This window comes from Peribacillus sp. NPDC058075, assembly GCF_042885195.1.
In the GTDB taxonomy this organism is placed as follows: domain Bacteria; phylum Bacillota; class Bacilli; order Bacillales; family DSM-1321; genus Peribacillus.
In genome coordinates, this window is sequence record NZ_JBHVSL010000001.1 from 310319 (window position 1) to 742280 (window position 431962).

Genomic DNA, 431962 nt, shown 5'->3' on the forward strand with positions numbered 1-431962 from the left:
GTGAACAAGAGTAACGGATATCGTCTAAGCTGCGTTACAAGCTCCAGAGCCATGAGTGTTTTTTGCTTATGGGAAATTGGGTGGAACCACGGGTATAAACGCACTCGTCCCTTTTATAGGGATGGGTGCGTTTTTTTATATATAAAAATATTGCCATGATAAGGACATGAATCATTTTTACGGTCTGCAGAGAGGGAAGGGCAGGTGCGAACTTCCTGGCTTAGGAAACTGATTTACCGCCTTTGAGCTATATCGGTGAACAAGAGTAACGGATATCGTCTAAGCTGCGTTACAAGCTCCAGAGCCATGAGTGTTTTTTGCTTATGGGAAATTGGGTGGAACCACGGGTAAACGCACTCGTCCCTTATATAGGGATGAGTGCGTTTTTTTATTACTAAAAAAGGGGTGTTTATGTGATGGGTGAAAAAATGACTAAAGTTCAATTCCCGGATGGGCAGCAAAAGGAATATCCGCAAGGGATGACAGTGGAAAGTGTGGCAGGGTCCATCAGCTCAAGTTTAAGGAAAAAGGCAGTAGCAGGCAAACTGGATAAACAACTGGTTGATCTAAGTCACATGCTTAATGAGGATGCCGAATTGTCGATCTTGACTCTGGATTCGGATGAAGGATTACAGGTGTTACGACATACAGCAGCGCATGTTTTGGCGCAGGCTGTGAAAAGATTATACCGAAATGTGGAATTGGGAATGGGGCCAGTCGTAGAAGATGGTTTTTACTATGATTTTAAGTTAGACCATCCTTTGAGCTCAGAAGATCTACAAGCCATTGAAAAAGAGATGGAACATATCATAAGTGAAAATCTGGAAATCAAAAGAGTCGAAGTGACTTATGAAGAAGCTGTGAAGTTATTCGAGGGCAGAGGGGAGTCATTCAAGTTGGATATAGCAAAGAACATCCCTAATGGTGAAAAATTAACGCTCTATCAACAGGGGGAATTCGTCGATCTTTGCAGAGGGCCGCACCTTCCATCCACATCATTTGTAAAATCGTTCAAATTGACTCGCGTATCTGGTGCCTATTGGCGGGGAGACAATCAAAATGAAGTTCTTCAAAGGGTGTATGGCGTGGCATTCCGAAAGAAAAAGGATCTACAGGAACACTTTGAATTCCTGAAAGAAGCGGACAAACGCGATCACCGTAAATTAGGGAAGCAGTTGGAGTTATTCATGTTTTCGGAGGAAGCACCTGGAATGCCGTTTTATTTACCGAAAGGGCAAATCGTCAGAAATGAATTGGAGAAGTTCTCGAGGGAGCTTCAGACTGAGGCTGATTACGACGAAGTTCGGACTCCTTTCATGATGAACCAGCGGTTATGGGAACAATCGGGTCACTGGGATCATTACCATGAGAATATGTACTTCACTGAGGTGGACCAAACAAGATTCGCGATGAAGCCAATGAACTGTCCGGGGCATATGCTTATTTTCAAAAACAGTCTTTATTCATACAGGGATTTACCCATCCGGATGGCCGAATTCGGTCAAGTCCACCGTCATGAATATAGCGGTGCATTGAACGGGATGCTGCGTGTCCGTACATTTTGTCAGGATGATGCCCACATCTTTGTTCGGCATGATCAAATCGAAAGTGAAATTAAACAAGTATTTTATCTGATCGATAAGGTGTATCGCACTTTTGGATTTGAGTATTCCGTGGAGCTCTCGACGCGTCCAGAAGATTCTATGGGTGATGGCTCCCTTTGGGAAGCTTCTGAATCAGCCTTGAAAAATGTTCTGGGAGGCATCGGGATAGATTATCAAGTAAATGAAGGGGACGGGGCATTTTATGGACCGAAAATTGATTTTCATATTAAAGATGCATTAAAACGAAGCCACCAATGTGCAACAATCCAACTTGATTTTCAAATGCCTGACAAATTCGATCTGACTTACATCGATGAAAATAATGAAAAAGTTCGTCCGGTCGTCATTCATCGTGCCATTTTTGGATCGATCGATCGTTTTTTCGGAATCCTGATAGAACACTTTGCCGGTGCTTTTCCGGTATGGCTTGCCCCGGTGCAAATACAGATCATCCCTGTCTCACAAGTTCATTTGAACTATTGTTTAAAGGTTCAAAAAGAACTGAAGAACCAAGGCATAAGAGTGAAAATTGATAATCGGAATGAAAAGCTGGGGTATAAAGTCAGGGAAGCACAGATGGGGAAAATCCCTTATATGCTGGTTCTTGGAGATAAAGAAGAGAAAGAAAATCAAGTAAATGTCCGAAAATACGGGCAACATGAAGTTGAAAATGTCTCAATAGAAACGTTCATCAAGAAAATGGTTCAGCAAATAAAAGAACGCAGCATCTAACAAGAAAGCAGCTTAATCCGGAACTCACGAGTAAATGCGCGAAATTCATTAGTAGATGCACGTACACGAGTAAATATGCGCAATTCACGAGTAAATGCCCATTCCCGATTAGGTTTGAATAAAAAAGACAGCCGAAATAACTCGGCTGTCTTTTTTCTATCTACAAATCCATACCCACCCAACACCAGGAATGAACTGATTGAAACAGTTACCATCCGGTCCACCGCCACCGACAGTATTGAGGCCCATCAAAATAAAGGTATGCTCGGTGTTACCCTAAAATGCTCTGAAACAATGACCTTGTCGGCCTGCGTTCAAATGGCTCTGAATAGCGGCTTCTGGAACCAGTGTTTGTACTGGCAGTCTGTCATCATAATAAGGCAAATTAGCATAGGAATTATCGTAATAATATGGAACATTATAAGAGTAATAACCGTAATTATTATACATTCAAGAAATTCTCCCTTTGTGTTTACCCTTTCAGGCTATGAACAAATAGGGATAAGTGTCCAACATGGAAAGATGGACACTTATATGGGCAGCCTTTTATATCTTATACGAATTTACGAGTAAACTCTTATATTTCCTAAACTCTTTATGTAAATAAAACCTTGGCTGCTTGGATGGCAAAGTAAATGCCAATCCCTATAAGGGATATTCCTGAAATGATCGAGATGCCCATTAGAATGGGTTTGGATAAAAAGCGTCTGAAGGTGCTGGCGATGATGGCCATTGCGAAGTCCCAGGTTATGAGGCCGACAAGGATCCCTGAACTGTATAGAAGTAATTGATCCATATCATATTTTGAAGCGGAGTTTGCGAGAATGGATCCATAAATCCCCAGCCAAAACAAAATGGATAAAGGATTCGAAAGGGACATGATGAATCCTGTCAGGAATGAAGAAAGAAGGGAATCTTTCGCTTTTCGTGTATTCACTTCAATCTTACCTGCACTTAACAGACTTTCAATTCCGGTATAGGTCAGGACGAAAAATCCAAAAAGCCATAAAAATGTCTTCATGAAGGAGTTGTCCAAAAAGTGGACGACACCGAAAAAGACGAGGGCTATAAATACAAAATCCGCTAAAATGGCACCCCAGCCAAAAACCCAGGCATTCAAAAAACCCTTCTTGATTCCTTTATCCAATTGAGCAGCATTTATGGGACCGATCGGAGCCGCCAGTGATAAGCCTAATAATACATAGCTGAAAAAAACACCCAATTCATCACCTCATCGTTTGTTACATCCTCACTTATTTGAATGTATTCAGACAATTGGACTTGTACCACATTTTTGACCCTTTTTTTGAGGTGAAATGGTGAATCATTGTCCGGTTTGCTGCTTATGGATGACATGATGTTTTTGTAACAACACAGAAAACTCCTTCATAAATGTAATTTGGTCAAATGGAAAGCCTCAATTTTAATGCATGTGCTATTCAAAGCGGAATTGGAAGATAATTATGCCTGAATTATCGATGCCAAATAAATACAACACAATTCTTGATATCATGCATACAGATATTGCAATAAATGAGATTAAGAATCATTTTGAAGAGAGAATTTCAAATGCGTTAAACCTGATAAAAGTATCAGCACCTTTCATTTTAAATGAAGGTAATGGTATAAATGACAATTTAAATGGTGTGGAGCGGATTCTTACCTTTGAAGCTTAAACAAATCGAAGTGGTTCAATCTTTGGCAAAGTGAAAAGAATCACTCTTTCTAGGTATGATTTGGCGTGTGATGAAGGCATTTACACAAATATGTATGCGATAAGACGTGATGAAAAACTGGATCATTTACTCGTTATTTGTGGATCAATGGGACTGGGAGAATGTGCGATGTTCATCATGAAAATTGGCGGAGAGTTACAATCGGGGGAAAAGCATGATGGACGTTCTCCGGATTATGATGATTGGGACCTAAATGGAGATATATCGTTTTATGGAATCCACTCTTGGAATGTGCTTTTGAAGTTTCTTCAATGGGAATTCGAGTAGATGAAAAGTCTCTGTTAAAATAATTAAGATTATCCAAAAATGAAAATCGTAGGTGCTCGATTATCATAAGGCCGTATTGGAAGGAAAGCTTCCGTATTCAATAGGCGGAGGAATTGGGCAATCCAGACCATGCATGTTTTTGCTGAAGAAAGCACATATTGGCGAGGTTCAGGTTTCGGTATGGAATGACCAAATATTAAACGACTGTAAAAAGAGGAATATTATTCTTTTATAAAGACGAAAGCGGGAAACCCATTCTTAAAAAGAATGGGTTTTTTGTTTTAACGGTCAAAAGGGGTAATTTGGGTGAAGCGCTACTGAATAAATCTTTCTGCGCTATAACATAATAATTGGAGACATCTAATAGTGATGCCAAACAAAAATGGTTACCTTTTAAGTTGCTTTTATAATGGATGAGGAGTGTAGGTATGGAGGGTCATGAGAAGCAAAATAAAGATGTAAGCGTGTGGTGCCTGATCAGTATGGCATCGATTCCATTGGTAATGACACTTGGAAATTCAATGCTTATCCCGGTTTTGCCCATTTTCGAGGAAAAGGTGGGGATATCTTCATTCCAATCAAGCATGGTGATAACAAGCTATTCCGTAGCATCCATTTTTTTAATTCCCATAGCGGGTTATTTATCAGATCGATTTGGACGGAAAATGGTGATTCTGCCAAGCCTGATCCTAGCTCTTATCGGCGGCTTGATAGCAGGTTATGCTTCATGGAAAATGGAAAATCCATACACATGGATCATCATGGGGAGGGTATTGCAGGGGATTGGGGCGTCTGGGGCCTCGCCCATCATTTTGCCTTTGGTGGGGGATTTATACAAAGATGATGATGAAAAAACCAGTTCGTGTTTAGGAATTATAGAAACCTCGAATACATTTGGGAAAGTACTGAGTCCGATATTGGGTTCCCTGTTTGCTGCATTTATCTGGTTTTTACCTTTCTTCTCGATTTCATTCTTCAGTTTAATATCTATTGTCTTGGTCTTTTTCTTTATAAAGGTACCAAAGGAGAGGGATGAGCCGAAGAAATTCAAAGAATTCTGGCATGATACGAAAAAAATATTCAAGCAGGAAGGAAAATGGTTATATACAGTTTTCCTGATTGGTGTATTTGTCATGTTGGTTTTGTTCGGTGTTCTTTTCTTTTTGTCTGATAATCTGGAAAAAAACCATGATTTGCATGGAGTTAAAAAAGGTTTAGTGATAGCGATCCCGCTGTTTTTCCTTTGTGTATCTTCTTATGTTGCCGGGAAAAAAATCAAGGGTGAATTACCAATCATGAAAAAGATCATCATGATCAGTATAGCTGTCCTTTCAATCAGCCTTGTATTTGTCGGTTTTACAAAAAACAAGGTTTTCCTTTTATTACTCGTAACGAGTTTGGTGGGCATAGCGATTGGTGCGTTATTGCCGACACTCGACGCAATCATCACTCAAAATATAAAAAAGGAACAGCGGGGGACAATTACCTCCTTCTATATGTCATCAAGGTTCATCGGAGTTGCGGCAGGCCCTCCGGTCATGTCCCTTGTCATGAAAAATCATATCAATTTGACCTATATCATTTCAGGGATCATTGGTATAGGCATCGTGTTGATTGTTATGAAATTCATTAGTTCAGACAAAAAAGAAGCTGCTGCCTAATAGGTTTCTATAGAAATCCCCCAAAAAAAGCCGGGCTTTCCCACGGCTAATCGGGAAAATTTTTTTGCATGTGGTTATAGGCAGAAGGTTGTCACATAAAATGTACAAGTCATGAACTAGCTCGAAGGAGTGATGCTTTTTGAGTGTACATTTACTGCTGAGTTACTTTTTCTTGGGACTTACCCTTGCAGCACCGATCGGTCCGGTGAACTCTGCTCGTATCGATAAAGGAATCCAGAACGGGTTTTGGCATGCCTGGATCGTTGGGGCAGGGTCGATGATTGCAGATGCCTTGTTCATGATTTTAGTGTATGTAGGTATGGTACGGTTTTTAGAAATTCCGATTGTCCAGATTTTTCTATGGCTTTTTGGGGGATTCGTGCTTATTTATTCTGGTGTCGAAAGTGTTTTACGGGTTAACACGATATTATTAAATGAATATCGAAATAAAGATTCTTTACTTTCCTGTTTTTTGACAGGGTTCCTCATGTCTGTGACCAGTCCATTATCCATTTTATTTTGGTTGGGGATATATGGATCTATTTTAGCTAAAACAGCTTCAAGTTATGGGACATCACAACTTTTCCTTTATAGCGGGATGATCTTCCTTGGACTTACCTGTTGGGATTTTTTTGTAGCGGCATTAACGAATGGATTTCGCAGGTTCTTAAATGAAAAAAGCTTAATGGCCATTTCGATCATCTCTGGATTTTCATTGGTAGGTTTTGGGGTTTATTTTGCTTATCAAGGTATTTTTGCCATCATATCATAAAGCAGAATGCTTTAGTTTATTACATAAGGTAGCGTATTTGAAAACTTCTTCCTTGCATAATTCATTGTGGCATTATCAACACTATGAATGATGGAAGGAGGGGTAATGTCATGACGACAAAAGCCAATTGCAGTTCAGCGAAAGGGAAGGCTGTCCAAGATTCTAATGCATCAGGTGAACAACAAGGCGATATGAAATGGTGGCAGCTATCATTGGTCGGTGTAGGCTGTACGATCGGGACAGGGTATTTCCTCGGATCGACCATAGGGATTAAAACGACGGGGCCATCCATTGTATTTTCATTTGTATTGGCTGCACTAGGTACCTACATCGTTTATAATCTGCTTGCCAAGATGACAGCTGCCGATCCTCAAGAGGGTTCTTTTTGTTATTATGCCAATAAAGCATTTGGACGATGGGCTGGCTTTAGCTGTGGCTGGAATTATTGGTCCTCCAATATATTGATCATGGGAAGTCAGCTTACTGCGCTTTCGCTATTATCTCAATTTTGGTTCCCGAAAGTACCGTTGTGGCTATTTGCATCCGGTTTTGCAATAGTTTCAATCGTGGTGGTACTGCTGGGAACAAAAGGGTTCGACAGGGTGGAAAACATCCTTGCGGTAATTAAGACAGCAGCAATCGTAATGTTTATCATTATAGCCATATGTGCCGTTTTCGGCTGGTTTGGTCTTGATGGAGGGAAACCGCCATCCTTTCCGAATAAGTTCAATGAATTGTTCCCAAAAGGCCTAAAAGGGTTTTGGGCATCACTTATCTATGCCTTTTATGCGTTTGGCGGCATTGAGGTCATTGGCCTGATGGCGATGCAGCTTAAAAAGAAGGAAGATGCGCCAAAGGCAGGGACGATCATGCTCTTGGTTCTTACCATCATATATGTGGTTTCATTGGGGTTAGCCGTAACCATGATTTCGTTAGGTGCATTCAGTGAAAAAGAAAGTCCATTCGTTTCGGCATTGGACAGTTATCACCTGGCATTTTTCCCGCACGTTTTTAATGGTGCAATCATCATTGCCGGTTTCTCGACGATGACCGCTTCACTATTTGGTGTAACCAATCTATTGGTAACGCTCTCCAATGACGGGAATGCACCCTCATTATTCATGCAAAAGATCAAGAAATTCAAGGACCTTCCACTGCCTTCACTGGGTCTTGGAGCCTTAGGACTATTAGGATCAATCATCACTGCCTTGCTCCTGCCAGGCAAGATTTATGAATACATTACAACATCTGCTGGAATATTACTTTTGTATAATTGGGCATTCATCATTCTTTCTTCATTCAAAATCTTGGAGAATAAGATTTGGAGTAAGATTACGGCCGTTTTCGGACTTCTTTTAATTTTAGCAGCGGTCAGCGGCACTCTGCTTGAAAAAGAGATACGTCCAGGTTTTTTCATCAGCCTTTTATTCATCGTGATCATCGGTCTTGCCGCCGTTTTCATGAAATTCAAGGTTTGGAATAAGAACAAGGCGATGGCCGCAAAAGCCAGTAAATCGGAACTTGATTGAAAAAAGGGAACTCGACTATACGAAGTCGAGTTCCTTTCGATTTGGCTCTAAATCTCAATTATTATTGGAAGAATCATTGGTTTTTTCTTAGTTTGAGTAAAGAGATAGTGCCCCAATTCCTTCTTTATGGTTTGTTTGATGATGTTCCAACGGTATATTTTTTCACTTTGTAAGTCGTTGACCGTTTTCGTAACAAGACGATTCACATGTTTAAGGAGGTCCTCTGAATTTTGAACATATACAAATCCACGGGAAATGGTATCGGGTCCTGATACTATTTTTCGTTCCGTCTTGCTTAGTGTTATGACGATCACGAGCATGCCATCTTCAGAAAGCTGCTTGCGGTCCCGCAGAACGATTTCTCCAACATCACCAACGCCGACACCGTCAACAAAGGTATTGCCGGCAGCCACCTTTCTCGTTTGACGGGCAACGGAGTTTTCAATATCCACCACATCGCCATTACTGATAATGAAAGTATTGCCCTTCTCTACCCCGACAGACTCAGCTAGTAGTCGATGCTGGTGCAACATCCGATATTCACCGTGAATGGGAATGAAATACTTAGGTTTCATCAGGGTAAGCATGAGCTTTAACTCTTCCTGATAAGCATGTCCGGATACATGCATGCCCGTTACACTCCCAGAACCGTAAATGACTTTGGCACCCAGTTGAAACAGGTTGTCGATGATTCGTGAAACATCCCGTTCATTTCCGGGTATTGGAGTGGAGGCAAGAATCACTGTATCATCAGGTAAGATGCTCATATCCCGATAATTCGAACTGGAAAGGCGGGAAAGGGCAGCAAACGGCTCTCCTTGACTTCCTGTACATAAAACTGCGACCCTTTCAGGAGCATAACTATCGACTTCTTGTGGTTGGATAAGCATCCCATCAGGAACATCGAGGTAGCCGCGTTCAATGGCAACGTTTACGACGTTCACCATGCTTCGTCCAATCAGGGCAAGTTTCCGGTTTGTCTTCTGTGCAGCGTTCACAACTTGTTGAACGCGATTGACATTTGAAGCGAAGGTCGAAAGGATGACTTTCTGTTTTGCCTGCATGAAGGCCTCTTCGATATGGCTGCCAACGAGATGCTCCGAGGGGCTGGAGCCTGGACGTTCAGCGTTGGTGCTTTCCGATAATAAAACCAAAACACCTTCACTTCCGATTTTGGCCATTTTATGAATATCGGGATACTGATCATTCATGGGAGTCAAGTCAAACTTAAAGTCACCTGTATGAACGACCGTGCCTTCTGGCGTTCGCATGGTGACCCCAAGGCAATCGGGTATACTATGATTCGTTTTGAAAAAGTCGAGAACCATCTCCCCGAATTCCAACCTTGAATCCGAGTCGATCTGGATTAACTTCGTATCAGCCAAAAGGTTATGTTCTTTTAATTTCAATTCAATCAAACCAAGTGTTAAACGTGTGGCATAAATGGGTACATTCAATTTTTTTAAGAAATAGGGGATACCGCCAATATGATCTTCATGCCCATGAGTCACAATCAAAGCCCGGATCTTCTCTTTATTCTCTTGGAGAAAGGAAATATCAGGAATGATTAAATCGACTCCTAATAAACTTTCATCAGGAAACTTGGCACCACAGTCAATAATGATGATATCGTTTGAATATTGAACCACATACATGTTTTTACCGATTTCATTCACTCCGCCAAGAGCCAGTATGGACAAAGCATTCTCTTTCATACTCAAGTAGATAGACCTCCCTTTATGATGATAAGGATAGTGTTTCCTTAGGTCCCTTTTATAAAACCAACTCTTTTCTTAAAATCAGGCCAAAAAAACCTACCGTTTTCGGTAGGTGCGTGTATCCCAACTATTCATCGGCTCAAGCAAGAATGGATGCTATCTTCAAAAGTATCCATGTTTGCTTGGACCTGCGGTGCATATCCAGTCTTCAAAGTGAGCAGCAAACTTTCTATCAAAAATTTTCGCGGCTTGTCGGACTGCATCAGCTCATCGTGGATAAAGTCGATTAATTCAATGGCTCTTGTTCGATTTTCATCGCAAGGCAAAGCTTTGTTTATCGCTTTTTTCAATTCAGTGGTGGATTGAAGCAAATCATTATGGCAAGAATCAAGGTGGTTTGTAAAGTTTGGAAACCACGTATCCATCAGTTCCGGATCAATGATTTGTTCCCCGCTTTCAGCCACTTCATTGACTAGGCGGACAATGCGGTTCATGCAATAGCGGATAATTTGTATGTCCGGTGTACCGGCGGGATTGGCCCGATAGCTAAAATGACTCATGTGGGTCATCATCGAATGAAAGATGATGACGCTATCTAAAAGATAGGGTTTTTTGCTTTCACCGAATATATCGATAAAACGATTATACATCCAGCGTAAGCTCAACAATAGCGTGTTATTGATGAATTGTTTTAATTCTTCATCGTTGGAAACACGGACTTCTTCGATCAGGATAAGCAATTTGCTTTGCTTGTTCACCATCATCTGCAGCTCGAGCTGCCGGATGAAAATTTCAATATCGGCTGAATCTTGACCAATCAACAGTTTTTCCCGTTCATGGCGAATCTTTGTATAAAAGGAACGGAAAATGGCTATAAATAATTCCCCCTTCGAAGGGAAATAATTATAAAATGTACCTTTTGATATACCGCTGCCGTCTAAAATGTCCTGAATGGACGTCGCTTGGTAGCCTTTGTCAATAAACAGCTTATGAGCCGTATCGATGACATTCTGCCTTCGGTTGTTCATCATATCACCTTATTTTCATTATACTGCTTGTATAAATGTAATCGTACTCTATTTTTCATCACAGCACAAACCCTTATTTAAACCAGTAAATTTTTATTGCAAAAAATGAACTAGGGGTATATTATTGATTTTGTGAGTTTGGGATATACCGCTCGTATAATTAAATGAACCAATAGTTTGAATGGAGGAATAGATAAATAGTGAGTACTGCACAAACAAATGAGAAAAAGGGTTCGTATGGCATTCTAATCATACTGATGGTCGGTGCGTTCATATCGATACTGAATTCAACCCTTTTAAATATTGCCCTGCCATCAATCCAAATAGACCTGGGAATCGAGACTTCCACAGTCCAATGGCTGACAACGGGCTATATGCTCGTGAACGGAATCATGATTCCGACAACTGCCTTTTTAATAAGAAAATATTCGGTGCGTAATCTGTTCCTGACAGCCATGCTCCTATTCTCAATCGGGACGATCGTGGCAGGTGTAGCGCATGTATTCCCGCTATTATTGAGCGCACGTATGGTTCAGGCTGCCGGTTCGGCAATCATGATGCCATTATTAATGAACGTACTTTTAACTTCTTTCCCTGTTGAAAAACGGGGCTCGGCAATGGGACTATTCGGTTTGGTCATGATGTTTGCCCCTGCAATCGGGCCGACGCTTTCAGGCTGGATCATCGAGCATTATGATTGGAGAATGCTATTCCATTTCATTACTCCGCTAGCTTTACTAGTGCTTATTTTCGGCTTCTTTAAACTCAAAGACCACAAGGAAAAAGTCGATATCTCAATTGATAAAATATCGGTCATCCTTTCAAGCCTAGGCTTTGGCGGTTTGCTTTACGGATTCAGTTCGGCAGGCAGCAAGGGTTGGGATAGCCTTGAGGTATACGGAACACTGGTAGTCGGTGTCATCTCCCTGATTCTTTTCATAACACGCCAGCTTAAAATGGAATCACCAATGCTTGAGTTCAAGATCTTCAAGCACCCGATGTTCGCTTTATCCGCAACGATCTCAATCGTACTGAACATGGCGATGTTCTCGGGGATGATCTTAATTCCGATGTACACACAAACAGTACGTGGCATTTCACCATTCGATTCTGGATTACTGATGCTTCCAGGTGCGTTATTAATGGCCCTCATGTCACCGGTTACCGGTAAGCTTTTCGATAAGTTCGGTGCCCGCATACTTGCTTCAATCGGTTTGCTTATCACCGTGGTAACTACGTATTTGCTAAGTAAATTATCAATGGAAACTACGTATACAGAAATTGTAATCCTGTTTTCCGTTCGTTCCTTCGGGATGTCAATGTCCATGATGCCGATCATGACAAATGGTTTGAACTCGCTGCCAGCCCGCATGAACCCGCACGGTACAGCCATGAATAACACACTGAACCAAATTTCCGGTGCGATCGGTACGGCATTGCTCGTTACGGTCATGTCGAACCGTGCAGCTTCTACGGCCGAAGATTTAATGACGAAAGCGATGAGCAAATTAACAAGCCAGCCCACTGCTGAGATGATGGGCCAAATGAAAGCCCAAATCGGGATGCAGGCAATGCTGGATGGAATTAACTTCTCCTTCTTTGTATCTACCTTCATTGCCGGTGTGGCGCTGATTCTGGCATTATTCATTAAGCGTGCTTGGCCGGCTGAAGAAAAACCAGCTGTAAAAAAAGATCAAACCGCTTAAATGAAACAATAAAAGGCCCCATGCCACCTGAATCTTTCAGGCAGCATGGGGCCTTTTTTATAACTTCTGCCATTTAGTTTGATTTACAGCGGAATTATTCGACCCACGATGGAGTAATTCGACCCCCGCAAGAATTAATTCGACCTACGATGGAGTAATTCGCCCCACGCAAAGATTAATTCGACCTACCACCGATTTAATTCGACCTACGAATCAAGAATGTTTTAATCGGTGATTTCACCTGTTTACAAAAAAGCGCAGTGCCATTTGCACTGCGCTTTTTTTACTTCAAGATGTCACTTCTTCTGAAGTTACTTTTGCATGCTGGATATGGCTGGCTATCCAGCCAATGATCGCTGCAGAAACGAGATAGGCAAGTAAGATCCAAATCTGCGCCTGCAAGTTTTCCCAGCCGCCTAATGAGATGACCTCTTGAAGTTCCTTTAATGAGTGGGCCATAGGTAGAAATTGACCGATTTTCGTCAATAATGACATGCCCAGTTCGCCTGGGAATGTTCCGCCGCAGGTCGCCAATTGGAAAACGAGAAGGGTCACGGCTGCGAATTTTCCCACCACTCCGAATACGGTCACCAGCATAAGAATGAACGTCATGAAGGTAAATGAAACGATGATGCTTGATAGAATGAATACAGGGACACTGGCTACATGTAAATGGAATCCAAGCAGGACGACTGCATCCACTAGAAGTGCCTGTATCAAGCCGATTACATATACCAGCATTAATTTATTCGTGAAATGAACGGTTCCTGTAACCTTAAGATTCTGCCTGCGGCCAAGCGGCAAGATATTGGAAGCCATGATGCCGCCTACATAAAAGGCCAATGACAGAAAATAAGGGGCAATTCCGGTTCCGTAGTTAGGTACTTCAGATAAATTGGATTGGACCAATTGTACAGGTTCAGAGAACATCGAAGTGGTTGAATCGTCGTACTGAAGACTGGCCGTTTTATCGGCAGCTTCATTAAGCTTGGCGGATAATTTGCTTGAACCCTTTTCCAGTGAAGCCAGTCCGTCTTGAAGTTCCTTGGATCCACTGGCTAACTGGCTGCTCCCGCCTGCTAGTGACTCGATTCCGGCATGTAAAGTGGAGAAACCATTTTTCCATTTAAATAATCCATTCGCCAATTCTTCAGAACCCTCGTTTAATTGCTTAGCACCTGAGGTAGCTTGTGCCATTTTATCACCAAAAGCATTCATCCCGGTTTGAACGGTTTCTTGTCCATCAGCCACTTTGGCAGCACCTTCGCCCAATTGCTTTTGACCGGCATGTAAAGTGGTGGCTGCTTCGGATAAACCTCCTGATAGGGCAACGATTTGCTTGAAGTCTTGATCCTTTATTGCATCGGGATGACTTTTCATATAGGCATCCAATTGTTTTTTTAGCGTATTCGCTGTATCGGCAGCCTGTTCTTGCCCTTGCATCAATTTTGCATTTCCGGCTGACCAGTTCTCGACACCCTGACTTACTTCATTCAATCCATTTTCCAATGAGTGATGTCCATCTGATAGCTGCTTCATGCCGGAATATAAGTTCTGGGAACCTGATGATAACCCTGTGGCACCATCCGCTAAGGCTTCTTGTCCATCCAAGAGCTGGTTGCTTCCTGTTTGCAGCTTCTGGGCGCCATCATTCAAATCCTGGATGCCATCATTCAATTTCTCACTGCCGTTATTCGCATCCACCGTTCCTTGATGAAGTGTTTCCGCTCCATCCCCGGCATCCGCCAAGCCTTTAGAAACCTCCTGGAATTTCGAAAGGATGCCTTCCGAATAGACTTTTGTAATGCTTGCGTTGATCTTTGCCGTCATTTTTTCAACAGCAGTAGAGCTGATCTGTGAGGCAACGAAATTCTTACCTGGATTGACAGTATACAAAAGTTTAGCTCTTTCCGGTTCTTCATCCATTAAAGTCGTGACATTTTCCGAAAAATCTTCCGGAATCGTGACAACCATATAATAGGTACCTTCCTTAAGGCCCGTTTTTGCCTCCTTTGCCGTGACAAAGTGAAAATCCAATTCTTTCTGTTTTTTCAATTGTTCAACGAAATCATCTCCAGCCTCGACTGGCTTATTGTCCATTTCCGAACCATTATCGAGATTGACAACTGCCACAGGGAGCTGATCCAACTTCCCGTAAGGGTTCCAATATCCTGCAAGGAAGAAACCTGAGTAAATCAATGGAACGACCAAAAGGAAAATCAAGGCGATTCTCCCGTGTTTATGTTTCCACATTGCTTTTATATCTTGAAATACAAGTTGTAAACCTTTCATTATTTGAGCCTGCCTTTTCTAACCAAGAGATTATTTTATCATAATGGTTTTTTCAGATACTGTATAATACATAATTGATTATGCAATAATAGATTTAAATCTATGTGAAAAGAGTGGGAAAATGGAAATTTTACAGCTGCAGTACTTTCAAACCGTAGCACGGCTGGAACATATGACGAAGGCTGCGGAACAACTTCAGATTGCTCAGCCATCCCTCAGTAAAACCATATCCCGGCTTGAAGAGGATTTGGGAGTCGCACTGTTCGATAGGGAACACCGGAAAATCAAGCTCAATGCAGCCGGACGAATTTTCTTGAACCGGGTTGAACGTGCTTTTGCGGAACTGAATGAAGGGAGGCGCGAAATAGTGGAATTAACAGATCAAGACCAAAAGAACATCACCTTGGCCGTTACCATTCCCAGGGTCCTGCCTGATTTATTGGGGACATTTTTATCTCAATACCCGGATGTCCGTTTTCAACAATTCCTAAAATCCATATCATCCATGAAGCAGCTTCTAATAGAAGGAGAAATCGATTATTGCATATCATCGGTTCCGATTGAAGGCCCAGACTTAAAGTGGGAACCGCTGATCACCGAAGAAATATACTTGATCGTGCCTCCCAATCACCGGCTGGCAGGCATGGAAAGCATTACACTTCAAGAAGTGAAAGATGAATCATTCATCAGTATGAACACAGGATTCGGGTTCCGCAGCCTCACCGACCAATTTTGCCTCGAAGCAGGATTCGTCCAGCACATCGCCTTCGAAGGAGATGAACCAGCTGTCATCTCGGACCTTGTCAGGAAAGGGTTGGGAGTCGCTTTCGTATCCGAATTGACATGGCTTCATCAAACCGGATCATTATCCCATAAAATCCGAATAACTGAACCTGCTTGTCAAAGAACAATAGGGCTCGGCTGGTCAGAAAAACGCTACTTCACCCCAGTAGCCAAGCAATTTCGGTTATTTGTCATGGATTACTTCGCTGCCGCCAACTCCGCCAGACCAAGATGAATAATGTGGAGAAGGTCGAAATAATCGGATGAAGACAGGAGTGTCGCCGTTAGGACGAATGAATGGGTGAAGGCATAAAAAGTATAATTAAATTATAGTGAACATAGTATTTTAGGAGGTTTTTTAAAAATAGATCGGGTTCAAAATTATGAATCCGATCCTGGGAGATGAGCGGAGATGGAAATACGGGTTTATCAAATTGAATGGAATGGACTCACGTTTCAATATCGGGAGAGCGGGGATGTTTCTGCACGGCCGCTGGTTGTTCTTCACGCACTGGGGAAAAGTGCAGAGTCATGGGATCAAGTGGCTGCAGCATTAGGAGAAAATTATCGTGTATTAGCTTTAGATCAACGGGGTCACGGTGGGAGTGCGAGAACTAATACATACACTTTTGAATTGATGTGCGATGATTTGCTTCATTTTGCGGATGCGCTTAAGTTGGGGAGGTTTTCACTTATGGGGCATTCCATGGGGGGAACAGTTTCCTATCTTTTCTCGCAAACTTTTCCTTCGAGGATAGATAGGTTGATTGTCGAAGATACGCCTCCACCTTTCTCGGATGAACCAGTTGAGATTCCTTCCCAACCTTCTGGCCCTCTGCCGTTTGATTGGCAGGTTGTGCCTTCGATTCTACAGCAGCTTAATGAACCCGATCCCGAATGGTGGGCACGTCTTACCGATATTATGATGCCGACGCTTGTTATAGGGGGCGGGTTGAGCCATATACCCCAAAATAAATTGCAGGAGGTTTCCGAGCTTATTCCGAATTGCGAATTGGTGACGATAGAGGATGCCGGACACTTTGTCCATGAAGATAATTTACCAGCGTTCTTGGCTGCCGTAACAGGGTTTCTTTCCAAAGGACAGGCGCTTTAATACGTATAAGAGGGTTGCCGATGCAGCCCTCTTTTTCCTGCTTTAAAATGAATGGTTAATTTTAAAGACGGAATTTACCGATTTATTATTCAGGAATTCCAGCAACTGTTCAGCCATATAGTCAGCGCTATATTTAAAGCCAGTGTTGACCCATTCGATGATCATGCCTAATATCGCATATGCTTGGTAGCTGGAGGCAAGTTCTATATTGATTTTAGGATTCGGCAGGTAATCTTCCAGGTCCTCCAATGGAAGTTTCTTTAACTCATTACAAATCCGTTCCAGTAATGTAGGCCATGCATTCGACTTTAGGAGGAGGGTATAAATGTTTGCAAAGTTAGCTACATGTTCAAATATTTTGATGACTGAAGCCGTTAGTTCTTTGATGGTGAAAAGTTCAACGTTCTTATAAGGTTCCCGGTAGGATATGATCAAATCGGCAATCACATCCTCCATGACCTCTTCAAGCAGTTCCTCTTTGTATTGATAGTGTTTATAAAATGTACCCCGATTAAGGTCGGCGAGTTCTACAATGTCAGTAATTGTTATATCCCTGAAATCCTTATTTTGCATTAATGATATGAGGGATTCTTTCAAAGCCATTTTGGACTTCCTGATCCTTCTATCAACCCCAGTGTTATGATCAGTCATTTTCTTCACCCTTTGTTCGTTATTGTGCTTTTAATAAACAAAATGACCACTTTCTGTTCATTGTTCAACATCGAGGTCATCATTTGCTGATTGTGTAAGCCTAGTGAAACTAATTATACTATAAAGGAAGGTAGTTAATGAACACTTGTACACTAAGTATCACTTCACTAGAATGAATGGGGGGAGTTCAAATGAAATTACAAGACAAAGTGGCAGTAGTGACTGGAGCAGCATCTGGCATGGGGAAACAAATTGCTATAGATTATGCTAGAGAAGGGGCTAAAGTCGTCGTATCGGATCTGAATCTTGATGGTGCGAACGAAACGGTAGAAGAAATAAAAGCGAATGGCGGTATGGCCTTTGCCATTAAAACAAACGTAGCCGTAGAGGAAGATATTCAACATTTGATCGATACCACGGTCAGTACGTATGGTACGGTGGATATTTTGGTGAATAACGCGGGCATCATGGATGGCATGGAGCCTGCTGGAGACATTGAAGATTCTAGATGGGATCGGATTTTTGCCATTAACACGACAAGCGTCATGCGTTCGACTAGAAAGGTGTTGCCGATCTTTTTAGAAAAACAAAAAGGGGTCATCATTAATATTGCTTCTGCTGGGGGTTTGTACGGTGCTCGAGCAGGCGCAGCATACACTGCCTCTAAACACGCAGTCGTTGGGTTCACAAAAAACACGGGCTTCATGTATGCCAATGAAGGGATTCGCTGCAATGCTATAGCACCAGGCGGAGTTGAAACAAATATTGGTTCCAGCATGACGAATATCAATGAGTTTGGCATCTCTCGCCAACAATTGGGTATGGCTATCAATCCACGCAATGGAAAACCTGAGGAAATCGCTAAAGTGGCTTTGTTCCTTGCTTCAGACGATTCCAGTTTTGTTAATGGAACAGTCATCACCGCAGATGCTGGTTGGAGTGCATATTAAAAAAGAATGGTCAAGAACTTGGTGACTGATATATGCATTCCTGCCAGTAAGCAGGGATGCATTTTTTTGAGTGGAGCATTGGATGGGGGGGAATTTGGGGTAGCCAGACAATTTGCTAGAGGAAGTTTCAACCTCATTTCAATCGAAAGTGGATAAGCGGGGGCTGGATAGTTCGACTACTATCCAGTTTTTTAAAAATAATTATGCTATCAATTGGATTTAAAAGATAAGGTGAACTCTGAAATCTTGGAAGCAAAATAGGTTCCCTGAAAAAATCCACTTTCCCTATGAAATTGGATCATTGAGTGATCCATTAGTGATCCATTAGTTTGCTGCAATACCTCTCAAACGATATATTAATTGGCGTGAGAATATTGAAGGACTTTCTGCCGGACGTAATCAAGGTGCTTGTACATTTGGCTGAATGCTTCATGTGGGTCATGTGCTGCAAGTGCCGCATAGATGGCTTTATGATACTTCACAGTCAGTTCCCGCTCTCTGAATTGAATCAGGCTATTTATTTTATTATGAGTGATCAATAAGGAATCGATCATGCCTTCAATTATGGGATTGTTTGCACTTAAAGCAATGATCTTGTGGAATTCTTTATCGGCTTCTCCATAATCGTTGTCTTTACTATTGGCAATCGTGTCAATCGTAACTTGCAGTTTCTCCAGCTGTTCGTCTGTGATCTTCTCGGCAGCCATGGTTACCAGTCCCAACTCCAATGCCATTCGCGCTTCGATGATCGCTGGTAAATTATCCGTAGCCAGCGCCAGCATGACAGAGAATGGATGTGTACCGATTTTATCGTTAAAAAAGGTTCCTTCGCGCGTTTTCCGTGTAATGACACCAAGTGTATCAAGTGCACTGAGCGCCTCACGTAAAACAGGTCGGCTTACTTCAAGTTCTTTCATAAGTTCCATTTCAGGAGGCAGTTTGTCGCCCGCTTTCATTTGTCCGCTCACGAGCAGATGCACAATTTGATCCACGACTTGTTGTGAAAGAGTGTTGCGATGTACCGATTGTACGCCTAGTTTCTTTGACGATTCTTCCATTGTGTAACCCCTTTTCTGTTAAATCCTATATGTATTCATACTGTAAGACTAATTATATAATATAATACACTTATTTGCATGTGAGGATAAGAAGAGCTATGTCCAAAAAAAGTAAAATGCGCCGCTCTAAGAGAGAGACGCACGCATTGTTGGAAAAAAAATCATCTCACAAGGCAAGGAGATTTTGGATTGAACTTCCATCCGGAAACCAGGTATTGCATAGCCATTGAATCATCACGGGCACCAAGTCCTTTTTGTTTATAAAGCTGATGTGCCTTCTCGATTTGTTCCATATCCACTTCTATTCCAAGTCCAGGTTTGGAAGGGACATCGACCATTCCGCCGACAATTTTAAAAGGTTCTGTCGTTAAACGCTGCCCATCCTGCCAAATCCAGTGGGTATCGATTGCAGTGATTTTTCCTGGTGCGGCTGCTGCAACATGTGTAAACATGGCAAGTGATATGTCAAAGTGATTATTGGAATGTGATCCCCATGTCAATCCCCAGTCGTTGCACATTTGAGCGACCCGGACGGAGCCCTGCATTGTCCAAAAATGCGGATCGGCAAGAGGGATGTCCACCGATTGAAGTTGTATGGAATGCCCCATTTGCCTCCAATCCGTTGCAATCATATTCGTAGCGGTTGGAAGGCCCGTTGCACGCCTGAATTCAGTCATGATTTCCCGGGCGGAAAAACCATTTTCCGCTCCGCATGGATCTTCCGCATAAGCTAAAACTTGATGCTGATCGCTGCAAAGTTTAATCGCATCCTCAAGTAGCCAGCCGCCATTTGGATCAAGCGTGATCCTGGCTTCAGGGAAGCGTTCCGCAAGTGCCGTCACCGCCTCGATTTCCTCCTCCCCGCGTAAAACCCCGCCTTTCAATTTAAAATCATTGAATCCATAGCGAGAGTGGGCCGCTTCTGCCAAGCGGACAATCGATTTGGGCGTCAGTGCTTCTTCATGACGGAGGCGAAGCCAGTCATCTTCCGCTTCCGGTTCGCTTAAATAACCAAGATCTGTTTTATTGCGGTCACCTAAATAAAATAAGTAGCCCAGCATTTCCACCTTATTACGCTGCTGTCCTTCACCGAGAAGGGCTGCGACAGGAACACCTAAATATTGGCCAACCAAATCAAGAAGTGCCGCTTCCAATGCTGTTACGGCATGAATGGCAATACGGAGATCGAACGTCTGGAGGCCGCGCCCTCCAGCATCGCGGTCCGCAAACTGCTTACGGATGGTATTTAGAATGTTGTTGTATGTCCCAATGGACTGGCCGACAACCAATTGTTTGGCATCTTCGAGTGTTTGGCGGATTTTTTCGCCCCCAGGAACTTCACCTACACCTGTATTACCCGCATTATCTTTTAGAATGACAATATTCCGGGTGAAATATGGAGCATGGGCACCGCTCAAGTTCAGCAGCATGCCGTCATGGCCCGCAACTGGAATAACACTCATTTCAGAAATTACCGGTGTGCCGATTTTTACATGATCCTTAAGTATTTGATTGTTCATAATTTTTCCCCCTACTAGAATATTTAGTTGACTATGACTTTAACTCTACCCGTTTAATTTCACCAACCAGGAATAAATAACTTAAAATTGCAACAAGAGCATTGGCACATACAAAGACTAGCGCCCCATTGAACGACCCTGTCGTGGCAATGATATAACCGATGATGATCGGTGTTGTAATGCCGGCAATGTTACCGAATGTGTTGAAAAGCCCCCCGCTGACACCGGACATTTCTTTTGGTGAAGTATCGGCCACTACCGCCCAGCCGAGTGCCCCAAATCCTTTACCGAAAAACGCAAGGGCCATAACGAAAATGACAACCCATTCCGTATCTACATAGTTTGCTGCTACCAAGCTCATCGATAGAATCATCCCAACAACAATTGGGAATTTTCGGGCGACAGTCAATGAGAATCCCTTCCGTAACAAGAAATCCGAGAATGTTCCTCCGAGAATGCCGCCAAAAAATCCACAAATGGCGGGAAGGGAAGCGACGAGTCCAACTTCAAGAATGGTCATGCCCCTTTCTTGTACAAGGTACACAGGAAACCATGTCAGGAAAAAGTATGTTAACGTCGTAATGCAATATTGTCCGAGATAAACACCTAACAGCATGCGGTTTGATAAAAGCTGCTTAATATGATCCCAGTTGACGCCTTTCTTTTCCTCCTTATTTGTACTGCTTTGATCCATATTGATCAAAGCGCCGCCAGCTTCGATATATTCAAGCTCTGCTTTGTTGATACGAGGATGTTCCTTCGGGCCATAAATCGTTTTCAGCCAGATGAATGCAACGATGATTCCTAAAGCACCCATAAAGAAGAAGACGTATTCCCAACCAAATTTATACGTAATGTAACCCATAATCGGTGCAAAGAGAACGGTTGCAAAATACTGGGCTGAATTGAAAGTGGCAGCCGCGGTTCCGCGTTCATGGCTTGGGAACCAGGTAGCAACGATGCGGCTGTTGGCCGGGAAGGAAGGGGCTTCTGCCAATCCAACTAAAAAACGCAGTCCGAACAATACCATGACAGCTGTTCCGGCAGAACCGAAAAAACCGAGAAATCCTTGTAAAAGCGTAAAGGTAGACCATAACGTGATACTCCAAAAGTAAACCTTTTTTGAGCCAAAACGGTCTAAAAGCCATCCGCCTGGAATTTGTCCAGCTACATAAGACCAAGCGAAAGCGGAGAAAACATAACCCATCATGACTGAATCGAGACCAAGCTGACCAGACATGTCCGTACCCGCGATCGACAGTGTCGCACGATCCGCATAATTCAGAGCAGTGACCAAAAAGAGCATAAAGACAATGAACCATCGTGTGCGTGTTTTTTTCTGGGCACTTGGCAGTTTAGGAGATGGTTGAAAAACTTTTTCTTCAGCGTTCATATACTCACTTCCTTAATCGTATTTAATTACAATTTTTATTTGATACCGCTTACAATATTAACCGTTTCCTCCTTCGTGAAAATTCTTAATATTTAGTTTTGTCCAATGGTAAGACAAATAAAATTGTTTGTCAATCGCTTTTTTTATAAATCTTTTTTCATTTTAGCTCCTTAATGATCGTGCTTTTTTTGTATATAGTAGAAGCAAAATTATTGAGGTTTGAAGTAATGCTGGATTTTTCAGAAAATAAAAAAAATACGATTGACCATACAGTATATTTGTCTTACAATAAAACAATAATACACAAGGGGGAATAAAAAATGAATAAGATTCGCAAGGCACCTAAAGGGATTCTCGGATTTCCCGTGGCACCATTCACAACGAGTAATAAGCTTGATGAACAAGCACTGGCCGAAAATATCCAATTTTTATTAGATGAGGGACTCGAGGCTATTTTCGTGGCATGTGCAGCAGCGGAATATCCTTCGTTAAGTAAAGAGGAATATGAAGCGATGGTAGAGGTAGCCGTATCCGTAACAGCTGGAAAAGTACCTGTATACACAGGGGTAGGCGGGAATATTCAAACTTCCCTCGAACTTGCCAGAATATCAGCGGATAGAGGGGCAGACGGATATTTAATATTACCTCCATATCTTGTTACTGGAGAACAGGCTGGTCTGGCGGCTTATTTCAAAGCCATCGCAGAAAGTACTGACTTAAATTCCATAGTATATCAGCGTGATAATGTGTCATTTTCACTTTCAACTTTGGAAGCGCTTGCTCAGGTCCCGCAGGTGGTCGGCGTAAAAGACGGTCTAGGCAATATGGAGTTGAATGGACTTCTTACACAAACGTTCGGAAAGCGTTTCGGCTGGCTGAACGGAATGCCGCTTGCGGAAGTTACCATGTCGGCCTACGTTCCACTTGGCTTTGACTCCTATTCATCGGCGATATCCAATTACATTCCGCATATCTCACGAAAATTCTATAATGGCATTTTGAGCGGAGATCAAGAAACGGTCAATGAAATTTACCAACAGGTCATCATGCCAATCAACAACATTCGCCGTCAGCGAAAAGGATATGCCGTTTCTCTCATTAAAGCAGGTATGGAGATTATGGGTATGCAGGTTGGGCAAACAGTCAGATTACCAATTCTTCCGGTGGAAAAAGAACATTATGCAGAGATGCAAACGATATTAGAGAATGCTTTAAATCGTTTTCCAAAAGAAACACCAATTCAATCAATCTAATAAGGGTGGGGATTATATATGATAACTACAGTTCAAACAAAAACGTATCTTAACTATATTAACGGTGAATGGGTTGCTTCTATTTCAAATGAAGTTGAAAAGAGTTTAAACCCGGCAGATAAACAGGCAATTGTCGGATATGTACAAAAATCTACGAAGGAAGATTTGAACCTGGCTGTGGAAGCGGCAAAAAAGGCGAAAGACAAATGGCGCAAACTCGCTGGTTCAGAGCGCGGGGAGTATCTATATAAAGCAGCGCAAATTCTTGAAAAGCGGATGGATGAAATCGCAGAATGTGCAACACGGGAAATGGGAAAGACCTTTGCTGAAACAAAAGGGGAAACGGCACGCGGCATTGCGATCCTGAAATACTATGCAGGAGAAGGGATGCGTAAAGTGGGGGATGTCATTCCATCCACAGACAGTTCAGCGCTTATGTTCACGACGCGAGTCCCGCTTGGTGTTGTGGGCGTCATAACACCTTGGAATTTCCCAATCGCCATCCCAATCTGGAAGATGGCCCCTGCTCTCGTTTATGGGAATACGATTGTGGTCAAGCCAGCCACCGAGACGGCCATCACCTGTGCGAAGATCATGGAGTGTTTTGAAGAAGCCGGTTTACCGGCGGGTGTAATCAATATGGTCACAGGACCGGGCAGTGTCATCGGGCAGGGCATCGCCAATCACGAAGATGTAAACGGCATTACCTTTACCGGCTCAAATGGCGTGGGAAAAAGGATTGGACAAGCGGCGTTAGCACGCGGAGCGAAATACCAGCTTGAAATGGGCGGGAAAAATCCGGTAATCGTTGCAGCGGATGCGGATCTTAATCTGGCTGTAGAAGCCGTCATTACAGGTGCGTTCCGTTCAACGGGACAAAAATGTACTGCGACAAGCCGTGTCATCGTTGCAGCTGAAGTTTATGAAGAGTTCAAGCAGCTGTTGGTGAATGAAACGAAAGGCATTTCCATCGGGGATGGATTGGACAGTGGGACATGGATGGGACCATGTGCTAGCGAAAATCAATTGAATACGGTACTTTCCTATATTGAAAAAGGAGTGGAAGAAGGCGGTGCACTTCTAATTGGCGGGAAGCGTGCTGAAGAAGGTCCTCAGGCAAATGGCTTTTATGTAGAGCCTACGATTTTTGATAACTGCACGTCTGATATGACGATTGTACAGGAAGAAATTTTTGGTCCGGTGATTGCTTTATTGAAAGCTGATTCCGTTGAAGAGGCCCTGCAACTTGCGAACAGCGTGGAATACGGTCTAAGTGCTTCAATTTTCACAGCGAATATCAAACATTTGCTTTCATTCGTTAACGATATGGAAGCGGGTTTGATCAGGGTTAACGCTGAGAGCGCAGGCGTTGAATTGCAGGCGCCATTTGGCGGCATGAAAAACTCCAGCTCCCACTCAAGTGAACAAGGAGAAGCCGCAAAAGAGTTTTTTACATCCATTAAAACGGTGTTTGTAAAATAATAATATAATAACCGGCCCGTGTCATTAGTGGTGTCTGTTAGCTTTATTAGGATGAAGGAGTGGTAAAGTGGATACGAAAACGCAACTTACAGAGGTACCGCTTTATATTAAGGTAAATAAGATGGACAATGTCGCCATCGTGGTTAATACAGGGGGCTTGGAACAAGGAACCGCTTTCCCTTGTGGGCTTGAATTGAAAGAAAGAGTACCACAAGGTCACAAAGTGGCTTTAATGGATATAATCGAGAATGAAGCCATCATACGTTATGGGGAAATTATCGGTTATGCGGCTGAAACAATCAGTAAGGGCAGTTGGATTGACGAGTCGTTGGTGATACTGCCGGCTTCTCCAGATTTAAAGGCATTATCTGTAGCAAATGATATACCGAAAACTTTACCCCCACTTGAAGGGTATACATTTCAAGGATTCCGCAATGAAGATGGCAGTGTTGGAACCAAGAACATATTAGGCATTACAACTAGCGTTCAATGTGTAGTGGGCGTTCTGGATTTTGTCGTGAACCGGATAAAAAAGGAGCTGCTCCCGAAGTATCCCAATGTTGATGATGTTTTCGCCATAAATCACAACTATGGGTGCGGGGTCGCTATCAATGCACCGGAAGCGGTTATTCCCATTCGGACGATACAGAACCTTGCGAAACACCCGAATTTCGGCGGGGAAGCCTTGGTAGTTGGATTAGGGTGTGAAAAACTGTCTCCAATGAGAATAAATCCAAGCGGGGATGATTCAGATATCATTTCACTTCAGGATCAGCAGGGATTTGCGGGAATGGTCCAATCCATTATGGAAATGGCTGAGGAACGTTTAATCAAGTTGAACCGCAGGCAGCGGGAGACATTTCCGGTTTCCGAATTAGTCATCGGTACGCAGTGCGGGGGAAGTGATGCATTTTCTGGTGTGACAGCTAACCCTGCAGTAGGATATGCTACAGATCTGTTAGTTAGGGCAGGGGCAACCGTTCTATTCTCTGAAGTCACGGAAGTACGGGATGCGATTCACCTATTAACGCCTCGTGCAGTGAATGAAGAAGTAGGGAGAGCCTTAATAAGGGAAATGGATTGGTATGATAATTACCTTGCTTTAGGTGATGCCGATCGAAGTGCCAATCCTTCGCCAGGAAACAAAAAAGGCGGATTGGCCAATGTAGTGGAAAAATCATTAGGCTCCATTGCCAAATCCGGAGGCAGCCCCATTTCAGGCGTATTGGCTCCAGGTGAAAAAGCAACGGAAAAAGGGCTGGTTTTTGCAGCTACTCCAGCCAGTGACTTTGTTTGCGGAACGCTGCAGCTCGCTTCCGGTATGCACCTTCAAGTTTTTTCAACTGGAAGAGGCACACCTTATAATCTCGCAATGGCTTCCGTCATTAAAGTATCTACACGAAATACATTGACAGAGCAATGGAAAGATCTGATCGATATAAATGCTGGAACTATCGCTACTGGTGAAGCAACCATTGAGGAAGTTGGGTGGGAAATATTTCACCTTATTCTGGAAGTGGCCAGCGGTAAAAAGAAAACCTGGGCAGAGCATTGGGGTCTGCATAATGATTTGGCACTGTTCAATCCTGCGCCAATTACCTAATAAAGATTTACAGGACTGACTTCCTTTTATATAGAGGAAGTCGGTCCTTTTTTTCTTACAGAAAAGAGGACCGCCGGAATATTAGCAGAAGTTCTTAATGAACGACTGGTTTTCATCATGACGAAAAAAAGGTGATACTAAAAGTACATATCAGGAGGGATAGCATGATCACATTCAGGAATGCGACAGTAAAAGATGTAAGTGACATAGTACAGATGCTTGCGGATGATGTTTTGGGGAGGGAAAGGGAGCGCTATGAAAATCCCCTTCCTGAAAGCTACCTAAAAGCATTTGAATCCATTGATGCAGATGGAAATAATGAATTGATCGTAGCATGTCTAGGTGAGGAAATCGTTGGGGTGCAGCAAATCACGTTCACTCCTTATATTACCTATCAAGGCGGTTGGAGAGCTACGATCGAAGGAGTTCGGACGGCATCTTCAGAACGAGGGAAAGGCATTGGGACCAAGTTGATTCAATTTGCTATTGACCGTGCCAGGAAGCGGGGCTGCCATATCATTCAGCTGACGACCGATAAAAAACGGGAAGAAACGCTGCGATTTTATGAACGTTTAGGATTTAAAGCCACTCATGAAGGCATGAAGATGAAGCTTTAATTTACCTTCTTTTGCCCCCTTTTTCTGTGCACAACAATTTGTCTGGTATTTTATGTTAAAATTATTTGTGAGATATTAATAGAAGTGCAGGATCTAATGAAAGGGTGTGCTAGATGGAAAACGAAGCATGTATTCAGAAGAGGTACGGTGTAATCAGTTTTACTTCATTCATCATTGGAATCATTTGCTTTTTTACTGTTTTTATTACACCTATTAGAATGGAAAATATCGGGAGTCTGACGGATGATTATATAACATTTATCCTTACGATTACCGGTATCGTCCTATCTGTCATGGGAATTTTGAAGAAAACGGAGAAAAAAGTGATTTCTATCATTTCTTTGGTTTTTTCCTCATCTTTCTTTATATTTTGGGTTATCGTCATCACTTTGCTGTTAACTGGTGAAATAGAATGGCCCCGTAGAACAAATTAGATAAAGGGTTGTATGTAGGTCTAAGCTAATGGGGTCAGACTATAAAGGAGCGGTTCAATGATAAGAGGTTTATATGAAGCACATTTACCGGTTCGTGATTTGAAACGTTCCATCGAATTCTATGAGGGGCTTGGTTTGCAGTTGGATCATAAAGTTGAAGACAACCTGGCTTTTCTATGGATTGAAAAGGATAAAAGTTGGTTGGGGCTTTGGGAAACGGAAAAAGTGAAAGTTGAATATCATCCCTCATTACGGCATATCGCTTTTCAAGTATCATTGGAAGAATTAAAGTCCTCAGTCGCATGGCTGGAAGATAGAGGCTATATGCCAAGAGAGGCTTTTGGCTTTCTGCCAATTGAACCTTTCGTGATGCCTCACGGGGAATATGCCCACGCAAAAATTCACTTTAATGATCCAGATGGGAACAGTTTGGAGTTTATTAGTAAACTGGAGAATCCAAAAAAAATCAAGAATCGTATGTATTTAAGTGAATGGGAACATGAATACAGAAGTGAAAAAAACGAATGACGAATGGGTGGGAATTTTGAGTAAGAATGGGAGAATCATAGAATGAACGTCAAAGCGGAATTATATTGGAATGCATTTTGGAAGGGGAAAGACGAAGAAAAACCCAAGGCAGTCAGTGCATGGCAATTCGGGGACGATCCCGATTATTTGGCTCAATTAGTGATGGATGGAAGAAAAACGGCTACATGCTCTGGGTATGTTTTTTATGTAGAGGAAAATGAACCACTTCCATCCGTGGGTGATTACAGCATTATTTTAAGCAGTGAGGAAGATCCCTTAGCCATCATAAAAACGGTAAAAGTCGAAGTATTGCCCATGAATGAAGTGAGTGAGGAGTTTGCGATAGCAGAAGGGGAAGGCGATCGAACATATACATACTGGTGGAACACACATGAAAAATTTTTTAAAGAAGCACTGGACAAAATCGGCCGCACCTTCAAAGTAGATATGCTGCTAGTGTGTGAGCATTTTGAATTGATACATGTAAAGTGAATGTAGCCGGATTGATCGGAAGAGAGCAATAAGTGATTTCGTTCAGTGATTTGCTATAATAGGTCATTGGATTAAAAAACTTATAGAAAGATAGGTATTTGCATGAAAAAGAAACGGATATTCATTGGATTGGGAATCCTGTTTGTTTTCCTGCTATTGTTTGGTACGTATAAATTAATGAATTCAAGAACATATCAGGTATTCGGTGGATTAACGGATAAAGTCGAGACGAATGAAAAAGTGATCGCTTTGACTTTTGATGATGGCCCATCAAAGAATGTAAATCAGATCCTTCCGTTATTGAATAAATATGATGTAAAAGCAACATTCTTTCTGATTGGTAATGAAATGGAAAAGTACCCAGAGGAAGCTGAGAAAATAGCCGAAGCAGGACATCAGATTGGGAATCACACGTATTCCCACAGGCGGATGGTGTTTAAATCGCCCTCTTATATCAAGGTGGAAATCGAGAAAACGGATAAATTCATTCAAAAATCGGGATATAAGGGTGAGATTGACGTCCGGCCGCCAAACGGGAAAAAAATCATAGGTTTGCCTTATTATTTAAATGAAAATGATAGAGAGACCATTACCTGGAATCTGGAACCAGACAGCTATTACACTTCCGCTTCAGACAAAGTGAAGTATGTGAAGGAAAATGTACAACCAGGTTCGATCATCCTGATGCATCCGATGTATGATGATACGGGTAAAGAACTTCAAGCGATTGAAGGGATCTTACAAGAGTTAACGAACGAAGGGTATAGGTTTGTAACGGTCAATGAACTTCAAGATATGTAGTTTCATTATACCGTCCGAACGATTTTCGAAGAAAAGGGTTGCTGCGGCACCCCTTTTTTATGTGAGATACAGAATAGTACAAAACATGGGCTGCATATTGTTTCTTAACGGATGTTGTTGTAAGGGCATGCATCGCATGAGTTTCCCATAGTGTAAATATAGCTTTTAAAATGGGGCTGGTTACTTGTATCGGAATAAAAATACCGCTCTGATCATCTTGTTGTGTTTCCTGTTATTCCTGTTTCTTGTCGTGCTCATTTTTCGGCACATCACGGTATACTTCGTGTATAGCTCGGGCATCGGCCCGTTATTACTTATTGGGGTAATGGTTTTTGCTATCGTTATGCTTTTTTTCAAAGGATATAAATAGGTTTATACAATTTGCACGTTGCTTTCCTCACCAGACACTCGCTTTTCCGCGGGCGGTCCGGGAGCCTTCTCGGCGCCTTTGCGCCTGCGGGGTCTACCGTGAGAACGCTTTTCCCGCAGGAGTCTTGTACCTTACGTTCCAACTTTGGTTTAAAATTTAGAAAAAACTCCTTTTGTCTAAAATCACTGGAGGCTGCTGTGCAGCCTTTTTTATGTGGAAAAAGTTCTCTTCATCGATATACATAAAAAAATATAAAAATCAATAAAAAATTAACACTCATACGTTAGTAATATATGGTAATATTTGAAATGGGATTATTTTCTTATAAATTATTATCAGGGGTGATATGTACGTGGAGTTTTTTACTAAGTGGGCGTTTAAGAACAAGGCTGCCGTTTCATTGGTAACCATATTTATTTTGTTGATCGGAGTTGTCAGTTATTTTAAACTGCCGATGGAATTTTTACCATCTGCCGATAATCCTCAAGTTACGATTATCACAATGGGGCAGGGCACCGATTCGAAAACGATGGAAGCACAAGTTACAGATCCAATTGAAAGAGCAGTTACGGGAGTTAAAGGGAAAAGTTCCATATACTCCACCACTGGAGATGGGTTTTCAAAAGTAGATCTATTCTTTGAAGCAGGATCGGATATGAAACAAGCGAAAATGGATGTTCAAGAAGCTTTAGGCAGTGTAGCATTGCCGCAAAGCATGGCAAAGCCCACTGTTACACAGTTAAATACATCTATGATTCCCATTTCATTTGTAGCTGTTACTTTTAAGGATGGATTAACAGCTGAAAATATAGACTTTACCAAGAAAGAATTAGAGCCTTTGTATAAAGATATTAAAGGGGTTTCGGATGTACAGACATTTGGAATTTCGCAATCCGTACTTTCAGTCAAAGTGGATAATGAAGAAATGGCGAAAAAGAAAGTCTCCATTCAAGATGTCATGAGCGTCCTTAACGGTCAGAATGCAGCTCTGGCCGTAGGCGAAAAAGTGATTGATGGGAAGGCAAGTAACATCAAGGTTATCGGGGATTTAACAAGTATAGAAAAATTAAAAGGGCTAAAGGTAACTCCAAATGTCACACTTGGAGAGATAGCAAAAGTTGAAGAAGCGAAGGATGGCAACCTCATCAGTCGTTTTAATGGAAAGGAAAGCATTGACTTAAGCATTATCAAGGACAGTCAATCAAATGCTGTCACAATCAGTAAAGAGGTTGAAAAAGTAGCAAAAGAAATTAATGAAAAGTATAGTGACCAGAAATCGACCATTTATTTATCCACAGCTGATATGGTGGAGACTTCCGTTCAGACGATGGTAAAAGAAGTTTTGCTGGGTGCGCTATTCGCTACGATTGTAATCATGGTTTTCTTACGGAATGTGCGATCCACATTCATTACAATCGTTTCCATACCGTTATCTCTTGGCTTTACGTTATTTTTGCTGTCATTGTCGGGAGTGACGCTGAATATTTTGACGCTGGGCGGTGTCGCTGTAGCAATCGGGCGCTTGGTGGACGATAGTATAGTTGTTATTGAAAATATTTTCCGGAAAATGCAGCAGGAGAAGATTTCTGTCGAATTGGTGATGGATGCAACGAAAGAGGTGGGAGTGGCGATAACAGCTTCAACCCTCACTACAGTAGCCGTTTTCTTGCCGGTTGCTTTATTGAATGGAGGGCTTCAAGAGTTTCTTCTTCCTTTCGCTTTGACGGTCACTTATTCTTTGCTGGCTTCTTTAATTGTGGCATTAACGGTTGTTCCGTTAATGAGCGCAGGATTGCTGAAAAGGACGGAGCTGCCAAAGCATCGACCGGCCAAGCGTTTTACCAAGCTGGTTACTTGGTCATTAAATCATAAATGGGTAGTCTTGATTGTTGCTTTGCTGTTGTTTGTCGGTTCCGTTGGTACATATTTTGCCATGCCAAAAGGGGCGATTGATAATTCTTCAGCAGACTATGTTTCCGTGACATTAACTTATCCAAATGATCAGCCCTATGAGAAAGTAAAGGAAAAAGCGATTGAACTCGAGGAAACGATGCAGGTTATGGATGAAGTGGATAATGTATTCATGCAATTAGGAAACTCAGCCGAGACAGCCCAATATGGAGCAGTCACATCACCGACAGAAGCAACTTTTGGCATCCTCGTGAAGGATAAAGCAAATGTAGATTCAATCTTGGATAAAATGGAAAAGGAGCAAGAAAACTACCCTGATGCGAAGCTTACGGCCACCGCTTCCTCGTTTATGATGGGGGCATCGAAGACGAACATTACGATAGATGTGATCGGCAGTAATGTTGAAGATTTGGAACTGACGGCCAATAAGGTCAAGGAAAGTATTCAGGATATTAAAGGTATTGAAGATGTTAAAACAAACCAAGACGAAAAGAAAACGATTTATTCATTCAAGGTAGATCCAGCTAAAGGCAATACAGAACAAATCGGTCAACAATTAGGTATCATGCTCAATAAAACACCTATCGGCAATATAACCATGCAGGATAAGCAGACCCCTGTCGTCCTCGAACCCATCTTGGATCCTAAAGAACCAGATGATTTAAAAAGTATTCCAATTATGACAGACAGCGGTCTAGCTCCGGTGTCTAAGGTTGCTTCTTTAAAGAGCGAAGAGAGTGCAACAACGCAGTTCCATAAAGATGGAGAAACGTATCTTCAATTAACGGCAACGGTAGATCCGACTAAGCTTTCGGATATTGCAAGCAAAATAAATCTTGAGATATTTGGTGATAACGAGAACAAAGGCCTTGATATTCCGAATGATGTAGAGATTTTAGTCGGGGGGGCGAGTGCTCAGCAGACAGATGATTTTTCCGACTTGTTCCTTACGATGTTAATATCGATCGGCATTGTCTTTTTAATCATGGTTATAACATTTAAATCGATCAAAGCACCGATAGCCATTCTATTTTCCTTGCCATTCGCTGCTATTGGAGCGGTATTAGGATTGGTTATCAGTCGTATTCCAGTGGATATTACAGCACTGCTGGGTGCTCTCATGTTGATTGGAATTGTGGTGACAAACGCGATTGTGCTTCTGGATCGAGTCAAACAAAACGAAGAAAAAATGATCATCCGTGAAGCGATCGTCGAAGCGACAGCTACAAGATTCCGTCCGATCATCATGACGGCTGTAGCAACGATTTGTGCCATGCTGCCGCTTTTATATAAAAAAGCGGAAACAGGAAGCTTGGTTTCACAAAGTTTAGCGATCGTTGTCATTGGCGGGCTAGCTGTGTCTACACTGCTCACACTTATCGTCATTCCATGTATATACGAATTGCTGTACTACAAAAAATCGAAAAAACAGAGAAGGAAAAAGAGAGAACCCGTTAACGAACAAATCGAGATGTAAGGAAGCTTTAATAAAAAAGTTTGTAGAGGAAGCAAGGCTTTCTCTACAAACTTTTTTTCTATAGTCTTTTAAAATAATGGTTGACTTCCCTTTAACCTGTAACTAAAATGATTACAGCAGACTCGATACAATGGCAGGAAGCAATCGACTGTGCAGTTACTGAATGTAATGCTCTTATATTAATTTTTTTGCTCTGCGCTGTAACTGATTCGATTACAAGTTTAGCCAATGATGAAAAGTGAGGGAATATATGATGACAGTGAAAATTAAAGCGTATTCTGATTTTATATGTCCATTTTGTTTTTTAGGTAAAGGTCCTTTGGACGAAATCGTGAAGGAAAAGGATGTAGAAGTGGAATGGATGCCATTTGAATTGCGTCCGAGTCCACATGCCAAAATTGATCCATGGAAGGAACCCGATAAGTTGAATTCATGGGATTCTTACATTCTTCCTGCTGCGAAAAAGCTAGGGGTTGATATGCGTTTGCCCCGTGTCTCCCCGCATCCATATACACATTTGGCGTTCGAAGGGTGCCATTTTGCCAAGGAGCACGGAAAAGGGAACGAGTTTCACAACAGAGTATTTACAGCGTTTTTTCAAGAGGAACAAAATATTGAAGATATTGAAGTATTGACAAAATTAGCGGGTGAAGTTGAACTTCCCATAGATGCTTTTAGAGAAGCATTAGTGTCAAGAACGTATAGGGAATTGCACCAACAAGCACTCAAACATGCTTATGAAGAATTAGATATCAGGGCTGTCCCGACGTTTATTATTGGTGATGAAGTCATTCAAGGGCTAGCCAGCAAAGAAAGGCTTGCGCAAGTCATTGAGAAGGAGGAAGCAAAAAATAAACGGAATGAATTTGATCGATTGCAATGTGATGGTATGAGTAATTGCTAATAACGTTTTTACTGTCAGGGAAATGAGAATTTACAACAGTAAGGTCATTTCAAGCTACTTAAAATAGGGCTTGATTAGAATACTTACAGAAAAAACCCTTTTATCAAACAATAAAACCTGTTCTTTTACTGTTTAATATAAAAGGGGTATTTTAATGTAATTCTAGTTGAATTGTAGTAATAATATTAGAATCATCAACCCATATATAAGCATTTTTACACTTATGAGTGAAATATCTAATGGCAAAAGTATCTTTTAAACAATCTTTTAAAGTCCAATTGTATAAGGAGAGCGAGAATATTGGCCCCTTTGATGTGTTTTTTAAATAAGCTAACACCTTATCGAACTCCATATCTTCGTATTTCTCTATAAATTCAGGTATTATCTTGTATGATTTTTGTGGTTTCCATTCATATTGTGATTTGCTAATTGTCCCATATAGATTTTTTATTATTGGATTTATGTGACTCGACCTGATCAAGGAGAGAGATTCTTGATTCGGCTTATTTAACATTATTTCTGATGGTACTTCGTTTTCTAATAAAATCTTGGTGTTGTCAAAATGCATAATAATTTCTTCGATGACTTGATTATCAATTCTATCGACAAATAACGAAGTAACACTATTTTCATCTTGGCAACCCAACAGTAAAAAGAATTGAGTTAATAGTGAATATTTTTTTTCGAAATTTGAATTAGGGGTAAATTCCCTGATTTTGAAATCTGAAAAACTGTCTGTATTGTTTTCGAACTGATTATTAGCTTCAGAAGGTTTCAACCATTCCATTAGTAGCCCACCTAGTATGTTTTTTATTTAACCTCAAAATAACTATAACCATTTGCAATGGCTGAATAAGTACCATTTTTTACTGTCCTGAACGTTCCACCAAGTTTTGCACGGTATTTTCCAGCAGACAATCGGTCAGATGATTCATTTCTAATTGTGGAAGTTGCCACCAACTTGTATTGTCCAAGGGCAATAGGCAGATTTACTTATGACATAACAGCCAACCGTTCCGCGCGCGAAAGAAAGTCCGTATGGAGTGATAACTGATTCATTTCCATTAGAAAGGCTATTTGGTGAATAATCAGTGTTTGCAAGATTTGGTAGTGAATCCAGGTCTATTGTTGGCTCTGCCTCTTGTATTATTACTTCTGTTAATTCTTTAGATGGACCTGTTTCTTCTGCTTTTTATTGATTAGGAAAACTAGTGAACAAAAGTACTGAAAATAAAAATAGAAAAAGCACTTTTCTCATCTTAAATAATTATTTTCCATAATAAAATCATATATTTATGGATTTATTACAAAAACTAAAAGGCAGATATAATCATCGGAAGGTGTTGTTTTGTTTTGTTATATATACCTATATAGTTAAATTATTACATAGTGTATCATGTTTTTTTGTGAAAATGTAGGTTATTTTACCTAGATATTTTGGTTTTCTCACTTAATTTTTAGGACATTTATATTATTTTTAAGATGAAGAAGGACTGCTTAATATAAACGGAGATAAATAATTGACAATGAGAATCATTTTCATTTATAGTGAAGTGTGTAATGAAAGTAATTCTCAATTATGAAGGTGATATGGATGAAGGTATTCATTGGTTATGTCAGTTTATCCGGTAATACCGAAAAAATGGCTATAAACATAAAGAATAGAATGAAGGCTGTCGGCTGTGAAGTATATATGGAAAGATTGGATACTGTTGAAGTTGATGCTTTAAAGGATTTTGATTTGGCCTTTATTGGTTTATATACATGGAATCTTGAAGATTTACCGTATGAGGCACACGAGTTTTATGAGGAAATTGACCAAGTGGACTTTGCTGGAGTGAAAGTCGCATTCTTTGGTGCCGGCGACTTGACCCAATCGAAACCCTGCGCCGCGATAGATATTCTTTCCGATAAAATGAAGCAATTTGGATTTGATGTATATGATCGAGTATTGAATATACACCATGAAAGCAGTACATACGAACAAATAAGGAAATGCGAAGACTTTGCAGAGCATGCCCTTATATGGGGAAGCAATAGGAAGAAATGGAGATTCTACATGTGGGATCGGAAGCTAGGCAGCCCCAAATACCAAAAGTCTTTATTTTTGTTAAGGAGGGTCCTTGATGATTACCCAATTAAGTTCAAAGGCTGAAGCAAAAAAAGAGGAACTTATACAAGAACTTCTGAAATCCGGGATTTTTAAAAAATATAATAAACAACTATACGAGCTTCCGATAGTAGTTTTACAGAAGGAATTCAACCACTTGAGAGGAGATTTAAAAAATGTCTAGGAGAAGGAAATCTTATACTGAACTTCTAAAAGAAAACCGCGAACTTCTGTTGCATGACAAAATTGAAGTGGAACGCATCTATACAAAAATCGATCAAAAAGCAATCAATGAAAAAAAGGGCAGTAAGCAAGTACAATCATGACTGGTTAAAAATCAAGGCTGTTTTCGCATACTTTGTTGCTATTTACTGCTATTTACCAAGTAGTGCGGTGTGGTTGATTTCCCCTCCAGATGCTCGCTTTCCGCGGGGCTGGCGGTGAGCCTCCTCGGCGTGAACGCCTGTGGGGTCTCACCTGTCCCGCTGCTCCCGCAGGAGTCTCGCACTTCCGCTTCAATCAACCTTAAATCGTTTTGTTTTAAAAACAACAATCTTTACGAAAAGAGCCAAAATCAAAAACCAAAATCCATTTTTTGATTTCGGTTCAGTTTGTCGACTGATTTCTGAAAACAACGGAAACCCTTTTTTGAGGGTTTATAAAATTTGAACGTTGATTTCCACTCTTTAATCATCTTGACTAATATATTTGCAACTGTTTGACACGTGAGAGTAGGGAATCCGAGTGTGGAATTCCCTTTTTTTATGGCAAGGCGGTAAGAGTAGCTGCCAGGTTGGCTCTATAAAGCTGTAGGTTAATCCAAATAGCAGTCCACATATGAGCAAGAGTACTTGAAGCTGTGACTCAGTCAGCATAAACCAGCTCCGATTGCGATATAAAGAAGTGTTTTAGCCACCTAAAATTGCAATATGGCCACTAAAAATTCATTTAGAGTTATGCTTAGTCTTACCGGGTTTAACTTTACGTTCCATTCCATACCCTAAGAAACCAGAACCTTCATAAAAAAAGCGATATAAAAATCTATATCGCCTTCCATTTTATTGAGCATCCTTATATAACACATCTTCTGCCAGCGATCGGAATAGCTCTCCTACCATTGAGTCTTCGAAAGGCTCTTATTGAAGAATATGAACTTACTCCTTTTTCTTTAGATCGGTGGATTCAACAGAGTGAAAACACAGGTTCTTTTAGGAAAAAGACAACCGTTCTCCTGAAGAACAAGAACTTATTAAACTACGAAAAGAACTGAAACAGTTACAGATGGAGAATGATATTTTAAAGCAAGAAGCGCTGATGCTAGGACGAAAGTAAATGTCATTAAGCGAAACAAAGACAAGATTTCATCGGTAAGTTAGGAATGTAGGCTGTTTTTATCTGGAATATTTTAAACGTATGAAAGTTATATTTTAGAACTATAAAACACTTAACCTGTTATCATTTTTATTGAAAACGCTTTCTAAACAGGGGGATGATTGTATGTTAAGCACAAAAGCTGCTGTCACACATGGTAAAGGAGAGCCATTCAAAATCGAGGACATTACGATAGATGATCCAAAGGGTGGAGAGGTGCTCGTTCGCATTCAGGCTTCTGGGATTTGTCATACTGATTTAATTGTTCGAGATCAATATTATCCTGTTCCTCTACCTGCTGTGTTGGGGCATGAGGGCTCAGGTATTGTTGAAAAGGTAGGAGTGGGAGTCAGCAGCGTTAAACCTGGTGATCATGTGGTTTTGTCGTATAGTTCTTGCGGTGATTGTTCAAATTGCCAAAGTGGCAACCCTTATGCCTGCAATCAGTTTTTTGAGCTAAACTTTACAGGTACTATGAAAGATGGATCTTGCAGATTGCACCAGGATGGAAGAGACGTTCATAATTTCTTTGGTCAATCTAGCTTTGCTAATTTTTCCATCGTCTCTGAAAGAAATGTAGTTAAAGTTCCAAAAGATGTTCCACTTGATTTATTAGGTCCATTAGGATGTGGGATTCAAACTGGGAGTGGTGCTGTCCTAAATAAATTAAAGCCTAAAGTGGGATCAAGTATCGTTATTTTTGGATGCGGAGCTGTAGGCTTAAGTGCTGTAATGGGGGCAAAGGTGGCAAGCTGTACAACGATTATTGCAATAGACATTAACGAAAATCGTTTGGAATTAGCCAAGGAACTTGGTGCCACTCACACCATTAATCCAAAAGATGCAAATTCACTTGAAGAAATCAAAAAAATAACAGGAGACGGTGTGAATTATTCTATTGAAACCACTAGCCGTCCGGAAGTTTTACGTCAAGCTGTTGATTGTCTAGCTACTTTAGGACAAGCCGTAGTCATTGGTGCTCCACCGGTAGGGACTGAAGTTCATTTAGATGTAAATACCCTTTTATTTGAAAGATCAGTGGTTGGTGTTTTACTTGGATCGGCTGTTCCTCAAGTTTTCATCCCGAAATTAATTGAACTATATAAGCAAGGGAAATTTCCGTTTGATAAATTAATAAAATTTTATAGTTTTGAAGAAATCAACCAAGCGAGTGCAGATTCAGAATCAGGTTTGACAATTAAGCCAGTTCTAAAATTAGGTTGAATTTTGAGGGAGGAAAATGAAAATGACTGTTAAAACTTATAAATACTCTGAGTGGGTCAATAACCTGATTAATGGTAGCTGGCGAGAAGGCTCCAGTGAGAAAACTTGTACTGTTATGAATCCTTATAATAATGAAATCCTGACAGAATTGAAGTTTGCGAGTAAAAACGATATCCTTGAGGCATATGTGGCAGCTGAAGAGGCCCAAAAAAGTTGGGCAAAAGTTGCTCCTTACGAAAAAATTAGCATTCTTGAAAAAGCTGCTCAAATTATGCAAGATAAGAAAGAAGAACTAGTCCAACTTCTTATAGAAGAAACAGGAAGCTCTCATTTAAAAGCCAGCGTAGAAGTTGATTGCAGCATCGGTGATATAAAATTAGCTGCTACTTTTCCATTATTGTTAGGGGGATCGATTCGTCCATCCGCTATTCCAGGAAAAGAAAACAGAGTTTACCGTGAACCTGTAGGAGTTGTTGGCGCCATCACTCCTTGGAATTGGCCTTTACATTTAACAATGCGTGTCGTTGCACCTGCCATTGCAACTGGCAATAGCATCGTTGTGAAACCAGATCTGCAAACCCCTATTACTGGTGGTCTTATCATTGCCAAAATCTTTGAAGAAGCTGGGCTTCCAAAAGGAGTCATTAACGTGACTGTTGCCGATCTTGAAGAAATAGGTGACTCCTTCGTAGAACATCCAGTTCCAAGTGTCATTTCATTTACAGGTTCTACTGCTGCTGGAAGACATGTAGGCTCACTTGCAGTCAAGCATGTTAAAAAGCCTGCCTTGGAACTAGGAGGAAACAATGCTTTTATCATTTTAGATGATGCAAATTTAGACGAGGCTGTTTCAGCAGCAACGTTTGGTAAATTTATGCATTCAGGCCAAATTTGTATTGCGATTAATCGTATTATTGTAGATCGTAAATTATATGAACCATTTATTGAGAAATTTTTAGAAAAGGCTGCAACTGTTAAAGTTGGGGATCCGCGTGAAAGTGATACAATCATCGGCCCAATGATCAATCGAAAACAAGTAGATAGAGCATTGAGAATTATCGACAAAAGTGTTGCCCAAGGAGCAAAGTTAATTAAAAAAGGAAATGTCGAAGGTAATCTCATGGAGCCGTTTGTCCTTGTAGATGTAACAAACGATATGACAATCGCGCAAGATGAAGTGTTCGCTCCAGTAGCTTGTATTATTCCAGTAGATAATGAAGAAGAAGCCATTAACGTGGCAAATGACACTCCCTTTGGTTTAAGCGGTGCAGTATTTACAGGTTCACTTGAAAGAGGAATCGATGTCGCTAAACAGATTAAGACAGGCATGATTCATGTTAATGATCAAACAATCAATGTCGAGTCTAATGTTCCATTTGGCGGAGAGAAAAGTTCAGGTTTAGGCAGATATTGCGGTGAATGGGCATTCGAAGAATTTACAACTGTAAAATGGATATCCGTTCAAAAGGAACCTAGACAGTATCCATTTTCTTAAGGTTCAGGTCAGCAAAGAGAGAACAATACTTTATATTGCGCTTCCTTCTTTTTCTTTATTAAAATAAAAGATGTCTGAACCATTCTCCATTCCATTAGAAGGATAAATTAAACCGGTTATTCATAATGCTGTTTATTAATTCACTGAAGCTTTTAAGCATATCAACCGTGAGTTTTTGATAGGTTTGGTTCAATACAACATAATGAATTTTATAAGCTCCCAAAAAAATCCTTTGCATTTAAGCGGAGGATTTTTTATTTTACGTAGTTCCTTTAGAGCCGATGTTTTGCTGTTAGCGAATTCTATAAGAGAAGGAACTGTTTCGGCATCACTTATTATGGAAATACTCTAGGTCAAAACAACTTAGCTATGGCCTTATGTGTGATGGGAAGGATCGAATAAACAATTTTTATTCTTCATTACTTGTGAATCTTAGGAAGGAAACAAAAAGACTTAAATCCTCCCTTGTGTTATCCAATCATTATTGATGGGAACAGGGATGCAAGGGCAGAATCAACAGCAGTCAGATTATTTTGTTTTTATTCTGGTCTCCATCGATAGGCTTAATGTACTCCATGAATCATTTTTACCATTTTTTATAATTAAAGTAATAAAAAACCAATTAAATAACTCCTTACGTTATAATGAATGGGCTCCAAGGGAAGTGTCAAAAACCTGCAGGAGTGATTTTACGAATGGAGGTTATATGTGTTGAAGAAAAAATTATTGGTCATGATTCCAACAGTTGCCCTGATGTTGGCACCTCTAGGAACGGGAACTTCAATTACCCACGCAGCATCAAAGGGCAGTCAAATCCAGAAAATCGAAACGAAGGCGGAAACACGCCCGACCCTCAAGAAAGGCTCACGTTCGAGTTATGTAAGAGACTTACAGCAAAGCCTTAAAGATGTTAAATATCATGTAGGGGTTGATGGGATTTTCGGTACCCAAACACAAAACGTGGTAAGGGAGTTTCAAGTGGATCATAACTTGAGTTCGGATGGTATTGTCGGACCGTTGACATGGGCGGCTTTAGATGAAAATAAGGTAGAAAGAAAACAGTTCACGGAGAAAGACGCAATCGCGTTAGGGAAGAAGAAGCTGGGTAACAACATCGTATTCAGCGGTGATGGCAAGTTACTGAAAGATGGCAAAGGAAAATCATATTACAATTATAAAGCTTCTAATAAAGATTGGATCGATCAAGGCGGCACAGGAACGATTGGGTGGTTCCACATTTATAAAGATGGCCGTGTAGTGGAACAATAAAGGGAAATATCAGGCAAAGAATGTTCTCACTTTATGTGGGATTTTTTTATGGTAAGTAAAGAAGACTATATACATCTATTTTTGGCTATAAATAACAAGTAAATACAGATATAATAGTAAATGGACAGCATTTTGGTATAGTGGGCAGCGGTCACTCCTTTTCAGAAAGGGGGTGTCGCTGGTGATTTCTATTATGGACGGACTGATGCTAATGATTTCATTCGCCTCTTTAATCGTCGCAGTAATCGCGGTTACATTAAAAAAGTAACCCCCTCCATACCATCCGGCCAGATGTATGTAGGAAAAGGGTTACTTTCATGATCGAGTAGCTACTGACTTACCACAGAAAGCCGCTGCTCTTTATGCAGTTTGCTGTTCATTGAGACGCTGGTTAAACCAGTGTCTTTTTTTTATATTTATTAGTTATCATTATTATATCCTCATTTTGCCTATACATTCAACTAAAAAACATGTGTGAGATCTTGCTTGACGGAGTTTTTGGTAAAATCAATTAGATTTTCGTTAAATCCCTGCCGGTATCCAGTTTGAATAATTTCATTCCTTTATGAGAAACAATTGAAGGAATCATACAAAGCAAGGCCATCGGTAAACAATAAAGAAGATAGAAATGCCCTCCATTGTCCAGTAAGGGAATATAGGCTAAAGCAACAAAAAGTAAAGTGAAAAAAATGATCGCGAAAATCCCGAAAGATTGATGATAGAATGCATGAATTTCCCTTCTTCGTTCATCTTGGTTGGGTAAGGTCTTTACTGCCTTGTGCGTTCGAAGGAATAGGTACAAGGAGAACATGAGAAATAAAGCGGAAAATGGTAAAGCGAACGCAAATAATGAAACGTCAAGAATGGAAAGATAAAAGCTGGATAAAAAGAAAACTTCAGATACCCCTAATGCAAAACAATAATTGAAGATACTTATTCTATCAGGTTGTTTAAGCATGAAATCCCTCCTTCTATATCATATTATGCAACTGCTTTCATGTTCACCACTTTGTCACATTTAAAAGGAAAAATAAATGCTCCCAATTCCACCCAGAATCAAGCAGATGGGTAAATGGCACCGCTCAATAACTAGTCAGCTTCATCAAGCCTGCAGATGTTGAATAGAGTCTTTGCATATTACGAATAGTAATAAAATATCGCTTAAAGGGGGGAGTGCTCAATGTCTGTAAAAACGGCAATTAAAGGATTTTTGCTTGTTCTTCTATTATATGTCCTTTATGTAGTGGTGACGGCTCTTGTTCTTTTCCCCAAAGCAGAAAAAGAAGAAAACAGGCCGATTAAACAGGTAAGTGAATATATGGGAGAGAAGGAAGCCACCGTGGATCGAGTCCTGCTTCTCGAAGACGGTTATGAGTCGGGACTCGCCCGAATGCGAATGATCCAGGAAGCCCAGCATTCAATCGATATCGCCTACTATTCCTTTGGAAAAGGCAAATCAACCGAACTTTTTCTTGGAGCCTTGATCGAAGCGGCTGACCGGGGTGTCAAAGTCAAAATCCTTCTGGATGGATTAACTCATGGACTAAGAGGTCAATTAAGCAGTGCCCGTTATGCATTGGCATCACATGAAAACATTGAATTAAGATATTACGAAACCTTTAAGCCATTTAAGCCGTGGACCTGGCATAATCGCCTTCATGACAAAATCATCACGGTAGATGGAAAGTTGGGCATCATCGGAGGGAGAAATATCGCCGATAAGTATTTAGCAAGCAAGCCGACGAGGGATTTTGTCTATGACAGGGATGTCCTCATTTTCAATGCTAAAGAGGAAAAAGATAGTGTAATCGTTGAAATGAAGGACTATTTGAATGAATTATGGAATCATCCGTATACGAGCGATGTTTTTTCGGACCTTTCGAAAAGGCAAACGGAAAAAGGGAAACGTGAAAGAGATTCATTAGCGAATCAATACAGCCTAGCTTTGCAAACTGAAGCCGATTTCGTTAATCCAGCTGTTGATTGGAGCAAGGCTTCAACACCTACTAATAAAGTATCCTTCATCCATAATCCAATCGAACGTTTCAATAAATACCCTATTGTGTGGAGATCTCTATTGGATATTGCGGCGAATGCCAATCAATCGGTATTTATCCAAAGTCCCTATATTGTTCCTGCGGATGCCTTGAAGGAATATGTACCAAAGAAGATGGATTCAAAGGCTGATTGGACGATACTTACCAACTCGACGGCATCAACCCCGAATGTGATCGCTTTTTCCGGATACTTGGCGCTTAGGGATAGTATCGTTGAAACGGGGGCAAGGCTTTATGAATATTCAAAGCCTTATTCTTTGCATGGTAAATCGGTTGTCTATGATCAACGATTAAGTGCAGTGGGTTCCTACAATTTGGACTCTCGATCTGCCTTTTTAAATACAGAATCGATGGTGATCATTGATAGCGAAGCATTTGCATCGCAGTTGACAGGGGCCATCGAGTCGAAAATCTCAAAGAGTACACTCGTTGCCGACCATAAAAAATATATAGAACCGCCTGAAGATCAGAAAAGGGAAGAGTCTTTTTTTAAAGCAACCTTTTTAAATGCCCTCTCGAAAATCACGGTATATTTGAATAGGTTCATTTGAATGATGACCAAAAAGACAGCAATCACGGTGATTGTTGTCTTTTTAGCCTTTCGCGGAGATTATCTTATGAATACATGTGTAATTTGCTATACTTGAGCAAGCTAATCACAACTATCATAAGGAGAATAGAAACATGCAAACATTACAGCACCTATCGAAACATATTGCCTACCTGCCGCCAGTTCAGGAAACGGATCGCCCGGTACTTGCCGCCGTTTCGGGAAAAAAGAAAACGCTCATCATCGATGCCGGTAACTCTGTCCGGCATGCACAACTCTTTAAGGACGAATTGCTTCGGAATGATATAAGCGGGAATTTTCTCGTTCTTACCCATTCACACTGGGACCATGTATTCGGGCTGGAGAATATCAGGATTCCAGTGATTTGTCAGGAAAAAACATACACCAACATTAAAGATATGCAGCAGCTTTCATGGGAAGATCACGCACTTGATCAACGGGTCGAAGAAGGGACGGAGATTCCCTTTTGCGCCGATGCCATCAAATTGGAACATGGGACGAATCGAGAGATTACCTTCCCCCTGCCTGATATCATCTTTGAAAAAACGATGACGATCGATCTCGGCAATATAACCTGTATTATTGAACATGTTGGCGGCGACCATGCCAAAGATTCCTGCATCATCTATGTACTAGAGGAAAAAACTTTATTTTTGGGAGACTCCCTTTATGCCAATCTTTATGCTGAAAAATGGAATTATACGGCTGAACAGGTTTCGCTGCTCATTAAGAAAATTGAAGCCTATGATGCCGAAACATACATACTCTCCCATCATGATAAGCCTTGCACGAGACTGGAAATGGAGGCGGAGCTTAAGCTAATGAAAGAATGTGCCAGAGCGGTGGTCGAACACCGGGGAAACCGAGCTTTAATGGAGCAGGAACTGGCTAAAGAACTAAAGCGGGATCTAACGGAGGACGAACTTGAAACAATTGGATTTTTCGTGAATGGTTACTTTGAGTGATTGAACACCTTGGGGGTATGAGATTGATAATACTGGGCTCATACCCTTTTATTTGGCCTTTTGACGCAACAGTGCTCACAAGCTCATTCATGGCTCCCACACCAAATCGATAATAATCGTTAATAGTACCGATACAATAAGAGTGGATAGGAAACCTAATATAATTTTTTCTGCTTTTGCTCCTCTATAATCGGGATAAATATGACCAATGATAAAGGAAGGGATGAAAAATATAGCCGAATAGAACATTGTATAATGAATACCTGAATCTCCATTTGACAAGAAGCTTAGTCCGATATTATTTAAAATATTATCTCCAATGCAAGGTTTATCGCCAAATGGAATGGTAAACAATATTCCGATTAAACATAGCGCAAAAGAAAGGGAACCGAATCCGATATCCTTTGTTTTCCTAACTACAATAGTTTTCATGTTTTTTCTCCTAGTATAAAAACACAATATTATGGTTTTTTGTTTTGTAACATAACTCAGCAAGTACTTATATCCCTACAACTATATCAGAACCCAAATAGACTACTATAATAACTATCCAATTGTAAGGTTTTGTTACATAATTAGGATGCAGTTTCATTGTAGTATCATAACCAAAAAGTAATAAACGAATGCCAACACGAACCATGCATCCAAAAGCCTTCATTCTGGAATCGTTTATTATTACTAAAATGAAAAAGCTCCCTTAGGAAAGTTTCATATAGCTTTTACATGTATCGTGAGTGAGGATTCATCATTTCTAAAGGGATTCTTTTTAAATTCTATAAATATAAGGTCTGTTATAGGCTTTTGCTCTTTGTTTGGAGGTAGTCATAGCCCTTAGTTGTTTTTGTGAGATTGGTGGTACGATTATTGTTCCTGAGGGATACATAATGTTGTTCTTGTCATTTAAATGACGTGCATTGACTAACAAGGCATGTCCGAATTCATGAGCTAAGATATCCATATTTTTTTGTTGGAATGTATCATATGTCATGACGATATTGCCCAGAGTTCCGTTATTATCCCAGCTGGCGTTTCCGATAGCTTTTCCATCTTTAAGGTCTTGTGCATGAATGTAAAACACAGCGAGTCCAGTTTGACGGCCACAATTACCTTTTCTTAAGGCTCTAAAAACTTTCTCCCGTTGCCTCACCTGCAAAGGTACGAAGATCCTTGCTATAGTGGCATCAGCTTTCAAACCATACTTCCGTGCTCCTTCTCTCGTTCTTAAATCACAAATATTGGGCCGAAAATCAATTCCCCATATGTCACTGGCGTATTTAAATTGTGTTCTTATATCTTCTTCTCTTACTTTAGTAGCGTTACCTAAAATGAAAACACAAACATCAGTCGTATACCGAGTACTCTGACTGTTATTCTTACTGGATTTTTGCCTCTTATTCTTACTGGTTTTCTTATCTTTATTCTTTGGCACAGCATTCATCCTTTTTGTTAATAAAATTCCCACATGATTAATAAATGCATGAATTCCTCAATATGTTTGGACAACCTAAACAAACAATTGAATGACCAAAGGAATTAAAAAGCTTCCAAAGTGAGGTTCTAAGACAAACTCAATATTAATTAAGATTGCCTATTTTTTTTGAGGGAGTGTAGAATATGAACGTTGATTTTCACTACAGGCACTCGCTTTCCGCGGGCGGTTCGGGAGCCTCCTCGGCGCCTTTGCGCCTGTGGGGTCTCCCTTGGACGCTCTTTTCCCGCAGGAGTCTCGAACACCCGATCCAATCAACTTCGTTATTTTTATAGGCTAGCCCCTAATGACGAGGGGAAAATAGTGAAGTAAACTTATGAATCTCTTTTGAGGTTCTTTTTTTGTTTCCACGATAAATAGCCAAAAGGGGTTTATCCCTTTCGGCTTAATTCGCATTCTTCGATTTAGACTGCTTCTCCCAACTTTTGTCTAAGTCTCGGATATTTCCTAATGACCATTTTGTTGTACATATATCCCTACATCTGCAGTTCAGATTAATTATGAGCTTTTTCCAGAGCTAGCTTTATCCCGAAACCAATCAAGACCGTCCCGGTTATACCTTCGAAAATCGCTTGGGTTCTAGGCTTTTTCATGAAAGCGCTGATCTGGTTCAGCAGATAGATATAAAATACAAACCACAACGCAGTTAAAACGGTATAGGTCATGCCCATGATCAGGAATGGTAAAAACGTATCATTTCCTGGATTCACGAACTGAGGCAGGAATGTTAAAAAGAAGACGGCCACTTTAGGGTTCAGCAGATTGGTAAGGAACCCTTGCTTAAAGCATGACTGGTTTTCGTATTTACTTTTGACGGACGTTTCCGCCGCTGCGGCCACTTGCTTATTCCTTAATCCCCATAGGGTCTTGAAGCCTAGATATACCAAGTAAACGGCACCGACATATTTGAAGATAGAAAATAGTAAAGCGGATTTCACAATGATTGCCGAAAGTCCGAACACGGCAGCTGATGTATGAATAAGCAGGGCACAGCACGTGCCGAACATCGTTTTAAAACCTCCCGACGTCCCCACGGTAACGGTGTTCCTTGTGGCTATTGCTGTATCTGGACCGGGTAAGATGATGAGCAGGATGCACATGATGATGAACAAATAAAAGTTTTCCATTTTCGGACCTCCACTCTTACTGATGAATTCTGAAAATTATAACATGAATGCACTTGGTTTAGGGAGATAAATTTGATAGTAAATAATTACTTCAATGAAAGGGAGGCAATAAAAAAACAAGCCAAATCATTTTTTGATCTGGCTTGTTTTTGGAAAATTTTATTAGGGTAACTTTTTCAACACAGCACGTACCGGACTTCCGTCTGCTTCAACTAAAGGAAGTGGGAGGGCTGCCAGCTCATAATTACCCGGACCTATATCGTCTAATACAAGTCCTTCCAAAATGTGAATGCCATGACCGGCAATCATGGTGGGCAGACAATTCTTTACTGTCCAGTGGGTCTACTGATGGTAAATCAAGTCCAATAAGACGGATGCCGATTTCTGAAAGGTATGCCGCTAATTCTGGCTGGATATGAGGAATCGTATGTGGAAACACACTTCGGTCCTGCCATGCATCCGTCCGAATTAACAGTCGTGTAACGCCTTGGAGGTCAATATTGGATAATTCATCGACTCCGATGCTTGTCTTGTTTGGTAAATGGATAACTCGGGCATTTCCCATATATAAGTCGAGCTCCAAATCAATCACTCTTTTTCCATCGTCATCAAAATGAAAAGGTGCATCAATATGGGTACCGGTATGGATACTCATATTGATTTGACCTACATTGACAGATCCACTTTCTTCTTTACTCCAATTTACTTTATAAGAGAAAGGTGTATCTCCAGGCCAGACTGCAACGTCATCATCCAGACGTTGTGAAACATCAATCCACGTCCCCATGCATTTACCTCCATTTCTTCTGGCTTGTTTTCTTGAATATATTAAAGCTTCGTTCTTAGACTCCATAGTTCTGGGAAAAAGTGTTGATCAAGTGCTCTCTTTAAATACGTAACACCTGATGAACCGCCAGTTCCTTGCTTATTACCAATAATCCTTTCCACTGTGGTCATATGATTAAAACGCCATAATTGCTGTTGGTGGCCAATGTCGACTAACTTTTCGCCCAGTTCATAAAGGTCCCAATATTGCTCAACATCGCGGTAAACTGTCAGCCATGCCTCTTCTACACTGGCATTTGGTTCATATCTTTGTGACCAATCCCTGTTGATGGCATCTTGATCAATCGGTAATCCGCGAGCTACAAGAGCATTAATCGCCGCGTCATAAATACTTGGCTCATGAAGGGCCTGCTGCATTTGCTCGTATAACTCCGTTTGGTGCTGATAGACTGATAGTGTATGGACATTTTTGTTTCCTAATGCAAATTCAATCAAACGGTTCTGATAAGATTGGAATCCGGAAGATTGTCCCAGTTTATCCCTGAACTCCATGTATTCAGCCGGTGTTAAGGTTGAAAGGACATTCCATGACTGGATCAATTGCTGCTGAATCCTTGAAACGCGAGACAGCATTTTAAACGAAGGTTCCAGCTTGTTTTGGCGGATGGACTCAGTTGCTGCTGTCAATTCATGTGAAATGAGCTTCATCCATAGCTCACTCGCTTGATGGATAATGATAAATAGCATTTCATCATGATGATCGGAACATCTATGTTGACTGGTTAAAATCTTATCAAGGTGGAGATAATCCCCGTAAGACATCGATTTTTGAAAGTCGGTTTGAATTTCTTTCTCTAGACCCGTTATTGTTTGTTCATTGTTATCCACATTTTTCATTCCACAATCTCCTCACTTTTCCATATGATGCAAAAAACGATTTATTTCGTCATTCTATTCTATCTTCTTTTCCAGAGATTCTTCCATTACATTATGGTTAATATTTCTTCTTTTTGAAATAAAATAAGCAACAGTTAAAAATAGTAACCAAGGGATCCCGAATTGAAGCATGATTTTGAAATCCGTAAACCATGATGTAATCATCAAGCTAAAAAGAAGAACGGCTCCCAGTATCGTTAAATAGGGAAAACCAATCATCCTTACCGGTAGCTTGCGTCCGCCTGTTTTATCCCATTTAACCCTGAAAAACAAATGGGAAATGAAGATCATGAGCCATGTGAACATAGCACCGAACATGGAAATCCCCATCATGAAGGCATAGGATGAACCAGGAAGTAACGCATGAACGCCGGCAGCGATGAAAATCCCCGTTGAAGAGACTGCAAGTGCTTTTGTAGGAACACCCCTTTTGTTTAACTTTCCTAAAAAGCTAGGTGCATTTTTTCCGCGTGCCAATGAAAACATCATCCGAGTTGAAGCATAGAGCTGAGCGTTCATGGCAGATACTGCAGCCGTTAAAATAATGAAGTTCATGATCCCGGATGCACCTGGAATGTTCAAGATTTCCATCACTTTTACGAATGGGCTTACCTCGATCCCAGCCGTTTTCCACGGAACGATCATCAGCATGATGCCGATTGTCAGCACATAGAAAGTGGATAAACGGAACACGGTCGCTTTTAATGCTTTTGGGACAGCTGCATCCGGATCTTTTGCTTCCCCTGATGTAACCGCTATCAATTCAGTTCCAAGAAAGCTGAATAAAGAGATAAATACGGCTATCCACATCCCCTTCAAACCAAATGGGAAAAAACCGCCTTCATTCACGAAGTTTTCAGGTCCTATATGCGGCTGTTCGGATGAACCGAATAGTACATAGGCTCCAAGAAGGATAAAACCAACAATGGCACTTATTTTAATAAAGGAGAACCAATACTCAAATGTCGCGAATGTATTCACGCTGGTAGCATTTACATAAATCAGGACCCCTGCAAACAGCAAAATCCATACGATCCCCGGAACGCTCGGAAACCAATAATTCATATATACGCTGACTGCACTTACTTCAACCCCAACAGCCAAAACATTGCCGATCCAATAGGAATAGCGGACAAGATAGCCTGCCATCGGAGTCATGTACTTTTCCGCAATGGCCCCAAAAGATCCGGAAGTAGGATGGGCAACCGTCATTTCGGCTAAACAGCCCATCAACAGTAAGACAATGAACGCCCCAAGAGCATAACTGAGCAATACACTTGGCCCTGCCGCTTGAATCGCAAGCCCGCTGCCAAGGAATAGCCCTGTCCCGATGGCACAGCCCATCGCGATCATGGAAAGCTGATTTGTTTTCAGCTCACGTTTTAATCCTTTTTCTGGCTCATCCTTAAAGTTCAATTGAGTATTTTTGTTCTCCATAGTTCATCCCCTTTTTATAAAAAAAGATTTTATCCCCCATCTGGCGGCGGAATTCCATGTTATGCGACCACTTCACGCTCATTCTTGAATTTTTCATATTGTTTTTCTGACATGATGTTCTTGAGTATTTGTACAACCTCCCAAACTTCTGCGTAGGAAGTATATAGTGCAACCGGAGCGAGACGAATGATGTTAGGTGCTCGGAAATCTGGAATGACACCGTTCTCTTTCAATGCCTTGCATATCCGTGCAGCTTCTTTATGCTCGAGGCTTACATGCCCTCCGCGGCGTATGTCTTCTCTAGGAGTTCCAATGAAGAATCCCATGTCTTCCAATTCGAATTCGACTAAATCCATTAAATATTGATTGATTTTCAGGGATTTTTCGCGAATATTCTCAATTCCCGCTTCTATAAAAATATCCAAAGACCCAATCAAAGGCGCGCAACTTAACACATGCGGCGTGCCAATTTGATACGCTCCTGCTGATTCTGCTGGTGTTAAGGTATGTTCCATATCGAATTGTTTATCTTTTTTGGAGCCGAACCATCCAGCCAATCCAGGCATCGTTCCAAAATGCTTTCGATTTACATATAAACCGCCAACACCGCCAGGACCGCCATTTAAATGTTTATAATTGCACCAATACGCAAAATCCACATTCCATTCGCTGAATGAATGCGGAATGGCACCGATAGAATGACATCCATCAAATCCGATTAAAATGCCTCTTTTATGAGCTTCAGCAGTTAATCGTTTCATATCCAATATTTGACCGCTGCGGTACAGGACCGTTGGCAAGATGATCAAAGCGATGTCATCGGTCATTGCTTCGATAATGTCATCTTCTTCAAGAAATCTGCCATCGCGGCTTTTCACGCGGATGAGATCGGTTTCCGGATCGTGTCCATGGGTACGCAGCTGACTTTGAAGAGCATAAATATCAGTCGGAAAGGTTAATTCATCTGCCAAAATTTTTGTGCGCATTCCTTCAGGCTTATAAAAAGTAGCTACAAGCTGATGCAGATTCACAGTTGTGGAGCCGGTTACAATAACTTCCTCGGGAGAAGCTCCGACCAATGGGGCCATCTTCGCGCCCAATTTCTCAGCCATGAAAAACCAAGGGTGATTCCCTTGCGTCCATCCATCAATGCCATGCTCTTTCCAATCTTCCAAAGATTCCAAAAGAGTTCGTTCAGCCCTTTTCGAAAGAAGTCCCAAAGAGTTTCCATCCATATAGATGGAATCCGGCTTTAAATAAAACTCTTCTCGAAATCCTTTAAGCGCATCATTCTCATCCAATTGTTTAGCGTGATCCAATGTATATTCAGAAACCATAATCATCCTCCTATATTAGTTTGTTTAATAATTATAGGAGAATCGTACCAAAGAATATGACATGATGTCAATAAGTTAATTCAGAAAATTATAAACATTTAATCGATCTTTCCAACAAATGTTTTTTATTTTATGGAAATCCTTTATGCTAGAAGATAAGGGGAGGAATAAGCATGGACAAAGTAGGAGATAAACGGCATTTACGCTCGATCATGACACGGCAAAAATTATTGGAAGCTGCAAAGGAAACATTTCTTGAAGAAGGTTATCAAGCTGCGCTTATTTCCCAAATGATCAAAAGGGCAAACATCGGATACGGAACGGCCTATGTTCATTTTAAAGGGAAAGAGGATCTGTTAATCGTATTAATGGAAAATGTAATGGAGCAATTTTATGAAATTGCCGAGACCTCTTTCTTTCCAAAATCAAAAGACGAAGCAAAACATATCATAAACAGACAAGCTAATGCTTTTTTGAAAATGGCAGAAGCTGAACGCAATATGATGCAAGTTTTCGAACAGGCCATCGGGATCTCAACCATTATTTCAGATAAATGGAAAGCGATCCGCATGAAGTTCATTCAGCGAATTTCAAAGGACGTCGCCTATGCACAGCAAAATGGGCTGGCAAGAGCTGAACTAAACCATGAGCTTGTGGCAAGAGGGTGGTTTTTCACAAATGAAATGTATCTGTGGGAAATCGTCCGAAACGAACACCAAAGTACTGTCGAAGAAATTGCGCAAACCATCACCTCAGTTTACGTCGAAGGCTTGTATTTGTAACGATAATGGCAGTTCACCAATCTTCCGGTTTTATCGGAGGATTTTTTTATTCAACTCACGAGTAAAGCGCAAATTCACGAGTAAATCAGCAGAATTCACGAGTAAAGCGCAAATTCACGAGTAAAACGTCCAAACTCACGAGTAAAACGTCCAAACTCACGAGTAAAGGCGCAGAATTCACGAGTAAATGGCCAAAACTCACGAGTAAACCAGCAGAATTCACGAGTAAAGCGCAAATTCACGAGTAAAACGTCCAAACTCACGAGTAAATGGCCCAAACTCACGAGTAAACCAGCAGAATTCACGAGTAAAGCGCAAATTCACGAGTAAACTGCACAAACCCACTAATAAAACACCTTCAATAGCATAGGACTTACAGCGTCTACGCCTTAAGTCTTACTGGAAAATATAGCTAAGGCTCATTATACGAACTTGTAAAAGTAGATAAGATATAAACATAGAAAGGAGGACGAAAACAATGAAGAAATTTGGTTTATTTATTGTAGGACTGATCGCACTTTTCCTGTTACTGGCGAACGTTGGTCCACTGATCAGCCTGGCGATTTGCTTGGCGATCCTATACTTTGGATTCAAGCAGTTCATGAAGTCCGAATCGACAGGGGCGAAGATTGCGTGGGGATCAGTCTCCATTATCGTGCTGATCGTTTCTATTTCCCATATCCCGGCAATATTGGGACTGGTGGCAGCTTATGTTCTTTACCTGGTTTATAAAAAATGGAATGAAAATGATGAAAGTGCATCATCGAAAGAAAATGACCCATTCTCAAATTTTGAAAGAGAGTGGAAAGAATTGAATAAGAACTAATAGAAGGGACGGAATTGAAATGGGTAATTTATTTTCAAGAATGAAACAAACGATTTCGGCTGATTTTCACGATCTGTTGGATAAGAAGGAGCAAAAAAATCCAATTGGGATGTTAAATCAATATTTGCGTCAATGTGAGCAGGAGACAGAAAAGGTCGGTAAGCTGCTTGAACGTCAATATCTTCTGAAAGAAGAGTTTACGCGTGAATATAATCAAGCGCAAAATCTATCTGAAAAGCGTAAGCATCAGGCTGAGATTGCCAAGCAGTCGGGAGAAACCGATTTAATGGAGTTCGCTGTCAAAGAAAGTCTGCACTATGAATATCGAGCGCAAAGTTTGAAAGAGGCGCATAAAAGTGCAGAGGTTCAGTTGGCTGAACTGGAGCGGAAATATGAAGAAATGAAACATAAGCTGAAGGATATGCATCTAAAGCGGTTGGAACTGATGGGCAGGGAAAATATTGCCCGGGCAAACAACCGGATCAATCGAGTTTTGGACGGGGGCAGTTCCGAAGCCAAACCGGTAGCGATGTTTGAAGAAATGGAGCATTATATCGATCGCATCGAGCACCAGGTCGATACAGATTATAATAGGCATACGATCGATGCCAGGATTGTCCAGCTTGAAAAAGAATTGGAACAGAAAGAAGCGTAAAGGCTTTTTAAGGCATCGCTGTAATCCCCTGACCTTTTGGAATGGAGGGCGGGGGAAAACAGGCTGTCAGAACGTGACAATTTCATGGTATTCTTAAAAGGCACGGGTTTCTGTGCCTTTTAAGAATATCATGATCATATACAGGGGAGGCGAACCGATGTTGAACAAGATGAAGACGGACTATATGGGATGGATACTTCTCATCGGAGTCGTCCTGCTTTTTTTAGAGATTTCATTTACGGGTGGAGGTCTTCTTTTTTCCATCGCTTTTTCAATAGGATGTATCTATTTAGGCAGGAAATTCACAAAACGGACAATCGGGAAAATCCTATTTTTTATAGGGTTGATCTCCCTTATCATCACAGTTTTGAATATGTTCGTCTTTAGATTTTTCCTAATGGCGATCCTCATTTATCTATTGCTTTTATATTATCAGTCCAAAAAGAATCCTGATTGGGTCAGTCCCATTTTAACCAATGATGATTCGGACGGAGAAAAGATCAATAAGGAACGGTTGCTGAAAACCGATTACCTATTTAAAAATAAATTGTTCGGTCATCAACAAACGGCCGAACATGTATATGAATGGAATTCCGTGAATGTTCAGGGCGGAGTCGGTGATACGGTTATCGATTTAAGCAAAACGATTTTACCGAAAGGCGACGCTGTCATTTCCATCAGGAATATCATTGGTAATATCACTGTGCTTGTACCGTATGGCATCGAAATCAGGGTCCATCATTCTGTCATTGCAGGCAGAGCGCGGATCTTTGAAAATAAGCCTGAATCCAGGGTCTTTAATCAAATTTATTCCTACCAAACGGAAGGGTTCAATGAAACGGATCACAAGGTTCATATCATCACTTCAATCTTAGTTGGGGATTTAGAGGTGAAGCGGATATGAGCATACTGACACGGCAGATATTGACTGCGCTTGGTGTTGCTTTCGTTCTTTCCCTTGCCTTGCCGGCGGCGGTTTTCTTCATTTTTCCTTTATCCGACTGGAGCTTATTGTGGGAGAAAATGGTCATGGGATTACCCTTCGTCATATTCCTGCCAAGCTTGGTCATGACGGTAGGGCTGATTTATGGAGTTGTTTCGGGAATGTTTTGGAAGAGACAGCTCGAAAGGGTGGATGAAGGGCTGCATTTCCTTGAACAGGGCCGCTTACCTTCGCGACAGGAAACGTATCCGGTCCAAGAGATGGCTAAAATGGCGGAACGGATGCAACTGATTCATAAGCAAATCAATGAGCAGACAAAATTATCGCAAAAAATGGCGAATGAAAAGGCCGTTGATCAGGAGAAACAAATCCAGGAAATCGTTTCCCAGGAACGAAACCGTTTGGCTCGGGAGCTGCATGATTCGGTGAGCCAGCAATTGTTTGCAGCTTCGATGTTCATGTCGGCCATCACAGAATCACAATCCGATATGGAAAAAACGGAGATGAAACAATTCAAGGTAGTGGAAGAAATGATCCATCAATCCCAGCTTGAGATGAGGGCGTTATTGCTTCACTTGAGACCTGTTGCATTAAAGGGAAAATCTTTACATGAAGGAATGAAGGAGCTTCTGTTGGAATTGGCCCAAAAAGTGACGATGGATATAAATTGGAAGATGGAGCCTGTCACTCTGGATAAGGGGATTGAGGACCATCTGTTTCGGATTTTACAAGAATCGATTTCCAATACTCTGAGACATGCAAAAGCGAACTCGCTTGAAGTGCTCTTGATCGTTCGTGATGGGATGATCATTTTACGAATAACGGATGACGGCATCGGTTTTAACGTCGAGGAGTCGAAAACGGGATCATATGGTCTGCAAAACATGCATGAACGGGCTGTTGAATTAGGCGGAACGATGCAACTTGTAAGCGTTCCGAATAAAGGAACGAAACTTGAAGTGAAAATCCCATTATTAAATGCTGGAGGTGATCATGATGATTAAAGTATTATTTGTCGATGACCATGAAATGGTAAGGATAGGGGTATCGGCTTATTTATCCGCACAATCGGATATCGAAGTGATCGGGGAAGCGGACAATGGCTTGAAAGCTGTCGAACTGGCAATGGAATTGCGTCCGGATATCATTTTGATGGATTTGGTGATGCCGGAAATGGACGGCATAGAAGCGACGAAACGAATTATCGAAAAATGGCCAGAAGCAAAGATCATCATTGTGACAAGCTTCCTGGATGATGAAAAAGTGTACCCGGCATTGGAGGCCGGAGCGACGAGCTATATGTTGAAAACATCAAAGGCCAGCGAGATTGCAAGAGCCGTCCGTTCCACTTTCCAGGGACAAAGCGTACTTGAACCGGAAGTGACGGGGAAAATGATGGAAAAGCTGCGTCGCCCAAAGGTCACCCAGCTTCATGATCAATTGACAAACCGAGAAATGGAAATTTTGCTGCTGATGACACAAGGGAAAACGAATCAGGAAATTGCGGATGAACTTTACATAGCCCTGAAAACAGCCAAAGTGCATGTCAGCAATATATTAAGTAAGCTTGCCGTACAGGACCGCACGCAAGCAGTGATTTACGCATTTAAACATTCGCTCGTTCAAGAAGAGCAGTAAAGAGCGTCTATTTACCAATAGAGGAAAGTTTGCTATATTTAGGTAAATATCCCTTCCTGAAACGTTCATTCAAGGTTGCTGATTGCAGCCTTTTTTATGGATAACGGGAAAAAGGCAGGTGAAATGATGTTAAGAGTGATCTTAGAATTATTTCGTATAATCACCATTATTTTCGTTATTGGAATGATAATGGGGTTCATCATTAATTCAATCTATGCGATCTTTGGTATAACCGTAGAGAATACCGCAGGCGGATGGATTGTTGGTATGGCAATTTTCCCATTACTTTATGTACTCTATAAAAATCGGCTTCAATTTTCAGGGTTCTATAAAAATGGCGGACAAGTAAAACTCTCAAACAGGACAACTACTATACTGCTTTGCTTCTCTGTGCTAATGTTAACGGTTGCCCCTTTATTTCGCTAACGGAATGCAAAAAGAGCATGTTTTGATCAAAACATGCTCTTTTTTATACGATTTTTTTGATTATACGGCTTCCTCTGCAGTATCGAGCCTCTTTCCGTATATCCGATAAAGAACCAAAGCGAATACCATTCCTATAAAGGAGATGGAGGAAATGAACAAGTAAAGGGTCTTGCCGCCGTAAGTTCCATATATGGCCCCGCCTATATAAGAAGCAATGATTCCCGAAACCCCGAAGAATAGCAGCGCCAGTACGGTCTGGCCTGTGGCACGCCATTCCACCGGAACGATCCGGTACAGATATTGGATGGCCGCCGAGTAGAAAATCGGGAAAGTCAATATCTGCATGACTTGCAAATAAGCTAATAGTTGTGGATCGGTAATCCACGCAGAGACGAAATAACGGATAAAGAAAAACGCTGCTGCAAACGAAATGATGATGATTTCCTTCCCTTTGCGCAGCCACCAAAAGCTTAGGGCGAACACAATGATTTCGCTTCCCGCCGCTAAGAACCAGGTCAAGCCTACAAGCTTGGCACTTCCTCCAAGTTCCCGGATATACACTCCGAGGAAAGTATCGTTCATCCTTGCTGGAACCGCACAGATAAAGACCAATAACAGAAAGAGAAGCGTCTCTTTATTGCTGAAAAAATGCTTAAGGCTGCTTAAGGTGACTGGTTTTCCCGAAACGGGTGCATCAGGCATCAGCCAGCTGACAATGAAACTGATCAAACCTATGCCCGCAAAAAGGAAGGCCAGGCTGTTCGCTCCGAAATACGACATAACATAGCCGGTGATCAGCGATATGACCGCATAACCCAATGCACCATATGTCCGGATGGAACCGTAACTGATCCCGGATTTCTCTGCCATCGTAAAGTTAAGGCTTTCCGTCAGGGGATCGATTGGCATCAGGAAGAAATATAGCAGCATGGCAAACAGGATAAGCTGAAGATAACTGCTTGAATCATAGAGGAAATAACCGATTACGCTCGAGAAAAAGATGAGTAACAACAGGACTTTTCGTATAGTCCTTGTTTTGTCGCTGATCATTCCCCATAAAGGCTGGGTAATGAGGGTGACAAAACCTCCTGTACCGATGATGAATCCTATTTGGGCTGGACGCAAACCTTGATCAGCCAGATAGACTGGGAGAAACGGAATGAAAATGGCAAGCAGTCCAAAATATAAAAAGTTAAAACCCTTTAATAATCGTATTGCTTTCATAAAAAATATGATACCTCACGTGTTCTATAGAGTGGATCAGACCATGTTATTGTATCATTGATGACAGAATTTGAAATAATAGTTTTAAAATAGATTTGGTTTCGAGGTTAAATCTCACTTTTGAAAAATGGATGTAAATGATAGAATTAACACTTATTGTTAATTGGGGAAGGCGGTATTTCATGGACCAGGACACAAAAGTAATTCAAGAGTTGCAGGAATTGAAGCAAAAAGTCGGTCACCTTGAAGACTTATTAACGCAGGAACAGAATAAAAAGGAAAAAGCAGGACCATTTCGAATCTTCCTGGACGCAGTAGGCTCACTGCTATTTGGGTTAATTGTTGTAGGACCGGTTATAGTGATTGTCGTTGGGGTTCTGATGGTGGCTGCATCATGGTTAGGTATGGAGTTTTAAACGTTTGGGGGAGTCTGGGCTTTTATTAATATATTGATTAGGTGACCAGTGGGAATTATTGATGATGGATAGGGAGAAGGTCATGGTTTGGCCTTTCCATCTAATTATAGATGGGGAAGGTCATAAATAAAATAATCATCTTTTAAATATATAATGCAAAAAAAGGACGGTTACTGCAAGGCTGTATCTTTTCTCAATTGACAGAGAAGCATTTTCTTTCATGAATTCTTCGATATCTTCACATTCAAGATTAGAGAATAAGGAAATCGTCTCCACTGGTATACCAAATTCATCGGTCAGTGCTTGAGTTATGGCGGAGACCCTTTCATTTGCATCGGTTGAGGGCACCCCGATGACTAAAAGGCCCACTAAATCTATTAGGTCCATCATTTCTGTTTGAGTTATCGCGGGTTGAATATTTTCACCATTTGCAAAATCTAGTATGACTTGCTCAGATATTCCGGTAATTTTACTTAATGATGCTGCAGGCATTTTATAATCATTTAGCAGAGTTCTTAATAACTCTTTAGGTTCATGACCAATCATCTTGAATAACCCTCTTTCACTTTTAACTCTATTATATATGGAAGTAGACAATATAATAATATTGTCTACTTATTGTTTGAAAAATATCTCTTATTTAGAAACCCAAGTAATGTAATTTGGAACAGTATAAGAAACAACTTTACCGAGGAAAGTTGCTGAACCGGTTAATTGTGCACTATTTCTTATAGGATATAGAGATTTGATATAGGATTAATCTGTGATTTGTAAGTAACTTTAGAAGATTCATAAAAGTAAATGAGCAGTGAGTCACTTTGGGGTGCATAATTAAACTGAAGAAAATAATTACCTAAGGTAGAAATGATCAAATTTCTAGTGAAGTTGCTGTGATAATGCATCAACCTTATTCCCAATAGTATTCTACTGTTTACATAGTGCTGGCTTAACGCAATTTTCCGATGATTTGTTTCTTTGAAAATATTATCCTAAGAAAGTTATTGACAAATTTACCTTGAGTCCGTATAGTATTGGATATTATTAAAAATATTCAGATATAATTTTGAAACGCAATGAACAGGAGTAGTAAAAGCACATTATTCGGTAAAGAGAGCTGCGGGTTGGTGCAACGCAGTCCAATGATCCTTTGAACTTGCCTGGGAGTGGTAAAGCGAAAGATAGGAATTATTCCATACTTTTGTTTTAACGATTGACCTTCGTTACAAGGTTTTTAAAGCAGGGTTCTAGAAAAGAGCCAATAAGAGTGGTACCGCGGTAAGCTTAAGGCATATCGTCTCTTTCTTCATTTGATTATGAAGGAAGAGACGATATGCTTTTTTTGATTTTGGGGAGGTAAGGATATGGAAACGGACAAACGGAATTTACAGAGGACGATGACTTCAAGGCATATTACGATGATGGCATTAGGCGGTGCCATCGGGGCAGGTTTATTTAAAGGAAGCAGTTCAGCCATTGATATGGCAGGACCTTCCGTAATCATTGCGTACTTGATAGGGGGCATCATCCTATTATTCATCATGCAAGGTTTAGCTGAGATGGCGGTCCGTAATAGCGGTGCAAGAACATTCAGGGATTTGGTCGAATCGATTTTAGGAAAGTATCCTGCCTATTTCCTGGATTGGATTTATTGGAAAATGTGGGTATTGAATATCGCGGCCGAATCAGTGGTTGCGGCGATTTTCCTTCAATATTGGCTGCCTGGATATCCAATCTGGATACTGGCATTAGCTGTTTCTGTTTTAGTTACTGCGGTTAACTTGCTGTCGGTAAAGGTTTTTGCTGAAACGGAGTACTGGCTTGCTTTAATTAAAATTACCGTCATCATTGTGTTCATCATGGCTGGATTATTGTTGCTGCTCGTTACTTTTGGTGATCATACAGCCGTCGGTTTTTCTAACTTGACTGAGCATGGCGGTTTCTTCCCGAATGGATCGACAGGTTTGATCACGGCGATGCTGGTGGTAATCTATTCATATGGCGGTACGGAAATCATCGGGGTCACCTTGGCTGAAACGAAAAATCCTGAAAAAGTCGTTCCAAAAGCCGTTCGCAGTACATTGGTCAGGATCATTTCTTTCTATATCATTCCTTTTTTCATCATCGTTAGCTTAATTCCTTGGAACGAGGTAAACGGGGTGAAGGAAAGTCCGTTTGTAATGGTCTTTCAAATGATTGGGATTCCAGGTGCCGACCATATCATGAACGCCGTTGTTCTATTAGCGATCATTTCATCAATGAACTCCGGGTTGTATGGTTCATCCCGCGTTCTGTATACACAAGCCGTGGATGGTCGCGTTCCGAAAATCTTTTCCCGGTTATCCAAGAAGAAAGTACCTGTTCCCGCAATATTAATGTGTACTTCCGCTTTATATGGCGGTGTACTGATTTCCTTATTTGCTGGAAGCAAGACCTTCGATTTCCTAATGGGTTCGCTGGGATATACCGTATTATTCATCTGGTTGATCATTGCTTTCGCCCATTTGAAATCAGGTAAACAACAGTCCGGAAAAACAAGTGCCTATTCGGTAAAATGGTTCCCGTATACGACATGGGCTGCGATCATCGCTTTAATAACGATCTTGATCGGAATCATTTTCACGACTTCCATAATCGTTACGGTCATTACACTTTGCATTTACATCTTCATTTCCTTAACGTTTGTATGGAAAAAACGCCATAACAAAATCTAGAGATATCACTTTTGCCTTCACATATATAAGTTTCAGTTTCAAGCCATGGTAGTATGCCGTGGCTTTCGTTATGTATTCTTGGTCTGATGAAAAGTAAGAGATATCCATTTTACTAGTTCATGGGAATCATTAACTTTTGCAAGTAAAGAGTTAATCTAGTGAAAAATGTTGTATAATAATCTTTGGAAAAAAACCAATATATTGAAAGTCGGAGTGAGCCATGAAAAACAATTCCATACTATCCTTTCACCCGTTATATTATTTAATACTTTTGGTGATTACTAGTTCCATCTATTCAATCATCAATCAATCTTCAGGTCATGCTGTCGATGTTACGACTATAATAGATGGGGAGATTCCCTTTATTAAAGAATTTGTCGTTCCTTATTTACTTTGGTATCCGTATATTTATGGATTGCTGATTTACTACTGTTTTGTTGACCGAAAGCAATATTTCATAGGATTAGGCAGTTTGATATCGGGGAAACTTTTCTGTTTTCTTGTATATTGCCTTTGGCAAACGACAGTTCCGCGTCCAGAAGTGGCGGGTAACGATATCTTTGCCCATTTAATGCGATTCGTTTATAGTCATGATCAACCTGTCAACTGTCTTCCCAGCATTCATGTGCTGACTACATTCATCATGATGATCATCGCCCATAAGCGGAAAGAAGAGCACAAATGGGAGTATGCCAGTGTCAGTGCATTCGGAACACTGATCATCCTCTCCACGCTATTTACGAAACAGCATGCTGTATTGGATGTACTCGCAGGGATACTTCTTGCAGGTGGGGTATATGCAGCTGTCCAGTATACATTCCAAGCGCTATCGGCTTTTCAGGCCAATCATTACACGGCGAGGCAAATTAAAAAGTGACCATATGAATAAAGCCACCGTAAGAATATTCGCTCCCATGAGTCGATATGTTACAGTGGCTTTTTTTTGTTTCAATTAAGATTTGGATATTTATGTTAAATTATATATGATATTATGTTTTTAACCTAAATGTAACAGTGGAGAGGAGGAAAAGAATGCCTCATCATCTTGATCGGATTGCTGAAGACTTGGTTAAAGTAAAGTTGGGAAATTATTGGCCAGGTTTTGAACTTGTTGCGTATGCATTATATGATATGAGCAATGTTTATCTATTCAATCATCCTAAATTCAGTAACAATCCACCATGTACATATCATATTTTAAGCTGGGATGTACAGTTTATTGGTGACACAATCATTATGTATGAAGAATATCCCACTGCAATTGTTAATATGGATTCGTATGTGGAATATGAAGATTTGTATTCAATACTGGTTCATGAATTATTTCACGGCTATCAGTATATAAAGGATGAAAAACGGTTTCCCGATGAATTGATGGGAATCACATATCCGTTGTCAAAAGAAAATGTGGAATTGAGAAATCAGGAACGAACAAATCTTTATCATGCGTTGATGGAAAATCACTTAATTAAGAAGAAACAATACCTTAATGCTTTCATTGCACTAAGGGAAAAAAGAGCAACCAAGATTGAAGAGTACCTAACATATGAAAAATTGATTGAAACCATTGAGAGACCTGCGTGGTATGTCGAATTAAAAGCTTACTCGGAAAAAAGCCCGCTTGATTATCATTCAGTTTTAAAAAAATATGCGCAACAACTAATAAACAAATATGAATCTACTTCTAGTATTAGAAGAAGTTGTTATAGTTCCGGATTGTTTATATGTTTGTTACAAGAGGAGCTTTCACCAGGATGGATGAAAGGTTTTTTTGATAGAGAAGATACATTATATGACTTATTAAAACAGTTGTCCGGTGATAATATGGAACATTCAATAGTTGATGTGAAAATAAGTTTTGAAACAGAGGAAGTCATTAATTTTGCTATTGAACAAAGAATGAAAATATTTGAAGAGTTTAATGAACAAACAGGATTTCATCTATATATTGAAGGGGAAATAATTGCTGTATCCTTTGATCCGATGAATATCATCCCTTTAGAAGATAGACATTTACATAAGAGCTTTATAAAAGTAAGAATGAACAATCAAGATTTTCTTATTCAACAACAGGTTATTGCCCATGTCGATGATGGAATTCAAAAAATAAATAAATTACACCTGATAGTAGAGAATGAACCCTCTGTAAACATTGATTCGCTAAAAATTGATGGTGTTGGAGAAATAAAAGGAAGATATAAGAAACAAGAAAATATCCTGCGTTTACTTATTTAAAATGAATTTTATCTTAAAATGGGTTTCAATCATCATTCCTATATTCCTTTTTGTATCAAGACTTTTGTTGTTTTATCATAACGATGCTTATTGTGGATATACTATCAGGAAAAACCAAAAGTGGCTGAAGTGAATGTATGGCCTATGAAAAAAAGCATCGAACCTCCCATTACAGGAAGTTCGATGCTTTTTTCTTTTACATTTCAGCTTCGATTTTCAAAGATGATTCTTCGCTGAACTGTTCCTTATTCAGGTCGCCCGTTATTTTACTAGTCAGAATACCGGAAGTCATGCTTCCGCTGACATTCACAGCCGTTCTTCCCATATCGATCAATGGTTCGACGGAAATCAGCAGACCTGCCAAGGCGATTGGCAAGTTCATTGCAGATAATACCAAGATGGCAGCGAATGTTGCTCCTCCGCCTACACCTGCAACCCCGAAAGAGCTAATGGCCACGATGGCAATCAACATGGCTATAAATGAAGGATCCAGTGGGTTGATTCCAACCGTTGGAGCAATCATGACCGCTAACATGGCCGGATAGATTCCGGCACAGCCGTTTTGACCGATCGACAAGCCGAAGGATCCGGCGAAGTTGGCAATACCTTCGGACACCCCTAGTTGTTTCTGTGTTTGGATGTTCAATGGCAGAGCTCCTGCACTTGTTCTTGAAGTGAAGGCAAATGATAAAACCGGGAAAGCTTTTCTCAAATATACGATTGGATTCAATCCTGCAAGCATCAGCAATAGCAAATGGATGAGGAACATGACAATCAGGGCTACATAAGAAGCACCTACGAATTTCCCCAATTTCAGGATGGCATCCAAATCACTCGTAGCTACCGTCTTCGTCATGATCGCCAAGATACCGTAAGGTGTTAAACGCAGGATCAATGTTACGACGCGCATGATGATGCTGTGCAATGTATCTACTATTTTAGCAAAAAATTCAGCATGTTCAGGCTGTTTCCTTTTGACCCCTAAATAGGCAATCCCAAGGAATGCAGCAAAGATTACAACGGAAATCGTTGATGTCGGACGTGCTCCCGTTAAATCAAGGAAAGGATTGGAGGGAATCAATTCAAGGATTTGCTGCGGCATCGTTTTATCCTGAATCGTACCGTATGTTTCCGAAATTTCATCCCCGCGGCTTAACTCCGCTTCCCCTTGCTCAATTTGAACGGCTTCCAAATTGAATACAGTTGCCGAGGTGATCCCGACAGCTGCTGCAATCGCAGTCGTTCCAAGCAGGATCCCGATGATCAAGACACTGATCTTTCCTATATTGCTAGTCAGTTTCAATCTTGTGAATGCGGATAAGATCGAAATGAAGACAAGCGGCATGACGATCATTTGCAGGAACTTGACATAGCCGGAACCCACAATGTTAAACCAATCGACCGACTTAACGATCGCTTCTGACTGAGGTTCATAGAAATACTGTAAAAGAAGTCCGAATATGATCCCTAAACCAAGTCCAGTAAAGACCCTTTTTGTAAAGGAAACATGCTTCTTATTCATGTAAAATAAAACGCCTAAAAGAACGAGCATTATGGCAAGATTTAAAAACACATAACCAATCATATATATTCCTCCTAATTCCGATTAACCAAATAAGAATAATCAATATCTGAAGCCTATGATACATCATCCGCTGATTTTTTACCAGAAAAAAATAATTTATTTTTGACTTTTGAAGTAAATCATGTATTTATCTTTATTCAGGAACTGGATTTGAGGGAGCAATTAAGGATATCTGGAACAAGCTAGGTACAAATCTTCCATTATAATATTTACCAGGAAGGATAATCCCTTGTTTTTCTTGAATGATATATCAGGCTGCATATGTTGAGCGTTATTTGAAAGGATGAAGGATATGGATATATACCTTGAAAGGCTTAGTGAACAGGATGCACAAGCGTTATTTGCATTTGAATGCAATAATAGAAGGTTTTTTGAGCAAACTGTGCCAGGCCGGGGAGATGATTATTATAGCTTTGGAACGTTTGGAATCAGGCATAAAGAATTATTAAAAGAACAAGAAGAGGCCGTCTCCTCCTTTTATTTGATCAAGGATGGTTCAGGCATGATCGTCGGCAGGATTAATCTTGTGGATATAGACCCGATTAATGGTACGGCTCATGTCGGTTATAGAATCGGTGAAGCGTTTACGCAAAAAGGGATTGCGAATGAAGCTTTAAAGCTATTGGTGAAGCTGGCGCCGAAATTGAATGTGACTCAAATAGATGCCAAAACGACAAGCGACAATATCGCTTCCCAAAAGGTTTTAGTGAAAAACGGTTTTGAACGGATTTCATTTAATGAGGAAATTAGTGCGGATTCGGGTCAAAAGCTAATATTCTACCATTATAGTAGGAACCTTTAAATCCATTTTCTTCTATTATATAGACCGCATAAAGAGATGAAGAAATAATCAGGAGATTTTCGCCGCAAAAAATTTCACTACTTAAAAGGAGAAAGGAGAATATAAAATGATAGAAGGTTTATATGAAGCCCATCTACCCGTAAAGAACCTGGCCATCTCCATGGATTTTTATAAGAAAATAGGCTTGAAACTAGCTTGGAGGGATGAAGATACTGCCTTCTTTTGGATAGAGGAAAACAAGAGCTGGGTCGGCTTATGGGAAGGGAAGGAATATCAAACTCCATACCACCCTTCACTAAGGCATATCGCCTTTCGGGTAACTTATGATAATATGAAAAATGCATTAACTTGGCTCCAATCCCTAAAAATTGAAGTTGTCCCTTTTGGAAAAAGGACAACGATTGAACCTTTTGTACGCCCGCATCAAGGTAATGCTTCCATCTATTTCAATGACCCGGATGGAAATAGTCTCGAACTCATGTGTTCGGTAGAAGTCCCTGATGCATATAAGCACATGACTGAAAAATTATCACTTGAAGAATGGGAAGAACTAAAAAATCTACTAATATGAAACAATTGGTTTCATTTAATAGAAGGAAGTGTAAGTATTGTTTAATCAATTAAAGAATAACGGTAGTATTCTTAATCATTTACGTGCAGACTGTGAGAATTGTTTTGGTTTGTGTTGTGTAGCTTTGCCTTATGCAAAATCTGCTGATTTTGCATTTGATAAAGATGGAGGTACACCATGTTCAAATCTGCAATCGGATTATCGTTGCGGCATCCATGAAAATCTCAGAGCAAAAGGATTTAGAGGCTGCACGGTAAATGAATGCTTCGGTGCGGGTCAAAAGGTATCTCAACTCACATATGATGGAAACGATTGGAGAGACAACCCAGCGTCAGCAAAGGAAATGTTCGATGTATTTCCTATTATGCAACAACTTCATGAAATGCTTTGTTACTTAAATGAAGCACTGAATTTAGAAGATGCGAAACCTCTTTATCAAGATTTGCAGGCTGCTTTTGAAGAAACGGAATATCTCACAAAGCAAAGTCCAAAGTCTATCATGGCCCTGAATGTACCAGCTCATAGAGCGATCGTTAATGATTTACTTCTGCGCACAAGTGAACTCGTACGTGCAAAGGTATCTTTTAATAAAAATAAAAATCAGAAAAAACAGAACAAAATAAGTAGGGGAAGTGACCTTATCGGTGCAAAGTTGAGACGTGCTGACCTTAGGGGAGCGAACTTAAGAGGAGCATTGCTTATCGCATCCGACCTCAGAGAAGCTGACATGAGAGTGACGGATCTTATCGGTGCAGACTTTAGGGACGCTGATTTAAGCGGTGCCGATCTCACCGGGAGTTTCTTCATCACACAAGCACAGATTAACTCGGCTAAAGGCGATACGAAGACAAAATTACCGCTCTCATTAAGCATTCCCGATCATTGGAGGTAGAAGGATAGCTAAGATCGAAGCGACTTTCAGCAAGCACTTAACGAATAAGGAATTGTTTAACTCACGAGTAAAAGGCGGAAACTCACGAGTAAAAGCGTAAAATTCACGAGTAAAAGCGTAAAACTCACGAGTAAAGCCCGAACTTACGAGTAATGGGAAAATTTAATACATAGATTTGGCTTTAATTCTAAGCTTTTACAAAGAGTGAACTCTATACTTTCATGCGATTCTTCATTAGGAAGGGTCGTCTTTTGTAATTGGGCGAGAAACTTTCATTTTTCCATTTGACTCTGACGTTGCGTAATACCTTAAAGTAAATGATATCGAAAGGAGGTAAGAAGCAGTGGCAATGAAAGTGAAAGAGCTAGCCGATTTAGTTGGCATTAGTGTGCGGACACTGCATTATTATGATGAAATCGGGTTATTATCTCCAGAGGAAATAACCGATTCAGGTTATCGCCTTTATTCGAATGATAATCTTGAGATGTTGCAGCAAATCCTGTTTTTCAGGGAACTTGGCATGCCGTTAAAGGAAATAAAGCAAATGATAAGCAGTTCTTCGTTTGATAAACAAGATGCGTTGAAGCAACATCAAAAAATGTTATTGGAGAAACGCAGTCAGCTCGATAAATTAATTGAGACGGTCGAAAAATCGATTAAGCATATGAAAGGGGAAATTCAAATGACGAATAAAGAAAAATTTGAAGGATTTGACTTCAGTCAGAATCCATATGAAGAAGAAGCCCGCAAGCTTTGGGGGGATAAAGCTGTCGATGAATCGAAGGCTAAAGTGTCGGGCATGTCCAAAGATGCACAGAAAATTGTATCGGAAATCTATATAAAACTTGCGTCAATCCGAAATGACTCGCCCAAGTCGGAGGAGGCACAAGAGCTAATTAAAGAATGGTATGATTGTTTGAACAATAACTTCGGCACATACTCGCTGAATGCTTTCAAAGGATTAGGTCAAATGTATGTGGATGATCAACGCTTCACCAAAAATATCGACCAGTACGGTGATGGTTTAGCAAAATTTATGTGTGATGCGATGGGGCATTTTGCTGATGCTAACAATAATTGAATCATCAGATTAGTTGGAAGGTTGCTCCGGAAGCCATCTTATTTTATGGCTAAAGGGACAGTCAGTAAGAAGCTGTATGCTATAGTTATGGTAATATTTATAATATTCCGATTTATAGAGAATAGTGGGAAACTTATGGAATTTAGGAATGCCGCCTTTAACCTCGGGAAAATCAATGATGTGGATGGAAGTAAAGTGGCTGTTTTTGTTTTTAATGGAGATGCCATTTATACAAGCATCGTCACTAAACTTTGGGCCGCAGGTTGTGTCAGTATGGATGTTTTAACTACAAAGAACTACTATGCAATAAGCCTTTCTGCGGCACTGTTTTTTTGGTTTTGGGACTCGGTCTTTTTACAAAAAAAGAGCTCTGCATCATAAAAAGGGACCAAAGAAGCGGTCCCTTTCCGACATTATTTCTTTAGCATGTTTACGATTTCCTTAGCTTTTCCTAATGTAACTCCTTCAATGATACTGTTGTTTTTTCGAACAGCCGTACCGAAATGATAGTGACCGGTATGCAGATCGGAATGGATAGAAAGGATATTATCCTTATTTAAGCCGCTTCCAACCAGTATCGCTATGTCGCCGCAGACTCTTTGCATTTGTTGAATCGTTTTCATGCGGCTTGGGAAATCCCCATGCCCGCCTGAGGTCAATATCGTTTTGATTTCTGGATATTGTGCTAGCATTTCAGCTGAAATGACTGGGTCGTTTGTGTCATCGATGGCTCGGTGGAATGTAATCTCCAAACCTTCACATACCGTCAATAATTCTTCGAGGTATGGTCGATTGATTTCATTCTTTTCATTTAATGCACCTAATACGACCCCGTTGGCTCCCAGTGATCGAATGATTTGGATATCTTTTTTCATTATTTCCAAATCATTTTGCGTATAACAAAACGACTGGCTATGAGGCCTTACCATCACGTTGACCGGTATCTTCACTGAATGGACGGCTGCTTCTATCAGGGCGTGGCTTGGAGTTAACCCCCCCTCGGCTAAAGAACTGACAAGCTCGATTCGGTCTGCGCCCGATTCTTCGATTATAAGGGCATCTTCTATCGTTGTGGCAATGAATTCAATGTACATTGGATTTTCCTTTCCTGCATGCAAGTGTTATAAGATTATTAAATCCATTAAGAATCGTAAAGTCAATTCATTAATAGATAGTTTTCCCTGCTTTCCTCAAATGGAATATCTTTATTTCACTATTTATGAAACGAAATGGACATTCAAACGTATAAAAAAAAGAATATATTCAATGGTATATTTGAAAGTGGAATGTTGGGCAGGGGATTATATGAAAATCATCATGACGGAGGTTATTTAATTGGATAAGGAAAGTAAGGAAGTAAAGAAATCGAGGTTTTACAAAGTAGGGATGGGATTCCTGATCATTTCCCTTCTCACTTGGATCATTCCTGTCGTAGCTCCTTTTACGCCATTTTCAACTGCGGCTAAAGCAGGGGTCATAACAGGTGCGATCGTCTTTGCGGAAGTCATGTTTTGGGCAGGCGCGCTTTTGGTCGGGAAAGAAGTGGCTGCTAAATATAAAGGTTATTTAAACCCGAAGAATTGGAGAAAAGAAAAAGGGTGAAGCAGTTTTTTATAAAAAAGGGCTGGGAGTGAAGCTCCATTGGAAACTGAATTGTTAAAAGTTTTCGATTCCGATCGCATTCAAACGGGCGTGGCTTCGCGTGAGGAAGTACATAGATTGGGACATTGGCATGAGGTTTTCCACTGCTGGTTCGCTAGTAGAGAAGCGGGCGCGGATTACCTATATCTACAGCATCGTTGTGCGGTAAAAAAAGATTATCCGAATCTATTGGATATTACGGCTGCCGGTCATTTACTGGCTTATGAAACGGTATATGACGGAGTCAGGGAGATTAAAGAAGAAATAGGCATTGACGTTTCCTTTGAAGAGTTGGTTCCATTAGGGATCATTGAATACCATCAAACGAAAGAGGATTTCATCGACAAAGAACTGGCAAACGTCTTTCTATATGAAAGTGCACATAGCTTCGATGATTTCACCCTGCAGCCAGAAGAGGTTTCCGGGATAGTGAAGGTTTTGCTGAATGACTTCGAAGAGCTTTGGACCGGAGCGGAGGACAAAGTGAATATTAAGGGATTTGAAATGAATCACGAAGGCCGTAGGATGATGATCGATCGGTTTGTTGGACGGGATGAGTTCGTTCCCCATGATCTCTCCTATTATGAAAGCATCATTAGATTGATCAGGGAAAACCTCGCTAAATGAAAATAAAGCCCCGACAAAACGATTCGAGTTCTGTTGGGGTTTTTTCTTTTTTCTTGAAAAAAACATTAAGTACATCGACCTGTATCCTTACCGATCAACGGCAGCCTATTGGCTCGTTTTATCTCAGTTCGATACGCATAAGTCCTTAGTTGTTACCTTATTTGTCTTGAATTGCTCATAGGGATAATGACTTTGTCTCTGTGCTGATTCAGTTGATAAAGCGAGATATACCTGACTGTTATAGTGATAGCAGGCTGCAAGTTAAAGACGGGGTGTAGTTTTTCATGAACTAGGGAATTTATCACTTGTAAGAATATTACAAAATTGTAAGATGAACAGTGTGTAAATTTTGTTAAGGGGATGAGTGAAATAATGAAAAAAATGGTTTTATGCATTTCATTTTTTGTAGCTTCTTTAGCCCTTTTTGACTCCCTTGATCTTTTTGCAAGCAAAGCTTCAGCAGAAACACACACCTATGATGGAAAAAGTCCTTACTATAATAGTTGTGCGAATAGCGCAGTCACGAAGAAGTCCGTGAAAATTTATGCAAACGGCGGCTCTGCCAATTTGGAGTTGAAATTCAGCACAACATGCAAAACGGCTTGGGCAAAGATAACTCTTAGCAGACCGGCTAAAACGGATGGGGAGGCAACGGCATTGGTTGTTCGAAATATTGATAATAAACAATTCAGCTGTGCATCTCCTGGAGGAAATGGTGAAATAAATAAAGGTCAAACGACTTGCTATACACCAATGGTATATGATTTAGATCCACGAAAAGCAAAAGCGGTCGCTTTTTGGCCATATACAGCAGGTGAAACCGGCTGGTATTAATGAAAGAAGAAAAACCTTCATCTATTTTTATGCAAAGAAAGGATGAATGAAATGAATAAAAAGCTTAAAATGATAGGTTTATCCATGGTGATGACACTGTCGATGTTTCTTATCGACTTTGGATTTGGAAAAAATCAGGCACTGGCCGAAACACATACTTATGATGGAAAAAGTCCATTCTATAATAGTTGTGCAAGTTCGGCGGTAACGAAGGATAAAAAATGGATCGATTCAAATTCGTACGTAGAATTGAAATTCAGCACTGTCTGTAAAACCGCCTGGGCAAAAGTGACCGTAACACGCCCCGCCGTATACAACCATGAAGCGGACGCCAGAATTGTCCGAAGTACTGATGATAAAGCCTATACATGTGCCAGTTCCGGGGGCAATGGTGTCGTGAACAAAGGGCAGACCTCGTGCTATACACCAATGGTTTATGATTATGACCCGCGCAAGGCACAGGCCCAAGGGATACATGCGATCCCTAATAGTGATGCATATAATAAAGCTGTGACCATTTGGTACTAAAAAACAAAGGCAAAAAAAGCATCCGTATGGTCGGATGCTTTTTTTTGCTGTCAGTTTGTACTCACACTTTCATTTCCGCTTCCAAATGAAGTAGATATTGTTTCATCTCCGTACCTCCACGGTAACCGGTAATGGCACCGTTTTTTCCGATAACCCGATGACATGGCACCGTGATCAGAACAGGATTGGCACCAATGGCTGTACCGACCGCCCGAACAGCTGCAGGTCTTTGGATGATTTGGGCAATATCGGAATAGGAACAGGTTTTTCCGTAAGGTATTTGATTCAGCGCTGCCCAAATTTCTTGTTGAAAGGGCGTGCCTTTTACATCTGCGGGAAGAGAGAAAGTCTGCCTGGTCCCTTCGAAATATTCTTGGAGTTCATTTAGATAGGGTGTTAATGCTTTTTCATTTTCAAAAAGTCTCGCATTTGGAAAGCGTTTTTGAAGCCAAGACTCCAGTTCCCCATACGTTTGACCGGGAGAGCCTACATAGCAAAGCCCTTTTTCCGTTTTGGCCACATATAACTGCCACCTATCATAATGCAATATGGCCCAATCAATGGTTTGTTCTTTATCATTCTTCATTTTCTTCACGCTCCAAAGCTTGAGTTTTGAGATAAGCTTTCCGATATCCTGAAGGGGTATTCCCCATTTTTCTTTTGAATAGCGTCATGAAATAGGGTGTACTGGAGAACCCGACAGCCAAGCCTATTTCAGTTATCGGCTGTTCGGACTTTTCCAGCAGCCATGTTGCTTTTTCAAGGCGTAGCCGTTGGATGTATTCAGTGGGCGATATCCCCTTCACACGCTTGAATGATCGTTGTAAATGATAAGGGCTGCCGTGGGAAATATCCGCCAATATGTTAAGTGTGAGGGGTTCGCTGTAATGGGTGTCGATCCATTCGGCTATTTGTTCAACCCATTCTTCTGTCGGCAAATTCAATCCTTCCGGTTTGCATCGTTTACAAGGCCGGAAATCTTCTTCCAAAGCCATCATGGCATTTTTGAAAATCTTCACGTTTTCCTTATTAGGCACCCTGGATTTACAGGAGGGCCTGCAAAAGATGCCCGTCGTAATTACTCCGTATAAAAAATGATCATCATATGCTGCATCACAATCTATAATAGCTCTCCAATATTCATTCGGGAAAGGATTCACTACATTCACCTCTCCATTTAGTATACAAGAAAAGGGTGATAGACAAACATATTGATAATATAAAAGCAAGATAACGTAATGTTAAAATAAGGGAGTTAAATGAAAGCGCAAGATAACGTATCCATTTTTCATTAGAATAAAGAGAATAGGACAAAGGAGGACATTATCAATGGATGAAGGCATGATTGAATTGAGAATTCATGCACCAAAGGAGTTTAGTTTTTCGGAAAATCTTAAATATTTATCAAGATCTTCCAATGAATGTTTGTTCGATATTGTTGATCAAAAAATTTATCGAGCACTTGTTGTCGAAAACGAGACACTCCTAGTGGAAATCAGTGCGATGAATGAAACGGAGCTGTCCATTCGGTTTCCAGGACGAACTGCACCGATGGATAATCAGGTAAGGGATGCTGTTTCCCAATACGTTCGTCATTGGTTCGACCTTGAGACAAACCTGCTTCCTTTTTATGAGCTGGCCCAAAATGACCCTATATTGCACAAACCGGTAAGCCAATTCTACGGATTGAGAAATATGGGCATCCCGGATTTATTTGAAGCGATTGCCTGGGGAATACTTGGACAGCAGATTAACTTGACCTATGCCTATACCTTGAAACGGAGGCTTGTGGAGGGATTTGGTGAATATGTCGAATTCGAAGGAAAGCAATATTGGCTGTTTCCGGCGCCTGAGGTGATCGCGAAATTGACGGTCGAAGATTTTACCGATTTGAGGATGACGGTGAAGAAGTGTGAATATTTAATCGGTGTAGCTCAACTGATTGCAGAAGGGGAACTTACTAAAGAAAAGCTGTTAAATGCAAAGGATGTAAAAGAGGCTGAAAAGATGCTGACCAAAATACGGGGGATCGGGCCGTGGACAGCGAACTATGTCTTGATGCGCTGTTTGCGTTTTCCAGCAGCCTTTCCCATCGATGACGTTGGGCTGCATAATTCCTTGAAACTGGTCATGGAAACGGAAGCAAAACCAATGAAAGCGGAAATCCTGAAACTATCGGAAGCGTGGGCCGATTGGGAATCCTATGCGACCTTCTATTTATGGAGAGTGCTATATTGACTTCGTGTATAAAACAGTAGATTACGTCGATATATCTCTATTCGGCGATAAACTGCATTTCCAGCCCAAACACCTTGAGTGGTGAATGACCATGTATATGTACCCAACATGTCATTATGAAGATCAAGTTTTTCTAGAACGGCAGTTTCCCGGTCTATCCGGCTTTCCGGGCATCCCAGGATCACCGGATTTTCCAGGTCAACCAGGTTTTCCCGGTGCGCCTCAATTTCCAGGGCAGCCAGGACCACCGCCGGGTTCGCAAGCGCCAACAGCACCCCCGCCAGCGTTTATCCCCCAACAGCAATCGGCTTCAACATTTGCCGTAGATCCAGGTGCGATTTCGTATTGTCTGTTCAGGAATACTTTTATATGGCTAAACAATGGTTCACGTTTCTGGTATTACCCCCCATTTTCGTCGGTCCGCGTTCTGTTGCCGGCTTCAGGTGGAATGGCAGGTTCTGGACGATTTTTGGCATCGATACAAGACAAATCAATTCATTTAGCTGTTTTTGAAAAAATGCTCAAAGGAGATGTTCCTTTGAGCATTTTATGTTTCAGCTTGTTTTGCTTTCTTCCAATAGAAGCAGCACTATCCAAAAGAAAAATATCATTAATAGAAATGCCCACTGTGGATCGTCGCCCTAAAGCGGTCAACATTCCGACTGGGGAAAGGAGATACAAGGTGTAAAGCAACTTAAATAAGAAACTGTTAAATAAACCGATAGTGCAATCAGCGAAAGGGGGATGTTGTCATATAAATTATTTGAAAAGGATTCAAGGAATTCATTTCGCACTCCCTTTTTTGTTGCTTGTATCTTATCATTTTTGAATGTGGCGAAATAAACGTCCAACAATGTTCAATATTTTATAGAAATGGTAAAATCATTATGCTCCTATAAAATTTAGTGAATGTAAATGAAAATAGAGGATGCTGTTGAATATGAGGAAAGTATCGCTGGAAACCAAGATTCTCGGGTTAGTCTTATCGTTGAGCCTGTTTTTGATTCTTTTATTGACGACTAGTTTTTCTTATATGGAAGGAAGACAAATAGCTAAGGATAAAGGTCAATTGGCGTTAGAACTTTCAAAGACGATTAGCTTCATGCCTACCGTTACAGAGGCCTTTGAAACGGATGATCCCGCTGGCATAATTCAGCCGATTGTCGAAAAGATCCGCAGGGAAACAGGTGCTGAGTTCATCGTTGTAGGGAATGCAGAGGGAATTCGCTATTCCCATCCGCTGGTTTCCGAAATTGGGAAGCGGATGGAAGGCGGGGATAATAGCAGGGCCCTTCGGGAAGGCGAATATTATGTCTCCGAAGCGGCAGGATCACTCGGTCTTTCCATTCGGGGGAAGTCACCGGTATTCAATGAGGATGGAAAAATAATTGGAATCGTCTCCGTCGGTTTTTTAGTGGACGATGTCCGCGCCCAAATTTTCAAGGATTTGTCCAAAGAGATGGTTGTATCTTTAGTGGCCATCATGATATCGATCATTGGCAGTTATATGCTGGCAAGAAGCATCCGTAAAGATACACTGGGGCTGGAACCATTTGAAATCGCCAATTTATATAAAGAAAAAAATGCAGTGCTTCAATCGGTGAAAGAAGGTATTCTGGCCATTGACCAAAATGGGCTGATTACCTCGATGAATCAGCCGGCGAAAAAATTGCTGGATATTAAAGAGTCCGTTCGCCATTTGAACGTGGACGGACTATTTCCTTCGAAATATTTATTCGAAGTGCTGAAGTCCGGTGAACCGCAAATGGATAAGGAGATTTCATGGAAAGACAAATCCATCATTGTTAATTGTACGCCAATCTTCGATAGTGAAGGGGTAAGCGGTGTTGTTGCTTCGTTCCGTGATCGAACGGAAATTGAGGAAATGGTCAACACATTATCTGAAGTGAAGATGCATTCAGAGGATTTAAGGGCACAAACCCATGAATTCACCAATAAACTATACGTCCTTTCAGGATTGATACAATTAGGGGAATACGAAGAAGCAATAGAAATGATTCAAAGCGAAACATCAGAATTGCATTCCCTGAACCGTGTCGTGTTCGAACAGATAAAGGATACGAAGGTACAAGCCTTGTTACTAGGCAAGATAGGGAAAGCATCGGAGAAGAAGATCTTTTTTGAAATAGACGCACAAAGTTACCTAGAGAAACTGCCTGATCATATAAAATTGTCTCAACTAACATTGATTCTAGGCAATATAATCGATAATGCACTAGAAGCGGTTTCAAGCATGGAAGAGCCGCTCGTGAAATTTTTCGCCACAGATATCGGAAATGATATGGTATTTGAAGTGAGTGATAACGGAAAAGGAATACCAGAGGATGCGATTGCCCATATTTTCGATCGGGGTTTCACTTCGAAAAACAGCGGAAGTCCAAGTGGTTATGGGCTTTCGAATGCTGATCATGTCGTAAAAGAGCTAGGCGGCATCATCGAAGTCCACAGCGAGGATGGCAACACCATATTCACTGTGTATCTTCCTAAAGAACAGAGAGGAGGGGAAGAATGCTGAAGATAAGAGCAGTCATCGCAGAAGATGATTTTCGTGTAGCGGATATCCATGAAAAATTCCTGAAAAACTTTGATGAAATAGAAGTGGTCGGAAAAGCTGTCAATGCCAAAAAAACGCTTCGGATCATGGAACAAAAAAGCCCGGATCTGCTTTTGCTTGATGTTTATATGCCAGATCAGCTTGGTACGGACCTCCTTCCGGACATACGGCAAAAATTTCCGAATGTGGATATCATCATGATTACCGCGGCAACGGATAAAGAACTACTTGAAAAGGCACTTCACTATGGTGTAGAGAATTATTTAATTAAACCAGTGGAAATGAAGCGTTTCAACCAAGTTATCGAAGAGTATCTGAAGAAAGTTCACCTGATGAAATCCAAACAAGAAATAGATCAGGATTTTGTTGACCTCATTTTGAAAAAGGGTTCTTCTGCTTCGGAAACGAAAGATGGCCCGTCCTTGCCGAAAGGGGTCGACGAAATCACTTTGGCGAAAGTGATCGAGGTACTCGAAGCAAGCGATATCGGTTTGTCGGCTGAGCAAGTGAGCGGACAGATCGGAGCTTCCAGGACAACCGCGAGACGCTATCTGGAATACTTGATATCCGTTAAGAAATGTAAAGCGGAAGTCGTATACGGGGTAGTGGGGAGACCTGAGCGAAGATATTATAAAATTCAATAGAATTAAATGAAACACCTTCAAGATTGGAGGTGTTTTTTTTATGCATGCATGTTTTATAAGAAGATAAAAAAAGCAATATATGTCAAAAAAACGATATTTTTTTCTGTTATCCTTTTCTTAAGGAGGTTCGGAAATGAGATACAGCCCCATCATCCAAAAAACGATTGAATATATAGAGAATAGCTTACAAGATGAATTGTCTTTAGAGAACATCGCACGATTCGCAGGTTTTTCGAAGTTTCATTATCATCGTATTTTTCACAAGGAGGTTGGTGTGACCGTATCTGAATATATTCGATATCGAAGGATCGCCAATGCAGCAAACATGCTGCTTGATACTGATGAAAAAATAATCGACATTGCTTTCTATTACTGCTTTGAAACACAAGAATCCTTTACTCGTTCATTTAAGAAATATTATGACCTGCCGCCAGGGCAAGAAACTCGTAAGTAAACTAACTTTGCAAAAGGAGGAAATGACGATGAAAACGGACAATTATTAAAAGGATAGAATTTAAGCGGGAGTCATCCATTCAATTATAAAATGGGAATTGACCGGGAGACATTCCATAAAGGCCAGGCATCAGGTTTCCTGAAATCCTTCACTAAGGAATCCAAGGAGGGATTTGCAACGATGATGCAGCAATTCAAGGCGAAAAATCCCTTGGCACTGTCGGGTTTTTTTAAGTCACGAGATGTTGATGGATTTTGTGGTTTATGGATGAGGGTGGATAATGCCCTTCATGATGTTTTGCATTTCGACAATATGGGGAATCGGCCCGTCGTTAACGATACGGAATGGAACCATTATTATATTGTCTTGGATGTACCCGAAAACAGTGCCATCATTTCATTCGGGGTCCTTCTTTCAGGGCGTGGCCAAGTATGGATCGATGAACTGGAATTCGAGGAAGTCAGTACAGATACACCAACGACCAATATAGATTACGGTTGTGACCTTTTGGATGGACCGGCAAATTTATCATTTGAAGATTAAATGCGCGGATTGTTTGCTTAATAATCGCTCATTTCCTTAAAAGACCGCCATTCAACCCGGGGAGTGGCGCCGGTTCAGCCTCGAAAAAATGCTTCCGTGAACACAATGAACACAATTAACAAAATAGTTTTAAAACACAATAAATTGAGAACGCTTACAAATGAAGCGGTTTCATATACACTTTATCTTAATTAGAAGATAGGAGTGATAGATATGCTCGCTTTATTAGGATACTTGATGATAGTAGTGTTTATGATTTTAATTATGACAGGGCGACTTTCAGCCATGATAGCTTTGATTGCCGTACCAAGTGCCTTTGCACTTATTGGCGGGTTTGGCGGTAAAATGGGTGAGATGGCGCTGGAAGGGATCAAAGACGTCGCGCCAACAGGAATCATGATTTTATTTGCAATCCTTTTCTTTGGCATTTTAATCGATGCTGGCGTTTTTGACCCGATCATCCATACGATCCTTAAGGTCGTAAAAGGAGATCCGGTGAAAATTGCCATCGGCACGGCAGTCCTGGCCTTGCTGATTTCCTTGGATGGAGATGGTACGACTACATATATGATAACGATTTCAGCCATGCTTCCGTTATATAAACGGATTGGAATGAGACCGCTAGTATTGGCCGGTATTGCTGTTTCGTCATCTGGAGTCATGAATCTACTTCCTTGGGGAGGCCCTACAGCACGGGTGATGACCGCTTTAAAACTTGAAATGTCCGATGTTTTCACCCCTGTCATTCCTGCGATGATTGGCGGAGTTCTATTCGTCCTTTTCATGGCATATTGCCTGGGTAAAAAAGAAAGAAAGAGAATTGGAATCATTGAAGTTGACTATCGTGCTGTGGCACAGCACGCGGCTGCAACGGAAGATGCTTATCTTAAGCGTCCTAAATTGATCATATTCAATTACGCATTGACTCTTACACTGCTGGTTGCGCTGATTATGGAACTTATGCCTTCAGCGGTTCTGTTCATGGTAGGTTTCGCCATTGCCATTACGGTTAATTATCCGAAACTCAGTGATCAGAAAGAGCGTGTGGCAAACTATGCGGACAATGCTTTATCTGTCATTTCAATGATTTTTGCTGCAGGTGTCTTCACTGGAATCCTTGCCGGTACGGAAATGGTTGATGCCATGGCCAACTCTTTGATTCAGCATATCCCAGATCAAATGGGCGCACATTTTGCTGTCATCACTGCCGTCATCTCAGCACCTTTTACGTTCTTCATGTCTAATGACGCATTTTATTATGGTGTGCTCCCATTGCTTGCTAAAGCGGGAGCTGCTTATGGAATTGACCCTGCCCTGATCGGCAGAGCTTCATTATTAGGGTTGCCCGTCCATCTATTAAGCCCGCTTGTTCCATCTACCTATCTATTGGTTGGAATGGTAGGGGAAGATTTCGGTGCATTGCAGCGTACCTTCCTGAAATGGGCATGCGGATCGACGCTTGTCATGATAGTGGTATGTGTCCTATTGGGAATCATCCCGCTATAAAGCCCTAAAGAGTCCCGTTCGTCAAGTTGCGAACGGGACTTTTTTTGTTGTCTTTATCAAGCACTGAATAAATCTGGAAAAGTGAGATACATTATGTTTGTCTTCTCTTTCGCGACAAAGTTAGCTTTTACTTTTATTGAATGCGGAAGGTACGTACCTTAAAATTAAAGGAAACTATATTAATATGAAGGGAAGAGTGCGAAATGGCTCACTTTAATATAAAAGTTGCAGTTCAAAAGTTCGGTAACTTTCTAAGTTCAATGGTCATGCCGAATATATCAGCTTTCATAGCATGGGGGCTAATCACTGCCCTATTCATTCCATCTGGTTTCCTGCCAAATGAAAGCCTTGCCAAAATGGTAACACCTATGGTTACTTTTTTATTGCCGCTTTTAATTGGGTATACAGGTGGTAAGCTAATCCATGACCACCGTGGCGGCGTAGTCGGTGCCATTGCGACAATGGGCGTCATCGTCGGATCTGATATCCCGATGTTCCTTGGCGCCATGATAATGGGACCGTTCGGCGGATATGTCATCAAGAAATTCGATCAATTGATTGAAGGAAAAATAAAAGCCGGCTTTGAAATGCTTGTTAATAATTTCTCAGCGGGGATAATTGGCGGCTTATTGTCCATTCTATCCTTCTTGGCCATCGGGCCTGCTGTAGACGTATTTACAGGCTGGCTTGTAGCAGGAGTCGATTGGCTTGTCGGTACAGGTTTACTGCCGTTGACCAGTATCCTGATCGAGCCTGCCAAGGTATTGTTCTTGAATAATGCCATCAATCATGGTGTACTATCACCAATAGGTGTGGAGCAAGTTAAACAAACAGGGGCTTCAATCCTGTTCCTTCTGGAATCGAATCCTGGACCAGGTATCGGCGTACTGCTTGCTTATTGCTTTTTTGGGAAGGGAACGGCGAAGAAATCGGCGCCAGGAGCTGCCATCATTCATTTCTTCGGCGGGATCCATGAAATTTATTTCCCTTATATCTTAATGAAGCCGATGTTATTCTTAGCTGTCATTCTTGGAGGCATGAGTGGAGTTTTCACTTTGGTCCTACTAGGCGGAGGATTGTTCGCTCCCGCATCTCCAGGAAGCATTCTTGCCATTACAGCGGTAACTCCGCATAATGCGGGTGCATATATTGCTAACTTTGCAGGCGTGATCGTAGCGGCCCTTGTTTCATTCATCGTCGGTGCATTCATCCTGAAAACAGGAAAGCAATCTGAAGAGAATATTGAAGATGCTGCGAAAAAAATGCAAGAAATGAAAGGCAAGAAAAGCTCTTTTGCCGATGTATTCGCTTCAGACCCGGGTACGATGCCATCAGGCGTCAGCAAAATAATATTTGCCTGCGATGCTGGGATGGGATCAAGTGCGATGGGAGCTTCGCTGCTTCGCAAGAAGGTGAAGGAAGCCGGATTGAATATCACTGTTACCAATACGGCGATCTCAAACATTCCTGCAGATGCACAAATCGTCATAACACAGGAAGAGTTAACACCAAGAGCACAGAATAAAGTGCCGAATGCTTATCATGTATCCGTCGATAATTTCCTATCGAGCCCTGAATACGATTCATTGCTTGCAAGGCTTCAGGACGATGGCACCGATGAGCTGCATGAGATCGTCGAAGATGCTGAAGAGAAGGTCCCCGGTGTTCGAGAACATTCAATCGAGCCAGGCATTAACGAGGATGAGCAAGATGATAATGAATTGCTTCGCGAAGAAAACGTTTTTCTTAATCAACAGTTCGCCAATAAGGAAGAAGCGATCCGCTTTGCGGGAAGAGCTTTGGTTAATGCAGGTTACGTTAAGGAAAGCTATATTGAAGCAATGATTGCCCGTGATGAATTGACTTCAACCTATATGGGGAATGATGTAGCCATTCCGCACGGAACCGAGGAAGCTAAGAAAGATGTCCTTAAATCCGGATTTACCGTTTTACAAATTCCTGATGGTGTCGACTTTGACGGCCAAAAGGCAAGATTGATATTCGGTATTGCCGGCAAGGATGGGACACATCTTGAAATTCTATCTGGCATTGCAGTTACCTGCTCTGAGATGGAGAATATTGAAAAGATGGTTAAAGCCACATCAGCCAGGGAATTGATGGATATAATAAAAGTCGAAAATAATTAAATACACTTAACCAAGAATAGAAAAGCGTTTTACGCTTTTCTATTCAGTATTTTCTCGTGTTACTCCACCAGAAATGAGTTGGTAGCATGTATATTACTTCAAGGGAAAAATCAATCATAGAATTGATCATAAAAACTTCAGGAAAACATACAGCCTTATCCATTGCGACACAATTGAATGTTAGTGTCCGGACGGTTCAACGTGATCTAAAGTCCATAGAAAAAATCCTGCAATCATTTGAGTTGCATTTAACACGCAATACACATGAGGGCCTGTCCATCGACGGGAAGAATGAACAAGTCTTTCGGCTTGTACAGCACCTGATGGGCAATCATCCGATCGATCAAACGCCACAAGAAAGAAAGCTGCATCTCCTTTTAGCTATACTGCAGGAAGAATCATATAAAACTCAAGTACTTGCGGGGGATCTCGGTATAAGCATTACGACTCTTACAACCTATTTGGACGAACTGACTGAATGGTTAAAGAATTTTAATATCGTGATTACGAGAAAAAGGGGAGTCGGAATAGAGCTTGCCGGCACCGAAGAAAATAAACGGAAGGCCCAGGCAGCCTATTTCTTGCACTTCTTTAATGAAGAGCTGATTGAAAGTTTATTTTTGCTGCAAGAAGGGAAATTTCGAGAAGCGAAAATCCTCGACTATTTCGATCCCGAATATCTTCTGGCTATCGATGGGGTGCTGTATTCCACTTTTAACAGTGTCCATTCTCGTTTGGCGGATAGCGGGTATATAGGGTTAATTGTACATATTTATGTAACCCTGCAAAGGAATGAAAGCCAATTTTTTTTGGAGAAGGACTTCATGAAAATAAGCGAACTTTCCGATGAGAATAATCTCATGAATAAAATAGGCAAGGAACTCAGCACCATGCTGGAAGTCTCTTTTACCATTGATGATATAAGCTACCTGGCAGCCATCCTTAAAGGCTCCAAGCTTCATGCGGCGGATGCCGTTCCATATGATAGTGTGTTGCTTGGCCAGCTGATAAGAAACCTGATAAAAGATGTTTCGGCACGACTGCAAATCGATTTGACCAAGGATTTTCCATTGTATCAAGGGCTCCTTGCCCATATGGAACCATCGCTTTTCCGGATCAAACAGGAAATGGGATTATACAACCCCTTAACCGAAGATATTAAGCGAAAGTATCCGGTTCTCTTTTTGGCAGTGAAGACCAGTCTGGAAAAGGAATTCAAAGAAATAAAAGAATTTCCTGAAGATGAAATAGCCTTCATCGTCCTCCATTTCGGATCTGCATTAGTGCTGCGGGAGGAAGAAATATCAATAAGGGCACTCATCGTTTGCCCGACAGGTATCGGCACGTCGAAGATGCTTGCAAGCCGAATCAAAAAAGAAATCATCGAAATCGAGACCGTAGAAATCAAGACGATCAAAGACATTCAACAGCAGGGCAGCCTGAAAAACTATGATGTGATCATTTCTACCGTCCGGCTTCCGTATATCGATAGTGATTATATTCTTGTATCCCCTCTTTTGAGTGAAGAGAATATATTGAACATCAGGAATTATTTAAGGAAGAATATCGAAAACTTCACGAAGAATAAGCGTTATGGCAGTCATTCAGCCCATAAGGAAACCGTCGCCAAAAAAGAGGATGGCGAATTGAAAGAAGTGCTGCAGGAATTGAAAGATGCCCAGCAGAGCATCGAGTCGATCATGGATAATTTTCGGTTTTATCGGCTGCCGCACCTGAAAGGACATCCAGAAATCATTGAAGAAATGGTCAGGATGGCAGAAGCGGAACAACTTCTAATTGATGCGGATGATGTGGTCGGATCCTTGAAGGAACGGGAAAAAAAAGGCGGTTTAGGCATTCCAGGCACTGGAATGGGCCTTTTCCATACGAGACACAAGAATGTAAAAGAACTGATATTCCAGGTGGCCCACCTGGAGGAATATTTTCTGGTCAAAGGTATGGACGGAAATGACGTCCATATGAAAAATTTACTGCTGATGCTGGCACCTGAAGAATTGAGTGTGAAGCAGCAGGAAATCGTCAGCTTAATAAGCTCAAGCTTAATTGAAAGCAATGAATCCATCATGATTTTTTCATCTTCGGACGAAGAAATGATTAACAGAAGAATGGAAGCCATATTTTTGGATTATTTATATACTAACTTGATAAAGGGATGATTGTAATGAAACAAGCAGTACATTTCGGTGCAGGAAACATTGGAAGAGGCTTTATCGGAGCGCTCTTTTCACAATCTGGATATCATGTGACATTTGTAGATATAGCTGATCAAATCATCGACCAGTTAAATGATAAAAAGCAATATCAAGTCAAACTGGCCACTGATAAACAAGAATCCGTCACAGTAGAAAATGTTTCGGGTTTAAACAGTTTAAAGCAGGAAGAGGAAATCATAAAAGCAATTTCCGAAGCAACCTACCTCACCACTGCTATCGGTCCCAATATTTTGCCTCATATCGCTCCTTTAATTGCAAAAGGGTTAGCATCAAGGGTGAAGGAAACCGATGAAAAACTATATGTGATCGCTTGTGAAAACCAAATATCGGCAACAGACCTTTTAGAAGGCTACATTCTAGAAAACTTGGATCAAGATACAAAAGAACAACTAGCCGATAAAGTCTACTTCTTTAACTCAGCAGTCGATCGCATCGTTCCTATCCAAAATAACGAAGGATCACTCGATGTCTTGGTGGAACCTTATTATGAATGGGTCGTTGAAACGAAGGAAAGCATTCCTGCCGTTGAAGGGATGACCATTGTAAAAGAACTCGCTCCATTCATTGAGAGAAAACTGTTCACCGTTAATACAGGACACGCCGTCATTGCTTACCTCGGTTATCTCAAAAATAAAAAATCGACGATTGACCAATCATTGGAGGACGCAGGCATTGTAGAGCAAGTCAAGAAAACCCTGGGGGAAACGGGTGCTTATTTAATAAAGCAATACGGTTTGGATGCGGATGAGCATCAGCAGTATATCGAAAAAATCATTAATCGATTTAAAAACTCCTACCTGAATGACTCGGTGAATAGAGTCGGCCGTTCTCCGCTTCGTAAGCTCGGGCCAAACGACCGTCTCGTGCGCCCTGCCGTAGAAGCTAAAAAAGCCGGACTTTCCTATACAAATCTGGCGAAAGCAATAGCCGCCGCTTTACTCTTTGATTTTAACGAAGATGAAGAAGCCCAAAAAATGCAAACGATGATCAAAGAACACGGTATAGCTACCGCACTTAAAGAAGTTAGCGGATTGGACGAAAATAGCGAAATAACCAAAGAAGTCATAAACCACTACAACAACTTGAAATAAAAGCCGAGAACTCCTGAAATCCTTTTTCAGGAGTTTTTCTTAACCAAAAAGATGGAACTGGCATCCGATAATTTTTAAAATTCAAAAAAACCTTATAAACAGTAATCATTACGTTTTATAATGGGAGACAGCCAAGACGAGTGAATTTATTTGAGGTTTAAATCGTAATCATTTTGATTTGTTTGAAAGGAGCTTTTTTATGAGATTAGGTTTTACAAAATGCGGATTAGTGCAATAAATCAAAGGTTAGGTGCATTTACTTAAAATTTTGGGTGCTATTTCGAGATTTCGTGCTGTTACTCACGGCTTTAGAGCAAATACTCGTGAGTTTGGCACATTTACTCGTGAGTTTGGAGCATTTACTCGTGAGTTTGGCACAAATACTCGTGAATTGGAGTTTACTCTCGTCGAGGAGCATTACATAGTTTGATTCCGGATAAGCATTCGGCAATGCGTTACGTCGTTTGTCAGGATATTAAAGCAAAGCTGCATTATAAATCGTAATTTAATACGATTTTGAAGTGTTCAATAAAAATAGTTGAGGTAATGGGGGAAATAAATCGTGTTCAGAAAATGTAGGTTGATTTTTATTGTATGTCTAGCATTCTTACTTTTGACTGCTTGTTCCACCGAGTCTGCGAATGATCAAGTGGGAGGGGGGAAGAATGTGAACTAGAGGGGGTAATTGTGGATTCTTTCGAAAACGAACGGCTTTTTTGCAGCGATCGCCATTTATACACAAAAGAACTGATTTAGATGTTTGAATAATGAGGCTGTGTTTATTTGAGTTTTAATCGCAATGAACGAGTTGCTTCGGCAATTCGTTTTTATTTAGGGAAAAAAAGATATTCCTATAAACTTACTTGACATTATAAACTTATTAAAATATAATTACTTACATAAAGTAACCAACAAAAAGGAGAATTCATATATGAATAAAAATGAAGCAGGTCAAGTTTTTTTAAGGGTAATATTAGGTCTTACTTTTTTCATTCACGGCGTTTCAAAGTTTCAAGGGGGAATAGGAAATACGGCGGGATTTTTCGATAGCCTTGGGATTCCTGGCTTCATGGCGTACATCGTTGCAGGAATCGAATTAATCGGGGGACTTGCGGTTATACTGGGTTTGGGAACACGAATCGTTTCCGTGCTGTTTGCGGTCATTATGGCGGGGGCGATTTTCACGGCTAAATTACCTGCTGGTTTTCTTGGAAACGGGCAAGCGGCAGGCTACGAACTAGACTTGGCACTGCTTGCCATGTCTGTCTATCTAGCGTGTGCAAACCGCACGGTTCTTTCTTTGGATCAAGTGATTTTCAATAAAAAAGGGAAGTGACAATATGGATAAAAATTTTCATCAAAAACCAATTACCTTTGTTGGCGAGGTCAGTATTAACATATTGGATTTAAATAATGCCATTCAGTTTTATCAGGAAATTATCGGTCTTCAAGTATTGAAGAAAACCGACCGGCAAGCTGTTTTAACGACAGACGGAAAAACCCCGTTGCTGACACTTGAGCAGCCTGCTGATGTGATTCCGAAAGAAGGGCGGACGACGGGCTTATATCACTTTGCCCTTTTGCTGCCAAGTCGTGCTGACTTATCGATTTTTTTACGCCATTTACTTCAAACGAAGTATCCATTTGGAGCGGGGGATCATGAAGTGAGTGAAGCGCTGTACATTACCGATCCGGATGGCAATGGCATTGAAGTATACTCTGATCGGCCATCCACTGATTGGAGATGGGCCGATGGGGAAGTAGCAATGGGCACGGATCCGCTGGATGGGAATGACCTTCTGAAAGAAAGCGATGGTGAGTGGAGCAAACTGCCTGCAGGTACCTTAATGGGGCATATACATCTGCATGTAGCGGATTTACGTAAAACGGAGGAGTTTTACATGCAAGGTCTTGGGTTTAGCGTAGTGAATCGATATGGAGGAGCGCTCTTTACTTCAACCGGTGGATATCATCATCACATCGGGTTAAACACTTGGAATGGTGTTGGCGCCCCTGCTCCTAAGGAAAATAGTGTGGGGCTAAACTGGTATACTCTCGTTTTTGCAGACGAAGAAGCGAGAAAAAAAGTAACGGAACAACTGAAAGGAATCGGGGCAGTCGTCACGGAAAAAGAGGGGTTTTTCGCTGTAACAGATCCATCAGGCAATGAGATTCATCTAGTCGTCTAAATTATAAAGCAGAAAGCAATGGTGAGAGGATAATGGGATTCTTAAGTAGATTATTTAGAAATAAAGAAACCGCGGCAGGGGAGAATGGAAAAATGACAAAAGTTTTATTCGTAAAAGTGAATGATCGTCCAGCAGATCAGGCAATCAGCTCGAAAATGTATGACACATTCTTAAAAGCATATATAGAGACACACCGTACAGATGAAGTGACTGAGCTGGATTTATTTAAAGAAGAACTTCCTTACTATGGAAATACGGCAATTACCGGTTTATATAAACGTAGCCAAGGTCTTGAACTGACAACCGAAGAGGAAAAGGCGGCCGAACTGGTTGACCAATATTTAAATCAATTCATGGCGATGGATAAAGTGGTATTCGCTTTCCCTCTATGGAACTCAACGGTTCCTGCGCCGCTTATCACATATCTTTCCTATTTGGCACAAGCAGGTAAAATGTTCAATTATACGGCAGAAGGTCCTGTCGGGTATGCTGGTGATAAAAAAGTCATGCTATTGAATGCCCGCGGTTCTGATTATGCATTAGAAGGAATGGCTTCTGCTGAAATGGCTGTGAATTTAGTGAAAAATATCATTGGCCTATGGGGAATTAACAATCCGGATGTCGTGGTCATTGAAGGACATAATCAGTATCCGGATCGGACACAAAAAATCATCGCGGATGGTTTGGAAAACGTTGTAAAAGCTGCTGAAACATTCTGATTGCGAAGTGAAATGAATAGAAGCAAAAAAGGCCCTCATTATCAATGGGGGCCTTCAGACTGTAGACAAGTTCGTAGAAAGTGAGTTTGCCTTGATCTGCACGGCATGATTCGACCGTTGATGCATTAATTCGACCTACACGGCGCTAAATTCGACCGTTGGTGCATTAATTCGACCTACACGGCGCTAAATTCGACCGTTGATGCATTAATTCGACTTACACGGCGCTAAATTCGACCGTTGATGCATTAATTCGACTTACACGGCATTTAATTCGACCGTTGGTGTATTAATTCGACCTACACAGCATTTAATTCGACCGTTGGTGTATTAATTCGACCTACACAGCATTTAATTCGACCGTTGGTGCATTTATTCGACCTACATGACATTTAATTCGACCTACACGGCGCTAAATTCGACCGTTGGTGCATTTATTCGACCTATACGTAACTTAATTCAACCGTTCACGAATTTTTCAACCTTCATCTCACTATTCGGAATTTGGGCATTTGTTTTAGGGTATACGCACTAAACCCGCTCCCTTTCTCCCTATAAACTACAAGGCCCTCCATGTAATGGGGGCCTTCTTTGTTTTATTTGACCTGATACTTTTTCAAGCGGTATTGAAGACTTTGGCGGCTAATATTCAGGGCCTTGGCTGCTTTGGAGATATTCATCCCATGTTCCTTTAAAATCTTCTCCAAGTATTGCTTTTCAGTATGGGCGATATAATCATCAAGAGATAAGGTCGACTCCTGTAAATCTCCAATTGCATGATTTTCTTTGCTTTCGGGATGGATGTCTTCCAAATGGGCTTTCTTCCTAAATAAAGTCGGAAGATGGGTAATGGCAATCTTTGTATCGCCAGGTTCCATTAAATTCATGGCCCCCTCAATGATATGTTCAAGTTCCCTTACGTTCCCGGGCCAGTCGTAATCATAAAAAAGTGAGTAGACCTCTTCGCTGATCCCTTCAATATTCAATTCGAACAACGCATTGAATTTCTCAATGAAGGATTGCGCCAGCAAGGGAATATCCTCTTTCCGTTCACGAAGAGGCGGGATGAATAACGATACGACGCTTAATCGGTAGTATAAATCCTTACGTAAATGATCATTTGCAATGGCATCTATCGGATCTTCATTTATCGTTGCAATGACCCGTACGTCAATTTTCTTATCCTTTGTATCTCCAACACGGCGAATCGTCCTTTCTTGAAGGGCCCTTAATAATTTCGCCTGCATATTCGGATTTAAGGAATTGATTTCATCAAGAAGGATGGTCCCGCCTTGTGCCTGTTCGAATAAACCTGGCCTTTCAATCGATCCGGTGAAGGCCCCTTTCTTCGTACCAAAAAGAATTCCTTCAATAAGGCTATCTGGCAGGGCAGCACAGTTTTGGCTGATGAATGGATGTGTCGAGCGGCTGCTGCCGTTATGGATGCTTTGGGCAAAGAGTTCTTTTCCCGTTCCCGTCTCCCCGACGATGAGGATGGAGGATGCCGTCCTGGTCGAACGCTTGCTTTTTTCAATGACTTCCAAGAAATTCTCACTCGTTCCGATGATGCTGTCAAACGTATATTTCGTGTCGCCTTTATTCAAGATATTATCTTTAATGATTCTTTCAAGATTCGTTATATCTTTTGCCACTTCAATGGCTCCGATGATATTTTGATTCTGATCCAAAATCGGAAACGTATTATTGATTGTTGTAATTTCCTGTCCAAGATTATTGAAGTAGGTCTGCTTCGAGTTCTCGGTGGTCTTACCCGAATGAAGTGCCCTTATTAATGTACTCTCCGTTTCTTCCTTGAATTTAAAGATTTCGTGAATCTTCTTCCCTAATACCTCTTCTGAATCCATGCCTTCTATTTCAGCCATTTTCTTGTTATATATAATGGTCCGCCCTTTTATATCGATTATATGTAACCCGATATCGATTACGTCCACTAGTGAATGGAGGATGGTTTGGAAACCTTCTATTTTAATGATTTGATCTAAATGCATGAATGCCTCCCGTTTTTCTTCTTTTCTTAGAGCTATTGTAGAGGAATTGAAGCAAAGGCGCAAATAAAATTTGCACAGCAAGATTATTTTGCATGGAAGTGCAAAAATATTTTGCGGAAAAAGTACGAAAACGCTGTTTTTTATGGTTTTTCTAGTTGGCATGAATTTTGCATTAATAAAAAGTGTAAGGTTTAAGCGACAAAAATAGGGATTAGAGCAAAAAATAATGGCATACTATGTCAATTTTGCCCCAAAAGTGCTGAATTTCATTGCATTTTTAAAAAAAAATCATTAATTTTTCTAAAAAATGAAAAGTTGGCACGGAACTTGCTTGTTAATTAAGGGAGAAGTAAAAACATAAAATTTTAGGGAGATGAGCTATAATGGTCCAAACATATAAACACGAACCATTTACTAATTTTAAAATGGAAGAAAACAATAAAGCTTTTCAAGCGGCATTGAATGATGTAGCTAATGATTTAGGGAAAAAATATCCGCTGATCATTAATGGTGAAAAAGTGTTTACTGATGAAGTCATTACCTCTGTAAACCCAGCAAATAAAGAAGAAATTATTGGAATTGTATCCAAAGCGAATAAGGATCTTGCTGAGCAAGCGATGCAAGCGGCAGATAAGACCTTCCAAACTTGGAGAAAAACGAAAGCGGAAGTGCGTGCGAATATTTTATTCAGGGCTGCAGCCATCGTACGGAGAAGAAAACATTATTTCTCGGCTCTATTGGTGAAAGAGGCAGGAAAGCCTTGGAATGAAGCGGATGCAGATACAGCGGAAGCAATCGACTTCATGGAGTACTATGCACGTCAAATGCTGAAGTTAAAAGACGGCATGCCAGTGGAAAGCCGTCCGATTGAGCACAATGCTTTCAATTATATTCCGCTTGGTGTCGGTGTCATCATCTCACCTTGGAACTTCCCGTTTGCGATCATGGCAGGCATGACGACGGCAGCTCTTGTTTCAGGTAATACGGTCTTATTAAAACCGGCCAGTACAACACCGGTCATTGCAGCTAAATTCATCGAAGTGCTGGAAGAAGCGGGCATGCCTGCAGGAGTTGTGAACTTCATTCCAGGAAGCGGTGCCGAGGTTGGCGATTATTTGGTAGATCATCCTCGTACACGTTTCATCAGCTTTACCGGATCTCGTGATGTTGGAATCCGTATTTATGAGCGTGCGTCAAAAGTTCATGAAGGCCAAATCTGGTTAAAACGTGTCATCGCTGAAATGGGCGGTAAAGATACGATCGTAGTTGATAAAGAGGCTGATCTGGAATTGGCGGCACAATCAATCGTCGCTTCTGCATTCGGATTCTCCGGTCAAAAATGTTCCGCTTGTTCACGTGCCGTCATAGTGGAAGATGTATATGACCAAGTCTTGAATCGTGCCATTGAATTAACAAAAGAAAAAACAGTCGGGGAACCAACAGATCTAAACAACTTCATGGGTCCTGTCATCGATCAAGCAGCTTACGACAAAGTCATGAGCTACGTTGAAATCGGTAAAGAAGAAGGAAAAATCGTTACAGGGGGAGAAGGAGACAATTCAAAAGGTTTCTTCATCCAGCCAACTATCATTGCCGATGTGGATGAGAACGCACGTGTCATGAAAGAAGAGATTTTTGGCCCGGTGGTTGCATTCTGTAAGGCAAAAGATTTCAATCATGCAATCGAGATTGCCAATAACACGGATTATGGATTAACGGGTGCGGTCATCTCGAACAACATTGAACATATCGAACAAGCGCGTGAGGATTTCCACGTCGGTAACTTGTACTTCAATCGCGGCTGTACTGGTGCCATTGTAGGATACCAGCCATTTGGCGGATTCAATATGTCAGGTACAGATTCAAAAGCGGGCGGTCCTGATTATTTAGTTCTTCATCTTCAAGGAAAAACAACATCTGAAACGCTATAAATCTTAGGGGGAATCAACATGACAACATTAACGGAAAAATTAATCGAGCAAACAGAACAATACGGTGCAAACAATTATAATCCACTTCCAATCGTCATTTCGAAAGCAGAAGGAGTTTGGGTGGAAGATCCTGAAGGCAACAAATATATGGATATGCTTAGTGCCTATTCAGCAGTGAACCAAGGCCACAGGCATCCGAAAATCATCGACGAATTAAAAAAACAAGCAGATCGTGTAACATTGACGTCCCGTGCATTCCATAGTGATAAATTAGGGCCATGGTATGAAATGGTTTCACGCATTACGCAAAAAGACATGGCACTGCCTATGAATACGGGTGCTGAAGCCGTTGAAACAGCAATCAAAGCTGTTAGACGCTGGGGTTATGATGTTAAGGGAATCGCAGAAAACCAAGCTGAAATCATTGCTTGTATCGGGAACTTCCATGGCCGGACGATGGCAGCAGTTTCCTTGTCATCCGATGATGAATATAGAAGGGGCTTTGGACCGATGCTGCCAGGGATCAAGCTTATCCCTTACGGAGACCTTGATGCATTGAAAGAAGCGATTACACCGCAAACGGCTGGATTTTTAATCGAACCGATTCAAGGTGAAGCGGGAATCATCATACCGCCACAAGGTTTCTTAAAAGAAGCTTACGATTTATGTAAAGAAAATAATGTCCTATTCGTTTCTGATGAAATTCAGTCAGGACTTGGACGTTCAGGAAAAATGTTCGCCTCTGACTGGGATGGAGTAGTTCCGGATATGTACATTTTAGGTAAGGCGCTGGGCGGCGGGGTTTTCCCGATTTCTTGCGTAGCTGCAAACCGTGAAATCCTTGGCGTATTCAATCCTGGTTCACATGGTTCTACATTCGGCGGCAATCCGTTGGCATGTGCGGTTTCCATCGCTTCATTGGAAGTCCTTGAAGAAGAGAAGCTTGCAGAACGTTCATTGGAGCTTGGACAATACTTTATGGATAGTTTAAAAGAAATCAAGAATCCAATGATTAAAGATATCCGCGGCAGGGGCTTGTTCATCGGAGTCGAATTAACAGAAGCAGCAAGACCTTATTGTGAGCAGCTTAAAGAAGAGAAATTGCTATGTAAAGAAACGCATGATACAGTTATCCGTTTTGCTCCGCCATTGGTGATTACTAAAGAAGACTTGGATTGGGCAATCGAACGCATTAAAAGAGTTTTATCCTAATATACCTATGAGGTGAATTCCATTGAGTACAACTGTCAAAGAAGAAAAAGAAACTGCCAGCTTGCTTGATTCAACACAGGTCGTAATCAAGGAGGCGCTTGATAAGCTTGGCTATTCTGAAGAGGTGTTCGAGCTTTTGAAGGAACCTCTTCGGATGCTGACCGTCCGGATTCCAATCAAGATGGATGACAATACAACGAAGATTTTCACTGGATACCGTGCCCAGCACAACGATGCTGTCGGTCCGACGAAAGGCGGAATCCGTTTTCATCCCGAAGTCGATGAGGAAGAAGTCAAGGCACTTTCAATGTGGATGAGTTTGAAATGCGGAATCGTGAATCTGCCATATGGCGGAGGAAAAGGCGGCATCATCTGTGATCCACGCCAAATGTCCATCGGTGAATTGGAAAGGCTTAGCCGTGGATACGTTCGGGCAATCAGCCAAATAGTGGGGCCGACTAAAGATATTCCGGCCCCGGATGTTTATACGAATTCACAAATCATGGCATGGATGATGGACGAATACAGTAGAATAAGAGAACACGATTCTCCTGGTTTCATTACAGGCAAGCCGCTGGTACTGGGCGGTTCACACGGTAGGGAAAAGGCGACCGCACAAGGTGTCACCATCTGTATCGAGGAAGCGGCAAAGCGTAAGGGCATAGAATTGAAAGGTGCACGCATCATCGTCCAAGGGTTTGGGAACGCAGGAAGCTTTTTGGCCAAATTCATGCATGATGCTGGTGCGAAAGTGATTGGCATATCGGACGCATATGGTGCCATCTATAAACCGGATGGTCTGGATATCGATTACTTACTTGATAAAAGGGATAGCTTTGGAACGGTAACGACACTATTCGATCATACAATCACCAATCAGGAACTTCTGGAACAAGATTGTGATATTTTAGTGCCTGCTGCCATTTCCAATCAAATCACCAAAGAAAATGCACATCTTATCAAAGCCCAAATTGTCGTGGAGGCAGCAAATGGACCTACCACTTTGGAGGCAACCAAGATCTTGACGGAACGCAATGTGCTTCTCGTACCTGATGTATTGGCAAGTTCTGGCGGTGTGACAGTTTCTTACTTTGAATGGGTTCAAAATAATCAAGGTTATTATTGGGAAGATGCAGAAGTCCAAACCAAATTAAAAGAGTTATTGGTCCATTCATTTAATCAAGTATATGAAATGTCAGAAACAAGAAAAGTGGATATGAGGCTGGCAGCGTATATGGTGGGTGTCAGAAAAATGGCAGAAGCCTCGATATTCCGTGGCTGGGTATAAGCTTTAGTCAAATAATGGAGAGTGGAGGAGTGATTCCGTGTTAAAACCGATTCATACCATCGAGTGTGCTCAGGATGGGACCGTCGAACAAGTTTACGTTCAAAAGAATTCCTATGTTTATGAATGGGAGAGGCTCTTTTTAGTGAAAACGGAGGATGGGAAATTGATTGATGTTTCAATAGGTGCCAGTGGTCACATTACTGAAATTAATGTTTCGGCAGGGGATCCTATAAATAGAAAGCTTCCTTTAGCTTTGCTCCAAGACGATTTTGTTATAACTGGCTCTGATTGATTATAGGCAAGAGGGTGTCCCAAAGGCGGAAGCGATTTCTGCTTTGGGATGCTCTTTTTTTGTTGTGAATATGGTGATGACAAAGTTAGGAAAAAGTTTGAAAAGAAAAAACGCCCTGTTTCATGGTAAAATTTTTAGAATGATTGGACAATGCATCAAGCAGTTCCAAACCAAGAAGCCACAAAGTGGATGGACCGATCTGCGGGGATTGTCACGTTTTGTATGTAAAATTGAGAGGGGGCTGGAAGGGTGAATATGAATGTGGATATATTCAGGAGATTATCCGATTTTGATAATGTATTGGTCGTAGATGATAAAGGCATTATCATTTTTTATGATATGGCAGATTTAAATGTCCTTAAAGAGCTTGGAATAAGGCCGGAAGAATTCATGGGGAAGTGTGTCACTTCCTTTTATAAAAACATCACGAACGAAAATAGTACGCTGATGAATGTGTTAAGGACGGGAAAACCGTTATGTAATATAAAACAAGAAATGATCACCAAAACGGGAGAGGTCATCGAAACGATCAATTCCACATTTCCGATAGCCGAAAACGGTAAAATAATTGGAGCTGTAGAATTCTCTAAGCGTTTCTTTTCCAAAGATGCCATCCAATATTTGGACAAATATTCGAGCCATAAAATCTTCAGGAGAAATAATACCGTTTATACGGTCGATGATATTATCACGGTTAACCCTAAAATGGAAAGCATTAAAGATAAACTTGGAAGAATTGCGCTAACGACCTCAAATGTTTTGATCGTTGGGGAAACGGGCACAGGTAAAGAACTTATCGCCCAGGCGATCCATAATTTAAGCGATCGATTTGGAAAGCCCTTCATTTCACTTAACTGCAGTGCGGTCCCTGCTAGTTTATGGGAAAGCACTTTGTTTGGTACGAATAAGGGGAGCTTCACCGGGTCGGAAGACATGCCGGGGCTATTCGAACAGGCGGAAGGCGGAACTTTATTTCTGGATGAAATCAATTCCCTGGATATGAATCTTCAGGTGAAGCTTCTGAAGGCGATTGAAGAGAAAACGATCAGGAGACTGGGCGGGAAGAAAAATATCCGCTTGGACATCAGGGTGATTTCCGCAACGAATGAGGTACCGGATATTTTACTGGCGGAGAAGCGGTTGCGGGAAGATTTATTCTATAGAATTGGTGTCGTGCAAATTGACTTGCCAAGCTTGATGGAAAGAAAAGAGGATATAGAAGTCCTTGTTGAACATTATCTGAATTTTTACAACAATACGATGAATATATATATTGATGGTATTCAAGATGATGTGCTGGAGTGTTTCAAAAGATATCCATGGCCAGGGAATATCAGGGAATTGAAAAATGCGGTCGAGACGGCATATAATCATGTCCAGTCCAGTAGAATCACCCTTGATGATATTCCTGGGAGAATCAGAGAGTATACGGGAGCTTCAATGGCTGATAACAACAGTTTTAATGTGAATTCCTTGAAAGATGCGGTTCAGCAATATGAAAAAGAGATTATTGTGCGTCAATTGAGAAATACGAATGGGAAAATTACGGAATCTGCCAGGCAGCTTGGTATCTCCAAACAATTATTGAAATATAAAATCGAAAAACATAAATTGCGGTAAAAAAATTTTTTACGCTAGAGGGAAAATTGGATTTTGATAATCAAAGGGTCACGATTCTATAAGCTTAATAGAATCGTGACTCTTTTTTGCCTTGTGTAATTGGCACGACATTTGCTTATATAAGCTATAGGTGTATTAATGGCTGGTTTCATTGAGTGATAAAAAAATAGAGGAGAATGGATGAATAATAACAAGATAGTACGTGAGTTTTTGGGGCTGGCAATCTGATTTTTCCTCCGTCGATCGGACTTGCATCAGGGTCGGATTGGCTTTCGGTTCTAGCGTGCTTCATTCTTACGGGAATGGTACTCCCTATTCTGGGAGTTGCGGCGGTCCTGAATTCAAAAGGGAAATTTGAAGAACTGACAAGGCCGATCGCAGACCGTACGCCTTAACATGGTAGGGTCTCGCGAAGGTATTTTTCATTTGGAAGGGCATATTGCCATATCCCCTTTCATAAAATGTTATGAGCAAACAAGCCAATAGATCAAGAGCCAGAAAGGAGTTGTTCATGGTTGCTCGAAAACGATTCAACCGCTTTTCTTTATCCGTGTGTGCTTTCTAGGAAATTAAGCTCACGGATAGAATTATTATGTTAAAATACAACTTGAGATTTAACATCAAAAAAATAGTGGTTTTTCTTAATTCAACCAGATTTTACAATAAAATGGTGAATATTCAGAATTCCGCTGTTTAAAAAAGGGGAGTTAAATAAGAGTATGAGAATCTCAGAATTAAAAAAGAACGCCCTTCAGTCGTTGGGAGGTAAATGGGGAGTAACTGTATCGCTGATGTTGCTTCTGTTCTTGATCAACATCATTTTGCCTTTAATTGTCGAAGTGATCGGAAGCGGAGGGTTTTCACAATGGCTCATGCAGGAAGAAACACCGATATGGTCTGATATCTTCAGCCTCGTCTTTTCCATTGCCCTAATCCCGCTAACCATTTCGACCACTTGGTTCTACCTGAATTTGGTTAGGGAAGGAAATCCTGATATTCCAGAAGTATTTGCTATCTATAAAGAAGGAAAAACCTCTTTCAAGCTTATTTGGGCATCCATCTTACAAGGTATTTTCATTTTTTTATGGTCATTATTATTAATCATTCCGGGTATCATTAAAGGCATCGCCTATTCGCAGGTGTTTTTCTTATTGAAGGATCATCCTGAATACACGGTCCTTGAAAGCATTACAGAAAGCAGAAAAAGGATGAATGGCTTAAAATGGAAGTATTTCCTTATGCACCTAAGCTTCATCGGATGGGGCATCCTTTGCATGTTCACGCTGGGAATTGGTTTATTATGGTTGATTCCTTATGCAGGAACAACAATGGCTGCATTTTATAATGAATTAATAGTGCCTCAAGATGACGATCAACAAATAGAGGTATAAAAGATCAACCGATAGCAACTGGCTATCGGTTTTTTTTATTTCCGATTCCCCTTAAAAAGGTTAAATTGATCATTTTTCCTGGTGTATAATAGAATATTGAGAATGCCATTTAGGGGGATTACATAGTGAGTGGGTATGATATTGCGGATCTGATATACCAATTGTTTTGCCTTGTATTTCTAATCCTGATCATCGTGGGGACCGTATCCCTTTTCCGTTCAATCAAGCAACGTAAAACCAGACTGGATATTATGGAAAAGAAAATGGATGATTTGCATGAACTGATTAAAAGGGGCAAAAATTGACGGCTGCAGACAAACTCGAAGAAAAGCGAGTTTGCCTGCAGTTTTTTTTCTTTTAAAAATTCCAGCTTGATTTCAGAAATCCGCTCCCTTTCCGCCGACTGCCTGCCAAGCCTCCTCACAGCTGTGGAGTCTCGGCTAGCCAGTTTTTAGGCAGGAGTGTCGCAAATTTCTTCAATCTAGTAAAGTTTTCATCTTATAAAAGAGTAAAAAAATCATGGAGTATCACTTAATCTAATTTTAAATCATGGTTATCATTCCCTCTGATTGGAGCGGGTTCGAGACTCCTGCGGGAAAAGAGCGCCGAGGAGGCTCCCGGACCGCCCGCGGAAAGCGAGAGCTTGGAGTGGAAATCTACGTAAAAAATTATACTGAAATAAATTGGTGGAAATGACTTTGACCGAATTTGTAAAAGAGGATTGGATTTTAAGTATCAATTGAGAGACATAAAAAAATAGAAAAAGAAAGTGAATTGTAAAAAATAAGCAGTTTTACATAGGGTTGTTGGGATAGTGGGGCAAATTTCATGTAAGGCTGCTGGTATGGAAGATGCATGGTTTGTTGCAGGATATTACCCTATAATGGAATAGATGTGTATTTAAGGATTTGGTGAAAAAAGTCTATCAGGTATGCTCGACCCTATAACAAATGACTGGGATGGGAATGCTGAACATTCGATCCTTTTGTTAGGTAACTTTTTTAGAAGTGGGAGGAGTCGGTATCATGAAAGAAGTTATTGCAGTAAAAGAAATTACTAGGTTTAAAACACGGACGGAGGAATTTAGTCCGTACGCTTGGTGTAAACGGATGTTAGAAAATGACCCGGTGAGTTATCACGAAGGAACGGATACGTGGAATGTTTTTAAATATGAAGATGTGAAGCGGGTTCTCAGTGATTATAAACATTTTTCAAGTGTAGGGAAACGGACTACCATATCGGTTGGAACGGATAGTGATGAAGGCTCTGTGCCTGATAAAATCAAAATCACTGAAGCGGATCCACCTGACCATAGAAAACGCCGTTCACTGCTGGCCGCGGCATTCACACCTAGAAGTCTTCAAAACTGGGAACCTCGCATTCAGGAAATTACAGATGAGTTGATCGGACAAATGGATGAGGAAACGGAAATCGATATTGTGCAATCATTGGCGAGTCCGCTTCCGATCATTGTCATGTCGGATTTGATGGGCGTTCCCTCGAAAGATCGTTTATTGTTTAAGAAATGGGTGGATATCTTATTCCTTCCCTTTGATAAAGAAAAACAAGAAGAAGTAAATGAATTGAAGCAAGTGGCAGCAAAAGAATACTATCAGTATTTGTATCCGATTGTTGTGCAAAAACGATTAAACCCGGCAGATGATATCATTTCAGATCTATTGAAGTCGGAAGTGGATGGGGAAATGTTTACGGATGATGAGGTTGTCCGGACGACCATGCTGATTTTAGGAGCGGGGGTCGAGACAACAAGTCATTTACTGGCCAATAGCTTTTATTCCCTGCTATATGATGACAAGGAAGTTTATCAAGAGTTACATGAAAACCTGGATTTGGTTCCGCAGGCGGTAGAGGAAATGCTCCGTTTCCGATTCAATCTTATTAAATTGGATCGCACCGTAAAGGAAGATAACGATCTATTGGGAGTAGAATTGAAAGAAGGCAATAACGTGGTTGTTTGGATGAGCGCAGCTAATTTGGACGAAGAGATGTTTGAAGACGCCTTCACCCTTAATATCCACCGCCCTAACAATAAGAAACACCTTACCTTCGGAAATGGTCCCCATTTCTGCCTGGGAGCGCCGCTAGCCAGGCTGGAGGCAAAGATTGCACTTACTGCCTTCCTGAAGAAATTCAAGCATATTGAAGCGGTGCCATCCTTCCAGTTAGAAGAGAATCTTACCGATTCAGCGACAGGGCAAACATTGACATCACTACCGCTTAAGGCATTCCGTACAGTATAAAAAAAGAAAAAAACCTTGTGCACTAACCTGCATAAGGTTTTTTTCTTTTTAGTGGGACGCATTGCATATATTTGAATGGCACCTGTTAATTCGAATGGATGTTCATGAAGTCCTCAGGAAATCTTATAGTAACCTGAAGTTGAGGTGACAATGACGAATGAAGTAGTATGATAAAGTAGGAAATTTTGTGCCCAGGTAAATTCCTGAATTCGGTTGCAGGCGATTACACTCACCATGCAATGAAGAAGATATGATAAAATAGAAATTTCCATATGAAACAGTTTAAATAAGTGAAAGGGTGTTATTATGAAATTAAAGCAGCAATTAACCATTGCCTTTATAATAAGTGTACTTTTTTTAATCGGATTCAGTTTCATGGCATTTACCATAAGTGCAAATGAATACCTGAAATTTGATAAAGATGTGATTTCCTTGGTTCAGGGGTGGGAGTCTCCACTTCTCACGGACATCATGAAGTTCTTTACCTACATAGGTTCAACCGGTTCCATTATCATCCTTTCCTTGATCATCTTGTTTTTCTTATATAGGGTTTTGAAGCATCGTTTGGAACTGGTCTTATTCACTGCAGTCATGATTGGTTCACCTCTTCTTAATTTAATGGTTAAGCTATTGTTTCAACGCGCCCGACCCGATTTACATCGACTCATCGATATAGGCGGATACAGTTTTCCTAGTGGACATGCCATGAATGCTTTTTCTTTATACGGTATTCTTACATTTTTGCTTTGGCGTCACATTACGGCTAGGTGGGCAAGAATTCTATTGATTCTGATCAGTATGATGATGATTCTCTCGATAGGTATTAGCCGAATCTACTTGGGAGTCCATTATCCTAGTGATATCATTGCCGGATATTTGGCGGGTGGTTGTTGGATCACGATTGCCATTTGGTTTTTCCAAAGGTATCAAGACCGCCGGAAGAACAAAGATCGTTAATAAAGGGAGTAAGATTAATGCAAGATAAGCGGCCGGCGGGTAACCAGCTGTTGATTCAAGAAAGTTAGGAGCGTATTAAATGGAAAACTGGATTACGGAATTCATGAATGATTTTGGGTATATAGGAATCTTTCTATTAATAGCATTGGAAAATATTTTCCCGCCGATCCCGTCAGAGGTCATTCTTACATTTGGCGGCTACATGACAACAAAAGCGGATATGACGATTATCGGCGTCGTGATTGCTGCGACTATAGGGTCAGTGGCAGGGGCAGTCGTCCTTTATGGAATTGGTTTACTTCTTGATGTTAAGGTCATTGAAAAGTTCGTGGAACGATGGGGCCATATTCTTCGGTTAACGGTATCGGACGTCCATAAGGCGAATTCATGGTTTGACAAATACGGGGCATGGACCGTGTTTTTCTGCAGACTGGTTCCGTTGATCAGAAGCTTGATCTCAATTCCTGCAGGCATGTCCCATATGAGCTTTTGGCTCTTTCTGCTTTACACAACATCCGGAACATTAATTTGGAACATCATCTTAGTGAATATCGGGGCAGCTGTTGGGTCTTCCTGGGAAGATATAGTAGGATATATGGACATTTATTCAAACATCGTTTATGCGATATTGGCTTTGTTATTGATTATTTTCGTTGTTTTGATTTTAAGAAGGAATAAGGGCAAAGTATAATTTAGAGTTTAGTTGATGGGGCCGTTATATTCGGCACTTCATTATATAACGGAAAATAACCGCCAAAGGCTGTCATTGCGACAGCCTTTTTCTTATGGAAGGAAGTAGGCTGAACCCAGAATAAAGGGGGAATGCTTTGGGCAAAATGAGTGAAACGAAAAAGGAATGAGGTTCGGTATATGGCTTCTTTTTTCAAACAAAAGAGACAAGTAAAGCAACGTGAAAAGAAAAAGGAAGATGAAAATCAATCCAAAAGCAAAACGCCAATTTATATTGAAAGTTCCCTTTCTGCCAATCTGGAAAACGTGAAGAAAAAGACGGGTAAAAGTCCCGACATCATTTTCCGAACGTTGAAAATCGGGCAAAACCCGGAGATAAAAACAACTATTTTGTATGTGCAGGGTCTGATAGATAGTCCTAGCGTTACGGACTTTTTAATTGAATCAATCATGAAAAATCCCCAACTGTCAGAAAACATACTTCCACTGGAAGCATTGGAAATTATCTCTGAGGACGTGGTTTCTCTCGGTGGGGTAGAAAGGGTCACGGACTGGGAAAAGCTATTTTTGACATTATTATCAGGGGACAGCATCATTTTTGTTGATGGAGTAAACATCGCCCTGGTTGCCAGTACAAAAGGGGGAGAGCGGCGTTCGATTCAGGAACCAAGCACGCATTTGACTGTCCGGGGATCGAGAGAAGGGTTTACGGAATCAAATGGAACGAACATCGCCATGTTACGCCGGATCATCAATACCCCGGATTTATGGATAGAGTCGATGAAAATAGGTACGGTGACCAAAACGGACGTTTCCATCATGTATATAAATGGAATTGTTAAGGAAGGGATTGTCGAGGAGGTCAAGAAGCGCTTAAATCGAATTAACATCGATAGCATTCTTGAATCAGGATATATTGAACAATTGATAGAAGACCAGGTCATGACCCCATTCCCAACCCTTAACCATACAGAAAGACCGGATATGGTCGCAGGAAATCTTCTGGAAGGAAGAGTGGCGATATTCGTTAATGGAACGCCTTTTGTCTTGGTGGCCCCGGCAATATTCGTTCAGTTTTTTCAATCTGTCGAAGACTACTATAATCGCTTTGACATTGCTTCTGCCACACGTTTTTTACGGATCATCGTTTTCATCATCTCGATAGTCGGGCCGGCTGTCTATGTTGCAGCTACGACTTTTCATCAAGAAATGATTCCAACGAAGTTGCTGATCATCGTAGCGGCCCAAAGGGAAACAGTTCCTTTGCCTGCCGTCGTTGAAGCGATTCTTATGGAAATGACCTTTGAAATATTACGGGAAGCAAGTCTTCGGATGCCAAAGGCCGTTGGTTCGACGATGTCCATTGTCGGAGCATTGGTCATCGGGCAAGCGGCCGTCCAGGCTGGTATCGTATCGCCGGCAATGGTCATCATCGTCTCGATCACGGCGATTGCCAGTTTTGCAACCCCTTCTTATTCCATAGCGATTTCAGCCCGCATTGTGCGGTTCGGATTCATCATTTGTGCCGGCACTTTGGGTTTTTATGGGATGATTTTAGCCTTTTTCATTCTCATCGTCCATTTATGCAGCCTGCGTTCACTTGGAGTTCCTTATATGACACCGCTCGCTCCTCTGAATCCTGAAGGGCTGGGCGACACATTCTTCAGAAGACCTATGTGGGCATTCAAGGAAAGGCCAAAATTTTTAACCAACGAAAATAATCTGATAAGGGAAGGCGACAATCAAAGACCCCTGCCTCCTGAATCGCGTGGAATGAAAACTTCTGACGAGAAAAAAGGTGAAGGCAATGAAACGTAAAAGATTAGTTCCGCTCTTGATGATGTTGATTGCCACCCTATTCACCACAGGCTGCTGGGATAAAACAGAGTTAAACGAAATGGCCATCGTCTCGGCGGTCGGACTCGATAGAAATAAAGAGGGAAAGTTAGTGGGAACGTTCCAAATCATTAATCCAGGCAATGTAGCGGGGGCTCTTCAGGGAGGCGGCGGAACAAATCCACCGATATCCATTTATAGGGCCACTGGAAATAATGTGCTTGAACTGGATAGTATCGCTTCAACGAAAATCTCCCGAGATATGTATTTTGCCCATGCCAACCTGGTTGTCATCGGTGAGGAACTAGCAAAAGAAGAGGGCCTCAACGATATTTTCGATGCATTTGAGCGCTCACCGGAATTCAGGGCAACTACGAGGATTGCGATTGCCCGGGGTGTAAAAGCAAGGGATATTGTCGAAACGTTAACTGCAATCGATAAGGTATCTGCTGAAAAAGTCATTAGGACGATTGAAACCACTGAAAAGACCCAAGGGAAAAGTATTAGCATCAATCTCCAAGAGGTGATCAAGAATCTGCTTAGTACTGGAAAAGAACCGATAGTAAGCGGTTTTACCGTGAGAGGAAACACAGGTAAAGAGGATAAAATGGAGAATACCATGTCCTCGGATATTGAGGCAAACCCTAATGCAGCAGGGATAGGTGTTTTTAAAAATGGCAAATTGATTGACTGGCTGGATGGCGATAAGGCAATAGGATCAATGTGGGTAATGGATAGGATCGAAAATACCCATCTAAACCTTGATTGGGAGGGGAAAAAAGACGCAATCACCTATTCGGTCATTCGCCAAAAAACCAACGTTGGGGCCAAATTGGTAAACGGCAAACCGAAAATATCGATAAAGGTCCGTGCAGAGGGAGATATCCGGGAGGTGAATGTTCCTTTGAATCTAACCGATATGCATGTTCTGATAGATATGGAAAAGAAGTTAGCGAAAGAATTGAAGAAGGAGATGGAAGATGCGATCGTTCGGGCACAAAAAAATAAATCCGATATTTTTGGTTTTGGGGAGCTCATGCACGAATCCCATCCGAAAGAGTGGAAGAAGTTGGAGGAAAACTGGGACGACGATACTTTTCCTAAACTGGAAGTTGATATGCAGGTAGAAACTTTCATTCGCCGTACCGGATTACGTAATAAGCCATATCATTCAAATATAAAAAAGAAAGATCAATAATGGAAAGGAAGTGGCATTCTCATGGAAAAGGCAAAAATCAGCGGTTATCAGCTGTTCGTCCTTATTTTCCTATTTGAAATGGGCAGTGCACTTTTGGTTCCGCTTGCAGGTGAAGCCAAGCAGGCTGCTTGGCTAGTGATCCTTATTGCGATGATAGGGGGAATTTTATTATTTTTCGTTTATTATGGCCTTTTTCAATACTACCCTGAGCAGCTGTTAACAGAGTTTGTAAAACATATATTGGGAAATTTTCTAGGCAGGATCGTAGCTTTTCTATACATCCTTTATTTGATCTATCTTGCTGCAAGGTGTCTGAGGGATTTCGGAGATACACTGCTTACTTTTGCCTATCCTCATATTCCGTTATTTGTTGCGAACGCTGTATTCATTTTAGTCGTGGTGTATACGGTCCGTAAAGGGATAGAAGTATTGGCGAGGACGGGGGAACTATTCTTTGTCTTGGAGAATTTACTTTTAATGACCTTCATGTTTCTGATTATTGCTTCAGGCATGATCCATTTAAACAACTTAAAACCCGTTTTTGAAATCAGCGGGACAGAGATGATGAAAATGGGTTTCACTAAAACCGTATTTTTTCCATTTGGCGAGATCATAGTGTTTTTAATGATTTTTCCTTATTTGAACGAACCTCAGCGACTGAAAAAAATTGGGATAGGGGGCTTGGCGACAAGCGGTATTTTTCTCGCGATAATAATGGCTGTGAATATTGCTGTACTTGGTGTGGACCTTACAACACGTTCGCAATACCCTCTTCTTACCCTCATTCAGTCCATAGAGGTCGCTGGCTTTCTTGAACGTCTCGATGTGTACTTCTTGTTTTTGTTGTTGATTGGCGGGTTCATCAAGGTAAGTGTATTAACTTATGTAGCGGTAACGGGTACGGCGAATGTTTTCAATGTTAAACAGCCCTCCAGACTTGCATACCCTGTTGGCATGGTCATTTTATTGATTTCGATTATTATGGCAAGCAGCTATACGGAACATATCTATGAAGGGCTAGATGTCGTACCAAATTACATCCATCTGCCATTTCAGGTGATCATCCCGTTGCTTCTCTTGATCATTGCCTTTTTTAAGAATCGGAAAAAAAGGAAAGGCCAGCACCAAAATAAGTTCCAAGGCGGAGTTGATCAAAAATGAAGTTCTTCGGTATTACGCTTTTGCTTCTGATCTCTTTAGTGGTCATATCTTTAGGTATGGATATTCTATTGGGATTTGATTTGGATAATTCAATCAAGCATGTCTTTAACCCATTTTTGGTGAAGGACCCCGCTGAACTTATTCTTTTTTTCATTCTTCTTGTATTCCTTGTATTCAGCTTCTTTTATCGAAAAAAGAAGAAAGGCAACACGAAAGGACAACAATGATGGTGCAATTCCCCTTGCTGAAATAGAGATGAACTCCGACTTGGGAGTTTGTCTTTTTGTTTTTTACCATCCCTGTAAACGCATTTCATAGTATGATGATTAAATGAGCTTAATTTTTAGCGTAATGTAAAATCACTCAACAAAAAACCCCCGGGAGGAGGACGGCAATTTGGATATCAAGTTGAATCAAAAAATCATAAAAGACATGTGCGGGGCCGTCTCCTTCAAAAGAGGGGAAGCTTTTCAGCGTGCCGATAAAGTGAAATTTGAAAGCTACCGTCATGATGGTTGCGAAGCAACGGTTAAAGGCAAGGAAGACTTCCATGTCACGATCGAGGCGGATGCCGTTGGCGGTTTTCAGACAAAATGCAGCTGTCCTACGCTAGCTTCCTTCCAGCGGGATTGTCAGCATATTGCAGCCGTCCTGCTGTCGGTATACGACCATCAGCAAGGTGGAACAATCCCTGAGGGCCTGCATTCAATCGGTTCTGATCCTTCAGCCAATAAGAAGTTGTCAGAGGGCTTGCTGACACTTTTCGATAATCAGCCTGTCCGCAAAAGCGGTCATCAACGCCACTTTGAAAAAAGAACGGTGCTTGAAGTAGAGTTTACGTGCAAACCAGTATGGTTGGGAACGGAACAATATATGTTAGGACTGAAAATGAAAATCGGTTCTTTCAATGTGTGGGATGTCCGGGATTTTCTGAAGCGCGTTAAAGACGGAAAACCTGCCGAAGTGTCCCATTCATTTATATATGACCCGGTATTGCATTGTTTTCAGAATGAAAATGATTCCGTGCTTCAGGAGCTCATCACAGTCATATCGGATGAAAAAGTCTTTGTTGACGCCCTGACGGATAAATCTGAATATACATTGGACAATCACTTATTACTTTTGCCTCCATCTTCTTTCCAAAGGCTTGTACCTCTCCTTGAAGCAGCGCCATTGGTGAAGCTTTCCAATGGGGATGATAGATTCAATCGTTTTCATTTATTAAACGGACCGCTTCCTTTACAGTTTGACTTTTCCGAAAGCACGGTCAAAGGGTATCAACTGAAAATTAATGGATTGCATGAGATGATTATCATGAATGCATACCAACTGGTTCTATTTAAAGGGAAATTGGTTCAGCTCGAAAATGAGGATTGCCAGCGCCTTTCTGAGTTAAAACAAATGATGGAGAATTCGGGAATGAATCAAATTCCAATCCACGATGACCAGCTGAAACTATTCCTGGACAAAGTGGTACCAGGTTTGAAAAGACTCGGTGAAGTCCATATAGCAAGATCCATCACTGAATTATTTTTGAAGACACCGCTTGTTGCAAAGCTATACTTGGATCGAGTAAAAAACAGGCTGCTAGCGGGGCTGGAGTTCCATTATGAAAATATCGTGATCAACCCTTTGGAAAAGCAGGAATCCAAGGCTATAAGGGATGTTGAGAAGGAGGCGGAGATACTAAAGCTGATGGAGGATAGCCAGTTAGCCAAGACGGACGGCGGCTATTTCTTGCATAATGAAGAGTTGGAGTATGAGTTTTTGTACCACATCGTTCCGAAACTCCAAAAGCTGGTACAAATCTTTGCCACGACTGCAGTAAGAAACAGAATTTCCCGTGGAAATGCTGCACCGCGCATTAGGGTGAATATCAAAAAAGAACGTACGAATTGGCTCGAATTCAAATTTGAAATGGATGATATCCCAGATAAACAAATTCGTGAGGTCTTAACAGCGCTTGAAGAAAAGAGGAAGTACTATCGTTTAAGGAATGGATCGCTGCTTTCCCTTGAAACAAGGGAATACGAGGAAATCAATCGTTTTCTGAATGCACTGCCTGTACAGGATGAAGACCTGGAGAGCACGCTGAACATGCCAATCGTAAAAGGGCTTCAGCTCCTTGATTCCGTGAATGACAGCCAGACATTCACAATGGAGGAGTCATTCCGTCAGTTTTTGGATAACATCGTGAATCCGGGCTCCTTGGAGTTCACGGTGCCAAATAGTCTAGTCCCAATCTTGCGCGACTATCAAAAAAACGGTTATAAATGGATGAAAATACTTGCCCAATACGGTTTTGGCGGAATTCTTGCTGATGATATGGGACTGGGAAAAACACTGCAAAGCATCGCGTTCATTTTATCCGAGCTGCCTGACATCCGTGAGAAAAGGGTTCCGGCACTTATTGTCTGCCCATCATCATTGACCTACAATTGGCTGAACGAATTCACCAAATTCGCTCCTGACATACAAGCCGTCGTCGTTGATGGCGACAAGACGGAAAGGACGAAGCTGCTTAAGGAAGCGAAGGATGCGGATGTAGTGATCACCTCTTATCCATTGCTCCGGAAAGACATCGCGTCGTTGGAAAAACAGGACTTCCATACGGTGTTTTTCGATGAGGCACAGGCCTTTAAGAACCCAGTGACACAAACGGCACGAGCGGCCAAGAAGATAAAAGCGGCACATCGCTTCGCATTGACCGGTACGCCTATCGAGAATTCCCTAGAAGAGCTCTGGTCCCTTTTCCATGTCGTATTCCCTGAACTATTCATGGGGTTAAAGGAGTATAGCAATCTCTCAAGGAAGCAGATTTCCCGAAGGATCCGCCCATTTTTGCTGCGGAGAATGAAAGAGGACGTGCTAGGTGAACTTCCGAAAAAAATCGAGTCGCTGGAATCGATGGAACTGCTTCCTGATCAGAAGAAACTGTACGGCGCCTATCTGGCGAAGCTGCGGCATGATACGCTGAAACACCTGGATAAGGACACCCTCCGGAAAAATCGGATCAGGATCCTCGCTGGCTTGACCCGGCTTCGGCAAATATGCTGTCACCCCGCCTTGTTTGTGGACGGATATAAAGGCAGTTCAGCAAAATATGAGCAACTGATGCAAATTGTCGAGGAATCGAAGCTTTCTGGAAGAAGGGTGCTGGTTTTCTCGCAATTTACAAAAATGCTTCAAATTATCGGCAGGGATTTGGCTATGAAGGGACAACCTTTTTTCTACCTGGATGGACAAACCCCATCAAAGGAACGTGTGGAAATCTGCAATCGATTTAATGCAGGAGAGCGGGATCTCTTCCTCATTTCATTGAAAGCGGGAGGTACGGGTCTCAACCTGACGGGTGCCGATACAGTCATTCTATATGACCTTTGGTGGAATCCGGCAGTTGAAGAACAAGCTGCGGACCGTGCCCATCGAATGGGACAGAAGAATGCAGTTCAAGTCATCAAACTTATTGCCCGTGGCACAATCGAAGAAAAAATGAATGAACTTCAAGAGAAAAAGAGGCACCTTATTGAAGAAATCATCGACCCTGGAGACCAGTCGTCGTCTTCGCTTACAGAAGAGGATATCAGGGAAATCCTGATGATATAAGGGGTCAGTTGAAGATAATAGTAGTGAAATGAATAGTTCAGTTATGGGGCATTCCTTTGTAATGGGGAATGCTTCTTTTGTTTTTAAAAAGAAAAGGATATTTAGGTAACAATAATAATATAATAAAAAACAACAATGTTTTATTGTAAAACGATAAAGTGTGTGTTAAATTCAAATGGATAAAAAATAAATGAGGTGCTTTTTATGAAACAAGTGTCAACGATCTTTTTGAAGATAGCCGTTATTTTTATTGGAATGCCGGTTCTTGCTTTGTGCATCTTTGTGGTGCCTGAGATTGCGAATTTTGCAGCAGAATTATATCCGAATATGACTTATTTGAAATATCTCGTTTTAATCGATTTGTATGCATCGGCGATACCTTTTTACTTTGCTCTATATCAAGCCTTTAAACTTTTAAGCTATATTGACAACAATAAAGCTTTCTCGGAATTATCTGTAAGAGCTTTAAAGACTATAAAAAATTGTGCAATCACAATCAGCAGCTTGTATGTGGTAGGAATGCCGCTCTTTTATCTTATGGCGGAGATGGACGACGCCCCAGGCATCATAGTAATCGGATTGGTCGTCATTTTTGCTTCAATGGTGATTGCAGTCTTTGCTGCTGTTCTTCAAAGGCTTTTGCAAGAGGCCATCGATATAAAATCAGAAAATGACTTAATAGTCTGAGGTGAATAACATGGCAATTATAATCAATATTGATGTGATGCTGGCTAAAAGGAAAATGAGTGTTACAGAACTTTCTGAGAGGGTTGGAATAACGATGGCTAACCTTTCCATATTGAAAAACGGCAAGGCAAAAGCGATTCGATTATCGACTTTAGAGGCGATTTGCAAGGCGTTAGAATGTCAGCCCGGAGATATTTTAGAATACCGTAATGATGAAGACACCCAAGGATAATGGTAAAGGGGAGTAAAACATGAATTTAACCATTAAAAAAATGGAGACACCAATCGTGCGAGCACTTAAACAACTCGTTCGGTTTGGTTGGGAGCAGGCCCTGTCATGTTTGTTTCCTGCCGTTATTTTTGCCTCTTTGGCTATTACAAAATTCATACCGCTTCCCTTCCTGGCGCGGTATGACTGGCTGCTCATCATCTGCCTTCTGATGCAGTGGTGGATGGTGCGTTCCGGGCTTGAAACACGGGATGAACTAAAGGTTATCACATTGTTCCACCTTATTGGTCTTGCTCTTGAACTTTTTAAGGTACATATGGGCTCCTGGACTTATCCAGAGGCAGGGATATTTAAAATCTTTGGAGTGCCTCTGTATAGCGGATTCATGTACGCAAGTGTAGCGAGTTATCTTTGCCAGGCTTGGAGGAGGTTAAAGGTTGAACTGGTCAAGTGGCCGCCGTTTTTGGTCGTTGTATCTCTTGCAGCTGCGATTTATTTGAATTTTTTTATCCACCATTATTGGATTGATGTTCGTTGGTGGTTATCTGGACTTGTCATCATCGTCTTTTTGCGGTCATGGGTCACATACGAGGTTGGTGGAACTCGGTATCGTATGCCAATCGCACTTTCTTTTGTGCTTATCGGATTTTTTATATGGATAGCCGAAAATATCGCAACGTTCTTTGGAGCATGGGAATATCCAAACCAAACCGATGCATGGAGCCTTGTTCATCTAGGAAAGGTAAGCTCATGGCTCTTATTAGTGATTGTTAGCTTTCTTATAGTAGCGACGCTAAAGCAGGTTAAGGGGAAAGATTCCACTAAGATGGATGCTAATCATTTTTTATAAACACATGAAAATAAATAAGTAAAGACGACACATCAATCGATATCTAAATTGTGTCGTCTTTGTTACTCTATGCTTTTATATACTTGATCATATAATGGTAATGCGGAGTTATATTCCGAATTTCTTCAGACAAAAGTAAAATCACCTTCACTCATTCCTATGTAACAAGTTTTAACCCCACTGCTGCGCCTAGGACCATGGCTATAAAAACGACCCTTCTCCAATCTTTGGATTCCCCATATAATAGCATCCCGATTATCGCTCCGCCTGATGCGCCGATCCCTGTCCAAATAGCATAAGCCGTCCCCATCGGCAAGGTTTTCATGGCATAAGCAAGAAAAAGGAAACTTGCTCCAAATCCGATGAATAACAACAGCAAGGATTGCCAATTACGGTCTTTGTGCAATTTATTTATCATCGCAACCCCAAACATTTCAAATAGCCCCGCTAAGATTAAAGAGACCCAAGCCATTATGATTCATCCCCTTTCTCAGCCTTATCATCAGTCACTAGCTTCAAACCGATCACCCCTGATAATAAGAGGAGGATTAATAGTGTTTTACTCAGCTTGAAGGATTCCCCAAAGAAAATGATTTCGGAAAAAACGGTACCGGCTGTCCCCATACCGACAAAAACGGCATATACCGTTCCAACAGGAAGCTTCCTGCCAGCCATTATCATCAAGTAAAAACTGATGATGATCGAAATGACCGTTCCAGACCAAGTCCAAAAGTCATCTGCATGTTTTAAGCCAATCACCCAAAATACTTCAAAAAAAGCTGCAATGAATACTTTAATCCAGTTTGTGCTCATGAAAAATCGCACCTCCAATTTTATTCTTTACTAAAAAAACAAAAAAAGCCCAAGAGATAACTGTTAAACAGTTTCTCCCAGGCTTTTATCCTTCCGTGACACAGCATGCTGTGAGTTTTCTCTCGGACCAGACCAGCAATGAGACGCACTGCGGAACCCTAGAAAACCTTTGACATATGCAATTACCTTTCATTATACATACTTTTTGAACTTACTCAAGGTAAAAGTTTAATGAAAAAAATGGATGGTGAGCTTTTTGCCACTTTAAAAAATCATCAAGTTATCATGACCTGTCAATGGAAAAAAAGAACGCAGTCAGATTCTGTTATCAGGTCAAAAAAGCCCCGAAATCTTATCCGGGGCTTTTTTGACTTGCTATTTAGGCACTCACTGTCCGTTTCCGGGATGAACCTTCTTTTTTATGTGATACATAGCTATGCAGGATCATTCCTATGATGACGATAAAGATACCGAACCACGATAACGGAGAAGGAATCGGTAAAGATAGGAATAGCAACTCGCCGGCTAGGGCAAAAAGGACCTCCATCGATTGTGTAGCTTCGACTGAAGCTAATTTCTGCATATTTCCACTTACCAAATCGGTCGCTTTGAAAAAAAGGACCGTGGCAATGACACCTGAAAATAGTGCGACCAAAAGGGATTGGAAACTCTGCATCTTCGTCGGTGCCCCTACTGTAAAGAAACCGTACAATGAAAGCAGGAACCAGAATGGCAAACTCGCCAAAGTCATTCCCAATACACGCTGGTAAGCATCCAAACGTCCTTCGGATACTTCCATCATTTTGCGATTTCCCAAAGGATATGCAAACGAGGCGATGACGATAGGAATCACTCCCAACCAAAGATTGGCCATAGAAATATGCTTGGTGTGTTCCAGTTGCATCAGGATGATTCCTAGCAGGATGATCATGGACATGAGGAGACCTTTCACAGAAACCTTTCCTCTTTGCCTTTCGAGCCCATCTTTCGTTTGGACATTTTCAAAAAACAGCGGCGCAAGTAATGCACCCGAAATGATCGTGATTTGCCAAGTGCCGGCGATTAGCCAGCCAGGTGAGTAGGCGGATGCAAAGCATAAAGGAGCATAAAATAACCCAAAACCGACAAAACTCCAAAGCAGCCAAGGACCTGGTTTTTCTCTCATCACCCGTAAAAGGGGACGCAGATTTTTTCTGCTTAATACGATACAAAACAGAAAAGGCACCATAAAGAAATAACGCAGCGAAGCACTCCATATCCAACTGCCGCCAGATAACTCCATGGCTTGATTTAAAACAAAAGTAAATGCAAAAAAGAAAGCAGAACAAATACCTAATATAATCGGACGCAATTGACTCACCTCAATCTGTTTAATGAGTCAGTAAGACTCTGGAAGGATGGCAATCGTTTCGGCTCTCTGGAAGGATTTTCAAATATATCCACTGTGTTAAAAGCGGAATGAATTTTCGGAATATTATAAGTGATCAATTTAAATTGTCCTTCAAAAGCAAAAGAAAATCAACCGGATTCTTTTAAGCTAGCGTATTTCATTCTCCATGATTCGACATGGAATGAAAAGAATGCTTGTTGGAATTAAATGAAGGCGTTTCCATTTTGATATTTTGAATGACAAAATATACCAAGTTTGAAGCGGAGAACGCTGTTATGACGCGCCATATGAAGGGATTACTAATAATTTATATAAAAATCATAGAGAGGCAGATAATATATGAAGATACGAGAATTGACGAATATGGTAGGTAGTGGTATCTTTATAGAAGTGCAAATAATGTCGAATGGTGACGAAATATATAGATGCAACATTCGCAAGAAAGTTAGTGGGGTAAATTAAATGAAATCTACAGGTATTGTACGTAAAGTTGACGAATTAGGACGGGTAGTCATTCCAATTGAACTACGCCGGACATTAGGAATTAATGAGAAAGACGCTCTGGAGATTTATGTAGAACAAGAGCGCATCATCCTTCAAAAATATAAACCAAACATGACTTGCCAGGTTACAGGTGAAGTTTCCGATGACAATATGAAACTTGTTGGCGGTAAATTAATACTTAGCCCTGAAGGTGCCGAACTTCTAATTAAAGAAATTCAAGCCAGCATGGAAACGGCTAAATAATTAATATGCTAGATATATAGCATCCGAGTGTAGGGAGGTTTTCCCTACACTTTTTTTTTATATTAAATGGTGAAATAATAAAAATGGTTCGATTCACGGACGAAACCAATTTTTTCATAAAGCCTCTGTGCTTTTACATTATCCTTGCCTGTCTCCAGTGATACTCCTTTTGTACCTGTTTCGCGTGCAAATGTGATGGCCGCGTTTAATAACTCCTCGCCGAATCCCTTTTCGCGAGCGGATTCCTTCACGAATAAATCATTCAACACCCATGACCGCATCATACTCACAGATGAAAAAGAAGGATATAATTGGACAAAACCAATTGCAGTTCCTTCATCAAAGGCGATAAAAATCACAGACTCCCCATTTGTCAGCCTTTCCCTTAAAAACTCCCTTGCGCGACCAGGATCGGATGCTTGCTCATAAAACACTCTGTATAAATCAAATAGTTCGGTCAATGATTCCAACTCATGCAATGTAGCCTTCTGTATGCTCATAAACGGCTCCCCCTAACGGTTTAATACCCCTAATTTACCATTTATTTATGCTATCCGACAAATTCAGGACCGCCTTTTCCAGCGCCAAAAATCAGGATGGAGCTCAAAAAGGCGCCATCCTGATTTTATTTCATCATGAAGCGGGCTATTAGACCAAGCTGAGCAGCAAACTCATGGATGATAAGCGTTTATTCGTCAAATGTAGCAGCAAACTCATGAGATATAGGCGTTTACTCGTGAGTTTGGAGTAAATACTCGTGAGATTGGCTGATTTACTCGTGAGTTTGGAGCAAATACTCGTGAGATTGGCTGATTTACTCGTGAATGATGCATGATCAAATAAAAATTGGCCATAAATCACAAATCAAAAATTTTCATTACCGCAGTGGTTTAGCTTCTATACCACCTGTGTTAAGGATATGTACCTTTACGTTTATATGATGTATCGAATCCTCATCCAGAAAATCAGTCGGCTCTTTTATATGATTCTTTTGCCAGTATTTTGTCTCTTTGAGATAAAGGGTCTTGCCCAAGCTTAAAGGATCTGCGTTCTTTTGAATCCCGCTTTTGAAGGATGTTTGGATGTCTTTTTTTATTTGATTTTCTAATTTTCGTTTAATTTTATCCATATCTATTTGAGTATCAAGCCCCAGTATTTTACCTGATACGACAACATCGATATCGAATTTGAATTTACCATCCTTGAAAACAGGTTTTACTTTATGTTGTGGTTGGGAGAAAGAGGCATAGATGTCTTGTTTATTCATTCTAATGCTTACGGGAGTTTTGTTGGTACTTTTAGTGAGCCAGCGTACACCGCTCAGTTCCTTTTCAGAGAACCAGGGCTGGGATACTTTATAGTAAATGACAAATGCACCATCCATATAGAGGCTCTTTCGATTTTTATCTTTTTCTTTCCAAACTTTATCATTCCAGGAAATGGAGGGTAAGATGGTTGTATATGCTTTTTCCCGTTGACTAGAATAATACTTTTGGACGGTAATGGGTTCGATGTATGATCTGTTCCTATATATATCTTCTGGTAAAAATAATGTCGTGTATAAAGGCGATAAATTAAAATAACCATTAATGGAGAAAAGTTCATCCATGGAACTTTTTGTGGCAAATATATTGGCTGAGTACCTAAGTAATTGGTTTCTGTATATATAATCCACTATTTCTGCGCTTTGCTGTTTCAAAACATTTTCACTGATAACAAACGTAGAAACATGCCCTATATAGAGAGACTGTTGAGTATTGCGCATTAGTTTATTTATGGCGATCGAGATGGAACGGCCTTTTTGTTTCCCTACATATATGGGAGGACTTTGCGTTGGCTTGGCCTCCGTTTTAGCTACCGCTGCGAAGTCTACAAGCTGCGTATAAACAATGTACTCCCCATCCTTGAAATCAATCCCGATGGCCGTTATATAATGAAAGTCCTGAATCGTTTTTTCATCCCAGCAGCCTGAAAGTAAAAGGATTAAAGGGAGGGTCAAGCAAATTTTACAGATGCGGAACATTCCTTACTGCCCCTTTCTGGTCTTATCGTTAGCTGACAATGATCGCTTGCTCATGGAATTCCATGGCCTCATTATGAATGCATCAATTATTTTTGTGAATCTTGGTGGGTTCAGTCCGCCAATATAAGAAACCCCGAATGATTCAAGTCTGGATAATAAAGTGACAATCGAGAGTAAACCGATTATCATGCCGTAAATTCCATAAATGCAGCTTAGTAACAGTACAAACATACGTAAAATAGTAACGGCACCTGTTAAAGACTGGTTTACAAGGGTATATGATGCGACAGAGGTTACGGCAGTGACCACAAGCATGGTTTGTGAGGTCAGACCTGCCCTTATCGCGGCATCACCGACAATGAGACCGCCTACAACGGCAACTGTCTGTCCAACCGCTTTAGGTAACCTGACTCCGGACTCACGGAATAATTCAAATAAGATCAGCATGAGAATGAATTCCATGGTGGCAGATAAGGGAAGTCCCAGCCTAGAAAGGGTTATGGTAGCTAGTAACGGAAACGGGACCTGTTCAATATTGAAAGCGGAAATGGATATCCAGAACCCCGGCAATAAAACGGTAATGCCAAGCCCCATAAAGCGAAGCAGTCGCTCAAGGCTAACAAAAAGATAAGGGAGATTCGAATCTTCTGCGGTTTTTATTTGCAATAGTAATGTAGAAGGAGCCACGATTATTGTGGGCATACCATCCACGATTAGAATGAATCTTCCTTGATTGAGTGCTTCGACTGCAAAATCAGGGCGACTCGTATAATGGGTGAGTGGAAAAATACTATATTTACTGTTTGTAATCAGTTCCTCCAATTGTTGGCTGCTCACCAATATATCAATATCAATGTTATTAATTTTCGACCTTACATTTTTAACGAGTTCTTTATTGATAATGTCATCCATGTACATCAGTCCGACTTTCGTCTGACTGCGCTTGCCAACGATAAACTCTTCATAGGCGAGCGATTTTGTTTTTAGCCGCTTTCTGATTAAAACAGTATTGATGGATATGTCCTCGACAAACCCATCCCTTGGGCCCCTTACAGAGACCTCGAAGGAAGACTCCTCAGGCTGGCGGTTCGGAACATTGGACAAATTTATTGAAAATAACTTTTGGGTTGATGGTATGAATAATAATGCATACCCAGAGAAAATTAGCTGTTGGACGTTATTGAATTCGCTATCAATGGTTACTTTCGTCAGATCTATCAAGGGTTTTAGCTTGTTGATTGATTCTTCAGCATCGATTCTCTCATCCAATTCCATCATTTTGTTTAGCTTTTCCAAAATACCCTCGTTCAGTAAACTGATGTCGGCCATACCCGAGCAATAAAAAATAAGGACAGGAATGGGCCTTTCGGTTTCTCCGAGATAAATCGTGTCAAACATGATATCTGAGCTTGAACTGAATAACTCCCGAAATGTCTCCTCCCTTAATTCAGGCGGGGGTAGTTCATTTTTGGATCGTTTCATTCGCATGTCGTTTACCCTCCTTAGAACTGATGAAAGTGCCGATAAATAAAAAGGCGGACAAAAGTAACAGGAAATAAAAAGCGCCAGGATAGTAGAAAGTCTGGCTTACATGCAAGAACTTGAAATTACTGAATGGTACGATGGAGATGACGACCATGGGGAAGCCTACAGCGAAAAGAATACCAAGCTTCATAATATTAGTTTTTCCTTTAAAGACTTCCGTTATTAGAAATAACGCCAGTGAAACACGGATATAGGCACCAGCAAGCCATTGATAAATGGAAAAGAAGTCTGTATGTTCGATATATTTACCAATTGTCAGCAGACGCCATTGTTCATAGGCGGGGTACCTCATTGCTTCGGCTAAGGTCGGCCCGAATTCAGCGAGTGCTGCTGTTAATGGGCCAAGAAGTAAAAACACTAAACCGAGGCATAAGAAAACTAGTACCTTTAGATTGAGCTTATCCGATAGTTTTTCCTGAAAAAAAACGATTAAAATCAGTTCGGCAAGGCCATAACCAGAATATTGAAAGGTTTTAACGCCATGAAAATAGCCATTCTCGAAAAGGGGAAAGAGGTGGCTGTATTCTTTTGTCGGTATATTTCCGGTCGCAACGAAAATGCCAAGAATGACGACTATTGGCAATAATACAGAAGAGCTAATGGCGATGGAGCGCATACCGGAATGGGCAAGAAAAATGCATAGCAGCGTAAAAGGAATGATAATCGCTAAACTTGGGGTTTCAAAAAGAAAGCTTGTCGTGATCCAATCAATCGTTTCCTTTGTAGTGGCCAAAACAAGGCTTATCAGATAAATCACTATAAAGAATAAAGCGATATTTTTAATATGTTTCCCAAATCTATTTTCAAGCCAATCCGTCAGGGGTTGATTATTCATATTCTTGATTATTCTCGATAATATGTAGGCCCAAATCGGTATCAATCCAATAGTTAGGATAGAAAAAAACCAAGCATCCCTTCCGCCGGTTGATAGGAGGAAAGGCGTCAAAATCACGTGATTAAGAAGGCCGATTGATAAAAAGAAGATGCTAAGAGTTTGTATCGAGCTGATTTTCTTCAAGATGATCCGATCCCCATTTCCATTGTTTAAAGATTGGATTGATGCACATGGCATTCTTTTGTTATGGTTGCTAAATGTGGAATTAGTATACGCACTTAAGGTAGATGGATAAAAATTCCTGTTTTTGGTCAATCATGTTCAAGGTGCATTTTTAGGATTGAAAACATAGATTTGCCGGTAAAAAGGATTTGTATCAATTGATAAGGAATATATATTGGATGCTATTTTTATTGGAGATCTAGGGGGAATGAAGATGGATGTAAGATACCCGATTGGAACGTTTCAGTTTGACGGGGAGATCACTAGTGGTGTAGCCGAGGGGTGGCTCAACGAGATTGATTCTTTGCCTCGGATGCTGCGGGAAGCGGTAGGCAACCTGGATGATGAACAGCTTGATACGGCTTATCGTCCTGGAGGGTGGACGGTCCGCCAAGTGGTGCATCATGTTGCTGATAGTCATATGAATGCGTATATTCGCTTCAAATTGGCCCTTACGGAAGAAAGTCCGGTCATTAAACCATACGAAGAGGGGCAATGGGCAGAGCTGCCTGATTATGATTTGCCGATTGAAGTTTCTCTATCACTAATTGAAGCTGTACATATCCGCATGGGCAAACTTTTATCGGGTCTTCATGCAGACGAACTGAGCCGAATATTCATCCATCCCGATTCAGGAGAAGTGACTATCGGAAAAAATATAGGCATTTATGCGTGGCATGGGCGTCATCATCTGGCCCATATTACTTCTTTATCAAAGCGCTTGGGATGGTGAATATGACTGGGAAAGGTGTGATTACTGTGAATGCCGATGTGAAAATCGAACAATTGACATCAATCGAATACTTCCTTAATGAACTTTCCGACCTCTTGGTGCAGGTTGTGGATGATGGCGCGTCCATCGGTTTTTTACCGCCCATGGAACGGTCTGAGGCGGTTGATTATTGGAGTAGTGACATAAATCCTGATGTGATTTTATTAGTTGCTAAATTACAGGGTAAGATAGTCGGGAGTGTACAGTTACATGTATGTTCAAAGCAAAACGGCAGCCATCGTGCGGAAATCGCAAAATTAATGACACATACTGGTTATAGGCGAAATGGAATAGGACGTTCACTCATGCTAGAGGCTGAGAAGAGGGCCGAGCAGGAGGGACGGACATTATTGGTCCTGGATACAAGGGAAGGCGATCCTTCTAACTCCCTGTATACTTCATTGGGATATACTCAGGCAGGCAGGATTCCTGATTATGCTAAATCTGCAAATGGTGATTTACATCCGACCATTTTTTATTTTAAAATTATATCAGGTCATGAATGGAAAGGGTGAATTCAAGTGCAAGCTGTCATCGAAAAAGAAGGTAATGGGATTATCGCAAGATTCGATCGCCTGCTCAAACATTCTGTTGAAAAAGTATGGAGTGCTTTAACGGAGAATGATAAAGTGGAAAAATGGATGTCCAACCTGGAAATGAAAAACCTTCGAAAAGACGGGACCATAAAATTCAATTTCAATGATGGGTCAGGGAAATCTTTTGATATGAAAATCAGGGACTTCCAAGAATCTTCCGTTTTAGATTTTGAATGGGGGGACGGCTGGGTTCGTTTCGAGGTATCCCCTGAAAAGGATGGATGCTCATTAGTATTGAAAGAATTCATCACGCCAGTTAATGATCATACATCAAAAGATTTGGCAGGATGGCATATATGCCTTGATATGTTTAGTGATTTACTTGATGGTCATCATCAGGACTTCCCGATGGATGAATGGAAAAAATGGCATAAGGAATATACTGCCGCCGTCAAACGAATTGATGGATGAATGGCATGCAGGTGGATACATAAGGAAGCGGAAAGTGAACTTTAACCAAAGCCGAAGTGGTGCTTCTGCCATGTAGGAAGTTATTCATTGATATTCCAGTTGGCTCCATGTTAAGATGACTTTAACTTTTAAGAAATGGAGGTTTTCCTTGTGACATTTATCAGATTGCATTTCCACTCTTTGAACCGTTAATTGAATACGTTCAAGGGCTCTGCATGTCCGCAGGGTAAATGGGAATGGTCTGTCTATTTTTAAGGAAACCTTCATTTTACGCTTTTGTGAAAAAAAGAGACGATTTCAACTTCTTTTTTTGTTTTCAGCTGAAGCCGCAAGCAACCTTTGTGATCAAAGGGTTTTGCTATCCAGTAGACTTCAAATAGAAGGATTAGTAACGGGAGAAATACTTTACCTATCCAATGAGGTCATTTTGGATACGTAAAGTGGTGGATTCTCCATTGTATTGACCAAACCGAAGGCCAGTGGGAGATTATTTTTTTCGTGATAATCATCCTATCAGGTTTCTTTGGATAGGTTCTGATCCATTTACTCTAAACACAGGCAGATAGCCTGTGTTTTTTTTAGGGCATTAAGAAAAAAATTGAAAATAGAAAGAGGTGTTTAAGGGGTGAAATCATTAAATGAACAAGTAAAAGACAATTGGAAAAAGAATATCACTCTTTTTTTAGGCAGTCAGACCATATCCCTCTTTGGTTCATCCTTAGTTCAGTATGCCATCATGTGGTATATCACGTTGAATACGCAGTCGGGTGTCATGATGACGATATCCATCGTTTGTGGTTTCGTGCCTACCTTTATACTCTCTCCAATCGCGGGGGTATGGGCAGACCGCTATAATCGGAAGATGCTGATCATTCTTTCGGATTCATTGATTGCCATTTCAACGCTGATATTGGCCATCTTGTTTTTAATCGGCTACGATGAGCTGTGGCTGCTTTTCGTCATGTCGGCTGTCCGGGCGATAGGAACTGGAATCCAGACTCCTGCAGTCGGGGCCATTCTTCCCCAGCTTGTGCCAGAGGATAAGCTTACGAAGGTGAATGGGACAAATGGAAGCATTCAAGCGCTAGTGATGCTCGTTTCCCCCATGGTGAGCGGCGCGCTGCTTACGATGGCTTCAATCGAAACCATTTTCTTCATTGATGTGATTACAGCTGCAATTGCCATCTTCACTTTGCTGGCATTTTTGAAAATTCCAGCACATGCGAAGGCATTACAAAAGCAATCAACCAGCTATTTCACCGATTTGAAAGAAGGGTTCAGTTATATCAGGAATCATGACTTTCTTAAGAAGTTCTTTATATTTTTCGCATTTTTCTTCGTGCTTGCCGCACCTGTTGCATTTCTTACACCGCTTCAGGTCACACGCTCTTTCGGGAATGATGTTTGGCGGTTGACTGCGATAGAAATCACTTTTGCCATCGGAATGATGCTAGGCGGGATTTTCATGGCTTCGTGGGGAGGCTTTAAAAACAAAATCCATACGATGACACTTGCGAGCCTAATAATTGGGGCCTGTACTTTCGCTCTTGGAATCATCCCCGTTTTCTGGATTTACTTGATCATCATGGGGGTAGTTGGATTGGCGATGCCCATCTTTAATACGCCGTCCATGGTCTTGTTACAGGAGAAGGTCGAGGGTGATCTTCTTGGGAGGGTATTTGGTGTTTTAGGGATGATCTCGACTTCGATGATGCCCCTGGGAATGCTTGTATTCGGACCGATATCCGACATCATTAAAATTGAATGGCTGCTTATAGGAACTGGTTTATTGCTGTTCATACAAGGCTTTTTCCTGCTGGGCAGCAAAGTGTTGATCGAAGCCGGAAAACCAATCTCGAAAGACGCCCCCGAGTAATGGTACACAGAACGCCATGTGAGATGAAGGAATGGAGCCAGAAGGGTATTGGAAATTAGGCAGCACTCCAGTTATTTATTCTTGGCACACCATGAAAGTCATCATTAGATTGGCTAAGGAGGAAAAGATGGATTTTTTGGCAAAAGTATTTAATTGGATGGTAATTATCGGAATGATTCTGCTGCTAGGACGACTGCTTACGATGGCGTTTTTATTACTGGAAATTCCATTTACGACCTTTTTTAAGGACTACAATCTCATTTCGATCATCATTTTACTAATAGGTGCAATGGGTCAGCAATTCACCAAGCCGGGTAAAAAGTAAATGAGTAATCACCATTACTTTTCATGAAAAGAATCAGCTTCGAATTCAAAAGACCGGCATACATGATTTTAAAACAAGACTCGATTATCCTTGAATTTTTTTTACTGAAACCCTCAATAGATTGAAGAAATTTGCGACACTCCTGCCGAAAAACTGGCTAGCCGAGACCCCACAGGCGCTAGCTTTGATGCGGCTTGGCAGACAGTCGGCGGAAAGGGAACGGATTTCTGAAATCAACTGGGGTTCGAGTTGCCTACAAACCGAGGCCGGTATATTCTATCATCGGTCTACAGTTTGTTAGGGTTAGTCGTGTTCTATCAAATCTTAAATCAAAGGTGATTGTTGGAAAGTGTGTGCCCTAGGTTCCAATCAACGTTTAAATTGTACAACTGACTTTGTTTTTCGGGACACGAATGCATTATTTTTTCGAATCATTTTCACTGACATGCATTTCTTGTTTAATTTCATTCATTCTGTTTTTTCCCCACTCATACATCATTTCAACGATCGGCAGCAAGGTCATTCCAAGGTCAGTCATGGAATATTCGACTTTTGGAGGGATCTCGGGATAAACTTCCCGATGCACGACGCCGTCTTCCATAAGTTCACGTAATTGATTCGTTAAGATTTTATGGGATATTTTCGGGAAAAGCCTTTGAAGATCACTGAATCGGTGCGGGCCTTCTACACCTAAATGCCATAGAATGACGATTTTCCATTTGCCGCTGAATATGGATAAAGTAAGTTCTTTTTCGCAATTATAATAGCCGTTTAAGATTTTTTCTTTGATTTCATCTCTTAATGTTTCTGACATGGACATTAGCTCCTTTTTAATTTCACCAGTAACCTTTAGGTAACCTCCGCACATTAAAGTGCATTCTTCACAGGGCCGATAACCAGCGTTACAATTTGAGTAGTCATCACACAATTCAATCGAGGAGGCAACATAATGAGTAAAAAAGCATTACTAATTATACCACCAGAACGTTTTAATGAAGATGAATTATTTCAGCCGAAAGAAGTTTTGGAAAATGCAGGAGTGGCAGTAACAATAGCCAGTACGAAAACAGGTGAAATAACTGGTGACTATCAAGGCAAGGCGTTGGCAGAGGTGATCTTTCCTGATGTTTCAGCAAGTGATTATGATGCAGTTGCTGTAATTGGGGGTTCAGGTACGAATGATCATCTATGGGGCAACCAAGAATTGCAAAGCTTTTTGAAACAAGCACATGAGCAAAAGGTTCTTGTATCGGGAATTTGTGCAGGTTCTGTTACAGTAGCGAAAACGGGTTTACTTTCCGGCCGCAAAGCTGCTTGTTACCCTGTTGATGTTCAAATTGACGAATTGAAAGCCAATTCCGTTGAATATGCAAACCAGCATGTCGTTGTGCATGATGATATCATCACAGGTGATGGTCCGGATGGCGCAAAAGAATTCGGTGAAAGCTTAGCCGCAGCATTACGCTAGATTCCGTATTACTGCTAACCCTATTATTACCCATGTGAAACCCTTGGATTCTATACAATCCAAGGTTTTTTTATATTTTCGTATATATTCAGTGACGGAAATAGTGGGTTTTTTAGAACAAAATGAAGTGATGTAATAAAGCGAAAATGGCTTGATTATAGCAGTTTTAGCATCATTTGGAACGATGGGATGTGATTTTGAAAATAAAATTATGTCTTATGACCCACGAGTTTATCCCTTATTGGCAATTGACAAGATTTAATTAGGTATATAGTATGTTTATGTGGAAAAATAAAGCAAGTGATCGTAAATAAGGAAGGATCCATTTTGAGCATATATTGAATCTTTGTTTTCACACAGGTAAGCGAGGGCATTTGCAGGTCAAATAAAAGGGGGAAATTATCAATGGGAAGTTCATCGATTGACAAGAAAGAAAAAGTGAAGAGAAGGATATCGCTTCGGATAAAATGGTTATTATTTATATGTACATCCGTTTTACTAGCTATAGTCGTATCTGTTTCGATAATGGGGGTGAAAGTGACCTCCATTTTTAAAGAAGATAGTATATCCATCAACAAAAGCTCGGCCCAAAATGCAGCGGCACAAATCAATTTGAGCATGGCCACGTATGAAAATTCGCTAGAGCAATTATCACAGCTGGTTTCCAATCAGATTAAAAATGGTGATTCAATCAAGGATATCCAAAAAACGATAGAGGCATTTCAAAAGAACAATGAAGACTTAATTTCTGTTTATTATATGGATGGATCGGATGGTTCCTTGTATGCTTCGCCCCAAATGGATTTCAATCAGGATGCAAGGGAGACTAAGACTTATACGCAGCTGACCGAAAGACCGGAAACGAAATGGATGGATGTGTATAAGGATGGAGTTTCAGGGATGATCATGACGTCCGTTGTCACGCCTGTTTTATCGGAAGGGAAAATGGCAGGGGCCCTTGGTTATGATATCGACCTTTCGACAATCGGGAAAATGAGGGCAACGATCGAAAAAGAGTCTACTAGCAATCTGGTTATATTGGATTCACAAGGTTTTATCGTGAGTTCATTCATGCAGGGGATGGACGGGAAGAACATGAATCCTGAAAAGAGCGGCATGGAAGAAGGTGTGGAGGATTTCATGGCGGATACTGACCGATTCAATTCAGAGTTCAAGTGGGTTGCCGACATGTATAATGGGGACGCCAAGGCGAATCAGGCCTTGACGTTGGAAGGTGAAGATTATACAGGTGAACTGAGTACGGTCCCTGAAGTGAACTGGAAGGTATTGTCGCTCACTCCAGACAAAATACTGCAATCAAAGCTCGATGACATTAATAGAATCGTAGTGATATCAGGTATTTTAGGTCTTCTATTCGGGACTGCATGTGCTCTTTATCTAGCAGGAAAGTTAACGAAGATCATGGCCGACTTCCAAAAAATCATAGAAAAGACGGCGAATGGGGATTTAGTGTCCGAATTTGCCATTAAATCCAATGATGAGATTGGGGACTTAAGCAAAAGCTATAACTCGATGCTCGGGAAATTAAGAGAATTGGTTGCCAAGGTAAACGGAAATGTGGAATCGGTGACAAAGGCCAATGCCGGCTTAAGCCAAATAGCTGCTGAAAATAGTGCGGCCATTACAGATGTTTCACGTGCGATAGAAGAGATTGCAGCGGGTGCATCGAATCAATCTGAACAAGTGGAGCATGGTGCAGGCACGATTCAGGTTCTTAGTGGCGAAATCGATGGGTTATCAAAAAAATCGAGTGAGACACAATCCGTATTGAAGCTTGCATCCGAAAATATAGAGTCAGGGAAACATCAGGTAAGTGGTTTGGAAACGTCATACCAAAAACTTGAAATGGCATTCGAAGCTGTTACCAGCATGAGCTTAAGACTTGTGGAAAAATCTAAAACCATTTCCGATGTCACGAATGCCATTTCGAAAATATCGGAACAAACCAATTTGTTATCACTGAATGCATCCATAGAAGCAGCAAGGGCAGGTGAGTCCGGCAAAGGGTTTGCTGTCGTGGCGAATGAAGTGAGGAGCTTAGCTGATGATTCAAAAGAAGCTACAAAAAACATTCAAGCCATCATCCAAAGCATTCTGTCAGATACAGAGGAATTGCTGAGGACGACCAATGAAACGAATCAAATCAGCAAGGATCAGAAAAATGCCGTGATCACGGTTAGTGAAGCCATGAATGAGCTGGAGGATTCCGTCGCGAGGATATCCAATTCGATTCAGGAAGAAACACGATCCATTGAAAGCATCAATCAACAGAAAGAAACGGTCATTAAAGTGATAGAAGAAATCACCGCCGTATCTCAGCAAACGACTGCATCATCAGAGGAAATTGCATCATCGATGGAGGAACAAGCCGCTTCATCCAATGAACTAGCTCAATATACACAGCAGCTTACACAGTTGATAAATGATTTGGAGCATGCACTTGGGGAATTCCAGGTGAAGAATTAGAGGAACGGAAGCCATAAGCGTTGCGAAAAGGGGAGGCCACTAAGTGGTTCCCCTTTTTTGATGTATTGCATTGCCATTGACCTTGATTTCTGTGAGCAGGGCATCTCTCTTTTGTGGACAAAATCACTAGAAGTACAAAAGTACAATTTAGAGGAGATGGTCAAGTATCCATGCTTTTTTTACAAAGGGGAATAATATATAGAAATCGGACAAGTAGGGTCCAATGGCTCAAGGCCCAAAAAGGGGAGAACAACATGCATTACGAAATAGGAATGACTATTTTTGTGTTTGTCATGACAATGATAGTTATATTGTGGAGGCCAGGAGGTATCAATGAAGCATGGCCAGCTTCAATCGGTGCAGTGATAATTTTGCTGACTGGCACAGTATCCCAAGGCGATATTTTGGATATCATCAATAAAATCGGGGGCGCATCGATCACCATCATGGCAACGATTGTCATGGCAGTCATCTTGGAAAGTTTCGGCTTTTTTCACTGGGCTGCTGCGAGACTTGCCAATCTTGCCAGAGGGTCGGGGTATCGCCTGTATTGGTACATTCAATTATTGTGCTTTTTAATGACCTTGTTATTCAATAACGACGGCAGCATCATGATTACGACCCCCATCTTGATCTTGCTTTTGAAAAATCTCAGATTAAAACCACATGAAGCCATCCCGTATCTTTTGAGTGGAGCATTGATTGCAACAGCTTCAAGTGCGCCTATAGGCGTGAGTAATATAGTCAATTTAATCGCTTTGAAAATAGTGCATATGTCGCTTTATATGCATACTGCCATGATGTTTGTACCTGCAACTTTAGGGTTGATCTTCATGTCATGGTTGATGTTCGTAGTGGTCAAGAAAAAACTGCCCAAGAAACTGCCGAATATTTCTTATGACATTGAGGAAAGTTTCTTCACTAAGAATTTCCATCCTTTAAAGGGAAAAATGACGGTTGAAACAAAAAGGCAACGCACAAGATTCATGTTGAAAGTATTGCTCTATGTGTTCGTGGTGCGCTGTTTACTCTTTGTAGCTTCTTATTTTTCCATTCCAATCGAGTGGGTTGCTGTACTTGGCTCTTTATCTTTACTGATCTGGAGATGGTATCATTTACGGACAAACCCTGTCGATATCCTAAAAAAGACCCCATGGCACATCCTGATATTCGCATTCTCCATGTATGTCATCATTTATGGTCTCCATAATGTAGGACTTACAGCCATGCTCGTACAGATATGCGAACCGATTGTAAATCAAGGGTTATTGAGTGCGAGCTTTGTCATGGGAGGATTGGTTTCGGTTCTATCAAACATCTTCAATAATCATCCGGCATTAATGATAGGAACCATTACCTTAACCGAAATGGGACTAGATCCGATCACATTAAAAACTATCTATCTAGCTAATATAATCGGTAGTGACATGGGATCATTGTTATTGCCCATCGGTACTCTTGCCTCACTTATCTGGATGCATATCCTGAAACAATACAAAGTGAAAATAAAGTGGAAAGATTATTTAAGTGTATCCCTGATAGTCATACCAATTACGACAGTGGTGACACTGCTCTTATTATTTTATTGGGTGCAAATGATTTTTAGCTGAATAACCCCCCTAGGAGGAGATAGTAATGAGTGATGCGTTTGCATTACTGGGTAAACAGATCGATGTCCAAATCTCAGGAAAAAAAACGTTCAAAGGAATTCTAACTGATCTGAGCACGGATATTCTAGTGTTGTTCAATGGACAGCAGTTTTTGTATTTTCCTATGCTGCACGTCCATAGATTCAATCTGAGTACAGAGATAGATAACGAGATTAAAAATCCTATGGAGTCCCCCATGATGGAAGACATGGCGTCGATTTCCTATCGTAAAACACTAATGAATGCAAAAGGAGTTTTTTCAGAAATCCATGTTTCTGGACACATTCCTTTACACGGCTATATCACCAATGTTTTCAATGATTACTTTGCATTCTACTCGCCTGTATATAAAATGATGTATGTCTCGCTGCATCACCTTAAATGGCTTACTCCGTACAATCAAAATGCCACACCCTATACACTCAGTAAAGAAAGTTTTCCCGTCAACCCTTCAGATGTACCGATGCTACGTTCTTTGGAAGACCAATTAAAGAAAAATGCAGGAAAGCTAGTAGTATTTGATGGGGGAGAGGACCCGATGAAAATCGGTATGCTTAAAAAGGCGGAAAACAACTTGGTTGAATTAACGACAGCCAATGGAGATCATGTGTTTTTGAAGCTTTCACATATTAAAACGGTGTACATGCCATAGATTCATAGAAACGAGGGGAAGGCCATTTAAGCTTTCCCCTTATTTTCTTCTGCTAGATGATGGGTGATACCAATGGATTCGGGTTCCTTCCGGTTGATCTGTCATATGGAGTCCGGCGGGTCCATCAATATTTTTATATTTTGTAAAATGAGAATTTCCTCATGCTCCCTATTAGAGATTGCCAAGCTTAATGTGCAGTTCATCACGTTACAGCAAGGGCTTGTTTATGCCAAACCTCAAATACGTTGCCCCTCCTAAACGATGTTGTATATCTTCATTCCTATATCGTTAGTACGGCTTTATCATCACTGGCCTAATCTAACTTATTGTACAAAAAAATAAAATCTTCGATGTCCAATCATGAACATTTCTCCATGACCTGGGTAGCTCTAGGGAAAGTCACACGTGACGGTAAAAGAACACAGTATAGGAATTATGGTTTATTTTTAAAGTGATTTATTGAATCGGATGGATGATCATTTGTGAAAAATAGTCTAAATGTTTTATTTGATTCGCCGATAATATTATCGGAGTGAGAGTTAAGGCTCATCTTTTCAGGCGGGTGATAGGATAAAAGATTCATTTGATGGAGTTTGCTTGAACATCTTGTATTTAAAAATATTTCAGCTATTAAGGAAGGGTTAAAATGTTTAATGGAAAATTAAGCGGTATGATACTTACATTGTTATTCATGGTCAATTTCACTTTTTTACCTGGCTTAAAGGCCGAGGCAGCAGATCCTGTGCATACTGTAACCTTTGGCGAAACGGTAGAATCGATTGCCAAGACATATGATATATCGGCTGAGCAATTAATGAAAACGAATGGTTTACCGGATGATAAGTTATTTGCGGGCCAAAGGTTGACAATCATTCATACGGCGTATACTCCTTCCATCTATCAATGGTCGGAGAGAGGGAAAAAAATTTCAAACTATGCGAAATCCTTTATAGGATTTAAAAAGACAGCTGGAGAGGAGACGCCTGAAAAAGGGTTTGATTCGAGCGGATTGATTCATTGGGTGCTTTCCCGGCAAAATGTGCCGGTTGACCGTTTGACAATAGATGGTTTTTATAAGCAAGGGATGGATACAGCCACTCCAAAAGCGGGGGATATTATATTCTTTCTGGAAAAAGACAGCTTAAAAGTCGTGACTGCGGGTATTTATGTCGGCAAAAACCAATTTGTCAATTCTGGATATGGAGCAGAAACGGTTCAGGTGAGATCCACTACAGAAGATTACTTTGCAAAATACCAAGTGGCGTACAAAACATATACGCCTAAAGGAGAGCATATCGTCCAAACGGGAGAAACGCTTAAAAGTATATCGGAGAATTACAGCATTTCCATGAGTACGATTAAAAATCGTAACGCATTAAGTACGGATGAGTTGATGCATGGGCAGTATCTTCAACTATACAGCAATCCGTTGTATCCGTTTTATGTAAACCAGGAGGCTGCATATGATAAAGCATATGATGTCATCAAGTATGCATACACTCTACGCGGATTCAACTATGTTTTCGGGGGAGAAGATCCGATGATCGGAATGGATTGCAGCGGATTCATTTATTGGGTCATGAAGGAACAGGGCCTTTCAGTAAAACGGGGATCTGCGGCGGATTATTTCTCCTTACTGCCCAAAATCGAAAATCCAAAGGCAGGGGATTTAGTGTTTTTTAGGGACACAGGAACAAGGCTGGGTGTGACCCACGTAGGTATTTATCTAGGTGATGGCCGTTTTCTCCATACAACGGAAAACACTGGCGTTCATATCTCCAATCTTTCGTCAGGTTATTTTGCCGAGAAATTCGAAGGCTTCGGTCAAGTTCAAAGCCTTATGGACTAAGAAGGCCATTCCATCTGTTTATATTCAAGAGTCGCTTTTTCAACGGCAGTAACGAACCGTTGAAAAAGATAACAGTGATTGTCCCTGTTTTTACTGGTAAAGTCATCACCTTTGAAAAAGCTTTTTCTGAGCTTAGTGGAAAAGTTCCAATTGCACGCCTGAACCCGTTTTGGATATGTTGGTGATGTTGTTTCCTTTCATCCCTGAAAGGTGCTGCGGTGCATGATCAGTTTGAAATCCAGCTTTGGTGAGGCATTGCTGTATCAGGTTCTTAAAGGGTTCGTTCCTTCCGCCAATGTAAACCAGCGCATGATGTACGTCGTAGTGGCCATGGATGGAAAGGGTGGTTTGTGCGTTCGATGCAATTGAAATGCCGACCGGTTCATTGAACAAGCGGGAGGTTATATGGAGGACCTGGTTACCCCTTGGTTTAAGACCTTCGAATAAATAGGTGCTTGCACAAAGTCTCTCTCCAAGTGTGGCTGCAATCTCGCTAGTTCCTGGTTCTATGTTCCCGCCATGTATGGCAAGTACTGCAATATCAGGGTTCCTGTGATGAACGATGATACGGTAATCGAGGTCTTCTTGTTCATTTTGCTTCAGTTCAATAAAATCAGTATAGTTTTTTTCCTTCATGGTTATCCTCCGTATCTGTACGGGTTTTAATCTTTCACCATTTGACGGCAAAATAAAAAAAGCGGGGATGCCCCGGCTTTTTTCATTTTTCGACAGTCGTATATTGTTCTATCTTTTTTTGCTCGTCGGGTGTTAAAGTTTCTGTCCGTTTAAACGTATTCATGGTCACAAGCAGGGCAGCTATTATAAAAACGGGTATGACCCAGCTCGTTATTTTTTTTACGATATTCATATTTTAAGTCCCCTTATACATCGCTAAAATTCATATGATATTTAGAAAAGGAGGAGCTGGATTTGCTCGTTTATTGCTGAGCTTTCCAGCTTCCATTTCTTCGTTCATCCCCAGCTCCGGATAATTGTCCATTTTGCTCGTTTTTAACAAGTACTTGAACACCGCCATAATACATGGGAGAAATCTTCTGAATGACTTCATATCCTGAATCTTCCAAGTCGGATATTATTTCATCGGAAAGCCTGGATTCTGTATAAATCTTCTTTCCATCAAAGACGAACCGATTACGGTCGACAATATCCTGAAATGGGCCTTCATTCTCTGTGTAAGAATAAAGAACCTGCATCAATACTTGCGGAATCCTATCACCGCCTGGTGAGCCGATCCCAATCGATTCCTGCCCTGGTTTCTTGAGAATGGTCGGAGCGGTGAACGTTCTTGAACGTTTATATGCCTCTTGAGAATTCAAGCCTGACCGGAAATTTTTCATTTGATCGTTAAGGAAAAATCCATTCGTATAATTCCCAGATCCGAAAAAGTTACTGAGCGTATTGGTTGTGGAAACGACAGTGCCATACTTGTCCATTATCACAAAGTGTGTCGTACTTTCATGTTCTTCTGAACCATTCGATTCTTTATCTTCCCATTTTTCACTTTTGATCTTATTTTTAAGATTATCCAAATGAATGGGGGAGAGCAATTTTTCCGCTTTAGTGTGACTTATTCCATCTCCAACATGGGCGGACCGATCTTGATAAGCAGTATCCGTGATGCCCCCCAAGACTTTCATATAAGCTGATTTGCTTGAAGAATCACCTAGGTTCATTTCCTCGGCGAGCTTTAACATTTCGAGAACAGTAATTCCTGAAAAGGGCGGAGGGGCGGTAAAAACATCATAACCGGCAAATGCTCCTTGGACCGGCTTACGTTCTTTCACCTCATAGCGTTTTAAATCCATCAAGTCGATATCTGATTCTCTTTTAATATCCCGCGCTATTTCCCCTTTATAAAAACCATCAGGACCTTCCTTTTGAATCTGCTTCAATGTTTCAGCAAGTCTTTCTTGGACGAGAGTTTTGCCTGGCTCCATGGCATCACCATCTGGATAAAAAAGAGAAGTCGCATCGGAAGATATCCTTGGCTGTGCTGCTTCTAAGCGTGATGATAACGATTCGTTGACTTCAAATCCATCTTCAGCCAAATCTATCGCCGGCTGAAGAAGATCCTCCATCGGTACACTCCCATACTTATCACTTATAACCTGCATGCCGGCCACTAAGCCTGGAATCCCTGTATCGTGTCTTGAACTTGGGTCTTCCGGAGAGGATTCACGATAATCGATAAAATTGGGATCGCCGGATTCCGGGGCAATCAGCATACCGCCGCCGCCGCCGACGCCAGATCCATAAGGTTCAACTACACCTAATACATAAGATACGGCAATGGCGGCATCCGCCGCCGTTCCGCCGTTTTCCAATATATCCATCCCGACATCTATTGCGATTGGGTTTGAAGAACTGACCCCATATGATTGTTCCGTTTTACTCTCTATCGGATCATTCGTGTCAGAAATAGGGGGTGTCTTCGAACATCCAGCAATATACATGAGCATGCTAAGGGATATGAGTACTTTTCCCGTCATACGGTTAATCATCGGTTGTTCCCCCTTTTCGTTGAGCTTCTAAGTTGTGTGTCTTCATTCTTCAAATAGTAGTAACAAAGCGTTCCTTACTGAATGGGTTGCGTGTCCAGTTGTTTAGCCTGTGCTGCTTTTTTCTCTTGAGCTGCTTTCTTTTCCATTGCTGCCTTTTCCTCTAGTTCACGTTGTGCCTTATGGTCGATTACCTTTTTGTGATTCAAGGTAATCTCGATGCGATCTTCTTTTTTCGACCACTGGACTTTTTCACTCGTTTCCTTCGTCAACTGTCGGTAAACACGTGATTTGTCGATTGAAGAGGCAGCTGGCCTTGGTGTTGCTTCTTCAATTTGCAGTGGTACAACATCGATTGTAGCTTTTCCGTCTTCCGCTAAATGGTATTGAACCATGGCTGAATCTTTCGTGCGTGTCCAGCCTTGATCGAATATGAAATTTCCTAAGCTATAGAAAATGATTCCATCTTTATACACATCAAACGATTGAAGCACGTGGGGGTGATGGCCGATGATGATGTCAGCGCCCGCATCGATGATACCTTTAGCCAAGTCTTTTTGTCGATCGGTTGTTGATGTTGAATACTCTTGTCCCCAGTGCATATTCACGACAACCAAGTCTGCGTTGCCTTGCTTGGCATATTTTGCTTTGCCGATCATTTCAAATAATAAATCAGGATTGGAGTTCAATAGTCCAGCTTTACCATTTTTTGACACGTTATCCTTACCGTAAACATCTGTGAAGCCAAGTGTTGCGACACGTATGCCATTAACATCCGCATAGTCGATGCTGTTTTTTGCTTCCGCGGTGTTCGATCCAACACCTACATAGTGCATATCTGCACTTTTGAATTCATCAATCGTGTCAAGAAGTCCTTGTTCTTCATAGTCCATCATATGGTTATTGGCCAAAGACACCACAGAGAAGCCAGCATTTTTAACGGCTTCCACACCACTAGTGTTTGAGTTTAACCGGATGGGCGTATCTGCTTCCTTATAGTTAGATACCTCTTCTTTTAAAGCGGGATGTTCATAATTCCCACTGACATAATCCGAATTGGCAAAATAGGGCTTCATATACCGGAAGAGGTAATCATACCCGTGCCTTTCCGTCACTTCTTCAACATAACGTCCCATCATCACATCACCGACCATTGTCATCGTCAATGGTTGATCGGAATTTAATTCGACTGTTTTCACTTCCTCAGCCCGTCCGATCCATGTGGTAAGAACTAAAGCAATTAGTAATATAGGTAGTATGATTCCAGTGTATTTAAGATTCTTTTTCTTCGTGCGTTTAATAAAGATAAGTGTTTTTTCTTTTGCATTTAAAGTCCGTTTCATTTTTTGCACCTCAGAATAGGTAGTACACGTTCATTAAACCGAATGTTAAGCCGGATAATAAAAGCGTGCTGCCAAGTGTCAATGGCATTCCTTGTCTTTGTATGGTATTCGCTATCAATCCAGGTACGATTATACCGATTCCCCGAAACTCGAATATTTCAAAGGGCATGACAGGGTAGACTAAGTCCAACAGGAGCTTCAAGCAAATCCCGGTCACCATCATGGCGGCGAATTTTCTTCTTCCATATAAAATCACCCATCTTGAAAGGCCGTGAGTGACGATTAAATAAGTGACGACACTGATGATCAAGATGGTCAGCATGATTTCCCATTGATCAAATACTAATGCCAAGTAACCTGGCACGATAAGTCCTGCGGGTACGACACCCGTCTTTTCTGAAAATATAAGGCTAAGCGTTACTCCCAGTACTAGGGCTACATATAAATCCGATCCAAACATTAAGGTTCCTCCTACTTAACTTGCTTTTTGCTTTGTTTTAGATTTCATGAATGCTTCTATTAATGGTTCCGCTGCACCGTGAATATTCCCGACACCGTAGACGATGCGATTTTTCATCAATGGGCGGAGACGGGCCACGATTTCTTCAGTTGACCAGTTTTCTAAATCCCAATATTCTTTAGTATCCAATTTCCCTTGCTCGAATACCCTTGTAATCGGTGACGTGGTTTCACCAATGGCAATGACGATTTCAGATTTTATGTAAGGCAATACATCTCTAGCAAACTGCTCGGTACGGTCCACACGGTCGGCACGGCAATTCATGATGACGATAGGAGGTTCTGTGCTGTATCCGAACGTATTGACACGTTCCCATATGTTCAGCGTCGATGACGCGTCATTTGCAGCAAAGCCATTGACAAAGAAAGTTGGCTGGATGGGATCTCCGAATTTGGTAATCCGCATGGCACCTGGATCGGGATGCGCATTCAACATGCCGCGAAAAGCCGTTTTTTCATCAATGCCCAATGCTTCAGCAACGGCCAAGGCCAGTGATGCATTATCCGGAAATACCATATAGTCAAATTCACGCAGGAAATCTTCCGATATTCTGGAATTGTCTGCAACGATCACTTTTGTGTTGCGTTCTTTGGCAATTTGCTTGAAAAAGTCCAAATATTCACTTTCGATGGTTATTAAGTGACCATTATGGGGAATGGTAGCAGTGAAGGCTTCAGCAACCTCATCCAAAGTCGGTCCCATGACATCCATATGGTCTTCCAATACATTCACGATGACCCCAATGTTTGCTTGGATCATTTTGTTTTGGAAGATTAGTTGATAGTCAGGCTGTACGGCCATGCACTCACAAACCAGTGCTTCCGTGCCTAAGTCGGCAACTTCTTTAACTACACGCCGTTGTTCTCCTATATTGGGTCCTTCAGGGCGGCGTACAATCGGTTTTTCCTTGTCGGTAAACCAATAGATCATTCTTGCTGATGTTCCGGTTGTTTTACCTACTGTTTTGTATTTAGCTTCCTGGATCACACCTGTAATAAGGCGCGTTACAGTCGATTTCCCTCGAATCCCATTCACATTCACACGTACCGGGATGGAGTCGAGACGCTTCTGATGGCGTTTTTGTTCAAAAATGCCATAGCCAAGCAAAAAGATCGCACAAATAAATATTGGTGCCATTTTTTAACCTCTCTTTTTTGAAATATTTGATTTACTGAATACACACTACATGATTTTAAACTTAATAGGCAAGAGTCAATTATTCTATTGCAATATAGTTATTCTCATCTTTTTCAAATAAATGTATATTGGAGTGTAATAGTATCTAATGGATTAAATTGTTTCATGAGTACAAAGATATGTCTGGAAATCAAGGGAATCCTCGGTTTATTTACACTAAATTATGGGAAGTTAAATAAAAACCCATTTTGGTCAGAATCAAAATAGATTCATGAGCATTTAAACCTAATTCGTAATGGCTATATTTGAATAATAATTGTTTTTGAAAAGTGAGGTTTATTACAGTTTGTTAATTGTTTATACCCATTGTTTTACATAAACGTAACAATTTTTATGCATTTGTCATTCAATGTGAAATATTGCATCTAACGACTCAATTAGTTGAACTCTTTTGAATATGGATAAAGATGAGTAAAAGAACACATCTCTTTTTTTTGATATTTTCCGGTTTTTTCCTTAGGTAATACCCATTGGGTCTATCATTGATCCTTTACCTAAAACATGAAATAAACTAAAGTTAACCCATTTTTTTAAAAAATACCTAGTTTCTTCTATAGATATAGTGTTTATAGAAGAATGAAAAATAAAAAAAGCTCAGAAGCATTTCTGAGCTTTCGGCTTATATATTGTAAATGAATGGAATGGTCACGAATCTCGATTCATCCTGGAGATTTAACGTTTGTGGCTCTTGAGCTGCAGCCTGGGTAGCTGATTATGGAAGGAATCAAGTTAACTGGATTTCTTTCTGTCAGAAATTTCAAGGTTGGAGCCCTTTTTACCGCCATCAATCACATAAAGTCTAGGAGCTAATCTCCTTCTTTTTCTTTGATTGTCAGGATTCATCTTCATATAATTTTCGTATTCTTTGCGAAAGAATTCTTCGGTTTCCCGTTCCAGTGCTTTTCTTTCGTTATAATCTGTTATGAATTTGAAAAAACGTTTCATATGAATTCCTCCTTATGGGGTTAAAAGGTCTTAGTTTAATAGTAACATATCATTAGTGGAATTTAACCTTTTTATAAAAAAATGGAGTGAGAATCGTGTTTTTGTGTGAATTAAGTTGTGAACGGTTTGATTCGAGAAAGCATGCAATGGAACCTTCCTGGGTATATGTTCCCGTGCATGGTGTTGAAAGGAAATGTCGGGATTTGCAGTAGCAGATATTGGAAGTGGTGAGTATTTTAGTTAAAATATTCCTTTAATCAATTATACACTAAATATTCTGAAAACAAAGGAAAATATTCACTTCCGGCTTCTGCTGATAGATTTGTTTTTTATGATTTATTATTGTGTATAGTTATTTATTCCCCGAATATGCGAAAATGAAACAACCTTATAATTGAAGGAAAAGCAATTTCCCCCTATTCGGGAAATTGCTAGTGTCATAATTGGAACTTCTTAACCTGTTCAGTGAGCTGTTCTGCCGAAGATGCAAGTTCACTGGCATGATTCGTGATTTCATCCATCGAAGAGCTGGATTGCTGAGCGGAGGCGGAGACTTGTTCGATTCCTGCCGCGGACTCTTCAGAAACGGCTGCGATATCTTCAATAGCCTGATTGATTTTTTGGCCATTTGTGGAGATATAGTTCAATTCGTTTGTTATATGCTGAATTTTCATTTCCATATTCCCGACAGAATGATTGATTGTTTCAAAGGTTCGGCCTGTGAGCGTGATTTGTTTCGTGCCTTCATCCACTTGTGTATAACCATCTTCCAGGGAGTGGACGACCATTTTTGAACCTGTTTGAATGGCGGAGACAATATTGGTGATATCCCCAACGGAGTGTGTGACCTCTTCAGCGAGTTTCCGCACTTCATCGGCGACGACGGCAAAGCCCTTGCCATGTTCCACCAGCACGAGCAGGTTCTATGGCTGCATTCAACGTATACCCTTGATGACCAAGCTGCGAAATTGCTGTGATTGAGAATCGAGCCCTTTCACTTGCTCTACGGCATTTTTGACAATGCCATCAATACTTTGCATCTGTTGGACCGAACTGCGCATTAAAGTGGTGCCCTCCTTGGTCAGGGAAAGGATTTCGGTTGAACTTTTAGCTACATCCACCCCTTCTAGGTGGGCAAGCTTAATCCTGCCGGTGAAATCATCCATGATGCGAACCATTTCAGATGCCGGTTGGCTTGTGACTCCGAACCTTTCGAAAGTTCATACATCGTACTCGCTATCTATTTGCTGCCCTGTTGCCCTTCATTTGCTGATTGAGTCAGATCTTCGCTTTGGTTGGAAACAGAGTGCGAAACAATGAGCATTTTTTCGATCGTATCACGAAGGTGTTTCTGCATTTGATTGGCGGATACCGTTAGTTCGCCCATTTCATCATTTGACTTTTGCTCCAGGGGCTCATGATTCAGCTCTCCAGCAGCCACCATTTTCATCCTATCCCTGATTTTAAGGAGGGGGGTGGTAATGAGGTTGGCAGTAACAACCGCAAGGACTAGGCCGATAAGGACTGCCGCAATGGATATGATGATACTTGTCGTCTTAACCGATTTCCCGCTGGCGATGACGGTTTCACCTGAAGCGACAATCAATTCCTCCCGTTCCGAAGCAAGTTCCTTGAAACCCTCCATTACTTCATTGCTTATTGGCGCCACTTCATTTTTGAGTATCTCTTTAGTGCGTTCTTCATTTCCATTTTCATATTGTGGAAACACCCGGTCTACAATCATCGTCCTCCAATCCACGCTTTTCTCGATCAATTCCTTCGCTTTATCAGAATCACTTAAGGCAAGGAGATCCTCCTGGATGACCTGGCTTTCTTCAGTATATTGTAAGAACCCTTCTTTATAGCTCTCGTCTCCATAAAGAATATAGGCTCGGGCGTCTGCGGTTCTTTGTGCTAGATTGTATAGCAGCTTTTCGTCTTGGATAAGAAGCGGAAGTTCCTTTTCGATGATATCCTGGGAATATACCAGTGACTTGTTGCTGGTATAGATGTTGAATGCTCCTAAGATAACACATAAAGATATGATGAGTGAAAATGCCACCAATACCTTTGCTTTAATGCTTTTCAAATTATTGGACCCCTTTATTGATATTTTATTCACACTGTTTTCTCGGATAAATAAAAAGGATATTTAAGCAAAGAAAAGTTAACCAAATTTTCCATCAGATCTAATGTTCTCTTAATATAAACATCTTGATTTATTATCGTTTTCAAGTTAATATTGACTTGGAAAAATATAATGTTCCGCATTAAGGCGGAAGAGGTTCTAGCTACCCTCTCAAAAAAACTAAGGAGAAACAGTGCTCTATTCTTAGGGTGCTGTTTTTTTCCGTAAAAAGGAGTTTTATAGAAATGAAGAAGAAAGAAAAGGCAGTGGTTGTGTTTAGCGGAGGTCAGGACAGTACGACGTGCTTATTCTGGGCGATGGAGAGATTTGAGGAAGTGGAAGCGGTGACGTTTGATTATAATCAGCGGCATAGCTTGGAAATCGAATGTGCTCAAAACATTGCAAAGGAATTGGGCATAAACCATCATATCCTTGACATGTCGCTGCTGAACCAACTGGCACCAAATGCGCTGACGAGAAGTGATATTGCGGTGGCGGACGGAGAAGAAGGGGAATTGCCGTCGACGTTCGTACCAGGGAGGAATTTGCTGTTCCTTTCGTTTGCCGGAGTGCTGGCGAGTCAGATTGGAGCTAAACACATTGTCACCGGTGTCTGTGAAACGGATTTCAGCGGATATCCGGACTGCCGCGATGTATTCATTAAATCATTGAATGTGACTTTGAACTTGTCGATGGACCAGTCATTCGTGATTGATACGCCGCTAATGTGGCTTAATAAAGAGGAAACATGGGAGCTAGCGGATCAGCTAGGCGCGTTCGACTTTGTCCGCGAAAAGACCCTGACTTGCTATAACGGAATCATCTCCGACGGCTGTGGAGAATGTCCGGCATGTAAACTGCGGAAAAAAGGACTGGATGATTATGTAAGCAGACGGAAGGTGCTTTCATGATGTACGGTTTTACTATAGTGGATAAACTCCAAAAAATAGATGAAGATATTCAGCGCAGCCAATTGAAGTATACAAACAAGAGGGTTCTCGTGAGTAAGGAATTCACCTTTGATGCGGCACACCATCTGCATGATTATGAAGGGAAATGCAAGAACCTGCATGGCCACACGTATAAGGTCATTTTCGGATTAAGCGGGTATACAGATTCACGCGGGTTGATGATAGATTTTGGGGACATCAAGGATATATGGAAAAATGAAATTGAAATCCACCTGGATCACCGCTATTTGAATGAAACCCTGCCGCTCATGAATACAACAGCTGAAAATATGGTTGTCTGGATTTATGAAAAAATGGCCGAATCCCTTTCATTAAAAGAATATGAGGGTGCTAGAGTCGAGTTTGTCCGACTGTACGAAACGCCGACAAGCTATGCCGAAGCCAGACGGGAGTGGATGGAAAGTGAGTAAACTCCCGGTTATGGAAATCTTCGGGCCGACCATCCAAGGAGAGGGAATGGTCATTGGCCAAAAAACCATGTTCGTTCGGACGGCAGGCTGTGATTATTCATGTGCCTGGTGTGATTCCGCATTTACTTGGGATGGCACCGGTAAGGAAGATACCGTCCAGATGACGGCTAGAGAAATATGGGATGAGCTGAAGCGTATAGGGGGTTCCGGTTTTTCCTTCGTGACGATATCGGGAGGAAACCCGGCTCTGCTGAAAAACCTAAACGGCTTGATAGCGATCTTACATGAAAATAAAATGAAAATAGGTGTCGAAACCCAAGGGAGCCGATGGCAGGATTGGTTTCTCGATATTGATGAACTGACGATTTCACCTAAGCCGCCGAGCTCTGGAATGAACACGGACTTTACGGTGCTTGATCAAATCATATCGAACCTGGCTGATCGAAATCCCGATAATAATGTCTCATTGAAGATCGTCGTCTTTAACGAGGAAGATTATCAATATGCCAAACATGTACATGGGCGTTACCCGGAAATTCCTTTTTATCTGCAGGTCGGCAATGACGACAGCAAGACGGCGGATGATCGTCAATTGATCAGCGGTCTTTTAAAGAAGTACGAAGAGTTAATTGATAAAGTGATAGCGGATGATGAATTGAATGATGTGAAAGTGCTGCCCCAGCTGCATACCTATATATGGGGAAACAAGAGGGGCGTATAAAGAAAAGAGACGGAGGCAGTGTGAAGTGTAATCACACTGCCTTTTAAGCTTATTACAACCTTTGAATGTGTGTAGCTTTGAAGGATGATGTGTATTTAAGACCATATCCAAATAAGCGATCCATTCCAATATGCGCGGTCCAAATCAAACCAATCAGCATCCATGCATCCGACTTTAGAAAAATGGCTAGAAAAATCATGAAAATGGACAGGGTATAAGTATGAAATACGTTATAAACCTTGGCTCCAATCCGATCATTGATGAGATAGGCCAGCATGGAAACATCAGGCGATAAAATCAGTAGAAGGAAAATCCACCAGCTGAATTCATATAACGAATAGATGTAAATCACTGTTAAAAGGACAATGAGTCCTTCAATATGAAGGAATTTCTTTACCATATTAAAACCTCCAAAGTCTATTTGACCAATGGTCAATAATATTCAAAAAAATTATATGATGTTCCTGATGATATTTTTTACATGAAAATAAGCTAAGCCTTTTACATCTTGATAAGTTAGCTCAGAATTAATATAAAAAGTTATGAATCCGTGAAGAGAAAGAAAAATCGACCATATGGATGCAGGATTCAATTTGTTGTCCGTTAGGTCCGTCAGGGACTGGATTAGCTTTTCATATGTTTTATTAGAATCAAATTGAAGTAACTGCTGAATCTCTTTTTCCTTCGATAAAAACATGATGGAATAATGATTTTGTTGGGTTAAACCGAACTCCAAGAAGCACAATAAAATCTTTTCCATTTTTATAGAAGGATCATTTTCGGACATGATGATATCATCGATTAAATGATTCAATACGGAAAAATCCGTTTTTACCAAACTATAAAATATTTCCGCCTTATTTTTAAAATGATAATAAATGGCTCCATGGCTGCAATCCAATGATTTAGCCAATTGCCTCATTGAGACATTCGAATACCCTAACGTGGTAAAAAGGTTTCTAGCTTCATTCAACACCATGTCCCTGGATAACTCTTTACCTGCCGATTTCCTTGGCGACATCTTGTCACCTCCTAATTTATTGACCACCGGTTAATTTAGATGATAACTCACTAATTCAGAAATGTAAATTATTAGATTGAATTACAAAACTTTATTTCCGAAGGTAAACTTTACCGTTTAAAAATGAGGGCAAAGGTGAGGTTGCAGGTCATTGCCTATGGGTTATTCCCCGCAACCAGTTAACTTAAATACTAGTGGGTATGATATTCCCGTATCCATAGCAACAAACAGGTAATCAGAGGAAAAAATGGTTGTTCAGTTTATATTACTTTTTTTACCTATAATGCCGTTATATGGTATGATAAGGGATTATTAGCGCTGTGAGGAGATGAATAAATGAAAAAGAAATTCGGTTTTTTGTTATCCATTTTCATAGTCTTGACTGGCTTTTTTTTATTCACTAAACCTTATAAAAATAAAACAAAATCTGTAGAAGACTTTATTAAAGAGTATCCACGAAATCAGGTAATAATTCATGAATGATGATCATAGAGGGAGATGATGAGGACAATCCGGATGATATCGATTTGAATGATGAAGGGGAATTGGAAAAATTGGTAAAAAGGCATTATGAGCAAAGTCAAAAGGGGGAAATATTTTTTACAGAAAACAATCAGTGAAATCACCAACCTGTTATGAGTAAAACGAATGGGGGAGGCGGCAATTATTGATCGTTTTGGATAGTATCTATGGGGAACACATTGTAGAGGGAGTTCTGGAAGAACTGATAGTAAGCAAACCGGTCCAAAGATTGAAGGGGATACATCAAGGCGGGGCAAGTTATTTAGTTAATGAGAAGTGGAATGTCACACGATTTGAGCATTCAATTGGTGTAATGCTTTTAATAAAAACGCTTGGAGGTTCATTAGAGGAACAAATTGCGGGCTTGCTGCATGACGTATCCCACACTGCATTTTCACATGTCATTGATTTTGTTCTGGATTGTAAGGATGAAGATTATCATGAAAAGATATATGATCAAGTCATAACGGAATCCGAAATCCCATTTATGCTGAAGGAATATGGATATCATTGTAAAGTCATTTTTCAATCAAAATGGGAATTGCTTGAACAGCCAGCACCTGAGTTATGTGCCGATCGCGTAGATTATACTCTCCGGGATATGTATCAATATGGACATATCACAATCGAAGCCATTAAAGAATTTCTAGAACATGTAATCATAATAAATGGAAGGATGTATCTGGATAATATTGAATCGGCGGAATGGTTTGTGAAAACGTATTACAGCGAAGTTATTGATTTTTTCATGAACCCACTTAATATATATGGCTACGATATCTTGGCAAAGACCCTGAAAGTGGCTTTAGCTAAAAAGCTGATCAGCCTTGATGACTTACTCGGTACAGATGAAGAAGTCATGTCCTTGTTAAGCTTCACTGAAGACCATGAAGTTCAAAGCCTGTTAAAACGAATCCATGGTAACGTAAAGGTGAAAGAAGATCAAGTGGAATACGATATACATCTGAAAAATAAAATGCGTATGATAGATCCTTCCGTCATTCAAGGAACCCAATTAGTAAGAGCATCCAGTTTATCAGAAAAAGTAAAGAAAATGGGAATGGAAGCCTATAAAAAAGCTTCAAAGGGCATGTATCTCAAAGTGATTTCCGATTGATTTTGTGTCAACCTTGAGTTTTTTCTCGTAAACATCTAAGTATCCTCCCGTATAAAATTAGTTGATTTAGACAATCGACATCTAGGAAGGAGCTAGAATAACGGATACCTTATACATCTGAACCAGCACCCTTTAATCATTAAAAAACTAATGAGGCTCTCAAAGTAGTAACGCCGTTTTCCAAATAACCCTTTAAACAGGTCAATGTATAAACCCAACCTTCCTTTTGTCCGATCATTTTGTTTATTATTTCAGGATCGTCTTCACTCAATCCTGATTCGTTTACTTCAATAATTGTACTCGTATTATCCAACGTTTTTAGTGTAATGGTAACAATCGTTTCTTGATTATTTCCACCCCACGCAAACACGATTTTCCTATTTTCCTCGACTTCCACTACATTAATAACCACCTCAGCATCGTATTCGTTGTATCTCAATGTAAGTGTCCTGCCTTGTTCCCATCTTTCTGAACTGGATGAGAACCAGAAATTCCCGATTTTTTCAGGATTCACTATGGCTTCAAACACTTCATTAGCTGGCTTGATTATCTTAAATTTCGTAATTATTTGGGTATCCATACTTCCACTCTCTTTCGATTTGTTTTTATTGTTTTCCACTTTCCCAATCTACTGATATGGGCGGCAGGGTCCGTCCAGTTTCAAGCAAGCTCTTCAGGTTACTCAGAATAGCTGGCCATCCATTATTCAAGCCTTCAAAGGTATTGTCATCATATACGACATCTGTCTCCAAAAGCTCCTCGTGCCTAACGGTTAACTTTACAACTGAATCATCCATTTTCTGTAATTCAAAAGTGACCCGGGTAGGCTGCTCGCGAGGTGTTTCGTCTCCTGCCATGTTCCATGTAAACGAGAGCAGGTGCAGCGGCTCACACTTAAGTACATACCCGTGATCAGTAATCCGCCCATCTTCGAGTAAATATTTTACGCTTGATCCTTCTTGCCAGTCAGACTGTACATGCAATCCAAAGTGGTATTTCTTCGTGACTTCACCACTCGTCAAGGCTTCCCAAAGCTTCTCTGGTGTGGTTGCGATATAAATAGGATAAACAAACGTAGTTTTTTTCATCATTCTTTTTCCTCCTCGCGTTTATTCCTCATATCAAGTTCGCAGCATATCTCTACCAATGATTGTCCGCTTTTCATATACGACCGGTCAAGCAGTTTTCTACGACAGAAATCGGCAAAGTCATTGCATTGAAGAAGATTTGAAGTGCATTACTAATATCAAACGAATATACGCGGATACATATTAAAATTGACCATATGGAAACTTCTTGATTTCCAATCGTTTTCAAGCTACGATAAATAAGGAAAATGATAATCCGCTCGGGCGGAAGAGGTTCTAGCTACCCTCTCAAAAAAACTAAGGAGAACAGTGCTCTTTCTTAGGGTGCTGTTTTTTCTGTATAAGGAGAATTAAGAAATGTTAAGAATTTTATTGTATTTAGTATCCATCATCACGGCGAATGTGGTTACAGCAGCTTTTGCGCCATTACATTTTGGCATGTTCATCATTCCGATGGGTACTTTGCTCATCGGGGGAACCTTCATCTTTCGAGATCTGGTCCAGAATAAATTCGGCCGCACGAAGACCTATATATGTATCGTCACTGCACTTATTCTATCTGCGTGTGTATCATTTTTATTAGGAGATACGTTATTGATTGTATTTGCTTCCGCATTATCGTTCGTGGTCGCAGAAACAGCGGACACGGAAATCTATACCCGCTTAAAGCTCCCGATGAGTTGGAGGGTGTTTTATAGCGGAATCGTTGGAGGGTTTTTCGATTCGGTAATATTTGTCGTAATTGGTCTAAGTCCATTGGGTGCCAATATATTACCATGGGAAGCAGTACCCGCTGCGGTCATCGGCCAAATCATCGTGAAAACCATCATTCAGTCAATAGGTGCCGTACTTTTGGGACGAATCAATGTAGAACTGGAGAAACGAGTAGTCTCCAGTTAAATGGCAGGAGGGATGCACTACATGGATGGAACAAAAAAAGAAAAAGATAAATGCTATTGTCTCGAGGCGTTTCGTGAAAAATACGGCCCGCATGTTCAAGGGGAATGTATGAAGCTCTCCTGCGCCAATTATCGTAAGCATAAAGGAATAGACAAAAAAGGACCAAATTAGGTCCTTTTTTTTGCGTAAACGGAGTAACTCACTAGAAAACGAGCAAACTCATGTGTGCAATGCAAACTCACTAGTAAACGGTGCGAAATCATGAATGCAGCATGAATTCACGAGTAAATTGCCTAAACTCACGAGTAAAAGTGCAAAACTCACGAGTAAAACAGCAAAATTCACGAGTAAAACAGCAAAATTCACGAGTAAAAGTACGAAATTCACGAGTAAACGGTGCGAAATCATGAATGCCGCACAAACTCACGAGTAAACATAAAAAAAAGCTTCCTGCACCGTTTATTAAATGGGGCTAGGAAGCTTTGTATTTTGTTTAGAAGTGCTCTGTGCTTTTCCGAACTAGTTTTTCGAGGGTGAAAAAGCATTCTCGTTTCCGCTCAAGTTCGGTTTGTCCATTTTCGGTGACATGATAATATTTCCTGCGGCCTGACTCGGACTCTTTCCAATGGCCTTTTATGAATTCTTTTTTTTCTAACCGTTTAAGGGCGGGGTAGAGGGTGCCTTCACTTATTTGATATTTGCCCATGCTCATTTCCTTCAAGATCTTCGTGATTTCATAGCCGTATAGCTTTTTTTGTGAAAGAAGTGAAAGCAAAAGGAGGTCAATGCTTCCCTTCATTAATTCTTTATCCAAATAAAATCTCCTCCTTTTCATTTTTAAAGTGTAATACGTTGTACATCGTATCACAAGGTGCATTTTACTTTTCTAAAAAAAAATGGTTAAATGACGATTGCTAAATAAATTTAATCATAGTAAAATGTGCTTCGGAACGGATGAGTTGTGAAGAGTGTGGTAAGGATATTATATACATGATTTAATTGTTTTAATGAAAATACGGAATAGGATAGAAGATTCCCTACTCAAGGGGTATTAATTGATTTTTTTTCGAAAATCATTTAGATTCTATTTATCAACAAGAGCAAAGAAAGAAGGTCCTAGATAGATGAAAGTGAAAGCACCTGAGCCATTCACATATATTGGTGGAAAGAGAGCTGTTCTTTTACTTCACGGGTTTACCGGAAGTACAGGAGATATGAAAAAATTAGGGAAATACTTGAATGATCTCGACTATACTTGCCATGGACCTCTTTATAGAGGGCATGGAGTGTCTGGTGAGGAATTAGTTAAGACTGGTCCAAAGGAATGGTGGGAAGATGTAGTTAATGGCTATAAATTCCTTAAAGAAGAAGGCTATGAGGAAATTGCAGTTGTAGGAATTTCTTTAGGAGGAGTTTTCTCATTAAAAGTGGGAATTGAATTGCCTGTAATAGGGGTAGTTTCAATGTGCGCTCCGACGCAAGGGAAAAGTATCGATCGACAAAAGAACCGCTTGCTCAATTATGCACAGGCTTATAAGAAGTTTGAGGGCAAAGGCGCAGACCAAATTGCTGCTGAAGTGAAGCTGCTGGAGGAAGAGCCTATGCCTCAACTGAAAGATGTGCTGAATATTATAAATGAGACAGGTGAAAATTTAGATTTAATCACATCACCCACTCTTGTTTTACAAGGGCGCTTGGATGATCCCGATTATACGGAGAGTGCTACAGCGATTTTCAATGAAGTCGATACGCAGCATAAACACTTGATATGGTATGAAAATTCAGGCCATATTATCACATTGGGTAAGGAACGTGAGCAGGTGTATGAAGATGTGTATAAGTTCTTAAATACATTGAACTGGTCGGAATAATAAGCGGGTTTATAAATTCCCCTTTAAGTTAAACGTGTAAATTGCCTGCATTCATATGTAGGCTTTACACAATGCTTGAGGGGATTTTATTTTGGCTGAAAAGTGTTTTTTGCATCTATTTGTAGAAAAAGACCTTTAAGTTATCGTTATTATCAAGAGTAGCCAATAAAATATCGTTCACATCGGCATTATATGTTCTTTTGATTCTGTTTTTAAGCCATGCTTCGTCTTTGCCGCCCCGATTTAATTCTTTAGAATCGATCTTCCCTTCTTTAATAATCGTTTTAGGAAAAGTGAAGGCATTTGTTGCTAGGTGCATATCTGCTGGGGTGACAGCTTCATATTGAGGATATAAGAACAATGAAATGGTGCCACTCGGTTCCCATAGTGCGAGAGATACTTTTTGAATATCTTCGACTTTTTCTTTTCTTAATTCCGATAATAAAAAATCGATGGAGATTCGGGCCCTTGCTAAGCTTTTGTAAATGATTTGTCCATTTTCGATAAGTGGAAAGGGGGCAGAGTCAAAAAACCTTCGGATTTTGCCCCACTTAAGACCCGTAAACACACTAATTATATATAAAATAACTAAAACAGAGGTCGTAATCATTGATCCCTTCAAACCTAACTGTTCATCTGACAAAGGGTGGGCAAGAATGTTTCCAATAATTAATGCCATGATGAAATCAAGTGATCTTAACTGGGAAATGGACCGTTGCCCCATCAATTTAACCGAAAAAAGTAAGAAGAAGAAGGATATAATGGCTCTTAACGTCCACTGGATTGCAGTAAGAGTTTCCTGGCTATTAAAAAAGTCCACAAAAAATTCACGTCCTTATTTCCTGCAAAGGAAATGTAATGGTCAGTAGGATGACTGGGATGTTATTTAAAGACCGGGCCGTTTATAATTTAAGCCAGCTCCTTCTTAAGTATTCCCAACATCGGTCCTTCTAAGACTTTCTTGATTGTTTTCAAAAAATTTATATTAATATAACAACTTTAAAACGTATTGTAATTAAAAATAAACTGATTTAAAATGATATCTTTCCTAAGAAATTTATTTAAAAAATATCCTTGTATAATATCAGTGACGATGGTCTGATAGTTTCTACCTGGCAGCCGTAATGCCGGACTACAAGGAAGTATGAAAATAGAAGAGATGGACAGGTTTATGTTGGTTCGCTTGTGATCCATATAACATGTTTGAATGAAGCTCTTACTTTTTCACACTTTCTTCCTGCGGCTGAAGGTGTAAAAAGGTGAGGGCTTTTTATATAAAAAAAACGAATGGGAAATGATATAGCTAAAGGGGATGAAAGCATGTATTTCTTATTGAATATACTAGGTGTTTTAGTTGTAATGGGCATCGTTTACCTTTGTTCACCTAATAAAAGGAATGTTAAGTGGAAAGCCATTCTTACCTTACTGGTTCTTGAATTGCTTATCACATGGTTCATGTTATCGACAAAAATAGGTGCGTGGGTCATCAATCTGATCGCTTCATTCTTCACCTGGTTGATTGAATGTGCGAATGAAGGGATTTCTTTTGTCTTTCCTTCACTTATGGCCAATGAACAAGTGGATTTCTTTTTCAGCGCATTGATGCCAATTATCTTCATTATCACGTTTTTTGATGTTTTATCGTATTTCGGTATACTTACCTGGATCATTGATAAAGTGGGATGGCTCATTTCAAAAGTATCTGGTTTGCCAAAACTTGAGAGTTTCTTTTCGATTCAGATGATGTTCCTAGGAAATACCGAGGCACTTGCCGTTCTCCGCATGCAGCTCAGTGCAATTAAGGATCAGCGTCTATTGACATTTGGAATCATGAGCATGAGCAGCATCAGTGGTTCAATCATTGGAGCCTACCTGTCCATGGTACCGGCAACCTATGTTTTTGTAGCGATACCTTTGAACTGCTTAAATGCCTTGCTGATAGCTAACATGCTGAATCCAGTCGATGTCAGTAAAGAAGAAGATGTCGTTTATGTACCTTCCAAAGAGGAACGTAAAGATTTCTTTTCCACCATTTCCAACAGTATGCTGGTTGGGGCCAAAATGGTCTTCGTCATCATGGCAATGGTTATCGGCTATGTGGCGTTGACGGCCAGCGTAAACGGCATTTTCGGTTTCTTCGTGGATGGCTTGACCATTCAAAAGATATTCTCTGTCATTTTTAGTCCATTTGCATTCCTGCTTGGATTATCAGGACATGATGCCATGTATGTCGCTCAATTGATGGGAATCAAGCTGGCCACAAATGAGTTCGTAGCCTTGCTCGATTTAAAAGATAAAGTCAGTACACTGCCTCCGCATACAGTCGCTGTGGCTGTCACTTATCTGACGTCATTTGCTAACTTCAGTACAGTCGGCATGATTTATGGAACATTCAATTCCATTCTCAATGATGAGAAATCGAACATTATCGGAAGGAATGTTTGGAAGCTGTTGGTAAGCGGGATGGCTGTTTCCTTGCTAAGTGCCATGGTTGTTGGATTATTCGTTTGGTGATTTAAAACATGGGCATCCATTTTTATAAATGGATGCCCTCTTTTATAAGAAAAAAGCTGTGCAGGATTTTCCCATGCACAGCTTTTTCGTTTATTTCGTCAAATAGTTCTCCGTATAATATGGTTTATTTTCCTCATCGAAGGCAACTCCGACACCGAGCGATTCAAAATCCTTCTGTAATTTATTTTCCCTGTGTCCAATGGAATTCATCAGGCCTTCATGGGCAAAAATACTGCTATTCTGACCGGCAGCAAGGTTTTCCCCAGCCATTCGAAAATTGATTTTGTCATCTTCCATCCGGTCAAAAGGGGATTCTCCTTCAAGATTTGTATGGTTGAAGTATTGATTCACGGCCATATCTGAACTATGATCCTGTGCAGTGACCTTCACTTGTTTATCCCATGAAAGCACGGAGAGATCATGATTGACTCGTGAGGCATTGGTCAAATCGAATAATTGATATTCAAAGCCCTTCTTTAATCCGGGACCGGCTTCTGCAAAATAGCCGCTCTTTTGGTTTTCGAGTTTTGCGTCGATGATTTGGATTGCCGTGACTGTATTTTTCTCATGTTTGTCATAAAAAATGGTCACATAGCTATTATCCATTTCAAACATATCGTATTCGCCGCTGTCACTCCGAATCTGGTAATAGACGTTTCCTTTAAGCAGTTTTGTTACAGGCTCCCCCATTTTCCCGGTCACGGTTTCTTTGGGAGTGCCGCGTTTAATGCCTTCCTTTGAGGAAATCAAATCTTGGTTCGTATATAATCCAACAACTTTATTGTTGTTATCATAGGCAACCATGAAGAAGTTTTGATAATTTTCGTGATAGGCGAACCAATCTACGCCATATTCATTCCGCGTATTCCGTTTAGCTTCACCAGCCAATTTTTCTACATCATCCTTCGTGTCGCCAATTTCTATATTATGGACCGAAAAGGATGCATCAGCAGGTGCTTCCAGTGCTGGTTTTTTCACTTTTTCCGTTTCTTGCGATTCTTTTTCAGAAGCGGTATCCAATGTTTCCGTCAGTGTGCCAATCAGGCTGCTGACCCCAGTACTCAGTTTTTCCAACGCGGTTGAAACCTCGGGCCCGTTTATAAAGGAACGAACATCTGATGCAAAGGCACTAACCCCAGCTTTGAATCCAGACTCCTGAATATCCTTACCATATCCATACCATAATCCAGAGAGTAGGAGTATGAGGACCACAATATTAAACAATTTCCGCAAATCGTTCACTCCTGCTCTATCTAGGATATAGAATCCCGATTAATGAAAGATCATCTGCATCACACTAAAAACAGGTGGGGCACATAACAAAAATAGTGAACACAGAATGAGTATTTTTGAGGCCGTTTTTGGAAGCTTTTCCTTCCCTTTTCCCGAGTACCAGCCACTGAACTGAAGTTTATTTCTATACCAGACGAATAATAAAAGCAGTATCGCGATCGATCCTAGCCAGCCATACTGATTCACACCTATGTTTATATATATGCCGTTTATAATGCTCGAAATGATTGTTCCGGCTATCCCGAATATTAATATAATGCGAATCAATTCTAATAAGACCCTCATATGTCACTCCTTGGTTTCACCATTATACTTCTTCGATTAAAAAATAAAAACTTTAAGTGATGCAGTTTACATATTATACCAAAAAGAGAGAGGGGAATAAAACAGGTGCCTCTTACGAAGGTTAAATTTATGGGATATCAGGGCTAGCTTTCATTAATAGTTAAACCAGGAGAATTCTTTATAAACAAAAAGGATTAGACAATTCGAGCTAATCCTTTTTGTTTGGGATTACTTTAATGGATCATTCAAGACACTTTCCTCGAGAACGGAAAACTTATCCCCATACACCCTTGTTATGTGGTTTTCCCCCCATGTACATAGTGCGGATAGGATACTTTCCAAGCTTTTTCCATACTCACTAAGTTCATATTCCACTTTTGGGGGGACTTGGTTGTAAACGATCCGATTGATGACTTCGTCCTTTTCCAACTCCCTCAATTGTTGGGTCAACATTTTTTGGGTGATGTTCGGCATAAGGCGCTTTAATTCACTAGTCCGCTTTTTCCCATGGGTCAGATGGCAGAGGATAACGCATTTCCATTTTCCGCCCATTACTTCAAGTGTTGCTTCAACGGATATGTTGTATTTCCTTTTTTGCATGATTGGCATACTCTCCTTATTTAATAGGTACTAAAAGGTGCCTATATCACTTTAAAGTACGTACTGTTTTTTATTTCTATTATATCTCATAATAACATTTGCACACCGAATTCCACTGTACCATTTATAAAAAAAGTTGCTAAGGCAATTTCAATGATAGTACAAAATGACAAGAAGGAGAAGAGGATATGATTTCAAATAAAAATAGAAGTACATGGGCATTGCTGGCTTTAGCAATCAGTGCCTTTGCGATTGGAACAACTGAGTTCATCAGCGTGGGATTATTACCACTCATCTCTAAAGATTTACACATTACAGTGACGACGGCGGGATTGACGGTATCCTTATACGCCTTGGGGGTCATGTTCGGGGCACCTATTCTGACATCACTGACATCGAATATGTCGCGAAAGACTTTATTGCTTTGGATAATGATCGTGTTCATTGCCGGAAATGCATTAGCTGCTTCTGCGGCGACGGTCGGTGTATTATTGATCGCACGTGTCATTTCAGCACTTGCACATGGTATCTTCATGTCAATCGGAGCTACGATTGCCGCTGATTTAGTCCCTGAAAACCGCAGGGCGAGTGCCATCGCCATCATGTTTACAGGTCTGACGGTGGCAACGGTGACCGGAGTTCCTTTTGGAACCTTCATCGGTCAGCAATTCGGTTGGAGATACGCTTTCATCATCATTGTGGCAATCGGCTTGCTTGCTTTCATCGGAAACGGCATCCTCGTACCATCCGATTTAAGAAAGGCTGCACGGACCACGTTCCGTGACCAAATCAAATTGGTGACGAATGGCCGATTGCTGCTAGTATTCATCATTACAGCGTTAGGGTATGGAGGTACATTCGTTGTCTTCACGTACCTGTCGCCATTACTTCAGGAAGTGACAGGGTTTAAAGAAGGAACTGTGGCCTTGATTTTGCTAATATATGGAGTAGCCATAGCAATAGGAAATACCCTTGGCGGAAAATTCGCCAATCGCAATCCTATTAATGCCCTATTCTATATGTTTCTTATTCAGGCCATTGTACTTGTTGTACTGACATTCACGGCACCGTTTAAGATAGCTGGTTTAATTACGATCATTTTAATGGGATTGTTTGCATTCATGAATGTGCCGGGGCTTCAAGTGTATGTCGTCATGTTAGCGGAGCGTTTCGTGCCGGGTGCAGTGGACGTGGCGTCAGCCATCAATATTGCCGCCTTCAATGCTGGAATCGCCATTGGTGCCTACTTAGGAGGGGTGATTACGGATTCGATCGGACTGATTCATACAGCGTGGATAGGTGGAGTCATGGTGTTTGCAGCAGTGATTTTAACAGGCTGGAGCCGGGCCTTGGAAAGTAAAGACCGTACCAAGGGAACGGACAAAATAGCATAGGTTAAAAAAGTGATGCATGTTAGAAAAAGCATGCTATGCGTTATAAAGTATCGATAACATAAGTATCATTGCATCCCTTCAGCGAATGATGGAAGGTTCCTTGAAGGGATGTAATGATACTGATACTGATACTGATACTGATACTACTTAGACGCATTACAATCTATAAAAACAATGAAGAAAAAATTTGGAGGTAGAGTATAATGGTGAAAAATTTACAAGATACAACAACATTGCATAATGGCGTCAAAATGCCTTGGTTCGGATTGGGCGTATTTAAGGTGGAAGAAGGACCGGAGCTGGTAAATGCAGTTAAAGTGGCCATTAAACATGGTTATCGCAGTATCGATACGGCTGCCATTTATGAAAATGAAGAAGGGGTCGGCCAAGGAATCCGTGAGGGCTTAAAAGAAGCTGGAATCTCAAGGGAAGACTTATTCGTAACATCAAAAGTCTGGAATGCCGATTTAGGATATGAATCGACAATCGCGGCTTATGAAAAAAGCTTAAAGAAACTTGGCTTGGAGTACTTGGATTTATATCTTATCCATTGGCCAGTGGAAGGAAAATATAAAGAAGCCTGGAGAGCGTTGGAAACTCTTTATAAAGAAGGAAAAGTGAAAGCGATCGGTGTGAGCAATTTCCAGATTCACCATCTTAAAGATTTAATGGCAGATGCAGAAGTGAAGCCGATGGTCAATCAAGTGGAATGCCATCCGCGTTTAACTCAAAAAGAAGTACAGGCTTTCTGTAAGGAACAAGGAATACAGCTTGAAGCATGGTCTCCTTTGATGCAAGGTGAACTTCTGGATAATGAAGTTTTACAAGCTATTGCAACCAAGCATGGCAAATCAGTTGCACAAGTCATTTTGCGCTGGGATTTACAAAATGGAATTGTAACGATTCCTAAATCCACTAAGGAGCATCGTATTGTAGAAAACTCATCTGTATTCGATTTCGAATTGACGGAAGAAGAAATGAACCAAATTGATGAATTGAACCAGAATCACCGTGTTGGTCCAGATCCTGATAATTTCGACTTTTAATCACGTGGGAAGGAGAGGGACGGGATACCCGTCCTTCTTTTTTTATTGGATTACCGTATCGGCATTTACAATGACAGCTTCAGGAATCTGATTAGTTGACACGGTATTACTGAGATGATATAAATGCATGTGCATGCATTTTATAAAAAAGGAGATAAAAAATTATGAATGATTTATTTTCACCTTATCGAATAAAAGAACTTGAACTTAAAAATAGAATTGTCATGCCGCCGATGTGCCAATACTCCGTCGAAGCGGAAGATGGTATCCCAACAAACTGGCATCAGCAGCATTATGTAAGCCGGGCAGTTGGCGGCACGGGGTTAATTATAGTGGAAATGACCGATGTGGAGCCTGATGGGCGCATTTCGAATCGCGATCTTGGATTATGGTCCGACGACCAAATTGGAGCTTTCTCCAAAATCGTTAAGGAAGTACATCAATACGGTGCAAAAATCGGGATACAAATTGCCCATGCAGGCCGTAAAGCGGAGGATGCCGAAACTCCGGTGGCACCATCAGCCATTGCCTTTGACGAAACGTACAAAACACCAAGAGCTTTAGAAACGGAAGAAGTGAAGGAAATGGTCGATAAATTCCGGGAATCGACCAGAAGGGCTGTTACAGCAGGATTTGACGTAATAGAATTACATGGTGCACACGGGTATTTAATCCACCAATTCACATCACCGCTTACGAATAAACGTAATGACGAATATGGAAAAGACCTGACAAAATTCGGAGTGGAGGTCATTAAAGCAGTGAAAAGCGAAATGCCTGCCGACATGCCTTTAATCATGCGCATTTCTGCAAAAGAATACGTAGAAGGCGGATATGGTATTGAAGAAAGCATTGCATTTTCACAAGTCTTTAAAGAAGCAGGCGTCGATATGTTCCATGTAAGCTCTGGAGGAGAAGGCCCGATTGGAGCAGACGGAAGGCCGGGTACACATGCTAGCTATCAAACTCCGTTGGCCAGGGAAATCAAAAAAGCCTTGGATATTCCGGTGATTGCTGTAGGTCGATTAGATAATCCGATTCTTGCAAATTCAATCATTGGTAATGAAGAGGCCGATTTGGTTGCAGTCGGCAGAGGAATGCTGCGAAACCCTTATTGGGCATTGGAAGCATCTAAGACTTTGAATAAAAAAACGGAGATCCCTGAACAATATCAACTGGGATTCAAGCATTAATTCAAATTTATGCTTAAAAACGCCGGCGAATATTATATTCGCTGGCGTTTTTACAATCAGGAATGAGGGAATTTTCATCAGGAATTCCATTACGTGATGTTTAACTGGAAATTTTGCTATAATGAAAAAGATAAATCAAACGATAATTCGAGGTGCTAATTATGGAAGAAATCAAAATCATTACAACTGAAGAAGTGGAAGCGAAGCTAGAGGCAGGCGAAGCGATGGAACTTGTCGATGTTCGTGAAGACGAAGAAGTGCAAGAGGGAATGATCGAAGGCGCGAAACATATTCGCATGAATGATATCCCGGCGAACCTTGACTATTTTGATAAAGAAAAAGAATATATTTTTATCTGCCGTTCAGGACGCCGCAGTGAAAATGTATGCCATTATCTTCAGGAACAAGGATATAAAGTGGCAAACATGGTTGGCGGAATGCTTGAATGGGACGGCGAAGTCATCGTTAAGTGAGGTTTTTCAAAAAGACCTGTTACTTTTGTAAGCGTAAATCCAGGAATGTGACGGTATATTTGGATGAAGAAAGAAAAAAGATCATGGTTTGTTCACAATGCCGAGAATATGCGGAAAGACGCGCATATTTGAAGGAGTAAAAAAAAGAGACCTTTCATCATGAAAGGTCTCTTTTTTCTGTATGGACCTCTTCTAACGGGGATGTATAAATTATATGTTAAAATTAGGGTGCTGAAGTCAGAAAATATAGAAAAAGGAGAGTTGGAGAATGAATGTTCATAAAATAGCGGTCATTGCGGGTGACGGGATAGGCCCTGAGGTGATTGATGAGGGTGTAAAGGTCCTTAAAGAAGTGGCGGCAATTGCCGGGGATTTTTCTTTCCAGTTCACCTATTTTCCATGGGGCTGTGAATATTACCTTGAGCACGGCAAAATGCTGCCCGACGACGGACTGGAACAACTGATGGAGTTTGACGCCGTGTATCTAGGGGCTGTTGGTTATCCTGGTGTCCCGGACCATATTTCCTTACGTGAACTTCTGCTGAAGATCAGAAAGGGATTTGACCAATATGTGAATGTTCGACCCGTTAAATTGCTTCAAGGTGCACCCTGTCCATTAAAAGACGTGACACGTGACCAAATCGATATGGTTGTCATCCGTGAAAACAGTGAAGGGGAATATTCCGGTGCTGGTGATTGGCTTTTTAAAGGCAAGCCGGAAGAAGTCGTCCTGCAGACGGGGGTCTTTTCACGAAAGGGAACCGAGAGGATCATCCGTTATGCTTATGAACTTGCACGTAAGACGGGCAGGACGCTAACGAGCATAAGCAAGGCGAACGCATTGAATTATTCAATGGTTTTTTGGGATCAGGTTTTTGAAGAAATTGGACAAGAGTTTCCGGATGTAGAAACGAATTCCTATCTGGTCGATGCGGCGAGCATGTATTTTGTCAAGCAGCCCGAACGTTTTCAAATCGTTGTCACCTCCAATTTGTTTGGTGACATCATCACCGATTTAGGTGCTGCCATTGCAGGCGGGATGGGGCTGGCGGCCGGTGCCAATTTGAACCCGGAACGGATTTATCCTTCGATGTTCGAACCGATCCATGGTTCAGCCCCGGATATAGCACATCAAGGCATCGCCAATCCACTTGCGGCCATATGGTCCGCCAGTCAGATTCTCGATTTCTTCGGGCATGAGGTTTGGGGTGCTAAAGTGTTGGATGTGGTCGAACAGGTGATGGTCGATAAAAAGGCGCTCACCCCTGATATGGGCGGGACAGCTTCTACAGAAGAAGTCGGGGATGAAGTGGTTGCATTAATATCCGCTTTACAAACAAATCAAGTATAATTTTTTTGAAAAATGGGCATCCTGCACAATAACTATCATTATAGTAAAAGGGCGGGAGAGCCGATGATACAAGTCAAATTATTTGATTATGAGCATGAAAAGGATCTTGAGGATGAAATGAACTTTTTCCTTGAAGACATTCGTGATAATCAAATCGTCGATATCAAATACAATGTGGCCACTACAGGTGAAGAGGAAGAGGAACAGATCTACTGTTTTAGTGCGATGATCATCTATAAAAAAAAATAAAGGCCGGCTGGTCTATAATCAACATAAGACTACCTATTGCTTGCTGGCAGGCAATAGGAGTCTTATTTTTCATGGAAATCGGATATTTGACTTCCTGGGAAGGAGGCCTGAACGATGTGGAAATTAGGGCGATGTCGCTTCCACGCCGTTGACATGAAGTGTTTGTCCTGTCACAAAACGGGAATCATCAGAAGCGAGATAGACAAAGGTGGGAGCCAGTCGCATCCTCCTGTTCATCCAGATAAGCGATGGAAACATCTGCGCTTTCTTTAGCAAAAGCGATGGCAGCCGCAGCGCCAATTCCACTATCTCCGCCAGTTATCAATGCGACACGACCAGGTAATTTTCCACTGCCCTTATAATTGGGATTTTCGATGAGGAGGTCGGGGCACCGTTCATTTTTCTACACCAGGCTGGCGAAATTGCCGTTGCTCCGGAACCGTGATGAGGACGTCTTGATAACGAGTGATCTTTCCATAATTCGGATGCATGGGATAGCTTTCACATGATGATTTCTTTTTTTATCTTCTGCCATGAGGAGTCCTCCTAAAAAAGAATTTAGTCGGATTACTCTATGACGATCACGTATATGCCGTGCATGAAGAACATGTATGGGTACGGGCTCGTTGCCGTACAGCTCGAATATGCTGAAGTGTAGAAAAATAGTTTATGGAGGCCTTAATATGCCATATTATTATAGCGAAGAAGTGAAATTGTTATTGGTCGATCAATCGGATGAAAAAGTGGAGTTGTTATATGATTCCAACCCCAATACCTTTGAATTGCCGCTTATAGGACCAAGACCGCCATATTATTATAACCCGCGCTATGTGCCGTATTATCCCGTGATTTAAGGGTGAACATACTAAGGGAAAATGCAAGAAGAAAGGAGTTTGCTGAAATGGGCTGCCTTGGTCTTTCGATGAGTGGACTAAAAGCAGCCTCATTCGATTCAACTAAATTCCCGATCATAACAGATATCATTAAGAAAAACTGATTATATTTATCTATGAATTTTACAAACCCGGGGATAATGAGTAAAGTTATACATAATACATAGAGCGGACTGGTGTATTTAAAGGGGAGATCCATATTGGATAACAATATGAAACAACTAATAAAAAATCTACAGCAATCGGATGGTGGACATATCTTATACTGTTTTAATGAATTGGAAACCTACATGGAAAATGAGGCAACATTCATCATTGAGGGTGTTAAACAGGGAGACCATATTCTGGTCATCGAAAATGACCGTATCTTTCCTTTTGTGTATAAGAAATTGCAGCTTCATTTAAATGAGGAGCAATTGGAGCAAGTGCATCTTATGAATAATTTTGATTTTTATTGTTTTCATGGAGACTTCCATCCTTCGACGATGGTTAATTATTTTTTGGAAAATATCGATACATTCACTGAACGCAATCAGCACGTGCGGACTTGGGGCCATGTTGAATGGGGCCATGACGAACAAGCCAGCTTAGCGATAGGCGAATATGAAAAAGGAATCAACAAACTGATCAAGGAACGAGGATTGATTTCTGTTTGTGCGTACGATGACTGCAGAGTGCCTGCCGAGCTTAAAACAAACTTGCTCAAGCATCATGGGGTCCTGGTAACCGATGAAAAAATCACGTTTTTAGCAAACCGATAGAATGGAAGGGGCGAGTTATTTGGAAAGTTTTACTGAACGGGTAATTACTATCATACAACAAATCCCTTCCGGTAAAGTGATGACATATGGTCAAATTGGACAGCTCGCCGGAAGTCCGCGCGGTGCAAGGCAGGTCGTAAGGATCCTCCATTCAAGCAGCAAAAAACATGACCTTCCTTGGCACCGGGTAATCAATGCCAAAGGAGAAATTGGCATAAAAGCGGAGGGAGCCGCCGAACACCAGAAGGCGATGCTCGAGAGTGAAGGCGTCACATTCACGAAACAGGATACCATTGACCTAGAAGCATTTCGCCATCATCCAGAAATGTTTTAAAATGAACGCCGGATAATAGAGGGTTCGCGGCTGCGGACGAAAAAAGCAGGTGCAGGCAAGAATAACAGCAACTACGCCGGAATCAAAGCTAACAAACACGGAATGTGTGCAGGCTTACGAAATCGCATATAAAAAGAGGCCGATCCAAGCGGATCAGCCTCTTTGAATTATGAACGGGCATACATGGCAGCATTCATTCCGGCGAGTCTTCCGGTTACTAATGCCGATGTGATATTATAGCCGCCTGTGTATCCGTGTATATCCAGAATTTCACCGCAGAAATACAGTCCGTCCATTAGTTTGGATGCCATTTCCTTTGGATGTATTTCTTTGACGGATACGCCGCCGCCCGTGACGAAGGCTTTTTCCAGCGGCTGTGTGCCGTGCACACCGAATTGGAAGTCCTTGCATAATTCTGCGAAGCGGCGGATTTTTTCATTTGATATCGTCGCTCCTTGTTCTTGAAGGTCGATGCCGCTTCGCTCAAGCAGGAAGTGAAGGTATCGTTCAGGAACTAAGCCTTTTAAGGTGTTTTTAATGGCTTTTTTCGGTTCGGCCTTGATTTCCTTCATGATATCTTGAAAAACCTCTTCCTTGTTTCGGTCCGGCAGGGCATCGAGCTTCATAGTCACTTCCGCCAGATTCCATTTTTTCATCGCTTTCACGACGAATTGGCTGCATCTTAGAACAGCTGGACCGGAGACGCCAAAATGGGTGAAGAGCATATCCATTCGGTGTGTGATCAGGGCCTTGCCCTTTGGGTTAAGGACACTCAATGAAACATCGCGAAGTGCGAGACCTTGAAGTGTTCGATCTTTAATGAATGTTTCATGGCTTAGTACGGGAACTTCAGTTGGGAACAGCTCGGTAATCGTATGTCCCGCCTTTTTAGCCCATGCGTAGCCGTCTCCCGTTGAACCGGTGTGGGGAACCGATTTCCCGCCGACTGCAATCACGACGGCATCCGTGTCAATGGTCTGGCCATCTTTTAACCGGACACCGCTGGTTTTTCCATGTTCATAGAGAACTTCCGCAACTGGAGAGTTCTTATAGATCGTTACTTTTAAATTCGACAGGCGCGTCAGAAGGGCATCCACGACACTTTGTGCTTTATCGTTGACAGGGAACATCCGGCCATGGTCCTCTTCTTTTAGAGCTACGCCCAATTTTTCAAAGAATTGAATAATGTCCTCATTATTGAACTCTGAGAAAGCACTGTATAGAAATCGCCCGTTTCCAGGGATATGCTGAATGATTTCATCAATTGAGAGCCTGTTCGTCACGTTGCAGCGACCGCCGCCCGAGATTGCAAGTTTCCTTCCGAGCTTCTCGCCTTTATCCACTAACAAGACATGGGCACCTTTTTCACCGGCTGCAATTGCTGCCATCAATCCGGAAGGACCGCCGCCAATTACCACTACATCATATTTCAAATTGATCACCACTTTATCATTTTCAGTCCCTTCATTATATAGCAAGAGCCCGTCAGATTGCGAATATAGAAGAAAAGGAATTTTTTGTTTGTGTATTATCATCGAAAACGATAAACTTGAGTGTAGTTTTCTATAGAAAAAATACTTTAATATGATAAGATAAAGAGCGTGTGAAACGTAACTGACAGAGGCAGGAAGGGATTAGATGTCATCTAAGTTTTTAAAAGGGGCTTTTATATTAACGCTGGGAGCGATCATTTCCAAGATACTTGGTTTATTTTACGTCATCCCATTTGAACATATGGTTGGGAATAAAGGGGCTACCCTCTATCAATATGGGTACGTTCCATATACCATTTTCATTAGCTTTGCAACGGCAGGCATGCCGCTTGCTGTTTCTAAATTCATTTCGAAGTATAATGCGCTTGAGGAATACGCAGTCGGTGAGAAGTTATTTAAATCGAGCCTGAAATTAATGGTAATCACCGGTTTTCTCGCTTTTTTGATTCTCTATACGATGGCTCCGCTGTTTACTGGAGTCTTTGGGGTCAGGCAGGAAGATGTCAGTGATGTCACGGAGATCATACGGGCAGTCAGCTTCGCCTTGATTTTTGTACCGTTCATGAGCATCATCCGCGGCTTCTTTCAAGGTCATGAAGCGATGGAACCAACGGCCATATCTCAGGTTATCGAACAAATTGTCCGCATCGTGTTTCTTTTGGCTGGTGTGTATGTTGTTTTGAATGTCCTGGATGGAGAGTTAGTGAGAGCCATCCAAGTGGCCACCTTCGCGGCGACGGTCGGGGCTGTCGGCGGTTTAGTTGTGTTATTTTGGTATTGGAAAAAACAAAAACCCCATTTGGACAGCTTGATGAAGAAAGACCGGGGGACGATGGAAATTTCCCTGAAGGAAATCTATAAAGAAATATTTCTTTCGTCGATTCCTTTCATATTTGTCGGAATCGCGATGCCATTGTTTCAGTTTGCGGACTTATTGTCTTTCAATAAGGCGATGTCTTCCATCGGCTTGCAGCACGTCGCAGAAGATGCACTTGGGGTGTTGAATGTATATGCCCAGAAGCTTGTCTTGATTCCGATGACGCTTGCAACCGGGTTTTCAATGGCACTTCTTCCCTCGGTGACGAAGGCATATGTAAGCGAGGATTCGGAAGAGTTAAACCGCCAGCTGAACCAGGCCTTCCAAATTTTGCTGTTCATTACGATCCCAGCGGTCGTTGGCATGTCGGTGCTAGCCGATCCAATCTATAGTGCCTTTTACAGCCATGATCCACTTGGAATCAGTGTCCTGAAGGCATATGCGCCCGTTTCCATCTTATTTGCGCTTTTTTCCGTTTCGGCGGCCATTTTGCAAGGCATCAATCAGCAAAAATATACGGTGCTCAGCCTGCTTGTAGGCTTTTTAATCAAATTGAGCTTGAATATCCCGATGATCAAGATGTTTGAAACGGAAGGATCCGTTTATGCTACGGCATTCGGCTATTTGGCTGCTGTGCTGCTGAATTTGTATGTCATTACCTACTTTACTGGATATCGTTACAGCCTTACCATCAGACGATCCGTTTTGATTTCCGTTTTTTCAGTGATAATGGGACTGGCTGCATGGGGCATGAACAGTTTATTATCGCTTTGGCTTACAACGGAAGGGCGATTCCAGGCGATTTTGATCGTGGCCGTTTGTGCAATTTTTGGAGCGCTCATTTATGCGGCGCTTTCCTTGAAAAGCAAACTTGCCCATCGTTTGTTCGGTACCCGGATCGATCGGTTAAAATCTAAATTAGGATTATAAGCTGGAAGTTTGATGTGTAAAATAAAGGGTATTGAATGGTGAATCCCCAGATTAAAATATATTGGCCTTGCCTGTCATTAAAGTGGGCAAGGCTTTTTCTTGAAAAAGGCTTTAGGAGGAAACGATGAGAATAGATAAGATTTTATCCAATATAGGTTATGGCAGCAGGAAAGAAGTGAAAAAGCTCCTGAAATCCGGCGCCGTCAAGGTCAATGACATGCTGCTCAAGGACCCGAAGGAACAAGTGGACCCTGATACGGAAATCGTGACGGTTCATGGTGAACGGGTTGAATACAGGGAATTCATTTATTTAATGATGAATAAACCGCCAGGCGTATTGTCGGCAACGGAGGACAACTACCAAGAAACGGTCATCGACATCTTGGAGCCGGAAGATTCAGTTTTCGAGCCATTTCCTGTAGGTCGTCTTGATAAGGACACAGAAGGTTTATTGCTGATCACGAATGACGGAAAGCTTGCCCACCAACTGCTGTCCCCGAAGAAACATGTCCCTAAAACATATTTTGCGGTCATTGATGGCGAAGTGACGGAACGGGATATCGAGGCATTCCGCAATGGCGTGACCTTGGATGATGGATACGAAACAAAACCAGGTGAATTGAACATTTTAAAATCAGGTCTGACATCCGATATCGAGCTGACGATCATGGAAGGGAAGTTTCATCAGGTGAAGCGGATGTTTGAGGCCGTTGGCAAACGTGTCGTCTATCTTAAACGTCTTTCCATGGGGAGTTTACAGCTTGATGAGGAACTGGAGCTTGGTGAATACCGTGAGTTGACGGCGGAGGAGCTTGAACAGTTAAAGGCAGGCCAACCGGCTGAATGATATGTGGAAACAAAAAATGAGGCGGACAAAAAATTGTCCGCCTCAAAGTATTTTACATATCGATCTTGTTCGGGTGGTCGTTCTTTTTACGATGACATCTTCACCTTTTTACTTGTTGTCGTCCAAAGGCCTCGGCTTGGGCTTTGAACAAGGTCATTGTATGCTAAGACATTTAAATCGCGCTGCACAGTTCGAGGAGTGATACCAAATTCTTCTACAAGCTCTTGAGTAGAAACCGTACCGTTATTACTAATGAACATATAAACGGATTTAATACGGGTTAACATGCGATTTGTTGAAGGTTTCAAAAAATCACTCCTTATTCTTTTCATTGTTATTTTGAACAAATGAAAACAACCGATATGTCGGACAGCATTTCAGCTGTCACTATGTACTTGCTATACCCACCCTATAACTCCTCGGAAACATTTAGAAAAAATAAGATGTCATTAGCTTCATTCTACCCCTTTGCAAAAGCAAATTCTAGGGAAAAATACTAATTGACTAAATATTACATTTATTATATCAAATTTTAACAAAATTATTCTTTATACATATACAAAATTAATAAAGAGCTGTTCCATTTGTTCTTGATCTTATTTTGCCAATACAGGACGCTTAATATGCATTTCGAGATTCGAGATGTCACACAACACGAACGTTGACTTTTAGGGCATATACATGTTATTTTACTAAAAATAGATCATAAATCGTAATAATTACGTTTTGTGTATTGGTACAGGAATTGCTTGTAGGCTTGCGGTTACGATGTCATAATGAGGTATCGGGCAGTATAGACTTTTCATACATTTCTAAAAGGATTTAAATATAAACCAATTCGAGGTAGAGCCATATGAACGAACGATTAATGGAGTTTTTATTGCGCGACGAAGTAACCAGACTTTCTGGCGTCAAAAAACAAGTGTATGAATTCATCGTGAACGAAGAAGATTATCTTGCATCAAAGGCAGACACGGTCGATCAATTCATGAGATTGCTGGTAAAGCATTCTCCGCCCAGGCTCGCAGCCCGTCATTTCAATATGCCTTATGGGGAAATCATTCGTTTCATGAATGAAATAGAAGATGAACTGAATGAGAGATTAGAGGAAAGATGCAAGAAAGTGAAGTGGATGGACTACACGGAAAAGGACCAGCTGGCATTCGAGGAATATCATAGGAAGTTATATCTATTTGTAAATTAATAAAAAAATGCCCTCGGTATAAAAGGGCATTTTTTTATTTGTCCGGATCCGTTGAACGGGTATCCAGCATAATCATTGTTTGACAGGACCATAAGAGCAAGAATGAGGACGATTTGGAGCTGGGTTGATTGCTTTATCCGTTTCAGGAGTGACTACCGGAACACGTGTTGGACGTTGATCGGCTTTTTGACATTTAACTGCCTTATTTAACGACTGCTTATTGTAAAAAATGAAAAAAGAGTGTACCATTAAATGAGAATGATAATCAATCACACTTGATTACCGAGGAGTGGACGTTAATGGCACAGCAGGAATTATTTGATGTAACGGTTATTGGGGGAGGGCCTGCAGGCCTTTACTCCACTTTTTATAGCGGACTTAGAGAAATGAAAGTTAAACTGATTGAATACCAGCCACGGCTAGGCGGGAAAATTCATGTCTATCCAGAGAAGATGATTTGGGATGTTGGAGGGCTGACACCCACTACTGGGGAAAAATTAATTGAGCAGTTAGTGGAGCAAGGTTTAACATTCAATCCAACAGTCGTCTTGAATGAAAAAGTGGAATCCATCACACGTAATGAAGAAGGTATCTTCGTTTTACATACGGCTTCAGGTCAAATGCATTTTTCCAAGACGATCATTGTCGCGGTTGGCGGCGGAATCCTGAATCCGCAAAAGTTGGAAATAGACGGGGCAGAAAGGTTTGAAGTCTCCAATTTAAACTATACTGTTAAGTCTTTCAATCGTTTCAAGGATAAGACGGTGATCATTTCAGGCGGCGGGAATTCTGCAATAGACTGGGCAAATGAATTGGAGCCCATCGCCAAAAAGGTGTATCTGACATACAGGAAAGATAGTTTAGCAGGACATGAATCACAAGCAAGGCAATTGATGGAAAGCTCTGCTGTTTGTTTCTTGAATACGACGATTACAAAATTGATCGCCTGCGCCGATCATGAATCCATTGAACATGTTGAACTGACGAATCACGCAACGGGAGAAGTTTCTTACTTACCGATCGATGAGGTCATCATCAATCATGGTTATGAGCGTGATACATCGTTGCTTCGAAATAGTAAAGTGGACATTGCCATTGCCGACAATTATTATATTGAAGGTACTCCTGTAAGTGAATCCTCGATGGATGGAATATACGCTGCCGGTGATATCCTTAAGCATGAAGGGAAATTGAACCTGATAGCAGGTACTTTTCAAGATGCAGCAAATGCCGTAAACAAGGCAAAGCAATATATCCAGCCTGACGCTCACGGAGTGGGGATGGTTTCTTCCCATAATGAAATCTTTAAAAAGCGCAATAGGGAATTGATCAAGGAAATGATGAAACCCGCTGGGGTACTTTAAAGGGAAACGGAAAAAAGCTCCAAGGTCTCATTGGCCTTGAAGCTTTGAGTATCTTCGAAATTATAGAGATTCTTTGATGACCTTCTTGTAATGAAATACGGATAGTATTCCGAAGATCGAATACAGTGCCGTGTATAATGCCATAACGATGATCATCGGTGTCCAAACTTCGGTTCCGAATAAGAACCATCCTGATTGGACTGCGAAATAACTGTGAAGCAGCCCGACGATTAAAGGAATGCCGAAATTGAAAACCTGTTTTGCCTGGATTCCTCTTAGAAGGTCACCTCGCGTGAATCCGAGTTTTCTTAAGATCGTATAATTGGATTTTTCCCCTTCACTTTCATCCATTTGTTTGAAATACAGGATGCAGCCGGATGTGATAAGGAAGGTTAATCCCAAGAAGCCGACGATGAACATGATAAGGCCCATATTCTTCTTCTGGGTGTTGAACATTTCAAATTGGGAATCATTCACATGTTCTTCTTTAAAACTCATTTTTTTGAATAGATCATTCGCCTTTTCAAGTTCAGCTTCATCCTTTACATCAATGCCAATATTAACGGATGATACTTTTTGGATTTTCGGGTCGACATCCTTTTTCAAACGGTCGAATATCGTTTGGTCTACAATGGCAACAGGCAATCCGCCATTCGTGAAGTAATAGGGCAGGAAGGTATCATCTTTCAATCCCATATATGTTTGCGGAATCCCTTCATTTTTGCCTTTCAGTTCAATCTTTCCGGAATCCTTCAAAGATATGACCTTCTCCATCATATTACTGTATCCGCTGAAAAGGGTCTCATCTTTGGCGAGGTTGATTCCTTGAACGGATTCATCACTTATGACGGGAACGGTCATGATATCCGGGTCGAAGTTCACTCCTTCAAGGCTCGTTTCCATTATTTCCTTAACATTGACATCCACTTGAATGACATCTATGACCTTTTCGTCATACTCAATTTCACTGTCTGATAAAGCTTTTTTGAATGTATCCGCATCTCCCTTATCGGTCATCGAAAAATCGGTAGGGATACTGCTTTGTGCCATTTTTTCAGCTGAGTAGTAGGAGATATAGCTTAATGATAATAACCCGATCGCCAGAGCGGAAACGGTCGTGATGATCGTCAATAATATCGCATTCGATTTCATCCGGAACATGATGGATGAAAGGGACAATACTTCATTGATGTTCAAATAGCCATTTTTCTTTTTACGGATAATATTAAAGATGAAGCTTACGGATCCTTTATAGAATAGGTAGGTACCGATGATGACAGTTGCCAAAATGAAGATCATGGCCATAAAAAGCTCGGTCATCTGTGTGAAAGCTCCATCGAATAATTTGGATGAAACGACATAGCCAGCAATGATCAGGATGATCCCGAATATCCCGATGATCATTTCGAACATCGAAACCTTTTTCACTTTTCCTTCCGTCATTGAAGTCACTCTAAATAATGATAGAATGGTTTGCCTTTTAATGAAGGCATAATTCATCAACATGATTAAAAGATAGATGGCGCTAAAAACGAGCACGGTTTGCACAAGCGGCTGAAAAGAAAATGTAAGAGTCGCAATTGCCTCGACACCCATTATTTTAAATAGTATCATGATGATCAATTTTGAAGCGGCAAACCCTACAAAGATTCCGAGGAATACGGAACAGAAATACAGGATCAGGTTTTCCACACTCAGGATACGGAATATCCTGTTCTTCGTCATGCCTATCAATTGGAATAAACCAATTTCTTTACTGCGTCTTTTAATGAAAATGCTATTGGCATATAAAAGGAATATGGAAACAATCGCAACAAGCAGGATCGATGCAGCCTTGATGGAGGCGGCCCCTTTCACCGTACCCTCCGCTTCATCCAGCGATGGGTCATATTGCAAGGTGACAAAAGCAAAGTAAAGGGAAGCGCTGAAGACCAGAGCAAACACATACAGATAATAGTTCTTCAGATTCTTCTTCAGGTTTCGCAAGATGAGTTGATTAATGCTCATTTTGAACCCCTCCCAATACACCTTGTGTTTTCATGATGTCCTTGAAGAAGGTTTGTCTGGATTCTTCCCCCTTATTCAATTGTGTATAGATTTGTCCATCTTTAATGAAAATGACTCGGCTGCAATAACTGGCGGCCACGGGATCATGGGTTACCATGATGATGGTCGCTTTGTGCTTTCGATTCATTTCACTCAGTTTGTTCAGTAAATCGGAAGCTGATTTTGAATCCAGCGCCCCAGTCGGTTCATCCGCAAATATGATGCTTGGATCATGGATGAAAGCCCGTGCTGCAGAAGTACGCTGTTTTTGACCACCGGAAATTTCATTTGGGTATTTATCCTTCACTTCATATATGCCCAGTTCCTTCGCCACGCTATCAAACTTTTGTGCCGCTTCATTAGCGGGCGTTTTTGTAATGGATAAGGGCAAAAGGATATTTTCTTTGACAGTCAGTGTGTCCAATAAGTTATATTCCTGGAAGATGAAGCCCAGATGGTTCTTACGGAATTCGGCCAAATTCTTTTCTTTCATCGCCGAAATCTCTTTTCCATCGATCGTAATGGTACCGTTGTTGATTTTATCGATCGAGGAAAGGACATTCAGCAAAGTCGTTTTTCCTGAACCGGACGCACCCATGATACTTACGAATTCACCTTCTTGTATGCTTATATCGAGGCCCTTTAATACTTCTTGTTTATTGAATTTATTACCATAGCTTTTATGGACTTTTTTCGCTTCTAATATATTCATTTGGATACACTCCTTTTTTTCTATATCCTCATTATAAAAGGCCATGTATTTCTTTTCCTTCGTTTGGACGAACAAAGAATAAAAGCATGTGACACTTTTGTCACATGCTTGTGATATTCACGAAATCATTTCTTTTTGGGAAGGTCAAAGTAACGGTCGTCCCGGTTCCAAGCTCTGATTTAACATCAATGGAGATGAATAGGGACTCGGCTGCATTCTTTGTTAAATATAAACCCATGCCAGTTGCCGCAGTGTCACGATGATTTGTCGTGGATGTAAATCCTTTATCAAATATGCGGGATAAATCCTTTGGGTCAATGCCCCGTCCAGAATCCTGCACTTCAAGAACCGTTTGTCCGGCTTGGACATGGCTATATATCATGATATCTGAGTTTTCACTGTATTTAATGGAGTTGGTCAAGAGCTGCCTCGTGATAAAGGCCAGCCATTTGGCATCAGTAAGCACTTCGGTTACATCCAATTGTATGTCGAAGCCGATCCCTTTTTGAATGCACCATGATCGCAGCGTTTTAATCTCATCAAAGATTATTGTTTCCAAATCAGTTTTCTCTATATACAAATCATTTTCGATGAAAGGCATGCGCCTTTGATGGAGCTGCTGATCAAGAAGAAGGTGAATGCGCAGCCACTCATAAGTCAAATGCGATTTCAGCAATTCATCATCCAAGCGGTCAATCATTAAATGCATCGCCGTCAATGGCGTCTTCACTTCATGTATCCAAGATAATAATTCATCCTTCTCCTGCTCTAAAGTCATTCGGCCAATTGCAGCGGATTGCTTCAATATTCCGGTTTGGTTAATGATGCTGTTTTCTATGATTTTTTCGAAAGGGCTTTCTGGTTCGGCTATATTCGTAATATCCAGGTTGTCTTCCCGCATTTCTAAACTTTTATAAAAAAATGTTTCTTTTTTATAGCGGAATATCAAAAACATACTGAATATGAGCAACGATAAAAAAACAATATACAGTATTGGTTTTAACGGAATCGCCGAATCCAGATAAGCGACAAAGATAATGAATAGATGAAGAAGTATGTAAAATGTAATCCAGCTGAACCTTTCCACGAGATATTTTCTGATCATGCATTTGCCTCTTCTACGGCGATATAGCCCTGTCCGACCTTCGTTTCGATAAAATGCCCTAATCCCAATTCATCCAACCTCTTTCGTAAACGGTTCACATTCACTGTAAGGGTGTTGTCGCTTATGAAACGTTTGTCATCCCATAAGCTGTTGATCAACTCTTCGCGGCTTACGATCTTGTTTTTCTGTTCAATGAGCTTCTTCAAGATGAAAATTTCATTTTTCGTCAATTCGATTGTGCCCGTCTCGGCCGATACCGTGTTCTTCTCGTAATCCACGGTGGCGCCGCACCAGGTTTTCAATTCGATCTTTTCCGTATTGTAATTATAGACACGGCGAAGGGTGGCCTGTATCTTCGCGATGAGTACATCGAAATGAAAAGGCTTCTGGATAAAATCATCAGCTCCAAGCTGCATGGACATCACCATGTCGGTCGGATGATCCCGTGATGATAAAAAGATGATGGGAACATTGGAATGGGACCGGATCATTCTGCACCAATGAAATCCATCAAACTTCGGCAACTGTATATCAATGATGACCAAATCAGGTTTTATGTCCGTGAATTCCTGAACCACTCTACTAAAATCACCGATTCCGTAAATATCATAAGACCATTGCGCCAATCTATCTTTAATTTCATTGAATAACGTCGTATCATCTTCTATCAATAGAAGTTTAAACAATGGGTTCACCGCACTTTCCAGCTTTTTCTTAAAAGTATATAGTAAAACCTTTATAGGTTCTAGAGGAAGGGAGGGACAGGGGAGGTAATAGACTACTGGTTGTGTGTAAACCATTATTATATTAATATTGGCATAATGAATGGAGGAAGTGAATTTATGCCTGATTTGCCTAATTGCCCTGCATGTGATTCAGAATATACATACGAAGACGGTAGTCTTTTTGTTTGCCCGGAATGCGCCCACGAGTGGACGGTGGAAGCGGAAACGGAAAATGGCGATCAAAAGAAGGTTATCAAAGATGCTAATGGAAATGCCTTGAACGATGGTGATACGGTTACGGTAATCAAGGATCTTAAAGTGAAAGGGAGCTCATCCGTCTTAAAAATGGGCACTAAAGTCAAAAGTATCCGTCTAGTTGATGGAGATCATGATATTGATTGTAAGATTGATGGTTTTGGTGCAATGAAATTAAAATCCCAATTTGTTAAAAAGGTATAATTAAAAACGGCCTAATCCATTGATTAGGCCGTTTTTTTACATTACTTCTTAATAAACTTTGTCGCCGTTAAAGATTGAATTCTTAACAACCACATAATCCACATTCCTGATGGCCTCTAACTTTGTACCACCTGCATATGAAATGGATGACTGAAGATCTTGTTCCATTTCCTTCAACGTATCCTCCAAAGATCCTTTGTGCTCGACAAACATCTTTTTGCCTTCAACGTTTTTCTTTTCACCTTTTTGGAATTCAGAAGCTGAACCGAAGTATTCTTTAAAGGCCTTTCCATCTTTCTCGATCGTTTGACCTGGAGATTCTTCATGCCCGGCAAATAGTGAACCGATCATGACCATTGAAGCTCCAAATCTAACTGATTTGGCAATATCACCGTTCGTGCGAATGCCGCCGTCAGCTATGATTGGCTTGCTTGCCGCTTTTGCACACCAGCGAAGTGCAGCTAATTGCCAGCCGCCCGTTCCAAAACCAGTCTTGATTTTAGTGATGCATACTTTCCCTGGTCCAATGCCCACCTTAGTAGCATCCGCACCAGCATGTTCCAATTCACGTACTGCTTCAGGAGTTCCTACATTTCCTGCAATGACAAAACTTTCAGGTAAATGTTTTTTAATATGCTGTATCATCTTTATCACGGCATTGGAATGTCCGTGTGCAATATCTATCGTAATGTATTCAGGCACAATGTTGTCATTCGATAATTGTTCGATGAATCCGTATTCTTCGTCTTTAACGCCGACACTGATGGAAGCGATCAATTCTCTTGAATGCATGTCTTTAATGAAAGTCAGGCGTTTTTCTGGCTCAAAACGATGCATTACATAAAAGTAACCGTTTTCAGCCAAGTAAATGGCAATCTTTTCATCAATGATTGTTTGCATATTGGCAGGTACTACAGGTAACTTGAATGTATGTTTACCCAAAGTAACGGATGTATCACACTCAGAACGGCTATTTACTACACATTTTGCAGGAATTAATTGAATATCTTCATAGTCAAACACGTTTTCCATGTTATGCACCTCTATATACGAATATTTTTGTCTTTTTATATAAAAATTGTTCGCCCATTAGGTAATGTACATCATTTTTGACAGTAAGTCAAAATTTTTATTGGTTTTATTTTGATTTTATATCAGCTTGATGGGAAATCCGTAATAGCGTAGGAAGGTGAAAAAGACGAATGATTAGAAAATTACTAATGTATTTCAGTTTGTCGACAAAATTGGGTTACCACTCCAGGCACTCGCTTTCCGCGGGCGGGGGGGAGCCTCCTCGGCGTATGCCTGCGGGGTCTCCCATGCCACGCTTTTCCCGCAGGAGTTTCGCGCATTCCTTTTCAATCCACTTTGTGTTAAAAGATAGGTGTTCTTTTGTCTACAAACTAGTTTTTTGTTGGTTTGTAAAATGGGAACGTTGATTGGAACGTAGGGTACTCGCTTTTCCCGCAGGAGGCTTGGGCTTCCGTTCCAACCAATTGGAATTTTTAAAAGAAAAAACTGCAGGGTGGTCTTATTCCGAACCATATTTAAGACTAGTTTACTTTCAGGTTTTTACTGTACTCATGGTTGGAAGAAATTTGCGACACTCCTGCCGAATTCCTGGCTAGCCGATACCCGAGACGATTAAGGCGAGGAGGCTTGGCAGACAGCCGGCGGAAAGGGAGCGGATTTCTGAAATCTACTAGTTTTTTTTGTCTACAGCCTTGAAATACTTAAGTATTTTCACCAATCTGTATGACTTTTACACCTTTACGTTTTTTTACATCTTCTTAACGGGACCGACATGGCACTAAGTTAAAATGATAAGGGGTAACGAAAAAGAATGGAGTGATTGGCATGAAGGTTGAATTACATTGTCATACGAACATTTCAGATGGTTCGAGTTCTTTTGAAGAACTATTGGAGGTTGCAAAAAGGGAGAGAATTGGCCATTTAGCGATTACGAATCACGATACAACGATGAGATTGCAAGAGATGGTGGAACGGGGAAAGGAAATAGGAATTGAAATCATCCCTGGAATAGAAGTTTCTGGTTATGACTTTGCAAGAGGCAGGCGTGTACATATTTTGGGCTATTTTGTTGAGCCTGGTCATAAGGCACTTAATGAGCTTTGTAATCCATTGATTGAAAAAAGGAATGAAGCTTCTGAAAAAATGGTGGAACGACTGATTCATGCAGGCTACCGAATAACATGGGATCAGGTATCTAAATTCAGGGGAGGAACCGGTGTTTATAAACAGCATATTATGCTAGCGCTAAGGGAATCGGGGTATACGGATTCCATCTATGGAGATTTGTATAAGAAAATCTTCAGTCGCGGCCAAAATGGAGAAGAGCCAGGCATTGCCTTCATTCCTATGAAATATGTCGATGCCATTCTGGCTGTAAAGGCGATTCGTGCTGCCGGAGGAGTCCCGGTCCTTGCTCACCCAGGACAATACGGGAGCTTTGAAATTATTCCTGAGCTTGTAGAAGCAGGGCTTGAAGGGATTGAAGTTCTTCACCCTCATCATGGTCATGAAGAAGAGGAAAGAGCGATTTCATATGCAGATCAATATAATCTCATTAAGACAGGAGGTTCTGATTTTCATGGGGATTATGGGGAGAATCCGATTCGTCTTGGCAGTATGAGCCCTGGAAAGGAATGTGTGGATGCTTTGAAATCAAGGAAAAAAAGCATGTCCATTAATGATGTGGTATAGATATCGCTCGAATTCACGAGTAAATGCTCTGAATTCACGAGTAAAAGTACGAAACTCACGAGTAAATGCTTCGAATTCACGAGTAAAGCTCGAATTCACCAGTAATGGCTCGTCTTGGCGAAACGAGATCATGGTCACATGTTTTAGAAAATGAGAAGAAGAATATACAGAAAAATCTTCAAGAGCTGAATCGATCAATCTTAAGAACCAAGGTTAATTTTGAAACAATGGATGTTCAATAAGAGGGGGGAAAGCAATGAATTTGGATGTAGTTCATGATATACAAACTGTTTATAGAAAGCTAGTAACGGCGACTTCAAGGCCTGGAACTTCAGTGGTTTTGGAGAGGGAAGCCAAGACTTTGGATGTTCAAATGGAATGCCTATCTTCTACTATCCTGCTTGCACTTACTGTACTTGACCCTGAAGTGACTTTTAAGGTCATTGCAAAGGAGGGGGAGGCGGTGTCAAGAATGATCAATCAGCTTACTTATTCAAAGCCTGTCGATTTGCCTGAGGCGGATTTTATCTTTATTTTACATGATGCCTCAGAGGAGCAAATGAAGGAAGCGTTGACTAAAGCAAAGGTAGGAGATCTGTTTAACCCTCATGAATCTGCAATGATCATTCTAGAAGTGCCGGATGTAACGAAAGGGGACTCTATGATCCTTTCTGGACCGGGAATTCAAGACGAATCATTCATAAGCCTCCCGAATGTCTCCGCCTGGCTTGGTGTAAGGAACGAAAAAAACATAGAATTCCCGTTAGGAATCGATATGTATTTTGTGGATCAACAAGATCGTTTAATAGCCTTACCGAGAACGACTCAAATCAGAGAAAATGGGGGTGAGATGATATGGGATATGTTGCAGTAAAGGGCGGTACAAAGGCGATTGAAGAATCCATCAAACGCTTAAAGTTTGAACGGGCCAAAAAAGGGACGGCCATGGCTGCATAAGATAGAAGCTGGGATGAGAGGGTTGATTGATCAGGTTATGTCAGAAAGCAGTTTGTATGATCAATCACTGGCTGCACTTGCCATTAAACAGGCTGAAGGCAATCCGGAACTATCGATCACTTTGCCGCGAAAGCATGTTTCACGGGTGATCAGTTCTGAAAATATGAAAGTGGAAAGGCGGATTTCAGCAAGTTTTAAGGATGTACCTGGCGGGCAGATTTGAGGTGCCACGACCGATTATACACATCGGTTACTAGATTCGGAGCTGAAAAATGAATCGGATATAAGCATTCAAGATTGGTTACGGGCTTTTCAAGAAGAAAATCGTTCAACGGAATATGAGAACGATATGGATGATTTAAACTCTCTGCCTAAAGTTTTGGACTACATAAAGAAGTGCGGCTTATTAGCAAGCTGTGAAAACAATGATTTGCAGCCTGGGGATGTGACAAGGAAGAGTCTGGAGTTCCCTTCAACTCGGAGTGAACGCCTGCAAATTTTAACTAGAGGCCAAACCGGTGCAGTGACAGCACTTGCTTATGCAGTCATTCGTGGAGATGGTGCACTGCACCCGACAGTAGGAGAGCTGCGGGTAGGTCAGCAATCTGTCTTGAAATCTTCGCAACACAAATCAAAAGGAAACTTAAAGTATCATCTTGATGCTAGAATTGGGAAATAGGGGTTCTGACCATCTATCAATTGGTGTAGCCCCCGAAAGTAGAGTTTGTTTCATAGAATGCATGAAAGAAGACCACAAAATGAAGTGGTCTCTTTGTTTGGAAGTCGATTTAAATGTTGTCATTGCCATGAAATGCTTATATAAGCGCGGACTTTATTTCTTGTATCTGTTTGATATGCCTTTGTTCATGTAAGGATAATAATTCAATCCATTGATCCAATGAGAGGTCCCCGAACAGGGGATGCTTTGCTTTCTTTCTATTTAACAAGATATCTGAATCCATATCATAAAGAACCTGTAATAATCGATCCCTTGATTCTCCCAGCAAATCCATAAGGCTCGATAATTGAAATGGGGTTGAAGAGGGTGAAACGATGTCAGGGGATACGAATTTCTTTTTTCTATTAGTAACAAGGTAAATGTTTTTTTGAATGATATTATTAAAATCCCTTTCCCGAATGCCATTTGCTATAGCTTCTGTAAAAACCTGTTCCGTAAGATATAAATGATGGCAAATTTGGGCGATGCCCCATACTTCAGGCACAGTCTTATGGTGGAGCATTTTTTCATCCAGCTCCGTAATTTCCTCAATTAACTGTTTTCTTGATTCAAATAGCAAATCATACTCGATATAATTCATGAGAACTCCCCTTTTGTGACACTCCCATATGAAAGCATCACTGAATTTTGATATAGGAAAAAACAAAGGGATATCTGATTGCATAAAGAATGTATAAAAACTACGGAAAAAACACCTGATTGAATGTGAATTCATGATGATTGAAGGAGTGTGGCACTATAGTTTTGAAGCATGGTTTCTATTTTAATAAAGAATGTTAAAAGATATCTCTTATAGTACAACGAAAAGACATGTTTCATTGGTATTTATAATTTTGAGGAAGAAATACAGATCTGGTGTCAGGTCTGTATTTCCAGGAGAATCATTTTTTCAGGAGCGTGATACCCTAATGCCTATGCACATTACTTAAGTTTATGCCTGTAATTGACGCATTACTTGGTTAACGGAAACCTTAATGGGATGGATATCTTTTGAATTCCATAATAAAAGTCCTTGATTAAGTGAAATGAAGTAAATGGCCAGTTCCAATGGGTCACCATCCACAAAAATTCCATCCTGCTGTCCTTTACTGATAATACGGGCAATCCCTCTCATGGCTGCCGCATATTTTTGATTCAATTCTTGTTTAATCTCATTAGAGAGCGTGTCAGAATGTTGAGCTTCATTAACAAGAACACGGCGGTCCGAGGCTTCCTCTGGTGAACCGGAAAAAGTAAGTTCAGTGAACCAAACCAGTTGATCCCAAGGTGTGCCCTTTCTATTTTCCGCTTCATTCACTGTTTCAATAAACATATCCAGTACGTTCATGATAATGGAAACATAAATATTCTCTTTTGATTTAAAGTAATGGTAAAAGAGTCCATGACTTAAATTCACGGATGAAGTAATATCGCTGATTTTTGTTGCTGCAAAGCCCTTGCGTGCGAAAATCTTCAGTGCAGCACTGCTGATTTCCTCATAGCGTCGATCTCGGATTATCTTAAATTGTTCATCATTTTTTGGAGCCATCGTTGATTCCTCACTTGCTGAATAATATTTCATCATTGTTGCATATGGCTTATTTTAAAAAAAGAACGGTAGGAAATTTTTCTGTTCATAAACACTCTACCATATAAGTTTATGATAAAAAATAGTGAGTGATGGGGCTTTTTATCATTCACTAACTAATTTCGATGGAAAAGGGTGATTCTCCTCGTTTTTTAGCGAATACATTTTTTGATTGACTTATAAGTCAACGTTGTATATTATGGGTTCATGCTCAAGTGCATATTCATAATACTGATGTAAAAAGCATGATTGAATGCTATATGCATACAGGCAGTCCGTTGCATTTTAAAAATACATGTATTAAAAAGGGGATAGAAAAATGAGTAGACTTCAAGGGAAAACCGCTATCATCACTGGGGCAGCTGGCGGAATTGGTAAAGGTATGGCCATGGCTTTTGTTAAAGAAGGAGCAAAAGTGGCAATCATCGATTTAAATGAAGAGCTTGGGAACGAAACCATAAAAGAATTACAAGAATATCAACCAGAATCCATATTCATCCAAGCTAATCTAGCAGAGCATGACAAATTGGCTTCAATCGTTAAAGAAGTGGCTGATAAATTCGGGAAAATCGATATCTTGGTAAATAATGCACACGCTTCACGAATGGCCTCCATTGCTGACACAACACAAAAAGAATTGGATTTATCCTTTAATACTGGATTCTATCCAACCTTCTACCTCATGCAAGCCGCATTGCCTTACTTAAAGGAAACACAGGGCAAAATCATTAACTTTGCATCAGGTGCCGGGATTAATGGTGATGTCAATCAAGGTACGTATGCAGCAGCAAAAGAAGCAATCCGTGGAATTACCCGTGTTGCAGCAAATGAATTCGGTCCATTCGGCATCAATGTAAATATCATTTCCCCGATTGCCAAATCACCTGGCATGCTTCAATGGGCAGAAGAACAACCAGAATATTATCAAAGCATGCTAGCCAAAATTCCGCTAAGAAGACTTGGTGAGCTTGAAAGTGACATTGGGCGTACAGCTGTATTCCTGGCAAGTGAGGATTCTGATTATATTACTGGTCAAACAATCATGGTTGATGGCGGTTCCATTAAATTACGTTAAGTTTATTGGCTAAAAATCCGTTACTTAGCTTGTATGATGTTACATTTGCGGGTAATGCAATGGGAGGCTGATCGATTGGTGTGTTACTAGGTGCTTTAGCCTTCGGTGTTCAGAGCCAATATTTTAAAAAGGGCGGGAGAATTATTTCCCGTCCTTTTTTTCTTGGATAAGGAAACCATAAGAAAAGTTGCTAACGCAATGGGGAGCTTATAAACTGAAGATAGACAAAATGAACGAGGATGGTGAATGCCAATGGCTAAAACAATAGTAGAAAAACTGAATTTACATAAATATGAAAGGGTGGCAGTCTTGAATCTGCCAGCCGGGGCGGATTATTTAGCAGAGCTGCCGGATTACGATACAGAGCTTACTGAAATTGCCTATGATCTTATATTTGCTTTTGTATTGGATATGGATTCTTTAAAAGGAATCGTGGATAAGGTGATCGAGAAAAATCAATTGAGTATAAACGGCTATATTTATTTGGCTTACCCCAAGAAAGGTAATAAAGAATATGCTACATATATTCATCGTGATGATCTGATGCAAGGCCTTGGTGCGGATGATGATGGTTATGTTGGCCCGAGTGACCTGAAGTTTGCACGTATGGTCGGGTTGGATGATGTCTTTACGGTAGTCGGACTGAAAGAAGATTCGAAAAATAGGAACCGTCCATCTATTAAAGCAAGCCAATCAGTAGATGATTATATCGAAATGATTTCTGAAATTGAGAAAGATTTGCAGGATTCTCCTGATTTGCTTGCGTTCTATCATTCACTTACCCCAGGGTACCGCAAGGATTGGGCCCGTTACGTATATAGTGCAAAACAAGTGGCGACACAAGTGAAACGGCGCCAGGAAATGAAAACGATTTTAGGAGAAGGATACAAGAGCAGGGATTTATATCGAAGAAATAAATGAGGGTGGGGAATGTCTTCCATTCTCTTTTTTTATTGTACTGTTCATCCTATCAAAAGCATATACTAGACCGAATCCAAACTTAAATCGTAATAATTATGATTTGCGAGGTGGTTAAATATGCTTTTGAAACGCTACACGGGAAATTTGCTGTTATTGATACTGCTGTTATTGCTGCTTGCATTCTTTTTTCTAGGCGATGTTTTCATTCCCAAAGCGATTGATTTCTCGGATTACCCGATGCTTCACTCTCTGTTCGTCGTGTTTTTGGGATTGTTTTTAGAATCGATTCCTTTCCTGTTCCTCGGGGCCATTGCCTCATCGTTCATCCAGTTGTTCATCAGTGAAGAAATCACTCAGCGAATGATACCAAAAAGACCCCTGACGGCCATTTTTGCCGCGATAGGGGCGGCGCTGATCATTCCGGTTTGCGAATGTGCGATCATCCCGGTCGTCCGGAAATTGATTCAAAAGGGTGTCCCGGTCCACGCAGGTGTTGTTTTGCTCGTAACTGCCCCAATATTGAATGTCATCGTTTTTGGCTCAACTTATTATGCGTTCCAAAATAATCCGGCCATTCTATATGGAAGAATCATTCTTTGTGTCCTTACGGCGATAATCGCAGGTTTATTCATTCATATATTCAGCACGAAAGATGTGGTGAAAGAGGAGAAGCAGGAACTGGTACACGGGCATGTACATGATCTTCAGTCTAGTAAATGGACAAGCTTCATGGAACATACTTCACAGGAGTTTTTTATGGTCGGCAGATACTTTATCATCGGGGCCTTGTTTGCCAGTGTATTTCAGGTGTTCATGGATCGGTCCGTAATGGCCGATATTGGTCAGGCGCCAATAAAAGGCACGGCATTGATGATGGGCATTGCATTTTTGCTTTCACTCTGTTCATCAGCCGATGCATTCGTTGCGGCCTCCTTTTCCCATAGCTTCCTGCCAGGCTCCATACTTGGTTTCCTTGTATTTGGTCCCATGCTGGATTTGAAAAATGTCCTGATCATGATGTCCTGTTTTAAACGGAGCTTCGTCGTCACGTATGTTCTGCTTGTTTTCGCAATCGTCTTCAGCCTATGCCTGATTGCAAGTGGATTGATCAGTAAGGGGGGCTTCTGATGAAACGTTTATTTATCCAGAGGCTTGAAGGATTGCTGTTGCTTGGACTGGGTCTCATGATCTTTAAATTGTATGTTTCAGGATATTTAACGAAATTGATTGCACCCAAAATGATTCCATATGCATTGGCGGCGCTTTTTGCCTTTTTAGTGATCAGCCTCATCCGAATGAAAAAACAAAAACAAGGTGGACATCCTTGTGATTGCGGATCGAATGGAGAGTCTTCCGCGTCCGCACTGGTCCTGAATTATAGTTTGTTCTTCATTCCGATTCTTCTGGGCTTCATCTTGACCGATTTTACATTAAGCGGGGAAGTACTGGCGAAAAGGGGGCTGGCGAACCAGCAGACACAGCTGGTAAGCTCGTATGATTCAGGGAAACATGCGAATGGGGAGAAAATCTCGGTAACTGATGATAATTATTTTGAAGTACTGGATGATTTACTGAACAACCTCGATACGATCGAGGGGAAGGAAATAGAGATTTCGGGGTTCATATACCGTGAGGATACATTTACGAAAAAACAAATGGCCATCTCCCGCCTCTCCATGTCCTGCTGTGTGGTCGATGCGACGTTATACGGATATATGGTCAACGGGAATGTGGAAGGAATGAAGACGAATGATTGGTATACGATTACAGGGACATTAAAAAAAGGAAGGTATAAAGGGGAGCCCGTACCTGTGATCGATTTAAAAGAGTCGAAGAAAATAAAGGCACCCGAAGAAGCTTATTTATATGAAAATGTACAAATCATTCAGTAGAATTGGAAAACCCGGCAAAAGATGCTTTTGCCAGTCCGGAAAATCGTGCACTGCGGTCGAAAAAACGGAAACGGCGCCATTTGTTCAGGAGCACGTAACATAGTATAATGACCTTACCATGGATAGGGCGTAAGGAGGGATAATCATGTCTTCAGGTAATCGGAACAATCAAATCGGACCGCCGCGTTTCGCTATTGCCATTCACTCTCTGGTTTGGCTCGCACAAAGCGAAAAGCTCCTGACAAGTTCGGCAATCGCCTTAAAGGTGAAGTCACACGCCACTTTTTTAAGAAGGGTGATGGCCCAGCTTGCAGCTGCGGGGATCGTTGAAACAAAGGAGGGACGGGAAGGCGGATATAGCTTAAAGGTGCCTGCGTCTCAGCTGACTTTGGCGGATGTGTATCAAGCGGTACGGCCTGAATGTCTTGTTTGTATGGAAACGAGCGAATGCGGTGAAGTCGGGAAGCAGCTGGATACGGCTTTGGAGGAAATCATGAACGAAGCCGAAAAGGAAACATTGCGCCTGCTAAAGGGGTATACATTGGAAGAATTCATGAAAAAAGTCGACTTCACCAATTTTGAAAATGAGTGTCTAGGGTAATATCCTTGCAAGAGGATACCCAGGATTATATAATGTGCTTAGTGTAATTGCATTTAAAACTAGGAGGTATTTACATGAAGGTGGAAATTTGGTCGGATTATCAATGTCCGTTCTGTTATATAGGAAAGCGTCGATTCGAAGAGGCGTTAAAGCAGTTCGAAAATAAAGATCAGGTAGAGGTTTCATTTCGCAGTTTTGAGTTGAATCCAGAGGCTGAGCGGGATATCAACATGACTCAAAATGAAATGCTGGCCAAGAAATACGGCATGTCTCAAGCGCAGGTGGAAGCGAACAGCCAGAACCTGACTCAACAAGCCAAAGAATTGGGACTCGATTATCATTTGGACAAAGTGGTCTTAACGAATTCATTCGATGCCCACCGTTTGATGCATTTTGCTGAATCAAAAGGTAAAGAGAATGAAATGAATGAACGCCTATTTAAAGCTTACTTTACGGAAGGCAAACATATTGGCGATCACGCTATATTGGCTAGTTTGGCAGAAGAGGTTGGCCTTGAAAAGTCCGAGGCGGAGGCCATGCTGGCAGGAACGGCATTCACGGCAGAGGTTAGGGGAAATGAGCAAGAAGGAAGCCTGCTTGGAATTACAGGCGTGCCATTCTTCGTCATTAACCGCAAGTATGGAATCTCTGGTGCCCAGCCGCCAGAAGCATTCCTGGATACGCTAAAAAAAGTATGGGCTGAGGAAAATCCGCTTACGATCGTGAATGATCCAGCAACAGGTGACGCTTGTACGGACGGTACTTGTAACGTGCCGGAAAAATAATGAAGATATGAAGGAGGAGACCCGAAACTGGGGTCTCCTTTTTAATTAAAAAGGAAATGTTATATATGGCAAAGAATATAGTGTACAGGATGGCTTTTCAAAAAAGTCCGAAATGAAAGGGAGCTAAAAGGTGTATATAATGATTGGAATACTAGTCTTCGTGATTGCATGTGCAGTAACTGCCAAACTAATTTCCTATAAATATTGGACATGTATTTATTCAGCATTCGGGAACGAAAATTATTTTAAGGCGGTTGCGAAGTTGGAAAGGGAAGGGGTACAATTCAAAACGAAAACGCCTATGAATTTAGGCTCCGAAAGAATTCAGAATCGCCATGAAACCACTCAATATGATGTTTTTGTAAAAAAAGAACAGATGCATATTGCCCAAAGGGCACTTAACAAGAATTAACAAAAGGCAAATCGTTGAAAAAAGCTGTCCTGATGGCAGCTTTTTTATTGCCGGTGTTCAGACATACTACATCCCATTTCATAATTATTTTTTTAATGATGAGGGCAGTATACAACTTGGAGTGGAACGCCAGGTCAAGATTTACTTCCTTGGAAACTCACGAGTAAAAGCTCGAAACTTACGAGTAAAAGCTCGAAACTCACGAGTAAAAGCTCGAAACTCACGAGTAAAAGCTCGAAACTTACGAGTAAAAGCTCGAAACTCACGAGTAAAAGCTCGAAACCACGAGTAAACGCTCGAAACTCACGAGTATTCCCTCCAAACTTACGAGGGTGAGACTAATAAGAAGAAAAAGGCTGCCAATCCACTTTTTCCTTTGAATTTATATAGGATAAAAGAAAGAAAAAGCGTTGGATTTTGATTTGGAATTGGTTTTTTATAGTTTCAAAGACTGAAAATTTGTATAATGGGTGAGATGGATTTAATTGAATGTACATATAGGAGGGGCATGGATGAGTAAGCTTAATGGCAGGACCGTTGCTTTATTGGGAGCAAGGAAGACGGAAGAACTTAGTAAAATCGTTCAAAATCTTGGGGGAGTTCCGCTCGTTCGCCCAGCACAGGGGACAGTATTCCTTGATGATTCCCATTTGGAAGAAGATGTAACCCGGTTGATGGAAGGGGAGTTCGATTGGATTATCCTCACGACGGGAGTGGGGACGGAATTATTATATAAAACGGCCGTGAAGATGGAAGCGGGAGATCGTTTCATAGAAGCCTTGCAGTCTATGAAGATTGCAGCCAGGGGCTATAAAACGGTGAATATGCTGAAAAAGCTTGGCCTGCAGCCATTAATCCGTGATGATGATGGGAGTACGGCAGGGCTTGTTCGCAATCTGGAAGGCCATCTGCCAGGTGGTGTAAAGGTCGCTTTGCAGCTTCACGGCGATCCGGCGCCACTTTTGATGAACTGGTTGGATGAGCAAAAAGTAGAGCATAAAGAAATCCTGCCATATGAACATATACCGCCCGAAAAAGAAACGATGCAGCAGCTGATCCAAGAACTCCTTGAAGGCAAAATCGATTCGGTTGTGTTCACGAGTGCACCGCAGCCGCGAAATTTAATGAGATTTGTCCGTGAAAAAGGTGTGGAGGATAAGATAGCCGACCTGTTTGCATCAGATGTAATTGCTCTTGCGGTCGGGAAGGTAACGGCACAGGTGGTAATCGATGAAGGGATCGAGCGTGTCATTTATCCTGAAGATCAACGGATGGGCAGTGCAATGGTGGAGCTGGTGAAATATTATCAGGGAATAGCAAGCAGATAGGGGAGAGGTGCAGCATGACCAAGGGCAAGGTCTATTTTGTGGGTGCAGGTCCGGGAGATGTGGGCCTGATTACCGTCAAAGGTCAAAAAGCGATTGAAAAAGCGGACGTCATTTTATATGATCGATTGCTAAATCCCAAACTGTTGGACGCTGCCACCTTCGATTGTGAATTGATATATTGCGGAAAGACACCTTATACTATTGGCATCAGTCAAGGGGAAATCAATGAGCTGCTAGTTTCCAAAGCACTCGCAGGGCATCGGGTCGTCCGTTTGAAAGGCGGTGATCCTGCCGTTTTTGGAAGAGTCGGGGAAGAAGCGGAATCGTTGAAGGATGAGGGAATCCCATTCGAAGTGATTCCGGGGGTTACGTCCAGCATTGCTGCATCCATGTACGCAGGAGTCCCCGTCACACATCGGGATTACGGACGCTCCTTTGCGATGGTGACGGGCCATGACCGAACGAAGAAGGATATAGATTGGAACGGGCTTGTTAGTATAGATACGGTTGCCTTTTATATGGGTGTGGCCAATCTTCCGTATATCCGTGAAAATTTGATCAATCATGGAAAGGCGGGGAACACGCCGGCACTCGTCATTCAATGGGGGACATATGGAAGACAGGAAAGTGTCGAGGGGACCTTGGATGATATCGTCGAAAGGGTAAGTGAAAGGTCGCTTGGCAATCCTGCGATCACCTTGGTCGGGGATATCATTTCACTAAGGGGAAAACTGCAATGGTTCGAAAAGAAGCCACTATATGGACAGCGGTTTTTAGTGGCCCGGACCGGAACGGCAAAGAGTTCCTTGGCCGAAGCCCTGCATGAACTTGGCGGCGAAGTCATCGAGTTTCCTAAATGGAATGCGGCAAAAGTGAAAATAGAAGAAAGTCAGCTGCTCTCTTTTCTTTCGTATGATCGAATACTCTTCACTTCGCCCGAAAGTGTCCATGGATTCTTGGATTCTCTCACAGAACATGCTATTGATTTCCGCCGGATTTCTTCTAAGTTATATGTATTATCAAGGAAATCAAAAAAGGCTTTACAGCAACGGGGACTGACGGCCGAGCTCAAATCCGAGATGGCAGAAGCCGGAACCCTGTTGGTTGTTGGAGATCGAAACAGGGATCTTAGAGATTCGGCTCATGGGGACGGAGACTATATTCAATCAATCGCTAAATTTGTCGATGAAAGATTCCTTGAAATCTTTCCGAGAATGTTGGATGGGAAAGCGGTCGGAACGGTACTTTTTTCGAATCGGCATTCTGTTGATATGCTGATGCAATATGGGAACAAGGCAGACGTGGATATTGAAGGGCTGCTAAATCAAGCCTCCATCGGGGTGATCGGGGAAAGTACCGGCAATAGACTTCAAGACTATGGATTTACGTTGGATATGATGCCCAATGAACCGTCTGTCGAACAATTGGTGGAGTTGATCGTGAATAGGAATGTTTTTTAGGCTCTGATAAAACCAGAGTCTATTTCCTTTGGAGGGGTTTCGTTTTTCTATAGGAATGTTGTTTACATTCAGTGTTATGGCCAATCGTGTTATCATTACGGGACATAACTGGAAAATGAGAGAATTGATGTTTACCATTCAAAGACACGGGGAGACGTAATGTTTAATATTGTTGATATTTTATGGCAATTCTTCTACCTAGCCCTACTGGTTCTGCTATTCGTAATGGTCGTGAAGTCGATCCGTTTCTTTATAAAACATATGACAAAAATAAATAACCTTGAAAATAAAAGAGATGAATTACATGAACGAAAAGAAGGATGAGTGACTGCCGTATCTCCGGTTCGGTTTCCTGTTTGCGAGTTATAGCTTGGATTAACCTTGCCAAATGGACGCTCGTAAGATTTTGAGGAGTAAAGAGTAAAAGTCTTTTATTCCTTCCCAGATTGGGTATTATATATAAGTGACTTTTCCAGGGAGGCGAAGCAAATGAAACGGACATGGGAATACGTATTAAGTATCATAGGCGTGAGCATCGCTGCAATTTTTTTAATCGTGACGATCATTACGGCCGTTTATCTCAACAGTATCGATTTAAAAGAAATGGTGGACTACTCATTAATGACAGATTCTCAGGAGTTTTCCTCATCTGAAATTGATATGTCAGTCAAATTTTTCATGGGCTTATTATGGGCTGGGATCATATCGCTGTTCATTGCCTTGGCAGGCGGTTTGATCGCTATCTTTCTATTAAAGGGCGGCAAAGCGAAGGGAGCCGGAATCTTATTGATCATTACGGGCATTCTGACGATCTTTCATGTTTGGCCGCTTATCTTCTTCATCGTACCGGGAATCATGTGCCTTGTAAGGAAGCCGAGGGATACGGTGGAAGTGATTGAATGATCCTACACCATACATAGTTCTGTGATTTGAAAGAAAGGAGCTGGCCCGATAATGCGGGTAAGCTCCTTTTTCTTGGTGTAAGGATATTTTAGGGTAATATCCCTTTTTATACCTGTAATCACCAGTCTATCATGTTACTATTATTATAGATTTAAATATAAATATTCTGGAGTTCGATCAATGAAGATACCTTTAATGAAGGTTGGGGTACTGACCTGTTTAACCCTCGGTTTGTTCAATGGACAGGCTTTTGCGGAGTCTGGTATAACCAATGCGTGTTCATCATTCGGTGAGATTCAACCCAATGAAAATCCTTCCCATAAGCAGATGAACTGCTTACTGACGAATGCGGCAATAGAGGCTGAAATCCCCCCTGAAGTGGTAAAAGCGGTGGCTACGCAGGAAAACGGGGATTGGAGGCAATTTAATGAGGACGGTAAACCGATTAAATCTGACGATGGCGGTATCGGCCTATTGCAGCTTACCAATAAAACTGGATATGACCAGAAAAAGCTGGAAAATGATATTGTCTACAATATCGAGGCAGGCGTCGAGGTCCTGAGTGGCATATATTCAAGAAGGGATTCGCCCAAGATCAAAGATGCCGGACGCAGGGTCAACGAAAATTGGTATTTCCCTGTCATGGCTTACAATGGGACAAAACCGGTGAACAGTCCTCTTTACAAGGAAAACGGGAAAATAAATGCGAATGCCTACCAAGAGGAAGTTTTTGCTGAGATAGAAAACCAAAGTTATTTGAATGATGCAAAACTGGCAAAATACCCATTCAAAACTTCGGACTTTCAATATGATCGGGACAGCACTGAAAATATCGTCTTTAAAAACCTTGAATATACACTGACAGTTCAAACGCATGACTCTGTTTATTGGTTCAAGGCAGGAGACAAAGTGGTGACAACATCGAGCGCTAATATCAGGAAAGAAATAAGCACTACGGCAGGTGCAGTAACTGTTCCGCCAAATACCAGCTTGATCATCACAGGGAATTTTGACTATCACGAATCTAAGGGAAATAAATTTGTCTTTTACCCCGTACAAACGGAAGACAACAGTATTAAGGGGTATGTTTCATCGGCTTACATCTCCAATAGTCCATCGATTGTCAAGGATACGGATAAGCCAGTGATTTCAGGGGCTGCCGGTAAATCAATTCCATTCAACTCAACTTTCAACCCTAAAACCGGCATAAAGGCGAAGGATGATAAAGATGGTGACTTAACGAGTGCCATACGTGTTGAAGGTAAGGTGGATACCAAGAAAGTGGGCACCTATAATTTGACTTATACGGTAGCTGACAAGGCTGGGAATATTGCCAAGGTCACAAGGAAAATAACGGTTTATGATCAAGTCAAGCCAGTGATTTCAGGTACCGGGAATAAATCCATCAAACTAAATTCTTCATTCAATCCAATAACAAAAGTAAGTGCCAAGGATAATGTCGATGGCAACATGACAAGTAAAATCATAGTGACAGGAACCGTGAATACGAAGAAAAAGGGAACGTATACATTAAAGTATACAATCATTGATTCCTCGAAAAATACTGCGACAGTTACAAGGAAGATCACGATAGATGGCACAAAGCCAGTCATCTCGGGAGCCAATAGTAAAACAGTTGGCCATTATTCGACATTCAACCCTAAATCAGGTGTTTCTGCCAAAGATAATCTTGATGGGAGTTTAACAAGTAAGGTCAAAATAACAGGGACTGTGAATACGAATAAAAAAGGTACCTATACATTGACTTACACAGTTACGGATAAATCGAAGAACAAGGCAGAAGTAAAAGGAAAATTACAGTTAAATAGAAGGCAAAAAAGGATTCCCGCCATAGGGAATCCTTTTTTGATGTCTGAATGTGTTTGGCTGAAAGGTATGCATATATAATAGTAGAAAGTGTCCTTCAGGGTGGAGTCGATATTGATAAAAATGTTATAATTGTAAATAGATGTAATATGAAGTGATCTGAAGGGGGATTGTTTATGGGCATAGAACACGGGCATGTAAACTGGATGGATCAGATTTATAAGGAATATGAACGTGACGGCGGATTGAAGAATAATCCTGGCTTTGGAAAGCCGCTTCCGGAGTCGGCATTATCGGGAAATATATATGACAATTTCTTGACAAAGGCAAAGGATGCCGGCTACCTTCCGCTTTGGATAAAATGGCAAAAAGAAATTCGGGAAGAGCTATCCGGATTAGTTCGATTGAAAAAAATGAATGGACCTGAATCTGAAATAATGAAACGAATGGATGAAATAAATGAGAAAGTCCATACATATAATGCGATTTGTCCAGCCAAAATGCAACGTAGGGAAATAGAGTTGGAAAGCATCGATATCCAATATGAAAAATGGAAGTAATTGATAATGTGTAAAATGTGGGTATTTGTATGACGTGATCATTAAAGGATTATGATATAATGGCATGAATAAAAAAACAGAGAGAGGGACTTCGATTGGAAAATAGAAAAGAAGTTTTTTCATGGATAAAAGCGATATTGATTGCAGTCATTCTAGCTTTTTTAATTCGAACGTATATTTTTGCACCGATTGTTGTGGACGGTGAGTCAATGATGCCGACTCTGCAAGACCACGAAAGAATTGTTCTTACCAAGTTTGGAACGAATATCGATAATATCGACCGGTTTGATATTGTCGTTTTTCATGCAACGGTCGATAAAGATTATATAAAAAGAGTGATCGGTCTGCCAGGTGACCATATTGAATATAAAGATGATACGCTTTATATTAATGGGAAAGCTTATGAAGAACCATACTTGGACAAATATAAGAATCAGATGGCAGGGGTGCCGCTGACTGAATCCTTCAAGCTCGAAGATATTACAGGCAGCATGACTGTGCCGGAAGGTCAGCTGTTCCTTATGGGGGACAATCGCCAAAATAGTTTGGATAGCCGTGAAATCGGTACGATTTCCGTCGATGAAATTGTAGGCAAGGCGAATCTAGTGTATTGGCCGATCAATGAAATAAAGATTGTGAAATAAGAAGAAGCGGACTCAGGTTTAGAGTCCGCTTTTTTGTTGCGTTTTTCATTCCATTGTCATACAGGTTTTTCAACAAAAAACGTGTCGATTCTACTTTTTTTATCTTTTTTTATGAAAATCAACTCATTTGGGTTAAATTAGGTTATCCTATTAAAAAGAAGTAATCACGTTACCCAGGCCCGCATTAGAAATTGGATTACTTTAAAAAAGGGTGCTGAGATGGAGTACTATAGATGGATATGGTAAAGGATTTAATATCAAACTATGGTTATTTCGCAATATATGGGCTGTTGGCCATTGGGATAATTGGCTTGCCGGTTCCTGATGAGTTCATGATGACTTTTGTCGGCTATTTGTCATCCATTTCCGTTTTGAATGTCCAGGGAGCATTCCTTGTCAGTTTCCTTGGATCGATATCCGGAATGCTTTTCAGTTATTTCATCGGGAAAAAGGTAGGGAAGCCATTTTTGAGGAAGTATGGTAAGTGGATCAAAATGACCCCCGCGAGGTTGGAAAAATTGGAGAAATGGTTCAATAAATACGGTCCATGGACCATTATCATAGCCTATTTCATCCCAGGAGTCCGTCACTTCGCCAGTTACATTTCCGGCATGAATGGAATGGGGAAACGAAAGTACTTTATCTTTGCCGGAGCAGGGGCTTTCAGTTGGTGTTTGGTATTTACGACTTTTGGCTATTTCATTGGTGTATTAACTTAACTCATTTCAACTTCAAAATTTCTTTATTGAATCAGAAAAAACCGTTTCTGGATTCCAGAAACGGTTTTTTCCATTTCTGCCTATATTTATTGAGCTGAGTATCCGCCATCGATGACAAGCTCGGCACCAGTTACGTATGAAGCGTCATCGGATGCTAGATAAAGCACGGCATTTGCAATATCCGCCGGCTGACCCAAGCGTTGTAATGGTGTTGCCTTGATCATTTGGTTCACTAACTCTTTTGACTCTTCTAATTTTTGAGTCATTGGTGTTTCGATGATACCAGGGAATACAGCATTGACACGGACACCCATGCGGCCATATTGCGTTGCGGCAGCCTTGGAGATAGCACGAACGGCACCTTTTGAAGCAGAATAAGAGTTTAAGCCCATTCCGATTTGAGCAGTAAAGGAAGAAATGTTCACGACTGCGCCTTTACCTTCTTTAGCCATGTAAGGAACAACATGCTTCATTCCAAGGAATGGTCCAAATCCATTGATGCTTAACATTAGCTGCCAATCGGCCAATGACGTATCGTTAATGCCTTTTTCCGTTGAGATGCCGGCATTGTTAACCAATATGTCGATCTTGCCAAATTTAGCGATAACTTCATCCGTCACTTTTTTCCAGCTTTCGTCTGAGGATACATCAAGTACGGCTCCGTGGACGTTATCCAATTCATTCACAACAGCTACAGCTTTTTCATTGATATCAGCAGCAATGACTTGTGCTCCTTCTTTTGTGAATAGGTCAACCATTTCCCTGCCCATACCAGATGCTCCGCCAGTGATAATGGCTACTTTATTAGTCAATCTTCCCATCATGATCACTCCTAATTTGTTGTTATAACGATGAATATATGTTCAAGCATAGTTCAAAAGTTATATTATCAACGAGCAATACTATAACTCCTTCTAGAATCCGTCAAGCCTTTTATTTTTCCGCTTGCGATTTGCCTTTTTCCTGCTGGATAAAAAATGTTTGTGGAAAAAGAATTTCCGCGTTGAGAGCGCTATCAATCTTTTAATCTACAATTTGATACCGTAGATTATCAATATCTAAAATAGCTGAATCTGTTCTATATGAACCGATTCACAAGTAATCTTGTAGAGGCATCATATGATGCTGGGGAGCACCATATATTCAATTCTAGTGATAAAAATCGAATACTGCAATCTTTTTGTACTTTAAATACAATTTTTTATAACGTCATTCCAATTCTAGCTTTTCAGAACTTTCTGTACATTGGAGGTCATCATTTTATGAATAACAGAATGTATCTTTCCCTGGCCATCCCGCTAACGATTTCGACGATGAGTACGCCCTTGCTCGGTGCGGTCGATACGGCTGTGGTTGGAAAGTTGAGCGATCCCGCCTATATTGGCGGGGTGGCTGTCGGAACCATTATTTTTAATACGATGTATTGGCTTTTTGGTTTTCTTCGGGTCAGTACATCTGCCTTCGCTGCACAAGCGGAGGGGGCAAGGGATGAAAAGCAAAGCCTAATGGCCTTGGTTCGGCCTTTTTTCATAGCAGCGATCATCGGTCTTCTTTTTATCGTGATCCAAAAGCCCATTTTGAATATTTCGATAGGCGCAATCAGTCCGGAATCGGACGTTTCCGCCTTTGCCGCAGACTATTTCGGCATCAGGATATGGGGTGCACCTTTTGCATTATTGAACTATGTCATCTTAGGCTGGTTAATCGGGAAATCCAGGATAAAAACATCTTTGTTCATTCAAGTTTTCATGAACGTGATCAATATAGTCTTGTGCCTCGTTTTTGTAAATGGCTTTTCATGGTCTGTATCAGGGGTTGCTGCCGCTTCATTGATATCAGAGATCGCCGCGTTTTTCCTGGGTTTGTGGGTGATCCGGAAAGCGGTCAACGTACCGGATTCAGTTTCATTCCGGGAGGGGTTCGATCGGGCTTCCCTGAAAAAAATGATGGTGGTCAACAGGGATTTATTCATCAGGACCATTTGTCTGATCACGGTTTTCAATCTTTTTACGGCCAAGGGAGCCACTTTCGGGACAGAGACACTGGCGGCAAATGCCGTACTTATACAAATCCATTACCTGATGGCCTATTGCTTTGATGGCTTCGCGAATGCATCAAGTCTTCTGGTCGGGAGGGCAATTGGTTCGAGAGATATAAACCTTTACAAAAAAACACTCTCACTATCGGCGCGGTGGGGCTTATATGCTTCAGTCATACTTGCAGCATCTTACTATCTATTCAGCGATGAGGTCATTCTCCTTTTCACGGATATCCCCGGTGTCATCGAACTGGCCCATGAATATGGACTTTGGATAGTCCTATTCCCGTTCAGTGCCTTTATTGGACTCATTTTTTATGGAGTGTTCACCGGTGCGACCGAAGCCGTTCCAGTAAGGAATTCGATGCTTCTTGCACTATTGGCTTTTTTGATTGTCCAGTTCTCAGCAGTCAGCAATCATGGCAATCATGGATTATGGCTTGCATTCCTGGCTTTCAGTTTAGGACGTTCCGTGTTTTTAGCCTTATACATCCCAAGGCTAAACCGAAAAGTAACAAAGCTTATGGATGCCGATAGTTTAATGAAATCATCTTCTTTTTAATAAAAGAGGGTGTTTTTTATTTGTGTAAGGGATTTTATCGGTAGTTTGACGGTAGCGAAAATACGGGAATACGAAGAATAGGTAGCAACGCTTGGCGAATCAGGTAGTAAAAGTGATAAAATGAAAAATATATAAAAAAGAGGAGTTGTCGTATTTTGAGTGAATTGAATTGGCGAGAAGAAGTTGAAAAACGAAAAATGGACTTATTACTGGATACACAAAACTTATTGAAAATAAAAAGTGTACTGGATGAGGAACATCCTACAGAGGAGGCCCCATTCGGTAAGGGGGTGCAGGAAGCGCTTGAGTTCATGCTTCAATTAGGTGAAAAGGACGGCTTTACTGTGAAAAATGTCGATAATGTCGCTGGTCATATTGAAATGGGTGAAGGCGAGGAGTTAATCGGGATATTATGCCATGTCGACGTGGTACCTGAGGGAGATGGCTGGAGTTCGGATCCGTTCGGCGCTGAGATCCGCAATGGCCGCATATATGCTCGCGGGGCAATCGATGATAAAGGGCCGACCATGGCTGCTTATCATGCGATGAAGCTGGTCCGGGAGCTAGGAGAACCTTTGAACAAACGTGTGAGGATGATCATTGGAACCGATGAAGAATCGAACTGGCGCTGTGTTGACCGGTACTTTGAGGTGGAGGAAATGCCCTCGATCGGCTTCGCACCAGATGCTGACTTCCCGATCATCAGTGCGGAAAAAGGAATCTGGGATTTCTCGGTTATACATCCTGCCGATGCAGGAAATGGTACGAACTCAGACGTGAATGTTATCGAATTTTCTTCAGGGCGAAGGACGAATATGGTACCGGATTTTGCTACGGCCATTGTGGAAGCGGCCAACCCTGCTGAAGTGGCAGCAAACTATCAGGGTTATTTGCAAAAATACTCATTGAGCGGCCAAGCCGTTCCGCAAAAAAATCAAGTGCTGCTTGAAATGAATGGTGTCTCGGCACACGCGATGGAACCGAAGAATGGAAAAAATGCAGGTCTCTTTTTAGCAGCATTTTTAGCCGATCTTACTCTTGATCCGCATGCGAAAGCCTATTTCACTTTCATTAAGGATCGTTTGTTTGAAGATTCCCGCGGAAATAATTTAGGTGTGGCTTACTCGGATGAGCAAACAGGTGAACTGACGCTCAATGCCGGTGTTTTCAATTATTCAAAACAAGGGGACAGCTCGATCGGTTTCAGTATGCGATATCCGGTGACGTTTGAGTGGGAACAGCAAAAGGCGGCATTGGAAGAAAGACTTGCTGCATATAATTTGAAAGTGAAGACCAATTCGCATTCGACTCCACATTTTGTGGACAGTGAAAGCTTCTTGATTAAGACCTTGCAGAAAGTTTATGAAGCGGAGACAGGTGACAAAGCTGAGCTCCTTTCGATTGGCGGCGGCACATACGCCCGTTCATTGAAAGAAGGCGTAGCTTTCGGCCCGCTTTTCCCTGGAAGCGAAGACATTGCGCATCAGAAAGATGAATATATTGATATTGAAGATATGCTTAAGGCAACGTCCATTTATGCACGTGCCATTCATGAATTAGCTAAATAAGAGGCAAAGAGGGAGAAAGACATGGGAAAAATCATTTTTAACGGCGACCTTAAAAGCAGGTCCGAAGTAAAGGTAGATATTGAAGACCGCGGATATCAATTCGGTGACGGCGTCTATGAAGTCATTCGGGTTTATAATGGCGAATTATTTGCGGGGGATATGCATTTGAACCGGCTGATCGACAGTGCGAAGTTGATACAGATGAAAGTTCCCTTTACCATAGCGGAAATCAAAACCCGCATGAAAGAGCTGATCGCTGAAGATCAACTGAAGGATGGTATTGTCTATATGCAGCTGACAAGAGGAGTATCAACGCGTACACACTCTTTTCCAACTGCAGGGGTGGAACCGGTCTTTGTCGCCTATACCAAGGAAATGCCTTATACAGGCAAAATGAAGCCAGGGGTCAATGCTGTTACCACCGACGATATACGCTGGCTGCGCTGTAATATCAAGAGTTTAAATCTACTGGGTAATATAATGGCTAAACAGCAAGCGGTGGAAGCCGGCTGTGATGAAGCGATCCAGCATCGTGATGGTACGGTGACGGAGGGAAGTTCGTCAAATGTCTCAATCGTGGTGGATGGTCAACTTAAAACGCATCCAGCCACAAACTTGATCCTGAATGGAATTACCCGTCAGGTGATGCTGAAACTTTGCGCTGATCATGGGCTTCCCTATGTCGAAGAAGCCTTCACGGTCGAGGACATGATGGCAGCCGATGAAGTCCTTTATACAAGCACTAGCGTCGAAGTGACACCCATTATTAATATCGATGGCCAATCGATTGCAGCCGGGGAACCCGGTCCGATAACTCAAAGACTGCAGAAGCTGTTTTCCGAGGAAATCGAGAAGCAATGCGGTTCCGTTAACTAGATAAAAGCCTCTTTGCCACTATTGGCAAAGGGGTTTTTTTATTTGTGTAGTCGGAGATCCGATCACGTTAATTACTCCTATTCGAACTCTCTTTTTGACATTTTCAAAAACCAGGAATATACTTGCTAATAACCTAAAAAGTTTACCTGTCGCAACAATTTGAGTTGCGTATAAAAAGGAGTTGACATAGATATGTCCGATGTGTTGCATCAACCTTCTTCAAGAGGAATAAAAAAACTTCTTCCCTATCTTGGGCCTGCCTTTATAGCTGCTGTGGCCTATATTGATCCAGGAAATTATGCGACCAATATTACAGCCGGATCTAAATATGGCTATACGTTATTATGGGTTATCTTCGCATCCAATTTAATGGCTGTTCTAATCCAATCACTATCAGCTAAATTGGGGATAGCCACTGGAAAGAACCTTCCAGAGCTATGCAGGGAAAGATTTTCGAAAAAAACATCTTTCTTATTATGGATTCAGGCCGAAGCCGTCATAATGGCAACCGACCTAGCTGAATTCATAGGAGCTGCACTAGGGATTTATTTGTTATTTGACTTACCGCTTATCACTTCGGCAATAATTGCAGCGATTGGTTCCTTTGCCATTCTCGAATTCCAGCGCAGGGGTTATCGAACGTTCGAAGCTCTGATCACGGTCATGATATTTGTCGTTGTGATAGCATTTGGTGCTCAAGTTTTTTATGCGAAACCTGACACTTCAGCCGTTGTATTAGGACTCTTCACTCCAAAGTTCGAGGGAGTGGACAGTATTTTGCTATCGGCCGGTATGCTTGGTGCCACCGTAATGCCACATGCAATCTACCTTCATTCTTCTTTGACTCAAAGAAGAATAGTCGGAAAAAACGATTTGGAAAGAAAAAGGATTTATCGTTTTGAGTTAATTGACATAGTCATCGCCATGTTGATTGCAGGCGCGATCAATGCCGCCATGGTCATAGTTTCAGCTGCCCTATTTCATAAGAATGGAATACTTGTAGAGGACTTGGATGTTGCCTATCAACAGTTCGGGGCCATGCTTGGACCATCAGTCGCGATGTTTTTTGGAATAGGACTTTTATTTGCAGGCTTATCCAGCTCATCCGTTGGTGTAATGACCGGTGATGTTGTCATGCAGGGATTCATTAAAAGACATATACCGATTTATTTAAGAAGGGTCATTACCACCGTTCCGCCCCTGCTCATAATATTATGGGGAGTGAATCCATCCAAAGCACTTGTGATGAGCCAAATTGTACTCTCGTTCGGCATCGCGTTTGCCCTGGTGCCCTTGATCATGTTTACAAGCGATAAAAAAATCATGGGCAGCCTGGTCAACCATAAAATCACCTCCAGCGTCGCTTGGCTTATAGCTGTACTTATCATTGGACTGAACTTGTTCTTGCTTTACGAAACACTTTTCAGTTAAAAGAAGCAGGGAGGGACCAATCTTTGGTCCTTTTTTGTTTGGATTTTTTGCTGTGTGTGTCGTTAATCCGACCCAGTTCGGGTATAATCCGACCTTGCGCAGAGATAATCCGACCCAGCCCGAAAAACCCCTACCTGGACTGCGTTCATATGATGTGAAATTTGAAATATTCCTGATGGAGGGAATATTTATTAGGAAGCCCAAGAGAAGGTATATGCAATGGGAATTATGGTAAAATTAAAGGGAAAATAGGAAGGAATATAAGTGACCATGAATACTCATTTTTTCTTTGCTTTAGTATTGCCTGATGATATTAAGGCTCATTTAAATGCTGTTACGGAACAATTGAAGCCGGAATTTTCATTTAAGAAATGGCTGCATCCAGCCGATTATCATATTACAATGGCATTTTTGGGCAATGCTCCCGATACATTGAAAGAGGATGCCATGGGGCGTGTGGAAAGCGAGCTGGCCAATGAGGCTTCATTCGGCTTGGAGCTCGGCGATATCGGCGGTTTTGGCAGGAGTGACAGTCCAAGGATCCTATGGGCAGGCGTCAAGCAGCAAGATAGGCTATTTGCCATCCAAAGGAAGATCTATCATTCTTGTATCGAAGCGGGTTTTGAACTTGATAAAAAGCCGTTTAAGCCTCATATAACGCTGGCAAGAAAATTCGAGGGTGAAAGTCCCTTTTCGTTGGAGAGCGTCCGCCAGATAGCGAATTTGAAGGATAAGCATTTTGAAGCAGATCAGGTTGCGTTATATCAAACACATCTTGGAGCTTCCCCTTCATACGAGAAGGTTTTCACGATTAACCTTCAAAAATAGAGAGAGATGGGTGGTGGTCGAATGGCACAGCTCATAAAGATGCAGGATTATATTTCCCGGTATGAGCAGGATATATATCGTTATCCAACACAATTTGCACGGTTGAAAAAACAGCAATGGGATAAATTGAAGGCTGCTTATCATGCGGGCGAGCTAGATCGGTTGTATAGCGAACATACTGAAAAACAAGTCAAATTCGATCCGCCTCAGGAAGAGTCAAAGGGCCTGTTAAAAAAGGTGAAAGGCATCTTCCACAGGACAGGTAAACAGGAGGCTGAAGCAGAAGAACTGCCAATACCGGTGCAGATTGAAGATACTAATGTTTTTTCATTAAGATTTCCGTTCCGTCCGGCCAGTCTTGATGAATTAAAGCAAAATTACTTAAATCAATTGCTCCGCTTTCAAATGAAATGGGGGAGTTCGACGCTTCGTGAAAAGTCATTTGTGGACCAATCTTTCTTTTTGGATGAGAGGCTCCGCTTTTTTCTGCAGCGTTTTCCGGATACGTTTCTCGTATTATATAAACCTATCTTTCTATTGAAAAATGCGCCTGTTGAAGTCGAAGTCATTTTATTGACCCCTGTTGATGCTTGGTGCATCACTTTTCTGGAAGCGGAAGAAGACGCTGCATTCATCGGTTCGAGTGATCGGTTCTGGGTCCGCAGGCATCATAAGCATCCTGATAAAAAGGTGCTCAATCCTTTGTTGAGCGCAAATCGGATGACGAACATCGTCACCCAGTTATTTGAGCTATATGAAGTGAACATGCCGATTAAAAAGGTGATTTTATCCCGGAATGGATATGTGGATTATCCCGAAGCCCCTTATGATATTACGATATTGGATAAACGGACCTTCGCAGAATGGTTTGAAAGGATGCGGGCAATATCGTCTCCTCTTAAAGCGCAGCAGTTAAAAGGGGCGCAGGCATTGCTTGAATATTGCCAAACTACATCCAGCCTGAGACCTGAATGGGAAGCTGAAGATAACCAAACAGAAGGAAATGAGCATGCCGCACCTTAATGAAAAAGTGTATTTCATTGTCAATCCAATGGCTGGAAATGAAGAGAGTTTGAAGATTTGGAAAAAAGCCGAGAAAATACTGAAATCAAAAGCGGTTCCCCATGAGGTGTTTTTTACACGGGAAAAGGGGCATGCGCTAAGATTGACGAAGAAAATTCTATCAGGGACGAATCAGGATACCCGGGTGATTGCTGTCGGGGGAGATGGCACGATTAATGAAATGATAAATGGCGCCATGGGTTTCCCTAACGCAATCATCGGCTCCCTTGCGGCTGGATCCGGCAATGATTATGTAAGGGGCATTCAAAAAACTGAGAGTATGGAAGAAGCCCTTTCTGTATTTCAGGATAATGCCTTTACTCCCATTGATATTGGACAGTTCGAGACGAATGGCAAGGTGGGTTATTTCGTGAACAGCCTGGGAATGGGCATTGATGCTGAAATTTCCGATGAAGCAAACCGTTCCCCTCTGAAAAAATGGTTTAATTTTGTCAGAGCGGGTAAATTAATTTATCTGTTCATTTTTATAAAAAAGTTATCTTCTTACAAGCCCGGCTGCATGGAATTGATCATTGATGGACATCGGCATCTTTTGAAAAAGGTATGGTTCATCGTCATTGCGAATCAGCCCTACTTTGGAGGTGGAATGAAAATTTCACCGATGTCGAAGGTGGATGATGGCAGGTTGAACGTGATTGCGGTCCATGATATTACTTTGTTGAAATTATTGACCGTCTTCATCACCGTTTTATGGGGCGGTCACCTCAACATTAAAAATGTTGATTCTTTTTCTGGTGAAATGATAAAAATGAAGAATCAAGGGTCAGTAAAAATCCAGTCTGATGGAGAAATTGTTGGTAGGGACGAAGTAGCTGCAGTGGTTCTGAAAGAGAAAATGGGCGTCTTGTTCAAGGGTGATATCCCATACAAAAATATGAAATGATTTATTTGTTTTTGTTTTATGCGTATAATCGTTTTATAGTACTTGACGAAGAAACCGTTTTTCAACTAAAATTTAATTTATGGCTATTGTTTAATTGCTCAATAGCTATTTTTTTATTTCTCTAAAATGAGGATGTTTTTAATTGCGGGTATCATCCCGATGCAAGTATATATGCAGCTTCGCCAGCAGGCGGATTTTTTATAAAACATGGACTCAAAGTAGTGGTAATACATACACTAGGTGAACGTACCCACATTTGTATGATTAAGCGAGGAAATCGAAGGTGAACCAGTTGGAACATTTATTAGGTCAGGAGTGGGATATATCCCCTGCTGGAGGAGCTACGGGAGAAGCCTTTATTGCCGAGAAAGAGGGGCAGAAGCTCTTCCTTAAACGAAATTCATCGCCATTTTTAGCTGTTCTCTCAGCTGAGGGCATTGTTCCAAAGTTAATGTGGACAAAACGCCTGGAAAACGGGGATGTAATTACGGCCCAGCATTGGATGGAAGGCAGGGAGCTATCTCAGCAGGAAATGAACAATATAAGAGTCGCAAAGCTGCTTCAAAAAATTCATCAATCCGATCCTTTGTTAAGCATGCTCAAAAGGCTTGGGAAATCCCCTTTACGACCTGAAAGTATACTTACAGACATAGAAACCGGGTTATCTTCGGATGTTACGGATATTCCGATTATTAAGCAGGCCATCCATTTTTTACAGAATAATCTTCTGTTGATTGAATGCGACGAAAAAGTCGTTTGTCATTGTGATGTGAACCATAATAATTGGCTCATGACTGAAACCGACGGATTGTTCCTGATTGATTGGGACGGAGCGGTCATTGGCGACCCGGCCATTGACCTCGGCATACTCCTATATTCATATGTCCCAAGGGAAGAATGGAATCAATGGCTTGCCCGCTACGGCAAGAAGCTAGACGCAGGCCTGGAGATGAGGATGAAATGGCACACGGTTTCACAACTTGTGCTTTCCATCCAATGGCATCATCGCAGAAAGCGGTACGAGGAAAGAAATGAATTACTGCAAAAACTGGAAGCATTATTGATGGTTGGCTGATCAGAATTGATCTATATCATCCACCCACTGGGACAAGTCGTTCTGGTGGGTTGAAATATGTGCATCTAAATCGGCGGTACCGATGCCAGTCTGGCTGTATTCGTAAATCTCCGTCAGTATCGTTTTCACATTGCTGTCAATATCCATATTGATCATTAAGGATTTGACGAGCCTTTCAACCTGTTCACATTCAGAAACGGATCCGCAGCAGTCTGATTGGTGATTGGTCAATATATCTTTCAATAGTGACATTTGATGTTCATGGGAAAGCGGCATATAATACCACTCCTTTCTTAAATATGGATTCAAGGGATTCTCAGGTGGTTCTTGCCTGCCCTTCACTTATTTATGGTGTGTTTTGTGAAAAGTTTTATACATGAAAACTACAGAGACTGTCGCCTGGATGGCCGGCAGTTTTTTTATTTGTTAAGTCTGTGCTTGCAGGCTGTTTCCTGAAAAAATCAACTTGCAGGGATCCATCCACTCGTGGTATGGTTTGAACGATTATATTATAAATAGGGGTGTCATCATGCGTTTAAGAAATAAACCTTGGGCTGAAGACCGTTTGAATGATTTTCCACAATATGTAATTCATCAGCCGGTGAGCCATAAAGGTAAATGGAATGAAGTTTTCGGTAACGATAATCCGTTATATATTGAAGTGGGTACGGGCAAAGGCCGATTCATCACAGAAATGGCAAAAGCCCATCCTGATGTGAATTTCATTGGAATTGAAGTATATGGAAGCGTCATTGTAGCTGCATTGGACTTGCTGATTGAAGCGGATGTTCCAAATTTAAAGCTGTTGAATGTTGACGCAGTGAACTTGGGGGACTATTTTGCAAAAGGTGACGTGGATCGCGTTTACTTGAATTTCTCTGATCCGTGGCCTAAATCACGTCATGCAAAACGTCGGTTAACGTATAAGACCTTCCTCGAAGTATATGAAGGCATCCTGCCAGACAAAGGCGAGATCCACTTCAAGACGGATAACCAAGGGTTATTCGAATCTTCCTTGAAGAGTATTTCCGAATACGGCATGCTCTTGAAATATGTAAGCCTTGATCTGCATAACAGCAATTTTGAAGGTAATATCATGACTGAATATGAAGAAAAGTTCTCGAGTAAAGGCAACCGGATATACAGATTGGAAGCAATGTTCCAATAATCATAATCACCGATCAGAAACCAGGTGCACAGCATCTGGTTTTTTTAATGTTTAATCGGGTGTATTTCTATCATGAGGATGGCTTAATCGTTATCAATTTCAATATATGGAAGTGGGTGTTAAACTATAGGAAGAGGAGGGGTATAATGGAAAAGATGCAAATAGGGGAAATTAAATTAACATGGTTGAATGGCGGTGTGACTCACTTGGATGGCGGTGCGATGTTCGGTGTTGTACCGAAACCGCTTTGGTCCAAGAAGTATCCTGTTAACGAAAATAACCAAATCGAACTACGAACGGATCCGATTTTGGTGCAGGCTAATGGATTGAACATGCTTATAGATTCCGGTATTGGCAATGGAAAGCTGAATGACAAGCAGAAACGGAATTTTGGGGTGACAGAGGAATCCAATCTTGTCGAAGATCTTGGCAGACTTGGGCTTCAGCCAAATGATATCGATTACATTTTAATGACCCATCTACATTTCGACCATGCCTGCGGGTTGACGAAACGTGAAGGTGAAACGTGGGTGCCTGTTTTTGAACGTGCAGAAATCATTACGACCCAAACTGAATGGGATGAAATGAAAAACCCGAATATTCGTTCAAAAAGTACATATTGGGCAGAAAACTGGGAGGCTGTGGCTTCTTTTGTACGTCCTTTTGATGGTGAGCTGGAAATTACGGACGGGATTAAAATGATCCATACTGGCGGACATAGTGATGGACATGCGATCATCATCATTGAGGATGGCGGGGATAGATTGATTCACATGGCAGATATCATGCCGACGCACGCCCATGCGAATGTCCTCTGGGTCCTCGCATATGATGATTATCCCATGACTTCCATCGAAGCGAAGGAAAAGTGGATGAAATCCGGACTGGAAAATGGGTCTTGGTACAGCTTTTACCATGATGCCCAATACTGTGCCATCAAATGGGATGAAACGGGTAAGGAGATAATAGACGAATTGAAACGGAAGCGGTAAGCGGGAAAGCAAAAGGAGGACGTCATTTTGACGGCCTCCTTTTATGTTTCAATCAGTTTGCGCATTAAGCTCCAATATCGTTCCTGTTGAGGCATCTGCAACAAATTCGAATTGCTCGCGTTTACCCTCTGTGTTTCTGGTGATCCCGCCTTTGTATACTTCATAGTCCAAATCATTTTTTGTATAGTTTTCCGGCTTCATCAAGATCCATGAGCCATATATATTTCCATCTTTTTTGACTGTTTCCTTCACTTGGGCCAAGACTTTATCGGGAGAAGGTTTACTTGTTTGATCCAATAGTTGTTTTGTCGCATAGCCCGCAGCAAACCCGGCTGCAGTACCCAGTAAAAACGTTTTCCAATTCATTGATTTCTCCTCCATTGCATTTTTTAAAATCACTTCTTTCAGTATACAGAAGAACGCTTTATTTGACTAATAATTTGAAATTTTACCCATTAACTGATAAATTAGAACTTTCTAGTGTAACACGATGCTAAGTTCTGTAAAATAGTAAGAAACAATACATAGGTTAGGGGTAGAAAAATGAATCATGAGACTTTGGAGCTTTTTAAAACATTGACGGAATTACCGGGAGCCTCGGGAAATGAACATGCAGTTCGGAATTTCATGAAAAGTGAGCTGACAAAGTATTCGGATGAAATTGTCCAGGATCGCCTTGGCGGAATATTTGGCGTAAAAAGAGGCAATGAGGATGGGCCGACTGTACTAGTTGCCGGCCACATGGATGAAGTGGGATTCATGGTCACCTCCGTAACGGAAAATGGAATGATTCGCTTTCAGACCCTAGGAGGCTGGTGGAGTCAAGTGCTTTTGGCCCAAAGAGTCGAAATCATAACGGATAACGGTCCGGTCATTGGTGTCATCGGTTCTATTCCGCCTCATTTGCTTGATGAGTCGCAACGCTCAAAACCAATGGATATCAAAAATATGCTGATTGATATCGGGGCGGATGATAAGGAAGATGTTAAGAGAATCGGTATTAAGCCAGGTCAGCAGATTGTACCGATTTGTCCATTCACGCCGATGGCCAATGAGAAGAAAATCCTCGCAAAAGCGTGGGATAATCGTTATGGCTGCGGACTTGCGATTGAATTGTTAAAGGATTTAAAAGGTGAAACGTTACCGAATGTCTTATATTCCGGGGCAACCGTCCAGGAGGAAGTCGGATTACGGGGTGCGCAAACTGCAGCTCATATGATCAAACCGGATCTTTTCTTCGCTTTGGATGCAAGTCCGGCGAACGATATGTCCGGCAGTAAAAATGAATTTGGTCAGCTGGGAAAAGGGGCATTGCTCCGCATTTTTGATCGTTCGATGGTCACTCATCGCGGCATGAGGGAATTCATCCTTGATACGGCCGAGTCGAATGAGATTCCGTATCAATATTTCGTTTCCCAAGGCGGCACGGATGCAGGGCAAGTCCATATTGCAAACGAAGGCATTCCAAGCGGGGTGATTGGCATTTGTTCCCGCTATATTCATACACATGCATCCATGATTCATATTGATGATTATGCCGCTGCACGTGAGCTGATTGGGAAATTGGTCCGTTCCTGTGATAAAACGACATTCGAGACCTTGATTAATAACGGTTGATGGTAGAAGCTGAAATGGAATGAGATGCTGTCATGTATCCTTTTCCATCAGCTTTTTTTACATAGAAGGAAGGTAATAATATTGAAAATAGCAGTTGGCAGTAAAAATCCGGCGAAAGTAAGTGCCGTGCTTGGTGTATATGAAGATGCAGAAGTCATTTCGCTTCAAGTGGAGAGCGGGGTCCCGGAACAGCCCTTTTCAGACGAGGAAACGATGGAGGGGGCAATGACACGTGCCAGGAACTGCTTGATTCACAGTGATGCCGAAATAGGTATCGGGCTTGAAGGCGGTGTCGTGAAAATGAAACAATCCCTGTTTTTGTGTAATTGGGGTGCAATGGCAACAAGGGACGGTGAGGTCTTTGTAGCTGCCGGAGCGAGAATCCCTGTTCCCGGTATTGTTGCTGAGAAGCTGCTGGACGGTGAAGAGTTGGGCCCGGTGATGGACGCCTTCACAAGGCAAGAGAATATTAGCAAAAAGGAAGGAGCGATCGGCGTATTTACAAATGAGCGAATCACCAGGGGGGAAATGTTCCTTCATATCATGAGGATGCTTGCCGGTCAACACGAGTATAAGCTGAAAATGAAAAAGCAGGATTTTTGAATCACTGTCATGGAAAAGCGGGTTTCGATGATGGAAACGAATACTGCCAAAACAGAGCAGGAACGGACAGGATTTTATTGAGCGGCCTTGCTAGTATAGTGACAAGGGGGGAATGGAATGGGGTGGGTTGAATCAATCCAAAAGGCCATCGAATATATCGAGGAGCACTTATTGGAGGACCTGACAATCGAGAGGATTTCCAGGCAGGCGAATGCCTCGGCTTTTCATTTTCAACGGACATTCACCATTTTAACGGATATAACCATTGGTGACTATATCCGTCGTCGAAGACTGACCTTAGCTGCCCAGGAGATTTCATCAACAAATGGCAAGGTCATTGATTTAGCCTACAAGTATGGCTATGACACCCCCGAGGCATTCTCGAAAGCTTTTCGAAGGCAGCATGGGGTATCTCCAAGCGAAGCCCGAAAGTATATGGGGAAGCTGAAATTCTATGAACGCCTGGTGATACAGGTGATTCTGAAAGGGGCAAAACCGATGAAATACAATATCCTTGAAAGGGATTCCTTTCAATTGATTGGAATCAAGCAGGAGTTTTCCTTGGTTAATGAAGAGAATTTGATCGGGATTCCAAAGTTGTGGGAGAAAGTGAATTCGGATGGAACAAGTGATAGGTTAGCGAAGTTGAACAATGGCCAAATAGATGGCTTGATTGGTGTATGTGTCGATAAGCGGGCTGTAGAAAAAAATGAAACGATGGATTATTGGATAGGTGCAGAGTATGCCGGGAAAGTGCCTGAAGAGTTTTCAACCCTTACGTTACCGGCTTCCAAGTGGGTAGCATTCGAAGTTCACGGACCTATGCCTGATAGCATCCAACAAGCTTGGAAACGAATTTTTTCCGAATGGTTCCCTACCAGCGGTTATGAACATGCCGGAACTCCAGAATTGGAAGTATACGCGAATGACGATGCTTCAAACCCTGACTATTACTCCGAAATTTGGATTCCCATTAAAAAGGGATAAGGTAAAATATTCGTTTTTCGCTTGCAGGGGAGGCCCTGCAAGCTTTTTATTCGTTTCTTTAAAATGATCAGTCTTCCATTCTTGAGCTGGACAGTTAAGGGACAATAGGATTTACAGCCCTTCTTCAAAAATATAAGAAAGCACCTTCATGGCTTGGTTAACGGATTCTACCGTGACACTCGCCTTTTCCGATAATTCCTTTAAGGCATGATGATGGGATTCCGGACGAATCAAAATAAGCGGTTTACCCAGGGAAATGGCGGTGCTTGCGTCCATGGCAGTATTCCACTGTTTATATTTCTCACCAAACAGGGCGACGACAAGATCCGCTTTTTTCATCAAAAGACCTGTCCGCAAATTATTGATTTGGGAAGCGGCCGCATCCTTCAGGATGGGATTCGGCTGTTCCCCGAGGATATCTTCACCGATATTATCGGAGCGTTCATGATTTTCCATCGGGCCTACAAATTCTAAAGGAAGCTTTAGTGCAGCGGCCTTATCTCTCAGCTCACTTCTCCAATTTGAATGGATCTCCCCAGCAAGATACACGATTAACTTCATTGTTTTCCTCCTCGATAATAAAATTGCTTTCATTGTACCATGTTTTTTAGAAAATGGATGAATTCCGTAAATAAGGATAATATTATCCATAAGGTAGTAAAAGAGACGGCTGGAGGAATGACGATGGCTATATCCAATAAGAATTTTCTTGTTTTCCTGTTGATAAGCAGCTTGATCGTGGGCTGCTCAGGTATCGAGAGACAAACCGAAAAGTCAATGAAGGCTGCTGAAGTGGCTTTTCGTGACGATGAAAAACAGCCCAATCAAGAGGCAGGGCTAATTCAGGTCTATCTGCCAAAGGATTTTAAGGTAGTGGAAGAACATGATAATAATTTGATTTTACAAAAAGGTGATAAGATTTATATATTATTTGTCAATCCAAATGAAAAAGAAGACAGCTCCGTGTTATATTTGGCGATAAAGGAACAAGATGATCAAAATGTAATGCTGCATTCTTTTCAGACTGATGATAAATTCGGATTTATCTCGATCAAAGAGATACCGAAAGAAAAGTATGAGCTTGCGGTGGGGATCGGCGGGGTGAAGCTGACAACAGAAACAGATAAAGACCAATTAAAAACCGATGCAAAACAAATGATGGAAATCGTTTCATCCGTGCCTCAGAAATAAGGACCCTTGCCTCTCAACCGATCCGTATTAATGGTTGATTTCTGGAGAGTCTGGTATGATGGGTTTATAAAAATTAAGGTGTTATTTAGAGCAGGAGGAATATTCAAATGGAAAATTTACAAACCGTTGAGCAATATGATGCATTGAAAAATGAAGGCAAACATATTTTTCTTTTTTCAGCAACATGGTGTGGGGATTGCCGTGTAATCGAACCGATAATGCCGGAGATTGAAACGAAATTTCCAGACTTTACATTCATTCATGTGGACCGTGATGAATTCATCGATGTGTGTGCGGCTCATGATGTATTCGGTATACCAAGTTTCATCGCGTATGAGAATGGTAAAGAGCTAGGCAGATTCGTGAGCAAGGATCGCAAAACGCAAGAACAAATTGAGGAATTCATTCAATCATTATAATCAAAATCCCCTTCTCGCTGGGGATTTTTCAATGAAGAGGAGGGTCAGTCATGAAAATGGACAGCACGAAGCTGAAAAATATTCTGAAGGAACGTTTAAAAGATGAAAATCGCACATTCAAATTCGATAGCAAGCAAGATACGTTACGGGTGGAAAATGTGAAGACCGGAAAGGGTATCACCATCGAGTTGCCTCCTGTACTTGCTAACTATGAAAACGTACAGGAAAAGGCCATCGATGAAATTATCTATTACGTGGAAGAGGCCCTGAATGTGATGGGGGGAGAACACAGCATGGAAGGCAAGGAGAAGTTCATTTTCCCAGTCATCCGCTCGACCTCCTTTCCAATGGAATCGGAAGAAGGAAATCCATTTTTATTCGATGAGCATACGGCTGAAACCCGGGTTTTTTATGCCCTTGATTTAGGAAAAACCTACCGTCTTATAGATGAAAAGATGATTCAACGGGAAAATTGGCAGGGTGACAGGATCCGTGAAATTGCCCTTTTCAATGCACGTTCCCTCTCCACTGAAATGAAGTCGGATATCGTTGCAGGTAATGCATTTTATTTTTTGAACACGAATGATGGATATGATGCCAGCAGGATCCTGAATGAATCATGGCTTCGGGAGATGAAGGACAAGATCGAGGGAACCATGGCTGTGGCCATTCCCCATCAGGATGTCATCATCATTGCCGATGTGAAGAATGATACGGGCTATGACATTCTTGCGCAAATGGCGATGAGCTTCTTTGCCAGCGGTCATGTTCCAATAACGGCTCTATCATTTCTTTACGAAGAAAATGAGTTGGAGCCCATCTTCATCATGGGTAAAAACAAAAAGCGTGAACAATAATATATTGAATACATAAGGACCGTGTCAGCATCTGGCAGCGGTCCTTTTAAAGTTTCATAGAGTTTATGACACTTAGAGTTGATATTTATTTTTTAATCGGTGATAATAAAATTGTAATATTTCGAAAATATGGAATGAAACAATAGAATGAGCAAATGAACGTTGTGGGAGAGTGCGTAGCTTTGAGCCACCAAAGGAGCAAGTTCCAAAAAATATATCTTGGAGCAAATCTCTCAGGTAAATGGAACCGCAGCTGAACGCAACTCTGGAGGGCGCGCATGAAGAGTGCCACCAACGGGGAAATCTCCATGTCCAAAATGGAGGTAAACACTCAGGTAAAAGGACAGAGAAGGGAGCGGTAAGCTTACGCAATCTTCTCTGCCCTTTTTATTTGGCACTTTGTATAAGAAGGTTTGCAGCGAACATGGAACTTACTAATATGCTCAACTTGAAATAAGGGGGAGAATGATCGTGAACGTGAAAAGTAAATTAATGAACATGCTGGAAGCCCGTAAAGGGGAAATGGTTCAAATCCGCCGTCATTTACACGAGAATCCGGAACTATCCTTCAAAGAAGAGAAAACGGCACAATATATCATTGATTTTTATAAGGGAAAGGACGTGTCGATTCAAACGAATGTAGGAAATGGATTAGGGATCATCGTAACGATCGAAGGCGGAAAACCTGGGAAAACGATAGGTCTCCGTGCAGATTTCGATGCATTGCCGATTACAGAAGAAGCGGAGGTTCCGTTCCGTTCAAAAAATGAAGGTGTCATGCATGCCTGCGGACACGATGGGCATACCGCTTACTTATTGGTTCTGGCAGACTGCATCAATGAGCTTAAAGAATCCCTATCCGGTACGATCAAAATAATCCATCAACATGCAGAAGAAACGCCCCCAGGTGGAGCAAAAAGCATGATGGAATCAGGGTTTTTGGATGAACTGGATGCCGTTTTTGGAATCCACTTATTTCCGTCCCATCCAGCAGGAGTTGTCGGGTATCACGGCGGCTATTCGATGGCTGGACGGACCTATTTCAAGCTAGCTATAAAGGGTGTAGGCGGCCATGGTTCGTCCCCGCATATGGCTAATGATGCCATTGTGGCAGGCGCCCATTTCGTGACAGCCGTACAAACTGTAATCAGCCGCCGTTTGAACCCTTTTGATATGGGCGTGGTCACAATCGGCTCCTTCGATGGAAAAGGAAGCTTTAATGTCATTAAAGATCGTATAGAAATTGAAGGGGATGTCCGTTATATGACAGCAGAGACCCAACAGCTGATCGATAAGGAAATCCACCGCATCGTCAAAGGGATAGAAACGGAATTTGATGTTCAGTGCGAGCTAACATATGTGCCTGATTATCCTCCGTTATATAATGACCCTGAACTGACTGGATTCGTGAAAAATAGTCTGGAAAGCATGAATGACAAAGACATTAAAAATGTCTTGGAATTTCCGGTCTTCTCAGGTTCAGAGGATTTTTCGTATTATGCCGAAAAGATTCCTGGCTGCTTCTTTTACATTGGCTGTAAACCGAAAGGGGTGGAGAAGGCATATTTCAATCACCATCCTAAATTCGACATTGATGAATATGCCCTTTTGATCGCATCCAAATCAGTGGCCCAGGTTGTATGCAATTTTTATGAATGGGAATAGCCCATTGGTATATTTGTTTGCAAAAAAAATGCAGAAACCCACAAAACACCGTTCGGTATTAACGAACGGTGTTTTGTGGGTTTCGGGATGCCAGCGGAGGTTTCGTGAAGGATGCTTCAATGAATTGATCAGTCTGCTTCTTGCTGCATGAAAACTTAATCTCTTTGTAAACGAGATTTAACAGCGGTGTTTTATTTAAATAGTAGACTAGGGGCTAATGTTATTTCGCGATGGGTAGGTTTAAACTCATTCCAGAAGGGGTTTAATAGGGTAGGAGTTCTGCGAAATACGCTAAGTTAGTAAGCGTTCGATAAAAAAATAGATACTAACCCCAATTTAGCTTAAATTTTCTCGATATTTTTAAAATAACTGGTAGAATTAGTTACATAACTACAGATGTAGAAAGAGTGATAGTTTTGAAATGGCTAAATAAGATGAAAAAATGGTTCCAAGCAGAGGAAATTATCGAAATCGAAGAAATTATTATAGATGAACCGCTTGATGAAGAGACATTAAGGAAAATGGATTTTTCAAAGCTTTCGAAGTCGAAGGAAGAAGAAATAAAGGTTTACAATCAAAAAGTGGAAAAGATGTCGCAGACGCAGACGCCAGACCCGGATACGAAAATCCTGTTTCAATATCCAAAAGGGCAGTTCAAGTTTCCGCTCATTCCAGACCGTGAACAGAACAAAAGAAAGCCTCGGGAAAGAAACAGGGAAAATCATGAACCTAAACAGGGGAACGCGGCCAAAGACAAGAGAAGGCCGGTGAGGGATCCTGAACCAAAACGGAGAAACTTTGAACGGGAGGAAGTCTCAAAAATAGTCCCTTCAAATACTCCATTCCGCCCGACGGAGATCCCTTCACCCATTTATGGGTTCCGTCGCCCGGAAAAAAAAATAGTCGCTTCTGAAGAAATTGTCGAATATGAACTGGAAAGCAAAATGCCTATCCTTAAAAAAGAAGAACCCGATATCGGGATTCCAGTATCGATTCCTGAAATCCCAAAAGAAGTGTCACATGAGGAATTGACGGCAGAACCATCCATTCTTATACCGGAACTAGCGGAAGAAAAACGGGAAGATTCGGAGATACCCGCTTTCTTTCGCAGGAATTCCATTGAGACACTGCCAGAACAAGCAGTAATCGAGCCTAACATAACAGAGCCTGCGGTGGAAAAAGCGGCTATTGAACAGAACGAAGTCGATTTTGGACGCGAAGTCGCTGTATCCATCATGGAACAGACGGACGACACACTGCCTGAAGCGATATCGGTTCCTGGGGAGGCTGCTGTACAATCCAATCAACCATCCGTTAGTCAAGGGACAATGCCTGAAGACCCATCTGAGGCAATACCTGAAGTACAGCACAAACGCCCGAAAAAACATATCCCATTTAATGTGATGATGCTTAAGCAAGACCGGGAAAAAAATGTTTTCATGCATAAAATGATGTCGGAAAAAAAAAGCCTTAATTCGGAAAGGGCAGTAGTTTCACCTGATAAGCGGCCAATGGATGATGCTGCCCAAATGGAGGCAGGACAAGCGAAACCATCCGCCATTCCTGAACGGAAACCGGAGGAAGGCAGAGTTATGCCGAAAGAGCAGACTCCGGCCATTTCACCAACCTTTTTGGACACTAAGGTTGGTTCCGAAACCGTCGCCATGCCTGAAAATACAGTCGAATCCAACATCGGTTCCAACCTTGAGCCGCTATTGGAACAGGAATCCCCCATTTCTGGAACCGGGTATCAAGAAGCAGTTTATACAGAGACAGCACCAGAAAGCAGTAAGAGCGAAAACCAGGCAGTTTTTGGCACCGGGGAAGCGGATGAAAATGAAAATCCATACTATGTGTTTCCGAATATCGAATTGCTCACACCTCCTACTTATGCTGTGCATGATGATGTGTGGCTCGAGGAACAGACTTTATTACTTGATGAGACATTGAAAAATTTCAATGTCCGTGCAAAGGTAGTCAATGTCACTCAAGGACCGGCAGTAACTCGTTTCGAGGTGCATCCGGAACCGGGAGTGAAGGTGAATAAAGTGACGAACCTGATGGATGACATCAAATTAAGCCTTGCTGCTCAGGATATGCGGATGGAAGCGCCTATTCCGGGTAAACATACAATTGGCATCGAGATTCCGAATAGGAAAAGCAAACCTGTATTTTTGCGGGAGGTTTTGGAAAGTACTGAGTTTCAAGAGCATGAATCACCGCTTGCTGTGGCCTTAGGGCTCGATATATCCGGTCAGCCGATCATCACGGATTTGAGGAAAATGCCGCATGGATTGATAGCCGGGCAAACGGGGTCGGGGAAAAGTGTCTGTATCAACACCATGCTGGTAAGCTTGCTTTATAAAGCGACGCCGCAGGAGTTGAAATTGCTGTTGATCGATCCGAAAATGGTCGAGCTCGCCCCATATAACCGGATCCCGCATTTGGTCAGTCCAGTCATAACCGATGTAAAAGCCGCTACGGCTGCGTTGAAGTGGGCTGTAGAGGAGATGGAACGGCGTTATGAATTGTTTGTGCATGCCGGTGTCCGTGATATCACCCGCTTTAATGACCAAGCGGAAAAAGCCGGTCAATATTCAAGCAAGCTGCCTTATATCCTGGTGATCATCGATGAGCTTGCGGATTTAATGATGATGTCCCCGGCTGATGTAGAGGAAGCGATTTGCCGGATTGCCCAAAAGGCCCGTGCCTGCGGCATCCATTTGATTGTAGCCACTCAAAGACCTTCAGTCGATGTCATAACTGGATTGATCAAGGCAAATATCCCGACAAGGATCGCTTTTTCCGTTTCTTCACAAGTCGACTCCCGTACGATCATCGATAGCGGCGGTGCAGAAAAATTATTGGGAAGAGGAGACATGTTATTCGCTGAAAACGGCTCTTCAAAAACGGTGCGCCTGCAAGGGACTTTTGTGAGTGATGAAGAAATCGACCAAGTCGTCAACCATGTTAAACTGGAGCAGCAGCCAAAATACCTGTTCGAGCAGGAAGACTTGCTGAACAGGGCCCAGGTCACGGAAGAAGCGGATGAACTTTTTTTCGAGGCCTGTGAATTTGTCGTGAGCCAGCAGGCTGCATCTGCATCTAGTGTCCAAAGGCGCTTCCGTGTCGGTTATAACCGTGCTTCACGCCTAATAGAAATGATGGAGCAACATGGAGTAGTTTCCGAATCCAGGGGCTCAAGGCCCAGGGATGTATTGATTACGGAAGAAGAACTGGAATTTTTACATGTTAATTAAGAGAACCTAATAAAAGGAATTTGTATATAATGTGAAAGGGTGAAAACCCTTTTTTATCACCTTAATTAATGGAAAAACCAATGATTTGATAAATTGGCATCTGCCTGACATGGATGAATGAATAAAAAAGTGATATAATAGTTTTTTGTAGATGAATGATTGAAAATATAAACTTGAAAAACCTATGAAGAAATTGCGTTACTAACAAGTCTCGTAATGAAAAACAAATAAAAGATGACGTCATATACTGTCATACAGGTAGACGATTGGTGGAGGTTCGCTTTATGACTGCTTACCATTTTGTGGGAATTAAAGGGTCGGGTATGAGTGCTCTTGCACAAATACTGCATGATATGAATATTGAAGTGCAGGGTTCCGATTACGAAAAAGAATTTTTTACACAATTGGCATTAGAAAAAGCCGGGATTAAAATCCTTCCTTTCAACGAGGAAAATATTCAACCTGGAATGACCATCATTGCAGGAAATGCGTTTCCGGATAGTCATCCGGAAATCGTGAAGGCAAAAGAACTTGATTTGCAGATCATCCGTTATCACCGTTTCCTAGGTGATTTCATGAAAAACTTCATTAGCGTGGCGGTTACGGGAGCACATGGTAAAACATCGACGACCGGGTTACTTGCCCATGTGATGGGGGGCGCTAAACCGACATCCTTCTTGATTGGGGATGGAACAGGTAAAGGAATCGTGAATTCTGATTACTTCGTATTCGAAGCATGTGAATATCGCCGTCATTTCCTTTCCTATTATCCGGATTATGCAATCATGACGAATATCGATTTTGATCATCCTGATTATTATGCCAATGTCGAAGACGTGTTCGAGGCTTTCCAAACGATGGCCCTTCAAGTCAACAAAGGCATCATTGCGTGCGGGGATGATGAACATTTACCACATATTCAGGCGAAAGTACCGGTTATTTTTTACGGATTTGCAGAAGGAAATGATTTTCAAGCGAAAAATGTTTCCGTCACTCCGGATGGCACGACTTTTGATGTGCATGTAAGGAACAATTACTATGATACATTCACTATTCCTACTTTTGGAAAGCATAATGTGTTGAATGCACTTGGTGTCATTGCACTTTGTAAATATGAAAACTTGGATACGGAAGCTGTGAAAGCCCAATTGCGGACTTTTGGCGGAGTTAAACGCCGGTTCTCAGAAAAGGAAATCGGAAGTCAGATCATCATTGATGATTATGCACATCATCCGACCGAGATCTCTGCAACTGTCGACTCGGCGCGTCAGAAATATCCAGAGCGTGAAGTTGTTGCGGTATTCCAACCGCATACTTTCTCGAGAACTCAGGCATTCCTTGATGAATTCGCCGACAGCTTGAATTTGGCCGACAAAGTATACTTATGTGAAATTTTTGGATCTGCTCGTGAACATCAAGGGAAGTTATCGATTGAAGATCTTCAAGATAAGATTCCCGGTGCCGAGCTGATTACGGAGAATACAACATCAATATTGCAAAATCATGAAAACAGTGTCGTGTTATTCATGGGTGCGGGGGACATTCAAAAGTTCCAAGCTGCCTATGAGCATTCACTGCAGGTAAAATAAAAAAACGACCGACCCGTTAGAGCGGGTCGGTCGTTTTTTATTGGTTTTTACGTTATTTTAAATTTTCTGGATTTAAATTTTCCAGTTCAGGTATAACGAATCGTCCGTCCTTACGTATCAAGACGTCATCAAAATGGATTTCCCCGCCGCCATATTCAGGTCGCTGAATATTGACCAGGTCCCAGTGAATGTCTGAATGGTTTCCGTTAAAGGCATCATCATAGCATTGTCCGGGAGTGAAATGAAAACTTCCATCAATTTTTTCATCAAAGAGGATATCTTGCATCGGGTGTAGAATATAAGGATTTACACCAATTGCAAATTCACCGACATATCGTGCGCCTTCATCCGTATCAAAAATTTTGTTGATGCGTTCCGTATCATTCGCAACCGCTTCAACGATTTTTCCATCCTTGAATGTTAACTTCACGTTTTCAAAAGTAAAACCCTGATAAGGGGACGGAGTATTATACGAAATCACTCCATTGATGGAATCTTTAACCGGAGCCGTATATACTTCACCGTCAGGAATGTTCAGCTCACCCGCACATTTGATGGCTTTAATGTCTTTGATGGAGAAGGTTAGATCCGTACCTGGCCCAGTTAAGCGGACCTTATCCGTTTTATCCATCAATTCAACAAGGTTGTCCATCGCTGCGCTCATTTTGCCATAGTCGAGGTTGCAGACTTCGAAATAAAAGTCTTCGAATGCTTCTGTGCTCATTTTGGCTAATTGGGCCATTGAATTTGTCGGGTAGCGAAGTACGACCCATTTTGTTTTTGGCACGCGGATATTTCTATGTACTTTACCGACTGTCTGTCCATGAATCGCCATCTTCTCTGAAGGGACATCGGATTGTTCATTGATATTATCCCCGGCACGAAGCCCGATATAAGCATCCATCTGGTTCATTACGTTTGCTTCAAACTCACCCATCAGCTTGTATTGTTCTTCTTTGGCACCCATCAGCAAGGCACGATCCACTTGATGATCCTTTAAAAGGACGAATGGGTAACCACCTGCTGCATAGGCTTCATTCACAAGTGCGTTAACAAGCTCACGCTGCAATCCGAAGTTTTCGATCAAGATTTTTTCACCTTTTTGAAGCTTCACGGAATAATTGATTAAGTTTTTGGCCAATGTACCAATTCTGGGATCTTTCATAAAAAATACCTCCATTGTTTAAATTCGACTTATCTTTTCTATCATACCCGATTTCCTGCCATAAGTGTCACCCATGAATTTCACCGAAGAACTGGATGGAGACAACAATATTTCCAGATTAGGGTTTGATAGGGTATATTGAAAAAATAAATACGTTTATAATACTAGGGAAGGGGTAATTAATATCTAACAGCTATTAAATAAGTCGAATTTTTCGGAGGTGTTCCAATGGAGATTATTTTATACGTAAGTGCTGCTGTTGCAGCGATCGCTTTTTTGGTACTTGTCATTTTCCTGACAAAGGTACTGACATCACTTCAAACTACCCTGGACAGTGTGGCCCGGACGCTGACAGGTTTAGAGAGCCAAATGCAAGGCATAACGCTGGAAACTACTCAGTTATTACATAAAACGAATACGTTGGCTGAAGATTTGCAGCATAAGTCAGAAAACCTGAACACTGTGGTGGATGCCGTGAAGGATGTAGGTACATCCATCTCTAGCTTCAATTCTTCCATCCAAAAGGTTTCCCATAAAGTGCAGGCAGAGATTGATAATAATCAAGACCGAATCTCACAAATTGTACAATGGAGCAATGTAGCCATGGAGATAAGGGACAAATGGAAGTCCAGAAGCAAACAGTCTGCCCCGACCCCAACCGAAAGGGCGGAATTAGAAAGGGAAGCGCTGGAAACAGATAACCTGCCTAAAAAGAGGTTTTTACGTTCTAGATCTTAAAAGCTAGTAAAAAAAATGAACTGAAAATTGAAAGGGGAATGTATTATGACTCAAAAAGAATTCGCGACAAAGGAATATCAGAAATCATATGAGGACGAACGCGACTCGATCAATTCGAAGGACTTTATGATTGGCGCCTTGATCGGCGGGATGATCGGAGCGGCTACAGCATTGTTCATGGCCCCGAAAGCAGGCAAGGAATTAAGGAGTGACTTCAATGAACAAGCTAAAAACATTTCAGAGAAAACAGAAAGATTAAGACAAACGGCGATGGAAAAAGGTGCATCCCTTGCTGATACTGCAAAAGTGAAAACGAGCTCTGTCACGGAAATCGTTTCCAATAAATCTTCAAATATCGTCAATAAAGTGAAAAACCTAAAAACGGGTAAAGAAAACGGCGACGCTGCTGATGATACGACGAATTCGAGCAATAAGGATATAGATGTAACCGGAACTTCCGATTCTCCTATCGTATCCGTCGAAACGAACTTTGCTACCGGAAATGATTCGGCAAATAATCCTGCCGATCCTACAAGCGGAAACAAGAATGCGGCAAAATTAAAGCTAGATGAAGCGAAAAAGGCATTTGATGAAACAGAGAATAATCTAAAGAAATAATATTCCTCGAATTCCTTTAATGGGGATGAAGAGGCATAAAGGGACGAAGAATAAGGCGATGAAGTGCTTCGATGGCTTCATCGCCTTTTTGATGGTAAAATTTATATGGAAAAGGAAAGGAGACAGTATTATGGTCATGAGCAAAATCGAAACAGAAGAACAATTCAATGAGCTTCTAAAAGAGGATACATTCCTGCTTTTCAAGCATAGCGTAACATGCCCTGTCAGCGCTGAAGCATTTGAACAATATGAGAGGTACATCTTAGAGAATGCACAAATTAAAACGGCCTATTTAGCCGTTCAGGAAGCTCGTCCACTATCCAATTATGTGGCAGAAACATTTGATATCAAACATCAATCACCTCAGGCCATCCTTTTTAAAAATGGAAAACCGGCCTGGAATGAGTCTCATTGGCGTATTACATATGATTCATTGAGCAAGGCCATCACTGAATGAATCATGAAGGCCGGATCCCTTTGGCAAGGGTTCCGGCCTTTTATTATTTCCATAGGGTTTTTAAACGATTTCCAGGGGAAACCTTTCTTTAAAGGCCCTTCCTGTTCAAGTGGCAGCCGATTTGATCATGGTCCAATGCTCTTTGAGATAAAATATCAATTAAATGATAGCTTTCTTGTTCTATTTCCAATATAATGCCTACAACGGATTGTTCCAATATTCAGTCTAAATCATTTTTCCTGCATGTGTAACACCTGATTTTATGCATGTATAACTTTAATGCTTAAAAGCGTTTAATTATTAAAGAAAAATATCGTGACATTTATGGGCACTTCCTTTATAATTGATTTAATCATACATGAAATATTCTAAATTTTTCATTGATAATACAATCGGGGTGGATGTTCGAGAATCCAGATGGGATTTTTTTAGTTTGAGTCCGCTGAACCGATTTCTATTTTAAAAAACGAAGGGATGGATTTGTAATGAGCAACAAAGAGCTTGATGGACTTCGTAATCAACTGGATGATGTGAACCTTCAGTTATTACATCTTATTAATCAACGTGCTGAACTTGTACAGGAAATTGGTCGCGTTAAAGAAAAACAAGGTGTAAACCGTTACGATCCGGTCCGTGAAAGAACAATGCTGGATCTTATCGAAGCCAATAATCAAGGACCGCTTGATCTTGGTTCGATTAAACATATTTTCAAAGAAATCTTTAAATTGGGCTTGGAGCTACAAAAAGATGATCAGAAGAAAACGCTTCTTGTATCGAGAAAACAAAAGGCTGAAGACACGATCATCGACATTAAAGGTGAATTGGTCGGTAACGGGATCCCTAGTTTCGTTTTCGGACCATGTGCCGTTGAATCTTATGAACAGACAGCTGCGGTGGCGGAAGTCATTAAAGCTAAAGGTTTGAAATTGATGCGCGGCGGTGCATTTAAGCCACGTACATCTCCATATGACTTCCAAGGGCTTGGTTTGGAAGGGTTACAAATACTTAAACGTGTTGCTGATGAATACGGCTTGGCTGTAATCAGTGAAATCGTGAGTGCCAATGATATCGAAGCGGCGATCGATCATATCGATGTCATCCAAATCGGGGCGCGCAACATGCAAAACTTCGACTTGCTAAAAGCGGCAGGTGCTGTAAATAAACCAGTTCTTTTAAAACGTGGACTGGCTGCAACGATTGAAGAGTTCATTCATGCAGCGGAATACATCATGTCGCAGGGCAATGGCAACATCATTCTTTGTGAGCGCGGTATCCGTACTTACGAAAAAGCAACAAGAAATACACTTGATATCTCTGCTGTACCGATTTTAAAACAAGAAACTCATTTACCGGTCATGGTTGATGTAACGCATTCAACTGGACGTCGCGATCTTCTGCTCCCTACGGCTAAAGCGGCTCTTGCAATCGGTGCTGACGGTGTTATGGCTGAAGTGCATCCAGATCCTTCCGTTGCTTTATCAGATTCTGCACAGCAAATGGACTTCAAACAATTTGATGAATTCTACGAAGAAATTAAACGTTTGAACTGGGTAACTGTATAAGCTAAGAAGTCTTTAAATGATTAATTACGGCCCTTACCAATTTGGCAAGGGCTTTTTTTAATGGTAAAATACTAGTTTTTGCAGAAAAAGCTTCGAAATGAGCACTATTGGATTGCAGGAAAGATTCGACTATCGTATGATAAATAACAAGAATGAGAACTGTTCGGAAGATTGAGTCATACATAAAGTGATATCTATGTGAATTTTATACTTGAATAGGGTATTGAATATTTGACTGAGAAGAGAGTAGGACTGCATTTTTTGTTAGGCAGATCGTTCCTAAAATAATCTTCCTTATAGAGAAAAACGCATAAAAGATTATTTTCCGAAATAATTCGGGTCTTTTATGGGGAAAATGAAAGAAATGGAGGAATGGATGAATGAATAATATAACCATTTATGATGTGGCGCGTGAGGCGAATGTATCCATGGCCACCGTTTCCCGCGTAGTTAACGGGAATCCAAATGTAAAGCCTGCAACAAGGAAGAAAGTTTCAGATGTAATTGAGAAGTTAGGGTATCGTCCCAATGCAGTGGCAAGGGGACTTGCCTCAAAGAAAACGACTACAGTCGGGGTCATCATCCCGGATATCTCAAGCATCTTTTTTGCTGAATTGGCGCGGGGCATAGAAGATATAGCCACCATGTATAAATACAATATCATTCTAAGCAGTTCTGATGAGAATATAGATAAGGAATTCCATTTGCTGAATACGATGCTTGGAAAACAAGTGGATGGTATCGTATTCATGGGCGGCAACATTTCTGATGAGCATGTCAAAGAGTTTAAGAATTCACCTGTTCCAATCGTTCTGGCAGGTTCGGTGGATGAAAGCGGACAAGTTCCATCGGTCAATATAGATTATGAGGCGGCGGCATTCGACGCAGTGACCTTCTTCGCTAAAAAAGGCCACAAGCATATCGCTTTTGTAAGCGGAAACCCTTCCGCGCTGATTAATGAAATGAAATTGACTGGTTATAAACGAGGATTGAAAGAAGCTGGGCTTTCATTTGATGAAAGTTATGTCGTTGAAGGTGATTATACATATGATTCAGGAATTGAATCTTTTGAAAAGTACCTGGAAGCTGAAGACAGACCGACAGCATTCATCGCCGGTGCTGATGAAATGGCGCTTGGAATTGTCCATGCCGCTCAGGACAAAGGGTTTAATGTACCGGAAGACTTTGAAGTGATCAGCTTCGATAACACGAGATTGACATTGATGGTGCGTCCGCAAATCACGACGATCGTTCAACCTTTATATGATATTGGTGCTGTTGCGATGAGGCTTCTTACAAAGTTGATGAATAAAGAACAAGTGGAGGAAGGTCTTGAAAAAGTAATCCTGCCACATCGGATTGAAAACCGTCAATCAACGAAATAAACTGGTTTGGAGAGTGTCCTGAGGGCACTCTCTTTTTGTTTCTTAAATGGTTGCCCGAACCAAAAAGATCGTTTTTCAACGATCTTTTGGTTAACTTTGTTCATTACTTTTCGTTGTTTGCCTGGAAGACCTGATGGGATAAAGGACCTTTTCAAGCGTCAGGGCATTCTTCTCGGTAATTTCAGGCTTCCTCGGAATGGGTTCATATATATCCTCCATGTCATCCCATTCATTCGGCAGGGGAACAGGGGACTCAGGCTGCCAGAAATCGAGCCATTCCTTTGATAGGGGACCTGATATATCATTATTCGTCATTTCAAGCCAGACCCTCGCCCAAGCCCTTGGGACGACGCGCCATATATCATATCCGCCGCCGCCCACTGCAATCCACCGTCCTTCGCAATACTTATGGGCCATTTCGTGGGCCAGCTTTGGTATTTCCCTATAAATCCTCATGGTGGCTGATAAATGGGTGAGCGGATCGTAATAATGGGAGTCGGCTCCGTTTTGCGTTAATATGACATCCGGTTTGAAGAATTCAATGACCTCTTTAAAGGAAGCCCTGTAGCATTCGAGCCAGGATTCATCTTCAGTGAACGCATCGACCGGGATGTTGAATGAATAGCCGTAGCCTTTGCCCTGGCCCCGCTCGTTAATATTGCCGGTGCCGGGAAATAAGTAGCGACCCGTTTCATGGATGGATAGTGTACATACATCCGGATCATCATAAAATGACCATTGGACTCCATCACCATGATGTGCATCGGTATCGACATACAAGACACGCGCCCCATATTTTTTTTGCAGGTATTTAATCGCGACCGAACTATCGTTGTAAATGCAAAAGCCCGAGGCTTTCCCGCGGAAACCGTGATGGAGGCCACCGCCAAGATTAAGTGCGTGCAGGGACTGACCGGTCATGACTGCATCCACAGCTGTCAAGGTACCGCCTACAAGCAAGGCGCTTGCTTCGTGCATTTTGGGGAAGATAGGGGTATCCTCCGTTCCTAGCCCATAATTTACAGCCTTTTCAGGGGGGAGCTTTCCCTGGCCTGCCAATCTGACAGCGTTTACATAATGGTGATCATGAATCAGTTCCAATTCTGCATCTGTTGCCATTCTGGGCTTGATAATTTGATCATCATTGATGGCATGGTGTTTTTTTAATAAATCAAGCGTGAGTTTAAGCCGTTTTTGATTGAATGGATGCTCATCGTTGAATTTGTAGGTAAGGAGTTCATCCGAATAAACGAAAAGGGATATATCATTCATGTGAAATCCCCGGTAGGCTAGGCCATAAAACGGTATAGCCTTCTTTCTTCAAATCCTCCACCACCATAAATGGATTCATCGTCTGTACACGAATGACAAGAATTTTGTAGTCTGTTCCATTTTTTTCAGGATAAACAAGTGTGCTCAGGATATTCGTATTGCGCCTTTTAAAAATATGGGCAATATCATGAAGGGAACCTGCCTTATCCGGGATTCTGATTTCGATTTGGGAACCGGGCTGATTGACTCCAGTCAACTCAACGTATGAATGAAGTAAATCAGAACCGGTTATGATGCCCACTAACTTCCTTCCCTTTACGATTGGAAGGCAGCTGATATTGTTATCACAGAAAACAGCCCCGATTTCTTCCACGAAATCCAGCGGGTGCCCCGTGATTATTTCCGTTTTCATGATGCTTGACAGTGGTTTTTGTAAATCATTTTTGTATTCTTCGGTACGGAATATAGAAGGGGCAGCATCCCGAATATCACGGTCGCTGACTAATCCCACAAGTTGAAAGCTGTCATCGACAATGGGGATATGGCGAATTCGCTTCTCCTTGATGATCAAGACAGCGCTATGGATTGTATCCGTTGGAGTGAGGGTGATAATATCCTCATTCATTATTGTTTCAACAATCATTTTCCTTCCTCCTCTTACTCGCCTCTTTAATACATAAACCGATTCATAAAACGCAATTGGTCGAATTTCTGGATGGATTCCGGCGGGACCCTTTTGCCAATACGGGCCATCAGGCAGTTGGCCGGGTGGGAACTGATTTCAGGATCATCTGTTGCAAAGTAGACCAAACCACCGGCACTCATCATTTTTTCCATGACCTTGCGATAGTCCCAAATATTCAGCCCTGTCCCTTTCAGATCCCAATGCCAATAGTATTCCGTGGTGATGATGATGAAGTCTTCTACCGAATCGTCTTCCATGGAAAGGCGGATCAGGTTCTTCCCGACGGAAGCACCCCGGTATTTAGGGATGACCTCGATTGCACCAAGCTCAATCAGGTCCTCCATCTTGATTTCAGACCAGCGCTCCAAGGGATCGGGATATAAGTAAGTTACATAACCCACGATTGTTTCATTTTCACGGGCGATAAAGATCCTGCCCTCAGGCAAGTCTGCAATCTCTATTAACGCTTTATGCTGCAAAGCAGGCGGGCGAAAGGCGACCAAGTCTTCGTGAAACTCATAAGCGGACATTTTTTCTCCGCTTAACGGCCCCTCGATGATGAGTGTTCCGCTTAATGTCTGCAGTTCCTTAGTGTAAAAGGTCTTACTATATTCCATTCTTTCACCACCCTTGTTATATAGTAATCTTACACTCTCGCATTCCGGAGTACGAAGCATTTCTTTTAAAAACTGACTGAATGGAAAGCTTACATAAATTATACATGAAAATGAGGGGCATCATTCAGAAAGTTCAAGGCGCTTTTGTTACAGTGCTTCTTCTTTCACGGCCATCATATGGATTCACCTTAACCATAACAATATACCAGTAACTTCCAAAATCCACCAAGAAGGAATTTCCCTAATATGGAAGTGATTAATATTTTAAAAATTGAGATAATTCGATTCTTATACTATAATAAAAATATAGAACCGAATGAAGGGGGAGTTTGTCGTATGGATGTGAAAGCGTTGCCAGTAGTGGAAGGTAATTTTAATTTAAAGAATTATGATGAAAAATACAAGATGTTTGACTGGTCTGAGACGGAAAAGGAATTCTCCTGGTCTGAAACCGGTAAAGTGAATCTTGCATATGAAGCCATTGACCGCCATGTCGAAACATACAAAAAGAATAAAGTGGCCCTTTATTACAAAGACGATAAAAGAAATGAAAAGTATACATTCAAGGAAATGAAAGATTATACGAATCAAGCGGCCAATGTGTTCAAGAACATTGCCCATGTGGAAAAAGGAGATCGTGTTTTCATCTTCATGCCTCGCTCCCCGGAGCTTTATTTTGCATTGCTGGGCGCGATTAAAACGGGTGCGGTCGTAGGGCCGTTGTTCGAAGCCTTCATGGAAGGCGCAATAAGGGACCGTCTTGAAGATAGTGAGGCAAGTGTGATAGTGACGACACCTGAACTTTTGCCGCGTGTCCCGGTGGATGAATTACCCCATTTAAAGCATATTTTCTTGGTGGGGGAAAATATAAAAGAAGAAGGAAAGTACCATAACTTCAATAAAAAATTAAAAGAAGCCGACAAAAAATTCGAAATTGAATGGGTGGATCGGAATGACGGTCTGATTCTTCACTACACCTCAGGTTCCACAGGCAAACCAAAAGGCGTGCTGCACGTTCATAATGCGATGATCCAGCATTATCAAACGGCAAGGTGGGTCCTTGATTTGCAGGATGAGGACGTGTATTGGTGCACAGCGGACCCTGGATGGGTGACAGGGACGTCTTACGGGATATTTGGACCTTGGCTGACAGGGACCTCGAATGTCATTGTAGGCGGGCGGTTCAAGCCTGAATCCTGGTACAAGACCTTGGAGGACTTTGGTGTCACGGTCTGGTATAGTGCCCCGACTGCCTTCAGGATGCTGATGGGCGCAGGTGACGAAATCGTTAAGCGGTTCGATTTGAGTTCTCTCCGCCATATATTAAGTGTCGGTGAACCGTTGAACCCGGAAGTGGTGCGCTGGGGAATGAAGGTATTCAATCACCGTATCCATGATACATGGTGGATGACGGAGACCGGGGCGCAGGTCATCTGCAATTATCCTTGCCTGGAAATCAAACCGGGTTCGATGGGCAAACCGATTCCAGGTGTGAAGGCGGCAATAGTGGATGATCAAGGTAACGAGCTTCCGCCGCATAGAATGGGGAACCTTGCCATCAAGAAAGGCTGGCCTTCAATGATGAAGACCGTCTGGAAGAATGAAGCGAAATATGAATCTTACTTTATGCCAGGTGATTGGTATGTTTCAGGAGATTCCGCATATATGGATGAAGATGGTTATTTCTGGTTCCAAGGCCGTGTGGATGATGTCATCATGACGGCAGGGGAAAGGGTCGGACCTTTCGAAGTGGAAAGCAAATTGGTCGAGCATCCAGCCGTAGCCGAAGCGGGGGTCATCGGTAAGCCGGACCCGGTTCGGGGGGAAATTATTAAAGCGTTCATCGCCCTTCGTGACGGGTACGAGGCAAACGATGAATTGATTGAGGAAATTCGTACATTTGTAAAGCATGGTCTAGCGGCACATGCGGCACCTCGTGAAATTGAATTCAGGGATAAACTTCCTAAAACAAGAAGCGGCAAAATCATGCGCCGTGTCCTGAAAGCTTGGGAACTTGATCTGCCAACGGGTGATTTATCATCGATGGAGGATTGAGAAACTGAGTAATTATTGAAAAGGAAAAAGGCATCCATGGTCACTTCCATGGATGCCTTTTTGTAGATTATAAGGAAACAGGCTGTCGGGGTAACCGACAGCCTGTTTTAGTTCAAGAAAGAGTGTCATTCTTCCCCTTCTTCAGCTTTATCCGTGTCTTGCTCTTTATCATTGACTGTGTCTTGCTCTTTGTCGACCTCTTGTTTTTCTTGATCTGCATTCTCTTTGTTTTGCTGTTCTTCGTCTTGTGCTGGCTCTTTATCTTTCTCCGTTTGCGTTTCTTTTACTGGTTCTTTTTCTTTTTCTTTATCTTTATCTTTATCTGAAGCGTTCTCTTCTTTTGAGTCGGATTTTTTATCTTCGTTAACTGTTTTATCTTTTCCACGATCATCTTTAGTTTTTGTGGAATCTTCTTTTGAACCTGTCTTTTTAGCGCCGCTTTCAACACGTTGAGAAGGGGCCGATTCTTTACCGACTATGTCTACGGCTGTTACGTAATAGGAACCGCCAGAGCCGACTTTGTAAACAAGATTCTCCCCAGCATTGATGCTCGCCACTTTCTTGCCGTCTTTATAGACACGATAACCGACGACATCACCTTCATCATGCAAGCCCCATGTAATCTTATCGTTCCCGATCGTTATGGATAGGGGATCTGGTGCCTTGCCATTATCATTCAATTTCGCTGTCGCGCCGACGACATTTCCTGATTTTTCGGCTCCAGGAATCACGGATCCCGGGTCATTGACATATTTCAATCCGATATCTGCAAAGGAGTCGGGATTCAACATGAACCCGCCGCTTGTAAATTCGCCAGGCGTTTGCGGAAGGGCTGCGTAGCGTTTGCTGCCGACTGATACATATTGTCCATCTATGAAACTATCATCTGCCTTGGTTGGAGCATATTTGGCGATGAATAAATCCGATTTGACAAGCCCGGCCTTTTGGCATGAACTTGAAGGCAGCAGTCCTGAAACGCCACAGAAGGAACGGCTGACAATTCCGCCCGGCATTTCAAAACGGGTATCGGGGTCGACGAGTTTAGGGTCGACTTTATATGCGGCATTGATCAAATCTGCCCAATAATACATATTACGTTTATTATATTCAAGACCATTATAAGTCCCTTGCAAGGATTTCGGTGTGTCATATCCCAGCCATGTACCGAATGATACATTTGGATTGGTTGCGACGAACCAAGCGTCCCAATAGTTTTGTGAAGTTCCGGTCTTACCTGCCCAATCACTTGAGAAAGCAAGTCGGTTCCTGACCGAAGCGGCCGTCCCGCTGTTTACGACATCTCGCATCATATCAAGCGTCAGGTAAGCGGCTTGCGGAGAAAATACTTCCACCGGTTTCACTTTATGTTCATAGATGACCTTGCCATCTTTCGATACGATTTTGTCGATCATATAAGCATCGATGAATTCCCCTGAATTGGCAAATGTACCAAATGCATTGACGTTTTCTTCAACGGTTACACCTTTTTCCATCGCGCCTAATGACATGGCAAGATTGGAGTAATCCCCTTTCGTCACGGTGGAGAAGCCCATTTTTTCCAAATACGAAGCGGGACTCAGGTTGATTATTTTCTTGTAAAAGAGTGCTGCCGGGATATTGTAGGAATTCTTCAGGGCCTCGCGGGCAGTCGTTACTCCCGTATAGCTGCCGCCGCCATAGTTTCCTGGACTCCACGGTTTGCCGCCTGTTGGAATGGAGATCGGCACGTTTGCCGATACGCTTCCAGGCGAAATCTTGCCTAGCTCGATGCCTGGACCATATATCACCAGCGGTTTCATCGTTGACCCGTTCGATCGCAGTGATGCGGTTGCATGGTTCGTCTGTTCCCGCTTGAAATCACGGCCGCCTACGAAACTGATGATTTTTCCTGTTTTATTTTCGATTAGAATGGCCCCGGCTTCCACGGGCTCACTCACCGTTTTCATTTCCTTCGTATCAGGATCGACGACTTGTGCCGTTTTATCGTATCCGTAATTCGGATAGTTTTTCGTCACTTCCTGCATCTTGTCATAAATCTTTTTATCGATTGTCGTATAAATCTGATAGCCGTTTTGCCGCAGCTTACGATCGGCAAGTGCTAGATATTGAGCTTTTAAATCATCATTCTTTAAATCTTTCTCTTCATATCCATCTTCTTTTGCCAGACTGACGGATAGGATTTCGATGGAGCGTTTTTCGATTTCATAGGTGAGCCACGGATATTTCTCGGATGGCATCTCCGTTTTGCCGATAAAGTCTTTTGTTATGTCATATGCGTTTGCTTTATCATACTCTTGTTTTGTTATGTATCCGTTACTATACATCCGCTTTAAAACGGTTTTCATCCGGTTGATGCCGGGCTCTTGATTTTCTTTCAGTTTTCCTTTCTGGGTATAGGGTGTATAACCGAAAGGGCTTTGCGGCAATCCAGCGATAAACGCAGATTGGGGCAGTGTCAGATCTTTGGCCTCCACGCCAAAAATACCTTCAGCGGCGGACTCGACCCCGGCGATGTTACGGCCTGATGAGTTTCGTCCCAAAGTGGAGACGTTTAAGTACGTTTCCAAAATCTCTTCTTTTTCAAAGAATTTTTCGACCCGGAGCGCAAGCAGGATTTCTTTTGCTTTCCGATCAAACGAAACTTCGTTGGTCAGGATCTGGTTTTTAATGAGCTGCTGTGTTAATGTACTTCCTCCCGATTGGACGGTTGCATTTGAAAATTCCTGGTAAATCGCACGCAGGATGGCTTTCGGGACAACCCCGTCATGCTCATAAAAATACTCATCTTCTGTAGCGATGACTGCATTTTTCAGATGCTCGGAAACTTTATCGATGGACACTTCTTCACGTTCAAGGTCACTCTTAAGCTTGCCCAAGTATACTTCATCTGCAAAGTATACTTCAGAGGTCTCTTCATAATTGTAAATGTCTTTTTTCAAATCTTCTTTTGAGCGCACTGGCTCATCATTGACGAGGGCAGCGAAATAGCCGGCTCCGACGCCGCCGGCGAATGAGAATCCTAGGATCCCGACAATAATGAGGATCAGTGTTAAATTCCAAATGACTTGGTATGTAACCCGTGCGTTCTTATGTGTTTTTTCACTTTGGAAAAAACGGGTCAGCTGCTTCCAGACTGTTTGAAATCTATCTTTTTGATTATTATTCATCGTATCATACCCCCTGAAATCACATATATTATAGCATATAACAGGTAGGGGAAAGGGATCTTTCTTATTTTTCTATAATCTGTAAGGGTGATGTTGACAAGGATTCTTATGTATGATAAAAGTTTATTAACAACAATAAAATGATTAAATGATCGCGATGATAGGACCCAGTAGTCAGACTATCCCTGTTTCAGAGAGCCGGTGGTTAGTGGAAATCGGTACAAATGGTATGATGAATTACTTCCTGGAGCATTTGCTGTGAAATGATTAGTAGCAGGAAACGGCTGACGACCGTTATTCGTCTTGAGCGGAGGGCGTGTTATGTCCTCAAGTTGGGTGGTACCGCGAATTCATTCGTCCCTTCATATTTATGAAGGGGCGTTTTTGTATGCTTTTTGCGGGTTTTTTCTAAGATTGAGGAGGAATATTTAATGGAATTGCTTAAAGACCTCGAGTGGAGAGGAATTATTTATCAACAAACGGATGAAGAAGGTTTTAAGAACCTTTTGGAAAAAGAGAAAATTTCTTTATACTGTGGTGTCGATCCAACTGCGGATAGTATGCACATCGGTCATCTATTGCCATTCTTGACATTGCGCCGTTTCCAGCAGCACGGTCATCGTCCCCTTGTGCTGGTAGGCGGTGCGACAGGACTTATCGGTGATCCAAGCGGTAAAAAAGAGGAACGTCAGCTGCAAACGCTGGAAAAAGTGCTTTATAATGCAGACTGCATAAAAGGGCAGCTGTCCCACATCTTTGAATTTGAAGGTGAAAATGGTGCGGTCATGGTCAATAACTATGACTGGATAGGCAAAATCGATATGGTTACATTTTTGCGTGATTACGGGAAATACATCGGCATTAACTACATGCTGGCAAAAGATACGGTTGCTTCTCGCTTGGATACGGGAATTTCCTTTACTGAATTTGCGTACACGATCTTACAAGGAATTGATTTCGGCCATTTATACAGCAATTACGACTGTAAATTGCAAATTGGCGGCAGTGATCAATGGGGCAATATTACGACAGGCCTTGAAATGATCAGGAAATCCAATGATGAGAATGCCAAAGCATTCGGTATGACGATCCCGCTCGTCACGAAAGCGGATGGAACGAAATTCGGTAAAACGGAAGGCGGAGCGATTTGGCTTGACCCGGAAAAAACGACTCCGTATGAATTTTACCAATTCTGGATCAATACAGCGGATGCTGATGTCGTAAAATACCTGAAATTCTTCACGTTCCTATCTCGTGAGGCGATAGAAGAGTTAGAGCAATCCGTACAAAACGAACCGCATTTGCGTAAAGCGCAAAAAGCTTTGGGGGAAGAAATGACCCGTTTGATTCATGGTCAGGAAGCTCTTGACCAGGCAATCAAAATCTCTGCCGCCCTATTCAGCGGTGAGGTGAAGAATTTAAGTGCAGCGGAAATCAAATTGGGCTTTAAAGATGTCCCTAGCTTCGAACGTGAGAGCAAGGAAGATATCGGTTTGGTCGATTTAATCGTTGAAGCGAAAATTTCGCCATCAAAGCGTCAAGCACGTGAAGATATTCAGAACGGGGCAATCTCCATAAATGGGGAGAAAGTGACCGATCTGCAATATGTAGTGACGGAAGCTGCCAAGATTGAAGGGGAGTTCATCCTCGTTCGTCGCGGCAAAAAGAAATACACATTAGTGAAATGATTGTTCAAAGCCCGGCTGGGATTCAGCCGGGCTTTGTTCTGCAATAATTTTATTTGAAAAAACGTTGATTGGAACTTGGGCACTCGCTTTCCGGGACTCCCCTAGAGGCGCTTTACCTGCAATCATCGGGAGATAAGCTATGATTTTAATGGGGGGAGGAGAATGGAAACCTAATGCTAAATCTGCAGTAGTCACGATTTAAAAGGTTGCAAAAGCCAATCTAAATGGATACTACCAACACTTTACATGGAAGGGTTTAACCCTGGAACACTTGATTCTATCTTTGAAAAGGTACCGAAACAGCTTTGTCTAAGCTCAAATAGGCAAGAGATTTCTGCAGATAAGAAGGAGGTAAGAAATACTTTCATTGAATGGTATGCTGTACCGGAATATCATGATTTCCTGGAATCTTATCACGTCTACTCGAATTTGAGTCAGGGTTTTTAGCTAATCAACATTTTATTTGGTTTAGTCTTTGGTGTTTTTCCTCATAATTGAGACAAAACAAAACATGGCTATCAATAATAGTATTGCTGGAAACGTATAAAAGCTTCCGTTGTATTTAATAGAGTGATCTACTTTTAAACCATACAAATAAATAAATAGGATAAAAGAAACAGATAATGCTATAGTTCCGGCTATTAATTTCATAATATCACCTCTCTTTGGTTAATTTGTATTATATACTAAAAAGTGTATACTATAATTATCAGAAAATTTAGAAAAAAATGGAGGGGTAATAAATGAGAATTAATAACCAAAAGTTTTACTTTCCACTTCTTAGTCTTTTCAGCCTGTTTATTCTATTAATAGGAACTCTGAATTTATCAAAGGTCTCAGCAGAAGGTGGAGACGATTCCATTGTAGAAATTGAAGGAGCTAATGTGGAATTAACAGTTGATGCTCCTTACAGTTTAACAAAAGACGATGGAACCTTAGTATTTTTGATACAGTAGAAGACTATAATGCTTATTTAGATAGCCAAATTATAAAAATTGTTCCTATATGCGCAACGTGTAATAAAACAACAACAACAACCATTACTACTAATACAGCAAAAGAAAAATGGGTAAACTACCACCCCCTTACAAACGCTTGGGCTAAAGCTAGCAGTTATACTATTTCTCGTGGGAAATCATATACTATTTCTGGTTCATATAGTTATGATGGATTTAATGTGGGTGTTAGCGTAGCTCATAATACCTCAGTTTCTACAACAATCCCAGCTAATTCAAAAAAATACAGTAGATTAGGTGTTTGGTCAGACATTGCTTTCAAGAGATTTAAACACATAGTAAAAAGCCCAACTGGAAAGGTTATAAATACGTATTATTCAAATACTGCATACGGGGTTGGTGCTCCCTATATAAAAGTTAAATATAAATAAGCGATCATCAGTTTATAAATCATTGGAGAACAAATACAGTGTCTATTTTAAATGAATAAAGTATCTACAATAATTGCCTTAGCCTATTTCGTTACTGTATTTTCTCTGCATTTATAATTTAAGTAATGTGGTGGTGACTTGGCTTTCGCTATATTTTTACTTATTATACTACTTTATAAAGTATTCTTCTCTGATATTAAAAACGTCCTCCTATTTCAAGAGAACGTAAAAATAAGCGACAGTCCACAACCTATTTTTTAGTGGAGTTTTCTAAACGGCCCCTAATTAATCTGGTTATCATACACCATTCTACAAATCAGGAGAAAAAGAAAAAACCCTAGAAACACTGATGTATCAATGTTTTTAGGGTTTTCTTAATTGCTGTTAACAAAGCGTTTTTATTAACGAGAGTAGAACTCAACGATAAGAGCTTCGTTAATTTCAGCAGGCAATTCAGAACGTTCTGGTAAACGAGTGAAAGTACCTTCTAATTTCTCAGCATCGAAAGTAAGGAAATCAGGAACGAAGTTAGTTGCTTCAACTGATTCTTTAATGATTGAGAAGTTACGTGATTTTTCACGAACTGAGATTGTTTGTCCAAGAGACACTTTGTAAGATGGAATGTCTACGCGGCTTCCGTCTACAGTGATGTGACCGTGGTTAACAAGTTGACGTGCTTGACGACGTGTACGAGCTAAACCAAGACGGTAAACTAGGTTGTCAAGACGTGATTCAAGAAGAACCATGAAGTTTTCACCATGTACACCTTTAAGTTTGCCAGCGCGGTCGAACATTGTGCGGAATTGACGTTCAGTGATTCCGTACATGTGACGAAGTTTTTGTTTCTCTTGTAGTTGCATTCCGTATTCAGAAATTTTTCTACGTTGGTTAGGACCATGTTGTCCTGGAGCATAAGGGCGTTTTTCTAATTCTTTACCAGTACCTGTTAGGGAAATTCCTAAACGACGGGATAGTTTCCAGCTTGGGCCAGTATAACGAGCCATAGGATGACTCCTCCTTTAAATGTTTTTATTTTGGTAAAATAAAAACCGTGTGAATGTACGATTATGACCATTTTGTTTTCATGTACCTTCGCCCTAGCAGCAGAGGGTTACGAGATACACCTCTGTATTGAGGAACAAAATGAGAACATAAAGGCTGTCACATAGGCTGCAATATTTTACACAAAGAGTATTGTATAATATTCTGCTCAATGAGTCAAGTACAGTTGTGATTAATTAAGGAATGGAAAAAGAGAATCACAGCAGGAAAATATAATATATTTAAAGGCTGTTTTCGCATACTTTAATTTCGGTGTGGTTGATTTCCCCTCCAGACGCTCGCTTTCCGCGGGGCGGGCGGTGAGCCTCCTCGGCGTAGACTCCTGTGGGATATCACCTGTCCCGCTGCCCCTGCAGGAGTCTCGCACTTCCGCTCCAATCAACCTTAAATGGTTTCGTTTTAAAAACAACAATCTTTACGATAAGAGCCTATTTGAAAAATACAAATAGAGAGGTTTTTCCCATTGTAGGCGTTAGTAGATAATGAATCCAAAAATTATGGATGGTTTGAGACGTTTCTTGGGGGGGGTTATTTTGCGAAGAAATCAGGAAGGACCGGGTACATGTACATGGGGCCTATAAAGTTAAAGGGAGCAGGCAAGGATTGCCGCTCCCTTTAACTTTATAGATGGCTGGAAAGGATTTCAGCGAACTTCTCAAGTCCTTGCTGATCCATTTCGTCAAAACGGTCAGTGACCGGGCTGTCGATATCGAGGACACCGATCAAATTGCCATCCTTCATGAGCGGTATGACAATTTCAGATCTTGATGCAGCATCACAGGCGATATGTCCAGGAAATTGGTGGACATCCTCTATGCGAAGGGTTTTTTCAGTCGCCGCTGAAGTCCCGCAAACGCCCCTGCCCATTGGAATGCGGACACAGGCTGGAAGACCCTGGAAGGGTCCTAGAATTAATTGGCCTTCTTCGTATAAATAGAAGCCGACCCAGTTAATCTCATCAAGAAACTGATTGAGTAAAGCTGCCGCATTGCTTAAATTGGCTATCCGGTTCGTTTCATCTTCTATTAAGGCAAGAAGCTGCTTTTGGACCAAATCATAGTTATTTTCTTTTTTTCCTTGATACATTTCGACATTAAACAAAAGCGTTCACCTGTCTTCCGCATATTTTTACAGCACTTTCTAATCATGTTGCTTTATTGTTGGGAAATTGTCGAGAACTTACTAAAGGATTCAGGCTCTTCCGTGAAGAAGTAGTCCATAAGACTTGTCTCAAAGAAAGCGAGGGATTGCCTGAATGAATCGCCAGACGCCAACGAAACAAGCCATTGTGGAAGCTGCATTGCATTTATTTCATTTAAAAGGCTATCATGCTACATCCATACGGGATATTGCGAATAAAGCCAAAGTGAACGCTGCAAATATTGCCTACTATTTCAAGAATAAGCAGGGGTTGCTTGAATTCTGTTTCACTTCCTATTTAGAAGAGTATATCCTGGTCCTTGAGACGAACATGACATTGCTGGAACTTAAAGGTCCGCAGCATTGCTTGATGAATCTTGTAAAGGATATTCTCGCTTTCCAGAGGGAAAACTTCCTTGCTGCACGGTTCATATATGGGGAATCTTCACTCGATTCCAATTTAAATCGCGAAATTCATTCGACTTATTTTACAAAGGAAAAGTCTTATTTTCAATATATTTTGGAACAGGGGATCAAGAGCAGGAGTTTCCAGCAGGTCTCGGTTCCCATGTATATGCTGCAGTTGAAGGGTTTATTGACGGCCCCTGTCCTGCATACCCATTATGCGATGGATGTGCTTCATGTGTTCCCGCAGGAAGAATATTATACGAATATTTATGCCAATGAAGTCGGACGTTTTTTGCAGGATACCCTTTTCATAGACCTGCAGCCACTGTTAGCCGGCCGGAGCTGAAGTGTATACATGGTGGGCTACCCATTGAACCCTTCGATCAGTGCCTGATGGCCCTGTCCCAAATCCTTAGCCTGATGTGCATCGGATCCGTAAATAAGCGGAATGCCGAGATCGAAAGCACGCTTTGCAAACCGTTCAGGAGGGTATGGTTCACCGCATAGCGGCTTTACATGCCCGGCTCCATTATAATCTAGTTCATACCTTTGTTCTTTGATCATGTCGAGCACCTTGTAAACCCGCTCGTCAAAACTAGAAGCCGGCGGATATCGATGCTGGAATTTATGGACAAGCGTAATATGCCCGATTCGTTTTGGTTTATAAATGCCTAAATCCGTTATTATTGATTTTTCCAGTGTATCGTAATATTTGGCATAAACCGTTTCGACTGAACCTAGTTCATTGGCAATCTCACCAAACCCATTTTCGCTGAAATCGATGCAGTGCCAACTGCTTTGATGCTTGATGAAGTGGACGGAAAGTATACTATCATCAAGGAATTCTCCGATTTCGTCGAGGAATTCTTTTGTTTCTTTTTCATAACCCTCTATAAAGTCAACCTCCAGACCTGTTTTGATCAGGATTTTGTCTTTATGGCGTTCTTTCAGTACGCGGAGCTCTTGAAAGTAATCCAGGAGTTGGGCAGCGTCCATGCCGCTGTCTTTTTCAGGTGTAGGATCTTGAAAATTTCGTGGCAATGGAGCATGTTCCGTAAATGTGATTTCCTTTAATCCTAGCTCGATTCCCCGCGTAATATATTCATCGAATTTATCCGTAGAGCCGTGAGGGCAAAACGGAGTGTGCACATGACCGTCAGCTTTCATGGTCCTTCCCTCCCAAAAAACAGGTATTTGTAGCAATTTTCTACAAAAAAAACATTTTTCTCGTCAAAAATTATTGCTAACATGGTATCATAAAAACATTAAATTTAACATTTTTTAAAATTGATATATAAACGAGCAAGACTGTAAGGACTAGAACAGGGGGCTTACCATGGATTACATAATTGGGGTAATTGTATTAATTTTGATTTTCATCATTTGGGGTTATTTTTTCAAAAAGAGATATTTTAAAGAAATCGATCGACTGGAATCCTGGAAAATAAGCATCATGCACCGCCCCGTGCTGGAAGAGCTTTCTAAAGTCAAACAATTGAATATGACAGGTGAAACAGAGGAGATGTTCGAGAACTGGCGCATTGAATGGGACGCCATCATTACTGATCATATGCCCGAAGTCGAAGAGCTTTTATTCGATGCCGAGGAATTCGTCGATAAATACCGTTTCAGCCGATCAAAAGAAGTACAACGCAAAATTACAGTCAAGCTGAATGAAATTGAGGAAATGATCAAAAAGATCTTATACGAACTGAATGAACTCGTAGGCAGTGAGGAAAAAAACCGATTGGAAATTGAGGATATCAAGGAATCCTACCGTCAATTGAAGAAATCCCTGCTTGCACACAGGCATAATTACGGGAAAGCGGCTGATAAGCTGGAAAATACCCTGGATGAAGTATTGCAGATCCTTCAAAAATATGACGAAGAGACCGTGAACGGCAATTATTTGAATGCGAGGGAGCTTGTTCTATCCATTAAGGAAAAATTGGCGGTCCTGTCAGTTAAAATGGAAATGCTCCCGAAATTATTGGTAGATAGCCAATCGGAGCTGCATTCCCAGCTTCAAGAATTGAAGGATGGTTATGAGGAGATGTCAGGACAGGGGTATCTGTTGAGCCATATCCAATTCGAGCAAGAAATATCCCGGCTTGAGGAAGAACTGGAACTATATAAAACACAATTGGAAAATGCCGAAACGGAAGCCGTGGATAAAGGCATTAAAGATATGCGCGAAAGCATTGAGGTGCTTTATGACCTTCTGGAAAAAGAAGTACTTTCAAAACAGTATATCTTGAAAAATGATGAAGTTCTCAGGAAAACGATTAGTGACCTTGAATATGAAAACGATAAACTTAAAGTTGAAACCATACATGTTCAACACACATATCATCTGACGGAAAACGAGCTCGATGCACAGCGGAAAATGGAAAAGCAGATTGCCCAGATTTCGAAACGCCATCAATTGCTTGTCTTGAAAATGGAGGATAATGTGATGGCAAGCTCCCTTATCAGCGAAGAGATGCAGGGGCTGGCGTTACAGTTGAAGGAACTACAGGAAAATCAGAAAGACTTCACCATTAAATTACAGGCTTTACGGAAAGATGAAATGGATGCCAGGGATTCACTGGCTGAATTGAAACGTAAAATGGTCGATACTGGACGTTTAATTGCAAAAAGCAATATTCCAGGTCTTCCAGAAGAGTATAAAGTGGTGCTATCTGATGCCAAAGAAAGCATGGATGACGTTCAGGGAAAACTTGAAGAAAAGCCGCTTGACATGGCCGCTGTTTATATTTATTTGGAAAAAGCGGTTCAACAGGTGAATAGGGTCCACGAAAAAGCCCAAGAATTGATCGAACATATGTATTTGGCCGAAAAGGTGATCCAATTCGGAAATCGCTATCGAAGCAGTCACGATATGGTTGCCGAGAGCCTTAGGGAAGCCGAAGCGAAATTCCGAAGCTATGAATATCAAGCAGCGTTGGAAACGGCAGCAACGGCCATAGAAAAGGTCGACCCAGGCAGTTTACGAAAAATCGGGGCGAACATAGAAGAAGTCCTTTCCTAAAAAACCCGCCATGGCGGGTTTTTTTCTTTTACCGTACCGACCGCTAATAGACAGGTGGGAAGTTTAAATCATTCTGAGGAATAACAAGAAGCAATTCTCCTATCATTTATGGACCAGTGTTTTACATTCTCTTTCAAATTCAATTATGTTAATATTAGATGTTGCAACAGCAACATTGAAACTTATATTTAGTAGAGTGATCATATAGATACAAAAACATGGAAGGTGAGCCCGTGATTTATTTTGATAATAGTGCAACAACAAAACCATATCCCGAAGTGATCGAATCATTCATGAAGGTTACTTCGGACTATTTCGGGAATCCCTCTTCGCTTCATGGACTTGGGGTGCAATCCGAAAAACTGCTTTCCGCTGCAAGAAAGCAGATCGCTGAATTATTAAAGGTGAAGAGTTCGGAAATATTTTTCACTTCCGGTGGGACGGAAGGAAATAATCTTGCCATTAAAGGAGCCGCCCACTCTCAGGGAAAACGCGGCAAACACATAATCACGACAGCGATTGAACATCCATCTGTAGAAGATGCATGCCAATCATTGACGAAAATGGGTTATGAGATCACATATCTTCCCGTTAACGAATTTGGGCAAATTGATGTAACGGACCTTAAGGATGCATTGAGGGAGGATACCATTTTGGTTTCCGTCATGCATGTTAATAATGAAGTTGGCTCGATACAGCCGATTGCTGAAATCGGCAAATTGATAAAACAATACCCAAACGTGCTCTTTCATGTCGATAATGTGCAGGGAGCAGGCAAAGTTTCTTTATCATTGCGTGATGCCAATGTGGATTTATGTACAATTTCCGGCCACAAGGTCCACGGCTTGAAGGGGACGGGCATCCTTTATGTTCGTGAAGGCGTTCGGGTCGATCCGCTTTTCCATGGCGGCAACCAAGAAACGAAAATCAGGAGCGGCACCGAAAATGTTGCGGGAATCGTCTCCCTATCGAAGGCTTTGCGTATTAGTATGAACAATCAATTGCTGTATCATGATAAGCTGCAGCAAATCAAAACTTATTTATATAAAGGTTTGAAAGAAATGGACGGGGTGTTGGTTAACAGTCCTGAAAAAGGGGCACCCCATATTGTGAATTTTTCCGTCCCGGGACTTAAATCCGAAGTATTGCTGCATGCACTTGAATCGGAAGGAATATATGTATCGACAACTAGTGCCTGTTCTTCGAAAAAAAGGACGATAAGCAAAACGGTGGATGCAATGTTCCATAATTCGGCTCGTTCCGAAAGCGTCATCCGAATCAGTTCTACCTATGGAAATGAAATGGAAGAAGCAAAGCAAGTTCTGGCGGCGATACAGAAAATAGTCGCTAATTTAGAAAAAATAATGAGGGTTGCAAAATGAAATTTGATCATATAATTATCCGTTATGGAGAAATCTCCACGAAAAAAAGAAACCGTAAAGGCTTTGTAGACAAAATGAAGGCACATATCCGCTGGAGTTTAAAAGATATTGAAGGTGTAGTGCTGACAGCCAACCGGGAGCGGATGTACGTTCTCCTGAACGGTGCGGACCATAAGCCTGTCATTGACCGATTGAAAGGCATTTTTGGAATACAGTCATTAAGCCCGGCGATAAAAATAGAGCGTGATCTGGAAGTGATGAAGACGGCAGCGTTGTATTACCTGAATCATACTCTTGAAGAGGTAAAAACGTTCAAGATCACGACAAAACGCGCGGATAAGGATTTTCCATATAATACCGATGAGATTAACAGGGCAATCGGCGGGCATTTGCTTCGGAATACAGATGATTTAAAAGTGGATGTAAAGAACCCTGATTTGAACCTGCTAGTTGAAGTGAGACGCGAAGCCGTGTATTTGACAGGTGAAATCATCCAGGGGGCAGGCGGTCTTCCATTCGGGTCAAGTGGAAAGGCGATGCTGATGCTTTCAGGCGGGATTGATAGCCCTGTTGCGGGATTCCTTTCGATGAAACGCGGATTGGACGTGGAAGCGATCCACTTCTACAGCCCACCGTTCACGAGCGAACGTTCACGTCAAAAGGTCATTGATTTGGCGGGCAAGCTTGCCGAAATAAATGGAAGCATGAAAGTGCATATCGTTCCATTTACGGAAATCCAATTATTGATTCAAAAACAAATCCCGGAAAACTACTCCATGACTACTACCCGTCGTTTAATGATGCGGGTCGCCGATCGAATTCGTGAAAAGGAAGAAGCCATGGCACTAATTACCGGTGAAAGCCTTGGACAGGTTGCTAGCCAGACGATGAGCAGCATGTTTGCCATCAATGAGGTGACGAATACACCGATCCTGCGCCCGTTGATTACCATGGATAAAACGGAAATCATCAAAATTGCAAGAGAGCTTGATACTTTTGAAATATCCAATTTGCCGTTCGAAGATTGCTGTACGGTCTTTACGCCGGCAAGCCCAAAAACGAAACCGAAACGTGAAAAGGTCAATTACTATGAAAGCTTCGTCGACTTTGAATCCTTAATCGAAAAGGCGGTCTCCGGAACAGAAATATTGACGGTTAAACCTGGTCAGACTTTCGATAAGGAAGAAACGATGGAAGACTTATTTTAATATCCTACAATTACCAATAAAATAGTGCGGATGAAGCCATGTGTTTTAACACACTCTATAATCACAAGGAGGTGAAAAACACATGGCAAACAACAACAGCTCAAACGAATTATTGGTACCTGGAGTGGAACAAGCTCTACAACAAATGAAATATGAAATCGCTACAGAATTCGGCGTACAACTTGGTGCCGACACAACATCTCGCGCTAACGGTTCAGTTGGTGGAGAAATCACAAAACGCCTTGTTCAAATGGCTGAACAACAATTAGGCGGAGGCTTCAACAGATAATTTAATAAATATGGCTACAGAGAGCGGGTTTTAACACCCGCTCTCTTCTGTTTGTGGACTTCTTTATACTACATGGTTTATTACTGTAATTCTTATTGGATTGAAGAAATTTGCGACAATCCTGCCGATACTGGCGAGCTCAGACCACGCAGACGCTTGGCATACAGAAATCAATTGGAACGTTAATTAATAAAAAAACTGCAAGCAAATTCACTTTTCTTCGGGTTTGTCTACAGTCCGCAGAGAGCAGGTTCAACACCCGCTCTCTTTATTTATTTGTAAAAATAAATAGAAATATTAGAGAAGTATCTTGTATAATGAGTAGGTACTAAGAGTTCATAATTGGAGGGAAAGAATATGAAGCGTGAAGACTTATTGGCTCCGGAACATTACAACTTAGTGAGTGAAATGGAACGTTATGCAAAAGATCCAGAAAAAGTTGCCGTACTCTGGGAGAACGAAACCGGAGATAAAAAACAACTTACATATGAGAATTTATTAAAGAGTGCAAATAAAATTGGAAATGCCTTTAAGAAAAAGGGACTGGGTAAAGGTGATACGGTCCTTATCATAATTCCCCGTTTGGTGGAAGCTTATCAAGTGTATTTAGCCGCATTGAAAATTGGCATGATTGTCATACCTTGTTCTGAAATGCTTCGTGCGAAAGACTTGCAGTATCGAGTCAATCATGGTGAGGTCAAAGGAATCATCAGTTATCATGAATATACTCATGAATTGAATGAAATTGAAGGAGCGGAAAGCCTTCTGAAATTCTCAATCGGGAAACGAATTGAAAATTGGCTGGATTTGAATGAGCTTGCCGACGAAGAATCCGATCAGCTGCAATTGGCCGACACGAAAAGTGGGGATATGGCGTTCTTATCGTATACTTCCGGAACGACAGGCAATCCAAAAGGGGTCGTCCATACACATGGCTGGGCTTATGCCCACTTGAAAACGTCTGCTGCAAACTGGCTTGGCATCAGCGAAAATGATGTGGTTTGGGCAACTGCAGGCCCAGGGTGGCAAAAGTGGATCTGGAGTCCTTTCCTGGCGGTTCTAGGAACGGGAGCGACCTGTCTTGCCTATCATGGTAAGTTCGAGGCGAAAAAATATCTTCAGCTGCTTCAGGACTACAAAGTGAATGCATTATGCTGCACACCAACCGAGTATCGATTGATTGCAAAGGTGGATAACCTTGATGACTATGATTTATCCCATCTTCATAGTGCTGTATCAGCGGGAGAACCTTTGAATCAAAAAGTGTTCGAGGTTTTTAAAAACCATTTCCATATTGAAGTGCGTGATGGATATGGACAGACTGAAAATACCCTGTTGGTAGGAGTAACAAAAGGGATGGAAATTAAATTGGGCTCCATGGGCAAACCGACACCGGGCAACCATGTGGAAATCGTTGATGATTCCGGTAAACCTTGTTCTCCTGGCGTAGTGGGGGATATTGCCGTACATGTCGATACACCTGCTCTCTTTAAAGAATATTTTAAAGATCCCGAGCGGACATCGCAGCAATTCCGCGGGGATTATTATATCACTGGCGATCAGGCGAAAAAGGATGAGGATGGTTACTTCTGGTTTGAGGGTCGTTCTGATGATATCATCATCAGCTCGGGATATACGATTGGACCGTTTGAAGTGGAAGATGCACTCGTTAAGCATCCATTTGTTAAAGAGTGTGCCGTTATAGCAAGCCCTGATGAAATAAGGGGAAATGTGGTCAAGGCATATGTCGTCTTGATGGAGGATATCGATCCGAACAGCAAAGGCTTGATCCAGACGCTCCAAACGCACGTGAAGGAATTGACTGCCCCATATAAATATCCAAGGAAAATCGAATTTTTAGAAGAGCTGCCCAAAACGACATCAGGTAAAATCAAACGGGTGGATTTACGCAAAAGGGAAGAAGCACTCCTTAACAATTAATTGATAGCATTACCGTCAGCCCCCACGGCTGGCGTTTTTTTATTAGGCTGTTTTCGCATACTTTGTTGCTATTTACTGCTTTTTACCAAGTAGTGCGGTGTGGTTGATTTCCCCTCCAGATGCTCGCTTTCCGCGGGGCGGGCGGTGAGCCTCCTCGGCGTAAACGCCTGTGGGGTCTCACCTGTCCCGCAGGAGTCTCGCACTTCCGCTCCAATCAACCTTAAATCGTTTTGTTTTAAAAACAACAATCTTTACGAAAAGAGCCTTTTATTAACAGGTGGTTGGATAAAAGCATAAATATGGGAATTCATGATATGAGATGGTACACTTACTGCATACCTGCACAGTAACAATCATTTAATAAGGAGTGTAAAGCCGGATGGGAACGTTATGGTTCAATGGGTCGATATATACGATGATTAAAGAAAACGATCAAGTGGAGGCAGTCTTCACAGAAAAGGGGGTAATTGTTGATACCGGCAGCCTGGACTATTTGAAAAATGAATATGCCGGCAATATTTCCAGGGAAATCGACTTAAAGGGACAAACGATGCTGCCGGGGTTAGTGGATAGTCATCTTCATTTGGTCGGGCATGGTGAAAGGCTGCTTCGGTTAGACCTCTCTATGATGGATAGCAGGGAGTCCATCTTGAAATCTTTGAAGGAAAAGTGCTCAAAAACCCCGGCAGGAAAGTGGATTGTTGCCGAAGGGTGGAATGAAAATGAATGGCCGAGTCCTGAATTGATATTACGGAATGAGCTTGACGCGATATCGACAGAACATCCAATCGTATTGAAAAGGATTTGCCGTCATGCCCTGGTGGTCAATTCCTGCGCCCTTTTGGAAGCGGATATTAAAGAAGATATTAAAGAACCTTCAGGCGGGGTGATCTGCCGTTATCCTGATGGACGTTTAAATGGTTTATTTAAAGAAAGTCAGGCGCAGAATCTTATTTTAGACAGCCTTCCCGGCATTGATCAAGAGTATATCGAAAACGCGCTCACAGAGGCCATAGAAGACGCATATAAGCTGGGGTTGACTGGCGGACATACTGAGGACCTCCATTATTACAATGGCTTCATGCCGACATATCAGGCGTTTAAATCGGTGATCGAGGACCGGGAAATGGCCTTTCGCGCCAATTTGCTCGTCCATCACGAAGCGTTTGAAGAAATGGTGGCAGCAGGCGGCGGCTATCAGAGAGGTACGCGATATATTAAATTCGACAGCATGAAGATATTTACCGATGGCTCCTTAGGCGGACGGACAGCCCTGTTGAGCGAGCCTTATGTAGATCAAAAGAATACGAATGGAGTCGCGATATTCACTGAAAACGAGCTTCAGGAATTGTTGAAAAAAGCAAGGGATGCCGGCATGCCGATAGCTGTCCATGCGATTGGCGATCTCGCTTTTGAATATGTCTTGAATGCAATTGAGGCCCTCCCCCCGCAAGAGGGACAGAGGGACCGGCTCATCCATGCGCAGATCGTTAGGCCGGAGCTGTTGCAGCGGGCGGCAAAGCTGCCGTTAATCTTTGATATCCAACCGGGCTTCGTTCCGTCCGATTTTCCGTGGGTGGAAGAAAAGGTTCCAGCCAATCTATTGGAATTCTCCTATGGCTGGAAAACCTATTTGAATTTGGGCATCATTTGTGCGGGTGGGTCTGATGCACCCATTGAACCATTAAATCCAATTTTGGGCATTCATGCAGCTGTCACAAGGATGAAAATCAATAATGAGGACCGTACCGTATATGGCTTGGGTGAAAGGCTTTCCGTTTACGAGGCTTTCGCACTGTATACCAAAGGGAGTGCTGCGGCAATCGGGCAGGAAAAACGCCGCGGTATGATCATTAAAGGGTACGATGCCGATTTTACCGTGTTTAATCTGGATGTCTTTGCTGTAACGCCGGATGATCTCCTGAAAGCTGAGGCGGTCATGACGGTCATCGATGACAAAATCATGTATGATAAAAATTAACAGTTGCAAAAAAGGAAATGGAAATACAAAATTGTTAGATGGAATTAGATAAAGGAATGTAAATGGAAAGAAGGCTTGTTATGAAAGTGGATGAACAAAAAGAAGGGGCGATTTATGCAGCCTTATCTTATATGATGTGGGGAGTTGTGCCGGTTTACTGGAAGTTCCTTCAGGGAGTCGGTGCAATAGAAATTTTAGCTCAGAGGGTATTATGGTCTTTCGTGTTCATGCTGGTTTTATTGATGTTCATGAAAAAGTGGCAAGCGTTTCTTGATTATGTCAAAAAAATAATGGGAAATCCGAAACTTTTTACGGCATTACTAACGGCTTCACTGCTTGTTACAGCTAATTGGGGAGTGTTCATCTGGGCCGTTAACTCAGGACGGATCCTCGACACGAGCCTTGGATATTATATCAATCCGCTAGTCAGTGTACTATTGGGAGTGATAGTCTTAAAAGAAAAATTGAGCGGGGCCCAAATCATTTCATTCCTGCTTGCAGGAATCGGAGTCTTGATCCTTGGCATTCATTTCGGCACGATCCCGTGGATCTCTCTGGTTTTGGCCATGACCTTTGGGTTATACGGTCTGGCAAAAAAAATGATCAAGGCCGAATCGGCGATCGGGCTGACGCTCGAAACGATGATGGTAACGCCTCTGGCCCTGGGTTACCTGATCTACTTGATGAACCGGTCAGAGATGCAGTTCTTTACGGATGGAAGCACAAGCTTGCTGTTGGTGGGCGGCGGGATTGCCACGGCCTTGCCTCTTTTATATTTTGCAAAAGGGGCGGAGAAGATCCCGTTATCGATGCTAGGCATTTTTCAGTATATCGCTCCGACCTTATCCTTATTGATCGGGGTATTCGTCTATCATGAAAGTTTCACCAAAGCACATCTTTTAGCCTTTTTGTTCATATGGTCAGCCTTGGCTGTTTATACACTATCCATAACGAAATGGGGTCAGGCAAGTGTCCGCAGGATTAAAGGCAAAGGGAATATTGGTGCATGAATAATAAAAAAATGCTTGGGAGATCTCTCCCCAAGCATTTTTTTATGCTGGTATATAAAACAGAAAGGTCATGAAAGGTAAATCTTCGAACCTATTTCAGAAACAATACAATTGGAAAGGCTGACAGGCAAGTGATCGGGCTTTGCTCTATTTAGTTGGAATTGCCTATAAAAGGAACTATCAAGGAAAATGATATGACTTGTCAGGAATGCTGATATGGTTGCGTACGGCTTTCTATTGCTATTTAATTCATCGATGATTCCCTGTGAAGAGGTAATCCCGATCCCGTGTCCATAAAAGAGGTCATTCCCTAATAGTATGGCATTTTCACCTTGCCATTCAGGAGTTGACTCGTCATGATCAGGGTTTATGAAGTAAACGCAATCGCCTGGTGTATAATCTCTCCCTTTATGAATATTAAGTTCCATGTTCTGTGGGGGGCGCCAGTCATATAAAAATAGGTTTGAAAAAAGATAATCGAAGTTCCTAGAGCCGATTACATCCAAAATCGCCTTTAAAAAAGTGACGACTATTGCTGTCCCGCATTCGAAGGTATAAAGACTTCCATTCATGAATATGTCCAGAAGTGCAGCATGAGGGAAAATCCCTGGCTGAAGAGTAAAGGTGCCATCCTTTGAAATGTGCCAATATTGTTGATTGGATTGCGATTCCTCAAGTGTTGAAAATTCTGCACCACTTTTATTCAATGAAATCGCTGCCTCAATGACACGGTGCCTCAGTTGTATATCGAAATTAAACTCTCCAAAGTTCCTGTATTCAAAAACGTTAGAATCTTCACCCAGCAATTGGAGAATTTCAAGCGATTTTGCAGATGCTGTAGCTGGTTGGATTTGACTGACATCCAACCATCTATGATTAATCTTTATCATGATCATATCCACCTTTTGCTTATGAAATTAAGGGTTTAATAATGCCGGTACACAAAAATGTCTACAGGTAATGCTCATTATATGAATGCATGCAAGGAAATGACTATTTAGAACGTTTCAGCCACCGCTGCAGCCAAGAATGATTGGAATGAAAATCGGCAGAATTATTTTGCTTTCAAGGATTTTCGTTCCAAAAGATGTTTTGCTAGATATCTTTAAGAGCAAGGAATACCTTTCCAATTAGTGAGAAGAAGCAAATTAGTATTCCCTTTTCCTTATGAATTGATATAATGAGAGAGAAAAGTTCATATGTGCGAGAAATGTAGGGGGGCCAGTACTGCTGGCTGAGATTGCGTCCTTTAGATGCTGACTCTTTGAACCTGATCTGGGTGATGCCAGCGGAGGGAACATATTATTACTGACTTTATGTTTTGTATGTTAACGTCCGAATTCATCTTCGGGCGTTTTTTGCTTTTTTATCCAGTATCTGAATAGACCCTGGAGCCCCATTATGGTTCTGGCATATGGATCTTATATGATGTGTAGGAGGATAATAACTTGAATAAATTCTTACCACTGTTAACTTCGTTGTTCCTTTTGGCTGGATGTGGTGCAGGAGGAACTAATGAAAAAGAAGAAGCATCTAAAAATGAAGAATTAAAAAAGGTATCGGTCGTGCTCGATTGGACACCGAATACAAACCATACAGGATTGTATGTTGCCAAGGAAAAAGGTTATTTTAAAGAGCAAGGACTTGATGTGGAAATTATCATGCCAGGTGAAGCTGGAGCGGATAAGCTTGTCGCTTCAGGGAAATCTGAATTTGGCGTGAGCTACCAGGAGGGCATAACGCAGGCCCGCGTGCAGGGCGTGCCGATTGTTTCGGTAGCTGCCGTCATCCAGCATAATACCTCGGGATTCGCTTCCCCTGAGGCAAAGGACATTACAACTCCAAAGGATTTTGAAGGGAAAACGTATGGTGGCTGGGGGTCTCCGGTAGAAAAGGCCATTATCGATTCACTCATGAAAAAAGAAAATGCGGATGTAAATAAAGTGGATATAGTCAATACAGGAGACATGGATTTTTTCACTTCGGTTAAGAGGGATATAGATTTTGCCTGGATTTATTATGGATGGACAGGCATTGAGGCTGAGCTGCGAAATGAAAAGCTTAATATGGTTTACTTAACCGAATACTCTGATAAGCTTGATTACTATACGCCTGTTTTGACGACAAATGAAAAGATGATAAAAGAAGATCCGGAAACTGTTAAAGCATTCGTTCATGCAGCATCGAAAGGGTACCAGTTTGCGATTGAAAATCCTGCTGATGCAGCAGACATGTTAATTAAGTCTGCGCCGGATCTTGATGCAAAACTAGTTAAGAAAAGCCAGGAGTGGCTTGCAGACAAGTATCAGGATGATGCTCCGCGTTGGGGTGAACAAAAACTGGAAATCTGGAAGAATTACAGTGATTGGATGACTGAAAACAAGCTTCTTGAAGGTGATTTCGATCCTGAAAAGGCATTTACCAATGAATTTTTACCAAAATAGGAGGAAATACAATGGCCAATACATTAATTAGTATACAAATTATCCCTAAAGGGGAAAATGTCATCCCTATGGTCGATGAAGCAATCAAGATCATTGAAGAATCAGGTGTCAAGTATGAGGTTCACCCGCTTGAAACGACAATGGAGGGCGAGCTTTCCGAACTTTTTGCCGTGATAGAAAAAATGAATGTAAGAATGATTGAAATAGGATCGCCGAATGTCATTTCGCAAGTGAAAATATTATATCAGCCAAGCGGGATTACGATGGATACGTTGACGGAGAAATATCGGGCATGATCGGAAGGGGAATTTGGAAGAAGGGGGCTCCCTTCTTTCTTTTATTATTGTTGCTGATAGTTTGGGAGTCAGTGACAGTCTTATTGAAGGTTGAAGAATGGCTGCTTCCCGCTCCATCGGCCATTTTTATTGAAGGAATTGAGTCGTCGCGGAATCTTTACGGACACCTTATATCCACAACCGAGCTTGCGTTGTCGGGTTTTTTTATTGGAAGCTGCATCGGTTTATTGATCGCGGCAATCCTACACCTATTTCCCGGTGTGAAGGATGCGGTTTATCCTCTGCTCATACTATCACAAAATATACCTATCATAGTTTTGGCCCCGCTTTTGGTGATCTGGTTTGGCTTTGGCATGCTGCCTAAGTTAATAGTGATTTCGCTTGTATGTTTTTTTCCGGTTGCGGTTGCATCATTGGACGGTTTTCGCCAGACACCATACGAACTTAAGCATTATTTCAAGATGATGGGAGCGGGGAAAAACCAGTTATTTTGGAAGCTGGAATTTCCTCACTCAATCCCGTTCATTTTCTCCGGTCTGAAAATTTCGGCCACCTATAGTGTAATGGGTGCGGTTATTTCAGAGTGGCTCGGGGCAAAATCGGGGGTTGGTGTTTATATGACGCTCGCATCCTCTGCGTTCAGGACAGACCGGGTGTTTGTTGCCATTTTCATCATTATGGGAATGAGCCTGATCTTTTTTGGAATCATCACCTTCCTGGAGAAATATTTAGTTTCTTGGAAGAGAAAGGAGGGTGGCAAGGATGAAGCTGGAAATTAAAGATGTCTCCTATTCTTTCGATGGTAAACAGAATATATTGGAGAATATGAATTTCCATGTGGATGATGGGGAATTTGTCACGATCCTTGGGCCATCGGGCAGCGGTAAAAGTACATTGTTCCACTTGATCGGCGGCATTTTGAAGCCGGATCATGGCATCATTTCACTGAATGGTAAAAAGATAAATGGCTTAAAGGGCCATATCAGCTATATGCCGCAGCAGCCTTCCCTTTTACCTTGGAGAACGGTATTGGAAAATGTTTTGCTTGGAAGTGAACTTGCTGGGATCAGAGATAAAGAAAAGGCAAAAGCCCTTTTAATGAAAGCTGGATTAGAAGAGTACGGAAAAGCATATCCGCATGAATTATCAGGAGGCATGAAGCAAAGGACGGCATTCATCCGGAGTATCTTAAGTCCACAGGACTTGATGTGCCTGGACGAACCCTTTTCTGCCTTGGATGAACTGACAAGATTGCAAATGCAAAAATGGCTGTTGTCGGTTTGGGAAGAAAATCGGAGGTCGGTGCTATTTGTTACGCATAGCATAGATGAAGCGGTTTTCCTATCCGATAGAATTTATGTATTATCAGCAAGACCGGCTGCTGTCATCAAAGAAGTGAACGTTCCATTTCCAAGGCCAAGAAGTGAAGAACAACTTCTTAGTGATGAGTTTTTTCATTTGAAGAGAGAATTATATGCAGCACTGATGCCAACTCTTTCTACTTAACGTAAGGAGGCCATTAAATTTGAGAATAATCGACAGCCATATCCATTTGGATAAATATGATGTTGTTAAGCGGAAGCAGATTCTGACTGACATGGAAAAGGTTCATTTGCAATCCTTGCTGACTGTTTCCATGAATTTGGCTTCTTCGGTTAACAATTATCAGCTTTCACTGAAAGATTTCCGAATTAAGCCTGCCTTTGGCTTTCATCCAGAGCAGCCCCTCCCGAGTGATGAAGAAGTGAACGAATTATTGAACTGGATGCGGGAACATCGTCCATATATGGTGGCCATAGGTGAGGTGGGACTGCCCTATTACTTAAGGCAGGAAAATCCCCATATTGATAACTCAGCGTATATAGCCATACTGGAGAAGTTCCTGGCTTTTGCTAAAGAGGTGGAAAAGCCGGTTATACTTCATGCCGTCCACGAAGATGCACCTATCGTTTGCGACCTTTTGGATAAGCATCAAATCACAAAGGCGCACTTTCATTGGTTTAAAGGCGATAACCGGACAGTCGAAAGAATGGCCGAAAAGGGCTACCGCATTTCAATTACACCTGATGTTTGTTATGAGAGGGATATACAAGAGTTAGTTTCGGCTTACCCACTTAATCTGATGATGATTGAAACGGATGGCCCATGGCCGTTTGAAGGGGTTTTCGAAGGGAAATGGACCCATCCCGTCATGATGCATGACAGTGTGCGTCAAATTGCTTCGATTAAAGGATTGCCGATTGAGGATGTTTATGAAACCCTTTATCAAAATACGAAAGATTTTTATCATATATAAAGGTACCGGCTATCATATCCGGTACCTTTTTAGTTCGTTCAAAGGAAGGTTCTTTTCACCTTTTCCCAAAAGGAATTGTCTTTTAGCTTGACGGTCTTAATGACTTTACCGCTTAACCGGACCTTTACCTGTTCGACATGATTGATGCTTAAGGCTTCATTGTCCATTCCGATGATCGGATAGCTTGGTCCGTTTTGTTCAAGGTGGATGGTCAACGTCCTATCACCGCTTAGAATGAATGAGGAGCCTAAGGTCCGATAGGTATTATTATTGATGGAAGCAAGCTCGCTCACTTGAAAGCAAGGGAGAAGGGGGTCGACAACGGCCCCATTGACCGATTTATTATAGGCCGTGCTTCCGGTCGGAGTCGCAATGATGATTCCGTCCCCGCGAAAAGTTTCAAAATGGAGTCGATCAATGAAAATATCCATGATGAACGTTTTGGTGATGGAAGACCGGATACTGAGTTCATTAAGGGCATAAAAGGAAGGCTGATCATCTAATTGGATATCGATGGTTGGATATCTACGCACCTCAATTTGCTCTCTAGTCATGGCATCGATCATTTTCTCCGTATCTTCCAAGTGGAAATCGCAATACATATTCAAATTACCTGTGGTGGAAATGCCCGCATATAAACAGTCATCCCTGAACCCGGTTTTACGGGCTGCCTGCAGGAATGTGCCATCATCACCGATGCTTACGATGATGTTTGCTTTTGTGAAATCCTGGATGACTTCATAGGAATGTTGCTTCGCCAAGTCTGACAAGTATTCAACCTTGCTAAGCATCTCTGCATTCGGTGCATGGAAAAAATAAATATTCCTTCGAGTATTCATCATGATCCCTCCTACTAGTATGTATGTTGATGAAAGGGCTTTCTTAACTTTCGAAATAGGAAAAACGCGGTACAAGAAGCAGCTGTACATTTCGTACATTTTTATATGACATAGTTTATCATGGATGAAGCACTTTTGTTAAAGCAGAAAGAGTGCCCCGCTCTTGCATGATTAACTAGGATCGTCTATTAGGAAGTGAAGAGAATATAGGTATAATGAATACTCAGTAAGGGCTCTTTAAATCCCTGCCATACAAAGGAATTGCTGAATAGGGTTCGGATATAACTTGCAAAATTGGAAGCGGTAAACAGAGTGGATGCCATAATCAGCAGGGGAGGAACGGCCAAGTTAATTAAGCAATCGATCAATATTCCAGTGATCGACATGCACCTTTCCGGTTATGATGCTGACCATTTCGAATTTAAAGGTCATCCATTTGATGACTCATATGGGGCTGGTTGAAGCTATCGAAAGCATTAATCATGAGCGGCCGTACAAGATTAAGCTTGCACATGTAATAGGGAAATGCCCGAATCAAGGTTATGGGGATTGAGGCTGGGTCAATATTACAGTAGGGCTCAAGGGAGGCATTTTCCGTACTTTCGTAGATCATGGCACAGCCTTGATATCGCTGGAAAGAACATCCCTGATGAAAAAAGCATGCTTGCGGCCATTCAGTCAGCAATTGAATTAAATAGTGAAGCTACCGAGATGATCCCGGCAGCTTTTAAGTTGAGCTGATTTTACGGCATTTACTGCTCCGCTCAAAAATTGAAACTTGGAAAAATTAATATATAAAATAAATGGAGATTGTGCAAAATGCACCAATATATTTCCAATTTGAGGATTCTTTGCTACAATTCTATATGTCTTGGTTTATCATGGAATGAAACATTTTTGTTATTAGTTCGTATGGTAAGAAGGATACATATATTTAAGGGGGAAAACAGATGAATGGAAAGCGTTGGGCGGCACTGGGTATTGCGGCCGTTTTATTTTTTGTTTCTATTGCTGTAGGGATTTCCACGACTCTATTTACAGCGGATACGGAAAATATCATTGATGATTTATTTGCTTCTGAAAGTGCATTTTACGAGGAAGTCATAGAAGGCGATGATTTCTCAAATATTATTGCGGTATTCGATGTAGAAGGCACGATTCAGGATACAGGGGAAGCATCATTACTTAGTTCGGCAACATATAATCACCGTGCCTTCATGGATAAGCTGAAGATGGCTGAGGAAAATGATGATATCAAAGGAATTATCCTTCGGGTGAATTCTCCAGGCGGCGGTGTCGTCGAAAGTGCAGAGATATATGAAAAGATCCTTGATATCAAGAAAGTGAAAAAACCTGTGTATGTATCAATGGGGTCTATGGCAGCTTCAGGAGGATATTATATTTCTGCACCAGCCGATAAGATTTATGCTAGTCCGGAAACGATGACAGGTTCACTTGGTGTCATCATGCAGGGGTATAATTACGAGAAGTTGGCCAAGAAGTATGGTGTTGAGTTCGAAACCATCAAAAGCGGACCACACAAAGATATAATGAGTCCGACCCGGGAAATGACTGGTGAAGAACGTGAAATACTCCAAGACATGATCGATAATTCTTATGACCAATTTGTAAAAATCATTGCAGACGGACGCGGTATGACAGAGAAGGAAGTAAGGGAAATCGCCGATGGCCGCATTTATGATGGACGTCAGGCTAAAGAAAACCATCTAATCGATGATTTCGGTCATTTGGATGATGTGATTGCTGCGATGAAAACGGATATCGGTGATAAGGATGCTCAAGTGATCCGTTATACAGACGAGGCAGGATTCGGTTCATTATTCAGTATGGGTGCGCAAAAAATGTTGGGAAATGATGTGGAAACGGCAGTCTTGACAAAAATCCTTTCCTCTTCAAATTCTCCACGCTTAATGTATTTGTATGCGGAATAGGGGGGCTGAAGGATGACGGAACGAAATGAAAGTAATGAACAAATCGCTTCATCCAATCTAATGGCAGATCAAGAGGTTCCCGTTCAGCAGGGAGTTTCAACAGCCAGTAAGGCCGTGGATGATGACGGTGTCAACAACGTGCATTTTGCCGGTTTTTGGATGAGGTTTTGGGCCTATTTAGCCGATCTATTGGTTATCGGGAGTTTGAACCGGATTTTGATTCATCCCATCTTCAAGTTTTATGAAGGGACAGATGATCTCTGGTTTTCCGCAGAGGGCTTTTTAACGGGGGTCGTATTCTTCTTATACTTTGTTTTGATGACCAAATTCTTGAACCAAACCCTTGGCAAGATGATTTTTGGACTGAAAGTCGTTGCATTGAAGGAAGAGAAAAAAACCATTTCATGGGGTACGATATTGTTCAGGGAGCTGATTGGCCGCTATATTTCTAAGGTCACTTGGATCGGCTATCTCTTGGCAGGCCTTTTACCGAAGAAACAGGCATTGCATGATGTCTTTGCAGACACGGGGGTTGTGTTGATCAGAAGATGATTTCTTCCATTCATAAATCTGTAATAGCGTGATTTTCGCTTTTGCAGGTTTATTTTTTTTGCATATGCCGATAATGATAGGCTGAAGGGGTGTGGGTGCATGAAGTGGCTTTTGTTTATTATAGGTATCCTCCTTTTGGTGCTGCTAATAGTTGTTTTCACTAAAGTAAGAGTGTCCATCGACTACAAACGTGTCCAAACGAATGACCTAATACATATTAAATTATCAGCTTGGTATGGGCTTTTTCACTATACATTCAAGGTTCCGGTCATCAAAATGGAGGATGACTCGGCAACTTTAGTAATAAACGAAGAGCAAGAAATGAACGGGAAAACACAAAAGGAAGAAAAGAAAAAAATGACAGCCGAAGATATGCGTGACGGATTCGCAGACAGTCTGGAGATGCTTCAGCATATATTCGGACTCCATAAGATTGTCCGTCACTTCGCTGGGAAAGTCCAAGTCAAAAAATTCACCTGGCATAGTATGGTCGGTACTAAAAACGCTGCACACACCGGTGTTTTAACTGGAGCATGCTGGGCACTTAAAGGTTCCATCATCGGGTTGCTGACAACCTATTTCAACTTCAGGATCATGCCCTCCTATTCCATTACACCAGACTTTCAGAGATGGCAGGCAAATACGTCGATTTCCTGCATATTACAATTTAGAATCGGGCAGGCTATGGTGACTGGAATAAAACTGCTTCGTTATTGGAAAGGCGGAAAGCCGCATTTCAAGTCGAAGAAATTAGCGAAGCTATCAGGTGATTCCAATAAACAATCGTTCTAGAGTGGAGGGAATTTAAATGTCAGATCATCCGATCCAAGGTTTAATGAAAGAAGCTATGGAAAATCTGAAAGAAATGGTCGATGTGAACACGATCATCGGAGATCCGGTGGAAACTCCGGATGGAAGTGTTATTTTAACCGTATCCAAAGTGGGATTTGGTTTCGCAGCCGGTGGCAGCGAGTTTGTGATGGATGGAAACCATCAAGGACAGCAAGGTGATTCCAAGCAGCCCTTCGGCGGCGGTAGCGGCGGCGGGGTTTCCATAACACCAATTGCCTTTTTGATTGTCGGTTCCCATGGTGTGAAAATGATCCATCTGGATGAAGGGACGCATCTTCTCGAAAAAATGATGGATTTAGCTCCTCAAGTTGTCGATAAGATCCAGTCCATGCTATCCAAGAAAGACAATAATCAAAAGCAGGGCAGTAATCAAAACCAAGGCGGCAGTCAACCAGCTGCAAAAAGGTACCAAGAACCTAAAATGGATATAGATTTCTAACTGCGACTCGGCATCTGCCGAGTTTTATTTTTGCTGCAGTATGTCATTATACATTCAAAAGCTTGGATGTCATGTACAAGCACCAATCACATTTCCGAATTCAATTAATTGCAAAATTCCGGCAAAACAAATATTATTATGCATGTACATATAGCAGAAAAAGGAGGAATTTTTAATGGCTTCAGTTACATTTAAAAACAACCCGATCACTTTAGTGGGACAAGAACTAAAAGTTGGGGACAAAGCACCTGATTTTACAGTATTGGCTAATGACTTATCTCCGGTTACTTTAAACGACTCCAAAGGTTCTGTCCGCATTATCAGCGTGGTTCCATCCGTGGATACAGGTGTTTGTGACGCACAGACACGTAAATTCAATGAAGAAGCGGCAAAATTGGATAATGTAAAAGTACTTACGATCAGTAACGATCTTCCTTTCGCGCAAAAACGCTGGTGTGCTGCCAGCGGCTTGGACAATGTTCAAGTTCTTTCCGATCACCGTGACCTTTCATTTGGTGAAGCATATGGTGTCGTCATGCAAGAACTTCGTCTATTGGCTCGCTCTGTATTCGTAGTGAACAGCTCTGATGAAATCACATATGTAGAATATGTAAGTGAAGGCACCAGCCATCCTAATTACGAAGGTGCAATCGAAGCGGCTAAAGCGGCAAAATAAGTTGCGAATTTTAAGAAACCGGGCGCAATGTGCCCGGTTTTTTGTTTGAATTTTGATTTTCCTGTTTTAAACACCTTGTCGTTGAAGTGGACAGGTCCTTTTTAGGCTCTAATATTCATTTAAGTTGTGGTTATGATTAATTTTGAGGTAGATCGATACAGTTCGTTTCTTTTGACGAGTTACATTTATTATATGCTGGATCAGTTAAGGCTCGAAAATCGGACCATTTTGTGGTAAAACAACCTTGCCAGACCACTCTTGACCATTAGGTGTTCCAACTTTTATGTCAATTTCATTAGGCCACGACGGCATTTGTCTTTGATGATGTCCTGGAAACCCCGCTTGTTGCCCTGCTCGGTATCCATCCCTATACCCTTGTCGATATCCTTGTCGATACCCTTGTCTAAACGCATCTTGAAACCCTTGTTGCTGCCTAGTTAAATCATCTGCTGCCTGTGTATCATGTTGCTGATTTATCGGATTAACCTGCCCATGATAGTTTTGATATTGATTATCCATATATAATCACCACCTCATGCATGGTATTCTGTTTGGGCATTTATTGAGCCTATCCAAGTAATAAAAAATACAGGGCAACAACCCTGTGTTATATGTACCCATTTTTTACGCCTGGTTATTTTGAAAAGGCTGTTTTCGCATACTTTGTTGCTATTTACTGCTATTTACCAAGTAGTGCGGTGTGGTTGATTTCCCCTCCAGATGCTCGCTTTCCGCGGGGCGGGCGGTGAGCCTCCTCGGCGTAAACGCCTGTGGGGTCTCACTTGTCCCGCTGCTCCCGCAGGAGTCTCGCACTTCCGCTCCAATCAACCTTAAATCGTTTTGTTTTAAAAACAACAATCTTTACGAAAAGAGCCTTTGAAAAAGAGTTGCTGCGCGAGTTCATTATATGCGGACTTTCAAACGGAAAACGGTACGTTATACATACGAAGAATGATGAGCAGGACGTACGGCTTGTATCTCTTTCTTCTTACCTTTAAAATAGGGACAGAAGCAAACAGGAGGAATAAATAAGTGAAGTCTACCCCAGTTGAACAATTATTTTATGAATTTGATGAAACAGCCCAAATATTGCAAAGTGAACTATCATGTACGTATCTGGATGCCTTAGGTGAAACGGGCGAGAATTTCTTCGAAGGGAAAGTCCTGCAGGAGGAAATCAGTGAAGTATCGAAAAAAAGGTTAGTGAAGCATTATGCAGATTTTTCACCAGAGAAATATGAAAAAGAAGCAATCCGAAAAGCGTACCAGCTTGCCATTTTAAAAGGCATGCAGCAGAGCGTTCAGCCGAATCATCATATGACTCCTGATGCAGTCGGCATGTTCGTCAGTTATTTAGTCGGTAAATTCACAAAGGATCAAAAAGAGATAGTCATGCTCGATCCAGCCATCGGAACGGGGAACTTACTATTTGCGATCTTGAATCAACTTACTGATAAAAACATCGCGTCATATGGTGTCGAGATTGATGAAACCTTGATCAGGCTTGCTTATGCAGGTGCCAACCTGCAAGAACACCCGCTGCAATTTTTCAACCAGGACAGCCTGGAGCCGCTTTTCATCGATCCTTCAGATGTTGTGGTCAGTGATTTGCCGATTGGTTATTATCCGAATGATGTACGTGCAGCTGAATATGAATTGAAGGCCGATAAGGGACATTCGTATGCACACCATTTGTTTATTGAACAAGGTGTTAAACATGCGAAGGATGGCGGACATCTATTCTTCATTGTCCCGAATAACCTGTTCGTCTCGGAGGAAGCGCCGAAACTCAATGATTTTCTGAAGAAGCATACACATATTCAAGGGATGGTGCAATTGCCGCTTTCCATGTTTAAAAATGAAGCGGCTGCGAAAAGCATCCTGATCCTTCAAAAGAAAAAAGAGGGTATCGAAGCACCGAAGAAGGCATTGCTCGTACAGCTTCCGAAGTTGTCGGATTTCGAAGCGACCAGGTCTGTCATGCAACAGATGGACGATTGGTTTAAAGAGGAAAAATAGTCAATGAAAGCTGATGCCCCAGGCATTGGCTTTCATTTTTTTTATTTGAGAGTGATAATTTGCAATTATTCATTAATATTTGGTTGAATTCGCTTGTCATGATACGATTGTACAATATACTGCACGTTTCGATGAGATAACATTGGAAGAACTAGCTTAGAGAAAAGGAGCAGGATGGATGTCAAAAATCATGGCTATTAATGCGGGCAGCTCTTCATTGAAGTTTCAGCTTTTTGAGATGCCTTGTGAAGAAGTAATTACAAAAGGTCTTGTTGAGAGAATCGGCTTGAAAGATTCCGCATTTACTTTAAGCGTCGAAGGCGAAAAGGTTTCTGAAACGCTGGATATACCCAATCATGAAGTGGCTGTAGGGCTTTTATTGAAAAAGCTGATTGACCATCGCATCATTGACTCCTTTGAAGAGATAGATGGCGTAGGGCATAGGGTGGTGCATGGCGGTGAGGTATTCAGTGACTCGGTCTTGATTACGGAGGCCGTAATAGAGGAAATCGAAAAGCTTTCCGAGTTGGCGCCCCTTCATAATCCCGCCAATATCACCGGGATCAAAGCCTTCAGGCAAGCACTGGGTAATGTGCCAGCGGTTGCGGTATTCGACACTGCCTTCCATCAAACGATGGCAGCAGGTTCCTATTTGTACAGCTTGCCTCTTGAATATTATGAAAAATACGGAATAAGGAAGTATGGATTTCATGGTACTTCACATAAATATGTCTCACAGCGGGCTGCCGTAATGATTGGCCGCCCAATTGAACAGCTTCGATTGATATCGTGCCATTTAGGGAATGGTGCAAGCATCACGGCCATAAAGGGCGGCAAATCAATTGATACATCAATGGGATTTACCCCATTGGCCGGTGTTACTATGGGAACTCGTTCAGGGAACATCGACCCTGCATTGATTCCTTATATCATGGAGAAGACGGGTAAAACAGCAGATGAAGTTCTGGATGTCCTGAATAAGAAAAGCGGCATCCTGGCCCTTTCCGGTTTTTCCAGCGACCTGCGTGATATTCAAGTTGAAGCGGATAAAGGCAATGAGCGGGCTGAACTCGCACTTAAAGTATTCGCAGACCGAATTCACAAGTACATTGGCTCCTATTCAGCTAAAATGGGAGGTGTGGATGGCATCATTTTTACAGCGGGCATCGGTGAAAACAGTCAAACCATTAGGGGGCGAATCTTGGAGGGACTTGAATTCATGGGGGTATATTGGGATAAGGATCTCAATCGCACCTCGGGTAAAGAAGCGTTCATCAATGCACCCTATTCCCCGGTAAAAGTCATGGTCATCCCCACTAATGAAGAAATCATGATTGTCAGGGATACTATGAAAATAGCTTTGAGCGAGACTTGGAAAACATGACTTCCTGTTTTTTTATCATGATCCCCTTATCCCTCTGGGGAAGGGGTCTTTCCCATAAAATTTCCTCCTTGAAATCCGACTCCTCATCGAGTTTATGTCCATGCGGCCGATCCCCATTAACACTGGATTCCCATCATCCGTTCTCTGAAAAGCATCCCTCTATGGTATACTTAAGGGAGAATCCACCAATTCTGTACATAGGAGGCTTGATGCATGGAATTCACGAACCGGGAAATGAAAATTTGGAATGAAATTAGTGAATGGCAGGAAAAGCTTTATCAATATGAGCCCACGGACCTTGCTGCATTGTATGATAAATGGTTGGAGCAGGGGTTTGCCCTGCTTCCTGAAAACGTCCAACAACAGTTTTTTGAAAAGCTGGATACCTGGCTTTTTCATTTACATGCCATGGTTCAGAGCTCACAAGTTCAAATAGATGCAAGAGAGCGGATTTTAGCATCTGCGCGCGTGTTTAATGAAGAAATCGAAACGTTGAGTGATTTGAATCACCTATCGATCGATCAGTTGAATTACATAGCCAATCAGCATATCGCTAAGCATCGCTTGTATTCATTTGCACAGGGCGGGATGAGCGGATCAGGAGGCCTGCTTCTGCTAGGGAGCGATATTCCTGCCATGACGGTCATTAATGTCAGGATCGTACAGCTGATTGCGATGTCTTATGGTGTTGAGGTGAATACGCCGTTTGAAATGATGTTGGCCCTGAAGGTATTCAATGCAGGAGCGATGCCAAAGAGGCTCCAAGGAATAGCGTGGGAAGAATTGATCCGCGAGGTCCAGACCGCAGAAGATGACTATTTTTATTTAGGAATCGAAGAACTGACAAACCCTACTTGGATGGAACAGCCTCTGAAGCAGCTGTTGAAAGCATTATCCATTACTGTTTTTCGAAAAAAACTGGTTCGGGGCATACCGTTCATCAGCATGGCCATCGGGGCTGGATCCAATTATCAAATGACCCGGAGTGTCAGTGAATTTGCCCAGAAGTTCTATCAATATCGTTATTTACTGGAGAAGAAGGCTGATGAAGAATGAGTGTCAAGAATCATAAAAAAGCCATCACGGAGGCAGTTCGCTGCATGGTGATAACCGTCAGTGATACACGTAATGAAGAAACGGATAAAAGCGGAGCACTGATGATGGAATTGCTGAAGTCGAAAGGGCATGAAGTGACGGATTATGTAATCGTTAAAGATGAGCGGAAAGCGATTCAGGATGCGGTCACTTCTGGTAGCCATAGCAGCAAAGTCGATGTCATATTAACAAATGGTGGCACAGGCATCGCCAATAGGGATGTAACGATCGAGGCGGTCAAAGAGTTGATGACCAAGGAAATTCCCGGTTTTGGCGAGATTTTTCGAATGCTCAGCTATCAAGAGGATATCGGGTCTGCCGCCATTCTTTCCAGGGCGATTGCCGGAGTCGTGAACAATAAAGCCGTTTTTTCCACCCCAGGCTCATCAGGGGCGGTTCGGCTTGCGATGAATAAATTGATTCTTCCGGAATTGGGACATGTCGTTGGTGAACTTCGCAAGGATTTATAAGAGGATGCAAAAAAGCCACAGTTTTAAACTGTGGCTTTTTTGCATGGAATAGGCCTTAATTATGCATCTTTTCACTTACGACTTGATTGGCGCGATACCATAGCCATAAATCATTGATGATGGAAGCAAGTTCCGCAATTTCGGAATTGAGCTGGCATGATTTGGCGAAATTACTCTCATCGGAGAGGCGAAACTGCTTTCGGTTAATGGTGGATTCCAGTTCCTTGATGCGGTCCGGGATGCTTCCCCGGATATTCTCCCAGTGTACGATTATTTGCTGTTGCTCGCCTTTTGTATATTCATCCCACTCCAGATTCAAATCGGGAATGGAGATGCCAAGCCGTTCATCAAAGGTAAATAGTTCTTTCATATGCCCTCCGCTTTTCGATTTATCATACTCCTAGTTTACTATATTCCCGCGGAAGCATCCAATGTGTAAATTCACAAAATTATTAGCGGATTATTTAGCAAAATCTTTAAAATACCCCTTGTATTCCTTTAATAAAGATGATAAAGTACTAATCATAGATTGAATAAAAATAACAAACGATGAATTTTTATTCACATGAAAGGACGATGGAAATGGAAAATCAAAAAGTTGTTTTAGCATATTCCGGAGGTTTGGATACTTCCGTTGCAATTAAATGGTTACAAGATCAAGGGTACGAAGTTGTGGCATGCTGTTTGGATGTCGGTGAAGGAAAAGATTTGGACTTCATTAAAGAAAAAGCGATCACTGTTGGTGCGGTAAGTTCCTATGTCATTGATGCGAAGGACGAATTCGCTGATGAATTCGCCTTGACGGCTCTTCAGGCACATACTTTGTATGAAGGGAAATATCCATTGGTATCAGCTTTATCACGTCCGCTGATCGCGAAAAAGTTAGTGGAAGTGGCTGAAGCGGAAAACGCGGTAGCCGTTGCACACGGTTGTACGGGAAAAGGAAATGACCAAGTGCGTTTCGAAGTATCCATCTCCGCCTTGAACCCTAATTTGCAAGTTCTTGCACCTGTTCGTGACTGGAAATGGTCTCGTGAAGAGGAGATTGAATATGCAGCGGAAAATGGCATTCCTGTTCCGATTGGCATGGCGAGTCCGTACTCGATTGACCAAAACCTTTGGGGAAGAAGTAACGAGTGTGGAATCCTGGAAGATCCTTGGGCAGCTCCGCCGGAGGAAGCCTATGATTTGACTGCAAGCCTTGAATGTACGCCTGATACTGCCGATATCATTGAAATTGGTTTTGAACAAGGTGTGCCGGTTACATTGAATGATAAAAACTATAAATTGGCTGACCTGATTGTCGAGTTGAATCAAATTGCCGGCAAGCACGGAGTTGGACGTATCGATCACGTTGAAAATAGATTAGTAGGAATCAAATCACGTGAAGTCTATGAAGCTCCTGGTGCGATGACATTGATAGCTGCACACAAAGAACTTGAGGATATCACGCTTGTAAAAGAATTGGCTCACTTCAAGCCGGTGATCGAGAAGAAAATGACTGAATTGATTTATGAAGGACTTTGGTTCTCTCCGCTTCAAAAAGCTTTGGCTGCATTCCTGAAAGAAACACAAGTGAATGTAACCGGTACGGTTCGTGTGAAACTATTCAAAGGTCATGCGATTGTTGAAGGAAGAAAATCCGAGTACTCTCTATATGACGAAAAATTGGCTACTTATACAAAAGCTGACGAATTCGATCATGATGCAGCAGTTGGATTCATTAAGTTATGGGGCCTTCCAACGAAAGTGAACAGCATGGTCACTAACAAGAAGGTGACAGTGTGAGCAGCAAGCTTTGGGGAGGAAGATTCACGAAATCTGCCGAAGAATGGGTAGATGAGTTTGGAGCTTCCATTTCCTTTGACCAGGAACTTGTCCTTGAAGATATTCAAGGCAGTTTAGCTCATGTAACCATGTTAAAGAAATGCAGCATTTTACCTGAGGAAGATGCGGATCTGATCATTGCGGGTCTGAAAACTTTACAGGAAAAAGCTGAGAAGGGTGAATTGACTTTTAAGGTTGAGATGGAAGATATCCATCTTAATCTGGAAAGTATGCTAATTAGCGAAATCGGTCCAATTGGCGGAAAGCTTCATACAGGAAGAAGCCGTAATGACCAAGTTGCAACAGACCTTCATCTATATATGCGTAACCAAACGAAAGTGATTCTGGAACTCATCAATGATTTGCAAATGGCGATTTTGGGACAATCCAAGAAAAATGTGGAAACACTAATTCCAGGTTATACACATTTGCAGCGTGCACAGCCCATTTCATTTGCGCACCACTTAATGGCTTATTTTTGGATGCTTGAGCGTGATAAGCAGCGCTTCACCGAGAGTTTCAAAAGGATTAACATCTCTCCATTGGGTGCCGGGGCATTAGCTGGAACCACTTTCCCGATTGACCGTGCCCTCAGTGCCGAGTTATTGGGGTTTGAGGGAATTTACGAAAATAGCCTTGATGCGGTTAGTGATCGTGATTTTGCCATTGAATTCATGAGCAACAGTGCGACAATGATGATGCATTTATCCCGTTTCAGCGAAGAAATCATTCTCTGGTCAAGCCAGGAATTCCAATTCATTGAATTGGATGATGCGTTTTCCACGGGAAGCAGCATCATGCCGCAAAAGAAAAACCCTGATATGGCGGAATTGATCCGTGGTAAAACAGGACGGGTTTATGGGAACCTAACGGGGTTATTGACTGTTTTGAAAGGACTGCCGCTTGCTTATAACAAAGATATGCAAGAAGATAAAGAAGGCGTTTTTGATACGGTTAAGACCATTGTTGGTTCACTTAAAATATTTGCCGGCATGATTTCAACGATGAAAGTGAAAACGGACATCATGGAAAAAGCAACAAAAAATGACTTTTCGAATGCGACGGAATTAGCTGATTACCTCGCTTCGAAGGGTATGCCTTTCCGTGAGGCGCACGAAGTGGTCGGGAAGCTTGTATTGTTCTGTGTCCAGAATGGCTGCTATTTAGTGGACCTAAGCATGGAACAATTCCAGGAAGCTTCCGAGTTGTTTGAACATGATATTTATGATGCATTAAATCCATATGAGGCCGTTAAACGCCGTAACAGTGCGGGCGGTACAGGTTTTGCCCAAGTATTGCTGGCAATTGAAAAGGCTGAAAAACTGGTAAGTGAATAACAGGAAAAAGCTCGTTCACCAATTTGGCGAACGAGCTTTTTCTATCATTTTCTTTTATTATTCGTACGTACGACCATTACATCACAGTTTGAATGGCGAACGATGCCTTCCGATACGCTGCCGATAAGGAAACGTTCGACTGCGTTAAGGCCCGTTGCACCGCAAACAATTAAATCGATCGAATGCTTTTTCGCTAAATCCCTTGGAATTTGAACTTTAGGGGAACCATATGCAACTTCTGTTTGGACCTTTGCAATCCCGGAGGCAATGGCTTCCGTTTTATACTTGTCCAATAGCTCATTGGCAAAGGTTTCAGAGTGATCACGGATAGTCATATCATAAGCTTCGACAGTAGGGAAATTCCTTGTATCCACGATATGTGTGAGCACAAGGGTAGCGTCACTGAGTTTTGCTAAGTATATTGCCTTTTTTAGGGCCCACTCTGCTTCTTCCGAGCCGTCCACTGCTACAAGAATATTTTTATAATCTATACTATTCAAGTGAATCTCCTCCTTCTATTTCATTCCTATTATACGATGATTTACCTAATGGATCTGATTTCAATTGTAACAAATTAGCGAATGTTTATGCCAATAATCTGGAAATCGAATAATGAGATGTCATGAATCATTGCAGGAACGAAAACCTCTCCTTTTTACCTTATTTGTTTATTTATGGTGACCTTTAGTGTGAGAGGGGAGTTTTTTTCTTTGAGTGTTTCAAAAATAGTAAACTATGCATTATATTCATTCGTGCTTTTGTATGCTTTGATCTATTTCATTTATATTTTTTTCATCCATTTTGTACATGCTTCGATCAGTTTAAAGAGTATATCAGCACTGCTGCTTCCATTTATTCTATTGCTATTTTTTCAATGGATATCATGGAAGTATACCAATAAGCATAATAAAAGGAAAATTAAAATGAGATTTATAGGCATATCAAGCCTTGGCTTTGCCCTTCTAGTTTTTTGTTTGGTTCTGTTGGGGGTAAATGAATATGAATCAAGCTTCACGGTTGAAAGATGGATAAATGATGATGAGGGAAGAGTATATCTGGTAGATGATTTAATGAATGAACATGAAATGATAGGCATGACAAAAGATGAAGTGTTCACGCTTTTAGGGCCTCCAACAGAAACGGAATATTTTAAAGAGGAAGATAATATTGTTTATTATCTCGGTGCCGAGAGGGGAATCATAAGAATAGATAGTGAATGGCTGGTCATTTGGTTTGACGGCAGTCATAAAGCAATGAAGTATGAACTGCGGACCGATTAGTTGAAATGTTGAATAAATACCCCCGTCTTTAATGAAGGCGGGGGTATCCGGTTATTATATTGTTAATGCAAGATCATTTAATGATTTGCAGGCTCTTCGGGAATTTGGTCAAAACCTCACAGCCGGTATCGGTGATTAATAGATCATCTTCAATCCTGACACCTGCAACATTTGGAACATATATGCCAGGTTCGATGGTATAAACCATTCCGGATTGAAGTTCGAGGGAATTCGTTTCAGTCAAGGACGGATACTCATGGACGCTAATCCCAAGTCCGTGACCGAGCCTGTGCGGGAAGAATTCACCGTATCCCTTATTGCTGATGATGTTTCTGGCCGTCAAGTCTATCTCGGAACAGGATACACCAGGTTTACTGGCTCTAACGGCAGCTTCTTGTGCTTTAAGCACAGTTTCATATATCTCTGCCTGTTTATCATTGATATCTCCGTATGCGACCGTTCTAGTGATGTCAGAGCAGTACCCTTCATGAACGACGCCAAGGTCAAAGAGGACGAGGTCGCCGCGTTGAACCTTCGGATTCCCAGGTGTGCCATGTGGGGAAGCGCCATTTTTACCAGTCAGGACCATGGTGGAGAAAGACATTTGGCTGACTCCGGCCTTTTTCAATTCGAATTCTATCGCTGCAAGGATTTCCATTTCCGTTTTACCTTCATGAATTTCATTGACACCCACTTCAATCGCAAAGTCGGCAAGGCGGCATGCTTCACGGATTTTGACCATTTCATCTTCCGACTTGATCATTCGCATCCTTTGAAGTTTTTCTTCTGCGGAAACGAGCTTTGGGGCACCGAAGTGTTGTTGGACTTTTTCATAACGTTCTACATTCATATGCTCTTTTTCAATGGCCATTTTATGAATGGATAACCCGCGATTCTCCACTGCTTGCTTAACTTTTCCCCATGGATCTTCAATGTCGGTGTAACCGATGATATCCCCATTCCATCCAGCCTGCTTAGCATCCGGGACTTCCATATGCGGGCAGATAAGGAATGGTTCGGCATTTGCAAAAATGGCAAGTGCCAGCAGTCTTTCATGAGGATCACTAAAAAAACCGCTCAAATAGAAGATGCTTTCTGTAGATGTAAGTAAAGCGGCTTCAGCCTCATTGGCCTGAAGCCAATTTTGTAGTTCTGTCAAACGTTCATTCATGACGATACCTCCGTTAATAAGTTATAATTACCTTAGCAATATTTAATAGTTTAGTAAATGGGAAAGGCCTAAGAAAGCTACATTAAAAAAATTAGTGGGTATGGGAAGGGAGCGTCAAAAATGAAAGTATCTTTTCATGGACATGCAGTTGTAAAGGTCGAAACGAATGGCAAAACGATTTTAATCGATCCGTTCATTACCGGAAACGAATTGACCGACTTGAAGGTAGAAGATGTGAAACCGGATGTAATCATTTTATCACATGGTCATAATGACCACGTCGGTGATACGGTTGAATTGGCCAAAAGGCATGATGCACTTGTCATCGGCATTGCAGAGATGGCCGACTACCTGGGTGCTCAAGGAGTTCGAACACACGGGATGAGCATCGGCGGAGCTTTCGAGTTCGACTTTGGAAAAGTGAAACTGACGCCAGCTTTCCATGGAACGGGATTCAATAACGGGGATGGGCAAATCATTTATTTGGGAATGCCTGCTGGCATATTGCTTACGATAGAAGGGAAAACGATCTATCATGCAGGGGATACAGCGGTATTTTCCGATATGAAGCTGATCGGGGAGCGACATCCGATTGACTTGGCATTCCTGCCAATCGGCGACAATTACACCATGGGCCCGGAAGATGCCGCACTTGCAGCGGAATTCCTTCATGCCAAACAAGTCGTGCCGATTCATTACAATACTTTCCCTGTCATCAAACAGGATCCTAACAAATTCATCGATTTGCTTGAAGAGGGAAATGGACTGATCATGGAAGCCGGGGATGAAATCGAATTATAAAAGAAGCGGGAGCCTGCAGGGCTTCTGTTTTTTTATGTGTACGTGTGGGGATGGCCGGCCGAAATGACAGGTTTTCCCAGTATCATTGCCTTTCATGCACGGTCATTACAGCAATCGGAAAGTAAAGTCTCATTTTGCAGCCAAGTCTTTTTTCCTTTCACAAGCATAAAATAAATAGATGAAAAAAGGGGGGGTTGGATGAAACAGAGATTATTACTGTGTTTGCTTCTATGCGGTGTGATGCTGTATTATGCCGTACCGCGTTTGTCGTTGGAAAGTGGAGGTCTGGAGGGTCTGTTTGCTGGATCCTGGCTGTTGTTTGCATTGTTGGCGGTAGCTGGAAACTTGACGGGCATACTGTATTCTCCTAAGAAACAAAAAGTAAAACGCCAGCCGGAATACAAAAGGTTGCGCCAATACTAGTAGTTGTTTGATAAACTAGGCTCTTTGACCTTATAATGGAGAATAGGAATACCGTGAAAAGGGTGAAGCGCTTGGCTACAAAGCATGAACAAATATTAAAACATATCGATGGGCTTCCTGTCGGCGAAAAGATTTCCGTCCGTCAAATAGCTAAAGCATTGAATGTTAGTGAAGGTACGGCATACCGGGCAATTAAAGAGGCGGAGAACCAGGGCTACGTGAGCTCGATTGAGCGGGTAGGTACGATCCGCATTGAGAAAAAGAAAAAAGAGAATATTGAAAAGCTCACTTTCGCAGAGGTAGTCAATATTGTTGACGGACAAGTTCTCGGTGGGAAAACGGGTCTTCATAAGACATTAAATAAATTCGTCATCGGGGCGATGAAGCTGGATGCCATGATGAGATATACGGGTGCAGGAAACCTGCTGATCGTCGGAAACCGGACACAGGCACACGAGCACGCGCTAAAAGCGGGGGCAGCGGTGCTGATCACCGGAGGATTCGATACGGAAGAGCCCGTTAAAAGGTTGGCCGATGAATTGGAGATGCCAGTCATCTCAACCAGTTACGATACCTTTACCGTCGCAACGATGATCAATCGGGCAATCTATGACCAATTGATCAAAAAGGAAATTTTGCTGGTGGAGGATATTTTGACACCCGTACAGGAAACGACCTTTTTAACGGTGGGTGACAGGGTTCAGACTTGGCATGAACTGAATCAGGAATCGGGGCATAGCCGTTTCCCTGTTGTTGATGACAATATGAAGGTTCAAGGAATGGTCACATCAAAAGATATCATCGGACAGGAAGAACTGACGCTCATTGATAAGGTGATGACGAAAAATCCGATGACAGTAGGCGATAAAATGAGTGTAGCATCTTCTGCACATATGATGGTTTGGGAAGGGATTGAGTTAATCCCGGTCGTGAATGACAGTCATATCCTCAAAGGTATCGTGAGCAGGCAGGATGTCCTGAAGGCACTGCAAATGAGCCAAAGGCAGCCTCAGGTCGGCGAAACGATCGACGATACGATTACAAGCCAGCTTGTGATGACTTCGAATCGCGGCAAGGGCGAGGAAGTGTATAACTATGGAGTCACTCCGCAGATGACCAATTACCTTGGGACCATTTCGAGCGGCGTGTTCACGACATTGGTCACCGACTCAGCAAATCGTGCACTTCGAAGCTATAAGCGCGGTGACTTGGTCGTGGAAAACATGACGATTTATTTCATCAAGCCAGTGCAGATCGACAGTACGCTTGAAATCCACCCGCGTGTCCTCGATGTAGGACGTAAATTCGGAAAAGTGGATGTTGAGGTGTTTAACCAAGGCAAACTTGTCGGCAAGGCGATGTTGACTTGCCAATTGCTCGATCGCTCATGAAAAATAAAAAGGATAATCGAATTTTCGATTATCCTTTTTGATTTGCAGCTTCTTCGATTGCATGAGGCAAATAAAATTTATACATTTTATAGCCGCCCCAAACACTGAATAGGCCAACGAAGATGAAAACGGCAGCAATGATATAAGTGATGGTCGTGTGGAATAGAAAAAGCTGATTGATTCCGAATAGTGCGACAAACGCACCAAGGGCAATGGAAGACTTCCCTGAAATCCACTTTTTCTCCATCGGCATTCTGGTTCGGACCGATTTGATTTTATAAAACAGATAGACCCCTAATGAAAGAACGATCAAGGTGACAAGAATAGGCATCGTTTGAAATTCCCCCAATTTAACATATGTACCTTTTTATTGTAGCGGGAAATGAAAGAGAATGCCACAGTAAACAAGATCAGTCTTCCTATTTCCGCAATTTTTTGATTAAATGAAATATATCATCTTTATTAGGCTCGATAATACATATGTTAAGGGGAGATCAATATGAAAGCTGAAATATTAGCAGATATAAAGCGTTATGATACTATCATTCTCCATCGTCATGTCCGTCCAGATCCGGACGCTTATGGTTCACAGGGGGGATTGGCGGAAATCCTGAAAGCATCTTTCCCCGAAAAACGAATTTTTACGGTCGGGAAAGAAGAACCGTCATTGAATTACTTAAGAAGGCTCGATGTGATTTCGGATGAAACATATGAAGGTGCTCTGGTCATCGTTTGTGATACCGCAAATACGGACCGGATTTGTGATGCACGTTACACAACGGGGGATAAACTGATTAAGATCGATCATCATCCCAATGAAGATCCATATGGCGACATGCGCTGGGTCGATACAACGGCAAGTTCGACAAGTGAAATGATTTATGAGTTTTACCAGTTCGGGAAAGAGGAAGGCTTGAAGATGAGTGATGAAGCGGCACGCCTTCTATATGCGGGCATTGTTGGCGATACAGGTCGTTTCCTATTCCAAAGTACGACTGAAAAGACATTTGCCTATGCCAGTGAGTTGATTCACTACTCGTTCTCCCGCCCTCAGTTATATCAGGAGATGTATGACGTCGAGGAAAGCATAGTCCGGTTGAATGGCTATGTGCTGCAGCATTTTGAAATCCTCCCATATGGCACAGGGAAAATGATCATCACAAAAGATATACTTGAAAAATTCCATGCTTCTACATCTGAGGCATCTCAGCTCGTTTCCTCGCTCGGTTCGATTAAAAATGTTAAGTCATGGGTCTTTTTCATTGAAGAGGATAAAGAAATCAGAGTCCGTTTCCGTTCTAAAGGACCAATCATCAATACGATTGCCCGTAAATATAACGGCGGAGGCCACCCGTTTGCAGCAGGGGCTTCGATTCATTCCTGGGATGAAGTGGATCATATCCTTGCCGACATGGAAGAGTTGAATAAAGCGGAATGAAAAAATTTAAAGACCAAATCGCATAAGATTTGGTCTTTAAATTTGGTAGAAATCAATTAAGCCAACATCTAAGAAGTAGTCCTTTTTAGTTTGATTTCAATATTCATTTTCGTATAAAACATGATCTCGACGACTTCAAGTCGATAGCGCTTTTTATTGATGGTCACGATCTTATTTTCTATCGATTTTTTCAAAAGCACCTTTCCGTCATAAACACTGGCGACGTCTTTGGCGAGAAGAGAGGAAAGGTCGTCCTCAATCACATCCTCCGCTTCTGCAATACTCAGCCGATCCAGACTGTATCTTTCATTCATGATGGTTACTTCCACTTCCTGAATCGTCAGGATTTCCTCGTTTTTCTCGTTCAATTTTTTATAATCCTGCTCCCAAATTGCGATTTCCCCGTTTAAATCCTTGATCTCTTCCCTTTGTTCGTGAAGGGTCCGGATTTGCTTCTCCTGCTGGACACCATGCATATAAAAGAAAATAACCCAGCTGATCAATCCGCCAAGTGCGGCTCCGGCAAAAAAACGCTGCCAGGTGGGAGACCTGTGATAGGGAGGAATTCTCATGGTGAAATATGCTCTTGCGTGAACCAATTTATGATCAGTGCTCCTGTCTGTGCCCCTCCAAGTGCAGATAGAATCAATAGGACCTGCTTGACTATATCCTTCGTTTCTCCGTGGAAAATACCGCGTTCGAAATTATAGACCATATCAAAAGTACCCCCGATCGCAGCGACAATGGCCCAAATACGAAGGCTGTCCGACAGCCGGAATACAGTCGTCATCGGGGCTTGTCCAGTAAAAAAAGCCGCGAGTCCCCCGATTATCGAGCCGCCAAGCAATACGCCAAGCGATATGAAAAAGCTGTTGAGAAAGGCTGGAACAAAGGCTTCATTCATATATCATCATCCTTTTTTGCTTGATATTCTTCTCTTTCATTTATATGGGAAGTTCAGAGGTAATATGATAGTCGCCGTAAATCAGGAAGTTAAATTGCATTGGTAATGAGAACATATTTTCTTTTTTTGAAATAAACACTATAATGAAAAGAAACATGCCTTACAAAGGTGGGAGAAAAAACGTGTATACTCATCTCCATATTCAGAGCGGATACAGCCTGCTGACAAGTACGGTGAAGATCACTGAACTTGTTGCAAAAGCGAAAGCGGATGGCTGTACAAGTCTTGCCTTAACCGATCGAAATGTTATGTACGGTTCGGTCTATTTTTATAAAGAATGCAAGAGACAAGGTATAAAGCCGATCATCGGCATACTTGCGGATGTCCTTGATGAGCGGGAATCGCCACATGGACTTCTTTTATTGGCAAAAAGTCTACAAGGATATCAAAACCTGCTTAAAATAAGCAGTGCCATAAAAACGAAATCCCCGTCAGGCATTCCGATGAATTGGCTAAAAGCCTATTCCAGGGGTTTGATTGCAATCACACCGGGTGCGGAAGGGCGAATAGAAACGCTATTGAGAGAAGAAAATCCTAAAGAAGCTAAACAGGCAGCAGGGCGATTTCTGCAAATTTTTGGACATGATAATTTTTATGTATCTATACAAAGACTTTCGATTACGGATGAGGAAAAAGGTAACGAAGCCATAAGTCAGTTGGCGAGAGATTTAGAGATAAAGATTGTCGCGACGAATCCGGTCTATTATTTGAATGAAAGCGATGCACTCGCACAAGAAGTCCTGTTGGCAATTGGGAATGGCGACAAGCTGGCGGATGAGACGCATACGGTTCTTGGATCAGATCAATTTTATTTGAAAAGCAGGGCTCAGATGGCAGACCTATTCCATGACAGACCGGATGCACTCGAAAATACACTGCATATTGCCGCGCAATGCAATCTGGAGATTCCATTTCATCGTTCACTGCTGCCTAAGTACCCTACTGAAGATGGAGTCACAGCCGAGGAAATGCTCGAAGCCATCTGTTTCCAAGGGTTGAAGAGAAGATTGCCGGAGCCATCCATACAATATGAAGAGCGCCTGCGATTTGAATTGGATGTCATCACCAAGATGAAATTCAGCGATTACTTTTTAATCGTTTGGGATTTCATGAAATTCGCTAAGGACCATCAAATCCTGACTGGTCCTGGAAGGGGCTCTGCCGCCGGATCGATGGTCGCTTATGTCCTGTCGATAACGGATGTCGATCCTATCGAACATTCCTTGCTGTTCGAGCGTTTCCTGAATCCGGAACGTGTCTCGATGCCGGATATCGACATTGACTTTCCGGATAACCGCCGCGAAGAAGTGATTGCCTATGTCGCGAAGAAGTACGGGGAACTTCACGTAGCACAAATCATTACATTCGGAACATTGGCTGCCAAGGCTGCGTTAAGGGACACAGGACGTGTTTTCGGCTTGAATTCTAAGGAACAGGAAGCGGTATCGAAAATGATTCCAGGCCGTCTGGGCATCACGCTTCCCGAGGCTTTCAAGGAATCGAAAAGGCTCAGGGAATTCGTTAATGAGAGTGACCTGAATCAAAAACTTTTTCAAACCGCGTTATTGCTTGAAGGCCTGCCTCGCCATGCTTCGACTCATGCTGCCGGCGTCGTCATCAGCGACCAGGCACTGACCGAGCATATTCCGATTCAGGGAGGGCATGATGGAATCCATCTGACTCAATATCCAATGGACCTTCTCGAAGAACTGGGACTTCTTAAAATGGATTTTCTTGGACTTCGCAATTTAACGCTCATCGATAATATTCTAAATAACATTAAAAAGGGGACGGGGAAAAAGCTCGACTTGTCCCATATCCCGATGGATGACCCCGAGACGCTAGCCCTTTTAGGGAGAGGCGAAACAACCGGAGTGTTTCAATTTGAATCGGATGGCATCCGAAAGGTTTTGATCAAGCTGAAACCGAACCGATTCGAGGATATCGTCGCGGTCAATGCCCTATATCGTCCAGGTCCGATGGAAAATATACCGCTGTTCATCGAGAGAAAACATGGGCTGGCTCCGATTGATTACATGCACGAGGATTTGAAGGATATCCTTGAGCCTACATACGGGGTCATCGTATATCAAGAACAAATCATGCAAATTGCATCCCGCTTAGCCGGGTTTTCACTAGGAGAGGCTGACCTGCTCCGCCGTGCCGTTTCCAAGAAGAAGAAGGATGTTCTGGATCAAGAACGGCAGCATTTCGTGAGCGGCTCATTGAAACAAGGATATTCCGAAAAAACGGCAGATGAGATTTACTCCTTGATTGTCCGCTTCGCTAACTACGGATTCAACCGAAGCCATGCGGTGGCGTATAGTTTCATCGCTTATCAGCTTGGTTACTTGAAAACCCACCATCCGGAATATTTCATGGCAGCACTCTTGACATCGGTCGTCGGGAATGATGAAAAGATTTCGCAATATATCCGTGAAGCAAAAAAGAAAGGGATATCGGTTCTACCTCCCTCGATTAACCGGAGCGGATACCCGTTTTTACCGGAAAAGGAAGGGATCCGTTATAGCCTTGGAGCCATAAAGGGGATAGGCGGTACGGTACTGAAAGAAATATTTGCTGCGAGGAGGCAGAAGAAGTTCGCTGATTTATTCGATTTCTGTTTGCGCGTTTCAGGGAAAATCGTAAATAGGAAAGTGTTGGAGGCGCTTGTGCAATCAGGTGCTTTTGATGAATTCGGTGAAGACCGGGCAACATTGTTGGCGAGCTTGGACGTAGCGATCAATCATACGGAATTGGTTAATCCGGATGATGACCTATTCGATATGTTTTCGGATGGTGAGTTTTCACTCAAACCGAAATACAACCGGGTCGATCCCATCCCTATCGAGCACAAACTTTCATTGGAAAAAAGCGCATTGGGGCTTTATCTGTCGAATCATCCGGTAACAAGCTACAGAGAACTTTTTCAGCACTTTGGCTGCTTGACCATAGATGAAGCTACCGATAAAAAGGAATCAAAAGTCTTACTTGGCGCCTACATTACGTCGGTTAAAACAATAAGGACAAAAAAGGGCGATGTGATGGCTTTCTTGAGCGTTAGTGATGAAGAGGGGGATATTGAAGCGGTCGTTTTTCCCAATGTTTATAAAAACCACTCTGCCGACTTGAATCATGGACAACTCGTTATGCTGCAAGGAACATTAGAAGAGCGGGATGGAAAAACACAGCTCCTGATCAGGAACGTATACCCGCTTGAAAAAGTGAAGCAGATGAAAGAGGAACAAAACGGAACGATATTCCTGAAAATTGAGGCCGGCAAGCAAACGAAGGATACACTGCAAAAAATAAAAAAAATTTTAATGCAGCATAGCGGTGAAACCAAGGTCATGCTTTTTTACGAGAGGGAAAACCGCTATGTACAGCTATCTTATTGGGATTGGGTCAATCCTTCAGATAGTCTGATGCAGGCATTATTTGACTTGGTCGGAAAAGGGAATGTGGTTTACAAGAAAGAATAACTGTTTTACAACTTTAATAGTTATGTTATATTGAAAACAGGCCGCTGTGGTCTGACCACTAGATTTCAGCATATAAGATATGGGTTATCCAATTTGTTTTAGGAGTGAAACTATGACATTAAGAGAAGAAGCATTACATATGCACCGCTTGAATCAAGGGAAATTAGAAACAGTATCGAAAGTACCGGTAAGGAATGCAGTAGATTTAAGCCTGGCTTATTCTCCTGGTGTCGCAGAACCGTGTAAAGATATTTACGATAAGCCGGAAACCGTCTATGACTATACAATGAAGGGGAATACTGTTGCCGTTATTTCTGATGGAACGGCTGTGTTGGGACTTGGAAACATCGGTCCGGAAGCTGCTATGCCGGTTATGGAAGGAAAAGCCGTATTATTTAAAAGTTTCGCTGGTGTGGACGCTTTCCCAATCTGTTTAAAAACGACGGATGTGGACAAAATTGTAGAGACCGTTAAATTACTCGAACCGACCTTCGGTGGAGTGAACTTAGAGGACATAGCCGCACCAAATTGTTTTGAAATTGAAGAAAGACTCAAGAAAGAAATGAATATCCCTGTTTTTCATGATGATCAGCACGGTACAGCCATAGTAACTGTTGCCGGTCTAGTGAACGCGTTACGACTTGTGAATAAATCAATGTCGGAAATAAAAGTAGTGGCGAATGGTGCAGGCGCTGCGGGCATTGCCATCATTAAATTGCTTTATAGCTATGGAGTTCGTGACATCATCATGTGTGATACGAAGGGTGCCATTTATGAGGGCCGTTCGACAGGTATGAATGATACTAAAGAACAAGTGGCGAAAGTGACCAATCGAAATAAGATTTCAGGGCCTTTGGAAACTGTCATTCAAAACGCTGATGTATTTATCGGTGTTTCTGCCGCAGGTGCATTGACAAAAGAAATGGTTTCTTCGATGAATCGGGATGCGATCATTTTCGCGATGGCTAATCCAGATCCGGAAATCATGCCGGAAGATGCGAAAGCAGCGGGTGCCAAGGTTGTAGGAACAGGCCGTTCGGATTTCCCGAATCAGGTCAATAACGTCCTTGCTTTCCCAGGGATTTTCCGTGGTGCCTTGGATGTACGTGCAACACATATCAATGAAAAAATGAAGGTTGCTGCAGTACAAGCCATTGCCGGATTAATACAGGAACATGAGTTGAACGAAGACTACGTTATCCCTGCACCATTTGATGAGAGGGTAGCACCTGCCGTTGCGGCTGCTGTTGCCAAGGCGGCGATGGAAACGGGAGTGGCTAGAATTAATGTAGATCCCGAGGTAATTAAAGAAAAAACAAGGAAATTAGCGATCATTGGAAAAAGTGAGGAATAATTAATTTGGCAGGTCGTACATCTTCATCCAAAATTTATCTCGATGTAGTTGAGAGCCTACGTAGCATGATTGAAGCGGACAGCCTCCTGCCGGGAGATAAAATCCCATCAGAACGGGAGTTATCGGATCGTTTTAATGTAGGCCGTTCCTCTGTCCGTGAAGCATTGCGTGCCTTAGAGCTATTAGGATTAATAGAAACAAGGCGTGGTGAAGGGACGTTTATCAGGGATTTCCAGGAGCATAAGCTAGTCGAGCTTCTGGGAACCTTTTTTTTGCAAGATAAAAAAGTACAAGAAGATTTGTCTGAGACGAAAAGGCTGATTGAAATTGACTGTTTGCGAATCGTCGCTTTTTTCGCTACGGCTGAGGACATTAAAAGATTAATGGCCTGGGTCAAAGCGGATGAGTTTCATGATGATGATTTCTTCTTAAGAATTGCCATTTTGAATCGCAATCGATTGCTGGAAAGAATTTGGCGCATTGTCAACAGCTATGCTAGAACATCAGAGATGAAACAGGGTAATGTGAAAAAAGAAGATTATCTGTCACTTCTTACATATTTGCTCGAACGTGATGAAGAAAAAGCCATCGAAACGTATCTTATTAGAATTAGAAATATGTCGAAGGACGAGTGACACCTTTTTACACGATACTAATTTTATTTCTGATATAGTTTGTACCAAGTATCATAAAATAGATAATTGGTGGTAAAGGGAGGATTAAGCTTGCTTAAAGAGCTATTTGCGAAGTCTAAGAAGAAATATGCAACGGTTCCTTTAGATCGGGAGAAACAAGATGTACCAGAAGGAATCATGACAAAGTGCACCGGCTGTAAAAAAATCATGTATACAAAAGAATTGGTGAAAAACAAGAAAGTTTGTTTACATTGCGGGCATCACCATCCGATGTCTTCCCATGAGCGCATCGAATTTTTATTCGACGCCGGGAGTTTTAATGAATTTGATAAAGAAATGATTTCCGTTAACCCGCTTGAATTTCCGGATTACTTAGAAAAATTGGAAAAAGATAGAAAAAAAGCCAAGATTAATGAGGCGGTTGTCACTGGAGTTGGAAGCATCAATGGATACCAAGTTTCAACAGCCATCATGGATTCAAATTTCCGGATGGGGAGCATGGGATCCGTTGTTGGGGAAAAAATTACCCGTGCCATTGAACGTGCAGGTGAATTGAAGATTCCGTTCATCATTTTTACGGCATCAGGCGGCGCTCGGATGCAAGAGGGTGTTTTAAGCTTGATGCAAATGGCAAAGACAAGTGCAGCACTCAAGATATTCAGCAATGAAGGTGGACTGATCATATCAATGATGACCCATCCTACCACAGGTGGGGTTTCGGCAAGTTTCGCGTCACTTGGCGATATTAATCTAGCCGAACCTGGAGCCCTTATTGGTTTTGCGGGAAGAAGGATCATTGAACAGACGATCCATGAAGAGCTTCCTGAAGATTTCCAAACGGCTGAATTTTTGATGAAGCACGGCCAATTGGATGCGGTCGTCAAACGGACGGAAATGAAGGAAACCTTGACGACGATCCTTAAAATCCATGCCCCGGGCGGTGAGTGGTTATGATTTATGAATTGGAATTCGAGCGTCCCATTACGGACCTGAGAAATAAGATTAAAGAGCTAAAGTCGATTTCGAAGGATGCTGAAGTAGACCTTACAGCTGAAATCGAAACATTGGAGAAGCGTTTAGAGAAGCTGGAAGTGGATATTTATAACCATCTTAAACCGTGGGATCGTGTTCAGATTGCCCGGCACCCAGCACGTCCGACGACGCTTGATTACATTCCGCTATTATTCAATGACTTCATCGAGTTTCATGGTGATCGTTATTATGGGGATGATGAAGCGATTGTCGCTGGAATCGCGGAATTTGATGGACTTGCCGTGACGGTCATCGGCCATCAACGAGGTAAGGATACGAAGGAAAACATCCGTCGTAACTTTGGCATGCCCCATCCTGAAGGCTATCGAAAAGCATTGCGTCTGATGAAACAGGCTGAAAAATTCAACCGGCCGATCATTTGTTTCATTGATACGAAGGGAGCTTTCCCTGGTAAAGCTGCTGAAGAGCGCGGGCAAAGTGAAGCCATTGCGAAAAACCTTTTCGAAATGGCAGGGCTTAAGGTACCGGTCATCAGTATAGTCATCGGTGAAGGCGGAAGCGGAGGTGCATTGGCACTTGGCGTCGGAGACCGAATTTTCATGCTTGAGAACTCAACCTATTCGGTAATTTCCCCAGAAGGGGCTGCAGCCTTGCTGTGGAAGGATGCCTCCCAGGCTAAGAGGGCTGCGGAATCGATGAAAATCACGGCTCCCGACTTAAATCGCTTAGGAGTCATCGATGAGATCATTCCGGAAGTGAGGGGCGGCGCCCATAGGGATTCGAATTTACAGGCTGAGGCCATCAAGGATATCCTGAAACGTTCATTCAATGAACTTCTGCCATTGAATAGTGATGATCTTATCAACCAGCGTTATATGAAATTCAAGAAAATCGGTGAATATGAATTTGCAAAACAACCTGAGGGCGAAACTAAGGAAGTGGAACAGCATTCATAAACACATTATGTAAAGGAAAAACGTGCTGCCTGGGGCAACACGTTTTTTCATCCTTTCATGGGCGCATATGTATTCATTACCTAAACGAGTAAAGAATATGGTTTGTTTGTAGAATGTAAACTTTTACGCCATTTTACTTCAATTTCTGAAGAGAATCAGTTAGGCTTATAACATCAAGTGAGCATAAGTGAAACAAGATACTGCTTATTGAAGCATGAAAAAGGGTACAATGATATAATGAAGCTTGAAATTGATTAGTGCTGTAGAGAGGTGACATTTATGAAAAGAATAGGTGTATTGACAAGTGGAGGAGATTCTCCAGGAATGAATGCGGCAGTCCGAGCAGTTGTCCGGAAAGCAATTTTTCATGAAATTGAGGTCTTCGGGATTTATCATGGTTATCAGGGTTTAATAAATGGAAATATAAAGAAGCTTGAACTTGGGTCGGTCGGGGATATCATTCATCGAGGCGGCACGATGTTACATACGGCTCGCTGTCCGGAATTTAAGACAGAGGAAGTCCAGCTGAAAGCGATTGAACAATTGAATAAACTTGGTATCGAGGGCATTGTCATAATTGGTGGCGATGGTTCTTACCGCGGAGCGAAAGCTTTAACGGAAAGGGGCTTTCCTTGTATCGGAGTTCCTGGAACAATTGATAATGACATACCGGGTACGGACTTTACGATTGGTTTCGATACGGCCCTGAATACAGTCATCGATGCTATCGATAAAATTCGCGATACGGCTACTTCTCATGAAAGGACTTATGTAGTTGAAGTGATGGGAAGAGATGCCGGCGATATAGCGCTTTGGGCTGGATTGGCTGGCGGAGCTGAAACGATTCTGTGTCCTGAATATGAATATGATATAGATGACTTGATTGGGAAGCTGAACCGCGGACATGACCGAGGGAAAAAGCACAGTATCATCATTGTAGCTGAAGGTGTTGGAAGTGCCGTTGATATCTCCAGGAGTATTGAGGCGAAAGCAGGAATTGAAACCCGTGTAACGGTCCTGGGCCATGTTCAGCGCGGAGGATCTCCTTCAGCTAATGATCGGGTATTGGCAAGCCGCCTTGGAGCAAGAGCAGTTGAATTGCTTCTTGAAGGAAAAGGAGGCAGGGCTGTAGGGATAGAACAAAATCAACTTGTTGATTATGATATCATCGAAGCACTTGCTAAACCGCATACAATTGACAAGAAGATGTATGATTTATCTGCAGAGTTATCGATTTAATCATTCATGATAGGAATTGCTTTTTAAAGAATTGGGTATTTAAATAGAAGACAAAAACACTGCGCCCCTGTCTTCAAAAGGTGGACAGGAGGCGAGTTTTCCTTAAAGGAGGATGACACATGCGTAAAACCAAGATTGTTTGTACGATTGGACCCGCGAGTGAAAGTATCGAAAAGCTGGTTCAATTAATAGAAGCAGGGATGAATGTGGCACGTCTTAACTTTTCTCATGGAAATCATGAAGAACATGCCGCTAGAATCCGCAATATCAGGGAAGCTGCCGAAAAAACGGGTAAACAAGTTGCCATCCTGTTGGATACAAAAGGACCTGAAATACGGACAAATAATATGGAAAATGATTCTATAGAGCTTGTAGCCGGAAATGAAGTCATTATTTCCATGAATGAAGTCCTTGGAACACCTGAAAAATTCTCCATTACCTATGGAGGGCTTCTGCATGATGTCCATCCAGGTTCTAAAATCCTTCTGGATGATGGATTGATCGGCCTTGAAGTGTTGAAGGTAGATGAGGTAAGAAAAGAAATCCATACGAAGATCTTGAATAGCGGTACACTTAAGAACAAAAAAGGCGTGAATGTTCCTGGAGTTTCGGTTAACCTGCCGGGAATAACGGAGAAAGATGAACAGGATATCCTTTTTGGAATCGAACAGGGTATCGACTTCATTGCTGCCTCATTTGTACGCAGGGCTTCCGACGTGCTTGAAGTAAGTGAATTATTGCAGCAAAATGGAGCGGAGCATATTCAAATCATCCCAAAAATCGAAAATCAAGAGGGTGTAGACCGGCTTGATGAAATTTTGGAAGTTTCCGATGGCTTGATGGTAGCACGTGGAGACTTGGGAGTGGAAATTCCTGCAGAAGAAGTGCCATTAGTCCAAAAACAAATGATCAAAAAATGTAATAATGCCGGAAAACCAGTCATAACGGCTACACAAATGCTCGATTCGATGCAGCGTAACCCAAGGCCGACCCGTGCAGAAGCAAGTGACGTGGCCAATGCCATATTTGATGGAACGGATGCAATCATGCTTTCTGGTGAAACAGCTGCTGGAACCTATCCTGTCGAAGCGGTGCAAACGATGCATAACATAGCTTCACGTGCTGAAACTGCCCTTGATTATCGGGATATATTATCAGTCAGAAGCAAAGTGAACCGTCATAATGTCACTGATGCTATTGGTCAATCCGTTGCCCATACAGCGCTTAATCTTAATGCCGGGGCAATCATCACCCCTACGGAAAGCGGTCATACGGCAAGGATGATTTCCAAATACCGCCCTAAAGCACCGATCATTGCGGTTACTTCCAATGATCATGTTTCAAGACGGCTTGCATTGGCTTGGGGAGTCTATCCGCAGATTGGTCCAAAAGCGACGACTACCGATGAAATGCTTCAAACTGCAATAGATGAAAGCTTGCATTCTGGCTTAGTTTCCCATGGGGATTTAGTCGTCATTACAGCCGGTGTTCCTGTAGGTGAAACAGGTACGACTAACTTGATGAAAATTCATGTGTTAGGAGAGGTACTTTTAAAGGCTCAAGGAATCGGCAGGAAATCAGCGAAAGGTGAAGTGGTTATTGCTAAGAATGCCAAGGAAGCTTTGGAAAAAGTGACGGAAGGCTCTGTATTGGTTACGATCGGTTCGGACCGCGATATGATGCCGGCGATTGAAAAGTGTGCCGCGTTGATTACGGAAGAAGGCGGTTTGACAAGCCATGCAGCTGTTGTAGGAGTCACATTGGGCATACCGGTCATCGTTGGGGCAGAGGACGCGACCAAGGTCTTCACGGATGGTCAAAGAATAACAGTCGATGCAGGTCGTGGAGTCATTTATGATGGACATGCCAACGTTTTGTAAAACGAAATTTTGGCTGATTCCGTGCCAATGAGGTAAGATGTATGTACCGCACCAGAAATGGGCTGTGCAGGAGGAATGTAGGATGAAATATTTTTTAATGTTTATCATTGCGATGCCGGTCATTGAAATTATTGTCCTTTTGCTGTCAGGCAATCTCATTGGTTTTTGGCCAACGCTGTTCCTGATTGTAGCCACAGGCTTGATCGGAGCCTATTTGGCTAAACGGCAAGGGATGGAAACATGGAAAAAGGCACAGGAACAGATTCGTTACGGAATGATGCCGGGAAACGAAATCATCGATGGGATCTGTATCTTTATCGGAGCTGCACTGTTGCTGTCCCCTGGGCTCATCTCGGATATCATGGGATTGATCCTTGTGTTTCCGCCAACCCGGAATCTCCTCAAACCGATTGTTATCCGGTTTATCATGAACAGGATGAATAAAGGGAAAGTTACCATCATTCGGCATAAATAATATAAGGCTGTCTAAAGGCTAAGCTTTTAGGCAGCCTTTTTGGTCTTGAAAAATGGCTACAAAAAGCATCCAAGTTTTTATAGGGTGCTTTTTTGCTTTTCAATAAAATAGGAGTTTCAATGTTAATCGGGTTTTCTCTGTTTCACCATTAAATGATGATTTCCATGAGAATGAAATGTGTATAATAACAGGAATTTAAAAATATCAACCCTTGGAAACATTGGTAAATCAGGATTTTTCATGCCGAAAAATCTTTTTTTTAGATTTTTTAGAAAAAACTGGTGACAAATTTATACAACGTGTTATATAATACAAACAGGAAATAAAACAACTGTATTATAACATAAAAGAGTTGGAAAGGATGTGGAGAGACAACTTGATTACGGAAGCAAAAGGCTTACAAATTACAGGCAGCATTAAGCCAGGATATGAACAAATACTTACAACGGATGCTCTTCAATTCATCGAAAGAATTGAACGGCATTTCAGTGGAAGAAGGGCAGAACTTCTGGAAAGGCGAAAAAGTGTTCAGATAGAACTGAATCAAGGCAAGCTTCCTGATTTCCTTGAAGAAACGAAGCATATTCGTGAAAGTGATTGGACAATTGCGCACCTTCCGAATGATTTGCAGGACCGCAGGGTTGAAATCACTGGACCTGTCGATCGTAAAATGATCATTAATGCCATGAACTCAGGTGCCAATGTATTCATGGCGGACTTTGAAGATGCTAATTCACCCACTTGGGAGAACTGCATTGATGGTCAATTGAATCTGCGCGATGCAATCCGCGGAACCATTTCATTTAAAAATCCAAATGGCAAAGTGTATGAATTAAATGAAAGGACTGCTGTCCTAAAGGTAAGGCCGCGCGGCTGGCATTTGGAGGAAAAACATGTCCTTTTGGATGGACAGCCTATATCAGCCAGCATTTTTGACTTCGGACTGTACTTTTACCACAATGCAAAAGCATTGATCGAAAAACAAAGCGGTCCATACTTTTACTTACCAAAAATGGAAAGCCATCTCGAAGCAAGATTATGGAATGAAATATTCGTATATGCACAGAACGATTTGAGAATTCCCCAAGGAACCATCAAGGCAACGGTCTTGATAGAAACGATTCTTGCTGCATTCGAAATGGACGAAATTCTGTACGAGCTGAAAGAACATTCGGCAGGCCTGAACTGTGGCCGCTGGGATTATATCTTTAGTTTCCTGAAAAAATTCCGTCACTCGGATGATGTTATCTTCCCAGACAGGCAGCAGGTCACGATGACCGTCCCGAATATGAGGGCGTATTCCCTACTGGCAATCAAAACATGTCACACTCGTAATGCTCCTGCAATTGGCGGGATGGCCGCGCAAATTCCTGTTAAAAATGATCCTGTTAAGAACGATGAGGCTTTTGCGAAAGTAAGGGCAGATAAAGAACGCGAAGCAAGAGACGGTCATGATGGAACATGGGTTGCCCACCCAGGTATGGTAAGCACGGCAAAAGAGGTTTTTGACCTGCTCGTTCCAAAACCGAATCAAATTTTCCGAAAACGGGAAGATGTCCATGTAACAGCTCATGAGCTGCTTGCTGTACCGGAAGGAACGATCACAGAGGCAGGATTAAGGACGAATATTAACGTAGGCATCCAATATATCGCCTCTTGGCTAAGCGGCAGGGGTGCGGCACCCATCAATAACTTAATGGAAGATGCTGCAACCGCTGAAATTTCAAGAGCTCAAGTCTGGCAATGGATCCGTCATCCAAAAGGCATTCTCGAAGATGGCAGGAAAATAACCGAGGAATTATTCCATCAAATTAAAGAAGAAGAATTGGCGGTCATTAAATCGGAAGTAGGGGAAGAAACTTTCATATCAGGAAAGTTTGAAGAGTCTACTAAACTATTTGAACAATTGATTGAAGCGGATGACTTTGCAGATTTCTTAACCAACGCGGCATACGAAAAATTATCTTAATATTCAAAAAAATATAATATAAATTAGGAGGAAATAATGATGAAGAATGAGAGAGCGCAAAAATTACAACAAAGCTGGGAAAATGACTCACGGTGGACTGGAATCAAGCGTCCTTATACGGCTGAAGAAGTTATTAAACTAAGGGGTTCCATCGATATTGAACAAACATTGGCCCGCCGTGGTTCTGAAAAACTATGGAATCTATTAAATACAGAGGATTTCATCAATGCATTAGGAGCATTGACTGGTAACCAAGCCATGCAGCAGGTGAAAGCTGGTTTAAAAGCAATCTACTTAAGCGGCTGGCAAGTGGCGGCAGATGCTAACATCGCAGGGCAAATGTACCCTGACCAAAGTTTATATCCAGCCAACTCCGTACCGCAAGTGGTTAAACGCATTAATCAGACACTTCAGCGTGCAGACCAAATCAGCTATGCTGAAGGAAAAGATGATATTGATTGGTTCGCTCCAATCGTGGCAGATGCTGAAGCAGGCTTTGGCGGTTCCCTTAACGTCTTTGAATTAATGAAAGGCATGATCGAAGCTGGAGCGGCAGGCGTTCACTTTGAAGACCAGCTTTCTTCCGAGAAAAAATGTGGTCACCTAGGCGGTAAAGTCCTTCTTCCAACCCAAACGGCAGTACGTAATTTAGTTTCCGCCCGATTGGCAGCCGACGTAATGGGTACACCGACTATCTTGATTGCCCGTACGGATGCTGATGCAGCGGATTTGATCACCGATGATATTGATCCCGTCGATGCACCATTCATCACGGGTGAAAGGACTCAAGAAGGATTCTACCGCACGAACGCAGGTCTTGACCAAGCAATTGCAAGAGGTCTTGCTTATGCTCCGTATGCCGACCTTATCTGGTGTGAGACTTCTGAACCTAATCTAGCGGATGCTCGCCGCTTTGCCGAAGCGATCCATGCAGAGTTCCCGGGCAAACTGCTTGCTTACAATTGTTCACCATCATTTAACTGGAAAGCGAAATTAAGTGATGAAGAGATTGCCAATTATCAAGTGGAATTGGGTAAATTGGGTTACAAATTCCAATTCGTTACACTTGCAGGCTTCCACTCATTGAACCATAGCATGTTCAATCTTGCTCTTGGTTATAAAGACCGCGGCATGGCTGCATACTCAGAACTTCAACAAGCGGAGTTCGCTAGTGAGCCCGACGGCTATACAGCAACTCGTCATCAGCGTGAAGTGGGAACGGGTTACTTTGATGAAGTGGCACAAGTCGTTTCTGGTGGAACATCATCCACAACAGCACTTGCAGGTTCCACTGAAACAGAACAATTCGAGACATCAAAATAATTTTAGCTTAAAACCAAAGATCCGCCTTTTAACCGAGGCGGATTTTTAAATGGAAACCGGTAATGCTAAGGATATTCTTGCAACTTAAGTGGTTTTCTTTGTATCCCCGATGATGAAAGTCCATATGGCTTTGAAGACATTTGCACGCTGGAGCGTATTGAATATGACAAGCACTACAGGTCCTGCAATCAGACCGAGGAAACCGATCAATTTGAAGCCGATGAACAAGGCGATGAGAGTGGCAAGCGGATCCAAACCAATACTGGAAGAAAGTACTTTTGGCTCTATTAGCTGACGTTGGACCACGACGATTATGTAAAGGACGGACAAACCGATTGCGAGACTTGTATTACCGGCGATGAATTCAAAGATGATCCATGGAATGAAAATCGTACCTGTCCCTAAATAGGGGATGATATCGACCAGCCCGCATATCAGGGCAATGGTTATTGAATAATTCACCCCTAAAATGAGAAATCCGATTAAAATCGTGACAGTCGTCAATGAAACAAGAGTGAATTGTGCCCGGATAAACCCGAACAAAGCCCTTTTTAAATCCTTGAATAAACGCTTTGCACCCGCAAAAATCTTATCAGGCAACACTTTTCCGGTCATTCGGCCAAAGGTATCCCAATCTTTGCTGATGAAGAAAGTGCCGAGCAGGGTAAAAAGGAGTGCTGTTGCTGTAGTTGGAAACCATCCGATAATTGTGGGGATGTTCTTCAAGAAAGCTTGAATGAAGCCGCTTACTCCGGTAGTGATGGACTCACCGATATTTTGGATATTCTTGAGGACAGTATCTTGCTGCTCGATATCCAAATTATTGAACATGGCAGCTATTTGATTATATAAAGGGATGATGGTGGTCGCGATGTATGTCTCTATATAATCCACGATGGTTTCAATGTGTTTCGGGATGACTCCGGCAAGGTAATTGGTTCCGGAAATAATCTCGGCAACCAGTAAGGTGACAAGACCTGCAAATAAAAGGAAAATGAGTAACAGGGAAACGAATACAGCCAATCCTCGGGGCAGCCTCCCTTTCCTTTCGAAAAAAGTGACCAAGGGATTCATCAAGAAAGCGATTATCATGGCAATGATGAATGGATATGTATATTTAGATAAATAAAACACGGCAATCCCGCCTAAAATTACCCCTCCAACGACCAGTAAAGAGCGAATGAAACGATACATATATACCGGATTCAAGTCATATCCTCCTTCAATCATAAAGTTTGTATTATAATTGTAACGATGATGGAAAAGAAAGGAAAGATTCTTTCATCTTTCGGCTTAACTTTTTTCGCCGACGCATCGTTCCATAAATCATTTTTCTCCTAAGAAACTAGGGAGTTTGTTATGTTAAAATAACAAAAAAGAAAGGAAGAAGGTGAAGGGATAATGATCAACGGTCCTGTCGTATTTTTAGTTCTGCTTGCTGCAATCGGTTGGTTTGGGAAAAATACCTCATTGATCATGGCTGCGGGTTTTCTTTTAATCATGAAACTGATTGGCCTTGATGCCAAAGTGTTTCCATACCTGGAAGCGAAAGGAATCAACCTGGGCGTTACGATCATTACGATTTCCGTACTCATACCAATAGCAAACGGGGCGATAGGTTTCAAGGAACTAGGAGACGCGATAAAATCTCCTTATGCCTGGATTGCGCTTGCATCTGGAATAGCCGTTGCGCTCATAGCGAAAAATGGGATTACGCTCCTATCACATGATCCGCACATTACCACGGCTCTAGTATTTGGGACGATTCTTGCGGTCGCATTATTCAAAGGTGTGGCTGTCGGTCCGTTAATCGGGGCGGGAATTGCTTATTTATGCATGCAGATCTTCAATTTCTTTAAATGAAGCGAATGACTTAGGGTAGAAAAGTCCGTCATTCCTGGGAATGTAAATTTTCTATTTAATGTTTCGTTTATTCTGCTTTGTGTCGAATTTTCAAAATAACCGTTATGAATCGCATAAAAAAAAGCAAGAGAATATGTAGCTAATTTTTCTAATAAAATAATAATTTTTTCACATTTTAAGTGCTTTTCATTCCCAAAAAAGTGTTTATTGTTTATAATAATCATGTAACTGCTCTGATTTATTAAAATTGGGATTCAGAATATCATTGATATTTTTGAGGAATCTTAAAAAAAGATGTAGTTATTGAGCAAGCGCTCACTAGGAATAGCTATAAGCATTATTTTTAGAATTTCTTATTAAAGATATCGTACATTTTACTATTGTCGGGGTCATTTTCTGTGAACGCTTTCAATACAAGATGTATGTCTTCTGCTAAAAAATAGATGGTTGTTTACAATAGCTAATTTCTTGGAAGCGCTACATTTATACGCTAAAAGCAAGGGCATAGGGGAATATCTAGGAAAAGGAGAGATTTAGTATGACAGCAACAAAAGGTCTTGAAGGTGTGGTAGCAACAACTTCTTCAGTAAGCTCCATTATTGATGACACATTAACGTATGTAGGTTATGACATCGATGATTTGGCTTCAAACGCAACATTCGAGGAAGTAATCTATCTTTTATGGCACGGAGCTCTTCCGAACAAAAGCCAATTAGAAGAATTAACTAAACAACTTGCTGAAAATGCTGAAATTCCAGCTGAAGTGGTTAATCACTTCAAAACATACCCAATTGATAAAGTACATCCAATGGGAGCTCTTCGCACTGCAGTATCTCTTCTTGGTCTTTATGATGAAGAAGCAGATGTAATGAGTGATGATGCTAACTATCGTAAAGCAATCCGCATCCAAGCAAAAATCCCTACATTGGTAACAACTTTCGCTCGCGTCCGTCAAGGAAAAGAAGCTGTTGCTCCACGTACTGATTTAAGCTTTGCTGCTAACTTCTTATATATGTTAAGCGGTAACGAACCAACTGCAATCGAAGAAGAAGCATTCAACAAAGCATTGGTTCTTCATGCTGACCATGAATTAAACGCTTCTACATTCACTGCACGCGTTTGTGTGGCTACATTAGCTGATATCTATTCTGGTGTAACTGCTGCCATCGGCGCTTTAAAAGGCCCACTTCACGGCGGAGCTAACGAACAAGTCATGAAAATGCTTACAGAAATTGGTTCAGTTGATAACGTTGAGCCATATATCAACGAAAAATTAGCCAATAAAGAAAAAATCATGGGCTTTGGCCACCGTGTATACCGTAAAGGTGATCCACGTGCTAAACACCTTAAAGAAATGTCACAAAAACTGACCGAACTTACTGGACAACCGCAATATTATGATATGTCCATCAAAATTAATGAAATCGTAACCGGTCAAAAAAACCTTCCGCCGAACGTTGATTTCTATTCTGCTTCCGTATACCATAGTTTAGGTATCGAGCATGACTTATTTACACCAATCTTTGCTGTAAGCCGTGCTTCAGGCTGGATCGCTCATATCCTTGAGCAATATTCAAACAACCGCCTTATCCGTCCGCGTGCAGAGTATGTTGGACCAGGGATGCAAAAATACGTACCGATTGAAAACCGCTAATTAAAAGTTTTTTCGAAAAATCATTTTTTATTTCATCGATTTTGTAGTAAATTAATAGATGTGAGTAAAAAAGGTTAGTGGTTCTGCCTTATTTAATGGCAGGCCATCTAACCTTTGAATTTGAATCGGAGGTAAGAGACATGACACAAAGCCAAAAAATCACAGTTACTAACGGTGCTCTTAACGTACCAAACAACCCAATCGTTCCTTATATCGAGGGAGACGGAATCGGTCCTGATATCTGGGCTGCAGCATCCCGCGTTTTAGACGCAGCAGTTGAAAAAGCTTACAATGGCGAAAAGAAAATCGAATGGAAAGAAGTTTTAGCTGGACAAAAAGCATTTGACCAAACGGGCGAATGGCTTCCACAAGAAACTCTTGATGTCATTAACGAATACCTAATCGCTATTAAAGGACCTCTTACAACTCCAATCGGCGGCGGTATCCGCTCATTGAACGTTGCATTGCGTCAAGTATTGGACTTATTCGTATGTCTTCGTCCAGTGCGTTACTTTGAAGGTGTACCTTCACCAGTTAAACGTCCAGAAGACACTGACATGGTCATCTTCCGTGAAAACACTGAAGACATCTATGCTGGTATCGAATATGCAAAAGGTTCTGACGAAGCTAAGAAATTAATTGAATTCCTGCAAAATGAATTCGGCGTTCAAAACATTCGTTTCCCTGAAACTTCAGGTATCGGAATCAAACCGATTTCTGAAGAAGGAACAAAACGTCTTGTTCGCTCTGCACTTAACTATGCGATCAAAGAAGGCCGTAAGTCATTAACGCTTGTTCATAAAGGTAACATCATGAAATTCACGGAAGGTGCATTCAAAACTTGGGGTTATGAAGTTGCAGAACAAGAATTCGCCGATAAAGTGTTCACATGGAACCAATATGACAAAATTAAAGAAGCTGAAGGAACTGAAGCTGCTAACAAAGCACAATCTGCTGCTGAAGCTGAAGGCAAAATCATCGTTAAGGATTCCATTGCTGATATCTTCTTACAACAAATCTTGACTCGTCCTAAAGAGTTTGATGTTGTTGCAACAATGAACTTGAACGGAGATTACATTTCTGATGCACTAGCTGCACAAGTTGGCGGAATCGGTATCGCTCCAGGAGCAAACATCAACTACGAAACTGGACATGCCATCTTCGAAGCAACTCACGGAACGGCTCCTAAATATGCTGGTCTTGATAAAGTTAACCCATCTTCAGTTCTTCTTTCAGGAGTTCTTTTACTTGAGCACCTTGGCTGGACCGAAGCTGCAAACAGCATCACAAAATCAGTGGAACAAACAATCGCTTCTAAAGTTGTTACATACGACTTTGCCCGCCTAATGGAAGGTGCAACAGAAGTTAAATGTTCTGAGTTTGCTGACGAGCTTATTAAAAACCTTAAATAATTCATTATATGCTTTCTGGAAAAGTGCCTGAATGGGCTGCTTTTCCAGGAGGCTTATATATATTTTCAAGAGAATGTTAAAAGTATTCCAAAAGTATTTATATATTTTAAGGAGGAAATAACATGTCTAAACGTAATAAAATCACAGTGGTAGGTGCTGGATTCACTGGCGCTACAGCTGCATTTCTTGCAGCTCAAAAAGAACTTGGTGATATCGTTTTGGTTGATATTCCGCAAGCTGAAAACCCTACAAAAGGTAAAGCCCTTGATATGGCGGAAGCAGGACCTGTTCTAGGTTTCGATGCTAATATCATCGGTACATCCGACTATGCAGAAACTGCTGATTCCGACGTAGTGATCATCACTGCCGGAATTGCCCGTAAGCCCGGCATGAGCCGTGACGACTTAGTTCAAACTAACCAAAAAGTTATGAAATCAGTAACTAAAGAAGTGGTTAAATATTCCCCTAATACAACAATCATCGTTTTGACGAACCCTGTAGATGCAATGACTTATACTGTATACAAAGAATCTGGTTTCCCTAAAGAACGCGTTATCGGACAATCAGGTGTACTTGATACAGCTCGTTTCCGCACTTTCGTAGCTCAAGAATTAAACGTATCCGTTAAAGATGTAACTGGTTTTGTACTTGGCGGACACGGAGACGATATGGTCCCTCTAGTGCGTTACTCTTATGCAGGCGGAATTCCATTGGAAACATTGATCCCTAAAGATCGTTTAGAAGCAATAGTGGCTCGTACCCGCACTGGCGGCGGAGAAATCGTAAACCTTCTAGGAAACGGAAGCGCATATTATGCACCAGCTGCATCTCTAGTGGAAATGGCTGAAGCAATTCTTAAAGATCAACGTCGCGTTCTTCCATCCATCGCTTATCTTGAAGGTGAATACGGCTTTGAAGGTATTTACCTTGGAGTGCCGACTGTACTTGGTGCAAACGGTATTGAACAAATCATCGAACTTGATTTGACTGAAGACGAAAAGGCTGCACTTTCAAAATCAGTCGAATCAGTTAAAGCTGTTATGCAAGTTCTTCAATAAGAGGTCGTGAATAGACTGCCCGGATATTGGAAAAAAAGGCCAAGGCCTTTTTCCGACTCCAGGCAGTTTTTTAATTGAACTCCTCTGTATAGTTGATTGCCTTTTCGCTAACAGATTTCACATTAGGATTAGTAATTAAATGGTGGATTTCTTTTTCAGTAAAATATTTTTTAGTCATTATCATTTCCCCGATGCCTTTTTTCTTATTAAATAAAAGTATACAAAAAAGTACCCTATAAAGTAGTCCTTTTTTCAAAGTGTCTACTCTTACTCTATAGGGTACTTTTTAATTTTTGATAGTCTTTTAATTCATTTATTTACGTGTTATTTTCATCGATAACTTGTCCTTCAAAGCTGATAGGACCAATGACCACAGGAAATACACCAGGAGTATTAGTAAAGATAGTTGTTGCATATAGACGGTATACATGAGTACCAGATGGATTGGTGGTTAAAACTCCGGTTTCTGAGTGATGGAAGCTGGTTGCCACTGCTGTTCCTGTTAAGCCCGTGTCAACAATTGAATAAACTGGTACCGGTTCATTATCGCGGATAATTAAAAATTGTACAGTTGCAGCGGCAGTATTAGATAACCAACCAACTGTTCCCTCTATGAATACTCGGTCATCTGGATTAATATCGCTTAGAGTAATGGTTGCAAGTAGTATACCTGGAGTACAAGGAGAACCTGAGGGAATTGTTTGCATAGGAGTAAAAGGAGCGGTACAATTTGCTGGTGTCTCATCAAAATCGAACCATTTTAGTAACCGTTCAGGTCTACGATTTCTTCTTCCTGAATGAGAGCTGCTGGAATCATGAGAACTAGATTCATTGGATTCTAAGTGATGGTGCCCTTTAGGCATGGATAAAATTTTCCACCTTTCAAATAATTTACATAAGATGTGGCTTATGTAATAACATTTATATTCTTTTTCGAATTAAATGATTGTGCAGATATCATTAATAGAACTAAAAATTTAAATATAAAAATATTCTTCTACGAGGACTTTAACGAGCATACTAAAAGATGCCGATAACCGATCATAAAAATATAACATTGTGAAAAACTGCACTTAAACTACCATGAAATATGTAAGGTTGAATATTCAAAAATGGCCCGTGTTTTTTCCACCCAGCAGTCGGCCGAGTAGGGAGGGGGTGGGCCCCCCTAGGGGTGGCTTCGGCTATTCGGGTACCTTTCCTATAGGTTATTAGACCTTGAGGGAACTTACATCCTGCCAGCGTGGTCCTTGACCTCTAATCTAATCACTTCTAATCATCCAATTGTATTCATCCATTGTGGTAGTGATAGGTTGTATCCTGCATTGGAAATCCTGGAACTTAAATTCTCCGTGCTGAAGATAGGAAATAACTTTATTTCCGTTTTTTTTATGTGTAATTTTCATATAATATTCTTTATAATGGAATTGGATGAGTAGACCAAGGAATTGGTCTTTTGGGTAATACATAATTCAGGAGGATCTAATGTCAAAGAAAATTCTCGTAGTGGACGATGAGCAATCAATAGTTACCTTGCTTCAGTACAATTTAGAACAATCAGGCTATACGGTTATCACAGCTTTGGATGGAGAACAAGGGCTGGAGGCTGCCGTGGATATACGCCCCGATTTAGTGGTTTTGGATTTGATGCTGCCTAAAATGGACGGGCTTGAAGTATGTAAGCAGCTTCGCCAGCAAAAAATCAATATACCGATCTTGATGCTGACAGCTAAGGACGATGAATTTGACAAGGTGCTGGGACTGGAACTAGGGGCGGATGATTACTTGACCAAGCCATTTAGTCCAAGGGAGGTAGTGGCCCGGATTAAAGCCATTTTAAGAAGATCCCAGTTGCAATCGAACGGAAGTGAATCAAGTCAGGATCAGGAAGATGGTCTCTTGAAATTAGGGGAATTGAAAGTGTTCCCGGAACGATACGAAGCATTCTTTGATGAACAGCAATTAGAATTGACTCCAAAGGAATTTGAATTACTTTTATACTTGGCGAAGAATAAAGGAAGAGTGCTGACCAGGGATCAACTGCTCAGTGCGGTATGGAATTATGATTTCGCGGGAGACTCACGGATCGTCGATGTCCATATTAGCCATCTTCGTGAAAAAATAGAGAAAGATACAAAAAAACCTCTCTATATTAAAACGATAAGGGGCTTGGGGTATAAGCTTGAGGAGCCTAAAAAAGAATGACGACCTATCGTAAAAAGCTCTTATATACCCTCATCACATTGGTAATGGTCGTCCTGATGGCCGTGGGCTTTTTATTAGGGCACTTGTTCAAAAGCTATTATATTAAAACATTCAATGAGCGTATACAGAACGAAACATTTTTCATTACTACATATATTCAGGAGCATGGCGGGATCTATTCCTTTTTGGAAAAAGGGAAGACGGCAAAACTGACACCCCTTTTAGATTCGAATTTAACCATTCTCTCCACGAATGGGGAAATATTATACGATTCCACATCATCCAATGAAATACTAAAAAGCCATGCAAATGTCCTTCGCAAAATAACTTTGGAAAAAGGGCTTAAGCATGGGGAAGGGTATGAAGTGGTCGAAGGGGAATCGGACCTCCATTATTATTGGAAGACGGTTAAAAAGGACGGCGAGATTGAAGGCTTTGTCGTCCATAGCAATGAAATTGAGGCCATCCATCAAGTGAATAAACAAATGTGGCAAATATTGATCATTTGTTTAGGGGTTGCCTTGATCATCATTCTCATGCTTGCGAGCAAAATCACTTCATATTATACCCGTCCGATCGAAGAGGCGACGATGGCAGCCATTGAACTGGCAAAAGGGAATTACGGAACCCGGACATTCGGGCGGCATTCCGATGAAACGGGAATGCTGACGACTTCCTTGAACATATTGGCGAGGAACCTTCAGGAAACAGAGGTAGCGAGGGAAATGAATCAGGATCGTTTGGAGGCACTTGTTGAAAATATCGGTAGTGGAGTCTTGCTGATAGACAGTAAAGGGTATACGACCTTAATCAACCGGGAATTCAAGAAAAGCTTCCATGTGAACGCCGCTACGTTTTTATTTCAGGAGTATTATTCGGTCATTAAAGACCAGGAAGTGATTGACATCATCGAAGAGATCTTTCGAACGGAAAAAACGATAAAACGACAGGTGAAGATGCCGCTTGCCATAGAACGAAAGCATTTTGAGATTTACGGGGCGCCGATTATCGGGAATCATGATGAATGGAAGGGGATCCTCCTCATTTTCCATGATATCACCGAATTGAAAAGGCTCGAGCAGATGCGGAGGGATTTCGTGGCTAATGTGTCCCATGAATTGAGGACTCCGATCACTTCCATTAAAGGCTTTTCTGAAACGTTGTTAGATGGCGCACTAAAAGACGAAAAGACCCTAAAGCACTTTTTATCGATTATCCTGAAAGAAAGTGACCGGCTGCAAGAACTCATTCAGGAGCTTCTGAATTTGTCCAAAATGGAGCAACAGGCATTCGTTTTAAACGCAGGGGTAGTGGATATTACGAAAGTGCTTGGCGAAATACAAGAGATGCTAATAGGCAAGCTGAAGGAAAAAGAAGTATCCCTTGAAATTAAAACGTCACCGGAACCTGTATTCATTGAAGGGGAATCTGACAGGATCAAACAGGTTTTCATCAATTTGATTACGAACGCTTTGACCTATACACCAAATGGAGGCTGGGTCACCGTTGATATCATTGAAAATGAACAGACGGTCGATATTGCAGTTCAAGACAGCGGGATCGGCATCGAAGAAAAAGAACTGCCAAGGATCTTTGAACGGTTTTACCGGATTGATAAGGCGAGGAGCCGCGATTCGGGAGGAACGGGCATTGGACTGGCAATCGTCAAGCATATAATTGAAGTCCATAAAGGTAAAATCAACGTCAAAAGCACGCCTGGAACAGGGACGACTTTTACAGTCACTTTAAATAAAAGCTTAAAAGGGAAAATGTAGCGGGTTTCTTATTTACAATTCCTTTACAATTCCTTAAAACGGACTTCATAATGCAGGGGTACAATGGTTGTACAACCCCTCATCCAAGGAGTTAAACATTGACAGAGACATAGTCTCTGTTTGATTTTTTTATAATCAAAATTTTAAAGCTGATTGGAACAGGCGAGCGAAACTCCTGTAGGAATAGACCCGTTCAAGGAGACCCCGCAAGCGCAAAGGGCCAACCGCCTGCGGAACGCGAGTGCCCAACGTTCCAATTGTATAAAACCCTTTAAAAACTTTAGACAGAGACATAGTCTCTGTCTTTTAATTTTGGCTATATTCCCCGCGAACCATTCCTCTATCCTATTTTCCCAGGAAAATATTTGATTTTTATGAAACTTTAGGCCCTTTCTTGCGTAAATAAGATATAACTGCAAAGAAGGGGTGATACATATCGTTAGCTTAAAAAGGATATATACGATTACAGGACTTGTCTTCCTTATTTTAATTTTAGGTGTAGTTGCGATATCGACCTGGTACACGGTAGATGAATCCGATCAAGCTGTCATAATGACGTTTGGTAAAGTGGAGGAGACGATAACAGAACCAGGACTTCACTTTAAACTGCCTTGGCCCATTCAATCGGTCGAGAAATTATCTAAAGAAACATTCAGTCTTAAATTTGGATATAAAGAAGAGGATGGAGAGGTGACGAATTACCCGAGTGAAACCAAAATGATAACGGGTGATGAAAATATTGTACTGGCAGACCTAGTGGTTCAGTGGAAAATCACCGACCCTCCAAAATATCTATACAATGCAGATGACCCAGAAAAAATATTATACGATACGACTTCAGCTGCATTACGGAGCATTATCGGCAGCACGAAAATCGATGATGCCCTTACATCCGGTAAAGCGCAAATCGAAGCGGATGTACGCGATTTATTGTCACAGCTAATGGAGAAATATGATGTCGGGATTTCCATATCTGCGGTTAAACTCCAGGACGTGGAGTTACCGAATGAAGAAGTGCGGAAAGCATTTACCAATGTAACGGATGCCCGGGAAACGGCGAATACGAAGATCAACGAAGCGGATAAATATGAAAATAAGCGTATGAATGAAGCGGAAGGGGAAAAAGATGCCCTCATTTCTCAGGCTAATGGGGATAAAGCTGCCCGTACGGAAGCTGCCCGCGGGGATGTAGCGGTCTTTGAAAAATTACTCAGTGAGTATAAGGGCAATAAGGGGATTACGAAGGACCGCCTTATTATAGAGACCCTTGAGGAAGTATTGCCCAATGCTGAGATATATATTATGAATGATGATGGAAACACAATGAAGTACTTGCCGCTTCGCTCGCTTGAAAAGGAGGAAACGAAAAAAACTCCTGCCTCTGATGAAGCCGCTATACCTGAAGAGGAAACGAAAAAAGGGAATGCATCGGAAGAAAAAGCGACAGCGGAAGGGGGCGCTAAACAATGAGCGGAAAAATAATAGATTTCTCTGAACTCAAAAAAGGGAATTTACATTGGAGGGGCTATGTGAGATTTGGCATTTTCCTGATTATTATCATCGCGCTGCTGCTAATCATCTTCACCAATGTATATATCGTCAAAGAGGGAGAATATAAAGTCGTCCGCCAATTCGGTGAGGTGGTAAGGATCGATAAGACCCCGGGATTGAAAGCGAAGGTGCCATTCATCCAGAGTGTTGTGACCTTGCCGAAGTATCAGATGAGTTCTGATGTTTCAGAAGCGGAAATCAATACGAAAGATAAAAAGCGGATGCTGATCGACAACTATGCCGTTTGGAGAATAGAAGATCCGAAGAAATTGATTACAAATGCGAGGACACTAGAGAACGCTGAAACGAAAATGGAAGAGTTCATCTATTCTGCAGTTCGTTCGGAGCTGGGCCAGTTGAATTATGATGAGATCATCAATGATGAGAAGTCATCCAGGGGAAGTTTAAACGACCGCATAACCGAAAAAGTCAACGATCTGCTGCAAAAGGACAGTTATGGCATAAGCTTGACGGATGTCCGGATAAAGCGGACTGACCTACCCGCCGAAAACGAAGCGTCCGTCTTCAAGAGGATGATTTCAGAGCGGGAATCGAAAGCGCAAGAATACCTATCAAAAGGTGATGCGAAGAAAAACCGTATCATTGCGGATACTGACAGGAAAGTGAAAGAATTGCTCTCTACTGCAGAGGCTGATGCAGAAGTGATCAGGGCTGAAGGAGAAGGGGAAGCAGCGAAAATCTATAATAAGTCGTTTTCCAAAGATCCCGAATTCTATAAACTATACCGGACTCTTGAATCCTACAAAAAAACGATCGGAGATCAAACGGTAATCGTTCTTCCTTCGGATTCTCCTTATGCCAGCTTGTTAATGGGAAATACTAAATAACCTTGATGCCGTCATTTTTCTTTCCGCTTCTACTCATGGTAGAATAGAGAAAGAAAATGAACGGCTTTTTGCGTTTGGCACTTTTCGTAAAGATTGTTGTTTTTAAAACAAAACGATTTAAGGTTGATTGGAGCGGAAGTGCGAGACTCCTGCGGGAGCAGCGGGACAGGTGAGACCCCACAGGCGTTTACGCCGAGGAGGCTCACCGCCCGCCCCGCGGAAAGCGAGCATCTGGAGGGGAAATCAACCACACCGCACTACTTGGTAAATAGCAGTAAATAGTAACAAAGTATTCGAAAACAGCCTTGCGTTTTTATATAGAAGCTATAACTACATAAACCTGTATGACTGGAGGAAGACGGATTTGGATAAAAAGCTAGTACTAATAGATGGAAACAGCATTGCATACCGTGCGTTTTTTGCGCTTCCGCTCTTGAATAATGATAAGGGGGTCCATACGAATTCCGTGTACGGATTCACCATGATGCTCAACCGAATTCTTGAAGAAGAAAAGCCAACGCACATACTTGTGGCATTCGATGCGGGTAAAACGACATTCAGGCATGCATCGTTTAAAGAATATAAGGGAGGGCGCCAAAAAACGCCGCCAGAATTATCGGAGCAATTCCCTTTCATTCGCGAGCTGCTTGATTGTTTTCAAATAAAAAGGTATGAACTGGAAAACTACGAAGCCGATGATATTATCGGTACGCTTTCTTTGCAAGCGGAAAAAGATGGTTTTGAAGTGAAGGTCATTTCCGGTGATAAGGATTTAACGCAATTATCCTCCCCTAGTACGACGGTTTCCATCACGAAAAAGGGGATTACTGAAATTGAGGAATACACTCCAAAGCATATTCATGAAAAATACGGTCTTTCCCCTTTGCAAATCATTGATTTAAAAGGGCTGATGGGAGATGCCTCCGACAATATTCCCGGTATTCCGGGTGTTGGTGAAAAGACTGCCCTTAAATTATTGCATCAATTTGAAACAGTTGAAAACCTTTTGCAGTCGATTGATGAGGTAAGCGGGCAGAAATTGAAAGAGAAAATAGAAGAACATAAAGACCTGGCCCTATTAAGCAAAGAGCTGGCTACAATAACGAGGGAAGCGCCGCTTGAAGTTTCCGTAACCGAGACCGAGTATACTGGCATGGACCAGGACCGAGTCATCTCATTCTATAAAGAGCTTGGCTTTTCGACTTTGCTCGATAAATTGGATGTAACGGAAAGCGCACCGCTTGAACAGGAGAAGATTGAGGTTCACTCGGCTGAAATGACAGAAGGAATGTTTGCCGATGAAAGTGCTTTGTATGTTGAAATTTTAGAAGATAATTATCATCGTGCCGATATAATGGGGATCGCCATCAGTAATGAACAAGGTCATTTTTACTTCCATGGAGAAGATGCGCTGAGCTCCGGGGCCTTTAAAACATGGGCAGAGGATGAAACAAAAAAGAAAACGGTTTTCGATGCAAAGCGTACGGTTGTGGCACTTCGCCATCGAGGAGTCGAAATAAAAGGCATCGATTTTGATGTATTTTTGGCATCCTATATCCTGGATCCGGCAGAGTCAGTGGACGAAGTGGCAGAAATCACGAAAACTCAAGGTGCTATCCGCCTTGAAACGGATGACGTTTTTTATGGAAAAGGTGCAAAACGCAAAATACCTGAGGAAGCGGAATTGAGGGAGCATATCGCCAGAAAAGCGAAGGCGATTCTGTCCCTGAAAGAACCGATGATTGATAAACTGCAAGAGTTCGAGCAATTTCACCTATTTACGGAACTGGAGCTGCCACTGTCGATCATCCTGGCCAATATGGAATGGCAGGGAATCAAGGTGGATATAGGCCGACTGAAAAACATGGGACAGGAATTAGCCATTCGCTTAAGAAACATCGAGGCACGAATTTTTGATTTGGCTGGAGAGGCGTTCAATATCAATTCACCTAAACAGCTTGGGGCCATCCTGTTTGAAAAGTTGGAGCTTCCTGTCATGAAGAAAACCAAAACAGGTTATTCGACGTCAGCCGATGTGCTGGAAAAACTGGAAAGCAAGCATGATATCGTTAAGGAAATACTGCTGTATCGCCAGCTTGGTAAGTTGCAATCCACTTATATTGAAGGGCTGCTTAAGGTGGTCAATGGCAAAACGGACAAGGTGCACACAAGGTTCAACCAAGCATTGACCCAGACCGGCCGGTTAAGCTCTACAGATCCCAATCTGCAGAATATCCCGATCAGACTGGAAGAAGGAAGGAAAATCAGGCAGGCCTTCATTTCCTCCGAAAAGGATTGGATCATTTTTGCTGCCGACTACTCCCAGATCGAGTTGCGGGTTCTGGCGCATATCGCCAATGACAGCGGATTGGTGGAAGCATTCCAGGCCGGGATGGACATCCATACAAAGACAGCCATGGATGTGTTCCATGTATCGGCAGAGGAAGTCACTTCGAATATGAGGCGCCATGCCAAAGCGGTAAACTTCGGAATCGTTTATGGTATAAGTGATTACGGACTATCGCAAAGTCTTGGCATCACGAGAAAAGAAGCTGGAGAGTTCATCGAGAAGTATTTAAGAAGCTTTCCTGGTGTTCAGGAATATATGGAAGAAAGCATACATGAGGCCCGTCAAAAAGGGTATAGCACGACTTTGATGCAAAGAAGGCGCTATATACCTGAGATAACAAGCAGGAACTTCAACATCAGGAGCTTTGCCGAACGGACAGCAATGAACACGCCGATTCAAGGCAGTGCCGCGGATATCATCAAGCTTGCCATGATAAACATGAATAAGCGCCTGAAAAGTGAAGGTCTTAAAACGAGAATGCTTCTTCAGGTGCATGATGAATTGATTTTTGAAACTCCTCCTGAGGAATTGGAAATCCTTAAAGTGATCGTTCCGGAGGAAATGGAAAATGCCATTGAATTGAACGTGCCCCTTAAAGTGGATTATGCTTTCGGGCCAACATGGTTTGATGCCAAATAATAAAAGATAGGTGATTGTAATGCCAGAACTTCCAGAAGTGGAAACAGTCAGAAGAACGTTAGAGCAGCTCGTACTCGGAAAAGAGATCAAGGAAGTGTCCGTCTTCTGGCCAAAGATCATTAAAGCTCCAGAACCTGTCGAACAGTTTCAGGATGCTTTAAGGGGGCAGACGATAAGGGGAATAGGCCGTCGGGGCAAGTTCCTCATTTTCACCTTGGATGATTATTCAATGGTTTCGCATTTAAGGATGGAGGGTAAATACGGCGTTCATCCAAAAGAAGAGGCGTATGATAAGCATACCCATGTGATCTTCACCTTCACGGATGGCAGTGAACTTCGGTACAGGGATGTCCGGAAATTCGGAACGATGCATCTATTTGCCAAAGGGGAAGAACTTGATCGGCTGCCTCTTTTGCATTTAGGACCTGAACCTTTGTCTGAAGATTTTACTGTCGAGGGGCTAAGTAGGAAGCTCGCAAGAACCAACAGGAAAATCAAGCCCGTTCTCCTTGATCAAACGGTTGTCGTCGGGATTGGGAATATATATGTAGACGAGTCGTTATTCCGTTCCGGAATCCATCCGGAGAGAATCGCTTCTTCACTCTCATTGCAGGAAATCAAGGCGTTGCACGGAGAAATCATTGCGACTTTAGGTGAAGCTGTTGAAAAAGGCGGAAGTACGATTCGTTCTTACATCAATTCCCAAGGGCAAATCGGCATGTTTCAGTTGGAGCTGAATGTTTATGGACGAAAGGGCGAGAACTGTAAAACATGCGGCACGCCGCTTGAGAAACTGGTTGTTGCAGGACGCGGTACACATATTTGCCCGTTATGCCAGCCGCTTAAATAGGTAATGTTTTTTCAAACACATCGGATGGGCTCCTTCCATATACTAGGGTAGCAACGAGTAGGGAAGGAGTAACATTCCGATGTGGCTACAAATTATTTTTCTCGCTTTTGCAGTTAGTATTGACGGATTTGGCGTAGGTTTGACATTCGGTATGCGGAAGATGAAAATCCCCTTAAGGTCAATAGCAGTCATCTCATTTTGCTCTGCATTGAGCTTAGGTATTGCGATGGTCATCGGACAATTCATCAGTCAGCTCATATCTATCGGGGCGGCTGAAAAAACGGGTGGCATCATCCTCATTTTTCTTGGTGCCTGGATGGTATACCAATATTTTAAGCCTGAAAAGGATCTGAAAGATGATAGATATCATGAAAAGATCATCTTTAATTTTGAAATTAAATCACTTGGGGTTGTCATTAATATTTTACAGAAACCATTAAATGCCGATTTTGATAAATCAGGGACGATTACAGGAGTTGAAGCGCTTGTTCTCGGGTTTGCACTTTCGCTGGATGCTTTCGGGGCCGGAGTTGGAGCGGCTATGATCGGCATTTCACCGATTATCCTCGCAGGGTGCATCGCTGTTATGAGTTCGATTTTTATTTGGAGCGGAATTCAAAGCGGGAAATTACTTTCAAATAATAAAGTAGTCCAGCATTTGACCTTTCTTCCAGGTGTACTATTGATTATCATCGGTATATTCAAGTTATGATCCATGGTTTATAAGGGGGAGCTTATGGGACAAATCATCGGAATCACCGGAGGCATTGCCAGTGGGAAAAGCAGCGTCAGCCTCTATTTACAGGAACTCGGATTCACGATTGTAGATGCAGATCTGGCTTCCCGTGCTGTCGTTGAGCCAGGTGAAGAGGCCTACCATCAAGTTGTGAAGGCATTTGGTGAAGATATCTTATTGACGGATGGGAATATAGATCGCGTAAAGCTTGGGTCGATTATATTTCATGATCAAGAAAAGAGATTGCTATTGAATAGCATCGTGCATCCTGCCGTCAGGAATTGGATGCTTCTCAAAACGGAAGCGGCACTATCATCAGGGGAAGAAACGGTGTTCATGGATATTCCGCTCCTATTTGAAAGCAAGCTGACATTCATGGTGGATAAGACGCTATTGATCTATGTGGATGAGCAGGTTCAATTGCAGCGATTAATGAACAGGAATGGTCTGTCGGAGACTGAGGCGCTTGCCAGGATCAATTCGCAAATGCCCTTGGCCGATAAAAAGGCCTTAGCGGATGCCGTCATCGATAATAATGGGGACATGAATGAAACGAAGCAGCAAGTGAAGTCCATACTTAGCGAATGGTATGTCATATAATTATGATAAAAAGAAGAAACCGACCGGTTTCTTCTTTTTATGTTGAAAAAATAAGAACAATCCGCATTTTTATTAGCACAATTCCTTTGAATTATGTTATACTAATTACATGAGAAAGGTAATAAGTATAACACTAATATTTTCTGGAGGGTCCGAACAATGAATTCAAGAATAGCGATTAACGGATTTGGGAGAATTGGAAGAATGGTTTTCCGAAAAGCCATATTAGATGAGAGTTTGGACATTGTTGCCATTAATGCAAGCTATCCAGCTGAAACTTTAGCACACTTACTAAAATATGATACGATACATGGTAAATTCGACGGTATCATTATAGCTGAAGATGATTCACTAGTAGTGAATGGCCGCCGAGTAAAACTAATAAATAACCGCGATCCAAAGCTATTGCCTTGGGAAGAGATGAACATAGATATTGTAATTGAAGCCACTGGAAAATTCAATGATCGTTCTAAAGCAGCTCTTCATTTAGAAGCAGGAGCAAAAAGAGTCATATTATCAGCTCCGGGTAAAAATGAAGACGTTACCATTGTAATGGGAGTAAATGAGGAAGTGCTGGAAATTGACAAGCATTTCGTCATATCCAATGCATCTTGTACAACGAACTGCCTTGGACCGGTTGCAAAAGTGCTTGATGAAAAATTCGGCATAAACAACGGTTTAATGACAACGATACATTCTTATACTAATGATCAAAATAATATCGATAACCCGCACAAAGACTTGAGACGTGCCCGTGCCGCTGCGGAAAGCATGATTCCTACGACTACAGGAGCTGCAAAAGCCATCTCGCTAGTGTTGCCGCAATTAAAAGGCAAGCTTCATGGTATGGCGATACGTGTACCGACACCTAACGTATCTTTAGTCGATCTTGTTGTGGATTTAAACTGTGATGTCACGATTGATGAAGTGAACCAAGCCTTCATCGATGCTTCAGAAAATGAACTCAAAGGAATCATGGAATTCACGATGGAACCTTTAGTTTCAAGTGATTTCAAAACGAATCCACACTCGGCAATCATCGATGGGTTGACGACGATGATGATCGGGGACAGGAAAGTGAAAGTCCTTGCATGGTATGATAATGAATGGGGTTACTCCAACCGGGTAGTGGACCTTGTGAAATTAGTTGGCTCCGAGTTGAAAAAAACTTTAGAAGTCGAATTATCAGTAAAATAAAATGAAAAAATGAGCCTGCTAAAATTTTTTAGCGGGCTATTTTTAATACGTGATCCATTAATTCCTTGCTGCTTTAAGGCGCTGAATAAACCAGAAAACAGAATTTGCTCCAATCGCAATATCCCTATTACATATAAAGTTTATCTTTCCAAAAATTCAATTTGGAGTTGCAAAAAAAATTCAAACCATATATACTATGAATCGTGAACTTCTTCAATAGCGGTTTGCATGATGGCTACTTAAAGGGTTAGGACCTCTTTGGACTAACTTTCCCCCGTGGTAGTTATCAGAACTTATTTTTAAATCATGGTAAGGGGGAAGCTTAATATGGAAACAGCTTACACTATGGAAACTATGGGTAGACACGTCATTTCTGAACTTTGGGGTTGTGACTTTGAAAAACTGAACAATATCGATTTAATTGAAAAGATTTTTGTTGATGCTGCTTTAAAATCAGGTGCAGAGGTACGAGAAGTTGCCTTTCACAAATTTGCTCCACAAGGAGTCAGCGGGGTTGTCATCATTTCTGAATCACACTTAACGATTCACAGTTTTCCAGAACACGGCTATGCGAGCATTGATGTCTATACATGCGGTAACTTGGATCCGAATATTGCGGCAGATTATATTGCTGAAGCTTTAAATGCGCAAACACGTGAAAACATAGAATTACCACGTGGATTAGGTCCTGTACAAATGAAAAAAGCCAATATAAGTGCCCTATAAAAAACACGTATACACAGAGATGCCATGGGTGCATCTCTTTTTTAATGCAATCAATCGGCAGTCTGCTTCCCTTTATAGAAGGAGGTTGCCATTGCAGCATAAAGACTTTCACAACGGTGCTTCAACGGCAGAACAAAAAATGCCTGCTGCCGGAAGTTACACTTTTTACTTGTACTGTCCGTTCCATTTAATATAAGATTAAGATAGAGAGTAATTCCTTGGGGAACATTTAGATAGGGGAGTCCTACATAAAATACGGAGCTGATAATGATGAAATGCCCATCATGTCAATATAATGGAACAAGAGTGCTCGATTCCAGGCCAGTCGATGAAAGTAAATCGATTCGACGACGCCGTGAATGCGAGGCATGTGGTTTTCGATTCACGACATTTGAAAAGGTGGAGGAAACACCGCTTATTGTAGTGAAAAAGGGCGGGACGCGGGAAGAGTTCAGTCGTGATAAAATCCTGCGCGGCTTGATCAGGGCTTGCGAAAAACGTCCGGTTCCCTTGAAAGAATTAGAGCAAATTACCAGTTATGTAGAAAAAGAACTGCGCAACCAGGGCATATCGGAAGTGAAAAGCGACAATGTCGGCGAGATGGTGATGGACAAGCTGGCAGAAGTCGATGAGGTTGCCTATGTAAGGTTCGCATCCGTCTATCGACAATTTAAAGACATCAATGTCTTTATCGATGAATTGAAAGATTTGATAAATAAAGAAAGAAAGTAGAGCTGAAGATTCACTTTGGCTCTTTTTTCACTACATCTTTTGAAAGGTTTGAATGGAGATGTCAAAGCATTGGCAAGAATTGCTCCCAGCTGATTCATATTTGGTCTCATCTGCGGGGCTGCTTCATGATTATGATCGGAAAATACTTACCCGACTATATCAACCTCTTATTGGACCTATCTGCATTAGCCTATATATGACGTTATGGAGTGAGTTGGAGGAAAACAGGCTATGGTCGGAAACCTCCTCACATTATCAATTAATGAATACCATCGGCCTTAAGTTAGGTGATATTTACGAAGCACGGCTTTTACTTGAGGGAATCGGTCTGTTGAATGTATATAAGAAATCGAAAAATGAAACGAAGGAATTCATCTATGAGTTAAACCCGCCGCTTTCCCCCCAGCAGTTTTTCACGGATGGAATGCTGAATATTTACTTATACAAAAAAATCGGAAAAGCGCAATTCAACCGGTTAAAGAGATTCTTTTGTGATGACCATATCTTACCCGATCAATATGAAGGTGTGACTAAATCTTTTGCGGAAGTATTCTCATCAGATCATTTGGACTCTTTATATGTAACGGATGAAGCGAAAGATGAATGGCAACCGATTCCAGAACAGCAATACATCGACCGGACGGAAGGCGTCGAGCCATCGGGGTTTGATGACTTATTTGATTTTGACCTTTTATTTGCCGGGATAAAATCCTCGATCGTACCGAAAAAGGCCTTTACTCCGAAAATGAAAAATACGATTGCCAAACTTGCTTTTTTATATGGCATCGATCCGCTTGAAATGCAAAAACTAGTAATGGATGCCGTTTCATTGGATGATGAGATCGATGAGGAAGTGCTCAGAAAGGCGGCAAGGGACTGGTACCAGATCGAACGGCAGGCCGATATGCCTTCCCTTGTCAATCGGGTGCAGCCGATTCGTGAACGGACACAAAAAGAGGAACCGAAAACACAGGAACAAGAGTTAATCCGTCATTTGGAGACGATTTCTCCAAGGGAGCGGCTGATGCAATTGTCTGGCGGTGCAGAGCCATCAAGCGGTGATTTGAAAGTCGTTGAGGGCGTGATGATCAATCAAAAGCTGAATCCGGGTGTCGTCAATGTATTGATTGAATATGTCATGCTCAAAACGGATATGAAGTTCACGAAGGGCTATGTCGAAAAGCTGGCAGGCCATTGGGCACGGCTGAAGGTCTCCACGGTCGTCGAGGCGATGGAACTGGCTAAAAATGAACATAGGAAATATCAGGACTGGGCTCAAGGAAGCAGGAATGCTGCGAAGGGCAGCAGGAAAAAGGCGATACGTGAAGAAGTGGTTCCGGAGTGGCTTGGGAAAAAAGAAGAAGCACAGCAGGAGCAGAATGCAGATCAGCCTGAATTGGATGCCCAGAAACGCGAGCTTCTGGAGAAATGGAAGCTGTGGAAAGCAGGAGGTGAAATGAACGATGGAAAAGATTAATAGGTCCCTTAATAAATTGGCCAATACAAATCAATTTCAACAGCGTTATGAAAAGCTGAAACAGGAGATTTTTGAAAACGAACAAGTGCGGTTATTTATGAATGCCAACAGCTCGACGGTCACGAAAGAAATGATTGATAAAAACTTGGGGAAGCTTTATGAGTTCACTTCACAAAGCAATAAGTGTGATAAATGTCCGAGCTTGGATGGCTGCATCAATATGATGCAAGGGTATTATCCCAAATTGGTGGTTCAAGGGAAAGCCCTGAACCTGCATTATGAAGTCTGCCCGCGGAAATTGGCAGAGGATGAAAAGCGGAAACGGGAAAAGTTGATCCGCAGCCTGTATGTACCGAAGGATATTTTAAAGGCGAGCATTGAAGACTTTACCCAAACGGATAATGAAAACAAACGCTTGTCTGTCTTAAGTAAAGCGATGTCGTTCATTATGGAATATGAGCCAGGTAAAAGGCAAAAAGGCTTATATATATATGGGAAATTCGGTGTTGGGAAAACGTACTTATTAGGTGCGATTGCCAATGAACTTGCAAAAAGGCAAATTTCCTCCCTTATCGTCTATGTCCCTGACTACTTGAGGGAACTTAAGGGATCGATAGGTGATAATACGGTCAATGAAAAAATTGAAATGGTGAAAACGGCACCTGTCCTCATGCTTGATGATATTGGAGCGGAGTCCATGACGAGCTGGGGACGCGATGAGGTTTTTGGTCCGATTTTACAATTTAGGATGCTGGAAAACCTGCCGACGTTTTTCACTTCGAATTTTGACTTGAATGGCCTGGAGAACCACCTGACCTTTTCACAGCGTGGTGAGAAGGAAGAAGTGAAGGCGGCCAGGGTACTGGAAAGAATTCAATATTTAGCTGAGCCGGTCAAGCTTGATGGCATGAATCGGAGAAGATGAAGAAAAGTGGTCTCTTAAAGGAGGTCACTTTTTTCTTCTTACAAGGCCCATCCTACTTCTAAACACGTCCCCATCCCCATATACATGAAAAAAGAAGCAAGGGGGAAGGGGGGATGTCGTAGTGCAAATTTCGTTTCAAAACGATTCAGAGGCATTGAAATTACTGAATTTCGTTTCTGTCCATCCACTGGGGGCAGAATTTCAAGCATATATTCGAATTCTTCCGCAACAAGGCATGTATGTGGATATGACGGATTCTTCAGGTGATGAATGGCTAATTCTGCTTCGTGATGCATTTCATTCTTTTTTATTGGAAGAAAAGACGCTTCCTGTTCTGGAGCAAATAATAGTCGGTAAATTTTTTTATAGGGAACGGGAAGAAATTGAAGCCATCATTGAAATTGCATCATCAATCATCGAGGTGGAAAGAGCCAGGAGTCGAGATGAAGCATTCAGTACAGAGAAACGATTGATTGAGGAAGGACTTCAAAGCATCTTGGCTGGAAAGGTATCTTTTTCATTCGATTCTTTTACGACCTTCCGTTTGAAGTCATTTCAGCACACGTTGGAAAAGTATGTCGTCAAGGCGATTGATGAATACAAGCTAGAACAGGACTATCAAAATTTCATTGCTACACTCCGTGATTGCCTTCATGGGCAGGAGGCGAAATTAAGAAAGCTTCACCTTGTCAACCGGGATGGTTTTCATTTCTATGATCAGAAGTTCAGCAAGCTCGACCGTCCAAAAATCAATAGTATGATCGACAGGAGGCTTCTAGCCAAAAGTTCACTATTTCTCGATACGGTGATACTTGCCCCGCTTTTATCAATTGCTCCTGAAAACTTGTGTATCTATACCGATGACAAGGATGAGGGGCTGATTCAGACCATTTCAAGGATTTTCGAAGAACGGGCCACTATCCTGCCACTTTCGTCATTTTCTATGCATTTGAATGATCTTTCGTGGAAAAAAGAAAATTAACCTTGATTTTCACCGTATAACAAATTATAATTTCCTACATACTATTAAAAAACTAAAAGTTATGATGAGGACAAGGGTATTCTAGTCGCCGATTATCAGAGAGGGGAGCCAACAGGCTGTAAGCTTCCTATTCGCATGGAACACTTACCACCTTTAAACTTCGGCTCGGAAAGCAGGCATTCTGCGAATATGAGCTGACGGGAAGCTGCCGTTACCAAGTTACAAGTGCCATTTTGCCGTGAAAAGCAAGCTGGAACGAGGGTGGAACCGCGGGTTAATGATATTTATTACTAAGCTCGTCCCTGTTTTATACAGGGACGGGCTTTTTTTGTGTTGTAATTGAATCAAATACCTGTAATTTGTTCGAACAATAAGAAGGAGTGAAACTGAATGTCAGAATTACTGAAAATATCTTTTCCTGACGGAGCGGTTAAGGAGTTTGCCAAAGGCACAACAACTGAAGACATCGCTGCATCCATCAGTCCTGGTTTAAGGAAAAAATCCATTGCCGGAAAATTCAATGGTGAATTATATGATTTGAAACGCCCGATTGAACAAGATGGTTCAATCGAAATCGTCACACAGGACACAGCGGATGCTCTTGAAGTACTGCGTCACAGTACAGCACACTTGATGGCACAAGCGATCAAACGTTTGTACAAAAACGCTAAATTCGGCGTAGGTCCGGTCATCGAGGGCGGCTTTTACTATGATATGGATCTGGAGGAATCATTGACTCCCGAAGACCTTCCGTTGATTGAAAAAGAAATGAAGAAAATCGTCAACGAGAACTTGGAAATTTCCCGCATCGAAGTGAGCCGTGATGAAGCGATTTCCCGTTTTAAAGAAATAGGCGACGAGTATAAATTGGAGTTGATCGATGCAATTCCTGGCGATCAGCAGGTAACGCTTTATGAGCAGGGTGAATTCTTTGACCTTTGCCGTGGAATTCATGTTCCATCAACTGGGAAAATAAAAGAGTTCAAGCTATTGAGCATCGCTGGAGCATACTGGAGAGGCGATAGCAAAAACAAAATGCTGCAACGCATTTACGGTACGGCTTTCTATAAAAAAGAAGATTTGGCAGAGCACCTGCGTTTCCTTGAAGAAGCCAAGGAACGTGACCATCGTAAAATCGGCAAAGAATTGAACTTGTTCATGAGCTCACAGAAAGTGGGACAAGGGCTGCCGATGTGGTTGCCAAAAGGAGCGACCATCCGCCGGACAATCGAAAGGTATATCGTGGACAAGGAAGAACGTTTGGGTTATGACCATGTCTACACACCTGTAATGGGTAGCGTGGACCTTTATAAAACTTCTGGACACTGGGATCATTACCAGGACGGCATGTTCCCTGTCATGGAGATGGAAAACGAACAGCTTGTCCTGCGTCCGATGAACTGCCCGCATCACATGATGGTCTATAAAAACAGCATCCACAGCTACCGGGAATTGCCAATCCGGATTGCCGAGCTAGGCTTGATGCACCGCTATGAAATGTCGGGTGCCCTTTCCGGCCTTCAGCGTGTTCGTGGGATGACATTGAATGATGCGCACATTTTTGTCCGCCCCGACCAAATCAAAGAAGAGTTCAAGCGCGTTGTGAACCTGGTTCTGGAAGTATATAAAGATTTCGATATCAAGGATTATTCATTCCGCCTGTCATATCGCGATCCGCAGGATACAGAAAAATACTTCGATGATGATGACATGTGGGAGAAAGCGCAAAGCATGTTAAAAGGCGCCATGGATGAACTAGGTCTGGATTACTTTGAAGCGGAAGGTGAAGCGGCATTCTACGGTCCTAAGCTCGATGTTCAGGTGCGTACTGCATTAGGAAAAGATGAAACGCTTTCCACTGTTCAGCTTGATTTCTTGCTTCCTGAACGTTTTGATCTTAATTACGTCGGTGAGGATGGCAAGCAGCATCGTCCGGTTGTTATCCACCGCGGTGTCGTTTCCACAATGGAACGTTTTGTCGCTTACTTGATCGAAGAATACAAGGGGGCATTCCCAACTTGGCTTGCACCTATCCAAGCACAAGTGATCCCGGTCTCACCTGAAGTGCATTTGGATTATGCGAAAGAAGTACAGGAAAAACTTAAAGCGCAAGGCATTCGTGTCGATCTGGATACACGTGACGAGAAAATCGGTTACAAAATCCGTGAAGCGCAAATGCAAAAAATCCCGTACATGCTGGTTGTTGGAGACAATGAAGCCAAAGAAGGCAGCGTGAATGTACGTAAGTACGGTGAACAAAAATCCGAAACGATCGCTTTTGAAGACTTCGTTTCAGCGATTAAGGCTGAAGTAAGCCGTTAACATCAAAAAGAGGGGCACATATAGTTGTGTCCCTCTTTTTAATTATGGCATGATAAAATGAAACCATCATGTGAAAATATGTACAGAATGAAAGGGGGGACAGCATGAAAAAGAAATTTACTTATCTATTCGGACCGACATTCCTTGTCATCATCATCTTATTGTTATTGGATGGTTATCGACAATATGCCATCGTCCCGGTCCTGTTATTTTGGATAGCCTTATTTTCTTGGGACGCCATTGAGAAAAAGAAAAAGGCGAAAGAAAACTCTTAACATTTGATGGCATCGGTCAGTACGGACTGTAACCAAAGGGGGAGTGGGGATAAATGGAGATTAGAAAGGCTTCAAGGGAAGACGCGAGTAACTTGGCTGCTCTGTTCAATCATGTTGAAGATTCCGGGTATATGCTGTTCAACCCTGGGGAAAGAAAAGCGACAGCGAAACAAATGGAAAAGCAAATGGAGCAAATCGAAAAAAATCCCCTTTCCGTTTTCCTCGTTGCTGCTAGCGGACATGAGTTGAAAGGTTATTTAATCTTATTGGGCAATCAAATGGGCCGAACGAGGCATTCAGCCAAAATCGTCATAGGCATCAATGAACAGGACAGAGGAAAAGGCATCGGTACGAAGCTATTTCAGAAAATGGAGGAGCATGCACGGACAAACGAAATACGGCGCCTGGAATTGTCCGTTATCTCAAACAACGCACCTGCGCTTTCCTTATATCGAAAGATGGGTTTTGCAAAGGAAGGAATAAAGCGGGGCTCACTGTTTTTTGATGGGAAGTATCATGATGAATATTATTTGTCCAAATTACTTTAAAAAACGTATTGTCAAATAACTGAATGTCTGATAATATTAATTTTGTTGTGAAAAACGAATAAAATTTAGCATTTGACAAGTCATCAGTGTTTATGATATATTTCTAAAGTGAATTGAATACGTGTTTGATGAAAAGAAGAAGCACCCGCTTCTCACCTGGTTGACGCAAACAATGCAGTTAACAGGTCATGATTTGATTATTTGGATCTTTCTGAATGAGTCTATCAGTGTGGGTGCAACATGCATCCACACTTTTTTATTATGATTATATCCTGTAAGCGAGTTGTGAGCGTGACCGAATTTATTCAAATATTCGTATTCGCCAATATCTTTGGAGGTGGCTAACTATTAGTAAAGACGCGATGGTAAACGAGGGCATCCGAGCCCGTGAAGTTCGTCTTATTGACCAAAACGGAGAACAACTTGGAATTAAAACGAAATTCGAAGCATTGGAAATTGCCGCTCGTGTAAATCTTGATCTAGTTTTAGTTGCTGCAAATGCAAAGCCTCCGGTAGCCCGGATCATGGACTACGGAAAACACCGCTTCGAGCAGCAAAAGAAAGACAAGGAAGCACGTAAAAATCAAAAAGTCATCAGTCTGAAAGAGGTTCGTTTGAGCCCGACGATTGAAGAACATGATTTCAATACGAAGCTTCGCAACGGTATTAAATTCCTTGAAAAAGGCGATAAAGTAAAAGCTTCTATCCGATTCAAAGGACGTGCCATTACGCATAAGGAAATTGGTCAACGTGTACTCGTTCGTTTTTCTGAAGCATGTAAAGAAGTGGCTACAATCGAGCAACACCCAAAAATGGACGGACGCAGCATGTTCATTATCTTAGCACCGAAAAACGAAAAGTAATTGTAAAGTAATTTGTAATGAGGAGGAATACCTTATGCCTAAAATGAAAACTCACCGCGGATCTGCTAAACGTTTCAAAAAGACTGGATCCGGCAAACTTAAGCGTTCTAACGCTTACACAAGCCATTTATTTGCTAACAAATCTACTAAGCAAAAGCGTAAGCTTCGCAAAGCTAGCCTTGTAAGCAAAGGTGACTTCAAACGTATTCGTCATATGCTAGACAACATTAAATAAGTTCGATTTATCGAGTTAAATAGGAGGGAAATAACATGCCACGTGTAAAAGGCGGTACTGTTACTCGCAAACGTCGTAAAAAGGTAATAAAATTAGCTAAAGGTTACTATGGCGCGAAACATATTCTTTTCAAAGTAGCTAACCAACAAGTAATGAAGTCAGGAAACTATGCTTTCCGTGACCGTCGTCAAAAGAAACGTGATTTCCGCAAACTTTGGATCACTCGTATCAACGCTGCAGCACGCATCAACGGTCTTTCTTACAGCCGTTTAATGCATGGTCTAAAGCTTGCTGGTATCGAAGTGAACCGCAAAATGCTTGCTGATCTTGCTGTTGCTGACGAACAAGCTTTTGCTCAATTAGCAACTGCTGCTAAACAACAATTAGACAAATAAGTCTGACTGATACAGCCACTCTCTTTTCAAGAGAGTGGCTTTTTACATATTTAAAGGAGGGAATGAGGATGCAAGGAGTATGGTTCATTGCTGCTTATATGATCATCACGAACATCATCGGGTTTGCCTTAATGGGAATCGATAAAAGGAAAGCGCGGAATGGGGAGTACCGGATCAGTGAAAAGACACTTTGGTTTTGGGCAGTCATAGGCGGAGGGACTGGGTCCTTTTTGGGGATGAAGCAATTCCGCCATAAGACGAAGCATGCCGCTTTTAAGTGGGGCCTGCCTATATTGATGATTCTTCAGATCGCCTTATTGATCAAGATATTCATTCAATTGTAATATGTAGCCCGTATAATGTATATGCTTGTAGAAGCAGCAAAGAGTAGCTGGAGGGAGAGCATGAATGATAAACTGACACTTGTGATGAGCTACGTTCAATCAGGAAGCGTGTTTGCACCGTTGATTTTTATCACTTTTCATTTATTAAGGCAATTTTTATTCATTCCTGTCATTGTGGTTTGCATGTCTGGAGGAATATTATTCGGGGCAGCTTTTGGAACCATCTATTCGGTAATCGGTTTGACGTTGTCCAGTATGGCCTTTTATTTCGTGATAGGCAAATTTCCGAAAACAAAGGATAGGCTGCTGCGGCTTAAGAATAAGCTGTTTGGAAACCGAAAGCTAAACAGCCGGCAAATTGCAGTACTGAGGCTAATACCATTCATTCACTTTTACTTGCTGTCGCTTTGCTTATTGGAATCCAATAAAGGGCTGAAAAATTATTTTTATCTATCCTTCATGACCAATCTCCCTGTTGCATTCGTATATACGGTTTTTGGCCACTATATTGCAGATTTCAGTCCAACCCTGATCGTCATTATTTTGTTATCCTTAACCTTATTGCTCTATTTATTGAGAGAGAAGCAGACGGTCGTTCCTTGGAAGGAATTTTTTCGTTCAGATGATTAATATAGAGCCTTGAGTACATTTTTCTCAAGGCTCTTCATTACGCGTGTTTTTTTTCATTTTTGTAAAAATTCCTTAACAGGGCTCTTCCAATCAATAACGGCATCCGGATATTGTTTTTTAATGGCTTCCTCGATTTTTAAGAAGTCATTTCGCTTCAAGCCTTTTAGTTCGGCCACTTTCTTTGGCCATATGAAGATGGAGATGACCTCAAAAGAGCGTTCCGTCGTCCCTAGATACTTTTCCCCTTCAAACATCACCCCGTTGTACGTCAATAAAAAATTCTTTCGTATATTGGCTGTATCGTCGAGCAGAAAGAACTTTTTCTGTTCATGTGCCAGCTCTAATTTTCTTTTCGGATTAAATAGGTATTTGATGACTGTATATAGTAAGAAAATGATGAGAGCCAAAAGAATGAACCGCATGATCAATACCATGGAGCTACCTCCTTAAACAGAGTGATTCCCTTCATTTACGTATGGGTTTTTAATAAGTTTCATTTATTTGATATAATTTAGGGGAAGACAAGGAAAGAAGTGATGAAAATGAACATAGGTAAATTAATGGAAATGCAGGCAGCTTTGGATGAGCATATACAATCAAAGCATGATTTGGGTGCTGAAGACTTGGTGGAACGGAAGATACTTGCTCTTTTAGTGGAGCTTGGTGAGCTTGCCAATGAAACGAGATGTTTTAAATTCTGGAGTCTTAAAGGCCCTTCTGATAAAGAAACGATTTTGGCTGAATACGTGGATGGCATTCATTTCATTTTGTCACTCGGGATCGAACGGGGATTTGTACCGGAAGTTCCATCTGCCCCCACCATGCATCAGGAGGATTTGACGGTCCAATTTACTGCTATTTACGGCTACATCAGTGAATTCCGCACAAAGTTGACAGAGTCATCTTTCCAAAAGGTTTTTGCTGCGTATTTACATTTAGGAGAGTTGCTTGGATTTTCGGCAATGGATGTGGAAAAAGCATATGTAAGCAAAAATGAAGTGAATTACGAAAGGCAAAAGCAAGGCTACTGATTGTTTATGTAATCGATTATCTGTATAATTATTCTTGTAATGTAAGTTATAGGGAGGTATAGGGATGGCTCAATTGGATGAAACGTTAAGGATGCTTCGGGACTTAACGGATGCTAAAGGCATCGCAGGTAATGAAAGTGAAGTAAGAAAAGTGATGACCGAATACATAACACCATTTGCGGATGAAATATCGACAGATGGCCTGGGAAGTTTGATTGCCAGGAAAACGGGTGATGAAAACGGACCGAAAATCGTCGTTACCGGGCATATGGACGAAGTCGGTTTCATGATCACCCAAATTGATGATAAAGGATTTTTGCGTTTTCAGCCGGTAGGGGGCTGGTGGTCACAGGTCATGCTGGCCCAGCGCGTGACGATCGTTACAAGTAAAGGTGATCTAACTGGCATTATCGGTTCAAAGCCTCCGCATATCCTGTCAGCGGAGGCGCGGAAAAAGCCGATTGATATTAAGGATATGTTTATTGATATCGGTGCATCCAATAAAGAAGAGGTTAAGGAATGGGGCGTCAAGCCAGGGGATATGGTTGTGCCATATTTTGAATTCACTGTCATGAATAATGAAAAGATGCTGCTCGCCAAAGCCTGGGACAATCGAATTGGCTGTGCAATCGCCATTGATGTGCTTAAACAGCTGAAAGACAGCGACCATCCTAATGTAGTTTATGGAATTGGCGCTGTGCAAGAAGAGGTCGGTCTGCGTGGCTCCAAAACATCCACATTCAAAATTCAGCCGGATATCGGTTTTGCCGTCGATGTTGGCATTGCTGGTGATACACCGGGGGTTTCCGAAAAAGAAGCGATGAGTAAGATGGGGGAAGGCCCGCAAATCGTCATCTATGATTCATCGATGGTTGCACATAAGGGATTACGCGATTTCGTCACCGACACGGCTGATGAAATGAATATTCCTTATCAATATGAATCGATTCCAGGCGGCGGGACGGATGCCGGCTCCATCCATTTAACGGCAAATGGTGTTCCCGCGCTGGCCATCACGATTGCCACACGCTACATTCATTCACACGCAGCAATGCTCCACAGGGATGATTATGAGAATGCCGTTAAGCTCATTGTCGAAGTGATAAAACGTCTCGATCGTGAAGCGGTGGATCGGATCATTTACGAGTAATATAAAAAGTTAAAAATGAAGAGGCCTAATTTAGGTCCTCTCCATTTTCTTTTCCTTATTTCTACTTATCTTCGACGATTATATAGACCGCTTTGATGGGACCATGGACGCCGACGACAAGGTCCATTTCGATATCAGCCGAATTGCTCGGCCCTGTTATGAAGTTGATGCAGGAAGGTACGACTTCACCCCGTTTGACTTTTAAACGGATGGCCGCAGCAGCCTGTGTCATTCGCGGAACGATGGTGCTTTTTGGAATGATGGAAACATGGCAGGAAGGAAGGAAGCTGATGGAACGGCCATGGTCCTTGTCGCTGAACAAGACGACGGTCGCTGATTCTGCTAGTGTCATCTCGCTGAATGTGATTCCGATGTTAGCACTTTCTGCTTTTTCGATGTTTTCTTTCCCAGCTTGGTGATCCCATATATGGACATCTTTTTCCTTTAAGATACCCTCCAATCCATAGTCGGAAAATCGATTGTCCTTAGGGATGATCAAGGGCCCGTTTCCAAGTTCCTCGATCACTTCTGTTAAACAATGCATCACTTGCTTGGAGTCGGTAACGTGAAACTGGGTATGAACCCGTTTACATTGCTCCTCCAATTCCGCGACAAGATCATTTGGTGTCGCATGTTTCAAAACTTCTTTTTGGGGGGCGTGCTTCCATTCCGGAACGGAGATGCCTTCCGTAATAGGAGCCCTTCCCAGGTTTTTGGCAATATTGTTTAAAAATGTCCCTTCATTATGGATGGTTCCATTCATGATGGTTTCCCTCCTTTTTCCCGATTTTTGAACCAGTCCCGAAAGCTCTCCTTTCCTGGAGCAGGGAACTCGCGGCTTTCTGTCCAAGTTTTGAGTGGTCCAGGTCCTTTTGAGATAATATCCCCTGTTTTAAAAGGAGACATCGCGGATGGGGCCATTTTGGAGCCGAACTTATAAAGCATAGGCGAGGCCGCACCGATTCCGAAGGCTTTCATGGCCAGCTTTTCTGAAAATGGCGCCATTTTTTCCTTTTCAACGATGACCTCACGATGCTTCCTCAGTAAATCATGGAGAGGAATCTTTACCGGACAGGCATCTGTACAGGCTGCACATAGAGTAGAGGCATATGGCAGCTCCTTGAAATCATCATACCCTCCGAGTAAAGGTGAAAGCACAGCGCCGATTGGTCCCGGATAGATTGAACCATATGAGTGACCGCCAACTTGGCGATAAACCGGGCAGACGTTTATACAGGCAGCACAGCGAATGCATTGAAGAACGGATTGAAACTCAGTTCCTAAAATGGAGGAGCGTCCATTATCCACGATCACAAGGTGGAATTCCTCGGGCCCGTCTACATCGCCTTCATCACGCGGACCGGTAAGTGCGGTGATGTAACTGGTCAGCCTTTGGCCGACAGCGCTTCTTGTCAATAAGCTGACAAGGACCTCGAATTCATCGAATGTAGGTACAAGCCTTTCCATTCCCATCACGGTGATTTGCGTTTTTGGGAGGGCAGTGACTAAATCGGCATTTCCTTCATTCGTCACCAAACCGATCGAGCCCGTTTCCGCAATCGCAAAATTACAGCCGGTAATGCCTACATCGGCGCTTAAGAAATCTTTCCGCAGAATGCCCCGGACATGGGCGGTAAGCTCTTCCGGTTTTTCAGTTTGCGTATATGCAAGCTTTTCTTTGAAAACATCCCTAATCTGCTCCTTATTTTTATGGAGAGCAGGTGCAACGATATGGGAAGGAGGATCATGATCATCCACTTGTAAAATGTATTCACCAAGGTCCGTTTCAACAACATCGAGGCCAACTGCTTCAAGAGTGGCATTCAAATTGATCTCTTCCGTGACCATCGATTTGGATTTCACGACCTTTTTGGCGTTCTTTTTTACAATAACATCCTTGATGTATCCGCTTGCTTCTTCAGCCGTTTGAGCGAAGAAGACATGACCGCCTCTATTCGAAACATTTTCTGCGAGCTGGTGCAAATAGAAATCAAGGTTACTAAGCACGTGCTGCCGGATTTCTTCCCCAAGGGAACGCCAATCCTCCCAGCTTCCCAATTCATCAACGGCAGTCAGCCGCCGTCCGTGTAACCGTTCTTGGGCACTCGATACGGCCAATCGCATAAAATCATTATGTATTCCTTCATCCACCCGGTCTTTAAACTTGGCAGAGCTCGTTTTCATAGCCATAAGTTTTTCCCCTCCTCGCTTTCTTTAAATACTATTCAGGACTTCAGCAATATGAAGCACTTTCACGGGTTGCCCCTTCCTTTGGATCCGCCCGCCGATATTCATCAAACACCCTGCATCCCCTCCGATTAAAAAATCGGCCCCGGTATCTTCAATATTGCAGACTTTCTCCTCGACCATTTGCCCGGAAATGTCCCCCATCTTGACCGAAAAGGTTCCCCCGAACCCGCAGCAGTTTTGGGCATCCGGAAGTGGTGTCATTTCCAGCCCCCTGACATGGTTTAACAAAATGGCAGGTGCTTCCTTGACCTTGAGCAGCCGTGTCATATGGCATGAAGTATGGTAAGTGGCCTTTCCGTTAAGGGTCGCCCCGACGTCGGTCACTTTTAAGACATCCACGATGAATTGGGTCAATTCATATGTTTTAGCCGCTAATGATTCCGCCCTCTTTTCCCATTCGGCATCGCCTTTGAAAAGGGCCGGATATTCCTTGAACATCGCTGCACAGGAACCGGAAGGGGTTACGATGTATTCAGCATCCGCGAACGTTTTAATCATCTTTTTCATAGCTTCCTTCGATTCCTTCGTATACCCGCTATTATATGCGGGCTGTCCGCAGCATATCTGGGACTCCGGGAAATCGATCTCACAGCCTAATCTCTCGAGTAGCTCCACTGTGGCTTTGCCGACATTGGATTGAAACAAATCCACTAAACATGTTGCAAAGAGAGTAACTTTCAATTTGAACTCCTCCTTTTTCAAGTAAGTTAACAGGTCATCTGATGACCAGTAAATGGAAAAAGGAAATGGTTTAAGAGAATATACCAATTTCCAAGATTTTTTAAATGAAGTAATCGTTTTCAAAATAATATATCAATTTAATCCTTTTTTGTATAGGGTATTTTTGAAATTTATAGGAAGATCAACTATGCTTTTTGCTTATTTTTTCGGATGACCCGATCCAGTGATTCCTCGACGCTTTGAAGGTGAAACAGCATGGCACTGCGCGCTCCGTCTTCATCCTGTGCCACGATTGCATCATGAATCCGGACATGCTGCTGGTAAAGCTGCTTAAGTGTCATCTCTTCGGAATAAAGCGCTATCCGGCGGATATCACCCATCTTTTCCGTCATTAATTCTGAAACGTGGTTCATCAATGTAATCAGCAGTTCATTTTGTGATGCATTTGCCACTGCAACATGGAAGGCGATATCTGCTTTATCACTGAGTTCTTCATCGTCGGATACCTTTTCCATATTAAAAAGACTTTCCTTGAGCTCGATAAGGTTTTCTTCCGTTCTCATCTTCGCTGCCACTTCTGCCGTACCGGACTCAAGTATTTTCCGGACCTCCAGTAAATGCTTGATATTGTCTTGATCCATCAAAAGGGCGGCAGACAAGGGATGGTTCATGATGGTGGGGTCGAAGGTTTTGACGAATGTTCCTTCACCTTGTTTTATTTCAATAAGACCCATTGAACTCAATGCACTTAATGCTTCGCGGATGGCCGGGCGCCCGACTTGGAAATTTTCCGCAAGCTGCTGAATGGAATCCAATTGTTCACCTGGTTTTAGGCGGCCTGACCGAATCATTTCATAAAGTTCATCGCTGACTTCTTCATAAATTTTTTTCGGCTTTATTTTTTTATATACCAAGTAGTAGCACCTCTATTTTCTATGAGTTTCTCTGGTTAATATTATATAACACAAATGATCTTTGACACTTCCAGAAGGTCAAAAAAATAAACAAAAAACAAAAAAAATCTTGATTTTATATTTTTAATCATTTAATTTTAATGAGTACTCATCAAGTCATCTGATGACTTAGAATTTTCGAATATGTAAGGGGTTTCAATTAACGGTTGTTTTCTGAATTTTTTTAAAAATCTATAGAAAATGGAGTCGAAATGAATGACATGGACACAAAACTTTACGCCGATCACCGATAATTTAGTTTTATCATCTCTTGCCGCACTCATTCCAATTCTATACTTTTTCTGGGCGCTTACCATCAAACGTATGAAAGGTTACATGGCAGGTATAACCACGTTGCTTGTAGCTCTCGCAGTCGCTGTATGGATATATGGAATGCCTGCAGGAAAAGCAGTGATGTCTGCTTCACAAGGAGCCGTATATGGGCTGCTCCCAATCGGGTGGATAATCATCACTTCTGTATTTTTGTACAAAATGACTGTTAAAAGCGGACAATTCAATATCATTCGTTCTTCGGTGCTTTCGCTTACGGAAGACCGCCGCCTTCAGGCATTATTGGTGGCATTTTCTTTCGGGGCCTTTTTAGAAGGTGCCGCGGGATTTGGGGCACCGGTTGCCATTTCAGCCGCGCTTTTGGTCGGTCTTGGATTTAATCCGCTATATGCAGCCGGAATTTGTTTGATCGCGAATACCGCTCCGGTAGCATTCGGGGCGGTTGGAATACCGATCATCGCCATGGAAGGCCCAACTGGCATAGCCGCCATGGAGATTTCAAAAATGGTCGGCCGCCAATTGCCATTCCTTTCGGCTTTCATTCCGCTATATCTCATTTTAATAATGACTGGGTGGAAAAGGTCGCTTGAAGTCTTGCCGGCCATTTTGGTTTCCGGATTTTCTTTTGCCATCACACAGTACTTAAGTTCAAATTTTCTTGGGCCGGAATTACCGGACATCCTTTCCGCGTTAGTGTCACTATTTGCATTGGCGATCTTCCTTAAATTTTGGAAACCTAAAACGATCTTTCGCTTTGCATCCGAGGAAACGGCAGCCACTGTCGAACCTTTATATACAGCCGAAGCGGAAACAAAATACACGAAATGGCAGATATTTTATGCTTGGTCACCATTCCTTCTGTTAACGCTTTTCATAACAATATGGGGGATGAACCCAATAAAGCCGGCACTCTCCGGACATTATGAAGGCAACAATGTGCTGCTTGGCGCAATCAATGAAATTGGGAAGCTATTAACCTTTCAAATCGAAGTCCCAGGTCTGCATAATGAAATAATCGGAAGCAATGGATTGCCGATTGCGGCTTTCTATAAAATAGAACTGCTCGGAGCAGCCGGGACTGCCATTTTACTGGCTGCAATCGTAACGAAGTTCATCGCACACATGTCTGCAAAAGACTTTTATAGAACCTTTGTTGAAGCGATGGAAGAGTTGGCAAAACCAATCTTGATGATTTCTACCGTGGTGGCCTTTGCCTATGTAACGAATGCTTCAGGAATGTCGACAACATTAGGGCTGACCCTTGCAAAATCGGGTGATTTATTTCCGTTCTTCGCACCGGTTCTCGGTTGGCTGGGTGTGTTCATTACCGGATCGGATACATCAGCTAACCTCTTATTTGGCAGTCTGCAAAAAGTGACCGCTCTTAAAGTCGGGATGGAACCGGTCCTGGCACTGGCGGCGAACTCTTCCGGAGGGGTCACCGGAAAGATGATTTCACCACAATCGATAGCGATTGCATGTGCTGCCGTTGGATTGGCGGGCAGGGAATCAGAATTATTGAGATTCACGCTCAAACATAGTCTTTTCTTATTGCTCCTTATTTGTGTGATTACCTTCTTGCAAAATGGCGTCCTTTCCTGGATGATTCCATAAGTAGAATGAGGCTCTCCTTTCATAGGGGAGCCTCGAAATATTTATCAAGCCTATACAAAAAAGGAGGAAATATCATGCAATTGGCAGCTGTGGCAGGAAAATTGGTTCATGAGGTCCGAAAACTGATTGAAGAGGAAATCATCATTATTGATCATGCTGGGACGATTATCGCCAGCACCGACAGCAGCCGTATTGGATCTTATCATGAAGGAGCCATCCACGCTTTCAACAATCGTGAGAAATTGATCATCAACAAACAGGATGAACGAAGTTGGAAAGGAGTGAAGGCAGGTATAAACCTGCCAATTTTTTTCAACCAGGAAGCCGTTTGTGTCATTGGAATTACAGGTGACCCCAAACATGTTTCCCCTTATGCGGAACTATTAAAAAAGATGACGGAGATGTTCATCCAGGAAAGCTATCATATTGAACAAGCAGAATCCCAATCACGCCTGATGGAATTCTTTGTATTTGAATGGTATCAGCTGCAGATGTTCAATGAGCATTTCCTTCAGAAGGCCAAGTTGCTTGGGGTCGATGTTCATGCAGACCGGATCATCACCGTTGGTGAATTCAAGACTGAGGAAATCATTGAACCTCATGTATGGAGAACGCTTCAGATATACATAAGACAGCAGCATCCCAATGACATCGCAGTCCGTTGGGGGAGGAACCAATTCGTCATTCTTTCAATAGCTGATTTCATCGGTTCAAAAAACCAGCAATTTAAGAAACTAAGTAACCTGCAAAAAAAGCTTGAAGAGAGTTCGGGCTATAAAGTGTGTGCAGGAGTTAGTTCGCGTGCATCGGGATCCGCTTTCAGGTCAGCGTTTTTTAAAGCGGAACGTTCCTTGAAAATCGCGTTTCCTTCATCGGGGATCATATTTGACGAGGACTTGAAGCTTGAGGTCCTGCTTGATGAAGTTACTGCTGAAACAAGACAGGAATATTTATCCCGGACGATTCAGGAGTTGCTTCCTAATGAGGAGCTGCTTAAAACCCTTTCCATGTATTTTGCATGTGATCTATCTTTGAAGGAGACCGCTATGGCCTTGCATATCCATATCAATACCCTCCATTACAGGCTCAAGCGCATAGAAGATTTGACCCGGTTGAATCCTAGGAAGCTAGATGATTTAGTCACTATGTATCTAGCAGTAAGTGTATTGGATAAACGTACAAATTAATTCTATGTAAAGCTCTAAACTCTGTATGTTCATACATAGAAGGCCGAGAGTTTTTTTCTTATACTTACATCATATAAAAAATCTCGAATTCCCTATGTTTATATGAGGAGGATGTACATGTTAACAAAGCAGGTTAAGCAGCTACTTCTTACCATCGTCGGTCAGGAGAATTACGATGAATCGAAAGTGGAATGCCTGGTCTATTCATATGATGCAACGCCAGGCTTTCAAGCGATGCCGGATGCTGTCATTAAACCGGGCAGCACAGCTGAAGTCGCAGCCATCGTCAAAGTTTGCAACGAATATAATGTTCCGATCGTTCCACGCGGGTCTGGGACGAATTTGAGCGGAGGCACCTGTCCGACAGAGGGGGGGCTTGTCCTTTTATTCAATCGGATGAATTCATTACTTGAAATAGATGAAGAGAACTTAACGGCGACCGTACAGCCTGGGCTCATCACATTGGACTTGATTTCAGCAGTTGAAGAAAAGGGATTGTTTTATCCTCCGGATCCAAGTTCGATGAAAATCTCCACGATTGGCGGCAACATTAATGAGAATTCTGGTGGACTGCGAGGATTAAAGTACGGAGTCACCCGTGATTATGTCATCGGGCTTGAAGTTGTCCTTCCGAATGGGGACATTATTCGAACAGGGGGCAAGCTTGCCAAAGACGTAGCCGGATATGATTTAACGAAACTATTTGTCGGATCTGAAGGGACCTTGGGAATCGTTACGGAAGCGATCCTAAAGCTGATCCCCATGCCAGAAACGACAAAGACGATGCTTGCCTTATACCAAGATCTGGATGCTGCAGCCCAGTCAGTGGCCAAGATCATTTCAAATAAGATCATTCCTGTTACATTGGAATTTCTGGATCGGCCGACTTTAATCGTTGTTGAGGACTTCGCGAAAATCGGTTTGCCCACCAATGTGGAAGCCGTCCTGCTGATTGAACAGGATGGTCCGCCGGAAGTGGTGGAACGTGATATGAAAAGGATGGCCGATATCTGTCTAGAGGAAAAGGCGGTTTCCGTGGAAATTGCCGAAACGGAATCTGACGCTGTCGCCTTGAAAACCGCAAGACGGACAGCCCTCTCTGCACTGGCACGCCTCAAACCGACGACCATTTTGGAAGATGCCACCGTTCCGCGGTCGGAAATTGCCAAAATGGTTAAAGCGATTAATGAGATCGCTGTCAAGCATAACGTGGACATTTGCACGTTCGGTCATGCTGGGGATGGGAACCTGCATCCAACATGCATTACCGACGCTCGTGATCATGAGGAAATGGAGAGGGTGGAGCTCGCTTTTGCTGACATTTTTGCCGCGGCTATCGACCTTGGCGGAACGATTACCGGTGAACATGGTGTAGGGGCGATGAAGGCCCCTTATCTTGAATGGAAGCTGAAGAAAGAAGGGATTGATGCCATGAGGGCGATTAAACAAGCTTTCGATCCCAATAACATCATGAATCCAGGCAAAGTATTTGCCAAGGAAACCAGGAAAAGGGTGGTGGTTACTTCATGACGACAGTTCAGGAAAGAGAAACCATTGCCATTCAATTCGCGGAAAAAATGAATGAAGATGAATTGTTGAATTGCATGCGCTGCGGCTTTTGCTTACCCCATTGCCCGACATACATAGAATCGGGGCTGAAGGAATCCCATTCACCAAGGGGCCGGATCGCACTCATGAAAGCGGTGGCCGATGGTGTGATTGAGCCTGATGAGGATGTAGAACGCTCGTTGAGTCTTTGCCTCGGCTGCAGGGCTTGTGAGCCTGTGTGTCCTTCAGGTGTGAAATATGGACATCTTCTTGAAGAAGCAAGGGATATCATCCATCAGAATAAAAAACACAGTTACCCTGTAAAAACGATCCGCAAGGCCGTTTTTAGCGGGTTATTCCCGCACCAGGAGCGAATGCAGGCAATGACGAGTTTGCTTGGCTTCTATCAGAGATCAGGACTGCAATACATGGCCCGGAAAACGGGAGTCCTCAACATGCTTCCGGATAATTTGGCAACCATGGAAAAAGTGCTGCCGAAAGTCCCGAAAAAATCAGAAATGAAAAATAGGCCAACCGAGCTGCCTGCAATCGGAACGCCGCTTAAAAAGGTGGCTTTCTTTTCCGGCTGCTTGATGGATACGATGTTTTTGGAAACGAACAAGGCGACACTAAAGCTTCTTCAGCTGGCCGGATGTGAAATCGTAATTCCAAAATCCCAGGCATGTTGCGGGGCGCTGCATGGGCACAGTGGCGAAAAAGAAGGTGCTAGGCAACTGGCCAAGCGAAATATAGAAGCTTTTGAAGCGGAGGAAGTTGATTATATTATTACGAATGCCGGCGGCTGCGGCGCTTTTCTCATAGATTATGACCATCTGCTCCAAACTGAACCGGAATGGCACGACCGTGCAATCGCATTTAAAAAAAAGCTGAAAGATATCAGCGAGATTCTCGTTGATTTGCGTTTTCAGGAAAAAGTACGCTTGAAACTGCCAGCTCAATCGGTAACTTTTCAGGATTCCTGCCATTTACGGAATGTAATGAACACCTCCTTGGCTCCGCGAATTCTCCTTCAATCGATAGAAGGAATCGATTTTAGGGAAATGAAGGATGCGGATCGGTGCTGCGGCTCAGCGGGGATTTATAATATTGTAGAATCAGAGATGTCGATGAATATTCTTGACTCTAAAATGGAGCACACGAAATCGACACAGGCAGATATTGTTGTCACGGCAAATCCTGGCTGTCTGTTGCAAATGCAATTGGGGATCGAGAGGGAGAACTTGGGGGATTGTACGAAAGCGGTGCATATTGCAGACCTGCTATTAAAGGCTGTGGCTTTATAATAGAAGAAAAGAAAAATGAAATAGCATTATTTGGTTAAACATTACATTTTTATAAATGGGGAAACCCTTGAAATGTCTGGATTTCAATTGAAAAAGCGTTCTGTGCTGAGAACAATTTGTAAATGATATAACATAAATGAAATATGAATTCCTCGTTTACTTAGGAACATGGCGGGTATTGTTTATACATAGCATCCACTAAACGAAACAACAAAACCTAAGGAGGAATGTAAATTGAATAAAACAGTATATGGAGTATATGAATCAAATGCAGAAGTAATCCAGGCAATAAATGCACTTAAGGCAAAGGGCTTTGAAGGGGACGATATCACGGTCGTCGCGGACAAGGAAGAAACATTGGATTTCACGAACACTCAACGCGAAACGGATGTTCATACAATGACGAATGTTCCTAACGACGAATCATTTATGGACAAGGTGGCACGCTTCTTCATGCCGGATGACACGGCAGACCTTTCAACAAGATTGGCGAATGCAGGCCTTTCGAATAGTGAAGCGGCTGAACATGTCTTTGATGTAGAAAATGGAAAAGTCCTGGTTCTTGTAGAAGAAGGGGAAGGCCATCTTGGAACGGCAAAAGATAAATTCACGACCGGAACAATGGACACTGCCGGTACAAGGCTTGATACTAACTCCACCAACCAACTATATAACGGCACTGAAAAAAACGATGCGTTAAATAAAGAAGATGTTTATGGAGTCAACGGACAAGGCCGTGAATTGCCTGAGGATGAAAGGACGCTTAAGCTTCGGGAAGAACAGCTGAACATTGACAAAGAAAGAGTTCAGACAGGTGAAGTCGTCATTAACAAAGAAGTCAATGAACAGCATAAAACGATTAATGTCCCTGTTGAACACGAAGAAGTGACAGTCGAGCATAGATCAGTTTCAGGACGTGAATCGGATCTGGAAACCGGAAGCATTGAAGATGGGGAAACATTACGGATTCCCGTAGTTGAAGAAAAATTGGAAGTTTCGAAAAAACCGGTCGTCACTGATGAAATTGTCATCAAGAAACATGCTGTACAAGAAACGGAACAAGTTCAGGATACTCTTAAAAAGGAAGATATCCAGTTTGATAGTACAGATGAATCGATTGTAAATGAGAAAAAGGCAACTGAACGTAGAACCGACCGCTTCTAAGAGTGAAGGAAATGGCCTGCAGTTTTTAAAACTGCAGGCTTCTTTTTGATTTTTAAAGACTTATTAAAGGTTCGAGCCTAGGGAAGGCAAGCCTTTTTGTTTAATTAGCACCCATTAGGGTATAAATACACATAAGAAGAAATATCGGAATAAGAGGAGGAGGAAGAAGCATGGGAAAAACATTATATGGTGTTTTTAATACGGAAAGAGAAATAATCCAGGCTATACAATCCCTCAAGGAAAAGGGGGTCCATGAAGGAGAAATAACGGTAATAGCTGATAGGAAAGAAGATTTGGATCTCGTCAATGAAAAGCATGATCTGGATGTCGACGTCGTTACTAACTCTAATGAGGATTCTTTCATTGATAAGATGAAACACTTTTTCCTGAACGAGGGTTCTGAAGATATAAGGAACCGACTAGGTGAGTTAGGGCTTGCCGATAGTGAAGCAACTGCTTATATAAATGAAGTGAAGGCTGGAAAATACTTGATTCTTTTAGATGAATCGGAAACCGTATCAGCACGGGATAACATAACTTCCAATCGCATGGAGGAAACGGACGAGCCTGCAGAGAATCCGCTTAAAACAGGTGTGGTGAACAATCCGGACCCGAACCTTTTTCCTGAAACAACAGCGAATGCCTATCAAACAGGGGAAGTGGAAGCACAGCCAGGCAGAAGCGAAGAACTCCATGGGAATTCTGCGAACATCTTTGGAAATGAAGAGCTGGATACAAAGCGAGCTCAACAAAGGGAAATCTGGGGGAACTCCACAGAAAAATTCAAGAAGAAAAAACCAGGGAATTATGAAGGAACACTAGCAAGCGACCCACATGCAGACCCGTTTTCTGCTGATACTGATAAAGCCCTTGATGCTCAAGGGTCACTGGATCGGACCGTGAGCCCGAATGCCAGCGGGCAGCAAGAGGAGGACTTGCAAGAAGGATACATCAAAAATCGAATTAATACCGACAAACTGTAATACGCAAAAAGAACAGCCTTCACAAGGCTGTTCTTCAGTTTGTGGTAAAGAGGGTTCGCAAAATATTTCTTTCATCAAATTATGTTCTCGAATCACCTGACCCAAAGCAACATCTTATACTCCTGTGATTTGATTTCAATCTAGTTGATTGGAGCAGGTGTGCGAGACTCTTGCGAGGAAGGCACGTCTAAGGGAGACCCCACAGGCGCAAACCGAGGAAGCACGCTGGACCCCCGCCAAAAGCAAGTGTCTGGCTTTAGGCAAAGGGTTTCCCCGTGCATTAGATAGGAATCTCCGCTATACTATTTGCTTGTTTATTGTTAAAGCAGCAAGGTATAATGACTAAGGAATTTTATTTTTAGTAGAGTAACAAGGAGAGGGAGAAACATGGAAAAAAACGTATATGGTGTTTTTGACTCTAATCCGGAACTACTTGCTGCAATTCAAGACTTAAAAGCTAAAGGCGTATCTGGCACCCAAATGACAGTGGCAGCTGATATAAAAAATGATGTGCAGCTTGGAAATGAACATACGGATATACTGATCATTGCCAATCAGGATAAGGAGGACACTCTTTTCTTGAAAATTTTCCACTACTTCACAGATGAAGGATCTGGAGATTTACGCAGCTTTTTCACGAAATACGGCTACTCTTATGATGAGACAAAAGCGATGCTTGAAGAAGTGAGCGCAAAAAAATTCATCTTGCTGCTAGATGAAGAAGTCTCCATTGAAGAACTGAAGTCTTGCGAAGCGAAATCAAAAAAATAACAGCCACTGAAGGCTGTTATTTTTTTAATCCTGATTCAAGAGCAGTGATCATTTCCTGTTTTTCCTGCTCGGATGAATTTTGCCAGATGACCTCGAATAATACTCCCAATCCAGGCAGCATTTTTTCCTCGCCATTTTGTATGGCATCGACAATCGTGTCTTCCAGCTGCTCTTGCGAATTTCCAGATACATTTTGGATGATCGCATTACGTAAGTTTAAATTCATAATTATTCCTCCCCTAACACATAATGACTGACATTAATAGCATTTCACAAACTCGCATGCAATATGTATGTGAATTGCGTTATAATAGGAAAATCAGTGTGAAGTTAAAGGAGCGTTTACCCTTGAAATATATCGAATCCGTAAAAAACCCGCAAGTTAAGCAATGGAAAAAACTTTTGACGAAAAAAGAACGAGATAAAACAGGTAAATATTTAGTCGAGGGTTTTCACCTAGTTGAAGAAGCCTTAAAAGAAGAAATCGTCTTGGAAGTGATCATCAATGAAGAAACTGAAATGCCTGCCCATTTTAAGGTGGAAGGCACAGAACTCATTTATGTGAAAAATGATATTATGAAGGCGATTTGTGATACCGAAGCCCCGCAGGGAATTGCTGCGGTTTGTGAACAGAAATCAACGAGCATGGCGTCCATCAATCCGGATAAACTATTGCTGATCGATGCCGTCCAAGATCCGGGGAATATTGGAACGATGATCAGGACAGCGGATGCAGCTGGAATCGATGCGGTCATACTTGGCGAAGGGTGTGCTGACCTGTATAATCCAAAAGTGGTCCGTTCGACGCAAGGGAGCCTCTTTCATATGCCGGTCATTAAAGGGAACCTTTCTGAAATCATCGATGAGCTGAAGCAAAGCGGCACACCGGTATATGGCACGGCATTAGAAGGTGCATCGCCATTTGAAGAAGTGGAAAAGTCTTCCCGATTTGCCCTGCTGGTCGGTAATGAAGGCCAAGGTGTATCGAAGGAATTACTGGTGAAAACGACTAAAAACCTTTATATTCCCATCTACGGAAAAAGCGAATCATTGAATGTGGGGATCGCTGCCGGGATTTTAATGTACCATTTACGAAAATCGATTTGAAACGGCCGAAGAATTATAATATAATAAAACAGAATTTTATAATGATAACAACGATGACAAAGAGTAGTAGGTTAAGTTAACCATATCCAGGGAGAAAATGCCTTGACTGAAAGCATTTTTATGGCACTGCTTAAGTGAATTCACCTTTCGAGTTGGCATTGGGAAGACAGGGTGTCTGAAAAATGTTCCGGTGAAGAGCCGTTATTTTTAATGAAGTGAGTGCAGAAGTTTTTTTGTTTATGCACTAATAAGGGTGGTACCGCGATACATAAACCTCGTCCCTTTAGGGATCGGGGTTTTTTTGTGTTCATTTTTACAAAAGGAAAATAAAGGAGGAAGACATGATGCAGGAACGTTTACTAGAACTGCAGGAAGAAGCGTTGCAAAAAGTTGCCGCCGCTTCCGAATTGAAAGAACTGAATGAAGTCCGTGTTGCTTATTTAGGGAAAAAAGGGCCAATCACCGAGGTATTGCGCGGCATGGGTAAATTATCTGCCGAAGAACGCCCGAAAATCGGGGCACTAGCCAATGATGTACGGGAAGCGATCGCAACAAAGATCGAGGAGAAACAAAAAGCACTTGAAACGGCGGCAGTCAATGCAAAGCTAGCAACTGAAACGATTGACGTCACACTTCCTGGACGTCCGGTTAACAAGGGGAATCTACACCCTTTAACACGTGTTGTCGAAGAAATCGAAGACTTATTCATCGGTATGGGTTATACCGTTGCGGAAGGTCCTGAAGTCGAAAGCGACTACTACAACTTCGAGGCACTTAACTTGCCAAAAAGCCATCCGGCACGTGATATGCAGGATTCGTTCTACATAACGGATGAAATCCTGATGCGTACGCACACTTCACCTGTTCAAGCCAGAACGATGGAAAGACATAAAGGTCAAGGTCCTGTTAAAATCATTTGCCCAGGAAAAGTTTATCGCCGTGATAACGATGATGCGACACACTCCCATCAATTCCAGCAAATTGAGGGCTTGGTCATCGATGAGAACATCAGCATGAGCGACCTGAAAGGAACACTGGACGTATTTGCGAAAAAAGTATTCGGGCAAGACCGTGAAATCCGTCTTCGTCCTAGTTTCTTCCCATTTACGGAGCCTTCCGTCGAAGTGGATATTTCTTGTAAAATCTGCGGCGGTAAAGGCTGCAGCGTTTGTAAACAAACAGGCTGGATCGAAGTGCTTGGCGGCGGGATCGTTCATCCGAACGTCCTAGAAATGGCTGGCTTCGATTCCAAGAAATATTCAGGATTCGCATTTGGAATCGGCGTGGAACGGATTGCCATGTTAAAGTACGGCGTGGATGATATCCGTCATTTCTATACGAATGATGTTCGATTCTTAAAACAATTCAACCATCACGAAGCATAAATTTTTTATTTTGAAAAGGAGGACCTACCATGTTTGTGTCATATAAATGGTTACAAGATTATGTTGACCTTTCAGGCATCAATGCGACGGAGCTAGCTGACAAAATCACGAAAAGCGGCATTGAGGTTGAAGGGGTGGAAAAGAAAAGTGAAGGGCTAAAAGGGGTCGTCATCGGGCATGTCATTGAACGTGAACAGCATCCAAATGCGGATAAATTGAATAAATGCCAAGTTGATATCGGGGCCGAAAATCCCGTTCAAATCATCTGTGGAGCACCGAATGTCGATAAAGGCCAAAAAGTCGCAGTCGCTACTGTTGGCGCAGTCCTTCCAGGTAATTTCAAAATCAAGAAAGCGAAACTTCGCGGAGAGGAATCGCACGGGATGATTTGCTCGCTTCAGGAATTGGGCTTCGAATCCAAGCTCGTTTCCAAGGATTATGCTACAGGCATCTTCGTCTTCCCTAATGATGTGGAAGTAGGGAAAGATGCATTGGAGGAACTTGGTTTAAGTGATGAAGTGCTGGAACTTGGGCTGACTCCAAACCGTTCCGACGCATTGAGCATGCTTGGTGTTGCATACGAAGTGGGAGCCATTCTAGGCCGGGAAGTGAAATGGCCGGTTGTCGAGAAAGAAGAGGCAGCTGAAAAAGCAACGGATTATATCAGTGTCAAAGTTGAAGCGAAAGAAGATAACCCGATATACCTGGCTAAAATCATCAAGGATGTCAAAATCGGACCCTCACCGCTTTGGATGCAGACTAGGTTGATGTCTGCAGGTATCCGACCTCATAATAATGTGGTGGATATCACGAACTACATTTTACTTGAATACGGCCAACCGCTCCATGCCTTTGATTATGACCGCTTTGGTTCAAAGGAAATTGTCATCCGCAGAGCGAAGGATGCTGAAAAAATCGTAACATTGGATGAAGCGGAACGCACTTTGACACCTGACCATTTAGTGATCACAAATGGCAGCGAGCCAGTAGCGATAGCAGGTGTGATGGGCGGAGCAGATTCCGAAGTGAAAAATGATACGACGAACATCATTATTGAAAGTGCATATTTTGCAGGTACTGTAGTTCGTAAAGCTTCAAAGGACCATGGATTACGCAGTGAAGCTAGTGCCCGCTTTGAAAAAGGTGTCGATCCGGCCCGTGTACGTGAAGCTGGAGAACGTGCTGCACAATTGATTGCACAATATGCAGGCGGAACAGTCTTACAAGGAGCAGCAGAAGTTGATGAATTGACTATGGAACCTGCGGTCATTAGCATCACTCTTGAAAAAATCAACACACTTCTTGGAACAAGCATGACCGTATCCGTTGTGGAATCGATTTTCAAACGTCTGCAATTTGGCGTTGAACTTGACAATGAAACATTCACAATCACAGTCCCGACGCGCCGTGGTGATATTACGATTGAAGCTGATTTAGTCGAAGAGGCTGCACGTTTATTTGGATATGATAACATTCCCGCTACACTGCCGATTGGTGCTGCTACTCCAGGCCAATTGACAGACTATCAAATTAAACGGCGGAAGGCACGCCGTACACTTGAAGGCGCAGGCCTTTATCAAGCGGTGACCTATTCACTGACAAGCCAGGAAAAAGCGTCCCAATTTGCACTGGGAGCAAGAGAATCCATACGATTAGCAATGCCAATGAGTGAAGAACGGAGCCAGCTGCGTTTAAGCATCGTGCCTCAATTGCTGGAAGTCGTGAAATATAACAATGCCCGCCAAATTGATTCACTGGCACTGTATGAAATCGGTTCTGTATTCTTTAAGCGTGACGAACAAGAACTGCCTGAAGAAAAAGAACATATTGCTGGAGCAATCACAGGCCTATGGGAGTCACATCTATGGCAAGGTGAAAAGAAACCAGTGGATTTCTTTGTAGCCAAAGGCGTGATCGAAGCATTATTCGACACACTTGGATTAGCTGATCAAATCAGTTATCGCCAAGCGGAAATCAACGACATGCATCCAGGACGGACAGCGGAAGTACTATTGAATGATGAAATGATTGGCTTTATCGGCCAAGTGCACCCAACTGTCCAAAAAGACTTGGATATTAAAGAAACATACATTTTCGAACTTTCCTTAAAAGCATTGGCTGAAGCCGAAGTCGCGCCGATTGCGTACCAAACCATTCCGCGCTATCCATCAACCACACGCGATATCGCGCTCGTTGTGGATCAAGCTACGAAAGCCGGTAACATTCAGGATATTATTGAAGAAGCCGGTGGTAAACTGCTGAAAGAAGTAAGCATCTTCGACCTATACGAAGGTGAAAGAATGGAGGAAGGCAAGAAATCCATTGCCTACTCACTGAAATACTTCGACCCGGAACGTACACTGACGGACGAGGACATTACAAAAGCACATGATAAAGTGCTTGAAGCCGTTAAAGAAAAAGCCGGCGCAGAGCTAAGAGGATAAAACAAAAAAACAGCTCCCTGAAACAGGAGAGCTGTCTTTTTTGGATTTTACGAGTAAAAGGCGTAAACTCACGAGTAAATCGTGTGAATTCACGAGTAAATGGTGCGAACCCACGAGTAAATGGCGTGAATTCACGAGTAAAAGGCTCAAACCCACGAGTAAATCGTGTGAATTCACGAGTAAATGGTGCGAACCCACGAGTAAAAGGCTCAAACCCACGAGTAAATCGTAAATTTACGAGTAAATCGTGTGAATTCACGAGTAAATGGTGCGAACCCACGGGTAAATCGTAAATTCACGAGTAAAAGGCGAGAATTCACGAGTAAATGATGCGAACTCACGAGTAAAAGGCGCAAACTCACGAGTAAAACGCAAATTCACGAGTAAAATGATGCGAACTCACGAGTAAAACGCAAATTCACGAGTAAAAGGAGCGAACTCACGAGTAAATAGCGCAAACTCACGAGTAAAAGGCTCAAACCCACGAGTAAATCGTAAATTTACGAGTAAATCGTGTGAATTCACGAGTAAATGGTGCGAACTCACGAGTAAAACGCAAATTCACGAGTAAAAGGAGCGAACTCACGAGTAAATGGCGTAAACTCACGAGTAAAAGGTGCAAACTCACGAGTAAAATGGTGCGAACCCACGGGTAAATCGTAAATTCACGAGTAAATAGCGCAAATTCACGAGTAAAAGGCGAGAATTCACGAGTAAATGATGCGAACTCACGAGTAAAAGGCGCAAACTCACGAGTAAAACGCAAATTCACGAGTAAAAGGCGAGAATTCACGAGTAAATGATGCGAACCCACGGGTAAATCGTAAATTCACGAGTAAAAGGAGCGAACTCACGAGTAAATGGCGTAAACTCACGAGTAAAACGCAAATTCACGAGTAAAACGCAAATTCACGAGTAAATGATGCGAACCCATGAGTAAATAGCGCAAACTCACGAGAAAAAGGCAGCTTTTCCAAAAGATCAGCCGCTTTCTTCTATTATTTATGATATTTCTGTTGATATAGACGCTTTGCTTTTTCTGTATTGGCGAAGTGGGTTTTCGTGAATTCGTTTAATGAATCGATTCCTTTTTCATGAATCAATCTTGCGGCCGCTTCATCGACTGCAAATCCTGCTCCTTTAGGGATTTTGAATCCGGCTTTTTCACTCAGCAAGTCAAAGCGTTTCACGAAAGCATATCGGGCCAGGATGGATGCGGCTGCTACTCCAAGGTGTATGCCTTCCGCTTTTGTGCATAGATAGGTGGCTTTAGCTTGAAATAGTTCTTGCCCTTTTAGGTAGTTGAAAAATACCTCTGGTTGAGCGAATTGATCAATAAGGACCGCTTCCGCTTGCTCCGGGTGGATTTTTTGCATGAGATTCTTGATTGCTTGGTTATGGAGGAGTGCCTTCATTTTTCCTTGTGACATTCCCTTTGCCTGAAGCGTATTATATTTCGGGTTGTCGCATGTGAGCAGGCTGAATGGCACTACATCCTTAATCTGTTTGGCAATTTCGATGATCTGTGGATCTTTGAGATTTTTGGAATCCTGGACACCAAGCTCCTTTAATAGGGCTAGTTGCTCCTTTTTTGCATATACGGCTACGACGGTGATCGGGCCGAAATAGTCTCCTGTTCCGACCTCATCGGATCCAATCACAGACATGGTCCCGATATTTGCAGGCGGCGAATATCGATGGACATTGACTGATGCAGAGGATGCCGTTTTTTTCTTTGGAGCAGCAGCAGTGGTGCCATTTTGCCATTTTACCGCTTCTAGTTCGGCATTTTTACCCTGAAAAAGCACCTTTCCAGATTTATAGGCGGTCACCGTACATAGCGGCGGTTTGGCGGAAAAGACGCTCCCGGGCGGCAGCTTGGCGGCCAAGGATGAAGAATAGTGGGACTTCATCGCCTTTATTTGTTCAGGGCTGATAAGTAAAACAACATGGGACATAATGGGTAAGCTCCTAACTTCATTTTGTTTATTAGGTAATCTTCTTCTTAAAATTCGTTTTTGTTTGACAAATTATTGAAATTTTTATGCGATAAATGACGATGTACTCTCTTTCATGACGAAAAACTTCGTGATATGATAGAATTAGGATTGTTTAGATTGGGGGCATCATTTTGTCAGACGATAAACGAAATAAAACAACAGTTGATATATACGGACAACCATATACAATCGTCGGCACAGAAAGCGCAAGTCATATGCGCCTGGTCGCTTCGATGGTTGACGAAAAAATGAGAGAGATCAGGATGAAAAATCCATACTTGGATACAAGTAAGCTAGCGGTGCTAACGGCCGTGAATACCATCCACGAATATATTAAATTAAAAGATGAACTAGACCAGCTTCAACTGGAATTAAAGAGAGAGAAGGACTGAGTACATGCTTGATTTAGCAATTCTGGCCATTCTTTTAATCGGTTTATTAATCGGTTTAAAGCGTGGCTTCATTTTACAAATGGTTCATATGACAGGGTTCATAGTAGCCTTCATCGTCGCCTATGTATTTTACGGAGATCTTGCTCCCAATCTGAAATTGTGGATTCCGTTTCCAACGATGGGTGATTCCTCGACCCTTAATATGTTTTTCGATACAGTCGGGCTTGATACGGCGTATTACAATGCAATTGCCTTTGCAATCATTTTCTTTGCTGCCAAGATACTTTGGCAGATGATAGGATCCATGCTCAACTTCATTACCCATCTTCCGATATTAAAGCAGCTGAATCGCTGGGGTGGAGGGATATTGGGTTTTCTCGAAGTCTATCTTATCATGTTTATTATATTATATATAGCTGCCATGCTGCCAATGGATTCCATCCAGAAACCATTAACGGGCTCATTTCTGGCAGAATCGATCGTGAAACATACGCCGTTCCTTTCCGAGCAAGTGAAGGAACTTTGGTTTCATGATCTAAAACAATCTTAATGTCAGTATAAGTGGGCCTGCCTCCCTTTCTCAAAGTCCTGGATTCCTATACTTTGAACGGGGGAGGCCCCTTTTTATGTAGCAGCATGTAACTTCCCCCGAAAGTTCAAAATCGGACTGCTTGTACTTTACCTCCAAGAAAGGTATCTTTAAGAAAGTGAACATGAGGCACCCTACTAATTTTTTCGGCGGTGAATTAAATGACAATTAATAAAAAAGATATCATTAAATTATTAGAAAAAATTGCAATATATATGGAGTTAAAAGGAGAGAACCCGTTCAAGGTTTCAGCTTTCCGAAAGGCAGCAGGCGCCTTGGAAACGGATGACCGGAGCCTGTCGGAGATCGAAGATTTTACCGCTTTAAATGGAATCGGGAAAGGAACGGCATCCGTCATCGAAGAGTATATAAATGAGGGGAAATCGACTGTACTTGAAGAGCTTCAGGAGCAGGTGCCAAAAGGATTGATTCCGCTACTTCAGCTTCAAGGTTTGGGCGGGAAGAAAATTGCCAAGCTTCATAAAGAGCTGCATGTCGGTGATGTGAATGATCTTAAAATCGCCTGTGAAGAAGGAAGGGTCGCGGCGCTTGCCGGTTTCGGCAAAAAAACGGAAGAGAAGATCCTGTCTGCAATTGCCGAGGCGGGTTCAAGGCCCGATCGACTTCCCCTTGCCTTCATGAGGCCGATTGCGGCTGATATTGAAACGGCCCTTGCTAACATGGAATACATCATCCGTTCTTCCAGGGCCGGCAGCATCCGGCGCATGAGGGAAACGATCAAGGACCTCGATTTCATCATTTCGACAGATCATCCCGAAGAGGTTAAGAATCAACTGCTTGCAATAAAAGGGATAAAGCAGGTGATTGCGGCCGGTGATACAAAAGTATCGGTCGTGCTTGATTATGAATATGATATTTCTGTTGATTTCCGAATCGTGAAGGATAAGGAATTCATCACGACACTCCATCATTTTACAGGTTCGAAGGATCACAATGTGCGGATGCGCCAGCTTGCTAAGGAACGCGGCGAGAAAATCAGCGAATATGGAGTGGAAGTGACTGAAACCGGTGATGTATTGACGTTTGAAACGGAAGAACAATTTTATAATCACTTTGGCCTTCCTTTCATTCCGCCAGAAATACGTGAAGACGGAACGGAAGTGGAGCATTATGATGCTAATGAACCTCTCATATCTTTAGAGGCCATTAAAGGTGATCTGCATATGCATACCACATGGAGTGATGGGGCTCATACGATTGAAGAAATGATTGAAGCATGCCGTGCAAAAGGGTATCGATATATGGCCATCACCGATCATTCGCAATATCTGAAAGTGGCGAACGGCTTGACAGCGGAACGTTTACGAGAACAAAAACGGATCATCCATGAACTTAATGAAAAATACGATGACTTTACCGTTCTTTCAGGGATTGAAATGGATATACTTCCTGATGGGACACTTGATTATGACGATGAGCTGCTTGCTGAGATGGATTTAGTGATCGCATCGATTCACTCAAGCTTTTCACAGCCTCGGGAAACGATCATGGGGCGTTTAAAAACGGCTCTGAATAATCCGCATGTAGATATCATCGCCCATCCAACGGGAAGGATCATTGGCAGACGCGCCGGATATGATGTGGATATAGAGATGCTGATCGAACTGGCCCGTGAAACGAATACTGCCTTGGAATTGAATGCGAATCCGAACCGATTGGATTTGGCACCTCCCCATCTGCGCAAGGCGCAGGAAGCGGGCGTTCCTATTGTAATCAATACGGATGCCCACAGCATCGACATGCTTGAACATATGCCTGTTGGGGTCTCGTCAGCCAAAAAGGGCTGGATTAAAGATTCAACGGTTCTTAATGCAAGGGATACGGATGGATTATTGGCGTTTTTAAAGAGAAATGATTAACTATTTGCCCATAAATAAGGAGGAGCTTTAACTCCATGCATAATAAAGCTTTAAAGACATTGGAATTTCATAAAATAAAAGAACAATTAATCTCGCACGCATCCTCATCCATAGGAAAAGAAAAGGCAGAGCAATTAATGCCTTCCACGGATTTTGAAGAAGTGTCGAGATGGCAGGAAGAAACAGATGAGTCAGCCAAAATCGTCCGGTTGAAAGGTAACTTGCCATTGGGCGGAATTTTCGATATCCGTCCACATGCAAAAAGGGCACAGATTGGCGGAATGCTCTCACCGATGGAACTGATGGAACTTGCTAGTACGATTCGTGCCGGCAGGATCCTCAGCCGTTTCTTTGAAGAACTCGCAGAGCAGGAAATTGATGTTCCGCTATTAGCCGAATATATCGATTCCCTTCATCCGTTGATTGATTTGCAACAGGAAATTACGTTTGCAGTAAGCGAACATGGCGAAGTGATGGATTCTGCCAGCGACAAGCTTCGTACCCTAAGAAACCAAATTCGGACGAACGAAAGCCGTGTCAGGGAAAAACTAGAAAGCATGATCCGTTCTTCCAATGCAGCAACCATGTTATCCGATGCCATCATCACCATCCGGAATGACCGCTTTGTCATCCCGGTAAAACAGGAATACCGCAGTGTATATGGCGGGATCATTCATGATCAATCATCATCAGGGCAGACATTGTTCATTGAACCGCAAGCAATCGTTCAGCTGAATAATGTCCTGCAGGAAACCCGAATGAAAGAAACGCAGGAAATAGAACGGATATTGGTTGAACTATCGGAAAAAGTCGGTGCGTTCACCCCTGAATTGCTTCATAATGTCAAAGTGCTTGCACAAATCGATTTCCTTGTTGCCAAAGCAAAGTATGCAAAAGCGATAAAAGGATCCAAGCCGATTCTGAATAATGAGGGACGCGTGAAATTATTCAAAGCGAAACATCCGCTCATTCCGAGTGATGTTGTCGTGGCCAATGATATATTTCTTGGTGATGAATTTACGACAATCGTCATCACCGGTCCGAATACAGGAGGGAAGACGGTTACCCTGAAAACGATAGGCCTCTGTACGTTAATGGCCCAGTCCGGTCTGCAAATCCCTGCGCTGGATGGTTCCGAAACGGCTGTATTTTCCTCTGTTTATGCCGATATTGGCGATGAGCAGTCGATTGAACAAAGCTTAAGTACATTCTCTTCGCATATGGTCAACATTGTCGATATCCTTAAGCGTGTCGATTATGACAGCCTTGTTTTATTCGATGAGCTTGGAGCGGGAACAGATCCACAGGAAGGTGCCGCTTTGGCCATTTCCATTTTGGATGAAGTGTATAAGCGCGGAGCACGTGTAATTGCAACGACACATTACCCGGAATTAAAAGCGTATGGATATGATCGGGAAGGCGTCATTAATGCAAGCGTCGAATTTAATGTGGAAACCTTGAGTCCCACCTATAAACTTTTGATTGGTGTACCAGGGCGGAGTAATGCTTTTGAAATTTCCAAGCGCCTTGGTTTGGAAGAAAGCGTGATAAGCAGCGCCCGCAGTCATATTGGTGAGGATACGAATAAAGTTGAAAATATGATTGCATCCCTTGAAGACAGCCGCAAGAAGGCCGAAGAAGAGGAGCTGGAAGCCAAGAACCACCTGAAAGAGGCGGAAATTCTTCATAAAGACCTTCAAAGGCAAATTGATGAGTACCATGACGAACGGGATGCGATGGTCGAAAAGGCAGCAAAAGAGGCAGCCGCAATCGTTGAAAATGCACAAAAGGAAGCGGAAGCGATCATTGCCGATTTACGTAAACTGCGACTGGAAAAGCATGCCGATGTTAAAGAGCATGAACTGATCGATGCCAAAAAGCGGCTTGAACAAGCAGCGCCTAAAGTGAAAAAAACGTCAAATAAAACGGCTAAGCCGCTGGATAAAAGCTTGAAACCTGGAGATGAAGTCAAGGTAGTTAGCTTTGGTCAAAAAGGTCACTTGATTGAGAAGGTCTCAAATAATGAATGGCAGGTTCAGATCGGCATCATGAAGATGAAAGTGAAGGAGTCTGACCTGGAATTCATCAAGAGCACAAAAGTAAAAGAAACAAAGCCGCTCACCACGATCAAAGGCCGCGATTATCATGTTAGCGTGGAACTTGACCTCCGAGGAGAACGCTATGAAAATGCAATTTCAAGAGTGGAAAAGTACATTGATGATGCTCTTTTGGCCGGTTATTCGAGTGTTTCGATCATTCATGGTAAAGGAACGGGCGCTCTTCGTTCCGGGGTCCAGGAATACTTGAAAAATCACCGTTCTGTCAAAAGGATTCGCTTCGGGGAAGCCGGTGAAGGCGGAACTGGAGTTACGGTGGTGGAATTTAAATAAAGGAAAGCGGTCACTCGGCTATTCAGCCAAGCCGGGTGGCTAGTTACCATTCGGGAGTTGGACCATGGAGAACATGTGGGAAAATGAATATGTATACATAGCTGCTCGTTACAGTGTCGTTATTTTGTGCATGATTGTTTTTTTAGCCATTTTTGAACTTGTCACAAAGTACAAGAACTGGGAGGAAATCAAACAGGGAAACCTTTCTGTCGCATTGGCAACAGGTGGTAAAATATTTGGGATCGCCTATGTATTCCAACAGTCCATTCTCCATCAGAATTCGCTTCTTACGATGATTGGCTGGGGCGTATACGGATTTGTCCTGCTGTTGATCGGTTATTTCATTTTTGAATTTATGACTCCTGGATTTAAAATAGATGAAGAAATACAAAAAGATAATCGGGCAGTTGGATTCCTATCGATGATCATATCAATCGCATTATCTTTTGTCATCGGCGCCGGAATTTCTTAATGCCCTTCATGAGAGGGAGTAAGCTGTGGAGAAACTTGCAAAGGTATTAATAGTTTGTTGCGGTATCTTTTTTCTATTTGGAATCATTTATATGACATTCTTCAACTGAAGCGGCCATTGTGCCGCTTCTTTTATTTGAACTCTTACAAAAGATAGAATAACATGGGTCAAATAGACTTTACGGCAGAGGAGGAGGAATTTGGTGCACTCCAAATTGATACAAAAGATTGAAGAATTATCGCTGAATGCTTTACCGGCCATGCAAACGCAAATCTATGACGGGTGGGTTATCCGATTTGCGGATGGATATACGAAACGGGCGAATTCTATTACCCCCATCTATACGTCGAATGAAAATGTGAAAAAGAAAATATGGAAGTGTGAACAATTATATTTTGCCAGGAATGATAAGGCGGTGTACAAAATGACTCCACAGGCCAAGCCAATCAATTTGGATAGTGTACTGGAAGAGTCAGGATATGTCCTTGAGGGAACAACAAGTGTCCAAGTATTTAACTTGGCAGAAGCTGAATCACCGAATGATACCAATATCATAAAATATGATCATTTACATGATGAATGGTTTCACGATTTCTGCCTCCTAAGTAATATTAATGATCACGATCAAACCATCCTTAAAAAGATGTTAGGGAATATCATTCCAAAAACCTGCTATATGTTGTTGACTGATGAGGGTGGAACGGTGACAGCAGGTGGACTGGGTGTTTTGGAAGACGAATACATAGGCCTGTACAATATCATTACCCATGAAAATTTTCGAAACCAAGGCAATGGCGCAAAACTCATTCGTAATCTATTGCATTGGGGTAAAGAAAATGGAGCGGAAAATGCTTATCTACAGGTGATAGAAACGAACGCGCCTGCTCTAAGTTTGTACGGGAAACTGGGGTTTGAAGAAAAATATAAGTATTGGTACAGAATTAAAACTAAGGAGTAGCACCACTCCTTTCAGTATGATGACAAAGGAGGTTCGGAATGGTCTCATCCCGAACCATGATTTTAAAAGAGAGTTTGACCATCACTACGACACTCCTAGCGAATAACCGGCTTGTAGAAAAGACCCGCTAGACGCTTTAGCCAGGAGCTTGGGAGACAGGGATCGGATTGCTGAAGTTTTTAAAGAGAAAATTGAAGGTGAACTGGTTCCACTCTAATTTGTCTGCAGTCTGTAAGGAGTGGAACCACTCCTTTTCTTTGTTTCCCTTTAAGTGGTTCATCCAATATTCCCTATGGTTTGTACAGAATATTATTCAGTCATCTTACTCATGAATTCGGCAATTGTAAGAAAATCCCGATTGTATTATAATGATTAAGAGTATTGAGAATATTCAGAAGGAGGGGGCAAATGAGCAATAAGCCTTGGCAAGCTATTTATCCGGAACAGATACCTGCTGTTTTGTCGTATGAAGATAAACCTCTTTATTCTTTTTTGAAGGAATCAGCCGAAGAATTCCCTGATAAAGTATCGATTCATTTCCAGGGAAAAGAATTAACCTTCCGGGAAGTGCATGAATCTGCTTTAAAGTTTGCAGCCTATTTAAAAAGTATCGGTCTTCAAAAAGGTGAACGCGTTGCCGTCATGCTTCCTAACTGCCCTCAGGGTGTCATAAGCTTTTTTGGGATTTTGATGGCCGGCGGAGTCGTGGTCCAAACGAATCCAACCTATACGGAACGTGAATTAGAATATCAAATGAAAGATTCCGGAGCGAAAATCATTTTAGCGATGGATATTTTATTTCCCCGTGTTTCTGCAGTGGCATCAAGAACAGAAATAGAACATATAATTGTAACCGCTATCAAGGAATATTTGCCATTCCCAAAAAATCTTATCTATCCTTTTATTCAAAAAAAGCAATACGGCATTGTCATCAATGTGGAGCATGAAGGGAATCATCATTTATTCTCCGAAATCATGAAACGAAAGATCGCTGAAGAAGTCACTGTGCCAATCGATGTGGATAATGACCTTGCTCTTTTGCAATATACAGGTGGGACAACGGGCTTTCCCAAAGGGGTCATGCTTACCCATAAGAACTTGCTGGCAAATACGAAAATGTGCAATGCATGGCTTTATAAAAATAAGCGCGGCGAGGAAAGGATCCTTGCGATTCTGCCTTTCTTCCATGTGTACGGTATGACTACAGTTTTGGTTCTATCCGTCATGGAAGGGAACACCATGATCATCATGCCAAAATTTGATGTCAAAGCGACGCTAAAAACCATCCAAAAACAGAAACCGACGATGTTCCCAGGAGCGCCAACGATGTATATCGGCCTCTTGAACCATCCGGATATCGCCAAATATGACCTTTCTTCCATCAATGCATGTATAAGCGGTTCTGCATCATTGCCCTTAGAGGTCCAGGAGCAGTTTGAGAAAATTACCGGCGGGAAGCTTGTTGAAGGCTATGGTCTTTCGGAAACCTCACCGGTGACACATGCTAATTTCATTTGGGATCAGCCGCGTGTAAAAGGAAGCATTGGACTGCCTTGGCCAGATACAGACGCGGTGATTCTGTCCCTGGAAAACTTTGAAGAGCTTCCTCCGAATGAAATTGGAGAGATTGCCATAAAAGGACCACAGGTCATGCAAGGATATTGGAATCGTCCGGATGAAACGGAAAAAACCTTTAAAAATGGCTGGCTGCTTACAGGCGATCTGGGTTACATGGATGAACAGGGGTTCTTTTATGTCGTCGAGAGGAAAAAGGATACAATCATTGCAGGCGGTTTCAATATATATCCACGTGAGGTGGAAGAGGTGCTATACGAGCATGAGGCCATACAGGAAGTGGTTGTGGCAGGTATCCCTGACCCATATCGCGGGGAGACCGTCAAGGCCTATGTCGTACTGAAAAAAAATGCGAGGGCCACTGAAGAGGAATTGAATGAATTTGCCAGAAAGAACCTGGCTTCCTATAAGGTGCCGCGCAGCTATGAATTCAGGAATGAACTTCCCAAAACGACGATAGGAAAGATCCTGAGGAGAGTCCTAATCGAGGAAGAAAAGAAAAAAATATCAGAGGAAAGAAAAGAAGCGTAAACAAGCACCCCTATTAACGGAGCAGCGGAAGAGAGCTCCGTGTTTTGCAGAACGGCTGGACAACCTATCGATGGGGACTGTACAATGAACATAAGTGGAATGTAAGGACCCTTAGAAGTTTTGCTTGACAGTAAAGGGTCGTCATTTTATGATAGAAATATGAATGATGGTTCATTCATTTTCTGAAAGGGGACATCCAGTGAAAAGCAACAGACCTAAGTATACTCAAATTATTGATGCAGCCGTTATCGTCATTGCCCAAAACGGGTACTACCAAGCCCAAGTATCCAAAATCGCCAAGCAGGCAGGAGTAGCGGATGGAACCATATATCTTTATTTTAAAAATAAAGAAGATATCCTAATATCATTATTCCATGAAAAAATGGGCTATTTTGTGGAACAGATCGAAGAAGAGATAAAAGGAAAGACCACTGCTTCGGATAAACTGCATGTGCTCATCCAAAAACATTTTCAAAACCTTTCAGAAGACGTGAATTTAGCAATTGTCACTCAGTTGGAATTAAGACAGTCGAATAAAGAATTGCGCCTAAGAATTAATGATGTGTTAAGAGGGTATTTAAATTTAATTGATCAAATCATTATAGAAGGAAAAGAAAACGGCGAATTCCTGCCTGATTTAAATAATTTACTTGCCAGGCAGATGATTTTTGGAACGATTGACGAAACAGTGACGACCTGGGTCATGAATGAGCAAAAGTATTCGCTCCCAGACCTTGCCCCAGACGTTCACCGCCTTCTGATTGGCGGCTGCGGCCTGAAAAGTTAACGATTCTTTCGAGGATGGCCAGCCATCCTCGAAAGAATCGGTTAATTCTGCTTCCAGCCTTATCGGGAAGTGATACATATTAAATTTTCGAAAAAATTTGACTAGTATGCCTGGAGGGATTGATATGGAATATCTTAAGCTTTCTGTCGAAAATCATGTGGCTTTTATAACGATTGATCACGAACCTGCAAATGCACTTTCTTCGGCTATCATCGGAGAGCTGTCACAGGCCTTCGAACAAATTGAGAATGATGACGCCGTACGGGTTGTCCTTCTTCATGGTGAAGGAAGATTCTTCTCTGCAGGAGCAGACATTAAGGAGTTTACGGAAGTGAAAGACGGGAAAGCTTTCGAGAAGCTGACCAAGAATGGGCAATTTGTATTTGAGAAAATCGAATCTTTTGCAAAACCGGTCATTGCAGCCATCCATGGGGCGGCCCTTGGCGGAGGATTGGAGCTGGCAATGGCCTGCCACATCCGTTTGGTAACCGAAAGGGCTAAACTGGGTTTGCCTGAGCTGCAGTTGGGCTTAATCCCTGGATTTGCTGGGACCCAACGTCTTCCTCGTTATGTGGGCATGGCAAAGGCAGCTGAAATGCTGTTTACAAGTGAACCGATTTCAGGTACCCAAGCTGTACAATGCGGGTTGGCGAATCATGCCTTCACGGATGATGAACTGATTCCGAAAGCTAAGGAACTAGCCAATAAAATTGCCAAGAAAAGCCCGCTGGCTTTAAAGTCTGCCATAGAGTTATTAAATTATTCCAAGCATGATTCCTACTATAAAGGTGTGGAAAGGGAAGCCGCCCTCTTTGGCCAAGCTTTCGATACTGCTGATGCAAAAGAAGGAATCGGCGCTTTCATTGAAAAAAGGGAAGCAGTATTCAAAGGGAAATGAGAGATTTTGGTATAAATAACTATTTTTATATATCATGCAGGATTTTGATGTAATCTGTAGAATACAATACTATATATCAATAAAATTCATAATCTTCAAAACTCAAATCATTCGGGAGGTATTATCGTGAACATTTATGTACTGCTGAAAAGAACATTTGATACAGAAGAAAAAATTACGCTATCCAATGGGAAAATTAATGAGGATGGAGCGGAATTCATCATTAATCCATACGATGAGTATGCAGTTGAAGAAGCAATCCAGGTGCGTGATGCACAAGGCGGCGAAGTAACGGTTATTTCCGTCGGAACCGAAGAGGCTGAAAAGCAATTACGTACGGCGCTGGCAATGGGTGCTGACAAAGCCGTATTGATTAATATAGAAGACGACATTGAAAATGGCGACCAATTCACGACTGCAAAAATTATCGGCGAATACTTAAAAGATAAAAATGCCGATTTAATCATTGCAGGGAACGTTGCAATCGATGGCGGTTCTGGACAAGTGGGGCCACGCGTTGCCGAAATTTTAGAGATTCCTTATATTACTACCATTACTAAGCTGGACATCGCAAATGGAAATGTAAGCGTTATCCGTGATGTTGAAGGGGACTCTGAAACGATCGAAGCATCCCTTCCATTGTTGGTGACAGCTCAACAAGGGCTAAATGAACCACGTTATCCGTCATTGCCGGGAATCATGAAAGCGAAGAAAAAACCGCTTGAAGAATTGGAATTGGATGACCTGGATTTAGAAGAAGAAGATGTTGAGGCAAAAACAAAAACGATTGAAATTTACCTTCCTGCTAAAAAAGAAGCTGGAAAAGTATTGGACGGCGAAATCGGTGATCAAGTAAGCGAACTTGTTCAATTATTACGAAGCGAAGCAAAAGTGATTTAATCGAAACGGTACTTTTTCAAGATAACAAAACACAACAAAAAGATAAAATAGTGCACAGGAGGTTTTTATAAATGGCTAGAAAGTTTCTTGTATTGGGCGAAGTTCGTGACGGTTCACTGAGAAATGTATCATTTGAAGCTATCGGTGCGGCTAAACTTGCTGCAGATGGCGGGGAAATTGTAGGTGTCTTAGTTGGTGACAGTGTTCAAAAATTCGGAAATGAATTGATCCAGTATGGAGCTGACCGGGTTGTTGCAGTCGAAAATGATCAATTGAAACAATATACTTCAGATGGTTATGCGCAAAGCTTGCTTGCCGTCATCGAACAGGAAAAACCAGAAGGGATATTCTTTGGACATACGGCCCTAGGAAAAGACCTTGCACCAAAATTGGCTGGAAAGCTTGAATCAGGTTTGATCTCAGACGTTACATCCATTGAAGAAGAAGGGGGAAATATCGTTTTCACCCGCCCGATCTATTCCGGTAAGGCATTTGAAAAGAAAATTGTTACAGATGGCGTGATATTCGCGACAATCCGTCCGAACAATATCGAACCATTAGCGATAGATGAGTCCCGCTCTGGTGATGTTTCTACATTAAGTGTGGATATCAAGGATTTACGTACAATCATTAAAGATGTTGTTAGAAAAGCGAGTGAAGGGGTCGATCTTTCAGAAGCGAAAGTAATCATCGCTGGTGGCCGCGGCGTGAAAAGTGAAGATGGTTTTGAACCGTTAAAGGAACTGGCACAAGTTCTTGGCGGAGCGGTAGGAGCTTCCCGTGGAGCATGTGATGCAGATTATTGCGATTACTCTTTGCAAATCGGGCAAACGGGTAAAGTCGTAACACCTGACCTTTATATCGCCTGCGGAATTTCCGGTGCGATCCAGCATTTAGCGGGGATGTCCAACTCCAAGGTTATCGTTGCGATCAATAAAGACCCGGAAGCTAACATATTCAATGTGGCTGATTATGGAATTGTCGGAGACCTTTTCGAAGTCGTTCCGTTACTTACGGAAGAATTCAAAAAACTTAAAGTTAACGCGTAATAGAAACAATATAGATGAGGGGCAAGACATTTGGCATAAGCCGATACATGTCTTGCCCCTTTTTTGGCCTGCATATTTACTCTTTCTTTGGACATCCTACCACTGAAGCAAAATATTAGCATCGATTCGAGCAACAATGGTATACTGTCTTTAGTTATTTGAGTAAAATATGAGGAGGAAATATATATGGCAATTATAAATGCAACTGACCAAACTTTCACAACAGATACTAGCGAAGGTGTCGTTCTTGTAGATTTTTGGGCTCCATGGTGCGGACCTTGTAAAATGATCGCTCCTGTTCTTCAAGAGCTTGATACTGAAATTGGCGATACAGCAAAAATCGTAAAAGTGGATGTGGATGAAAACCAAGAAACAGCTGGAAAATTCGGTGTGATGAGCATCCCGACATTAATCGTGCTTAAAGACGGTGAAGTGGTTGATAAGGTTGTTGGTTTCCAACCTAAAGAAGCACTTGCTGAACTTATTTCAAAACACGCGTAATAGTAGGTTAGCTAAAAAAAGCTTCAAGTCTGCGGACTTGAAGCTTTTTTCGCTATCTTGATATATAATAATTGTAAAAAAGGGAGAACAGGAGGCTGAATGCATGAATCAACAAATAAAGAATAAACTTGCCCTTCTTCCCGATCAACCTGGTTGTTATTTAATGAAAGATCGTCAGGGAACGATCATCTATGTAGGCAAAGCGAAAGTGTTGAAAAATCGTGTCCGTTCTTATTTCACGGGATCGCATGACGGAAAAACATTCCGGCTCGTGAATGAAATTGAGGATTTCGAATATATCGTCACCTCTTCCAATATCGAGGCTCTTATTTTAGAGTTGAACTTAATCAAAAAACATGACCCAAAATATAATGTCATGCTAAAGGATGATAAGACGTATCCCTTCATAAAGCTGACTGCGGAACGCCACCCACGTCTAATCATTACGCGAAAAGTCAAAAAAGACAAAGGTAAATATTTCGGTCCTTATCCGAATGCATTTGCAGCTAACGAAACGAAAAAATTGCTTGACCGCATCTATCCCCTAAGAAAATGCAATACTTTACCGGATCGCGTTTGTCTCTACTATCACCTTGGCCAGTGCCTAGCCCCATGTGTTTATGATGTAGAGGAACAGGAATATAAAAAAATGGTGGATGATATCAACCGGTTCTTGAACGGAGGGCATACTGAAATAAAAAAAGAACTGACTGAAAAAATGCTGGAGGCATCAGAAGATCTCGATTTCGAGAGGGCCAAGGAGTTCCGTGACAAAATTGCCCACATCGATATTACGATGGAGAAGCAGAAAATGATGACAACGGATTTCATCGACAGGGATGTATTTGGTTTTGCCTATGATAAAGGCTGGATGTGCGTTCAGGTATTTTTTGTCAGGCAAGGTAAATTAATAGAAAGGGATGTTTCACTTTTTCCTGTCTACGATGAACCCGAACAGGAACTTCTTACATTCCTCGGTCAGTTTTACGAGATTACGAACCACTTTAAACCAAAGGAAATCTTGCTGCCTGAATCAGTGGATGCCGAAATGGCCGAAGGGCTGCTTGGTGTCAAAACGATTCACCCGAAACGGGGAGCGAAAAAAGACATGCTTAAATTGGCGAATAAAAATGCCTCCATCGCGCTTCAGGAAAAATTCTCTTTGATAGAAAGGGATGAAGAAAGAACGATCAATGCGGTGGAAAACCTAGGGAAGCAACTGGGTATCTACACTCCGCATCGAATTGAAGCTTTCGATAACTCCAACATCCAGGGAAGTGACCCAGTTTCCGCTTTAGTCGTGTTTATTGATGGAAAGCCGGAAAAAAGGGAGTACCGCAAATATAAGATCAAGACGGTCCAAGGGCCTGATGATTATGAATCGATGCGTGAAGTGGTCAGAAGAAGGTATTCAAGAGTATTGAAAGAAGGGCTGCCGCTTCCGGACTTGATCATCATAGATGGCGGAAAGGGACATGTTGAAGCGGTTCGGGATATTCTGGAAAATGAATTGGGCCTTGATATTCCACTTTCAGGCCTCATTAAGGATGAAAAGCATAGGACCTCGCAATTGATGATCGGAAATCCGCTTGAAATCGTACCTCTTGATTCGCGGAGCCAGGAATTTTACCTATTGCAAAGAATTCAGGATGAAGTGCATCGGTTCGCGATTACGTTTCATCGCCAGCTACGCGGGAAAAATGCGGTTCACTCCCAGCTTGATGATATTCCAGGAGTCGGGGAAAAGCGAAGGAAGCAATTATTAAGGCATTTTGGATCATTGAAAAAAATCAAAGAGGCGACGGCCGAGGAAATCATGGAAGCTGGCATGCCAAAAGGGGTAGCCGAGGGAATCGTTAGAAAATTACAAGAATAATCTTGCTACCGATAAATCTCTATGCTATGATTAAAAGGAATTTTTAACTAGACAACTTAAAAGTGCTGATAGAGGTGCGGAATTCAAGAGTAAAAACCTGGAGAAGTATGAGCTTCCATGAAAGGTTTTGAAAGGGGAGGACGCCGAAGGAAGACAAGACTCATACCTTGTTTTCCTGGTCCGACATTTAATAAATGGCGGATTGTCAGGGTTTATACCCTGGAGAGCTATCTCACTGTGTTTACAGTATTTAGATATGTGATCACAGCAATGAGATATTTCTCATTGCTTTTTTTATTGCCTAAAAAGGTAGAGAGGGTGCATGGGGATGGCATTAATCGTTCAAAAATTTGGCGGAACATCCGTCGGAAGCGTAGAAAAAATCAAAAATGTTGCCAATCGGGTAATCGAGGAAGCGGAGAATGGAAATGAGGTAGTCGTCGTTGTTTCAGCGATGGGGAAAACCACGGATCAATTGGTTTCCATGGCCCGGGATATTTCCGGAACCCCGAGCAAGAGGGAAATGGATATGCTGCTGACTACGGGGGAACAGGTAACGATTTCCCTGTTAACGATGGCATTGATTGAAGAAGGACATGAAGCCATTTCATATACTGGCTGGCAAGCTGGCATGCAAACGGAATCCGTTCATGGGAATGCCCGGATTTTAAACATCGATGCCACGAGGATCCAAGCTCAGCTTCAGAAGAAGAAAATAGTGGTCGTGGCCGGTTTCCAGGGGACCGATGCAAATGGGGAAATTACTACCTTAGGGCGAGGCGGTTCCGACACGACGGCTGTTGCTATCGCAGCAGCGCTGAATGCGGATAGATGCGATATTTATACGGATGTAACGGGCGTTTTCACAACGGACCCCCGCTACATAAAAGGCGCACGAAAACTCCAATCCATTTCTTATGATGAAATGCTGGAACTTGCCAATCTGGGGGCGGGCGTCCTTCATCCAAGGGCTGTCGAATATGCAAAAAATTATCAAATACCGCTTGAAGTCCGTTCAAGCATGGAGAGAGAATCAGGAACGATCATTGAGGAGGAAGCAACTATGGAAGAAAACTTAATTGTACGCGGGATTGCTTTTGAAGACAGTATTACGAGGGTCACCATATATGGTTTGCCCCAATCACTTGGTGCATTATCCACAATCTTCACAACACTTGCGAAAAACCGGATTAATGTGGACATCATCATTCAAAGCATGACTGCCGAGGATACGACCAATCTATCTTTTTCCACAAAAAGTGAAGATACGGAAGCGGCCTTGATCGTGCTGGAAAATAATAAAGAACTATTGGGATTCGATCGAGTCGAAACGGAGAGCGGATTGGCCAAAGTATCCATCGTCGGTTCTGGTATGGTATCCAATCCCGGAGTGGCTGCCGAGATGTTTGAAGTGATGGCCAATACAGGCATCCAGGTGAAGATGGTCAGCACATCTGAAATTAAAGTTTCCACTGTCGTCAATGAAAAGGAAATGGTGAAGGCGGTTGAATCTCTTCATGAAGCATTTAAACTAGGTCAGCATGCAAATGTGCTAGCATAAGTGTCTGAGTCCAATAAAAAACAGACTTCCGGTAAAAAGGGTAAGTCTGTTTTAAGGGCTCATTAGATTGGATCTCTGGGATCCCATTGGATGGTGAATATCACTTTTTTTGCGCGGCGTTTAATTTCTTCCGTAGATTCGCTGAGGAATTTTTTTTGCAGCGTAAACTGCTCGGCAAGGAAACCGGCTTCAAGTTGGAAGTGACAATCTGGGTGTAAATCCAGGCGGCGGCTGATTATTTCACCCGTCAGGGATAATTCCATCTCGTGTTTCGTATACTTCAAGATTTCCAGATTGCCCCATCCAGCGCTTTGGAAAAATTCAATCACTTCCTGATCACCATTCAATGGGAATTTTCTTGCTAATTGTTTACCTGCCCAATAGAGGATTTGATTAGAGTCTTTTCCGAGAATATCGTTCAATAGAACTTCTCTGATTAATTCGTATCCGAAAGCTGGAACCAGGAATTCTTCAGTTTGAATTTCTTCAGTTTGAATCTCTTCTTCTATCGCAGCAGCAATATTTTTTTTCATGATTTATCGCCTCTTTCTGTAAATCTATTATAAACGTATTTCTTTTGCAAATTATACTGTTTTTTATTTATTTAAATAACAATTGGAAAAAAATGAGAAATTATACCGAGATATTAATAGCTAAATTAGAAATTTGTTCAAAATATCATCTTGACAAACAAAAAATAGCTAATTTAATCCAATAAAATCTATTCTGAAAAAGAGATTTCTTGTATCCGTTTTCTTGACGCACATAGAAGTCAGGAGTAAAATGGACATGTCACATAATTGTAAAGGAAGTATAGAGGAGTTTTTTTTACTCTATACTGTATTTTCACGCGGAGATAAAAGGTAGCCACCAGATTATCTTTGCATGATTTTTCACAAATTAAGGGGGGGCACTTAGTGGCAAAGAATCGTGAGTTTGGGAATCGCAGGCTTCATTCACTTCTAGGAGTAATTCCAATCGGTCTATTCCTAATTTTTCATTTATCGGTAAACTTTATGGCAACAAAAGGAGAAGAGACTTTTAATGGGGCAGTTCATTTAATTGAGTTTACGCCCGTGAAGATTTTGGTAGAATGGGTCGTCATCTATCTACCGCTCATTTTCCATGCTGTATACGGAATTTATATTGCCTTTACAGCAAAAAACAATTTAGGCAGATTTAGTTTCTTCCGTAACTGGATGTTCATGCTGCAACGTCTAACTGGAATCATAACGTTGATTTTCCTTGTTTGGCATATATGGGCAACTAGAGTTCAAGCAGCTATGGGTGCAGAAGTTAACTTTGACATGATGGCTGAAATTTTCTCTAGTCCATTTATGATTGTGTTTTATATTGTCGGTATTGTCTCGGCAATCTTCCACTTTGCTAATGGATTATGGTCATTTGCAGTGAGCTGGGGTCTTACAGTTTCACCAAGATCGCAAAGAATCATGACTTACTTTACATTGATCGTTTTCGTTCTTCTTTCTTATATCGGAATCAGCGCAATTTTCGCTTTCGTATAAGAAGATAGAGTTCATTTATAAGAAATAGGAAAAACATAGCTTGGCTAATGGAAATAAGGGAGTGACAGAATTGGGTAAAGGTAAAATAGTTATCGTTGGTGGAGGTCTAGCTGGTTTAATGGCTACGATCAAAGCAGCAGAGCTGGGACAACAGGTTGATTTATTTTCTTTAGTGCCTGTTAAACGCTCTCACTCAGTTTGTGCCCAAGGCGGAATCAACGGGGCAGTAAATACAAAAGGTGAAGGGGATTCTCCATATATCCACTTTGATGATACAGTTTATGGCGGAGATTTCTTGGCTAACCAACCGCCGGTTAAAGCGATGTGCGAAGCAGCACCATCGATCATTCATATGTTTGACCGTATGGGTGTTATGTTCAACCGTACTCCGGAAGGTCTTCTTGATTTCCGTCGTTTCGGTGGTACTCAACATAGCCGTACAGCATTTGCTGGTGCAACAACTGGTCAGCAATTACTTTACGCATTGGACGAGCAGGTTCGCCGTTATGAAGTTGAAGGCCTTGTTACGAAATATGAAGGCTGGGAATTCCTTGGAGCTGTCATCGATGATGAGCAAACAGCACGCGGAATCGTAGCTCAAAACCTGACTTCAATGGAAATCAAATCATTCCCTGGAGACGCAGTCATCATGGCGAGCGGCGGCCCTGGAATCATTTTCGGTAAATCCACTAACTCAATGATCAATACAGGTTCAGCAGCTTCCATCGTTTATCAACAAGGTGTAAATTATGCTAATGGTGAGTTCATTCAAATTCACCCGACAGCAATCCCTGGAGATGACAAACTTCGTCTAATGAGTGAATCCGCTCGTGGTGAAGGTGGACGTATCTGGACATATAAAGACGGAAAACCTTGGTATTTCCTTGAAGAAAAATACCCTGCTTATGGTAATCTGGTACCTCGTGATATCGCGACTCGTGAAATCTTCGACGTCTGCATGAACATGAAGCTTGGCATTAATGGTGAAAACATGGTTTACCTGGATCTATCACATAAAGATCCGAAATTACTTGATATTAAACTTGGCGGAATCATTGAAATCTACGAGAAATTCATGGGTGAAGATCCTCGTAAAGTTCCAATGAAAATTTTCCCTGCCGTTCACTATTCTATGGGCGGACTTTGGGTGGATTATGACCAAATGACTAACATCAAAGGTTTATTCGCTGCAGGTGAGTGTGATTACTCACAACATGGCGGTAACCGTCTTGGTGCGAACTCACTTCTTTCTGCAATCTATGGTGGTTCAGTCGCTGGACCGAATGCCGTTAACTATATTGAAGGCCTTGATAAAACTTCAGAATCCATTCCTTCTTCATTGTATGAAGGGTACGAAAAACAAGAACAGGAGAAATGGAATGAAGTCATGTCTCTTGATGGTAACGAAAATGCATACGTCCTTCACAAAGAACTTGGTGAGTGGATGACACAGCATGTTACTGTAGTTCGTTACAATGACAAGCTGAAAGAAACGGATAACAAGATTCTTGAGCTGATGGAACGTTACAAGAAAATTAACATCAATGACACGGCTAAATGGAGTAACCAAGGAGCTGCGTTCACTAGACAGCTGCAAAACATGATGCAATTGGCTCGTGTAATCACAATTGGTGCGTTAAACCGTGACGAAAGCCGCGGAGCGCATTACAAACCTGATTTCCCAGAACGTAATGATGAGGAATTCATGAAAACTACTATGGCAACATTCAAAGGCTTGGATCAAGCACCTGAATTCCATTATGAAGATATTGATGTATCACTGATCGCACCGCGTAAACGTGACTACACTACGAAACACTAAAGAGGGGGAGCAAAAAAATGGTTGAAACTAAATCTGAGACTAAAACAGTCCGTTTTATAATCACTCGTCAAGATACACCGGATTCAGCTCCTTATGATGAGGAATTCGAATTAGCGTATCGCCCGAATATGAACGTAATTTCCGCTCTAATGGAAATCCGTCGTAATCCGGTAACTGTACAAGGCAAGCACACTACAGCAATCGCATGGGACATGAACTGTCTTGAAGAGGTATGTGGTGCTTGTTCAATGGTTATCAATGGTAAACCAAGACAGTCATGTACAGCTCTTATCGATCAATTGGAGCAGCCGGTTCGTTTAGCTCCAATGCGTACATTCCCTGTTGTTCGTGACCTGCAAGTCGATCGCAGCCGTATGTTCGACTCATTGAAAAAGGTAAAAGCATGGATTCCAATCGATGGAACGTACAATCTTGGACCGGGACCGCGTATGCCAGAAAAGAAACGTCAATGGGCTTACGAATTATCTAAATGCATGACTTGCGGTGTTTGTTTGGAAGCTTGTCCGAACGTAAACAGCAATTCAGACTTCATGGGGCCACAACCATTATCACAAGTTCGTTTATTCAACGCACATCCAACTGGTGCAATGAACAAAGCGGAACGTTTAAATACAATCATGGGTGATGGAGGACTTGCAAACTGCGGTAACTCACAAAACTGTGTGCAGTCATGCCCTAAAGGCATTCCATTAACGACTTCGATTGCAGCGTTGAACCGTGATACGACGATCCAACAATTCCGTAACTTCTTCGGCAGCGATGAAGTTTAATAATGAACATGAAAGAACCTGTATCTTATGATATGGGTTCTTTTTTTCTCGATTGATAGCTGAGATTGATGTGTAAAATGATTTGCTTCACCCGGCAAATGCTGAATGATTCGATTAATGAAGTGAGTATGATCCATTTAAGCAGCTTACAATATAAAATACTTTTCATTATGGCTGTTTTCTTATAAAATGAGTGAATAGTCATTCATTTCAGAAAGGGTGTGCACAAGTTGGGCAGAATATCATATATCGATAATATAACGGAGTGGATCAATGATTTTTCCTTTAAACATGAGATTAAGGTCCGCTTTTCAGAAACTGATATGTTTGGGCACTTGAATAACACGATTCCTTTTACTTATTTTGAGGAAGCACGGATTGAGTATTTCCATAGCATGGGATTCATGAAGGATTGGGCCTCTGCTGAATGCGGTGAGATGCCGGTTGTTGCTAACTTACAGTGTGATTACTTGAAGCAGGTGTTTTTCAATGATCGATTGACGATCCATGTGAAAGCTGACCATATCGGAAATTCTTCAGTGGATATACATTATATGGGGACCAAACAAGATGGTTCAATTTGTCTAACGGGCAGGGGGACGATTGTACAAGTCTCCAAGGCCACGGGAAAGCCGATACCTTGGACGGAAGAGATGAAGCGATCGATGTGCCATACTGTGCTGCAACATTCCTAAAAATATTTCCATTTAGACAAGTAAAAGAGTCACTCCATTGCCCCAGCCGACATACTATATCTTGACTAAATAGACACCCACTCCGGGTTTTATGCTGGTGAAGGCAAGGAGGGTAACATTACTTGAAGGAGAACGAATTCACTCATAAGCCACTACTCACCAAAAGAGAAAAAGAAGTATTTGAGTTACTAGTACAAGACAAAACAACAAAAGAAATCGCAGGTGAATTGTTTATTAGCGAAAAAACAGTTCGAAACCATATTTCGAATGCGATGCAGAAGCTTGGAGTTAAAGGACGTTCGCAGGCAGTCATAGAACTCCTTCGTATGGGAGAACTTAAGCTTTGATGTGTTAACTTTTAATACGTAAGCCTTATAAATATTTTCTCTCCCGTTCATTGGCAGCATATAAGGAAGGGCAAAACAATCTGGTTGTTTTGACTTCTTTGGATGCTGCTTATTTTTTTGAAGGGGTTTTCAATATGATTCCAGGTAATCAATCTTGAAAATCATTTCACTTTCATCCAAAATGGTAGTATGATAAGTTTCATGAAGTGGGGAGCTGTGTATATGGATGAAGAGAAGCAGGCGGCATATGTAGCCGATATCGAGAGGGAATTGCGCTATGTATCGTCATGGCTTAAGCAAAGGGGAAGAGAAATTCTCCATGATTATAAAATTACCATTCCTCAATTCGTGGCTTTGCAATGGCTTTTTGAATCAGGCGACATGACGATTGGCGAATTGTCCACGAAGATGTTTCTCGCCTTCAGTACAACGACGGATCTGATTGACCGCATGGAGAAACATCAGCTTGTCCAGCGTGTCAGGGATGAAAAGGACCGGCGTGTGGTTCGAATTCACCTTCTTGAAGAAGGTGAACGGATAATCGAAGAAGTGATTAATAAACGGCAGCAGTACTTGAGCGGCGTGTTAGTCAATTTTAACGAATCTGACATCATGTCCCTCAAAGGGATTCTAGTAAAACTACATCAAGAAATGAAAGAAAAATGAGGCGAGTTTTTTGAAACAACCGATAGGCATCATTGATTCAGGGGTAGGCGGTTTGACAGTAGCAAAAGAAGTCATGCGTCAGCTTCCAAATGAAAATATAATTTACTTAGGTGATACAGCAAGATGCCCTTATGGGCCGAGGACCAAAAAAGATGTCCAAACCTTTACATGGCAAATGACGAGGTTTTTGATGAAGAAGGAAATAAAAATGCTGATCATCGCTTGCAATACAGCGACTGCAGCTGTACTGGATGAAATCAGGGCAATACTTCCGATTCCGGTGTTGGGTGTCATCCATCCAGGGGCAAGGGCGGCATTGAAAGTTTCTGATTCCTTGCATATTGGCGTTATTGGTACGGAAGGCACGGTGAAAAGCAAAGCATATGACGAAGCGCTTGCCTCCATCAATTCCGATGTGAAAGTGGATAGTTTAGCATGCCCGAAATTTGTCCCAATCGTAGAAAGCGGGGAGTTTGAAGGCGGTATCGTCAATAGGGTCGTGGCACAAACCTTGAACCCGTTGAAGAAAACGAAGATCGATACATTGATCCTTGGCTGTACCCATTATCCGCTGCTGGGGCCTGTAATCTCTTCCTATATGGGGGATGAAGTACAAGTCATTTCCTCTGGGGAAGAAACGGCCCGTGAGGCAAGTGTCATTTTGGATTACTATAAATTAATCAATAAAAGCAAGCTCCGCCCAGTTCATCGATTTTATACAACCGGTTCCAGAGATATGTTTGGTTCTATCGCGTCGAGCTGGCTCGGCATTCATGTCAATACCATCGAAACAATTAAAATCGATCACTTATAAGACTTCCATTTGGAAGTCTTTTTTTCTTGCCTTGAACAGACGGTGTTCGTATCGATACGGTGATATGAGCCATATAACAGATTCATAAAGCCTGCTATGTCTTTTCAAGAAGTGCGAAAGGGAAGGAAGGATATGCCGAGTTTATGAACGAAGATGTAGGTTCAAGGATCTGTCTTGTCGGCGGTGCAGAAATAGTGGGTGATTTCCATCAGGGAAACGCAGGGGGAAGAAATGATTCTGTCCATCATTCCGAATACATTTGGGGATGGTAGTGGAATGCTCAATCAGAAGCTGACGAAGATGCTGCAATACGGGCAAGGTGCCAGGCTCCATATCAGAGAGAAAAATAATTGGTCTATTTTCCCCTAGGGCTCGTATAAATAGGAGTACAAACTGTCCTAGGAGTGATTTTATGTCCAATAAATCAAAAGTAACAATGGTTGTGACCATTCTGGCATCTTCTTTTTGGCTTTCGGGCTGCGGATTATTTGGCGGTGAAGAGAAAAAGGAAATCGATCCACCAAAGGATGTTTCATTAGTCGAGGATGAATCTTCATTGAAAGAAACAGAAACGAATGGTGAGGAAAAGCCAGCGGCTGATGGGGAAGAAGGCGCTGTTGAATCGAAAACGGTGAAGACGGAGTTATATTTAATTGATAAAAGCGGGTATGTGGTTCCGCAGACATTGGAACTTCCTAAATCGGAAGCTGTCGCTAAACAGGCCCTTGATTACCTTGTCAGTAATGGACCAGTCACGGATAAACTTCCAAATGGGTTCAGGGCCGTCATTCCTGCCGATACCCAAATAAGCGTGAACATTAAAGACGGAGTGGCTGTGGCGGACTTTTCGCCGGAGTTCAAGAACTATCAGAAAGAAGATGAACTTAAAATCCTTCAAGCCATTACATGGACCCTGACACAATTCGACTCGGTCGATAAAATCCAAATGAGAATCAATGGAGAAGATATTTCCGAAATGCCGGTCAATGGCACACCGATAGATGAAAACATCTCAAGGTCGTCAGGAATCAATATCGATACGAGTGACGTAGTCGACATTTCCAATACAAAAGCACTGACCGTTTATTATGTAGGCGGTGACGAGGAGTACACCTATTATGTTCCGGTGACGCGCAGGATCAGTGAAACAGTGTCTGATAATGTAACAGCAGTCATTAAGGAATTAACGAAGAGTCCTTCGGGTTCTAGCCTGCAAACAGGATTCATGAGTGATGTAGCTTTACTTGACGAGCCTAAAGTGGCAGAAGGTAAGGTAAGCCTCAATTTCAACGAAAATATCCTTGGAAGCTTTAAAGAGAAAAAGGTATCACAAGAAGTCCTTGATGCCTTGGTCCTTTCTTTAACGGAACAGAAAGGAATTGAAAGCGTTGAAGTGCAAGTGCAAGGAAGCGCAGATGTTCTTAATGAAGATGGAAAGAAATTATCCGAACCAGTGGTACGTCCAGAGAAAGTCAACACAGGAAGTTTTTAAGGAACGATATTATATTAGAAATAGCACGATGAGACAGCCTGACGCTGTCTCATATTTTTTTTGCCTCCAGAATTGAATTAGATGAAAACTAATACCCCTGCCTGGTAATTTCTCGTATCGTGAGCAAGTTTTTACATAAATAAATTTGGAATATCGAAACAAAATATAGATAACTTGGATATGGATGAAATCGAAAAAAAGGTAGAAACAAAAGTTAAGCAAGAAATATTGAAGGCATTGGAGACGGGGGGGAAAATCAATTAAGACCTATTTAACATAAGTGAAAAGGCATGCAGATACCATGCCAATAAGTGGGATAATAAAATGATTAATTCCTTTGATAAGACTTCAATAAATAACATAAAAGTTAATATCCATATTGAACATAGTGAAAATTACAAACGTTAGTTTAAAAGTTTCAGGTTATTGCAGATGAGGGAGTTGTGTTAGACTTAACTTATCTGGAAAATTCAGCGGCCGTTATTGATCATGAAAGGCAGCGCTGAATTCGTCCGTTTGGTACTGGAGAAGAAGCGGCTTTTACATATAACGAGTTACAGCAAATTCTTTCTTAGCACGAAAAAAGCTCACATGCCGATAAAATGAAAAAGGGTGAAATGAAAAATGAAGACAGTAATCATTGCAACGAAAAATAAAGGAAAAGCAAAGGAGTTCGAAAGCTTATTCTCTGCTAAAGGATATGAAGTCAAAACACTTCTTGATGTACAGGATGCTCCGGATGTTGAGGAAACAGGGACGACCTTTGAAGAAAATGCGATCCTGAAGGCAGAGGCCATTGCCCATCAGCTAGGCCGTTTTGTCATTGCTGATGATTCCGGATTGATTGTAGATGCATTAGAGGGCCGTCCAGGCGTATATTCTGCGCGCTATGCTGGAGAGTCCAAGAGTGATGCAGCAAACACGGAAAAAGTCCTCCGGGAACTGGAAGGCGTGCCAAAAGAGGATAGGACGGCGAGGTTTTATTGCGCCTTGGCACTAGCGTCACCCAACCAGGAAACGATTACGGTATCGGGAACGATGGAAGGTTTGATTACAGAACAGCCTTCAGGAGCGAATGGATTTGGTTATGATCCCATCTTTTTTGTTGAGGAACAGGGTAAAACAAACGCCGAATTGACAAAAGAGGAAAAAAACAAAATCAGCCACCGTGCCAATGCATTGAGGGCTCTAGATGAAAAACTTGATCTATTTCTTAAAGGGGAAGAAGGAATGTGACGATGAAAGTGCTAATAATGAGTGACAGTCATGGCTTAACTCATGAAATCAGCATGATTGCCGACCGTCATAAACAAGAGGTTGCTGCCATGATCCATTGCGGTGATTCAGAGTTGGAAAGAAATGACCCTCACATGTCGGATTTCTTAGCCGTACGCGGGAATTGTGACTATGATTCGGGATATCCGAATGATAGGGTGGAGAGTATCGCAGGCAAGCGTTTCTTCCTTACACATGGACACCTCTATAACATAAATATGACCTTGATGAACCTATCTTATAAAAGTGAAGAGACAAGGGCGGATATTATTTGCTTTGGTCACTCCCACGCTGCAGGCTCCGAATTGATTGACGGCAAGCTCTTCATCAACCCGGGAAGCATACGTCAGCCGCGTGGACGAAAAGAGAAAACCTATGCCATTTTGGAAATGGGAAATGACCAACTTGAAATCATCTATTATGACCTTGAAGGAAAAATCGTAGAAGAACTAAGAAATACTTATCAAATGGAATGACTTCATGTATAATGAACAGGAAGCGTTTTTCCCCGCTTCCTGTTCATAAAAAAATAAAAAACTTTTTATGAAAAACCGTTGACTTTCTTTTGATATCCTACTATAATAAGAAGTGTCCTAAGGGAACAGTTAAGGTAATACATAAGTTTTACCGCAACTTATATCATAAACGTCTCAGTAGCTCAGCTGGATAGAGCAACGCCCTTCTAAGGCGTCGGTCGGGAGTTCGAATCTCTCCTGGGACACTAAGTAAAAAAAGCCAAAACCTTTTAAGGTTTTGGCTTTTTTTACTTTTGGCTTAAGTCAATGAGGGTCATTTCAATTAGCTATCCTTTTTTCATAAGACGACAAGAAGTTTTTTATTTTTATCGCAGGTGGATGACCTTTTATGTCGAACTTGTTATAAATAAGGAGATGTTTAAATGAATAAAGATAGATTATTCAAGTTCATTCAAACTTCCACTCGGGGCAATTTCTTCTCAGTCGAAATAACCGAAGATGGAACAGAAGTGGTCCAATTAGCCAAGGAGTTAGAAAAAGAAGGAAGAATCAAGTTGAGGGAATGCACGCAAAAAGAACAGGGTGTTTATCTGGAAGGAATACTTAAGTTTGTGCCTAGCTAATACTTAATGAGCTCCAACGAAGAACTAATATTAGGAATTTCATATGCTCCACAAACTCAGGCATCCATGATTGGATGCCTGAGTTTGTATCTAAATTTTAAAGTAAAGTTGATTGGAGCGGGTGTGTGAGACCCCACAGGCGCAAAGGGCGCCAAGGAGGCTTCCGGACCGCCCGCGGAAAGCGAGTGCTTAGAGTGGAAGCAACGTTCGAATTTTACAAAAATCAATGATTATCGAGTTTATCTACAAATTCTGGTATCCATGATCGGATGCCTTTTTTCTATATCAAATTCTATTTAATGTTTGGAGATTTTTTTTAATGATTTCACGGTTTTTGATTATTGCTGTATTCAATTCTTCGACGGGTGAACTTTTATCATCTTCTAAACTAAGCTGCATCCCACTTGATTGGTTTTGTATAAGTAATTCAATCGTATCGCGTAATTCTGGTAGTGATACCATGAATTGTTCGGATAAATGTTGTAATGCCTTGTGTAAATCGGTGTTATGGATTGATGGAACAATCGCATCGTTTTCATTTTTCAATAATATATCCTCCTCTAAAGCTTATTCACGCTTATATAGCATATTATTGGGGGAATTTCGCTTATTATTCCATATATTATATCGGCATAGTACCATGGGAATCTACTAATGGATGGTGTCTTCGGCTGCCGGCTGTGCGTTATGAAGCCCCTCTGGCTATCAAGCGCATCTTTGGATGATTTGCTGGAATTAAATTAGAAAAAACATTGACATAATGCAAACGAATTAATATTATGTTTATTATATTATAAACTTTATAGGGAAGTGTTTGTTTTATGAAGGACGCTGAAATGTTTTGGAACGCCTCTCAGGATGAGCTTAAACAAGGGTATATAGAAGGGGAGAACCAATTTGTTTGTTTGCTGTGCGGAAATGCAGTTGAAAAGGGGGTCGTATATCCGAAAGATGGGGTTCTTTATGAAGCAAAGAGGTATATGCGAATTCATATTGAACATGCACACAGCTCCGTTTTTGAATATTTGATTAATCTGGATAAAAAACTTACAGGTCTCACGGACCATCAAAACCGCCTTCTTCGTCTATTTTACCAAGGGAAGAATGATGCTGAAGTTCAGGAGGAAATGGGGATTGGCAGTCCGTCCACCATTCGGAATCATCGTTTTGTGTTGAAAGAGAAAGAGCGTCAGGCTAAGTTGTTTTTAGCCCTGATGGAACTTTTGAAAGATAAAGATGAACATGCCCCGGCATTTATCCCGCTTCATCAAAAAGCGACGATGGTTGATGATCGTTATAACGTTACCGAGGATGAAAAGGTGACTGTACTGAAAAAATACTTCCCTAAAGGCAGTCAGGATGCATTAAAGTCTTTCCCGCCGAAGGAAAAACAAAGGCTGATCATTCTCCAAGAAATTATGAATCGTTTTGAAAATGAACGGAAATACGAAGAAAAAGAAATCAATCAAATATTGGGTACCGTTTATCATGATCATGTTCTTTTGAGAAGATATTTAATAGAATATGGATTCTTGGATAGAAAGCCTGATGGGAGCCAATATTGGCTGAAGAAATGATGACTGGAGGCAAGAAAGATGGATCGTAAAAAAGAATTGAAGCAATTATATAAAGAAACGAAAGTTGAAGCAGGTGTGTACCAAATCAGAAATACGGTAAATAATAAAGTTTTTATCGGAAGCACCAGGAATTTAAAGACGTTGAAGGGAAAGCAATTTGAATTGGAAGTCGGAACGAACACCAATAAAGTGCTGCAAGGTGAGTGGAACCAATATGGGAAAGATGCTTTTTCTTTTGAGGTACTGGAAGTATTGAAGCCGAAAGATACAGGATTTTTTGATGTTAAACGGGAATTGAAAAAACTTGAAGAAATGTGGATGGAAAAAATACAGCCATACGAAGAACGGGGATACAATAGAAAAAAATCCACTGACTTGTAAATGGCCTTTAAAACAAGGAGTCGTTTGTGGCTCTTTTTTTGTGGGAAAATAATCAGGGGGTTCTCACTTGTTGTAAGTTTTTAAATGGTTTAAGCTAATAATGAGGGTCCTGTTTATGAAATAGGGGGAAACCCGTGGAGGACCTTCACTAATAATTAATTTTAGGAGTTGCGAATGAAAAAAATAGGATGGACCATAACGGGGATAGGAGCAATCATAGCGCTGGGGGCCTTACTTTATCCTTTGGATGTTATTGATAAAACTCTGTGTATGTATTTATTGCTCGGCGGTGCGGGGGTAATGTTTGTCGGGTCTATGTTCAGGGCCTTTTCGCTCCTGAAAAGATGACTGATTTTTAAGGTTGATTAAAATCTGCGATTAAGGTGATGACATGGAGAAAGATCAATTGAAATATGCCCAGCAGCATCTGGCTAATGAACGTACCTTCTTAGCGTGGATAAGAACGGTGATTGCGATAGTGGGGGTTGGTTTTCTTGCGACAAGCCTGCATTTTACGATTGGTGTGCATCGGGATGCCCGGATTGACTTGATCAGTATCGTGCTTGGGATGTTTGCGTGTGCATTGGGCCTTGTGATTACAGTTCTGGCGACATTCGGTTATCTTCAGAAGAAGAGGCAAATCAATGAAGGGACGTTCCGGCCTTCAAGTGCGCACGTAATTCTAATCGCTGTATTTATGGTCATATTGTTATCGATGATCATTTTATATTTTATGTTCATAAAAGTTTAAAACTGTCCTAAAAATAGGGCAGTTTTTTTCAGTTTCTACTATTATATACTTATTCTTACATTATCATGGTAAGATTTCTTCCATTAATTAAATGCAATTAAAAAACGAAAGCTTGAAAAATACTGTATTTCATTTTGGGTATGAAAGAATAATTAAAATCTTTTAAAAGCAATTTGTGCACGTCAGCCAAGGGAAAACTTAGTTTTTAGCGGAAGGGTATATCAGCTCAGCTTCAAGGCAAAGGTCGATCAAGTTTTGTCTTTTGCCATCCTAGGAAAAATATTTATCAGGCCAGCCATCATCCTTTTGTGAATAAACTTCACATGGACAATGCCAGCTTTAAAAACTCTTGAAAGTACTTTACTTTATTCAATTTCAATCCCGTTTTAAATATTTGTTTAATTTCGATTTGGTGAGATATGATAAAGAGGAACTAAAAGGAGGTCATTAACATGGTTGATATCAGAAAGGGTGAAAGTTCTTTTTTTGTCGAAGAATCTGGTGAGAAATTAGCGGAAATTACATTCTTTAAATCAGGTGATGATGAAATCACGGTCGATCATACCGTTGTTTCTGACAAGCTGCGCGGGCAAAAGGTAGGAAATGCCCTTGTTGAAAAGGTAATAGGATTCGCAAGGGAGGAAAAACTGAAGATTGTTCCGGTATGTTCGTTCGTTCAAAAACAATTTGAAAAAAATGAAGAATACGAGGATGTATTGGCTAAATGAACCAGAGGGCTGGACCAGGGGGATTCATATCACCTGTGTTCAGCCCTTTGTCATTTTTTTTGATAATCTTCACCCCTTCAATTTCCAAGAAAAAAATAGTAAACGCCTTTCCGCCTACAGTGTTGTTCGCATGTAATATAGGGGAGGTGCCAGGATGGCCATCAAATTACAAACCCTATTGAATCGCGCAAAGGAAAATATGGGAGGCGGTATGAACCCGGTCGTGAACGAGACGATACTTGAAGTGATTAAATTAGCTATGAAGCGGGGGTTTTTGTTCAAATAATGGCTGGTTATCGAAGTTTCCCAGAACAAAATGAATTATATGAACGAGTCAGAACGAATAAATCAATGCCAATCGTGACTTATGCCAGAGCGGGCCAGTCCTTGCATAACTATGGACTTGCTGTAGATTTTGTCATTATTAGTGATGACGGCAAGCGGACATTATGGACAGAGGGCGAAAAGCGGACAAGGGTGGCAGTCATAGCGAAATCCCTACGACTTGTTTGGGGAGGGGATTTTGAATTGTTCCGTGATTTTCCGCATCTTGGAATGTCAGGCTGTTTATCCACGAGAGATCTTCAAAAGGGATTGAGGCCGAATCTTGTATCAAGAGTGGCTTCAGCAAACAGTGAACGGGAAAATGGATGATCCGCTATTTGAGAATCTTGTGACTGGCATCATGTGGGTAGTGCGGCGATATTTCAGTGGAGAAGTTCGTTATCACTTTAATAATTTCAATGAGATATCTTACGCTTTTAAAAATTAAATATTGAAAAAACTTTTTTATAGAATGTGGTCATGATAGGTATGTAAGCGGATACAATAAATCTTCCAATTTAGAATTATCAAAAAATTTCAAAAAACCTGTTGACTACTACCTGAAATACACGTAAGATAATCACAAATACAAGACATCAAACATAAGCGTTTTGAAAAATATGAATAATGCGAAAAGCATTGAAGAGGATAAGTAGTCTTTTAAAAAGGCAGTCACAGAGAGCCGGGTAGCTGAGAGCCGGTATTGTCCCGAAAGATGAACTCACCTTGGAGTTTCAGCTTGAACGTCAGACTAGTAGGGCTGAACGGGTGCGTACCAGTACCCGTTACCAAAACAGAGAATAGTGTAGGCTATTCAAAGTGCGCATGGAGTTTCATGCGAAAAAGGGTGGTACCGTGGAGTGGCTCATCAAGCCTTTTCACCCCTTTAACTTGCCGAGTGCAAGTACATTTGGGGTGAAAAGGCTTTTTTGTATGCATAAAAAGCTGAAAATTCTGAATCTTAGGAAATATTCAATAGAAAAGCGAAGGAGGTTTTTTACGAAATGACACAAAAGTCAGTTGTTGCTGATCGGAAAAGTGGAAAGACACATTATAGTGGTGCCGAATTTCTGCTGAATGCATTGAAAAAGGAAAATGTTGAAGTCATCTTTGGTTATCCGGGAGGTTCTGTATTGCCGATTTATGACAAGCTTTACAGTTCAGAACTTTTTCATATTTTGACAAGGCACGAGCAAGGTGCGATACATGCAGCGGAAGGATACGCCAGGATTACCGGGAAGCCAGGGGTGGTCATCGTCACATCCGGTCCAGGGGCAACGAACATTGTCACCGGTTTGGCCGATGCAATGATTGACTCTTTACCGCTTGTGGTAATTTCGGGTCAGGTAGCTACCAGTGTAATTGGCTCAGATGCATTCCAGGAAGCTGATGTACTGGGGATTACTACCCCGATCACAAAACATAACTACCAGGTAAGGCGGCCGGAAGACCTTCCGCGCATTATAAAAGAAGCTTTTTATATCGCTTCCAGCGGCCGTCCCGGTCCAGTATTAATCGATATACCTAAGGATATGGCCATTATAGAAGGTGTATCGACTGATGAGGAGCCAGAAATGAATCTCCCGGGCTATCAGCCGACGACCAAGCCGAATTACTTACAGATCAGAAAGCTTGTTGAAGCTGTAAGCGGGGCGAAAAGACCGGTCATTCTTGCAGGAGCAGGTGTCCTGCATGCAAAGGCCTCCCATCTATTAAAGGAATATGTCGAGCAGCAAGGCATTCCCGTCGTCCACACTTTATTGGGTCTTGGGGGCTTTCCGGCGGAACATCCTCTCTTTATCGGAATGGGTGGTATGCATGGCTGCTATGCAGCAAACATGGCGTTAGCGAAATGTGATCTATTAATCAATATCGGTGCCAGGTTCGATGATCGATTGACTGGGAACCTAGCGAAATTCGCACAGCATGCAACGGTGGCCCATATCGATATTGATCCAGCGGAAATCGGTAAAAATGTGCCGACAAAAATTCCGGTCGTCGGAAGTGCCAAGGAAGCGCTGGCGGAGTTGATTGTGCAAAATGGCAAGAAACCGGAAATTGATGAATGGACAACACAGCTGACTGCATGGAATGAAGAGTTCCCATTACGTTATACCGATGAAGAAGGCGTATTGAAACCTCAGCGGGTCATCCAGATGCTTCATGAAAAAACGAATGGGGAAGCCATTGTTACGACGGATGTTGGACAGCATCAAATGTGGGCAGCGCAATACTATCCATTTAACAAACCGAATTCATGGGTCACTTCCGGTGGATTGGGGACAATGGGCTTTGGCTTACCATCGGCTCTCGGAGCGCAACTGGCGAATCCGAAAGCGACGGTGCTTTCCATTTCGGGGGATGGTGGATTCCAGATGTGCCTGCAGGAACTTTCAGTCATTGCCGAAATGAATCTGCCAATCAAAATCATCATCGTCAACAACGGGGCACTAGGGATGGTAAGACAGTGGCAGGAACTATTTCATGAGAAACGTTTCTCACACAGTATTTTTCAATCGCATCCGGATTTCGTGAAATTGGCCGATGCTTATGGAATTCCGGGATACAAAGTGACGACGGAGGAAGAAGCAAGCAACTGCCTGGATGTAGCGTTAAAGACTGATGGTCCAGTGTTGATTGATTTCCGGGTAAAACAAAACGAAAATGTCTTTCCGATGGTAGCGCAAGGAAAAGGGCTTGATGAAATGGAAGGAGTTTAATCAATGAAGGGAATTCTTAGCCTCACCGTGAACAACAGGCCTGGCGTCCTGAATCGGATTACGAACCTGTTCACGAAAAGAAATTATAACATTGAAGGCATGACTGTCGGACCTTCCGAACAGGATGGCATTTCAAGGATGACCTTTGTGGTCGATGTTGATGACGAAGCTGTCATTGAACAGATCACCAAGCAATTGAATAAGCAGATCGATGTTTTGAAAGTATATGATATTACGAATCAATCGATTGTGGCGAGGGAACTTGCACTCATTAAAATATTGGTGACAACACAAACCCGAGCCGAGATTTATTCAGTCATCGAACCCTTCCGAGCTTCAGTTATTGATGTCAGTAAAGATAGCCTGACAGTTCAAATCACAGGGGAATCGGATAAAATCGAAGCCTTCATTGAACTGATCAAGCCATATGGCATCAAGGAATTGGCAAGGACAGGGACAGCCGCCATCCCGCGTGGAATGCAAATTGCACACGCTAAGAGTGCGACAATCGTATAAAACCAAAACCAAAACAAAAACAAAAACAAAAAACAATGATGAAAAGGGAGATGTAATTATTATGGCAAAAGTATATTATAACGCAGAAGCAAACGAGAATTTCTTCAACAATAAAAAGGTAGCGGTCATCGGATATGGTTCACAAGGACACGCACACGCACAAAACCTACGTGACAGCGGTGTAGATGTAATCGTTGGAATCAGGAAAGGTAAATCCTTCGATAAAGCGGTGGAAGACGGCTTTAATGTTTACACGGTGAAAGAGGCAGCTGAACAGGCAGACGTGATCATGAACCTATTACCGGATGAAACTCAGCCGAAAGTATACCAAGAAGAAATCAAACCGGTATTGCGTGCAGGCCAAGCGTTAATGTTCGCACACGGATTCAACGTCCATTTCAATCAAATCGTTCCTCCGGCAGACGTAGATGTATTATTAGTCGCTCCGAAGGGTCCGGGACATCTTGTTCGCCGTACATATGAACAAGGTGCAGGGGTGCCGGCATTATTCGCCATCTATCAAAATGTTACGGGTGAAGCAAAAGATTTGGCCCTTGCGTACGCTCGGGGAATCGGCTCTCTAAGAGCTGGCGGTTTGGAAACTACATTCCAGGAAGAAACGGAAACGGATCTATTTGGAGAGCAGGCCGTACTTTGCGGCGGATTGACTGCCCTTGTGAAAGCTGGATTCGAAACCTTGACAGAAGCTGGATACCAACCGGAAGTAGCATATTTCGAGTGTTTGCATGAACTTAAATTAATCATCGACCTTATGTATGAAGGCGGTATGGAAAACATGCGCTATTCCATTTCTGACACAGCTCAATGGGGAGATTTCGTTTCTGGACCACGCGTTGTGACGGAAACTACGAAAGAGGCAATGAAAGCGATCTTGAAAGACATCCAAGACGGTGAGTTCGCTAAAGGATGGATCTTGGAAAACCAAGCGAATCGTCCAGTCTTCAATGCGATCAATAATCGTGAAAACCAACATCAAATCGAAGTGGTTGGCCGTGAATTAAGAAAAATGATGCCATTCGTAAAACCTCAACAAAAAGAGAAAGAAGTGGTAGCCGTTGCGAAAAATTAATATATTTGAAACTACACTTCGAGATGGCGAGCAATCAGCCGGTGTAAATTTGAATTTTACCGAAAAACTTGAAATTGCTTATCAGCTTGAAAGATTGGGTGTTGATATTATCGAAGCCGGTTTTCCGGCAGCATCCAAAGGAGATTTCAACTCTGTACAGGAAATCGCGCGCAAAATCAAAAACAGCTCTGTCACAGGGCTGGCGCGTGCTGTAAAAGGAGATATCGATGCAGCTTGGGATTCATTAAGGGGCGGGGAAGAACCAAGGTTGCATACTTTCATCGCCACTTCGCCCATTCATCGTGAATATAAGTTGAAAATGTCGAAGCAGCAAGTGATTGAAAAGGCAGTTGAGATGGTCAAGTACGGGGCAGCGCGTTTTCCGATCGTACAATGGTCTGCAGAAGATGCAAGCCGTACAGAACTTGACTATTTGGCTGAAATCGTTGAAGCGGTCATTCAAGCTGGTGCCAAGGTCATTAACATCCCGGATACTGTTGGATATGCAGCGCCAATCGAGTACGGAAACATATTCAGGTACCTTCGTGAACATGTTCCTTCTATTGATAAAGTTAGTTTATCCGCACACTGCCATGACGATCTTGGAATGGCGACGGCCAATTCATTGGCTGCCATCGAAGGCGGAGCTACGCAAGTCGAAGGCACAATCAACGGAATTGGTGAACGTGCCGGAAACGTGGCGCTTGAAGAAGTGGCCATGGCACTCTACATCCGTAAAGATTTCTATCAAGCGGAAACGGGTCTTGTACTGAATGAAATAAAAAGAACCAGTGATTTGGTCAGCCGCCTTACGGGAATGCAAGTACCTGCTAATAAAGCCATTATTGGTGCCAATGCATACGCACATGAATCTGGCATACACCAGGATGGCGTGTTAAAAGAAAAAACGACATATGAAATCATTTCACCTGAACTTGTCGGGGTTTCGTCCAATTCACTAGTTTTAGGAAAGCATTCAGGACGCCATGCTTTCAAAGAAAGATTACAAGAGTTGAATTTTACGGTAACGGATGAGGAAATGAACTCATTATTCATTCAGTTCAAGGAATTGGCCGATAATAAAAAGAACATGACGGATGAAGATATCGTTGCGCTGGTGCTTGAAGAGAAAGCGACGGATATCAGTTTTTATGACATGATTTCCTTACAGATTTCCCATGGTACCCATCAGACGGCGACAGCGACGGTCACACTGAAAAAAGGCGACAATGAAGAGATTCAGGAAGCGGCTACAGGTGCAGGAAGTGTAGAAGCCTTATATAACACGCTTGAAAGATGTTTGGGCAGCGAGATCAGCTTGCTGGACTATCGAATTCAATCGGTGGGCGGCGGAATGGATGCCCTTGCTCAAGTTTTTGTGAAAATTGATTATAACGGTGTAGAAACAAGCGGCAGGGGTCTTGATCAGGACGTCCTGGAAGCATCCGCCAAAGCGTATTTGAACGCTGTGAACCGTGTGATCATCATGAAGGAACTGGAAGAAAAAGCAGTATTACAATAGGAAGGGGAGATTTCGATGAAAAGGAATATTGCGGTGCTTCAAGGAGATGGCATCGGGAAAGAAGTAACTAGAGGCGCTGTAGAAATCCTCGAAGCCGTTGCCCAAAGATATGGACACGATTTTGAATTTCAATATGGTGAGATTGGCGGCGGGGCCATCGATAACACAGGTTCACCCCTGCCGGATGAAACAGTGGAGATTTGTAAAAACAGCGACGCGGTATTATTAGGGGCCGTTGGAGGACCTAAGTGGGATGACCAGCCTGCGCACCTAAGGCCGGAACGCGGTTTGCTGAAAATCCGAAAAGATTTGAATCTTTATGCCAACATCCGTCCAATCAGCTATTATTCCAGCTTGTCGGAATCTTCTCCTCTTAAAAAGGAATTCATTGAAGATGTGGATTTCGTGATTGTCAGGGAACTGACTGGCGGCCTTTATTTCGGAAAGCCAAGTGAGCGCGTTGAAAAAGAAGGAAAAGAGGCGGTCGTGGATACACTTTTCTACCAGAAAAGCGAAATGAAGCGCATCATTGAACTTGCTTTTGCATTAGCATCGGATCGCAAGAAAAAAGTAACTTCCGTGGATAAAGCGAATGTGCTTGAATCCAGCAGGATGTGGCGTGAGACGGCTGAAGAAATTGCCAAGGACTATCCGGATGTAATCCTTGAACATATGCTTGTTGATAATGCAGCCATGCAATTGATCAAGAACCCTAAACAATTTGATATTATCGTGACGGAGAATATGTTCGGTGATATTTTAAGCGATGAAGCGTCGGTATTGACTGGCTCGCTTGGAATGCTTCCTTCCGCCTCCATATCAACAAATGGGCCTAATCTTTATGAACCGATTCATGGCTCCGCCCCGGATATCGCAGGCAAAAACCTGGCTAATCCGATTGGGACGATTTTGTCAGCGGCTTCCATGCTGCGTATATCCTTTGGTTTGGAAGATGAGGCGAAAGCCGTTGAGCAGGCGGTGGAAACGGTCCTTGAATATGGCTTAAGAACAGGCGATATCGCAAATGGCCAACCAACTATTACGTCCACATCAGAGATGATTGCAGAAATAAAAGCAAATCTTTTAGACCAGGAAGCCATTTCCAACATCATGGGAGCTTACGCATAAACTTCTTTCACGGCCTAACATTAGGCCGTGTTTTTTAAAAAAATACAGAATTGATCGAGGTGGGATAGTGATGGGAAAGTCAATAATAGAGAAAATATGGGATCGCCATATTGTAAATGAAGAGGAGAATAAACCGGATTTAATTTATATAGACCTTCAATATATTCATGAAGTGACCTCTCCGCAAGCATTTGAAGGGTTGAGATTAAAAGGACGCACAGTCAGGAGACCTGACCGTACTTTCGCGACAATGGATCATAATGTGCCAACCGTTAATCGCTATTTCATCGAGGATGATATTGCGAGGAAACAACTAGAGGCGCTTGAGCAAAACTGTAAGGAGTTCGGTATCCGCCTTGCTGATTTAGACAGTCCGGATCAAGGTATCGTTCACGTTATCGGGCCGGAATTAGGGCTTACACAGCCAGGGATGACCATTGTCTGCGGAGACAGCCATACTTCCACACATGGTGCGTTTGGCTCGATTGCGTTTGGAATCGGTACGAGTGAGGTCGAGCATGTTCTGGCCACACAAACCCTTTGGCAAACTAAACCGAAAACATTAAAGCTTGAGGTTACTGGCAAGCTTGGTCATGGTGTGATGGCGAAAGATGTCATTTTATATGTGATTTCTAAATTCGGCGTCAATTTCGGTACTGGACATATCATTGAGTATTGCGGGGAAGTTTTCCGGGATATGTCGATGGAAGAGAGAATGACGGTTTGCAATATGTCGATCGAGGGCGGGGCAAGAGCGGGGCTGGTAGCACCCGATGAAACAACGTTCTCTTATTTGAAAGGTCGTAAATATTTGCCGAAAGGAGAAGAGTTCGAGCGATGTGTGCAGGACTGGAAGTCACTTTCCAGTGATGAGGATGCTGTTTATGACCAAGAAATCACTCTTGATGGCAATTTGATTCCACCAATGGTGAGCTGGGGGACGAATCCTGGAATGGCTAGTGGCGTGGACGGTAAAGTGCCTACCTTCGCGGAAGATATCATGGATCCCAAGGAATTGAATCGGGCCATTGAGTATATGGGTCTTAAGGAAGGCATGCCAATCACGGAAATTCCCGTACAACATGTTTTCATAGGATCGTGTACCAATTCGCGCATTGAGGACTTACGGCAAGCTGCAGAAATGATTGAAGGTCAAACTGTTCAAAAAGGCGTTCGGGCGATGGTCGTTCCCGGTTCACAAAACGTCAAAAGGCAAGCGGAAGATGAAGGGTTGGATGAAATCTTCAAATCTGCAGGCTTCGAATGGCGTGAATCGGGCTGCAGTATGTGCCTGAGCATGAATCCTGACGTTGTTCCGGCCGGTGAGCATTGCGCCTCCACAAGTAATCGGAACTTCGAAGGCAGGCAAGGCGCTGGAGCAAGAACGCACCTGGTTAGTCCGGCTATGGCTGCCGCGGCCGCCATTCATGGGAAATTTGTCGATATTAGGAATTTGAAAAGAACGGAACAAGTCCATTAAGAATACGAATTAACCGGAGGTGCATAGAATGGAACCCATTACTATATATAAAGGAAGAGCGGCGGCGCTTGACCGTAAAAACGTGGATACAGACCAAATCATTCCAAAGCAATTTTTAAAACGGATTGAGCGAAGCGGATTTGGCGAATTTTTATTCTACAACTGGCGTTTTGATGAAAATGGAAAGAAACGTCCTGATTTTGAATTGAATCAGCCTCATAATCAAAACACGTCCATTTTAATAGCAGGAGAAAATTTTGGCTGCGGTTCTTCGCGTGAGCATGCCCCTTGGTCATTGAAAGACTACGGATTCGATATCATCATCGCTCCGTCTTATGCTGATATCTTTAAAAGTAATTGCATGAAAAATGGCATGGTCCCCATCGCTTTAACCCAGGCTGAAGTAACCTATTTAATGGAAAGAGTGTCCGCACCTGACTATGAGTTGACGATCGACCTTCCCAATCAGACATTGAATGATGGTCAAGGGTTTGAAACAAGCTTTGAAATTCATCCATATTGGAAGGAAATGCTCATTAAAGGCTGGGATGAAATTTCGATAACGCTTCAATATGATAAAGAGATTTCTGCCTATGAATCTCAAAAAAAGGCTGTTTCGAGTATTTAATAGAAGAAGGTCATATCCCGTTCTCCTTTCTTAATTTGAAAGGATGCGGGATTTTTTTATCTGGGAAAAAAAGAAAGGTATTCATCCGCCCATATAAATTTTGTGTTTCCTGCTATTACATGCTAAACTGTTTCTCAAAAAGCGAACGGTGAGGCGGAAAATAGGATGGATAATGAGAAAAACCCAAAGAAGGCCGGAGAAACCAAGATTATCGCCTTTCCAAATCTCGGTGAAAGGTTGATTGCAAAGGGACTGGATGAGCTTGGAAACAGAAACTTTAAAGCGGCTGCACAGCTTTTCAGCCAAGCCAGGGAGTATGAGCCAGAGAATGATGAAGTTTGCATGGGGCTAGTGGTCTCTCTGGTCGAACTTGAGCATTACAAGGAGTCAAAAGAGTTGTGTATAGAGATGCTGAACAAAGGCATCGGTGACTATTTTCAACTGATCAATATTTATTTGATGGTACTGCTGCAATTAGGCGAGCATCAGGAAATGGTCACGACGATCGAACTGCTATTTGAAGAAAGTCAAATTCCCTTTGATAAAGAGGAACATTTCGAAAAGATGCTTCAGTTCAGTAAAAGGGCACTTGAGGATAAAAAAGAGGAGAAGGAAAGGCAAAATCAGCAGCTTTCGGAGGAATTGCAGGAGGATGAACTTTTTGAAGGGAAAACGGATAATGAAATGCTAATGGTCATTTCAAAACTCACGAATATCAATATTCGACCATTTATCCCTCAAATCGAAAAATTTCTGCAAAAAGATGAGGGACACCCTTTCTTTAAAACGATGCTCCTTAACATCCTTATCGACCAGGAATATAACGGGGAAGTGACGTTGAGGAAATTCAATCAATCGAAGTCGGTCATACCAAGTGAATTGAAAAGTTTGAAGGAGACGGACTTCTATAAGAAGTTAACCGGACTGGCCGAAGCGGAAATCAGTCAGGATAATCCGAGCTTATTTGAAATGGTCCATAGTTTGATTGAACGCCATATTTTTTTATTGTTCCCTTTAGAACCCGGACCTGAAAGCTTGCCTGCATGGGCAGCTGCCTACCATGCCTTGGCCGAAGAATACATGACCGGGGAAGTTTTCGGTAGGGACTTAGCGGACCTGTACCAGGCTGAAGAGGAAAGCATTGAAGATATTCTTTCCTATATAAAAGAAATTGAAGAAATTTCTTATCCCATTATTTAAGCTATTGCTGTTGTAACAGATTAATCCTGTGGTATAATGTAGTGGTTGTAATGTATATTCGTCTAATTTTGACGATTTCCCCAATATTTTTTGGGTATATTTGAAGGATGACTTGTTAACACTTGCAAAGCATATTCATCCAATGCTTATTATTGAAGTATATAGATTTTTTGGAGGGAAACACATGTCTGTAAAATGGGAAAAACAAGAAGGTAATCAAGGCGTACTAACAATTGAAGTTGACGCTGCAAAAGTAAACGAAGGTTTAGACGCAGCTTTCAAAAAAGTAGTGAAACAAGTAAATGTACCTGGCTTCCGTAAAGGTAAAATGCCACGTCAAATGTTCGAAAAAAAATTCGGCGTAGAATCACTTTACCAAGATGCGCTTGATATCATTCTTCCAGATGCTTATGCAAATGCTGTCGAAGAAGCTGGAATCCAGCCTGTAGATCGTCCAGAAATCGACATCGAGAAAATGGAAAAAGGCGAAAACCTGATTTTCACTGCAACTGTAACGGTTAAGCCTGAAGTTAAATTGGGAGATTACAAAGGTGTTGAAGTTGAAAAATTCAATACTGAAGTAACTGACGAAGATGTTGAAAACGAATTGAAAACTTTACAAGAGCGTCAAGCTGAGCTTGTCGTTAAAGAAGAAGGACAAGCTGCTGAAGGCGATACAGTTGTTCTTGACTTTGAAGGATTCGTTGATGGCGAAGCATTCGAAGGCGGCGCTTCAGAAAACCATTCATTGGAAATCGGTTCAAACTCTTTCATTCCAGGATTTGAAGAGCAGCTTGTCGGTCTTGAAACTGGCGCTGAAAAAGATATCGAAGTTACATTCCCTGAAGAATACCATGCTGCTGAACTTGCAGGTAAACCAGCAGTATTCAAAGTGAAAATCCACGAAATCAAAACAAAACAACTTCCTGAGCTGGATGATGAGTTCGCGAAAGATGTCGACGACGAAGTGGAAACTTTGGCTGAACTTAAAGAAAAGACAAAACATAAATTAGAGCATGACAAACAACACGAAGAAGAAAACTTCATTCAAAACACTGTAATCGGTAAAGCTGTTGAAGGCGCAGAAATGGACGTTCCTGAAGCGATGATTTCAAATGAAGTTGACCGCATGATGAATGAGTTCTCTCAACGCATTCAATCTCAAGGGCTGAATTTGGAACTTTACTACCAATTCTCAGGTCAAGACGAAGAAGCTTTAAAAGCGCAAATGAAAGAAGAAGCTGAAGGACAAGTTCGTACGAGCCTAACTCTTGAAGCAATCGCTGAAGTTGAAAAACTTGAAGCGACTGACGAAGATGTAGAAGCTGAACTTGCACAAATGGCTACTATGTACAATATGGAAGTTGACGCGATCAAACAAGCTCTTGGAAACTTAGATGGAATCAAAGGCGATCTTAAAATTAAGAAAGCAATTGACTTCTTGGTAGAAAACAGCAAAACAGTTGACGCAAAATAATTTTTATAAATAAGTAGATTTAAATATTTCCTTAAAAAAACAAGGCGCGAGTAATCGTGCCTTGTTTTATACATATTGAGAATTAGTGTAAATTTCAAATATCGGTTATTTCCTGATTGATTTTTTTTGGATTTCAGTGTAGATTAGTTCTAATACCGCATATACATATTTATACAGCAAATCCTGCTTTTAAAAATCCAAAGTTTTGGGCATACTGGTAAAGTGCAAATACATATTGATTGATTATTGTACTTATTTAACAACTCGGACGCGTGAGCATTTTTGTTACTAAACTTCCAAGAACATGATAAAATGCAAAACATGCTAGGGATTTTGGAATGCTTAAGTAGATGTGTGCCAAGTTTTTTTTCATTACGATTGGGTACCGCTATGTAATAGAGTTGGAAGAGTATTTAAAGGGGTGAACGTACATGTTTAAATTTAATGATGAAAAAGGACAGTTAAAATGTTCTTTTTGCGGTAAAACACAAGAACAAGTCCGTAAACTGGTTGCTGGTCCAGGTGTCTATATTTGTGACGAGTGTATAGAACTTTGTACGGAGATCGTCGAAGAAGAGCTGGGCACTGATGAAGAAGTAGAATTCAGAGATGTTCCTAAACCTATGGAAATCCGTGAAATTCTTGACGAATATGTGATTGGACAAGAACAGGCAAAGAAATCTTTGGCTGTCGCTGTTTACAACCATTATAAACGTATCAATTCCAATAGCAAAGTCGACGATGTGGAGCTTTCTAAAAGTAATATCGCCCTGATTGGACCGACGGGAAGCGGGAAAACCCTTCTTGCGCAAACATTGGCACGATTACTGAATGTTCCTTTTGCGATTGCTGATGCCACTTCATTGACGGAAGCTGGATATGTTGGGGAAGATGTCGAAAACATCCTTCTAAAGCTGATCCAAGCCGCTGATTATGATGTGGAAAAAGCGGAAAAAGGCATCATTTATATTGATGAAATCGATAAAGTTGCCCGTAAATCGGAAAATCCTTCTATTACACGTGACGTGTCTGGTGAAGGTGTGCAACAAGCTTTATTGAAAATTCTTGAAGGAACGGTTGCAAGCGTTCCGCCTCAAGGTGGACGTAAACATCCACATCAGGAATTCATCCAAATCGATACGACCAATATTTTGTTCATCTGCGGCGGTGCCTTTGATGGCATCGAACCGATCATCAAACGCCGTCTTGGTCAAAAAGTCATTGGCTTTGGCTCTGACGTGAAAAAGGATGATGTTGCAGAAAAAGAATTGCTTTCAAAAGTCCTTCCTGAAGACTTGCTTCGTTTCGGATTAATTCCGGAATTCATCGGTCGTCTTCCGGTAATTGCGACTCTTGAGCAATTGGATGAAGCTGCGTTGATTGAAATCCTTACAAAGCCGAAAAATGCCCTTGTTAAACAATATCAAAAGTTGCTTGAGCTTGACGATGTTGAATTGGAATTCGAACAGGAAGCGCTAAGTGAAATTGCTAAAAAGGCAATTGAACGTAAAACTGGTGCACGTGGTCTGCGATCCATCATCGAGGGAATCATTCTTGAAGTGATGTTCGACCTGCCTTCACGTGATGATGTTGCAAAATGTGTAATCACAGGCAGCACGATTTCGAAAAATGAATCTCCAAAGCTCGTCCTTAAAGACGGAACAACCATCAAAGGACAAGAAAAGAAAACATCTGCTTGATTTATAAGGAATAAAAAGACTGCCAGTTTATCTGGCAGTCTTTTTTTGTCTTTTTTTCAAATTGTTGTTATTTAGGATAAAAGCGCCAAATTTTCAACACGAATTTCTTGGATAATTTCGCCCTTCCAAAGGAGATACTAACAGAAATGACAAACTAGGAGAGTGCAGGAGGGAATACGATGAATTGGACAGGATTGGCGTTGTTTATCCAGCTGTTTTTTGGGATTATTATTGGATTGTATTTTTTGAACTTATTGAAAGGCCAGAGGACACAAAAAGTTTCCATTGACCGTGATTCACGTAAGGAGATGGACCAATTACGGAAGATGAGATCGATTTCGTTAACAGAGCCATTGGCAGAGAAAGTCAGACCAAGCACATTTAATGAAATCATCGGTCAAGAAGATGGGATTAAATCTTTAAAAGCTGCATTATGCGGGCCGAATCCCCAGCATGTGATAATTTACGGTCCTCCAGGGGTAGGGAAAACGGCAGCTGCCAGACTTGTTTTGGAAGAGGCGAAGAAAAATGGCAAGTCCCCTTTTAAGAATTCAGCTGTTTTCGTTGAATTGGACGCCACCACAGCCAGGTTCGATGAACGAGGGATTGCTGATCCGCTCATCGGTTCTGTGCACGATCCAATCTATCAAGGAGCCGGGGCGATGGGACAGGCAGGCATTCCCCAGCCAAAGCAGGGCGCAGTCAGTAATGCACATGGAGGCGTACTGTTCATAGATGAAATAGGAGAGCTTCATCCAATACAAATGAATAAACTGTTAAAGGTATTGGAGGATCGTAAGGTCTTTCTGGAAAGTGCTTATTATCAAGAGGAAAATCAAAATATTCCCACTCACATCCATGATATTTTTAAAAATGGACTGCCTGCTGACTTTCGATTGATTGGAGCCACAACTAGAACACCAAATGAAATCGCGCCTGCGATACGCTCAAGATGCATAGAAGTGTTTTTCCGTGAACTTGACCGGGAAGAAATAATCACCGTGGCTAAGAATGCCTCAGATAAAGTAGGGATCACCATCAGTGAAAAAGGCTTGCAATCGATTTCGGATTATGCCCGAAATGGCAGGGAAGCTGTCAACATGATCCAGACTCTTTCTGGAATATCGATTAATGAAAACAGGACTTTTATCAGAGAAGAAGATATAGATTGGATGGCCCATAGCAGCCAGCTGACCCAAAGAATGGACAGGAAAATAGAAGCGAATTCTAAAATAGGCCTTGTCAACGGTCTTGCAGTTTATGGTCCCAACAGCGGGGCATTGCTGGAAATCGAAGTTACGGTCATGGCCGCTTCTGATGAAAAAGGATCGATAAACATTACTGGCATCGTTGAAGAAGAAAGTATCGGCGGCGGAAGCGGCAAATCGATTCGCCGCAAGAGCATGGCAAAAGGTTCAATTGAAAATGTCATTACGGTTTTACGGTCGATGGGAGTGCCTGCCGATCAATTCGATATCCATGTGAACTTTCCGGGCGGAAGTCCAGTAGATGGCCCTTCTGCAGGAATTGCAATGGCCACAGGCATATACTCGGCCATATATAAAATCCCTGTTGATCACACAGTGGCGATGACTGGTGAAATAAGCATTCATGGCGGCGTTAAACCGATCGGCGGTGTCATTCCGAAAATCAAGGCGGCAAAACTGGCCGGGGCAAAGAAAGTAATCGTCCCAGCCGAAAACATGCAGCCACTTCTATCAGAAATCAAGGATATAGAAATCATTCCCGTTTCGAATGTGAAAGAAGTGCTGGATCAGGCACTGAAAAAAGAAATGATGTCGGAACAAATCCTCACAACCTTGGACCTATCAAAAAAAGAAAGTGTATAAAGGAGATGCCCCGGCTAAAAACAAGAACCGGGGCATTTTAAGGACCATATTGGCTTTCCAGACTAACCTGAAGTAAAAATAAACACGCATTCAGACGTGCTTTTTTATCTAATATTGGAGATAATAATAGCAGTCGAAACGTGTTAAGGTAAACGAATAGACACTTCTATATAAATAGGATAGAATTGTTAAAAGGTTGAGAACATGGGTAAATAGTTTACAACGACGATACTAATTAGATGGAGGTGTCAGGAAATGACTGATAAAGAAATCATCGTCCCCCTCCTGCCGCTTAGAGGACTGCTTGTATATCCAACGATGGTACTTCATTTAGATGTAGGCCGAGATAAATCGGTACAAGCCCTTGAGAAAGCAATGGTGGAAGACCATCTTATATTTTTGACGACACAACAAGATGTTTCGTTGGACGAACCAGCTGAAGAAGATTTATTTACAATGGGAACTTTAACAAAGGTAAAACAGATGCTGAAGCTTCCAAATGGTACAATCCGGGTGTTGGTGGAAGGATTGAACCGCGCAGAAGTCATTGAATTTTACGATTATGAGACACATTATGGTGCCAAGATTAAAATATATGAAGACAGTGATGAAAAGGATGCTGAACATCAGGCATTAATGCGCACCCTACTGGATTATTTTGAACAATACATAAAAATGTCCAAGAAAATAACCGGTGAAACGTTTTCGTCCACTTCTGATATTGAAGAGCCTGGACGTTTAGCGGATATAATCGCTTCCCATTTGCCTTTGAAATTGAAGGAGAAACAAGAAGTGCTTGAGACCATTGATATGAAAAAGCGTTTAAGCCGTGTAATCGAGATCATCAATAACGAGAAAGAAGTTCTTTTTCTCGAGAAAAAAATTGGCCAGCGTGTTAAGCGTTCGATGGAACGGACTCAGAAGGAATATTATTTACGAGAACAAATGAAAGCGATCCAAAAGGAATTGGGAGATAAAGAAGGAAAAACAGGGGAAATTGAGGTTCTCAACGAAAAGATAGAAGAAGCGGAAATGCCGGATCACATCAAAGAAACGGCACTAAAGGAATTGGACCGTTATGAAAAGGTTCCTTCCAGCTCAGCCGAAAGTTCTGTCATCCGCAATTATATCGAATGGTTGATCTCGCTTCCTTGGACCAAAGCCACCAAAGATGACTTGAATATTCATAAAGCCGAAAAAATCCTGAACCGGGACCATCATGGTTTGGAAAAGGTGAAGGAGCGGGTGCTTGAGTATCTGGCCGTCCAGCAATTGACCAATTCATTGAAGGGACCGATCCTTTGCTTGGTGGGACCGCCAGGGGTTGGGAAAACCAGCTTGGCTAAATCGATCGCTTCATCACTGAATAGGAATTTCGTCCGTATATCTTTAGGTGGGGTGCGCGATGAATCAGAAATCCGCGGACATCGCCGTACATATGTAGGGGCGATGCCAGGAAGGATCATTCAAGGCATGAAAAAAGCCGGAACGATCAATCCAGTCTTTTTGCTGGACGAAGTGGATAAGATGTCCAATGACTTTAGGGGAGATCCATCTGCAGCGATGCTGGAGGTACTCGATCCAGAGCAAAATCATAATTTCAGTGATCATTATATTGAAGAAACTTACGATCTTTCCAAAGTTATGTTCGTGGCGACGGCGAATAATTTGGGGTCGATTCCTGGCCCGCTTCGTGATCGTATGGAAATCATTTCGATTGCAGGTTATACTGAGATAGAGAAACTTCATATAGCCAAGGATCACTTGCTGCCTAGACAGCTGGAAAACCATGGTTTATTGAAGTCACAACTGCAAATCCGTGAGGAAGCTCTTACAAAAATCATCCGTTATTATACTCGGGAAGCCGGTGTTCGAAGTTTGGAGCGACAGCTTGCAGGCATCTGTCGGAAGACTGCAAAAATCATCGTGTCCGGAGATAAAAAGCGGGTCGTCATATCAGAAAAGAATGTCGAGGAGTTTTTAGGGAAAACCATGTTCCATTATGGACAGGCGGAGGTCGAGAACCAAGTCGGTGTAGCAAATGGATTAGCATACACATCGGTAGGCGGCGATACGCTGCAAATCGAGGTTTCCTTATCACCAGGTAAAGGCAAGCTGATCCTGACAGGAAAGCTTGGCGATGTAATGAAAGAGTCAGCCCAGGCCGCTTTCAGTTATGTCCGTTCAAAAACCGAGAAACTTCAGATTGATGCGAACTTCCATGAAAAATATGATATTCATATTCATGTCCCTGAAGGTGCGGTCCCAAAAGATGGCCCTTCTGCAGGCATCACGATTGCAACAGCGTTAATATCGGCCCTTACAAACAGGCCGATCAGAAAAGAGGTAGGCATGACAGGCGAAATTACATTACGCGGACGGGTTCTTCCGATCGGCGGGCTTAAAGAAAAATCTTTAGCGGCCCATCGCGCAGGACTTACGAAAATCATCATCCCGCAAAATAACGAAAAGGATATTGATGATATCCCGGAAAGTGTCCGTAAAGCATTAACATTTGTTCCAGTTTCACACGTCGATGAAGTCCTTGAGCATGCATTGGTAGGTGTGAACGAATGAAAGTGACAAGTTCAGATATTGTCATCAGTGCTGTGAAGCCTGAGCAATATCCCAATACTCCTATACCGGAATTTGCCTTGGCAGGCCGTTCCAACGTGGGAAAATCCAGTTTCATCAACAAAATGATCAATCGAAAAAACTTGGCGCGCACATCCTCTAAACCAGGTAAGACGCAGACCTTGAATTTTTATATCATAAATGAAGCACTCCATTTTGTGGATGTACCGGGTTATGGTTATGCAAAAGTATCCAAGACGGAGCGTGATGCTTGGGGAAAAATGATCGAAACGTACTTCACTTCCAGAGACCAGCTCCGCGCTGCGCTTCTGATTGTGGATTTGCGTCATCCGCCGACAAAGGATGATATCGCGATGTATGAATTCCTGAAGCATTATGACCTGCCCCGGATCGTCATTGCAACCAAAGCGGATAAGATTCCAAAAGGCAAATGGCAGAAACACTTGAAAATCACGCGCCAAACGTTAAATATGGAAAAAGAAGATGAATTGCTTCTATTCTCTGGTGAAACAGGCGAAGGCAAGGAACAAGCCTGGGGCGTCCTTAAGAAATATATGTAAAAGAAAAGGGTATTCCGCATCTGGAATACCCTTTTTTCATTTGCAAACATTGCGAATCGGCAATCTCACTTTTTTCGAACCAAAAAATAAATGCCGATTGCCATCAAGGCAAATGGCCAAAACCTTTCGATGTTCGCAGTGCTTGTTTCAACAAGCCCAAAAGACGATGTGATTTGATCATAGAATAAGAAAGTGATCGAAATGAGAAGTATTACCATCCCGTGAAACATTCCAGAATTTGTTTTACGTGCCCGGAGAATAAATCCCAGCGATATGATTAAAATAAAGATACCTATATTATCCGGCCAAATATCCAGATTCTCGACGATATGGAAGTGAGCCCCGAACCCCAGTAAGATGACGCCTGGCAGGATGGACTCATATTCATTGCCGCTATATGCCTGAATCAGGAAGGCTGCACCAACTATACATAATAAAGTGGGCCAGCTGAAAAAACCTGGAAAGATTTCGATTTGGGAATGTTCAAGAAAAAAATAGAGCCCGAAACCGATTAATACGATTCCTGGGAAAATACGCTGCGTTTTCATTTTATCCTCCTATGCAATTCGATTACTTGAAGTTTTTTGCCATTTTTGATATGGTACTTTTGTACACAATGTCGAAATATGTATGTAACTTACCAATCCCGCTTAGACACCTTTTGTAGCATTTCGGGCGTTTTGGCTGTCTTTTCATGGTAGCATACGTTTTCATAAACTGTTCATATTATTTGCGTAAAACCATTTTAGTACATGGTATAATAAATTTACATGAAAAATTTTGGGGGTGCAAAACAAAAGGATGCATATTCTAGCGGTTGGTATAAATTACAAAACTGCCCCTGTAGAAATTCGGGAAAAACTATCGTTTAACGAAGCCGAACTTGCCGAGGCAATGAAAGCTCTTAAAAATAAAAAAAGCATCTTGGAAAATATTATTATTTCAACATGTAACAGGACGGAAATCTATGCGGTCGGTGACCAGCTTCATACAAGCAGGTATTATATAAAGGAATTTCTTTCGGAATGGTTTAAAATCGATAAAGAAGAATTTTCTAAATATCTGTTCATTTATGAAGGCGATGGGGCTGTCGAGCATTTATTTTCAGTTACCTGCGGCTTGAACTCCATGATACTGGGAGAAACTCAGATTTTGGGACAAGTACGTTCAAGCTATCTGTTAGGGCAGAAGGAAGATACGATCGGTACCGTTTTTAACCATCTCTTCAAGCAAGCCCTTACCTTAGCTAAAAAAGCCCATTCAGAAACGGAGATCAATACGAACGCCGTTTCCGTCAGCTATGCGGCAGTCGAGCTTGCGAAAAAAATCTTCGGTGGCCTGAATGGCAAGAACGTCTTGATTCTTGGTGCCGGTAAGATGGGTGAGCTAGCCATTCAAAACCTGCATAGTAATGGAGCAGACAGCATTACTGTCATTAACCGTACCTTTCAGAAAGCGGTCGACTTGGCCGAAAGATTCAATGGTACAGCGAAGCAGCTTCAAGAGCTGCAATGCGCTTTAGTGGATGCTGATATCCTGATTACTTCCACTGGATCAAAAGATCTTCTTGTAACAAAGGAAATGATGTCATTCATCAATAAGCTTCGTAAAGGCCGTCCTATTTTCATGGTCGATATCGCAGTGCCGCGTGACCTTGACCCAACATTGGCCGAGCTGGAAAATGTCTTCTTGTATGACATTGACGACCTTGAAGGGATCGTGCAAGCCAATATTGAAGAACGCAAAAAAGCTGCCGAGAAAATAGAATTGATGATCGAATCAGAAATTGTGGACTTCAACCAATGGATTAATTTGCTTGGTGTGGTTCCAGTCATTTCTTCTTTACGGGAAAAATCCCTATCGATACAGAGGGAAACGATGGAAAGCATCGAAAGAAAGCTTCCGCATTTAAGTGAACGTGACAAAAAAGTTCTCAACAAGCATACGAAAAGCATCATCAACCAAATGCTGAAAGATCCGATACTTTATGCAAAAGAGCTGGCAGATGAGCCGAATGCAAAAGAGCAATTGAATAATTTCGTGAAAATCTTCCATTTAGAGGAATTGATTGAGGACCAGCTGGTTGCGGATGAAAAAGAACGGAACAGCTCCAAGTCATCCCTATTGAATCCAGTTCCTGTCCAGTAATGAGGTAGATATGGAATTACTAATGACAAGATTGCATGAAGCCACTGTTTTGTTGTATGCCATCAGTATGCTTTTATATTTTATCGATTTCCTTAATAATAACCAGAAGGCGAATAGGGTCGCCTTCTGGTTGCTTTCTATTGTTTGGGTACTGCAAACAATTTTTTTATTTCTGTATGTGTTGAAAACGGGAAGGTTCCCTGTATTGACGATTTTTGAAGGCTTATATTTTTATGCATGGGTCCTCATATCGCTATCTTTAATCATTAACCGATTGCTAAGAGTCGATTTTACGGTCTTTTTTACGAATGTATTAGGTTTCATGGTCATGGCCATCCATACCTTTGCACCTGTTCAGATAGAATCACAAGTGCTTGCACAGCGCCTGGTTTCAGAGCTATTGCTCATACATATCACTTTTGCCATCCTATCATATGGGGCATTCACGCTGTCTTTCGTTTTTTCACTTTTATACTTAATTCAATATGATTTACTGAAACGGAAGAAATGGGGAAAACGCCTGCTTCGACTCGGCGATTTAACAAAGCTCGAGCATATGTCTTATGTCCTCGCAGTAATAGGTGTCCCATTATTATTGGTCTCCCTTATCCTGGGGATTCAATGGGCTTATATAAAAGTGCCTGGGGTATCCTGGCTGGACATGAAAATCATCGGCTCATTCATTTTGCTTATCGCTTACAGTGTGTTTTTATACTTGAAAATTCGGAAACAAATGTATGGAAGGACGCTAGCCTTTCTGAATATTGGATCTTTCATGATTGTGTTAATTAACTTTTTCCTTTTCGGAAGCCTTTCAACATTCCACTTTTGGAATACATAGGAGGAAACTATGAGAAAAATAATTGTCGGTTCTAGACGGAGTAAATTAGCGATCACCCAAACGAACTGGGTTATCGATCAACTTAAAGAGCTTGGGGTCCCATACGAGTTCGAGGTGAAGGAAATTGTCACAAAGGGTGACCAAATCCTTGATGTAACACTTTCCAAGGTAGGTGGAAAGGGCTTATTCGTTAAAGAAATCGAACAAGCGATGCTTGATAAAGAAATTGATATGGCCGTACATAGTATGAAAGATATGCCTGCAGTGCTGCCTCCGGGCTTGACGATTGGCTGCATACCACCGAGGGAGGACCATCGGGATGCCTTGATTTCAAAAAATCATGAAACCCTTTCCGAACTGAAGCCGGGTTCCATCATAGGTACAAGCAGCTTGCGCCGCGGCGCGCAAATTTTGGCTAGAAGGCCGGACCTTGAAATTAAATGGATTCGCGGTAATATCGATACCCGACTGAATAAGCTGAAAACGGAAGATTATGATGCTATCATTTTAGCGGCGGCCGGACTATCAAGAATGGGATGGGAGCAAGAAATCGTAACCGAATTTTTAGATGAAGATATTTGCATTCCGGCAGTTGGACAAGGGGCACTTTCCATTGAATGCCGCGAAGACGACAAAGAGCTGCTGGCGGAACTTGCGAAGTTGACCTGTGAAAAAACAAAAAGAACGGTTGAAGCGGAACGTGCCTTTTTGGATAAAATGGAAGGCGGATGCCAGGTACCGATTGCCGGATTTGCGGTGGCAAAAGATAATGGATCCGTATCCTTGACGGCTTTGGTCGCTGCCCCGGATGGCAAGGTGATTTATAAAGAAATGGTTGAGGGAACCGATCCCGAGGCGGTTGGGCATGCTGCTGCCAAACAGATTAGCGAAATGGGCGGCAAAGAATTGATCGATCGCGTAAAAGAAGAGCTTGATCAGTAATGAATCCCTTTCAACCTCTTAAGGATTATCAGGTATTAATCACCAGAGGGAAAGGACAGGCAGATGGTTTAAAAGAGTCGATCGAAAAAAATGGCGGAACGCCGCTTCTTGTGCCATTGCTTGAGTTCACTCTTCCTGATCATTTGGAAGATGTACAACAGCGGTTAGAAGAGTTGCTTTCATATGATTGGATCATTTTGACCAGTCAAAATGGGGTGGATTTCTTCTTTAAGCTTCTTGGTAACCAGCCTTTAAAGCTTCCGAAAATAGCCGTAATCGGCTCCAAAACAGAGGCGGCCCTGAAACGACATGGATATAAGGCGGATTTCGTTCCAACTCAGTTTGTTGCCGAAGGGTTCGTGGCGGAGTTCAATGCCCTGCTTGATAAAGGGTCCCGCGTGTTGCTGGCAAAAGGAAATCTCGCAAGGGCGGTTATTGCGGAGGCAATCAATGAAGCTGGTGCATCCTGTGATGAAGTGATTATTTATCATACCGTGCTTCCTCGAAGCAGTGAAAAAAAACTGGTGCAGCTTATAAAGAACGGTGATATCGACATCATAACCTTTACGAGTTCATCGACGGTCAATCATTTTTTACAGATCATGAAACGCCATGAATTGGATACATACATAGACCGGATCATCATTGCAGCAATCGGGCCGATTGCCGCTAAAACGGCTGAAAAACATGGGCTATCCGTCAATGTCTGTCCAGATGTTTATACAACGGATGCCATGGTTGCGGAGTTAATACGCTTCATTTTGAAAAGAAGTAAATAAGGAGGAACTTTAAAATGAAAAACATTCCATTCAATCGCCACCGTCGCTTGCGTGCAAGTGCTGGCATGAGGGCTTTAGTCCGTGAAACACAATTGCATAAAGAGGATTTGATCTATCCGATCTTCGTCATCGACGGAGAAAATGTGAAAAATGAAATCAACTCCATGCCAGGTATCTATCAGCTATCCATGGATAATCTGGGTGCCGAAATGGATGAAGTCGTCAGTCTGGGTATTAAATCTGTCATTTTATTCGGTGTCCCATTTGATCATGATAAAGACGAACAGGGCACAGGGGCATTTCACCATAACGGACTTGTGCAAGAGGCAACCCGTTTTATTAAAAAACAATATCCTGATGTTATTGTCATAGCGGATACCTGCCTATGTGAGTATACAAGCCATGGCCATTGCGGGGTCGTAGAAGGGGAAAAAATCCTCAATGACGCTTCACTTGACCTTCTTGCCAAAACAGCAATCAGCCAAGCAGAGGCCGGCGCCGATATCATTGCGCCTTCCAACATGATGGACGGTTTCGTTGCGGCCATCCGTGCGGGTCTGGATGAAGCGGGTTATGAAGATATTCCGATCATGTCCTATGCGGTGAAATATGCTTCGGCTTTTTACGGACCATTCCGTGATGCCGCAAATGGCGCGCCGCAATTCGGCGACAGGAAAACTTATCAAATGGACCCCGCCAATCGCCTTGAAGCTTTCCGTGAAGCTGAATCCGATGTTGCAGAAGGTGCGGACTTCCTAATCGTGAAACCGGCCCTTTCCTATATGGACATCATCAGGGACGTTAAGAATAACTTTAATCTTCCTGTTGTTTCCTATAATGTCAGCGGTGAATATTCAATGGTTAAGGCAGCTGCCCAAAATGGCTGGATTGATGAAAAAGCGATAGTGATGGAAATGCTGACAGGCTTGAAACGCGCAGGTTCCGACTTGATCATTACGTATTTTTCAAAAGAGGTAGCACGCTGGATAAACGAAGATAATCAATGATATAAAAAATATAACCTGTAATGGAAAAGGGGATTGAATCATGCGGTCATATGAAAAATCGAAAAAAGCGTTTGCCGAAGCAAAAAATTTGATGCCAGGCGGCGTGAACAGCCCGGTGCGTGCCTTCAAATCTGTGGACATGGATCCCATTTTCATGGAGCGCGGAAAAGGCTCAAAAATGTATGATATCGATGGAAATGAATATATCGACTATGTTCTTTCATGGGGACCGCTTATCCTGGGCCACACGAATGACCGTGTCGTGGAATCATTGAAAAAGGTAGCGGAATCAGGTACAAGCTTTGGAACCTCGACACAGATTGAGAATGAACTGGCCAAGCTGGTCATTGAACGCGTGCCTTCGATTGAAATGATCCGTATGGTATCTTCAGGTACCGAAGCGACGATGAGTGCACTAAGGCTGGCACGAGGCATTACAGGCCGTGATAAAATCCTGAAATTCGAAGGCTCCTACCATGGCCATGGCGATTCCTTGCTGATCAAGGCGGGTTCCGGCGTTGCGACATTAGGTTTACCGGATAGCCCGGGAGTACCGGAAGGCATTGCAAAAAATACGATTACCGTAGCATATAATGATCTAGCTGCGACCAAATACGCATTTGAACAATTTGGCGAAGACATTGCCTGTATCATCGTAGAACCTGTTGCAGGGAACATGGGTGTGGTTCCGCCACAACCTGGTTTCCTCGAAGGCTTACGTGAAGTGACGACCCAATACGGGGCTCTATTGATCTTTGACGAAGTGATGACAGGGTTCCGTGTCGGCTATAATTGTGCACAAGGCTATTTTGACATCGTACCTGACCTGACTTGCCTTGGGAAAGTTATTGGCGGCGGCTTGCCTGTCGGAGCTTTCGGAGGCAAGCGAGAATTCATGGAACAAATTGCCCCGAGTGGGACAATCTATCAAGCGGGAACATTGTCGGGTAACCCTCTTGCCATGACGGCCGGCCTTGAAACGCTGAGCCAATTGACTCCAGAATCTTATGATGAGTTCACCCGAAAAGGGGATATGCTCGAAAAAGGTATTGGGGAAGCAGCGGAAAAATACGGAGTTCCCCATACGTTCAACCGTGCGGGTTCCATGATTGGACTTTTCTTCACGAATGAAGAAGTCGTAAACTATGATACAGCAAAAACATCCGATTTAGAGTTCTTTGCTTCTTACTATAGGGAAATGGCGAATCAAGGCATCTATTTGCCGCCGTCACAGTTTGAAGGTTTATTCCTTTCCACTGCACATAGTGATGAAGATATCGAAAAGACCATTACAGCAGCAGAACAGGCTTTTGCAAAATTAAAAAAATGATGCAAGGCTTCATGAACTAACGATTTATTGAATAATGATAAATTTGAACTGGCTACCATTTTCCAAAAACTTTTGGAGAAAGGCAGCCAGTTTTTTTGAATTCAATCAATACGTGGAAGGTCAATTAAATGTTGGAGGCCGAATTAATATGGAGCTAGGTCCAATAAAATGGCGGAAGGCCGAATTAATGGTTTCATTCAAGATTTTCATGCCGATTGTTACAATCCCGCATTATTTTTTGCCTGAAAAATTTGAATCCCTTCTTTTTAAAAGGTTCAGTAAATATAAGGTCTCGAGTGTGGCATATGAAATTAAGGAATAATCAGCTTTCTCCTTTCATAGATTGATATTGGTATAGGTACCGTTTCCTGAAGCTGAAAGGAGGAGTTGTTTTTGTCGCAAGAAAATGAATCGTATTTACGATTTTCTTTAGAGGAATCCGTTTGGTTCCAGAAGGGACAGGAAGTGGCTGAGCTATATTCCATTTCGCTTGATCCAAATGTGACGATTCAAGAAAGTGATCAATATGTTTTTATACGAGGCTCGTTGGATTTAAGCGGTGAATATAAAGACTCGCAAAATGGTGAAGAAGAGGAGTTTTCGCAGACCTTTTTGCCAAAAGCGGTTCAAAAGGTCGAGCGGCATCTCAATGGACTTAATGAGTTCACACACCGTTTTCCGGTTGACATAACGATTCCGAATAATCGGATTGCCTCATTGGATGAGGTCGATGTCTCGATTCAAAGCTTTGATTATGCCATGCCAGAGCATAACTGTTTGAAATTGCAGGCGGATCTTTTGATAACCGGAATCTATAATGATTCATATGTGGAAGAACGGTTCGATACGGAGCAGGAAGTTGGGGAAACAGAGGAACAAGAAGAAACGGATGGGGAAAATGAGTCGTATATTCCTTATGCGGCTGCAGTGCCGCCGATCCCGGACTTTCAGCCTGTTTTCCGTGATGAGGAGGAAGAAGAGTTATACGCGCCCTTTTCTGCAGAGTCAAAACGAGTTTCTGAAGCAAATGAAGAAGAAGAAGAGGAACCGATTTATTTAAGCGATCAGCATAGTGCCCCAGTTTTTGAAATTCCCGTTTCACCATATCCTGAAGAGGAGGAATGGGAAACGGAAGTGCATAGACAGGAAGAAGCTGAAGCTGTAGAGGAAGAAGCTGAAGCTGTAGAGGAAGAAGTTATTGGAGATCCGTCTGACCCAACGGAAAAGGTACCTTCCATGGAAGAGGCGAAACTGGAGGCAGAACCAAGCAGGCAGGATCCAGTGGAGAAGATTGAGATTCCTAGAGTGACATTGAAAGTAGAAGAAGAAGTTGAAGAAGAAGTAGAAGAAGAAGAAGACGTAGTAGAAGAGCCAAGTCAAGCGGTCAATCATCAAAATAGTCCTGTTTCCAGAGAAACCGAGGATGTCATACGGCAGGAGGAAGATGGCGTTGCAGCGGGTCCTATTCTAAATGAACATGTAAAGGTGGAGCAGGAAGAGGAATCCAATTCGTCCTTAAGCGATCTATTCAAAAAGAGGGAAAGGCCTGCGCCTCCGGCTAAAGAGGTTAAGAATTTCAAAGGCAGGAAACAAGCCAAGGAACGTGATGATAAAGAAACGGCCGATCATGGTGAGAAGCAGCCCTCCATCATGGATTTATTCGGGCGGAAACAGGAAGAAGAACTGGTAAGGATGAAAGTCTGCATTGTTCAGCAAGGGGAAACGCTTGATGACTTGGCTCAACGATATGATGTTACGGTTCAATCGATACTTTTCAGCAATGAATTGGAGTCGAATCAAAACGTTCATGAAGGGCAAGTCATCTATATACCGAAGGCGGTTGCATATAAGAATTGATCGGGACAGAGAGCAGAGCATATGGTCTGCTCCTGTTTTTTAGGTGAGTGGAGAATGTTTAGTTTTTTAGAGAAAGTGAGTGAGTCTCGTGAGGGAAAACGAGAATCAGCAGACTGCCAATCGGAATCGGGACATGGAAACCGTATTGAAGGAATATGCCATGTATGTTCAATATATCGAGGACTTCGGGCGTGTGAAAAAAGTATACAGTGATCGCGGTACATTTGCATTGAAATCGATGATACCGCAGAACGGAATTGATTTTATCAAAAATGTTCAAAAACTGTACCATCGCGGCTATAATCGGATCGTTCCGATTTATCAAACGATTGATCAGCGTTACGCCGTTCTTCATAATGGCCGTTTGTATTACCTGATGCCCTGGCTTAATAATGAGGGGGATGGGGAGCGCGATGAAAAACATAAGCAAATGTTCAGGGAGCTTGCTCGGATGCATACACTTTCCGTTAAGGAAATACAAGTGGATATGGAGGAAAGGGAAGCCCATTATGAGCGGACGCTTGATGCATGGAATAATGAAAAAGACTTTATGGATGAGTATATTGTCAGCTGTGAAAAAAAGTGGTATATGTCTCCATTCGAAATGACGGTTTGTTCTTTCTACACTGATATTTCACAGGCGCTGAAGTACTCGATCAAGAAGTTTGAAACCTGGTATGAAAAAACGAAGGAAAGTGAAAAGGTTCGAACCGTGGTCACGCACGGAAAGGTTTCTTTGAAGCATTTTGTTTATGATGAGCGGGGGTATGGCTACTTCATCAATTTTGAGAATTCGAATACAGCTCCGCCGCATTTCGATTTACTGCCATTTCTCGTTAAATCGGCCAGGACCTATCCTGTCCAATGCGATGACTGCGTTGACTGGCTATATAACTATTTTCGTTATTTTCCGTTGAAGGAAGAAGAGTTGCTGCTCATGCAAAGTTATCTGGCATTCCCTGGATCAGCTTTGGAATTAGTGAAGAGTTATTCCGATGGCAGGGTCCATCGTTCAGAGCTGGATAATGTTACTCAACTGCAGCGGCAATTTTGGCTTCTGAAAAATATTGAATATATGGTGATGAAAATCGAAGAGATCGAACAGCAGAAAAAGGCTGCTGCCGAGGCTGCCAAAGAAGAACAATCACCTCCAAGCTAAATATACATGATTGGATCATCTCCAGTCATGTATATTTTTTTGCTGTAGGGGAATAATTAAATCCATTCGAAATATAAAGACATGGCCAGGAAAATAAATGCGATTAGCAGGAGCATATCGAAGAAAGTCGGAAAAATCAGTGTGCGTAATCCTTGGAATACGATAAAGGGGACGATGAACTGCTGGCAGACACCGCGGAATTTCTTCATCCAAGGCGGTAAAGTATAGGGAGTATATCTTCGCTTCATATTATTACCTTCCTTTTTAGGACTTCTTATATTCTATGGGTGGGCAGTGGAAAAGGTGATAAAGCCGTCACATTTACTGTTCCTGGAGGATAAAATAAAGAAAACGACCTTGAATGTATCAAATGGGATGATTCCTGGGAAAGTAAGCGAAAAGATGATTGACTGGAGCCCCATATTTTTTGTACTATATACTATATGCATTCAATCAATTTACATATGAATATAAATCAATGCAAAGACCGGAAATAGTAAGATGATATGCACTTTTCAGAGAGGAAACCAAATTGGTGCGAGGTTTCCAGGCAGCAGCATCCGAAGTCGTCCGCGAGCAGTCTTCGTGAACCACTTAGTAGCGAAGGCCGGTGAAGAGCCGTTATCCGATTTGAGAGCCGAAAAGTGATTTTTTTCTTTTTCGGAAAAAAGGTGGCACCGCGAACAACTTCCTTCGTCCTTTTGTGATGATGGAAGTTTTTTTATGCCTAAAAAGGAGGAAATGATATGGAAGAGAACCAAATTTCTATGCCGACTAAATACGATCCGCAGATGATAGAGAAAGGCCGCTACAAATGGTGGCTTGATGGAAAGTTTTTTGAAACGACGGGTGACGATAAAAAAGAACCATATACGATTGTCATCCCGCCGCCTAACGTGACAGGTAAGCTTCATCTTGGCCACGCTTGGGATACGACGCTTCAAGATATATTGACACGCATGAAGAGGATGCAAGGCTATGACGTTTTATGGTTGCCGGGCATGGACCATGCCGGTATCGCCACTCAAGCGAAAGTAGAACAGAAACTTCGTGCGGAAGGCGTGAGCCGTTATGACCTTGGACGTGAAAAATTCGTCGAAGAGACATGGAAATGGAAAGAGGAATATGCGAGCCATATCCGTGAACAATGGTCAAAGCTTGGTCTTGGACTTGATTATACACGTGAACGCTTCACTCTTGATGAGGGGCTTTCAAAAGCTGTGCGCGAAGTGTTCGTTTCGCTTTATAACAAGGGCTTAATTTATCGCGGCGAATACATTATCAACTGGGATCCATCGACGAAAACGGCGTTATCCGATATCGAGGTTATTTATAAAGATGTGCAGGGCGCATTTTACCATATGAAATATCCGTTGGTTGACGGATCAGGTGAAATTGAAATTGCCACCACCCGTCCAGAAACGATGCTTGGTGATACTGCGGTTGCTGTACACCCTGAAGATGACCGTTATAAACACTTGATCGGCAAAATGGTCCGCTTGCCAATTACAGGCCGGGAAATCCCGATTGTCGGTGATGATTATGTCGATATGGAATTCGGTTCAGGCGCGGTCAAAATTACTCCGGCTCATGACCCGAATGATTTCGAAATCGGGAACCGTCACGATTTGGAGCGCATCCTTGTCATGCATGAAGATGGCTCGATGAATGAAAAGGCTGGTAAATATGAAGGCATGGACCGGTTTGAATGCCGTAAACAAATCGTCAAAGACCTTCAGGAAGAAGGAGTACTCTTCAAAATCGAAGATCACCTTCACTCAGTCGGCCATTCAGAGAGAAGCGGTGCCGTTGTTGAACCATATCTTTCGACGCAATGGTTCGTTAAAATGCAGCCGCTGGCTGATGCATCCGTTGAGCTTCAAAAGGGATCCGATGAGGAAAAAGTTCATTTCGTACCTGATCGTTTCGAAAAAACGTACCTGCGTTGGATGGAAAATATTCGCGATTGGTGCATTTCCCGTCAGCTTTGGTGGGGTCACCGCATTCCAGCCTGGTACCATAAAGAAACAGGTGAAGTGTATGTAGGGCACGATGAGCCTGCGGACGCTGAAAACTGGGAACAAGATACGGATGTTCTGGATACATGGTTCAGCTCGGCATTATGGCCGTTCTCGACTATGGGCTGGCCTGATAAGGACAGTGTCGATTTCCAACGTTACTATCCAACCGGGGCACTTGTGACAGGCTATGATATCATTTTCTTCTGGGTCTCGCGGATGATTTTCCAAGCTCTTGAGTTCACGGGTGAACGACCATTTGAAGATGTGCTGATCCACGGTCTCGTTCGTGACGAACAGGGGCGCAAGATGAGTAAATCGCTTGGCAATGGTGTCGATCCGATGGATGTAATCGATCAATATGGTGCCGATTCCCTGCGTTACTTCTTGTCTACTGGCAGCTCGCCAGGACAGGATCTTCGTTACAGCACGGAAAAAGTGGAAGCGGTCTGGAACTTCTCCAATAAGATTTGGAACGCATCCCGTTTTGCTTTGATGAACATGAACGGCATGACTTATGACGAAATCGATTTAAGCGGTGAGAAATCTGTAGCCGATAAATGGATCTTGACGCGCTTGAATGAAACGATTTCCAACGTAACCAGACTTGCGGACCGTTATGAGTTTGGTGAAGTGGGCCGTGTATTATACAACTTCATTTGGGATGACTTCTGTGACTGGTATATTGAAATGGCGAAGCTTCCGCTATATGGCGAAGACGAAGCAGCGAAGAAGACGACGCGCTCGATCTTGGCTTATGTACTGGATAACACGATGAGATTGTTACACCCGTTCATGCCTTTCATTACCGAAGAAATCTGGCAGAACCTTCCTCATCAAGGTGAGTCAATCACTGTTGCCGCTTGGCCGGAAGTGAATGAAGGATTGACAGATACAGCTGCAGCCGAGGAAATGAAGCTGCTTGTTGAAATCATCCGCTCCGTCCGTAATATTCGTGCTGAGGTGAACACACCGCTAAGCAAAAAAATCAATTTGATTTTAAAAGCGAAGGATGAATCAATCTTAGAGACGTTACAGAAAAACAGCAGCTATATCGAGCGTTTCTGTAATCCTGAACAATTGACGATCGGAATCGAAGTCGAAGAACCTGCTCAAGCCATGACAGCTGTCGTAACTGGCGTAGAATTGATCCTGCCGCTTACAGGACTGATCAATATCGACGAAGAAGTGAAACGTCTTGAAAAAGAACTAGACAAACTTAATAAAGAAGTTGAACGCGTACAGAAAAAATTAGGCAACGAGGGCTTCGTCAAAAAGGCGCCGGCAAGCGTCATCGAAGAAGAACGTGCCAAGGAAAAAGACTATAGCGAAAAACGCGACTCTGTCATCCACAGGATCAGCGAACTGAAACAACTGTAAAACAAAAGGATGAACCAGCTTGAAGCCGGTTCATCCTTTTTTGTGTGTAAATGCTATTCAAGAAAAATATTCATTTAGGACGATATTCTTTCTTTTATGAATGTAAGGTACTCTTGTACGATATTCATATCACTTAGTGCACTCAATGTCCGGCTGCCGACGACATCCTCGATTTCGTTCAGCATGAGGCTGCCATCTTCGGCAAATATGAAATCGATCCCGACCAGGCCAAAATCAAAAGACCTCATTACTCTTTCAACAAGGGCTATTTCAGAAGCAGTCAGCTCATATAGTGAAGCCGATCCGCCCAGTGTATAATTTGCCTTGAAACTGGATGCGGATTCCCTAAGTACAGCAGCTTTCACTTCTTTTCCAATTACAAATACGCGGATATCTTTACCGAATAATCCGGGTTTTTGGACTATCCAGTTTCCATCATTCAGTTCGGCAAGATCATCGGCATGCTCGATTAAATATACTTGTTTCCCGCCGCGGCCACTCGTTTCCTTAGCAATGAAAGGGAACTCCATGTCATCGGCACTCGGCATCCCGTAACAATATATGGTATCGGCCATTGGAATCCCCAGCGAGGACAAATATTGATGCGTCTTTGCTTTGTCATTCGCGATTTCCGATACGAAGGAGGAGTTAAAGCAAGCAATCCCCAGTTGCTCAAGTTGCCTTGTAAAAAAGGGATCGATGGTCCGGACGATAGCAAAGTCCGGCAATGAAATTGGCTGAGTCCCGTGTTCCACGTACAACTCATTGAAACGATGACCGATCCTGAGGTCTTCCCGAAGGTGAAAGTGTAAATCAAGATCAAGCTTACTTGCTTCGTCAAGCATCCAATCTATGTATCCCTTATTTTTAAAGGCATCCTCACGGTTATAAATCAACCAGCCTGCTTGTTTTTTCATCAGATGCACTTCCTTTTCCTAATTCTCTAAAGATATAATCGAACATGCTATCAGCGATGTTGATGCCTGTACATTCATAAATATTCAGTAAATGCGAATTCGAATTCACTTCGCACAAAAGCGGACCTTCTTCACCGAACAACAAATCGACACCAGCGAAGTCGGCACCCAGAATTTGCGCACATCGGATGGCAAGTTGTGCTTCTTCACTGGTGGGTGAATAGGGTGAAGCCTGTCCCCCGGCAGTCATATTAGCTCGGAAGTCTTGATCCGAATGGCGTTGCATCGCTGCTATGACTTGATTGCCCACGACATTCACGCGAATATCCCGGCCTTTACTGTGCTCGATGAATTCCTGGAGTATAAATGGTTTGTGGCCAAGATTACGGATCGTCTTTAGTAACTCATCCTCTGTTTCGATCAAATATACTTGTTCGCCAAAAGAACCGTATGCTTCCTTAACGATAAGTGGATACCCAATTTCATTGCCGATTTGTATGAAAGCATCCATATTGACCCTTTCAATCCCTTCGTACGTAAAAGGGGGAAATATAGTTTTCGGCATCGGTATGCCATGGCCGGTCAATGCTTGATGTGTTTTTGCTTTGCTGTCGCAAATATCGATCGCTTTACTGCTGTTATATACGGGGATGCCGAGCAATTCCAAATGGCGGGCCAAATGAATGTCTTTATCCATGAACAGGACAAAATCAGGCAGCTTATCGAATGCCCCTTTAAGCAGTGGCACTCCTTTCTTGATTACGGGAATGAGGTCTGAATTGCGGATAAGGGTTGCCATGATATCTTTCCTTTCAGCCGCCTCTTTAATGAACAAAGCCAAACTGGAAAACTTATCATGCTGTAAATAGCCGTTAACGACAATCCAACAGTGGAAATCTGAAGGTTTCATAGTAAAACACTACCTTTCATCTAGGTTAATCGTTCATATATTGATAAAATAATCTTAACGCATAAGAGCGGTATAAAGAAAGAGGAGGCTCAACGATAATGGTTACAACCATGGAAGAAATCAATCATTTTTTTGAACGGCGCCAAGTTCAATTGGGCATGAATTTTGGTCTATCACGGATGGAAGCATTGTTAACTGAATTAGGTGACCCGCACAAGGCGCTAAAGTATATTCACATTGCAGGATCCAACGGGAAAGGATCAACACTGCAATATATTAAAGAAATCCTGCTTGCCCAAGGCATTCGTGTCGCTTCGTTCACTTCTCCTTATTTAATACGGATGAATGAGCAGCTGAAGATAAATGAGGATGAAATCAGTGATAAGGATTTTATCGCTGTCTTCCGGGAGCTTTGGCCGATCATCCAAGAGATGGACAGTAAGGGGAATGGTCCCACTCAGTTCGAAATTTTGACTGCGATGGCATTCTCTTATTTTAGCAAAAAGGAAGTGGATTTGGTTTTAATGGAAACCGGTTTGGGAGGCAGGCTCGATACAACGAATGTCATCCAGCCGTTTCTTTCGATCATTACCTCAATTTCTTTGGAACATACGAGCATCCTGGGTAACACACTTGGGGAAATTGCTTTTGAGAAGGCGGGCATCATTAAAAGCGGGGCGCCGATCATCAGCGGAGTCACAGCCGGGGAACCAGCAAAAGTAATTGAAGAAAAAGCGTCGTCATTAGGCGTACCTTATTACCAATTAGGCAAAGACTTTCATATAGGCAAAATAAAGCAAAGTGAACGAGGGCAAAGTTTCTCCTTTTCGCTTGCAGACAGGTCCATCGAAAATGTGGAAATGCGGATGTTGGGCCGTCATCAAATGGAGAATGCGGCACTGGCCATAGCTGCTGTTACATTAGGAATGGAAAATATCGATGAAAAAAACATCCTTAAAGGAATAGGCAAAGCGAAATGGGATGGCCGCTTTGAAAAAATATCGGATGAGCCGTTGGTGATAATTGATGGTGCACATAATCCTGCCGGCATCGACGTACTGAAGGAAACGCTAAAAGTGCATTACCCCGACTATAAGTATCGTTTCGTATTCAGTTCATTTAAAGATAAAAATTATTCCGAGATGCTTCATGGACTGGAAACGGAAGCGTTGGAAATCATCATTACCGAATTCGATCATGAACGGGCGGCGGATGCGAAAACGCTTTATGAAAAGTGCAGTCATCCAAATAAAACGATAAACAGGGATTGGCAGGCTGCAATAACGGAGGGCAGAAGGAAAACAAGGGAAAAGGAGATGCTTGTCATCACAGGGTCGCTTCATTTCCTATCACTTGTAAGGGAGTTCCTAATCAGAGAAGATGCCTAAAGGGATGTGCCTTTACCGGCGGACTAATTAATCTTCCCGAATGCATATTTAGAAAGTATCCTCTTCACTTCAAGTTTTATTAATTCTATTTTTACGACAAAGACTTTAGGCAAAAGGGTTCTATCGATAAGGTTGATTGGAGCGGGTGTTCGAGACCCCTGCTTAGAAAAAGCGAGTGCTCCTTTCCAATCAACGTTTAAATTGCACAGACCCCTAAAAAAACTGTGGGCAAACTCGCTTTCTTTGAGTTTGTCTACAGTCTGAAAGGACCTTTTCAAAGGTCCTTTTCTCTTGTTAACAGAGCCGCTTGAAAAGAAAAAACTCTAATAGAATGATTGATAACAAATCACCAAGTATATTTGTTAAAATATGTTTATATATTGATTCTACATGACTGTTGAATAGTAGGATCTACTTAATGGAAAGACGGGAGGAATGAATAATCATGAAGAAACCCAGTGATGATTACATAGCAGAAGAGACTTTTTTATTACGGTTTCATAGAAAAGCAATCGACTCCTCATGCACTTTGTATAAATGATGGCTTTCCATATCTATCTCTTCGTCTTCGGCTTAATTTTAGGCTCATTCTTTAACGTTGTCGGTTTAAGTGTTCCAGTTGGTCAAGCATTTGCGAATCGTCGCTCCGCCTGCCCTTCTTGCGGGCGTACATTGACATTCTTCGAGTTGATGCCGGTTATTTCCTATATGTTGCAAGACGGAAAATGCCGGGGCTGTAAAGCAAGGGTTTCCCCCCTTTATCCGATAGTAGAAATGCTGACCGGTGTTTTGTTTGCCTCTGCTCCCCTATTCCTTGGCTGGTCGAGCGAACTCTTGGTGGGCTTGACATTGATTTCATTATTTATGATTATCTTCGTGAGTGATGTCGCCTATATGCTCATACCTGATAAAATACTGCTTTTCTTTACGGTGATTTTTATCGTTCTAAGAGTTTCCTTTCCGCTGTTGCCCTGGTGGGATTCACTTGCCGGGGCCGTGGTTGGCTTTAGCCTGCTGTTATTAATTGCAGTCGTGAGCCAAGGTGGCATGGGTGGCGGTGATATCAAGCTATTTGCAGTGATTGGCTTTGTACTGGGACTGAAGATGGTGCTGTTATCGTTTCTTTTTGCATGCTTTTATGGGGCATTCCTTGGCTTCATCGGATTGCTGACCGGTATACTAAAAAAGAAAACACTTATTCCTTTCGGGCCGTATATCGTTTTTGGGACATTGACTGCTTATTTTTGGGGCGATTCCCTTTTGCATTGGTATGTAACTTTTTTAAGATGAGCGTAAAGAACCATCCTAAGCCAAGAGGAATTTGTCAAAAATCCCTGAACGATAGCGCAGTAGGGAACTATCCCCAATTGGCTGCAAGTGAAGCTGATATGAAAGTGTGATGTAGGTAGCTGGTGAGAGGCGATATTGAATGGTTCGTGAACCAGAAGTACCAGTACCTGTAAGTCTATTTTCGTTACCGATATATGAATAGGGAAATTTGACGAAACCTATTAATGACAAGACGACAAAAGTCTTGTTATTTTTTTTTACCTCTATGTTAGGATGAAAAAAATGATCTGGAGGGGAGGAAAAAAATTGGGCAAGCCGGAACAAAGCAAGGGTGTAACGATTAAAATAAATGGGGAAGAAAAAGTATTTGCCGATAAAAAGATTGAAAGTCAAGAAGCGGCGAGTAAGGAGCAGGAACAGGAACACACAGATGAGAGTTTCGAATGGATACTCCCTGAGGATTCAAACGAAAACAAAATCGTATTGGTTCCCTCACCTCCAAAGAAGAAAATGCCGAAGCTCATCGGTTTTGGTACCAGTTCGCTGAAAAGTTCTGATAATAGACCGATCAAGACATTCATGATCGCAGTCATTTGTGCTGTTTTTTTTGGATCGATTCTTGGCTTGATCGCCGTTAAAACGATTACAAAGGAAAAAGCCGAAGTATCTTCGGTCGAGACTCCGGTTCCAACCGAAGCCACTGTTGAGGATAAAAAAGCGGCAGTGACTGAACCAGGAAACCAGCTGAAGACATTCCTTGTACAGGGAGGAGTATTCAGCAGCGAGGATGCGGCAAGGCAAATACAAAAGAAAATCATTGAAAAGCAGGTTCCTGCTGAAATTTTCAAATTGGAAGAGAGCTATTATCTATTCTTGGGATCGGCAGAGAGTCTAGCAGCAAGTAAGGAGCTGGCCTTATTCTTAAAGTCCTATGATGTGGACGTATATTGGAAGGAAATCAATTTTGAAGCGGCTGGGACAAGCCAGGAAGATGAGAAAACCCTCAACAAGATGAAGGAAGTATATGCTTCGTTGGCAGAAACATCCGCAACCAAGCTTCGCGGAAAGGAAGGGACGGTAAACAAAGAAACACTGAAAAAAAACATGGCTGAACTGAAGGCGGGAAAATTATCTCCGGAGTTTGCGAATATGAACGATGATCTGACTGCTGCCGCAAAGTCGATTGATGAATATGAGACTTCCAAAAAAGAAGAAAAGCTATTCGAGGCTCAAGAAAGTCTTCTTGATTTTTTATTGAATTTCCAAAACAAATCGAGTTAAGTAAAGGAAAAAAAAGGGGGGCTGCCCAATGGGACAAGCTCCCAATATGAAAGCATCTGTGACACCTTTTTTATTTTCCGGGAAATACTTACAGGGCATTTGTCGATTCATAGTAAACAATAATTGTGGATTGCACCATAATTTGATAGGATAGTTATGTATCTCCCTATGTAAAGAAAGGTGACTTTTATATTATGCAGCCATTGATTTTAGCTTCTTCATCACCACGTCGTAAAGAACTTCTACAATTTCTTCAAATCCCCTTTGAAAGCATGAATTCCAATGTCGATGAAAGTATTGATGAAAACATGTGTCCTGATGCAGCGGTGAAAGAACTGGCATCCCGTAAAGCCGAAGCCATCGCAGCAAAATTTCAGGAAAGCTGGGTAATCGGCTCGGATACCGTTGTTGTCCTTGACGGTGAGATATTGGGTAAGCCGACAAGCCGTGCGGATGGAAAAAGAATGCTGGAAATGTTATCGGGACGGACACATGAAGTATACACAGGTGTCGCCATTATATCCGGCAAGCATCGCAGAGTATTCGCAGAAAAAACGGAAGTGACATTTTGGGAGCTGCCAGAAGCTGAAATCGAACGTTATCTGGATAGCGGGGAACCTTTTGACAAAGCTGGCGGCTATGGGATTCAAGGATACGGATCTCTTTTTGTCGAACGAATCAAAGGGGACTATTTCTCAGTGGTCGGGCTTCCGGTCTCAAGGCTGGCCCGGGAACTTAAAGCGATGCAGGAAGAGTTAGAATGAACGATTTCTCTGGCATTTTCCTTTTCTAAGGAAGGGTTGATCTTTTGAGCGAAAAAATGTTAATACGGGATTACCCGAAAGAGGAGAGGCCGCGCGAAAGGTTTCTGCAGGACGGACCGCAGAGTCTCTCCAATCAGGAATTGCTCGCTCTGCTACTGAGGACGGGATCAAAGGAAGAATCCGTCCTGCAACTATCCGGCAGGCTCATCAATTCCTTCAAGGGCCTTCGCCTGCTAAAAGAAGCTTCAGTGGAGGAACTGACCGTGATTAAAGGGATTGGTGAAGCAAAAGCGATTCAAATCCTGGCCTCTGTCGAACTTGGCAGGAGAATTAACAAATTGAATGATCAAGACCGTTATGTGATTAGGTCTCCTGAAGATGGAGCCAATTATTGCATGGAAGAAATGCGGTTTTTATCACAGGAACATTTCGTCTGTCTTTATTTAAATACGAAAAATCAAGTGCTGCAAAAAACTACGGTATTCATCGGCAGCCTCAATGCCTCGATCGTGCATCCGCGCGAGGTCTTCAAAGAGGCTTTCAAAAGGTCCGCTGCCTCTATCATCTGTCTTCATAACCACCCCTCCGGAGACCCCTCTCCCAGCAGAGAAGATATTGAAGTGACGAAACGGTTAGTCGAATGTGGTAAAATAATCGGGATTGAAGTATTGGACCATATCATCATCGGGGAGCATAAATATGTTAGTTTGAAGGAAAAAGGTTATTTATGACACTATCAAAATTTTTGACGATACGATATAATATTGTTTATGATTTTTAAAAGAGGAAACTTTTTCAAAACTCTTATTGTCAAAAAACGACAAATTATTATTTGAACTTATAAAAAGGCATTTTTGTTTACGAAAGGGAGATACCATAATGTTTGGAATTGGCGCTAGAGATATAGGGATTGATTTAGGAACGGCGAATACGCTTGTCTATGTGAAAGGAAAAGGTATCGCAGTACGTGAACCATCGGTTGTAGCTGTGCAAACAGATACAAAGCAAATCGTTGCAGTCGGAAACGATGCGAAAAACATGATCGGACGTACACCTGGTAACGTGGTTGCCCTCCGCCCGATGAAGGATGGAGTAATTGCCGATTATGAAACGACGGCTACCATGATGAAGTACTATATGAAGGAAGCTCAGAAGAAGGGCGTATTCGGCAACAAGCCATATGTCATGATTTGTGTGCCTTCTGGTATTACGGCAGTTGAGCAGCGTGCAGTCATTGATGCAGCTAGACAAGCTGGAGCCCGTGATGCATATCCTATCGAAGAACCGTTTGCAGCGGCGATCGGTGCGGACCTTCCGGTTTGGGAGCCTACAGGAAGCATGGTCGTTGATATCGGCGGAGGAACGACGGAAGTTGCAATCATTTCCCTTGGCGGTATCGTTACAAGCCAATCGATCCGTATTGCCGGTGACGAAATGGATGATGCCATTATCGTTTACATCCGTAAGAACTACAATTTGATGATCGGTGAGCGGACTGCTGAAGCGATCAAAATGGAAATTGGTTCTGCTGGAGACACGGAAGGCGTAGAAAACATGGAAATTCGCGGACGGGACCTATTGACTGGATTACCGAAAACGATTGAAATCACAGCTGAGGAAATTTCCAAAGCATTAAGCGACACAGTTTCTGCAATTGTGGATTCCGTGAAAAACACTTTAGAGAAAACACCACCTGAATTAGCCGCTGACATCATGGACAGAGGCATTGTATTGACAGGCGGGGGTGCTTTGCTGCGCAATTTGGATAAAGTCATCAGTGAAGAAACGCAAATGCCGGTGATCATCGCAGAAAATCCGCTGGATTGTGTTGCAATCGGAACGGGAAAAGCGCTGGACCACATTCATTTATTCAAGACTAAATCAAGAGATTCGCGATAAGCATTACTTCTCAAATAGGGCCGGCTCAACAAAAGGTGCAATTTTGAGCCGGTTTTTCTTATGTTTTGCAATTTAATTAAATCAAAGTGTAATTTTAAGACCATAGAGTAAATTTTAGATTGAGGTGTAATCACCATGCCACAGTTTTTTAATAAAAAACTCCTTCTCTTGCTCGTTAGTATTATCGTTCTCGTGGCATTGATCGGTTTTTCATTAAGGGAGAGAGAAGAGTTGACTTGGCCGGAGCAATTCCTGAAAGATACGACAGGCTGGGTCGGAAATGTGTTTAATAAGCCAGTATCGGGTATAACAGGTTTTGTAGGGGGCTTAAAAGACCTTCAACATACATACGATGAAAACAAAAAATTGAAAGCCCGCTTGGATGAATATGTATTATTGAAAACCCAAGTCCAAGATTTAAAGGAAGAAAATGAAGAACTTCGCGATAACCTCAAAAAAGAAGATGACCTGCGGAAGTACTCGCCCACTCAGGCGACGGTCATTGGACGTAATCCCGACCGCTGGCATGAAATGCTGACGATTAATAAAGGGAAGCGTAATGGGGTAGAAAAAAATATGGCTGTCATCACCTCCAATGGGTTAGTCGGTAAGGTGAAATCAGCGACGGATTTCACTGCCTCGGTTCAACTTTTAAGCTCCATCGATAAAGCCAATCGTGTCTCTGCGATCGTCCAGGGTGATGATAAAGCATATGGCTTGATTGAAGGATTCGATGATAAGGAGAACCTTTTGCTGATGAAACGGATCCCATATGATAAAAAGATCAAGAAAAATTCATTGGTCATCACATCGGGTTATGGAGGGATCTTTCCGAAAGGTCTGCTGATCGGGAAAGTTGTCGATGTCAAAGTGGATCAATATGGATTGAACCAGACCGCATATATTGAACCTTCGACGGATTTTTATGATATTAATAATGTCATGGTCGTTCAGCGCGAGGTGGACGGTTTACCGAAAGAAAGTGAAGGGGAGGATGAAGCTGAGTGAGATATTTCATCCTTTCTTTTATAGCCTTGGTTTTTTTTGTTTTTGAAAGCATCTTCGCCCAGATGTTCGCTGGAGATGCATTCGGGTCCGATAAAATCCTCGTGCCCCATTTCATGATGGTTTTCGTTTTTTTCCTGACCATGTTTGGTTCAAGGAAAATGGGTATGCTTTATGGGGCGATTCTTGGGTTGACTTATGATGTCGTATATACGGAAATTCTTGGGACTTACATGTTCCTGCTGCCATTTCTTGCCTATCTGATATCAAAATCCATGAAAATCCTGCAAAATAATATATTGATTGCCTGTCTTACTGCGCTTATATTCACGGCAGTTTTAGAAGTTGTCATCTTTCAGATGAATACCATACTATCTTTTGCAGACATGGGATTTGGTGAATTTGCGGAACGGAGATTGATTCCGACATTATTATTGAATCTCGCATTCATTATTATCAGCTGCTATCCTTTAAAGAGAATGATTGAAAAGCTTGATTTGCAAGGAGAAACGGAATAACGTTCCTGTGTCTTAAGAAGCAGGTGGGAAATGTATTTTCTCTTTTCCGTGTACGTAGAAAAAGGAAATTTGTTTTCCTATGTCGAATTATATTTCATTGAGGTGAAACAAACGTCATGAATAAAAGAATTCAGCAAAATGTCATGATTAAGGGAACAAAAGACGGGTTTATGCTTCATCTCGATGATTCTTGCTCATTTTCCGAATTATTGAAAGAGTTAGAAGTGAAGCTTTCGGCAAACTATCAGTTTCAAGAAAATGACCCGTCCATTTCCGTAAAAGTACATACAGGGAACCGCTATCTTGATGAACAACAAGAAGAAAAGATTAAAGAGGTCATCCATAAAAAGAAGAAGCTTTTCGTAGATGAGATGATTTCGAATGTCCTTACGAAGGATGAAGCGAAACGATGGAAAGATGAAAACCAAGTGACGACCGTGACCAAGGTGATAAGGTCGGGACAGGTTTTTGAAGTTCCCGGAGACTTACTGCTGATAGGGGATGTCAATCCCGACGGAACGGTTCGTGCCGGTGGCAACATATATATCATGGGACAGCTAAAGGGAATAGCCCATGCCGGATATAAAGGGAATAACGAGGCCATTATAGCTGCCTCTGTCATGAAGCCTGCCCAGCTGCGCATTGCCGGAAAAGTGAATTTATCTCCTGACCAATATACGAAATGGGGACATGATTTGGAATGTGCCTTCATGGATGAAGAACAAAATATCATAATAGAAAAATTGCAAGTCTTAAAGAAATATAGACCTAATTTAAATAGATTAGAAGGGGGTCTCTAATCGTGGGAGAGGCAATAGTTATAACATCCGGTAAGGGTGGTGTCGGGAAAACGACCACCTCCGCCAATTTAGGAACATCTTTAGCTCTTCTAGGCAAAAAGGTTTGCTTGATTGATACGGATATTGGTCTTCGGAATTTGGATGTGATCATGGGATTGGAGAATCGCATCATCTATGATTTGGTCGATGTGGTCGAAGGGCGCTGTAAGATACACCAAGCGCTTATAAAAGATAAACATTTCGAAGATTTGCTTTATCTGCTTCCCGCTCCGCAAAATAGTGACAAAACGGTGGTGAATGAAGAGCAGATGAGGAAACTCATCAGCGATATGAAGCCTGACTATGATTATGTCATCATTGATTGCCCTGCAGGCATTGAACAGGGCTTCAGGAATGCCATAGCTGGGGCAGACAAGGCGATCATCGTTACGACTGCAGAGAGACCGGCTGTCAGGGATGCTGACCGTATTATTGGCCTGCTTGAAAAAGAAGAGCATATTGAACCGCCTCAATTGATCATCAACCGGATCCGCGGCCATTTGCTTCATGAGGATGAGGAAATGGATATCGATGGAGTTGCCGATTTTCTTAAGATTGATTTGATTGGCGTCATTCCTGATGATGACCAGGTCATTGTGGCAGCGAATAAAAAGGAACCCATTGCCTATAATCCGGACAATAGAGTTTCGCTTGCCTACCGGAACATCGCCAGAAGGATCCTTGGTGAATCTGTGCCCTTGACTCCAATTGGCAGCGAACCAAAGGGCTTCATGTCCAAATTGAAAAAATTCTTCAGTGTGCGGTAAATCCATATTCTTTTGTCAAGAAGCGGGAGCATTTGATGCCCTCGCTTTTTTTATGCTTTTTGTGAAATAAAAAAGGCAAGCCATATAATGGCTTGCCTTATCTATATGCTAAAAATGCAGCGGGTTATCCGCGTCTTCCGCCTCTGCCGCCGCGTTTTGATTCGGTGCTGCGTTTAAGAGTCGATAAATTTTCTTCACTAGTCTTTAAAAAGCGCACCATTTTATCTTCGAAATTTTCCTTTGGTTGGAAATTACCTTTTGAACGAAAATCTTTAGAACGGCTATCCCCTTGGCGTGGTGGGCGTTTGGTATAAGAAGAGGTTTGCCCTTCGGGTCTATCTATAGCCTTTTTGATGGACAAGGCAGTTTTTCCGTCTTTCTCACTAATCACTTTTACTTCAATTTGGTCGCCTACTTTAAGATGGTCATTTACGTCTTTTACATAGCTATCTGCTACCTCACTGATATGCACAAGACCTGTTGAGCCTCCTGGTAATTCTACGAATGCTCCAAAATTAGTGATACCTGTTACTTTACCTTGTACTTTGCTGCCTATTTCGATTGACATAAAAAAATGTTCCCCCTCAATAATGTTAAAACCACTTTATTATAACAAATTCCGGGGAACAATATCAATCTCAATTATTCGATTTTCTGAATCGATGCCCGAACCACCTTGGAAATTCATAAGTATCGGTGGATTTTTCATCGAAAAAATTTTTTTCAAGGAAGTGCAGAATAGTCTGGACAAGTTGCTCATACGTTGTAATATAGCGCTTTTACATGAGCAGGGGGGGAAGTCTGGAATGGATGATCGCAGGAAAGATATCCGCAATCGTATCGCCAAGAGACGCAAGTTTAATGATAAACCGTCAGGAAGCAGTAGTTGGACGGAGATCCACAATGAGGAACCATACGGGATTGATTCATATAACGGGTATTCCGAAAAAGATCATCCGCTCTTCAAGAAAGAATATTTTTTCTTTAAAATCCTTGCCAGTGTATGCCTGTTCCTGGTTGTCGCGGTGATGTTCAAACACCCTTCTGTGCGGCTTGACCCTGCCAGGAGTTTTGTCACGGAGAACATGAACAAGGAATTTCAGTTCGCTTCAATCTCCAATTGGTACGAAAGTGCGTTTGGTAAACCAATCGCTTTTTTACCGAATGAAGCTGATAAGGAAACTGTTGATTCGAATGAAGAATATGCAATGCCAGCTTCTGCGAAGATTACCCAAAACTTCGAGACGAACGGTGAGGGAATCATATTGGAAACGAGCAAAGGCTCAAAGGTTGAGGCCGTTAATGAAGGGGTAGTCATTTTTGCCGGTGAAAAGGAGGGGATCGGAAAGACGGTCGTCATTCAGCATGCCAATAAAAGTGAATCTTGGTATGGGCAGCTGAAAGAAATTGATGTGAAATTGTATGAGTTCGTTAAAAAGGGCAATGAAGTCGGACAGGTTACACTAAGTGAAGATGGATCCATGGGCAGGTTTTATTTAGCGATAAAAGAAAATGATGCTTTCGTCGATCCTAAAAAGGTGATTTCCTTTGAGTGAATATGGGAAGTTACTGTTTAAAATCAGGGTTCATCCGACATTGTGGTTTGTCATTGGCATCGCCATCCTCACAGCCCATTTCGTTGAAGTGATGATGCTGTTGCTTATCGTCTTCATACATGAGATGGGGCATGCCGTCTGTGCCCAGCACTTCAAATGGCGGATAAAGTCCATCCAGCTGCTTCCTTTTGGCGGGGCTGTCGAGACCGAGGAATATGGAAATAAGAGTTTGAAGGAGGATTTGGCGGTGGTGCTTGCCGGTCCGCTTCAACATGTTTGGCTCATTGGCGCAGCTTTTTTGCTCTATTTCTTTACCATTATCCCATATGAGCTGTACCAGCCCTTTTTGTATATGAATCTTATGCTGCTGATTTTTAATCTGCTGCCAATTTGGCCCCTGGATGGGGGACGGCTGCTATTCATCGGTGTTTCCCTATATTGCACCTTTCTGGAAGCGCAGAAACATACACTTCACTTTTCTGCAGTATTCGCTTTCCTTGCTTTTTTGACCTGGCTCATTCTGGATCCGCTCAATTTGAACATCTGGCTCATCATTTTTTTCATAAGTCTCTCACTCGTCATGGAATGGCGGCAAAGGTATTATGCATTCATCCGCTTTCTTTTGCAGCGCCATTACGGGCATACGAATGATTTGGCGAAACTGAAGCCGATCTCGGTGGATTCACAAGAACCCATTTATAAAGTGCTGGAAATGTTTCAACGCGGTTGTAAACACCCCGTGATCATCATGAAAAACGGGAAAGAGAGCGGCTCGTTGGATGAAACGGAAATCCTTCATGCCTATTTTTCTGAGAAAATGACAAGCGGGAAAATCGGCGACCTATTATATTCTTATTAAATATGTTATCCTTTCTTCAAATTGAGGAGAGGATTTTTTTTGATGAAAAAAATGATCGCGAACCTAGCTTCACGCGAAAAAAGAGTGGCTGTACTTGAGAATGGTGTTTTACGTAAACTTGAAATCATGCCGCCTCAAAAGCGCAGTACGGTCGGTAACATTTACCTTGGGAAGGTGACGAAGGTGTTACCGGGAATGGATGCCGTCTTCATTGATTATGGTGCAGAGAAAAATGGTTTTTTACACCGTGACGAGATTCCCTCTTTCCAGCTGACAAAAAAAAGTGATGGGAAAGCATCGATCGGTCAATTTGTCCATCAGGGAGAAAAGCTGCTAGTTCAGGTGACGCGGGATGAAACGGGCACCAAAGGAGCTAAATTGACTGGGCTGATCGAGTTTTCGACAGATTCCCTCGTATACATACATGGAATAGATTATGTTGGTGTATCAAAGAAATTCAAAAACAATGAATTTCAGAAGCAGTGGCGGGAAACTGCCTTGCAGCATAAAAATCCTGATGAGGGATTGATTGTCCGCACCTCGATGGAGAACGAAAGTGAATCGGTCTTCCTTGATAGGTTAAATGGATTGCGGGAGCTCTTTAAAGGGCTTGAACTTAAGGCTGCGTCCCTCAAGGCCCCGTCCCTTCTCTATGAGAGGGATGAATACCTTGATATGATCATTTCCGAAATGTCGGGAACAGTGAACGGGGAACTTGCCATCGATGACTTCGAGGCTTACCGCGAGTTGAAAAAGTGGATACAGGAAAACCGTAAGGAGTGGGAAATATCCCATGCATCGGGTACAAAGAATATTTTTTCCGAATGGAATGTCGAAGCGCAAGTTGAGAAAATGGCCAAGAAAATCGTTTGGCTTGAGAATGGCGGATATTTAATTTTTGAAGAAACGGAAGCTTTCACCGTAATCGATGTCAATTCAGGTAAGTTCACCGGCAAGGTGGCGAAGGAAGCAACATTGTTTGCGGTTAATCAGGCAGCGGCGAAAGAGGTCGCCCGTCAACTGAGATTGAGGAATATCAGCGGAATCATTCTGATAGATTTCATCAATATGGACCAGTCCCGGCATGAGCAGGAAATCATCGAAATCGTTAAAAAGGAAGCGGTGAGGGATGAGAAGCGAATCCAGGTCATCGGTTTTACGGAACTGGGCATTTTACAAATGACGAGAAAGAGAACCTCCCCGTCTTTAATTGAAATGACGACGGTGCCTTGCCCTGTTTGCAGTGGAAGCGGTAAAATCGAGAGCCCTGAAACGGTGGCCTTCCGGTTGGAACGTGAACTGCTGGAACACAGGAAGACAGATGATGAAGCGGTCTGGGTGGAGGTCAGTAAAGCTGTGGCGGACGTGCTGCTTGGTGAAAAGGAATCATATCGGACGACATTGGAGGAATTGATCGGTAAAAAGATATTCCTGTCTTTTATCCCAGGTTCGAGGAATGCTTACTCCATAAAGCGCTTCGGGAGCATTCAGGAAATCGGGCGGGCTTTCGAGTGAAGAGGCGGGAATTGTTATAAATATATTGACAGCCTTTCCTGTTTCATGTTAGGATTTTAATGTTATGTTTGTAGCACCCGTGCTACAACCGCTCAACATCAGGTTTTAAGCTTTTGCCTTTCTGGTAAAACGCCTGTGATTGGCGAGTCTGAGACATTTAAGGAGGTGCAAGTATGTACGCAATTATCGAAACTGGCGGTAAACAAATTAAAGTAGCAGCTGGCGAAGCGGTTTACATTGAAAAATTAAACGCAGAAGCAGGCGAAACTGTTACATTTGACAAAGTTTTATTCGTAGGTGGCGAAGACGTGAAAGTCGGTGCTCCACTAGTTGAAGGCGCTACTGTAACAGGTACTGTCGAAAAACAAGGTAAGCAAAAGAAAATCACTGTTTTCAAATACAAAGCGAAGAAAAACAATCGTAAAAAACAAGGTCATCGTCAACCATACACTAAAGTTGTTATCGAAGCAATCAACGCGTAAGGGCTGATTCTGGATGATCAAAGTTGTATTTGATGCTCCGCAGGAACGGATTGCTTCGTTCACCTTAAGCGGACATGCTAATTTTGCTAAAAAAGGTTCTGATATCGTTTGTGCAGGTGTATCGGCTGTTTCCTTCGGGGCAGTCAATGCAATCATGTCCTTAACGGACGTAGAGCCTGAGATTGAGCAAGGGAGAGAAGGCGGCTATCTTCGCTGCGTCATTCCGGGGAATCTTTCGCCGGAATCGGAAGAGAAGGTTCAGCTGCTTTTGAACGGCATGCTCAAATCGCTGCAAACCATCGAACGTGATTATGGTAAATACATGAAAATTATCCTCAACCAATAGGAGGTGGAACAAATGTTAAGATTAAATCTTCAGTTCTTCGCTTCGAAAAAAGGAGTAGGTTCTACAAAGAACGGACGTGACTCTCAATCTAAGCGTCTTGGCGCTAAACGTGCAGATGGTCAATTCGTATCTGGTGGTTCTATCCTTTACCGTCAACGCGGAACGAAAATCTATCCAGGTGAGAACGTAGGCCGTGGTGGAGACGATACTCTATACGCTAAAGTAGACGGTGTTGTTAAATTCGAACGTTTCGGACGTGACCGTAAAAAAGTAAGCGTATATCCAGTTGCACAAGAAGCATAATTGGCATCTTTGAACAGAGGCTGACTCAAAAGGGTCTGATTCCTTCTACAAGACACTATATACCGCGTCATTTTTAATAATGGTATGCTATATAGTGATGAAGGGGTCCGGCCCTTTATTTATACTATAGGAAATGAACCAGCATTTTGCAGGAGACTTTAGTCATTAGTATAAGGAAAACAACCTCTGAATTACAAAAGGCTCGCCAATCGGCGGGCTTTCTTAAACTTTCAGGGGGAAATCCAAGATTACTCATCCATCCGATTTGGTTTAAACCAAATAGACACTCCAATTCAACTATAATATCTCCAATTGGTGCATAAAAGGCCCATTCTCTTTTTTAGTTCAAATGGCTCTACCATCGTCCAAAGAACTCAGGGTGTGCGGCTGTATTTTTTGGACGGGGGCTTTCATGTGAAGGCATGTGAATCGAGCTTCATTTCCTGTTTGTTATTTTTTTGATATACTGTACAAATGGAAGTATTCAACATGATAGAGCTGAAAAAAAAGTTTCTTTATCATAATTGAAGGTGTTAATAATGGATAAAAATTGGACGACTATTGAAACTCTGCGTCAAACCAGGCATGACTGGCTGAATAAAATTCAAATCATCAAAGGGAATCTGGAGTTGAACAGAATTGATCGTGTCAAGGGCATCATTGATGAAATCATTGTTGAAACCCAGAATGAAGCACGCCTCTCCAGTTTGAATTTACCTAAGTTCACCGAGATGTTGTTGACGTCGAATTGGAATAATGGATCATTTTATTGCGAATATGAAATCATTGATGTTTTTGAAGGTTCAACTGAGATGGACGGGCTGATGTATCGCTGGACAAACGATTTCTTTAAAATTCTCGATAAAAATCTCGATCCGTTTTTTGAAAATATACTGGCTGTTTCCATGTGTAAAAAAGAAGTGAGCGATATGCACTGTTCATTTCATATGCAAGGCAGGTTCATTGATCAATCTCCAGTGATCGAGTTTTTGGAAGGTTCATTAACGGCCGAGCAATCAATTGAAATTCTTGAATGTAATGAGGATGAAATATTTTTTAAGATGGATATTAATTTTTAGAGAAGTATACAGCAAGAAATGACTTGCAGAAAACAAGGAAGTGATAGCATGTTTGTCGATCAAACGAAAGTCTATGTAAAAGGCGGAGACGGTGGTAACGGGATAGTTGCTTATCGTCGTGAGAAATTCATACCTAAAGGCGGACCTGCCGGCGGAGATGGCGGTAATGGAGCCAATGTCGTTTTTGAAGTGGAAGAGGGCTTGCGTACATTAATGGATTTCCGTTATCAACGTCACTTTAAGGCACCTCGCGGAGAACATGGCATGTCCAAAAACATGCATGGTGCGGCTGCAAAGGATATGGTCATCAAGGTTCCACCTGGCACCGTTGTCATTGATGATAAGACGAAGGAAGTCATTGCCGATTTAGTTGAGCACGGACAACGCGCCGTTATCGCCAAAGGTGGCCGTGGAGGCCGGGGGAATTCCCGTTTTGCCACACCAGCCAATCCTGCACCTGAAATCGCTGAGAACGGCGAACCGGGCCAAGAACGCGATATAATCATGGAATTGAAACTGTTGGCTGATGTCGGTTTGGTTGGTTTTCCAAGTGTAGGTAAATCCACTTTGCTTTCGGTCGTATCCGCAGCAAGGCCCAAAATTGCCGAATACCATTTTACGACGATCGTACCGAACCTCGGAATGGTGGAAACGGAAGATCACCGCAGCTTTGTCATGGCCGATTTACCTGGTCTGATCGAAGGCGCTTCAGAAGGTGTGGGCCTTGGGCATCAATTCCTGCGCCATATTGAAAGAACGAGGGTAATCGTTCATGTAATCGATATGTCGGGTCTTGAAGGCCGGGATCCATATGAAGACTACCAAACAATCAATAAAGAGTTGGAAGAGTATAACCTGCGCTTGACTGAACGTCCGCAAATCATTGTAGCAAGTAAAATGGATATGCCCGACTCAGAAGATAACTTAGCGGCTTTCAAAGAAAAGCTGGAAGAAGACTATCCTGTCTTCCCGATTTCTGCCGTGACGCGTGAAGGGATCCGTGAGCTTCTTTATGCAATTGCCGATAAAATCGAAGAGACGCCCGAGTTCCCTCTTGAACATGAAGAAGAGAATACAGGAATCCACCGGGTTCTATATAAACATACATCACAGACTGATGAATTTAACATTGAACGCGAATCAGATGGCAGCTTTGCCGTATCAGGATTCAAGATCGAGCGTCTATTCAAAATGACTGACTTCACCCGTGAAGAGTCCATACGTCGTTTCGCCAGACAGCTTCGTTCATTCGGAGTCGACGAGGGCCTTCGCCAAAAAGGTGCGACGAATGGCGATATCGTCCGTATCCTTGAATATGAATTTGAATTTGTTGATTAATTGTAAACCATGATGGCAGGCAAAAGGAGGCGTGCGGAGTTTGAATAAGTCCGATCAGAAATTTTTCCTCGTTCGAGAGGATGTCCTTCCCGAAGCGATGAAAAAAACGCTGGATGCAAAAGAAATGATTGAACGGGGAAAAGCGGAATCAGTTTGGGAAGCGGTACAGCGAGTGGACCTAAGCAGGAGTGCTTTTTACAAATACCGTGACACGGTTTTTCCGTTTCATACAGTTGTTAAGGAAAAGCTGATTACACTGTTCTTCTATCTCGAAGATCGTTCTGGTACTCTATCGGAGCTTTTACGGCTCGTCGCCTCATCCGGTTGCAACATCATGACCATCCACCAAACGATTCCTTTGCAGGGACGTGCAAATGTCACCCTATCCCTGAATACGGGTGGGATGACGATGGATATTAATGAACTGCTTACTAAACTGCGTAAAATGGAGTTCGTCGAAAAAGTCGAAATCATTGGTAACGGCGCATGAAAACAGCCTGTACATTTCACATGTACAGGCTGTTTTCATTTGTAAGAGGAAAATAACGATTAACTATTGTAAAAAATCAGAAAATGGCATAACATAAACAATAGATTTTCCGTGAAAAGGAGTTTATAATATGACATCAAAAATTGCATTTCTTGGACCAAAAGCAACGTTCACGGATTTAGCTGTATCGCGACTATTTCCTAATGATATAAAAATACCGATGAACACGATTCCGGACTGCCTTGATGCTGTTCGGGACGGGGAAGTGAATCACGCGCTCGTGCCGATCGAGAATGCTTTGGAGGGTTCGGTAAATATAACGATGGATTACTTAGTCCATGAAGTCACATTGCCGATGAAAGGCGAAGTGACGATCCCAATCCAACAGCATTATATGGTGCATCCGGATCATGCATATCCGGGGTTCAAACCTGACATGGTATATTCGCATTCCCATGCCATCGCTCAATGCCGCAAATTTCTACATAATGAGCTAAGGGGCATTCCGTATGAGTATGTCACATCCACAGCAGCGGCTGCCAAGATGGTAATGGAGAATCCCGATATAAATATTGCTGCGATTGCAAATGATATGGCTGCAGAGGAGTACGGTTTGACGATTGCAAAACAAAATATTCACGATTACGAACATAATCACACCAAGTTTATCGTCGTATCCAACAGTGAAGTCGACTTTGAAGGGCATTTGACCGTTGAAGGGGATAAGAAAACGACCTTGATGATTCAGTTGCCTGCCGACCATTCAGGGCAGCTGCACCAAGTCCTTTCCGCTTTTTCCTGGAGGAAACTTAACCTTTCCAAGATTGAATCAAGACCCATGAAAACAGGATTGGGCAATTACTTTTTCATCATCGACATCGAAATGCCCCTTGACGATGTCCTTATCCCAGGAGCGATTTCCGAGCTTGAGGCCTTAGGATGTACGGTTTCGATCATGGGAAGCTATTCATGCTTTAAAGTGCAAACTGGTGTACCGCAGCGCTGATTTTTCTTTTGTGAAATTTTTTTCTAAAATGATAAATGGTACAGCCTTAGCTGAGTTTTTTCCACTGAATATGAAAATGCCCCGGGAGTTTTCCCGGGGCACTTTTTTGTAAAGGTGTGTATTCCCCTTGCGTAAAAGTTCATATAATGGTTGGCTGTCATTTTATGAAATATATAAAAGTAGGCAGCATGATTCTGGATGGAAAACAAACACAGATTGTTATGAAAGCAAATACAATAAGTAAATCCCGGTAGGCCACATGTGGAAATAGAAACAGTAATGCATACGTAGATGACTAAATCAGTGAAAGCACCTTTTTTATCAAAAATGCAGAGAGAGGGTGGTGGTCAGCAGAGATGGATAACCAATTCAAAGAAACGTTCAGTTCTTGGTTTCAAGCGATAGGAACTGTCCTTTCTGCTATAGCGGGCACACCATCCGATGTCTTGGACGAAGAATTTCGTACGAACTTGGATTGGAAATGAACTTCAAGCAACAGGAAATGCCTTATTGGCGGACGCAGAAGAAACTTGGTCACTGGATAAATTCGGTAATCAATTACAGGAGATCGGGAATTCGACCGTTATCTTAGGCCTAGTCATTGATTTCGATGAAGTAACGAAACAGGAATTGATCATCAAAGGTAATTTGATCCAAGCGGTGGGCGGAGGCACCGCTTTGGCGGGGGCATACGAAAATCCGGATGAACCTGCAGGCCTTCAATGCTACGGGAAATTTGTTGCAGGCAATTGGGAATTCGATGCAAGCGATAGGCGGAATTGAGGAACTTAAAAATAGTGTTTTAGAAAAAGACCAAGAAAAGGATCTAAAGGAAGAAGAGCAGGATAAGGAGCAGGAAAAATATCAATATCCTTCTATGGAAGAGAAGCCATCTGATGCTGAATTAATCCAAGCGACGGGAGGCTGGGTTCAGGCGGTCGGTTCCGTCATTAGTCTTATCGGGCAGTTGAGAAGTAACCAAGAAGAAAACTCAGGGGAAGGCAGCTCAAATGAAAGCCATTCCGAGGGTGAGTGAGCATAATGGCCAATAAAAAAATCCTCAAAAGATATGGCTTTTGAGGATTTTGTGTTTATTCAATCGACTAAAATACCGGCATCCCTTAAAGCACACTCCGCTTCGTCGAGCAGTTCTTCAGATGCTGCGCTCAGTGTATGGAGATGGATTCCGCTCGTCAGTTCCGATAAAAAAGATGCGTTCGTTGCCGTCACCCTTGAAAGGAATTGCTGGACTTCCTTCCGGCTGCTGACCATGATGGAAGCGGTTAGGTCGCCGTATACGGGGTGCTCGATTTTGACATCTTTAACCGTGATGCCGATATCCACGAGTAAATATAGCTCTTCTTGGGTCCGCGACGGATCGTGTTGGCAAGCAATGACCCTTTCCGGCTTTTGCGTGCTCCCCGTTTGTAGGTACAGATAGCCTTGGCTCGTGGCAATGATAGGTTCATTCCGCGCTTTCAGGAGGGTTATGTCACCAACGATAACCTGCCGGCTTACATTCGTTATCTGCGAAAGCTCGCTGCCTGTTACAGGCTCCGCGCTTGTTTGCAATAAATGTAAGAGTTTCGTCCGTCTTTCTTCCCCGAGTAATTTCTTTCTTTCCATAAACATTCACCTCTTTAATTACAAACATTCTACCATAGTCTGGAGGGTTTTATCGACTGGCAGCTATTTCTTCGATGAAGTCCGCCAACTTGTGAATGTCGTCGGCCGTCGTGTTTTTGCCAAAGGAAAGGCGGACGAATTGATGGGCTTCATCTTCGCTTTTCCCAATGGCCATCATCGTTTTTGAAGGATCCTGTTTACCGATTTGACAGGCGCTTCCCGTCGAAACGGCGAATCCTTTCTGGTTTAATTCCAGCATGATGTATTGTCCTTGCAATCCAGCGAAGGTCAGCGCCAGAATGTGAGGCAATTGCTCGCTTTTTGCTTCGATGATTTGAAAATCGATTTTCGTTCCCGTTAGCCGTTGGATCAATTGCATCCTAAGTGTGGAAATCCGTTTTCGTTCATCTTCCATGATATCCGCCAATTTCTTGGCGGCGGTTACGAAGGAAGCAATTCCGGGAACGTCCACTGTTCCTGGTCGGAAACCATATTCATGAGTGATATTCGGTACCGAAGCCTTCAACCGATGGATGTCAGGGAAAATGACGGCACCAGTCCCTTTTGGACCATAAACTTTATGACTGGAAACGGATAGTCCATCACATGAGGCAGCTATCTTGCCAAGCGGTAATTTAGCAAATGATTGGACACAATCCACATGAAAAAAAGCCTGGTGTTTTCGAACGATTTCACTTATTTGTTCAATGGGCTGAATGACCCCGATTTCCGAATTCACATGCTGGACAATGACCAAGCATGTTTTCTCCGACATACATTCCTGCAGATGTTCAATATCAACCCGGCCATCTTCCAAATGCCGTAAATAAGTAACCTCGAATCCTTCTTGTTCAAGTTTTGCCACGAAATTGGCAAGAGATGCATGTTCAGTGCTGCTTACAATCAAGTGGTTCTGCCAGGAGGGCTTCGAAGCGATGAATGTATCGATGGCAAGCATGTTGCTTTCAGATCCGCCGCTCGTAAAGATGATTCCTTCCTTTTTTATGTTCAGCATTTCTGCGAGTTGCTGTCGTGACATATCCAATAAACGTGCCGCCTCAGAGCCAATATCATGCAAACTGCTCGCATTCCCGAAAAATTTCCGGGAGGCTTGGCTGAATACGTCGAGAGCCTCCTCGTCAATCGGAGTTGTAGCGGCATAATCCAAATAAATCAAGAAATCACTTCCATCCTTCAATCTTAAAAAACTCTTGATAATAGTTTAATAATATGTAAATATAGTTGTCAAGACACCTGTCATAAACAGGAGGAATGAAATAATGGTAAAAACGGAAATCATCGTGATAGGCAGCGGTATTGCTGCCTTGAAAACGGCATTGGAAGCAAGTGAACATAAGCATGTGATACTCATCACAAAATCAAATATCCGTCAGGGCAATTCATATTTAGCTCAGGGCGGGATTGCTGCTGCAATATCTGATCGTGACCGAGTATCCTTTCATAAAAAAGATACGCTGGCAGCTGGTCAGCGATATAACAAGGTGAAGGCAGTGGAAAAACTCGTCGAAGAGGCACCTTCAGTTATAGCTGAACTTATTGAATCGGGTATGCGATTTGACCATGATGGTGACGGAAATCTATTGCTTGGCATGGAGGGCGCCCACAGTGAAAGAAGAATCCTCCATAGTCACGGGGATGCTACAGGAAAGTACATGATGGAACATCTTATAGGGCGCCTGAAAAAATCATCGATTACTGTGATGGAGAATGTTGCTGCAGTGGAGTTGATCATCGGGAAAGATGATTCTTGCATAGGCGTCAAAACACTTGATAAGGCAGGGGATCTTGTTGCCTATCATGCAGAACAGACGGTTTTAGCAACAGGCGGCTGTGGTTCCCTATACCAATTCACTTCAAATTCACAAACGGTTTCAGGTGATGGAATCGCACTTGCATTCAAGGCCGGTGCAAAAGTTCGTGACATGGAATTCATACAATTCCATCCGACACTGCTTTTTGTGAATGGCAAAGCGAAAGGGCTCGTATCAGAAGCGGTTCGAGGGGATGGTGCGAGATTAGTGACGGAAATGGGAAGGCCGATCATGGAGGATGTCCATAGCTTGAAGGATCTAGCTCCAAGGCATATTGTTGCACAGACGATTTTTTCTTATTTGCAGCGCGGTGAAAAGGTATTTTTGGATATTTCGATGATTAAGGATTTTAAGAATCGTTTTCCGACAGTGAGCTCATTATGTGAAAAAAGCGGGCTGGACCTTCAATCAGGGAAAATCCCCGTTGCACCTGGAAACCATTTTTTAATGGGAGGAATTGAAGTGGATGAATTCGGGCAGACCTCAGTTCCTTCTTTGTTTGCTGTAGGTGAAGTAGCGTGCACGGGTGTACATGGTGCAAACCGATTGGCAAGCAATTCACTTCTCGAAGGGCTGGTATTTGGAAATACACTTGGCCGTTTCCTTGCTAAAGTGCCGGCAAGGGCGCTACCGGAAGAAAAAGAGCAGTCCAAGAGTTCCAGTCCCTTTTCTTTTTTACCTAATCTCAAGACATTGCAGGAAAAATTAATGAACGAAGCGGGAATCGTTCGAAATGAAGCAGGATTAACTCGACTGAAGGATTATCTTGAGACATTTAATATCGAAAAATTGCTGCATTTGGAAGTAACGGAATTTTCGATAGAAGAAATAACGAAAATCAATGCCATGATAGTGGCGTGGCTGATTGCCGAATCAGCATTGACCAGAACGGAAAGCAGGGGCGGACATTTCCGCAGTGACTATCCAAGCGAAGATGACGCCCGATGGCTTGAAAATTCGGTTATCCTTGCTTGCACGGATGTGAAGAACCGAGTGAAAGGGAGAGGACTATATGAATATATTGAAGCTTAAGCAGATGCTGCAACAATTTTTATTGGAAGATATAGGGGAATGCGACGTAACGAGTGATACGATTTTCAATCAAGGTGAACAAGGAACCTTGACATTCATCGCAAAAGAAGGCGGGGTCTTTAGTGGAGGAGACGTCATCAAGACGGGATTTGCATTATTGGATGAGCAAATCGAGGTTTTCCTTTTTGTTCAAGATGGCGAAGTCTTTGAAGAAGGACAGCAGCTTGCAAGAATGACCGGTGATATGGCCTCTCTTTTAAAGGGGGAACGGGTCGTTTTGAATTTAGTGCAGCGTATGTCAGGCATTGCCACGCAGGCTAATAAAGCTGCCAAGATTTTAGCGGGAACGAAGACGAGAGCTTGTGATACGAGGAAAACTACACCTGGCCTGCGGATGCTTGAAAAATATGCGGTCCGTTCTGGCGGGGCATTCAATCACCGATATGGTCTGTATGATGCAGTCATGATAAAGGACAACCATATTTCGTTCGCTGGGTCCATAACGAAAGCGGTTCAAGCGGTAAAATCCAAACTGGGACATACCACTAAAGTAGAAGTGGAAACGGAATCACCACAACAGGTGCTTGAAGCAGTGGAAGCTGGTGCAGATATCATCATGTTCGATAATCGAAGCCCAGAAGAAATCAAGCAACTGATTAATTTGGTTCCCGCCCACATCATAACGGAAGCTTCTGGAGGGATCCATTTAGACAATCTAGCCTCATATCGGGAAACAGGGGTAGATTATATTTCGTTGGGCAGCTTGACGCACAGTGTCAGGGCACTTGATATTAGTGCAAAGGTCAAAGAACGTGAGGGGATATTGAAATGAACATATTGGAAATGGCTAAAACAGCAGGAAATGCATTGCCTGAAAAGTATAAAACGATGACAAAGGAAGAGATGGAGAATCGGGTCCGGGATATTAAGGAACGACTGGGGAACCGTCTTTATATCCCAGGTCATCATTATCAACGGGAGGAAGTCATTCAATTTTCGGATTCAACGGGAGATTCACTTCAATTGGCTCAGCTTTCCGCGCAAAATCGCGAAGCGGATTATATCGTGTTTTGCGGTGTGCACTTCATGGCTGAAACAGCCGATATTTTGACGGAAGAAAGGCAGGCGGTTATCCTTCCTGACATGCGAGCAGGCTGCTCCATGGCCGATATGGCGGATATTGAACAAACGGAACGGGCATGGACAAAGCTTCAGGATTTATTTGGCGATACGATCCTTCCGCTGACTTATGTGAATTCCACTGCAGCCATCAAAGCATTTGTAGGAAAAAATGGCGGGGCGACGGTGACTTCTTCCAATGCACAAGGGATGGTCTCATGGGCCCTTTCGCAAAAAGAAAGGATCCTTTTTCTTCCCGATCAGCATCTTGGGAGGAATACAGCCTTTGACCTTGGCATCTCATTGAATGAAATGGCTGTCTGGGATCCGCATAAGGATGAATTGATTTATGAAGGGGCACTCGAAGATCTGAAGGTACTTCTTTGGAAAGGACATTGCTCAGTCCATGAAAATTTCACCACAACGAATATTGAAACACTTCGAGCGGAGCAGCCTGAAATGAATATCATCGTTCATCCTGAATGTCGCCGTGAGGTAGTCGCCCTGTCAGATTATGCGGGTTCGACATCGTACATCATCAATATGATCGAAAGAGCAAAACCAGGTAGTTCCTGGGCAATCGGAACGGAAATGAACCTTGTCAAGCGACTTATCGCCAATAATCCTGACAAGAACATCATCTCGTTAAATCCGAATATGTGTCCATGTCTTACGATGAACCGAATTGATCTGCCTCACCTGCTGTGGGCGCTTGAATCCATAGAAGAAGGTATAATCATCAATCCGATCAAAGTGGAGAAGGACATTGCGGATAATGCCATCCTAGCTTTAAACAGAATGCTGGAACGCGTTTGAGTTAGTGCCTTATAAAAAGACTTTGGATCATACGAAAAAGAGGGGCAATACCCCTTTGAGTCTGTCCACCTAATGGGGATTGGAATGGTTTTATCCCGAATCCCTATGACGACTTTATCAAGGGATTATTGCCATGATTTTAAACAAGACCGAGTTATCCTCATGTATTTTTACTGTTTTTAGCTGAAATCAACTGCAATTTTTAACATAAAAAAACTGTAAGTAAACTCGCTTTTCTTCGAATTTATTTACAGTCTGAAAGGGGGACAAGACCCCCTTTTTTCTTATTTGTAATCAAAGCAAGTAAGAACTTTTAAAGGTTACTTGCTTTAAAAGTATTCCCTTCATTCATATCACCGGATGTAAAACCTTTATTGAACCACCGTTTTCTCTGTTCGGATGTACCGTGCGTGAAGCTGTCCGGAACCACGTAACCCTGTGCCTTTTCTTGGATACGGTCATCCCCCACACCACTTGCTGCATTCAAGGCCTCCTCAAGATCGCCTTTTTCAAGCAAATTCTCTCCTTGGACATGATGTGCCCAAACTCCAGCCAAGTAATCGGCCTGTAGTTCAAGACGGACAGAATACCTATTATATTCAGTCTCGCTGACCTGTGAACGATCGGGCATTTCCTTTTCAGTTGTGCCTAAAAGTGTCTGAACATGATGTCCGACTTCGTGGGCAATAACATAGGCCATGGCGAAATCACCGGGTGCCTGGAATTCTCGCTTCAACTCTTGATAAAAGCTGAGATCAATATATAGTTTCATGTCACCCGGACAATAAAATGGCCCTACCGAAGAAGCTGCCATTCCGCACGCCGATTCGACACTGCCTGAATACAGGACAAGGTTCGGTTCCTTATATTCCAGTCCATTTTTTCGAAATTCTTCTGTCCAGACCTGCTCCGTTTCTGCAAGGACGACAGATACGAACTGCGCAAGTTCCTTCTCTTCATCAGTCTCGACATAAGTGCTGCCATTGTTCGATTCAGTAGAATTCAAACTGCCTAGCAATTCGCTAGGATTACCGCCAAGGAGCGTCATGATCAAAACAATGACCAATCCGACCCCTCCGCCGATTCCGGCCATGCCTTTTCCGCTCATGCCTCTTCTGTCTTCGACGTTCGAGCTGCCCTGTCTACCTTTCCATTTCATTTTTATTCCCCCCAGGAATGTAAGATAAGTACCTGAAGACAAAGCCTTAGGTCATTTACTTTCTTATACCCGGATTTCCCTGAGTTTAGACAGAAGCTTGAAAGAAGCGTTTCATAACATGATGGCTTCAAACCTAAAAACCATTGCCTCCTTTTTTTAGAATGAAGGCAATGGTCCCAATTAACTATCCTTTTTAAGAATGGATTTTCTTTTAGAAGATGTCATATCATTTATTTTCTCTCCAAAAAAGAATCTTCCATTTTCCTAAATCATTGATCCAATCATAAATGTCATTTTTCACGCATAAGTTTTCATGATAAAAATAATAGCAATTCACCCACTGCTTCATAGAATATATGGACATATGCACAGGAGGGGTTAACAGCGTGAAAATTCATATAGTCCAAAAAGGCGATACACTTTGGAAACTCGCCAAAAAATACGGCGTCAGCTTTGAAGAACTTAAAAAAGTTAACGCACAATTGAGCAACCCGGACATGATGATGCCTGGAATGAAAATTAAAATACCAGGGACATCTGGAGCTGTAATAAAAGAAACGGCTAAACCAAACGTGAATATTCAACCGGGAATTAAAGAATCCCAAATTCAACCGTACCAGGCTCAGCCAGCGCCTATAAAAGAGCAGCAACTTATGCAAAAACCGGCAGTTAAAGAACAGCCGAAATTTCAGCAGCCGGTAAAAGAACAGCCGAAATTTCAGCAGCCGGTAAAGGAGCAGCCGAAATTTCAGCAGCCAGTAAAGGAGCAGCCGAAATTTCAGCAGCCGATAAAAGAGCAACCAATCATTCAAAAACCAGTGAAGGAACAACCAGTCAAGAAAGAGCAGCAAATCATTCAGCCAAAGCCAATCATTAAAGAAAAGCAAAAAATCGTTCCAAAAGAAGTTCCGGTGCCTATGCCGGTGATTCCAGAAATCGATATCAATAATTATTATATGGTCAACATGACCAATATGAGTGTGCAAAAGCCTCCTGCACCACCCCCGTTACCAAAGAAAAAAGAAGAGCCGGCAGTCACTAAAAAGAAGAAGAAGCCAGCTGTACAGCCAGCACAGGAATATAATGAGCCGGTGGAAGATTGTATTCCAGTAACGCCGATTTTGCCCGGAAGCGGTTATTGCATTCAACCGCCACCGTGGGCGCAAATGCATATGCAAGCACCATATCAAGGTGTTCCGGGGTATCAGGGGGCACCAGAAATACATGGTTATCAAATGATGGAAGAGAGCTCTGATTTTTGGGGAGAATCTCCTGACATGTACATGATGGATCAAGGATTCGTCCAAGGGGCGAGTATGAATATACCAAACCAGCAACAATATCCATATCAAGCTTCTGCACCGGTTCCGCACCATTATTATGGAGGGATGAATCAACAAGCTCAAGTAGCAGGTTCATACATGCAGCAAGATTATGAGTCACCAGGCGAATCGCCGTCTTCATACAACAATAACTATAACTTCCCTCAGCAGTATAACCAGGGTGCCAGTGAGGAAGAGGAAGATTGCGGCTGTAATAAGGGGGTACTTGGAACTTATGGGCCGGAAGTGAAAGGACAGTATCAAGGGAACCAAAAAATGGATGCCGATGCACATCACCATCCAGATTATCAGCAATATCAATCCGTTCAATCACAGCAGCAGCAGCAACAGCAACAGGCCCCATACCAGGGGATGTCACTTAATGAGTCTCAAATGGAGAAAGAGATGCAACAATATGAAGAGTCAGTAGAATCGACTCAATATGAAGGATTCATGATGATGGGCGGCCAAAACGGTGGTCAGCCGAACATGATGGGCGGCCAAAACGGAGGTCAGCCAGACATGCTGATGGGCAGCCAAAACGGAGGTCAGCCAGACATGCTGATGGGCAGCCAAAACGGAGGTCAGCCGAACATGATGGGCGGCCAAAACGGAGGTCAGCCGGACATGATGATGGGCGGCCAAAGCGGAAGCCAACCAGGAATAAAAGAGATTCAATTAGAAGGCCCTCCATTCATGATGGGCGGCCATAGCGGAAGCCAGCCAGGCATGATGATGGGCGGCCATAGCGGAAGCCAGCCAGGCATGATGGGCGGCCATAGCGGAAGCCAGCCAGGCATGATGATGGGCGACCATAGCGGAAGCCAGCCAGGCATGATGGGCGGCCATAGCGGAAGCCAACCAGGCATGATGATGGGCGGCCATAGCGGAAGCCAGCCAGGGATGATGATGGGCGACCATAGCGGAAGCCAGCCAGGCATGATGGGCGGCCATAGCGGAAGCCAGCCAGGCATGATGGGCAGCCATAGCGGAAGCCAGCCAGGCATGATGAT

The 431962-nt window shown here is 42.1% G+C and carries 421 protein-coding genes, 1 tRNA gene, 8 pseudogenes, 8 riboswitches and 8 other annotated features; of the genes and pseudogenes, 324 read left to right on the forward strand and 106 right to left on the reverse strand.

The annotated features are described in order from the left end of the window. Positions 1-146: 146 nt before the first annotated feature. Positions 147-368 (forward strand) — a binding site (T-box leader). Positions 369-428: 60 nt separating this feature from the next. Then, positions 429-2336 (forward strand): threonine--tRNA ligase, encoded by a 1908-nt coding sequence (thrS, locus tag ACFVS1_RS01615; RefSeq protein ID WP_387549168.1) that lies wholly within the window; start codon positions 429-431, stop codon positions 2334-2336. Here thrS (ACFVS1_RS01615) and ACFVS1_RS01620 read toward each other — a convergent pair. Then, positions 2333-2551, reverse strand: coding sequence for a hypothetical protein (locus tag ACFVS1_RS01620; protein WP_387544852.1), 219 nt, complete (start codon positions 2549-2551; stop codon positions 2333-2335). The genes thrS (ACFVS1_RS01615) and ACFVS1_RS01620 overlap by 4 nt on opposite strands. A 380-nt stretch (positions 2552-2931) precedes the next feature. Continuing rightward, on the reverse strand, positions 2932-3558 hold the full coding sequence (locus tag ACFVS1_RS01625; protein ID WP_387544853.1) for a LysE family transporter: 627 nt from the start codon (positions 3556-3558) through the stop codon (positions 2932-2934). Between the two features lie 289 nt (positions 3559-3847). Here ACFVS1_RS01625 and ACFVS1_RS01630 point away from each other — a divergent pair. The 5 genes and pseudogenes from ACFVS1_RS01630 to ACFVS1_RS01650 form a co-directional block, all read left to right on the forward strand. Continuing rightward, a pseudogene (locus ACFVS1_RS01630) lies at positions 3848-4081 on the forward strand (aspartate--ammonia ligase); the annotation flags it as partial. Between the two features lie 21 nt (positions 4082-4102). Beyond that, positions 4103-4339 (forward strand): hypothetical protein, encoded by a 237-nt coding sequence (locus ACFVS1_RS01635; protein WP_387549170.1) that lies wholly within the window; start codon positions 4103-4105, stop codon positions 4337-4339. Positions 4340-4767: 428 nt separating this feature from the next. Continuing rightward, the gene (locus ACFVS1_RS01640) at positions 4768-6000 is read left to right on the forward strand and encodes an MFS transporter (RefSeq protein WP_387544855.1); all 1233 of its coding nucleotides are present in this window, start codon (positions 4768-4770) and stop codon (positions 5998-6000) included. A 139-nt stretch (positions 6001-6139) separates the two neighbouring features. After that, positions 6140-6772: a LysE family transporter gene (locus ACFVS1_RS01645; protein ID WP_387544857.1), complete on the forward strand. Its 633-nt coding sequence runs from the start codon at positions 6140-6142 to the stop codon at positions 6770-6772. Between the two features lie 191 nt (positions 6773-6963). Continuing rightward, a complete protein-coding gene (locus ACFVS1_RS01650; RefSeq protein WP_352927612.1) occupies positions 6964-8301 on the forward strand; it encodes an amino acid permease in 1338 nt (445 codons plus the stop codon). Between the two features lie 47 nt (positions 8302-8348). Here the strand turns inward: ACFVS1_RS01650 and ACFVS1_RS01655 are convergent, their stop codons facing one another. Next, entirely contained in the window at positions 8349-10016 is a 1668-nt protein-coding gene (locus tag ACFVS1_RS01655; protein WP_387549172.1) for a ribonuclease J, read from the reverse strand. Positions 10017-10150: 134 nt separating this feature from the next. Then, positions 10151-11050 carry a TetR/AcrR family transcriptional regulator gene (locus tag ACFVS1_RS01660; RefSeq protein WP_387544858.1) on the reverse strand — a complete coding sequence of 300 codons (900 nt, stop codon included), beginning with the start codon at positions 11048-11050 and terminating at the stop codon, positions 10151-10153. Between the two features lie 197 nt (positions 11051-11247). Between ACFVS1_RS01660 and ACFVS1_RS01665 the strand changes: the two genes are divergently transcribed. Then, the gene (locus ACFVS1_RS01665; RefSeq protein ID WP_387544859.1) at positions 11248-12753 is read left to right on the forward strand and encodes a DHA2 family efflux MFS transporter permease subunit; all 1506 of its coding nucleotides are present in this window, start codon (positions 11248-11250) and stop codon (positions 12751-12753) included. Positions 12754-13041: 288 nt separating this feature from the next. Here ACFVS1_RS01665 and ACFVS1_RS01670 read toward each other — a convergent pair whose 3' ends face one another. Next, positions 13042-15045: a YhgE/Pip family protein gene (locus tag ACFVS1_RS01670; RefSeq protein ID WP_387544861.1), complete on the reverse strand. Its 2004-nt coding sequence runs from the start codon at positions 15043-15045 to the stop codon at positions 13042-13044. Positions 15046-15166: 121 nt separating this feature from the next. Between ACFVS1_RS01670 and ACFVS1_RS01675 the strand changes: the two genes are divergently transcribed. Next, positions 15167-16063 (forward strand): LysR family transcriptional regulator, encoded by an 897-nt coding sequence (locus ACFVS1_RS01675; protein ID WP_387544862.1) that lies wholly within the window; start codon positions 15167-15169, stop codon positions 16061-16063. Positions 16064-16240: 177 nt separating this feature from the next. Then, a complete protein-coding gene (locus ACFVS1_RS01680) occupies positions 16241-16942 on the forward strand; it encodes an alpha/beta fold hydrolase (protein WP_387544864.1) in 702 nt (233 codons plus the stop codon). 42 nt (positions 16943-16984) lie between these two features. Here ACFVS1_RS01680 and ACFVS1_RS01685 read toward each other — a convergent pair whose 3' ends face one another. After that, complete coding sequence (locus tag ACFVS1_RS01685; RefSeq protein WP_387544866.1) at positions 16985-17593, reverse strand: TetR/AcrR family transcriptional regulator; 609 nt, start codon at positions 17591-17593, stop codon at positions 16985-16987. A gap of 191 nt (positions 17594-17784) precedes the next feature. Between ACFVS1_RS01685 and ACFVS1_RS01690 the strand changes: the two genes are divergently transcribed. After that, the gene (locus tag ACFVS1_RS01690) at positions 17785-18543 is read left to right on the forward strand and encodes an SDR family oxidoreductase (RefSeq protein WP_352925211.1); all 759 of its coding nucleotides are present in this window, start codon (positions 17785-17787) and stop codon (positions 18541-18543) included. Between the two features lie 356 nt (positions 18544-18899). Here ACFVS1_RS01690 and ACFVS1_RS01695 read toward each other — a convergent pair whose 3' ends face one another. The 3 genes from ACFVS1_RS01695 to ACFVS1_RS01705 all read right to left on the reverse strand — a co-directional run bounded on the left by ACFVS1_RS01695 (position 18900) and on the right by ACFVS1_RS01705 (position 22514). After that, the gene (locus ACFVS1_RS01695; protein ID WP_352925212.1) at positions 18900-19601 is read right to left on the reverse strand and encodes a FadR/GntR family transcriptional regulator; all 702 of its coding nucleotides are present in this window, start codon (positions 19599-19601) and stop codon (positions 18900-18902) included. Between the two features lie 161 nt (positions 19602-19762). Beyond that, on the reverse strand, positions 19763-21121 hold the full coding sequence (gudD, locus tag ACFVS1_RS01700; protein WP_387544868.1) for a glucarate dehydratase: 1359 nt from the start codon (positions 21119-21121) through the stop codon (positions 19763-19765). A 31-nt stretch (positions 21122-21152) separates the two neighbouring features. Beyond that, positions 21153-22514, reverse strand: a complete 1362-nt coding sequence (locus ACFVS1_RS01705) for an MFS transporter (protein WP_352925215.1) — start codon at positions 22512-22514, stop codon at positions 21153-21155. Between the two features lie 320 nt (positions 22515-22834). On the opposite strand from ACFVS1_RS01705, the gene kdgD reads away from it, so the two are divergent. From kdgD to ACFVS1_RS01755, 10 genes are all read left to right on the forward strand, one after another. After that, positions 22835-23767, forward strand: coding sequence for a 5-dehydro-4-deoxyglucarate dehydratase (kdgD, locus tag ACFVS1_RS01710; protein ID WP_387544869.1), 933 nt, complete (start codon positions 22835-22837; stop codon positions 23765-23767). An 18-nt stretch (positions 23768-23785) separates the two neighbouring features. Continuing rightward, a complete protein-coding gene (gene gucD, locus ACFVS1_RS01715) occupies positions 23786-25249 on the forward strand; it encodes an alpha-ketoglutaric semialdehyde dehydrogenase GucD (RefSeq protein WP_387544870.1) in 1464 nt (487 codons plus the stop codon). A 67-nt stretch (positions 25250-25316) separates the two neighbouring features. Next, the gene (gene garD, locus ACFVS1_RS01720) at positions 25317-26852 is read left to right on the forward strand and encodes a galactarate dehydratase (RefSeq protein WP_387544871.1); all 1536 of its coding nucleotides are present in this window, start codon (positions 25317-25319) and stop codon (positions 26850-26852) included. A 164-nt stretch (positions 26853-27016) separates the two neighbouring features. Further along, positions 27017-27469 carry a GNAT family N-acetyltransferase gene (locus ACFVS1_RS01725; RefSeq protein ID WP_387544873.1) on the forward strand — a complete coding sequence of 151 codons (453 nt, stop codon included), beginning with the start codon at positions 27017-27019 and terminating at the stop codon, positions 27467-27469. A 113-nt stretch (positions 27470-27582) separates the two neighbouring features. Further along, a complete protein-coding gene (locus tag ACFVS1_RS01730; RefSeq protein WP_387544874.1) occupies positions 27583-27903 on the forward strand; it encodes a hypothetical protein in 321 nt (106 codons plus the stop codon). 57 nt (positions 27904-27960) lie between these two features. After that, positions 27961-28431: a VOC family protein gene (locus ACFVS1_RS01735; RefSeq protein WP_387544875.1), complete on the forward strand. Its 471-nt coding sequence runs from the start codon at positions 27961-27963 to the stop codon at positions 28429-28431. Between the two features lie 42 nt (positions 28432-28473). Continuing rightward, positions 28474-28923: an ASCH domain-containing protein gene (locus ACFVS1_RS01740; RefSeq protein ID WP_352925225.1), complete on the forward strand. Its 450-nt coding sequence runs from the start codon at positions 28474-28476 to the stop codon at positions 28921-28923. A gap of 102 nt (positions 28924-29025) precedes the next feature. Continuing rightward, entirely contained in the window at positions 29026-29724 is a 699-nt protein-coding gene (locus tag ACFVS1_RS01745) for a polysaccharide deacetylase family protein (protein ID WP_352925226.1), read from the forward strand. Positions 29725-30446: 722 nt separating this feature from the next. Next, a complete protein-coding gene (locus tag ACFVS1_RS01750) occupies positions 30447-33482 on the forward strand; it encodes an efflux RND transporter permease subunit (protein WP_387544878.1) in 3036 nt (1011 codons plus the stop codon). Positions 33483-33735: 253 nt separating this feature from the next. Next, a complete protein-coding gene (locus tag ACFVS1_RS01755; protein WP_387549174.1) occupies positions 33736-34386 on the forward strand; it encodes a DsbA family oxidoreductase in 651 nt (216 codons plus the stop codon). Positions 34387-34537: 151 nt separating this feature from the next. Here ACFVS1_RS01755 and ACFVS1_RS01760 read toward each other — a convergent pair whose 3' ends face one another. After that, a complete protein-coding gene (locus ACFVS1_RS01760; protein ID WP_387544880.1) occupies positions 34538-35173 on the reverse strand; it encodes a hypothetical protein in 636 nt (211 codons plus the stop codon). An 807-nt stretch (positions 35174-35980) separates the two neighbouring features. Here ACFVS1_RS01760 and ACFVS1_RS01765 point away from each other — a divergent pair. The 7 genes and pseudogenes from ACFVS1_RS01765 to ACFVS1_RS01795 all read left to right on the forward strand — a co-directional run bounded on the left by ACFVS1_RS01765 (position 35981) and on the right by ACFVS1_RS01795 (position 41855). Beyond that, on the forward strand, positions 35981-36541 hold the full coding sequence (locus tag ACFVS1_RS01765) for a flavodoxin domain-containing protein (RefSeq protein WP_387544881.1): 561 nt from the start codon (positions 35981-35983) through the stop codon (positions 36539-36541). Beyond that, positions 36513-36680, forward strand: coding sequence for a Fur-regulated basic protein FbpA (locus ACFVS1_RS01770; protein ID WP_352925234.1), 168 nt, complete (start codon positions 36513-36515; stop codon positions 36678-36680). The genes ACFVS1_RS01765 and ACFVS1_RS01770 overlap by 29 nt, the downstream gene beginning before the upstream one ends. Continuing rightward, positions 36673-36822 carry an FbpB family small basic protein gene (locus ACFVS1_RS01775; protein WP_095393069.1) on the forward strand — a complete coding sequence of 50 codons (150 nt, stop codon included), beginning with the start codon at positions 36673-36675 and terminating at the stop codon, positions 36820-36822. Before ACFVS1_RS01770 ends, ACFVS1_RS01775 begins: the two co-directional genes overlap by 8 nt. A gap of 809 nt (positions 36823-37631) precedes the next feature. Further along, positions 37632-37860, forward strand: a pseudogene (locus tag ACFVS1_RS01780) (IS3 family transposase); the annotation flags it as partial. Between the two features lie 133 nt (positions 37861-37993). Continuing rightward, positions 37994-39091 (forward strand): NAD(P)-dependent alcohol dehydrogenase, encoded by a 1098-nt coding sequence (locus tag ACFVS1_RS01785; RefSeq protein WP_387544883.1) that lies wholly within the window; start codon positions 37994-37996, stop codon positions 39089-39091. Between the two features lie 22 nt (positions 39092-39113). Then, positions 39114-40586 (forward strand): aldehyde dehydrogenase family protein, encoded by a 1473-nt coding sequence (locus ACFVS1_RS01790; protein ID WP_387544885.1) that lies wholly within the window; start codon positions 39114-39116, stop codon positions 40584-40586. 708 nt (positions 40587-41294) lie between these two features. Next, entirely contained in the window at positions 41295-41855 is a 561-nt protein-coding gene (locus ACFVS1_RS01795; protein ID WP_387544886.1) for a peptidoglycan-binding domain-containing protein, read from the forward strand. Positions 41856-42366: 511 nt separating this feature from the next. Here ACFVS1_RS01795 and ACFVS1_RS01800 read toward each other — a convergent pair. Beyond that, entirely contained in the window at positions 42367-42813 is a 447-nt protein-coding gene (locus ACFVS1_RS01800) for a hypothetical protein (RefSeq protein ID WP_352925242.1), read from the reverse strand. Between the two features lie 222 nt (positions 42814-43035). Here ACFVS1_RS01800 and ACFVS1_RS01805 point away from each other — a divergent pair, with 222 nt between their 5' ends. Together ACFVS1_RS01805 and ACFVS1_RS01810 are read left to right on the forward strand one after the other, a co-directional pair. Further along, positions 43036-44463 carry a phospholipase D-like domain-containing protein gene (locus tag ACFVS1_RS01805; RefSeq protein WP_387544888.1) on the forward strand — a complete coding sequence of 476 codons (1428 nt, stop codon included), beginning with the start codon at positions 43036-43038 and terminating at the stop codon, positions 44461-44463. A 133-nt stretch (positions 44464-44596) separates the two neighbouring features. Further along, positions 44597-45448, forward strand: a complete 852-nt coding sequence (locus ACFVS1_RS01810; protein WP_387544889.1) for an MBL fold metallo-hydrolase — start codon at positions 44597-44599, stop codon at positions 45446-45448. An 87-nt stretch (positions 45449-45535) separates the two neighbouring features. On the opposite strand, the gene ACFVS1_RS01815 is transcribed toward ACFVS1_RS01810, so the two are convergent. The 7 genes and pseudogenes from ACFVS1_RS01815 to kynU all read right to left on the reverse strand — a co-directional run bounded on the left by ACFVS1_RS01815 (position 45536) and on the right by kynU (position 52560). Further along, positions 45536-45880, reverse strand: coding sequence for a hypothetical protein (locus tag ACFVS1_RS01815; protein ID WP_387544890.1), 345 nt, complete (start codon positions 45878-45880; stop codon positions 45536-45538). A gap of 334 nt (positions 45881-46214) precedes the next feature. Further along, positions 46215-46877, reverse strand: a complete 663-nt coding sequence (locus tag ACFVS1_RS01820; RefSeq protein WP_387544892.1) for a hypothetical protein — start codon at positions 46875-46877, stop codon at positions 46215-46217. A 554-nt stretch (positions 46878-47431) separates the two neighbouring features. Beyond that, a complete protein-coding gene (locus ACFVS1_RS01825; RefSeq protein ID WP_241589173.1) occupies positions 47432-48064 on the reverse strand; it encodes a LysE family translocator in 633 nt (210 codons plus the stop codon). 162 nt (positions 48065-48226) lie between these two features. After that, positions 48227-48851 (reverse strand): annotated as a pseudogene (kynB, locus tag ACFVS1_RS01830) (arylformamidase). Between the two features lie 41 nt (positions 48852-48892). After that, positions 48893-49747, reverse strand: coding sequence for a tryptophan 2,3-dioxygenase (kynA, locus tag ACFVS1_RS01835; RefSeq protein WP_387544894.1), 855 nt, complete (start codon positions 49745-49747; stop codon positions 48893-48895). Positions 49748-49801: 54 nt separating this feature from the next. Beyond that, positions 49802-51223 (reverse strand): amino acid permease, encoded by a 1422-nt coding sequence (locus ACFVS1_RS01840; RefSeq protein WP_352925253.1) that lies wholly within the window; start codon positions 51221-51223, stop codon positions 49802-49804. 59 nt (positions 51224-51282) lie between these two features. After that, positions 51283-52560, reverse strand: coding sequence for a kynureninase (gene kynU / locus ACFVS1_RS01845; RefSeq protein WP_387544897.1), 1278 nt, complete (start codon positions 52558-52560; stop codon positions 51283-51285). A 173-nt stretch (positions 52561-52733) separates the two neighbouring features. On the opposite strand from kynU, the gene ACFVS1_RS01850 reads away from it, so the two are divergent. After that, positions 52734-53342: a TetR/AcrR family transcriptional regulator gene (locus tag ACFVS1_RS01850; RefSeq protein ID WP_241589168.1), complete on the forward strand. Its 609-nt coding sequence runs from the start codon at positions 52734-52736 to the stop codon at positions 53340-53342. Between the two features lie 95 nt (positions 53343-53437). On the opposite strand, the gene ACFVS1_RS01855 is transcribed toward ACFVS1_RS01850, so the two are convergent. Next, complete coding sequence (locus ACFVS1_RS01855; protein ID WP_387544899.1) at positions 53438-53626, reverse strand: hypothetical protein; 189 nt, start codon at positions 53624-53626, stop codon at positions 53438-53440. A 194-nt stretch (positions 53627-53820) separates the two neighbouring features. Between ACFVS1_RS01855 and ACFVS1_RS01860 the strand changes: the two genes are divergently transcribed. The 6 genes from ACFVS1_RS01860 (at position 53821) to ACFVS1_RS01885 (ending at position 57830) form a co-directional block, all read left to right on the forward strand. After that, the gene (locus ACFVS1_RS01860; protein WP_063232490.1) at positions 53821-54168 is read left to right on the forward strand and encodes a lmo0954 family membrane protein; all 348 of its coding nucleotides are present in this window, start codon (positions 53821-53823) and stop codon (positions 54166-54168) included. A gap of 19 nt (positions 54169-54187) precedes the next feature. Continuing rightward, the gene (locus tag ACFVS1_RS01865; protein WP_387544901.1) at positions 54188-54823 is read left to right on the forward strand and encodes a PspA/IM30 family protein; all 636 of its coding nucleotides are present in this window, start codon (positions 54188-54190) and stop codon (positions 54821-54823) included. A gap of 157 nt (positions 54824-54980) precedes the next feature. Then, a complete protein-coding gene (gene liaF, locus ACFVS1_RS01870; protein WP_352925262.1) occupies positions 54981-55727 on the forward strand; it encodes a cell wall-active antibiotics response protein LiaF in 747 nt (248 codons plus the stop codon). Further along, positions 55724-56770, forward strand: a complete 1047-nt coding sequence (locus ACFVS1_RS01875) for a sensor histidine kinase (RefSeq protein WP_387544904.1) — start codon at positions 55724-55726, stop codon at positions 56768-56770. The genes liaF and ACFVS1_RS01875 overlap by 4 nt, the downstream gene beginning before the upstream one ends. Beyond that, complete coding sequence (locus ACFVS1_RS01880; RefSeq protein ID WP_352925265.1) at positions 56763-57404, forward strand: response regulator transcription factor; 642 nt, start codon at positions 56763-56765, stop codon at positions 57402-57404. The genes ACFVS1_RS01875 and ACFVS1_RS01880 overlap by 8 nt, the downstream gene beginning before the upstream one ends. Before the next feature lie 96 nt (positions 57405-57500). Next, positions 57501-57830, forward strand: a complete 330-nt coding sequence (locus ACFVS1_RS01885) for a hypothetical protein (RefSeq protein ID WP_352925267.1) — start codon at positions 57501-57503, stop codon at positions 57828-57830. A 60-nt stretch (positions 57831-57890) separates the two neighbouring features. Here ACFVS1_RS01885 and ACFVS1_RS01890 read toward each other — a convergent pair whose 3' ends face one another. Continuing rightward, the gene (locus ACFVS1_RS01890; protein ID WP_352925269.1) at positions 57891-59054 is read right to left on the reverse strand and encodes an MFS transporter; all 1164 of its coding nucleotides are present in this window, start codon (positions 59052-59054) and stop codon (positions 57891-57893) included. Positions 59055-59236: 182 nt separating this feature from the next. On the opposite strand from ACFVS1_RS01890, the gene ACFVS1_RS01895 reads away from it, so the two are divergent. After that, positions 59237-59470, forward strand: a complete 234-nt coding sequence (locus ACFVS1_RS01895; RefSeq protein ID WP_352925271.1) for a hypothetical protein — start codon at positions 59237-59239, stop codon at positions 59468-59470. Between the two features lie 135 nt (positions 59471-59605). On the opposite strand, the gene ACFVS1_RS01900 is transcribed toward ACFVS1_RS01895, so the two are convergent. Then, complete coding sequence (locus ACFVS1_RS01900; RefSeq protein WP_137018635.1) at positions 59606-60016, reverse strand: HTH domain-containing protein; 411 nt, start codon at positions 60014-60016, stop codon at positions 59606-59608. 518 nt (positions 60017-60534) lie between these two features. Further along, positions 60535-60772 (forward strand) — a binding site (T-box leader). A gap of 59 nt (positions 60773-60831) precedes the next feature. On the opposite strand from ACFVS1_RS01900, the gene ACFVS1_RS01905 reads away from it, so the two are divergent. From ACFVS1_RS01905 to ACFVS1_RS01915, 3 genes are all read left to right on the forward strand, one after another. Further along, positions 60832-62181 (forward strand): amino acid permease, encoded by a 1350-nt coding sequence (locus ACFVS1_RS01905; RefSeq protein ID WP_387544907.1) that lies wholly within the window; start codon positions 60832-60834, stop codon positions 62179-62181. A 220-nt stretch (positions 62182-62401) separates the two neighbouring features. Beyond that, positions 62402-63058, forward strand: coding sequence for a phosphatase PAP2 family protein (locus tag ACFVS1_RS01910; protein ID WP_387544909.1), 657 nt, complete (start codon positions 62402-62404; stop codon positions 63056-63058). Positions 63059-63213: 155 nt separating this feature from the next. Beyond that, positions 63214-64416 carry a hypothetical protein gene (locus ACFVS1_RS01915; protein ID WP_387544911.1) on the forward strand — a complete coding sequence of 401 codons (1203 nt, stop codon included), beginning with the start codon at positions 63214-63216 and terminating at the stop codon, positions 64414-64416. Between the two features lie 196 nt (positions 64417-64612). Here ACFVS1_RS01915 and ACFVS1_RS01920 read toward each other — a convergent pair whose 3' ends face one another. Next, complete coding sequence (locus ACFVS1_RS01920; protein ID WP_387544913.1) at positions 64613-66001, reverse strand: L-cystine transporter; 1389 nt, start codon at positions 65999-66001, stop codon at positions 64613-64615. 292 nt (positions 66002-66293) lie between these two features. Between ACFVS1_RS01920 and ACFVS1_RS01925 the strand changes: the two genes are divergently transcribed. The 5 genes from ACFVS1_RS01925 (at position 66294) to ACFVS1_RS01945 (ending at position 69728) form a co-directional block, all read left to right on the forward strand. Beyond that, positions 66294-66803: a GNAT family N-acetyltransferase gene (locus tag ACFVS1_RS01925; RefSeq protein WP_387544914.1), complete on the forward strand. Its 510-nt coding sequence runs from the start codon at positions 66294-66296 to the stop codon at positions 66801-66803. Positions 66804-66909: 106 nt separating this feature from the next. Next, entirely contained in the window at positions 66910-67374 is a 465-nt protein-coding gene (locus tag ACFVS1_RS01930) for a VOC family protein (protein WP_387544915.1), read from the forward strand. A 37-nt stretch (positions 67375-67411) separates the two neighbouring features. Continuing rightward, positions 67412-68266 (forward strand): pentapeptide repeat-containing protein, encoded by an 855-nt coding sequence (locus ACFVS1_RS01935; protein WP_387544917.1) that lies wholly within the window; start codon positions 67412-67414, stop codon positions 68264-68266. Positions 68267-68609: 343 nt separating this feature from the next. Beyond that, complete coding sequence (locus ACFVS1_RS01940; RefSeq protein WP_387544918.1) at positions 68610-69347, forward strand: MerR family transcriptional regulator; 738 nt, start codon at positions 68610-68612, stop codon at positions 69345-69347. Positions 69348-69482: 135 nt separating this feature from the next. Further along, a complete protein-coding gene (locus ACFVS1_RS01945; RefSeq protein WP_387544919.1) occupies positions 69483-69728 on the forward strand; it encodes a hypothetical protein in 246 nt (81 codons plus the stop codon). 32 nt (positions 69729-69760) lie between these two features. Here ACFVS1_RS01945 and ACFVS1_RS01950 read toward each other — a convergent pair whose 3' ends face one another. Continuing rightward, entirely contained in the window at positions 69761-70441 is a 681-nt protein-coding gene (locus tag ACFVS1_RS01950; RefSeq protein ID WP_387544920.1) for a copper homeostasis protein CutC, read from the reverse strand. A gap of 241 nt (positions 70442-70682) precedes the next feature. Between ACFVS1_RS01950 and ACFVS1_RS01955 the strand changes: the two genes are divergently transcribed. From ACFVS1_RS01955 to ACFVS1_RS01970, 4 genes are all read left to right on the forward strand, one after another. Beyond that, a complete protein-coding gene (locus ACFVS1_RS01955; RefSeq protein WP_309487140.1) occupies positions 70683-70949 on the forward strand; it encodes a transporter suffix domain-containing protein in 267 nt (88 codons plus the stop codon). 39 nt (positions 70950-70988) lie between these two features. Beyond that, complete coding sequence (locus ACFVS1_RS01960) at positions 70989-71615, forward strand: NUDIX hydrolase (RefSeq protein ID WP_387544921.1); 627 nt, start codon at positions 70989-70991, stop codon at positions 71613-71615. Positions 71616-71975: 360 nt separating this feature from the next. Beyond that, entirely contained in the window at positions 71976-72449 is a 474-nt protein-coding gene (locus tag ACFVS1_RS01965; protein ID WP_387544923.1) for a YjfA family protein, read from the forward strand. Between the two features lie 84 nt (positions 72450-72533). After that, on the forward strand, positions 72534-72977 hold the full coding sequence (locus ACFVS1_RS01970; RefSeq protein WP_352925586.1) for a DUF2690 domain-containing protein: 444 nt from the start codon (positions 72534-72536) through the stop codon (positions 72975-72977). 61 nt (positions 72978-73038) lie between these two features. On the opposite strand, the gene ACFVS1_RS01975 is transcribed toward ACFVS1_RS01970, so the two are convergent. Both ACFVS1_RS01975 and ACFVS1_RS01980 read right to left on the reverse strand, forming a co-directional pair. Beyond that, positions 73039-73563 (reverse strand): methylated-DNA--[protein]-cysteine S-methyltransferase, encoded by a 525-nt coding sequence (locus ACFVS1_RS01975; RefSeq protein ID WP_387544924.1) that lies wholly within the window; start codon positions 73561-73563, stop codon positions 73039-73041. Next, positions 73553-74137, reverse strand: coding sequence for a bifunctional transcriptional activator/DNA repair enzyme AdaA (locus ACFVS1_RS01980; protein ID WP_352925310.1), 585 nt, complete (start codon positions 74135-74137; stop codon positions 73553-73555). Before ACFVS1_RS01980 ends, ACFVS1_RS01975 begins: the two co-directional genes overlap by 11 nt. A gap of 169 nt (positions 74138-74306) precedes the next feature. Between ACFVS1_RS01980 and ACFVS1_RS01985 the strand changes: the two genes are divergently transcribed. The 15 genes and pseudogenes from ACFVS1_RS01985 to ACFVS1_RS02055 all read left to right on the forward strand — a co-directional run bounded on the left by ACFVS1_RS01985 (position 74307) and on the right by ACFVS1_RS02055 (position 89317). After that, complete coding sequence (locus tag ACFVS1_RS01985; protein WP_387544926.1) at positions 74307-75215, forward strand: DNA-3-methyladenine glycosylase family protein; 909 nt, start codon at positions 74307-74309, stop codon at positions 75213-75215. Between the two features lie 91 nt (positions 75216-75306). Continuing rightward, positions 75307-75728 (forward strand): annotated as a pseudogene (locus ACFVS1_RS01990) (collagen-like protein). A 25-nt stretch (positions 75729-75753) separates the two neighbouring features. Then, positions 75754-75903, forward strand: coding sequence for a hypothetical protein (locus tag ACFVS1_RS01995; RefSeq protein ID WP_352925315.1), 150 nt, complete (start codon positions 75754-75756; stop codon positions 75901-75903). A 252-nt stretch (positions 75904-76155) separates the two neighbouring features. Next, positions 76156-77751 carry an ATP-binding protein gene (locus tag ACFVS1_RS02000; RefSeq protein ID WP_387544927.1) on the forward strand — a complete coding sequence of 532 codons (1596 nt, stop codon included), beginning with the start codon at positions 76156-76158 and terminating at the stop codon, positions 77749-77751. After that, complete coding sequence (locus ACFVS1_RS02005) at positions 77745-78434, forward strand: response regulator (protein WP_387544929.1); 690 nt, start codon at positions 77745-77747, stop codon at positions 78432-78434. Before ACFVS1_RS02000 ends, ACFVS1_RS02005 begins: the two co-directional genes overlap by 7 nt. Before the next feature lie 133 nt (positions 78435-78567). Then, positions 78568-78888 (forward strand): helix-turn-helix transcriptional regulator, encoded by a 321-nt coding sequence (locus ACFVS1_RS02010; protein WP_387544931.1) that lies wholly within the window; start codon positions 78568-78570, stop codon positions 78886-78888. 180 nt (positions 78889-79068) lie between these two features. Continuing rightward, positions 79069-79431: a hypothetical protein gene (locus ACFVS1_RS02015; protein WP_387544932.1), complete on the forward strand. Its 363-nt coding sequence runs from the start codon at positions 79069-79071 to the stop codon at positions 79429-79431. A gap of 213 nt (positions 79432-79644) precedes the next feature. Then, positions 79645-80937, forward strand: coding sequence for a CitMHS family transporter (locus ACFVS1_RS02020; protein WP_352925320.1), 1293 nt, complete (start codon positions 79645-79647; stop codon positions 80935-80937). 203 nt (positions 80938-81140) lie between these two features. Continuing rightward, positions 81141-83084, forward strand: coding sequence for a PTS mannitol transporter subunit IICBA (locus ACFVS1_RS02025; protein ID WP_387544934.1), 1944 nt, complete (start codon positions 81141-81143; stop codon positions 83082-83084). Between the two features lie 86 nt (positions 83085-83170). Further along, on the forward strand, positions 83171-85261 hold the full coding sequence (locus ACFVS1_RS02030) for a BglG family transcription antiterminator (RefSeq protein WP_387544936.1): 2091 nt from the start codon (positions 83171-83173) through the stop codon (positions 85259-85261). 5 nt (positions 85262-85266) lie between these two features. Further along, positions 85267-86409, forward strand: coding sequence for a mannitol-1-phosphate 5-dehydrogenase (locus ACFVS1_RS02035; protein WP_387544938.1), 1143 nt, complete (start codon positions 85267-85269; stop codon positions 86407-86409). A gap of 268 nt (positions 86410-86677) precedes the next feature. After that, a complete protein-coding gene (locus ACFVS1_RS02040) occupies positions 86678-86839 on the forward strand; it encodes a hypothetical protein (RefSeq protein WP_387544939.1) in 162 nt (53 codons plus the stop codon). Positions 86840-87340: 501 nt separating this feature from the next. Next, the gene (locus tag ACFVS1_RS02045; RefSeq protein ID WP_352925335.1) at positions 87341-87745 is read left to right on the forward strand and encodes a DoxX family protein; all 405 of its coding nucleotides are present in this window, start codon (positions 87341-87343) and stop codon (positions 87743-87745) included. 4 nt (positions 87746-87749) lie between these two features. Further along, the gene (locus ACFVS1_RS02050; protein ID WP_352925337.1) at positions 87750-88598 is read left to right on the forward strand and encodes a VOC family protein; all 849 of its coding nucleotides are present in this window, start codon (positions 87750-87752) and stop codon (positions 88596-88598) included. Positions 88599-88630: 32 nt separating this feature from the next. Continuing rightward, on the forward strand, positions 88631-89317 hold the full coding sequence (locus ACFVS1_RS02055; RefSeq protein WP_387544942.1) for an FMN-dependent NADH-azoreductase: 687 nt from the start codon (positions 88631-88633) through the stop codon (positions 89315-89317). A gap of 596 nt (positions 89318-89913) precedes the next feature. On the opposite strand, the gene ACFVS1_RS02060 is transcribed toward ACFVS1_RS02055, so the two are convergent. Beyond that, the gene (locus ACFVS1_RS02060; protein WP_387549176.1) at positions 89914-91311 is read right to left on the reverse strand and encodes a sigma-54 interaction domain-containing protein; all 1398 of its coding nucleotides are present in this window, start codon (positions 91309-91311) and stop codon (positions 89914-89916) included. 398 nt (positions 91312-91709) lie between these two features. Here ACFVS1_RS02060 and pruA point away from each other — a divergent pair, with 398 nt between their 5' ends. The 19 genes and pseudogenes from pruA to ACFVS1_RS02155 all read left to right on the forward strand — a co-directional run bounded on the left by pruA (position 91710) and on the right by ACFVS1_RS02155 (position 112535). Beyond that, positions 91710-93257, forward strand: coding sequence for an L-glutamate gamma-semialdehyde dehydrogenase (pruA, locus tag ACFVS1_RS02065; RefSeq protein WP_387544943.1), 1548 nt, complete (start codon positions 91710-91712; stop codon positions 93255-93257). 18 nt (positions 93258-93275) lie between these two features. Further along, a complete protein-coding gene (locus ACFVS1_RS02070) occupies positions 93276-94469 on the forward strand; it encodes an ornithine--oxo-acid transaminase (RefSeq protein ID WP_305161853.1) in 1194 nt (397 codons plus the stop codon). 22 nt (positions 94470-94491) lie between these two features. Continuing rightward, positions 94492-95757, forward strand: a complete 1266-nt coding sequence (locus ACFVS1_RS02075; protein ID WP_352925343.1) for a Glu/Leu/Phe/Val family dehydrogenase — start codon at positions 94492-94494, stop codon at positions 95755-95757. 37 nt (positions 95758-95794) lie between these two features. Next, positions 95795-96049: a biotin/lipoyl attachment domain-containing protein gene (locus tag ACFVS1_RS02080; RefSeq protein WP_076364404.1), complete on the forward strand. Its 255-nt coding sequence runs from the start codon at positions 95795-95797 to the stop codon at positions 96047-96049. Between the two features lie 255 nt (positions 96050-96304). After that, positions 96305-97669, forward strand: a complete 1365-nt coding sequence (locus ACFVS1_RS02085; protein WP_352925588.1) for a sigma-54 interaction domain-containing protein — start codon at positions 96305-96307, stop codon at positions 97667-97669. 221 nt (positions 97670-97890) lie between these two features. Further along, positions 97891-98064, forward strand: a pseudogene (locus ACFVS1_RS02090) (branched-chain amino acid transport system II carrier protein); the annotation flags it as partial. A 324-nt stretch (positions 98065-98388) separates the two neighbouring features. Continuing rightward, complete coding sequence (locus ACFVS1_RS02095) at positions 98389-99060, forward strand: DUF975 family protein (protein ID WP_352925345.1); 672 nt, start codon at positions 98389-98391, stop codon at positions 99058-99060. A gap of 125 nt (positions 99061-99185) precedes the next feature. Next, a complete protein-coding gene (locus ACFVS1_RS02100; RefSeq protein ID WP_352925347.1) occupies positions 99186-99365 on the forward strand; it encodes a DUF4083 domain-containing protein in 180 nt (59 codons plus the stop codon). 717 nt (positions 99366-100082) lie between these two features. Further along, positions 100083-101321: a cytochrome P450 gene (locus tag ACFVS1_RS02105; protein ID WP_352925590.1), complete on the forward strand. Its 1239-nt coding sequence runs from the start codon at positions 100083-100085 to the stop codon at positions 101319-101321. A 306-nt stretch (positions 101322-101627) separates the two neighbouring features. Then, on the forward strand, positions 101628-102278 hold the full coding sequence (locus ACFVS1_RS02110; protein WP_387544945.1) for a phosphatase PAP2 family protein: 651 nt from the start codon (positions 101628-101630) through the stop codon (positions 102276-102278). Positions 102279-102357: 79 nt separating this feature from the next. Further along, positions 102358-102969: a DedA family protein gene (locus ACFVS1_RS02115; RefSeq protein ID WP_241589117.1), complete on the forward strand. Its 612-nt coding sequence runs from the start codon at positions 102358-102360 to the stop codon at positions 102967-102969. Between the two features lie 179 nt (positions 102970-103148). Continuing rightward, positions 103149-104786 carry a spore germination protein gene (locus tag ACFVS1_RS02120; RefSeq protein WP_352925350.1) on the forward strand — a complete coding sequence of 546 codons (1638 nt, stop codon included), beginning with the start codon at positions 103149-103151 and terminating at the stop codon, positions 104784-104786. Further along, on the forward strand, positions 104776-106002 hold the full coding sequence (locus tag ACFVS1_RS02125) for a Ger(x)C family spore germination protein (protein WP_387544948.1): 1227 nt from the start codon (positions 104776-104778) through the stop codon (positions 106000-106002). Before ACFVS1_RS02120 ends, ACFVS1_RS02125 begins: the two co-directional genes overlap by 11 nt. A gap of 21 nt (positions 106003-106023) precedes the next feature. Beyond that, a complete protein-coding gene (locus ACFVS1_RS02130; protein WP_352925354.1) occupies positions 106024-107163 on the forward strand; it encodes a GerAB/ArcD/ProY family transporter in 1140 nt (379 codons plus the stop codon). Then, the gene (locus ACFVS1_RS02135; protein WP_352925356.1) at positions 107160-107390 is read left to right on the forward strand and encodes a YczF family membrane protein; all 231 of its coding nucleotides are present in this window, start codon (positions 107160-107162) and stop codon (positions 107388-107390) included. Before ACFVS1_RS02130 ends, ACFVS1_RS02135 begins: the two co-directional genes overlap by 4 nt. A 169-nt stretch (positions 107391-107559) precedes the next feature. Beyond that, positions 107560-110769 (forward strand): DEAD/DEAH box helicase, encoded by a 3210-nt coding sequence (locus tag ACFVS1_RS02140; RefSeq protein WP_387544950.1) that lies wholly within the window; start codon positions 107560-107562, stop codon positions 110767-110769. 204 nt (positions 110770-110973) lie between these two features. Continuing rightward, positions 110974-111456: a DUF2975 domain-containing protein gene (locus ACFVS1_RS02145; RefSeq protein ID WP_387544952.1), complete on the forward strand. Its 483-nt coding sequence runs from the start codon at positions 110974-110976 to the stop codon at positions 111454-111456. 10 nt (positions 111457-111466) lie between these two features. After that, entirely contained in the window at positions 111467-111688 is a 222-nt protein-coding gene (locus ACFVS1_RS02150) for a helix-turn-helix domain-containing protein (RefSeq protein WP_101223077.1), read from the forward strand. Positions 111689-111743: 55 nt separating this feature from the next. Next, the gene (locus ACFVS1_RS02155) at positions 111744-112535 is read left to right on the forward strand and encodes a DUF817 domain-containing protein (protein ID WP_387549179.1); all 792 of its coding nucleotides are present in this window, start codon (positions 111744-111746) and stop codon (positions 112533-112535) included. Positions 112536-112692: 157 nt separating this feature from the next. Here ACFVS1_RS02155 and ACFVS1_RS02160 read toward each other — a convergent pair whose 3' ends face one another. The 3 genes from ACFVS1_RS02160 to ACFVS1_RS02170 all read right to left on the reverse strand — a co-directional run bounded on the left by ACFVS1_RS02160 (position 112693) and on the right by ACFVS1_RS02170 (position 114699). Beyond that, the gene (locus ACFVS1_RS02160; protein ID WP_387544953.1) at positions 112693-113007 is read right to left on the reverse strand and encodes a DMT family transporter; all 315 of its coding nucleotides are present in this window, start codon (positions 113005-113007) and stop codon (positions 112693-112695) included. Next, the gene (locus ACFVS1_RS02165; RefSeq protein ID WP_063232562.1) at positions 113007-113348 is read right to left on the reverse strand and encodes a DMT family transporter; all 342 of its coding nucleotides are present in this window, start codon (positions 113346-113348) and stop codon (positions 113007-113009) included. Before ACFVS1_RS02165 ends, ACFVS1_RS02160 begins: the two co-directional genes overlap by 1 nt. Before the next feature lie 72 nt (positions 113349-113420). Next, positions 113421-113521, reverse strand: a riboswitch (guanidine-I (ykkC/yxkD leader). 206 nt (positions 113522-113727) lie between these two features. Next, the gene (locus ACFVS1_RS02170; protein ID WP_137023660.1) at positions 113728-114699 is read right to left on the reverse strand and encodes a DMT family transporter; all 972 of its coding nucleotides are present in this window, start codon (positions 114697-114699) and stop codon (positions 113728-113730) included. Positions 114700-115200: 501 nt separating this feature from the next. On the opposite strand from ACFVS1_RS02170, the gene ACFVS1_RS02175 reads away from it, so the two are divergent. Further along, a complete protein-coding gene (locus tag ACFVS1_RS02175) occupies positions 115201-115485 on the forward strand; it encodes a transition state genes transcriptional regulator AbrB (RefSeq protein ID WP_241589106.1) in 285 nt (94 codons plus the stop codon). A gap of 62 nt (positions 115486-115547) precedes the next feature. Here ACFVS1_RS02175 and ACFVS1_RS02180 read toward each other — a convergent pair whose 3' ends face one another. From ACFVS1_RS02180 to ACFVS1_RS02195, 4 genes are all read right to left on the reverse strand, one after another. Continuing rightward, on the reverse strand, positions 115548-115985 hold the full coding sequence (locus ACFVS1_RS02180; protein ID WP_387544955.1) for a GNAT family N-acetyltransferase: 438 nt from the start codon (positions 115983-115985) through the stop codon (positions 115548-115550). Between the two features lie 377 nt (positions 115986-116362). Continuing rightward, positions 116363-117508, reverse strand: coding sequence for a Ger(x)C family spore germination protein (locus tag ACFVS1_RS02185; RefSeq protein WP_352925370.1), 1146 nt, complete (start codon positions 117506-117508; stop codon positions 116363-116365). A gap of 3 nt (positions 117509-117511) precedes the next feature. Further along, positions 117512-118996, reverse strand: a complete 1485-nt coding sequence (locus ACFVS1_RS02190) for a spore germination protein (protein WP_387544957.1) — start codon at positions 118994-118996, stop codon at positions 117512-117514. Further along, entirely contained in the window at positions 118971-120071 is a 1101-nt protein-coding gene (locus tag ACFVS1_RS02195; protein WP_387544959.1) for an endospore germination permease, read from the reverse strand. Before ACFVS1_RS02195 ends, ACFVS1_RS02190 begins: the two co-directional genes overlap by 26 nt. Before the next feature lie 253 nt (positions 120072-120324). On the opposite strand from ACFVS1_RS02195, the gene ACFVS1_RS02200 reads away from it, so the two are divergent. The 5 genes from ACFVS1_RS02200 (at position 120325) to ACFVS1_RS02220 (ending at position 124090) form a co-directional block, all read left to right on the forward strand. Then, the gene (locus ACFVS1_RS02200; RefSeq protein ID WP_387544961.1) at positions 120325-120843 is read left to right on the forward strand and encodes a YfiT family bacillithiol transferase; all 519 of its coding nucleotides are present in this window, start codon (positions 120325-120327) and stop codon (positions 120841-120843) included. A gap of 2 nt (positions 120844-120845) precedes the next feature. Next, the gene (locus ACFVS1_RS02205) at positions 120846-121397 is read left to right on the forward strand and encodes a GNAT family N-acetyltransferase (RefSeq protein ID WP_387544962.1); all 552 of its coding nucleotides are present in this window, start codon (positions 120846-120848) and stop codon (positions 121395-121397) included. Positions 121398-121403: 6 nt separating this feature from the next. Further along, a complete protein-coding gene (locus ACFVS1_RS02210; RefSeq protein WP_387544963.1) occupies positions 121404-121889 on the forward strand; it encodes an SRPBCC family protein in 486 nt (161 codons plus the stop codon). A gap of 625 nt (positions 121890-122514) precedes the next feature. Then, complete coding sequence (locus tag ACFVS1_RS02215; RefSeq protein ID WP_352925381.1) at positions 122515-123765, forward strand: MFS transporter; 1251 nt, start codon at positions 122515-122517, stop codon at positions 123763-123765. Between the two features lie 31 nt (positions 123766-123796). Further along, on the forward strand, positions 123797-124090 hold the full coding sequence (locus ACFVS1_RS02220; RefSeq protein WP_387544965.1) for a hypothetical protein: 294 nt from the start codon (positions 123797-123799) through the stop codon (positions 124088-124090). 418 nt (positions 124091-124508) lie between these two features. On the opposite strand, the gene ACFVS1_RS02225 is transcribed toward ACFVS1_RS02220, so the two are convergent. Continuing rightward, positions 124509-124904 (reverse strand): winged helix-turn-helix transcriptional regulator, encoded by a 396-nt coding sequence (locus tag ACFVS1_RS02225; protein WP_352925385.1) that lies wholly within the window; start codon positions 124902-124904, stop codon positions 124509-124511. A 135-nt stretch (positions 124905-125039) separates the two neighbouring features. Here ACFVS1_RS02225 and ACFVS1_RS02230 point away from each other — a divergent pair, with 135 nt between their 5' ends. The 5 genes from ACFVS1_RS02230 to ACFVS1_RS02250 all read left to right on the forward strand — a co-directional run bounded on the left by ACFVS1_RS02230 (position 125040) and on the right by ACFVS1_RS02250 (position 132195). Beyond that, the gene (locus ACFVS1_RS02230) at positions 125040-125558 is read left to right on the forward strand and encodes a DJ-1/PfpI family protein (RefSeq protein ID WP_352925387.1); all 519 of its coding nucleotides are present in this window, start codon (positions 125040-125042) and stop codon (positions 125556-125558) included. Positions 125559-125963: 405 nt separating this feature from the next. Further along, positions 125964-128045: a methyl-accepting chemotaxis protein gene (locus tag ACFVS1_RS02235; RefSeq protein WP_387544967.1), complete on the forward strand. Its 2082-nt coding sequence runs from the start codon at positions 125964-125966 to the stop codon at positions 128043-128045. 254 nt (positions 128046-128299) lie between these two features. Next, positions 128300-129655: an arsenic transporter gene (locus tag ACFVS1_RS02240; protein WP_387544969.1), complete on the forward strand. Its 1356-nt coding sequence runs from the start codon at positions 128300-128302 to the stop codon at positions 129653-129655. Between the two features lie 25 nt (positions 129656-129680). Further along, the gene (locus tag ACFVS1_RS02245) at positions 129681-130346 is read left to right on the forward strand and encodes a DUF2642 domain-containing protein (RefSeq protein ID WP_352925393.1); all 666 of its coding nucleotides are present in this window, start codon (positions 129681-129683) and stop codon (positions 130344-130346) included. A gap of 646 nt (positions 130347-130992) precedes the next feature. Continuing rightward, positions 130993-132195: a C40 family peptidase gene (locus ACFVS1_RS02250; RefSeq protein ID WP_387544971.1), complete on the forward strand. Its 1203-nt coding sequence runs from the start codon at positions 130993-130995 to the stop codon at positions 132193-132195. A 132-nt stretch (positions 132196-132327) separates the two neighbouring features. Here the strand turns inward: ACFVS1_RS02250 and ACFVS1_RS02255 are convergent, their stop codons facing one another. The 10 genes from ACFVS1_RS02255 to ACFVS1_RS02300 form a co-directional block, all read right to left on the reverse strand. After that, entirely contained in the window at positions 132328-132831 is a 504-nt protein-coding gene (locus ACFVS1_RS02255; protein WP_387544973.1) for a poly-gamma-glutamate hydrolase family protein, read from the reverse strand. A gap of 82 nt (positions 132832-132913) precedes the next feature. Continuing rightward, complete coding sequence (locus tag ACFVS1_RS02260) at positions 132914-133063, reverse strand: CapE family protein (protein ID WP_157831026.1); 150 nt, start codon at positions 133061-133063, stop codon at positions 132914-132916. A gap of 70 nt (positions 133064-133133) precedes the next feature. After that, the gene (locus tag ACFVS1_RS02265; RefSeq protein ID WP_352925398.1) at positions 133134-134717 is read right to left on the reverse strand and encodes a gamma-glutamyltransferase family protein; all 1584 of its coding nucleotides are present in this window, start codon (positions 134715-134717) and stop codon (positions 133134-133136) included. A 74-nt stretch (positions 134718-134791) separates the two neighbouring features. Continuing rightward, a complete protein-coding gene (locus ACFVS1_RS02270) occupies positions 134792-136057 on the reverse strand; it encodes a CapA family protein (RefSeq protein ID WP_387544975.1) in 1266 nt (421 codons plus the stop codon). A 10-nt stretch (positions 136058-136067) separates the two neighbouring features. Next, complete coding sequence (gene pgsC, locus ACFVS1_RS02275) at positions 136068-136517, reverse strand: poly-gamma-glutamate biosynthesis protein PgsC (protein WP_048687555.1); 450 nt, start codon at positions 136515-136517, stop codon at positions 136068-136070. A gap of 15 nt (positions 136518-136532) precedes the next feature. Next, the gene (gene pgsB, locus ACFVS1_RS02280; RefSeq protein WP_387544977.1) at positions 136533-137714 is read right to left on the reverse strand and encodes a poly-gamma-glutamate synthase PgsB; all 1182 of its coding nucleotides are present in this window, start codon (positions 137712-137714) and stop codon (positions 136533-136535) included. Positions 137715-138503: 789 nt separating this feature from the next. After that, entirely contained in the window at positions 138504-138719 is a 216-nt protein-coding gene (locus tag ACFVS1_RS02285; protein ID WP_352925404.1) for a hypothetical protein, read from the reverse strand. A 437-nt stretch (positions 138720-139156) separates the two neighbouring features. Then, positions 139157-139633, reverse strand: coding sequence for a methyl-accepting chemotaxis protein (locus tag ACFVS1_RS02290; RefSeq protein WP_352925406.1), 477 nt, complete (start codon positions 139631-139633; stop codon positions 139157-139159). Between the two features lie 21 nt (positions 139634-139654). After that, positions 139655-139897, reverse strand: coding sequence for a hypothetical protein (locus ACFVS1_RS02295; RefSeq protein WP_387544979.1), 243 nt, complete (start codon positions 139895-139897; stop codon positions 139655-139657). A gap of 62 nt (positions 139898-139959) precedes the next feature. Continuing rightward, positions 139960-140808, reverse strand: a complete 849-nt coding sequence (locus ACFVS1_RS02300) for a HAMP domain-containing protein (protein ID WP_387544980.1) — start codon at positions 140806-140808, stop codon at positions 139960-139962. A gap of 186 nt (positions 140809-140994) precedes the next feature. Beyond that, positions 140995-141037, forward strand: a riboswitch (PreQ1 riboswitch). A 55-nt stretch (positions 141038-141092) separates the two neighbouring features. Between ACFVS1_RS02300 and queC the strand changes: the two genes are divergently transcribed. From queC to queE, 3 genes are read left to right on the forward strand one after another with little or no spacing between them, the layout of a single operon-like run. Further along, positions 141093-141758 (forward strand): 7-cyano-7-deazaguanine synthase QueC, encoded by a 666-nt coding sequence (gene queC / locus ACFVS1_RS02305; protein WP_352925413.1) that lies wholly within the window; start codon positions 141093-141095, stop codon positions 141756-141758. Continuing rightward, positions 141758-142228 (forward strand): 6-carboxytetrahydropterin synthase QueD, encoded by a 471-nt coding sequence (gene queD / locus ACFVS1_RS02310; protein ID WP_101223055.1) that lies wholly within the window; start codon positions 141758-141760, stop codon positions 142226-142228. The genes queC and queD overlap by 1 nt, the downstream gene beginning before the upstream one ends. Further along, positions 142221-142949, forward strand: coding sequence for a 7-carboxy-7-deazaguanine synthase QueE (queE, locus tag ACFVS1_RS02315; RefSeq protein ID WP_352925417.1), 729 nt, complete (start codon positions 142221-142223; stop codon positions 142947-142949). Before queD ends, queE begins: the two co-directional genes overlap by 8 nt. A gap of 52 nt (positions 142950-143001) precedes the next feature. Here the strand turns inward: queE and ACFVS1_RS02320 are convergent, their stop codons facing one another. Further along, positions 143002-143349, reverse strand: a complete 348-nt coding sequence (locus ACFVS1_RS02320; protein WP_387544982.1) for a DUF4260 domain-containing protein — start codon at positions 143347-143349, stop codon at positions 143002-143004. A 51-nt stretch (positions 143350-143400) separates the two neighbouring features. Continuing rightward, entirely contained in the window at positions 143401-143970 is a 570-nt protein-coding gene (locus ACFVS1_RS02325; RefSeq protein ID WP_387544984.1) for a TetR/AcrR family transcriptional regulator, read from the reverse strand. A 479-nt stretch (positions 143971-144449) separates the two neighbouring features. Between ACFVS1_RS02325 and ACFVS1_RS02330 the strand changes: the two genes are divergently transcribed. Both ACFVS1_RS02330 and ACFVS1_RS02335 read left to right on the forward strand, forming a co-directional pair. Continuing rightward, positions 144450-144590 carry a hypothetical protein gene (locus ACFVS1_RS02330; protein ID WP_387544985.1) on the forward strand — a complete coding sequence of 47 codons (141 nt, stop codon included), beginning with the start codon at positions 144450-144452 and terminating at the stop codon, positions 144588-144590. Between the two features lie 47 nt (positions 144591-144637). Next, positions 144638-145609: an HD domain-containing protein gene (locus ACFVS1_RS02335; RefSeq protein WP_387544986.1), complete on the forward strand. Its 972-nt coding sequence runs from the start codon at positions 144638-144640 to the stop codon at positions 145607-145609. A gap of 139 nt (positions 145610-145748) precedes the next feature. On the opposite strand, the gene ACFVS1_RS02340 is transcribed toward ACFVS1_RS02335, so the two are convergent. Both ACFVS1_RS02340 and ACFVS1_RS02345 read right to left on the reverse strand, forming a co-directional pair. Then, positions 145749-146189 (reverse strand): SRPBCC domain-containing protein, encoded by a 441-nt coding sequence (locus ACFVS1_RS02340; RefSeq protein WP_387544987.1) that lies wholly within the window; start codon positions 146187-146189, stop codon positions 145749-145751. Between the two features lie 25 nt (positions 146190-146214). Next, positions 146215-146700 (reverse strand): SRPBCC family protein, encoded by a 486-nt coding sequence (locus ACFVS1_RS02345; RefSeq protein ID WP_352925429.1) that lies wholly within the window; start codon positions 146698-146700, stop codon positions 146215-146217. 261 nt (positions 146701-146961) lie between these two features. Continuing rightward, a riboswitch (PreQ1 riboswitch) is annotated at positions 146962-147004 on the forward strand. A 50-nt stretch (positions 147005-147054) separates the two neighbouring features. On the opposite strand from ACFVS1_RS02345, the gene ACFVS1_RS02350 reads away from it, so the two are divergent. Together ACFVS1_RS02350 and ACFVS1_RS02355 are read left to right on the forward strand one after the other, a co-directional pair. Further along, the gene (locus ACFVS1_RS02350; RefSeq protein WP_214788352.1) at positions 147055-147597 is read left to right on the forward strand and encodes a VUT family protein; all 543 of its coding nucleotides are present in this window, start codon (positions 147055-147057) and stop codon (positions 147595-147597) included. Positions 147598-147618: 21 nt separating this feature from the next. Continuing rightward, positions 147619-147768 (forward strand): hypothetical protein, encoded by a 150-nt coding sequence (locus ACFVS1_RS02355; RefSeq protein WP_241589077.1) that lies wholly within the window; start codon positions 147619-147621, stop codon positions 147766-147768. A gap of 48 nt (positions 147769-147816) precedes the next feature. Here ACFVS1_RS02355 and ACFVS1_RS02360 read toward each other — a convergent pair whose 3' ends face one another. Further along, positions 147817-148005, reverse strand: coding sequence for a hypothetical protein (locus tag ACFVS1_RS02360; protein WP_387544988.1), 189 nt, complete (start codon positions 148003-148005; stop codon positions 147817-147819). 85 nt (positions 148006-148090) lie between these two features. Next, entirely contained in the window at positions 148091-148411 is a 321-nt protein-coding gene (locus ACFVS1_RS02365; RefSeq protein ID WP_352925434.1) for a PadR family transcriptional regulator, read from the reverse strand. A gap of 310 nt (positions 148412-148721) precedes the next feature. Here ACFVS1_RS02365 and ACFVS1_RS02370 point away from each other — a divergent pair, with 310 nt between their 5' ends. Then, entirely contained in the window at positions 148722-149468 is a 747-nt protein-coding gene (locus ACFVS1_RS02370; RefSeq protein WP_352925436.1) for an alpha/beta hydrolase, read from the forward strand. A 115-nt stretch (positions 149469-149583) separates the two neighbouring features. Here ACFVS1_RS02370 and ACFVS1_RS02375 read toward each other — a convergent pair whose 3' ends face one another. Beyond that, a complete protein-coding gene (locus tag ACFVS1_RS02375; protein ID WP_387544989.1) occupies positions 149584-150288 on the reverse strand; it encodes a DUF421 domain-containing protein in 705 nt (234 codons plus the stop codon). A gap of 234 nt (positions 150289-150522) precedes the next feature. Then, a riboswitch (purine riboswitch) is annotated at positions 150523-150623 on the forward strand. A 165-nt stretch (positions 150624-150788) separates the two neighbouring features. Here ACFVS1_RS02375 and ACFVS1_RS02380 point away from each other — a divergent pair. Then, positions 150789-151982 carry a nucleoside transporter C-terminal domain-containing protein gene (locus ACFVS1_RS02380; RefSeq protein ID WP_241589073.1) on the forward strand — a complete coding sequence of 398 codons (1194 nt, stop codon included), beginning with the start codon at positions 150789-150791 and terminating at the stop codon, positions 151980-151982. Between the two features lie 90 nt (positions 151983-152072). Here ACFVS1_RS02380 and ACFVS1_RS02385 read toward each other — a convergent pair whose 3' ends face one another. The 3 genes from ACFVS1_RS02385 to ACFVS1_RS02395 form a co-directional block, all read right to left on the reverse strand. Next, a complete protein-coding gene (locus ACFVS1_RS02385) occupies positions 152073-153215 on the reverse strand; it encodes a CAP domain-containing protein (RefSeq protein ID WP_387544991.1) in 1143 nt (380 codons plus the stop codon). Positions 153216-153254: 39 nt separating this feature from the next. Further along, positions 153255-153560 (reverse strand): hypothetical protein, encoded by a 306-nt coding sequence (locus ACFVS1_RS02390; RefSeq protein WP_352925442.1) that lies wholly within the window; start codon positions 153558-153560, stop codon positions 153255-153257. Between the two features lie 228 nt (positions 153561-153788). Continuing rightward, positions 153789-154160: a winged helix-turn-helix transcriptional regulator gene (locus ACFVS1_RS02395; RefSeq protein WP_352925444.1), complete on the reverse strand. Its 372-nt coding sequence runs from the start codon at positions 154158-154160 to the stop codon at positions 153789-153791. Between the two features lie 188 nt (positions 154161-154348). Between ACFVS1_RS02395 and ACFVS1_RS02400 the strand changes: the two genes are divergently transcribed. The 6 genes from ACFVS1_RS02400 to ACFVS1_RS02425 all read left to right on the forward strand — a co-directional run bounded on the left by ACFVS1_RS02400 (position 154349) and on the right by ACFVS1_RS02425 (position 159866). Further along, positions 154349-155554: an MFS transporter gene (locus ACFVS1_RS02400; RefSeq protein ID WP_387544992.1), complete on the forward strand. Its 1206-nt coding sequence runs from the start codon at positions 154349-154351 to the stop codon at positions 155552-155554. 203 nt (positions 155555-155757) lie between these two features. Then, positions 155758-156600, forward strand: a complete 843-nt coding sequence (locus tag ACFVS1_RS02405) for an aldo/keto reductase (RefSeq protein WP_387544993.1) — start codon at positions 155758-155760, stop codon at positions 156598-156600. Positions 156601-156764: 164 nt separating this feature from the next. Beyond that, positions 156765-157793, forward strand: coding sequence for an NADH:flavin oxidoreductase/NADH oxidase (locus tag ACFVS1_RS02410; RefSeq protein WP_387544995.1), 1029 nt, complete (start codon positions 156765-156767; stop codon positions 157791-157793). A gap of 161 nt (positions 157794-157954) precedes the next feature. Next, entirely contained in the window at positions 157955-158266 is a 312-nt protein-coding gene (locus ACFVS1_RS02415; RefSeq protein ID WP_034309364.1) for a rhodanese-like domain-containing protein, read from the forward strand. 268 nt (positions 158267-158534) lie between these two features. Continuing rightward, positions 158535-159617 carry a tartrate dehydrogenase gene (locus tag ACFVS1_RS02420; protein WP_352925452.1) on the forward strand — a complete coding sequence of 361 codons (1083 nt, stop codon included), beginning with the start codon at positions 158535-158537 and terminating at the stop codon, positions 159615-159617. A gap of 63 nt (positions 159618-159680) precedes the next feature. After that, positions 159681-159866 (forward strand): sporulation protein Cse60, encoded by a 186-nt coding sequence (locus ACFVS1_RS02425; protein WP_048682016.1) that lies wholly within the window; start codon positions 159681-159683, stop codon positions 159864-159866. 220 nt (positions 159867-160086) lie between these two features. Here ACFVS1_RS02425 and ACFVS1_RS02430 read toward each other — a convergent pair. Next, a pseudogene (locus ACFVS1_RS02430) lies at positions 160087-160357 on the reverse strand (NAD(P)-dependent oxidoreductase); the annotation flags it as partial. A 192-nt stretch (positions 160358-160549) separates the two neighbouring features. Here ACFVS1_RS02430 and ACFVS1_RS02435 point away from each other — a divergent pair. The 3 genes from ACFVS1_RS02435 (at position 160550) to ACFVS1_RS02445 (ending at position 161854) form a co-directional block, all read left to right on the forward strand. After that, positions 160550-160720, forward strand: a complete 171-nt coding sequence (locus ACFVS1_RS02435; RefSeq protein WP_170971649.1) for a hypothetical protein — start codon at positions 160550-160552, stop codon at positions 160718-160720. A 239-nt stretch (positions 160721-160959) separates the two neighbouring features. Beyond that, entirely contained in the window at positions 160960-161520 is a 561-nt protein-coding gene (locus ACFVS1_RS02440; protein WP_352925455.1) for an MEDS domain-containing protein, read from the forward strand. Between the two features lie 19 nt (positions 161521-161539). Next, positions 161540-161854: an MGMT family protein gene (locus ACFVS1_RS02445; protein ID WP_352925457.1), complete on the forward strand. Its 315-nt coding sequence runs from the start codon at positions 161540-161542 to the stop codon at positions 161852-161854. 167 nt (positions 161855-162021) lie between these two features. Here the strand turns inward: ACFVS1_RS02445 and ACFVS1_RS02450 are convergent, their stop codons facing one another. After that, positions 162022-163287 carry a BaiN/RdsA family NAD(P)/FAD-dependent oxidoreductase gene (locus tag ACFVS1_RS02450; RefSeq protein ID WP_387544997.1) on the reverse strand — a complete coding sequence of 422 codons (1266 nt, stop codon included), beginning with the start codon at positions 163285-163287 and terminating at the stop codon, positions 162022-162024. Positions 163288-163492: 205 nt separating this feature from the next. Here ACFVS1_RS02450 and ACFVS1_RS02455 point away from each other — a divergent pair, with 205 nt between their 5' ends. Beyond that, a complete protein-coding gene (locus ACFVS1_RS02455; RefSeq protein WP_387544999.1) occupies positions 163493-165094 on the forward strand; it encodes a putative polysaccharide biosynthesis protein in 1602 nt (533 codons plus the stop codon). Between the two features lie 124 nt (positions 165095-165218). Then, positions 165219-165941, forward strand: coding sequence for a pseudouridine synthase (locus ACFVS1_RS02460; RefSeq protein ID WP_387545001.1), 723 nt, complete (start codon positions 165219-165221; stop codon positions 165939-165941). 86 nt (positions 165942-166027) lie between these two features. On the opposite strand, the gene ACFVS1_RS02465 is transcribed toward ACFVS1_RS02460, so the two are convergent. Next, entirely contained in the window at positions 166028-166249 is a 222-nt protein-coding gene (locus tag ACFVS1_RS02465; protein WP_034309346.1) for a DeoR family transcriptional regulator, read from the reverse strand. Positions 166250-166794: 545 nt separating this feature from the next. Between ACFVS1_RS02465 and ACFVS1_RS02470 the strand changes: the two genes are divergently transcribed. After that, positions 166795-167145, forward strand: coding sequence for a hypothetical protein (locus ACFVS1_RS02470; protein WP_387545003.1), 351 nt, complete (start codon positions 166795-166797; stop codon positions 167143-167145). Positions 167146-167444: 299 nt separating this feature from the next. Then, positions 167445-168509 (forward strand): NAD(P)/FAD-dependent oxidoreductase, encoded by a 1065-nt coding sequence (locus tag ACFVS1_RS02475; RefSeq protein WP_387545004.1) that lies wholly within the window; start codon positions 167445-167447, stop codon positions 168507-168509. Between the two features lie 60 nt (positions 168510-168569). On the opposite strand, the gene ACFVS1_RS02480 is transcribed toward ACFVS1_RS02475, so the two are convergent. The 4 genes from ACFVS1_RS02480 to ACFVS1_RS02495 form a co-directional block, all read right to left on the reverse strand. Continuing rightward, entirely contained in the window at positions 168570-170516 is a 1947-nt protein-coding gene (locus ACFVS1_RS02480) for an FtsX-like permease family protein (protein ID WP_387545005.1), read from the reverse strand. Further along, entirely contained in the window at positions 170506-171267 is a 762-nt protein-coding gene (locus ACFVS1_RS02485; RefSeq protein WP_387545006.1) for an ABC transporter ATP-binding protein, read from the reverse strand. Before ACFVS1_RS02485 ends, ACFVS1_RS02480 begins: the two co-directional genes overlap by 11 nt. A 100-nt stretch (positions 171268-171367) precedes the next feature. Beyond that, positions 171368-172372, reverse strand: coding sequence for a sensor histidine kinase (locus ACFVS1_RS02490; protein ID WP_352925484.1), 1005 nt, complete (start codon positions 172370-172372; stop codon positions 171368-171370). Further along, entirely contained in the window at positions 172369-173058 is a 690-nt protein-coding gene (locus ACFVS1_RS02495; protein WP_387549181.1) for a response regulator transcription factor, read from the reverse strand. Before ACFVS1_RS02495 ends, ACFVS1_RS02490 begins: the two co-directional genes overlap by 4 nt. A 156-nt stretch (positions 173059-173214) precedes the next feature. Between ACFVS1_RS02495 and ACFVS1_RS02500 the strand changes: the two genes are divergently transcribed. After that, complete coding sequence (locus ACFVS1_RS02500; RefSeq protein WP_352925486.1) at positions 173215-173556, forward strand: zinc ribbon domain-containing protein YjdM; 342 nt, start codon at positions 173215-173217, stop codon at positions 173554-173556. A gap of 48 nt (positions 173557-173604) precedes the next feature. On the opposite strand, the gene guaC is transcribed toward ACFVS1_RS02500, so the two are convergent. After that, entirely contained in the window at positions 173605-174588 is a 984-nt protein-coding gene (gene guaC / locus ACFVS1_RS02505; protein ID WP_241589051.1) for a GMP reductase, read from the reverse strand. Positions 174589-175413: 825 nt separating this feature from the next. On the opposite strand from guaC, the gene ACFVS1_RS02510 reads away from it, so the two are divergent. From ACFVS1_RS02510 to ACFVS1_RS02520, 3 genes and pseudogenes are all read left to right on the forward strand, one after another. Further along, on the forward strand, positions 175414-176280 hold the full coding sequence (locus ACFVS1_RS02510) for a PHP domain-containing protein (RefSeq protein WP_387545009.1): 867 nt from the start codon (positions 175414-175416) through the stop codon (positions 176278-176280). 256 nt (positions 176281-176536) lie between these two features. Further along, positions 176537-177154 (forward strand): phosphonate C-P lyase system protein PhnH, encoded by a 618-nt coding sequence (gene phnH / locus ACFVS1_RS02515; RefSeq protein WP_387545011.1) that lies wholly within the window; start codon positions 176537-176539, stop codon positions 177152-177154. Then, positions 177136-177841: pseudogene (locus ACFVS1_RS02520) on the forward strand (carbon-phosphorus lyase complex subunit PhnI); the annotation flags it as partial. The gene phnH and the pseudogene ACFVS1_RS02520, both read left to right, overlap by 19 nt. Before the next feature lie 211 nt (positions 177842-178052). Here ACFVS1_RS02520 and ACFVS1_RS02525 read toward each other — a convergent pair. Together ACFVS1_RS02525 and ACFVS1_RS02530 are read right to left on the reverse strand one after the other, a co-directional pair. Beyond that, positions 178053-178556: a DinB family protein gene (locus tag ACFVS1_RS02525; protein ID WP_387545013.1), complete on the reverse strand. Its 504-nt coding sequence runs from the start codon at positions 178554-178556 to the stop codon at positions 178053-178055. A 351-nt stretch (positions 178557-178907) separates the two neighbouring features. Continuing rightward, positions 178908-179504 carry a TetR/AcrR family transcriptional regulator gene (locus ACFVS1_RS02530; RefSeq protein ID WP_352925494.1) on the reverse strand — a complete coding sequence of 199 codons (597 nt, stop codon included), beginning with the start codon at positions 179502-179504 and terminating at the stop codon, positions 178908-178910. Between the two features lie 358 nt (positions 179505-179862). On the opposite strand from ACFVS1_RS02530, the gene ACFVS1_RS02535 reads away from it, so the two are divergent. The 15 genes from ACFVS1_RS02535 to ACFVS1_RS02605 all read left to right on the forward strand — a co-directional run bounded on the left by ACFVS1_RS02535 (position 179863) and on the right by ACFVS1_RS02605 (position 192670). Next, positions 179863-180618 (forward strand): SDR family NAD(P)-dependent oxidoreductase, encoded by a 756-nt coding sequence (locus ACFVS1_RS02535; RefSeq protein WP_387545014.1) that lies wholly within the window; start codon positions 179863-179865, stop codon positions 180616-180618. A gap of 252 nt (positions 180619-180870) precedes the next feature. Continuing rightward, positions 180871-181539, forward strand: coding sequence for a YdeI/OmpD-associated family protein (locus ACFVS1_RS02540; protein ID WP_387545015.1), 669 nt, complete (start codon positions 180871-180873; stop codon positions 181537-181539). A gap of 117 nt (positions 181540-181656) precedes the next feature. Next, entirely contained in the window at positions 181657-182667 is a 1011-nt protein-coding gene (locus ACFVS1_RS02545; RefSeq protein ID WP_387545016.1) for a permease, read from the forward strand. Further along, entirely contained in the window at positions 182667-183431 is a 765-nt protein-coding gene (locus ACFVS1_RS02550) for a TIGR03943 family putative permease subunit (protein ID WP_387545018.1), read from the forward strand. Before ACFVS1_RS02545 ends, ACFVS1_RS02550 begins: the two co-directional genes overlap by 1 nt. A gap of 145 nt (positions 183432-183576) precedes the next feature. Continuing rightward, complete coding sequence (locus tag ACFVS1_RS02555; RefSeq protein ID WP_063232644.1) at positions 183577-184032, forward strand: RrF2 family transcriptional regulator; 456 nt, start codon at positions 183577-183579, stop codon at positions 184030-184032. A 74-nt stretch (positions 184033-184106) separates the two neighbouring features. Then, a complete protein-coding gene (locus ACFVS1_RS02560; RefSeq protein ID WP_352925502.1) occupies positions 184107-184817 on the forward strand; it encodes a DsbA family oxidoreductase in 711 nt (236 codons plus the stop codon). A gap of 139 nt (positions 184818-184956) precedes the next feature. Further along, a complete protein-coding gene (locus ACFVS1_RS02565) occupies positions 184957-185229 on the forward strand; it encodes a hypothetical protein (RefSeq protein ID WP_387545020.1) in 273 nt (90 codons plus the stop codon). Between the two features lie 512 nt (positions 185230-185741). Beyond that, positions 185742-186557 carry a uroporphyrinogen-III synthase gene (locus tag ACFVS1_RS02570; protein WP_387545022.1) on the forward strand — a complete coding sequence of 272 codons (816 nt, stop codon included), beginning with the start codon at positions 185742-185744 and terminating at the stop codon, positions 186555-186557. A gap of 14 nt (positions 186558-186571) precedes the next feature. Then, positions 186572-188017, forward strand: a complete 1446-nt coding sequence (gene cobA / locus ACFVS1_RS02575) for a uroporphyrinogen-III C-methyltransferase (protein ID WP_387545024.1) — start codon at positions 186572-186574, stop codon at positions 188015-188017. A gap of 159 nt (positions 188018-188176) precedes the next feature. Continuing rightward, complete coding sequence (locus ACFVS1_RS02580) at positions 188177-188341, forward strand: hypothetical protein (protein ID WP_387545026.1); 165 nt, start codon at positions 188177-188179, stop codon at positions 188339-188341. Between the two features lie 165 nt (positions 188342-188506). After that, complete coding sequence (locus ACFVS1_RS02585) at positions 188507-188920, forward strand: DUF4064 domain-containing protein (RefSeq protein WP_387545027.1); 414 nt, start codon at positions 188507-188509, stop codon at positions 188918-188920. Positions 188921-189100: 180 nt separating this feature from the next. Then, on the forward strand, positions 189101-190828 hold the full coding sequence (locus tag ACFVS1_RS02590; RefSeq protein WP_387545028.1) for an immunoglobulin-like domain-containing protein: 1728 nt from the start codon (positions 189101-189103) through the stop codon (positions 190826-190828). A gap of 95 nt (positions 190829-190923) precedes the next feature. Beyond that, positions 190924-191307: a DnaJ family domain-containing protein gene (locus tag ACFVS1_RS02595; RefSeq protein ID WP_387545029.1), complete on the forward strand. Its 384-nt coding sequence runs from the start codon at positions 190924-190926 to the stop codon at positions 191305-191307. A gap of 95 nt (positions 191308-191402) precedes the next feature. After that, the gene (gene lepB, locus ACFVS1_RS02600) at positions 191403-191951 is read left to right on the forward strand and encodes a signal peptidase I (protein ID WP_241592588.1); all 549 of its coding nucleotides are present in this window, start codon (positions 191403-191405) and stop codon (positions 191949-191951) included. Positions 191952-192184: 233 nt separating this feature from the next. Then, positions 192185-192670: a DedA family protein gene (locus tag ACFVS1_RS02605; protein WP_137018105.1), complete on the forward strand. Its 486-nt coding sequence runs from the start codon at positions 192185-192187 to the stop codon at positions 192668-192670. Positions 192671-192756: 86 nt separating this feature from the next. Here the strand turns inward: ACFVS1_RS02605 and ACFVS1_RS02610 are convergent, their stop codons facing one another. After that, positions 192757-193491, reverse strand: a complete 735-nt coding sequence (locus tag ACFVS1_RS02610; protein WP_101222983.1) for an SDR family NAD(P)-dependent oxidoreductase — start codon at positions 193489-193491, stop codon at positions 192757-192759. A 441-nt stretch (positions 193492-193932) separates the two neighbouring features. Between ACFVS1_RS02610 and ACFVS1_RS02615 the strand changes: the two genes are divergently transcribed. The 8 genes from ACFVS1_RS02615 (at position 193933) to ACFVS1_RS02650 (ending at position 203014) form a co-directional block, all read left to right on the forward strand. Continuing rightward, positions 193933-195270: an MATE family efflux transporter gene (locus ACFVS1_RS02615; protein WP_387545032.1), complete on the forward strand. Its 1338-nt coding sequence runs from the start codon at positions 193933-193935 to the stop codon at positions 195268-195270. 155 nt (positions 195271-195425) lie between these two features. Further along, a complete protein-coding gene (gene pepV, locus ACFVS1_RS02620; RefSeq protein WP_352925517.1) occupies positions 195426-196838 on the forward strand; it encodes a dipeptidase PepV in 1413 nt (470 codons plus the stop codon). Positions 196839-196859: 21 nt separating this feature from the next. Continuing rightward, positions 196860-197714: a D-amino-acid transaminase gene (dat, locus tag ACFVS1_RS02625; protein WP_352925519.1), complete on the forward strand. Its 855-nt coding sequence runs from the start codon at positions 196860-196862 to the stop codon at positions 197712-197714. 192 nt (positions 197715-197906) lie between these two features. Further along, on the forward strand, positions 197907-199145 hold the full coding sequence (locus ACFVS1_RS02630) for an Nramp family divalent metal transporter (RefSeq protein WP_352925521.1): 1239 nt from the start codon (positions 197907-197909) through the stop codon (positions 199143-199145). A gap of 270 nt (positions 199146-199415) precedes the next feature. Further along, positions 199416-199973, forward strand: a complete 558-nt coding sequence (gene thpR / locus ACFVS1_RS02635; protein ID WP_352925598.1) for an RNA 2',3'-cyclic phosphodiesterase — start codon at positions 199416-199418, stop codon at positions 199971-199973. A gap of 21 nt (positions 199974-199994) precedes the next feature. After that, positions 199995-200996 carry an NERD domain-containing protein gene (locus ACFVS1_RS02640; protein WP_387545033.1) on the forward strand — a complete coding sequence of 334 codons (1002 nt, stop codon included), beginning with the start codon at positions 199995-199997 and terminating at the stop codon, positions 200994-200996. Then, positions 200983-201939 carry a diacylglycerol/lipid kinase family protein gene (locus tag ACFVS1_RS02645; RefSeq protein WP_387545035.1) on the forward strand — a complete coding sequence of 319 codons (957 nt, stop codon included), beginning with the start codon at positions 200983-200985 and terminating at the stop codon, positions 201937-201939. Before ACFVS1_RS02640 ends, ACFVS1_RS02645 begins: the two co-directional genes overlap by 14 nt. Positions 201940-202231: 292 nt before the next feature. Continuing rightward, on the forward strand, positions 202232-203014 hold the full coding sequence (locus ACFVS1_RS02650; protein ID WP_063232868.1) for a phosphotransferase family protein: 783 nt from the start codon (positions 202232-202234) through the stop codon (positions 203012-203014). Here the strand turns inward: ACFVS1_RS02650 and ACFVS1_RS02655 are convergent, their stop codons facing one another. Next, positions 203015-203290: a YtzH-like family protein gene (locus ACFVS1_RS02655; protein WP_352925527.1), complete on the reverse strand. Its 276-nt coding sequence runs from the start codon at positions 203288-203290 to the stop codon at positions 203015-203017. It abuts the gene before it with no gap. Between the two features lie 253 nt (positions 203291-203543). Between ACFVS1_RS02655 and trmB the strand changes: the two genes are divergently transcribed. Both trmB and ACFVS1_RS02665 read left to right on the forward strand, forming a co-directional pair. Beyond that, on the forward strand, positions 203544-204182 hold the full coding sequence (gene trmB, locus ACFVS1_RS02660) for a tRNA (guanosine(46)-N7)-methyltransferase TrmB (protein ID WP_352925529.1): 639 nt from the start codon (positions 203544-203546) through the stop codon (positions 204180-204182). A gap of 146 nt (positions 204183-204328) precedes the next feature. Continuing rightward, positions 204329-205174, forward strand: coding sequence for a YtnP family quorum-quenching lactonase (locus ACFVS1_RS02665; protein WP_352925531.1), 846 nt, complete (start codon positions 204329-204331; stop codon positions 205172-205174). Between the two features lie 48 nt (positions 205175-205222). Here the strand turns inward: ACFVS1_RS02665 and ACFVS1_RS02670 are convergent, their stop codons facing one another. Beyond that, entirely contained in the window at positions 205223-205540 is a 318-nt protein-coding gene (locus tag ACFVS1_RS02670) for a hypothetical protein (protein ID WP_352925533.1), read from the reverse strand. Between the two features lie 177 nt (positions 205541-205717). On the opposite strand from ACFVS1_RS02670, the gene ACFVS1_RS02675 reads away from it, so the two are divergent. The 3 genes from ACFVS1_RS02675 (at position 205718) to ACFVS1_RS02685 (ending at position 208381) form a co-directional block, all read left to right on the forward strand. After that, positions 205718-206791: a M42 family metallopeptidase gene (locus ACFVS1_RS02675; protein WP_352925535.1), complete on the forward strand. Its 1074-nt coding sequence runs from the start codon at positions 205718-205720 to the stop codon at positions 206789-206791. 81 nt (positions 206792-206872) lie between these two features. Next, the gene (locus tag ACFVS1_RS02680; protein ID WP_387545036.1) at positions 206873-207394 is read left to right on the forward strand and encodes a DUF84 family protein; all 522 of its coding nucleotides are present in this window, start codon (positions 206873-206875) and stop codon (positions 207392-207394) included. A gap of 117 nt (positions 207395-207511) precedes the next feature. After that, the gene (locus ACFVS1_RS02685; protein ID WP_352925539.1) at positions 207512-208381 is read left to right on the forward strand and encodes a GyrI-like domain-containing protein; all 870 of its coding nucleotides are present in this window, start codon (positions 207512-207514) and stop codon (positions 208379-208381) included. 111 nt (positions 208382-208492) lie between these two features. On the opposite strand, the gene ACFVS1_RS02690 is transcribed toward ACFVS1_RS02685, so the two are convergent. After that, on the reverse strand, positions 208493-208942 hold the full coding sequence (locus ACFVS1_RS02690; protein ID WP_241592555.1) for a YtoQ family protein: 450 nt from the start codon (positions 208940-208942) through the stop codon (positions 208493-208495). Between the two features lie 123 nt (positions 208943-209065). Here ACFVS1_RS02690 and ACFVS1_RS02695 point away from each other — a divergent pair, with 123 nt between their 5' ends. The 6 genes from ACFVS1_RS02695 to murC all read left to right on the forward strand — a co-directional run bounded on the left by ACFVS1_RS02695 (position 209066) and on the right by murC (position 217362). Further along, complete coding sequence (locus ACFVS1_RS02695) at positions 209066-209572, forward strand: hypothetical protein (protein WP_387545037.1); 507 nt, start codon at positions 209066-209068, stop codon at positions 209570-209572. A gap of 107 nt (positions 209573-209679) precedes the next feature. Then, complete coding sequence (locus ACFVS1_RS02700) at positions 209680-209991, forward strand: thioredoxin family protein (protein ID WP_241592551.1); 312 nt, start codon at positions 209680-209682, stop codon at positions 209989-209991. A 50-nt stretch (positions 209992-210041) separates the two neighbouring features. Further along, the gene (locus ACFVS1_RS02705; RefSeq protein ID WP_241592549.1) at positions 210042-210848 is read left to right on the forward strand and encodes a DUF1444 domain-containing protein; all 807 of its coding nucleotides are present in this window, start codon (positions 210042-210044) and stop codon (positions 210846-210848) included. 155 nt (positions 210849-211003) lie between these two features. Then, a riboswitch (glycine riboswitch) is annotated at positions 211004-211108 on the forward strand. A 3-nt stretch (positions 211109-211111) separates the two neighbouring features. Next, positions 211112-211197: riboswitch (glycine riboswitch) on the forward strand. A 128-nt stretch (positions 211198-211325) separates the two neighbouring features. Further along, positions 211326-212513: an amidohydrolase gene (locus ACFVS1_RS02710; protein WP_387549183.1), complete on the forward strand. Its 1188-nt coding sequence runs from the start codon at positions 211326-211328 to the stop codon at positions 212511-212513. A gap of 416 nt (positions 212514-212929) precedes the next feature. Next, on the forward strand, positions 212930-215773 hold the full coding sequence (locus ACFVS1_RS02715; RefSeq protein ID WP_387545039.1) for a DNA translocase FtsK: 2844 nt from the start codon (positions 212930-212932) through the stop codon (positions 215771-215773). A 284-nt stretch (positions 215774-216057) separates the two neighbouring features. Next, the gene (gene murC / locus ACFVS1_RS02720; RefSeq protein ID WP_352925547.1) at positions 216058-217362 is read left to right on the forward strand and encodes a UDP-N-acetylmuramate--L-alanine ligase; all 1305 of its coding nucleotides are present in this window, start codon (positions 216058-216060) and stop codon (positions 217360-217362) included. Between the two features lie 52 nt (positions 217363-217414). Here murC and ACFVS1_RS02725 read toward each other — a convergent pair whose 3' ends face one another. Further along, the gene (locus tag ACFVS1_RS02725; RefSeq protein WP_241592546.1) at positions 217415-218527 is read right to left on the reverse strand and encodes an aminopeptidase; all 1113 of its coding nucleotides are present in this window, start codon (positions 218525-218527) and stop codon (positions 217415-217417) included. 228 nt (positions 218528-218755) lie between these two features. Here ACFVS1_RS02725 and ACFVS1_RS02730 point away from each other — a divergent pair, with 228 nt between their 5' ends. From ACFVS1_RS02730 to ccpA, 5 genes are all read left to right on the forward strand, one after another. After that, entirely contained in the window at positions 218756-219265 is a 510-nt protein-coding gene (locus ACFVS1_RS02730; RefSeq protein ID WP_387545040.1) for a DUF948 domain-containing protein, read from the forward strand. Positions 219266-219310: 45 nt separating this feature from the next. Next, positions 219311-219883, forward strand: a complete 573-nt coding sequence (locus tag ACFVS1_RS02735; RefSeq protein ID WP_387545042.1) for a YtxH domain-containing protein — start codon at positions 219311-219313, stop codon at positions 219881-219883. 130 nt (positions 219884-220013) lie between these two features. Further along, positions 220014-220340, forward strand: a complete 327-nt coding sequence (gene ytxJ / locus ACFVS1_RS02740) for a bacillithiol system redox-active protein YtxJ (protein WP_241592541.1) — start codon at positions 220014-220016, stop codon at positions 220338-220340. Positions 220341-220825: 485 nt separating this feature from the next. Then, on the forward strand, positions 220826-221902 hold the full coding sequence (locus ACFVS1_RS02745) for a bifunctional 3-deoxy-7-phosphoheptulonate synthase/chorismate mutase (protein ID WP_101222960.1): 1077 nt from the start codon (positions 220826-220828) through the stop codon (positions 221900-221902). Between the two features lie 380 nt (positions 221903-222282). After that, positions 222283-223287 (forward strand): catabolite control protein A, encoded by a 1005-nt coding sequence (gene ccpA, locus ACFVS1_RS02750; RefSeq protein WP_241592525.1) that lies wholly within the window; start codon positions 222283-222285, stop codon positions 223285-223287. Between the two features lie 90 nt (positions 223288-223377). On the opposite strand, the gene ACFVS1_RS02755 is transcribed toward ccpA, so the two are convergent. From ACFVS1_RS02755 to ACFVS1_RS02765, 3 genes are read right to left on the reverse strand one after another with little or no spacing between them, the layout of a single operon-like run. After that, positions 223378-224559: an acetoin utilization protein AcuC gene (locus tag ACFVS1_RS02755; protein WP_387545044.1), complete on the reverse strand. Its 1182-nt coding sequence runs from the start codon at positions 224557-224559 to the stop codon at positions 223378-223380. Then, on the reverse strand, positions 224552-225202 hold the full coding sequence (locus ACFVS1_RS02760) for an acetoin utilization AcuB family protein (RefSeq protein ID WP_214748659.1): 651 nt from the start codon (positions 225200-225202) through the stop codon (positions 224552-224554). The genes ACFVS1_RS02755 and ACFVS1_RS02760 overlap by 8 nt, the downstream gene beginning before the upstream one ends. Before the next feature lie 26 nt (positions 225203-225228). After that, positions 225229-225861 carry a GNAT family N-acetyltransferase gene (locus ACFVS1_RS02765; RefSeq protein WP_034309235.1) on the reverse strand — a complete coding sequence of 211 codons (633 nt, stop codon included), beginning with the start codon at positions 225859-225861 and terminating at the stop codon, positions 225229-225231. Positions 225862-226197: 336 nt separating this feature from the next. Here ACFVS1_RS02765 and acsA point away from each other — a divergent pair, with 336 nt between their 5' ends. Further along, positions 226198-227916, forward strand: coding sequence for an acetate--CoA ligase (acsA, locus tag ACFVS1_RS02770; RefSeq protein WP_387545046.1), 1719 nt, complete (start codon positions 226198-226200; stop codon positions 227914-227916). Between the two features lie 125 nt (positions 227917-228041). Here acsA and ACFVS1_RS02775 read toward each other — a convergent pair whose 3' ends face one another. After that, a complete protein-coding gene (locus ACFVS1_RS02775) occupies positions 228042-231083 on the reverse strand; it encodes a transglycosylase domain-containing protein (RefSeq protein WP_387545048.1) in 3042 nt (1013 codons plus the stop codon). 148 nt (positions 231084-231231) lie between these two features. Further along, positions 231232-231448, forward strand: a binding site (T-box leader). Between the two features lie 66 nt (positions 231449-231514). Between ACFVS1_RS02775 and tyrS the strand changes: the two genes are divergently transcribed. Both tyrS and ACFVS1_RS02785 read left to right on the forward strand, forming a co-directional pair. Further along, positions 231515-232771, forward strand: a complete 1257-nt coding sequence (tyrS, locus tag ACFVS1_RS02780; protein ID WP_352925561.1) for a tyrosine--tRNA ligase — start codon at positions 231515-231517, stop codon at positions 232769-232771. Between the two features lie 743 nt (positions 232772-233514). Continuing rightward, positions 233515-233727 (forward strand): hypothetical protein, encoded by a 213-nt coding sequence (locus tag ACFVS1_RS02785; RefSeq protein WP_352925563.1) that lies wholly within the window; start codon positions 233515-233517, stop codon positions 233725-233727. An 832-nt stretch (positions 233728-234559) separates the two neighbouring features. Here ACFVS1_RS02785 and rpsD read toward each other — a convergent pair. Together rpsD and ACFVS1_RS02795 are read right to left on the reverse strand one after the other, a co-directional pair. Next, positions 234560-235162, reverse strand: a complete 603-nt coding sequence (gene rpsD / locus ACFVS1_RS02790) for a 30S ribosomal protein S4 (protein WP_241592485.1) — start codon at positions 235160-235162, stop codon at positions 234560-234562. A gap of 679 nt (positions 235163-235841) precedes the next feature. After that, complete coding sequence (locus tag ACFVS1_RS02795) at positions 235842-236321, reverse strand: GAF domain-containing protein (RefSeq protein ID WP_352925567.1); 480 nt, start codon at positions 236319-236321, stop codon at positions 235842-235844. A 154-nt stretch (positions 236322-236475) separates the two neighbouring features. Between ACFVS1_RS02795 and refZ the strand changes: the two genes are divergently transcribed. Continuing rightward, positions 236476-237114, forward strand: coding sequence for a forespore capture DNA-binding protein RefZ (gene refZ / locus ACFVS1_RS02800; RefSeq protein ID WP_241592481.1), 639 nt, complete (start codon positions 236476-236478; stop codon positions 237112-237114). 17 nt (positions 237115-237131) lie between these two features. On the opposite strand, the gene hisJ is transcribed toward refZ, so the two are convergent. Then, the gene (hisJ, locus tag ACFVS1_RS02805; RefSeq protein WP_387545050.1) at positions 237132-237935 is read right to left on the reverse strand and encodes a histidinol-phosphatase HisJ; all 804 of its coding nucleotides are present in this window, start codon (positions 237933-237935) and stop codon (positions 237132-237134) included. Positions 237936-238104: 169 nt separating this feature from the next. Between hisJ and ezrA the strand changes: the two genes are divergently transcribed. The 7 genes from ezrA to rarD all read left to right on the forward strand — a co-directional run bounded on the left by ezrA (position 238105) and on the right by rarD (position 247610). Beyond that, entirely contained in the window at positions 238105-239799 is a 1695-nt protein-coding gene (gene ezrA, locus ACFVS1_RS02810) for a septation ring formation regulator EzrA (protein WP_387545051.1), read from the forward strand. A gap of 233 nt (positions 239800-240032) precedes the next feature. Beyond that, complete coding sequence (locus ACFVS1_RS02815; protein ID WP_387545052.1) at positions 240033-241181, forward strand: cysteine desulfurase family protein; 1149 nt, start codon at positions 240033-240035, stop codon at positions 241179-241181. After that, positions 241178-242389, forward strand: a complete 1212-nt coding sequence (thiI, locus tag ACFVS1_RS02820) for a tRNA uracil 4-sulfurtransferase ThiI (protein ID WP_352925575.1) — start codon at positions 241178-241180, stop codon at positions 242387-242389. The genes ACFVS1_RS02815 and thiI overlap by 4 nt, the downstream gene beginning before the upstream one ends. Before the next feature lie 82 nt (positions 242390-242471). Continuing rightward, complete coding sequence (locus ACFVS1_RS02825; protein WP_034309203.1) at positions 242472-242678, forward strand: alpha/beta-type small acid-soluble spore protein; 207 nt, start codon at positions 242472-242474, stop codon at positions 242676-242678. A gap of 357 nt (positions 242679-243035) precedes the next feature. Further along, positions 243036-244619 carry an acyl-CoA synthetase MbcS gene (gene mbcS, locus ACFVS1_RS02830; protein ID WP_387545053.1) on the forward strand — a complete coding sequence of 528 codons (1584 nt, stop codon included), beginning with the start codon at positions 243036-243038 and terminating at the stop codon, positions 244617-244619. A gap of 379 nt (positions 244620-244998) precedes the next feature. After that, the gene (locus ACFVS1_RS02835) at positions 244999-246600 is read left to right on the forward strand and encodes an amidohydrolase (protein ID WP_387545054.1); all 1602 of its coding nucleotides are present in this window, start codon (positions 244999-245001) and stop codon (positions 246598-246600) included. Between the two features lie 80 nt (positions 246601-246680). Further along, positions 246681-247610, forward strand: coding sequence for an EamA family transporter RarD (rarD, locus tag ACFVS1_RS02840; protein ID WP_352919155.1), 930 nt, complete (start codon positions 246681-246683; stop codon positions 247608-247610). 68 nt (positions 247611-247678) lie between these two features. On the opposite strand, the gene ACFVS1_RS02845 is transcribed toward rarD, so the two are convergent. Next, complete coding sequence (locus ACFVS1_RS02845) at positions 247679-248500, reverse strand: protein-glutamine gamma-glutamyltransferase (RefSeq protein WP_387545055.1); 822 nt, start codon at positions 248498-248500, stop codon at positions 247679-247681. A gap of 314 nt (positions 248501-248814) precedes the next feature. Further along, a riboswitch (TPP riboswitch) is annotated at positions 248815-248924 on the forward strand. Between the two features lie 134 nt (positions 248925-249058). Here ACFVS1_RS02845 and ACFVS1_RS02850 point away from each other — a divergent pair. From ACFVS1_RS02850 to ACFVS1_RS02870, 5 genes are read left to right on the forward strand one after another with little or no spacing between them, the layout of a single operon-like run. Beyond that, positions 249059-250054 carry an ABC transporter substrate-binding protein gene (locus tag ACFVS1_RS02850; protein WP_352919160.1) on the forward strand — a complete coding sequence of 332 codons (996 nt, stop codon included), beginning with the start codon at positions 249059-249061 and terminating at the stop codon, positions 250052-250054. 11 nt (positions 250055-250065) lie between these two features. Next, positions 250066-250350, forward strand: coding sequence for a thiamine-binding protein (locus ACFVS1_RS02855; RefSeq protein WP_239858587.1), 285 nt, complete (start codon positions 250066-250068; stop codon positions 250348-250350). Next, on the forward strand, positions 250347-251129 hold the full coding sequence (locus ACFVS1_RS02860) for an ABC transporter permease (RefSeq protein ID WP_387545057.1): 783 nt from the start codon (positions 250347-250349) through the stop codon (positions 251127-251129). The genes ACFVS1_RS02855 and ACFVS1_RS02860 overlap by 4 nt, the downstream gene beginning before the upstream one ends. After that, complete coding sequence (locus ACFVS1_RS02865) at positions 251113-251856, forward strand: ABC transporter ATP-binding protein (protein ID WP_352919167.1); 744 nt, start codon at positions 251113-251115, stop codon at positions 251854-251856. Before ACFVS1_RS02860 ends, ACFVS1_RS02865 begins: the two co-directional genes overlap by 17 nt. A gap of 19 nt (positions 251857-251875) precedes the next feature. Next, on the forward strand, positions 251876-252646 hold the full coding sequence (locus tag ACFVS1_RS02870; protein WP_387545058.1) for a TatD family hydrolase: 771 nt from the start codon (positions 251876-251878) through the stop codon (positions 252644-252646). Between the two features lie 38 nt (positions 252647-252684). On the opposite strand, the gene ACFVS1_RS02875 is transcribed toward ACFVS1_RS02870, so the two are convergent. After that, a complete protein-coding gene (locus tag ACFVS1_RS02875; protein WP_352919173.1) occupies positions 252685-253485 on the reverse strand; it encodes an NAD kinase in 801 nt (266 codons plus the stop codon). A 312-nt stretch (positions 253486-253797) separates the two neighbouring features. Here ACFVS1_RS02875 and ACFVS1_RS02880 point away from each other — a divergent pair, with 312 nt between their 5' ends. From ACFVS1_RS02880 to tpx, 7 genes and pseudogenes are all read left to right on the forward strand, one after another. Beyond that, positions 253798-253947, forward strand: a complete 150-nt coding sequence (locus tag ACFVS1_RS02880) for a PrpR N-terminal domain-containing protein (protein WP_387545060.1) — start codon at positions 253798-253800, stop codon at positions 253945-253947. Further along, a pseudogene (locus ACFVS1_RS02885) lies at positions 253886-254226 on the forward strand (4-hydroxythreonine-4-phosphate dehydrogenase PdxA); the annotation flags it as partial. The gene ACFVS1_RS02880 and the pseudogene ACFVS1_RS02885, both read left to right, overlap by 62 nt. A 209-nt stretch (positions 254227-254435) precedes the next feature. After that, positions 254436-255437 (forward strand): signal peptide peptidase SppA, encoded by a 1002-nt coding sequence (gene sppA / locus ACFVS1_RS02890; protein WP_352919175.1) that lies wholly within the window; start codon positions 254436-254438, stop codon positions 255435-255437. A gap of 12 nt (positions 255438-255449) precedes the next feature. Further along, complete coding sequence (locus ACFVS1_RS02895) at positions 255450-255989, forward strand: RDD family protein (RefSeq protein WP_387545061.1); 540 nt, start codon at positions 255450-255452, stop codon at positions 255987-255989. A 99-nt stretch (positions 255990-256088) separates the two neighbouring features. Beyond that, the gene (locus tag ACFVS1_RS02900; RefSeq protein ID WP_387545062.1) at positions 256089-256781 is read left to right on the forward strand and encodes a DUF2953 domain-containing protein; all 693 of its coding nucleotides are present in this window, start codon (positions 256089-256091) and stop codon (positions 256779-256781) included. Positions 256782-256797: 16 nt separating this feature from the next. Continuing rightward, positions 256798-257280, forward strand: coding sequence for a GerW family sporulation protein (gene ytfJ / locus ACFVS1_RS02905; protein WP_387545064.1), 483 nt, complete (start codon positions 256798-256800; stop codon positions 257278-257280). 175 nt (positions 257281-257455) lie between these two features. Then, complete coding sequence (gene tpx, locus ACFVS1_RS02910) at positions 257456-257956, forward strand: thiol peroxidase (RefSeq protein ID WP_137018155.1); 501 nt, start codon at positions 257456-257458, stop codon at positions 257954-257956. Between the two features lie 204 nt (positions 257957-258160). On the opposite strand, the gene ACFVS1_RS02915 is transcribed toward tpx, so the two are convergent. Continuing rightward, entirely contained in the window at positions 258161-258475 is a 315-nt protein-coding gene (locus ACFVS1_RS02915) for a FliH/SctL family protein (RefSeq protein WP_387545065.1), read from the reverse strand. A gap of 513 nt (positions 258476-258988) precedes the next feature. Here ACFVS1_RS02915 and ACFVS1_RS02920 point away from each other — a divergent pair. The 4 genes from ACFVS1_RS02920 to ACFVS1_RS02935 all read left to right on the forward strand — a co-directional run bounded on the left by ACFVS1_RS02920 (position 258989) and on the right by ACFVS1_RS02935 (position 262924). Beyond that, positions 258989-259975: a class I SAM-dependent methyltransferase gene (locus tag ACFVS1_RS02920; protein WP_387545066.1), complete on the forward strand. Its 987-nt coding sequence runs from the start codon at positions 258989-258991 to the stop codon at positions 259973-259975. A 178-nt stretch (positions 259976-260153) separates the two neighbouring features. Next, positions 260154-261359: an acetate kinase gene (locus ACFVS1_RS02925; protein ID WP_387545067.1), complete on the forward strand. Its 1206-nt coding sequence runs from the start codon at positions 260154-260156 to the stop codon at positions 261357-261359. Between the two features lie 213 nt (positions 261360-261572). Beyond that, a complete protein-coding gene (locus ACFVS1_RS02930; protein ID WP_137018159.1) occupies positions 261573-262415 on the forward strand; it encodes an EcsC family protein in 843 nt (280 codons plus the stop codon). Continuing rightward, positions 262412-262924 (forward strand): MogA/MoaB family molybdenum cofactor biosynthesis protein, encoded by a 513-nt coding sequence (locus ACFVS1_RS02935; protein ID WP_387545069.1) that lies wholly within the window; start codon positions 262412-262414, stop codon positions 262922-262924. The genes ACFVS1_RS02930 and ACFVS1_RS02935 overlap by 4 nt, the downstream gene beginning before the upstream one ends. A 55-nt stretch (positions 262925-262979) precedes the next feature. On the opposite strand, the gene ACFVS1_RS02940 is transcribed toward ACFVS1_RS02935, so the two are convergent. After that, on the reverse strand, positions 262980-263294 hold the full coding sequence (locus tag ACFVS1_RS02940; RefSeq protein WP_352919199.1) for a hypothetical protein: 315 nt from the start codon (positions 263292-263294) through the stop codon (positions 262980-262982). 212 nt (positions 263295-263506) lie between these two features. Here ACFVS1_RS02940 and ACFVS1_RS02945 point away from each other — a divergent pair, with 212 nt between their 5' ends. Together ACFVS1_RS02945 and argH are read left to right on the forward strand one after the other, a co-directional pair. After that, positions 263507-264712, forward strand: coding sequence for an argininosuccinate synthase (locus ACFVS1_RS02945; RefSeq protein ID WP_352919202.1), 1206 nt, complete (start codon positions 263507-263509; stop codon positions 264710-264712). Further along, on the forward strand, positions 264709-266088 hold the full coding sequence (gene argH / locus ACFVS1_RS02950) for an argininosuccinate lyase (RefSeq protein ID WP_352919205.1): 1380 nt from the start codon (positions 264709-264711) through the stop codon (positions 266086-266088). The genes ACFVS1_RS02945 and argH overlap by 4 nt, the downstream gene beginning before the upstream one ends. A 44-nt stretch (positions 266089-266132) precedes the next feature. Here the strand turns inward: argH and ACFVS1_RS02955 are convergent, their stop codons facing one another. Beyond that, complete coding sequence (locus ACFVS1_RS02955) at positions 266133-266579, reverse strand: universal stress protein (protein WP_387549185.1); 447 nt, start codon at positions 266577-266579, stop codon at positions 266133-266135. Between the two features lie 219 nt (positions 266580-266798). On the opposite strand from ACFVS1_RS02955, the gene ACFVS1_RS02960 reads away from it, so the two are divergent. Further along, positions 266799-267368, forward strand: coding sequence for a hypothetical protein (locus ACFVS1_RS02960; protein ID WP_387545070.1), 570 nt, complete (start codon positions 266799-266801; stop codon positions 267366-267368). Positions 267369-267441: 73 nt separating this feature from the next. Here the strand turns inward: ACFVS1_RS02960 and ACFVS1_RS02965 are convergent, their stop codons facing one another. Further along, positions 267442-268539, reverse strand: a complete 1098-nt coding sequence (locus ACFVS1_RS02965) for a M24 family metallopeptidase (RefSeq protein ID WP_387545072.1) — start codon at positions 268537-268539, stop codon at positions 267442-267444. 120 nt (positions 268540-268659) lie between these two features. On the opposite strand from ACFVS1_RS02965, the gene ACFVS1_RS02970 reads away from it, so the two are divergent. The 3 genes from ACFVS1_RS02970 to ACFVS1_RS02980 all read left to right on the forward strand — a co-directional run bounded on the left by ACFVS1_RS02970 (position 268660) and on the right by ACFVS1_RS02980 (position 271154). Further along, the gene (locus ACFVS1_RS02970; RefSeq protein ID WP_352919214.1) at positions 268660-269340 is read left to right on the forward strand and encodes a metal-dependent hydrolase; all 681 of its coding nucleotides are present in this window, start codon (positions 268660-268662) and stop codon (positions 269338-269340) included. A gap of 198 nt (positions 269341-269538) precedes the next feature. Beyond that, a complete protein-coding gene (locus ACFVS1_RS02975; protein WP_034309145.1) occupies positions 269539-269763 on the forward strand; it encodes a hypothetical protein in 225 nt (74 codons plus the stop codon). A 71-nt stretch (positions 269764-269834) separates the two neighbouring features. Further along, on the forward strand, positions 269835-271154 hold the full coding sequence (locus tag ACFVS1_RS02980; protein WP_137018167.1) for a DRTGG domain-containing protein: 1320 nt from the start codon (positions 269835-269837) through the stop codon (positions 271152-271154). A 28-nt stretch (positions 271155-271182) separates the two neighbouring features. On the opposite strand, the gene ACFVS1_RS02985 is transcribed toward ACFVS1_RS02980, so the two are convergent. Further along, a complete protein-coding gene (locus ACFVS1_RS02985) occupies positions 271183-271485 on the reverse strand; it encodes a YtpI family protein (RefSeq protein ID WP_076364735.1) in 303 nt (100 codons plus the stop codon). A 168-nt stretch (positions 271486-271653) separates the two neighbouring features. On the opposite strand from ACFVS1_RS02985, the gene ACFVS1_RS02990 reads away from it, so the two are divergent. After that, positions 271654-272592 (forward strand): DHH family phosphoesterase, encoded by a 939-nt coding sequence (locus ACFVS1_RS02990; RefSeq protein ID WP_387545074.1) that lies wholly within the window; start codon positions 271654-271656, stop codon positions 272590-272592. Between the two features lie 68 nt (positions 272593-272660). Here ACFVS1_RS02990 and ytrI read toward each other — a convergent pair whose 3' ends face one another. Next, positions 272661-273164: a sporulation membrane protein YtrI gene (ytrI, locus tag ACFVS1_RS02995; RefSeq protein WP_387545075.1), complete on the reverse strand. Its 504-nt coding sequence runs from the start codon at positions 273162-273164 to the stop codon at positions 272661-272663. Next, positions 273161-273496 carry a sporulation membrane protein YtrH gene (gene ytrH / locus ACFVS1_RS03000; protein ID WP_034309135.1) on the reverse strand — a complete coding sequence of 112 codons (336 nt, stop codon included), beginning with the start codon at positions 273494-273496 and terminating at the stop codon, positions 273161-273163. The genes ytrI and ytrH overlap by 4 nt, the downstream gene beginning before the upstream one ends. A 182-nt stretch (positions 273497-273678) precedes the next feature. On the opposite strand from ytrH, the gene dnaE reads away from it, so the two are divergent. The 10 genes from dnaE to aceA all read left to right on the forward strand — a co-directional run bounded on the left by dnaE (position 273679) and on the right by aceA (position 287862). Next, on the forward strand, positions 273679-277038 hold the full coding sequence (dnaE, locus tag ACFVS1_RS03005; protein WP_387545077.1) for a DNA polymerase III subunit alpha: 3360 nt from the start codon (positions 273679-273681) through the stop codon (positions 277036-277038). Between the two features lie 112 nt (positions 277039-277150). Next, the gene (ystJ, locus tag ACFVS1_RS03010) at positions 277151-278392 is read left to right on the forward strand and encodes an NADP-dependent malic enzyme (protein WP_352919229.1); all 1242 of its coding nucleotides are present in this window, start codon (positions 277151-277153) and stop codon (positions 278390-278392) included. A 5-nt stretch (positions 278393-278397) separates the two neighbouring features. Then, complete coding sequence (locus ACFVS1_RS03015) at positions 278398-279027, forward strand: FadR/GntR family transcriptional regulator (RefSeq protein ID WP_352919232.1); 630 nt, start codon at positions 278398-278400, stop codon at positions 279025-279027. A gap of 90 nt (positions 279028-279117) precedes the next feature. Further along, positions 279118-279981 carry an acetyl-CoA carboxylase, carboxyltransferase subunit beta gene (gene accD / locus ACFVS1_RS03020; protein ID WP_230176751.1) on the forward strand — a complete coding sequence of 288 codons (864 nt, stop codon included), beginning with the start codon at positions 279118-279120 and terminating at the stop codon, positions 279979-279981. Next, positions 279978-280976, forward strand: coding sequence for an acetyl-CoA carboxylase carboxyl transferase subunit alpha (accA, locus tag ACFVS1_RS03025; RefSeq protein ID WP_352919236.1), 999 nt, complete (start codon positions 279978-279980; stop codon positions 280974-280976). The genes accD and accA overlap by 4 nt, the downstream gene beginning before the upstream one ends. A 279-nt stretch (positions 280977-281255) precedes the next feature. After that, complete coding sequence (gene pfkA / locus ACFVS1_RS03030) at positions 281256-282215, forward strand: 6-phosphofructokinase (protein ID WP_241592422.1); 960 nt, start codon at positions 281256-281258, stop codon at positions 282213-282215. 119 nt (positions 282216-282334) lie between these two features. After that, positions 282335-284095: a pyruvate kinase gene (pyk, locus tag ACFVS1_RS03035; protein WP_387545079.1), complete on the forward strand. Its 1761-nt coding sequence runs from the start codon at positions 282335-282337 to the stop codon at positions 284093-284095. Between the two features lie 82 nt (positions 284096-284177). Then, positions 284178-284570, forward strand: coding sequence for an FxsA family protein (locus ACFVS1_RS03040; RefSeq protein WP_387545081.1), 393 nt, complete (start codon positions 284178-284180; stop codon positions 284568-284570). A gap of 361 nt (positions 284571-284931) precedes the next feature. Beyond that, positions 284932-286539: a malate synthase A gene (gene aceB / locus ACFVS1_RS03045; protein WP_387545082.1), complete on the forward strand. Its 1608-nt coding sequence runs from the start codon at positions 284932-284934 to the stop codon at positions 286537-286539. A gap of 39 nt (positions 286540-286578) precedes the next feature. After that, positions 286579-287862: an isocitrate lyase gene (gene aceA / locus ACFVS1_RS03050; RefSeq protein WP_352919245.1), complete on the forward strand. Its 1284-nt coding sequence runs from the start codon at positions 286579-286581 to the stop codon at positions 287860-287862. Between the two features lie 84 nt (positions 287863-287946). On the opposite strand, the gene ytvI is transcribed toward aceA, so the two are convergent. Then, entirely contained in the window at positions 287947-289071 is a 1125-nt protein-coding gene (gene ytvI / locus ACFVS1_RS03055; RefSeq protein ID WP_387545084.1) for a sporulation integral membrane protein YtvI, read from the reverse strand. 192 nt (positions 289072-289263) lie between these two features. Here ytvI and ACFVS1_RS03060 point away from each other — a divergent pair, with 192 nt between their 5' ends. The 4 genes from ACFVS1_RS03060 to mdh all read left to right on the forward strand — a co-directional run bounded on the left by ACFVS1_RS03060 (position 289264) and on the right by mdh (position 293849). Next, entirely contained in the window at positions 289264-289725 is a 462-nt protein-coding gene (locus tag ACFVS1_RS03060) for a DUF441 domain-containing protein (protein ID WP_352919248.1), read from the forward strand. 538 nt (positions 289726-290263) lie between these two features. Further along, the gene (citZ, locus tag ACFVS1_RS03065) at positions 290264-291379 is read left to right on the forward strand and encodes a citrate synthase (protein WP_352919250.1); all 1116 of its coding nucleotides are present in this window, start codon (positions 290264-290266) and stop codon (positions 291377-291379) included. Between the two features lie 95 nt (positions 291380-291474). Continuing rightward, positions 291475-292791: an NADP-dependent isocitrate dehydrogenase gene (gene icd, locus ACFVS1_RS03070; protein WP_352920826.1), complete on the forward strand. Its 1317-nt coding sequence runs from the start codon at positions 291475-291477 to the stop codon at positions 292789-292791. 122 nt (positions 292792-292913) lie between these two features. Beyond that, positions 292914-293849: a malate dehydrogenase gene (gene mdh / locus ACFVS1_RS03075; protein ID WP_352919252.1), complete on the forward strand. Its 936-nt coding sequence runs from the start codon at positions 292914-292916 to the stop codon at positions 293847-293849. 317 nt (positions 293850-294166) lie between these two features. On the opposite strand, the gene ACFVS1_RS03080 is transcribed toward mdh, so the two are convergent. After that, positions 294167-294712, reverse strand: a complete 546-nt coding sequence (locus ACFVS1_RS03080) for a hypothetical protein (protein ID WP_352919254.1) — start codon at positions 294710-294712, stop codon at positions 294167-294169. Positions 294713-295334: 622 nt separating this feature from the next. Here ACFVS1_RS03080 and ACFVS1_RS03085 point away from each other — a divergent pair. From ACFVS1_RS03085 to ACFVS1_RS03190, 22 genes are all read left to right on the forward strand, one after another. Continuing rightward, positions 295335-296054 (forward strand): response regulator transcription factor, encoded by a 720-nt coding sequence (locus ACFVS1_RS03085; RefSeq protein WP_101222903.1) that lies wholly within the window; start codon positions 295335-295337, stop codon positions 296052-296054. Further along, the gene (pnpS, locus tag ACFVS1_RS03090; protein WP_387545085.1) at positions 296051-297829 is read left to right on the forward strand and encodes a two-component system histidine kinase PnpS; all 1779 of its coding nucleotides are present in this window, start codon (positions 296051-296053) and stop codon (positions 297827-297829) included. Before ACFVS1_RS03085 ends, pnpS begins: the two co-directional genes overlap by 4 nt. A 435-nt stretch (positions 297830-298264) precedes the next feature. After that, on the forward strand, positions 298265-299299 hold the full coding sequence (gene hflK / locus ACFVS1_RS03095; protein WP_352920827.1) for an FtsH protease activity modulator HflK: 1035 nt from the start codon (positions 298265-298267) through the stop codon (positions 299297-299299). Further along, positions 299296-300228: a protease modulator HflC gene (hflC, locus tag ACFVS1_RS03100; protein ID WP_352919260.1), complete on the forward strand. Its 933-nt coding sequence runs from the start codon at positions 299296-299298 to the stop codon at positions 300226-300228. The genes hflK and hflC overlap by 4 nt, the downstream gene beginning before the upstream one ends. A 364-nt stretch (positions 300229-300592) precedes the next feature. After that, on the forward strand, positions 300593-303217 hold the full coding sequence (gene polA / locus ACFVS1_RS03105) for a DNA polymerase I (RefSeq protein WP_352919263.1): 2625 nt from the start codon (positions 300593-300595) through the stop codon (positions 303215-303217). 19 nt (positions 303218-303236) lie between these two features. Next, positions 303237-304067, forward strand: a complete 831-nt coding sequence (gene mutM / locus ACFVS1_RS03110) for a DNA-formamidopyrimidine glycosylase (RefSeq protein ID WP_387545086.1) — start codon at positions 303237-303239, stop codon at positions 304065-304067. Between the two features lie 79 nt (positions 304068-304146). Then, positions 304147-304779 (forward strand): sporulation membrane protein YtaF, encoded by a 633-nt coding sequence (gene ytaF / locus ACFVS1_RS03115; RefSeq protein WP_352919269.1) that lies wholly within the window; start codon positions 304147-304149, stop codon positions 304777-304779. Positions 304780-304803: 24 nt separating this feature from the next. Further along, positions 304804-305403, forward strand: coding sequence for a dephospho-CoA kinase (gene coaE / locus ACFVS1_RS03120; protein WP_387545087.1), 600 nt, complete (start codon positions 304804-304806; stop codon positions 305401-305403). Between the two features lie 159 nt (positions 305404-305562). After that, positions 305563-306600 (forward strand): glyceraldehyde-3-phosphate dehydrogenase, encoded by a 1038-nt coding sequence (locus tag ACFVS1_RS03125; RefSeq protein WP_352919274.1) that lies wholly within the window; start codon positions 305563-305565, stop codon positions 306598-306600. A 345-nt stretch (positions 306601-306945) separates the two neighbouring features. Beyond that, entirely contained in the window at positions 306946-307326 is a 381-nt protein-coding gene (gene speD, locus ACFVS1_RS03130) for an adenosylmethionine decarboxylase (protein WP_034311443.1), read from the forward strand. A gap of 270 nt (positions 307327-307596) precedes the next feature. Continuing rightward, a complete protein-coding gene (gene nrdR / locus ACFVS1_RS03135; RefSeq protein WP_057911467.1) occupies positions 307597-308058 on the forward strand; it encodes a transcriptional regulator NrdR in 462 nt (153 codons plus the stop codon). 58 nt (positions 308059-308116) lie between these two features. Next, positions 308117-309535, forward strand: a complete 1419-nt coding sequence (locus ACFVS1_RS03140) for a replication initiation and membrane attachment family protein (RefSeq protein ID WP_352919278.1) — start codon at positions 308117-308119, stop codon at positions 309533-309535. Next, on the forward strand, positions 309522-310460 hold the full coding sequence (gene dnaI, locus ACFVS1_RS03145; protein ID WP_101222887.1) for a primosomal protein DnaI: 939 nt from the start codon (positions 309522-309524) through the stop codon (positions 310458-310460). The genes ACFVS1_RS03140 and dnaI overlap by 14 nt, the downstream gene beginning before the upstream one ends. A gap of 121 nt (positions 310461-310581) precedes the next feature. Continuing rightward, the gene (ytxC, locus tag ACFVS1_RS03150) at positions 310582-311442 is read left to right on the forward strand and encodes a sporulation protein YtxC (protein ID WP_352919281.1); all 861 of its coding nucleotides are present in this window, start codon (positions 310582-310584) and stop codon (positions 311440-311442) included. A gap of 390 nt (positions 311443-311832) precedes the next feature. Next, positions 311833-313764, forward strand: coding sequence for a threonine--tRNA ligase (gene thrS, locus ACFVS1_RS03155; protein WP_241594397.1), 1932 nt, complete (start codon positions 311833-311835; stop codon positions 313762-313764). 104 nt (positions 313765-313868) lie between these two features. Continuing rightward, positions 313869-314039, forward strand: a complete 171-nt coding sequence (locus ACFVS1_RS03160; protein WP_157831018.1) for a hypothetical protein — start codon at positions 313869-313871, stop codon at positions 314037-314039. Positions 314040-314092: 53 nt separating this feature from the next. Then, positions 314093-314587: a GNAT family N-acetyltransferase gene (locus tag ACFVS1_RS03165; RefSeq protein WP_387545088.1), complete on the forward strand. Its 495-nt coding sequence runs from the start codon at positions 314093-314095 to the stop codon at positions 314585-314587. 127 nt (positions 314588-314714) lie between these two features. Beyond that, positions 314715-314851, forward strand: a sequence feature (ribosomal protein L20 leader region). 98 nt (positions 314852-314949) lie between these two features. After that, complete coding sequence (gene infC, locus ACFVS1_RS03170) at positions 314950-315450, forward strand: translation initiation factor IF-3 (protein ID WP_034309072.1); 501 nt, start codon at positions 314950-314952, stop codon at positions 315448-315450. A gap of 34 nt (positions 315451-315484) precedes the next feature. Further along, positions 315485-315685, forward strand: a complete 201-nt coding sequence (gene rpmI / locus ACFVS1_RS03175; RefSeq protein ID WP_034309070.1) for a 50S ribosomal protein L35 — start codon at positions 315485-315487, stop codon at positions 315683-315685. A gap of 35 nt (positions 315686-315720) precedes the next feature. Continuing rightward, positions 315721-316080, forward strand: a complete 360-nt coding sequence (gene rplT / locus ACFVS1_RS03180) for a 50S ribosomal protein L20 (protein WP_034309067.1) — start codon at positions 315721-315723, stop codon at positions 316078-316080. Between the two features lie 68 nt (positions 316081-316148). After that, on the forward strand, positions 316149-316424 hold the full coding sequence (locus ACFVS1_RS03185; RefSeq protein ID WP_352919288.1) for a DUF1294 domain-containing protein: 276 nt from the start codon (positions 316149-316151) through the stop codon (positions 316422-316424). Positions 316425-316484: 60 nt separating this feature from the next. Then, positions 316485-317054: a TVP38/TMEM64 family protein gene (locus tag ACFVS1_RS03190; RefSeq protein ID WP_352919291.1), complete on the forward strand. Its 570-nt coding sequence runs from the start codon at positions 316485-316487 to the stop codon at positions 317052-317054. A 53-nt stretch (positions 317055-317107) separates the two neighbouring features. Here the strand turns inward: ACFVS1_RS03190 and ACFVS1_RS03195 are convergent, their stop codons facing one another. Further along, a complete protein-coding gene (locus ACFVS1_RS03195; RefSeq protein ID WP_352919294.1) occupies positions 317108-317488 on the reverse strand; it encodes a sigma-w pathway protein ysdB in 381 nt (126 codons plus the stop codon). 102 nt (positions 317489-317590) lie between these two features. On the opposite strand from ACFVS1_RS03195, the gene ACFVS1_RS03200 reads away from it, so the two are divergent. Together ACFVS1_RS03200 and ACFVS1_RS03205 are read left to right on the forward strand one after the other, a co-directional pair. Then, complete coding sequence (locus ACFVS1_RS03200; protein WP_336275429.1) at positions 317591-318085, forward strand: dUTP diphosphatase; 495 nt, start codon at positions 317591-317593, stop codon at positions 318083-318085. A 64-nt stretch (positions 318086-318149) separates the two neighbouring features. Then, positions 318150-319235 (forward strand): M42 family metallopeptidase, encoded by a 1086-nt coding sequence (locus tag ACFVS1_RS03205; RefSeq protein WP_387545091.1) that lies wholly within the window; start codon positions 318150-318152, stop codon positions 319233-319235. A 61-nt stretch (positions 319236-319296) separates the two neighbouring features. Here ACFVS1_RS03205 and ACFVS1_RS03210 read toward each other — a convergent pair whose 3' ends face one another. The 4 genes from ACFVS1_RS03210 to ACFVS1_RS03225 all read right to left on the reverse strand — a co-directional run bounded on the left by ACFVS1_RS03210 (position 319297) and on the right by ACFVS1_RS03225 (position 323080). Further along, positions 319297-320001 carry a LutC/YkgG family protein gene (locus ACFVS1_RS03210; RefSeq protein WP_387549188.1) on the reverse strand — a complete coding sequence of 235 codons (705 nt, stop codon included), beginning with the start codon at positions 319999-320001 and terminating at the stop codon, positions 319297-319299. Next, complete coding sequence (locus tag ACFVS1_RS03215) at positions 319995-321425, reverse strand: LutB/LldF family L-lactate oxidation iron-sulfur protein (protein ID WP_387545093.1); 1431 nt, start codon at positions 321423-321425, stop codon at positions 319995-319997. Before ACFVS1_RS03215 ends, ACFVS1_RS03210 begins: the two co-directional genes overlap by 7 nt. A gap of 24 nt (positions 321426-321449) precedes the next feature. After that, the gene (locus ACFVS1_RS03220) at positions 321450-322166 is read right to left on the reverse strand and encodes a (Fe-S)-binding protein (RefSeq protein ID WP_387545094.1); all 717 of its coding nucleotides are present in this window, start codon (positions 322164-322166) and stop codon (positions 321450-321452) included. 185 nt (positions 322167-322351) lie between these two features. After that, the gene (locus ACFVS1_RS03225) at positions 322352-323080 is read right to left on the reverse strand and encodes a FadR/GntR family transcriptional regulator (RefSeq protein WP_352919307.1); all 729 of its coding nucleotides are present in this window, start codon (positions 323078-323080) and stop codon (positions 322352-322354) included. A gap of 255 nt (positions 323081-323335) precedes the next feature. Here ACFVS1_RS03225 and ACFVS1_RS03230 point away from each other — a divergent pair, with 255 nt between their 5' ends. The 7 genes from ACFVS1_RS03230 to ACFVS1_RS03260 all read left to right on the forward strand — a co-directional run bounded on the left by ACFVS1_RS03230 (position 323336) and on the right by ACFVS1_RS03260 (position 331981). Further along, a complete protein-coding gene (locus ACFVS1_RS03230; protein WP_387545096.1) occupies positions 323336-325024 on the forward strand; it encodes an L-lactate permease in 1689 nt (562 codons plus the stop codon). Between the two features lie 74 nt (positions 325025-325098). Beyond that, positions 325099-326211: a PucR family transcriptional regulator gene (locus ACFVS1_RS03235; protein WP_387545098.1), complete on the forward strand. Its 1113-nt coding sequence runs from the start codon at positions 325099-325101 to the stop codon at positions 326209-326211. A gap of 117 nt (positions 326212-326328) precedes the next feature. Next, a complete protein-coding gene (glcD, locus tag ACFVS1_RS03240) occupies positions 326329-327741 on the forward strand; it encodes a glycolate oxidase subunit GlcD (protein WP_387545099.1) in 1413 nt (470 codons plus the stop codon). Then, entirely contained in the window at positions 327738-329063 is a 1326-nt protein-coding gene (locus ACFVS1_RS03245; protein ID WP_387545101.1) for a (Fe-S)-binding protein, read from the forward strand. The genes glcD and ACFVS1_RS03245 overlap by 4 nt, the downstream gene beginning before the upstream one ends. A 234-nt stretch (positions 329064-329297) precedes the next feature. Continuing rightward, complete coding sequence (locus tag ACFVS1_RS03250; RefSeq protein WP_352919321.1) at positions 329298-330227, forward strand: YsnF/AvaK domain-containing protein; 930 nt, start codon at positions 329298-329300, stop codon at positions 330225-330227. A gap of 170 nt (positions 330228-330397) precedes the next feature. After that, positions 330398-331210, forward strand: a complete 813-nt coding sequence (locus ACFVS1_RS03255; RefSeq protein ID WP_387545103.1) for a YflT domain-containing protein — start codon at positions 330398-330400, stop codon at positions 331208-331210. Between the two features lie 387 nt (positions 331211-331597). After that, on the forward strand, positions 331598-331981 hold the full coding sequence (locus tag ACFVS1_RS03260; protein WP_352919327.1) for a general stress protein: 384 nt from the start codon (positions 331598-331600) through the stop codon (positions 331979-331981). A gap of 16 nt (positions 331982-331997) precedes the next feature. On the opposite strand, the gene sspI is transcribed toward ACFVS1_RS03260, so the two are convergent. Next, on the reverse strand, positions 331998-332207 hold the full coding sequence (gene sspI / locus ACFVS1_RS03265; protein ID WP_076364828.1) for a small acid-soluble spore protein SspI: 210 nt from the start codon (positions 332205-332207) through the stop codon (positions 331998-332000). A 122-nt stretch (positions 332208-332329) separates the two neighbouring features. Between sspI and ACFVS1_RS03270 the strand changes: the two genes are divergently transcribed. The 3 genes from ACFVS1_RS03270 to pheT all read left to right on the forward strand — a co-directional run bounded on the left by ACFVS1_RS03270 (position 332330) and on the right by pheT (position 336917). After that, positions 332330-333088 carry a TrmH family RNA methyltransferase gene (locus tag ACFVS1_RS03270; protein ID WP_352919331.1) on the forward strand — a complete coding sequence of 253 codons (759 nt, stop codon included), beginning with the start codon at positions 332330-332332 and terminating at the stop codon, positions 333086-333088. A 44-nt stretch (positions 333089-333132) separates the two neighbouring features. Beyond that, positions 333133-333374 (forward strand) — a binding site (T-box leader). A gap of 58 nt (positions 333375-333432) precedes the next feature. Further along, on the forward strand, positions 333433-334473 hold the full coding sequence (gene pheS / locus ACFVS1_RS03275; protein ID WP_387545106.1) for a phenylalanine--tRNA ligase subunit alpha: 1041 nt from the start codon (positions 333433-333435) through the stop codon (positions 334471-334473). Positions 334474-334502: 29 nt separating this feature from the next. Continuing rightward, positions 334503-336917: a phenylalanine--tRNA ligase subunit beta gene (pheT, locus tag ACFVS1_RS03280; protein WP_387545107.1), complete on the forward strand. Its 2415-nt coding sequence runs from the start codon at positions 334503-334505 to the stop codon at positions 336915-336917. Here the strand turns inward: pheT and ACFVS1_RS03285 are convergent. From ACFVS1_RS03285 to rnhC, 3 genes are all read right to left on the reverse strand, one after another. Further along, entirely contained in the window at positions 336883-337197 is a 315-nt protein-coding gene (locus tag ACFVS1_RS03285; RefSeq protein WP_387545109.1) for a hypothetical protein, read from the reverse strand. The two genes, pheT and ACFVS1_RS03285, sit on opposite strands and share 35 nt — an antisense overlap. Before the next feature lie 195 nt (positions 337198-337392). Further along, a complete protein-coding gene (locus ACFVS1_RS03290; RefSeq protein ID WP_387545111.1) occupies positions 337393-337731 on the reverse strand; it encodes a hypothetical protein in 339 nt (112 codons plus the stop codon). 184 nt (positions 337732-337915) lie between these two features. Next, entirely contained in the window at positions 337916-338875 is a 960-nt protein-coding gene (rnhC, locus tag ACFVS1_RS03295; RefSeq protein ID WP_387545113.1) for a ribonuclease HIII, read from the reverse strand. A gap of 173 nt (positions 338876-339048) precedes the next feature. Here rnhC and zapA point away from each other — a divergent pair, with 173 nt between their 5' ends. The 14 genes from zapA (at position 339049) to ACFVS1_RS03365 (ending at position 355276) form a co-directional block, all read left to right on the forward strand. Continuing rightward, complete coding sequence (zapA, locus tag ACFVS1_RS03300) at positions 339049-339309, forward strand: cell division protein ZapA (protein ID WP_048678967.1); 261 nt, start codon at positions 339049-339051, stop codon at positions 339307-339309. Between the two features lie 4 nt (positions 339310-339313). After that, on the forward strand, positions 339314-339859 hold the full coding sequence (locus tag ACFVS1_RS03305) for a CvpA family protein (RefSeq protein WP_352919349.1): 546 nt from the start codon (positions 339314-339316) through the stop codon (positions 339857-339859). Positions 339860-340059: 200 nt separating this feature from the next. Continuing rightward, complete coding sequence (gene polX, locus ACFVS1_RS03310; protein WP_387545116.1) at positions 340060-341778, forward strand: DNA polymerase/3'-5' exonuclease PolX; 1719 nt, start codon at positions 340060-340062, stop codon at positions 341776-341778. Positions 341779-341813: 35 nt separating this feature from the next. Further along, positions 341814-344168: an endonuclease MutS2 gene (locus ACFVS1_RS03315; protein WP_387545117.1), complete on the forward strand. Its 2355-nt coding sequence runs from the start codon at positions 341814-341816 to the stop codon at positions 344166-344168. A 64-nt stretch (positions 344169-344232) separates the two neighbouring features. Further along, positions 344233-344640: a DUF350 domain-containing protein gene (locus ACFVS1_RS03320; protein WP_034309012.1), complete on the forward strand. Its 408-nt coding sequence runs from the start codon at positions 344233-344235 to the stop codon at positions 344638-344640. A gap of 202 nt (positions 344641-344842) precedes the next feature. Further along, positions 344843-345598 carry a GNAT family N-acetyltransferase gene (locus ACFVS1_RS03325; protein ID WP_387545119.1) on the forward strand — a complete coding sequence of 252 codons (756 nt, stop codon included), beginning with the start codon at positions 344843-344845 and terminating at the stop codon, positions 345596-345598. Between the two features lie 408 nt (positions 345599-346006). Continuing rightward, positions 346007-347704 (forward strand): long-chain-fatty-acid--CoA ligase, encoded by a 1698-nt coding sequence (locus ACFVS1_RS03330; protein WP_352919361.1) that lies wholly within the window; start codon positions 346007-346009, stop codon positions 347702-347704. A 199-nt stretch (positions 347705-347903) separates the two neighbouring features. Continuing rightward, positions 347904-348491 carry a fatty acid metabolism transcriptional regulator FadR gene (locus ACFVS1_RS03335; RefSeq protein WP_241593839.1) on the forward strand — a complete coding sequence of 196 codons (588 nt, stop codon included), beginning with the start codon at positions 347904-347906 and terminating at the stop codon, positions 348489-348491. 124 nt (positions 348492-348615) lie between these two features. After that, on the forward strand, positions 348616-349389 hold the full coding sequence (locus ACFVS1_RS03340; RefSeq protein WP_387545120.1) for an enoyl-CoA hydratase: 774 nt from the start codon (positions 348616-348618) through the stop codon (positions 349387-349389). A gap of 126 nt (positions 349390-349515) precedes the next feature. Then, complete coding sequence (locus ACFVS1_RS03345; RefSeq protein ID WP_352919368.1) at positions 349516-350289, forward strand: electron transfer flavoprotein subunit beta/FixA family protein; 774 nt, start codon at positions 349516-349518, stop codon at positions 350287-350289. Positions 350290-350360: 71 nt separating this feature from the next. After that, on the forward strand, positions 350361-351338 hold the full coding sequence (locus ACFVS1_RS03350; RefSeq protein WP_352919370.1) for an electron transfer flavoprotein subunit alpha/FixB family protein: 978 nt from the start codon (positions 350361-350363) through the stop codon (positions 351336-351338). Between the two features lie 186 nt (positions 351339-351524). Next, entirely contained in the window at positions 351525-351839 is a 315-nt protein-coding gene (trxA, locus tag ACFVS1_RS03355) for a thioredoxin (RefSeq protein WP_101222840.1), read from the forward strand. A gap of 103 nt (positions 351840-351942) precedes the next feature. Then, positions 351943-353715: an excinuclease ABC subunit UvrC gene (gene uvrC / locus ACFVS1_RS03360; RefSeq protein WP_230176777.1), complete on the forward strand. Its 1773-nt coding sequence runs from the start codon at positions 351943-351945 to the stop codon at positions 353713-353715. Between the two features lie 61 nt (positions 353716-353776). Then, a riboswitch (Lysine riboswitch) is annotated at positions 353777-353953 on the forward strand. A gap of 90 nt (positions 353954-354043) precedes the next feature. After that, positions 354044-355276 (forward strand): aspartate kinase, encoded by a 1233-nt coding sequence (locus ACFVS1_RS03365; RefSeq protein ID WP_352919375.1) that lies wholly within the window; start codon positions 354044-354046, stop codon positions 355274-355276. Between the two features lie 62 nt (positions 355277-355338). Here ACFVS1_RS03365 and ACFVS1_RS03370 read toward each other — a convergent pair whose 3' ends face one another. Continuing rightward, positions 355339-355809, reverse strand: coding sequence for a YslB family protein (locus ACFVS1_RS03370; protein ID WP_101222837.1), 471 nt, complete (start codon positions 355807-355809; stop codon positions 355339-355341). 384 nt (positions 355810-356193) lie between these two features. Here ACFVS1_RS03370 and ACFVS1_RS03375 point away from each other — a divergent pair, with 384 nt between their 5' ends. The 13 genes from ACFVS1_RS03375 (at position 356194) to ACFVS1_RS03435 (ending at position 365803) form a co-directional block, all read left to right on the forward strand. Then, complete coding sequence (locus ACFVS1_RS03375) at positions 356194-356802, forward strand: succinate dehydrogenase cytochrome b558 subunit (protein ID WP_352919378.1); 609 nt, start codon at positions 356194-356196, stop codon at positions 356800-356802. Positions 356803-356872: 70 nt separating this feature from the next. Further along, positions 356873-358624, forward strand: a complete 1752-nt coding sequence (sdhA, locus tag ACFVS1_RS03380) for a succinate dehydrogenase flavoprotein subunit (RefSeq protein WP_352920831.1) — start codon at positions 356873-356875, stop codon at positions 358622-358624. 17 nt (positions 358625-358641) lie between these two features. Beyond that, complete coding sequence (sdhB, locus tag ACFVS1_RS03385) at positions 358642-359415, forward strand: succinate dehydrogenase iron-sulfur subunit (protein WP_048689018.1); 774 nt, start codon at positions 358642-358644, stop codon at positions 359413-359415. A gap of 230 nt (positions 359416-359645) precedes the next feature. Further along, positions 359646-360110, forward strand: a complete 465-nt coding sequence (locus ACFVS1_RS03390) for an acyl-CoA thioesterase (RefSeq protein ID WP_387545123.1) — start codon at positions 359646-359648, stop codon at positions 360108-360110. Between the two features lie 122 nt (positions 360111-360232). Continuing rightward, positions 360233-360457, forward strand: coding sequence for a helix-turn-helix domain-containing protein (locus ACFVS1_RS03395; protein WP_028392149.1), 225 nt, complete (start codon positions 360233-360235; stop codon positions 360455-360457). 222 nt (positions 360458-360679) lie between these two features. Further along, positions 360680-361123, forward strand: a complete 444-nt coding sequence (locus ACFVS1_RS03400; RefSeq protein WP_101222835.1) for a MarR family winged helix-turn-helix transcriptional regulator — start codon at positions 360680-360682, stop codon at positions 361121-361123. 10 nt (positions 361124-361133) lie between these two features. Beyond that, complete coding sequence (gene racE, locus ACFVS1_RS03405) at positions 361134-361937, forward strand: glutamate racemase (protein WP_352919387.1); 804 nt, start codon at positions 361134-361136, stop codon at positions 361935-361937. A gap of 231 nt (positions 361938-362168) precedes the next feature. Beyond that, complete coding sequence (locus tag ACFVS1_RS03410) at positions 362169-362306, forward strand: hypothetical protein (RefSeq protein ID WP_387545124.1); 138 nt, start codon at positions 362169-362171, stop codon at positions 362304-362306. Between the two features lie 43 nt (positions 362307-362349). Then, entirely contained in the window at positions 362350-363429 is a 1080-nt protein-coding gene (locus ACFVS1_RS03415; RefSeq protein ID WP_352919392.1) for a GerMN domain-containing protein, read from the forward strand. 624 nt (positions 363430-364053) lie between these two features. Continuing rightward, positions 364054-364665: an XTP/dITP diphosphatase gene (locus ACFVS1_RS03420; RefSeq protein ID WP_241593826.1), complete on the forward strand. Its 612-nt coding sequence runs from the start codon at positions 364054-364056 to the stop codon at positions 364663-364665. A 2-nt stretch (positions 364666-364667) separates the two neighbouring features. Further along, positions 364668-365180: a metallophosphoesterase gene (locus ACFVS1_RS03425; RefSeq protein ID WP_387545125.1), complete on the forward strand. Its 513-nt coding sequence runs from the start codon at positions 364668-364670 to the stop codon at positions 365178-365180. A 171-nt stretch (positions 365181-365351) separates the two neighbouring features. Beyond that, a tRNA-Arg gene (locus tag ACFVS1_RS03430) sits at positions 365352-365425 on the forward strand. 177 nt (positions 365426-365602) lie between these two features. Next, positions 365603-365803: a hypothetical protein gene (locus ACFVS1_RS03435; RefSeq protein ID WP_352919397.1), complete on the forward strand. Its 201-nt coding sequence runs from the start codon at positions 365603-365605 to the stop codon at positions 365801-365803. A 285-nt stretch (positions 365804-366088) separates the two neighbouring features. Here ACFVS1_RS03435 and ACFVS1_RS03440 read toward each other — a convergent pair whose 3' ends face one another. After that, entirely contained in the window at positions 366089-366349 is a 261-nt protein-coding gene (locus tag ACFVS1_RS03440; protein ID WP_387545126.1) for a hypothetical protein, read from the reverse strand. 275 nt (positions 366350-366624) lie between these two features. On the opposite strand from ACFVS1_RS03440, the gene ACFVS1_RS03445 reads away from it, so the two are divergent. From ACFVS1_RS03445 to yihA, 20 genes are all read left to right on the forward strand, one after another. Beyond that, positions 366625-367380, forward strand: coding sequence for a DUF2087 domain-containing protein (locus ACFVS1_RS03445; protein WP_387545127.1), 756 nt, complete (start codon positions 366625-366627; stop codon positions 367378-367380). 18 nt (positions 367381-367398) lie between these two features. After that, a complete protein-coding gene (locus ACFVS1_RS03450; protein WP_352919406.1) occupies positions 367399-367761 on the forward strand; it encodes a GIY-YIG nuclease family protein in 363 nt (120 codons plus the stop codon). Positions 367762-367935: 174 nt separating this feature from the next. Next, positions 367936-368109, forward strand: a complete 174-nt coding sequence (locus tag ACFVS1_RS03455) for a hypothetical protein (protein ID WP_387545128.1) — start codon at positions 367936-367938, stop codon at positions 368107-368109. Between the two features lie 43 nt (positions 368110-368152). Further along, entirely contained in the window at positions 368153-368512 is a 360-nt protein-coding gene (locus ACFVS1_RS03460; protein ID WP_352919409.1) for a YidH family protein, read from the forward strand. A 452-nt stretch (positions 368513-368964) separates the two neighbouring features. Then, the gene (locus tag ACFVS1_RS03465; RefSeq protein WP_101222823.1) at positions 368965-369240 is read left to right on the forward strand and encodes a GNAT family N-acetyltransferase; all 276 of its coding nucleotides are present in this window, start codon (positions 368965-368967) and stop codon (positions 369238-369240) included. 154 nt (positions 369241-369394) lie between these two features. Next, entirely contained in the window at positions 369395-369526 is a 132-nt protein-coding gene (locus tag ACFVS1_RS03470) for a hypothetical protein (protein ID WP_387545129.1), read from the forward strand. After that, complete coding sequence (locus ACFVS1_RS03475; RefSeq protein ID WP_387545130.1) at positions 369526-369894, forward strand: M15 family metallopeptidase; 369 nt, start codon at positions 369526-369528, stop codon at positions 369892-369894. The genes ACFVS1_RS03470 and ACFVS1_RS03475 overlap by 1 nt, the downstream gene beginning before the upstream one ends. 300 nt (positions 369895-370194) lie before the next feature. Next, positions 370195-370453: a binding site (T-box leader), on the forward strand. Between the two features lie 115 nt (positions 370454-370568). Then, a complete protein-coding gene (gene ilvB, locus ACFVS1_RS03480) occupies positions 370569-372284 on the forward strand; it encodes an acetolactate synthase large subunit (RefSeq protein WP_352919414.1) in 1716 nt (571 codons plus the stop codon). 3 nt (positions 372285-372287) lie between these two features. Further along, on the forward strand, positions 372288-372800 hold the full coding sequence (gene ilvN, locus ACFVS1_RS03485; RefSeq protein WP_101222819.1) for an acetolactate synthase small subunit: 513 nt from the start codon (positions 372288-372290) through the stop codon (positions 372798-372800). Between the two features lie 61 nt (positions 372801-372861). Next, positions 372862-373890, forward strand: a complete 1029-nt coding sequence (ilvC, locus tag ACFVS1_RS03490; protein ID WP_352919417.1) for a ketol-acid reductoisomerase — start codon at positions 372862-372864, stop codon at positions 373888-373890. Next, positions 373877-375412, forward strand: coding sequence for a 2-isopropylmalate synthase (locus ACFVS1_RS03495; protein WP_137020101.1), 1536 nt, complete (start codon positions 373877-373879; stop codon positions 375410-375412). Before ilvC ends, ACFVS1_RS03495 begins: the two co-directional genes overlap by 14 nt. A gap of 15 nt (positions 375413-375427) precedes the next feature. Then, positions 375428-376540 (forward strand): 3-isopropylmalate dehydrogenase, encoded by a 1113-nt coding sequence (gene leuB, locus ACFVS1_RS03500; protein WP_387545132.1) that lies wholly within the window; start codon positions 375428-375430, stop codon positions 376538-376540. Between the two features lie 70 nt (positions 376541-376610). After that, a complete protein-coding gene (leuC, locus tag ACFVS1_RS03505) occupies positions 376611-378020 on the forward strand; it encodes a 3-isopropylmalate dehydratase large subunit (protein WP_387545133.1) in 1410 nt (469 codons plus the stop codon). 28 nt (positions 378021-378048) lie between these two features. Beyond that, positions 378049-378648 carry a 3-isopropylmalate dehydratase small subunit gene (gene leuD, locus ACFVS1_RS03510; RefSeq protein WP_387545134.1) on the forward strand — a complete coding sequence of 200 codons (600 nt, stop codon included), beginning with the start codon at positions 378049-378051 and terminating at the stop codon, positions 378646-378648. A 165-nt stretch (positions 378649-378813) separates the two neighbouring features. Further along, entirely contained in the window at positions 378814-379848 is a 1035-nt protein-coding gene (locus tag ACFVS1_RS03515; RefSeq protein WP_387545136.1) for a tetratricopeptide repeat protein, read from the forward strand. Positions 379849-380032: 184 nt separating this feature from the next. Then, positions 380033-381325, forward strand: coding sequence for a trigger factor (gene tig / locus ACFVS1_RS03520; RefSeq protein WP_387545138.1), 1293 nt, complete (start codon positions 380033-380035; stop codon positions 381323-381325). A gap of 431 nt (positions 381326-381756) precedes the next feature. Next, positions 381757-383025: an ATP-dependent protease ATP-binding subunit ClpX gene (clpX, locus tag ACFVS1_RS03525; protein ID WP_101222811.1), complete on the forward strand. Its 1269-nt coding sequence runs from the start codon at positions 381757-381759 to the stop codon at positions 383023-383025. A gap of 179 nt (positions 383026-383204) precedes the next feature. Further along, complete coding sequence (lonB, locus tag ACFVS1_RS03530) at positions 383205-384875, forward strand: ATP-dependent protease LonB (protein WP_352919433.1); 1671 nt, start codon at positions 383205-383207, stop codon at positions 384873-384875. Positions 384876-385130: 255 nt separating this feature from the next. Further along, complete coding sequence (gene lon, locus ACFVS1_RS03535) at positions 385131-387452, forward strand: endopeptidase La (RefSeq protein ID WP_352919436.1); 2322 nt, start codon at positions 385131-385133, stop codon at positions 387450-387452. Continuing rightward, positions 387449-388030: a ribosome biogenesis GTP-binding protein YihA/YsxC gene (gene yihA, locus ACFVS1_RS03540; protein ID WP_034308918.1), complete on the forward strand. Its 582-nt coding sequence runs from the start codon at positions 387449-387451 to the stop codon at positions 388028-388030. The genes lon and yihA overlap by 4 nt, the downstream gene beginning before the upstream one ends. Positions 388031-388095: 65 nt before the next feature. Here yihA and ACFVS1_RS03545 read toward each other — a convergent pair whose 3' ends face one another. Then, the gene (locus tag ACFVS1_RS03545) at positions 388096-388578 is read right to left on the reverse strand and encodes a LiaI-LiaF-like domain-containing protein (RefSeq protein WP_101222808.1); all 483 of its coding nucleotides are present in this window, start codon (positions 388576-388578) and stop codon (positions 388096-388098) included. Positions 388579-388831: 253 nt separating this feature from the next. Between ACFVS1_RS03545 and hemA the strand changes: the two genes are divergently transcribed. From hemA to ysxE, 8 genes are all read left to right on the forward strand, one after another. Further along, positions 388832-390178, forward strand: a complete 1347-nt coding sequence (gene hemA / locus ACFVS1_RS03550) for a glutamyl-tRNA reductase (protein WP_352919444.1) — start codon at positions 388832-388834, stop codon at positions 390176-390178. 10 nt (positions 390179-390188) lie between these two features. After that, on the forward strand, positions 390189-391019 hold the full coding sequence (locus ACFVS1_RS03555) for a cytochrome C assembly family protein (protein WP_241593810.1): 831 nt from the start codon (positions 390189-390191) through the stop codon (positions 391017-391019). Positions 391020-391028: 9 nt separating this feature from the next. Then, complete coding sequence (hemC, locus tag ACFVS1_RS03560; protein ID WP_387545142.1) at positions 391029-391961, forward strand: hydroxymethylbilane synthase; 933 nt, start codon at positions 391029-391031, stop codon at positions 391959-391961. Further along, a complete protein-coding gene (locus ACFVS1_RS03565) occupies positions 391961-392740 on the forward strand; it encodes a uroporphyrinogen-III synthase (RefSeq protein ID WP_387545143.1) in 780 nt (259 codons plus the stop codon). The genes hemC and ACFVS1_RS03565 overlap by 1 nt, the downstream gene beginning before the upstream one ends. 14 nt (positions 392741-392754) lie before the next feature. Next, on the forward strand, positions 392755-393747 hold the full coding sequence (gene hemB / locus ACFVS1_RS03570; protein WP_352919453.1) for a porphobilinogen synthase: 993 nt from the start codon (positions 392755-392757) through the stop codon (positions 393745-393747). Positions 393748-393787: 40 nt separating this feature from the next. Next, complete coding sequence (gene hemL, locus ACFVS1_RS03575) at positions 393788-395077, forward strand: glutamate-1-semialdehyde 2,1-aminomutase (protein WP_241593806.1); 1290 nt, start codon at positions 393788-393790, stop codon at positions 395075-395077. 393 nt (positions 395078-395470) lie between these two features. Continuing rightward, complete coding sequence (gene spoVID, locus ACFVS1_RS03580) at positions 395471-396934, forward strand: stage VI sporulation protein D (protein ID WP_387545145.1); 1464 nt, start codon at positions 395471-395473, stop codon at positions 396932-396934. A gap of 88 nt (positions 396935-397022) precedes the next feature. Then, positions 397023-398093: a spore coat protein YsxE gene (gene ysxE, locus ACFVS1_RS03585; RefSeq protein WP_387545147.1), complete on the forward strand. Its 1071-nt coding sequence runs from the start codon at positions 397023-397025 to the stop codon at positions 398091-398093. 56 nt (positions 398094-398149) lie between these two features. On the opposite strand, the gene ACFVS1_RS03590 is transcribed toward ysxE, so the two are convergent. Further along, positions 398150-398341: a hypothetical protein gene (locus ACFVS1_RS03590; protein WP_101222799.1), complete on the reverse strand. Its 192-nt coding sequence runs from the start codon at positions 398339-398341 to the stop codon at positions 398150-398152. A 226-nt stretch (positions 398342-398567) separates the two neighbouring features. Then, positions 398568-398797 (forward strand) — a binding site (T-box leader). A gap of 42 nt (positions 398798-398839) precedes the next feature. Here ACFVS1_RS03590 and ACFVS1_RS03595 point away from each other — a divergent pair. Continuing rightward, positions 398840-401491 carry a valine--tRNA ligase gene (locus ACFVS1_RS03595; RefSeq protein WP_352919466.1) on the forward strand — a complete coding sequence of 884 codons (2652 nt, stop codon included), beginning with the start codon at positions 398840-398842 and terminating at the stop codon, positions 401489-401491. Positions 401492-401565: 74 nt separating this feature from the next. On the opposite strand, the gene ACFVS1_RS03600 is transcribed toward ACFVS1_RS03595, so the two are convergent. Further along, the gene (locus tag ACFVS1_RS03600) at positions 401566-402408 is read right to left on the reverse strand and encodes an ATP-grasp domain-containing protein (RefSeq protein WP_387545149.1); all 843 of its coding nucleotides are present in this window, start codon (positions 402406-402408) and stop codon (positions 401566-401568) included. After that, on the reverse strand, positions 402377-403318 hold the full coding sequence (locus ACFVS1_RS03605) for an ATP-grasp domain-containing protein (protein ID WP_352919469.1): 942 nt from the start codon (positions 403316-403318) through the stop codon (positions 402377-402379). The genes ACFVS1_RS03600 and ACFVS1_RS03605 overlap by 32 nt, the downstream gene beginning before the upstream one ends. 98 nt (positions 403319-403416) lie before the next feature. Between ACFVS1_RS03605 and ACFVS1_RS03610 the strand changes: the two genes are divergently transcribed. The 10 genes from ACFVS1_RS03610 (at position 403417) to minD (ending at position 413069) form a co-directional block, all read left to right on the forward strand. Further along, a complete protein-coding gene (locus tag ACFVS1_RS03610; protein WP_387545151.1) occupies positions 403417-404706 on the forward strand; it encodes a bifunctional folylpolyglutamate synthase/dihydrofolate synthase in 1290 nt (429 codons plus the stop codon). Positions 404707-405243: 537 nt separating this feature from the next. Continuing rightward, on the forward strand, positions 405244-405996 hold the full coding sequence (locus ACFVS1_RS03615; RefSeq protein ID WP_387545152.1) for a prepilin peptidase: 753 nt from the start codon (positions 405244-405246) through the stop codon (positions 405994-405996). Between the two features lie 306 nt (positions 405997-406302). Continuing rightward, a complete protein-coding gene (locus ACFVS1_RS03620; protein WP_387545153.1) occupies positions 406303-407277 on the forward strand; it encodes a hypothetical protein in 975 nt (324 codons plus the stop codon). A 194-nt stretch (positions 407278-407471) separates the two neighbouring features. Then, on the forward strand, positions 407472-408041 hold the full coding sequence (locus tag ACFVS1_RS03625; protein ID WP_241593797.1) for a Maf family protein: 570 nt from the start codon (positions 407472-407474) through the stop codon (positions 408039-408041). A gap of 56 nt (positions 408042-408097) precedes the next feature. Then, positions 408098-408772, forward strand: a complete 675-nt coding sequence (gene radC / locus ACFVS1_RS03630; protein WP_241593841.1) for a RadC family protein — start codon at positions 408098-408100, stop codon at positions 408770-408772. Between the two features lie 148 nt (positions 408773-408920). Beyond that, positions 408921-409940, forward strand: coding sequence for a rod shape-determining protein (locus tag ACFVS1_RS03635; protein WP_034308871.1), 1020 nt, complete (start codon positions 408921-408923; stop codon positions 409938-409940). 135 nt (positions 409941-410075) lie between these two features. Then, on the forward strand, positions 410076-410948 hold the full coding sequence (gene mreC / locus ACFVS1_RS03640) for a rod shape-determining protein MreC (protein ID WP_352919478.1): 873 nt from the start codon (positions 410076-410078) through the stop codon (positions 410946-410948). After that, positions 410945-411463 (forward strand): rod shape-determining protein MreD, encoded by a 519-nt coding sequence (mreD, locus tag ACFVS1_RS03645; RefSeq protein WP_387545156.1) that lies wholly within the window; start codon positions 410945-410947, stop codon positions 411461-411463. Before mreC ends, mreD begins: the two co-directional genes overlap by 4 nt. Positions 411464-411579: 116 nt before the next feature. Then, complete coding sequence (gene minC, locus ACFVS1_RS03650) at positions 411580-412263, forward strand: septum site-determining protein MinC (RefSeq protein ID WP_137018360.1); 684 nt, start codon at positions 411580-411582, stop codon at positions 412261-412263. 2 nt (positions 412264-412265) lie between these two features. Then, on the forward strand, positions 412266-413069 hold the full coding sequence (minD, locus tag ACFVS1_RS03655) for a septum site-determining protein MinD (RefSeq protein WP_034308862.1): 804 nt from the start codon (positions 412266-412268) through the stop codon (positions 413067-413069). 124 nt (positions 413070-413193) lie between these two features. Here minD and ACFVS1_RS03660 read toward each other — a convergent pair whose 3' ends face one another. Then, complete coding sequence (locus ACFVS1_RS03660) at positions 413194-413637, reverse strand: S1 domain-containing RNA-binding protein (RefSeq protein WP_034308861.1); 444 nt, start codon at positions 413635-413637, stop codon at positions 413194-413196. 238 nt (positions 413638-413875) lie between these two features. Here ACFVS1_RS03660 and ACFVS1_RS03665 point away from each other — a divergent pair, with 238 nt between their 5' ends. The 13 genes from ACFVS1_RS03665 (at position 413876) to ACFVS1_RS03725 (ending at position 423079) form a co-directional block, all read left to right on the forward strand. After that, positions 413876-414625: a peptidoglycan DD-metalloendopeptidase family protein gene (locus tag ACFVS1_RS03665; protein WP_352919485.1), complete on the forward strand. Its 750-nt coding sequence runs from the start codon at positions 413876-413878 to the stop codon at positions 414623-414625. Continuing rightward, complete coding sequence (locus tag ACFVS1_RS03670) at positions 414618-415484, forward strand: M50 family metallopeptidase (RefSeq protein WP_352919487.1); 867 nt, start codon at positions 414618-414620, stop codon at positions 415482-415484. Before ACFVS1_RS03665 ends, ACFVS1_RS03670 begins: the two co-directional genes overlap by 8 nt. A 42-nt stretch (positions 415485-415526) precedes the next feature. Then, positions 415527-416999, forward strand: coding sequence for an Rne/Rng family ribonuclease (locus tag ACFVS1_RS03675; RefSeq protein WP_387549190.1), 1473 nt, complete (start codon positions 415527-415529; stop codon positions 416997-416999). 76 nt (positions 417000-417075) lie between these two features. Next, positions 417076-417159 (forward strand) — a sequence feature (ribosomal protein L21 leader region). A gap of 13 nt (positions 417160-417172) precedes the next feature. Next, complete coding sequence (rplU, locus tag ACFVS1_RS03680) at positions 417173-417481, forward strand: 50S ribosomal protein L21 (RefSeq protein WP_034308849.1); 309 nt, start codon at positions 417173-417175, stop codon at positions 417479-417481. Between the two features lie 13 nt (positions 417482-417494). Then, positions 417495-417827 carry a ribosomal-processing cysteine protease Prp gene (locus tag ACFVS1_RS03685; protein ID WP_387545158.1) on the forward strand — a complete coding sequence of 111 codons (333 nt, stop codon included), beginning with the start codon at positions 417495-417497 and terminating at the stop codon, positions 417825-417827. A gap of 12 nt (positions 417828-417839) precedes the next feature. Continuing rightward, positions 417840-418130, forward strand: coding sequence for a 50S ribosomal protein L27 (rpmA, locus tag ACFVS1_RS03690; protein ID WP_034308845.1), 291 nt, complete (start codon positions 417840-417842; stop codon positions 418128-418130). Positions 418131-418669: 539 nt separating this feature from the next. Then, on the forward strand, positions 418670-419209 hold the full coding sequence (locus tag ACFVS1_RS03695) for a Spo0B domain-containing protein (RefSeq protein WP_387545159.1): 540 nt from the start codon (positions 418670-418672) through the stop codon (positions 419207-419209). 48 nt (positions 419210-419257) lie between these two features. Continuing rightward, a complete protein-coding gene (obgE, locus tag ACFVS1_RS03700) occupies positions 419258-420547 on the forward strand; it encodes a GTPase ObgE (protein WP_241593392.1) in 1290 nt (429 codons plus the stop codon). 40 nt (positions 420548-420587) lie between these two features. Next, complete coding sequence (locus tag ACFVS1_RS03705) at positions 420588-421037, forward strand: ACT domain-containing protein (protein ID WP_034308837.1); 450 nt, start codon at positions 420588-420590, stop codon at positions 421035-421037. 130 nt (positions 421038-421167) lie between these two features. Continuing rightward, entirely contained in the window at positions 421168-422043 is an 876-nt protein-coding gene (gene pheA / locus ACFVS1_RS03710; protein ID WP_241593390.1) for a prephenate dehydratase, read from the forward strand. Between the two features lie 356 nt (positions 422044-422399). Beyond that, entirely contained in the window at positions 422400-422528 is a 129-nt protein-coding gene (locus tag ACFVS1_RS03715) for a hypothetical protein (protein ID WP_387545162.1), read from the forward strand. After that, complete coding sequence (locus ACFVS1_RS03720; RefSeq protein WP_387545164.1) at positions 422485-422826, forward strand: DUF6944 family repetitive protein; 342 nt, start codon at positions 422485-422487, stop codon at positions 422824-422826. The genes ACFVS1_RS03715 and ACFVS1_RS03720 overlap by 44 nt, the downstream gene beginning before the upstream one ends. Beyond that, positions 422804-423079 (forward strand): hypothetical protein, encoded by a 276-nt coding sequence (locus tag ACFVS1_RS03725; RefSeq protein WP_387545165.1) that lies wholly within the window; start codon positions 422804-422806, stop codon positions 423077-423079. Before ACFVS1_RS03720 ends, ACFVS1_RS03725 begins: the two co-directional genes overlap by 23 nt. A gap of 59 nt (positions 423080-423138) precedes the next feature. On the opposite strand, the gene ACFVS1_RS03730 is transcribed toward ACFVS1_RS03725, so the two are convergent. Both ACFVS1_RS03730 and ACFVS1_RS03735 read right to left on the reverse strand, forming a co-directional pair. Next, entirely contained in the window at positions 423139-423669 is a 531-nt protein-coding gene (locus ACFVS1_RS03730) for a transcription repressor NadR (protein ID WP_241593388.1), read from the reverse strand. 49 nt (positions 423670-423718) lie between these two features. Continuing rightward, complete coding sequence (locus ACFVS1_RS03735; protein WP_387545166.1) at positions 423719-424867, reverse strand: IscS subfamily cysteine desulfurase; 1149 nt, start codon at positions 424865-424867, stop codon at positions 423719-423721. Positions 424868-424949: 82 nt separating this feature from the next. Here ACFVS1_RS03735 and nadB point away from each other — a divergent pair, with 82 nt between their 5' ends. From nadB to nadA, 3 genes are read left to right on the forward strand one after another with little or no spacing between them, the layout of a single operon-like run. After that, on the forward strand, positions 424950-426533 hold the full coding sequence (gene nadB, locus ACFVS1_RS03740) for an L-aspartate oxidase (RefSeq protein WP_387545167.1): 1584 nt from the start codon (positions 424950-424952) through the stop codon (positions 426531-426533). Further along, positions 426514-427365 carry a carboxylating nicotinate-nucleotide diphosphorylase gene (gene nadC / locus ACFVS1_RS03745; RefSeq protein WP_352919504.1) on the forward strand — a complete coding sequence of 284 codons (852 nt, stop codon included), beginning with the start codon at positions 426514-426516 and terminating at the stop codon, positions 427363-427365. Before nadB ends, nadC begins: the two co-directional genes overlap by 20 nt. Then, positions 427362-428468, forward strand: a complete 1107-nt coding sequence (gene nadA / locus ACFVS1_RS03750) for a quinolinate synthase NadA (protein WP_387545169.1) — start codon at positions 427362-427364, stop codon at positions 428466-428468. The genes nadC and nadA overlap by 4 nt, the downstream gene beginning before the upstream one ends. Before the next feature lie 313 nt (positions 428469-428781). Here the strand turns inward: nadA and ypfJ are convergent, their stop codons facing one another. Beyond that, positions 428782-429627 carry a KPN_02809 family neutral zinc metallopeptidase gene (ypfJ, locus tag ACFVS1_RS03755; RefSeq protein ID WP_387545171.1) on the reverse strand — a complete coding sequence of 282 codons (846 nt, stop codon included), beginning with the start codon at positions 429625-429627 and terminating at the stop codon, positions 428782-428784. 386 nt (positions 429628-430013) lie between these two features. Between ypfJ and safA the strand changes: the two genes are divergently transcribed. After that, positions 430014-431962, forward strand: a 1949-nt coding sequence (gene safA / locus ACFVS1_RS26870; protein WP_483878247.1) for a SafA/ExsA family spore coat assembly protein, incomplete at its 3' end; no start/stop codon positions are given.

What these genes read in the sequence shown, in the direction of transcription:
- ACFVS1_RS02510 (WP_387545009.1), top strand. Translation starts at nt 175,414, where the DNA reads ATGAAGGTTGAATTACATTGTCATACGAACATTTCAGATGGTTCGAGT.
- ytrI (WP_387545075.1), bottom strand. Translation starts at nt 273,164, where the DNA reads ATGAGAATTCCTCCCTATCACAGGTCTCCCACCTGGCAGCGTTTTTTT.
- guaC (WP_241589051.1), bottom strand. Translation starts at nt 174,588, where the DNA reads ATGGAAAACGTGTTTGACTATGAAGATATTCAATTAATTCCTGCAAAA.
- leuC (WP_387545133.1), top strand. Translation starts at nt 376,611, where the DNA reads ATGGGAAAGTCAATAATAGAGAAAATATGGGATCGCCATATTGTAAAT.
- murC (WP_352925547.1), top strand. Translation starts at nt 216,058, where the DNA reads ATGACTGCTTACCATTTTGTGGGAATTAAAGGGTCGGGTATGAGTGCT.
- ACFVS1_RS02580 (WP_387545026.1), top strand. Translation starts at nt 188,177, where the DNA reads ATGTTTAATATTGTTGATATTTTATGGCAATTCTTCTACCTAGCCCTA.
- ACFVS1_RS02985 (WP_076364735.1), bottom strand. Translation starts at nt 271,485, where the DNA reads ATGCCTATTCTTGTCACCTTGATCGTTCTTTCATTAGGGGTCTATCTG.
- ACFVS1_RS03235 (WP_387545098.1), top strand. Translation starts at nt 325,099, where the DNA reads ATGCAATTGGCAGCTGTGGCAGGAAAATTGGTTCATGAGGTCCGAAAA.
- acsA (WP_387545046.1), top strand. Translation starts at nt 226,198, where the DNA reads ATGGATGTGAAAGCGTTGCCAGTAGTGGAAGGTAATTTTAATTTAAAG.
- thpR (WP_352925598.1), top strand. Translation starts at nt 199,416, where the DNA reads ATGAATACTCATTTTTTCTTTGCTTTAGTATTGCCTGATGATATTAAG.
- ACFVS1_RS03470 (WP_387545129.1), top strand. Translation starts at nt 369,395, where the DNA reads ATGGCCATCAAATTACAAACCCTATTGAATCGCGCAAAGGAAAATATG.
- cobA (WP_387545024.1), top strand. Translation starts at nt 186,572, where the DNA reads ATGACCAAGGGCAAGGTCTATTTTGTGGGTGCAGGTCCGGGAGATGTG.
- dnaI (WP_101222887.1), top strand. Translation starts at nt 309,522, where the DNA reads ATGGAAAAGATTAATAGGTCCCTTAATAAATTGGCCAATACAAATCAA.
- ACFVS1_RS02345 (WP_352925429.1), bottom strand. Translation starts at nt 146,700, where the DNA reads ATGATGAAAAAAACTACGTTTGTTTATCCTATTTATATCGCAACCACA.
- ACFVS1_RS03665 (WP_352919485.1), top strand. Translation starts at nt 413,876, where the DNA reads ATGGATGATCGCAGGAAAGATATCCGCAATCGTATCGCCAAGAGACGC.
- ACFVS1_RS01900 (WP_137018635.1), bottom strand. Translation starts at nt 60,016, where the DNA reads ATGATTGGTCATGAACCTAAAGAGTTATTAAGAACTCTGCTAAATGAT.
- ACFVS1_RS03675 (WP_387549190.1), top strand. Translation starts at nt 415,527, where the DNA reads ATGAAAAAAATGATCGCGAACCTAGCTTCACGCGAAAAAAGAGTGGCT.
- ACFVS1_RS02220 (WP_387544965.1), top strand. Translation starts at nt 123,797, where the DNA reads ATGGAGCCAGAAGGGTATTGGAAATTAGGCAGCACTCCAGTTATTTAT.
- leuB (WP_387545132.1), top strand. Translation starts at nt 375,428, where the DNA reads ATGAAAAGGAATATTGCGGTGCTTCAAGGAGATGGCATCGGGAAAGAA.
- ypfJ (WP_387545171.1), bottom strand. Translation starts at nt 429,627, where the DNA reads ATGAAATGGAAAGGTAGACAGGGCAGCTCGAACGTCGAAGACAGAAGA.
- queC (WP_352925413.1), top strand. Translation starts at nt 141,093, where the DNA reads ATGAAGAAGAAAGAAAAGGCAGTGGTTGTGTTTAGCGGAGGTCAGGAC.
- ACFVS1_RS01965 (WP_387544923.1), top strand. Translation starts at nt 71,976, where the DNA reads ATGAGTGAAATAATGAAAAAAATGGTTTTATGCATTTCATTTTTTGTA.
- ACFVS1_RS01920 (WP_387544913.1), bottom strand. Translation starts at nt 66,001, where the DNA reads ATGATTGGTTATGTGTTTTTAAATCTTGCCATAATGCTCGTTCTTTTA.
- ACFVS1_RS01800 (WP_352925242.1), bottom strand. Translation starts at nt 42,813, where the DNA reads ATGCTTAAACAACCTGATAGAATAAGTATCTTCAATTATTGTTTTGCA.
- ACFVS1_RS02530 (WP_352925494.1), bottom strand. Translation starts at nt 179,504, where the DNA reads ATGGCTCCAAAAAATGATGAACAATTTAAGATAATCCGAGATCGACGC.
- ACFVS1_RS02990 (WP_387545074.1), top strand. Translation starts at nt 271,654, where the DNA reads ATGAAAGCTGAAATATTAGCAGATATAAAGCGTTATGATACTATCATT.
- ACFVS1_RS02085 (WP_352925588.1), top strand. Translation starts at nt 96,305, where the DNA reads ATGAATGTGGATATATTCAGGAGATTATCCGATTTTGATAATGTATTG.
- ACFVS1_RS02390 (WP_352925442.1), bottom strand. Translation starts at nt 153,560, where the DNA reads ATGAGGGTCTTATTAGAATTGATTCGCATTATATTAATATTCGGGATA.
- thrS (WP_387549168.1), top strand. Translation starts at nt 429, where the DNA reads ATGACTAAAGTTCAATTCCCGGATGGGCAGCAAAAGGAATATCCGCAA.
- pgsC (WP_048687555.1), bottom strand. Translation starts at nt 136,517, where the DNA reads ATGTTTGGATCGGATTTATATGTAGCCCTAGTACTGGGAGTAACGCTT.
- ACFVS1_RS03080 (WP_352919254.1), bottom strand. Translation starts at nt 294,712, where the DNA reads ATGCCTAAAGGGCACCATCACTTAGAATCCAATGAATCTAGTTCTCAT.
- ACFVS1_RS02875 (WP_352919173.1), bottom strand. Translation starts at nt 253,485, where the DNA reads ATGAATACTCGAAGGAATATTTATTTTTTCCATGCACCGAATGCAGAG.
- ACFVS1_RS03635 (WP_034308871.1), top strand. Translation starts at nt 408,921, where the DNA reads ATGTTTGGAATTGGCGCTAGAGATATAGGGATTGATTTAGGAACGGCG.
- sppA (WP_352919175.1), top strand. Translation starts at nt 254,436, where the DNA reads ATGAATGGAAAGCGTTGGGCGGCACTGGGTATTGCGGCCGTTTTATTT.
- mdh (WP_352919252.1), top strand. Translation starts at nt 292,914, where the DNA reads ATGTCTAAACGTAATAAAATCACAGTGGTAGGTGCTGGATTCACTGGC.
- ACFVS1_RS02925 (WP_387545067.1), top strand. Translation starts at nt 260,154, where the DNA reads ATGTCAAAAATCATGGCTATTAATGCGGGCAGCTCTTCATTGAAGTTT.
- ACFVS1_RS02200 (WP_387544961.1), top strand. Translation starts at nt 120,325, where the DNA reads ATGGATGTAAGATACCCGATTGGAACGTTTCAGTTTGACGGGGAGATC.
- hemB (WP_352919453.1), top strand. Translation starts at nt 392,755, where the DNA reads ATGAAAAACATTCCATTCAATCGCCACCGTCGCTTGCGTGCAAGTGCT.
- tyrS (WP_352925561.1), top strand. Translation starts at nt 231,515, where the DNA reads ATGGAATTGCTTAAAGACCTCGAGTGGAGAGGAATTATTTATCAACAA.
- ACFVS1_RS02185 (WP_352925370.1), bottom strand. Translation starts at nt 117,508, where the DNA reads ATGTTCCGCATCTGTAAAATTTGCTTGACCCTCCCTTTAATCCTTTTA.
- tpx (WP_137018155.1), top strand. Translation starts at nt 257,456, where the DNA reads ATGGCTTCAGTTACATTTAAAAACAACCCGATCACTTTAGTGGGACAA.
- ACFVS1_RS02015 (WP_387544932.1), top strand. Translation starts at nt 79,069, where the DNA reads ATGATGCAGCAATTCAAGGCGAAAAATCCCTTGGCACTGTCGGGTTTT.
- ACFVS1_RS03315 (WP_387545117.1), top strand. Translation starts at nt 341,814, where the DNA reads ATGCATAATAAAGCTTTAAAGACATTGGAATTTCATAAAATAAAAGAA.
- ACFVS1_RS01755 (WP_387549174.1), top strand. Translation starts at nt 33,736, where the DNA reads ATGACAGTGAAAATTAAAGCGTATTCTGATTTTATATGTCCATTTTGT.
- hflC (WP_352919260.1), top strand. Translation starts at nt 299,296, where the DNA reads ATGAGCGGAAAAATAATAGATTTCTCTGAACTCAAAAAAGGGAATTTA.
- ACFVS1_RS03725 (WP_387545165.1), top strand. Translation starts at nt 422,804, where the DNA reads ATGCAAGCGATAGGCGGAATTGAGGAACTTAAAAATAGTGTTTTAGAA.
- ACFVS1_RS03085 (WP_101222903.1), top strand. Translation starts at nt 295,335, where the DNA reads ATGTCAAAGAAAATTCTCGTAGTGGACGATGAGCAATCAATAGTTACC.
- ACFVS1_RS01745 (WP_352925226.1), top strand. Translation starts at nt 29,026, where the DNA reads ATGAAAAAGAAACGGATATTCATTGGATTGGGAATCCTGTTTGTTTTC.
- icd (WP_352920826.1), top strand. Translation starts at nt 291,475, where the DNA reads ATGGCAGGCCATCTAACCTTTGAATTTGAATCGGAGGTAAGAGACATG.
- ACFVS1_RS02235 (WP_387544967.1), top strand. Translation starts at nt 125,964, where the DNA reads ATGGGAAGTTCATCGATTGACAAGAAAGAAAAAGTGAAGAGAAGGATA.
- ACFVS1_RS01770 (WP_352925234.1), top strand. Translation starts at nt 36,513, where the DNA reads ATGATTACCCAATTAAGTTCAAAGGCTGAAGCAAAAAAAGAGGAACTT.
- ACFVS1_RS02615 (WP_387545032.1), top strand. Translation starts at nt 193,933, where the DNA reads ATGAATAACAGAATGTATCTTTCCCTGGCCATCCCGCTAACGATTTCG.
- ACFVS1_RS01735 (WP_387544875.1), top strand. Translation starts at nt 27,961, where the DNA reads ATGATAAGAGGTTTATATGAAGCACATTTACCGGTTCGTGATTTGAAA.
- ACFVS1_RS03420 (WP_241593826.1), top strand. Translation starts at nt 364,054, where the DNA reads ATGAAGACAGTAATCATTGCAACGAAAAATAAAGGAAAAGCAAAGGAG.
- pruA (WP_387544943.1), top strand. Translation starts at nt 91,710, where the DNA reads ATGGTCCAAACATATAAACACGAACCATTTACTAATTTTAAAATGGAA.
- ACFVS1_RS01985 (WP_387544926.1), top strand. Translation starts at nt 74,307, where the DNA reads ATGGATGAAGGCATGATTGAATTGAGAATTCATGCACCAAAGGAGTTT.
- ACFVS1_RS03370 (WP_101222837.1), bottom strand. Translation starts at nt 355,809, where the DNA reads ATGAAAAAAAATATTGCTGCTGCGATAGAAGAAGAGATTCAAACTGAA.
- ACFVS1_RS03565 (WP_387545143.1), top strand. Translation starts at nt 391,961, where the DNA reads ATGAATCCCTTTCAACCTCTTAAGGATTATCAGGTATTAATCACCAGA.
- ACFVS1_RS02255 (WP_387544973.1), bottom strand. Translation starts at nt 132,831, where the DNA reads ATGAAGGAAAAAAACTATACTGATTTTATTGAACTGAAGCAAAATGAA.
- ACFVS1_RS01670 (WP_387544861.1), bottom strand. Translation starts at nt 15,045, where the DNA reads ATGAAAGGTTTACAACTTGTATTTCAAGATATAAAAGCAATGTGGAAA.
- lon (WP_352919436.1), top strand. Translation starts at nt 385,131, where the DNA reads ATGACTGATAAAGAAATCATCGTCCCCCTCCTGCCGCTTAGAGGACTG.
- ACFVS1_RS02240 (WP_387544969.1), top strand. Translation starts at nt 128,300, where the DNA reads ATGCATTACGAAATAGGAATGACTATTTTTGTGTTTGTCATGACAATG.
- ACFVS1_RS02490 (WP_352925484.1), bottom strand. Translation starts at nt 172,372, where the DNA reads ATGATCAGAAAATATCTCGTGGAAAGGTTCAGCTGGATTACATTTTAC.
- ACFVS1_RS02010 (WP_387544931.1), top strand. Translation starts at nt 78,568, where the DNA reads ATGAGATACAGCCCCATCATCCAAAAAACGATTGAATATATAGAGAAT.
- ACFVS1_RS02135 (WP_352925356.1), top strand. Translation starts at nt 107,160, where the DNA reads ATGAAGTTCTTCGGTATTACGCTTTTGCTTCTGATCTCTTTAGTGGTC.
- ACFVS1_RS03475 (WP_387545130.1), top strand. Translation starts at nt 369,526, where the DNA reads ATGGCTGGTTATCGAAGTTTCCCAGAACAAAATGAATTATATGAACGA.
- ACFVS1_RS02000 (WP_387544927.1), top strand. Translation starts at nt 76,156, where the DNA reads ATGAGGAAAGTATCGCTGGAAACCAAGATTCTCGGGTTAGTCTTATCG.
- ACFVS1_RS02245 (WP_352925393.1), top strand. Translation starts at nt 129,681, where the DNA reads ATGAGTGATGCGTTTGCATTACTGGGTAAACAGATCGATGTCCAAATC.
- hemL (WP_241593806.1), top strand. Translation starts at nt 393,788, where the DNA reads ATGCGGTCATATGAAAAATCGAAAAAAGCGTTTGCCGAAGCAAAAAAT.
- ACFVS1_RS02425 (WP_048682016.1), top strand. Translation starts at nt 159,681, where the DNA reads ATGATACAAGTCAAATTATTTGATTATGAGCATGAAAAGGATCTTGAG.
- ACFVS1_RS03715 (WP_387545162.1), top strand. Translation starts at nt 422,400, where the DNA reads ATGGATAACCAATTCAAAGAAACGTTCAGTTCTTGGTTTCAAGCGATA.
- ACFVS1_RS02125 (WP_387544948.1), top strand. Translation starts at nt 104,776, where the DNA reads ATGAAACGTAAAAGATTAGTTCCGCTCTTGATGATGTTGATTGCCACC.
- ACFVS1_RS02145 (WP_387544952.1), top strand. Translation starts at nt 110,974, where the DNA reads ATGAAACAAGTGTCAACGATCTTTTTGAAGATAGCCGTTATTTTTATT.
- sdhB (WP_048689018.1), top strand. Translation starts at nt 358,642, where the DNA reads ATGGTTGAAACTAAATCTGAGACTAAAACAGTCCGTTTTATAATCACT.
- ACFVS1_RS02475 (WP_387545004.1), top strand. Translation starts at nt 167,445, where the DNA reads ATGGCACAGCAGGAATTATTTGATGTAACGGTTATTGGGGGAGGGCCT.
- ACFVS1_RS02665 (WP_352925531.1), top strand. Translation starts at nt 204,329, where the DNA reads ATGGAAAAGATGCAAATAGGGGAAATTAAATTAACATGGTTGAATGGC.
- hisJ (WP_387545050.1), bottom strand. Translation starts at nt 237,935, where the DNA reads ATGAAAGCTGACGGTCATGTGCACACTCCGTTTTGCCCTCACGGCTCT.
- ACFVS1_RS02225 (WP_352925385.1), bottom strand. Translation starts at nt 124,904, where the DNA reads ATGTCAGAAACATTAAGAGATGAAATCAAAGAAAAAATCTTAAACGGC.
- ACFVS1_RS01975 (WP_387544924.1), bottom strand. Translation starts at nt 73,563, where the DNA reads ATGAAGAATGATAAAGAACAAACCATTGATTGGGCCATATTGCATTAT.
- nrdR (WP_057911467.1), top strand. Translation starts at nt 307,597, where the DNA reads ATGAAATGCCCATCATGTCAATATAATGGAACAAGAGTGCTCGATTCC.
- trmB (WP_352925529.1), top strand. Translation starts at nt 203,544, where the DNA reads ATGCGTTTAAGAAATAAACCTTGGGCTGAAGACCGTTTGAATGATTTT.
- ACFVS1_RS03200 (WP_336275429.1), top strand. Translation starts at nt 317,591, where the DNA reads ATGAAAATGAACATAGGTAAATTAATGGAAATGCAGGCAGCTTTGGAT.
- pnpS (WP_387545085.1), top strand. Translation starts at nt 296,051, where the DNA reads ATGACGACCTATCGTAAAAAGCTCTTATATACCCTCATCACATTGGTA.
- ACFVS1_RS01945 (WP_387544919.1), top strand. Translation starts at nt 69,483, where the DNA reads ATGGAATTTAGGAATGCCGCCTTTAACCTCGGGAAAATCAATGATGTG.
- rpmI (WP_034309070.1), top strand. Translation starts at nt 315,485, where the DNA reads ATGCCTAAAATGAAAACTCACCGCGGATCTGCTAAACGTTTCAAAAAG.
- ACFVS1_RS02045 (WP_352925335.1), top strand. Translation starts at nt 87,341, where the DNA reads ATGAATAAAAATGAAGCAGGTCAAGTTTTTTTAAGGGTAATATTAGGT.
- ACFVS1_RS02640 (WP_387545033.1), top strand. Translation starts at nt 199,995, where the DNA reads ATGGCACAGCTCATAAAGATGCAGGATTATATTTCCCGGTATGAGCAG.
- ACFVS1_RS02670 (WP_352925533.1), bottom strand. Translation starts at nt 205,540, where the DNA reads ATGAATTGGAAAACGTTTTTACTGGGTACTGCAGCCGGGTTTGCTGCG.
- ACFVS1_RS02330 (WP_387544985.1), top strand. Translation starts at nt 144,450, where the DNA reads ATGATGATCATAGAGGGAGATGATGAGGACAATCCGGATGATATCGAT.
- aceA (WP_352919245.1), top strand. Translation starts at nt 286,579, where the DNA reads ATGAAGAATGAGAGAGCGCAAAAATTACAACAAAGCTGGGAAAATGAC.
- coaE (WP_387545087.1), top strand. Translation starts at nt 304,804, where the DNA reads ATGGGACAAATCATCGGAATCACCGGAGGCATTGCCAGTGGGAAAAGC.
- ACFVS1_RS03260 (WP_352919327.1), top strand. Translation starts at nt 331,598, where the DNA reads ATGGAAAAAAACGTATATGGTGTTTTTGACTCTAATCCGGAACTACTT.
- ACFVS1_RS01925 (WP_387544914.1), top strand. Translation starts at nt 66,294, where the DNA reads ATGGATATATACCTTGAAAGGCTTAGTGAACAGGATGCACAAGCGTTA.
- ACFVS1_RS01790 (WP_387544885.1), top strand. Translation starts at nt 39,114, where the DNA reads ATGACTGTTAAAACTTATAAATACTCTGAGTGGGTCAATAACCTGATT.
- ACFVS1_RS02380 (WP_241589073.1), top strand. Translation starts at nt 150,789, where the DNA reads ATGTATTTCTTATTGAATATACTAGGTGTTTTAGTTGTAATGGGCATC.
- ACFVS1_RS01765 (WP_387544881.1), top strand. Translation starts at nt 35,981, where the DNA reads ATGAAGGTATTCATTGGTTATGTCAGTTTATCCGGTAATACCGAAAAA.
- ACFVS1_RS03160 (WP_157831018.1), top strand. Translation starts at nt 313,869, where the DNA reads ATGAAAAAGAAATTTACTTATCTATTCGGACCGACATTCCTTGTCATC.
- ACFVS1_RS03205 (WP_387545091.1), top strand. Translation starts at nt 318,150, where the DNA reads ATGGCTCAATTGGATGAAACGTTAAGGATGCTTCGGGACTTAACGGAT.
- ACFVS1_RS03685 (WP_387545158.1), top strand. Translation starts at nt 417,495, where the DNA reads ATGATCAAAGTTGTATTTGATGCTCCGCAGGAACGGATTGCTTCGTTC.
- ACFVS1_RS03340 (WP_387545120.1), top strand. Translation starts at nt 348,616, where the DNA reads ATGGAATATCTTAAGCTTTCTGTCGAAAATCATGTGGCTTTTATAACG.
- ACFVS1_RS03425 (WP_387545125.1), top strand. Translation starts at nt 364,668, where the DNA reads ATGAAAGTGCTAATAATGAGTGACAGTCATGGCTTAACTCATGAAATC.
- phnH (WP_387545011.1), top strand. Translation starts at nt 176,537, where the DNA reads ATGAATTTGGATGTAGTTCATGATATACAAACTGTTTATAGAAAGCTA.
- ACFVS1_RS03350 (WP_352919370.1), top strand. Translation starts at nt 350,361, where the DNA reads ATGGCTAGAAAGTTTCTTGTATTGGGCGAAGTTCGTGACGGTTCACTG.
- ACFVS1_RS03465 (WP_101222823.1), top strand. Translation starts at nt 368,965, where the DNA reads ATGGTTGATATCAGAAAGGGTGAAAGTTCTTTTTTTGTCGAAGAATCT.
- ACFVS1_RS02190 (WP_387544957.1), bottom strand. Translation starts at nt 118,996, where the DNA reads ATGCGAATGAAACGATCCAAAAATGAACTACCCCCGCCTGAATTAAGG.
- ACFVS1_RS02395 (WP_352925444.1), bottom strand. Translation starts at nt 154,160, where the DNA reads ATGCAAAAAAGGAAATACAACATATCCGTTGAAGCAACACTTGAAGTA.
- ezrA (WP_387545051.1), top strand. Translation starts at nt 238,105, where the DNA reads ATGGATTACATAATTGGGGTAATTGTATTAATTTTGATTTTCATCATT.
- kynU (WP_387544897.1), bottom strand. Translation starts at nt 52,560, where the DNA reads ATGGTTTCTGAATATACATTGGATCACGCTAAACAATTGGATGAGAAT.
- accA (WP_352919236.1), top strand. Translation starts at nt 279,978, where the DNA reads ATGATTTATGAATTGGAATTCGAGCGTCCCATTACGGACCTGAGAAAT.
- ACFVS1_RS01635 (WP_387549170.1), top strand. Translation starts at nt 4,103, where the DNA reads ATGTATGCGATAAGACGTGATGAAAAACTGGATCATTTACTCGTTATT.
- thrS (WP_241594397.1), top strand. Translation starts at nt 311,833, where the DNA reads ATGTCAGAATTACTGAAAATATCTTTTCCTGACGGAGCGGTTAAGGAG.
- ACFVS1_RS02675 (WP_352925535.1), top strand. Translation starts at nt 205,718, where the DNA reads ATGAATCATGAGACTTTGGAGCTTTTTAAAACATTGACGGAATTACCG.
- trxA (WP_101222840.1), top strand. Translation starts at nt 351,525, where the DNA reads ATGGCAATTATAAATGCAACTGACCAAACTTTCACAACAGATACTAGC.
- ACFVS1_RS02895 (WP_387545061.1), top strand. Translation starts at nt 255,450, where the DNA reads ATGACGGAACGAAATGAAAGTAATGAACAAATCGCTTCATCCAATCTA.
- ACFVS1_RS02540 (WP_387545015.1), top strand. Translation starts at nt 180,871, where the DNA reads ATGGCTAAAACAATAGTAGAAAAACTGAATTTACATAAATATGAAAGG.
- ACFVS1_RS01725 (WP_387544873.1), top strand. Translation starts at nt 27,017, where the DNA reads ATGATCACATTCAGGAATGCGACAGTAAAAGATGTAAGTGACATAGTA.
- pheA (WP_241593390.1), top strand. Translation starts at nt 421,168, where the DNA reads ATGACATCAAAAATTGCATTTCTTGGACCAAAAGCAACGTTCACGGAT.
- citZ (WP_352919250.1), top strand. Translation starts at nt 290,264, where the DNA reads ATGACAGCAACAAAAGGTCTTGAAGGTGTGGTAGCAACAACTTCTTCA.
- ACFVS1_RS02435 (WP_170971649.1), top strand. Translation starts at nt 160,550, where the DNA reads ATGCCATATTATTATAGCGAAGAAGTGAAATTGTTATTGGTCGATCAA.
- ACFVS1_RS02730 (WP_387545040.1), top strand. Translation starts at nt 218,756, where the DNA reads ATGGAGATTATTTTATACGTAAGTGCTGCTGTTGCAGCGATCGCTTTT.
- liaF (WP_352925262.1), top strand. Translation starts at nt 54,981, where the DNA reads ATGTTGAACAAGATGAAGACGGACTATATGGGATGGATACTTCTCATC.
- ACFVS1_RS01690 (WP_352925211.1), top strand. Translation starts at nt 17,785, where the DNA reads ATGAAATTACAAGACAAAGTGGCAGTAGTGACTGGAGCAGCATCTGGC.
- ACFVS1_RS02760 (WP_214748659.1), bottom strand. Translation starts at nt 225,202, where the DNA reads ATGATTGTTGAAACAATAATGAATGAGGATATTATCACCCTCACTCCA.
- ACFVS1_RS01805 (WP_387544888.1), top strand. Translation starts at nt 43,036, where the DNA reads ATGTCTGTAAAAACGGCAATTAAAGGATTTTTGCTTGTTCTTCTATTA.
- ACFVS1_RS02605 (WP_137018105.1), top strand. Translation starts at nt 192,185, where the DNA reads ATGGATATGGTAAAGGATTTAATATCAAACTATGGTTATTTCGCAATA.
- ACFVS1_RS02030 (WP_387544936.1), top strand. Translation starts at nt 83,171, where the DNA reads ATGTATATTACTTCAAGGGAAAAATCAATCATAGAATTGATCATAAAA.
- ACFVS1_RS03330 (WP_352919361.1), top strand. Translation starts at nt 346,007, where the DNA reads ATGAGCAATAAGCCTTGGCAAGCTATTTATCCGGAACAGATACCTGCT.
- ACFVS1_RS01705 (WP_352925215.1), bottom strand. Translation starts at nt 22,514, where the DNA reads ATGAACGCTGAAGAAAAAGTTTTTCAACCATCTCCTAAACTGCCAAGT.
- ACFVS1_RS01895 (WP_352925271.1), top strand. Translation starts at nt 59,237, where the DNA reads ATGGACCAGGACACAAAAGTAATTCAAGAGTTGCAGGAATTGAAGCAA.
- ACFVS1_RS01970 (WP_352925586.1), top strand. Translation starts at nt 72,534, where the DNA reads ATGGTGATGACACTGTCGATGTTTCTTATCGACTTTGGATTTGGAAAA.
- ACFVS1_RS02965 (WP_387545072.1), bottom strand. Translation starts at nt 268,539, where the DNA reads ATGAATGAACGTTTGACAGAACTACAAAATTGGCTTCAGGCCAATGAG.
- ACFVS1_RS02420 (WP_352925452.1), top strand. Translation starts at nt 158,535, where the DNA reads ATGAATGTTCATAAAATAGCGGTCATTGCGGGTGACGGGATAGGCCCT.
- ACFVS1_RS01740 (WP_352925225.1), top strand. Translation starts at nt 28,474, where the DNA reads ATGAACGTCAAAGCGGAATTATATTGGAATGCATTTTGGAAGGGGAAA.
- ACFVS1_RS02150 (WP_101223077.1), top strand. Translation starts at nt 111,467, where the DNA reads ATGGCAATTATAATCAATATTGATGTGATGCTGGCTAAAAGGAAAATG.
- ACFVS1_RS02160 (WP_387544953.1), bottom strand. Translation starts at nt 113,007, where the DNA reads ATGGCTTGGGTCTCTTTAATCTTAGCGGGGCTATTTGAAATGTTTGGG.
- queD (WP_101223055.1), top strand. Translation starts at nt 141,758, where the DNA reads ATGTACGGTTTTACTATAGTGGATAAACTCCAAAAAATAGATGAAGAT.
- ACFVS1_RS03730 (WP_241593388.1), bottom strand. Translation starts at nt 423,669, where the DNA reads ATGGAAAGAAAGAAATTACTCGGGGAAGAAAGACGGACGAAACTCTTA.
- ACFVS1_RS02725 (WP_241592546.1), bottom strand. Translation starts at nt 218,527, where the DNA reads ATGAAAGATCCCAGAATTGGTACATTGGCCAAAAACTTAATCAATTAT.
- ACFVS1_RS01860 (WP_063232490.1), top strand. Translation starts at nt 53,821, where the DNA reads ATGAAGAAATTTGGTTTATTTATTGTAGGACTGATCGCACTTTTCCTG.
- ACFVS1_RS02095 (WP_352925345.1), top strand. Translation starts at nt 98,389, where the DNA reads ATGAGAATCTCAGAATTAAAAAAGAACGCCCTTCAGTCGTTGGGAGGT.
- ACFVS1_RS02550 (WP_387545018.1), top strand. Translation starts at nt 182,667, where the DNA reads ATGAAACGTTTATTTATCCAGAGGCTTGAAGGATTGCTGTTGCTTGGA.
- ACFVS1_RS01825 (WP_241589173.1), bottom strand. Translation starts at nt 48,064, where the DNA reads ATGGAAAACTTTTATTTGTTCATCATCATGTGCATCCTGCTCATCATC.
- yihA (WP_034308918.1), top strand. Translation starts at nt 387,449, where the DNA reads ATGAAAGTGACAAGTTCAGATATTGTCATCAGTGCTGTGAAGCCTGAG.
- ACFVS1_RS03615 (WP_387545152.1), top strand. Translation starts at nt 405,244, where the DNA reads ATGATGGCTTTCCATATCTATCTCTTCGTCTTCGGCTTAATTTTAGGC.
- tig (WP_387545138.1), top strand. Translation starts at nt 380,033, where the DNA reads ATGTCTGTAAAATGGGAAAAACAAGAAGGTAATCAAGGCGTACTAACA.
- ytrH (WP_034309135.1), bottom strand. Translation starts at nt 273,496, where the DNA reads ATGAATGAAGCCTTTGTTCCAGCCTTTCTCAACAGCTTTTTCATATCG.
- ACFVS1_RS02555 (WP_063232644.1), top strand. Translation starts at nt 183,577, where the DNA reads ATGTCTTCAGGTAATCGGAACAATCAAATCGGACCGCCGCGTTTCGCT.
- ACFVS1_RS01910 (WP_387544909.1), top strand. Translation starts at nt 62,402, where the DNA reads ATGAAAAACAATTCCATACTATCCTTTCACCCGTTATATTATTTAATA.
- refZ (WP_241592481.1), top strand. Translation starts at nt 236,476, where the DNA reads ATGAATCGCCAGACGCCAACGAAACAAGCCATTGTGGAAGCTGCATTG.
- ACFVS1_RS03415 (WP_352919392.1), top strand. Translation starts at nt 362,350, where the DNA reads ATGTCCAATAAATCAAAAGTAACAATGGTTGTGACCATTCTGGCATCT.
- ACFVS1_RS02360 (WP_387544988.1), bottom strand. Translation starts at nt 148,005, where the DNA reads ATGATTTCGCACCGTTTACTCGTGAATTTCGTACTTTTACTCGTGAAT.
- ACFVS1_RS02265 (WP_352925398.1), bottom strand. Translation starts at nt 134,717, where the DNA reads ATGATTAACCGTATGACGGGAAAAGTACTCATATCCCTTAGCATGCTC.
- ACFVS1_RS02485 (WP_387545006.1), bottom strand. Translation starts at nt 171,267, where the DNA reads ATGAATATATTAGAAGCGAAAAAAGTCCATAAAAGCTATGGTAATAAA.
- ACFVS1_RS02295 (WP_387544979.1), bottom strand. Translation starts at nt 139,897, where the DNA reads ATGGTTCGCATCATGGATGATTTCACCGGCAGGATTAAGCTTGCCCAC.
- sspI (WP_076364828.1), bottom strand. Translation starts at nt 332,207, where the DNA reads ATGAATTTAAACTTACGTAATGCGATCATCCAAAATGTATCTGGAAAT.
- ACFVS1_RS02230 (WP_352925387.1), top strand. Translation starts at nt 125,040, where the DNA reads ATGAGTAAAAAAGCATTACTAATTATACCACCAGAACGTTTTAATGAA.
- ACFVS1_RS02775 (WP_387545048.1), bottom strand. Translation starts at nt 231,083, where the DNA reads ATGAATAATAATCAAAAAGATAGATTTCAAACAGTCTGGAAGCAGCTG.
- ACFVS1_RS03410 (WP_387545124.1), top strand. Translation starts at nt 362,169, where the DNA reads ATGATTCTGTCCATCATTCCGAATACATTTGGGGATGGTAGTGGAATG.
- ACFVS1_RS01850 (WP_241589168.1), top strand. Translation starts at nt 52,734, where the DNA reads ATGGACAAAGTAGGAGATAAACGGCATTTACGCTCGATCATGACACGG.
- ACFVS1_RS03255 (WP_387545103.1), top strand. Translation starts at nt 330,398, where the DNA reads ATGGGAAAAACATTATATGGTGTTTTTAATACGGAAAGAGAAATAATC.
- mutM (WP_387545086.1), top strand. Translation starts at nt 303,237, where the DNA reads ATGCCAGAACTTCCAGAAGTGGAAACAGTCAGAAGAACGTTAGAGCAG.
- ACFVS1_RS02115 (WP_241589117.1), top strand. Translation starts at nt 102,358, where the DNA reads ATGGAAAACTGGATTACGGAATTCATGAATGATTTTGGGTATATAGGA.
- pfkA (WP_241592422.1), top strand. Translation starts at nt 281,256, where the DNA reads ATGAAAAGAATAGGTGTATTGACAAGTGGAGGAGATTCTCCAGGAATG.
- ACFVS1_RS01620 (WP_387544852.1), bottom strand. Translation starts at nt 2,551, where the DNA reads ATGGTAACTGTTTCAATCAGTTCATTCCTGGTGTTGGGTGGGTATGGA.
- ACFVS1_RS02250 (WP_387544971.1), top strand. Translation starts at nt 130,993, where the DNA reads ATGTTTAATGGAAAATTAAGCGGTATGATACTTACATTGTTATTCATG.
- rplU (WP_034308849.1), top strand. Translation starts at nt 417,173, where the DNA reads ATGTACGCAATTATCGAAACTGGCGGTAAACAAATTAAAGTAGCAGCT.
- speD (WP_034311443.1), top strand. Translation starts at nt 306,946, where the DNA reads ATGGAAACTATGGGTAGACACGTCATTTCTGAACTTTGGGGTTGTGAC.
- ACFVS1_RS02270 (WP_387544975.1), bottom strand. Translation starts at nt 136,057, where the DNA reads ATGAAACGGACTTTAAATGCAAAAGAAAAAACACTTATCTTTATTAAA.
- ACFVS1_RS02120 (WP_352925350.1), top strand. Translation starts at nt 103,149, where the DNA reads ATGGCTTCTTTTTTCAAACAAAAGAGACAAGTAAAGCAACGTGAAAAG.
- ACFVS1_RS02700 (WP_241592551.1), top strand. Translation starts at nt 209,680, where the DNA reads ATGGAAAATTTACAAACCGTTGAGCAATATGATGCATTGAAAAATGAA.
- ACFVS1_RS02570 (WP_387545022.1), top strand. Translation starts at nt 185,742, where the DNA reads ATGAGTAAGCTTAATGGCAGGACCGTTGCTTTATTGGGAGCAAGGAAG.
- aceB (WP_387545082.1), top strand. Translation starts at nt 284,932, where the DNA reads ATGTGGAGAGACAACTTGATTACGGAAGCAAAAGGCTTACAAATTACA.
- ACFVS1_RS02935 (WP_387545069.1), top strand. Translation starts at nt 262,412, where the DNA reads ATGAGTGTCAAGAATCATAAAAAAGCCATCACGGAGGCAGTTCGCTGC.
- ACFVS1_RS03040 (WP_387545081.1), top strand. Translation starts at nt 284,178, where the DNA reads ATGAAATATTTTTTAATGTTTATCATTGCGATGCCGGTCATTGAAATT.
- rpsD (WP_241592485.1), bottom strand. Translation starts at nt 235,162, where the DNA reads ATGGCTCGTTATACTGGCCCAAGCTGGAAACTATCCCGTCGTTTAGGA.
- uvrC (WP_230176777.1), top strand. Translation starts at nt 351,943, where the DNA reads ATGAATCAACAAATAAAGAATAAACTTGCCCTTCTTCCCGATCAACCT.
- ACFVS1_RS02765 (WP_034309235.1), bottom strand. Translation starts at nt 225,861, where the DNA reads ATGGAATATAGTAAGACCTTTTACACTAAGGAACTGCAGACATTAAGC.
- ACFVS1_RS03625 (WP_241593797.1), top strand. Translation starts at nt 407,472, where the DNA reads ATGCAGCCATTGATTTTAGCTTCTTCATCACCACGTCGTAAAGAACTT.
- ACFVS1_RS02655 (WP_352925527.1), bottom strand. Translation starts at nt 203,290, where the DNA reads ATGCCGCTTTCCCATGAACATCAAATGTCACTATTGAAAGATATATTG.
- ACFVS1_RS01675 (WP_387544862.1), top strand. Translation starts at nt 15,167, where the DNA reads ATGGAAATTTTACAGCTGCAGTACTTTCAAACCGTAGCACGGCTGGAA.
- ACFVS1_RS02975 (WP_034309145.1), top strand. Translation starts at nt 269,539, where the DNA reads ATGAAACAGAGATTATTACTGTGTTTGCTTCTATGCGGTGTGATGCTG.
- ACFVS1_RS02930 (WP_137018159.1), top strand. Translation starts at nt 261,573, where the DNA reads ATGGAATTCACGAACCGGGAAATGAAAATTTGGAATGAAATTAGTGAA.
- ACFVS1_RS03660 (WP_034308861.1), bottom strand. Translation starts at nt 413,637, where the DNA reads ATGTCAATCGAAATAGGCAGCAAAGTACAAGGTAAAGTAACAGGTATC.
- nadC (WP_352919504.1), top strand. Translation starts at nt 426,514, where the DNA reads ATGAATATATTGAAGCTTAAGCAGATGCTGCAACAATTTTTATTGGAA.
- glcD (WP_387545099.1), top strand. Translation starts at nt 326,329, where the DNA reads ATGTTAACAAAGCAGGTTAAGCAGCTACTTCTTACCATCGTCGGTCAG.
- ACFVS1_RS02825 (WP_034309203.1), top strand. Translation starts at nt 242,472, where the DNA reads ATGGCAAACAACAACAGCTCAAACGAATTATTGGTACCTGGAGTGGAA.
- ACFVS1_RS02525 (WP_387545013.1), bottom strand. Translation starts at nt 178,556, where the DNA reads ATGAATTATATCGAGTATGATTTGCTATTTGAATCAAGAAAACAGTTA.
- rplT (WP_034309067.1), top strand. Translation starts at nt 315,721, where the DNA reads ATGCCACGTGTAAAAGGCGGTACTGTTACTCGCAAACGTCGTAAAAAG.
- ACFVS1_RS02285 (WP_352925404.1), bottom strand. Translation starts at nt 138,719, where the DNA reads ATGAAACGTTTTTTCAAATTCATAACAGATTATAACGAAAGAAAAGCA.
- ACFVS1_RS02260 (WP_157831026.1), bottom strand. Translation starts at nt 133,063, where the DNA reads ATGAATATCGTAAAAAAAATAACGAGCTGGGTCATACCCGTTTTTATA.
- ACFVS1_RS02585 (WP_387545027.1), top strand. Translation starts at nt 188,507, where the DNA reads ATGAAACGGACATGGGAATACGTATTAAGTATCATAGGCGTGAGCATC.
- ACFVS1_RS02110 (WP_387544945.1), top strand. Translation starts at nt 101,628, where the DNA reads ATGAAATTAAAGCAGCAATTAACCATTGCCTTTATAATAAGTGTACTT.
- ACFVS1_RS03320 (WP_034309012.1), top strand. Translation starts at nt 344,233, where the DNA reads ATGGAGAACATGTGGGAAAATGAATATGTATACATAGCTGCTCGTTAC.
- ytaF (WP_352919269.1), top strand. Translation starts at nt 304,147, where the DNA reads ATGTGGCTACAAATTATTTTTCTCGCTTTTGCAGTTAGTATTGACGGA.
- lonB (WP_352919433.1), top strand. Translation starts at nt 383,205, where the DNA reads ATGAATTGGACAGGATTGGCGTTGTTTATCCAGCTGTTTTTTGGGATT.
- ACFVS1_RS02860 (WP_387545057.1), top strand. Translation starts at nt 250,347, where the DNA reads ATGATCGGAAGGGGAATTTGGAAGAAGGGGGCTCCCTTCTTTCTTTTA.
- ACFVS1_RS02455 (WP_387544999.1), top strand. Translation starts at nt 163,493, where the DNA reads ATGTCATCTAAGTTTTTAAAAGGGGCTTTTATATTAACGCTGGGAGCG.
- ACFVS1_RS02915 (WP_387545065.1), bottom strand. Translation starts at nt 258,475, where the DNA reads ATGGATAATCAATATCAAAACTATCATGGGCAGGTTAATCCGATAAAT.
- pheS (WP_387545106.1), top strand. Translation starts at nt 333,433, where the DNA reads ATGCAGGAACGTTTACTAGAACTGCAGGAAGAAGCGTTGCAAAAAGTT.
- ACFVS1_RS03195 (WP_352919294.1), bottom strand. Translation starts at nt 317,488, where the DNA reads ATGGTATTGATCATGCGGTTCATTCTTTTGGCTCTCATCATTTTCTTA.
- dat (WP_352925519.1), top strand. Translation starts at nt 196,860, where the DNA reads ATGGGAAAAATCATTTTTAACGGCGACCTTAAAAGCAGGTCCGAAGTA.
- ACFVS1_RS02865 (WP_352919167.1), top strand. Translation starts at nt 251,113, where the DNA reads ATGAAGCTGGAAATTAAAGATGTCTCCTATTCTTTCGATGGTAAACAG.
- ACFVS1_RS02020 (WP_352925320.1), top strand. Translation starts at nt 79,645, where the DNA reads ATGCTCGCTTTATTAGGATACTTGATGATAGTAGTGTTTATGATTTTA.
- ACFVS1_RS01680 (WP_387544864.1), top strand. Translation starts at nt 16,241, where the DNA reads ATGGAAATACGGGTTTATCAAATTGAATGGAATGGACTCACGTTTCAA.
- kynA (WP_387544894.1), bottom strand. Translation starts at nt 49,747, where the DNA reads ATGAAAAATGTGGATAACAATGAACAAACAATAACGGGTCTAGAGAAA.
- infC (WP_034309072.1), top strand. Translation starts at nt 314,950, where the DNA reads ATGGTAAACGAGGGCATCCGAGCCCGTGAAGTTCGTCTTATTGACCAA.
- hemC (WP_387545142.1), top strand. Translation starts at nt 391,029, where the DNA reads ATGAGAAAAATAATTGTCGGTTCTAGACGGAGTAAATTAGCGATCACC.
- ACFVS1_RS02005 (WP_387544929.1), top strand. Translation starts at nt 77,745, where the DNA reads ATGCTGAAGATAAGAGCAGTCATCGCAGAAGATGATTTTCGTGTAGCG.
- ACFVS1_RS02745 (WP_101222960.1), top strand. Translation starts at nt 220,826, where the DNA reads ATGAGCAACAAAGAGCTTGATGGACTTCGTAATCAACTGGATGATGTG.
- ACFVS1_RS02350 (WP_214788352.1), top strand. Translation starts at nt 147,055, where the DNA reads ATGTTAAGAATTTTATTGTATTTAGTATCCATCATCACGGCGAATGTG.
- ilvC (WP_352919417.1), top strand. Translation starts at nt 372,862, where the DNA reads ATGGCAAAAGTATATTATAACGCAGAAGCAAACGAGAATTTCTTCAAC.
- ACFVS1_RS03230 (WP_387545096.1), top strand. Translation starts at nt 323,336, where the DNA reads ATGACATGGACACAAAACTTTACGCCGATCACCGATAATTTAGTTTTA.
- thiI (WP_352925575.1), top strand. Translation starts at nt 241,178, where the DNA reads ATGAAATTTGATCATATAATTATCCGTTATGGAGAAATCTCCACGAAA.
- ACFVS1_RS01950 (WP_387544920.1), bottom strand. Translation starts at nt 70,441, where the DNA reads ATGTACATTGAATTCATTGCCACAACGATAGAAGATGCCCTTATAATC.
- ACFVS1_RS03060 (WP_352919248.1), top strand. Translation starts at nt 289,264, where the DNA reads ATGATCAACGGTCCTGTCGTATTTTTAGTTCTGCTTGCTGCAATCGGT.
- ACFVS1_RS02855 (WP_239858587.1), top strand. Translation starts at nt 250,066, where the DNA reads ATGGCCAATACATTAATTAGTATACAAATTATCCCTAAAGGGGAAAAT.
- ACFVS1_RS02405 (WP_387544993.1), top strand. Translation starts at nt 155,758, where the DNA reads ATGGTGAAAAATTTACAAGATACAACAACATTGCATAATGGCGTCAAA.
- ACFVS1_RS02175 (WP_241589106.1), top strand. Translation starts at nt 115,201, where the DNA reads ATGAAATCTACAGGTATTGTACGTAAAGTTGACGAATTAGGACGGGTA.
- ACFVS1_RS03125 (WP_352919274.1), top strand. Translation starts at nt 305,563, where the DNA reads ATGAATTCAAGAATAGCGATTAACGGATTTGGGAGAATTGGAAGAATG.
- ACFVS1_RS01905 (WP_387544907.1), top strand. Translation starts at nt 60,832, where the DNA reads ATGGAAACGGACAAACGGAATTTACAGAGGACGATGACTTCAAGGCAT.
- ACFVS1_RS01840 (WP_352925253.1), bottom strand. Translation starts at nt 51,223, where the DNA reads ATGGAGAACAAAAATACTCAATTGAACTTTAAGGATGAGCCAGAAAAA.
- gucD (WP_387544870.1), top strand. Translation starts at nt 23,786, where the DNA reads ATGATAACTACAGTTCAAACAAAAACGTATCTTAACTATATTAACGGT.
- clpX (WP_101222811.1), top strand. Translation starts at nt 381,757, where the DNA reads ATGTTTAAATTTAATGATGAAAAAGGACAGTTAAAATGTTCTTTTTGC.
- ACFVS1_RS01775 (WP_095393069.1), top strand. Translation starts at nt 36,673, where the DNA reads ATGTCTAGGAGAAGGAAATCTTATACTGAACTTCTAAAAGAAAACCGC.
- ACFVS1_RS02690 (WP_241592555.1), bottom strand. Translation starts at nt 208,942, where the DNA reads ATGAAGTTAATCGTGTATCTTGCTGGGGAGATCCATTCAAATTGGAGA.
- ACFVS1_RS02025 (WP_387544934.1), top strand. Translation starts at nt 81,141, where the DNA reads ATGGCTCACTTTAATATAAAAGTTGCAGTTCAAAAGTTCGGTAACTTT.
- ACFVS1_RS03605 (WP_352919469.1), bottom strand. Translation starts at nt 403,318, where the DNA reads ATGAAACCTTCAGATTTCCACTGTTGGATTGTCGTTAACGGCTATTTA.
- mreC (WP_352919478.1), top strand. Translation starts at nt 410,076, where the DNA reads ATGCCACAGTTTTTTAATAAAAAACTCCTTCTCTTGCTCGTTAGTATT.
- ACFVS1_RS02130 (WP_352925354.1), top strand. Translation starts at nt 106,024, where the DNA reads ATGGAAAAGGCAAAAATCAGCGGTTATCAGCTGTTCGTCCTTATTTTC.
- ACFVS1_RS02835 (WP_387545054.1), top strand. Translation starts at nt 244,999, where the DNA reads ATGGGAACGTTATGGTTCAATGGGTCGATATATACGATGATTAAAGAA.
- ACFVS1_RS02900 (WP_387545062.1), top strand. Translation starts at nt 256,089, where the DNA reads ATGAAGTGGCTTTTGTTTATTATAGGTATCCTCCTTTTGGTGCTGCTA.
- ACFVS1_RS01760 (WP_387544880.1), bottom strand. Translation starts at nt 35,173, where the DNA reads ATGGAATGGTTGAAACCTTCTGAAGCTAATAATCAGTTCGAAAACAAT.
- ACFVS1_RS02630 (WP_352925521.1), top strand. Translation starts at nt 197,907, where the DNA reads ATGTCCGATGTGTTGCATCAACCTTCTTCAAGAGGAATAAAAAAACTT.
- ytfJ (WP_387545064.1), top strand. Translation starts at nt 256,798, where the DNA reads ATGTCAGATCATCCGATCCAAGGTTTAATGAAAGAAGCTATGGAAAAT.
- ACFVS1_RS02595 (WP_387545029.1), top strand. Translation starts at nt 190,924, where the DNA reads ATGGGCATAGAACACGGGCATGTAAACTGGATGGATCAGATTTATAAG.
- ACFVS1_RS02735 (WP_387545042.1), top strand. Translation starts at nt 219,311, where the DNA reads ATGACTCAAAAAGAATTCGCGACAAAGGAATATCAGAAATCATATGAG.
- ACFVS1_RS02165 (WP_063232562.1), bottom strand. Translation starts at nt 113,348, where the DNA reads ATGAGCACAAACTGGATTAAAGTATTCATTGCAGCTTTTTTTGAAGTA.
- nadA (WP_387545169.1), top strand. Translation starts at nt 427,362, where the DNA reads ATGAACATATTGGAAATGGCTAAAACAGCAGGAAATGCATTGCCTGAA.
- hemA (WP_352919444.1), top strand. Translation starts at nt 388,832, where the DNA reads ATGCATATTCTAGCGGTTGGTATAAATTACAAAACTGCCCCTGTAGAA.
- ACFVS1_RS02400 (WP_387544992.1), top strand. Translation starts at nt 154,349, where the DNA reads ATGATTTCAAATAAAAATAGAAGTACATGGGCATTGCTGGCTTTAGCA.
- kdgD (WP_387544869.1), top strand. Translation starts at nt 22,835, where the DNA reads ATGAATAAGATTCGCAAGGCACCTAAAGGGATTCTCGGATTTCCCGTG.
- ACFVS1_RS02480 (WP_387545005.1), bottom strand. Translation starts at nt 170,516, where the DNA reads ATGAGCATTAATCAACTCATCTTGCGAAACCTGAAGAAGAATCTGAAG.
- ACFVS1_RS02070 (WP_305161853.1), top strand. Translation starts at nt 93,276, where the DNA reads ATGACAACATTAACGGAAAAATTAATCGAGCAAACAGAACAATACGGT.
- ACFVS1_RS03720 (WP_387545164.1), top strand. Translation starts at nt 422,485, where the DNA reads ATGTCTTGGACGAAGAATTTCGTACGAACTTGGATTGGAAATGAACTT.
- ACFVS1_RS02340 (WP_387544987.1), bottom strand. Translation starts at nt 146,189, where the DNA reads ATGGATACCCAAATAATTACGAAATTTAAGATAATCAAGCCAGCTAAT.
- ACFVS1_RS01915 (WP_387544911.1), top strand. Translation starts at nt 63,214, where the DNA reads ATGCCTCATCATCTTGATCGGATTGCTGAAGACTTGGTTAAAGTAAAG.
- minC (WP_137018360.1), top strand. Translation starts at nt 411,580, where the DNA reads ATGAATAAAAGAATTCAGCAAAATGTCATGATTAAGGGAACAAAAGAC.
- ACFVS1_RS02415 (WP_034309364.1), top strand. Translation starts at nt 157,955, where the DNA reads ATGGAAGAAATCAAAATCATTACAACTGAAGAAGTGGAAGCGAAGCTA.
- ACFVS1_RS03215 (WP_387545093.1), bottom strand. Translation starts at nt 321,425, where the DNA reads ATGGCTATGAAAACGAGCTCTGCCAAGTTTAAAGACCGGGTGGATGAA.
- ACFVS1_RS03400 (WP_101222835.1), top strand. Translation starts at nt 360,680, where the DNA reads ATGGATGAAGAGAAGCAGGCGGCATATGTAGCCGATATCGAGAGGGAA.
- ccpA (WP_241592525.1), top strand. Translation starts at nt 222,283, where the DNA reads ATGAATAATATAACCATTTATGATGTGGCGCGTGAGGCGAATGTATCC.
- ACFVS1_RS03610 (WP_387545151.1), top strand. Translation starts at nt 403,417, where the DNA reads ATGGTTACAACCATGGAAGAAATCAATCATTTTTTTGAACGGCGCCAA.
- ACFVS1_RS03515 (WP_387545136.1), top strand. Translation starts at nt 378,814, where the DNA reads ATGGATAATGAGAAAAACCCAAAGAAGGCCGGAGAAACCAAGATTATC.
- ACFVS1_RS02055 (WP_387544942.1), top strand. Translation starts at nt 88,631, where the DNA reads ATGGGATTCTTAAGTAGATTATTTAGAAATAAAGAAACCGCGGCAGGG.
- ACFVS1_RS02180 (WP_387544955.1), bottom strand. Translation starts at nt 115,985, where the DNA reads ATGAGCATACAGAAGGCTACATTGCATGAGTTGGAATCATTGACCGAA.
- ACFVS1_RS01880 (WP_352925265.1), top strand. Translation starts at nt 56,763, where the DNA reads ATGATTAAAGTATTATTTGTCGATGACCATGAAATGGTAAGGATAGGG.
- ACFVS1_RS01640 (WP_387544855.1), top strand. Translation starts at nt 4,768, where the DNA reads ATGGAGGGTCATGAGAAGCAAAATAAAGATGTAAGCGTGTGGTGCCTG.
- ACFVS1_RS03190 (WP_352919291.1), top strand. Translation starts at nt 316,485, where the DNA reads ATGAATGATAAACTGACACTTGTGATGAGCTACGTTCAATCAGGAAGC.
- ACFVS1_RS02970 (WP_352919214.1), top strand. Translation starts at nt 268,660, where the DNA reads ATGAAAGTATCTTTTCATGGACATGCAGTTGTAAAGGTCGAAACGAAT.
- ACFVS1_RS03165 (WP_387545088.1), top strand. Translation starts at nt 314,093, where the DNA reads ATGGAGATTAGAAAGGCTTCAAGGGAAGACGCGAGTAACTTGGCTGCT.
- ACFVS1_RS01930 (WP_387544915.1), top strand. Translation starts at nt 66,910, where the DNA reads ATGATAGAAGGTTTATATGAAGCCCATCTACCCGTAAAGAACCTGGCC.
- ACFVS1_RS01695 (WP_352925212.1), bottom strand. Translation starts at nt 19,601, where the DNA reads ATGGAAGAATCGTCAAAGAAACTAGGCGTACAATCGGTACATCGCAAC.
- ACFVS1_RS01885 (WP_352925267.1), top strand. Translation starts at nt 57,501, where the DNA reads ATGGATAACGGGAAAAAGGCAGGTGAAATGATGTTAAGAGTGATCTTA.
- ACFVS1_RS02565 (WP_387545020.1), top strand. Translation starts at nt 184,957, where the DNA reads ATGATTGGAATACTAGTCTTCGTGATTGCATGTGCAGTAACTGCCAAA.
- ACFVS1_RS01890 (WP_352925269.1), bottom strand. Translation starts at nt 59,054, where the DNA reads ATGAAAGCAATACGATTATTAAAGGGTTTTAACTTTTTATATTTTGGA.
- ACFVS1_RS01810 (WP_387544889.1), top strand. Translation starts at nt 44,597, where the DNA reads ATGCAAACATTACAGCACCTATCGAAACATATTGCCTACCTGCCGCCA.
- ACFVS1_RS02035 (WP_387544938.1), top strand. Translation starts at nt 85,267, where the DNA reads ATGAAACAAGCAGTACATTTCGGTGCAGGAAACATTGGAAGAGGCTTT.
- ACFVS1_RS01730 (WP_387544874.1), top strand. Translation starts at nt 27,583, where the DNA reads ATGGAAAACGAAGCATGTATTCAGAAGAGGTACGGTGTAATCAGTTTT.
- ACFVS1_RS02940 (WP_352919199.1), bottom strand. Translation starts at nt 263,294, where the DNA reads ATGAAAGAACTATTTACCTTTGATGAACGGCTTGGCATCTCCATTCCC.
- ACFVS1_RS01685 (WP_387544866.1), bottom strand. Translation starts at nt 17,593, where the DNA reads ATGACTGATCATAACACTGGGGTTGATAGAAGGATCAGGAAGTCCAAA.
- polX (WP_387545116.1), top strand. Translation starts at nt 340,060, where the DNA reads ATGACAATTAATAAAAAAGATATCATTAAATTATTAGAAAAAATTGCA.
- ACFVS1_RS02470 (WP_387545003.1), top strand. Translation starts at nt 166,795, where the DNA reads ATGAACGAACGATTAATGGAGTTTTTATTGCGCGACGAAGTAACCAGA.
- ACFVS1_RS03600 (WP_387545149.1), bottom strand. Translation starts at nt 402,408, where the DNA reads ATGAAAAAACAAGCAGGCTGGTTGATTTATAACCGTGAGGATGCCTTT.
- leuD (WP_387545134.1), top strand. Translation starts at nt 378,049, where the DNA reads ATGGAACCCATTACTATATATAAAGGAAGAGCGGCGGCGCTTGACCGT.
- ACFVS1_RS03595 (WP_352919466.1), top strand. Translation starts at nt 398,840, where the DNA reads ATGGAAGAGAACCAAATTTCTATGCCGACTAAATACGATCCGCAGATG.
- radC (WP_241593841.1), top strand. Translation starts at nt 408,098, where the DNA reads ATGTTAATACGGGATTACCCGAAAGAGGAGAGGCCGCGCGAAAGGTTT.
- ACFVS1_RS01875 (WP_387544904.1), top strand. Translation starts at nt 55,724, where the DNA reads ATGAGCATACTGACACGGCAGATATTGACTGCGCTTGGTGTTGCTTTC.
- ilvB (WP_352919414.1), top strand. Translation starts at nt 370,569, where the DNA reads ATGACACAAAAGTCAGTTGTTGCTGATCGGAAAAGTGGAAAGACACAT.
- ACFVS1_RS03450 (WP_352919406.1), top strand. Translation starts at nt 367,399, where the DNA reads ATGGATCGTAAAAAAGAATTGAAGCAATTATATAAAGAAACGAAAGTT.
- ACFVS1_RS02645 (WP_387545035.1), top strand. Translation starts at nt 200,983, where the DNA reads ATGCCGCACCTTAATGAAAAAGTGTATTTCATTGTCAATCCAATGGCT.
- ACFVS1_RS03590 (WP_101222799.1), bottom strand. Translation starts at nt 398,341, where the DNA reads ATGAAGCGAAGATATACTCCCTATACTTTACCGCCTTGGATGAAGAAA.
- ACFVS1_RS03555 (WP_241593810.1), top strand. Translation starts at nt 390,189, where the DNA reads ATGGAATTACTAATGACAAGATTGCATGAAGCCACTGTTTTGTTGTAT.
- ACFVS1_RS02695 (WP_387545037.1), top strand. Translation starts at nt 209,066, where the DNA reads ATGGCTATATCCAATAAGAATTTTCTTGTTTTCCTGTTGATAAGCAGC.
- ACFVS1_RS02560 (WP_352925502.1), top strand. Translation starts at nt 184,107, where the DNA reads ATGAAGGTGGAAATTTGGTCGGATTATCAATGTCCGTTCTGTTATATA.
- ACFVS1_RS03245 (WP_387545101.1), top strand. Translation starts at nt 327,738, where the DNA reads ATGACGACAGTTCAGGAAAGAGAAACCATTGCCATTCAATTCGCGGAA.
- ACFVS1_RS01865 (WP_387544901.1), top strand. Translation starts at nt 54,188, where the DNA reads ATGGGTAATTTATTTTCAAGAATGAAACAAACGATTTCGGCTGATTTT.
- ACFVS1_RS03695 (WP_387545159.1), top strand. Translation starts at nt 418,670, where the DNA reads ATGGATAAAAATTGGACGACTATTGAAACTCTGCGTCAAACCAGGCAT.
- ACFVS1_RS02205 (WP_387544962.1), top strand. Translation starts at nt 120,846, where the DNA reads ATGACTGGGAAAGGTGTGATTACTGTGAATGCCGATGTGAAAATCGAA.
- ACFVS1_RS02685 (WP_352925539.1), top strand. Translation starts at nt 207,512, where the DNA reads ATGGGGTGGGTTGAATCAATCCAAAAGGCCATCGAATATATCGAGGAG.
- ACFVS1_RS02050 (WP_352925337.1), top strand. Translation starts at nt 87,750, where the DNA reads ATGGATAAAAATTTTCATCAAAAACCAATTACCTTTGTTGGCGAGGTC.
- ACFVS1_RS01650 (WP_352927612.1), top strand. Translation starts at nt 6,964, where the DNA reads ATGAAATGGTGGCAGCTATCATTGGTCGGTGTAGGCTGTACGATCGGG.
- rnhC (WP_387545113.1), bottom strand. Translation starts at nt 338,875, where the DNA reads ATGTCCCATGTTGTTTTACTTATCAGCCCTGAACAAATAAAGGCGATG.
- ACFVS1_RS02785 (WP_352925563.1), top strand. Translation starts at nt 233,515, where the DNA reads ATGAGAATTAATAACCAAAAGTTTTACTTTCCACTTCTTAGTCTTTTC.
- ACFVS1_RS03140 (WP_352919278.1), top strand. Translation starts at nt 308,117, where the DNA reads ATGTCAAAGCATTGGCAAGAATTGCTCCCAGCTGATTCATATTTGGTC.
- ACFVS1_RS02755 (WP_387545044.1), bottom strand. Translation starts at nt 224,559, where the DNA reads ATGAATGATATATCCCTTTTCGTTTATTCGGATGAACTCCTTACCTAC.
- rpmA (WP_034308845.1), top strand. Translation starts at nt 417,840, where the DNA reads ATGTTAAGATTAAATCTTCAGTTCTTCGCTTCGAAAAAAGGAGTAGGT.
- obgE (WP_241593392.1), top strand. Translation starts at nt 419,258, where the DNA reads ATGTTTGTCGATCAAACGAAAGTCTATGTAAAAGGCGGAGACGGTGGT.
- ACFVS1_RS03365 (WP_352919375.1), top strand. Translation starts at nt 354,044, where the DNA reads ATGGCATTAATCGTTCAAAAATTTGGCGGAACATCCGTCGGAAGCGTA.
- ACFVS1_RS03445 (WP_387545127.1), top strand. Translation starts at nt 366,625, where the DNA reads ATGAAGGACGCTGAAATGTTTTGGAACGCCTCTCAGGATGAGCTTAAA.
- ilvN (WP_101222819.1), top strand. Translation starts at nt 372,288, where the DNA reads ATGAAGGGAATTCTTAGCCTCACCGTGAACAACAGGCCTGGCGTCCTG.
- pheT (WP_387545107.1), top strand. Translation starts at nt 334,503, where the DNA reads ATGTTTGTGTCATATAAATGGTTACAAGATTATGTTGACCTTTCAGGC.
- ACFVS1_RS02410 (WP_387544995.1), top strand. Translation starts at nt 156,765, where the DNA reads ATGAATGATTTATTTTCACCTTATCGAATAAAAGAACTTGAACTTAAA.
- ACFVS1_RS02370 (WP_352925436.1), top strand. Translation starts at nt 148,722, where the DNA reads ATGAAAGTGAAAGCACCTGAGCCATTCACATATATTGGTGGAAAGAGA.
- ACFVS1_RS02355 (WP_241589077.1), top strand. Translation starts at nt 147,619, where the DNA reads ATGGATGGAACAAAAAAAGAAAAAGATAAATGCTATTGTCTCGAGGCG.
- ystJ (WP_352919229.1), top strand. Translation starts at nt 277,151, where the DNA reads ATGACATTAAGAGAAGAAGCATTACATATGCACCGCTTGAATCAAGGG.
- ACFVS1_RS02705 (WP_241592549.1), top strand. Translation starts at nt 210,042, where the DNA reads ATGAAAATGGACAGCACGAAGCTGAAAAATATTCTGAAGGAACGTTTA.
- ACFVS1_RS02535 (WP_387545014.1), top strand. Translation starts at nt 179,863, where the DNA reads ATGAGTAGACTTCAAGGGAAAACCGCTATCATCACTGGGGCAGCTGGC.
- ACFVS1_RS03460 (WP_352919409.1), top strand. Translation starts at nt 368,153, where the DNA reads ATGGAGAAAGATCAATTGAAATATGCCCAGCAGCATCTGGCTAATGAA.
- ACFVS1_RS02500 (WP_352925486.1), top strand. Translation starts at nt 173,215, where the DNA reads ATGCCTGATTTGCCTAATTGCCCTGCATGTGATTCAGAATATACATAC.
- ACFVS1_RS01655 (WP_387549172.1), bottom strand. Translation starts at nt 10,016, where the DNA reads ATGAAAGAGAATGCTTTGTCCATACTGGCTCTTGGCGGAGTGAATGAA.
- ACFVS1_RS02320 (WP_387544982.1), bottom strand. Translation starts at nt 143,349, where the DNA reads ATGGTAAAGAAATTCCTTCATATTGAAGGACTCATTGTCCTTTTAACA.
- ACFVS1_RS01815 (WP_387544890.1), bottom strand. Translation starts at nt 45,880, where the DNA reads ATGAAAACTATTGTAGTTAGGAAAACAAAGGATATCGGATTCGGTTCC.
- rarD (WP_352919155.1), top strand. Translation starts at nt 246,681, where the DNA reads ATGAAAGTGGATGAACAAAAAGAAGGGGCGATTTATGCAGCCTTATCT.
- pyk (WP_387545079.1), top strand. Translation starts at nt 282,335, where the DNA reads ATGCGTAAAACCAAGATTGTTTGTACGATTGGACCCGCGAGTGAAAGT.
- ACFVS1_RS02460 (WP_387545001.1), top strand. Translation starts at nt 165,219, where the DNA reads ATGAGAATAGATAAGATTTTATCCAATATAGGTTATGGCAGCAGGAAA.
- ACFVS1_RS03185 (WP_352919288.1), top strand. Translation starts at nt 316,149, where the DNA reads ATGCAAGGAGTATGGTTCATTGCTGCTTATATGATCATCACGAACATC.
- ACFVS1_RS03455 (WP_387545128.1), top strand. Translation starts at nt 367,936, where the DNA reads ATGAAAAAAATAGGATGGACCATAACGGGGATAGGAGCAATCATAGCG.
- ACFVS1_RS02610 (WP_101222983.1), bottom strand. Translation starts at nt 193,491, where the DNA reads ATGGGAAGATTGACTAATAAAGTAGCCATTATCACTGGCGGAGCATCT.
- ytxJ (WP_241592541.1), top strand. Translation starts at nt 220,014, where the DNA reads ATGGTCATGAGCAAAATCGAAACAGAAGAACAATTCAATGAGCTTCTA.
- nadB (WP_387545167.1), top strand. Translation starts at nt 424,950, where the DNA reads ATGGTAAAAACGGAAATCATCGTGATAGGCAGCGGTATTGCTGCCTTG.
- mbcS (WP_387545053.1), top strand. Translation starts at nt 243,036, where the DNA reads ATGAAGCGTGAAGACTTATTGGCTCCGGAACATTACAACTTAGTGAGT.
- gudD (WP_387544868.1), bottom strand. Translation starts at nt 21,121, where the DNA reads ATGAACAATCAAATACTTAAGGATCATGTAAAAATCGGCACACCGGTA.
- pgsB (WP_387544977.1), bottom strand. Translation starts at nt 137,714, where the DNA reads ATGGCACCAATATTTATTTGTGCGATCTTTTTGCTTGGCTATGGCATT.
- ACFVS1_RS02545 (WP_387545016.1), top strand. Translation starts at nt 181,657, where the DNA reads ATGCTTTTGAAACGCTACACGGGAAATTTGCTGTTATTGATACTGCTG.
- ACFVS1_RS02590 (WP_387545028.1), top strand. Translation starts at nt 189,101, where the DNA reads ATGAAGATACCTTTAATGAAGGTTGGGGTACTGACCTGTTTAACCCTC.
- ACFVS1_RS03545 (WP_101222808.1), bottom strand. Translation starts at nt 388,578, where the DNA reads ATGAAAACGCAGCGTATTTTCCCAGGAATCGTATTAATCGGTTTCGGG.
- ACFVS1_RS02945 (WP_352919202.1), top strand. Translation starts at nt 263,507, where the DNA reads ATGGAAAATCAAAAAGTTGTTTTAGCATATTCCGGAGGTTTGGATACT.
- ACFVS1_RS02325 (WP_387544984.1), bottom strand. Translation starts at nt 143,970, where the DNA reads ATGTCGCCAAGGAAATCGGCAGGTAAAGAGTTATCCAGGGACATGGTG.
- ACFVS1_RS03435 (WP_352919397.1), top strand. Translation starts at nt 365,603, where the DNA reads ATGAATAAAGATAGATTATTCAAGTTCATTCAAACTTCCACTCGGGGC.
- ACFVS1_RS03305 (WP_352919349.1), top strand. Translation starts at nt 339,314, where the DNA reads ATGCTTGATTTAGCAATTCTGGCCATTCTTTTAATCGGTTTATTAATC.
- ACFVS1_RS01785 (WP_387544883.1), top strand. Translation starts at nt 37,994, where the DNA reads ATGTTAAGCACAAAAGCTGCTGTCACACATGGTAAAGGAGAGCCATTC.
- ACFVS1_RS01660 (WP_387544858.1), bottom strand. Translation starts at nt 11,050, where the DNA reads ATGATGAACAACCGAAGGCAGAATGTCATCGATACGGCTCATAAGCTG.
- ACFVS1_RS02845 (WP_387545055.1), bottom strand. Translation starts at nt 248,500, where the DNA reads ATGATAAAGATTAATCATAGATGGTTGGATGTCAGTCAAATCCAACCA.